We start from the raw sequence: 444,260 nt of genomic DNA on the forward strand, positions 1-444,260 counted from the left end.
CGACGAGGATCGCGCGGCCCTGGCGAAGAACTGAGTCCCCGGTGCGGTGCCCTAGGCTGGTGGCATGAGCAGCCGGATCGCCGTCGTCCCGGGTTCCTTCGATCCGCCGACCCTGGGTCACCTCGACGTGATCCGTCGGGCCGCCGCCCTGTACGACGAGCTGCACGTGCTGGTGGTGCACAACCCCGGCAAGGAGGCCATGCTGCCGATCGCGCAGCGCCTGTCCCTGCTGGAGCGCTCGATCGCCGATGACGGGATGCCGGGCAACATCGTGATCGGCTCCTGGAGCATGGGTCTCCTCGTCGACTACGCCCGTGATGTCGGTGCCGGGGTGCTCGTCAAGGGCATCCGGTCGCAGATCGATGTCGCCTACGAGTCGCCGATGGCGATCGTCAACCGCCACCTCGCCGACATCGAGACCGTGTTCCTCCTGCCCGACCCGTCGCATGCGATGGTCTCGAGTTCGCTGGTCCGCCAGGTCGCCTCGCTCGGCGGCGACATCTCGCCGTTCGTCCCGGCCGCCGTCGCCGAGTTCCTCGACACCGGATCTCGGGGCATCTGAGCCCGCTCCCTGAACGCGTGGTCAGCCCGGCCCGAGGCACGGCCCGGTAGCATTGCAGGGTGCGCTCTCGAATGAACGGCCCTTTCGTCCTCCCCGTCCGCGACATCGTCCGACGTCCGGGTGAGATGCGCGAACACGAGTTCACCGTCGCTCTCGCGGAGGCGTGGGGTGAGGGCATCGTCTCGTACGAGGCGGGTTCCGAACTCGACCTCGACGTGCGGCTGGAGTCCGTCCACGAGGGCATTCTCGTGTCCGGAACAGCCGATGCGGAGTACGCCGGTGTGTGCGGAAGATGCCTGATCGACATCACTCGGCCCGTCGAAGTCGAGTTCCAGGAGCTTTTCGCGTATCCTGGTGAGGAAGAAACTGACTTCGAGGTTCAAGACGACCACGTGGATCTTGAAACTCTCGTCAGGGATGCGGCCGTACTGGCACTTCCTTTTCAGCCGGTGTGTCAGCCGGATTGCCCGGGTCTCGACCCGCAAACGGGTGAACGACTGACCGTGAGCACCGGAACGGAGCAGGCCGCTCCCATCGATCCTCGATGGAGTGCGCTCCAGAACATCACAGACCAAGACGGCACGGAAGAATCTCGTGCCGCCGAGAAAGAAGAGAGCTAGTCATGGCTGGTAACCCCCCGAAGCGCAAGGTTTCCCGTTCGAACACCCGCTCGCGCCGCGCGCAGTGGAAGGCGGCTCCCGTCGCCCTCGTGAAGACGGTCGAGAACGGTCAGGTCGTCTACAGCCGCCCTCACCAGGCGAAGGTCGTCACCGACTCGCAGGGCACCGAGCTGTTCCTCGAGTACAAGGGCCGCAAGGTCGCCGACGTCTGAGTCGCGTACCGTGACGGAGGTCCCCGGGGGGACGAGACCTCTCCCAGATAAGCTCCGCGTCGACATCGACGCGGAGCTTCTGGAGTTGGCCCTCACCCACCGCTCCTACGCGTACGAGCACGGTGGCATCCCGCACAACGAGCGTCTCGAGTTCCTCGGGGACTCGGTGCTCGGGCAGGCCGTCACCGTGATGCTGTTCACCACGCACCCCGACCTCGATGAGGGCGAGCTGGCGAAGCGGCGCGCGAGCGTCGTCTCCACCGTCGCCCTGGCCGAGGTGGCGCGCGGGATCGATCTCGGCAGCCACCTGCTGCTGGGTCGCGGTGAGGAGCAGACCGGCGGTCGGGACAAGGACTCGATCCTGGCCGACACGATGGAAGCGGTCATCGGCGCGACGTATCTCTCGGCCGGCCCGGAGGCCGCGACCGAGCTCGTCCTGCGTCTGACGAAGCCCCTGCTGGCCGACCCGGAGCGCTACGGAGCGGCGATGGACCCGAAGACGAGCCTGCAGGAACTCGCCGCGCGCGTCGGTGCGCCCCCGCCCCAGTACTCGGTGGAGGCGAGTGGTCCGGATCACGACCGTCGCTTCACCGCGACGGTCGCCGTCGGCGACGTGAGTATGACCGGTACCGGCAGCAGCAAGAAGACCGCGGAGATGGCGGCGGCTCTCAGCGCCTGGCGCACCCTCAGCGAGCGTGCCTGAGCTCCCCGAGGTCGAGGTCGTCCGAGCGGGACTCGCGCCCGCGGCCGTCGGCTCTCTGATCACCTCCGTGAGCGTGTTCGACGAACGCGCCCTCACGCGGCACGGTGCCGGGCCGGCGGATTTCGTCGGACGACTGGAGGGGCGCACCTTCACGGCCGCCTCTCGTCGGGGCAAGTTCCTCTGGCTCCCGCTCGACGACGCCGAGTCCGCGCTGATCGCGCATCTCGGGATGAGCGGACAGATGCTGCTGCGCACGCCGAACGCACAGGCCGAGAGGCATGAGCGCGTGCGGATCGTCGTCGAGCATCCCCTCCACGGTGAGCTCGCCATCGTCTTCGCCGATCAGCGGACGTTCGGCTCGCTCGCGGTGGATGCCCTGCTCGACGACGGCGCCTCGCGCATCCCCACCCAGGTCGCGCACATCGCCCGCGATCCGATGGACGACGACTTCGACGACCGGGCGTTCCGGGTGGCCCTGGCCAAACGAGGGAGCGCGATCAAGCGCGTGCTCCTCGACCAGGGAGTGGTGAGCGGGATCGGCAACATCTATGCCGACGAGTCGCTCTGGGCCGCGCGCATCCACCCGGAGACGCCGGCGAACCGGCTGTCGACGCAGGCCGTGCGCCGCCTGCTGGCCGAGGTGCGACTCGTGCTGTCGAAGGCCCTCGCCGAGGGCGGCACCAGCTTCGATGCCCAGTACGTCAACGTCAACGGGCAGGCGGGATACTTCGCCCACTCGCTCAACGCTTACGGACAGCAGGGGAAGCCCTGCCCGCGCTGCGGCACGCCGATCGTACGGGAGAGCTTCATGAACCGCGGCTCCCACTTCTGCCCCCGCTGCCAGCGACGCCGCTGACCTGCTCGCAGGGAGCGGATCAGCGGCGTCCGGCGTGCGTCACGCGGTCTGGAACGCCCCGCTCAGCAGCGGGCGCGTCGCCCAGGTGCTCGCCCACACCACGCCGATGCCGATCGCGACGACCGCGGCGATCGTCAGCAGCGACTCGGGCGCGGTGATCAGGGCGATCCCCACCAGGGGGAACACCAGGATCGCGGCGACGAGGGCGGATCCGATCGCCGTGGTCAGCAGCGGCGACATGATGGCGCGACGCCGCGCGCTGTCCACGGTCTCCACGGGCATGCCCAGGTGGTGGAGGCTGCGGTGCAGCTCGCGCTGGTCGAGCACGTCGGACGCCTGGTTCACGCCGACGGAGGCCGCGACCATGAGGAACGACCCGATGAGGGTGATGATGAGTCCGGTGCGGATGTCCCCGGCCAGGGCGAAGTCCGACGCGTCGGCCTCCGGCCCGGTCATCACGTTCAGCAGCGCGACTCCGGTGCCGGCGAACACCGCCATGAAGCTGGCCATCGCGATGCCGCCGACCTGACGCCATGCCGCCTTGGGGGAGTCGAGGACGATGCGGGCGGCGAGCAGACGTTCCGGCCGCTCGGCCCGACGGAGCTGGCTCGACGCGGTGACCTTGAGCACCCACGGCCCCACGAGGTTCAGCACGCCGAGTGCTGCGGCGAAGAGCGCGGCGAGGACGATGATGGTCAGGAGGAGCCCCCCGACCGCGGGGAACACCTTGACGAGCACGAAGGCGATCGCGATCGCCCCTGCCGCGAGTACCGCGCGGATCCAGTGCACCTTCGACACCTCGGTGCGGGTGCGGACGCCGAGCGGGGAGATCACGACCCGGCGGAGACCGATCACGGCGCTGGTCGCGGCGAGCACGAGCACGGCCGTGAACACCAGCGCGATCTGGAGCGGGGGGAGCACGACGGCGCCGAAGCCGAGCGCCTCGCCGCGGAACGGGATCAGGCCGATCAACGGGCTGAGCGCGACGTGACCGAAGACACCGGCGAGAGCTCCGACGGTGGCGACGAGAACCGATTCGGCGACGGTGGCGACCGTGACGCCCGCGGGCGACACTCCGAGCAGGCGGAGCGTCGAGAGCCGTTCGTCCCGGCGCCGTGCGGAGAGCCGCGCCGCCGCGCCACCGAGCGACATGAGCGGAACGACCAGCAGCACCAGGGCGATGGCGGCGAGGGCCTGATAGAGGGGCGCGAGCTCGTCGGTCCAGCCCCAGAAGGACTGTGCGCCGCCGACGACCGTGAGCACCAGCGTGGTCACGATCCCGAAGGCGACCACGGGCAGCGCGAGCACGCCGCTCTGTCCGGGCGCGGGGCGCAGGAGCAGGGCGAGGACGTTGCGGTTCATGCCGCCACCGCCGAGGAGACGATGCGTCCGTCGCGCACGGCGATCGTCCGCGTGCAGCGGGCGGCGACGTCGGGGTCATGCGTGACGACGACGAGGGTGCGACCCTGACCGGTCGTCGACCACAGGAGCGCGTCCATCACCTCCGTGGAGGTCTGCGAGTCGAGTGCGCCGGTGGGCTCGTCGGCGAACACCAGCTCCGCCCCGGTCGCCTGAGCACGGGCGATGGCCACACGCTGCGCCTGGCCGCCGGAGAGTTCGCCGATGCGTCGGTCCTCCATGCCCGCGAGTCCGAGGGCCGCGAGCCAGGATGCCGCATGCTGAACGGCGTCCTGACGGCGGATGCCGTTGATCATCGAGGCGAGGGCGACGTTCTCCACCGCCGTCAGCTCCGGGATGAGGAGACCCTGCTGGAAGACGAAGCCGAAGCGCTCACGGCGCAGCCGTGAACGCGCGGACTCTCCGAGCGCGGTCACCTCGATGGGTGCGCCCTCGGCCGGGCGGAAGATGACGCTTCCCGCGTCGGGGGCGGTGATCCCCGCGAGCACGTGCAGCAGGGTCGTCTTCCCGGACCCGGAGGCGCCCATGATCGCGACGGCCTCCCCGCGCTGGATCGCGAGGTCGACGCCGGCGAGGGCGCGGGTCGTCCCGAAGTTCTTGGTGAGGGCGTGGGCTTCGATCACGGGGATGTTCATGATTCCAGCCTCGTCATCCGCCCGAGCGGTGTCGTCGGCCGGGCGGATGACCGCGCGGATCCGGCGTCATCCCGAAGAATGAGATCGGATCCGCGCGGGCCTCAGACCTTCTTCTGCCAGGCGCCCGCGTACGACACCGGAACGAAGCCGATCGCCTCGTTGATGTCGAGCATCGGTCGGTTCTCCTCCGCGTTGAAGGTGGAGACGACGGCCGAGTCCGGCATCAGGTCCCGCCAGCGGAGCAGGTTGGCGCACTTCACGATCATGCCGAGGCGGTGACCGCGATGGCCCTTCGTCACCAGCGTGCCGAACTGCTGCGTGACGCCGGTGCGATCTGCGCCGATCAGCAGCTCGTTGTACGCGACGAGGTCGCCGCTGGGCACGTGCTGCACGGTCACGACCGACACCGCCCGACCCGAGGCCGCGATCCGGGCTTCCCGACGAGCGACCCGATCCGCGTCCCACACCTCGGCGACGAAGTCCATCTCGCCGCTCGGCGCGTCCGTCGACAGCCGCGCGAGCACCGCGGCATACGGTGCACGCAGTTCCTCGGGAGTGGGCATCGTCCACTCGACGACCCGATAGTCGGGACCGGCGAAGGCGATGGCCTCCGCGAGTGCCGACCGCAGCGGCGCGGGATCGGACCGCAGATCGAACTCGCTGTTCCGCTCCACCTGCTCGAGTGTGTACCCGGCGGACTCGACCAGATCGCTCAACGGTGTGGCCGGCACCCGGCCCCACCCCGTGCGCGGCACGAGCGTGCGCTCGGCCTGCTCCGGTCGGTGCAGGCTCCACAGCTGCAGCACGCTGCGATCGTGGGCTCGGGCCTCGGCTTCGGCTCGCGCGAGCAGCGCGTTCTCGATGCCGCGGCCCCAGTGCTCCTCGGGCACCAGCATGTCGAACTCGGCGGCGTGCGCCTCCTCCTCCTGGGCGAAGGAGATGGTCACCATGCCGACGATCGCCCCGTCCACGCGAGCCACGAAGCCGCGGTCGAGCGAGTCGGTGTCGTCCTGCCAGCCCGGCAGGATCTGCGCCGCATCCGGAGCGAGGTCGGGAAGTCCGACCTGCTCGTCGCAGATCCGGCGATTGAGATCGCCGTAGGCGCGGAACTCCGCCGCGTCATCGTCGTCGAGAGAGGCCGGGACGATCAACGGCGTGATCGTCGGTTCGGCGATGGTCATGTCAGGTCCTTCCTGAGGGTGGATCGAGGTGGGGTGCCGGAGTCGCGTGCTCATGGTCGCCGGAGACTCAGCGCAGACCGCGCTGGAGGTCGTAGACCATGTGGACGCTGGCATCCGCTTCGGCGCGCAGTCGCTGCTGCTTGAGTCGCAGCAGGGCCTCCGCGTCGACGGAGCGGGTGCGGCGCTCGCGTCGCGGGCGCTGCGCCCTCTGGAACAGCCAGAGGCCGATCCGGAGGGAGAGACGGTCTGCGAGCGAGAGGCGGCGCAGTTCGTCGGGGCGGGGGATCTGGAGGACCTCGCGGTCCTCGGTATCGGGCGGGTGGGTGATGCTGCGATGCAACGTGGTGTTCACGAGGGTTCCTTCGAAAGGGATGGTGATGGGGCACAGAGACGCCGCACGTCGGCAGCGGGAGCGGCCGGGAACGGTGCGGAAGAGCGCGGCTCACGGTGAACACGCGGAGGTGGACGCCGAAGCGGCGGAGGATCCATGATCCGGAGACGGATCAGAGGGTGGCGCGCCGGAGAACGGCCCGGAGTGAGCCCACTACGGGCCCGGATTCTCGGGGTGCGGTTCTAGGAGAGCGCGCTGATGCGGACGCCGGCGGTTACCGAGAACGCAGAGCGCGGCGCAGAGTGCGCGGGCGCGGCGAGGCCAGTGGCCTGTGCGTTGAGCTGAGTGATCATCATCGGTAACCTCCTTTCGTGTGGCGATCCGGAGGCCACGGTAGCGAACGGTGAGGTTCGACGTCAAGCACATCGGCGCGGAACCGGCGTGTCGCAGGCGGTCCGAGTTCCGCTGCCGCCCGCGCGGGATGACGGTCGAGGCGCGGAATTCCGGTAGCGTAGCCGCGTGATTCTCCCCGGACGAGCGGTGCCCGCATGCATCTGAAGAGCCTGACGCTCAAAGGGTTCAAGTCGTTCGCGCAGCCCACGAGCTTCGTCTTCGAGCCCGGCGTCACCTGCATCGTGGGACCGAACGGATCGGGCAAGTCGAACGTCGTCGACGCCCTCGCCTGGGTCATGGGCGAACAGGGAGCGAAGACGCTGCGCGGCGGCAAGATGGAGGACGTCATCTTCGCCGGCACGTCGACCCGCGGGCCGCTGGGGCGTGCCGAGGTGCAGCTCACGATCGACAACGCCGACGGAGCCCTGCCGATCGAGTTCGCGGAGGTGACGATCAGTCGCACGCTGTTCCGCAACGGGTCCAGCGAGTACGCGATCAACGGCGAGGGCTGCCGTCTGCTGGATGTGCAGGAGCTGCTCAGCGACTCCGGCCTCGGCCGCGAGATGCACGTGATCGTCGGACAGGGGCGACTCGACACCGTCCTGCAGGCTTCTCCTGAGGACCGCCGCGGCTTCATCGAAGAGGCTGCCGGCATCCTCAAACACCGGAGGCGCAAGGAGAAGACCCTCCGCAAGCTCGACGCCATGGAGACCAATCTCACGCGTCTCAGCGACCTCGCCGGAGAGATCCGCCGCCAGCTGAAGCCCCTGGGGCGCCAGGCCGAGATCGCACGCGAGGCCCAGACGATCGCGGCCGTGGTGCGCGATGCCAAGGCGCGCATCTTCGCCGACGACGTGGTCGCGCTGCGCTCCGCCCTCGCCGACCACACCCGCACGGAGAACGAACGCCATACCGAGCGCCTGGTGCTGTCGGACCAGGCGGAGACGGTGCGCGCGAGCATCGCCCGACTCGAGCAGGATCAGAACTCGGTGGCCGTCGACCAGGCACGCGGCGTGGCCTTCGGGCTGGAGCAGGTCCAGGAGCGGATGCGGGGGCTGTACACGCTCGCGAACCAGCGCCTGGCGCTGCTCGGCTCCGAGGAGGACGACGCCGCGGTGACCGCCGTCACGGTGACGCAGAGCACGATCGACGAGGCGAAGGACGAGATCGACGCGATCTCCGCCGGCCTCGGGGATGCGCAGGACGCGGCGGCCTCCGCCAGCCGCGAGGTGGTCCACGCCAGGGCCGAGCTGGACACGCTCGACGTCGACATCGCGGAGCAGAGCGCCCTGGTCTCGGAGTACGACATGCGACTCTCGTCTCTGCGGGGCACCGCCGACGCGGCGGCCTCGGCGCTGGCCGCGGTCCGCGGTGCGGTGCTCCGCCAGGAGAACGCGCTCGAAGCCGCGAACGCCCGCAGGCGTGAAGCCGAGGAGGCACTCGAGACCATCGACGACGCCGAGGCTCCGGAGGGCACGGCGGCCGAGCATGCGGCGGCCTACGAGAGCGCACAGCGGGCGGCGACCGCGGCCGAGGCCGAACGGGAGACGCTGCGCGAGCGACTGCACGCCGCCGAGCGCGAGGTCGACTCCCTCACGGCGAAGGCGGCAGCCCTGAGCAGCGCTCTCGCGCTGTCGGGCGGCGCGGCGGAGATCGTCAAGGCGGGCGGTACGGGCGTGCGCGGTCTGGTCGGCGACGCCGTCCAGGTGCGCGCGGGTTTCGAAGCCGCCATCGCGGCGGTGCTCGGACCGCTCGCCGAGGGCGTGCTCATCGACACGGCCGCCGACGCGTTCGCCCTCGCGGCGCAGGCGGCGGAGCAGCGCAGGGGAGTGGTCGACTTCGTCATCGCGGATGCCGGCGTCCCGGCGCGTGTCGAGCTCCCGTCGATCGCCGGTGTCACCCCCGCTGTCGACACCGTGAGCGCGCCGGATGGTGTGCGCGGTGTGCTGTCCCATGTGCTCATCGCCGACGATCTCGACGCCGCGCGGGCCGCACGGACGGCACTCGATGTCGCGGGCGACACGGCCACGACGATCGTCACCCTCGGCGGCGACGTCGTCACGGCGCAGACGCTGCGGACCGGATCCGGGGGCGAGCGCTCGCGCCTCGAGCTCGCGGCGGAGCGGGATGCGGCGGCCGAGCGGCTCGCCGAGATCCAGGTCGTCGTCGATTCGCTCCGAGAGGCCCGCGAGGATGCGAACGAGGCGGTCGAGACGACCAGGCGTCAGGCCAAGGACGCGCTGCGCTCGCTCCGTGAGCACGACGCCGCTCTCGCCACGCACGCCGAGCAGGTGAACCGCGTCACCGTGCGACACGAGTCCGCCGTCGCCGAATGCGAGCGACTGGAGACCGGTCTCGCGCAGGCGCAGGCGGCGGTGGCGGATGCCGAGGCCAAGGCCGAGGAGACGAAGGCCGCGCTGGGCGAGGCGGTCGCGGCGCCGCGACCGGTCCTCGACGCGTCTGCGCGCGACGGCCTGCTCGAAGCCCTGGAGCTCGCCCGGGAGGGCGAGGTGCGGGCGCGGCTGGAGATCGAGACGCTGCGTGAGCGCGTCCGGGCCGCCCAATCCAGGGTCGCGAGCCTCGAACGTCAGCGCGAGCAGGAGCGCGATGCCGCCGCCGAGTCGGCGCGGCGTGCCGTCATCCGGCGGGCCCAGCGCGAGGCGGCGTCCGGTGTCGCCGAGGAGCTCCCGCGCATCCTCGACTCCCTCGGTCGCTCGGTGACCGAGGCGCGTCTCGCTCTCGGCGAGGCGGAGGCCGCACGCTCGGCGCAGAACCAGGAGCTCGTCGCGCTACGCGCCCAGGAGACCTCGCTCCGCGAACGGCTGGCCGGCCTGACGGAGAGCGTCCACGGGCTCGAGCTGCAGATCCACGAGAAGAAGCTGCACCTGAACAGCCTGCTCGAGCGGGTCTCCTCGGAGCTGGCGCTCGACGAAGATATTCTCATTGCGGAATATGGCCCGGACCAGCTGGTTCCTCGCGATCCGGGCGTGGAGCCCTCGTCAGAGGAGCCGAGCGAAGACACGGCGATCCCGTTCGACCGCCGCATCCAGCAGCGCCGTCTGGCGGAGGCGGAGCGCAAGCTCGCGCAGCTCGGCCGGGTGAATCCGCTCGCGCTCGAGGAGTTCGCCGCTCTCGAACAGCGCCACGCCTTCCTCACCGAGCAGCTGGCCGATCTCACGCAGACGCGGCAGGATCTGCTCACGATCATCTCGGACCTCGACGAGCGGATGCAGACGATCTTCGCGAGTGCCTTCGAGGACACGAAGGAGGCCTTCACCCAGGTCTTCCCGCTGCTGTTCCCCGGAGGGACCGGGAGCATCTCTCTCACCGACCCCGACAACATGCTGACGACGGGCATCGAGGTCTCGGTCCGTCCGGTCGGGAAGAAGATCGAGCGCCTGTCTCTGCTCTCCGGCGGTGAGCGCTCGCTCGCAGCGGTCGCGCTGCTCGTCGCGATCTTCAAGGCGCGACCGAGTCCGTTCTACATCCTCGACGAGGTCGAAGCCGCCCTCGACGACGCGAACCTCGGCCGCCTGCTCACGGTCTTCGAGCAGCTGCGCGAGAGCTCGCAGCTCCTCGTGATCACGCACCAGAAGCGCACGATGGAGATCGCCGACGCGCTGTACGGCGTCTCGATGCGCCAGGACGGTGTGTCCGCCGTCGTGGGTCAGCGCGTGGGGGACCGGGCGGCGGCCACCGTCTGAGCGACCCGATCCGCCTCGTGCGCGATCGATCCACCGGCGCTACCCGTAGGCTGGAGGGATGGCGGAGAAGTCCTGGTCTCTCGGTCGCGCGCTGCGCGGCATGTTCGTCAAGCCCACCATCGATGAGACGACCTGGGAGGACCTCGAGACCGCGCTCATCACGGCGGACTTCGGCCCCGACATCAGCGAGCGTGTCGTCGAAGAGCTGCGTGCGAAGGTCGAGCGGTATCGCACCACTGATCCGAAGGATCTGCAGCGCATGCTCCGCGAGACTCTCGAGGAGCACTTTGCGAAGTTCGACACGACGCTGAAGCTCACGGAGCGCCCGGCGGTCGTCCTCGTGGTCGGGGTCAACGGCGTCGGCAAGACGACGACCATCGGCAAGTTCACGAAGTTCCTCCGGGGCTACCAGCGCAGCGTCGTCGTCGGTGCCGCGGACACGTTCCGCGCGGCCGCGGTCGATCAGCTCGCGACCTGGGCCCAGCGCGGGGGAGCGGCCATCGTGCGCCCGCAGCAGGAGGGCCAGGACCCGGCGTCCGTGGCCTTCCAGACCGTCGAGTACGCCAAGCGCGAGGGCATCGAGATCGCGATCATCGACACGGCCGGTCGCCTGCACACCAAGGGCGGCCTCATGGACGAGCTCTCCAAGGTCCGCCGGGTCATCGAGAAGCAGGCGCCGATCAGCGAGGTCCTGCTCGTCCTCGACGCCACGACCGGTCAGAACGGCGTGATGCAGGCGGAGGCTTTCCTCGAGCACGCCGGCGTCACCGGACTGGTCCTCACCAAGCTCGACGGATCCGCCAAGGGCGGGTTCGTGCTCGCCGTTCAGGAGCGCACCGGCATCCCGGTGAAGCTGCTCGGACAGGGCGAGGGGATCGACGATCTCACCGGATTCACCCCCCATGTGTTCGTCCAGTCGTTGGTCGGTTGATGACGGGACTACCGCAGTGAGCACGAGGCTGGTTTCATAGCGTTATGGCGATCGAACACGACTACTTCGGACTCCTGTCCTCGGGACCCGACGGCTCGATCTTCTGGTCGGAGACCGTGGAACTCGGCGACCAGAGCGTCACCGTCGATCTGACCGCTCCGGACCAGGACGACGTCTCCGCGGACGCGCTCGACATCGCCGCGAGCCTCATCGCCGGCCTGGAGGGCGTGGACGACACCGCGCGCCGTGGAATGCTCGCCGAGGTGGACGATCGCACCAGCGAGGTGACCGAGTACATCCTTCAGCAGCAGGAGGCGTACGGCGACGACCTGCCCGACGTGCTCGTGGACGTCTCGGGCGACGCCGCCGTGGACATCATCCGCTCGCTGCGCCTGATGAGCATGACGATCCTCGCGGACGAGCACGGCGGCTCCGAGCCGTTCGCGGTCCTCGAGTACGCGCTCGACGACACGTCCAGCGACGACGTCCTGCTCGTCAACCTCGGCTCGGACGGCAGGGTGCAGTCCGTCATGAGCGCCGACTGACCCCGCGTCCGACAGCAGTCCGGAGCGCGACGCTGCTCAGACCGCCTGGGCGAAGCCGAGGTCGGCGCTCTCGGCGATGTGGCTGAGGTGGTCCGGGATCTCACGACCCTTCGAGATCATCGACTGCGCCCAGAGCCGCCCCGCGCGGTAGGACGACCGCACCAGGGGGCCCGCGAGCACGCCGAGGAAGCCGATGCGCTCTGCCTCCTCCTTGAACTCGACGAACTCGGCCGGCTTCACCCAGCGCGAGACCGGGTGGTGGCGGGGCGTCGGCCGCAGGTACTGGGTGATCGTGATGATGTCGCAGCCGGCGTCGTGCAGGTCGTTCAGTGCCTGGACGACCTCTTCCGGCTCCTCTCCCATGCCGAGGATGAGGTTCGACTTGGTGATCAGTCCGGCATCGCGCGCCTGGGTGAGCACGTTCAGCGAGCGCTCGTACCGGAAGGCGGGGCGGATGCGCTTGAAGATGCGGGGCACGGTCTCGACGTTGTGCGCGAACACCTCGGGGCGCGCGTCGAAGATCTGCCCGAGGAACGCGGGATCGGCGTTGTGCTCGTTCGCCAGCAGCTCGACGCCGGTGTTCGGGTTGAGCTCGTGGATCTTCCGGACCGTCTCGGCGTTGAGCCACGCGCCGGTGTCAGGGAGGTCGTCGCGGGCGACGCTGGTCACGGTGGCGTAGCGGAGGTTCATCCGCACGACGCTCTCCGCGACGCGACGGGGCTCGTCGGTGTCGTACGCGTCCGGCTTGCCGGTGTCGATCTGGCAGAAGTCGCATCGCCTCGTGCACTGCGAGCCGCCGATGAGGAACGTCGCCTCCCGGTCCTCCCAGCACTCGTAGATGTTCGGGCAGCCGGCTTCCTGGCACACCGTGTGCAGGTCCTCGCTCTTCACGAGCGACTGCAGCGCGGTGTACTCGGGTCCCATCTTCGCCTTGGTCCGGATCCACTCCGGCTTGCGCTCGATCGGGGTCTCCGCGTTGCGGATCTCGAGGCGGAGGAGCTTGCGTCCCTCGGGGGCGGCGGTCATGCGCGGACTCCTGTCAGCTCGGTACGGGCATAGTCGGCGACGAAGGCGTCGGTCACCGCGTCGACGAGATCGAGCGGGGAGACGGCGGCGCCGACCACCTCGCTCACGGTCGTGACCCCGGCGTCGGTGATGCCGCAGGGGATGATGTCCCGGAACCCGGCCAGGGTGTTGTCGCAGTTGATGGCGAACCCGTGCATGGTGACGCCCTGCTGGACGCGCACACCGATGGCGGCGACCTTGTCCTCCGACAGGGGGCGGCGCACCCAGACGCCGCTGCGGCCGTCGACCTGATAGCCGTCCACGCCGAACGGGCGCAGGACGTCGATGAGCAGGCGCTCCAGCCGCCGCACATGAGCGACGACGTCGATGGGTTCGACGAGGCGGACGATCGGGTACCCGACGAGCTGGCCCGGACCGTGCCAGGTGATCTTCCCTCCGCGGTCGACGTCGATCACGGGAGTCCCGTCCTGGGGCCGCTCGTGCGGCTCGGTGCGCTTTCCCGCCGTGTACACGGCCTCGTGCTCCAGCAGGATCAGCGTGTCGGGTCGGCTGCCGGCGACCACGTCCGCATGGACGCGCCGCTGGAGGTCCCATCCGTCCGTGTACGGCACGGGGTCGGGGGAGAAGCCGGGGGTCAGGATGTCGAGCATGCGCAAGGCCACCTTCACGAGTAGTTGGATTGTGTCCAACAATACGCTCTCGCGTGGCTCCGGGCATCGCCGCGCCACGCCGAGCGGTAGCGTGAAGGCATGAATCCGACCGGTCGTGCCGGACGCCCCAAGGCGTCCTCGCGGGAGACGCTCGCGGAGGCGGCGTGCGAGCTGTTCCTCGAACGCGGCTACGACGCGACCTCCGTCGCCGACATCACGCAGCGCGCCGGTGTGAGCAGATCCAGCTTCTTCAACTACTTCACGTCGAAGAGCGACGTGCTGTGGTCGGGCGTCGATGAGCGCATCGACGAGGCGGCACGTGCACTCGGCGCGCTGGGCAGAGCCGCCTCGGGGGACGCGGTCCGGGGAATCCTGCTCCTCATCGTGCGCGACTTCGCGCCGGACCCCCTCGCCCTCGCGCTCCGCAATGCCCCGGCGATGGGCCTCCAGGAGGAGCTCGTCCGCGACACGGGGCTGCGGCTCGCCCGTCTCTCCGATGCGGTCTCGGCGGCCGCACGCACGGCGGGCATCGATGTGATCCGCGCCGACATCGTGGGCGCGGCGCATGCGGCGGCCGTGCTCTCGGCGCTGCGGGTGTGGGCGGAGCAGGGCGCCGGGCGCGGTACGCCGGAGGCCGTGCTGCACGATGCGCTCGGCCTGATCCACGATCTGCCCTGGTCCGATTGAGTCGCGCGGACGAAACGACGTCGTCCGGACAGGTCATGAGTGAACCCACCCCTGAGGAGGAACTCATGATCCCGGATCAGCTGGACGAGCTGCTGGACGCATCGGCACCGCCGCGCACGACGATCGAGACCGCAGAGCTGCGCGCGATGCTCTCCGAGGCACAGACCGCCGCGCAGCCGAGGCGGAGGACGCGCCGTGCGGCGGTGGTCAGCGGCGTGCTGGGTCTGCTGCTGGTGGGCGGAGCGGGCATCGCGACCGCGTCGTCGGACTGGCTGTGGAGTCCGGGGCTGGAGAACCCTGATCGCAGCTACACGTACACGGCGCCCACCTGGGGGCAGTGCGAGATCCGCTACAGCGGCTGGGACACGCACAACCCGCTGACACAGCTCCAGGTCGACCGGATCATCGACGACTGGTTCGCGAACACGGACGTCGAGGCGGCCGCGGCGCCGTACGTGGCGGAGGCCCTCGCCGCCATCGAATCCGATCAGGCTGCGTCGGACGAGGAGATCACGGATCCGCGGACGCCGGACCTGAATGCGTGGATCGCACACGATCGAGCCCTCTCCGAGGCGCTCCATGAGGAACTCAAGGCGAACGGCATCGATACCGGACGCGGGGATCTGGAGGGGGCGGAGGCTCATAGCCAGCTGCACTGCGAGTACGAGGACTGGGGCGGCGAGGGTGGCACGCCGTGACCCGGCACCCGGAGGATGCGGCGCTCATCGCCGCCTTCGAGGCGAGCGCGTCCGACCTGCTCGCCTACCTCTCGCGTCGGGTCGGCCCGGACGACGCCGCAGACCTTCTCGGCGAGACCATGGTCGTCGCCTGGCGACGCGTGCGACGGCTCCCGGATGACCCCGAGCGCGCCCGGATGTGGCTCTTCGGCGTCGCGCGCGGCACGCTGCTCAACCATGCGCGCGGCGAGCGGCGGCGCTGGGCGCTGGCGGACCGCATCCGCTCTCACGCCGGGGAGGATCTGTCGGCGGCACCCGCTGACGCCGGGGCGGACGTCCGGGACGCCATCGCACGGCTCGATCCCGAGCTGGCCGAGCTCGTCCGCCTGGTGCACTGGGACGGCTTCTCGTTGACCGATGCGGCGGAGCTGCTGGGCATCCCGGCATCCACGGCGCGTGGTCGGTATCAGCGGGCGAAGGGCGAGCTACGTGCCGCGCTGAGCATGGAGGCTCCGCTCGCGTAGAATCGACAGCACCATGGCTACCTTTGGCACGCTCTCCGATCGGCTCACCGAGACCTTCCGCAACCTCCGCACGAAGGGAAAGCTCACCGCGGCCGATGTCGACGGCACCGTGCGCGAGATCCGTCGCGCGCTGCTCGACGCCGACGTCGCGCTCGTCGTGGTCAAGGAGTTCACCGCGAAGGTGCGCGAGCGCGCGCTCGGTGACGAGGTCAACAAGGCCCTGAACCCCGCGCAGCAGGTCGTACAGATCGTCAACGAGGAGCTCGTGCAGATCCTCGGCGGCGAGCAGCGTCGACTGCAGTTCGCCAAGACCGCGCCGACCGTGATCATGCTCGCCGGCCTCCAGGGTTCCGGTAAGACCACCTTCGCCGGCAAGCTCGCGAAGCAGCTCGAGGGCGAGGGGCACACGCCGCTGCTCGTCGCGGCCGACCTCCAGCGTCCCAACGCCGTGAACCAGCTCCAGGTCGTCGCGGAGCAGGCCGGCGCCACCGTCTACGCCCCCGAGCCCGGCAACGGCGTCGGCGACCCCGTGAAGGTCTCCCGCGACGGCGTCGAGTACGCGCGCCGCCAGCAGCACGACGTGGTCATCATCGACACCGCGGGTCGCCTCGGTGTCGACGCCGAGCTCATGAAGCAGGCTGCCGACATCCGCAAGGCGGTCAACCCCGACGAGGTGCTGTTCGTCATCGACGCGATGATCGGTCAGGACGCCGTCAACACGGCCAAGGCCTTCCAGGAGGGCGTCGACTTCACCGGCGTCGTGCTGTCGAAGCTCGACGGCGATGCCCGCGGTGGCGCGGCCCTCTCGGTCGCTTCCGTCACCGGTCGCCCGATCATCTTCGCCTCGACGGGCGAACGCCTCGAAGACCTCGAGCCGTTCCACCCCGACCGCATGGCGAGCCGCATCCTCGACCTCGGCGACATCCTGACCCTCATCGAGCAGGCCCAGCAGGCCTTCGATGAGGAAGAGGCCATGAAGATGGCCGAGAAGCTCGCGACCGAGGCCTTCACCCTCGAGGACTTCCTCGACCAGCTTCAGCAGATGAAGAAGATGGGCTCGATGAAGAAGATGCTCGGGATGCTCCCGGGCATGGGGCAGATGAAGCAGCAGCTCGACGACTTCGACGAGCGTGAGATCGATCGCACCGAGGCCATCATCCGTTCGATGACCCCGGGGGAGCGCCGCAACCCGAAGGCGCTCAACGGCTCGCGCCGCCTTCGCATCGCTCGCGGTTCCGGCATGACGGTCACCGACGTGAACCAGCTCGTGCAGCGCTTCGAGCAGGCCGCCAAGATGATGAAGACGGTCGCCCGTGGCGGCACGCCCAACATCCCCGGAATGGGTCCGGTGCCCGGTATGGGACGTCCTGGCGCGTCGTCGAAGCGCGGCAAGAAGGGCAAGGCGTCGAAGGGATCCCGTTCGGGTAACCCGGCGAAGCGCGCGGCCGAGAACGCCGGGATCACCGCGACGTCGACGCCGACCGGCTCGGGATTCGGCCTCGGCGGCGGTGCCGGTCAGGCGCCGAGCGAAGCCGACCTCGCCGAGATCCAGAAGCTGTTCGGCAAGAGCTGACCCGCGCTCAGCGCGGAGCCGCCAACGCTGCGGAAGCCGTCGAGCCGTCCACCGCCGCGCGATCCCTGGCGGACGGGCGGGCGACGACCTGCCCCAGCACGAGCGCTCCGATCGTGAGGGTCAGACCGATGACCTGGACCACGGTGAACCGCTCACCCGCCACCAGCACCCCGAGCGTCGTCGCGACGATGGGGGAGAGCAGCGCGAGCAGCCCCGGGGCGATCACCGGGAGCTGCTGGATTCCGCGGAACCACAGCGTGTACGCCACGATGCCGCCCGCGGTGCCGAGCCACAGGTAGCCGAGGGCCGCCCCGGTGTCGATCTCGGACGGGATGCCCTCGATGAGCAGGGTCAACGGGAGCAGCAGGACTCCTCCCGCGGTGAGCTGCCAGCCTGCGTAGGCGACCGGTCCGACGCCGCTCGGTCGGCCCCAGCGCTTCGTCAGGATCATCCCGACTCCGGTCGCGGTGACGCCGCCCAGAGCCGCGAGGATCCCCCAGAGGTCCAGCTCCGCCGCGGGCCCGAGGACGACGAGCGCCACGCCGCCGGCACCGATCACGGCGGCCGCGGCCGTGAGCGGCCTGATCCGCTCCTGCAGCACGAGGGCACCGAGGGCGAGCACGATGAGCGGCTGGGCGCCGGCCACGGCGGCGGCGACGCCACCGGGCAGGCGTTCGGCGGCGAGGAACAGCAGCGGGAAGAACGCGCCGATGTTGAGCGCGCCGAGGGCGAACGCCTTCCACCACCAGGCACCGCGGGGGAGCCTGCGCGTGACGACGACGGCGAGGAGGCCGGCGGGTAGAGAACGGAGCAGCCCGGCGAAGAGGGGGTGCCCCTGAGGGAGCAGCTCCGTCGTGACCAGGTAGGTCGTTCCCCACGCGATGGGGGCGAGCGCGGTCAGCAGCACGAGCGTGAGGCGGTTCATCCCTCCAGCCTGCGCGCGACACAGGGATGAGTCCAACGCATGCTTGTCACGCTGACCATGAACTGAAACCATGAATGCATGGAACTCCAGCAGCTGCGGTACGTGGTCGAGGTCGCCGACACGTCGAGCTTCACGCGCGCCGCGGAACGGTGCTTCGTCACCCAGTCGGCGCTGAGTCATCAGATCGCCGCCCTCGAGCGCGATCTCGGCCAGCGTCTGTTCGTGCGGTCGAGTCGCAGCGTCCGCGTGACGGAAGCAGGCGAGGCGTTCCTCGTGCACGCCCGCACAGCGCTCCGTGCGGCGGACCAGGCGAAGGAGGATGCCGCGGCTGTCGGGGGCGCGGTGATCGGGACTCTCCGGGTCGGGGTCATCCCGACGGTGACGGCGATCGACCTCCCCGCGGCTCTGGTCGCGTTCCGTGCGGCGCACCCCCACGCGCGGGTCGAGCTGCGGATGGGGAACAGCGACGAGCTGGTCACCGCGCTCCGACAGGGGGCGCTGGATGTGGCTCTGCTCGGCCTCCGCGCGGGACTCACCCCGACCGGCGTGGCTTCCCGGGCGCTCCTCCGCGACCGCCTAGTAGCCGCCCTGCCGCCCGGCCATGCGCTCGCGGAGACCGGCGCGATCGGACTGGCGGACCTCGCGGGGCTGACCTTCGCGGACTTTCCCGCGGGCACATCGGGGCGCGCGCAGAGCGATGCGGCGTTCGCGTCCGCCGGTCTCACGCGCGACGTGGCCTTCGAGGCCGACTCGGCGACGCTCATCCTCGGGCTGGTCGAAGCCGGACTCGCGGTGACGCTGCTCGCGCCGGGGACGGTCGCACGAGCGTCCTTCGCCGTCGCGACCGCCGAGGTGCGGGACGGGCCGGAACGGGTGGAGCACCTGGCATGGGACCTCGCGGCGCCGCGGAACGTCGCACGCGCCTTCCTCGCGGTCATCGACCGCCTCGGGCCCGAGAACGCGGAAGCGGGTCCGGAGGAGACCTCCGGACCCGCTTCTGCGTGATGTCAGGTCACTTCACGTCTTCGTCGACCCAGTCCATCGACTTCGTGACGGCCTTGCGCCACAGACGCAGCTGACGGTCGCGCTCGTCCGCCTCCATCGACGGCTCCCAGCGCTTGTCCTCCTGCCAGTTGGCGGACAGGTCGTCGAGGCCGTTCCAGAACCCGACGGCGAGACCGGCTGCGTAGGCCGCACCGAGTGCCGTCGTCTCCGCGACGACGGGGCGCACGACCGGGACGCCGAGGACATCGGCCTGGAACTGCATGAGCGCGTCGTTGGCGACCATGCCGCCGTCGACCTTGAGCTCGGTCAGATCCACACCGGCGTCCGCATTCACCGCGTCGAGCACGTCGCGGGTCTGGAAGGCCACGGCCTCCAGGGCGGCGCGCGCGATGTGGTTCTTGTTCGCGTAGCGGGTGAGACCTACGATCGCGCCGCGCGCGTCCGGACGCCAGTACGGCGCGAACAGTCCGGAGAACGCCGGGACGATGTAGACGCCGCCGTTGTCCTCGACCTGCTCGGCCAGCTTCTCGACCTCGGGGGCAGAGGAGATGATGCCGAGCTGATCGCGCAGCCACTGGATGAGCGATCCGGTGACGGCGATCGAACCTTCCAGCGCGTAGTGCGTCGGTCCGTCGCCGAGCTTGTAGCCGACGGTGGTCAGCAGCCCGTTCTTCGAGTGGACGATCTCCTCGCCCGTGTTGAAGATCAGGAAGCAGCCCGTGCCGTAGGTGTTCTTGCTCTCGCCGGTCTGGAACGCGGCCTGTCCGAACGTCGCGGCCTGCTGGTCGCCCAGGATGCCGGCGATCGGCGTCTCGCGCAGCAGCGAGGAGCTCTCCGCGGTGCCGTAGACCTCGGAGGAGGAGCGGATCTCCGGCATCATCGAGCGCGGCACGCCGAACGCCTCGAGGATGTCGTCGCGCCATTCCAGCGTCTCGAGGTCCATGAACATGGTGCGCGAGGCGTTCGTGACGTCCGTCGCGTGCACGCCGCCGTCCGCACCGCCCGTGAGGTTCCAGAGAACCCAGCAGTCGGTGGTTCCGAAGAGCAGGTCTCCGGCTTCCGCCTTCTCGCGGGCGCCGTCGACGTTCTCCAGGATCCAGGCGATCTTCGTGCCCGAGAAGTAGGTCGCGAGCGGGAGCCCGACGACCGGCTTGAACCGCTCGACGCCCCCGTCGGCCGCGAGGCGGTCGACGATCTCCTGCGTACGGGTGTCCTGCCAGACGATCGCGTTGTAGATCGGCTTGCCGGTCTTCTTGTCCCACACGACGGCGGTCTCGCGCTGGTTCGTGATGCCGACCGCGGCGATGTCGTGTCGCGTCAGGTCGGCGCGACCGAGGGCCAGACCGATGACCTCCTGCACGTTGCGCCAGATCTCGGCGGCATCGTGCTCCACCCAGCCGGCCTTGGGCAGGATCTGCTCGTGCTCCTTCTGCCCGGTCGCGACGATGCTGCCCTTCTTGTCGAAGATGATCGCGCGGCTCGACGTGGTTCCCTGGTCGATCGCGATGATGTAGTCAGCCACTTGTGCTCTCCTTTGAATTCCAGTGCGGATGGGGCGTGCGTCAGCCGGCGAGGCCGAGCAGCACGGGTGCGGCGAGTGCGGCGATCACACCACCGATGAGCGGACCGACGACGGGGACCCACGAGTAGGACCAGTCGCTGGCACCCTTGCCCTTGATCGGCAGGATCGCGTGCGCGATGCGCGGGCCGAGGTCACGGGCGGGGTTGATCGCGTAGCCGGTCGGGCCACCGAGGGAGGCACCGATCGCGACCACGAGGAGGGCGACGGGAAGGGCCGTGAGCGGTCCGAGGCCACCGGGAACGCCGACCTCGATGTCGCCGTAGTCGGCGAAGGCGAAGATGACGAACACCAGCACGAACGTGCCGATGATCTCGGTGACGAGGTTCCAGCCGTAGGAGCGGATGGCGGGCCCGGTCGAGAAGACGCCGAGCTTGTTGGCCGGCTCCGGCTCCTCGTCGAAGTGCTGCTTGTAGGCGAGCCAGACCACGATCGCACCGATGATCGCACCCACGAGCTCTGCGGCCGTGGCCGTCAGGAACATCACGAACGAGATCTTGCCGGCGACCAGGAGGCCGATGCCGACTGCGGGGTTGAGGATCGCACCGGAGTACGCGGAGACGAGCACACCGGCGAAGACGGCGAGACCCCATCCCCAGTTGACCATCAGGAAACCGCCGCCGAAGCCCTTGTTCTTCGCCAGCGCGACATTGGCCACCACGCCACAACCGAGCAGGATCAGCATCGCGGTGCCGACGAGTTCGGAGAGGAAGTAGAGACCGAGATTCACATCAGCCATGTCTTCTTTGACCTTTCTTGTGTGTCGGGGCCCCTCTGCCCCGACACTTTATGGGGGTTGCACCGCGAGGAGGGCGGCAGTCCGAAGTCCTGTCAGCCGCGGGTGCGGGACGGGATATCGAGTCCGTGTCGTTCGTTCAGCAGCTGCCGGGTCTGGTCGAGCTCGGCATCGTGGCGCGAACGGTCCCAGCCGAGCATCGGCGCGAGGGCGTCGGCGATCTCGTCGAGCACCTCGGCGTCCGCATTGCCGGTGAAGGCGATGCTGGTGCGGCGCAGGACCACGTCCTCGAGGCGCGCCACCAGTTCGTTCTGCACCATCCACTCGAGCTCGCGCGTCGAGAGGTCGCCGCCGGCGAGCGGGGCGTCCGCTCCCTGCTCGACGTACTCCCACACCTGCGCGGCGCGGGTGCCGTAGCGGGCGAGCAGGCGCTCGGCCCGTGCTCCGGCTCCGGGCAGGTTCTCCTGGATCCAGATGCGCTTGGCCTTCTCGGTACGCGGGAAGTCGCGGCCGCCGCCGATCGCGCGTCCCGCCGTGGAGACGGTGCGGGTGCGGTCGATCAGCCCCAGGACGACGTCCGAGAGCGACTCGCCGAGCGCGCGGAACGTCGTCCACTTGCCGCCGACGAGGCTCACGAGCGGGACGGCGCCCTTCTCGTCCACCTCGACGCGGTAGTCGCGGGAGACGAATCCGGGTGCCGTGTCCTCATGACGCGGCAGCGGGCGGATGCCCGAGAACTTGTACACGATCTGGTCGCGTGCGACCGGGATCGTCGGGAACACGTGGTGGATGAGATCGAAGAAGTAGTCGACCTCCTCCTCGGTGCACACCGGCACCTCGCGAGGGTCGGCGTCGATGTCGGTGGTGCCGACCAGGACGCGGCCCTTGAGCGGGTAGATGAGCACGATGCGGCCGTCGGAGTGCTCGAAGAAGATCTCGCGGCCCTGCGTGGCCTCGAGGAGCTCCGGGTGGTCGAGCACGATGTGCGAGCCCTTGGTGCCGCCCATGAAGCGGGTGTCCGTGCCCAGGGCGTCGTTCGTCAGGTCCGTCCACGGGCCCGAGGCGTTCACGACGACGTCGGCCTGCACCGTGAACTCGGTGCCGCTCTCGCGATCGCGGAGCACGACCTTGTCGCCGTCGCGGGCGATCGCCTCGACGTAGTTCAGCGCGTGCGTGCCGGGGTGTGCGGAGCGGCCGTCCTGCAGGACGTCCAGCGCGAGACGCTCGGGATCGTGCATGGAGGCGTCGTAGTACGTCGCGGTGTACTTGATCTTCGGGTCGAGCGAGGGCAGCTCGGCGAGCGACTTCTTGCGACCGAGGAAGCGGTGGCGCGGGACCGTGCCGCCGTCACGGGAGAACGTGTCGTAGATCGTGAGGCCGACCTTGATGAGGAACGCGCCGCGCTCCTGCGGCTTCCCGCTCTTGTGCGTGAGGAAGCGCAGCGGGGCCGACAGGATGCCCGAGAACGTCGAGTAGATCGGGATCGTGGTCTGCAGCGGCTTGACGTAGTGCGGGGCGATCTTGAGGAGGCCGTTGCGCTCCTCGACCGACTCGCGCACGAGACGGAACTCGCCGTTCTCCAGGTAGCGGATACCGCCGTGGATCATGTGGCTCGATGCGGACGACGCGCCGGACGCGAAGTCGCCGCGTTCGACGAGGACCACGTCGACTCCCTGCAGAGCCAGGTCCCGGAACGTGGAGATCCCGTTGATCCCGCCGCCGATGACGAGGACGCTCGTGCGTCCGGATTCACGAACCGCGCGAACCTCCGCGCGCTCCGCTGACGAGTGTGTCGAATCGATCATCGTCGACCCTCTCTTCCTTGCTTGCCAACCAGCATCGACCTGTGTGGCATCCCGCGCAAGCCCACTGCACATATGTGCAAGGATCGAGGATGAGGAGGTCGTCATGGCCGGTCAAGGTGCGGAATCGCGCGACAGCAAGCTGATCGCGGCGCTCACCGCCGCGCAGCTCTACTACATGCAGGACAAGACGATGGAGGTCATCGCACAGGAGCTCGGCACGTCGCGATCATCCGTGTCGCGCCTGCTGAGCTTCGCCCGGGAGAGCGGCCTGGTCGACATCCGCATCAATTCTCCGCTGGAGCGCCTCGGCATGCTCGAGCAGCGCATCCGCGACCGTCATCGGGTGGCTGCGCACGTGGTGCCGATGCCGGAGATCCTGAGCGAGGTCGAGCGGCTCGAGCGCGTGGCGCTCACGGCCGGGCGGCTGCTGTCGCAGTTCGTCGACTCGAACATGGTGATCGGTGTGGCCTGGGGATCCACCATCAGCGCCGTCAGCCGTGGACTCACGCAGAAGGAGACGCACAACACGACGTTCGTCCAGCTGAACGGGGCCGGGAACACGCAGACGACAGGGGTCGAGTACTCGAGCGACATCCTGCAGCGATTCGGGAGCGCGTTCGGTGCACAGGTGCAGCAGTTCCCCGTCCCCGCCTTCTTCGACGACCCCGCGACGCGCGAGGCGATGTGGCGGGAGCGCAGCACCAGGCGCGTGCTGGATCTGCAGGCGAAGATGGACGTGGCCGTGTTCAGTCTGGGTTCGCCCGCCGCCGAGGTCCCGAGCCGGGTCTACGTGGGCGGCTACCTCGGGCGGGACGACTACCGCAGCCTCCGTGAGGATCACGCGATCGGCGACGTCGCCACCGTGTTCTTCCGATCCGACGGATCCTGGCGTGACATCCGCGTCAACGCGCGAGCGACCGGGCCGGGCCTGGATCGTCTGCGCCGGGTGCCGCGTCGGGTCTGCGTCGTGTCCGGCATCCCGAAGCTCGTGAGCCTCCGCGCCGCGCTCTCAGCGGGACTCGTCACCGATGTGGTCCTGGACGAGGGGCTGGCGAGGCGCCTGGTCGAGGACTGAGCGAGGGTCCGCTACGCCTCGTCGGTCGAGGACTCGGGGCCGGAGCGGAACTCGCGGATGAGGTGCTGCACCACGGCCGTGAGATCGCCCGCGGTGGCATTGGCGATCACGAGCTGCCGCTCGTAGCTCGCTCCGTTCTCGAGGGTCGTGGCGTTGCCGCCGAACTCCCGCACGCAGCCGAGCTCGACGGCGATGGGGGCGAGTTCCTCGATGACCTCGGCGAGATGTTCGCGTACGGGGCGCTGTGCGCCGGCGGCGTCGACGATCACCCGCGCATCGAGTCCGTAGCGTGCGGCCCGCCACTTGTTCTCGCGGTGGAACCAGGCCGGGAGCTCGGGCAGCGTCCGCCCCTCGTCGAGCATGCGGGAGAAGTGCTCCACCAGAACCTGGACGAGCGCCGCGACGGACGCGAGCTCGGGGAGGGTCGAGAGGCCGTCGCACGCGCGCACCTCGATGGTGCCCCAGCGGGGAGCGGGGCGGATGTCCCAGCGGACCTCCGTGGCGTCGGCCATCACCCCGGTGCGGACCATGTCGTCGAGGTACGACTCGTACTCGGACCAGTCGCGCAGCGGCCAGGGGAGGCCCGCGGTCGGGAGCTGCTGGAACACCAGCGCGCGGTTCGACGCGTAGCCGGTGCGCTCGCCCGCCCAGAACGGGCTCGATGCCGAAAGTGCCTGAAGGTGCGGCAGGAAGGCGGAGAGGGCGTTGATGATGGGGAACACCTTGCGGTGGTCCTCGACGCCGATGTGGACGTGGATGCCCCAGATCATCATGTTGCGCCCCCACCACTGGGTGCGCTCGATGAGCGTGTGATAGCGAGACTTGTCCGTCACCTGCTGGTCGTACCACTGGGCGAACGGGTGGCTGCCCGCCGAGAGCAGCTCGATTCCGGCCGGATCCGTCGCCGATCGCACGGCCGTGATCGCGTTCGCGATGTCGTCGACGGCGTGCGCCACCGAGTCTCCGATGCCGCTGGTGACCTCGATCGTGTTGGTGAGCAGCTCGCCCGTGACCGTGTGGCGCTCATCGGCGCTCTCGGCTTCGAGGGCGGCGAGCAGTTCGGGGGCGCGCCCCACCAGATCACCGCTCACGGGATCCGCGAGCATGATCTCCCATTCGAGGCCGACGGTGGAGCGGGCCGAGGAGGCGAACTCGAGTTTCACCCGCACAGTCTGGCATGCGCATGACGCGACACGGGAACGGCCGTGTCTCCACGTTTCGCGCCTGGCGCGCGCATCTGGCAGAATAGAGGGTCGGACGGCTGCTCGACCCTCTATCCAGCTTTCGTCCACACTCATTTGAGCTTCCGCCGGGTGTGCACCCCACTCTCCAGGCGATCAGTTCGTTTCCTTCCACACAATTCAGGAGAATCGTGGCTGTCAAGATTCGTCTCAAGCGCCTGGGCAAGATCCGTGCGCCGTACTACCGCATCGTCGTCGCCGACTCGAAGACCAAGCGCGATGGTCGCGTGATCGAGGAGATCGGCAAGTACCACCCCACCGAGGAGCCCTCGTTCATCGAGGTCGACTCCGAGCGGGCGCAGTACTGGCTCTCCGTCGGCGCGCAGCCGACCGAGCAGGTCGCCGCCATCCTCAAGATCACGGGTGACTGGGGCAAGTTCAAGGGCGACAAGGACGCGAAGTCCACGCTCAAGGTCGCCGAGCCGAAGGCACCCTTCGAGATCGACGCGTCCAAGAAGTCCGTCGTCAAGCCCAAGGCGGAGAAGAAGGTGGAGGCTCCCGCTGAGGAGGCTCCCGCCGCGGCCGACGCGGAGGCCGCTGAGGCTCCCGCCGCAGACGCAGAGTAATCCGTCGTGCTCGCCGCCGCGCTCGAACACATCGTCAAGGGGATCGTCGATCACCCGGAGGATGTCCGCATCAACGAATCCACTTCGCCGCGAGGCGACCTCCTCGAGGTGCGCGTGCACCCCGATGACCGTGGACGCGTGATCGGGCGCGGCGGCCGCACCGCGAAGGCCCTTCGCACCCTCGTCAGCGCTCTCGCTGACGGGCGTCGGGTCCGCGTCGATGTCGCGGACGACTGACGTGGTGCCGAAGGACCGAAACCAGGGCAAGAACCAGCTCCGTGTCGGGCGCCTCGTCAAGGCGCACGGTCTCAAGGGCGGTCTCAAGCTCGAGCTGTACACCGACAATCCCGAGGGCCGTTTCACCCCCGGTGCTGGATTCACGTTGCAGGTGCCCGAGGCATCTCCGTGGCACGGCAAGGAGATCACCGTCCGCGAGTATCGCGTGATGAACGGCAACCCGGTCGTCTTCTTCGATGACGTCGACGACCGCGATGCCGCCGACAGCCTGGTCCGCGCCATCCTGTGGATCGATCAGGATGCGGACGAGGTCGAGGATGACGCGTGGTTCGACCACCAGCTCGTCGGTCTCGATGTGGTCCGCGACGACACGGTCATCGGCCGCGTCGTCCGCGTCGAGCACTTCCCCGCGCAGGACCTGCTCATCGTCAAGGCGGGCGAGAACGAGGTCATGGTCCCGTTCGTCGCGGCCATCGTGCCGACCGTCGACGTGGCGGCCGGACGGGTGATCGTGACCCCGCCGCCCGGGCTGTTCGAGGAGCTTCCGGGCGCCGCGGACACCGAGTCGCCGTCGGGTTCCGACGCCGACGCGTCCGAGTGACCGCTGGTACGGTTCCTCCGTGCGCATCGACGTCCTCTCCATCTTCCCGTCGTACTTCGACGGTCTGACGCTCTCCCTGCTCGGGAAGGCCCAGGAATCCGGGATCATCGACCTCCGCGTCCGCGACCTGCGGGACTGGGCGTTCGATCGTCATCGCACGGTGGACGACACGCCCTACGGCGGCGGTGCCGGCATGGTGATGAAGCCCGAGCCGTGGGGTCTCGCACTCGATGAGGTCGCGGGGTCGTCGAAGGATCAGGGTGCCGAGCGCCCGACCATCATCTTCCCGTCTCCGGCGGGGGAGGTCTTCACGCAGAAGACCGCTCGTCAGCTGGCCACCCGCGAGCACCTCGTCTTCGGCTGCGGTCGCTATGAGGGCATCGACGAGCGGGTGTTCGAGTACGCGGCGGACCTCGGCGAGGTGCGGCTGATCAGCCTCGGGGACTACGTACTCAACGGGGGAGAGGTCGCCACCATGGCGATGATCGAGGCCATCGGCCGGCTCATCCCCGGGGTGGTCGGCAATCCGGAGAGCCTCGTCGAGGAATCCCACGAGGACGGCCTGCTGGAGTACCCGTCGTACACGAAACCGGCGTCGTGGCTCGATCGCTCCGTGCCGGATGTGCTGCTGAGCGGAAACCACGGCGCGATCGCGCGCTGGCGTCGCGAACAGCAGCTCGAGCGGACGCGCCGCCGCCGGCCCGACCTGCTGGCGGGGGACGAAGCCCTTCCGTCCTGAGCCCACGCAGGCCTCTCTTCAGAGCATCCGCTCCCCGGTCCGGTCGATCTCGAAGACCACCCCGTGCGGATGCCGCAGACCGAGCGCGGTGGGGGAGTCCAGGCCGCGGAGCTCCGCGCGCAGCATGCGTCCGATCATCTCGTGGCTCACCAGCAGGGGCACGCCGTCGGACGACCATCCGCAGCTGCTGAGCGCCTTGCGCGCACGAGCCCGCGCCTGGGCATAGCTCTCTCCGCCCGGAAACGCCCATCCGTAGCGATTGGCGGCGCGCTCCTCGCGGGCGGTGGGATGGAGCTCGTCGATCTCCTCCCAGGTCATCCCCGCCAGCTCGCCATGGTCCACCTCGGCGAGATCCGGCACCTCGATGACGTCGGCCCCGAGGCGCTCCGCGATGATGACCGCCGTCTGCATGGCCCGGCCCAGGGGACTGGTGCACACCGTGAGGATCCCGCGGTCGGCGAGCCGCTCCGCGATCTCCCGGGCCTGTGCCACGCCCCGGTCCGTGAGCGGAGAGTCGAGTTGCCCCTGCAGTCGACGCTCGAGGTTCCAGGCCGTCTGCCCATGCCGAGCGAGGAACAGTCGCTCCGGCACGTGACGGTCCTGCGGGATCATGCACTCAGAATGGCATACGCCGCCGGTCGCGGTCTCCTGCCGGAAACCGCCGTCAGTCGACGCCGAGGAAGGACCGGTCCGTCAGGATGATGGGTCCGTCGTCCGTGATGGCGATCGTGTGCTCGGAGTGTGCACCACGGGAGCCGTCGACGCTGCGCAGCGTCCAGCCGTCCGGGTCGGTCACGAGCTCGTCGGTCGTCGCGAGGAACCAGGGCTCCAGAGCGAGGACCAGGCCGGCGCGCAGCGGGAAGCCCCGGCCGGCGCGGCCGTCGTTCGGCACGTGCGGATCCCCGTGCATGGTGCGACCGACGCCGTGTCCGCCGAAGTCGGTGTTGATCGAGTAGCCCTCGCCGTGGGCGACCGCGGCGACGGCCGCGGAGATGTCGCCGATGCGGTTGCCGACCGTCGCGGTCTCGATCGCGGCGGTCAGGGCGCGTTCGGTGGTGTCGATGAGGCGGAGGTCCTCCTCGCGCGCGGTGCCGACCACGAACGAGACGGCGGAGTCGGCGACCCAGCCGTCGACGGAGACGGCGAAGTCGAGCGTGACGAGATCGCCGTCGCGCAGTGAGTAGTCGTGGGGGAGCCCGTGCAGCACGGCGTCGTTGACGGAGGTGCAGATGACCTTGCCGAACGGACTCGCGCCGAAGGAGGGGTGGTAGTCGATGTAGCAGGACTCCGCCCCGGCCTTGCGGATCATGTCGTGCGCGCGGCGATCGATCGAGAGGAGATTCGTCCCGACCTTCGTCTCATCGCGGAGCGTCGCCAGGGTCTCTGCGACGAACCGGCCGGCGGCGCGCATCTCTTGGATCTCGGCAGGGGTGCGCAATTCGATCATCGGGTGTCCTCTCGTCCCCTCCATTCTCCCTGATCGGGAGGGGACGATCCCGCCGAGCGCTCTCAGCGAACACCGGGTTCGGCGCTGGACGGTCGTCGTACGATCGGGGCATGTGGTTGCGACAGGCCTTCTTCCGCTGGCTCCTCCCGGCGGCCTTCCTGCTGCCGCTGTGGCTGCTCATCGGATGGGGTGTCTTCCAGGGCGGCTGGTCGATCCTCTGGGTGCTGCTCATCGCGATGCCCTCCGTCTTCCTCGGACAGCTCCTGCTCACGCTCCTCACCCGTTCCCGTCCGTCGGTGCGCATCGAGCGCGCCGTGTCCTGGTGGGACGTCGCCGGGTTCAGCGTCTGGCACGGTCTCACGATCGCTGTCGGCTTCTTCATCGACGGGGTGTTCCCGTGGCTGCTCACCGGAGCGATCGTCGCGGGTATCGGTCTCGTCTGGCTGCAGATCTGGCAGCTGTGGAACGAGGCCAGGGGCAGCGGGACGCGTCTTCGCGAGACCATCTCGTGGTCGACGATCCCCACGGTCGACGAGCCGGCGCCGCCGACGCGCGCACACGAGGTCATCGTGGTGCGGGAGACCGACATCCGCGACTGAGGTCCCGTTTTGGCCGGGCGCGGCATCCATGGCAGAATGGATGATTGTGCTGTGACCGGCTCTGCCACAGGGGAGCCCGCGGACGCGTCAGCTCCGTACAGCTCAATCCTCTTCTTGTTCCTTTGAAAACATGCATGCGACCTGTGGCGGGTGCAGAGAGAGACGATCATGCAGATCCTCGACGCCGTCGACGCGGCTTCCCTCCGTTCGGACATCCCGGACTTCTTCCCCGGTGACACCGTCAAGGTGCACGTCAACATCACCGAGGGCAGCCGCTCTCGTATCCAGGTCTTCCAGGGCGTCGTCATCGGCCGCCAGGGCGACAGCGTGCGCGAGACCTTCACGGTCCGCAAGATCAGCTTCCAGGTGGGCGTCGAGCGTACCTTCCCCGTGCACTCCCCGGTGATCGACCACATCGAGGTCGTCACCCGCGGTGACGTGCGTCGCGCGAAGCTCTACTACCTCCGCCAGCTCCGTGGCAAGAAGGCGAAGATCAAGGAGAAGCGCGACCGCTGACGCGCAGGTTCTCCACAGCACCCCAGGACACGATGTCCTGGGGTGCTGTGTTCTCTCCCCGGTGTGCGAACCTTGATGTGGTCGCGCCAAAGCGGTGTAAGACTCGAGAAGGAACCCGATGACTGATTCCCCGGCCGCGCGCAGCACCCGACGACGACGCGGGTTCCTGGTCTTCCTCCGGGACGTGCTCGTGATCATCGTCATCGCCGCGCTCGTCTCCTTCGTGGTCAAGAGCTTCGTGGTGCGCTCGTTCTACATCCCTTCGGCATCGATGGAGCGCACCCTCCTGGTCAAGGACCGGATCCTCGTCGACGAACTGACCCCGCGGTGGACCGATTACGAACGCGGCGACGTGGTCGTCTTCAAGGACCCGGGTGGGTGGCTCGACGTTCAGCCGCAGCCCCCGGCTCAGCCGCCCCTCGTGCAGGCGGTCGACTGGGTGCTGAACTTCGTCGGCATCTCCGCGACGGACGCGCAGGACCACCTCGTCAAGCGCGTGATCGGCCTCCCCGGGGACCATGTCGTGTGCTGCAACGCGCTGGGCCAGATCACCATCAACGGTGCCCCGATCGATGAGCTCAGCTACCTGAACCTGCCCGAGGGCGACACCGCCGCGTCGAACGAGCCCTTCGACGTCGTGGTGCCGGAGGACTCGGTCTGGCTTCTCGGCGACAACCGCGATAGCTCGCGCGACGCACGGGCGCATCAGGACCTTCCCAGCGGAGGTTTCGTGCCCATGGAGAACATCGTCGGCAAGGCGTTCCTCACGACCTGGCCGCTGAACCGTCTCGGCCCGATCGACGGACACCACGACATCTTCAACGGGGTTCCGGACCCGGAATGACCGTCATCACGCCGAAGCTGACCCTGGAGCGGAAGCTCCTGGGCGAGTGCGAGCTGATCATCTCGCTCGACGAGGTCGGCCGTGGTGCCCTGGCGGGTCCGGTCGCCGTGGGCGCGGCCATGATGGACGCGGCCGGCGCTCGACGCCGGGTGCCCGAGGGGCTGCGCGACTCGAAGCTCGTGACCGAGAGACGACGGCCCGAGGTGGCCGCTCGTGCGGCCGCATGGGTGCAGGCCTCCGCCGTCGGCTGGGCGAGCGCCGCGGAGGTCGACGAGGTCGGCATCATGCGCGCACTCGGGCTGGCGGCCTCGCGCGCGGTGCTGGCGATCGCCGACGAGGGGGTCGCGGTGGGGGAGGCGCTCATCCTGCTCGACGGCAATCACGATTACGTGTCGCGGGTCCACCCGCTGCCGCTCCGGGTGCGCCCGGTGATCAAGGCCGACCGCGACTGCGCCTCGGTGTCGGCGGCATCCGTGATCGCCAAGGTGGCTCGTGATGGATACATGGCGGAGATCCACGAGAACCATCCGGCCTATCAGTGGAATCGGAACAAGGGCTACGCGAGCCCCGAGCACCGTGACGCCATCCGGAACAACGGACTGTCGCCGTTCCACCGCGCGTCCTGGGCCATCGCCGACGCGCCCACCCTGTTCTGATCGAGCTCGCGACTCGGGCGCGGGACGGCGATGCCGCATGGCGACGCCCGCGACTCTAGGATGGACTCATCATGGATGAGGAAGCCTTCGACGACTACGACCGCGAGCTCGAGCTCGCACTGTTCCGGGAGTATCGGGATGTGGTGTCGCAGTTCCAGTACGTCGTCGAGACCGAACGCCGCTTCTACCTGGCCAACGAGGTCAACGTCGTCCGCCGCGACACCGAGCACGACTTCTACTTCGAGATCTCGATGACCGACGTCTGGGTGTGGGACATCTACCGCGCCGATCGCTTCGTCAAGGCGGTGCGCGTCCTCACCTTCAAGGACGTGAACGTCGAGGAGCTGCAGCGCCGCGAGTTCGAGCTGCCGCAGGAGCTCTCCCTCGACGGCGAGTGAACCGTCCTCGCGGAGCCGAGACGATTCTCCACACACCCTCGGACTTCTGACTTCTCCCCAGCCCTCGTGCTGATGCCGGGCCGTCGACTCCGAGCGGACGCCCCGCGCACGATGCTGAGGGCATGGCAGCGAAAGACGAGCTCGGCAGAGCCGGAGAAGAACGTGCGGCGCAGTACCTGACGCGTATCGGGTACACGGTGCTCGCGCGGAACTGGCGGTGCGCCCAGGGCGAGATCGACATCATCGCCTCGCACGACGGTCACCTGGCGGTGGTCGAGGTCAAGACGAGGCGCACAGCCGTCTTCGGGCACCCGTTCGAGGCGATCGACCCCCGGAAGCGTCGTCGCCTCTGGCAGCTCGCGCAGGCGTGGGTGACCGAGCACCCCGATGCTGCGCGCGGGCGTGCCGTGCGACTCGAGGCGATCGGCATCATCGGGGCGGATCCGGCGCAGGGCACCCTCGAGCACCTCGTGGACATCGCATGAGCACGGCGCGCACCTGGGCCGTCGCGCTCACCGGCGTGGACGGGCACCTCGTAGAGGTCGAGGCCGACCTCTCGAACCAGACACCGGAGTTCCGCATCATCGGCCTCCCGGACAAGTCGCTGGGAGAGGCCGTTCAGCGCGTGCACAACGCCTGCAAGAACTCGGGACTCGACCTTCCGCGGCGGCGGTTCACCGTGAACCTGTCCCCGGCGAGTCTTCCCAAGCACGGTGCGGGATTCGATCTCGGGATCGCGGTGGTCTCCCTCGCCGCCGGTGGTGCGATCGACCCGCGGTCCATCGCTGGGACGGTCCACGTCGGGGAGCTCGGCCTCGACGGGCGGATACGGCCCGTGCCCGGCGTGCTCCCCGCCGTGTTCGCGGCAGCTCGGGCGGGGTTCGGCACCGTGATCGTGCCCCGTGGCAACGAAGAGGAGGCCCGACTGGTCCCCGGTCTGGAGGTGCGCGCCGCCACCTCGCTCGCGGAGGTCGCCGTCTGGCATGGGGCCGACATCGACGTGCCCGAGGTCTTGCCCGTCGAGGCGTCTGCGGGGCCTGTGAGGGAGGAGACAGCGGTCGATCTGCAGGACGTGGTCGGACAGGAGGACGCCGTGGAGGCGCTCGTGGTGGCGGCCGCCGGTGGACATCACATGCTCCTGAGCGGACCGCCCGGCGCGGGCAAGACCATGCTCGCCCGCCGCTTGCCGGGGATCATGCCTCCTCTCGGTGACCACGAGTCTCTCGAAGTCGCGTCGATCCGCTCGCTCAGCGGTGAGCCCGTCGCCGCACTCGACCGTGTCCCGCCGTTGGAGTCTCCGCACCACAGTGCCTCGGTTGCGGCACTGGTCGGGGGAGGATCCCGCACGGCACGTCCTGGCGCCATCGCGAGAGCGCACTGCGGGGTGCTCTTCCTCGACGAGTCGAGGGACACCCAAAGGCGCATAATCGAAGCATGAGAAGAGCAGTCCTCTACTTACGAGTGTCCCGCACGACCGAGGAGAGCGTCAGCCTGGCCCGCCAGGAGCGGGAGCTGCGGGACCTCGCGGAGCGCGAGGGCTGGGCGGTGGTGGCGGTGCTCAGCGACGACGGCATGACCGGGACAAGAGAGCGCGAGAAGGCCGAAGCCGCCCTGACGATGGTGGCCGAGGGCCGGGCCGACGTGCTCGTCAGCTGGGAATTGTCGAGATGGTCGCGCATGGGCCTGACCGCCGTGGCCAAGCTCGTTGCGGTGCTCGACGCGAGGCCAGACGCCCTGCTCGTGTTCCACAAGGAAGGGCTCAGGTCGGACATGCCAGCCTTCGGCATCCTCGCGGCGGTGATCGCCGAGGTCGCGAGGATGGAAAGCGAGGGGACGCGAGACCGCATCAGGTCGATGCGGAGCCACGTACTCAGCCAGACGGACCCCGAATCGATGCGGTGGCTCGGAGGCTCGCCGCCCTTTGGCTACCGCGCCGTGACGCGTCCGGGAGGCGGCAAGGCGCTCGTGCCCGACCCGTTCGAAGTGCCCTACGCCCGGCGGCTGATGGAGGGCTTCGCCCGTGGGGACAAGCTCACCGACCTGACCCGCATGCTGAACGACGAGGGCGTGCCGACCACGATGTCGGCGCTCAGGCGCGCGAGGCAGAAGGGCGAGCCAACCGAGGGGCTGGACGGCGGGATGTGGCGCATCACCACGGTGAGGAAGATGCTCCAGAGCCCGACGCTGCTAGGCAGGACCACGCAGCGGGTCGAGGTCGCGAAGCGCGCCGACGGGTCCGCGGTGATCGAGTACCGCGCCGTCACCGACGCGCAGGGCATCCCCATTACGAGGTGGGAGCCCGTGATCGACGCGGGGCTCTGGGCGCAGGTCCAGGAGCGGTTCAGGAAGCGGGGCCCGAACGCGCCGCGGAAGGCAGCGTCGTGGCTGTCGGGCCTGCTGTATTGCTCGAAGTGTGGAAGCGTGATGTACGCCAACAGCAGGAAGGGCCGGCCAGTCGACACCTTCAGGTGCGCCAACAAGGCCATTCCCGGAAGGGAATGCCCCGGCGTCTCGATCAGCCGCAGGAACGTGGAGGAGCACGTCGAGGCCGTCATCCTGCGGATGATCGGGAGCCTGAAGGAATACAGGGTCACCGAGCGCGTCGAGGGCACCGCGGACACGGGCGAGCTCGACGGGGTGGCGCAGGCGATCGCAGACGTGCAGGCGGCACTGGGTGCTGACGGCGCCGACTACGGGGCGTTGCTGCCCAGGCTAGACCAGCTCAAGGAGGAGAGGCGGCGGCTGCTGAGCCAGCCGGCGCGGATCGTCAAGGTGCGCGAGGAGACGGGGCGGACCCTCCGCGAGGCGTGGGCCGAGGGCGGAATCGAGGAGCGGCGTTTCATCCTGGAAGACATGCTCGACAGCATCAACGTCAGCCCCGCGAGCGGCAACGGGGCGGCCAGCAAGGTCGAGGACCGGGTGGAGTTCGTATGGATCGAGCACCCGGTTGAGGACGACTGAACCTGTGGGCGAGCCGTGAGTTTCTGACTCGAAACCCGCAATCACGCGACCGTCCTGCGCCCGTCAGCGCCAACCGGTCGTCATCGCGAACAATGACGCTATTCTCATCACGACGACACTACAGGGGTGTCGCGAGACAGGAGGATCGCATGACGAACATCAAGTACCCCGAGGGGCCGGCACCGGAGCTCACCGCGGCGAACTGGGAGCACCTGCTCGGCTGGGCCGAGGAGACGGCAGCACTCGGGGAAGACGACGGCGAAGGCATGATCGTCCACAACAGGGCCGACGGCTCGCGCACGATCGTGTTCAGGGACAGCCTCGACTGGCTGCGCGAGCAGGTCGCGGAGGAGCGCGCCGACGTCGCGGAGCTGGAGGCGATGTGGGACCGGTAAGCAAGGAGCACGCCGAGGCACGGAGGTCAGCGGCGGGCGGCCACCGGTTCACGATCGGCCGGCACGAGTTCATCCCCGGGCTCTACGGGTTGCGGCTCGGCTGGGTGCCCTGGGACGACGACGCGGCGGTGAGGCTCGCCAGGGTGGACGCCTTCTTCGGGGCGGCCTGAACCCCAGCCTCACACCCGCGCGACCGCGCCACAGTGGCTGACAGCAAGCCACGCCACCACAACGGAGGACACCATGAGCAAGAACATCACCACGGCAACCAAGGCGCTCGAAGCGGAGCTCGAAGCCGGCCACCAGGAGCAGGACGACATCGCGGAGTACCTGGCCAGCGTGGACGCCCTCATCGAGCAGGCCAGGGCAATCAAGCAGCTCTACAAGAAGGAGCAGGCAGTCGAGGCGTCGAGGCGGTCCAGGGCGAAGCGGAAGGCCGAGGTCGAGGACATGAAGCGGCGGCTGGCTGAGCTCGAAGGCGCCTGAACCGCTTCGACACGATAGCCCCCTGGGGACGTCCCTCGGGGGCTTCGTCGTCGTTGACCAGTATTCTCGGGTTCATGATGACGTGGGACGAGCTTGTGCAGCAGTGGTGGGTCCAGGCGACCTCCGCCATTGCTGCGACACTCGCCGTCGCAGGCATAGCCGCGATCTTCAGCGCGAAGGTAAGGGAGAAGTTCTGGTCACCGATCGGTCACGCAATCCGGTGGTCACTCAGTCTCCGGCTCACGACGAAGAAGCGCATGGATGCTCTCGTCACGGATGCCAGCCAACTGCGCGCCGACGAGGCACTCACCAAGCAGAGGTTCGAAGAGGTGTGCGAGCTTCTCGACGTGCGGCCGATCCGGTCCGACAGCACAATCGTGCGCGAGCGCATCGAACGACTACAAGAGGCCTCAGGCGCGGCATGGGAGCACGCTGAGCAGCAGATCGACGCGACCAAAGCTCTCGCGGCTCGGCAGATTGCCGAGGAGGCTCGCCGCGGTGTCGAGCTCGCGAAAGCTGAGCGGGAAGCCGGCAAGGCGGAGGGACGCGCAGAGGCGGAAGCGGAAGTGGCCGCCCAGCGCGCTGTGCCATTGCTCCGCCCAGCCTGGCGAATCGACCCGCTCGGGGGCGCCGACGCCTACGTCCTGAAGAACACACAGGACGGCGTCGAAATTAGCAACGTCAGCGTCGATGCGCCGAGCAGCCACTTCCTGTTCGCCGGCGCCACCCAGATGCGAGGCCCGTTCGGCCGCCACTTTGAGTTCTACGGGCAGAAGACCGAAGGCGGACGTCGACTAGGGGTGGAGTTCACCGTGAAGTGGCAGGACGCACACGGTGAGTGGTGGACCCAGGTGGTCAGTATCGAGCGCGAGCCGCGCCGTGCAGTCGTGTGGTGAGACTCAAGAGCTCTCCACAAGTCGTGTGGCTCGATCTGGTGAGGTTTCGTGACCTCAGGGCCCGCTAGGCATGACCCCCAAGTTCTGGGCGCCCAGAGGACGCCCTAACAGCAGCCCCCAACTTGGCCTCTGCCACCCTCAGGGTGTGCTCAGCAAGCCTGAGGGCATGCTCCGCATGGTTGACGGCACGACGGAGCGCCTGGCGGCGGGGGTCGGTGAGGGCGAACCAGACCGGATCGGAGACGCGGCCTGAGCTGCGCTCGGTCGTGTCCTCCTTCGGGGACGGGGAGTAGCCGGGACGCCACTGGGCTTCGGCGATGTCGCCGCCCTCGACCAACGCCCGGAGGCGGAGGTAGGCCGCGCCGAAGAGCTCGAGGACGTCGGCGTCAGCCACGAGGACCCCCGAGCATGTCGTCGCCGTAGAGCTGGCGGGCGCCGCCGAGCGTGCTGGGCAGGCGCGGCGTCGCGTGCCAGACCGAGGGCTTGCCGGGGCGGTCCGCCAGGACGTCCCCGGTGGCCTGGGCGGGCTGCTGGTAGGTCGGGTCGTCCCTGCCGGCCTGGTTCGCCGGCTTGGGGCGCTTGGGCGCGGAATCGGTCATGATGCCTCCTGGGCGATGTGAGGGAACAGCTCGACGATCGCGTCGAGCTGGTCGGGGTGGGGGTGCTTGGTCGGCGGGAGCTTCGCGGCGGCCCTCCGACGGCGGGCGGCCTCGCGGGCGACGGCCCGACACCCCGGGCAACCGGGGAGATAGGCGCCGCCACTGGCGTGGACGTGACCTGTCGCGCGACGCTTGCGCTGGCCGTAGCCCTTGTTGCGGCGCCGGTCAGCGGCGTTCTGCTTGACGTCGCCGAAGCTGAGGTTGTCGGCACGGTTGTCCCAGGCCACGTCGTTGCCGTGGCGGACGAGAGGCAGGCCGTCAGGGTTGTCGAGGAACCGGGCCGCGACCAGACGGTGAACCAGCACGTCACGGCGACCGGGCAGGACGACGGCGACGTGGCCCACGCGGTCACGGCGCCGGGGCTTGAGCAGGCCGCGGGGCGAGCGGACGCGACCGAGGGAGGAGACCCAGTAGCCAGGGACACCGGGAATGCTGCCCCAGACCTCCCCGGCGATGCGATCGAGGGGCTCAGGCACGGCGGGCCTCCGCACGCTGCTTCTGAAGGTCGCGGCGACGACGGTTGTGGTAGCGCCGCTCATCGATGCGGCGCTGGAGGGCGGCGCGGAGCTCGGGGTCGGTCGCCTCGTTCAGGAGGGCTTCGAGCGCGGGGATGCTGCTCGGGAACCGGCGGTTCATGACAGCACCTCCAGGAGGCCGACGACGAGGAGGGCCAGGGAGGCGAGGCCGGGGAGAAGGTGACCGCGCAGAGCGCGGAGGGTGGTGGACGACATGGCAGTGCCTTTCGGATACGAAGAAAGCCCCGCCGGCCCCGCCGCTGCCACGACGAGACCAGCGGGGCTGGTTCAAGGGGCGACCCGTAGAGCGTTGGCAGACGCGGATCGCGAGCGTCACTAGCTACAGTGACCCGGGTTCAGTGGGCTCGGAGTCGAATAGAAGAGACCCCGGGCGGGTTCATGGATTCAGCGCCCGAGGCGGGCGCGCTCCTCGTCGGAGAGGCGGGCAACGGCCTCCTCGTAGCGCAGCTTGGCCTTGGCCATGCTGCGGCGCAGACTCTCGCGCTGGCGCTCGGCGCCCTCGGGGGTCGCGCGGTACTCGCGCTGGCGCTCGGCATGGCAGGGGCGACAGTAGGCCGTCCGGCCGTCCGGCCGGGACCGGTTCCGCGGGAACTCGGGGAGCGGCTTGACGACGCCGCACCGCGGGCAGCGACGCTCGAACTTGATGATGGGGTCAGTCATCAGCGTCCTCCTTCAGCGCAGTGATGCGGGACGCCTCGCGGCGCATGAGGGCCAGGCGGGACGCGGCGCCCTCCGGCTTGGCGGTCGCGCGGCGGCGGCGCTCGCGCTCGTCGCGGACGACGCGGCGCAGGGCACCGAGGACGCCGGCGTAGGAGGCCACGGTTCGGGTCTGGAGCTCGCCGCGGGTCGCCTGGGCATCGAGCTCAGCGGCCAGGGTGCGGGCGAGGTAGACCTCGGCGGCGTGCTGCTCGTCGGAGAGGACCGGGTCGGACGCGAGGGTCCGCTCCAGCTCGTCGGTGTGAGTAGTCATCGGTCTCCGATCAGATGCGACCCGGCCAGTACGGGCGGGTACTCGGGGCAGGGGAGTTGAGCGCGGCAAGCTCGGCGCGGAGTGAGCTAGCTTCGCGGGCGGCGTCAGCGGCTGCGTCGTCTGCGGAGAGGGCGGGACGGCCGTCCGGGGTCGTCAGGACGGTTGTCAGGCCCTCGCCGGTCAGAAGGAAGCGCAGGCTCGCGAGGTCGTAGCCACCAAGATGGGCGGCGTCGTGGGTGTTGAAGAGGAACTCAAGCTCAGCGGCGAGCTGCTGGAGGCGGGTCAACCGGTCGGACGGGGCGAGGATCGCGCCGCGTTCCTGGAGGGCTGACTGAATGCGCGCGATGGTGTCGGTGGCGAAGTGGACGGACTTGGCGCGCTGAGCGATGCGGGTGGTGTGGGCGTGAATGCGGATGACTGCGTCATCGGTGAGCTGCGCCATGGTGCGCCTTTCGGGTTCAGGGGGCCGGTCCGGTTCTGGGATTCGAAACGGATCGCACACGTTTTGCCGATTGCCGGGAGTTGAGCCGAGGGCCGTCCGTCCCAGGGATTCGGCCCCCATACCCCCGGGCGGGGAAGCTGAGAGTTTGCTTCGAACGCATGTTCGACACCGTGTCGAAACCGGGGCGTCGGTGCGCGGACCGTATCTTCACCCTTGGATTGATAGGTGAGAGGAGGTGAGAGACATGGCGAACAGCTACCACGTGACCCCCCGCGACGACGGGTGGGCAGCGCAGAAGGCGGGAGCAGGCCGCGCGTCGTCGGTGCACGACACGCAGGCCGACGCGATCGCGGCAGCGCGGGGATACCTGGGCAACCAGGGCGGGGGTGAACTGAACATTCACGGCCGCGACAACAAGATCCGCGCGAAGGACACCGTCCCGCACGGCAACGACCCGCGCAACATCAAGGGCTGAGGCCCGCGGCTGGACACGGTAGGGGAAGACCAGTGATCCAGCACGAAGAAGGAAGCCGGGCCGGCGAGCACGTCAGCTGATGCAGCTAGTCGCCGGCCCGGTGGCCTCGCTGAGCCGTACATCTCAGCGAGGCTGGTGACCAGGCACCCGGCGAAGGATGCCTGGCCGACTGGTTACCTACCAGTGGAGGCTGTCCACCGCGCCGGGGCCCTAATCCCGACCGTGGACTCTCGGGGAAGGAAGAACCCGAGCTAGTGACCAGGCACCCGGTGAAGGGTCAGCGACAGCCAGCTCGGCCACCTTGGCGAAGATACCCGCGCGCAGCTCAGCCACGAGGAAGCCCTCGAGAGCGTCGTTGTCCTTCAGCAGGTAGGTGCCGACGTACTCGCTCATGTGAGCGACGACGTCGAGGCTGCCCTCGACCTCCTCGACCGTGAAGACCGAGGTCGGCTTCAGCGAGCCAGCCGGCACGACGTCCGCGTTGTTGGTGCGGACGGTCTGGCGGACGTAGCTGTACTTGGCCGAATCGCGGGTCTTGACCGCGAGGACGTCCAGGATGCCGAGGTTGGCACCCGGGGTCGCGAGGACCTGCGGCTTCGGGTCGAACTCCACCTTCGTGACGTTCGAGCCAGCGGCCACGAGACCCTTGGCCTCGATGTCAGCGACCTGGGCAGCCGCCATGCGCTTGAGCGACGCCGGGGTGACGTAGCCCTTCGCGCCGGACGCGGTGCGGACCTCGGTCGCCTTGCCGCCGAGGCCGCCGTCATAGCGGTCCTCGGTGCCACCGGCACCCTCGTTGAAGCCGTCCATCAGGGCGGCGTTCTTCTCACCGCGAGCGATCGCGGTCTTGAGCTGGAACATGCGGTCTGCGTCCCGCTCCATCTCAGCTGCCTCGGCCTCGGTGAGGTTACGGCCAGAGGCCTTCACGTCGGCGATGATCGAGGCGTTCTTTGCCCGCAGGGTAGCGAGCTCGGACTTGATGTCCATGTTGACTCCAATGGGTAGTCACTTGATGCGCCGACTGGCGCGGAAGTGCCTACCGACTGCGGCCCAACGGACCCCATCGCATGTCCTCCTGGACTGGGGCTGGCGAGACTGCGAACCGGTGACCGGGGTCGGTGCTCTGCCCTCCTGGGCCTCGGCACCGCGGTCGCGGCGGAGTGCGCCGCAGGTTCCCACCGGCTGATCGGGCCGGGACGGGCTGCTGCGGCTAACCCGCTTGCGCGGGTGGTCTGTGTGGGCCGCCTACGCGAGGTAGGCGGCGAGCTTGGCGCGAGCGTCGGAGACGGTCACGCGGTCGCCGCGCTGGGCGGCGTGGCGGGCGGAGCGCTCGCGCTCGCGGGCCCGCTCGGTGTCGGTCGGGCGACCGTGCGCCCGGTTCCACTCGTCGTGGAGGGACTGGGCGAGCTTGCGGTAGTCGCCGCCAGCGGGCTGGTCGGCGTTAGTGTGGCGTCGAGGCACGGGGCTCCAGAGGTCGGGGGACGACAAAGCCCCCTGGACCAGGCGGTCAGGGGGCTGCGGGGCATGGCGGCGAGGTCGCCTCACCTGCCCTCACTATTCATATAGCGCCTTGAGGGGACGGAATCGGGGCCCCGGAGGCCCCGGGAGCCATATCCCCGGGGAACCCATGAGTTGGAGGGAGCGGGTCAGCCGTCCTCGCCGGGGACGCGGAGACCGAAGAAGCCGCGCACGCCGTTGCGCTTGTGGGCCCGGAAGCCCCGGCGCTCCAGGTCGCGGTAGAGCGCCCGAGCCGAGAGGCCAGGGTCAGCCGACTCAGCCGCGGCGAAGAGGTCGGCGCGAGGGGTCCAGGCGTGCGGGTCCAGCTGGAAGACCCCGGGGAGGCCGGAGGCGTCGGGCTCGGCGCGGGGTCCCTCGGGCTCGGCGCTCTGGCGAGGGACACGGCGGGCGCCAGCGAGGTCCAGGGTGACCGGGGTGACGGCAGGCATCTTGGGCACGAGGTCACCCGGGCCCTGAGGGACGGTCCAACCCGGGCCGGCACCGTTGATCCGGAGGATGCGCGCGATCTGGTGCTCAGGCACGCCAGCGGCGACCATCCAGGCGATCGGCGGGCGATCGGACTTAGAGGACTGGCACCGGTCACAGGCAGGGAAGAGGTTGGCGACGTCGTCGGTCCCACCGGCCTGGCGGGGCCACAGGTGGTCCACGGTTAGCCCGGCGCCCGAGCCACAGTAGATGCAGACCCAGTGGCGCTTCGGGCCCCAGCGCTTCTCGGCGAGGGCAGTCAGCTCGGCTGACTTGGCGGGGGTGAGCATGTCGGCCTCCTCGGGTCGGCGGGGTGGATCGGGGCGCCAGGGTAGTTAGGGCAGTTAGGGCAGTTGCGCCCATTAACCCCTAAAGGGCGGGCCGTTTTACAAATACATAGGAAGCGTGCCCCCGTTCTTGCCCTATCTACCCTGATAGGGCCCGATGCCTTGAAAACACTGGCATCGGGGGCCGCTGGAACCTACCCTAGAACCTGCCCTGGAGGCAGTCTAGGGCACCTTTCGGGCCTCCGGAGGCCTCCCGGAGACAGTTCCGAGGCCCGAAACTTAAGCCCGGGAGGCCGCGAAAGTGGCCGGGGGGCTCCCGGGGAGGCTCGCGAAGCTACCCTGAGAGCTGCCCTGAGGGGCGATCCAGGGCAGTTTCGGCCGGGGCGCCCGGGGGCCAGCCTGCCCTAGAACTGGGGCCAGGGCAGGCAGACCGAGGCCGGGAGAGTACGCCTTTAGGTGTCGCCCGACGAGGCCGCGGAGTTCTCCCGCGTGGCTCTCGACGCGCTGCGGCAGCCCCTCGAGTCGGGCGTCATCGAGGTCCACCGCGCGGGGTTCACAGCGGCGTTCCCCGCCCGGTTCCAGCTTCTGCTCGCCATGAATCCCTGCCCCTGCGGAAACCACGGTGTGAGAGGTGCGGAGTGCATCTGTCCGCCCATGGCGATCCGCCGGTATTCGACCCGGCTGTCCGGGCCGCTGCGGGATCGGATCGACATCGACCTGCAGGTGAGTCGTGTGTCCGCGTCGAGGGCGATGGGGGAGAGCACGTCGGCCATGACGACGTCCGAGGCACGGACGCGGGTGTCGGCCGCCAGAGAGAGGGCGGCGCGGCGGTGGCGGAGCACACGGTGGCGACGCAATGCCGACATCCCCGGCACCTGGCTGCGGCAGGGCGCCCTCCGGCTGCCCGCGACCGTCCGGGCGCCCCTGGATCGTGCGCTGGAGCGCGGCGCGCTCACACTGCGGGGCTACGACCGTGTGCTCCGGGTCGCGTGGACCATGGCCGACCTGGGCGAGCTCGACCGCCCCGGGCTCGAAGAGGTCGGGCGCGCGCTGCACCTGCGGAGAGGACTCCCGCGATGATGGAGCTCCTGCTCGACGACGCCGACACCGTGGCCGCGGCGCGCCGTCTGCATCCCGGAGAAGCGGTGGCGGACTGCCTGGCGCGTGCGGCCTGGACGGTGATCGCGGAGCCGGGGGACGCCGTCGCCGGAGCGCTGATCGATGCCCTCGGTGCTCCGGAGGCGCTCTCCTTCGCCCTGGACGACTCGGCGTCGGTGCGGTCGACGGGGAATGTCGATGCCCGCGCAGCGCGCGCCCTGAAGGAGGGAAGAGCACGATGGCGCCCCCGGGCCACGCCGAAAGCCGTACGGGACGCGCTCCGTGCCGCCGTCGACGTCGATGCGCGACTGGTAGTCCCCGGTGACCCGTCCTGGCCGGAGGCGCTGGGCGATCTGGGGCCGCACGCCCCGAGCGCACTCTGGGTTCGCGGTCGTGCGGAACTGCTCGTGCTCGAGCCCCGCGTGTCGATGGTCGGTGCGCGAGCCGCCAGTGGCTACGGCGAGCACGTCGCAGCCGAACTCGCCGGAGACCTCGCGACGACGGGAGTCCTCATCGTGTCGGGCGGTGCCTACGGGATCGACGGCGCCGTGCATCGCGCAGCACTGGGGGTTCGGGGCGCGACCGTCGCCTTCCTCGCGGGCGGAGTGGACCGCGTCTACCCCGCCGGCCATCACCGGCTCCTGCAGCAGATCGCCGAGGAAGGGGCACTGGTGAGCGAACCGCCCTGTGGGACGGCGCCGACGAAATGGCGCTTCCTCGCGCGGAACCGCCTCATCGCCGCGCTGGGCCAGGCCACCGTCGTCGTCGAGGCGGGGTGGCGCAGCGGCTCGCTGAACACGGCCGGGCATGCGGCGGCCCTCGGCCGTCCGCTCGGCGCTGTGCCGGGACCGGTGACGTCGGCGTCGTCCGCCGGGTGCCATCGACTGCTGCGGGAGTACGACGCCCAGTGCGTCACCTCGGCGCGCGAGGTGCGCGAGTTGTGGGGCCAGGCGGATGCGCCGCCGACCGGGCAGGACGTGGCGGATCCGAACCGCCGCCGTGTGCTCGACGCCCTGGGTACGCGCACACGCCTCTCGGTCGAGGAGATCGCCCGGCGCTCGGGGATGTCGCCCGACCGGGTGCGTGCGGTCCTGGGACTGATGCACCTGGAGGGGGAGGTCGCCGTCGAGGATGCGGGCTGGAGTCGCTCCACCGGCACCCGGGGGCGGTGACGGGGCGGCATCACGGCGAGGCTCCGGAGCGGACCTCAGCGGCGGGGGCATGCTGGCTACATGGATCTCGCGGCGGCCACGGAGGCATTCGCCGACCACCTCGAACGGGTGCGTCGGCTGTCTCCCGCGACGGTGCGGGCCTATTGCGCGGACCTTCGCGACCTGGAGGCCGCCGCCGGTGCCGTGCCGCTCGAGGACGTCGACCTGGACGTGCTCAGGGACTGGCTCTGGCGCGCGACGCAGAGGGGCGACGCCCGTTCGACGCTCGCGCGCCGATCTGCGGCCGCTCGCTCGTTCTTCCGCTGGGCTCAGGAGCAGGAGCTGATCGCCCACGATCCGAGTCTGCGTCTGATCGCTCCGAAGAAGGGGCGCACGCTGCCCACGGTCGCCTCGCGCGACGCGATGTCCGGTCTTCTCGACGCGCATCGGGAAGCGGCGCAGGAGGGGGATCCGATCGCGCTGCGGGATCACGCCATCCTCGAACTGCTCTACGGGTCCGGCATCCGCGTCTCCGAGCTGTGCGGGCTCGACATCGACGATCTCGACCTCGATCGCGGGACGGCTCGGGTGCTGGGCAAAGGGGCGAAGGAGCGCGTGGTGCCGTTCGGCGCGCCGGCGCGCGATGCGGTGAGCGCGTATCTGCGTCGCGGCAGACCTGCGCTCGTGGCCCGGGCGAGGACCTTCACCCCGGCGCTGGTCCTGGGCAGCAGAGGCGCGCGGATCGGACCGCGATCCGTGTACGAGCTGGTCGCCCGTGTCCTCGCGCCCATCGTCGGCGCGGAGACGGTCGGCCCCCATGCACTGCGCCACACGGCGGCGACGCATCTGCTCGACGGCGGAGCGGACCTCCGCGCGGTCCAGGAGATCCTCGGGCATGCCAGCCTCGGCACCACGCAGATCTACACGCATGTCTCGGCCGAGCGGCTGACGGCCACCTACCGGCTGGCACATCCCCGCGCCTGACGCCGGCTGCCCCGCGCGGGTCCTCACCCGCGTCCGCAACAGGGGAGGAGGACCGCGCGCGGAACCTCGCCGAACAGCAGCATCGGATTGATGTACTCGCCTTCGCGGCGTACTCCGAGATGGAGAGCGCCGGACGGTGTGTGCCCGCCGACATCGACGATGCCGATCTCCTGGCCCGAGGCCACGACGTCGCCGGGCTCGAGCGACGATCGCACCGGTTCGAACGTCGTCACGAGACCACCGGCATGCTCGATCGTGAGCAGAGGGCGATCGACCACCCTGCCGCGGAAGGCCACGGTGCCATCGGCCGGAGCCACCACACTCGCGCCGGCGGCTGCCCCCAGGTCGACGCCGCGGTGACCCGCACCGTAGGCGTGTGCCGGAGCGCGGAACGGTTCGACGACCACGCGGGGGCCCGCGATCGGCCAGCGCCAACGAGGCATCTCGGTCGTGCCTTCGCCGACAGCGAGGGCGTCGGGGGTGGCCGAGACCAGGCAGAGCAGGACGGCGACGACCAGAGCGATGGACGAGCGGAGCACGGTGCGCATGGGGGGATCCTCGCGTCTCGCGCACGCTCCTCGCGCGCGGAGTGGCGGACGGCGACGAGAGGTCGGGGAGGAGCGGGCCGTATCGCCTGCGGTGCAGGGGGAGTGTGGCCGCGGCATCCTGTATGCTGGGGGAGCACCTCGATATCGGGGTGACTACGCGTGCCCAGAGCGATTCATCTCGCGGCATCCACATCCACAGGTCTTCCTCTCGAGGGGGCGGGTGTGAGCCGGGCACCAGGAAGTCCGATCATCCGATCGGCTTGACAACCTCAACGGCGCAGAATCGCGCCAGAACCAGGAGACGACCATGGCTGTGGTCACCATCCGCCAGCTGCTCGACAGCGGCGTGCACTTCGGACACCAGACCCGTCGGTGGAACCCGAAGGTCAAGCGCTTCATCCTCACCGAGCGCAGCGGCATCCACATCATCGACCTTCAGCAGTCGCTCGGCTACATCGACAAGGCCTACGACTTCGTCAAGGAGACCGTCGCCCACGGTGGCACGATCCTCTTCGTCGGCACCAAGAAGCAGGCGCAGGAGATCCTCGCGGAGCAGGCCACGCGCGTCGGACAGCCCTTCGTCAACCAGCGCTGGCTCGGTGGGCTCCTCACCAACTTCTCCACGATCTCCAAGCGTCTCGCACGCATGAAGGAGCTCGAGGAGCTCGACTACGAGACCCCGGCGAACAGCGGCTTCACGAAGAAGGAGCTGCTTCTCAAGAAGCGCGAGCTCGACAAGCTGCACAAGTCGCTGGGCGGTATCCGCAACCTGACGAAGACGCCGTCGGCTCTCTGGGTCGTCGACGCCAAGCGCGAGCACCTCGCCATCGACGAGGCCAAGAAGCTCGGCATCCCCGTGATCGGCATCCTCGACACGAACGCGGACCCGGACGACTTCCAGTACCCGATCCCCGGCAACGACGACGCGATCCGCTCCGTCTCGCTGCTGACGCGCATCATCGCCGACGCCGCCGCCGAGGGCCTGCAGCAGAAGCACAACCCGGAGTCGGGCGACGCCGAGCCGCTGGCCGAGTGGGAGAAGGAGCTTCTCGAGACCCCGGTCCAGGAGTCCGCTGACGCCGCCGAGATCGTGACCGCGGACGACGAGGCCGCTGTCGTCGAGACGCCCGCTGCCGACGAGACCGCCGCCGACGAGGCCGGTGCCGAGGCACACGACGAGGCGATCGCCGCCGCTTCCGGTGAGGAGACCGCCGAGGTCGCCGACGCCGAGGCTGCCGACGCCAAGTAATCCCTCGTACACACACATACATAACGAAGCAAGGAGCCACCACACATGGCCAACTTCACCATCGCTGACCTCAAGGCGCTGCGTGAGCAGCTCGGCACGGGAATGGTCGACACCAAGAAGGCGCTCGAGGAGGCCGACGGAGACGTCGAGAAGGCCACCGAGATCCTGCGTCTGAAGGGTGCGAAGGGCAACGCGAAGCGCGCTGACCGGTCCACCAGCGAGGGACTCATCGTCGCTCGCGAGCAGGACGGCGCCGTGACGCTCATCGAGCTCGCCTGCGAGACCGACTTCGTCGCGAAGAACGAGCGCTTCATCGCGCTGGCCGACAAGGTCGCCGACGCTGCCGCTGCCGTCAAGGCCGACTCGGTCGACGCCGCTCTCGCCGCTTCGGCGGGCGACAAGAGCGTCGAGCAGGTCATCTCGGAAGAGGCCGCGATCATCGGCGAGAAGGTCGAGCTGCGCCAGGTGCGCACGATCTCCGGCGACAAGGTCGAGGTCTACCTGCACCGCACGAGCAAGGACCTGCCGCCGCAGATCGGTGTCGTCGTCGCCTACTCGGGTGACGACGCCGAGACCGCGCGCAGCATCGCCCAGCACATCTCGTTCGCCAACCCGACGTACCTCTCCCGCGAGAACGTCCCGGCCGACGCCGTCGAGAAGGAGCGCGAGATCGTCACCGAGATCTCCCGCAACGAGGGCAAGCCGGAAGCGGCTCTCCCGAAGATCGTCGAGGGTCGCGTGTCCGCGTTCATCAAGCAGGTCGCCCTGCTCGAGCAGGACTACGCGAAGGACAACAAGCTCTCTGTCGCCCAGGTGGCGAAGGACGCCGGTATCACCGTGACGGACTTCGCGCGCTTCAAGGTCGGCGCGTAGCAAGGTCGAAGGGGTTCGGATCGCCAGATCCGAACCCCTTCTTCATGCCCACGAGGCACTATCTTGAATCGGGACGAGAGGACACCCACCCATGACTGAACGCACCGGACGCCGCCGCGTCCTTCTCAAGCTCTCCGGAGAGGCCTTCGGAGCAGGGCAGCTGGGTGTCAGCCCCGACGTCGTCTCCCAGATCGCCCGGGACATCGCCGCGGCCGTCGATCGTGTCGAGGTGGCGATCGTCGTGGGCGGTGGCAACTTCTTCCGCGGAGCAGAGCTCAGCCAGCGCGGGATGGACCGCGGACGTGCCGACTACATGGGCATGCTGGGCACCGTCATGAACGCCCTCGCCCTCCAGGACTTCCTCGAGCAGGCCGGTGCCGCGACCCGCGTGCAGTCGGCCATCTCGATGACCCAGGTCGCGGAGCCCTACATCCCGCGTCGTGCCGAGCGGCACCTCGAGAAGGGCCGCGTCGTGATCTTCGGCGCCGGCGCAGGGCTCCCGTACTTCTCCACCGACACCGTGGCCGCGCAGCGCGCACTCGAGATCGGCGCGGACGAGGTCCTGGTCGCCAAGAATGGCGTCGACGCGATCTACACCGCCGACCCGAACAAGCACGCCGACGCGGAGCGCATCGAGCGCGTCACCTACCGCGACGCGCTGCAGCGCGGCCTCAAGGTGGTCGACTCGACCGCCTTCAGCCTCTGCATGGACAACAGCATGGACATGCGGGTGTTCGGCATGGAGCCGGCCGGCAACGTCACGCGCGCCCTGCTCGGCGAGCCGATCGGAACCCTCGTCACCGCGTGAGCGTGTGACACGGCGGAGAAGACTTCGCCCGATAGAATTTGCAGAACACCCCGACGATAGGAGTCACCGTGATCGCGGACGTCCTCGCTGAAACCACCTCCCGGATGAACCGGGCGGTCGAAGCTGCCAAGGAGGACTTCTCCACGGTGCGCACGGGTCGTGCGAACCCGCAGATGTTCCAGAAGGTCCTTGTCGACTACTACGGCACGCCGACCCCCATCGCGCAGCTCGCGTCGCTGGCCAACCAGGAGGCCCGCACCCTCATCATCACGCCGTACGACAAGTCGGCGCTGAAGGCGATCGAGCAGGCCATCCGCGACATGCCGAACCTGGGGGCGAACCCCACCAACGACGGCAACCTCGTGCGCGTGACGATGCCCGAGCTCACGGCGGAGCGTCGCAAGGAGTACGTCAAGCTCGTCAAGACCAAGGCCGAGGACGCGAAGGTCCACGTCCGTGGCATCCGCCGGAAGGCGAAGGACGAGCTCGATGCGCTCAAGAGCGAGCTCGGCGAAGACGAGATCGCCCGCGGCGAGAAGGAGCTCGACGGCCTGACGCGTCAGCACGTCGACCTGATCGACGACGCGCTGAAGCGCAAAGAGGCCGAACTCCTCGAGGTGTAGTCAGGATGTCCGACGAAACGCGAGATGCCGAGGAGGGCAAGCCGGCCACGCGTCCTGACGCGCCTGCCGGCTCGTCGTCCGACGGCGTCCCGCTCGTGGATGCGGCGTTCCCGTCGTTCGACGCGGCCGCCGTCCCGCCTCGCCCGCCGCTTCCGGTGCCCGGTGACGCCGCGGTGCCGGTGACCGTGGGGCCGCTGGACACCGCCGACCACAACGCGATCCGCGAGCAGTGGCGCGCGGCCCGTGATGAGCTGGGCAGCCACGTCTCGCACGCCCGTGACCAGCTCGATCAGGCGAACGAGCGGATCAAGCAGCGCACCGGGCGCGACCTGGTGCTCGCGATCCTGATCGGCCTCGCCTTCGGCGCTGCGCTGCTCGGGTCCCTGCTCTTCATCAAGGCGCTCTTCGTTCCGTTCGCTCTCGCCGCTGCTCTGCTCGGCGTGTACGAGCTCTCGAGGGCCCTCCGCGCCTCGGGCCGTCGCATCGATGTGGTCCCGCAGCTGCTCGCCGCCGCCTTCCTGGTGCTCTCCGCGTACTTCGCGGAGCCCTGGCTTAGCTGGGTGATGCTCTTCGTCTCGGTCGCGTTCGTGATCGTGTGGCGTCTCATCGCCCAGATGACGGCCCAAGACGGACGCACCTACGGCGATGTGCTCGCCGATGCCGTCATCAGCGGCTTCGTGCAGGTGTATGTCCCGTTCCTCGCCGGCGTCGCTCTGATCCTGCTCGAGCAGGAGGGCGGCCAGTGGTGGGTGCTCAGCTTCATCGCGATCGCCGTAGCCGCCGACACCGGCGCGTACGCGGCGGGTCTCGCCTTCGGTCGTCATCCGATGGCCCCGAAGATCAGCCCCAAGAAGACCTGGGAGGGCTTCGGCGGTGCCGTCGTCGCCTCGCTCCTCGCGGGTGTGCTCCTCGCGATCTTCCTCCTCGAGCTCCCGTGGTGGGCCGGCCTCATCTTCGGTGCGTCGATCCTGCTGTCGGCGACGCTCGGCGACCTGGGCGAATCGATGCTGAAGCGCGACCTCGGGATCAAGGACATGAGTTCCTGGCTTCCCGGTCACGGCGGCCTGCTCGATCGACTCGACAGCATCCTCCCGTCGACGATCCCGGCGCTGTGCCTGTACTTCCTCCTCTCTCCCTGGGTGGTGCTGTGATGAACCAAGACCAGCTCGATGCAGAGTCGACGCAGGCACCGCCCGCGTTCGCCCTGACATCCGGTCGCGAGCGCGGCTACCACCGCACCGCGGTCGACACGTTCCTCGCCTCGGCGCGTCGCGCGTTCGAGACCGGCGGCGACGAGCTCGGTGCCGACGACGTCCGGACCGCCTCGTTCCCGCTCGTCAAGAACGGCTACGTCGTCGCGGACGTCGACGCCGCTCTCGGCCGCGTCGAGGACGCCTTCGCCGCCAGGGAGCGGGAGCGCGCCGTCCGCTCTCAGGGCGCCGGTGCCTGGGTCGAGCAGGCGCGCGCGGACGCGCAGACGATCCTCGACCACCTGGCCCGCCCGCGTCGTCACCGCTTCGCGCGCACGGGCGTCCTCACCTTCGGATACCGGATCGACGAGGTCGATCACGTGTCGACCAGGATCGTCCGCTACCTCCGCGACGGGGATGCCCTGTCCGCCGAGCAGCTGCGCTCCGCCGCGTTCCGCATGCAGCGCGGCGGCTACCGCGAGGAGCAGGTCGATGCCCTCCTGGACGCGACCATCGACGTGATCCTCGCCGTCCGCTGACCATCCTGATGGTCGATTCAGGCGGCTTTGCGTAGACTGTCTTCCATCGTGAACTCCCGAAACGACATGAACCCCGAATCACGCGCCCTCCCGCCGGTGTCTGCGGCGACGGTTTCCGCCGCACGCAAGGGCGCTCCTCGTCGGTCTCGCCGTCGTGGTGTGGCCAGCGTGATCAGCGCGCTCGCGGTCGTCGGATTCGCGGGTGCGCTCGTCGCTCCGACCGGCGTGGCCATGGCCGAGCCGGCCGCGCCGGATGCACCCGATTCCGCATACTCGCTGGCACTCGCCGACACGCAGAACCTCACGGTCACGGTCACCGGGGCCACCATCGCCCCCGTGGAACGCGGCACCTTCGAGGTGTACGTGAAGCCGAAGCCCAAGCCGAAGCCGGCTCCCACGGTGGCCTCGCAGTCGAACTCGGGTTCGTCCGGCGGATCCTCCGGCGGTTCGGCCCTGCCCCCGTACTCCGGCGGCGGAGCGCCTGCCGAGTGGATGGCCGCCGCCGGCATCGCGCAGGGCGACTGGCAGTACGTCGACTACATCGTCTCGCGGGAGAGCGGCTGGAACCCGAACGCAACGAACAGCTCCTCCGGAGCCTGTGGTCTCGTGCAGGCGCTGCCCTGCAGCAAGGTTCCCGGCAACGGCTACAACCCGGTGGACAACCTGCGTTGGGGCACCGGCTATGCGGTCGGCCGCTACGGCAGCTGGTCCGGCGCGTACAACTTCTGGATCAACAACCACTGGTGGTGAGCAGGCACGATGCCCCGCTCCCGCAAGCGCCCTCCGGCGCGCCCTGACACCGAGGACTCGTTCGATCGACTGCTCGCGGGCTGGAAGCGCTCGGAGACGCGGCGCGGCAGCGAGTGGACGGTGCAGCCGGTTTCCGCCCTGCAGGCGCAGAAGGAGTACATCTGCCCGGGCTGCGGCCGCACCATCGAGTCGGGGACGGCTCATCTGGTCGCGTGGCGCGCGGACGGCGTGCTGGGCGATGCGGCCGACCTGGCCGCTCGTCGGCATTGGCACACACACTGTTGGAGGATGGCGTGAGCATGGAGATCCGAGGACCGCTGGAGCTTCCGGCGCAGCGAGAGGACATAGAGCTCGCGACGGCCGACGGACTGACCCTGGTCGGCGAACTCGCCGTTCCGGAGGAAGCCGCCCCCGTCGCCACCCTCGTGACGCTGCACCCGCTGCCCACCGCCGGCGGCTTCATGGACTCGCACATCATCCGCAAGGCGGCCGCGCGGCTTCCTGCGCTGGCCGATCTCGCGGTCCTGCGGTTCAACACGCGCGGCACCACCTCACCCCGCGGTACGAGTGACGGCGCTTTCGACGGCGGCGGTGCGGAGCAGTTCGACGTCGCCGCGGCGATGTCGTTCGTCCGGGAGCGCGGACTGCCGCGTCCCTGGCTCCTCGGCTGGTCCTTCGGCACCGAGCTCGCGCTGAAGTACGGCCGCGAGCACGAGATCGAGGGCATCATCCTGCTCTCCCCGCCGCTCCATCGCGCGACCGAGGACGAGGTCGCGGCTTGGGCGGCGACCGACGTCCCGGTCATCGTGCTGGTCCCGGAGTTCGACGACTACCTCCGACCGGCCGAGGCCCGTGAGCGCTTCGCGTCGATCCCGCACGCACAGTTGATCGCCGTCGAGGGCGGCAAGCACCTGTGGGTCGGCGAGACGCAGACGCGGCGTGTGCTGACGGAGATCGTGGCGGCGGTCAACCCCTCCGCCCTGCCGCTCGCGACGCATTGGCCGCCGTCGGCCTGAGCCGACCGCGGGAGCCTCAGAGCTCGTTCATTCGCGGGATCAGCACCTGACGGTAGATGATCAGGATGCTCGCGGCGACGGGGATGGCGATGAGCGCCCCGAGGAGTCCGAGCAGGCTGCCGCCGGCGAGAGCCGCGACGACGACGACGGCGCCGGGGACCGAGACGGCACGGCTCATGATGCGCGGGGAGATCACGTACGCCTCGATCTGCATGTAGACGAGGTAGTAGATGGCCGCGGCGATCGCGATCCCGGGGGAGCCGAGTCCGGGGATGAGGCAGACCAGGACGATGATCGTCGATCCGGTCAGCGTGCCGACCAGCGGGATCAGGGAGAAGAAGAACGCGATGATCGCGAGCACCGCCGGGAACGGCGCATCGATGATCGACAGGTAGATGGCACTGAGCACGCCGTTGATCACCCCCTGCGTGACCTGTCCCATGACGTAGTAGCCGACCGAGTCCGTGATCTGCTCGGAGAGGTCGATGAAGCGCTCGCGCTTCGACGCCGGCGCGAGCTGGTACACCGCGCGCTTGAGCGACGGCGTCGACGCCGTGAGGTAGATCGTGAGGATGAGGATGATGAAGGCTCCGAAGAGCCCGCTGAGCGCGGCACCGCTGGCGATGAGGACCCCCTGCCCGATGGAGCCGCCGATCTCCGCCAGGTTCGTCGTCAGCCAGTCCGTGACGTAGGTGAAGACGAGGTCGACCCGCAGATTCGGGAAGGCGTCCTGCATCCATTCCTTGAGGTCGGGGATCAGGGTGCCTCGCTGGACGATCGCCGAGATCTGCGCGATCAGCTGCGAGATCTGATCCACCAGGACGGGGAGGATGATGAGCACGATCCCGACGAACACCGCGAGCACCGCGAGGATCGTCACGAGGACCGCGAGCCAGCGCGGCAGCCGACGCCGCTCCAGGAAGGAGACGAGCGGATCGAGGCCCAGGCTCAGGAACAGCGCGGTTCCCACGTAGAGGAGGACGCTCGAGAGCGTCTGGACGCTGCTGATCAGCAGGATCCCCAATCCCACGCCGAGTGTCGCCACCAAGGCGGTGCGGAAGGGGTTGTGGATCTTCATCGGGTGACTCCTCGGGGTGGCTGGAGCAAGGCTATCCATCAGTCCGGTCGCGTCGCGGGCGACGTGCCGATCCAGCACGCACTGCATCTGCTCGTGGGCAACACACAGCTGATTTCGCTAGTCTGAAATGTCGAGTGTTGCGTCGCGGGCAGATGCCCGGGATGCGTGAGGAGACTATTCGTGCGTTTCGTATGGGCCGTGGTGGCCTTCGTGCTGGCCGCCGCGCTGATCGGCGCGGGTATCGCCCAGCGCACCATCTTCCTGGGACCGGAGTCGCAGCAGACGAAGGTCGGCATCGACGAACCCGCCCCCTTCGTCCTCCTGGACGGTGACGTGCTCCGGATGCACCCGGGCGCTCAGACCCTCATCGTCCGCGGCGAGGGCGAGATCTTCGGCAGCTACGGTCGCACGGCCGACATGGAGGCCTGGCTCGCCGACACCGACTACAACCGCGTCACGGTCGACGACGACGGCGACCTCGCGGTCGAGCACGTCGCGGCACAGGACGACGCGGCCGAAGCCGGTGGCGACGGCGACGGAGCGACGGACGAGCCCGCCGGGCGCGATCCCCGCGGCTCCGATCTCTGGCTCCACTCGTTCACGGACGAGGGCCGCCTCATCGCCGACAAGATGCAGCTCCCCGAAGGCACCAGCATGCTCGTCGCCTACGACGGCACGCAGGATGCGCCCGACGACATCGTCGTGTCCTGGCCGCTCGACAACCGGACCCCCTTCGCCGGACCGCTCATGGTCGCCGGTGGCATCATGCTGCTGATCGGCCTCATCCTCTACATCCTCGGGATCCGTCACCAGCGTCGCGGACGCGGTCCTCGACGCAAGGGCCCCGGTCCGCTTCCGGCCACCGAGCCGATCGACGTCGCGGTTCTTCCCCCGGCGGAGCGTGCCGCCATCGAGAGCACCGACGCCCCGGCCGCGGACCCGGCGGCAGCACCGACCGACACCGATGTGGAGGACGCGGAGATCATCGACGACACCAAGGAGTCCGACACGAAGAGCTCGATGCGCGCAGCCCCCGCCGTGCGCCGTCGCCGTCGCCTGCTCGTCATCCCGGCGCTCGGGCTCACGGCGATCCTGGCCGCCGGCTGCTCCGCCGACTCGTGGCCGCAGGTCGGCGAGGGCTCGCCGACGCCGTCGCCCAGCCCGACGGTGATCGCGCCCGAGAACCAGAAGCCGCCGGCAGTGACCGAAGGCCAGGCCAAGCGCATCCTGAAGGAGATCTCCGAGACCGTGGTGGAGGCCGACACGGCGATGGACATCGACCAGGCGGCCACGCGCCTCGACGGTCCCGCCCTCGCCGCGCGCACCACCGAGTACGCGCTGCGCGCGAAGATCAAGGGCATGAAGGCCCCCGCGGCGATTCCGACCGACGACTTCGAGGTCATCCTCCCGGAGGCGACGGACCGTTGGCCCCGTACCGTCCTCATGCTCTCCAAGAGCACGGGCGACGACACCGTGCCCCCGGTCCTGCTCATGATGTCGCAGGCGGACCCCTGGTCGAACTACAAGGTCACGAACATGGCCGAGATGTCCGCGGACGCGGTGTTCCCGGACGTCGCCGCACCGTGGCTCGGAGCCTCCCTCGTCCCCTCGGACTCGGCCTTCCTCTCGATCCCGCCGGCCGAGGTCGCCTCGGCCTTCGCCGATGTGGTCGACTCGGGGGAGAAGAGCGAGTACTACGGCAAGTTCGACGACCTGTCGCTGAAGCTCGCCGATTCCGTCACCGCCAGCCGTCAGGTCGTGGTGAAGGGCCTCGCCGACAAGGGGGCCGCCAAGACGTCGAAGGCGTCGTTCGACATGTCGCCCACGAAGGACGCGCCGATCTCGATGACGACGCTCGACAGCGGGGCGATCGTCGCCGTGTCGATGATCGATGTCGAGAGCGTGAAGCCGACCGCCAGCGACGTGATGATCCGCTTCGGGGAGAACCCCCAGGCCAAGGCGCTGACCGGGGCGACCGAGTCGGCGAAGGGCGTCGAGACGACGTACGAGTTCCAGCTGTTCTTCTCGGTCCCCGCGCAGGGGTCGACGGAGCAGATCAGGCTCCTGGCAGTCCACCAGGACCTCGTTTCCGTGAAGGTGATCAAGTGAGTGAGATCTCTCCCGCCGCTCTGCGCGGCGCCGTCGACCTGTCGAGCCTCCGCAACCGACCGGCATCGCCGGCAGAGGGGGCGCCGGCTCCCGGCGTCGTCGATCTCGTCGTCGATGCGACGGACGAGACCTTCGGCCAGATCCTCGAGATCTCGCGGACCGTCCCCGTCGTCGTCGACCTGTGGGCTGAATGGTGCGGACCCTGCAAGCAGCTGAGCCCGATCATCGAGAAGGTCACCAGGGAGCTCGGCGGACGCGTGCTGCTCGCCAAGGTCGACGTGGACGCGAACCCGCAGCTCGCGCAGAGCTTCCGCGCCCAGTCGATCCCGATGGTCGTGGCACTGATCGCCGGCCAGCCGGTGCCGATGTTCACGGGCGCGGTGCCCGAGCAGCAGGTGCGCGACGTGTTCGCCCAGCTGCTGCAGGTGGCCGCGCAGAACGGCGTCACCGGGACCCTCTCGGTCGGGACCGACGCCGATGCCCCCGCTGCGCCGGAGGAGCCCGATCTGCCTCCGCTGCACGCCGAGGCATACGCGGCGATCGAGGTCGGCGACTACGCCGCCGCGATCCGGGCGTACGAGAAGGCCCTCGCCGAGAACCCGCGTGACGAGGAAGCCCTTGCCGGTCTCGGCCAGGTGCGTCTGCTCGACCGTGTGCAGGGACTCGACCTGCAGGCGGCGCGTGCCGCGGCTGCGAACGGCCCCCTCGATGTCCAGGCGCAGTTCGACGTGGCCGATCTCGACCTCGCCGGCGGTCACGTGGACGACGCCTTCGGACGTCTCCTCGACCTGTTCTCGCAGTTGCCCTCCGACCAGCGCACACCGGTCCGGGAGCGCCTGATCGAGCTGTTCGGCCTCATCGGCGCCGCCGACCCGCGTGTGGTGTCGGCGCGCAACCGTCTCTCGTCGTTGCTCTTCTAGTGGCGGCTTCTTCGAGAGGCGCCTTCTTCCAGAGGCTGTTGCTTCTCGAAGAGCCGTCCGGCCGGCCCGCGCGTCAGCCGTGGCTCACGGTCGGCACGTGCGGCTCGGGCTGATGGCGCAACCACAGTGTCGACAGTGCCGGAAGCGTGACGCTGGCGGTCGGTGATCCACCGTCGTCGGCGCTCGCGACGACCATGCCGAGGTTTCCGGAACCTCGACCGCCGTAATCGGCCGCATCGGTGTTGAGCACCTCCTGCCAGACGCCCTCGCGGGGGAGGGCCAGACGGTATCCGCTCCGCTCCACCCCGGCGAAGTTGCTCACGACGACCAGTCGCCCCCCGTGCGCGTCACGCCGCTCGAATGCGATCACCGTCGGGTCCCAGGTGGGCGCCCCGAGACGGCTGAAGGACGAGCCGTCGTTGTCCCGGGCCCACAGCGGCGCCTGGGCCCGGTACGCGCGGTTCATCGCGCCGACGAAGCCCTGCAGCTGTGCGTGGGAGGGCTGATCCAGGAGCCACCAGTCGAGTTCGCGGCCCTCCGACCATTCGGCGAGCTGCCCGAACTCCTGCCCCATGAAGAGCAGCTTCTTGCCCGGGTGCCCCCACATGTAGGCGAGGTAGGCACGGACGTTGGCGAGCTTGTGCCAGTGGTCGCCGGGCATCTTGGCGAGCAGGCTGCCCTTGCCGTGCACGACCTCGTCATGGCTGATGGGCAGCAGGTAGTTCTCGCCGAACGCGTAGACGAACGAGAAGGTCATCTCGCCCTCGTGGTGCCCGCGATACATCGGGTCACGGGAGATGTACTGGAGCGAGTCGTTCATCCAGCCCATGTTCCACTTGAAGCCGAATCCGAGACCGGCGTGGTCGGTCGGCGCCGTGACGCCGGGGAAGCTGGTGGACTCCTCGGCGATCATCATGATCCCGGGGTGCAGCCGGTACGCGGTGGCGTTCACCTCCTGCAGGAAGCGGATCGCCTCGAGGTTCTCGCGCCCGCCGTGGATGTTGGGCTCCCACTCACCTGCTTCGCGGGAGTAGTCGAGGTAGAGCATCGAGGCGACCGCGTCGACGCGGAGGCCGTCGACGTGGAACTCCTGGAGCCAGTAGAGGGCGTTGGCGACCAGGAACCCCCGCACCTCGGGCCGGCCGTAGTCGAAGATGAGCGTGCCCCAGTCCTGGTGCTCTCCGCGGCGAGGATCCGGGTGCTCGTAGAGAGGCTGGCCGTCGAAGCGTGCGAGGGCGAAGGCATCCTTGGGGAAGTGACCCGGAACCCAGTCCATGATCACGCCGATGCCGGCCTGATGCAGCCGGTCGATCAGGTAGCGCAGGTCATCCGGGCTGCCGAAGCGACTCGTGGGCGCGTAGTACCCGCTGACCTGGTAGCCCCAGGAGCCTCCGAAGGGGTGCTCGGCGAGCGGCATGAACTCGACGTGCGTGAAACCCGCCTCCGTCACGTGCTGGATCAGCGGCTCGGCGATGTCGCGGTACCCGAGCCCCGCGCGCCAGGAGCCGACGTGGATCTCGTAGACCGACAGGGGCTGCGCGACGGCGTGCGTCGCCGCGCGACGGGTCATCCACGCGCCGTCCGTCCAGGTGTACGACGATGCGGTCACGACGGACGCGGTGTCGGGCGGAACCTCGGCGGCGAGCGCCATCGGGTCCGCCTTCAGGATCCAGGAACCGTCTCGGGTGCGGATCTGGTACTTGTATCGCGTGCCGATCGGCAGATCCGGGATGAAGAGCTCCCAGACCCCGCTGACGCCCATGGAGCGCATCGCGTGGGCCTCGCCGTTCCACTCGTTGTGGTCGCCGACCACACGGACGGCGGTGGCGTTGGGCGCCCAGACCGCGAAGGAGACGCCCCGTTCGCCGTCGTGCGTGCGGGCGTGGGCCCCGAGGGCCTCCCAGAGACGCTCGTGACGTCCTTCCGCGATCAGGTGCAGGTCGAGATCGCCGAGCGTCGGACGATGGCGGTAGGGGTCGCCGGACACGGTCTCCTCATGGTGCGCGTAGCGGGTGGCGATCCGATAGGGCAGCGGAGGACCGACGTGCTGAGCCTCCCAGATGCCGTGGGCCACATGGCCGAGCTCGAGCCTGCTGCCGTCGCCGAACACGGCCGCCACTCCGGCGGCGAGAGGGCGTCGGACGCGGATCACGGTGACGGTGCGATCGGCGGCGTCCTTGCCCGAATGCGCCCCGAGCACGGCATGCGGATCGTGGTGCGTCGCTGACGAGATCGCCTCCCACTCGGTGGATGCGGCGACGTCTTCCGTGTAGCTCATGATCGCTCCCTGACCTTCAGGATGTGCACCGGCTCGGCGAAGGCGTCGAGTCGCACGTAGTTGTGGTCGCTCCAGGTCCAGACGGCGCCGGTGAGGAGATCCTCGACCTCGAACGTCTCGCCGAGCGCCACGCCCCACCGGGTGGTGTCGAGGTGCACGGTGGTCTCGCGCACGGAGTGCGGGTCGACGTTGGCCACGACGATGATCGTGTCCGCGCGCCCGGTGCCGGTGAAGAGGGCGGCGAGGTGCTTGCTGTAGACGAGGACGGCGTCGTCGTCGCTCCAGTGCGTGAACAGGTTGCGGAGCTGTCGCAGGGCGGGGTGCGCCGCGCGGATCTCGTTGAGCCGTCGGAGCAGAGGTGCGAGGGACTCTCCGCGGGCTTCGGCTCCGACCCAGTCGCGCACCTTGTACTCGTACTTCTCGTTGTCGATGTTCTCCTCGGAGCCGGGCCGAGCCACGTTCTCGAACAGCTCGTAGCCGGCGTAGACCCCGTACACCGGACCGGCCGTCGCCGCGATGCAGGCGCGGATGCGATAGGCGGCCCTGCCGCCGAACTGCAGGTACTCGGTGAGGATGTCATGCGTGTTCACGAACAGGTTGGGCCGCATGTAGTCGGAGGTCTCGTGCGACACGGAGGTGAGGAACTCCTCGAGCTCGGCCTTGGTGTTGCGCCAGGTGAAGTAGCTGTAGCTCTGCTGGAACCCCACCGCGGCGAGCGCGCGCATCACGGCAGGGCGGGTGAACGCCTCGGCGAGGAAGATCACGTCCGGGTCGGAGGCGTTCACCTCGGCGATGAGCCACTCCCAGAACTGCAGCGGCTTGGTGTGGGGGTTGTCGACCCGGAAGATCTTCACGCCCTGCGCGACCCAGTGCCGCACGATGCGCAGCATCTCGGCGTAGATACCGGCCGGGTCGTTGTCGAAGTTCAGGGGGTAGATGTCCTGGTACTTCTTCGGCGGGTTCTCGGCGAACGCGATGGTCCCGTCCGGGAGGGTGGTGAACCACTCCGGATGCTCCGCGACCCAGGGATGGTCGGGGGAGGCCTGGAGTGCGAGGTCGAGTGCGACCTCGAGCCCTTCCTTCTGCGCGGCCCGGACGAAGGAGCGGAAGTCCTGCGCGGTGCCGAGGTCGGGGTGGATCGCGTCGTGCCCGCCTTCTGCGGCTCCGATCGCATAGGGGGAGCCGGGGTCTCCGGGTTCGGCGGTGAGCGTGTTGTTGCGGCCCTTGCGATGGGTGGTCCCGATCGGATGGATCGGCACGAGGTAGACGACGTCGAACCCCATCGCGGCGACCTCGGGAAGGCGCTTCGCGGCGGTGCGGAACGTGCCGCTCCTGACCGTTCCGTCCTTCAGACGCCGGGCGCCCTCCGACCGGGGGAAGAACTCGTACCAGGCGCCGACGCCGGCGGCGGCCCGGTCGACGATGAGCGTGTGCTCCGTCGTGGCGGAACGGAACGTCGTCACCGGGCGTTCCCGGAACACCTCGGCGAGCGCGGCATCCGTCGACGTGGCCGATGTCGTCGCGGCGTCCCCGGTGCGGAGGGCGTCGGCGACGGCGAGCAGGCGCTTCCGCTGGGCGGCCGGGCGGTCCTTCTCCGCGGATGCCCGGGTGAGCAGCTCCGCACCGAGCGCCGCCATCACCGGCACGTCGACCCCGGCGGCGACCTTCAGCTCGGCAGCGTGCGCCCAGGTCGCGAAGTCGTCGGAGAATCCCTCGAACCGGTAGCGCCATGCACCCTGCTCGTCCAGCGCGATGTCGGCCGACCAGGTGTCGGTGCCGTCGCCGCGCGGCGTCAGGCGGTGCAGGCTCTCGTCACCCGAGGGGGAGATGAGCCGCACGTGCACGCCGATGGTGTCGTGCCCCTCGCGGAAAGAGACGACGCGGAACGGCACGACCTCTCCGACGAAGGCCTTCGGGGGGAACCCTCCCGGCACGGCGGGTGCAGGGTCGAGCAGGGGGATGCGCGTCGTGCGCAGCGAGCCGGGGAGATCCGCGTCACCCGATGCGCGCGTCGGGATCTGAGCGGGGCTCCGGAGAGCCGAGGACCGAGTACCAGCACGTGCAGCCACATCCCGAATGTACCGCGCGGACGCAGCCGCGGGTAGCGCGCCGCCGGGTGCGTCGGGACCCGGCGTCATTCGACGCGGAACAGCCTCATCGAGGTGCCGGAGACCGGCAGCACATCGCCCGGAGCGAAGACCTCTTCCTCGTCGGACGGACGTTCCTGTGCGCTCGACCACAGCGACACGAAGCGGGTCGCTCCCTCGATCTCCTCGGGAAGACGCACATCGATCGGCGACTCCGTGCCGTGCACGATGAGCAGGATGCGGTTGTAGGCCTCGGTGTCCGGTGTGGACGCGGCGACGTACTGCAGCGTGCGGTTGCCGGGGTCGGCCCACTGCCCCTGCTCCATCGTCTCGCCGTTCTGGTCGTACCAGTCCATGACGGACGCGTTGGGGATGTGCTCGCCGAGGCGTGCGTAGCGACTCGGTCGGAGGGCGGGGTTCTCCTGCCGTAGCCGGATCAGGCGCGAGACATGCGCGCGGAGGTCGCTCTGCCAGGGCTCGAATTCCCATCCGAGCCAGGTCATCGCGGAGTCCTGGGCATAGGCGTTGTTGTTCCCGCGCTGCGTGCGTCCGACCTCATCGCCGGCTGTGAGCATCGGGATGCCTGCGGAGAGCAGGAGCGTACCGAGCAGGTTGCGCATGGCCTTGCGCCGCGCGGCCAGGATCGTCGGGTCGTCTGTCGGACCCTCGATGCCGTGGTTGAACGCCCGGTTCATGTCGGCGCCGTCGCGGTTCTGCTCGCCGTTCGCCTCGTTGTGCTTGACGTCGTACGAGACCAGGTCGTGCAGGGTGAAGCCGTCGTGCGCCGTGACGAAGTTCACACTGGCGAGCGGGCCGCGGTCTTCGCTGAACGTGTTCGAGGACCCGGCCAGACGCGTCGCGAATCCGCCGATGCCGACCGGGGCCGACGCCCGCCGCGCGTAGTCGATGTCGCTCAGCCAGAAGTTGCGCACGCGGTCGCGGTAGCGGTCGTTCCACTCGTGCCACCCGGCCGGGAAGTTCCCGGTCTGCCAGCCGCCCAGCCCGACGTCCCACGGCTCGGCGATGAGCTTGGTGTCGGCGAGGACCGGATCGTTCGCGATCGCCGCCAGGAGCGGGTGATCCGGCGTGTACGTGTGCGTGGCGTCCCGGGCGATGGCGGTGGCCAGGTCGAAGCGGAAGCCGTCGATCTGCATCTCCTGCGCCCAGTAGCGGAGGGAGTCCAGCACGAGCCGGGCCCCGGCGTCGGTCGCCGTGTTCAGCGTGTTGCCGCAGCCCGTCGTGTCGATGTAGACGCCGGATTCGTCCTGGCGGTAGTAGTTCGCGTTGTCGATGCCGCGGAGGCTCGAGCGCGGGCCGCCGATGCCCTCCTCCGAGGTGTGGTTGTAGACCACGTCGAGGATGACCTCGAGTCCCGCCTCGTGGAGCAGGCGCACCATGCCCTTGAACTCGGCGAGGACGGCCTCGGGCCCCTCCTTGCGCGCATCCTCGGTGGCGTAGGCGGTGTGCGGTGTGAAGAAGTTGAGGGTGTTGTAGCCCCAGTAGTTCGTGAGGCCCCGCTCGAGCAGGCGCGGCTCTGGGACGAACGCATGCACCGGGAGCAGCTCGATGGACGTGATCCCGAGCGAGTGGAAGTACTCGATCATGGCCGGGTGGGCGAGTCCGGCGTAGGTGCCGTGGAGGGCGGGCGGCACGTCGGGGTGGCGCTTGGTGAGGCCCTTGAGGTGGCCCTCGTAGATGACCGTCCGATCGAGCGGCACCCGCGGCTTCTGGGAGTCGCCCCAGTCGAACCCGTCGACGATGACCACGGAGCGCCATTCCTCGTAGCCGTCTCCCTGAGCGAGGCCCCGCGCGTACGGATCGAGCAGCAGGGTCTCCGGGTTGAACGTGTTGCCGGGGCCGTGCGGGCCCCCGACACGGACGGCGTAGCGGATGCCCGGCTGCAGGAGCTCGGTGGTGACCTCCCAGATACCGCCGGCGAGGCGTTCGAGCGGCAGCTCGTCGGTCGCCCAGTCGAGGTCGGTGGCATCGAAGACCACGAGCTCGACGGACGACGCGTTCTGCGACCAGACGCGCAGCGTGCCGACGCCGTCGTGCAGACGGACGCCGAGGTTGTCGAGGGTGGAGCCGCCGGGCACGGGGAGGTCTCGGGACGCGGGCATGAGTACACACTAGGCGCGTTGTGTTGCCGTCTCATGTCAGGGCGTACCGGGTTCCACCGGCGAGCGCCCGGTCGCCGGGGATTCGCGAGAGAATCGAAGGATGCGGCACTACCTCGATCACGCGGCGACCACGCCACTGCGCCCGGAGGCGCGCGACGCCTGGCTGGCCGCCTCGGAGACGGTCGGGAACGCGTCGTCCACCCACGGCGCGGGCCAGGACGCACGCCGGCTCCTGGAGGAATCGCGTGAACGGGTCGCCGCGGAGCTCGACGCCGATCCGATCGAGATCGTGTTCACCTCGGGCGGCACGGAGTCGATCAACCTCGCGCTGCAGGGTCTGTGGCACGCGCGCCCCGAGGGGACGTCGGCGATCGTGATGCCCGACGGGGAGCATCACGCGACGATGGACACGGTGGTCGCGCTCGCGGACGAGGGCGCGGAGCTGCGCCGGGTCGCCGTCACGCGCGAGGCGCGCATCGATGCGGAGGAGTTCGCCGCCGCGCTCCCCGGTGCCGCCCTCGCGACCGCCCTGGTGGCGAACAACGAGGCGGGCACGATCAACGACGCCGCTGCGCTGGCGCTGGCGAGCACGGATGCCGGCGTCGCCCTGCATCTCGACGCGGTCGCCGCGCTCGGACATGTTCCCCTCTCGTTCCGCGCGCTGCGTGGTGACGCCCCCGCCGGTGCGGGCCTGGTGGCGATGAGCCTCGCCGGGCACAAGATCGGCGCGCCGGTCGGCGTGGGGGTCCTCGTCGCGGCGCGAACGGCGAGGCTGACGGCGCTGCTGCGCGGTGGCGCCCAGCAGCGCGGTCTCCGGGCCGGCACGCAGGACATCGCCGGGGCCGCGGCCTTCGCCACCGCCCTCGAGCTGGCCGAGGCCGAGCGGGAGCAGGAGACGGCCCGTCTGCGCGCCCTCCGTGATCGCCTCGTCGCCGGCATCCGCTCCGCCGTGCCCGCGGCCGAGCTCCTGGGCGATCCGCTCGACCGCCTCCCCGGGAACGCCCACGTGCTGTTCCCCGGCGCGGTCGGGGAGAGCCTGCTGTTCCTCCTCGATGTCGCGGGCGTCGCCGCGTCGACCGGGTCCGCATGCCAGGCGGGTGTCGCCGAGCCCTCGCACGTGGTGATGGCGATGGGGCGGAGCGAGCGGGACGCGCGCAGCGTCCTCCGCTTCTCGCTCGGCCGGACGTCGACCGATGCCGACGTCGATGCGGTGCTCGCCGCGATCGCCGACGCCTACTCGCGCGCATCCGGCGCCGGCACAGCCACGCGCTCGTAGACTGGTGACATGCGGATCCTTGCGGCGATGAGCGGTGGAGTCGACTCCGCCGTCGCGGCCGCCAGGGCCGTGGAGGCGGGGCACGACGTGGTCGGCGTGCATCTGGCGCTCTCTCGCGCCGGCGGCACCCTGCGCACGGGCAGCCGCGGCTGCTGCACGATCGAAGACGCCCTCGACGCGCGACGTGCGGCCGATCTGCTCGGCATCCCCTTCTACGTCTGGGACTTCTCGGAGCGATTCCGCGACGACGTGATCGACGACTTCATCTCCGAGTACCAGGCCGGGCGCACGCCCAACCCCTGCATGCGCTGCAACGAGAAGATCAAGTTCGCTGCCCTCCTGGAGCGCGCGATCGAGCTCGGGTTCGACGCCGTGTGCACCGGACACTACGCGACGCTCATCGACGGCGCCGACGGCCTGGAGCTGCACCGCGCCTCGGACAACGCCAAGGACCAGTCCTACGTGCTGGGCGTGCTCACCGCCGAGCAGCTCGCGCACACGTACTTCCCGCTCGGCACGACGCCCTCGAAGGCGATCGTCCGCGCGGAGGCGGAGGCCCGTGGCCTGAGCGTCGCGCAGAAGCCGGACAGCCACGACATCTGCTTCATCCCCGACGGCGACACCCGCGGCTGGCTCGCCGAGAAGGTCGGCACGGCGACGGGCGAGATCGTCGACCGCAACGGCGAGGTCGTCGGGTCGCACGAGGGCGCCCACGCGTTCACGGTCGGGCAGCGTCGTGGTCTCAAGCTCGGCGTGCCTGCGGCGGACGGCAAGCCGCGGTTCGTCCTCGAGGTGCGTCCGGTGTCGAACACGGTGGTGGTCGGACCCAAGGAGGCGCTCGCGATCGCGGAGATCGCCGGAGAGCGGTTCAGCTGGGCCGGCGCCGCGCCCACGGATTCCGCGTTCGAGTGCCACGTGCAGATCCGCGCGCACGCCGAGCCGGTGCCCGCGCACGCGGTGGTGTCCGCGGATGGCGTGCGGGTGACCCCCGAGGTGCCGCTCGACGGTGTCGCGCCGGGGCAGACCGCCGTCCTGTACGTCGGGACACGGGTCCTCGGGCAGTTCACGATCGACACCACGGTGTCGGCGGTCCCCGTCGGCGCGTAGACGCTTCCGGTGTCGGCGCCCGCTCGTAGACTGACGGGGTGCCGGAGAACATCTCGCTGGAAGACGCCCGAACCGAAGCCGAGGAGCTGACCACTCGCATCCTGGAGGCGAAAGACGCCTACTACGGACGCGACACCTCACTGGTCGACGACTTCACCTACGACGGGTGGATGCATCGGCTCGAGGAGCTCGAGCGTCTGCATCCCGAGCTGCAGGGGCAGGACTCGCCCACGCAGATGGTCGGTGCGGCCGAGGCGACCGGCCTCGCGACGATCGAGCACGCCGAGCGCATGCTCAGCCTCGACAACGTCTTCTCGATCGACGAGCTGCGGGAGTGGGCGGCGAAGACCAGGGCCGCAGCCGGGCGCGACGTCGCCTGGCTCACCGAGCTGAAGATCGACGGACTCGCGATCAACCTCCGCTACGAGAACGGCGTCCTGACCTCGGCGGCGACGCGCGGCGACGGGCGCGTGGGGGAGATCGTCACCGAGAACGCCCTGCGCCTCCCGGAGATCCCTTACCGGTTGAGTGGTGAGGGCCACCCCGAGATCGTCGAGGTGCGCGGCGAGGTCTTCATCCCCGTCGCGGCGTTCGAGCGACTCAACGCGGCGCAGGCCGCCTTCCGTGACCGCGCCTACGCCGATGCGCTCTCGCGCTGGGAGTCGCGCGGAGGGGTCAAGAAGCCGTTCGACGAGGAGAAGGCCACGACGGCCGCGGCTCGGCGCTTCCCGTCGTTCGCGAACCCGCGCAACGCGGCCAGCGGCGGACTTCGTCAGCAGATCGACAAGAAGAACGGGCTGGAGCTCGAAGCCGGGATGCTGCGGATCGAGTCGCTCGCGCTCTACGTGCACGGCGTCGGCGCGTGGTCGAACCCTCCCGTCGCCGCGCAGAGCGAGGTGTACGACCTGCTCTCGGAGTGGGGCCTGCCCACGAGCCCGCACACCCGGGTGTGCCGCACGATCGACGAGGTCGTGGAGTTCGTCGAGTACTTCGGTGAGCACCGGCACGACATCGAGCACGAGCTGGACGGCATCGTGGTCAAGGTCGACGAGCTCGAACTGCACGACGAACTCGGAGCGACGAGCCGCGCCCCGCGCTGGGCCATCGCCTACAAGTACCCGCCGGAGGAGGTGCAGACCAAGCTCCTCGACATCGTCGTGTCCGTCGGCCGCACCGGACGAGCGACGCCGTTCGCCGTGATGGCGCCCGCGCATGTGGCCGGCTCCGTGGTGCGTCAGGCGACGCTGCACAACAAAGACGTCGTCAAGGCCAAGGGCGTGCTGATCGGCGACACCGTGGTGCTGCGCAAGGCCGGCGACGTGATCCCCGAGGTCCTCGGGCCGGTCGTCGAGAAGCGCGACGGCAGCGAGCGGGAGTTCGTGATGCCCGTCGCGTGCCCCGAATGCGGGACGCCGCTGCGGGCGATGAAGGAGGGCGACATCGACCTCCGCTGCCCGAACGCCCGGTCCTGTCCGGCGCAGGTGCGCGGCCGTGTCGAGCACATCGGCTCCCGGGGCGCTCTCGACGTCGAGGCACTGGGCGAGGTCACCGCGGCAGCGCTGACGCAGCCGACCTCACCGGCGGTGCCTCCGCTGGAGACCGAGGCGGGGCTGTTCGCCCTGACCCTGGACCAGCTCGTGCCCATCGAGCTGTTCGTGCGCGACGCCGAGACGGGCCTGCCGAAGGAGGATGAGGACGGCATCGTCAAGACGCGCGCCCCCTTCCGTCGGAACCCCACCGCAGCCGAGAAGAAGTCCGGCCTGGAGGGACCCCAGCCGTCCTCGCAGGCGCTCACGCTGCTGGCGGAGCTGGAGAAGGCGAAGACCAAGGACCTCTGGCGTCTGCTCGTCTCGCTGAACATCCGCCACGTCGGGCCCGTCGCCGCGCGGGCGCTGGCGCAATGGTTCGGGTCGCTCGACGCGATCCGCGCCGCCTCCCGCGAGGAGCTCGCCGCGGTCGAGGGCGTCGGCGGCATCATCGCCGATTCCCTGCTCGCCTGGTTCGAGGTCGACTGGCATCAGGACATCGTCCGGCAGTGGGCCGATGCCGGCGTGCAGTGGTCGACGCCCGGCCACCCCGGCCCGGGGGCCGCCGTAGCGGCGGGGGGAGTGCTGGAGGGGTTGACGGTCGTCGCGACCGGTTCGCTGGACGGCTACACGCGCGACGGGGCGCAGGAGGCCATCATCAACGCGGGTGGCAAGGCGGCGTCGAGCGTCTCGAAGAAGACCGACTTCGTCGCGGCCGGCCCCGGCGCGGGATCCAAGCTCGCCAAGGCCGAGGAGCTGGGCCTGCGGATCCTCGATGCCGCACAGTTCCACATCCTCGTGACCGAGGGACCGGATGCGCTCCCGCCTGTGGGCGAGGGCGCCTGACGGCCGACGTCCCCGACGGACACGTGTGCGGATCGGGCTGACCGCGATCCGCACACGCATCGCGGTCAGCTCTTGTGGCGCGGCTTCCGGAACGGCTTCTCGTCGCGGCTGTCGCGCGCCGGGCGGTCGTCGCGGTCGCGTCGCTCGTAGCCACCGCGTCCGCCGGAATCGTGGCTGTCACGAGAACCGGCGCTGCGGCGGGCTCCGCCGGGGCCACGGTCGGGCTTGATCTCGATCAGGCGTCCGGAGATGCGCGTGTCGCGCAGCTTCTCGAGGACGGCGGGGTCGAGGTTCGCGGGAAGCTCGACGATCGAGAAGTCGGGACGGATGTTGATCGCACCGAAGTCATCACGGCCGAGTCCGCCCTCGTTCGCGAGCGCACCCACGATCTGACGCGGCTCGACGCGGTGCCGGCGCCCGACCTCGATGCGGTACGCCGCGTAGTCGCCGCGGCCGCGACGCTCCGTGCGGGGCTCCCGCGGTTCGCGGGAATCGCGGGTCGCGCGCTCGCGCGGAGGGCGGTTGTCCGCCTCCACGGCCTTCGAGAGCGGGTCGTTCGCGGGGTCGAGGAGCAGCGGCTTGTCACCCTGCGCCACGACGGCCAGGGCCGCTGCGACATCGCCCTCGGGCACATCGTGGTGGCGGACGTAGTGCGCGACGATGTCGCGGAACGCCTCGATGCGCCCGGTCTCCGAGAGCGCGGTGGTGATCGCGTCGTCGAAGCGGTTGAGGCGCGTGGTGTTCACGTCCTCGGTGCTCGGCAGCTGCATCTGGGCCGGCTGCTGACGCGTCGCCTTCTCGATGTGCTTGAGCAGGTAGCGCTCGCGCGGGGTGATGAAGCTGATCGCGTCGCCCGAGCGTCCGGCGCGTCCCGTGCGGCCGATGCGGTGCACGTACGACTCGGTGTCGGTCGGGATGTCGAAGTTGACGACGTGGCTGATGCGCTCGACGTCGAGGCCGCGCGCGGCCACGTCGGTCGCGACGAGGATGTCGAGCTTGCCGTCCTTGAGCTGGTTGACGCTGCGTTCGCGCTGCACCTGCGGCACGTCGCCGTTGATGGCTGCGGCGGAGTAGCCCCGCGCGCGCAGCTTCTCGGCCAGCGTCTCGGTCTCGTTCTTGGTGCGGACGAACACGATCATGCCGTCGAAGTTCTCGACCTCGAGGATCCGGGTGAGCGCATCGACCTTCTGCGCGTACGACACCACGAGGTAGCGCTGCGTGATGTTGGTGCCGGTCGCGGTCTTCGACTTGATGCTGATCTCTTCCGGCTCACGCAGGTACTTCTGCGCGAGGCGGCGGATCTGGGGAGGCATCGTCGCCGAGAACAGGGCGACCTGCTTCTCCTCGGGCGTCTGCGCGAGGATCTGCTCCACGTCTTCCGCGAAGCCCATCTTCAGCATCTCGTCGGCCTCGTCGAGCACCAGGTACTGCAGCTGCGACAGGTCGAGTGTGCCCTTGGCGAGGTGGTCCATGATGCGACCCGGAGTGCCGACGATCACGTGGACGCCGCGGCGGAGCGCCGACAGCTGCACGCCGTAGCCCTGGCCGCCGTAGACGGGGAGGACGTGCACGCCCTTCATCTTCGAGGCGTAGGACTCGAATGCCTCGCACACCTGGAGGGCGAGCTCACGGGTGGGCGCGAGGACGAGGGCCTGCGGGGTCTTCTGCGAGACGTCGAGGCGCTCGAGCACGGGGAGCGCGAACGCCGCGGTCTTGCCGGTGCCGGTCTGCGCCATGCCGACGACATCGCGGCCGGCGAGAAGCGTGGGAATGGTGGCCGCCTGGATGGGCGACGGGGTCTCGTATCCGAGATCCTTGATGGCTTTGAGGACGGGCCCGGTGATGCCGAGCTCCTCGAATCCGGGGGTCGCGGGGGAGTCCTCGGGGGCGTCGGTCAGCACTGCATCTTCAGGGGTCACTTCCCAAGGGTAGCGCGCGGCGCCGTCTCGTGCCTGTGAGGGCGTCCTCAGGCGCCGCTCGTGAGCGAGACCAGCCTCTCCTTCACCTCACGTCGGAGGACCTTCCCGATCAGCGATTTGGGGAGCTCGTCGACCACGTACACGCGCCGGGGCACCTTGTAGGGGGTGAGGATGCTCCGTGCGAACTCGCGGATGGCCTCGACGTCGACATCGGTGCCGGGGTCGACGACGATGGCCGCGACGACCTCCTCGCCGGAGTGATCGCTCGGGAGTCCGACGACGGCGGCATCCGCGACCTGCGGGTGCTGGCGCAGCGCGTTCTCCACCTCGGTGGGCGCGACGTTGAAGCCGCCCGTGATGATGAGCTCCTTGATCCGATCGACGATGCGGACGAAGCCGGCCTCGTCGATCGTGACGATGTCACCGGTGCGATACCAGCCATCGACGAAGACGGCCTCGGTCTCTTCCGGCTTGCCGTAGTAGCCCGAGAAGACCTGCGGACCGCGGACGACCAGTTCGCCGGCGGATCCTGCCGGCACGTCCTCGGTCGGGTTCTCCGGGTCGACCACGCGGCACTCGGTTCCGGGCAGGGGAAGCCCGACCGTTCCGGGCACGCGGTTGTCGGCGACCGGGTTGGCCATCAGCACCGGAGAGCACTCGCTCAGTCCGTAGCCCTCGACGAGGAAGCCGTGGGTGGCCTCCTCGAACGGCACGACCAGCTCGTGCGGGAGAGCCATGGCCCCCGAGATCGCGACCTCGATGCCGTCGAGCGACACGCCCTTGTCCTTCGCCGCGGCGAGCAGGCGATCGGCGATGGGCGGAACCAGCGGCAGGAACGTGGCGGGGTGCTTCTTCACGACGTCGAGCACGAGGTCGGGGTCGAACTTCGGGAAGAGGACGAGGCGCGCGCCCATCGACATGGCGAAGGTGAGGCAGAGCGTGAGCCCGTACGCATGGAACATCGGCAGCACCGCGTAGACGACGCAGCCCTTGCCGCGCTGGATCGACGGCACCCAGGCCTGGGCCTGGGCGGCGTTCGCGAGCAGGTTGCGGTGCGTGAGAGCGGCGCCCTTCGGCGTTCCGGTGGTGCCGGACGTGTACTGGATGATCGCGAGGTCGTCGGTCGCCGGCTTCGGGTGCGAGGCGGGAAGCGGGGCGGCGTCGATCAGTGTGTCCCAGGCGACGGTTCCGCGCACCTTCTCGGTGAGGGCGGCGCGCGATTCCCGGGCCTTCGCGATCGGAAGGCGCAGCGCGAACCGGGTGAGGAACGGCATGGCGCGCGTCACGTCCACCGAGATCAGGTTCGTCACGGCCAGGTCGGCAGGGAACTCCTGCACGGTGGAGACGACCTTGTTCCAGACGATCGCGTGCTTCGCGCCGTGATCCTCGAACTGCTTCCGCAGTTCGCGGGGCGTGTAGAGCGGGTTGTGCTCGACCACGACGGCGCCGAGGCGCAGCACCGCGTAGAACGCCACGATGTGCTGCGGACAGTTCGGCAGCACGATCGCGACCGGGTCCCCGGCGCGGACGCCGAGATCGCGGAGACCGGAGGCGGCGTGATCGATCGCGTGCTGCAGCTCGGCATAGGTGGTCTCACGGCCGAAGAACTGCAGGGCGGGGGCCTCGGGGTAGTCCCTCGCGGAAGCGGCGACGATGTCGACCAGCGAGCCCTCCACGGGAGGGAGGTCTTCCGGGACTCCGGCGGCATAGCTGGCGATCCATGGGCGAGGGGGCTGGAACGTGCTCACCCGCCCAGCATAGGACGAGCGCGCGCCAGGGCATGGGAGTTCGGAGCGCGCCAACTAGACTGGGGGAGTGTCTGAAATCACCCCTGAACTCGTGCGCCATCTCGGTGTGCTCGCACGCATCCAGCTGAACGACGACGAGGTGTCGCGGCTCACGGGCCAGCTCGACGCGATCGTCGACAACATCGCGAAGGTCTCGGAGGTCGCGACCGCCGACGTCGTCGCGACGAGCCACCCGATCCCGCTGAGCAACGTGTTCCGGCCGGACGTGGTCGGCCAGACGCTCACGCACGAGCAGGTGCTCCAGAACGCCCCGGATGCCGCCGACGGCCGTTTCCGCGTCACCGCGATCCTGGGAGAAGAGCAGTGAGCGACATCATCCGACTGAACGCGGCCGACCTCGCCGCCAAGCTCTCCGCGGGCGAGGTGTCGAGCGTCGAGGCGACGCAGGCGCACCTCGACCGCATCGCCGCCGTGGACGGCGACATCCATGCCTTCCTGCACGTCAACGAGGGCGCACTCGAGGCCGCAGCGGCGATCGATGCGCGTCGCGCCGCCGGTGAGACCCTCGGCCCGCTCGCCGGTGTGCCGCTCGCGATCAAGGACGTGCTCGTCACGACCGACCAGCCGACGACCAGTGGCTCGCGCATCCTGGAGGGCTACCGCTCTCCCTACGACGCCACCGTCGTCGCGCGTTCGCGTGCTGCGGGACTGATCCCGCTCGGCAAGACCAACATGGATGAGTTCGCCATGGGGTCGTCCACCGAGCACTCGGCGTACGGACCCACGCACAACCCCTGGGACCTCGACCGGATCCCCGGCGGCTCGGGCGGCGGCTCGGCTGCGGCCGTCGCCGCCTTCGAGGCCCCGCTCGCTCTCGGCTCGGACACCGGCGGATCGATCCGTCAGCCCGCGCACGTCACCGGCACGGTGGGCGTGAAGCCCACGTACGGGGGCGTGAGCCGCTACGGCGCGATCGCTCTCGCCTCCAGCCTCGACCAGGTCGGTCCCGTGTCCCGGACGGTCCTCGACTCCGGCCTGCTGCACGACGCGATCGGCGGGCACGACCCCAAGGATTCGACCTCGCTGCGCGACGCCTGGCCGTCGTTCGCCGAAGCCGCTCGCGAGGGCGCACGCGGCGACGTGCTCAAGGGCCTCAAGGTCGGCGTGATCCGCGAACTCCCGGACAGCGGCTTCCAGCCCGGCGTCGCGGCGTCGTTCCGGAGCGCTCTCGCTCTCATGGAGGCGCAGGGTGCCGAGATCGTCGAGATCGGCGCCCCGCACTTCGAGTACGGTGTCGCGGCGTACTACCTGATCCTCCCCGCGGAGGCCTCGAGCAACCTCGCGAAGTTCGACTCGGTGCGCTTCGGCCTGCGAGTGACCCCCGACGGCAACCCGACGGTCGAGGACGTGATGTCCGCGACCCGCGACGCCGGTTTCGGCGATGAGGTCAAGCGCCGCATCATCCTCGGCACCTACGCCCTCTCGGCCGGATACTACGACGCCTACTACGGCAGTGCGCAGAAGGTCCGCACGCTCATCCAGCAGGACTTCGCGAACGCGTTCGCCGAGGTCGACGTGATCGCCACGCCCTCGGCGCCCACCACGGCGTTCAAGCTCGGCGAGAAGATCGACGACCCGCTGCAGATGTACCTCAACGACATCACCACCATCCCGGTGAACCTCGCCGGCGTCCCCGGTATCTCGATCCCGAGCGGTCTGGCGGACGATGACGGTCTGCCCGTCGGCATCCAGTTCATCGCTCCGGCGCGCGAGGACGCTCGTCTCTACAAGGTCGGTGCCGCGCTCGAGACGCTGCTCGTCGACTCGTGGGGTGCGCCGCTGCTCACCCGTGCCCCGCAGCTCGCAGGAGGGAACCGCTGATGGCCGCCGCCGCCAAGCTCATGGACTTCGACAAGGCGCTCGAGCTGTTCGAGCCGGTCCTCGGTTTCGAGGTGCACGTCGAGCTCAACACGAACACGAAGATGTTCTCCGATGCGCCGAACCCGGCCAACGAGGCGTTCCACGCTGCGGAGCCGAACACGCTCATCGCCCCGGTCGACCTCGGTCTGCCGGGCTCGCTGCCCGTCGTGAACGAGACGGCGATCCGCTCGTCGATCAGCCTGGGCCTCGCGCTCGGCTGCTCGATCGCGGAGTCGAGCCGCTTCGCCCGGAAGAACTACTTCTACCCGGACCTGGGCAAGAACTACCAGATCTCGCAGTACGACGAGCCGATCGCGTACGAGGGATCGGTCGAGGTCGAGCTCGAGGACGGCACGCTCATCACGATCCCGATCGAGCGCGCGCACATGGAGGAGGACGCCGGCAAGCTCACCCACATGGGTGGAGCGACCGGTCGCATCCAGGGCGCCGAGTACTCGCTCGTCGACTACAACCGCGCGGGCGTCCCCCTGGTCGAGATCGTGACGAACATCATCTACGGCACCGAGCACCGCGCACCGGAGGTCGCCAAGGCCTACGTGCAGGCCATCCGCGACATCGTCCGCGGTCTCGGCATCTCCGAGGCCCGGCTGGAGCGCGGAAACCTGCGTTGTGACGCGAACGTCTCGCTGCGTCCGCGGGGCACCGACAAGCTCGGCACCCGCACCGAGACGAAGAACGTCAACTCGATGCGCTCCGTCGAGCGGGCCGTGAAGTACGAGATCCAGCGTCAGGCGCAGATCCTCGCCGACGGCGGCGCCATCACGCAGGAGACGCGGCACTGGCACGAGGACACCGGCACCACCTCGCCGGGTCGTCCGAAGTCGGACGCGGATGACTACCGCTACTTCCCCGAGCCCGATCTGCTGCCGGTGGAGCCCGCCGCGGAACTGATCGAGGAGCTGCGCGCAGCCCTGCCCGAGCAGCCGGTGGCCCGCCGTCGCCGTCTCATGACGGAGTGGGGCTTCACCGACCTGGAGTTCCAGGACGTGCGCAACGGCGGACTGCTCGAAGTCGTCGAGGCGACGATCGCCGCCGGTGCGACTCCGGCGACGGCCCGCAAGTGGTGGACGGGGGAGATCTCCCGTCTCGCGAACGCGCAGGAGAAGGACGCCACCGAGCTGATCAGCCCGGAGAACGTCGCGGCTCTGCAGCAACTCGTCGACGCGGGAACGCTCACCGACAAGCTCGCGCGCCAGGTGCTCGAAGGCGTCATCGCCGGTGAGGGCACCCCGCAGGAGGTCGTCGACGCCCGTGGACTCGCGGTCGTGTCCGACGACGGCGCGCTGATCGCCGCCATCGACGAGGCCCTCGCCGCGCAGCCCGACGTGATGGCCAAGATCAAGGACGGCAAGGTGCAGGCCGCCGGAGCCGTGATCGGCGCCGTGATGAAGGCCATGAAGGGCCAGGCCGACGCCGCGCGCGTCCGCGAACTCATTCTCGAGCGCGCTGCCCAGTAGCGCGTGCCCCCGGGTCTCCTGTCGGAGGTCCGGGGGAGAATGGTCGTATGGGACACGGTGACGGCAGAGGGCGGATCGTCTCGTCCGCCGACGCCGACGACACCGGGACGCGCATCCTGCACGTCGACATGGATGCGTTCTACGCGGCCGTCGAGGTGCTCGACGATCCCTCGCTCCGTGGCCTCCCGCTCATCATCGGGGCGCCGGACGGGCGTTCGGTCGTGTCCAGCGCCTCGTACGAGGCCCGCCGCTACGGCGTGCGCGCGGCGATGCCGGTCTCGCAGGCACTGCGGCTGTGCCCGTCCGCGCGCATCGTGCTCCCGCACTTCCACCGCTACCAGGAGGTGTCGCGGCAGGTGATGGCGATCTTCGAGTCGTTCACGCCGCTCGTGGAGCCGCTGTCCGTCGACGAGGCCTTCCTCGACGTGCAGGGAGTGCGGCGGCTGTGGGGGAGTCCGGCGCAGATCGCCGAGCTCATCCGCGAGCGCGTCCTCCACGAGGTCGGCATCACCTGCAGCGTCGGTGTCGCGGCGACCAAGCACGTCGCGAAGATGGCTTCGACCATCGCCAAACCCGACGGCATGCTGGTCGTCCCCGCACAGGAGACCCTCGACTTCCTGACGCCGCGTCCGGTGCGAGCGATGTGGGGCGTCGGCCCCAAAGCTGCGGAAGCGCTCGAGGCGCGAGGCATCCGCACCGTGGGCGACATCCGGGAGTCCTCGCGCGAGATGCTCGAGCGCGCGGTCGGCCCTGCCCTCAGCGCGCGCCTGACCCTGCTCGCCCGCGGAGAGGATGCACGCGCCGTGGACACCGAGCGCGTGGAGAAGAGCATCGGGCATGAGGAGACGTTCGACGAGGACATCCTCGATCGCGGCTTCCTCCGCGCCGAGCTCCTGCGCCTGGCCGACCGCGTCGCGGCACGGCTCCGTCGCGCGGAGTGGGAGACGGCGACCGTGGCGATCAAGATCCGCTTCGACGACTTCCGCACGCTCAACCGCTCGATGACGCTGAGCGAGCCCACCGCGGTCGGCCAGCGCATCGGGGAGGCCGCCCAGACGCTGTTCGAGCAGATCGATCGGCGCGACCCCGTACGACTCGTCGGCGTCCGCGCGGAGAACCTGCGCCCGGCGGGCGGCGGCGGTCTGGGTCTCTGGGACGACGACGAGGACTGGCGCAAGGTCGAGGGTGCCGTCGACGAGGCCGTCGCCCGCTTCGGCACGGCGACGATCAGCCGTGCACGACACATCGGCCGAGGAGACGGTCGCGGTGCCGCGCAGCATCCCAAGGCGCACGGCCTGGATTGATCCCACGCGCCGGGTGTTCCTCGACTACCGTGGGGGTATGCCGAACATTGCACTGGAACTCGGAAAGCAAGCTGCGTCCTTCGGCGTGAAGAGCGCGTACGGAGAGCCGCAGGACGTCGATGGGGTGAGCATCACTCCGGTCGCATTCACCTACTCCGGCTTCGGCGGTGGCAGCGGCGACGGAGCCGAGGGCGGTGGCGGCGGCGGTGTCTCGGTGCCGGTCGGCGTCTACGTCCGGCGTGAGGAGGGGCTGCGGTTCGAGCCGAACATCGTCACGCTGCTCGTCGTGGCCGTGCCGTTCGTCTGGGTTGCCGGGCGGGCACTCACTCGCATCATCCGTGCCCTCAAGAAGTGACGACCCGGTCGCAGCGGCTCTGGAGCGCGCTGCGGCGCTGATCGAGGAAGACGTGCGGGCCGTCGCCGCGGCGAATCCCGTCGTCTTGATCGACGGCGGCAGCGGAGCGGGCAAGTCGTCATTGGCGTCGCGGCTGGTGCGGCGCTGGCCTGTCCTCGGGAACGTGCAGCTGATCGCGCTCGACTCGCTGTATCCGGGATGGGACGGGCTCGACGACGGAGCGGAACGGGCGCTCGAGTGGATTCTGCGCCCGCACGGCCGTGGATACCTCGGGACCTGGCGTCGGTGGGACTGGGAGGCGCAGGCCGAGGCGGAGAGTCACGCCGTCGACCCCGCGCTGGGGGTGATCGTGGAGGGCAGCGGCATCCTGCGGCCTTCCACGGCTGGACTGGCCGACATCAGAGTCTGGGTGGAGTCGGCAGCGGAGTCGCGGAAGGCTCGTGCCCTGGCTCGCGACGGCGATACCTATCGTCCGCACTGGGACCGTTGGGCGGCACAGGAACGTCGACACATCGAGCGGGACGATCCTCGGGCACTCGCCACGCGGATCGTCGAGATCCCCTAGAGCGTCCGCCGCTCAGCCGGCGTCGAGCTCATCGGCGGCCTGGATCAGCAGCTCCAGGCGGTAGCCGAGCCAGTCGTACACGTCGTGCCGGCCATCCGTTCCGGTCTCGTCGTCCGAGGTGATCCCGAGCCGTGTCGCGATGACGAGGCGGATGGCGGTGAGGGTCCGGAGCCAGGCGTCGATGCTGTCGGTGGGGACGAGCACGTCATGGGTCCGAAGCGCTTCACCCTCCGACAGGGCGTCGATGCCGCTGCGGAACTCGTCGAGGGATGCCCGGACCCGACGTGCGTCCACCAGGCGCCGGTCCAGGAGGTCATCGCGCGTGGTGTCGGCGAACCCTGCGGCGGCATCCGCGTCATAGGGATAGGGGCTCGGCGTCAGTCTCTCCAGAGCCGGGTCGCCGTCGTCCCGGGACCCGTCGACGAGCTCGACGAAGTCGTCGACGAGCTGGGCGAGGTGGAACTCCTCGATCACGGTGATCGGCATCACGATCAACTCGGTGCTCACTGCGGGGCCTTCCTGACCGTCGCCCACAGTCCATAGTCGTGCATCGCCTGAGCGTGCACCTCCATCGTCTCGCGCGGCCCCGTGGCGACGACCGCGTGTCCCTCGTGATGCACCGCGAGCATGAGCGCGGTCGCGCGATCCGCGGAGTAGCCGAAGTAGGTGCGGAAGACGCGGACCACGTAGCTCATGAGGTTCACGGGGTCGTTCCACACGACGACCTGCCAGGGTTCCATGGGGGCGGCGCGCAGATCGGTGATCTCGTCGAGCTCCGGCACGGCGGCGGGCGTCGTCATGCCCAGCCCATCTCGTGCAGCTGCTCGTCGTCGATGCCGTAGAAATGCGCGATCTCGTGGACGAGCGTGGTGTGGATCTCGTCGCGCAGCTCGTCGTGGGTCTCGCACTGGGCCAGGTGCGGCTCGCGGTACAGCACGATCCGGTCGGGCAGCTCGCCCATGCCGTATTGCGTCCGTTCCGTGAGTGCCAGCCCGTCGTACAGCCCGAGCAGGTCGAGGGTGCCGTCCTCGGGGCGATCCTCGACGACGAAGACGACGTTCTCCAGGCCCTCGACCATGTCGTCGGGCAGCGCATCGAGCTCGTCGATCACGAGCTCCTCGAAAGCGGCGGCATCCATGTCCATCCCCTCCAGCCTAGGGGCGCGCGACCACGACCGCGGTGCTCAGTGCAGGAGCACCAGGATGGCGGCCACCACGATGAAGAGCGCGCCGAACACGGTGTTCAGGATGCGCTGGCCGCGCGCGGAGCGGGTGAGCCGTCGGAACGGGCGCGCGGCTGCGGCGAAGAACCCCCACATGACGATCACGTCGACCACGATCACGGTCGCGATGAGCGTGAGGTACTGCGGCAGCTGAGGTTGGTCCAGACGGATGAACTGCGGGATGAAGGCCAGGAAGAAGACGATGGCCTTGGGGTTGAGGAGGTTGACCCAGAAGCCGCGGCGGATCATCGACCAGTGGCTCTCGCGGGAGTCGACGGGGACGGGCGCTTCGTCCACGACGACGGCGGGCTTGGTGAGGATCAGGCGGATCCCGAGGAACACGAGGTACGCGGCACCCGCATAACGGATGGCGTTGAACAGGAACTCCGAGCGGGAGACCAGGAGTCCCACGCCGGCGGCGACGATCGCGACGTGCACGACCAGGGCGATCTGCTGTCCGACGATGCCCCAGATCGAGCGTCGCCACCCCTGATTCAGGGCATTCGACATCGTGTTGATCGCACCGGCCCCTGGTGTGAAGCTGATGACGACGGACGCGGTGAGCAACGAGAACCAGACCGCGAGTGACACCACGTCAGTCTAGAGCTTCGGGGGAGGGGCGCCGCTCTCCGCCGGAATGCGAAGAAGGCCCGAATCTCGCGATTCGGGCCTTCTTCCGGAGGGTGAGTAACGGGACTCGAACCCGCGACATCCGGCACCACAAGCCAGCGCTCTACCAGCTGAGCTATACCCACCATGTGCCCACCGGAGCGGGCAACCATACGAGTCTATTACATGTTCGGAGTGAACTCGGACACCGTGCGGGCGGCGATCTCCCGCGCGTCGTCGCTGGAGGGTCCGGGCTCCTCGACGAAGACGGCTTCGCGGTAGTAGCGGAGCTCGCGGATCGACTCGAGGATGTCGGCGAGAGCGCGGTGCCCGCCGTCCTTCGCGGGGGCCTGGAAGAACACGCGCGGATACCAGCGACGCGAGAGCTCCTTGATGCTCGAGACGTCGACGTTCCGGTAGTGCAGCCACTGGTCCACCTGCGGCATGTACTTCGCGAGGAACATCCGGTCGGTGCCGATGGTGTTGCCGGCGAGGGGCGCCTTGCGTTCGAGCGGGACGAAACGCTTGATGTACGCGAGCGTCTGAGCCTCCGCCTCCTCGAGGGAGACGCCGAGGGGGATCTCCTCGATGAGACCGGACGTCTCGTGCATCTTGGTGACGAAGTCGTTCATGTGGGCGAGGGCGGTTTCGCTCGGGCGGATCACCACCTGGAACCCCGGGTCGATCGGGCGGAGCTCGAAATCGGTGATGACGACGGCGATCTCGACGAGCTCATCGACCGCCAGGTCGAGCCCCGTCATCTCGCAGTCGATCCATACGAGACGATCGTTCTCGGACGCAGATACCATGTCGCCATACTATCGACGGCCCCGACATCGTCTGCCGGGGTGCGGTACCGCACGACGCCACGGGGTCGCGGTACGGTAGATGCATCCGCCTCCGTAGCTCAGGGGATAGAGCAGGAGCCTTCTAATCTCTTGGTCGCAGGTTCGAATCCTGCCGGGGGCGCTTCCCAGGTTCGATGCAACGCCGCAGCCGTTCGTCTCCGCATGATCGTGACGGTGTTCGGCGAGTCACCGCCGGCCGCTGGTGCGGGCGTGCCGGCCCCTTCAGGAGTTGCGCAGGGCCGCGACGGCATCGTCCACGCGCCAGAACTCGCCGATGACGCGGAAGGCACCGGTCGCCAGGTGGAGGCGTTCGGCGCGGTAGCGGAGACCGAGCGGATCGGAGACGACGCGGAGATGTCCGAGGACATGCTCACGCCGGTCCTGGACCCGCCAGAGGTGATCCGCCGCACGCACCAGGTGCTCTCGGGCAGAGGAGAGTCGGGGCGTCGCGATCGGGATCTCGGGAAGTGAGGTGATCAGGTTGTCGGTCATCGGAACTCCTTTCTCGCTTCGAAGATATGACCGACCACCGACATTCGTTCCGGAGCCGGGAACTGCGTGCCATCTGCCCTTTCTGCACACTGCACCGATCGAGGGAACTGTCCACCGGACGCGTGTTCCTGGCTCCGGGCCAACGGTCGTGTCGCGCACGCTGGTCAGATCCCGGACGAGATCCGGTCACCGAAAGGACAGAGACATGATCGACACGCTGACCATCGTGGGAAGAGTGGCCACAGACCCGACGCAGAGCCAGACGAAGGGAGGGGTGCCGGTCACGAACTTCCGTCTCGCCAGCACTCACCGACGCTTCGACGAGGCGACGCAGACGTGGACCGACTCCGGCACGAACTGGTTCTCGGTGGCCGCGTTCCGGCAGCTGGGGGAGCATGCCAAGGCGTCGCTGCGCACCGGTGACAGCGTGATCGTCACCGGGCGCCTCAGGATCCGCGACTGGGAGAGCAACGACCGGCACGGCACGAGCGTCGACATCGAGGCCGATGCGATCGGCCACGATCTGCGATGGGGGACCACCGCGTATCGCCCCCAGACGCGCTCGACGGCGGCCCGCGTCGAATCACCGGAGAGCGGATCGGCCGAAGCCGGGGAGCAGGGGACCGGGGCCGAACGGGCGGAGAGCGGCGGCATCGAGTCCGCGCCGCTGAACCTGGCGTGGGCGGTGCCGAGCACGGATGCCGAGGTGGGAGCGGTGAGCGGGCGGCCCTGAATCACGGAGACCGGCGATGTCCGCGACGGTCGAGCGATCGAGCGGAGCGGGACGGAGGGCGACGTAGAATCGGGCACGTGCTTCGTCGATCGGTCCTCTCGTCTTCCCGTGCGGCAGGGGTCCTCGCGACTTCCGTGGCCGCTCTCCTGCTGTTGTCGGCCTGCGCCCCGGGCCCCGGGCCATCGGCGTCGCCGTCGGCCACGGTCTCGCCGAGCGCGGCGCCCACGACACCGGCGGCGCCGGTGCTCGTGCCGGACGGCACAGCGGAGGACAACCTCCCCGTCTTCACGGCGGTCGCCGACGGCGTCTGGGGGACGGACCAGCGCGGGTCCGGGCGGGCCTACATCGATGCGCTGATCGGCGCGGGCTTCGATCGCGCGGCCATGCAGGTCACGCAGGACCAGTCGACGGTGGGCAACCCGGCCGAGAGCCTGCAGTTCTCGGTGCGCTGGGGGAAGAGCGACTGCCTGATCGGCCAGGTGGGGCCGTCCACGGGTCAGGTCGTCACCGCGGTCATGCCTCAGCTCGCGGAGGGACGCTGCCTCGTCGGCACCACACGTCCGATCGACTGGTGACACGCCAGGGGCCGGTAGGCTGGAGTGTCGATCTTCGACGCCAATAGAAGGAGCGGTTTTCGGTGGCTGAGTACATCTACTCGATGGTTCGTGCGCGCAAGGCGGTGGGCGAGAAGCTCATCCTCGACGACGTCACGATGGCGTTCCTCCCGGGAGCGAAGATCGGCATGGTCGGCCCGAACGGTGCCGGTAAGTCGACGATCCTCAAGATCATGGCGGGTCTGGACACGCCGTCCAACGGTGAGGCCAAGCTCTCCCCGGGCTACACCGTCGGCATCCTGATGCAGGAGCCGGAGCTCGACGAGTCGAAGACCGTGCTCGAGAACATCCAGGACGGCATCGCGATCAAGGCGAAGCTCGACCGCTTCAACGAGATCTCGGCGCTCATGGCCGACCCCGACGCGGACTTCGATGCACTCCTCGCGGAGATGGGCTCGCTGCAGGAGGAGATCGACGCCGCGGACGGCTGGGATCTCGACTCGCAGCTGGACCAGGCGATGGACGCCCTCCGCACCCCGCCGGGAGACGCCGCGATTGCCCCGCTCTCCGGTGGTGAGAAGCGTCGTGTCGCGCTCGCGAAGCTCCTTCTCCAGAAGCCCGACCTGCTGCTCCTCGACGAGCCCACCAACCACCTCGACGCCGAGAGCGTTCTCTGGCTCGAGCAGCACCTGCAGGCGTACAAGGGCGCGGTCATCGCGATCACCCACGACCGGTACTTCCTCGACCACGTCGCCGAGTGGATCGCCGAAGTCGACCGCGGCCGCCTGATCGGCTACGAGGGCAACTACTCGACCTACCTGGAGAAGAAGGGCGAGCGCCTGGAGATCCAGGGCAAGAAGGACGCGAAGCTCGCCAAGCGCCTCAAGGAGGAGCTGGAGTGGGTCCGCTCCAGCGCGAAGGGCCGCCAGACCAAGTCCAAGGCCCGTCTCGCCCGCTACGAGGAGATGGCATCCGAGGCCGAGCGCACCAGGAAGCTGGACTTCGAGGAGATCCAGATCCCCGCGGGTCCGCGTCTGGGCAGCATCGTGATCGAGGCCAAGAACCTGAAGAAGGGCTTCGACGGGCGTTCGCTCATCGACGGCCTGAGCTTCAGCCTGCCGCCGAACGGCATCGTCGGCGTCATCGGTCCGAACGGTGTGGGAAAGACCACGCTGTTCAAGACGATCGTCGGCCTGGAGCCGCTCGACGGCGGCGACCTGAAGGTCGGCGAGACGGTCAAGATCAGCTACGTCGACCAGTCCCGCTCCAACATCGACCCGAACAAGACGCTGTGGGAGGTCGTCTCCGACGGCCTGGACTACATCACGGTCGGCAAGACCGAGATCCCGTCCCGCGCCTACGTGTCGAAGTTCGGCTTCAAGGGCCCCGACCAGCAGAAGAAGGCCGGCGTGCTCTCCGGTGGTGAGCGCAACCGCCTGAACCTCGCTCTGACGCTCAAGGAGGGTGGCAACCTGCTGCTCCTCGACGAGCCCACGAACGACCTCGACGTCGAGACCCTGAGCTCCCTCGAGAACGCCCTGCTCGAGTTCCCCGGCTGCGCGGTGGTCATCACCCACGACCGGTGGTTCCTCGACCGCATCGCGACGCACATCCTCGCCTACGAGGGCACCGACGAGAAGCCCGACCAGTGGTACTGGTTCGAGGGCAACTTCGAGGCGTACGAGGAGAACAAGATCGAGCGCCTCGGACCGGATGCGGCCAAGCCGCACCGTTCCACGCACCGCAAGCTCACCCGCGACTGAGACCGTGATGTCCGCTTCGCCGGGGCCGCGCCTGCACATCCCGATCCACCTCCGCTGGGGTGACCTGGATGCGTTCAACCACGTCAACAACACCTCGATGCTGAAACTGCTCGAGGAGGCGCGCGTACGCGCGTTCTGGCGTGCCGGCCCCGGTGAGGAGGCGCCTACGACGGCCGTGCTCGATTCCGGCATCGACGAGGGCATCCTGACGCTCATCGCGCGCCAGGAGATCGAGTACCTCGCTCCGGTGCCGTACCAGCGTCGTCCCCTCGAAGTGCAGATGTGGTTCGGCAAGCTCGGGGGATCCAGCGTCGAGGTCTGCTACGAGGTGCACAACGATCCTGCCGCCGAGCCGCGGCAGATCTACGCGCGCTCGACGGCGATCATCGTGCTCGTGGACGCGCAGACGGGGCGCCCGACACGCCTCACGCAGGAGATGCGCGACGCCTGGGAGCCGTTCGTCGGCCCGTCGATCGAGTACGCGCACCGCTGAGCATCCTCCGGTCGACGACCTCGCGTTCGTCGACCGGCCCGCGGAGGTGCAGACCTCAGGACGGGTCTGCGTCGGGAACGCGGATCATGATCTCCTGCGCGACGCTCGCGACGAGCACACCGTCGCGCGTGTAGATGCGTCCCGTCGCGAGTCCGCGGCCTCCGCGGGCGCTGGGGGACTCCTGCACGTACAGCAGCCACTCGTCCACGCGTGCCGGACGATGCCACCACATCGCGTGGTCGAGACTCGCGACCTTGAGGCCGGGCAGCGCCCAGTAGACGCCGTGGGCCCGCAGGATCGATTCCTGGATCGTCATGTCGCTGAGGTATGCGAGAGCGGCGCGGTGCAGGCGCTGGTCGTCGGGAAGCGGCGCCCGGAGGCGCATCCACACGGCCTGACGCGGTACCCGGGAGTCGGTGCTCGGCAGGTACATCGGCGAGTCCACGTGGCGGATGTCCGCGGCGCGGTCGCTCAGCATGCGGGCGGTGCCGTCCGGCAGCCCGTGCACGCGCTCCTCGTCGGGCGCCAGGTCCTCCGGTGCGGGAATGCCCTCGGGCATCGGCTCGGCGTGCTCCACCCCCGGGTCCTCATCCTGGAACGAGGCGATCATCGAGAAGATCGGCACGCCGTTCTGATACGCCTGCGTGCGCCTCGTCGAGAACGAGCGTCCGTCGTGGATGCGGTCGACGGCGATGGTGATGCCCTGGCTGGCGTCGCCCGGGCGGAGGAAGTAGCCGTGCATCGAGTGCACCGCGCGGTCCTCGGGAAGGGTGCGCTCCGCCGCGAGGAGGGCCTGCGCGAGAACCTGTCCGCCGTAGATGCGTCCGGTGGGCATCGGGTGCGAGGAACCGGTGAAGATGTCCTCCGTGGTCCGTGCCTGGGTCGAGTCGAGGTCGAGGACCTCGAGAAGTCGCTGGACGGTCTGGACGGCGTGTGCTTCCGCGCTCATGGGTTCCTCTCCGCGACCGAGGCGCCGCTCCGTTGGTAGTTTAGAACGCGTGCCGCATCACCTTCTCCTCGCCGACCCGGACACCGCCAGGGACGTCCTCACATTCGTCGGTCGAGCGACCAGGATCTCGGATGAGGGGGTCCGGCTGCAGGCGACGAACGGTGTCCTCGCCCTGACGACGGCAGCCCTCGCTCCGCACGGTCTGTTCGACCAGACGCCGACGATCCTGGCGATGCGGATCGTGCACGCCGACCCCGAGCTCGAGTGCGATGTCGTCGTCGACCAGCTCGCGAAGACAGATGAGGAGCACAGACTGACGCTCCCCGACACGGGGCTCTCGCCGGCGTGGGCGGGTGTCGCTCCTCCGCGGAGCGGGTGGGCGCCGGTGTCGACGCTCGCGGCGTCGGTGATCGCCCAGCGCGCCCAGTGGGGGATCTCCGCGGTCGCCCGCGGCGCCGGCCCGGGTTCGGGCGAGGAGGCGGTTCGCGCCCTGCGCGCCGCCATCTGGGGCGAGCCGGACGAAGACCTCGACGGCGTTCCGCGTGGGATCGCCTTCGCCGCCGACGCGATGGGCTTCATCTCCGGCGAGGAGCAGGTGCCCGTGTCACGGTCCGGCCGGTGGACCCGCCTGGCGTTCCGCCGTGGTCATGTGCTCGCCCGTGGACCGGTGGCCTCCGGACTCACGAGCGTGCGCGGCACCGGCTCCGGTTCCGCCCTCTAGGTCGCCACAGCGCCGAGGCGCCGATCACCCGCACTGGTCGCGCGCGGAGGACAGGGATACGCACCGACCGAACCGCCAGCACCGCGGAATCCGCCCGTGGCCGGAACCCGCGTGCTCAGCCTGCAGCCGCGGCAGCCGCTCGTCCTGCCGCGCGACCGGAGAAGAGACACCCTCCGAGGAAGGTCCCCTCCAGCGCGCGGTACCCGTGCACGCCGCCTCCACCGAACCCGCTCGCCTCGCCCGCCGCGTAGAGCCCGGGGATCGGGGTCCCCGCAGCGTTCAGGGCCCGACCTTCGAGGTCGGTGTTGATCCCGCCGAGGGACTTGCGGGTGAGGACGTGCAGCTTCACCGCGACGAGCGGACCCGCGGCGGGGTCCTGCAGGCGGTGCGGTGCGGCCGTCCTGATGAGCTTGTCGCCCCGGTAGCCGCGCATGGAGCGCAGCATCCCGATCTGGGCATCCTTCGTGAAGTCGTTCTCCATCTCACGGTCGCGGGCGACCACCTCGCGACGCACGTTCTCGATGTCGAGGAGCTCGCCACCCGGGTGCTTCTGCATCTGCTCGAGCAGGGAGTCGAGATCGTTCTCCACGATGAAGTCGGCGCCCTCGTCGAGGAAGGACTGCACCGGGCCCGTCGGACCCTTGGCGAGCCGCGACTTCAGCAGCAGCCCGACGTCCTTGCCCGTGAGATCGGGGTTCTGCTCGCTGCCGGAGAGCGCGAACTCCTTCTCCACGATCTGCCGCGACGTGACGAACCACGAGTGGTCATGGCCGGTCGTGCGCAGGTGCTGGAGCGTGCCGAGCGTGTCGAATCCGGGGAAGAGCGGCACGGGGAGGCGCGAGCCCGTGGCATCGAGCCAGAGCGAGGAGGGGCCCGGCAGGATGCGGATCCCGTGGGACGGCCACACCGGGTCCCAGTTCGTGATGCCCTCGACGTAGTGCCACATCCGGTCGCCGTTGATCAGACGGGCGCCCGCAGCCTCGCTGACGGCGTGCATGGAGCCGTCGACGTAGGCGGGCACGCCGGTGAGCATGTGCTCCGGCGGGGTGCCGAGGCGTGCCGGCCATGCGGCGCGCACCAGGTCGTGATTGCCTCCGATGCCTCCCGACGAGACGACGGTGGCACCGGCGGTGATCTCGAAGTCCCCGATGACGTCGCGCGTCGTCTCCTCACCGCGCCGGGCACCGGTGGAGGCGAGGATGCTGCCGCGGGCACCCGTCACGGTGCCGTCGGTCACGATCAGCTCCGAGACGCCGTGGCGCGGGAGCACGGTGAGACGGCCTTCGCGTTCGCCCTGCTCCACGGCGGCCGCGAACGGAGCGACGATGCCGGGACCGGTGCCCCAGGTGATGTGGAAGCGGGGGACCGAGTTGCCGGGGCCGATCGCGCCGTATCCGCCTCGCTCCGCCCACCCGACGACGGGGAAGAACCCCACTCCGCGCTCACGGAGCCACGCGCGCTTCTCGCCGGCCGCGAACTGCAGGTACGCCTCCGCCCACCGGCGGGGCCACTCGTCCTCGGGACGATCGAACGCCGCATTCCCGAACCAGTCCTGGGTCGCGAGCTCCAGGGAGTCCTTGATGCCGAAGCGACGCTGCTCGGGCGAGTCGATGAAGAACAGCCCGCCGAACGACCACCAGGCCTGCCCGCCGAGGTTCGTCCGCGGCTCCTGGTCCACCAGGATCACGCGACGCCCCGCGTCGAGCGCCTCTGCGGCGGCGACCAAGCCGGCCAACCCCCATCCGATCACCAGGACGTCTGCGGACAGGGGCGTGTTCGTCATGAGTTCTCCGTTGATTCCTGACGTGAGCGGGTCTCGAGCGTGGGGCGTCCGGCGGGGCCGGCGCCGATCCCCGACGGCTCGAATGTGTTCACCATGGCATAGGCGGCGCGCTCCAGGTAGTCCCACAGCGTCGATTCGTGCAGGGGAGACAACTGGGCCTCGTCGACGGCCGTCCTCATGTGACGGAGCCAACGATCGCGCGCGTCCGCATCGATGTGGAACGGCATGTGGCGCATGCGCAGCCGAGGATGGCCGCGCGTGTCGCCATAGGTCGTCGGGCCGCCCCAGTACTGCTCGAGGAACATCCGCAGACGATCCTCCGCGGGGCCGAGGTCCTCTTCGGGATACATGGGCTTCATGACCGGGTCGAGGGCGACCTCGCGGTAGAACACCGAGACGATCTTCGCGAACGTCTCGTGTCCGCCGATCTCGTCGTAGAACGTCACTTCTGGGAGCTCCCGTCGTCGGTGGGCTTCTTGCGGCGCCAGATGCCGCGGTCGGGGATGATCGGCACGCCCGTGACGGCATTCGGCCGGGTCTTCGGCGGGTTCGCCCCGCGCACCCGACGGGCTCCGTCGAGGCCCGTGGGCATGACGTCGGCCATGCTCGGCACGGCGATGTCCTTCTCGAGCAGGGCGGCCCGCAGGCGGCGACGCAGCTCCTGTGCGACGTCGTCCTTCGCATTGGCGCGAGCCTTGACCACGATGCGCACCACGAGGGCGTCCCCGTCGACCGACTCCAGGCCCCAGAGCTCCGGCTTCTCGATGATGCGGGTGCGCCACTTCGGGTCCTTCGCCAGCCCCTGCGCCGTCTCGAGCATGATGTGCTCGACCTGCTCGAGGTCGGAGTCCGCCGGCACGCCCAGGTCGATGATCGCGCGCGCCCAGCCCTGCGACATGTTGCCGATGCGGGTGACCTCGCCGTTGCGCACGTACCAGAGGGTGCCGTTCACGTCCCTGACCTGGGTGATGCGGACGCTGACGTACTCGACGACACCGCTCGCGAGCCCGAGATCGACCACGTCGCCGATGCCGATCTGATCCTCCGCGACGAGGAAGATGCCGTTCAGGACGTCCTTGACGATGTTCTGCGCCCCGAAACCGAGGCCGGCGCCGACAGCGGCGGTGAGCAGGGTCAGCGAGCCGAGGAGGCTGTTGTCGATCGCGTTCACGATCAGCACGATGGCTATCACGACGAGCATCACGTTCACGATGTTCTGCAGGATCGTGCCGAGCGTCCTCGTGCGCTGCACCAGACGCATGTCGGCGAGCGGCGATCGTTCCAGAGCCTGCGTGTCGTCGACCGAGGCCTTGCTCTTCGCACTGTCTACGATGCGGTGCACGACGCGCCGGATCACGATCCGCAGGACGAGGCCGATCACGACGCAGGCCGCGATGATGATCGCGATGGCCAGGGCCTTCTTGCCGAGCTCGATCAGACCTTCCGAGAGGTCCGCCCACATCTTGGGGATCTCGACGGGATCGGGGGCAGGGGTGGTCGTGAAGGGGAGCATCATCACTTCCAGATCCTAGCGATCCGGCCTCTGTACCGGCTGGGTGATCGGCCATGCGAAAACGGAGACCATCCGCTCCCGTCAGGGCGAGTCCCGGTGGGACAGGCCGTCTGAGGGCGAGATGGTCTCTGTTTCGGTGCGGTCAGCGCGGGGGAGCGGTCAGTCCTCCGCGTCGCGCGACTGTGCCGCCAGCGCACGCTCGACGTCGGCGAGGTTCTCGAGGACGAGGCGTCGCAGTGCGGGCGCTGCATCCTGGTTCGCCGCCAGCCACGCACGCGTGGCGTCACGCAGCGCGACGTCGGCGAGTGCGGTCGGGAACAGCCCGACGATCAGGTACTGCGCGATCTGGTAGGTGCGCGACTCCCACACGGGAAGGAGCATGTCGAAGTACGCGGGCACGAACTCGGCCAGCACCGCGGCACCGGCCGGGTGCGTGAATCCGAGTGCCGCCGAGCGGACGATCGTGTTGGGAGCGTCATCGCGCTCGATGAGCGACGCCCACGCGGCCTTCTTCGAGGCGGAGTCCGGGAGCGATGCCCGAGCCTGCGCGGCGAACTCGCCGCCCTTCGCGGTGTTGTCCGCAGCGAGCGCGGCGTCGATCGCCCCGGCATCCGTCGCGCCGATGGTGGCCAGGCCGACGAGCAGCTGCCAGTTCAGATCGGCGTCGACCTCGAGGCCGGGGAGCGTGTCCTCGCCCGAGCGCAGACGACCGATGATGCCGGCGTGCTCGGGAGTGACGAGGGCGTTCGCGAACGCGGTGACGAACTGCAGCTGGCTGTCGCTGCCCGGCGCCGCGGACTCCGCGAGGTTCCACAGACCGTCGGCGACCTTGAGGCGGGCGGCCTCGCGGTCGGCGGGTGCGACGTAGAGGTTCGCGGCGGTGCGGAGCTGAGCGAGCGTGGTGCGCACCGTGGTCGACTCGGTCTCGCGGCCGATGTTGCCGAGGACGAGGTCGAGGTAGGCGGATGCACCGGTCTCGGCGTCACGCGTCTGGTCCCAGGCGGCGCCCCAGACCAGCGAGCGGGCCAGCGGATCGTGGATGTCGGCCAGGTGGGCGATCGCGGTGGCGAGCGACTTCTCGTCGAGACGGATCTTCGCGTAGGCGAGGTCGTTGTCGTTGAGCAGCACGAGGTCGGGACGGTCGATGCCGTGCAGCTCCGGCACCTCGGTGCGGTCTCCGTCGACGTCGACCTCGACGTAGTGCGAACGGGTCAGCGAGCCGTCCGTCAGCGTGTAGAAGCCGATGCCGAGACGGTGCGGGCGGATCGTGGGGTAGTCGGCCGGGGCCGTCTGCGTGATCGCGAAGCGCGAGATCTTCCCGTCGTGGTCCTCGGCGATCACCGGCTCCAGCGTGTTCACGCCCGCGGTCTCGAGCCACTTCTTCGACCAGGTGCTCAGGTCGCGGCCGCTGGTGGCCTCGAGCTCGGAGAGCAGGTCGCTCAGCTCGGTGTTGCCCCAGGAGTGCTTCTGGAAGTACTGGGAGACGCCGGCGAAGAACTCCTCGATGCCGACCCAGGCCGCGAGCTGCTTCAGGACGGAGCCGCCCTTGGCGTACGTGATGCCGTCGAAGTTGACCTGCACGTCCTCCAGGTCGTTGATCTCGGCGACGATCGGGTGCGTCGAGGGGAGCTGGTCCTGACGGTACGCCCAGGTCTTCTCCATGGCGTTGAACGTGGTCCACGCCTCGGTCCACTCGGTGGCCTCGGCAGTCGCGATGGTGGAGGCCCACTCGGCGAACGACTCGTTCAGCCACAGGTCGTTCCACCACTTCATGGTGACGAGGTCGCCGAACCACATGTGCGCGAGCTCGTGCAGGATCGTGACGACGCGACGCTCCTTGACGGCGTCGGTCACCTTGCTGCGGAAGACGTAGGTCTCCGTGAACGTCACCGCTCCCGCGTTCTCCATGGCACCGGCGTTGAACTCGGGCACGAAGAGCTGGTCGTACTTGGCGAACGGGTACGGCACGCCGAACTTCGACTCGAAGTAGGCGAAGCCCTCACGGGTCTTGTCGAAGATGTAGTCGGCGTCGAGGTGCTGCCAGAGGCTCTTGCGGCCGTAGACGCCGAGGGGGATCACGCGGCCGGACGCGCTCGTCAGCTCCGAGAACGTGGACTCGTACGGCCCGGCGACGAGCGCCGTGATGTACGAGGAGATGCGCGGCGTCGGCTCGAAGCCCCACGTCGCGGTCACGTCGTCGTCATGCACGATGGGCTCGGGCGTGGGGGAGTTGGAGACGACCTTCCACGCGGCCGGAGCCGTCACGGTGAACTGGAACGTCGCCTTGAGGTCGGGCTGCTCGAACACGGCGAAAACGCGACGCGAGTCGGGCACCTCGAACTGCGAGTAGAGGTAGACCTCCCCGTCGACGGGGTCGACGAAGCGGTGCAGGCCCTCGCCCGTGTTGGTGTACTCGCAGTCGGCGTCGACGACCAGCACGTTCTCCGCCTGCAGGCCGGTCAGGGCGATGCGCGAGTCGGCGAAGACCTCGTTCGGGTCGAGCTGCTCGCCGTTGAGCGAGATCTCGCGTACCTCCCGGGCGATCAGGTCGATGAAGGTGAAGCCCTCCGGAGTCGCGGTGAAGCGCACGACGCTGCGGGAGCCGAACACCTCGGCGCCCTTGGTCAGATCGAGAGCGACTTCATAGGACTGGGTGTCGATGACGTCGCGGCGCTCCTGCGCTTCGATACGGGTGAGGTTCTCTCCAGGCACAGCTGTACTCCCAGGGGTGAGGGGATGCCACCGGGGCTCGGCGCAGTTGGCGCCGACGGCAACCCTGACAGCCTACGCCAGTGCCGTGGATGCCCTCGATCCTCGACGTCATGCGGGGCCGTGGATAGAAACGGTGGACGACGGACGCCACCGCTCCGTCGAGGTGGAAGGATGGAGGGGTGACTGCGATCGAGCCGAATGCCGTTCCCTTTGCCTCTCCTGCTGCCGCCGGTGGTGCGCCCTTCGTGACCACGCCGGTCGCCTACGACGCGATCCTGCTCGCCGGATTCGGCGGGCCGGAGGGCCAGGAGGACGTCATCCCGTTCCTCCGGAACGTGACCCGCGGGCGCGGGATCCCCGACGAACGGCTCGAGGAGGTCGCGCATCACTATCGCCACTTCGGCGGGGTGAGCCCGATCAACGGCCAGAACCGCGTGCTCAAGGAGGCGCTCCAGAACGCCCTCGTCGAGCGCGGCATCACGCTCCCCGTCTACTGGGGGAACCGCAACTGGGCTCCGTATCTGGAAGAGGTCGTGACCGAGGCGTCGACCAACGGCCACAACACGCTCCTGGCCTTCGCGACCAGCGCCTACAGCTCCTTCTCCAGCTGCCGTCAGTACCGTGAGGACTTCGCCCGCATCCTGGAGGAGACGGGACTGGGGGAGACCGTCACGATCGACAAGATCCGTCCCTTCTACGACCACCCCGGCTTCGTCGAAGCGTTCGAGACGGGTGTCCGCGAGGCGGTCGAGGGCTTCCTCGCCGACGGGATCGCCCCGGCCGACATCCAGATCCTGTTCTCCACCCACAGCATCCCGACGGCCGACGCCGAGCGGTCCGGCGCGCGCGACATCGAGTGGGGTGAGGGCGGCGCGTACGCCGCCCAGCACCTGGCTGTCGCCGCCTGGGTCATGGACCGCGTCCGCCAGACCGTTCCGGCCGCGGCCGACGTGTCCTGGGAGCTCGTCTACCAGTCCCGCTCCGGCCCCGCTTCGCAGCCGTGGCTCGAGCCCGACGTCTGCGATGTCATCGGCGAACTGCCGTCGCGCGGACGCAAGGCCGTGGCCGTCGTCCCGGTGGGGTTCATGAGCGATCACATGGAGGTCCTGTGGGATCTCGACACCGAGGCGGCCGAGGCGGCGGAGGAGGCCGGTCTCGCTTTCACGCGCACCCCGACGCCAGGAGTCGCTCCCGCCTTCGTCGCGGGCATCGTCGACCTCATCGAGGAGCGCCTCCAGGGGCGTCCCAACGAGGAGCGTGCGCACGTGACGTCGCTTCCCGGCGGTTTCGACGTCTGCCGCCCCGGCTGCTGCGAGAACATCCGCGCGGGCTTCAAGCCGGCCGCCGCCGGCGTCGCGCCGTGACACCCCGGTTCGTCGGCGGGCACTTCTAGGATGGAAGCCATGCGCATCCACATCGCCACCGACCACGCGGGACTCGACTTCTCCACGAAGCTGCAGGAGCACCTGCGCACGGCGGGGCACGAGGTCGTCGATCACGGACCGATCGAGTACGACGCGGTGGACGACTACCCGGCGTTCTGCATCCGGGCGGCGCAGGCGGTCATCTCCGACCAGCGCGCCGGTGTCGAGGCTCTCGGCGTGGTCTTCGGCGGTTCGGGCAACGGCGAGCAGATCGCCGCCAACAAGGTCGAAGGCGTGCGCGCGGCCCTCGTGTGGAACCTCTCCACGGCGGAGCTGGCACGCGAGCACAACGACGCCAACGTCATCTCCATCGGCGCACGGCAGCACACCTACGATGAGGTGACGTCGTTCATCGACCGCTTCATCGAGACCCCGTTCTCCGGTGACGAGCGGCATGTGCGCCGCATCGGTCAGATCGCGGACTTCGAGCGCGACGGCTCCCTCCTTCCGGATCCGCGGGCCTGAGATGCCCGAGGGTCATTCCGTCCACCGGATCGCTCGGCAGTTCGACCGCAACTTCGTCGGCAAGACCCTGAGCGCCTCCAGCCCGCAGGGTCGGTTCGCCGAGGGCGCCGCTGTCCTCGACGGACGGGCGGTGGTCAGCGTGCAGGCCGTCGGAAAGCAGATGTTCCTCGAGACGGAGGGCGACCTCTGGCTCCGCGTGCACCTCGGTCTCTACGGCGCCTGGGACTTCGCCGGCGAGATCGTCGTCGATCCGACCATCGCCTCGGCAAACGGCCGGATGGGACAGACGAACCAGCGTGGCACGGTGCTCGATGAGCCTATCCTCGACGATGCCGGGGAGAACTCGCTCGCGTCGATCGGCGCCCCTCGGCGCACCCGCGTGCACGTGCGCATGTCGGAGCAGACGAAAGGCCTCGCGGACGAGGGCATGGAGTGGCCCCCGCCGGTCGTCGGGCAGGTGCGTCTCCGACTGATGACCGACATCACCGCCGCCGATCTGCGTGGACCGACGGCCTGCGTGCTGCAGACGCCGGAGGAGATGCTGGCGACCGTGGCGAAGCTCGGACCCGACCCTCTCGTCGGCGACCCCGTGGAGAACGAGGAGCGCTTCGTCCGCGCCGTCGGGAAGAAGTCGACCGTCATCGCGCTGCTGCTGATGGACCAGTCGGTCGTGAGCGGAATCGGCAACGTCTATCGCGCCGAGATGCTGTTCCGCCAGCGTCTGAACCCGCACACTCCGGGGCGGGACGTCCCCGAGGAGATCGTGCGTGCACTCTGGCACGACTGGGTGCGACTCCTCGCGATCGGGGTCGAGACCGGCCAGATGATGACGATGGACGGGCTCACGAGCGCGGACTATCGCGCGGCGATGGCGAATCGCGACGACCGGCACTGGGTCTACCACCGCGCGGGCCTGCCGTGCCGGATCTGCGGCACCGAGATCGCTCTCGAGGAGATCGGCGCCCGCAAGCTCTACTGGTGCCCGCGTTGCCAGGCATGACCCCGCCCCCGATCGACACAACGGTTCTAGGCTGAACGGATGCGACAGAATCCCAGCTTCACGCTGGCCGATGTGCCCGAGATCCGCCGAGTGATCGAGGCGAATCCGTGGGCGACGATCATGAGCGCCGCCGACGAGGGGCTGGTCGCCTCGCACTACGCCGTGCTCCTGGACGACGCGCGCGACGACCTCACCGTCGTCGGTCACGTCGGGCGCCCGGATGATCTGATCCACGGGATGGGGGCGCGCGAGCTCCTCATCGTCTTCCAGGGACCGCACGGCTACATCTCGCCGGGGTGGTACGGCGATGTCCCGGCGGTCCCCACGTGGAACTACACCGCGGTGCACCTCGCGGGCGTGCCGGAGATCCTCACCGCCGAGGAGAATCTCGTGGTCCTCGACCGACTGGTGGAGCGATTCGAGTCGAGGATGCCGGAGCCGCGCCGGATGTGGGAGCGCCCGAACGACCCGGCCTACGTGGAGCGGCTCGCGGCGGGGACGGTCGGATTCCGGCTGACCCCGACCCGGATCGTCGCCAAGAGGAAGCTCAGCCAGAACAAGTCGCCGGAGACGATCGAGACGGTCATCGCCGCGCTCACGGACGATGGCCCCTACACGAACCCGGCCCTGGCCGCGGAGATGCGGCGTGCGCAGGATGCGCGCCGAGGAGGAAAGCAGTGACGGAACGCGGAACCGCGATCGACACCATCAGGGCCGTGCGGATCGCCGGACCGGGACGCGAGTTCCTGATCGACGACGAGCCGGTGGACATCTTCATCGCGGATGGACGCATCGTCGACATCGCTCCCACCGGCGCGTTGCCGGCGCAGGGCGAGGTGATCGACGCAGACGGCACCTGGGCGGTGCCCGGACTGTGGGACAACCACGTCCACACCGTGCAGTGGGCTCTGACGTCGGAGCGCGCACCGCTCGGCCAGGCGGACTCCGCAGCGGCGGCGGCCGCGGCGATGAGCGACGTCGCAGCGCTCCCGGACGGGCGTCGCGTCGGGACCGGGTTCCGCGACGCCCTGTGGGCCGACCGGCCATCGCTCGAGGTCCTCGACGCCGCGACCGGCGTGGTCCCGACCTACCTCATCAACGCCGATGTGCACAGCGTCTGGCTCAACACGGCCGCCCTGGCGCGAGAAGGGTTCCGCACCGATGACGGGGTCCTGCGCGAGACGGACGCGTTCGAGATCTCCCGTCGCCTGAACGCGGTCGATGCCGCCCACGGCGACCGTGCGATGATGCGCGCGGGGGAGCAGGCGGCCGCGCGCGGCATCACCGGTCTGGTCGACTTCGACATGGCGTGGAGCGCGGAGGCGTGGCCCCGTCGCGTCCAGGCGGGATTCGCCTCGCACCGCGTCGAGTTCGCCATGTACCCGTTCGACCTCGAGCGCGCGATCGCCGCCGGTCTGCGCACGGGAGAGCTCCGCGAGGAGCCCGACGTCCCGGTCGCCGGACGGGGGCTCATCCATGTCGGCCCCCTGAAGGTCATCACCGACGGCTCTCTCGGAACGCGCACGGCAGCCTGCTCGCACGCCTATCCCGGCGATCCGGGCAACTTCGGGGTGCTCACGGTTCCGTCCGACGAGCTCGTCGCACTCCTGACCCGGGCGACCGGCTCCGGGTTGGCCGTCGCCGTGCATGCGATCGGCGACCGGGCGATCACCTCGGCGCTGGACGCGTTCACCACCACGGGTGCCGTCGGCTCGATCGAGCACGTGCAACTGGTGCGGCACGCGGACCTCGCCCGGTTCGCGCGTCTCGGCGTCTTCGCCAGCGTCCAACCGCAGCATGCGGTCGACGACCGCGATCTGGTCGACCGCCATTGGGCGGAGCAGACCGCGATCGGCTACCCGCTCGCCTCCCTGCGCGACGCCGGAGCGCATCTGCGCTTCGGATCCGATGCTCCGGTGTCCGAGCTCGATCCGTGGCACGCCATCTCCGCCGCCGTATCGCGCACCGACGATGAGCGGGAGCCGTGGCATCCGGAGGAGCGGATCACGGTCGACCAGGCGATCGAGGCGAGTGTGCGGTCGACCCTGCGCCCGGGGGAACCGGCCGACATCGTCCTCTGCGCCGTCGACCCACGCACCGCGACGGGGGAGGGTCTCCGGTCCATGCCGGTCGTCGCCACGGTGCTGGCCGGTCACGTCACGCACACCGCGTAACCCGCGGAACGCACGACGAAGGGGTGGTCCTCGGAGAACCGAGGACCACCCCTTCGAGTGTCAGGCGACCTTGATCAGGCGGCGATGTGCGAGACCAGGAACCAGCGGTCCTTCTCGAGGCCGCGCTGGATCTCGATCGCGACGTCCTGGCTGGTCAGGTCGACCTCGTCGAGGCCTTCGACCGCAGCCTTGACGTCGACGAGGATGGCGTCGATGTCGGAGATGACCGCGCGGACGAGCTCGTCCGACGGGGTGAAGCCTGCGGGGACCGCGGTGGCGCCGGCCTTCTCCGAGACGGCGTTCACACGCGCGTCGATCGGCAGACCCAGGGCGACGATGCGCTCCGCGGCCGTGTCGGCGAAGTCGCCGGCGTGCGCGACGATCGTGTCGAGCAGCTCGTGGACGCCGATGAAGTTGGCTCCGCGGACGTGCCAGTGGGCCTGCTTGCCGTTGACGGTCAGGGCCTGGAGGCCGAGCACGACGGGGGAGAGGAACTGGGCTGCGCCGGCAGCCACGGTCGGGTCGATGGCGGTGGTGGAAACGGTCTGTGCCTTGCTCATCTTGTGCTCCTCCGGAACGGATTCTCGTATCTGATGTAGACAACGCTACTCAGCCTCAGACATTCCGCAAGCAAGCTGAGGCTCGGCTCACTTCCGCGTTTTTCCGCGGCGGTGAGGGTAGTCTCGCCTCATGAGCATCGCCGCCGGAGCCTCCGTCCTCGCCCTGCCCGGGAGCGCGCCGTCGATCGACGGATCGGCGTTCGTGGCGGATGGCGCGCGCATCATCGGAGACGTCTCGCTCGCCGCCGGCTCGAGCGTCTGGTACAACGCCGTGCTGCGCGGGGACTCGGCAGGCATCGTCATCGGACCGGGCTCCAACGTGCAGGACAACGTGTCGGTGCACGTCGACTCCGGTCATCCCGTGGTCGTCGGCGCCAAGGTCTCGATCGGGCACAACGCCGTCGTGCACGGGTGCACGATCGGAGACGGCACGCTGGTCGGCATGGGCGCGGTCATCCTCAGCGGTGCCGTCATCGGAGCGGGCTGCCTGATCGCCGGCGGCGCCGTGGTCCTCGGCGGGTCCGAGATCCCCGCCGGATCACTCGTGGCCGGTGTGCCGGCGAAGGTGCGTCGCGCCCTCGACGAGGACGAGCGCGCCGGTCTGATCGCGAACGCGGACATCTACCTCGGCCACTCGCAGACCCACGCGGCGGCGACTCCGGTCTGAACGCCCCGACCGATAGGCTGAGACCCGTACGGGGCGGTGGCCAAGCTGGTTAAGGCAGTGGGCTCATAACCCAACGATCGCGGGTTCAAGTCCCGCCCGCCCTACCCGTCGAGTCCGCGCCCCGCTTCCGGGTTTCCCGGGGCGATACGCGTCTGCCCACCCCTCCTGTGGCGGGGTGGGCAGACGCGTATCGCTCGGAGGGATTCGACTCAGGCGTGGTCTCCGGTGGCTCTGCTCTCGTAGCGGGCTCGCGCCACGGCGTCCGACGGGATCACCAGGGTGGGCCGGGTGGCCTGGTGGAGCACGTTCGCGGAGGTGCTGCCCAGCAGCGTGGCCTTGAGGCCCCGCAGTCCCCGCGAGCCGAGCACGATCAGGGTGATGTCGAGCTCTTCGGCCGCCTCGATGATGGCCTCGGATGCCGTCGAGACCGTCGATGAGACGAGCGGGTCGGCTTTCAGCCCGTGCGCACGCGCGAGTTCCGCGCCCTCGGAAGCAACCAGTTCGGACGCGTCCAGGTCCGCGGCGGCGAGCCCCTGCAGGTTCTCGAAATCCGGGTGGCCCTGCAGATGGGCGGCGAAGCTCTCCATCGGCTGTCGGGCGTAGAGCAGGACGGCCTCGGCGCCAGGGAACAGTGATGCGGCGGTCTCGACCGCGCTCTTCGCATTCGTCGAGCCGTCGTAGGCGATCAGGAGTCGGGGAGTGGACATGTGTGTTCTTCTCTCATCTCGGGGCGGGGTGCCCGGGGACTTCCGGGCACCCCCTTTGCGGTGGAGCTGCCGGACTCGCGTGCGCGGCAGCGTGTTCGCTACACCTGGCGGGTGTCGATCGCGTGGGCGGACCTCTTCGTGCGGAAGAGGATCTGCGTGAGCAGGGCCCCGAGCAGCGCGATGGAGCCGGCGGCGATGAACGCCGCCGAGTACCCGCTCGTCAGAGCGACGGGGTCGTCGAGCTGCCCCGACCCGAAGCCGGCCGCGATCGCCGAGACCACGGCGAGCCCGATCGCGGAACCGACCTGGTAGCTGGTGTTGACGATGCCGGAGGCGAGGCCCCCTTCCTCGGGTCGAGCCGCCGAGATCGCGGTCTGCAGGGACGGGATGAAGGCGAGAGCCTGTCCGAATGCCACGACGAGGGAGGGCCCGAAGGCATCCACCCAGTAGTTGCCGTCGGGGCGGATGAATGCCATCCAGCCGAGTCCCGCGGCCAAGATGATCAGGCCGAGAACGATCGGGACCTTGGGGCCGACCGCCGCGATGATGCGCGGGGCGAGCACGATCATCCCGATCATGATCAGGATCGTCATCGGCAGCAGGGCGGCTCCCGCGGGGAACGCGGAGAACCCGAGGACCTGCTGCAGGTAGAGGTTCAGGAAGAACCACATGGGTACCCAGGCCGCGCCGAGCAGGACCTGCGCGATGTTCGCGGCCCCGAGATTCGGGGACCGGAAGATCGACAGGCGCATCAGCGGGTCACGCTTCACCCTCTGGATGATCACGAAGAGCACCAGCAGGACGACGCCGATGCCGATCGCGATCCAGGTCTCCGCCGATGCCCAGCCGGCGACCTCGGCGCGCACGATGCCGTAGACGAGAGCCGCGAGTCCGAGTGTCACGGTGAGAGCCCCGAGGATGTCCACGGATCCGCGTGCGCCGAGCTTGCCGCCGGGGAGTGCCTTCCACATCACGGCCAGCACGATCACGGCGATCGGCACGTTGATGAAGAAGACCCAGGGCCACGAGGCGAACTCGGTGATGACGCCGCCGAGGAAGACCCCGGCGGTGCCACCGGCAGGGGCCGCCGCACCGTAGAAGGCCATGGCCTTGGTGAGCTCCCTGGGGTTGGAGCCGAAGATCATCATCAGCAGTGTGAGTGCGGCCGGGGCGATCAGCGCGGAGCCGACGCCCTGCAGGATGCGGCCGAGCAGTTCCACAGGAACGTTTCCGGCGAAGCCGGCCACGAGCGAGCCGATCGCGAGGACGACCCAGCCGATCGCGAACATCTTCCGCGGCCCGAAGAGGTCGGAGAGTCGGCCGCCGAGCAGCAGCAGACCCCCGAGGGCGATGACGTAGGCGTTGAAGACCCAGGACAGGGTGTGCGGGCTGAAGCCGAGATCCGCCTGCATGCGCGGCAGTGCGACTCCGATGATCGATGCATCCATGATCACCATGAACTGCGCCAGGGCGATGAGGGTGAGTCCCCACCAGCGGGCGGGACTTCTTGAGGATGACGCTGACACGACGTGCTCCGTTTCGACGAGGAGGGCAAGGAGTGGAGAGGGGAATCCCTCCTCCGGAACCATACCCTAGGGGGGTACCGTATGGATCCATCGACGAAGACACAGCGGAGTCGGCGAAGGGCGGGCGCAGACGACGGGGGAGCCGGAATGCAGCGCGAGGAGAGCGGGAAAACGCGAGAAGACCGGGAAGGGGACCGGAAACTCGCAGAGGGCCGATCCCCAGGACGACCACACAGGGCGACTACTCCGGGGAGGACTCAGCCTCGCGTGTCTTCTCCGTCTTCATGGTCGTCGACGTCGTTCTGGTGACCCGAAGCAGTGAGCAGCAGCAGGCAGCGGTGCTCGGTGACGAAGGGGTCCAGACGCTGCACCTCCAGCGGCCCACCGCTCTGCCGGAGCACGTCGCGCACGAGCTGAGCATGCACGTCGCAGACGAGATCCTGATCCTCGGCGAGTTGTCGCCGATAGCGGCAGGGGACGAGGTCGATCCGCAGCGCATCCTCATCGACGACGGGATCAAGGCCCACGTCGTCGAGGTGCTCATACAGCACGTCGACCTGGCGCAACGCGTCGGCGTCGAGTCTCGTCGCGCCGGCGGACGTCGTCGCGCGGTACATCCGGCCTCGCGTCATCGCGCCTTCGACACGCGCAGCGGCCACGGAACTCGATGACGCTTCGTGGACCGGGTGGAACACCACCGGCGGACGACCGCGCGTTCCCGCCCTCAGCGTCTCGCTCCGGATCAGGCCCTCGTCTTCCAGGACCCGGAGGTGATCCCGTGCGGTGTTGAGCGGGATGCCGCTCTCCTGGGCGAGCGCGCGGGCGGAGCGTCCGGGCTTCTCCTGGACGATGCGGAGCAGACGGAGCCGACGGGGTTGTGTCAGTCCGCGGAAGTCGTGAGCGCGACGAGGCATGTGGTGAGCGTAGGCGCGGCGACCTGTACGCGCTGGATGTTCGACCGGAAATAACCCGGTGGAACCGGCGGTGCCTTCGTTCACGGTCGGCGAGGGTGGGGATCATGACGAACACGAGAAGGGGAGTCATGACGCTCTCCCCGGAGTCCGAGTCCATCGTCCACGCCACCGCCGGGGTCGTCGCGCAGCATGCCGACGAGATCACGACGCTGTTCTACCGGGAGATGTTCGCCGCGCACCCGGAGCTGCTCCGCGTCTTCAACCGCGCGAATCAGGCGATCGGCGAGCAGCCGAAGGCCCTCGCCGCATCGGTCGTCGCCTTCGCCGTGCACCTCATCGACCCGGAGGCACCGGACTTCACACCGATCATGCAGCGGATCGCCCACAAGCACGTGTCGCTCGGGATCCAGGCGCGGCAGTACACGATCGTCGGACATCATCTCCTCGATGCCGTCGGTGTCGTCCTCGGAGACGCCGTCACACCCGAGGTGCGCGCCGCCTGGGACGAGGTGTACTGGCTCTTCGGCTGCTCCCTCATCGCGGAGGAGGCCAAGCTCTACGCGCTGGGCGGGACCGACCCGGAGCAGCCGTGGCGCGCGCACCGCGTCGTGGAGCGGATCGAGGAGTCGCCGGACGTGATCTCGCTGCTCCTGGCACCCGTGGCCGGCGATGTGGCGCCGCACCGCACCGGACAGTACGTGGCGATCGCCGTGGAGCTCCCGGACGGGGCGCGCCAGCCCCGCCAGTACACGATCTCGTCCGGCCCCCGCAGCGACACCCTGCGCGTGACCATCAAACGCGTGCGCGGCGATGGCGAGACGCCGGCCGGGCAGGTCTCGACCTGGCTTCACGAGAACGCGCATCCCGGCACCGTGCTCGACGTGTCGCAGCCCGCGGGAGACGTCGTCCTCGACGACGCCGAGCATCCGCTCGTGCTCGTTTCGGCCGGGATCGGCATCACCCCGATCGCCGCCATCCTCGAGGACCTGTCACGCCGCTCGCCGTCGCGCACGGTGCGTCTGTTCCACGCCGATCGCGCGCACGACACCCACGCGCTGTATGCCACGCTCCGCCGCCAGGTGCTCGCGATGGAGGATGCCCGCGCACAGAACTGGTACGAGTCCGACGCGGAACTCGCGCCCACGCTGCACCCCGCGCTTCCCGGACGCATGGACCTCGCCAAGGTCGAGCTCCCGGACGACGCGGTGGTCTTCATGTGCGGGCCGCTCGCGTTCATGCGCACCGCACGGGAGACCCTGATGGCCCGTGGAGTGCCGGCCGACCGCATCTCCTACGAGGTCTTCGGGCCGGACCTGTGGGCCCGACGCCCCGGCACCGACGCCGCCTGAGGGCCCGCGCACGGCGTGGGCGAAGAAAGGGCGGGGGCGCTGTCAACCCCCTCCTCGGGATCGACGCTCGGCGCCATCCTCGTGATGTGCGGCAGCGCGCCGCAGAACGGGAGGCATCATGAGCATCGGAAGTGGAATCGCCCTCTTCGTGATCGGAGCGATCCTCGTCTTCGCGGTGAACGTGGACGTACCGTGGATCGACCTGGACATGGTCGGCTACATCCTGATGGGCGCCGGCGTCCTCATCTTCCTCATCGGCATCGTGCTGCTGGCGCGTCGCCGCCGCACGGAGACGGTGTCCCGCACGTTCGTCGATCCCGCCACCGGCGAGCCGACGACGCGCCGATCGGTCAGCTCCAGCGGCGACGAGCCGGTGTGAGCACGACGGCTGGCGGCATCCGCGCAGGGAGCGACGCGGAGCCGTCAGTCGGTCGGGGTGCTCTCCAGGTGCTCCTCCACGAGCATGATGCCGCCGCTCGAACTCGCCGAGTGCGCCAACTCCTCGATCCACTTCCTGCTCAGCTCCGGTGATTCCGGCTCCTGGAACACGAAGCGGAGCGGGATCGACGGGTGCAGCCACAGTGTCGATCGCCCGGGCGCGTCCCCTTCCGGGTGCCGCCAGGACAGGGTGAAGCTCTCGTTGCGACGGAGCTTGGTGGCGATGACGACCTTCAGATGCGCGAGTGCACGGTCATCGATCTGGATCGGTGCCTTCGCGTCTCCGTAATAGAGGCTGCCCATCAGCGAGTGACGGGTTCGGGGGTGTGCGGGGGACGGACCATGGGACTCCTCGAGGGCATGCGCGAAGGACCGAGAAGCGCGGTCCGGGTACTCGAACTCTAGCCAGGACGGCGCGCAGGCTCCGGCGTCGGGCGTCGACCCGCCGTCGCAGGCGAACAGAGTGTTCGCCTGGTGTCACGGAGCGGGCAGCGCAGGTGGGACGCCGTAGGCCTCGCGGTACGCGGCAGTGAACCGCGACGAGTTGCTGAATCCCCAGCGACGGGCGACCTCGCCCACCGAGCGGGCGCCGCCGACCTGCAGATCCCGATGGGCGCCCTCGAGCCGAGCGCGACGCAGCGCCTGTGCCGGCGTGATGTCGAGAGCGCGGCGGAACGCGTACTGGAGACCCCGCGTCGAGATGTAGGCCGCGGCCGCCACCTCGTCGATCGTGATGGGGAGGTGCGCGTTCTCATCGATGTACGCCAGGGCACGGCGGACGGACGCCGGCGCACCGGAACGCTGAGCGGGTCGACGGAGCGCATCGCTGAAGGTCGTGGGGAATGCCGAGAGCGTCATCATCAGGGCATGCCGCTCGAGCTCGGCGCGCAGCAGGGGCTCCGCTCCCGCCGTCCCGAGGAGCTGCTCGACGTACGCGAACGACTTCTCCCAGCGATGCGCGTCAGCGGGGGAGTGGGGGACGAGTCCGGCCGCGCGCAGTTCGCTCCGGTCGTCTCCGGTGAGCTGCCGCGCAAGGTCCTCGGCGGCCCGACGATCGAAGATCACGGCCCGGACGTCGGCGGTACGGTCCCATTCCGCGTCGACCCGGGTGCCGTCGGAGATCCACGGCGAACGGGCGTCCAGGGTGTCGCGACCGGCCCACACGCGGGCGGTGGGAGCGTCGACGCGGCACACGAGGATCTGGTCGTGCGGCTCGGCGGTCGAGTGCACCTGCGCGGCGAGCCGATAGTTCACGAGCGTCGCGTCGTCGAGGTCTTCGGATCGCCAGTCGAAGCGGAAGCGGTGCGGATCAGCGCGCTGCAGAGACGACGAGGGTACGTACTGCTGCCACGTGGACTCCACCTGCTCCACATCCGTGGAGGTGAACTGCATGCGCTCCTCCTAGTTCTCCGCGCCGTCGTCTGTCGGGGCTTCAGCCGGTGACGGGCCGAATCGATCGTACGGGCCACGTTCCGTCGAGAGCATCCTCGGGGTCGAGGCGCCCGATGCTCACGAAGTACTCGGTGAGACTCGCAGCCTGTGATCTCGCCCAGCCGATCTGGTGGGTGTGCAGCTCGATCGGCGTCTCCGGAAGGGCGAACTGACGCGCCAACGCCTGGGCCACGCGACCGGCGGCGATCGCGTCGGCGGATGCCTCATGGGCGGCTTCGAGTGCGACCGAGTAGTGGGCGGCCACGACCTCGAGCGTGCGCCTGCCCCGGCGGTAGCGGTCGTACGCCTTGTCGATCACGAGCGGATCGATGATCGGCGAGGGGTCGGCAAGCGGTTCCACATCGTGCCGGACGGCGTCGAACGCGAGGAGGGAGAAGTCGTACGACGCGTTGTAGGCCACCACGGGCACGCCCTGGTCGAACAACGAGCGCAGTGCCGCGGTGACCTCGGCGACGACCTCGCGAGCGGGACGACCATGCGACCGCGCGTGTTCCGTCGTGATGCCGTGCACGGCGGTGGCGCCCTCGGGGATCCGGACCCCCGGGTCGGCCAACCAGGACCGCGCGGCGATCTCGCGACCCTCGGCATCGAGCACGCCCACGTATGCGGTGACGACACGGTCGGTCGTCACATCCACCCCTGTGGTCTCCAGGTCGAACACCCCGACGCGGGTGAGCCACGCGGGGAGGGCGAGACCGGACGGCATGTCCCCACGCTATGGCCGGGCGCCGACATTCAGGAGAAGGCGCACGGCGACTCGTAGACTCGGAGCATGACCGTGCCTTCCCCCTATGCGGATCGTCTTCGTCGCCTCCCCGTGCGCCGCTTCGAGGTCGAGGTGCGCGGTGCGACCACCGCCTACTGGGTGTACGGGCCGGAGGACGCCGAGACCACGGTCGTCGCGGTCCACGGATTCCGCGGCGAGCACCACGGTCTCGAACCCGTGCTCGCCTACCTTCCGGAGGTGCGGGTGGTCGCCCCCGATCTCCCCGGATTCGGGGAATCGGCGCCGCTGCCCGGCCGCAGACACGACCTCGACGAGTATGCCGGGTGGCTCACCGACTTCGCCGCGGCGGTCGCTCCGGGCGCCGTCATCCTCGGACACTCGTTCGGATCGATCGTGTCGTCCGCCGCCGTCGCCCGAGGACTGCAGACGCCGCGTCTGATCCTGCTCAACCCGATCGGTGCGCCCGCGCTCGAGGGGCCGAAGGGCCTGATGACGCGCCTCGCGGTGCTCTACTACGCCCTCGGCGCCCGGCTTCCGGAGAAGCTCGGCACCGCTCTGCTGCGCAACCGGATCATCGTCCGCGTCATGAGCATCACGATGGCGAAGACGAACGACCCGGGGCTGCGTCGGTTCATCCACGACCAGCACGACACCTACTTCTCACGATTCTCGGACCGAGATGTGCTTCGGGACGCCTTCGTGGCGAGCGTCTCCCACGACGTCAGGGAGTTCGCCCCCGCGATCGACGTGCCCACGCTGCTCGTCGCCGCCGAGCGCGATGACATCACCCCCATCGAGGCCGAGCGCACGTTGGCCACGCTGTTCCTCGAGGCGTCGCTCGTCGAGATCGCCCATGTGGGGCACCTCATCCACTACGAGACGCCGGCCGAGGCTGCGGGTGCCGTGCGACGCTTCCTCAGGATTCCCGTCGCGCGAGGCCGATGAGCCCGGCGACCCGGAACGGGATCACCTCGCCCATCGCGAGGGAGGTCTCGGTCCGCTCGACGCCCTCGATCGACAGGATGCGCGCATCGGTGTCGAAGAGGTGACGTGCGTCGCGGCACGCGACCCGCGCGAGCAGGTCGATGGAGCCGCTGAGCCCGTGAGCCTGCACGACCTCGGGGATGCGGGCGAGCTCATTGATGATCCGCGGCAACTCCGTCTGCCGCACGCCGATGCTCACGAAGGCCTGCAGGGGGAAGCCGAGCACATCCGGTGAGAACGACCTCTCGTAGGAGAGGAAGATGCCGGTCTGCTCCAAGCGCGCCATCCGCGCCTGGATCGTGTTGCGAGAGAGGCCGAGATTCTCCGCCAGCGCGACGATCGTGGTCCTCGGGTCGTCGGCGAGGGCGGCGAGAAGCTCGAGATCGATGCGGTCCAGTCCTGGCATAGTGCCAAACCCTAGCAGCACCGATAGGACGCATATTAAGCAACATGCTCAAGGCGATCTCGAATGCTTGAGCGAGGTGTGCAGCAGACGTACTCTCAGACCATGCCGGTGATGACGCCGACATCAGTGCGCGGAGCCTCACGAGGGCCGCCGAGGACGAGGAGGACGACGATGTCACCGCAGATCACCCCCATCGCAGACACCGCCCAGGATCTGGAGCTCGCCGAGCGCATCCTGGCGCCGGATGGAACCCGCATCGCGAACTCCCGGCTCGACCCGTTCGTCGCCGACGTCGATGCGGCGCAGCTGCGCTCCCTGCTCCGCGACATGGTCATCCTCCGCCGCATCGACGCCGAGGGCGTCGCTTTGCAGCGACAGGGTCAGCTCGGCCTCTGGGCACCCTGCCAGGGTCAGGAGGCGACGCAGATCGGCACCGCCAGGGCACTCGCCCCGGAGGACTACGTGTTCCCCAGCTACCGCGAGACCGGCGTCATCTATGCGCGCGGCGCGCAGCCGGGCGACTACGTGCGCATGTGGCGCGGAGAAGAGGGGGCGGCATACGACCCCGCTGCCCTCGGCGTCGCGCCGCTGCAGATCATCATCGGCGCGCAGACGCTGCACGCCGTCGGCTACGCGCTCGGCATCCAGCACGACCGCGCGGCCGAGGTGGCGGTGACGTACTTCGGAGACGGTGCGACGAGCCAGGGCGACGTCAACGAGGCGATGATCTTCGCCTCCTCGTACCAGGCGCCCGTGGTCTTCGTGTGCCAGAACAACCACTGGGCCATCTCCGAGCCGGTGTCGGTCCAGTCGCAGTACCCGATCGCCGGACGGGCGCCCGGTTTCGGGATCCCCAGCGTCCGGGTCGACGGCAACGACGTCATCGCCTGCATGGCAGCCATGCGCTGGGCCCTGGAGCACGCGCGCTCGGGCAAGGGGCCCGCCTACATCGAGGCCGTGACCTACCGGATGGGCCCGCACACGACGGCCGACGACCCGACCCGGTACCGCGATGAGGCCGAGCTCGAGTCGTGGCGCCGGCGCGACCCGATCGCCCGGCTCGAGGCCCACCTGCGCGCGAGGGGGGAGCTGTCGGAGGAGCACCTCGCCGACACGCAGGCGGCAGCGGACATCGTCGCGAAGGAGATGCGCGCCGCGTGCCTCGGCATGGTGACGCGCCCGCCCCTCGCCGTCTTCGACGGCGTCTACGCCGAACCGCACACCGGTCTCGACCGGCAGCGCGACGAGTACGCCGCCTACCTCGCGAGCTTCGAGAGCGAGGCCAGAGCATGACCGAACTCACCCTCGGCAAGGCGCTCGGCGCCGGCCTCCGTCAGGCGATGCGGGACGACGACAAGGTCGTCCTCCTCGGCGAGGACATCGGCCGACTCGGCGGCGTGTTCCGCATCACCGACGGTCTGCTCGACGAGTTCGGCGCCGCCCGGGTGATCGACACGCCCCTGGCCGAGTCCGGCATCGTCGGGACCGCGGTGGGGTTGGCTTTCCGTGGATACCGTCCGGTCGTCGAGATCCAGTTCGACGGCTTCGTCTATCCCGCGTTCGACCAGATCGTCGCGCAGGTGGCCAAGCTCCACTACCGCACGCAGGGGCGCGTGAAGATGCCGATCACGATCCGCATCCCGTGGGCGGGCGGCATCGGCGCGGCCGAGCATCACTCCGAGTCCCCGGAGGCGTACTTCGTGCACACCGCCGGCCTCCGGGTCGTCGCCGTCTCGAACCCCGAGGATGCGTACCGGAGCCTGCGTCAGGCGATCGCTTCCGACGACCCGGTGATCTTCTTCGAACCGAAGCGGCTCTACCACCACAAGGGGGAGGTCGATCTCGAGGCTCCGCTGGCCGACGCGCCGCCGATGGGCCTGGCACGGGTGGTGCGGGCGGGTACCGACGCCACGCTGATCACCTACGGCGCGATGGTCGGCACCGCACTCCAGGCGGCGGAAGCCGCCGAGGACGAGGGGATCTCGCTGGAGGTGATCGATCTGCGCTCTCTCTCGCCGGTCGACTACGACTCCGTCGCCGCATCCGTCCGCAAGACCGGACGGGTCGTCGTCGCGCACGAGGCGTCGCGCGAGGCCGGGGTGGCCGCCGAGGTGATCGCGAGCATCACGGAACGGTGCTTCGAGTACCTGGAGTCCGCGCCCCTGAGGGTCACCGGACACGACGTGCCCTACCCGCCCGCGAAGCTCGAGAAGTACCACCTGCCCGACCTCGACCGGCTGCTCGACGCGGTCGACCGCGTGCTCGACCGACCGAACAGCCTGACGGGAGCGGGCGCATGATCGCGGAGTTCCGGCTTCCCGACCTCGGCGAGGGACTCACCGAGGCCGAGGTGGTGCAGTGGCTGGTCGCCCCCGGGGACCAGGTCGCTCTCAACCAGACGCTCGCGGAGGTGGAGACGGCGAAGGCCGTGGTGGAGCTGCCGTCGCCGTACGAGGGGACGGTCTCGACACTGCATGCGGAAGCGGGGGAGACCGTCGCCGTCGGTGCACCGCTGATCGCGTTCGACGTCGTCGGTGAAGAGGAAGCTCCGGTGTCGTCCGACGACGGTGCCGAGAAGGCGCAACCGAACCTCGTCGGCTACGGGGCGGCCCCCACGACGGCCGGGAGGCCGGCCCGCCGAGCGCGCCGCATCGGTGGCACGCCCGCCGTCGTCGACACGGCGGTCCTCGAGGCGGCACCGCATGATGCGGCCCCGACCGTGGCGATCGACTCCGTCGTCGAGCGGCCGCGATCCACGCCTCCGGTGCGTGCGCACGCCAAACGGCTCGGTATCGACCTCGTCCTCGTGGCCGCGGAGGTCGGCGACCGGCTGATCACCCGCGCCGACGTCGACGCCTATGCAGAACGCACCGGTGCACGCGGAACACGAGCGGACGAGGCGCCGTCGATCGCGACCTCCGTACCGTCGAGCCCGGCGGCACTCGCGGCGGACGAGCGCGAGACGCGCATCCCCATCCGCGGAGTGCGCAAGCACACGGCGGCGGCGATGGTGCAGAGCGCGTTCACGGCACCGCACGTCACGGTGTTCCACACCGTGGATGTGACGGCGACGATGGACCTCCTCGCGAATCTCCGCGACGACCGCTCACTGAGCGAGCACCGGATCGGTCCACTCGCCGTCGTGGCGAAGGCCGTGTGCCTCGCCCTCGGTCGGACCCCGGGTCTGAACTCGCGCTGGGACGAGCCCGCCGGGGAGATCGTTCAGCACAACTACGTCGATCTCGGGATCGCCGCGGCGACGGAGCGGGGCCTCATCGTCCCGATGATCCGCGACGCGGAACGCCTGACCCTGGTGGGACTGGCCGACGCCGTGAAGACGCTCGCAGAGGTGGCGCGCTCGGGGAAGACCTCCCCGGCCGAACTCGCCGGCGGGACCTTCTCGATCTCGAACATCGGGGTGTTCGGAGTCGACGCGGGCACACCGATCCTCCCGCCCGGTCAGTCCGGGATCCTCGCTGTCGGCGCCGTCCGCCGACAGCCGTGGGAGTTCCGGGGAGACATCGCCCTGCGTCAGGTCATGACCCTGAGCCTCTCGTTCGACCACCGTCTGGTGGACGGAGCCGAGGGGGCGCGGTTCCTCAAGGACGTCGCCGACATCCTCGAGGAGCCCGGACGGGCGATGCTGCTCAACTAGGCGCTCGCAGTGCGGCCTCCGCCATCGCGACCAACACGGTCGCGGTGGCGGAGTGGCGTCGGGCTGCAGCCCGGGTGCTGTGCGGGGTCGAGTTGATCAGACCGAAGCACGCCTGCACCCGCAGACGCAGCTCGTCCCGATCCGTGTCGGCGTCGGACGGGTGCAGCGGGGAGAGCGCGTCCATCCAGAGCTCGATGTAGGCGCGCTGCAGACGGCGGACCTCGGCGCGGTCGGCGGAGGACAGGAACGCGACGTCGCGGTCCTGCACCTGGATGACCTCGGCGTTGCCGAGGGCGAACTCCACGTGGAAGCGGATCAGCGCGCGCATCCGCTCATCGGGGGCGGCAGCCTCCTCGGCCACACGACCCCCGCCATGGATGAGGTCCTGGCTGACCTTCACCAGCACGGCTCCCAGCAGGGCCTGCTTCCCGGCGAAGTGACGGTACACGGCGGGACCGGACACGCCCACGGCTGCCCCGATGTCCTCGAGGCTCACGCCGCTGTAGCCGCGCGCGGCGAAGAGTCGTGCGGCAGCGTGCAGGATCGCGTCGGACCGTTCGGCCTTGGCGCGGTCGCGGGCGGTGACCGGGCTTGTCATCTCAGTTAATCCTCGCTAACCTGATCGAACGGGTTAGTGAACACTAACCGAGAATGCCTGCACCGCGCCAGGGCTCGCCCGCGCGAACGTGAGTCGAGGAGGACGTCACGATGCCCGCAACCCAGGAGTCCCTCGCGCAGGAGCTGCGCGAGCGCCTCGCGAAAGCCGCCCGCGGGGGACCGGAGGCGTCTCGCGAGCGGCATGTGTCGCGCGGCAAGCTGCTCCCTCGGGACCGCGTCACGCGGGTCCTCGACGAGGGCAGCCCCTTCCTCGAGGTCGCACCGCTCGCCGCCGACGGACTGTACGGGGGAGAGGCGCCGGGCGCCGGAGTCATCGCCGGCATCGGGCTCGTCCACGGACGCCAGGTGATGGTCGTCTGCAACGACGCGACCGTGAAGGGCGGCACGTACTACCCGCTCACGGTGAAGAAGCACCTGCGCGCGCAGGAGATCGCGCTCGAGAACCGCCTGCCCTGTCTGTACCTGGTCGATTCGGGAGGAGCGTTCCTGCCGAAACAGGACGAGGTCTTCCCCGATCGGGAGCACTTCGGCCGGATCTTCTTCAACCAGGCCCGTATGTCGGCCGAGGGGATCCCGCAGCTCGCGGCGGTGCTCGGTTCGTGCACGGCGGGTGGCGCCTACGTTCCCGCCATGAGCGACGAGACGGTGATCGTGCGCGGACAGGGCACCATCTTCCTCGGCGGCCCGCCGCTGGTGAAGGCCGCGATCGGCGAGGTCGTGACGGCGGAGGAGCTGGGTGGCGGCGAGCTGCACGCGCGACGGAGCGGTGTCGTCGATCACCTGGCGGAGGACGACGAGCACGCTCTCGAGATCCTCCGCGACATCGTCGCCACGCTCCCTCCGCCCGCGGCTCCCGCCTGGGAGGTGCAGAGCAGTCGACCGCCGTCCGAGCTCACTCCGCTGTACGAGGTCGTCCCCGTCGACGTGAACGCCGGGTACGACGTGCACGAGGTGATCTCGCGTCTGGTCGACGGCGACACGTTCCTGGAGTTCAAGCCGGCGTACGGAACCACGCTCGTCACGGGCTTCGCACGCCTCCACGGTCACCCGGTCGGCATCGTCGCGAACAACGGGGTCCTGTTCAGCGAATCCGCTCTCAAGGGGGCGCACTTCATCGAGCTGTGCGACCAGCGCGGAATCCCGCTCCTCTTCCTCCAGAACATCACGGGCTTCATGGTCGGGTCCGACGCCGAGGCCGGAGGGATCGCGAAGGACGGCGCGAAGATGGTCACCGCTGTCGCCAGCACGCGGGTGCCGAAGCTCACCGTCATCATCGGCGGCTCCTTCGGCGCGGGGAACTACTCGATGTGCGGGCGCGCGTACTCCCCGCGGTTCCTCTGGACCTGGCCTGCGAGCCGGATCTCGGTCATGGGCGGGGCGCAGGCCGCGTCGGTCCTGGCCACCGTCAAGGAGGATCAGCTCACCGCCCGAGGGGAGTCCTGGAGCGGTGACGAGCGCGCCGCATTCGAGGACCCGATCCGCGAGCAGTACGAGAACCAGGGCGAGCCCTACTACGCCACCGCCCGCCTGTGGGACGACGGCATCGTCGATCCCGCGCAGACCCGCGACCTCCTGGGCCTCGCCCTCGACGTCGTCGCCCGCAGTCCGCTGCCAGAGCCGCGCTTCGGCGTCTTCCGGATGTGAGTGCCATGTCGCCGTCGAACCCCGTCTCCTTCCACACCATCCTCGTCGCCAACCGCGGGGAGATCGCCCGCCGCGTGATCCGCACCCTGCGCGCCCTCGGGATCCGCAGCGTGGCGGTCTACAGCGACGCCGACGCCGCAGCACCGCATGTGCGCGAGGCCGACGTCGCCGTGCGGATCGGCCCCGCACCCGCTTCCGACTCCTACCTCGACATCGATGCGGTGATCGCCGCAGCCCGCAGCACGGGGGCGCAGGCGATCCACCCGGGCTACGGCTTCCTCTCCGAGAGCGTCGGACTCGCCGAGGCCTGCGCAGAGAGCGGCATCGTTTTCATCGGTCCGTCCGTCGACGCCCTGCAGATCATGGGGGACAAGGCGCGCGCTCGTGAGCACGTGCTGCGCTACGGTGTGCCCGTCGTCCCCGGGTTCGACGCCAAGGGGCTGTCCGATCTCGAGATCGCCGAGGAGGCCGACCGGGTCGGATACCCGCTCCTCGTCAAGCCGAGTGCCGGCGGCGGCGGGAAGGGCATGGAGGTCGTCGCGGACGCGGCGGGTCTCCGAGCCGCACTCGCGTCGGCGCGACGGGTCGCGGCATCCGCGTTCGGGGACGATTCCCTCATCCTCGAACGGCTCATCCGCCGCCCGCGGCACATCGAGGTGCAGGTGTTCGGCGATACGCACGGGACGGTCGTCGCCCTCGGCGAGCGCGAGTGCACGCTCCAGCGTCGCCATCAGAAAGTGATCGAGGAGGCGCCGTCCGCCGGCATCCCCGCGCACACGCGTGAGCGGCTGCTGTCCGCCGCGGTGCTCGCCGCGGAGAGCGTCGAGTACGTCGGCGCCGGCACCGTGGAGTTCCTCGTCGATGCCGACGCGCCGGACGAGGTCTTCTTCATCGAGATGAACACGCGGCTGCAGGTGGAGCATCCGGTGACAGAGGAGGTCACCGGTCTCGACCTGGTCGCCCTCCAGCTCCGGGCCGCGGATGGGCTCGCGCTGGACGTCACTCCCCGGCTCCGCGGCCATGCGGTCGAGGCGCGGGTGTACGCGGAGTCGCCCGAGCGCGGCTTCCTCCCCTCCACCGGCACGGTCCTGCTGTTCGAGGAGCCCGTCGGGGTGCGCGTCGACGCCGCGATCGAGACCGGCAGCGAGGTGACCGGGTTCTACGACCCGATGATCGCCAAGGTGATCGCGTTCGCCGACGATCGCGCCACCGCCCTCGCGCGGCTCGACGACGCCCTCGCCCGCACGGTCGTGCTGGGCGTGGACACGAACATCGCGTTCCTCCGCCGGCTCTGCCGGGACGCGCGGGTCGTCGCGGGTGACCTCGACACCGGCCTCATCGAGACCCTGCTGCCCCTGGCGGTCGAGCACCCCTCGTCCGCGCAGCTCGCGGCGGCCGCGGATGCCGTCGCGGTGCCGAGCACTCCGCCCCGCACGAGCGATCTGTGGCGCGAGCGACCGGGGTGGCGGCTCGGGGCCGAGAGCGTGGCATCCGGACGTTTCGTGGCGCTCACCGACGACGACGAGACGGTCGAGCTCGAGTCTGCTCCGGGAGCGGCTTCGCGACGTCCCGTGCGTGCCGCCGTGGATGCCGACGGGGCGGTGTGGGTCGTGGAGCAGGGCCACACGGTCCGACTGCGCCCGCTCGACCGACGACAGCGGATGCTGCGTCGTCTCGCCGCCCGGGAGGCGGGTTCGGCGGCGACGGAGCCGGAGGGACGGGCGCCCATGCCGGGCAGTGTGGTCGCCGTGCACGTCTCGGACGGCGACACCGTGTCGGCCGGCGACCCGCTGGTCGCGATCGAGGCGATGAAGATGGAGCACCAGGTGCTCGCGCCGCACGACGGCGTGGTGCATCTGCTGGTCGCCGTGGGCGATCAGGTGCGGCGCGACCAACCGGTCGCCCGTGTGACGACGGAGGAGAGTTGATCATGGAAGACCTGTCCGAGGAGGAGCGCGAGCTCGCCGCCATGGTGCGTGAGTTCGCCGACACCGTCGTGGCCCCTCAGGCCTACGAGGCCGACCGCACGCACACGCTGTCGATGGACGTCGTGTCGCAGATGGGCGACCTGGGCCTGTTCGGCCTGCCGTTCCCGGAGGAGTACGGCGGCCAGGGTGGCGACTACATGGCACTCGGCATCGCGATCGAGGCGCTGGGTCGCGTGGACCAGTCCATCGCGATCACCCTCGAGGCGGGGGTGAGTCTCGGAGCGATGCCGATCTTCCGGTTCGGCACGGAGGCGCAGCGCCAGGAGCTGCTGCCTGACCTCCTCGCCGGACGGGCGCTGGCGGGGTTCGGACTCACGGAGCCGGAAGCGGGCAGCGACGCCGGCGCGACGAGGACGACCGCCCGGCTGGAGGGCGACGAATGGGTGATCGACGGCTCGAAGCAGTTCATCACCAACTCGGGCACCCCCATCACCCGCTTCGTCACCGTGACCGCGGTCACCGGCACCGCCGACAGCGGGCGCAAGGAGATCTCCACGATCATCGTCCCGAACGGCACACCGGGCTTCACCGTCGAGGCACCCTACGACAAGGTCGGCTGGAACGCGTCCGACACGCACCCGCTCACGTTCGACGGCGCACGCGTGCCCGCATCGAACCTCGTCGGGGAGCGGGGCACCGGCTTCCGCAACTTCCTCAGCATCCTCGACGAGGGACGCATCGCCATCGCGGCACTTTCCACCGGCGCGGCGGAAGGATGCCTGGAGGCGGCGGTCGAGTACGCGAAGAGCCGCACGATCTTCGGCAGCGCACTCAGCACCCGCCAGAACGCCCAGTTCACCCTCGCGCGCATGCGAGCCCGCGTGCACACAGCCAGGCTCGCATGGCATCACGCCGCCCGACTGCGCGATGCAGGGAAGCCGTTCGCCGAGGCGGCGGCGATCGCGAAGCTCGTCGGCGGCGAGGCGGCCATGGACAACGCCCGAGACGCGACCCAGATCTTCGGCGGGAACGGCTTCATGAACGAGTTCCCCGTGGGTCGGCACTACCGCGACTCGAAGATCCTCGAGATCGGCGAAGGCACGACCGAGGTGCAGCTGCTCGTCATCGCCCGCGGGCTCGGCCTCGCCGGGTAGCGTGGCCATCATGACGCACGACATCCTCCAGCGGGGCCTGTACTACGAGGAGTTCGAGCTCGATGCCCGCTACCTGCATCGCCCGGGGCGCACCGCCACGGAGGCGGACAACGTGCTCTTCACGACGCTCACCATGAATACGCAGGCGCTGCATCTCGACGCGGCCTTCGCCGACGCCCAGGAGCCGTTCCACGCGCGGCTCATGAACTCGATGTGGACGCTCTCGACCATGGTCGGCGCCTCCGTGGCGCAGCTGACGCAGGGCACGCTGGTGGCGCAGCTCGGCTTCGGCGACATCACCTTCCCGCATCCCCTGTTCGCGGGGGACACGCTGTACACCGAGAGCGTGATCGTCGACCGACGCCTCTCGTCGTCCCGGCCGGGTCAGGGCATCGTGCAGATCGCCCACACCGGTCGCAACCAGGACGACACCGTCGTGGCCACGGCCGTGCGCTCGGTCCTGGTCCACTGCCTTCCGGAAGGATCCGCCGCATGACGTTCGACCTCGGGCCCGCGCTGCTGTTCTGCCCTGCGGACCGTCCCGAGCGCTTCCACAAGGCGCTGGAGAGGGCCGACGCGATCATCCTCGACCTGGAGGATGCGGTCCTGCCGGACGCGAAGGAGACCGCGCGGGGGAACGTCATCACCGCCGACCTCGACCCGGCGCGCGTGATCGTGCGTGTGAACGCCCCCGACAGCGATGCCTTCGCCGCCGACCTCGAGGCGCTCGCGCGGACCGACTTCCGCACCGTGATGGTGGCGAAGACCGAGAGCCCCGAGGCGTTGTCCGCCTTCGACGACGGGTACTCGCTGATCGCCCTGTGTGAGACCGCCCGTGGCATCCACGCCGCGGACCGCATCGCCGCCCATCCGCTGGTCGTGGCGATGATGTGGGGCGCGGAAGATCTCGTCGCGTCCCTCGGGGGCACCTCGTCACGGAACGCCGACGGCGAGTACCGGGAGATCGCCCGCTACGCCCGGTCCCGCGTGCTCCTCGAGGCGGGCGCCCACGGCAAGTCCGCGATCGACGCGGTGCACATCGACCTGGATGACGCGGCGGGACTCGAGCGCGAGGCCGTGGATGCCGCGGCGTCGGGATTCCGCGCCACCGCCTGCATCCATCCGAACCAGGTCGCGGCGATCCGCGCCGCCTATCGGCCGGACGACGACACCGTGGCCTGGGCGCACGCGGTGCTGGAGGCGGCGCGGAGCGAGCGAGGCGTCTTCCGTTTCCGGGGACGCATGATCGACGAGCCGGTGCTCCGACACGCGCGTTCGGTGATCTCCCGCGCGGGCTGAAGCCATCCGGTCAGAGAACCGGCGACTCCTCGAGCAGACGCAGGTAGCCGGGTGCGGCGACGAAGCGATGCGCCGATCCGTTGCGCAGCACTTCGCCCTCGCGGGGGAGAGTGCCGCCGGAGACATGATCGATGACGGCGCGGATCACTCCACCGTGCGCGACGACGATGACCGATTCCGCCCGAGGCGTGGACCGGCGGCGTGCCTCGCGCGCGATGGCGTGCAGAGCGGTGATGGCACGCTCGCCGACCTCCTGCAGCGACTCGGCACCGGGTACCTCGGCATGCCAGTCGCCGTAGGTCGCGATGTAGTCCTCGACGAGCATGCCCTCGCCGTCGCCGAACTCCCGCTCGCGGATGTCGGGGACGACACCGACGACCTCCAGCCCGAGGCGCTCCGCGATGATCTCCGCGGTCTCCTTGGCCCGCAGCAGCGGACTCGTGTAGACGGCGTGATGCGTGCTGCCGGCCAGCTTCTCTGCCGCCCAGCGTGCATCCTCCCGCCCGGTGTCGTTCAGCGGGATGTCGGTGGAACCCTGGATGCGACGAGCGAGGTTCCAGTCGGTCTGGCCATGGCGGACGAGGGTGAGGTGGGTCACGAGAGGAGTTCCTGGAGTGCGGGGAGCACGTCGCTGGTACCTGCGGCGATGGTGACATCGGCCCAGGCGTCCGCACGCGTCGGCTCGCGGTTGACGATGATCAGGGGGATGCTGCGGCGGCGCGCGCGCTCGACGAGACGCACACCGGAGTTGACCACCAGCGAGGAGCCGGCGACGATCAGGGCGGAGCTGGAGCGCAGCAGCGATTCCGCCGCACGGAAGCGGTCCTGCGGGACGTACTCGCCGAAGAACACGACGTCGGGCTTGAGCATCCCGCCGCACACGGTGCAGACGGGGACGATGAAGCCCTCCGTGCTCTCCGGCAGCACATCGCCGTCCGGGGCGAGCGCGACGTTCTCCGGCACGGTGATCCAGGGATTGAGCTCCTCGATCTGCACGGCGATGTCGCGGCGGTCGAAGACCTGGCCGCACCGCAGACACAGGACTCGACGCATGGTGCCGTGCACCTCGATCACGTGCGAGCTGCCCGCCCGGAGGTGCAGACCGTCGACGTTCTGGGTGATGACGCCCGAGACGTGCCCCGACGCCTCCATCTGCGCGAGGGCGATGTGTCCCGCGTTCGGCCCGGCCTGCGCGAAGGCGCGCCAGCCGAGGTGCCCGCCGACCCAGTAGCGACGCCGCGCGGCCTCGTCACCCAGGTAGGTCTGGATCGTCATCGGGTCGCTGCGGGTCCGGGCGCCCTCTCCGCGGTACGCGGGGATGCCCGAGTCCGTGGAGATGCCGGCGCCGGTCAGGAGTGCGATGCGCCTGTCGCGCAGCAGCTCGGCGGCGTGGGCGATGGTGGCCGACAGCTCGGCGGTGTTCGACACGCTCACAGGACCTCCTCGAGCGAGTCTACGGCGTGCGGGCGGGACGGGGCTTCCCGCGGGAGGGGCGGTCCGTGGCCCCGGGTTCGGCGCGACCGGTGTCCGGTGGCAGAGTGGACCCCGTGGAACTGCTGCCTGTGACGGATGCCGACGACCCTCGACTCGACGACTACCGCGGACTCACGGACACCGCGCTCCGCGCCCTGTCCGAGCCGACCGGCGGCCTGTACATCGCCGAATCGACCAAGGTCATCGCCCGTGCGGTCGCGGCGGGTCATCGTCCGCGCTCGGTCCTGGTGCAGGAGCGTCGGGTGGAGGACATCCGCGAGATCGTCGGCACCTTCGACGTCCCGGTGTACGTCGTCCCGGACGAGGTGGCCGAAACGGTGACGGGCTTCGCCGTGCACCGCGGGACGATCGCGTCGATGCACCGTCCGGCGCTGCCGACCGTGGGTGAGGTGCTCGAGGGCGCCACCGTCGTGCTGATCCTGGAGAACATCGGCGACCACACGAACGTCGGTGCGGCCTTCCGCGCGGCCGCCGGTCTCGGTGCGGACGCCGTGCTCGTGTCTCCGGGAGGGGCGGACCCCCTCTACCGGCGCAGTGTCCGCGTGAGCATGGGCACCGTCTTCCAGGTGCCGTGGACCCGCATCACGGACTGGGATTCCGCCGTCGCCGACCTCCACGCCGCGCACTTCGACATCGCGGCGCTGGCCCTGCGCGACGACGCGGTCACCCTCGACGCCTATGTCGCCGACCGGCCCGAGCGCGTCGCCCTCGTGATGGGCTCCGAGGGCGACGGTCTCTCCCGCACGGTGCTCGATCACGCCGACACGGTCGTCACGATCCCGATGTCGGGTGGCGTCGACTCGCTGAACGTGGCTTCGGCTGCGGCCGTCGCTCTCTGGGCCGTGAAGAGCTGACCCGTCAGTCCCGCTCGGGGAAGATCACCGGCGAGGGCTCGGGCCGCTTGGCCGTGATCGTGTCGCCCGAGGACTGGTGCCGCAGCCGACGCAGGACCCAGGGGACCAGGTGCTCGCGCGCCCAGCCGAGGTCCTCGGATCGCGCCTCCCGCCAGGTGCGCAGCGGGAACGGCTCGGGCTGCATGGCCTCCAGGTCGTTCGGGACGTTGAGCGCACGCAGCACCATCCGTGCCACCTCGTGGTGTCCGAGAGCGTTGTAGTGCAGCCGGTCGTCGTCGAAGAAGCGCATGTCCTGCACGACCTTGAGCGCCCACTGGTCCGCGACGATGCAGTCGTGGCGCTCGGCGATGGCGCGGACGTTCTCGTTGTAGATGGCGACCTTGCCGCGGAACGCACGGAACACGGGCGTGAAACCGGTGTCGATGCCGGTGAACAGGAGGACGGCGGCACCGGTCGATGACAGGCGGGACACCGCGTCCTCGAGCTGGCTCGCGATCACGTCGGGATCGGTGCCGGGGCGGATCACGTCGTTCCCGCCGGCGCAGATCGACACCAGGTCGGGGCGCAGGGCGACGGCGGGTTCGATCTGGTCGGCGACGATCTGGGCGATGAGCTTCCCGCGGACGGCGAGGTTCGCGTACGCGAAGTCGTCGACCTGGGCGGCGAGCACCTCGGCGACGCGGTCCGCCCAGCCCCGGTGGTTGCCCGGATGCGCCGGATCAGGGTCGCCGATGCCCTCCGTGAAGGAGTCTCCGACGGCGACGAAACGGCGCCACGGGTGCGCGGTCTCGTTGGGGACGTAGGGGGTCCGAGGCGAATCCTGGTCGGTCATCCAGCTCTCCTTCGCGAACGTTCTGCGCCCGCGACGGTGGCCGCAGCGCAGAGACAGAGCCTACCCGCAGCGGCAGGTCCGGGGGAGGGGCACGCGCGGGAACCGTGGCGAGTGATCCAGTGTCCGCGGCAGCGATTATCGTGGACTCGATGCTCTCTCCGTCCTTTCCTCAGCGCGCCCCCTGGGGAACCGCAAGCAAGCTGCGCGCCTGGCAGCAGGAGGCGCTCGACCAGTACTTCGAGGCGGACCAGCGGGACTTCCTCGTCGCCGCCACCCCCGGCGCAGGAAAGACCACCTTCGCCCTCACGCTGGCCGTCGAGCTCATGCGCATGGGGGAGGTCAACCGCATCATCGTGGTCGCCCCGACCGAGCACCTCAAGACGCAGTGGGCCGACGCCGCCGCACGCGTGCACATCCGCCTCGACCCACGGTTCCGCAACAGCGACTGGGCGCCGGCGCGGCACTATCACGGTGCGGTGGTGACCTACGCGCAGGTCGCGGCGAAGTCCTCGGTGCACCGCCACCTCACCGAAGACGCGAAGACCCTGGTCATCCTCGACGAGGTGCATCACGGCGGCGACGCACTCAGCTGGGGCGACGCGATCCGCGATGCCTACGGACCCGCCAAGCGCCGCCTCCTCCTCTCCGGTACCCCCTTCCGCAGCGACACGGCGCCGATTCCCTTCGTGGAGTACCACCCGGACGAGTCCGGTGCGCGCATCTCCCGCACCGACTACAACTACGGCTACGGCCGGGCACTCGCCGACGGCGTCGTCCGCCCCGTGCTGTTCCACATGTACGCGGGCAAGATGCGCTGGCGCACGACCACCGGCGATGAGCTCGAGACGCACCTCGGTCAGGACAACACGAAGGACGTGACGTCGCAGGCCTGGAGGACGGCGCTCGACCCCGAGGGCGACTGGATGCCGGCCGTGCTGTCGGCGGCCGATCGACGTCTCACCGAGATCCGACATCACGTACCGGATGCCGGCGGACTCGTGCTCGCGACCGACCAGACGGTCGCGCGCGCCTACGCCAAGATCCTGCACAGCATCACGGGCCAGCAGGCGACCGTCGTGCTCTCCGACGACGCCACGGCCTCGGAGCGGATCGAGAAGTTCAGCGCGAACGATTCGCGGTGGATGGTCGCCGTGCGCATGGTGTCCGAGGGCGTCGACGTCCCTCGTCTCGCCGTGGGCGTGTACGCGACGTCGTCGTCCACCCCGCTGTTCTTCGCACAGGCGATCGGCCGCTTCGTGCGGGCCCGACGTCGGGGCGAGGCCGCCAGCGTGTTCCTTCCGCAGGTGCCCGTGCTGATGGGGCTCGCGAACGAGATGGACAAGCAGCGCGACCACGCGCTCGACCGGCAGTCGAAGGAGGAGGACGGCCTCGACGACTCGCTCCTCGAGAGCGCCAATCGCGAGGAGGAGACCTCCGATGCGCTGACCCAGGAGTTCAGCTACCAGGCGCTCTCGTCCGTGGCGCACTTCGACCGTGTGGTGTTCGAGGGGCAGGAGTTCGGACAGCTGGCCGAACCCGGTACGCCGGAGGAGGAGGAGTTCATCGGCTTCCCCGGACTCCTGGAGCCCGAGCACGTGCACGAGCTGCTCATGCAGCGTCAGAGCCGGCAGTCCCGGCTGCGTGAGGCGCGCGAGGCCTCCACGGCACCGACCGAGACCACGACGCTGCCCCCGCCCCTGCATCGCACGCTCAAGGAGCAGCGGCAGCTGCTGAACAGTCTCGTGGGTCTGTACGCCCGGCAGAAGGGCGAGCCGCACGGCGCCGTCCACGCGGAGCTCCGGCGCATCTGCGGCGGGCCCGCGGTGGCGCAGGCGACCGTGACGCAGCTGCAATCGCGCATCGAGGTCCTGCGCAAGCGCGTCCGCTCCTGACGGGTGCGTCTCGGGCCACGTCCGCTGCCGCGCTTCGGAGCCCCGAAATGCTGTCAATCCGCGGCTGAGCGAGGTGTCCGACCGGCGGCGCGGATAGCGTGGAACGGTTGCCCGCGCTCCGGGCACTGCCCCACCTGGAGGAACCATGACAGCCCCTGCTGCCGCCGACCCGACCCCCGCCGATCGCCGGCGCTGGGCCCGTTACCTCGTAGAGGAGCGCGCCGAGGGCGCCGTGTACCAGAAGCTCGCCGCGCGCCGTGAGGGGGAGGAGCGGGAGATCCTGCTCAGCCTCGCCGATGCCGAGCGCCGCCACGAGCAGCACTGGCTGGACCTGCTCGGTACCGAACCCGCACGCCTGCCTCGTGCCGGTATCCGCTCGCGCATGCTCGGGTGGATGGCCGGTCGGTTCGGATCGATCTTCGTCCTCGCTCTCGCACAGAGCGCCGAGGCTCGTTCTCCCTACGATTCCGAGCAGTACGCGACGCCCGCCATGCGAGCCGATGAGAAGGTGCACTACGAGGTCGTCCGCGGTCTCGCCGCCCGCGGTCGTCGTCGGCTCTCCGGCTCGTTCCGCGCCGCCGTGTTCGGTGCCAACGACGGTCTGGTGAGCAACCTCGCGCTCGTGCTGGGCATCGGCGCCACCGGGGTCAGCTCCGGGTTCGTGCTCTTCAGCGGCATCGCGGGGCTCCTGGCCGGCGCCCTGTCGATGGGCGCGGGGGAGTTCGTCTCGGTGCGCTCCCAGCGCGAGCTCCTGGCCGCGACTGAGGCGAACGAGGATGCGGCCGCGGCCGCGGTCGACCTGGACATCGATGAGAACGAGCTGGCACTCGTCTACCGCGCGCGGGGCATGGACCAGCAGGAGTCCCTGGCGCGGGCGCACCGCATCGTGGAGGCGGCGCAGGCCGGTGTCCGCCGCACGGCGACCGGACCGGTGAACATCCAGAGCGGCGACGACCACGAGATCGTCGGCAGCGACTGGACGGCCGCGATCTCCAGCTTCCTCCTCTTCGCGTCGGGCGCGATCATCCCCGTGCTGCCGTGGATCTTCGGCCTCCAGGGCGCGACGGCGATCATCGTGGCGCTCGTGCTGGTCGGCATCGCCCTGCTCAGCACCGGCGCCATGGTCGGTGTGCTCTCCGGCGGCCCACCCCTGCGTCGCGCCCTGCGCCAGCTCGCGATCGGCTTCGGCGCCGCCGCGATCACCTACGTCCTCGGTCTCCTCTTCGGCGTGGGTGCGGTCTGATCGAGGATCGTCCCGTCAGCCGTCCGAGCGGGTGATCGCGGGGAACGTGTAGCCGCCGTCGAGGACGGACGCGTCGGGTTCGTACATCCGCATCACCGGACGGAAGTCACCGGCCGGCGCGGGCAGCCAGTTCGCCGCGGCGGTGGGCTCGGCCGGCGGCTCATGACTGATCGTGATGGTCAGGGCACCGTCCTCGTCGCGGACGAGCCCCGGCGTCCGATCGCCGATCGAGTAGCGGGCGATCGGGTTCTCGACGAGGTAGAAGTCCGGAACCGAGTACATCGTGAGCGACCAGAAAGCGGCGACGGGCGGCGGGGGATCGAGCCGCAGCGTGTACGTCCGTGCACCCGTGAGCTGTTCACCACGGTCGTCGACGTAGGTCATGATGTACGCCGCCTCATAAGGGTGGTTTCCCCAGAGGCCTCCGAGGGCGGCGGCCGCGCGTTCGACGATGCGGAGCTTCGGGTCGCTCATCTTGAATCGATCATCGTCGAGCGCGCCGATCTCGAAGTAGTCGAGGTTGTAGTCGAACGCGTGGAACGTGAGCTTCCACCCGTTCTCCTCGGGACTGGACCCGTGGGTCAGGGCCGTGTGCAGCACCTCCTTCGCCGCGTCCAGGTCTCCCACGAGCCGGGCGGCCTCGGACAGGGAGATCGACGCGTACGGCGAGGGTCCGGCCGTGGTGATGCCCGTCGCGGCGAGTGACTCCTGCAGCGGGACGTCGCGGGGTGCCGGCGGGAACTGCTGGGACCATACCCGGAGCTTCTCGAGGAAGCGCGCGCTCTCCGGGACGAGCGGGTCCGGTTCGGCCAGGCCCGCGGGGGAGGCCCCGTCGTCGAGCGGCCGGAGGGTCGTCGCGTCCTGGAGCGCGTGCACGGTCGGAAGGTCGGCATCGTCGCTGACGGCCCACCGGCCGACGATCGAGGCCACGGTGGTGGGGAACCGGATGACCGTCAGGCCACCGGCGTCTCCCGACCATTCCGGCGGGACCAGGAGGAATGCGCCCGCGGCCGTCCCCGTCGCGCGATGGCCGACGTAGGCGAAGTTGTTCGTCCAGGCGTCGACGAACTGCAGCACGTAGTAGCGCCCGGCCGTGTCCGGCACGCGCAGCTCGACCGGTCCGACGCTCAGGTCGACCTGCGCCATCGAATACAGCGTGTCGTTGTTGATCGTGACGAAGGTGTCGTCGGGCCCGGCGAGCGTGCGGGCGTGGCTGAACGTGTTGAAGGGGGCGGCCGGGTTCGCTCCGACCCCCGTCGTCGTGTAGCGGATCACCTGATCGAGGTTGAAGACGAGCGGGAATCCGTAGAGGTAGGCCTGGAGGATGGCGGCACGGTCTGCGTCGAGGTCGGTCATGCACGCAGGCTAGCCACACGGCGCGAGATCAGGATCGAGGGATCATCCATACCGGATGAGGCATACGGCGACGACGAGGCGCCCGACGGGATCGCCCGCGGAAGGAAAGAGGGGCAGATACGAAGAAGCCCCGGAGCATTCCTGGCGAACCAGGGATGCTCCGGGGCTGTCTGTGCGCGGAGGGGGACTTGAACCCCCACGCCCTTACGGGCACTACGACCTCAACGTAGCGCGTCTACCATTCCGCCACCCGCGCAGGTGTTGGATTTGATCGTTGCCGACCGAAGAATGAGATTAGCACGATATCCGGCGGGCTTCGAACCGAGCGGTACGCCCGGGCGTGGCTCGCCGTTTCGATAGCCTTGAGCACATGATCGATCCCTCGCTTCCCGAGGTCGTGCGCATCGCGAGCGACCTCATCCGCTTCGACACCTCCAACTTCGGCGGAGGGAATGCGAAGGGCGAGCGGGAGGCTGCGGAGTACGTCGGCGCGTACCTCGAGGAACTCGGCCTCGAGGTCGAGTACTACGAGCCGATCCCGCGCCGCACCAACGTGATGGCCCGCGTCCGCGGTCGCGACAGGGACAAGCCCGCCCTGGTCGTGCACGGGCATCTCGACGTCGTACCGGCGATGCCCGAGGACTGGACCGTCGATCCCTTCGCCGGGATCGTGCAGGACGGGATGCTGTGGGGCCGCGGCGCGGTCGACATGAAGAACATGAACGCGATGATCCTCACGGCCGTCGCCGAGATCCTCCGCGCGGGAGAGCAGCCGGAGCGCGATCTCGTGCTGGCGTTCTTCGCCGACGAGGAGAACGGCGGGGTGGAGGGCTCCGCACTCGTGGTGAAGGACCGCCCCGAGTGGTTCGAGGGCGCCACCGCCGCCATCAGCGAGGTCGGCGGGTACTCCATCACGGTCGACGACCGTCGCGCCTACCTGCTCCAGGTCGGCGAGAAGGCGCTGATCTGGATCCGTCTGGTCGCGAAGGGGCGTGCGGGCCACGGCAGCCGTCTGCACGACGACAACGCCGTCACCAAGCTCGCGGAGGCCGTGGCTGCCATCGGACGGACGCGGTGGCCGATCCGCCTCACGGCGACGACGAAGGCCCTGTTGGACGGCCTGAGCGAGCTCACCGGACGCAGCACGGACGATCCGGATGCCCTCGCGTCCGCCGCAGGTCCTGCGGAGGCCTTCCTCCGCTCGTCGTTCCGCACCACCACGAATCCCACGGCGCTCACCGCCGGCTACAAGCACAACGTGATCCCCGAGCGCGCCGAGGCGCTGATCGACGTCCGCGTGATCCCCGGCACCGAGGACGATGTGCTCGCCGAACTCCAGCAGATCGTGGGCGACGACATCGAGATCCAGACGGTGGTGAGGGACATCGGCATGGAGACGCCCTTCGAGGGCGACCTCGTCGAGGCCATGGTCGCCAGCATCGGCCGCCACGACCCCGGGATCCCCGTGATCCCGTATCTCCTCGGCGCCGGCACCGACAACAAGGCGCTGGCCTACCTCGGCATCACCGGCTACGGCTTCGCGCCGCTCAAGCTGCCGGCCGACCTCGACTTCACAGGCATGTTCCACGGTGTCGACGAGCGAGTGCCCGTAGAATCGCTTGTCTTCGGTCAGCGGGTGCTGGCCGATCTGCTGCGCACGTTCTGAGCGCCGCGCGCTCCGTGCCGTCCCTGACCTGAAGGCCCTTCCATGCACCTGCTCGAAGCACTGATCCTCGGCATCGTCCAGGGACTCACTGAGTTCCTCCCGATCTCGTCCAGCGCCCATCTGCGCATCCTCGGCACCTTCCTGCCGTCGGGGGAGGACCCTGGGGCGGCCTTCACGGCGATCACGCAGATCGGCACCGAAGCAGCCGTCGTGGTGTTCTTCTGGCGTGACATCGTGCGCATCATCACGCAGTGGTGCCGTTCGCTCGTCGGCAAGGCGCCCCGCAACGATCCGGACGCCCGGATGGGGTGGCTCATCATCATCGGCAGCATCCCGATCGTCGTGCTCGGCCTGCTGTTCCAGGACCAGATCGAGACCGTGCTCCGCTCGATGTGGATCGTGGCGATCATGCTCATCGTCTTCGGCATCCTGCTCGGGATCGCCGACTACGTCGGAGCAAAGCGCCGCAAGCTCGACGATCTGACCTACCCGCACGGCATCGCCTTCGGGTTCGCGCAGGCCCTCGCCCTGATCCCCGGCGTCTCCCGGTCGGGCGGCACCATCACAATGGGGCTGTTCCTCGGGTACGAGCGCGCTGCTGCGGCTCGCTACGCGTTCCTGCTCGCGATCCCCGCGGTGTTCGGCAGCGGCTTCTACCAGGTGTTCAAGAGCTGGGACGAGCCGTCGTTCTTCTCCTTCGGCGACACCCTCGCGGCCACCGGCATCGCGTTCGTGGTCGCCCTCGGTGTGATCGCGTTCTTCATGAACTGGATCTCGAAGCGCAGCTTCCTGCCCTTCGTGATCTACCGGATCCTGCTCGGCAGCGTGCTGCTGGTGCTCCTCGGCACCGGCGTGATCGCGGCCTGAGCCGGCCTCGCCGCCGGGCGGTTCAGCGCTTGCGGTCGCCCGGGCCGTCGTCGCGACGACGGAGGTAGCGCTCGAACGCCTGCGCGATCGCGTCGCCGGACGCCTCGGGGGAGTCCCATGTGTCGCGGGTGCGCTCGAGCTGGCGGATGTACTCCGCCATGTCCTCGTCCTCGGACGCGGCGGCGTCGATCGACGCCTCCCAAGCAGCGGCCTCGGTGCGGAGCGTCTGACGGTCGACGTCGACGCCGGTGAGCTCCTCGAGGCGATCCAGGAGTGCGAGCGTCACCTTCGGCGAAGGCGTCGCGGAGGCGACGTAGTGCGGGACGCTGGCCCACAGGCTCGCCGTGGGGATGCCCGCATTCTCGGCGAAGTGCTCGAAGACGGTGAGGATCCCGACCGGGCCCTCGTACAGCGAGCGCTCGAGACCGTGCGACTCCCGCACCTGCTCGTTCTGGCTGGAGGCGAAGATCGAGATCGGTCGGGTGTGCGGCACGTCGGAGAGCATCGCCCCGAGCGTCACGAGACCGGTGATGTCGTCCCGCAGGGCCACGTCGATGAACTCCGAGGCGAACGCCTGCCAGGTGCGCGCGGGCTCGGCGCCGGTGAGGAGCCAGAACTCGGGACCGGGACCGGGGTCGCGCGGACGCCACAGCCCCGCCTCCGGCCAGGTGAGCTGTCGGCGTCCCTCCGCGTCCATCCGCGTCGACGGACGCGTGTACTGGTAGTCGAAGTACAGCTCGGGGTCGACGGAGTGCACGAGGTCGTACTCCGTCGATGCACGCAGCGCCTCGATGGCACCGCTCGCTGCTTCACCCGCATCGTTCCAGCCGTCGAAGGCGGCGATGACGATGCGCGGACCGAGAACATCCATCGAGGGCTCCCTTCGAGATCGCGGTCGTGATCCTTCCAGGCTAGTCCGCGAGGACGGGATGCGGGCGGCACCCCGGCTAGCATGGGTTCAGTGAGCAGAAAGCCCAGCGCGGTCCTTTGGGACATGGATGGAACACTCGTCGACACCGAACCGTATTGGATGGCGGCGGAGACGACGCTGGTCGAGTCCTTCGGCGGCACCTGGAGCCACGAGGACGCACTGCAGCTCGTGGGCAGCGGCCTCCTCGACAGCGCCGCGATCCTGCAGAAGGCCGGCGTCGCGATGGAGGCCGAGGCGATCGTCTCGCATCTGACAGACATGGTGCAGGAGTCCCTGCGCACCCAGGGGGTCCCGTTCCGCCCCGGAGCCCGTGAGCTGCTGCGCGATCTGCGGGACGCCGGCATCCCGACCGGCCTGGTGACAATGTCGCTGCGGCGGATGGCCCTCAACGTCGTCGAACTGATCGACTTCGAGGCGTTCGACATCGTCGTCGCGGGCGACGACGTGGACAACCCGAAGCCCCACCCCGAGCCCTACCTGCAGGCAGCGGCCCTCCTCGACGTGGACATCGCGGACGTCGTGGTCATCGAGGACTCCCCGACGGGTGTCCGCGCCGGACTCGCCTCGGGTGCCGTAACGCTGGCCGTGCCGCACATCGTGCCACTGGACCACCTCGGCGCACATGAGCTCTGGACGACCCTCGCGGGTCGCGGAGCGGATGACCTCGCCGACCTCTACGACGAGAAGAGCACCATGACGGGAGCGACCCGATGACCGTTTCCCGCGCTCCCCGTCCGAGCGGACCCTTCCGCATCGGCGACCGCGTGCAGCTCACCGGTCCGAAGGGCCGCCTGCACACCGTGACGCTCCGTGAGGACGGAGAGCTCCACACGCACCAGGGAGTGCTCCGACACCGCGACCTGATCGGCCTGCCCGACGGCTCCGTGGTCGCCAACAGCTCCGGGCACGACTATCTGGCGCTGCGCCCGCTGCTGCGCGACTTCGCGATGTCGATGCCCCGCGGTGCGGCGATCGTGTACCCCAAGGACGCTGCGCAGATCGTGATGCAGGCCGACATCTTCCCCGGCGCCGTCGTGGTGGAGGCCGGCGTCGGCTCCGGAGCGCTCTCGCTGTCGCTGCTGCGCGCCGTCGGTCACGACGGCAGCCTGATCTCCTTCGAGCGTCGCGAGGACTTCGCCGATGTGGCCCGCGGCAACGTCGAGACGTTCTTCGGCGAGTCGCCCGACACCTGGCGCGTGGTCGTCGGAGATCTCGTCGAGGCGCTGCCGAACGAGGTGACCGCGGGTTCGGTCGACCGCGTGGTCCTCGACATGCTCGCTCCCTGGGAGTGCATGGACGCCGTCGCCGATGCGCTCACCCCCGGCGGGGTCGTCCTCTGCTACGTGGCGACCGCGACGCAGCTCTCCCGGGTGGCCGAGTACATCCGCTCCACCGGCCTCTTCACCGACCCCGATGCCTCGGAGACCATGGTCCGCGGCTGGCATGTCGAGGGTTTGGCCGTGCGGCCGGACCACCGCATGGTCGCGCACACCGGGTTCCTCCTCACCGCACGCAGGCTCGCCCCGGGCGCGGTGGCACCGTCGGTGAAGCGACGCGCGTCGAAGAGCAGCTACGGAGATGAGGACGTGGAGCTCTGGACTCCCGGCGCCGTCGGCGATCGCGAGATCAGCAACAAGAACCTGCGCAAGCGCGCCCGAGAAGCCGAGAAGGCCGCGGAGGGGGCGCGCCTTGCCGCTGCCTCGCGCGATTCCGGGCACGCGACGGAATAGACTGGAGCGCGTGCGTAAAACGTCCGCCGTTCTGGCCTCTCTCAGCCTTGCCGTCCTCGCCCTGACCGGGTGCACCGCCGCGGCGCCCGGCGGCGTCGCCTGCGATCGTGCTGCCGGGGGAACCGACATCCTGGATGCGGTCAGCGTCTCGGGTGACGTCGGGTCCGCGCCGGACGTCGACGTCTACTCGCCGCTGCACCTGAAGAAGTCGTCGTTCGCGGACGCGACGGTCGGCGACGGGCGGGAGATCCTCACCGACCAGCAGCTGCTCGTGGTCGAGCTCTCGATCTTCAGCGGCGAGACGGGGAAGAAGGTCTACTCGACTCCGTACGACGGGAATCGCGGCAACGTCTCGTCCGCCACATTCTGGGCGAAGCAGTCCCCGGGGCTCGCGGACGTGTTCGAGTGCGCGACGGCCGGATCGCGGATCGTCGCGGGTCTCACGTCCGACGACTTCGGCGCCAACAACCTCCAGGCCTTCGGGCTCTCCGCGGACGACAATGCGGTGTTCGTGATCGACGTCGTCGACGTGTACCTCTCCCGCGCCGAGGGCACGCTGCAGTTCAACGACGCGAAGGGCATGCCGACGGTGGTGCGCGCCTCCGATGGCACGCCCGGCGTGATCATCCCGGACAGCGCCGCCCCGACCAAGCAGGTCGTGCAGACCCTCATCAAGGGGGACGGCGACAAGGTCGAGGCCGGCCAGCTCCCGCTGCTCAACGTCACGGCCGTCGGCTGGGACAGCAAGAAGGTCATCACCACCACCTGGGGCCAGAGCCCCACCGGCGACCTCTCGAAGTCCGCCCCGACCGTCGGAGAGGCCCTGATCGGCCAGACCGTCGGATCGCAGATCCTGGTCGTGACGCCCGCCGGCGAGAGCGGACAGGCCGTCGCCTACGTGGTCGACATCCTGGGCGCAGTCACGGCGCCGACGCAGTGATGGCCACCCGTATCCCCGCGGAGGAGCGCCTGACGAATCTCGTCGTGGCGCTGATGGCCACGGAGATCGGGTTGACCAAGCAGCAGATCCTCGACAACGTCTCCGGCTATCGTCAGCGCGCGGACGCCGGCACGCGATCCGACGCGCTCGAGAAGATGTTCGAGCGCGACAAGGACGAGCTGCGGACGCTGGGCGTGCCGATCGAGACGATCGGCGACGCCGCCGACCCGAACGACCTCCGCGAAGCCCGCTACCGCATTCCGCAGGCCGAGTACGACCTGCCCAGCGACATCGAGTTCTCTCCCGCGGAGCTGGCGGTTCTGCGGCTGGCCGGAAGCGTGTGGAGCGCGGAGTCGGTCTCGGGTGACGCTCAGTCCGGGGTGCGCAAGATCCGTGCACTGGGCATCGACGGTGACGAGCCGATCATCGGCTTCGCGCCGCGCATCACCGCGCGGGACGCCGCGTTCTCGCCGCTGCAGGATGCGATCGAGCGCTCCAAGGTGGTCACGTTCGACTACCTCAAGCCGGGGGAGGACGCTCCTCGCCGGCGGCGGATCCGACCGCTCGCTCTGGTCGACTACGAGGCACGCTGGCATGTGTTCGGCGTGGATGTCGACGTCGAGGAGGATCGCACCTTCCTGCTCAGCCGCATCGTCGGCGACGTCAAGGTCAGCCCGACCGCCTTCGACCCGGCGCTTCGCGACGGCGCGGGGGAGCGGGCTCTGGCCGGACTCGAGCGCGTCGCCGCCGAGAACTCCGCCCTTCTGGAGATCACGCCGGGCACCGAGGCGGCACTCCGTCTCGGGCGGCGCGCCACCTCCGCGGCCCAGGGCATCCGCGTACCGTTCGTCGACATGCACATCCTCGCCGACGAGCTCGCGTCGTACGGACCCGAGGTCCGCGTCGTCGAGCCCGCGCCGCTGCGGGATGCCGTGATCGCGCGTCTCCGAGCAGTCGTCGACACCCACACGGACATCGAGGAGGCACGATGAGCGCGAAGTCGAAGCCGCTGCTCGCCGCCGAGCGCGTCCGGCTGTATCTCACGCTCGTGCCGTACCTGCTCGAGCACGGCCAGGTCTCCCTCGCGGAGGCGGCCGAGGAGTTCGGCGTGACACCGCAGGAGATGCGGGGCATGGTCGAGAAGCTGACCGTGATCGGACTCCCCGGTGAGTCCGGCTACTGGCAGCAGCCCCAGGAGATGTTCGACATCAACTGGGACCTGCTCGACCTCGAAGACGTCATCGAGATCACCAACGATGTCGCCCTCCGGCGGGTGCCGCGATTCACCGCGCGCGAGGCCGCGGCCCTCCTGGCGGGACTGCAGATGGTCGCCGCCGTACCGGCCGTCTCGGATTCGGGGCTCGTCGCCGGACTCATCTCGAAGCTCTCGCGCGGCGCCGCGGACGCGCCCGCCGATGTCGTCGTCGCTCCGAGCGCCGTCGATGAGGTCCGCGAAGCGGTCGCCCGCGGTCTCCACGAGGGCGTCGCGATCTCGTTCACCTATCAGGCGCCGGATGCGTCGCCGACGACGCGCACGGTCGACCCCGTGCAGATCCTCATCACGAACGGCCAGTGGTACCTGCAGGGCTGGTGCCACCTTCGCCAGGCGATGCGCACGTTCCACCTCGACCGGGTGAGCGCGCCGAGCCTCACCGACATCCCGATCACCCACGGCGGCGACCAGGTCCCGGAGGCCTTCGCCGGGCTCGACGATGAACGCGAGGTCACCGTGCGCGTGCCGGAGCGACTGGCCCCGCTGCTGAACGGGTTCCTCCCGTCCGAGGCGATCGATGCGGGAGAGGGATCCGTGACGGCTCGGCTCCATCTCGCCGACCCCCGTGGCATCAAACGGCTCGCGGCACGCTTCGGCGGTGCGATGGAAGTGCTCGATCCGGGCATCGCCCGAACGGCGACACGCGACTGGGCGTCTGCCGGACTCGCGCTCTACCGCAGCCCCGATGCACGGATTTGATCTGTAGACTGAACCGAACGCCCACCAACGACGGGAATCTCGACATGTTCGCTGGAATGCAAGGCTGGCACCTGCTCATCGTGCTCGCCGTGATCCTTCTCCTCTTCGGTGCTGCCAAGCTGCCGGCGCTCGCGAAGAGCATGGGGCAGTCCGCCCGCGTCTTCAAGGGCGAGATGAAGGCGATGAAGGAAGAGGACGCCGGTCGTGCGGACTCCACCTCTGTCGACCCCACGGTGAAGGACCCTGGTTCCGAGCCTGAGACTCCGCCTCGCGCCTGACCGGCCGTGGCAGCCATCGAACCGACCGTGAAGCCGAAGGCTGAGCGGGATCGGCGGATGTCGCTCGGTGCGCATCTCGTCGAACTGCGCAAGCGTCTGATGTACGCGGCGCTGGCGCTGGTGGTCGGCATGGTCATCGCGTTCCTGATCACCGATCCGGTCATCAGCTTCATCACCAAGCCGATCAACGACATCGCGGAGCAACGCGGCGAAGATGTCGCGGCGCTCGTGTACTCCACGATCACCGGTCCCTTCGACATGCGGATGCGGATCGCCTTCTCGCTGGGTCTGTTCATCTCGGCCCCGGTATGGCTGTGGCAGATCTGGGCGTTCATCATGCCCGGACTGACCCGCAAGGAGATCCGCTACACCGTCTCCTTCGTCGCCGCGGCAGTGCCGCTGTTCTTCGCCGGCTGCTACGTCGGTGTGATGATCCAGCCGCACATCATCGAGCTCATGGCCGGGTTCACCCCGGAGGGTGCCAAGAACCTCTTCCAGGCGCAGGAGTACTACGACTTCATCTTCAAGCTCATGATCGTGATCGGGATCTCGTTCGTCCTCCCGGTCTTCCTGGTGGCTCTGAACGTCGCGGGCATCATGTCAGGCCGGGCGATCCTGAAGGGCTGGCGTGTCGCCATCATCATCGCGACCGTCTTCGCCGCCCTCGCAACCCCCGCCGCCGATGTCATCAGCATGCTGATGCTCGCGGGCATCCTCATCGTCCTCTTCTTCGCAGCCGCCGGTCTCTCGCTGCTCTTCGACCGTCGCAAGCGCAAGCGCGAAGCGGCGTCGGGGCTGCTGCCGGACGCGGCATGAGTTCGCCCTCCGAGAGGTACGCCCAGGCCCAGCAGGCGGCGGAGCATCCCGAGTCCGCCGCGTTCGCCGCCCTGCAGAAGTTCGATCTCGATCCGTTCCAGGTGGCCGGATGCCACGCCCTGGAGAACGGCCGCAGCGTGCTCGTCGCCGCGCCCACCGGCGCGGGCAAGACGATCGTGGGCGAGTTCGCGATCCATCTCGCGATGCAGACTCCGGCCGACAAGGCGTTCTACACGACGCCCATGAAGGCGCTGTCCAACCAGAAGTTCCGCGAGCTGGTCGACGTCTACGGCGCCGATCAGGTCGGGCTCCTCACCGGCGACACGAACATCAACGGGAACGCGCGCATCGTGGTGATGACCACCGAGGTGCTGCGGAACATGATCTACGCCGATTCGGCGGCGCTGCGTGATCTTCGCTACGTGATCATGGACGAGGTCCACTACCTCGCCGACCGCTTCCGCGGCGCCGTGTGGGAAGAGGTCATCATCCACCTGCCGCAGCAAGTGCGGCTCGTCTCGCTGAGCGCCACGGTCTCGAACGCGGAGGAGTTCGGCGACTGGCTCGACACGGTGCGCGGGGACACCGAGGTGATCGTCTCCGAGATCCGCCCGGTTCCGCTGGAGCAGCACGTGCTGGTGCGCGACGACCTCCTTCCCCTGTTCGACGACCGCGCGGGCCTGGCGACGGCGAAGGTGAACCAGGAGCTGATGCGCATCCGCTCGTCGACGGGTTCGACGTACGAGAGCAACCGACAGGCGCAGTCCTATCGCAGCGATCGGCATGCGGGACGTCAGGCGAAGCGCCCGCATCGCGGGGGCCGACGACCCGTTCGCCCCGGGAACACGCAGCGGATCGAGCGGATGGACCGTCCCGACGTGATCCGCCTCCTCGAGCGGGCCAACCTGCTGCCGGCCATCTTCTTCATCTTCAGCCGCGTCGGCTGCGACGCCGCCGTCCAGCAGGTGCGCCGGTCCGGGCTGCGACTGACCTCCACGGAGGAGCGCACCGAGATCCGCTCGATCGTCGAGGACCGTACCAGGACGCTGCAGGACGAGGACCTCGACGTGCTCGGCTACTGGGAGTGGCTGGACAACCTCGAGCGCGGCGTCGCCTCCCACCACGCGGGGCTGCTGCCCGCGTTCAAGGAGGTCGTCGAGGAGCTCTACCAGCGCAAGCTCGTGAAGGTCGTCTTCGCCACCGAGACCCTCGCGCTCGGCATCAACATGCCGGCGCGCACGGTCGTGCTCGAGAAGATGGAGAAGTTCAACGGCGAGGCCCGCGTCGCGATCACGTCGGGGGAGTACACCCAGCTCACCGGCCGTGCCGGTCGTCGCGGCATCGACGTCGAGGGCCATGCCGTGGTCCAGTGGACCGAGGGGATGGACCCGCAGGCGGTCGCCGCGCTCGCTTCTCGGCGCACCTACCCGCTGAACTCCAGCTTCCGACCGACCTACAACATGGCCGTGAACCTCATCGACATGTTCGGCAAGACGAGGGCTCGACAGATCCTCGAATCGTCGTTCGCGCAGTTCCAGGCGGACCGTGCGGTCGTCGGGCTCGCCCGTCAGGTGCGGGAGGCCGAGGAGTCCCTGGCGGGCTACCAGAGCGCGATGGCGTGCGAGCACGGCGACTTCCCGGAGTACGCGGCCATCCGTCGCGAGCTGAGCGATCTGGAGAAGAAGAACCGTCAGGATTCGCAGGCGCCTCGGGCCTCCCGCGACAAGCGCATGAAGCGCATCCAGACCCTGCGCACCCAGATGCAGCGCCATCCGTGCCATCGATGCCCCGATCGCGAGGCGCATGCCCGGTGGGCCGAGCGCTACTGGAAGCTCAAGAGGCAGACCGACCGCATCCGTCGCCAGATCGAGACGCGCACGGGAACGGTGGCGCGCGTCTTCGATCGCGTCGTCGAGGTGCTGGAGACTCTGGATTATCTGACCGAGGTCGACGGCGAGACCGCGCTGACGGAGGCCGGACGCACCATGCGCCGCATCTACGGCGAACGCGACCTCCTCGTCGCCGAGTCGCTCCGACAGGGCCTGTGGGCCGGTCTCGACGCCCCGTCCCTCGCCGCCATGGCGTGCTGTCTCGTGTACGAGCCGCGACGCGATGAGGCGAATTCGGGGGAGCGGGGCCTTCCCCGCGGCGCGTTCCGTACCGCCTACGAGAAGACGACGACGCTCTGGGCCGAGCTCGACGACCTCGAACAGGACCATCACCTGCCCGGCAGCGAGCCGCTCGCCGCGGGCTTGGCCGGCGCGATGCACGCGTGGGCACGGGGAGGGTCTCTCGATCGGGTCCTCATCGACGCGGACATGGCCGCCGGTGACTTCGTGCGCTGGGCGAAGCAGACCATCGATCTGCTCGACCAGCTCTCGATCGTCGCGGAGGACGGGGCCCTCGCGCGCACCGCGCGGACCGCGCTCGACGGCGTCCGGCGCGGCATCGTCGCCTACTCGTCGATGTGACAATGGAGGGGATGTCCGAGTCCCGAGCGCGCGAGCGCGCCCTTCTCCCGCTCTGGGCCGCGGTGCTGGCCGCCGCTCTCGCCGCCCTGTCGATGAATCTCGCCTACCCGGAGGCGGCGGTCTGGGCACTCGCGTTCCCCGCGACCGCCCTGCTGCTGCTCTCCCTGATCGGGAGGCGCTTCGGGGGCGCCCTGCTGGTCGGACTCGTCTACGGCATCCTCTTCTTCGGGCTCCTGGTCTCGTGGACCTCGCGCTACCTCGGCCCGATCCCGTGGGGCGCTCTCAGCGTCGTCGAGGGGGGCCTGACCGCCCTGGCCCTGATCCCGATCGCCCTGGCCTATCGCTGGCTCCCACGAGCCTTCCCCGGCGCTGCAGGGCGCCTTCTGGGGCTTCCGGCGACCGTCGCGGCCCTCTGGGTCGGTCGCGAGCTCTTCGTCGGCTCCTGGCCGTACGGGGGCTTCCCGTGGGCGCGCATCGGGATGAGCCAGGCGGAGAGCCCGCTCGCGCCGATCTCGTCGTGGCTGGGCGTCAGTGGACTCAGCTTCCTGATGGTGCTGCTCGTCGCGATGCTCATCGAGGTCGTGCGACTGCGCGCCTGGCGTCGTCCGGTGCGCGTCCTCGCACCCGCTGCGCTCGTCGTGGTCCTGCTCTTCACGCCGCTGTTCCCCACCTCGTCGACCGGTTCCCTGCGGATCGCAGCCGTTCAGGGAAACGGTCCGACGGGGTACTTCGACGATCGCGAGCCGTTCTCGGTCATCCAGGCTCAGACCGACGCGACCGCTCCGCTCTACGGAGAGGACGTGGACCTGCTGGTGTGGCCGGAGGGATCGCTCGACGGAGACCCGTTCCAGAACGACGCTCTCGCGAGACGCATGACCCTGATCACGAACAGGATCGACGCGCCGCTGCTGGCCAACGCGGCGACCGGTCGAGACGGCCTGTACTTCAACACCTCGATGCTGTGGACGTCGAACGGCACCGCGACCCAGACCCACGACAAGCGCCACCCGGTGCCGTTCGGGGAGTACGTCCCGGATCGCGCCTTCTACAACGCGATCGTCCCCGATCTGATCGGGCTCATCCAGCGGGAGTACACCCCCGGATCGAACCCGCCCATCATGGATGTCGACGGGGTGCTGGTCGGTCTCGCGATCTGCTTCGACGTGATCTACGACGACGTCATCTGGGAAGGCATCGGCGACGGCGCCCAGGTCCTGGTGTTCCAGACGAACAACGCCGACTTCCGCGGCACCGACGAGAATCTGCAGCAGCTCGCCTTCGCCCGCATGCGCGCGATCGAGACCGGACGCAGCGTCGTGAACGTCTCGACGGTCGGGACGAGCCAGGTCATCCGCGCAGACGGGACCACGGTCACGAGCCTGGACGCAGGAGAGGCCGGAGCGATGCTCGAAGATGTCGAGCTCCGGTCCGGCCTCACGGCGGGGGTTGTCCTGGGCCCCTGGATCCAGATGATCCTGCTCTGGGGCGGGTTGGGCGCGCTCGGCCTCGGGTGGTGGCGCGCCCGGAAGCGCTAGGCGCCGATCTTCTCGCGGGTCGGGTCCTCGCCGGCACCGCGGCGGGCGCGGATGAACGCGAGGCGCTCTTCCAGGAGCTCTTCGAGCTCTGCGCGGGTACGACGCTCCAGGAGCATGTCCCAGTGCGTGCGGGCGGCCTTCTCGTCGCTGGCCTCGAGCGTCACGGCGTGGCCGTCGACATTCAGGCGGGCCTCGGCGCCGCATGCGCGGCATTCCCAGGTCTGGGGCGGTTCGGCGTCTGCCGCGAACATGAGGTTCGTGACGTGGCCGCAGGTGTCACAGGTGTAGGTGGTCTCACGGCGCTCCATGAAAACGACGCCCTCTTCGCTCTGTAGGCTCTGGGCGCCGAGTCGGATGCCGCGCAGGCTGCGATCTGCCATTTTGTGGTCCTCTCGTCGCTGTCAGGTATAACGCTCCAGCCTGTGCGCTTCATCCACGCGAGCGTCTTCTCGGCGGGATTCACAGGGTAATCCCAGCGGCGGAGGTTATGGGGCGCGTCGAGCTAGCGAGGAGAGAGCGTCTTGAGGGCGACGTCGGCCCGATCGGAGACGATGCCGTCGACGCCAACCTCGACGAGTCGGCGCATCGTCTCGGGGTCGTTGACCGTCCACACGTGGACCTCCGCGCCGTGTCGATGCGCGGCGCGGAGGAGTGCGGGGGTGAGCACCCGCAGCGCGCCGTATCGTTCCGGGATCTGGAGTGCGTCGACCTCTCGCAGCACACGAACGGGGGAGAGGCGGAGAGCGGAGAGCGCCCGCAGCGCGGCGATGGTCCTGCTGCCTCCGGACGTCGCGGGCCGGATCTCCGCTCCGGCTCTCAGCACCGACGCGAGGGTCGCGCGACGATTCGCATCCGAGAAGCTCGTGACGAGCACCCGATGCGTGTGCTCGGCCAGGATCGGCCCGAGTGGCTCGACCGCCGCCGACGTCTTCACGTCGATGTTGAACCGGACGTCGGGGAAGGAGGTCAGCGCCTCGCCCACGGTGAGCAGGCCGCCGTGATCGGCGAACACGGCACGCAGCTCGCGGGTGCGGACCTCGCGCACGGCCCGGGGGTCGCCGACGAGTCGTTCGAGCGTCGCGTCATGGAACAGGACCACATCGCCGTCCGCGGTGACCTGGCAGTCGGTCTCGACGTACTCGGCGCCGGCGGCGTGAGCGGCGGCGAACGCGGCGGCGGAGTTCTCCCAGACGCCCGAATCCTCGCCCGCCGCGGTGACGAGACCGCGATGGGCGAGGACTCGGGGATGCCGCGTCTTCGTGAAGTACGGGTGCGTCACGCGCCCGGCAGTGTGTTGGTGGGACCCTGCTGGCCCGGCTTCGGCGTGAAGGCGCTGCCGATGCCCTTGAGCGCCTCGGTGAGCTCGCTCGGGATGATCCACAGCTTGTTGGACTGGCCTTCGCTGATCTTCGGGAGCATCTGGAGGTACTGGTAGGCGAGGAGCTTGTCGTCCGGCTCGCCCTGGTGGATCGCGCTGAACACGTTCTGGATGGCCTCGGCCTCACCCTGTGCACGGAGCACGGCGGCCTGCTTGTCACCCTCGGCGCGGAGGATCTCGGCCTGACGAGCACCCTCGGCCTCGAGGATCGCGGACTGCTTGGTGCCCTCCGCGGTCAGGATGGCTGCGCGGCGGTCACGCTCGGCGCGCATCTGCTTCTCCATCGAGTCCTGGATGGAGATGGGCGGGTCGATCGCCTTGAGCTCGACACGGCCGACGCGGATGCCCCACTTGCCGGTCGCCTCATCGAGCACTACGCGCAGCTGACCGTTGATGTTGTCACGGCTGGTGAGGGCCTCTTCGAGGTTGAGGCCACCGACGACGTTACGCAGAGTGGTGGTCGTGAGCTGCTCGACGGCGCCCAGGTAGTTCGCGATCTCATAGGTCGCGGCCCTAGCGTCGGTCACCTGGAAGTAGACGACGGTGTCGATCGACACCACGAGGTTGTCCTCGGTGATCACCGGCTGCGGGGGGAACGAGACGACCTGCTCGCGCATGTCGATCAGGGGGCGCAGACGGTCGATGAACGGGACCAGCACGTTCAGACCGGGGGTCAGGGTCTTGTGATAGCGGCCGAGGCGCTCCACCACTCCGGCGGTTGCCTGCGGGATGATGCGGATCGCGCGGGCGACGGTGACCACCACGAAGATGATCACCGCGATCACGAGGATCCACAGGATCGCGGTGGGGATGAACGATGCGTCGTTCACGGAGTTCTCCTAGTCGTTGACGGGACGGACGATGGCGGTGGCGCCGTTGATCGCGCTCACGGCGACGGGTGCACCCGGAGGGATCGGCACAGACGAGGCGCTGCGGGCCGTCCAGGTGTCGCCGTTGGCGAGCTTGACCTGACCGGAGATCTGCGTGATCTCGTGCAGCGCGATCCCGCGCAGATCGACGAGAGCGTCGACGTTGGATTTGGTGGGATCCTCCCCACGGCGCAGGCGCTTGAGGAGCGGTGGGCGCAGGAAGAGGATGAACAGCGCGGCGGCGGCCGCGGCGATGATCACCTGCACCCAGACCGGCACGCCGATCAGGTCGGTGACCAGACCGACGACGCTTCCGAAGCTCAGCATCAGGAACGTGAAGTCCAGCGACAGCATCTCGATGACGAGGAAGACGGCGATCAGGACCAGCCAGCCGATCCAAGCCCAATGGTCGATGAACGTGACGAATGTCGTGAAGTTGTCCATGCGGCCTCCTTTGTGGTCAACGTATCACGCGGGGGACCGCCGATCCCGGTGCCGCAGCGCGCGCGCTTGGTAGTGTGTGAGGGCCGTGCGATCACGGCGTTTTCACGCATCATGAGGAGTCACCGTGACCGACGTTCTTCCCGCAGGATCCCTCGACGGCAAGGTCGCCCTTGTCACCGGTTCATCGCGGGGCATCGGCGCCGACACCGTGCGCTACCTGGCCGAGGCCGGGGCCGACGTCGTCATCAACTTCCGCAACAAGGCTCCCCGAGCGGAGAAGCTCGCCGCGCAGCTTCGTGAGCTCGGACGCCGCGCCCTCGTCGTCGGTGCAGACCTCACCGACCCGGCATCCGTCGCCGAGATGTTCGAGGCCATCCGCGCCGAGTACGGGCGTCTCGACGTCCTGGTGCTCAACGCCTCCGGGGGCATGGAGTCCGGCATGGCCGAGGACTACGCGCTCACGCTCAACCGCGACGCCCAGCTCAACGTCCTCAACGCCGCCACGCCCCTGCTGGGCGAGGGTGCACGCGTGGTGTTCGTGACCAGCCACCAGGCGCACTTCATCCGCACCACGCCGACCATGCCGGAGTACGAGCCGGTGGCGCTGTCGAAGCGTGCCGGCGAGGACGCTCTCCGCGAGCTCATCCCCGGCCTCGCCGAGAAGGGCATCGGCTTCACCGTCGTCTCCGGCGACATGATCGAGGGCACGATCACGGCCACGCTGCTGGAGCGCGCGAACCCGGGCGCGATCGCCGAGCGCCGGGAGTCGGCCGGCAAGCTCTACAACGTCTCCGAGTTCGCGGCGGAGGTCGCCAAGGCCACCGTGGAACCGGTCCCGGCGGACAACACGCGCCTCGTGGGCGACGTCAGCGCCTTCGTCGCCGAATAGCAGTCCACACGGAATCGGCCCCGTCCTGCATCGCGCAGGACGGGGCCGATTCGTGTCGGGGGAGGGTCAGCTGACCGGGTCTCCCTGCACAGCGGAGACGTACTCGTTCTCATCCTTGCCGAGCGTGATGGCACGCACGATCTGGATGATGCCGAGGACGACCAGCGAGATGCCGAGCAGCAGCCAGAATGCGAAGCCGGCGATGAGCGGCGAGAACAGCACGATGATTCCGGCCACGATGCTGAGGATCGCGTAGATGACCGTCCACACGCGCGAGCCGTCGCGGCCGAGGAGCGTCAGGGCGACGACTCCGTCCACGATCCAGCTCACACCGATGAAGATCACGACGACGAAGGCCAGCGTGGCGGCGGCGACGTTCAGGTTGAAGAACGCGATGACGCCGGCGGCGATGTAGAGCAGACCGAGGACGATGTGGCCGACACGGGCCCATCCTCCCTTGCTGCTCGAGAAGATGCCGAGCCCGATGTACACGAGGCCGGCGATGATCAGATACGAGGCGAAGATGGCCGTCACGATGACCGCGGACTTCACCGGCCAGACGAGGAGGACGATTCCGGCGATGAGCGCGAGGACACCGGCGACGGCCAGCGTGACGCGGATCGACTTGAACACCGACTTCGCCTGGGTGAGCGGTTCAGACATGGTGGGGGACCCCTTTCTGAGAAGATCCTGTGAGGATGCACCCTCAGGGTAGCGCTCTCCCGGGTCCGTGCGGGGGAGATGTCTCCGCCCGCGTTTCTCGCCGTCATGTCGCGACTTCCGGCGACATGGCAAGATCGACTCGTGAAAGCCGTGGACGAATCCCGCCTGCGCGAACTCGTCGTGATGCGGAAGGTCAGGGATCGCATCGACCGGGAGTACGCGAGGCCCCTCGACGTGGAGGCCCTCGCGCGGGGCGTGCACATGTCGGCGGGGCATCTGAGCAGGCAGTTCCGGGAAGCCTACGGGGAGTCGCCGTACTCCTATCTCATGACGCGGCGCATCGAACGCGCCATGGCGCTGCTGCGACGAGGAGACCTTTCCGTCACGGAGGTCTGCTTCGAAGTCGGCTGCTCGTCGCTCGGCACCTTCAGCACGCGATTCTCGGAGCTGGTCGGTGTCGCACCCAGCGTGTACCGTGAACGCGCCGCGAACGTCGAGGGGATCCCCTCATTCCAGGCGAAGCAGGTCACCAGACCGATCAGGAATCGAGAAGCGCCGCGCACCGATGCGCACCTAGCGTGAACACCATGAACATCAGCATCCACTACGCCTTCCTCCCGCACACCGACGCCGATGCGGCCCTCGCGTTCTATCGCGACGCCCTCGGCTTCGAGGTGCGCAACGACGTCGGCTACGACGGGCTGCGCTGGCTCACCGTCGGCCCCGAGGGCCAGCCGGAGACCTCGATCGTGCTGCATCCGCCGGCAACCGACCCCGGGATCACGGACGCCGAGCGTCAGACGATCCTCGAGCTGATCGCCAAGGGCAGCTATGCGGCGCTCACCCTGGCCAGCGACGACGTCGACGGCCTGTTCGAGCGCCTCGTCGAGGGCGGCGCCGATGTCGTGCAGGAGCCGATGGACCAGCCCTACGGCGTCCGCGACTGCGCCTTCCGTGACCCCGCCGGCAACCTGCTCCGTATCAACCAGACCGCCTGAACCCTCTGCTGCACCGACCGAGAGACACCGATGACTGCTGACGAGCATCCCGCTGACACCCATGATCTGATCCGTGTGCAGGGCGCACGCGAGAACAATCTGAAGGACGTCAGCGTCGACATCCCCAAACGACGGCTGACCGTGTTCACCGGCGTCTCCGGCTCGGGCAAGAGCTCGCTCGTCTTCGACACGATCGCGGCGGAGTCCCGGCGCATGATCGACGAGACGTACAGCGCGTTCGTGCAGGGGTTCATGCCCTCGGTCCCGCGCCCCGACGTCGACGTGCTCGAGGGGCTGACCACGGCGATCATCGTCGACCAGGAGCGTCTGGGAGCGAACCCGCGGTCGACCGTCGGCACCGTCACGGATGCGAACGCGATGCTGCGGATCCTGTTCAGCAAGCTCGGTCACCCCTACATCGGCGGTCCGACGGCGTTCTCCTTCAACATCCCCACGCAGAGGGCCAGCGGCGTGATGACCGGCCCGGGCGGCGAGAAGAAGATCGTGAAGGACGCGATCTACCTCGGCGGGATGTGCCCGCGGTGCGAGGGGAGGGGAGCGGTGTCCGACCTCGATCTCGCGCAGATCGTCGACGAGTCGAAGTCCCTCGACGAGGGCGCCATCATGGTGCCCGGGTACACCGCCGACGGGTGGATGGTGAAGGGCTTCTCACAGTCGGGCTTCTACCCGGGGGACAAGCCGATCTCGCAGTTCACCGAGAAGCAGCGGCACCTCTTCCTCTACGGCGAGGTCACGAAGGTGAAGATCTCCGGCATCAACATGACCTACGAGGGACTGATCCCGAAGATCACGAAGTCGATGCTCTCGAAGGACCTCGACGCCCTGCAGCCGCACATCCGCGCCTTCGTCGAACGCGTCGCCACGTTCGCGGTGTGCCCGGAGTGCGACGGGACGCGCCTCACGGAGGGCGCACGCTCGTCGAAGATCGAGGGCGTCAGCATCGCGGACGCCTGCCGGATGCAGGTGACCGATCTTGCCGCGTGGGTGCGCGGTCTCGATCTTCCGGAAGCCGGTCCGCTGCTGCAGGCGCTCAGCGCGAACCTCGACGCATTCGTCACGCTCGGTCTCGGCTACCTGAGCCTGGAGCGGCCGTCGGGAACCCTGTCCGGGGGAGAGGCGCAGCGCATCAAGATGCTGCGCCACCTCGGCTCCTCTCTGACGGACATCACCTACGTGTTCGACGAGCCGACCATCGGATTGCACCCGCACGACATCCAGCGCATGAACGGTCTGCTGCTGCAGCTGCGGGACAAGGGCAACACCGTCCTGGTGGTCGAGCACAAGCCGGAGACCATCGCGATCGGCGACCACGTCATCGACCTCGGGCCGGGGGCGGGCAGCGCCGGCGGGGAGATCTGCTTCGAGGGCACGGTCGAGGGTCTCAAGGCCAGCGGCACCAAGACCGGCGATCACCTCGAGGACCGCGCACAGCTGAAGGACTCGGTGCGCTCGAAGGCGGGAGCGATCGAGGTCCGCGGCGCCACCGCGAACAACCTGCAGGATGTCGACGTCGACATCCCGACGGGCGTGCTCACCGTGGTGACGGGCGTGGCGGGCTCCGGCAAGAGCTCGCTCATCCACGGCTCTGTGTCGAAGCGGGAGGGCGTCGTGGCGATCGACCAGGCCGCCATCAAGGGCTCCCGGCGCAGCAACCCGGCGACCTACACCGGCCTTCTCGAGCCGATCCGCAAGGCGTTCGCGAAGGCCAACGGCGTGAAGCCGGCCCTGTTCAGCGCGAACTCCGAGGGGGCATGTCCGTCGTGCAAGGGCGCCGGCGTGATCATCACGGAACTCGGCTTCATGGACACGATCGAGACGCCGTGCGAGGACTGCGGTGGCAAGCGCTTCCAGGCGAGCGTGCTGGAGTACAAGCTCGCGGGCAAGGACATCACCGAGGTGCTCGACCTGCCGGTGTCCGAGGCGCGGGTCTTCTTCAGCGACGGCGAGGCCAAGCTCCCGGCCGCCGCGGCGATCCTCGGCCGGATGGAAGACGTCGGGCTCGGCTACCTGTCACTCGGCCAGCCCCTGTCCACGCTGTCGGGCGGTGAGCGCCAGCGCATCAAGCTCGCGATCCAGATGGGGGAGAAGGGCGACGTGTACGTGCTCGACGAGCCCACGACGGGACTTCACCTCGCCGATGTCGACAAGATCCTCGGTCTGCTGGATCGACTCGTCGACGCCGGCAAGACCGTGATCGTGATCGAACACCACCAGGCGGTCATGGCGCACGCGGACTGGATCATCGACATCGGTCCGGGTGCCGGTCACGACGGCGGCAAGGTCGTCTTCGAGGGAACGCCGAGTGATTTGGTATCCCAGAAGTCGACACTCACGGGGGAGCACCTCGCGGAGTACGTGGGCGCCTGAGGCAGGGGAGGGGCGTACCCGACGCGCGCCGGGCTCGGGCAACTCGGTTCAGTCGCGTCGGGCGACGATCGTGTACGTGCACGGCAGGAGGTCACGTTCGTGCACCGGCCAGGCATAGCCGCCGGGAACCTCGACCATCCGCTCGCTGAAGCGCCACGGCAGCGTTCGTCCTTCGTCGAAGTGCACGAGCCGGAGGCCGGCCCGCAGGAGCGCGCCGAGAATCTCCGACAGGGCGTGCGGCCACTCATAGGTGCGGGCGTGCGCGATGCGCCCGTCGCCGGCATAGGTAGAGTCATCGTCCCACTGCTGCGCATGTCCGGTTGCGAAGTACGAATAGCGGGTGGTCAGCGCCGGGGCTTCTTCGTCCAGCGCATAGAGGGCGGGATGGCCGTCTCGGATGAAGAACGTACCGCCGGGACGAAGCAGCGCGACGATCTGGGCAGCCCACCGATCCAAGTCATCGAGCCAGGTGACCGTCCCGATGCTCGTGTAGACGACGTCGAAGTCGCCCGCGACCGCGGCACGCGCATCCAGGACATCGGTCTCGACCCAGGTCGCCTCGATTCCCAGTCGGGCGGCGAACTCCCGGGCGGTGCGGAGCGCGGCCGGGGAGAAATCGACGCCCGTGACCGTCGCGCCGGCGCGGGCGAGAGAGACCGTGTCGGTGCCGATGTGGCATTGCAGGTGGCACAGGTCGAGCCCGGACAGCCCAGCTGGCGGGAGGAAGGGCATCAGCGAGGCGAGATCGTCACGGACGACGTCGCTCAGGTGCTCGGGATCGTCGAAGGCGTCGAGCCCGTAGGCCTCCGCGTGGACGGGAACCCGATCCTCCCAGTTTTCCTTGTTCGCGTGGCGGGCGGACTCCCAGTCGATGTCGACGTTGCTTCCGTTCACGGTTCGAGCCTACCGAGGCGCTCCAGAGAGACGAGCGATGCTTTGGTATCCCAAAAAATGATGCTCGGGGGGAGTACCTCACCGAGAGACGCGGTTCGCTGGTGCCGCCCCACGCCAGGTCTCGATCACCGCGCGCGTACTCCGGTCCACGTCGGCCGCGCGGAACCACGCGTCGAGGTCCAGATGCTCGTACATGTCCCGAAACGCCGAGTCCGGCGTGTGCCCGAACCGCCTCAGGATCTCGTGGCGTTCGGCGACCTCGAAGGATCGCCCGTGCAGGATCTCCATCTCGCCGGCGTTTCCGAACGAGGCGAGGTAGTCCGCGACTGCGGCCTCGGTCGTGACGTCGAGCGCCCGGAGGAGAACCGCGGACACGAGACCCGTGCGATCCCACCCGGCGGAGCAGTGGAAGAGGATCGCGCCGTCGTCGGCAGTGGCGATCGCCGTCAGGACGTCTCCGAGCCGCTCGGGGAGCTCGCGGAGGTGATCGAGATAGTAGAGCGGAGTACCCCACCGGCCATCGGCTTCGTATGCCGCCCAGAACTCGACGTCGTCGCCGTCGAGGTCCACGCGGGTGCGGGTGATCGATGACGGCACGTCTCCACTGTGCTCATCGGGCCGACGCAGATCGATGATGGTGCGCACACCCGCAGCCTGCAGCTCGTCCCAGCCGGATGCATCGACGAGATCGAGTCGTTCTGCGCGGACGAAGACGCCTGACGGCGTCACCGTCCCGTCGGCACGCTCGAGGCCACCGAGGTCGCGCGCGTTGGCCAGGCCGGCGATGCGGAGGGTGCTTGTCATCGCAACAGTCTCGCATCCGACCACGGTTCGTCTCCGTGCTGCATTCCGCCGGGGCGCTGCGCCATGACCCCTCTCGAGATATATCCGATAATGCACATTATGTCAGTTCACGTCGTCACACCACCGGAACGGCGCTCCCCTGCGAGCACTGCGACAATGGTGCGATGACTCCGGTGGGTGATGCGCAGACGCGTCTCGTGATCCTTCGCGGCGACTCCGGTTCCGGCAAGACGACGACGGCGCTCGCACTACGGCCGCTTCTCGGTCCGCGGGTCGCGCTGATCCATCAGGACTATGTACGTCGCGAGCTGCTTCATGACACCGACTCCCGCCGGCTGTCGAGGAATGCGAGCGCGTTGATCACCGCAGCCGCCCGCCAGGCTCTCGACCTCGGCTACGACGTGATCCTGGATGGCGTCTTCAATCTGCGCGACTACTCCGCACCCCTCGAGAACCTGCATCGTGATCATCGCGGGGTCACACGCATCTATCAGTTCGACGTCGGCCTCGAAGAGACCCTTCGTCGACATGCCGGTCGTCCGCTCGCGACGGCCTTCGGGGAGCCGCAACTCCGCGACTGGTACGACGGGTGGCAACCACTCCCCTGGTATGAGGAACGAAGGATCGGGCGGGAGACGTCGGTCGACGAACTCGTCTCGTCGATCCTCGACGACCTCGGCCCTCAGCGTTCAGCTCCCCGGTGATGCCACGAAGCTCTCCGCTGCGACATGATGGGCTCGTGGTCACCCTCCCATCCACGCGGAACCGTCGATTCGCTGCCCTCCTTGCGTGCCTCCCTCTCGCACTGGTCCTGGCGGCCTGTGGGGACTCCGACTTCAACCTCACCGAGGAGGATGCGTACGGAACATGGCGCGCGGGAAGCGACCTCCCCGCGACACTCCAACTCGCCGACGATGGGACGTTCCAGGCGACCGCGTGGCCGCTGGACGTGGGTTGCAGCGGGCACCCACCGCGCACCGCGGCCGAGTTGCGCGGAGGAGAGACCATCGACTTCTCGGGCACCTGGGAGGAGGGCGACGGTTTGTCGCAGAACCAGATCACGCTGACGTCGGACCGCGAGTCCCCGTGCAACATGCACCGGATATTCGCTGACTTCCGGAGCGAGGGCGGCGTTTTGTACACCTGCACGTTGCTCGACGCTCAGGTCGACCTGGCGACCGCAGAGAACTGGTTCATCCTCTATCAGGGCGAGCCGGAGACCACACCGGACTCCGATCGCTGCTTCAACTACTGATCGCACGCGTGCAGTGCGGTCACGTGTTCTCCATCGGTTCACCCCCGCGCGCCCACTCCTCGCCTCCGCGAAAAGATCGATCCCCCGTCGTGCAACGTTTCGCCCCCTGCCGGGAATGTAGGTGCAGACGACGAATGGAGTGGACATGAAGGATACGGAGCTCGACGACCTGCTCGCGGCATCGATCGCACCGCTGCCCGCCGCTGTGACGCAGGCGGCGACCGTGCTGGCGAGCGAGACGAGGCCCGCGCGCCTGCGACGGGGCCGGATGCCGCGGCCGCGGTGGTTCGTTCCGGTGATCGTGCTGGGGGCAGTGGCGCTCACCGGCGCCGCGAGCATCACCACCGCGGAGCTCTCGGTGTGGCCCTGGGTGAGTCTGCCGGACGGTTATGAACGCACCATCCGGATTCCGGTCGAATACACGACGGATGAGGGTCACTCGGAGAACTGCGGCGCATACATCGAGCTGCGCAACGCCGAGGACGGCGATCTGGCGGCGCTCGACGCCTCGCTCGAAGCGCGCGACTGGACCGGTTTCGGCCAGCAGCTCTATGCGCAGGGCACCGCCGTCCCGGGCGATACCGACAGCGAGGAGCGGGTGGGCAACGAGCTCTACCCCGCGCTCGTCGAGATGACCAGAGCGGTCCTGCCCCATGTGCTCGAACTCGGCGAAGACGGCGACACCGTCGCCATCGGCGCCATGGGGCTGAGCTGCCGGGTGGACGAGCAGTGAGCGGGCGGGCGGACGAGAAGCGGCGGCGCATCGAGCGAGCCGTTCCGGAGCACTCCCCTGCACTCCTCGCCTACTTCGTGCGACGTGTCGATCCGGCCCACCTCGCCGCGGATCTCCTCGCAGAGACCCTGCTCGCCCTCTGGAAGCGCGCGAATGCGCTGCCTGACGACGACGACGAGATCCGTCCCTGGATGTTCGGCATCGCCAGGAACGTCCTGCTCCACCATCGTCGCGGCGCCGCGAGGCACCACGCGCTCGCGGACCGTCTCCGCAGCCAGCTCTCGACGGAGCAGGCCTCGGGTTTTGCGGATCCCACGGCATTCGGGGAACTGCACGAGGCACTCCGCCTGCTCGACCAGACGGATCGCGACATCATCGCACTCCGCCATTGGGATGGTCTCCCGCTCGTCGAGATCGCCCGTGTGCTGCGGATGAAGGAAGGCACCGTCCGGAGCCGCTACCACCGCGCGCGCGAGCGGCTGCGCGAGGAACTCAGGGACGTCACCTACGCGCTCGACGGACGGTGAACCCCTCGGGCCTTCAGCGCGGTCGCTACGCTGTCGTCATGAACGTGAGGCGCGGACTCATCAGCGTCGGCGGGGTCGCTCTCCTCGTCGGCCTCGCCGCCTGCTCGATGGTTCCGTCCATCGGCGTGGCCGACGAGCGCCGTCCGGGGACGCCGGCGGGCGTCGAGATCGCTCCGTTCACGGAGGGACCCGTCGTGGTCGCCTACGACGACGGCGGCGTCGACGTCGTGACGTGGGGAAGCTCCAGCTGCCCCGCCATGGCGACATCCGTCGAGAAGAAGGACGGCGAGTTCATCGCCACGTTCGAGACCCCTTCCGCGGGCCCGTGCACCGCGGACATGGGCCCGACCACCCACGTCTTCACAGCCGCGTCGGTCGGCTCCACGGTGCCGGAGACTTCCCGGCTGATCTTCTCCGACTTCGACGACGAGCAGACGGTGGAGGTCACCCGCGTCGGCGACCGAGGCGCCGTCGTGCCCTGAGTCGCTCCCTGAGCCGGAACTACTGCGCGGACCAGACGCCGAGTTCGTTCCCCGTCGGATCGGCGAAGTGGAGTCGCCGGCCGCCCGGGAACTCGTACGGCTGCTGCAGGATGGTGCCACCCGCTGCCGCGATCGCATCCATCGTGGCGTCGAGGTCGTCGGAGTAGAGCAGCACGAGCGGTCCGCCCACCGGTCGCGGCTCGTCGGCCAGCAGGAGCCCGCCGACCTCGCCGCCATCCCCACGCGGGGAGGCGATGCCCGCGTAGCCGGGGCCGTAGTCGTTGAAGCTCCAGCCGAACGCCGCGGTGAAGAAGCGCTTGGCCACATCGAGGTCGGTGACGACGAGCTCGACGTAGTCGATCGAGTGGTGCAGAGGTGAGGTGGTCATGCGGTCAGGCTAGCGCCGGCATCCGACACGGCGCTCCGATCGGAGCGACGCCGTCACAGGAGTAGCGTGGAGACGTGCCGCAGGTCTCCCCCTCCCCCGTGTCGACTCCGGGGTGGCGAGCCTGGGTGATCTGGTCGGTCGGCGTCGCAGCCTATGTGCTCGCGATCACCAACCGCACCTCGCTCGGCGCGGTCGGCGTCGAGGCTGCCGACAGGTTCCAGGCCGACGCGTCGACCCTCGCGCTCTTCGCCGTCGTGCAGCTCGCCGTCTACGGCGGCATGCAGATCCCGGTCGGCGTGCTCCTCGACCGCTTCGGCTCGCGCCCGATCATGACGATCGGCATGCTCCTCATGGCGGCGGGCCAGCTGACCATGGCCCTCTCCCCCAGCATCGGGATCGCCATCTTCGCTCGCGTTCTGCTCGGTGCCGGCGACGCGGCGATCTTCCCCGCCGTCCTCCGCCTGGTCGCAACCTGGTTCCCCGCCCAGCGCGGACCCCTCATGGTGCAGTTCACCGGCATCATCGGGCAGACCGGCCAGCTCATCGCCCTCGTGCCCCTCGCCGCGCTGCTGCACGCGACGAGCTGGACCATCACGTTCGGGAGCATCGCCGGGCTCGGTGTCCTCTTCACGATCCTCGTGGCCCTCGTCATCCGCAACCATCCCGCCGAGAGCGGCGCCGACGTCACGGTGAACACCGACACGGGCGTCGTCCGCGTCGTCACCTCCGCGATCGACACCGGGGTCGGCATCCGTGCCGCCTGGGCCCATCCCGGCACCCGACTGGCGTTCTGGTCGCACTTCACCACGCCGTTCGCGGGAACGGCCTTCGTCCTGCTCTGGGGAATGCCCTTCCTCACCGCCGCAGAGGGCCTCGACACCGCGCATGCCGCCGGCATCATCTCCGTATATGTCGTTGCCGGCATGCTTCTGGGACCGGTGATCGGCGACCTCTCCCGACGCCTCCCGAACCACCGGTCGCTGGCACTCGTGCTCCCGGCCGTCGGCGTGCAGATGGCCGCGTGGATTGCCGTGATCGCGCTCCCCGACACCGCTCCCATCTGGCTCCTGTACGTGCTGGCGGTCGCCCTGGCCACCGGAGGCCCGGCCTCGATGATCGCGTTCGACCATGCGCGGACGCACAACCCCACCCATCGTCTGAGCACGGCGACCGGCGTCACCAACGCCGGCGGCTTCATCGCCGCCCTCATCGCGATCTTCCTGATCGGTCTCGTCCTCGACCTGCAGGGCGCCGGCACTCCCGAGACCTACACGCTCGAGGCCTTCCGGATCGCCTTCCTCATGCCGATTCCGCTCTGGATCCTCGGAACCGTGTTCATCCTGATCGAACGCAAGCGGACCCGCATCCGCATGGGGCTCGATCCCGAGCGACGCCGCTGAATCCTTCTAGGATGAGGCGTGGCCTCCGACTTCACCTTCTCCCACGACTCGACGAGAATCGACCGTGCCCGCGTGCATCGCTGGCTCAGCGAGCAGTCCTACTGGGCGAAAGGACGCCCACGGGAGGCGCAGGACGCGGCGATCGATGCCTCGCGCAACTACGGCGTCTGGGATGCCGCCGGGGAGCAGGTCGGCTACGCACGGGTCGTGACCGACGGCGTGACGTTCGCGTGGCTCTGCGACGTCTTCGTCGATGAGCGCGTGCGCGGATCGGGTGTCGGCAAGATGCTCGTCGCCGGTGTCGTCGCCGACCTGGAGCCTCTGCCGCTGCGTCGCATCGTCCTCGCGACGGCCGACGCGCACGGCCTGTACGCACAGTACGGCTTCGCCCCGCCGGCGGATCCGAACCGCTACATGATCAAGAGCTTGACCGCGGACTGAGACGTCAGCGGAGCAGGTGCTGGACGGTCTCCACGATGAGCTCGACACTCACGTGCTCGGGGACCTCCGCGTCGCCGGCCTCGAACTCGGCGAGCTCGACTCCGCGGACGGACTCCACCGGCAGCGCCGCGAAGATCGCCGCGACCTCGTGCGGCAGCAGCCCCCCGCCCACGCGGTAAGCGGCAGGGATGTAGCCCGGTTCGAGGACATCCCAGTCCACATGGATCCAGACCGGACGCCCGGCGACCAGCTCGCGGATCCGCTCAGGAGTGCTCTCGGCCGGGGAGAGCACGCTCACACCGGCGCCCTCCAGGAGATCCGCCTCCGCAGGATCGATGTCGCGTCCGCCGACCACGATCACCTGCTGCGGATCGATGCCCGCACCATGACCGCTGTCCCAGAGCCCGCATGCCGCCGCGAGGACCATCCCGCCCAGGTACCCGGACTCGGTGGTCTCCGGGGTGTTGAAGTCTCCGTGTGCGTCGATCCACAGCAGGACGGCATCGGGGTGACGCTCCGCGACGGTGGGCAGGGTGCCGAGGCTCGCGGCGCACGTGTTGGTCACCAGGACCGGAGTCGTCCCTCGGCCGATGGCGTCACCCAGCACGTCGCGCAGCCCCGTCAGGGTCTCCGCAGCCTCGGGAAGCGCCACCGTCCAGTCATCGACCGTGCCCGCCGACGGAGTGCCGACGACCACGGACTCGACGGCCAGGAGCGTCGAAAGCGCCGCACCGACGCGACGTGCACCGATGAGAGCGCCGTCGGTGCGGTCGGCGACACGCCCCTGAGAGACGATGAGGGAGTACGCGGATGTCATGACACCAGCCTGGCATCCGCCGCCCCGTTCCGACAAAGCGAGCAGCGGCAGAGCGCTCAGCCTCGGCGCGGTGTCCACCCGGAAGGGAGCGGGCCGTCCTGCGCCGCACGCTCGCGGTCGGCGGTGGCCGACCAGCCCTGCGCACGATCCGGTGTGTCGAACGCGCCGCGCGCGAGCCGGAGCCCGACGTCATCATGGTGCATGCGTGGCGCTCCCCCGCGGCGGACCGAAGCGCGGACGCTCCAGGCGTCATCGGCGAAACCGCCGCCACGGAACACGCGGTAGCCGTCGTAGCGCGCCGGATCCAGCAGGTCCCAGCACCACTCCCAGACATTGCCGAGGGTGTCGAACAGACCGTTCAGGTTCGGCAGCTTGCCACCGACGTTCTGCGGTGACCGGACGCCGTCCGCACTCGTCCAGGCGGCATCCGCCAGCGGGGCGTAGTGCGGGCCTGTGGAACCGGCCCGGCACGCATACTCCCACTCGGCCTCGGTGGGAAGCCGGTAGCCGTCCGCCGTCGTGTCCCAGCTCACGTCCTCGCCATCGAACAGGTAGACCCGATCGAGGCCCTCCCACTCGGATGCCGCGTTGCAGAAGTGCACGGCGCGCAGCCAGCTGAGGTCGGCGGCCGGGCGGTCGGGGTGCCGCGCCGGGACGCCCAGCACCTCCGCGAGCTGCTCCTCCGTGACCGGATACACGCCGATCTCGAAGGGCTCGAGCGCGACGTGGCGCTGCTCGGCACGGCGGGCATCCGTCATCGTCAGCGACCCCGCGGAGATGCGCGCCAGCTCGATGTCGCTCACGCGGTGGCTCGTCGCGTCGGTCGAGGACGATTCACGACGGAACCCGCTCGACCCAGGTCGGGTACTTCGCGGTGCGTCCGTCGCCGGACGAGGTGCGCGTGACGCGGCGGCGCACCCACGGGCCCACGAACTCGCGATAGTACGCGATGCCGGACGGCCCTGCCCCCATCCGATCGCTCGGAGCCCACCACGTCTCCGGCGGCTCGAAGCCGAGAGCGTGCAGCACCCGTGCGGCCACCCGATGATGACCGGACGCGTTCATGTGCAGACGGTCATCGGCCCAGTAGGCGCCGCGCGAGAGCTCCCGATCAGGCCAGTTCAGGGCGCGGATCACGTCGGGGCGCTCCTCGATCCGTCGCAGCACCGCATCCGACAGCAGATCTCCGCGCCGCTGCACGAGCGACCCCATCGGGAGCTGACAGCTGGGGTTCGCGCCGGACAGCAGGATCATGGTCACGCCCTCCTCGTCGCAGCGGCGCAGCACCCGGCTGAACGCATCGGCGATGTGCTCGACGTCGGTCCGCGGTCGCAGCATGTCGTTGCCGCCGCCGTTGAACGAGAGGTGCGTGGGACGCAGCGCCAGTGCGGGTTCGAGCTGCTGCTCGACGATCGGCCAGGCGAGTTTGCCGCGGATCGCGAGATTCGCGTACTGGATCGGGTGGCCGGCTGCATCGGCCCATCCCTGCGCGGCGAGGTCGGCCCACCCTCGCTCGCGCCCGTCAGGAAGGACGTCGCCGACTCCCTCGGTGAACGAGTCGCCGATCGCCACGAAGCGCACATCTGCCATCGGACCAGCCTATTGCGGTACGCCGACAGCGGGCGTCAACGGTCGTCGAGCGCCGCGCCGCCGCGATCGACGAGCCCCCATGCCGCGGCTGCCGCGCCGAGGAAGCAGCAGCCGAAGATCGCGAACAGCAGCGGTGCTCCCCCGGCCGCGAGCAGCGCCGGAACCGACAGGGGCGCCACGATCGACGCGATCCGCCCCACCCCGGCCGCCCAGCCGGCGCCCGTCCCACGGAGCGACGTCGGATAGATCTCCGGCGTCACGGCGTAGAGGGCGCCCCAGGCACCGAGGTTGAAGAAGGACAGCGCCATGCCGGCGATGATGATCGCGCTCTCCGCCGTGGAGGTGCCGAACAGGACGGCGGACACGGCAGACCCGACGAGGAAGACCGAGAGCGTAACGCGCCTCCCCCACACCTCGATCAGCCAAGCGGCCACCGCGTAGCCCGGCAGCTGGGCGAGGGTGATGATCAGGGTGAAGCCGAAGGAGCGCACCAGGTCGAAGCCCGCATCGACCAGGATGCTCGGGATCCAGATGAATGCGCCGTAGTACGCGAAGTTCACGCCCAGCCAGACCAGCCACAGGCACAGGGTGCGCACCCGGAACTCGCGGTTCCAGAGCGTCGCCAGTCTCGCGCGCGTCGTGACGGCGATCGCGCGGGAGGCGGGCTCCTTCCGGATGGCCGGGGCGGTGACGACACGGGCATCCGCTTCGAACGCCGAGACGATGCGGTCGGCCTCCGCGATACGTCCCCGCGACGCGAGCCAGCGTGGCGACTCCGGCATCCGCCAGCGCACGAAGAGCGCGTACACGGCGGGGATCGCTCCCAGCGCGAACGCCCAGCGCCAGCCGTCGTCGGATGCCGGGATGACGAGGAACCCGATGACGGCCGCCGCTGTCCAACCCAGCGCCCAGAACGCCTCCAGCACCACGATCAGCCGACCGCGGATGCGGGCAGGCGCGAACTCGCTGACGTAGGTCGACGCGACGGGGAGCTCGGCGCCGAGTCCGAGACCCACGAGGAACCGCAGCACCAGCAGGGCGGCGAGGCCGCCGACGAGCGCGCTCGCGCCGGTCGCGACGCCGTAGATGAGCAGCGTGAGGGCGAACACCTGGCGGCGACCGAAGCGATCGGCAAGGAGACCACCGAGCGTGGCGCCGATGGCCATGCCGAGGAAGCCGATGGAGGCGACCCAGCCCGCGTCGCTCTTGCTCAGGTCCCACTGCTGGGTGAGTGCGGCGAGGATGAACGAGATCAGCCCGACGTCCATCGCATCCAGCGCCCAGCCGAGTCCGGACCCGGTCAGCAGGCGAAGGTGTCGACGCGTGAACGGCAGGACGTCCAGGCGCTCAGCCAGCGATGAGCGGCTCGGCAGGGCGGTGTTGGCCATGTCCCTCATCGTAGAGCCGAGCGCCGGACGGTCCGCGCGAGATGTCGTCAGTCGTGGGCTGCGAGGATCTTCCGCACCCGCGGGATCACCTCGGTGCCGTAGAGCTCGATGCTCCGCATCATCGACTCGTGCGACAGGGTGCCCGTGGCGTACTTCAGATCGAACCGGCCGAGCCCCAGCGTCGTGACGGTGTCGGCGATCTTCGCGGCCACCCGGTCGGGCGACCCCGAGTAGATGGCACCCTCCGGCCCGACGTCGTTCTGGAACCGAGCACGGCTGTACGCGGGCCAGCCGCGCTCGCGGCCGATGGTGTTGTTCATCGCCTCGAATCCGGAGTACGCGGCATCCCACGCCTCCGCGTCCGTCTCGGCGATGTGTCCGGGCGAGTGGACCGAGATGGGGTGGGAGGTGGTGCCGAACGAGGCGACGGAGCGGTGGTACAGGTCGACGAACGGCTTGAACCGCCCTGCCGGACCTCCGATGATCGCGAGCATGAGACCGAGGCCGTGGCGGGCGACCCGCACGACGGACTCGGGACTGCCACCGACGCCGACCCACGTGCGGAGGCCCTTCTCCGTCTTGGGGAAGACGTTCGCGTTCTCCAGCGACGCGCGCATGGTCCCCGACCACGTGACCGGCTCTTCCTTGAGGAGCTCCACGAAGAGCTCGAGCTTCTGCTCGAACAGCGCGTCGTAGTCCCGCAGGTCGTAGCCGAACAGCGGGAAGGACTCGATGAAGGACCCGCGGCCGAGCACGACCTCGGCGCGACCGTCGGAGAGAGCGTCGAGGGTCGAGAAGCGTTCGAACACGCGGACCGGGTCATCCGATGAGAGCACCGTCACCGCGGTGCCGAGGCGGATGTGCTCGGTCCGTGCGGCGATCGCGGCGAGCACCATCTCCGGCGCGGAGACCGCGAACTCGGTGCGGTGGTGCTCCCCCACGCCGAAGAAGTCCACGCCGACGGTGTCGGCGAGCTCCGCCTGCGCGACGATGTTGCGGATCGTCTGCGCTCCGGTGAGGAGTTCTCCGTCCGCGTCCCTCGTGATGTCGCCGAAGGTGTCCAGCCCGAATTCGATGCCCATGTCATCCCCTTCCATTCAGGTGAATGAACACACGCGACCCGAGCCGCATTCCCGTCAGCGCGGAAGCAGCGCGGTGCGGAGCGTGTCGAGGCCCACGCCTCCCATGTCCAGCGCACGCTTGTGGAAGTCCTTGAAGGAGAAGTCGTCGCCCTGTGCGGCGCGCACCCCGTCGCGGACCTGCTCCCAGATGCGCTGGCCGACCTTGTAGGACGGCGCCTGTCCGGGCCACCCGAGGTAGCGGTTGACCTCGAACTGGACGAACTGATCGGACATGTTCACGTTGCGGCGCATGAAGTCGAGGGCGTACTCCGCATCCCAGACACCGGAGCCGTCGAGACGCGGCTTGCCCAGGTGCACGCCGATGTCGAGGACCACGCGTGCCGCGCGCATCCGCTGTCCGTCGAGCATGCCCAGGCGGTCGGCCGGGTCGTCGAGGTAGCCGAGCTGCTCCATGAGACGCTCCGCATACAGCGCCCAGCCCTCGGCATGACCCGAGGTGCCGGCCAGGAGACGGCGCCAGGAGTTGAGCTCGGCGCGGTTGTAGACGGCCTGGGCGATCTGGAGGTGGTGGCCCGGAACGCCCTCGTGGAACACGGTGGTGAGCTCGCGCCAGGTGTCGAACTCCGTGACGCCCTCCGGCACCGACCACCACATGCGACCGGGACGCGAGAAGTCGTCGGTCGGTCCGGTGTAGTAGATCCCGCCCTCCTGCGTGGGCGCGATCATGCACTCGAGCGTGCGGATCGCCTCGGGGATGTCGAAGTGGGAGGCGCCGAGCTCGGCGACCGCGCGGTCGCTCGTCTCCTGCATCCACTTCTGCAGCGCGTCGGTGCCGACGAGCTTCCGGGCGGGGTCGGCCTCGAGGTGCGCGACGGCCTCCTCGACGGAGGCGCCGGGAAGGATCTCGTTCGCGATCGCCGTCTGCTCGGCGACCATGCGCTCGAGCTCCTCACGGCCCCACTCGTACGTCTCGTCCAGGTCGATCGTCGCGCCGAGGAAGCGACGAGAGTTCAGCGCATACAGCTCCCGGCCGACGGCATCGACCTCGCCGGCAGCGGGGGCGAGCTCCTCGGCGAGGAAGCGACGCAGCTCGTCGTAGGCGACGCGGGCGGCCGCGGAGTTGTCCGCCAGAGTGCGCGCGAGCGACGCCGGGAGCTGGCCCTCGTCCGGATCGGCGTGCGCGACGAAAGCGGCGAAGAACCCGTCGTCGGCGGTGTAGCGATCGATCTGCATCGCCACCTCGGTCACCTGGCGCCGCGCCGGCATGACGCCCTCCGCGATACCGGTCCTGAGGGTCTCGACGTATCCACGGAGCGCCGCGGGTACGGCGGCGAGTCGCGTCGAGACGACATCCCAGTCGTCGACGGTCGCGGTCGGCATCAGGTCGAATGCGGAGCGGACGTCCTGCGCGGCGGACGCGATGACGTTGAGGTCACGCAGGTGCCACTTCGCATCGTGCAGCTCGAGGTCCAGCCGCAGCTCCGCGCTGAGGTCCGTCTTGGTCACCTCGTCGATCGCGTCGACGGGCTCCAGCGCCGAGAGCCGGTCGAGCGTGGCGCGGGTCGCCGCGGCGATCTCCTCGTGGCCTGCAGGGCTGAGGTCGCCGAAGCGGTCGTTCACCTCGTCGCGGCCGATGTAGGTCCCGAGAGTGGGTGCCAGAACCGCGATCGTGTCGACCCATTCATCGGCGACGGCGTCGATGGCGGTGGGGGTGCGGGGAGCTGAAGTCATGCCTTCCAGCCTAATCCCCGACCCCCTTCCGCACGGGGACCTCAGTGCGCGGCTTCGTTCCAATCCCGACCGCGACCGACCTGCACGTCGAGGGGCACCGACAGCGTCGCCGCGTCACCCATCCGGGTGCGGACGATGCGCTCGGTGGCATCCCACTCCCCGGGTGCGACCTCGACCACGAGTTCGTCGTGGATCTGCAGCAGGACGCGCGAGGCGAGTCCCTCGGTGCGGAGATCATCGTGGATGTGCAGGAGGGCGATCTTCATGATGTCGGCGGCGCTGCCCTGGATCGGCGCGTTGAGCGCGGCGCGCTCCGCGTTCTCGCGCAGCACGCGGTTGGGGCTGGCGAGGTCGGGGAACGGGCGACGGCGGCCGAAGATCGTCTCGGTGTAGCCGACCTCCTTCGCCTTCATGACCGATGCCCGCAGGTAGTCGCGCACGGCGCCGAAGCGCGCGAAGTACTCGACCATCAGCTGCTTGGCCTCGGACTGCTCGATGCGCAGCTGCTTGGAGAGCCCGAACGCCGACAGGCCGTAGACCAGCCCGTAGGACATCGCCTTCACCTTGGTGCGCATCGCCGGCGTCACGTCGCTCGGCTCGACGCCGAACACACGGGCACCGACGAAGCGGTGCAGGTCTTCCCCGCTGTTGAACGCCTCGATCAGGCCCTCGTCGCCTGACAGGTGCGCCATGATGCGCATCTCGATCTGCGAGTAGTCCGCTGTGAGGAGCGCCTCGTAGCCCTCGCCCACCTGGAACGCGCTCCGGATGCGGCGGGACTCCTCCGTGCGCACCGGGATGTTCTGCAGGTTGGGGTCGGTGCTGGAGAGCCGCCCGGTCTGGCTTCCGGTCTGCACGTACGTCGTGTGCACGCGGTGATCATCCCCGATCGCCGTGTCGAGCGACTCGATGATCTGACGGAGCTTGGTGGCCTCGCGGTGCTGGAGGAGCAGGCTCAGGAACGGGTGCGGGTGCGACTCCTGCAGGTCGGCGAGGACGGCGGCATCGGTCGAGTACCCGGTCTTGGTCTTGCGCGTCTTCGGGAGCTGCAGGTCTTCGAAAAGGACCTCCTGCAGCTGCTTCGGGGAACCGAGGTTGAACTCGCGCCCCACGACCGTGAACGCCTCCTGCGCGAGGCCCTCAGCCCGCGTCGCGAGTTCGCCGGAGAACGTCGACAGCACCTCGTGGGAGACCGCGACGCCCGCGACCTCCATGTCGGCGAGGGTCAGCAGGGTCGGCAGCTCGATGTCGACCAGGACCTTCGCCACGGATTCGGGGATGTCCTCCCGAAGGGCATCGGCGACGCGCAGGGAGAACCACGCCTCCTGCGAGGGGGTCGCCCCCTCGGTCTCGGGCACGAGCTGGGACGGGTCGGCCTCGGGGAGCTTCTCCCCCAGGTAGCGCTCGACCAGATCGGAGAGCGTCTTGTCGGGGAAGCTCGGCCGCAGCAGCCAGCCGGCGAGACTCGTGTCATAGGCGAGACCACCGAGGCGGATGCCCTGGCGCACCAGCGCCTTCACCTGGGGCTTCGCGTCGTGCAGGACCTTCGCACCATCGGACTCGAGCCAGCCGCGGAGCTCGTCGGCCGCGGCATCGGTCCAGTCCGCCTCGCGCAGCTCGGTGAGGGTGGCGGCGCCGATGCGCACCGGAGCGCCGCCCTGCGTCGTCAGGCGGAGTGCCACATCCCCCGCCTGCGCCGCAGCCCAGGTCGCGAGCTCGGCGGGAGAGACCTCGCCCGGGACCGGCAGCACGACCACGGAGGCCGGGTCGTCCGCGACCTCTCCGGCACCGACGGCCTCGAACACGCGAGGCAGGAGGGTGCGGAACTCGAGCCGCGCGAAGATGTCGCGAACGGCCTGTGCATCGATGGGAGCCACCGCGAGATCGGCCGGTCCGACCGGAAGCTCCACATCGGTCAGGAGACGGTTGAGCTTTCGGTTACGACGGACGTCATCGATGTGGTCGCGCAGGTTGCCGCCGACCACGCCCTTGATCTCGTCGGCGCGGGCGATCAGGTCGTCGAGCGAGCCGAACTGCGTGAGCCACTTGACCGCGGTCTTCTCGCCGACCTTCGGCACGCCGGGCAGGTTGTCGCTGGTCTCTCCGACGAGCGCCGCGATGTCGGGGTACTGCTCCGGGCGGACGCCGTAGCGCTCCTGCACGGTCGTCGGGTCGTATCGCTTGAGCTGAGAGACGCCCTGGACCGACGGATACAGCAGCGTCACGTCGTCGTTGACGAGCTGGATGGTGTCGCGGTCGCCCGAGACGACGAGGACGTCGAAGCCCTGCTCGGCACCCTGCGACGCGAGGGTCGCGAGGATGTCGTCGGCCTCGATGCCCTCCTTGGTCAGGACGGGGATGGACATCGCGGCGAGGCAGTCCTGCAGGAGCGGGATCTGCCCCTTGAACTCCTGCGGCGACTCCGACCTGGTGGCCTTGTACTCCGGGTACTCGTCGGTGCGGAACGAGTGACGCGAGGTGTCGAAGGCGATGGCCAGGTGCGTCGGCTGCTCGGCCTTGATGAGGTTGACCAGCATCGACAGGAAGCCGTAGATGCCGTTCGTGTGCTGGTTGTCCTTGGTCGTGAAGTTCTCCACCGGGAGGGCGAAGAAGGCACGATAGGCGAGCGAGTGGCCGTCGACGACCATGAGGGTAGGCTTTGCGGAGTCCGTCACCCTGTCAGCCTAACGAGGACGACAGACACCCGCTGAGGAGGATGCATGAGCGACGTCGCGACGAGCGAGGGACTCGACTGGGCCACGGCCCGCGGGATGGGCGCGCTGGCCGAGAAGATGGGCATGGAGTTCGTGGAGTTCAGCGTCGATCGCTGCGTCGCGACCATGCCGGTCGAGGGGAACACGCAGCCCGTCGGCCTCATGCACGGCGGCGCATACGTGGTGCTCGGCGAATCGCTGGGGTCGATGGCCGCCAATCTGCACGCCGGAGCAGGCCGACTCGCGGTGGGCGTCGACATCAACGCCACCCACACGCGTTCAGCGACCTCCGGAGTGGTCACCGGAGTCTGCACGCCCGTGCACCTCGGGCGCAGCATCACCGTCCACGAGATCGTGGTGACCGACGATCAGGGCCGACGGTGCTCGACGATCCGGATCACGAACATGATCAAGGACCTTCCCGCCGCGAGCTGAGCGGTTGCTCCAGCAGCAGCTGGAACAGCAGGTGGTCCTGCCACTCCCCCGCGATGCGTAGATACTTCGGCGCGAGCCCGATGCGCTCGAAGCCGTTGCCGTGCAGCACCCGCTGGGATCCGACGTTGTGAAGAAGTGTGGCCGCCTGCATCCGGTGGAGCCGCAGCTCATCCTGTGCGTACTCCGCGGTGCGTGCGACGGCGCGGCTCGCGAGTCCCCGTCGCAGCCGGGACGCTCCGACCCAGTAGCCGAGATCGGCGCTCCAGAACGCCCCGCGGACGATGTTGTTGATGTTCATCCGCCCGCGGATCTCGCCGTCGTCGGACTCGATCACGAATCGGACGCTCCGTCCGGCAGCGGCGTCATCCACGCACTGCTGCGCGTGCTGCTCCTGGGATGCCTCCGTGAAGAAGCTCTCATCGCGCGTCGGCTCCCAGGGCGCGAGATGCTCCCGGTTCTCCGAGTAGGCGCGTGCGAGGGCGGCCCCGTCGCCGAGGCGGACCGGCCGCAGGATGTGCTCCGAGTCGAGTCGGAACACCGCTCTACTTCTTGGGAGCGAGCTGCTCGATGATCGCCTTGGCGACGTCCTGCATCGTCAGACGGCGGTCCATGGACGCCTTCTGGATCCAGCGGAACGCCTCGGGCTCGCTCAGGCCCATCTTCTCGTTGAGCAGGCCCTTGGCCCGGTCGACGAGCTTGCGGGTCTCGAAGCGCTCGACCATGTCGGCGACCTCGGCCTCGAGCGTGATGATCTGCTCGTGACGGGCCAGGGCGATCTCGATCGCGGGGAGGAGATCGTTCGGGGTGAACGGCTTCACGACGTAGGCGAGAGCGCCGGCCTCGCTGGCGCGCTCCACGAGCTCCTTCTGGCTGAACGCCGTGAGGAGGACGACGGGTGCGATGTTGCCCTTGTGCAGCTTCTCGGCCGCGCTGATGCCGTCGAGCTGCGGCATCTTGACGTCCATGATGACCAGGTCGGGTCGCAGCTCGGTCGCGAGTGCGACGGCGGTCTCTCCATCACCGGCCTCGCCGACGACATCGAAGCCGTTGTCGCGGAGGATCTCGACGATGTCGAGACGGATCAGCGATTCGTCTTCGGCGACGACGACGCGTCGGGGTGCGGATGACGTGGGCTGCTCAGCCTGTTCTTCGTGCTCGGTCACAGAACCATCCTAGTGGAGTGCCCCTGTCAGCAGGCCGTAGGCGGTCGGCGCGGACGAATCCCGTCCGCCCCCTGCGCTACAGTCGTAGACGCGACACACGAGCCGGCGTGGCGGAATGGCAGACGCGGAGCACTCAAAATGCTTTGTCCGAAAGGGCGTGTGGGTTCGAGTCCCACCGCCGGCACCCTCCATCGACGTCTGTCGTCCCCGGTCCCGTGAACGGCAGCAGCGCGGCGGCCGGAGGAAGCCCACGCAGGCGGAGGACGCTCAGGCAGGCGTCGGCGGCTGACCCCGTCACCGCTACTCGGCGAGAACGGCGAGCTCCGCCAGCACCCGGGGATGCGCGAGGATCCGGAAGTGGCCACCGGTGTCGAGGCGCACGTTCTTGGCGCCGGCCAGTTCGCTCCCCTCGGGGATGTGCGGGTCGAACGCCGCGTAGATCGACACGATCCGCTCGTTGATCGTCAGCTGTCGCGCGAGACCCACGATGGACGGGGCCTCCGGCGAGAACTCGCGGAGGGTGCGGGACAACATGAGCCGCGCGTAGCGTGAGCCCCCGAACGGCGTCGCGATCGCCAGCATGGAGCGGACCCTCTCCCCCGCAGCCCCGGTCATGACGAGCTTCCCGGCGAGCCCGCCCTTGCTGTGCGCGACCAGGATCACGTCGGTCAAGCCGCGCTGCTCCAGGAAATCGGCCACCGCCACGGCCATGTCCGCCACCGGGCGCTGATTGCGTGCGAGGGCGTCGACGACGTGGACGGGGTGTCCGCGTTCGTGGAGAGCCGTGACGAGCGGCTGCATGAACTTCCACGTCTCGTACACCCCGGGGAGGACCACGATGTGCGGACCGTCACCGGACGCGAGGGAGGCGGGGTCGGTGCGATCGAAGAGGGCACGAAGCTGCCAGGAGCCCGCGTAGACGTAGTCGGCGATCCACCAGCCCGCCTTCCTCAGCACGCCGATGACGTGCTCCCCCGACGACGATGCAGATCCATGACTGAAAGCTACCCGACGCGCACGACAGAGGGGGCGGAGCCGAAGCCCCACCCCCTCTGGATGCTGTACGTCAGACGCCGGCCTTGTAGATCGGTGCCGCGCCGCGGATCGCATCGCCGACCTTGTGCACGCGAAGGTCGTTCGTCGATCCGATGATTCCGGGAGGGGAACCGGAGATCACGACGACCTTGTCGCCTTCGGCGGCGAGGCCGTTTCCGAGCAGATACTCGTCGACCTGGTGATACATCAGGTCGGTGTGCTGCACCATGTCGACGAGCGTCGAGCGGATGCCCCACGTGAGCGCCATGCGACGGCGGATGCCGGGCTCCGGCGTGAACGCGATCATCGGGATGCGCGACCGCAGACGCGAGAGACGGCGAGCGGAGTCGCCCGACTGCGTGAACACGCAGAGGAACTTCGCGTCGACGAACTCGGCGACCTCGAGGGCGGCGAGGGTGATCGCACCACCCTGGGTGCGGGGCTTGCTCGTGAGCGGCGCGATGCGCTCCAGGCCGTGCTCCTCGGTCGACTCGATGATGCGGGCCATCGTCTCGACCACGACGACCGGGTAGTCGCCGACGGACGTCTCGCCGGACAGCATGACGGCGTCTGCACCGTCGAGGACGGCGTTCGCGACATCCGAGGTCTCGGCGCGCGTCGGCACCGGGCTGTTGATCATCGACTCGAGCATCTGGGTCGCCACGATGACGGGCTTCGCGTTGCGACGAGCGAGCTCGACCGCGCGCTTCTGCACGATCGGCACGGCCTCGAGCGGCAGCTCAACGCCCAGGTCGCCACGGGCGACCATGATCGCGTCGAACGCGTCGACGATCTCCTCGAGCGCCTCGACGGCCTGCGGCTTCTCGACCTTGGCGATGACGGGGACCTTCACGCCCTCCTCGGCCATGATCTCGTGCACGCGGGTGACGTCGGCCGCGTTGCGGACGAACGACAGCGCGATCAGGTCGGCGCCGATGCGCAGACCCCAGCGCAGGTCATCCTCGTCCTTCTCGCTCAGGGCGGGCACGTTCACCGCGACGCCCGGGAGGTTGATGCCCTTGTTGTTGGACACGGCACCGGCGACGATGACCTTCGTCGTGACGGTGACGCCGTCGGTCTCCACGACCTCGACGCGGACCTTGCCGTCGTCGATCAGGAGGAAGTCACCGGGCCGGACGTCCTGCGGCAGTCCCTTGAAGGTCGTTCCGCAGATCTCCTTGTTGCCGATGATGTCTTCGGTGGTGATCTTGAAGATGTCGCCCTTCGCGAGCTCGTACGGGCCGTCCTCGAACTTGCCGAGACGGATCTTCGGACCCTGCAGGTCCACGAGGATCGCGACGGGACGGCCGGCGTCCTCCGCCGCGCGACGCACGTTGGCGTAGTTGTTCTCGTGCACGGAGTAGTCACCGTGGCTGAGGTTCAGTCGCGCAACGTCCACCCCCGCATCGATCAGTGCGCGCACCGTCTCATACGTGGAAGTTGCGGGGCCCAAGGTGGCGACGATTTTCGCGCGTCTCAACAGATACTCCAGGGTAGAAATGGGGGATGTAAATCAGGCGACGGTGCCGGCCTCAGCCTACGCGGGCTGGAGGCCGATCGCGACATCGCTCGGGCGAACCGGCTCGGGGAGCACGGTGGTTCCCATCAGGAACCGGTCGACATTCGCCGCCGCCGCACGTCCTTCCGCGATGGCCCACACGATGAGCGACTGTCCACGACCCGCGTCGCCGGCGACGAACACGCCCGGAACCGTCGACTCGTACGTGGCATCGCGGCGGAAGGAGCCACGGTCGGTGACCTGCGGAAGCGTCTCCTCGGTGTAGCCGTCCTGCTCCGGACCGGTGAAGCCCATGGCGATCAGGATGAGGTCGGCCGGGATCTCCCGCTCGGTGCCGCTCTTGGGAACGCGTCGTCCGTCGATGTACTCGGTCTCGGCGACACGCAGTGCGCGGACCTCGCCGACCTCGTTGGCGAGGAACTCGACGGTCGACGCGAGGAAGACCCGCTCGCCACCTTCCTCATGCGCAGAGGACACCTCGAACAGGGTCGGCATCATGGGCCACGGCTGGTGGTCGGGACGGGCGTCGCCCGGCTGCTTGCCGATCGCGAGGTTGGTGACGCTGAGCGCCCCCTGACGGTGTGCGGTGCCGATGCAGTCCGCACCGGTGTCGCCGCCGCCGATCACGATGACGTGCTTGCCCTCCGCGCTGATCTGGTCGGGAACCTTGTCCCCCGCCACGGCGTGGTTCGACTCCACCAGGTACTCCATGGCGAAGTGCACGCCGTCGAGGTCGCGGCCGGGGATGGCCAGGTCGCGCGGCACGGTGGAGCCGGTCGCGATGACGACCGCGTCGTACCGGGCGCGCAGGTCGGCCCAGGAGATGTCCTTGCCGATCTCGACGCCCGCACGGAAGCGGGTGCCCTCCTCCTGCATCTGGCGCAGACGAGACTCGAGCTGCGTCTTCTCCATCTTGAAGTCCGGGATGCCGTAGCGCAGGAGGCCGCCGATGCGGTCATCGCGCTCGAACACGGCGACGGTGTGCCCGGCGCGCGTGAGCTGCTGGGCGGCAGCGAGACCCGCGGGGCCCGATCCGACGACGGCGACCGTCTTGCCGGTCAGACGCTCCGGCGGCTCGGGCTCGACCCAGCCCTTGGCGAAGGCCTCGTCGATGATCGAGACCTCGATCTGCTTGATCGTGACCGCCGGCTGGTTGATGCCGAGGACGCACGAGCTCTCGCACGGCGCGGGGCAGAGCCGGCCCGTGAACTCCGGGAAGTTGTTCGTCGCGTGCAGACGCTCGATCGCCTCGCGGCCCTCGCCGCGCCACGTGAGGTCGTTCCACTCCGGGATCAGGTTGCCGAGCGGGCAGCCCTGATGGCAGAACGGCACACCGCAGTCCATGCAGCGGCCGGCCTGACGACGCAGGACCTGCTTGTCGCCCGGTTCGTAGACCTCTTTCCAGTCCATGATGCGCACCGGCACCGGACGTCGTGCGGGGAGTTCCCGCTCGGTCACCTTCAGAAAGCCTTTGGGGTCAGCCACCGGTCACCTCCAGGATGCGGTTCCACACGATGTCGCCGTCGGGGTCGATCCCCTCGGCCAGCGCCTCCTCGCGCATGCTCCGCACGGCGGCGAAGTCACGAGGCAGCACCTTCACGAACTCTGCAGCGCTCTCCTCGAAGGTCTCGAGAAGAGCAGCGGCGCGCGGCGAGGCCGTACGCTCCACATGCGCGACCAGCAGGCTGCGCAGCACCTCCAGATCCGCACGATCGAGCGGCTCGAGCAGCAGCTCGCCGCTGCCGAGCGACTGCGCGTTCACCTTGCTGGTGTCCAGCGCGTGCACGTACGCCACTCCCCCGGACATGCCGGCGCCGAAGTTGCGTCCCGTCGATCCGAGGATCACGGCCAATCCGCCCGTCATGTACTCGAGTGCGTGGTCTCCCACGCCCTCGACGACCGCGGTCGCCCCGGAGTTGCGGACGAGGAAGCGCTCGCCGACCACACCGGAGAGGAACATCGTCCCCGAGGTGGCGCCGTATCCGATCACGTTGCCGGCGATCACGTTCTCGTGCGGAGCGATCGCGGAGCCGCGCGGCGGACGGATCGTGATGTCACCGCCCGAGAGGCCCTTGCCGACGTAGTCGTTCGCGTCGCCCTCCAGGCGCAGCACGATGCCCGGCGGCAGGAACGCGCCGAGCGACTGCCCCGCCGTTCCGTGCAGCGTGACGTCGATGGTGCCCTGCGGCAGACCGGCCGCACCGTGGCGCGAGGTCACCTGGTGGCCCAGCATCGTTCCGACGGCACGCTCGGTGTTGGCGATGGGCAGCTCCACCACGACGGGTTCGCCGTTGAGCAGCGCCCCCTTCGCGATGTCGATGAGCTGCACGTCGAAGTGCTTGTCGAGCTCGTGGTCCTGGGTCCGCGCACTGCGGCGCGGCTCCCCGGCCGGGAAGACCGGCCCCTCGAGCACCGGCGTCAGGTCGAGTCCCTCGGCCTTCCAGTGCTCGACGGCCGCGTTCACCTCGATGAGGTCGGCACGGCCGACGATCTCGTCGAGCGACCGGTAGCCGAGCTCGGCGAGGAGCTCGCGCACCTCCTCGGCGATGAACTCCATGAAGTTCACGACGAACTCCGGCTTGCCCGTGAAGCGCTCGCGCAGAACCGGGTTCTGGGTCGCGACACCGACCGGGCACGTGTCGAGGTGGCAGACGCGCATCATGATGCAGCCGCTGACCACGAGCGGAGCGGTCGCGAAACCGAATTCCTCCGCACCGAGCAGCGCGCCGATGATCACGTCGCGACCCGTCTTGAGCTGGCCGTCGACCTGCACGACCACGCGGTCGCGCATGCCGTTGAGCATGAGCGTCTGCTGCGTCTCGGCGAGGCCGAGCTCCCACGGGGTGCCGGCGTGCTTGAGCGAGTTCAGCGGGCTCGCGCCCGTGCCCCCGTCATGGCCGGAGACCAGGATGACGTCGCTGAGCGCCTTGGCGACACCGGCCGACACCGCGCCGATGCCGGACTGGCTCACGAGCTTGGTGTGGATGCGCGCCTCGGGGTTCGCCCGCTTCAGGTCGAAGATGAGCTGCTTGAGGTCTTCGATCGAGTAGATGTCGTGGTGCGGCGGCGGGGAGATGAGTCCCACACCGGCCGTCGCATGACGCGTGCGCGCCACCCACGGGTACACCTTGGTCGGGGGCAGCTGACCGCCCTCGCCCGGCTTCGCGCCCTGGGCGAGCTTGATCTGGATGTCGTCGGCCTCGGTGAGGTACAGGCTGGTCACTCCGAAGCGCCCGGAGGCGACCTGCTTGATCGCGCTGCGACGCTCCGGGTCGACCAGACGGTCCTGATCCTCGCCGCCCTCGCCCGTGTTCGACTTGGCGCCGATGCTGTTCATCGCGATCGCCAGCGTCTCGTGCGCCTCGCGGGAGATGGAGCCGTAGCTCATCGCCCCGGTGGAGAAGCGCTTGACGATCGAGGAGACCGGCTCGACCTCGTCCAGCGGGACGGGCTTGCGGGTGCCGGTGCGCAGCGTGAACAGACCGCGCAGGGTCTTCAGCTCCGCCGCCTGATCGTCGACGAGCTTCGTGTACTCGCGGAAGATGTCGTAGCGGCGCGTCCGGGTGGAGTGCTGCAGCTTGAACACCGTCTCCGGGTTGAACAGGTGCGGAGAGCCGTCCCGGCGCCACTGGTACTCGCCGCCGGTCCACAGACGCTCATGCGCGCGTGCCGCCGCGTCTTCCGGGTAGGCGTAGTCGTGCCGCGCCTGGTTCTCGGCGAAGATCTCCTCGATGCCGATGCCGCCGAGCTTGGACTCGGTCCGTGTGAAGTACGCGTCGATGAACTCCTGGCTGAGGCCGATCGCCTCGAACACCTGAGCGCCCGCGTACGACGAGACCGTGGAGATGCCCATCTTCGACATGATCTTCAGCACGCCCTTGCCGAGCGCGTAGATCAGGTTCTTGACGGCCTTCTCGGGTGTGATGCCCGTGATGTATCCGGTGCGCACGAGGTGCTCGACCGTCTCCATCGCCAGGTACGGGTTGACGGCGGAGGCGCCGTAGCCGATCAGCGTCGCGACGTGGTGGACCTCGCGGACGTCTCCGGCTTCGACGATGAGCCCGACCTTCATGCGGTTCTCGCGCCGGATCAGGTGGTGGTGGATCGCCGACACCATGAGCAGCGACGGGATCGGCGTGAGGTCCTTGTTCGAGTCGCGGTCGGACAGGATGATGAACTCCGCGCCGTCCTCGATCGCCGCGTCCACCTCCGCGCACATCTCGGTGAGGCGCTCCTGGAGCGTCTGGGGGCCGGCATCGAAGTGGTAGAGACCGCGGATGGTCGCACTCGACCGACCCGGCATCGCCTTGTCGATGTGGCGGATCTTCGCGAGCTCGTCGTTGTCGATCACCGGGAAGTCGAGCGACACCGTGCGCGTGTGCTCCGGTCCCCACGAGAGGAGGTTGCTCTCCGGGCCGAGGCCGAGCTTGAGGCTCGTGACGACCTCTTCGCGGATCGAGTCCAGCGGCGGGTTGGTGACCTGCGCGAACTGCTGCGTGAAGTAGTCGAACAGCAGGCGCGGACGCTTGCTGAGCACGGCGATCGGCGTATCCGATCCCATGGCGCCGAGCGGCTCGACACCGGTCTGGCCCATCGGCGTGAGGAGGATGCGGACCTCTTCCTCGGTGTAGCCGAACGTGCGCTGGCGACGAGTGATCGAGGCCGGCGGGTGCACGATGTGCTCGCGCTCGGGCAGCTCGGCGAGCCGGACGGCACCGGCGTCGAGCCACTCCTGCCACGGGTGCATGGTGGCGAGGTCGTGCTTGATCTCGCTGTCCTCGACGATGCGGCGCTGGGAGGTGTCGACCAGGAACATCTTGCCCGGCTGCAGGCGACCGCGACGCTTGATGCGCTCCGGCTCGAACTGCAGCACACCGGTCTCGGATCCGATCACGACGAGGCCGTCGGTGGTCTCGGTCCAGCGTCCCGGGCGGAGGCCGTTGCGGTCGAGGGTGGCGCCGACGAGCGTGCCGTCGGTGAAGATGAGCGCGGCGGGACCGTCCCACGGCTCCATCTGGTTCGAGTGGTACTCGTAGAACGATCGCAGCTCCGGCGTGATGTCGGCCTGCTTCTCGTACGCCTCCGGGACCATCATCATGATCGCGTGCGGCAGGCTCCGGCCCGTGAGGGTCAGCAGTTCCAGGACCTCGTCGAACGAAGCGGAGTCGCTGGCGCCGTCGGTGCAGATCGGGAGCAGCGGAGCGACGTCCCCGAGGAGCTCGGATTCGAGCTGCGACTGGCGGGCGCGCATCCAGTTGCGGTTGCCGCCGACCGTGTTGATCTCGCCGTTGTGCGCGAGCATCCGCAGCGGCTGGGCGAGCGGCCAGGACGGGAACGTGTTCGTGGAGTATCGGGAGTGCACGACGGCCAGCTCCGAGGCGAAGCGCTCATCCTGCAGGTCGGGGTAGAACGGCTCGAGCTGCAGCGTGGTGACCATGCCCTTGTAGCCGAGGGTGCGCGCCGAGAGCGAGACGAAGTAGGCGCCGAGCTCGTGGCCCGCACGCTTGCGCAGACGGTAGGCGACGCGGTCGAGGGCGATGCCGGTGAGAGGCGCATCGGTGTGGGTCGCTCCGCCGGCGCTGACGAACAGCTGCTCGAAGGCGGGACGCGCCTCATCGGCGAGCTTGCCGAGGTTCTCGTTGGCGGTGGGGACCTCACGCCAGCCGAGGACGCGAAGCCCCTCGGAACGGGCGATCTTCTCGATCCCTGCCTTTTGCTGGCGGCGTTCGCTCGAATCGCGAGGCAGGAAGGCCAGTCCAGCGGCGTACTCCCCCACGGGCGGCAGTTCGAAGCCGGCGACTGCGCGGAGGAATTCATCGGGCATCTGCGTCAGGATGCCGGCGCCGTCCCCGGTGCCCGCATCCGAGCCGATGGCTCCGCGGTGCTCCAGGTTGCGCAGGGCCTCGAGGGCCAACGCGATGATGTCGTGCCCGGCTTCGCCGCGCAGGGTCGCGACCATGGCGAGGCCGCAGGCGTCCTTCTCGAACGCCGGGTTGTACATGCCCTGCTTCGGGGGGTATGCGCCAGAGGCGCCGTAAGGGGGCTGGAAGTACACCAGTTACCGTCCTCAGATCTTCGAGTGAAACCCGGGGACGACGTCGGCCCGCTCGTTCAGTGCAATGGTTCTCCCGCCACGAGGCGGCGTTATCGGGAGCCGTCCTCGCTCGTGGGAGCAGTGCTTGTGGCGGTGGCTCCTGCGGTGACTTCTTCGGTCGGAGGCTCGCTCACGTCCACGAAGTCAGAGGGATTGTTCTGCGATTGTACATCAGCGTCGGGGTCGGTCTTCTCGCGGCCCGGCTGGTACGGCGAGGGCTCCAGTCCGGGGTGGCGACGCGTCTGCACGATCAGGATGGCGAGGCCGACGAGAATGCCGATGATCGCCGCCCAGACGTTGCTGCGCAGACCGAGGATGATCTCGCTCGGATCGATGCGGATGGACTCCCAGACGACGCGGCCGGCGCTGTACCAGATGAGGTAGATCGCGAACAGGCGCCCCCACTGGAAGAAGAGCTTGCGTCCGAGCCAGAGCAGGACGATGACGCCGAGACCGTTCCAGAGCACCTCGTAGAGGAAGGTCGGGTGGAACAGTGTGCCCTCGGGGAGACCCGGGGGGAACGCAGTGTTGGGCTGACCGTTCCACGGGTAGGTCGTGGGGATCTCGAGACCCCAAGGGAGGTCGGTGGGGAGTCCGAAGAGCTCGTGGTTGAACCAGTTGCCGAAGCGGCCCATGGCCTGGGCCAGCAGCAGGCCCGGCGCCAGCGCATCGGCGAAGGTCCAGAAGCGGATGCCCGTCCAGCGGCAGCCCAGGTAGGCGCCGATCGCGCCGCCGATGAGAGCTCCGAAGATCGCGATCCCGCCCTCCCAGATCGCCCAGACGGAGCCGGGTTCGAACGGGTTCCAGGTGTTCCTGCCCTCGCCGAAGTAGAAGTTCGGGTGGGTGAGCACGTGGAAGATGCGCGCGCCGATGATCGCCAGCGGCACGGCCAGGATCGAGATGTCGATGACGACCCACGGCTCCGCACCCCGCTTCGTCAGGCGGCGGTTCGTGAGGAGCGTCGCGGCGATGATGCCGGCGATGATGCACAGCGCGTAGAAGTGGATCCGTACGGGCCCGAAGTCCCAGTAAGAGCTCGGGGGGCTCGGGATGCTGGCGAGCACGTTGGTGACGGTGCTGGGGAACGCGAGTGACATGAGTGCGATTCTAGTTCTCGGGATCGGGGCGGGCCGACGAGGTGCCGGCTGCCAGGTTTCGGGTGACCTCGGCGAGGGCGGGGACACCGCCGTCACGGAGGGCGCGGACGAGTGCCGTGCCGACGATCGCGCCGTCGGCGTACTCCGACACCCCCGCGATCTGCTCGGCGGTCGAGATGCCGATGCCCACGCACGCGCGGTGGGCGCCGTGCTCGCGCAGGCGGCCGACCAGGGTGCGGGCGGCGCGGTCGAGCTCGGTGCGCTCGCCCGTGATACCCATCGTGGAGACGGTGTACACGAATCCGGTCGACGACTTCACGACCAGGTCGAGACGCTCGTCCGACGAGGTCGGGGCTGCGAGGAAGACACGGTCGAGGCCGGTCCGCTCGCTGGCGGCGATCCACTCCCCTGCCGCATCCGGCGTGATGTCCGGGGTGATGAGGCCCGCGCCACCCGCGGCGAGCAGGTCGTCCGCGTACCGGTCGATGCCGTACTGCATGACCGGGTTCCAGTAGGTCATCACGAGCACCGGCACGTCGGTCGCGGCCGTGATCTCGCGGATCGCGGTGAACAGGTCGGCCATCCGGAAGCCCGCGGCCAGAGCCTTGGTCGTCGCCTCCTGGATGATCGCGCCGTCCATGACCGGGTCGCTGTAGGGCGGGCCCAGCTCGATGATGTCGACGCCGTTCTCGGCCAGCGCGATGGCGGCCTGGATGCTCGTCTCCAGATCCGGGAATCCGACCGGGAGGTAACCGACGAATGCGCTGCGGCCGGCGTCCTGCGCACGCTGGATCGCCTCTTCGACGCGGCTCATAGCTGAGGCTCCCCCTTCGACGCCTGGTCTTCCTCGTCGCTCTCCTCGGTCACGTCGTGCGCCACAGCGGCCTCGTCGTAGAGCTCGAAGTAGCGTGCCGCGGTGTCCATGTCCTTGTCGCCGCGGCCGGAGAGGCAGATGGCGATCAGGCCGTCCGGACCCAGCTCACGGCCGATGCGCAGCGCGCCGGCGAGGGCGTGCGCCGATTCGATCGCGGGGATGATCCCCTCGGTGCGGCTGAGCAGACGCAGTGCTTGCATGGCCTCGTCGTCGGTCGCCGGGATGTACTCGGCCCGACCGATGTCGGCGAGCCAGGAGTGCTCGGGTCCGACGCCCGGGTAGTCGAGGCCGGCGGAGATCGAGTGCGATTCGACCGTCTGCCCGTCTTCGTCCTGGAGCACATAGGTCTTCGCGCCGTGCAGGACGCCGGGGCGCCCGCGTTCGATCGATGCCGCGTGCTTCTCCGTGTCGACGCCGTCTCCCGCCGCCTCCACGCCGTAGAGCTTGACGCCCTCGTCGTCGAGGAACGCATCGAACATGCCGATGGCGTTGGAGCCGCCGCCCACGCAGGCGACCACGGCGTCGGGGAGTCGTCCGACCTCGTCGAGCAGCTGTGCGCGAGCCTCTTCGCCGATGATCTTCTGGAAGTCGCGGACCATCGCGGGGAACGGGTGCGGTCCCGCTGCGGTGCCGAAGATGTAGTTCGTCGTCTCGACAGACGCCACCCAGTCGCGGTACGCGTCGTTGATCGCGTCCTTGAGCGTGCGCGAGCCCGAGGTGACCGGGATCACCTCGGCGCCGAGAAGGCGCATGCGTGCGACGTTGAGCGCCTGACGCTCGGTGTCGACCTCGCCCATGTAGATGGTGCACTCCAGCCCGAACAGCGCAGCGGCTGTGGCGGTCGCGACACCGTGCTGTCCTGCACCGGTCTCGGCGATGACCCTGGTCTTGCCGAGACGCTTGGTGAGCAGTGCCTGTCCGAGCACGTTGTTGATCTTGTGCGATCCCGTGTGGTTCAGGTCTTCCCGCTTGAGGAAGATGCGCGCGCCCCCCGCATGCTCCGCGAAGCGCGGAACCTCGGTGATCGCGGACGGTCGCCCGGCGTAAGAGCTGAGCAGGTGCGCGAGCTCGGCCCGGAACTCCGGATCGACGATCGCCTCCTCGTACGCGACGGTCAACTCGTCGATCGCGGCGATCAGCGACTCGGGCATGAAACGGCCGCCGAAATCGCCGAAGAAGGGGCCGTGCTGATCGCGCAGGCTCCCTTCGACTCGCTCGGCTCGCTCAGTACGACGCATCATGCCTCCAGGAAGCTCTTGAGGGTGGCGACGGGGTCGCCGGTCACGAGTGCCTCGCCGATCAGGACGACGTCGGCACCCGCAGAGCGGTAGTGCACGACGTCAGCGGGCGTCAGCACCGCGGACTCCGCGATCTTCACCGCTGTGTCGGGGATCCGCTCCACCAGGCGCCCGAAGAGGTCGCGGTCGAGTTCGAGGGTCTTGAGGTCGCGGGCGTTCACGCCGATCAGCGGTGCACCGAGGTCGATGGCCGCCTCGAGCTCCTCGGCGGAATGCGTCTCGACGAGGGGCGTCATGCCCAGTTCGCCGATGAAGCCGAAGAGGTCGCGAAGCACATCGGGCTCGAGACCGGCGACGATCAGCAGCACCAGGTCGGCACCGGCCGCCCGTGCTTCGAGCACCTGGTACCGGGTCGCGATGAAGTCCTTGCGCAGCACCGGCAGCGAGACCCGGGCCGTGACGGCCTCGAGGTCGGCGAGGCTGCCGCCGAAGCGGCGTTCCTCGGTGAGGACGCTGATCGCGGAGGCCCCACCCGTCTCGTAGAGAGACGCCTGGTGCGCAGGATCGGGGATGTCCGCGAGAGCGCCGCGGGACGGGCTCGCCCGCTTGACCTCGGCGATGATCTTCACCCGGTCGGCGGGTGCCAGGAACGACAGCGCGTCCTTGGCAGCGGGACGCGCGAGCGCCTCCCGCTCGACGACGGCCAGGGGGCGCGACAGAGCGCGACGCTCAGCGTCTGCGACAGCGCCGGCCGTCAGGTCGGCGAGGACCATTAGTGCGCCTTCGGAGCGTACTTCGGACCCTTCACGCCGTAGCCGGCCTTGGAGAGCGCCCAGCCGACGATCGCGCCGATCGGGATGAGCGCGACCGAGATCACCACGAGGATGGGCTGCTCGAAGCAGAATGCGACGGTGCCGGCGGTCACGCCGACCAGCATGATCACGACGGCGGTCCAGGCTGCAGGCGAGTGTCCGTGGCCGGGGTCGGCGATCGGGTTGGTCATGTTCTCCTCCGGGGGACGACGTGCAGTTCGGAATCAGTCTATCGGGGTCAGCGCGTCGGATCGGTTCCCCGGGACAGCTCGTCCCAGGAATCGACGGCGTCGACGGGTCCGTCGTGGACCACGGCGGCCTGGTCGGTGCGATACCGCCGTCCGCCGGCCTTCCATCCACGCCAGGTCACCAGCACCACGATCGATGCGGCGAGCAGGATCACCCAGCCGACCAGTGCGATGTACGGCCAGGCGGACGGCACGATGCGTGTCACGACCTCGTGCACCGCATCGCCGCCGGCGAGACCCGTCACCTCGGTCACGGTCGCCGCGACGGCACCGAAGGGCTCGGACAGCAGCAGCTGAAGCGTCGACCAGCCGAGGAACAGGGCGGTCGCCCCGGCGAGCACGCCGAACACGACGCGCACGGCCTTGCCCGCGATCGCGAGCGCGGCGCCCAGCGCCAGGACCGCGAGGCTGAGCGGGGCGAGCAGCACGAGTGCGGAGGCGCCGGGCACCAGGATCGCCTCACCGGCATCGGCGCGCTCGACCGTCAACCAGGTCTGGGTGGACGAGATGATGCCGATCGCACCGGCGAGGAGGAATCCGGAGACGGACAGCGAACGGCCGCGCTGTGCGAAGGTCATGGCTGATCCGTCCCGGCGATGGCCTCGAGATCGTTGGTGTCGAAACAGGTGCGGGTGCCGGTGTGGCATGCGGGACCGGTCTGCGCCACGAGCAGCAGGATAGCGTCGCCGTCGCAGTCGAGTCGCGCCTCGTGCACGACCTGGATGTGCCCGGAGGTGTCGCCCTTGCGCCAGTACTCGCGGCGTGACCTCGACCAATAGGTCGCACGTCCCGAGGTCAGCGTGCGGCGCAGCGCCTCCGCATCCACCCAGGCGAGCATGAGCACTTCGCGGGTGTCCCACTGCTGCACGATCACGGGCGCGAGGCCGTCCGCGTTGAAGGCGACCTGCGCGATGCGCTCCTCCACGGAGGAGCCGTGCGCCACCGTCCGGTCGAGGCCGTCTGCACCATCTGCGGCGTTCATCGTACGAGCACTCCCTCCGCGCGCAGCGCGTCCTTGACGTCGCCGACGGTGAGCGCGCCGGTGTGGAAGACGCTCGCGGCCAGGACCGCATCCGCGCCCGCCTTGATGGCCGGAGCGAAGTCGGAGGCCTGTCCTGCGCCGCCGGAGGCGATGACGGGGACGGATGCCACCTCTCGCATCAGACCGACGAGTTCGAGATCGAAACCGTCCCTGGTGCCGTCGGCGTCGATCGAGTTCACGAGCAGCTCGCCGGCACCGCGCTCGACCGCCTCGCGCGCCCAGTCCAGGGCATCGAGGGTCGTCTGCGTGCGGCCGCCGTGCGTGGTGACCACGAAACCGGAGGACGTCGTCGGGGCGCGCTTCACATCGAGCGACAGGACGAGCACCTGCGCGCCGAAGCGGTCCGCGATCTCTCCGAGCAGCTCCGGACGCGCGATCGCGGCGGAGTTGACGCCCACCTTGTCCGCGCCGACAGAAAGCAGCCGGGCGACGTCGTCGACCGTGCGCACTCCCCCGCCGACCGTCAGCGGCACGAAGACCTGCTCCGCGGTGCGCTGCACCACGTCATAGGTCGTGGCGCGCGCATCCACGGTGGCCGTGACGTCGAGGAACGTGATCTCGTCCGCGCCCTGGGCGGCGTAGTGCCGTGCCAGTTCGACGGGATCGCCCATGTCGCGGAGGTTCTCGAAGTTCACGCCCTTGACGACGCGGCCGTCGGCCACGTCGAGGCACGGGATGACCCGACAGGCGAGGGCCATCAGAGCCTCGCGTTGTGGATGGCCGTGACCAGGATCGCCCGCGCGCCCAGGGCGTAGAGCGCATCCATCACGGGATTGACGCGCGAACGCGCCACCATGACCCGCACCGCGACCCATTCGGGATCGCGCAGCGGCGAGACGGTCGGCGACTCGACGCCGCCGGCGATCTTCACGGCATCGTCGAGGAGGGCGACCGGGAGGTCGTAGTCGATCATCACGAAGCGACGGGCGACCATCACGCCACGCAGGCGACGGAGGAGCGTGTCGGCACCCTCGGCATCGACCGGGCCGGCGATCAGCACGGCCTCCGACTCCAGGATGACCGGGCCGAACACCTCGAGCCCCGCCTGACGGAGCGTGGTGCCGGTCTCGACGACGTCGGCGACCGCATCGGCGACGCCCAGGCGGACGGCGGACTCCACGGCACCGTCGAGAGGCACCAGGTCGACCGCGATGTCGCGCTCGTCGAGGAATGCATCCACCAGACCCGGGTACGAGGTGGCGATGCGCAGCCCGTCGAGCTCGCTCACATCGGTGTAGCGGCCGGTCGGCGCGGCGAACCGGAACGTCGACCCGGCGAAGCCGAGGGCCTCGATCTCGCGCGCACCGGGCATCCGGGCGTCGAGCAGGAGGTCCCGTCCGGTGATCCCCACGTCGATGGCGCCGGAGCCCACGTAGGTGGCGATGTCCTTGGGACGGAGGAAGAAGAACTCGACGTCGTTCTCGGCGTCGATGACGTGCAGGGTCTTGGGATCGCGTCGACCGGCGTAGCCCGCCTCGGCGAGCATGTCGGCGGCGGTCTCGGAGAGCGAGCCCTTATTGGGAACAGCGATGCGCAGCATGGATGGCTTTCAGTTCGAGAGGAGAGGAACGGAGCGCATCACAGATGTCGGTAGACGTCCTGCAGGCTGAGACCCTTCGCGATCATCATGACCTGGAGGTGGTAGAGCAGCTGCGAGATCTCCTCGGCAGCGGCCTCCTGGGACTCGTACTCGGACGCCATCCACACCTCGGCGGCCTCTTCGACGATCTTCTTGCCGATCGTGTGCACGCCGCCGTCGAGCTCGGCGACCGTGCCCGATCCCTCAGGACGGGTCTCGGCCTTGACGCTGAGCTCGGCGAACAGCTCGTCGAAAGTCTTCACGGTTCCAGGCTAGCGGCTCGCGCGAGGTCTCTGAGCCGGGTGACGGCCGCCTCGACGTCATCGGCGCCATACACGGCGGACCCGGCCACGAACGTGTCGGCTCCGGCGGCGGCGGCGAGCTCGATCGTGGAGTCCGAGATCCCCCCGTCCACCTGGAGCCAGATCTGCGATCCGCGTCGACGCGCCTCGTCCGCGAGCGCACGGAGCTTCGGCATCATCTCGGGCATGAAGCTCTGTCCGCCGAAGCCCGGCTCGACCGTCATCACGAGGATCTGGTCGAACTCGTCGAGCACGTCGTACAGGCCCTCCACCGGGGTCCCCGGCTTGACCGCCACCCCGGCACGGGATCCGATGTCGCGCAGTCGCCGGGCGAGGGAGATCGGATCCGCGGCCGCCTCGAGGTGGAACGTGACGCTGGCCGCGCCGAGCTCGGCGTAGCCGGGAGCCCACCGCTCCGGGTCCGTGATCATCAGGTGGACGTCGAGCGGGATCGGGCTCGTCGCCTGGATCCGCTCGACCATCTGCGGGCCGAACGTCAGGTTCGGGACGAAATGGTTGTCCATCACGTCGACGTGCGCGAAGTCGGCCGTCGCGATCCGGGCGAGATCCGCCTGCATGTTCACGAAGTCGGCGGCGAGGATGCTCGGGTTGATGCGCGGGGCGCGGGGCAGTTCCACGGTCCTAGTCTTCCTTCCCAGAGGTGTTCGTCGTTCCGGTGCGCTGCAGGAGTGCGAGGAACATGGCGTCGGTGCCGTGACGGTGCGGCCAGAGCTGCGCGCTGCCCGAGCTCGATCGGCCCTCTTCCGCGAGATCGATCGGAGACACCGCGACGTCGGCGACGGCCTGACGTGCGTCGAGCTCCACGATGTCGGAGCGCCCGCGCAGCACCTCCTGCACGACGCCGGTGGTCTCGGCGAGATGGGGCGAGCAGGTGACGTAGGCGACGATGCCGCCCGGAGCCAGCGCCTCCAGCGCGGCCGAGAGCAGCTCGACCTGCAGCGGCACCAGCTCTGCGACGTCAGCCGGCGACTTCCGCCACCGCGCCTCGGGGCGGCGGCGGAGCGCCCCCAGTCCGGTGCACGGCGCATCGACCAGGATCCGATCGAACTCGCCGGGGCGGGCGGCGGCGAGCTCACGGCCGTCCTCCTCGTGCACGACGACCTCGCCCGGCACCGCCCGCAGAGCCTTGCGCACCAGGCGCGCGCGCACCGGCACGACCTCGTTGGCCTCCAGGGTGACGCCGTGCTCCCGGGCGACCGCCGCCAGGAGCGCCGTCTTCCCGCCGGGACCGGCGCACAGATCGAGCCACCGCTCCCCCTCGGCGATCGGAGCCGCACCGGCCAGGGCGAGAGCGACGAGCTGCGAGCCCTCGTCCTGCACGCGGACGGTGCCGCCCGACGCCTCGACGGATCGACGCGGATCGCCACCGGGCGATGCGAAGGCCGTCGGCGCGTACGGGAGGTGCGGCTCGCCGGGCTCCGCGAGCCCCGGGAGCGCCACGAGGGTGACCTCCGGCGAGGCGTTGTCGGCTTCGAGGAGGGCATCGAGCTCCTCACCGCGCCCCTCCGCCGCCAGGGCCCGACGGAGCGCTCGGATCACCCACACCGGGTGGGCCGACCGCAGCGCCAGACGCTCGTCGTCGGACCGCGCCTCCTCTTCGATGCGCTCCTGCCACGCCTCGCCCGAATCCCGGGTGATGCGCCGGAGGACCGCATTCGCGAAGCTCGACGCGCCGCGACCGGCCGCCGTGGCCACGAGGTTCACGGACTCGTTCACCGCGGCGTGGGAGGCCACCCGCGTCGCGAGGAGCTGATGGACGGCGAGTCGCAGGGCATCGAGCACGGCGGGATCGATGCTGTCGGCCGAGCGATCGGCTGCGGCGGCGATGATCGCGTCGTAGGTGCCGAGCCGACGCAGGGTGCCGTACGTGAGCTCGGTCGCGAGAGCCGCGTCCTGCGGACCGAGTCGGGCCTCGGCGATCGCCGTCGGGAGCACGAGGTTGGCGTAGGCATCGGTCTCCGACACCGCGCGCAGCACGTCGTACGCGACTCGCCTCGCGGGCTGCACCGTGCGTGTGGGCCCGCGCTGTCCCGCGCGGCTCCCGTCGCCCGAAGGCCGACCGGATGAGCGTCGACCGTGCGGCTGCGGCGACCGGCGGCCGCGTGCGTCGTCGCTCATGAGCCGGCCTGCAGCTCGTCGCCGCCGCGCTGTCCGCGCCACCAGTCGACCGCGTTCATCGCGCCCTTTCCGGCGGGCTGGACCCGCGTGACCGCCAGCGGCGTGGAGCCTGTGCCGATGTGCAAGGCCGACTTGGTACCGCGGAATCGCCCGGGTGCCAGCGGCTCCGCGTCTGCAGCGGGGACGGCCTCCAGCACCTTGAAGGGCTGTCCGTCCACGGTGGTGTGCGCACCCGGCTCCGGGGTCACACCACGGAAGCGTGCGAACACGGTCTCGACGGGCTCGTGCCAGTCCAGCAGACCGTCAGGAAGCGTGAGCTTGGCCGCGAAGCTCGGCTCGCCCTCCTGCGGACGTGCCGTGGCCGTGCCGTCCGCGATCGCTGCGACGACCTCCGCGGTGAGCTCGGCGCCATCCTGGGCGAGCACCTCGAGCGCCTCGCCGGCCGTCGCGGTCGCGGGGACCTCGATCTCCCGGAGCGCGAAGACGTCGCCGGCATCGAGTTCCGGAACGAGCTGGAACACGCTCGCCCCGAGCACCCGGTCGCCGGCGATCAGCGCGCGCTGCACGGGGGCGGCGCCGCGCCAGGCCGGCAGCAGCGAGAAGTGCAGGTTGATCCATCCGGACCTCGGCGCGGAGAGCAGCGGCTCGCGCACCAGTCCGCCGTAGGCGACGATGACCCCGAGGTCGACCTGGAGGGCGGAGATCTCGGCGGTCGCGGCGTCGTCGAGGCGCGCGGCCTTGATGACCGGGAGACCGAGCTCGACCGCCGCCTGAGCGACCGGAGAGGGCGTGAGCACACGCTTCCGTCCGAGCGGGGCATCGGGCCGCGTGACGACCGCGGCGATCTCGTGGGAGGTCGCCAGACGGCGGAGGGTGGGCACGGCAGCAGCGGGTGTGCCGGCGAAGACGAGGCGCATGAAGGTTCTCCGGAAGGGTCAGAGCTCTGGTTCGAGGATATCGAGGCGGACGGAGAGCGTGCTCTTGGTGGCACGGCCCTTCCCCCGGCGCCCGCTCACGGCCTCGGCGACCACGGCGGCGCGCAGAGCGGTCGCCACCCGGGTGCCGGCGCCGTAGTCGAAGCGGACGAGGGCGCGCACGCGGGGCGGAATGTCGTCGGACTCCACGGGGACCGGACCCAGCACGGCATCGCCCGGCAGGGCGAGTTCCGTGAGCGCGGCGAGGGCCCGGCCGACGGCGGGCACCGAGCCCTGGACCAGGGCCACACGGGTCGTCGGCGGCATGTGCAGGGGCGCCCTGCTCTCGAGCTCGGAGCGCGCGTGGCCGGCCTGGTTCCACGTGGCCAGCGCTTTCGCCGCCGCACCGTTCACCCCGACGAGGTGGATGGGCGCCCCGGGCGCCGCGAGAGCCGCGGCGTTCGACCACCAGCGCAGGCAGGACTCCGCGATGCGGAGGTCGGGCGCCTGGAGCATGCGGGGGCCGTCGAGCAGAACGACAGCGCGGTAGCCGCCGTCGGCGATCGGCTCGGCGCCGCGTGTCGCCACGACGAGTGCGGGTTTCGCGTCGACCCGCTCGACCGGGTGCGCGCTGTCCGCGACGATCACCCGCACGCCCGGGAACGCGCGTCCGAGCTCGTCGGCGGTGCGTTCGCTCCCGGACGAGGCGAGGCGCAGCTTCGTGGAGGAGCAGGCGGGGCACGTCCAGGCGCTCGCCCCACGACCGCACCATCCGCAGACGGGAACGGCACCGCGATGCCGCGCGCCCAGGGGGCCGCCGCAGTGCGGACAGCGAGCCGGAGCGCGACACTCCGCACAGACGAGGGACGGGGAGAAACCGGGACGCGAGACCTGCACCAGCACGGGCCCCTCGGCCGCGGCGTTGCGTGCGGCGAGGAACGCGGAAGAGGGCATCCGCTGCGCGGTCGGCTGCTCCATCTCCTGCGGCGTGCTGAGGACGACGCGAGGGAGCACACGACGGACGGCGGTGATGTCCTGCAGCCAGCCGAGGACCACGAGCCGCTCCACATCGGTGGTGCGGGTGTGCCCGGCGAACACGAGCGCCGACCCCTCGAGCTCCCGCCGCACGAGCGCGGCGTCGCGGGCGTTGACGTAGGGGGCCAGCGGCTCGCCCAGCAGCGGATCGCCGTCGTCCCAGATCGCGACGAGACCGGCCACGACGGGCGCATAGACGGCGGAGCGGTTGCCCACGACGATGCAGGGGACGTCCTCGAGTGTGCGGAGGAACGCGCGATACCGGTCCGGGTTCGTCTGTCGCGAGTCGTGGCGTACGACCGCATCGGCGGGCACGAGCGTGTCGAGGGCCGCGAGCAGTCGATCGAGATCGCGATGGTCGGGCACGATGAGGATCGACGACTTCCCGGCGGTGAGCATCCGCGCGGCCGCCGCGGCCAGCAGTCGCGCCCATCCCTGGACGCCGTCGACGAGCTGAGGAACGGCTTCCACCGCCGCGCGGCCACCCTCGTCGAGGACCGCACCGAGACCGTCGTAGAGCGCGACGACCTCGTCCGCCACGGACTGCGCCTCGGGAGTCGGCGTCGCGGTCGGCGTATCGGCGGTCCACGCCTTCTCGACGCGCACCTGTCGCTTCGGGATCACGAGACGCAGCACGTCCGAGGCCGATCCCGCGGCGCGATCGGCGACGCGACGTGCGAGCGTATGCAGGCGCTCCGGCAGCACCGGGACCGGCGACACCACGCTCTCCACCTCGGAGAGCGGGCGGTCGGCGTCGTCCTCGGTGTCGATCTCGACGACATAGCCGTCGATCACGCGCCCGACCGTGCGGAGGGGCACCCGGACGCGGACGCCCAGGGGGACGTCGCCGAGCTCGGCGGGCAGCGCGTAGTCGAAGAGTCGATCGAGCTGCGGCAGGGGTGAGTCGAGGAGCACGCGCGCGATGCGCCGGCTCTCCGGAGGCATCAGGACCGCGGTCCCATCAGAGCCCGGCAGCGCGGCGCAGCTCTTCGGCGCGGTCCGTGCGCTCCCAGGTGAAGTCGGGCAGCTCACGGCCGAAGTGACCGTAGGCCGCCGTCTGGGCGTAGATCGGGCGGAGCAGATCGAGCTGCTCGATGATGGCCTGCGGGCGCAGGTCGAACACGTCGGAGATCGCCCGCGTGATGACCTCGTCGGACACCTTGCCGGTGCCGAACGTCTCGACGTACAGCCCGACGGGGCGCGCGACGCCGATCGCGTAGGCGACCTGAACCTCGAGGCGGTCGGCGAGGCCTGCGGCCACCGCGTTCTTCGCCACCCAGCGCGTCGCGTAGGCGCCGGAGCGGTCGACCTTCGACGGGTCCTTGCCGCTGAAGGCGCCGCCGCCATGACGCGCCGCTCCGCCGTAGGTGTCGATGATGATCTTGCGGCCGGTGAGTCCGGCATCCCCCTTCGGGCCGCCGGTGACGAACGGCCCGGCGGGGTTGATGTAGTAGGTGACGTCGTCGAGGTCGAGACCGGTCGTGGCCAGGATCGGGTCGATCACGTGCTCGCGGATCTGCGCCTTCAGCTCGTCCTGCGAGATGTCGGGGTGGTGCTGCGTCGACAGCACGACGGCATCGACCGTCTTCGGGGTGAAGCCGTCGTAGCCGAGGGTCACCTGGGTCTTGCCGTCGGGGCGCAGGAACGGCAGCACGCCGCTGCGGCGCACGGCCGTCAGCTGCTCGGCGATGCGGTGCGCGGTCCAGGCGGCCATCGGCATGAGCTGCGGGGTCTCGTTCGTCGCGAAACCGAACATGATGCCCTGATCGCCCGCGCCGAGACCGTCGAGCGGGTCGATCGACGAGCCGTCGCGATGCTCCTGTGCACTGTCGACGCCGTGGGCGATGTCGGTCGACTGCTCGCCCACCGAGACGCTGACGCCGCAGGAGTCACCGTCGAAGCCGGTGTCGCTCGACGTGTAGCCGATGCCGTTGACGACCTGACGGACGATCGTCGGGATGTCGACGTAGGCGTCGGTCCGGATCTCGCCGGCGACGTGCACCAGTCCGGTGGTGACGAGGGTCTCGACCGCGACGCGGGAGCCCGGGTCCTTGGCGATGAGGCCGTCGAGGATGCTGTCCGAGATCTGGTCGCAGATCTTGTCCGGGTGCCCTTCGGTGACGGACTCGGACGTGAACAGACGCAGCGCGCTCATCGATTCTCCAGAACGGGACGGACGGTGGGAGGGTGTTGCACCCATTCTGGACCGCGCCTCCGACAGAAGGGAGGCGCGGTCTCGAATATCACTCTGCGTGACGCAGGCGGAGCTTGTCCTCGTTGATCTCGTGCAGCGCGATGGTGAGCGGCTTGTCCTCGACCGAGGAGTCCACGAGCGGGCCGACGTTGTCGAAGAGGTTTCCCTCGTGCAGGTCCGAGTAGTAGTCGTTGATCTGGCGCGCGCGCTTGGCGGCGTAGATCACGAGCTCGTACTTGGAGTCGACGCGGTCGAGCAGGTTGTCGATGGGGGGATCGATGATTCCGTTGTTGTGTCCGGCCATGGTGAGACCTCCTGATCAGGCGACGGGATCGTCGCGGAAGACGGTGCGAAAGGCGCGCGAAGACGCTCAGCGCGCAGAGCTTGAAGACAATTCTACGACCTCGTGGGCCGCAGTGGCGACGTCCTCGTTCACGATGAGGTGATCGAACTCGTTCTGGGCGGCCAGTTCGACCTTCGCGGTGCGCAGGCGACGGGCCCGCTCCTCCGCTCCCTCGGTGCCGCGGCCGACCAGGCGATGCACCAGTTCGTCCCAGCTCGGAGGCAGCAGGAAGATGAGCGTCGCGGCCGGCTCGGCGCGCCGCACCTGGCGCGCACCCTGCAGGTCGATCTCGAGGAGGACGGTCTTCCCCTCGGCGAGAGCCGCGTCGATCGGGGCGCGAGGGGTGCCGTAGCGCGACTTGTTGTGGACGACCGCGTACTCGAGGAGCTCGTCCTCGGCGATCAGCCGGTCGAACTCGGCGTCGTCGACGAAGTAGTAGTGCACACCGTCGATCTCGCCCGGACGCGGCGGCCGGGTGGTCGCCGACACCGACAGGTGGATCTCCGGGTTGTGCTCCCGGATGTGCGCGGCCACCGTGCCCTTGCCGACGGCGGTCGGGCCGGCGAGCACGAGCAGACGGCTGCGCGCGCCGCGCGGAGACGGCACGGGGAACCGGGAGTCGAGCCATTCCTCCAGCACACGGCGCTGACGGGCGCCGAGGCCTCCGAGTCGCTTCACCGGGGAGATCTGCAGCTCCTCCAGCACGCGATCGCGCTTGCCGGCGCCGATCGCCGGGAGAGCCAGCAGGAAGTCGGTGATGCGCATGGACCCCTCGACCGAATCGGCATCCGCCGTCGCCCGGTGCAGCACCGCCTGGGGAGTCACCACCCGCATCGTGAGGTCGCGCTTGACGGAGGCCCGGGCACGGCGTCGCTCGACGGCGCGACGCGCGGCAGCGGCTCGGTCGACCTCGGGAACGGTCCTCTGCACGTCAGACACCGGCCACCTCGGGGTACTCGGAGGCACGCGCGGAGATGGCCTCGGCCAGATCCGTGGGGCCGGCGGAGAGGATGCTGCGGCTCTCGCTCGCGATCACGGCGTCGGACATCGCACCGAAGCGCGTCCGGAGATCCGCGGGCGTCGCGCCCTGGGCGCCGAAGCCCGGGGCGAGGATCGGGGCGAGGGGCGCGAACGGCTCGATGCCGGCCGCGGCCCAGTCCACGGTCGCGCCGATGACGAAGCCGAAGCTCCCCCACTCCCCCGTGCGGGCGGCCACGGCGTTGCGCTGCGAGACCTCCGCGACGATCGATGCCGACACGGTCGCGCCGGACGGGCTCTGGGACCGCTGGAGCCCCTCGGCCTCGGGGTTGCTGGTCGCGGCGAGCACGAAGAGCCCCTTCCCGTGCTCCTGAGCGAGGGCGAACGTCCCGGCCAGGGCGCCGACGCCGAGGAACGGGCTCACGGTCAGCGCGTCGGCCTCCAGAGGAGAGCCCGGCGTGAGCCAGGCGCGCGCGTAATCGTCCATCGTGGAGCCGATGTCGCCGCGCTTGGCGTCGGCGATCACGATCAGACCTGCGGCTCGAGCCGCGGCCATGACCTCTTCCAGCGCCGCGATGCCCTGCGACCCGAAGCGCTCGAAGAACGAGACCTGCGGCTTCACGATGCCGACGCGTCCGGTCGCCGCCTCGACGGTGCGGAGGCCGAACTCCCGGACGCCCTGCGCATCGTCGGCGAGCCCCCACGCGGCGAGCAGTGCCGCGTGGGGGTCGATGCCGACGCAGAGGGGTCCGCGCACGCTCAGCGCGGAGCGGACCCGCTCGCCGAAGCCTTCGCTCACAGCGCCGCCTTCCGGTCCAGCGCGTACTCCTGGAGGCTCTTCACCTGGAAGCCCTCGTGGGCCGCGTCCATCCCGCTCACGGCCGCGCCCAGCACGGCCATGGTCGTGAACAGGGCCTTGTCGGCGGCGACCGCCGCGGCACGGATCTCGTAGCCGTCGGCACGGGCCGCCCCACCGGACGGGGTGTTCACGACGATGTCGATCTCGCCCTCGTTGATGAGGTCCACGATGTTCTTCGCCCCGGACTCCTGCGTCGCGCTGTACTTCTCGACGACGGTCACCGCGATGCCGTTGCGCGAGAGGATCTCGGCGGTGCCCTCGGTCGCGACGATCGTGAAGCCGAGCTGCTGCAGGCGGTGCGCCGGAAGGATCACGGCACGCTTGTCCGAGTCGGCGACCGAGATGAACACGGTTCCCGAGGTCGGCATGCCGCCGTACGCCGCGGCCTGGCTCTTGGCGAAGGCGGTCGGGAAGTCGCGGTCGATGCCCATGACCTCACCGGTGGAGCGCATCTCCGGGCCGAGGACGGAGTCGACCGTCTTGCCGTCCGCGGTGCGGAAGCGCTTGAACGGGAGCACGGCCTCCTTGACCGAGACCGGGGCGTCGAGCGGAACCCGCGAGCCGTCCTGCTCGGGCAGCATGCCCTCGGCGCGGAGCTCGGCGATCGTGGAACCGGTCATGACGCGGCTCGCGGCCTTGGCCATCGGGATCCCCAGCGCCTTCGACACGAACGGGACCGTGCGGCTGGCGCGGGGGTTGGCCTCGATGACGTAGAGCACACCGGCGCTGATGGCGAACTGCACGTTCAGCAGTCCGCGCACGCCGACGCCCTTCGCGATGGCGAGGGTGGCCTCGCGCACACGGTCGACGTCGGTGCGGCCCAGCGAGACCGGCGGCAGGGTGCAGCTGGAGTCACCGGAGTGGATGCCGGCCTCCTCCAGGTGCTCCATGACGCCGCCGATGTACAGGTCCGTGCCGTCGAACAGCGCGTCCACGTCGAGCTCGATCGCATCGTCGAGGAAGCGGTCCACGAGGAGCGGCTTGCCCTCCTCGATGACGACCTCGCCCGCGGTGCGCACGAAGTAGTCGCGCAGCGAGGCGGTGTCGTAGACGATCTCCATGCCGCGGCCGCCGAGCACGAAGCTCGGACGCACCAGGACCGGGTAGCCGATCTCCTCGGCGATGCGCACGGCGCCCTCGACGTCGATCGCGGTGCCGTTGCGCGGTGCCACGAGACCCGCCTCGTCGAGCAGACGCGAGAAGAGCTCACGCTCCTCCGCCAGGTCGATCGCCTCAGGGCTGGTGCCGAGCACGGTGTAGCCCGCGGCCTCGATGCCCTTCGCGAGACCGAGCGGGGTCTGTCCGCCGAGCTGGCAGACGACGCCGAGGATGGTGCCGCTCGCCGCCTCCGCGTCGAGCACCTCCAGCACGTCTTCGAGCGTCAGCGGCTCGAAGTAGAGGCGGTCGGAGGTGTCGTAGTCGGTCGAGACCGTCTCGGGGTTGCAGTTAACCATGACGGTCTCGAAGCCGGCGTCCGACAGCGCGAACGAGGCGTGCACGCACGAGTAGTCGAACTCGACGCCCTGACCGATGCGGTTCGGGCCCGAGCCGATGATGACGACCTTGGTACGCTCGGACGGCGCGACCTCGGTCTCGAAGTCGTAGCTCGAGTAGTGGTACGGCGTCAGAGCCGGGAACTCGCCGGCGCAGGTGTCGACCGTCTTGTAGACCGGGCGGATGCCGAGCCCGTGGCGCACGCCGCGGACCTCGGCCTCGGTGATGCCGCGGAGCTCGGCGAGCTGCGCATCCGAGAAGCCGTGCTCCTTGGCGTAGCGGAGAGTCGCGGCATCCAGCTCGGGGGCCGTGCGCACGATCTCGGCGACCTCGTTGATCAGGACCATCTGATCGAGGAACCACGGGTCGATCGCGGTCGCGTCGAACGCCTGCTCGACGGTCGCGCCCTTGCGCAGCGCCTGCTGCAGCGTGACGATGCGGCCGTCGGTCGGGATCTTCGAGATCTCGAGCAGCTCCTCCATCGAGCGCTCCTCCACGCCCCAGTGGAAGCTCGACCCGCGCTTCTCCAGCGAGCGGAGCGCCTTCTGCAGCGCGGTCGCGTAGTTGCGGCCGATGGCCATCGCCTCGCCGACCGACTTCATGGTCGTGGTGAGGGTCGCATCGGCGGCCGGGAACTTCTCGAACGCGAAGCGCGGGACCTTGACGACCACGTAGTCGAGCGTCGGCTCGAAGCTGGCGGGGGTCACGCCCGTGATGTCGTTCGGGATCTCGTCGAGGCGGTAGCCGAGCGCGAGCTTGGCCGCGAGCTTGGCGATCGGGAAGCCGGTGGCCTTCGAGGCGAGCGCACTGGAGCGCGACACACGCGGGTTCATCTCGATCACGATGATGCGGCCGTTGGACGGGTCCACCGCGAACTGGATGTTGCAGCCACCGGTGTCGACGCCGACGGCGCGGATGATGTCGATGCCGATGTCGCGCATCTTCTGGTACTCGCGGTCCGTGAGCGTGAGGGCGGGAGCCACCGTGATCGAGTCGCCGGTGTGCACGCCGACCGGATCGACGTTCTCGATGGAGCAGACGACGACCGTGTTGTCGGCGGTGTCGCGCATGAGCTCGAGCTCGTACTCCTTCCAGCCGAGGATGGACTCCTCCAGGAGCACCTCGGTGGTGGGCGAGTCGCGCAGACCCGCGCCGGCGATGCGGCGGAGGTCTTCCTCGTCGTAGGCGAAGCCGGAACCCAGGCCGCCCATCGTGAAGCTCGGGCGGACCACCAGCGGGTAGCCGAGCTCGCCGGCGGCGGCCAGCACCTCGTCCATCGTGTGCGCGATGCGGGAGTCCGCCACGTCGGCACCGGCGTCGAGGACCAGCTGCTTGAAGATCTGACGGTCTTCGCCCTTGTTGATCGCCTCGAAGTTGGCGCCGATCAGCTCGACGTCGTACTTCTCGAGGATGCCGTGGTTGTGCAGCTCGATCGCGGCGTTCAGCGCCGTCTGACCGCCGAGGGTCGGGAGGATCGCGTCGGGGCGCTCCTTGGCGATGATCGTCTCGATGACCTGCCACGTGATCGGCTCGATGTACGTCGCGTCGGCGAAGTCGGGGTCGGTCATGATGGTGGCCGGGTTGGAGTTGACCAGGATGACCCGGACGCCCTCCTCGCGCAGCACGCGGCACGCCTGGGTGCCGGAGTAGTCGAACTCGCAGGCCTGGCCGATGACGATCGGGCCGGAGCCGATGACGAGGACGGAGTTGATGTCGTCGCGCTTGGGCATTACTTGGCGTCCTTCTTGCTCGCGATGACCAGGTCGCGGAAACGGTCGAAGAGGTAGTTGGCGTCGTGCGGTCCCGCTGCCGCCTCGGGGTGGTACTGCACCGAGAAGGCAGGGATGTCGAGGGCGCGCAGGCCCTCCACGACGTTGTCGTTGAGGCCGACGTGGCTGACCTCGACCTTGCCGTAGCCGTTCGGGCTGTCGAAGGTGCCCTCGATCGGCGCCTCGACCGCGAAGCCGTGGTTGTGGGCCGTGATCTCGACCTTGCCGGTCTCCTTGTCGAGAACCGGCTGGTTGATGCCGCGGTGGCCGAAGGGCAACTTGTAGGTGCCGAGTCCCAGGGCGCGACCGAGCAGCTGGTTGCCGAAGCAGATGCCGAAGAACGGCAGCCCGTCGTCGAGCACCGAGCGCAGCAGCTCGACGTGGTCGCCCGAGGCCGCGGGGTCGCCGGGGCCGTTCGAGTAGAAGACCGCGACCGGATCGATCGCGCGGATCTCCTCGATCGTCACGCTCTGCGGGAGCACGTGCACCTCGAAGCCGCGCGCGGCGAGGTTGTCGATCGTCGCCTGCTTCACACCGAGGTCCAGCACGGCGAGGTTGCCGATCCGCTCCCCCATCGCGGTCGTCACCGTGGCGACGTCGACCGAGACCTCGGCGGACAGGTTGCGTCCTGCCATCTCGGGCGCCTCGCGGACGATGCGCACCTGCTCCTCGGGGTCGAGTGCGGCGTCCGCACCCGAGAAGATGCCACCGCGCATGGAGCCGGCCGAACGGATGTGGCGGGTGATCGATCGGGTGTCGATGCCGCTGATGCCGACGACGCCGTCCTCGACGAGCACGTCGTCGAGCGAGGCGTTCGCGCGCCAGTTCGACACGACGCGCGAGGGGTCGCGCACGATGTAGCCGGCGACCCAGATGCGGCGGGACTCCGCGTCCTCGTCGTTCATGCCGGTGTTGCCGATGTGCGGAGCGGTCTGCAGCACGATCTGGCCGGCGTACGAGGGGTCGGTGATCGTCTCCTGGTAGCCGGACATGCCGGTGGCGAAGACGACCTCGCCGAGGGTGCGGCCGCGGGCGCCGTAGGCGCGTCCGAGGTGGCGGGTGCCGTCCTCCAGGACGAGCACGGCGGGATCGGGGAGCTGGGCCGCGGGGGCCTGCCCGGAGGTTGTCGAGAGGGTCATGACGTTGCTCCTGTGTCGGGGGCGGCGGGGACGAGCCGCTGCAGGTCGGAGATGAGGTTCTGGGGGTCGCCGGTGGCGAGGCGCAGGTAGCTGTCGACGATGGTGTCGTCATCGATGTGCCACGCGATGCGCACGAGGCCGCCGGGCTCCACGACGCGGTCGATCGTGACCGTGGCGCGGTCGACGGAGACGATCCGGTCGGTCGCGAGGAAGACCGTCGGCGTGCCGTCGAGGCAGAGGGCGATGCCGCGATCCGTGACGGCGATCTCGCCGCGCGCCCGGTACGCGAGAGGCGACACCGCGAGGCGCTCGAGCGGCTGTCCGTGTCGTGTCGTGGACACGTACAGCACCTCGTCGCGACGGGTGACCTCCGCATGCTCCGGAACGCCCAGCGGGGCCGTGTACACGGAGTCGCGGCGGATTCGTCGTCGCCAGGCGAGGAGCATGACCAGGAGCACCAGGAGGGCGACCGCGACGGTGATCGCGACGGCCAGATCCCGAGCGCTCATGCGCCGAGCTCCGCGACGACGCTGCCGCCGTCGACCGTGAGGACGCCGCCGTGGAGCGTGTACTCCACCCGTCCGGGAAGGGCCCGCCCGAGGTACGGCGAGTTCACGCTGCGACCGTGGAGGTCGGCCTCGGTGAAGACGCCGTCGACCGAGGCGTCGTAGAGCGTGATCTGCGCGGGCCGCCCGACCTCGAGCGGAGTGCCGTGCCCCGCGAGGCGACCGATCCGCGCCGGCGTCGAGCTCATGACCCGCGCCACGTCCGACCAGCCGATGAGTCCGGTCTGCACCATCGACTGGTGCACCACGCGCAGTGCGCTCTCGAGACCCACCATGCCGTTCGCGGCCGCCTGCCACTCGCAGGCCTTGTGCTCGCTCGGGTGCGGAGCGTGGTCGGTCGCGACGATGTCGATCGTGCCGTCCGCGAGGCCTTCGCGCACCGCGAGGACATCCTCTTCGCGGCGCAGCGGCGGGTTCACCTTGTAGCGCGCGTCGTAGCCGCGGACGAGCTCGTCGGTCAGCAGCAGGTGGTGCGGGGTGACCTCGGCGGTGACGTTGATCCCCCGCTTCTTGGCCCAGCGGATGATGTCCACCGAACCCGCGGTCGAGAGGTGGCACACGTGCAGCCGCGAGCCGACGTGCTCGGCGAGCAGGACGTCGCGGGCGATGATCGACTCCTCGGCGACGGCGGGCCAGCCGGCGAGGCCGAGCTCCGCCGAGACCGTGCCCTCGTTCATCTGCGCCCCCTCGGTGAGGCGGGGGTCCTGCGCATGCTGAGCGATGACGCCGTCGAAGGACTTCACGTACTCGAGTGCGCGACGCATGATGAGCGGGTCGAACACGCAGAATCCGTCGTCGCTGAAGAGGCGCACCTGTGCGCGCGAGGTCGCCATCGCACCCAGTTCGGCGAGGCGTTCGCCCTTCTGGCCGACGGTGACGGCTCCGATGGGCTGCACCGTGGCGTAGCCCGCGGCCTCGCCGAGGGCGAGCTCCTGCTCCACCACCCCGGCGGTGTCGGCGACCGGCGATGTGTTGGGCATCGCGAAGACGGCGGTGAAACCGCCGGCGGCCGCAGCCCTCGTCCCGGTGAGGATCGTCTCGGAGGCCTCATAGCCGGGCTCGCGCAGATGCGTGTGCAGGTCGACGAGGCCCGGCAGCGCGACGAGTCCCGCCGCGTCGATGACCCGGGCGCCGGAGCGGTGCAGTCCGCTGCCGATCTCGGCGATCCGGCCGTCCTCGATGATGATGTCGGCGCTCTCCGCGCCGAGCAGCTGTGCACCGGTGATGACGAGGGTCTCGTTCACAGGTCTCCCCCTCGTTCGTCGTCTCGTTCCCCTGCCAGCAGCAGGTACAGCACCGCCATGCGGACGGACACCCCGTTCGTGACCTGTTCCAGCACCGTCGAGCGGGGGGAATCGGCTGCTTCCGAGGAGATCTCCAGTCCCCGGTTCATGGGTCCGGGGTGCATCACAATGCTACCGCTCGGAAGAGCGGCCACACGCCGTGCGTCCAGGCCCCAGCGACGGGAATACTCCCGCTCAGTCGGGAAATACGCCGCATTCATCCGTTCCAGCTGGATGCGCAGCATCATCACCGCGTCCGGCTCGTCCGCCAGCGCCTGATCCAGGTCGTAGACGACACGGACCGGCCACAGCGAGACGTTCTGCGGCACCAGCGTCGGCGGAGACACGAGAGTGACCTCCGCGCCGAGCGTGGTGAGCAGCCACACGTTCGAGCGGGCGACCCGCGAATGCAGGACGTCGCCGACGATCACGACGCGCAGACCGCTCAGGTCCCGGCCGCGGCTGTCGGCGCCGAAACGACGCTTGCGGATCGTGAAAGCGTCGAGCAGTGCCTGCGTCGGGTGCTCGTGCGTGCCGTCCCCGGCGTTCACGACCCCGGCGGAGATCCAGCCGCTCGTCGCCAGGGTCTGCGGCGCACCGGAACCCGGATGACGGACCACGACCGCGTCGGCGCCGATGGCCTCGAGGGTCTGGGCGGTGTCCTTGAGGCTCTCGCCCTTCGAGACGCTGGAGCCCTTCGCGGCGAAGTTGATCACATCGGCGGACAGGCGCTTGGCCGCGGCCTCGAAGGAGATGCGGGTCCGGGTCGAGTCCTCGAAGAAGAGGTTCACGACGGTCTTGCCGCGCAGCGTCGGGAGCTTCTTGACCTCCCGGGACTGCGTGTCGGACATGTCCTCCGCGACGTCGAGGATGCGCAGCGCGGTGGCGCGGTCGAGCGTGCGGGTGTCGAGGAGGTGTCTCATTCGCCGATCGTCACCTCCTCGGCCCCGTCGTTCTCGAAGAGGCGCACGTTGACCCGCTCGGTGCGGGCGGAGGGGATGTTCTTGCCGATGAAGTCCGGACGGATCGGGAGCTCGCGGTGGCCGCGGTCGACGAGGATGGCGAGGCGTACGACGGCCGGGCGGCCGATGGACTGGATCGCGTCGAGCGCCGCGCGGATGCTGCGCCCGGAGAAGAGCACGTCGTCGACGAGCACGACGGTTTTGCCGTCGATGCCGCCGACCGGGATCTCGGTGGGCTGCGGAGAGCGGGTCGGGTGCTTGGCGAGGTCATCGCGGAAGAGCGTGACGTCGAGCGAGCCGACCGGGACGGACTGCTGGGCGATCTCGCTGATCAGCAGGCCGAGGCGATGGGCGAGAGTGACGCCGCGGGTCGGGATGCCCAGCAGGACGAGATTCTCGGCCCCTCGATTGGACTCGAGGATCTCGTGCGCGATTCGGGTCAACGCTCGTGAGATGTCGGCTTCGTGCAGCACAGTGCGCATGCTCATCGGCCGCTCCCTTCTCCGCCTCACAGGACGGTGTTAAAGGTTGCTTGTGACGTCAGTCTATCGGAGCGCGGCGACTCCGGCGGATCAGCTCGCCTCCTGCAGCACGGGGTCGGTGACCTCGTCGATCTTGGAAGATCGGATCGCATGCCCGGCGGTCGACAGGCAACGACCGGTCTTCAGGTCCCACTTCCAGTCGTGCATGCTGCACGTGAGGATGCCGTCCTCGTCGACCGTTCCCGTACGGGTGAGGTCGGCGCGGAGGTGCGGGCAGCGGCGCTGCACGACCCAGTCGCCGATCTCGGCGTCCTCGGTCTGGTCGGTCTGCTCCTGGTACCAGTTCTCGACGTACTCGATGCGGTCGACCGAGAGGCACTTGAGGAACGTGGTGAGGAACTCGTTGAACTTGCCGCTGCGGCCCACCGAGAACTGCATCGACAGGAAGATCGAGTTCGACCAGTCGATCTCGTGGTCGACGATGTTCGTCGAGACGAGGTCGGCCGGGATCGTGTACCAGTACACGCACTCCTCGCCCGCGTACTCGCGGACCTTCGCGCGCGGGAAGTCCACGACCATGTCGAGGTCGCCGATGCGGAAGCGCACGCATCCGCCGACGCCGAGCCGGATCGTGCGGGACTTCTTCAGCAGCGGCTCCCACCAGGTCTTGATCGCCTCGAGCATCTCGGCGGGAGGGATGATCTCGGCGCGGGATGCCTCCTCATCGCGGATCTCCTGCTGACGGGACGCGCGCTGCTCCTCGAGGTACTCCCACTTCTCATCGAAGATGTGCGAGATCTCGGCCTCGGTGTAGAGGGTCTGCTCGCTCGTGACGACTCCCCCGTCGACCGTGACGACGGTGCCGGGGATGAAGAGCTGGCCGTCGTACTGCGGCGCGAGCTCCTTCATGTGCGCGAGGAACTGCTTCTGATCCGTGAAGATCGACTCGCCGTTCTTGCCGAGGCCGTTGAAGTCGAACAGGTCGTCGCGGAGGAACATGGGCGGGCCGGCCATCGGGAAGACGTGCGGGGCGTCGACCTTCTCGATGTAGTACATGGCGCGCTTGTTCTGGGCCTCGCGCTTGAGCCGGGCGAAGTTCTGCTTCGCATCCAGCGGCAGGTCGTAGACCATGGGCCACCAGATCGCGCCGGAGACCTGGGTGAAGTAGGCGTCGGGCTTGCCGAAGTCGAGCAGCTTCTCGAGGTCGAGCGGGTGCGAGTCGTTCTGGTTCAGCACCGATCCGGTGCCGTCGTCGACGCTCAGGGAGGAGTCGCCGATGGGCCCGTCGCTCGGAGCGCGCAGCGGCGTGATCATCATCTTGAGCTCGCCGCGCTGGATCACCTGGCCCGCGGGGGCGTAGGTGATGTTGGTGTAGCCGAGCGCGCGGAGATCCTTCTCGAGGTCGTCGGTCGGGTACTCCGGCAGCAGCACCTCGATGTCCTTGCGGATGTACCGTTCGAGGAGCTTCGGGTCGAAGTGGTCACGGTGGCGGTGCGAGATCCACAGGAAGTCGGCGTCGCGCCCGAAGCGCTCCCAGTCGAGACCGCGGTTGTCGGGGAACGGGAACCAGGATCCGTAGAACGACGGTCCGAGGACCGGGTCGCAGATGATGTTCCCGCCCAACGTCTCGATGAACATCCCGGCGTGGCCGAGTCCCGTGATCCGCATTGCATTCCTCCCGAAAGTGAACCGTTCGATTGTACCGAGGGCTCCCTGTGCGCCCGGTCGACTCGGCCGTGAGTATTCCGGTCAGCGCTCGAACAGCCCTCGGATGTCGTCGGCGGAGAGCGACTGCGCGAACAGCGCCTCGTCGTCGAGGACCGCCGTGAACAGGCGCGCCTTGCGGCGCTGCAGGTCGAGCACCTTCTCCTCGATCGTGCCGGTGGCGATCATCCGGTAGACGAACACCTGGCTGTCCTGGCCGATGCGGTGCGTGCGGTCGACGGCTTGCGCCTCGGCGGCCGGGTTCCACCACGGGTCGAGCAGGAACACGTAGTCGGCCTCGGTCAGCGTGAGGCCGAAACCGCCGGCTTTCAGACTGATCAGGAACACCGGCTGCTCCCCCGAGGTGAAGCCCTCGACGACCTTCTGGCGATGGCGGGTCGATCCGTCCAGATGCGCGTAAGGGATGCCGGCCGCCTCCAGACGCGCGGCCGCCATGTCGAGGAACGTCGTGAACTGGCTGAAGACGAGCGCCCGGTGCCCCTCGGCCTGCAGCTCGATCACGCGCTCGAGCAGAACATCGAGCTTGCGGGAGCCGATCTTGGCATCCTCGGGGTCGATGAGTCCCGGCGCCAGGCTGAGCATGCGCATCAGGGTGAGCGAACGGAACACGATGAAGCGGTTGCGGTCGAGGTCTTCCAGCAGCCCCAGCACCTTCTGGCGCTCGCGCTGGAGGACCGTCTCGTAGAGGGCGCGGTGCGAGGCGCTGAGCTCGACCTCGAGGATCTGCTCCTGCTTGGGCGGAAGCTCGGGGGCGACGAGCTCTTTGGTGCGGCGCAGGAGCAGCGGTCGGATCCGTCGGCGCAGTTGCTCGAGGCGACGCTGGCGATAGGCCCCGCCCTCCTCGTTCTCCGGCACCTTCCCCTGCTCGATCGGCTGGATGTACCGCTCGCGGAACTTGCGCGCCGAGGCGAAGAGACCGGGGGCCGTGAGCTTCAACAGGGCCCACAGCTCACTGAGGCTGTTCTCCATCGGCGTGCCGGTGACCGCGAAGGTGACGTCGGCGCGGAACGATGCGACCGCACGGTGCAGCTTCGTCTCCGGGTTCTTCACGAACTGCGCCTCGTCCAGGATGAGCCCCGCCCATTCGACTCCTGCGTACTCGGTCTCGTCGAGTCGGGCGACGGCATAGGTCGTGATGACGAGGTCGACGTCGAGGATGGCATCGGCCAGCCGCGGCCCCTGGGTGCTGGCCCTGAGCAGCGTGCGCATTGTCGGGGCGAAGCGCGCAGCTTCGTCCCTCCAGGTGGCGAGCACCGAGGTGGGCACCACGACGAGGAAGGGGCGCCGCTCCCCCGACTCACGGGCATGCACGATGAGGGCGAGCAGCTGCAGCGTCTTCCCCAGGCCCATGTCGTCGGCGAGGATGCCGCCGAGGCGATGGCCCCAGAGGAAGGCGAGCCAGTTCAGGCCCTCCCTCTGGTACGGACGGAGTTCGGCTGTGACGCCGCGGGGTACAGGCACCTCCGGGACCGACCCCGCGCGACGCAGGCCCTCTGCGGTCGCGCGCCAGGTCACCGCGGGAAGCGCTTCGTCGGCGAGGTCTTCGAAGTCCTCCCACAGGTCGGTCTGGTGACGGCTGATCCGGGGGCCGGTCTCCCACTCGTCGAGCTCGCCCGACTCGTCGATCAGCTCCCGCAGACGATCGAGGGCGTGGTGGCTCAGGGAGAAGTAGCTGCCGTCGACGAGGAGGAGCTTCTTCTTCCCCTTGCTGAGCGCCGTGAACAGGGGCTCGAAGGGGATCGTGCGCCCATCGATCTTGACCAGCACCCCGAGATCGAACCAGTCGGGATCTGTGCTCTCGACCGTCGTCACGGTGATCTCCGGCTCGCCCGTCAGCTCGTGATAGCTCTTGCGTCGGCCCGAGACGGAGACCGTGACACCCTCGGCTTCGAGCGCGGGCACCGTGCGGGTGACGAACTCGGCCGCGGCGACGTCATGGAACGATCCCGTCGGAGCGATCGTCTCACCCAGATGCTCCGTCCAAACCGCCTGGAGCGCATCGCGGAGCGCATCTTCGGCGGCCACGTCGCGCACGGCGTCTCCGCCCGGCGGGAACGGGACCCGTCCGAACCCGCGGTAATCCCACTCGAACGTGTACTTGACCGTGTCGCCGCGCAGGAAGGACAGGTCGAGCACCGGTCGGGGTGCGGGCAGCTCCGGCAGCTCGACGCGACCGACCGGACGCACCTCGATCCGACGGGCGAGCAGCGGATAGGCGTCGCGGAAGAAAGCGGCTTCGTCGCGCGCGGGCACCTCGAGCCCGGTCCTGGCGGCGAGCAGCGCGTGCACCGGTTCTGCCATCGGCGCCTCGGCAAGCGTCACGCGCAGCTTCGTGCCGTGTTGCGCGACCTCGTACAGCCCGCTGTGACCGATCGTCTGCACGTCGGCGGGGTCGGCGTCGCGGCCGTCGATCATGATGTCCGGGCGCACGACGAGCTCGCCCCCGTCGTCACGCCCGACCGTCGCGCCGATCGAGGCGCGTTCGGCGAGCACGACGGTCGTGCTCTTCTGCGTGGCGATGAGCGGGATATCGACGTCGGCCGCCGCGCGCAGATGGCCCCAGAGAAGCCCGGACTCGATCAGATCGGCGACCAGCCAGTCGCCCGCCGTTCCGGAGAGCAGCGTGTCGCGCGCGATGCTGAGCAGATCGGCGAACCATCGGGAGCGGTCGCGTCCGTACTGCGTCGGCGATCGTCGCACCGCGTCCCAGGTCGCCGCTCCCTGCACCCAGGCGCCGGTCGCCGCGCTCTTCTCGAGCGGCCGGATGCCGAGCAGGATCTCGCCGGTGCGCTTCGCCACGTCGCGCGCGCTCGCAGTCCGCTGCGGGCGGGACGCCCAGGGGTTCGCCCCACGCCCGTCGCGCACACGGAGCTCGACCCCCAGCGCGAGCGGCGTCGCCGCATCCTCACGCGGGGCTCCGAGGATGGAACGCCAGTCTGCGGACGACGAGCCCTCCGGGCGGGAGGCGTCGTTCGGGAGGGGCATGTCCCCATCCTCTCCGACACCGCCGACAGTGCCTCGTGTCGGACGGGTCAGGCGGCGCGGGCCACCCGGGCGAGGACGCCGTGCACGAACGCACCGGAGTCGTCGGTCGAGAACTCCTTCGCGAGCTCGACGGCCTCATCGATCGCGACGGCCGTCGGCACCTCGTCGTTGTGCAGGATCTCCCACACGGCGATGCGCAGCAGGGCGCGGTCGACGGCGGGCATCCGCTCCAGCTTCCAGTCCCTGCTGTGCGTGGTGATCTGCTCGTCGATCTCGTCGCGCGCATCGATGATGCCGTCGACGATCTCCCGCGCATAGAGCCAGGAGGCCTCGCGGGCGGGCTCGCTCGCCGCGCGCTTGGCCTCGGCGGCCAGGGTCACGGCGAGGTCGTCACCGCGCACATCGGCGGAGAACAGGATGTCGAGAGCGCGCTTGCGCGCCTTCGTCCGGGCGCTCACGCCTTACTTCTCGCGGCCGAGGTAGTCACCCGTGCGGGTGTCGACCTTGACCTTGGTGCCGGTCTCGAGGAACAGCGGCACCTGGATCTCGTAGCCGGTCTCGAGCGTGGCGGGCTTGGTGCCGGCCGACGAGCGGTCGCCCTGCAGGCCGGGCTCCGTGTAGGTGACCTCGAGGATCACGGACGCGGGGAGGTCGATGTACAGCGGGTTGCCGTTGTTCATCGCGATGGTCACCTGCTGGTTCTCGAGCAGGAAGTTCTTCGCGTCGCCCACCGTCGCGGCGCCGACCGTGATCTGGTCGAAGTCGGTCTGGTCCATGAAGACGTAGCCGTCGCCATCGGTGTACAGGTACGTGTAGTCGCGGCGGTCGACGTTCTCGATCTCGATCTTCGCGCCCGCGTTGTACGTGCGGTCGACCGTCTTGCCGGAGACGACGTTCTTCAGCTTGGTGCGCACGAACGCGCCACCCTTGCCGGGCTTGACGTGCTGGAACTCGATGACGCTCCAGAGCTGCCCGTCGATGCTGAGGACGACGCCGTTCTTGATGTCTGCGGTAGATGCCATGCGCTGCGAGTTCCGTTCGTGAGTCTGCGGGGTCGGACGAGGCCGACAGTCGATTCTAAGGGATGAGTGCGGCGAGCTGTCGCACGGCGTCTGCGTAGCCCTGGACGCCGCGCCCGACCACGCGGACCGCGGCGACGTCATCGAGGTAGGAGTGGTGCCGGAACTCCTCGCGCGCGTACACGTCGGAGATGTGCACCTCGGCGAACGGCAGGGACACTCCCGTGAGCGCGTCGCGCAGCACGACGGAGGTGTGGGTGAGACCCCCGGGGTTGATGACGATGCCGACGCAGTCCTCGCGTGCGGCGTGGATCGCGTCGATCAGCACGCCTTCGTGATTGCTCTGCACGGCGGCCACCTCGAAGCCGACCTCGGCCGCGGCATCCGCGGTGAGCTGCTCCACGTCGGCGAGCGTGGCCGTTCCGTACAGCTCGGGCTCGCGCGTTCCCAGCAGGTTGAGGTTCGGTCCGTTCACGAGGAGGATGCGGCGGCTCACGCTCCGACCTCCTGGTAGGCCGCGAACAGCAGCGACTCGTCCGGAGCCTGCAGCACGGTGGGCTTCGCGATGTCGTCGAGCAGGATGAAGCGCAGCATCCCGCCGCGGCTCTTCTTGTCGCGCTGCATCGTCGCGAGCAGCTGCGGCCACGCGCCGGCCCGGTACGAGGTGGGAAGGCCCAGCGACTCGAGGATGGTGCGGTGACGCTCGGCCGCCGCGTCCGAGAGGCGTCCGGCCAGACGGGAGAGCTCCGCCGCGTACAGCATGCCCACCGAGATCGCCGCGCCGTGACGCCAGCGGTAGCGCTCGGCGTGCTCGATCGCGTGCCCGAGCGTGTGCCCGTAGTTGAGGATCTCGCGGAGCCCCGCCTCACGGAAGTCGTCCGAGACGACCTTCGCCTTCATGTCGATCGCGAGCTCGACGGTGCGACGGAACTCCTCGCTGGTCGGGTCGACCGCACGGGTCGGGTCGGCCTCGATGATGTCGAGGATCTCCGGCGCCCAGATGAACCCGGCCTTCACGACCTCCGCGAATCCCGCGGTCGCCTCGTTCGGGCTGAGGCTCGCGAGCTCGTCGAGGTCGCCCACCACCGCGCTCGGCGCCCAGAAGGCACCGACGAGGTTCTTGCCCTCCGCGGTGTTCACGCCGGTCTTGCCGCCGACGGCCGCATCGACGAGACCGAGGACGGTGGTCGGTACCTGGATCAGCTGGACGCCGCGCAGCCAGGTCGCGGCGACGAAGCCGGCGAGGTCGGTGACCGAGCCCCCGCCGTAGCCGATGACGGCATCGCTGCGCGTGAAGTCCGCCTGCCCCATGACCTGCCAGCAGAAGGCCGCGACCTCGATGCGCTTGCCCTGCTCCGCATCCGGGATCTCGGCGAGCAGCACCTCACGGGGGCCGTCGGCCGTGTCCGCGAGCAGTCTGTCGCGCAGCTCGGCGGCACGGGCCGCGAGTGTCGGCGGGTGCACGACGAGGATCTTGCGCACGCCCGGCGCGAGGGCGGCCGAGACCCGGTCGAGGATCCCCCGTCCGATCGTGATGTCGTAGGTGTCGTTCCCCGTGACGCTGATGGTCGTCGTGCTCATCGCTGCTCTCTCCTCCATGCCACGATCTCGTCCGCGATCTTCTGCATCGGACGACGTGAGGTGTCGAAGGTCGCCGATGACACCTCGGCGTACCACCCGCGACGCTCCTCGAAGATCCTCTTCCACCGCTCGAGCGGGTCCTCCCCCGCCAGCAGCGGGCGGTTGCTGCCGCGCAGCCGGTCGGCCACGGCCTCGGCGCTCACCGTCAGGAACACCACCGGGTGCTGCTGCAGCAGGTCGCGCGTCGCCGCCTCCGTCACCGCTCCTCCGCCCAGGGAGATCACTCCGCCCTCCGCCAACGCCTCGGCGACGGCGGCGCGCTCCAGGTCGCGAAAGTGCGCCTCGCCGTGCTCGGCGAAGATGCCGGGGATCGGACCGTGCGTCGCGACGATGCGCTTGTCGGTGTCGATGAAGGCGACGCCGAGCCGGCGGGCCACGCGCCTGCCGACGCTGGTCTTGCCGGCGGCCATCGGGCCGACCAGCACCAGCGTCAGCGGATCAGCCTCGCTCGTCATGCGCGATGAGCGCCGCCTCGGACGCGGGTGCCGTGCGCAGCTCCGCGGGGATGCCGGCGAGGTACCCCTCGAGGTTGCGGCGCGTCTCTCGGATGCTGTCGCCGCCGAACTTCTCCAGCACGGCGTTCGCGAGCTCGACCGCGACCATGGCCTCGGCGACCACGCCCGCGGCGGGCACGGCGCACACGTCGGAGCGCTGGTGGTGGGCCGTGGCGTCGTCGCCCGTGGCGATGTCGATCGTGCGCAGCGCGTGCGGGACCGTGGCGATCGGCTTCATGCCGGCGCGCACACGGAGCACGGTTCCCGTGGACATGCCGCCCTCGGTGCCACCGGCGCGGTCGGATCCGCGCGTGATGCCGTCCGCCGTGGCGAAGAGCTCGTCGTGCGCAGCGGAACCTCGGCGGCGCGTGGTCTCGAAGCCGTCGCCGACCTCGACGCCCTTGATCGCCTGGATGCTCATGAGCGCCTGCGCGAGGCGCGCGTCGAGACGCCGGTCCCACTGCACATGCGAACCGAGTCCCGGCGGAAGACCGTAGGCGAGGACCTCGACGATGCCGCCCAGCGTGTCGCCGTCCTTCTTGGCATCATCGACCTCGGCGACCATCAACGCGGAGGTCGCGGGGTCGAAGCAGCGCAGCGGATCGGCATCCAGGACGTCGACGTCGTCCGGCGTCGGGAGCGGGGATCCGGCGGGGACCTGCACCGGTCCGATCGACAGCGTGTGGCTGACGAGGCGGATGCCGAGCTCGCCCAGGAACGAGCGCGCGATCGCACCGAGGGCCACGCGTGCGGCGGTCTCGCGGGCGCTGGCGCGCTCGAGGATCGGACGGGCCTCGTCGAAGTCGTACTTCTGCATGCCGACGAGGTCGGCGTGTCCGGGGCGCGGGCGCGTCAGCGGAGCACTGCGTCCGCGGGATTTGTCGGTGAGTTCGACGGGCTCGGGGTTCATGACCTCGATCCACTTCGGCCACTCGGTGTTGCCGATGCGCAGGGCGATCGGGCTGCCGAGGCTCTTGCCATGACGGACGCCGCCGGAGAGCGTCAGCTCGTCCTGCTCGAACTTCATGCGCGAGCCGCGGCCGTAGCCCAGCTTGCGACGAGCGAGGTCGGCCTGGATGGCCTCGGACGACACCGGAACGCCGGAGGGCAGACCCTCCATGACGGCGATGAGTTCTGGGCCGTGCGATTCGCCGGCCGTGAGCACGCGGAGCATTGCTCCAGTCTCCCATGTGTTCGCACCCTCGCCGCGCCGCGTTTCGTCCGTGGGGCCGTTTCGCCGGAGCGACGCGGATCAGAGGGCGGCGCGCATGGCGGCGATGACGTCGGCCTCGTCGGGCAGGGCGACGGACGGGTCGCCGTGGCGGAAGATCCGGATCTGGCGCACGGCCTGGTGCAGCAGCATCCCGAGCCCGGAGATCGCAGGAGCGTCCCCCCAGACGGACGCGAGGGACGAGGGCCACGGGGCGTACGCGGCGTCGAAGAGGGCTCCGCCGCTCGCGGCCAGCACCGCCGCGGTCTCCGTGGCGAGGACGGTTCCGCTGGGCAGGGTCGCGATCGTCAGGTCCACACCGAGGACCGGATCGTCGAGCGCGGAGACCTCGACGACGACGCCGACGCGCTCTCCGAGATCGATCAACGGCGCCGCGCGTTCCGGTCGTCGGGCACGCACATCCACTCGCGCCGCGCCGATCTCCGCGACGGCGACCAGCGCCGACGCCGCGGTCGCGCCCGCGCCGAGGATGCGCACCGTCTCCACGTCGCCGATGCCGGCCTCTGCCAGCGCGTCGACGATGCCTCCCACGTCGGTGTTGAAGCCGGCGGGGCGCGCACTGAGCAGCAGGGTGTTGACGGCTCCGGTGAGGTCCGCGTGCCGATCCCGCGTCGCTGCCGCGCGGAACGCCTCTTCCTTCAGCGGCATCGTGAGGGAGAGACCACGCCACGTGCCGTCGAGCTGAGCGAGCGCCGTCGCGAATCCTTCAGCGGGAACCTGACGCCGCCCGTACTCCCAGTCGAGACCGAGCACCCGGTACGCGGCCGCGTGCAGGGCGGGCGACTTGGAGTGCCCGATCGGGTCGCCCCAGACCGCCAGACGGGTCATTGCGATCCGGCCGCGCATCCGTTGTTGTCGGGATTGTCGCGGCACCAGGCGCGCCATTTCTCCACGCCGGCGAGGTGCTCGTCGTACGTCGTCGAGAACTGCGTCTCCCCCGTCGCGAGGTTGATCGTGACGAAGTACAGCCACGGACCGTCATCGGGGTGCATCGCCGCCTTGATGGCCGCATCGCTCGGGCTCGCGATCGGTGTCACCGGGAGCCCCGTGTGCACGTAGGTGTTCCAGGGGTTCGGATCGGCGAGAGCCTCGGCCGAGCTGGAGACGACGCCTTCGTGCAGGGTGCCGTAGCCGTACTGGGCCGTCGAATCCATCTGCAGCTTCATGTCGATGTCGAGACGGTTCTGGATGACGCGCGAGACCTTCGGGAAATCCGCGGTCAGACCCTCGCGCTGGATGATCGAGGCGATCGTCAGCACGCGCTCCGCGTCTGCGGCCGGCACACCGGTGGCATCGAGCGCTTCACGGGTGCGGTCGACCATCCGCTGGATCACCTGCGGAGCCGTCACCCCGGGATCGAACTCGTACACCGCGGGGAAGAGCCAGCCTTCGAGGCTCTGCGCGTCGACGCCGTAGGCGGAGGGATCCTTGACCGCGGCCTCGAAGTCGGCCAGCGGGATGCCGAGCGTCTCCGCCATGCTGGGCAGCGACGACACGACCGTCCCGCCTTCGGAGACCGACACCGCGTTCGCCATCTTGTTCTCGTCGTTCTGGAGCGCGGCCAGAGCGGCCTCGGCCGTCATCTTCTCCTGCAGGCGGTAGACGCCCGGGTAGAACGTGACGTCGATGTTCTCATCGACCAGATAGTCGTAGAACACGTCCTCCGTCTTCGTGACGCCCGCCTCGTAGAGGGCGGCGGACACCGGCGCTCCGGTGTCGCCCTGCTTGATCGTCACGAGGGCCTCACCGGTCGCGAGACCCGGCTCCCAGTCCTTCGGCTCGCCCCATCCCATGGCGTCGGCGATCTTGTCGCCGTAGGTGTTGGCCACCCAGACGCCGGCGGCCGCGATGCCGCCGAGGATCGCCAGGACGATGATCAGCGCGATCAGGCATCCCTTGCGTCGCTTCTTCTTCGGTCGCGCGTCGACGTGGTCGTCGTGCGGAGCGAACAGGTCGTCGAGACCGCCGCCGATGACGGGGTCCGGATCCGGCTGCGCGACGGGAGCGGCGAGGGCAGGGTCCACCTGCGGTACGGCGCGAGTCGGAGTGTCCGCCGCATCGGCCGATGCGCGGACGGGCGTCACCGACGGCGTCTCGGTCTCGGAAGCGACGGCGTCATCGGCGGACGCGCGGACCGGCACGGGCGACGGATCCGTCGGAGCGCCCGCAGGGGTCGGCGACGAGGGCGAACCGGCAGCCGCCTCCCGCGCGGCGCGACGCGAGCCGGGCGCAGGGGCGCTGTTGTCGACCGTCGGGATCTGACGGGTCGGCTCCGGCAGGTTCTCGAACAGGTCCCCCAAGCGGGAGTCGGCGTCGTGTCGGGGCGTAGCGCTGTCGCGTTCGGACATCGTCAGGCGTGCTCCTCGTCAGGCGAGATGGCGGCACCGGCCGGGTTTCCGGTGCTCTTCTCCATGTCGATCGCCTGCTGCAGAAGCACCACGGCGGCGACCTGATCCACAATGCTACGAGACTTCTTCTGAGATCTCCCGGAACTTCGCAGTGCCGCGTGTGCGGTCACGGTGCTGAGGCGCTCGTCCACGAGGCGGACGGGGACACCGCTGCGCTCCTGCAGAGCCGCGGCGAACTCCCGCGCATCCGTGGTCGACGCGGTGTCCGCACCCTGCAGGTTGACCGGCAGTCCGACGACGAACTCCAGAGGCTCGTACTCCCCCGCGATCTCGACGAGTCGGGCGATCGATGCGTCATCGCGGGGAACCGTCTCCACCGGTACGGCGAGCATCCCGTCCGGGTCGCAGCGCGCCACCCCGACCCTCGCCCGACCGACGTCGATGCCGAGCCGCACCCCGCGGCGGAATCCGCTCACGCGACGTGCAGCTCCTGTGCGATGGCCTCGAGCGCCGCCGGCAGAGCCGACGCGTCCGCGCCGCCGCCCTGTGCGACGTCGTCACGACCGCCACCGCCACCGCCGAGGACTCCGGCGGCGCGCTTGGCCAGCGCGCCCGCCTTCGCACCGGCGGAGCGTGCGGCATCGTTGGTCGCCACGACCACGACGGGACGCCCGTTGACGACCGCGCCGAGTGCGACGATGGCCGCATCGGAACCGAGTCGATCGCGGACACCGTTCACGAGATCGCGCACGTCATCGGCCGAGGCCGCCTCGCCGAGGTTCTGCGCGGCCAGACGGAAGGCGCCGATGCGGGACGCGGCCTCGACGATCGCGGGGATCTGTCCGGCCCGCTCCTTCGCCTCGAACTGGGCGATGCGCTTCTCCGCGGCCTTGAGGCTCGCGGAGAGATCGGCGATGCGCTCGGGCAGCTGCTCCCGCGGCGTCTTGAGCGAGCTGGTGAGCTGCGACACGATCGCCCGCTCGGCGGCGAGCTCGCGGAAGGCGTCGGCGCCGACGAGCGCCTCGATGCGGCGGTTGGACGCGCCGACCGACGACTCTCCGACGAGGCTGACGAGCCCGATCTCGGCGCTCGTGCTGACGTGGGTGCCGGCGCAGAGCTCGCGCGACCAGGGGCCGCCGATGTCGACCATGCGCACCACGTCGCCGTACTTCTCGCCGAACAGTGCCATGGCGCCGGCGTCCTTCGCCTCGTCGAGCGAGACGATGCGGGTGGTCACCTCGAGGGCGTCCTGCACCGCGCGGTTCGTGATCTCCTCGATCTCGCTGCGGGTGTCGGCGGAGAGCGCCTGCGACCACGAGAAGTCGAACCGCATGTAGCCGGCACGGTTCAGCGAACCCGCCTGCGTCGCGGTCGGTCCGAGCGTGTCGCGGAGCGCCGCGTGCACGAGGTGCGTGGCGGAGTGCGCCTGGCGAGCGGCACGACGGTTCGCGGCATCCACCACGGTCGTCGCGATATCGTCGACGGCCACGCTGCCCCGCGTCACCTCGACGGTGTGGCTGATCAGACCCGGCACGGGCTTCTGCACGTCGAGCACCTCGAGCACATAGCCCGGTCCGACGATGGTGCCCTTGTCGGCGACCTGTCCACCGGACTCCGCGTACAGTGTGGTCTCGGCGAGCACGACCTCGGCGATCTGTCCCTCGGACGCGCTGCGCACGGGGGCGCCGTCGACGAGCAGCCCGAGCACGCGCGACTCGACCTCGAGGGCCGTGTAGCCGTCGAAGCCGGTCTCGCCCAGGGCGCGCAGGTCGCGGTACACCGACACGTCCGCGAGCTGACGCTTGCGGTTGCGGGCGTCGTCCTTGGCGCGCTGACGCTGCTCCTGCATGAGCGTGTCGAAAGCGGCGCGGTCGACGTCGAGGCCCGCCTCCTCGGCGACCTCGAGCGTGAGGTCGATCGGGAAGCCGTAGGTGTCGTGCAGCAGGAAGGCCTCGGGTCCGCTCAGGGTCTTCCCGCCGCCCTTCTTCGTCTCGTCCAGAGCGAGGTCGAGGATCGTGGAGCCGGCGACGAGGGTGCGACGGAACGTCTCCTCCTCGGCGAAGGCGGACGCGGAGAGCACCGACCAGTCCTTCTCGAGAACCGGGTAGACCTCTTTCATCGCGTCGCGCGACGCGGCGAACAGCTCGGGGAACGTCGGGGCGTCGACGCCCAGGAGGCGCATGGCGCGCACCGTGCGGCGCATGAGACGACGCAGGATGTATCCGCGTCCCTCGTTGGACGGGCGGACCCCGTCGGAGAGCAGCATGAGCGAGGAGCGCACGTGGTCAGCGATCACGCGGAACCGGACGTCGTCCTCGTGCGACGCGCCGTAGCGACGGCCCGAGAGCTCCACCGCGCGGTCGAGGACCGGGCGCACCTGGTCGGTCTCGTACATGTTCTCGACGCCCTGCTTGAGGAACGCGACGCGCTCGAGGCCCATGCCGGTGTCGATGTTCTTCATCGGCAGCTCGCCGACGATGTCGAACTCCGTCTTCCCGCGGATGTTCTCGATGAAGTCCTGCATGAAGACGAGGTTCCAGATCTCCAGGAAGCGCGTGTCGTCCGCCGCCGGGCCGCCGTCCTTGCCGTAGGAGGGCCCGCGGTCGAAGAAGATCTCCGAGTCGGGGCCGCCGGGACCGGGCTGCCCCGTGTTCCAGTAGTTGTCGGCGCGGCCGAGGCGCTGGATGCGCTCCGGCTTCAGACCGATGATGTCCCGCCAGATCGACTCGGCCTCGTCGTCCGTCTCGTAGACGGTGACCCAGAGGTCCTTCTCGTCGAAGCCCATCCCGCCGTCCGCCTCGGAGCTCGTGAGCAGCTCCCAGGCGTAGCGGATCGCGCCCTCCTTGAAGTAGTCGCCGAACGACCAGTTGCCGAGCATCTGGAAGAACGTGCCGTGACGGGCGGTGCGACCGACCTCTTCGATGTCGTTGGTGCGGATGCACTTCTGCAGGTCGGCGATGCGCGGATGCGGCGCGGGGACGACGCCCGTGAGATACGGGATCATCGGCACCATTCCGGCGACGGTGAACAGCAGGGACGGGTCGTCGCTGACCAGCGAGGCGGAGGGGACGATGAGGTGGTCGTTCTTCTCGAAGAAGTCGAGGTAACGCTGCGCGATATCCGCAGTTTTCATAGAGTGCCGGGTGTCCTTGCGTGAAGATGCCGCGCCGGAGCGCTGCTGCGGTGGTTCAGTTCTTGCCCGGCTCCGTGAGCCGTGCCTCCTGCTCGCGGTAGGCGTCGCCGATGATCGCGGTGAACCCGTTGATCCGGGCGTCGACCTCGGCGAGGATGTCATGACCGCGCGGGTCCTTGTTCATGAAGTGAGCCGCGACGAAGCCGCCGATCACACCGATCAGGAACCACTGCAAGCTCTTCATGTCGTCATCCTTGCCCTTGATCCGCGAAGGCGCGGTGTCACCATCGTATGCGGAAACGACAGGAGGCGTCGGGAATCCCGACGCCTCCTGCCTGATTGCTCTTTCGCTGGATCAGCGAGCCGCGTAGTACTCGACGACGAGCTGCACTTCGCAGATCACGGGGACCTCGGCGCGCTTCGGACGACGGATCAGACGCGACTGGAGCTTGTCGAGCTCGACCTCGAGGTAGCCCGGAACGGGGGGCAGAACCTCGGCGTGACCGCCGGCTGCTGCCACCTGGAAGGGCTCGGTGCCCTCGCTCTTGGCCTTGACGTGGATGAGCTGGCCCGGCTTCACGCGGAACGACGGGCGGTCGACGAGCTGGCCGTCGACGAGGATGTGACGGTGCACGACGAGCTGGCGAGCCTGAGCCGTGGTGCGGGCGAAGCCCGAGCGCACGACGAGAGCGTCGAGACGCATCTCGAGGAGCTCGACCAGGTTCTCACCGGTCAGGCCGTCCTGACGACGGGCCTCGTTGAACGTGTTGCGCATCTGCTTCTCGCGGATGCCGTACTGCTCGCGCAGACGCTGCTTCTCACGCAGACGGACGGCGTAGTCGCTGTCGGCCTTGCGCTTGGTGCGGCCGTGCTCACCCGGAGCGTAGGGACGCTTCTCGAGGTAGCGGGCTGCCTTCGGGGTGAGCGGGATGCCGAGGGCACGGCTCAGACGCACCTTGCGGCGGTCCTGGGACTTCGTGGTCACGAAGTTGTCCTTCCGATGACGTGGTCGCGTCTTTCACGACTCACGGACGTATCACCCGCGTTCTGCCTTGGAGCGCACGCCGGGGCGCCAGCAAGGTGTGGTGTGAACGAGGAGATGCCCGAGAACTCGGTTTCGAGCCGCTCAAGTCTAACAGATCGTCGCTCGCGGCCCGATCGGAAGGGTCAGCGGTCACCGAGGATGCGACGGATGCGCTCGAGACGCGCCCCGATGTCGCGCTCCGCGCCCAGATTCTTCGGCTCGTAGTAGCGCCGCCCGTCGAGCTCGTCCGGCAGATACTGCTGGGGCACGATGCCGTACTCGCTGTCGTGCGAGTACACGTAGCCGCGCCCATGTCCGAGGCGCTTCGCCCCCGGGTAGTGGGCGTCGCGCAGGTGCAGCGGCACACGGCCGAAGCCGCCGGAGCGGATGTCGGCGATCGCGGCGTCGATCCCGACGTACGCGGCGTTCGACTTCGCCGTGGTGGCGAGGTACACGGTCGCCTCGGCGAGGGGGATGCGCCCCTCCGGCATCCCGATGAAGGCGACCGCGTCGGCGGCGGCGACCGCGATGCCGAGCGCGTGGGGGTCGGCGAGGCCGACGTCCTCGGAGGCGGAGATCACCAGACGCCTGGCGATGAAGCGCGGGTCCTCCCCCGCCTCGATCATGCGCGCGAGGTAGTGCAGCGCCGCGTCCGGATCGGAGCCCCGGATCGACTTGATGAACGCGCTGATGACGTCGTAGTGCTCGTCGCCCTGCCGGTCGTAGCGCAGCAGCGCCTTGTCGACGGCCTGCGCGACGTCGTCGGCCGACACCTCGGGCACCGCGTCGGGATCCGCCTCGTCGGGATCGGCCTCGTCGTCGGAGGGCTGATCGGAGTCACCGGTCGACGCGTGGGAGAGCGCGACCGCCGCGCCCGCCTCCAGTCCGGTGAGGGCGCGCCGCGCATCGCCCGAGGCCAGTCGCACCAGGGAGGAGCGCGCCTCGTCGCTGAGCGTGACCGCGCCGTTGAGCCCTCGGGCATCGGTGACCGCCCGGTCGACGAGGAGCCCGATGTCGTCGTCGGTGAGCGGCTGCAGGGTCAGGAGCAGGGAACGCGACAGCAGCGGCGAGATGACAGAGAACGACGGGTTCTCGGTCGTCGCGGCGATCAGGATGACCCAGCCGTTCTCGACACCGGGAAGGAGCGCGTCCTGCTGCGCCTTCGTGAAGCGGTGGATCTCGTCGAGGAAGAGGATCGTGGTCTGGCCGTACAGGTCGCGCTGTGTGATCGCCTCCTGCATCACCTCCCGCACGTCCTTCACCCCGGCCGTGATCGCGGAGAGCTCGACGAACCGACGCCCCGAGGAGCGGGCGATCGCCTGCGCGAGCGTGGTCTTCCCCGTGCCGGGAGGACCCCACAGGATGATGGACACCGCACCGGGCGAGGTCGCCTCCGGATCCGCGAGAGCCACGATGGGCGATCCGGCCCGCAGCAGGTGCCGCTGACCCGCGACCTCGGCGAGGGAGACCGGACGCATGCGCACGGCGAGGGGCGTCTGCCCGGAGAGCAGTGCGGCAGGGGACGTCATCCCTCCAGGCTACCTGCGGGCCCCGACACTTCGGCCTGCGAGCCCCGGCACTTCGGCCGATCCCCCGCCTCCCGGTAGGCTCTCAGGCGACGTCGTGGAGCGGCGTCCGGACGGGAGATTCACGGGCATGGCCGCACGCGGTTCCAAGAACGCACAGGCACGCACCTCGGCGGAGCGCGCGCGACTGCACACCGCGCGCAACCTCTGGCACGAGGGACAGGTCCGGCGTCGCGTGCGCGACAACACCATCGCCACGGTCGTCGGCGCACTCATCGTCGTCGCCGCGATCGTCAGCCAGGTCATGCATGCGCAGGTGACCGCACCGGAACCGGCTCCCTCGCCGTCGCCGTCCGTCCAGCCGACGACGGCTCCGACCGAGTCGCCGACCCCCGTCCCCACCGAGACGCCCGCGGAGTGACCCCGACTCCACCGGCGTTCCCCGATCAGGGTTCGGCGCCGACGAGTCGATAGCCCCAGCCGTTCGAGACGGATACCGTTCCTCGCGACGCCGCGGGAGCCGACGCACGCCTCCCCTGCGCGGAATCGGATCGGCCCGGAGCTTCCGGACGAGTGTCCGGTCGAAGCGCCGTCGCCGGCCGCGTCTCGTCTGCTGCCCTCTCCCCGTCGCCGGGCGCCAGCCCCGCGGCCGCGAGCCGTTCGATCAGCGGCGCGAGCTGCGCCGGCCGCGCGCCGTCCAGCTCGATCCCGGCCTCGACGATCCGTGGCTGCAGGCGGAACTCCTCGGCGATCCGGCCCAGCGCGACGAGATCTGCCGGGGAGAGCATCATCTCTCGGGTCCGCGGCCGCACCGTCCAGGTTCCGTCCGTCCGGAGAGGCGCCGTGGGACGCACGGCAGCGAGAGGTTCGGCCACCCCGCTCCAGCCCGCGCGCGAGCGGGCGAGGTCGAGGAGTGCGCGCGCGATCGCGAGCGTGCAGTCGTCGCAGCCGTCGCGTCCGACGAGCGGACGTGCGCTGCTGAACCGGGAGACGTCGGCGGAGTGCAGGTCCGCGACAAGGCGTGCGTGCGATGCGCCGATGTGGTCGCAGATCCCGAGGCCGTCGGTCGCCCCGTCCCCGGCGGGCAGCAGCTGAGCCGCCACGTCCGCGCTCACCGGCGACCCGACCGCCGCGCGGAGGGTCTCGTGATCGCCGGTATCGCCGACGAGGATCCCGCCCAGCAGCGTCCGAGCGTCGTCGCTGAACACGAGCTTCCGGTACACGCCGGCCGCAGTGTCCCGGTGCGTCACGACCTCGACGGCGCCGACGTGGAGCAGTGGGTCGCCGAAGCTCGCGAACGCGACCCCGCCGAGCGTCGCGTGCACCGATTCGGCGACCCGGAGGAGACGCTCGTCGCCGCCGAGCACGCGTGCGGCCGCCACCTCGCCCATCACCTGCGCCGCACCCGCGAAGGACACCTCGCGCTCGTCGAGCCTGGCCACCTCCCCGATCGCGAGGATGTGCGGGTCGGACGTCCCGCAGCCGTCGTCGATGACCACGCCCCCGCGAGGATCCACGGCGAGGCCGGCGTTGCGGGCCAGCTCGTCGCGCGGACGCACACCGACGGTGAAGACCACGACGTCCGCGCGTTCGAAAGTGCCGTCCTGGAACTCGAGGGCGGTGACGGCACCCGACTCATCGGGGTCGAGGCGCGTCGTGCGGGTGCGCGTGCGCACGGTCACGCCCTGCGCTTCCACGGCCGCGCGGACGGTGCTCGCGGCGACCGGATCGAGGTGCGCGGACAGGAGGCGATCCGGATACTGCACGACCGTCGTGGAGACGCCCATCCCGCTCAGCGCGAGCGCCGCCCGCAGGCCGTGCAGCCCACCGCCGATCACGGCGCCACGGAGCGGACGGCCGCGCTCACGGCTGCGGGACGCCACGAAGTCCCGCACCGCCTCCGCGTCCTCGATCGAGCGGAACACGAAGCATCCCGGGAGTTCCGAGCCCTCGACGGCGACCCGCGCCGCGTACGACCCCGTGGCCAGGACGAGGGTGTCGTACGCATAGGTGCGTCGGGAACGCGTCCGCACCGTGCGGCGGGCGCGGTCGATGTGCAGCACCCGCTCGTCGCGGATCAGACGCACGCGATCGTCGCGGAGCACCGCCCGGTCGAGCTCGAGCTCCGCGGGATCGGCACCGGAGAGGAGGCTCGTGAGCGCGGACCGGTCGTACGGCCCACGGCCCTCCTCGCCGATCATCGTCACGCGCACCGGGGCGCCGGGGTCGCGGAGCAGACACGCGACGAACCGGTGCGCCGCGACCCCCGCTCCCACGACCAGGATGCGGCGCGCCGAGGATGCGGTCTCTGTCATCGTGCTCCTGTCGACCGGAAGGCTGTCGTCCTCGCGACGATAGGAGCCTCATGTTTCCCGCATGTGACGGCGGGTGTGTCCTCCGGCGAACGTTCTCCTCACAGATCGGTAACGGTCGGGTCCGCTCCGGCGGCCTCACCCCGGGCGCTCCGTCGTACTAGGCTGAGCCTCGTCCTTTCCGCCTCCCGCGGCCCTACCGCGCAAGGAGAATCACGTGTCTGCCACCGAGCCCTCGAAGCCGACTCCGCCCGTTCCCGCACCGCCCGCTGTGCCGATGCCCCGCAAGGCGCCGACACCGGCTGCCGTCGCGCCCGTCGCCCCGGTGCCGGCATCGTCGTCGACATCCGCCGATTGGGGCCGTGTCTCCGAAGACGGCACCGTCGAGGTCCGCGAAGGCGATGCCTGGCGCGTCGTCGGCCAGTACCCCGACGGGACGCCGGACGAGGCTCTCGCGTACTTCGTCCGCAAGTTCGACGACATCGCCTTCAAGGTGCACGCGCTCGAACAGCGCCAGCAGGCAGGAGGCGCCACGGCGAGCGACCTCGCCAAGCAGGCTTCGCACCTGATCGACGAGGCGACCGATGCGGCTGCCGTCGGCGACCTCGCCGGGCTGCGCGACCGACTCACCGCCCTCACCTCCTCGCTCTCCGAGGCGACCGAGCAGGAGGCGCAGCAGGCCAAGGAGCTCGTCGACCAGGCGATCGCCGAGCGCACCGCTCTCGTCGAGAAGGCCGAGGCCATCGCCGCCCGCGACCTCAGCAAGGTGCAGTGGAAGCAGGTGACCGCAGAGCTCGGTGAGCTGTTCGACGCCTGGCAGGCCCAGCAGCAGAACGGCCCCCGTCTCTCGAAGGGCATCTCGCAGCAGCTCTGGAAGCGATTCCGCGACGCTCGCGCCGTGGTCGACAAGCAGCGCCGCGCGTTCTACTCCGAGCTCGACGACGCGCACAAGAGCGCCCGCGACGCGAAGACCCGCCTGGTCGAGCGCGCCGAGGCTCTGGCCCCGCGCGGCACCGACGGGATCCCCGCCTACCGCACGCTGCTCGACGAGTGGAAGGCGGCAGGGCGCGCAGGGCGCAAGGCCGACGACGCTCTCTGGGCCCGCTTCAAGGCGGCCGGCGACGCGCTCTACGCGGCCCGCGCGGAGCAGTCCGCGGCGGAGGAGGCCGAGTCCGCTCCGAAGATCGAAGCGCGCCAGGCACTCCTCGAAGAGGCCAAGGCCGTCGCCGACGAGTCCAACATCAAGCGCGCTCGGGCCCTCCTCACGGGCATCCAGCGTCAGTGGGACGAGATCGGCCGTATCTTCCCGCGCGAGAAGGAGCGCGCCCTCGATGACAAGCTCCGCACGATCGAGCAGGGTCTGAAGGCCCGCGAGGACGTGGACTGGAAGAAGAACAACCCCGAGACCAAGGCACGCGCGAACGACATGAGCTCGCAGCTCCTCGAGGCCATCGAGAAGCTCGAGGCCGAGGTCGCCGCCGCGGAGAAGGCCGGCGACAAGAAGGCCGCGAAGGAAGCCGCAGACGCCCTCGAGGCGCGCCGCGCCTGGCTGAACGCTCTCGGCGGCTGAGCGGTTCTCCACAGTCGCCCGCGACCACCGAAGACGCGGGGTGCACTACGCCAGACTGGCGTGATGCACCCCGCGTTTCTGTATGTTCCGGGCGGGCGGCTGAGCCAGTCCGAGCTGAGCGCCGCCCGGCTCGACGGTCATGTGGTCGAGGTCGGCGATGCCTACATCCCGGCAGACCTGGTGGAGGGTCCGGATGTCCGCGCCGGCGCGATCGCCACACTCGTGCAGGCGGGCACGGCCGCCTGCGGACCGACCGCCGCCTGGATCCACGGCGCCGGTGACGCTGCCCCGGGTGTGCATCATGTGCGGCGCTGCGTCGAGCGCCGCCTCCGCCCCCTGACCTGCGCGCGCCTGATCTTCCACGACACCATGGTCCCCGCCGTCGACGTCGCGATGATCGGCGGGATCCCGGTCACGACCCCGACGCGCACCATGCTCGATCTTGCGACCACGCTGCATCGCGATCCTCGGGTGCTGACCTGGATGAGCCGCCTCGCCGTCGCCTGCCCCGGCACGGCCGAGGCGGCGGCAGAAGCGCTCCGTGCACGCCGGCGCGTACCGGGAAGCCGGGCGGGCCTGGCTGCGCTCGAAAGGCTCGCCGTCAGGACGAGGTGACGCGGTACACGTCGTACACGGCGTCGATGCGCCGCACGGCATTGAGCACCCGGTCCAGGTGCACGGCGTCGCCCATCTCGAACACGAACCGGCTCAGGGCGAGCCTCTCGTCGGTCGTCGACACCGTCGCCGAGAGGATGTTGACGTGGTGCTCGCTGAGGACCCGGGTGACATCGGAGAGCAGCCCGGAGCGGTCGAGAGCCTCGACCTGGATCTGCACGCGGAACACGCTCTTCGTGGTCGGCGCCCACGACACCTCGACGAAACGGTCCTGCTCCGCGCTCAGCGCCTTGACGTTGACGCAGTCCGCGCGGTGCACGGAGACGCCGCTGCCCCGGGTGACGAAACCGACGATCGCGTCGCCCGGAACCGGGGTGCAGCACTTCGCCAGCTTCACGAGGATGTCGTTGGCTCCGCGCACGAGCACACCGGAGTCGCCGGATCGCGGCTCCCGCGTCGGAACGCTGCCGGGAAGATCGATGGCACCGGTCGTCGGATCGTTCGCCGCGACGAGGGCCGTGACCTTCTCCAGCACCGACTGGGTGGAGACGTGTCCTTCGCCGACAGCGGCATAGAGCGCCGAGACGTCTTCGTAGTGCATGCCCCGCGCCACTTCCGTGAACGAGTCATGGCTCATCAGACGCTGCAGCGGCAGGTTCTGTCGGCGCATCGCGCGGGCGATGGCCTCCTTGCCCTGCTCGATCGCCTCTTCGCGGCGCTCCTTCGTGAACCACCCGCGGATCTTGTTGCGGGCACGGGTGCTCGCGACGAAGCCGAGCCAGTCCTGACTGGGGCCGGCGTCGGGGTTCTTCGAGGTGAACACCTCGACGACGTCGCCGCTCTTGAGCTCGGACTCCAGTGGCACGAGGCGGCCGTTGACCTTGGCGCCCATCGTGCGGTGGCCGATCTCGGTGTGCACGGCGTAGGCGAAGTCCACCGGGGTCGCCCCGGACGGGAGTCCGATCACGCGTCCCTTCGGCGTGAAGACGTAGACCTCCTTCGCGCCGATCTCGAAGCGGAGGGATTCGAGGAACTCCCCCGGGTCGGCCGTCTCGGCCTGCCAGTCGGAGATGTGCGCGAGCCACGCCATGTCGGTGTCGGAGGCGCGCACCTCGGTCTTGCCGCCGCCGTTCATCCGCTCCTTGTACATCCAGTGCGCGGCCACACCGTACTCGGCCTGCTGGTGCATCTCGTGGGTGCGGATCTGGATCTCGACCGTCCGGCCCGCGGGGCCGATCACCGTGGTGTGCAGCGACTGGTAGAGGTTGAACTTCGGGGTGGCGATGTAGTCCTTGAACCGTCCGGGCAGCGGGGTCCACCGGGCGTGGATCGCGCCGAGCACCGCATAGCAGTCGCGCACGGAGGCGACGAGCACGCGGATGCCGATCAGGTCGTAGATGTCGTCGAACTCGCGTCCGCGGATGACCATCTTCTGGTACACGGAGTAGAGCTGCTTCGGGCGCCCGACGACCTTGCCGCGGATGCGGAGATCGCGCAGGTCCTCGTCGATCTCCTCGACCACCTGGTTGAGGTACTTCTCGCGCTGCGGCGTCCGCTGCGCGATGAGGCTGTGGATCTCGTTGTAGATCTTCGGGTGCAGCACCGCGAAGGAGAGGTCTTCGAGTTCGGACTTGATGGCCTGGATGCCGAGGCGGTTGGCCAGCGGCGCGTAGATCTCGAGGGTCTCCTTGGCCTTCTTCGCCGCCTTCTCCGGCGGGACGAAGCCCCAGGTGCGCGCATTGTGCAGACGGTCGGCGAGCTTGATGAGCAGGACCCGGATGTCCTTCGACATCGCGACGATCATCTTGCGGACCGTCTCGGCCTGCGCGCTCTCGCCGTACTTGACCTTGTCGAGCTTGGTCACGCCGTCGACGAGCATCGCGACCTCGTCGCCGAACTCGGCGGTCAGGTCGGTCAGGGCGTAACCGGTGTCCTCGACCGTGTCGTGCAGGAGGGCGGCCGCCACCGCACGCGGCCCGAGCCCGAGCTCCGCGAGGATCTGCGCGACCGCCAGCGGGTGCGTGATGTACGGCTCGCCGCTCTGCCGCTTCTGTCCCTCGTGCTTCTCCTTCGCGACCGCGTAGGCGCGCTCGATGACGGAGAAGTCACCCTTGGGGTGGTTCGCACGGACGGTGCGGATCAGGTTGTCGAGGTCGTTGATCCGGGACGCGCGGGAGAAGATGCGGGGAACCAGTCGTCGCAGACTCGAACCCTGCGATGACGTCTGCGGTTCCGCCATCAACTCACCTCCCGATCAGTTCATCCTACGCGTGCTGTACGGGCCGAGCGCCCGTCGAGGGGACCGCTCAGGCGTCGATCGCCGCCCGCTCGCGGGCCGCCCGCACGCGCGCGTCGCGCTCCTTGATCTGCGGCTCGTTCTCTCGGAAGAGCGAGTACAGCGGCGCGGCGACGAACAGCGTCGAGTAGGTGGCGACCAGGATGCCGACGAAGATCGACAGCGAGATGTCCGTGAGCGACTCGGCACCGAGCCAGAGAGCACCGATGAAGAGCACGGCACCGACCGGGAGCGCCGCGACGACCGAGGTGTTGATCGATCGCACGAGCGTCTGGTTCACCGCGAGGTTCACCGACTCCCCGAAGAGCCGGCCCGATTTCTCGCCGTCCTCCGTGGTGTTCTCACGCACCTTGTCGAACACGACGGTGGTGTCGTAGAGCGAGTACGCGAGGATCGTCAGGAAGCCGATCACGGCGGCCGGCGAGATCTCGAAGCCCGCCAGCGCGTAGACGCCGACGGTGATCACGAGCACGTCGAGCAGGCCGAGGATGGCCGCTGCCGACATCTTCCAGGTGCGGAAGTAGATCGCGAGGATCAGGAAGGTCAGGGCCAGGAAGATCGCGAGACCCCACAGCGACTGCTTCGTGACGTTCTCGCCCCAGGCCGGGCCGATGAACGAGGAGGTCACATCGGCGGGCTCGACCTCGTACGCCTTGGCCAGGGCCTCGGCGACCTGCTGGGTCTCCTCGGCGCTCATCTGGTCCGTCTGGACGCGGATGTCCTTGCCGTTGAGGACGACGACCTTGGTCGCCGCCCCCGGGACGACCGACTGCACGGCCGTCGTGGCGGTGTCCTGGTCGGTGGTCGCAGGGTCCTGCACGGTGAACTGCGATCCGCCGGTGAACTCGATGGAGAACTGGATCGGACGGACCAACGGCACGAGCGCGGAACCGACGACGAGGATGATCGCGATGATGAACCACAGACGGCGCTTGCCGACGAACGGGAAAGAGGTCTTCCCCGAGTAGAGGTTGTTGCCGAACTCATTCATGGAAGGCATCAGGCGTCTCCCTCACTTCCGGCTTTCGAGGATTTATCGCCCGCGAGCGCTTCCGCGCGTTTGCGTTCCGCGATGGTCTGTCTGCGCTCCGCCTCGCCGCGGGAGCGCGTGTTCTTCGCCCCGCGCCCGGCGGACGCCGTCGCGACCTCCCGATACTGCGAGCGGCTGCGGTAGACGGCGCCGAGCGCTTCCGGGTCGAGACCGGAGAGCTTGTGTCCGCCACCGAAGAACCGGGTCCGGGCGAGCAGCTGCATCACGGGGTGCGTGAAGATCACGAAGATGAACACGTCGATGAGGGTCGTGAGTCCGAGCGTGAACGCGAAGCCCTTCACCGTGGCGTCGGCCAGGATGTAGAGCACCACGGCGGCCAGGATGTTGATCGACTTCGAGATGTAGATCGTGCGCTTCGCACGACCCCAGCCGTCCTCCACCGCAGCGGTGATGGACTTGCCGTCTCGCAGCTCGTCTCGTATTCGCTCGAAGTAGACGATGAACGAGTCGGCCGTGAATCCGATCGAGACGATCAGACCGGCGACGCCCGCGAGCGACAGGCGGAAGCCGAGCCGCCACGCGAGGATGCAGATGATGATGTACGTCAGGACCGCCATCACGGTGATCGAGGCGATGATCACCGAACCGAGGGCGCGATAGACGATGAGCGAGTAGATCGCGACCAGCGCGAGGCCGATGAGACCCGCGATCAGGCCGATCTGGAGCTGCTGCGTTCCGAGCGTCGCGGAGATCGTGTCCGAGCTCTGCACCGTGAAGCTGAGCGGCAGGGCGCCGAACTTCAGCTGATCGGCGAGGGTGGTCGCGGACTCCTGCGTGAAGCTGCCCGAGATGCTGGGGCGCCCGTCGAGGATCACACCGTTCATCCGCGGGGCGCTGATGACCTGGCCGTCGAGCACGAACGCGAACTGATCGCGGGGCGAGAGCCCGTCGATGCGGTTCTGGTTCAGGCGCGTGCTGACCTTGCCGAAGGCGTCGCCGCCCTCGCCGTTCATGGTCAGCTGGACGATCCACGCGCCGGACTTCTGGTCGCGACCCGCCGACGCATCGGTGATGGCCGTGCCGTCGAGCTCCGTCGGCCCGAGGAGGAACTTCTGGGTGCCGTCGGGCGAGCACGCGATCAGCGGCTTGTCCTTCGGCTCGCGCGCCGGATCGTTGTCAGGGCTCGCGCAGTCGTAGGCCTGGAACTCCGCGGCGAGCTTCTCCGTGACCCAGGACAGGTCGCTCGCGTCCGTCGGCTTGGCCGTCGGCGTGGCGTTCAGCGTCGGGTCCGGGCTCGGGTACGGAGTCGAGTTACCGTCCTCGCCGACGAACTCGGTGCCGGCGGCCGTCGTGTACAGCACGGGCCGGAGCTCGAGCTGTGCACTGGCCTGGATGCGCTCACGTGTCTGCGCGTCGGCCTCACCCGGGATCTGGACGACGATGTTCCGTCCGCCCTCGGTCGTGATGTCGGCCTCGGCCACGCCCGAGGCGTCGACGCGCTGGCGGATGATCGCCGCGGCCTGGTCGAGCTGGTCCTGCGTGGGATCCGCCCCGTCCTCCGTCTCGGCGCTCAGGACGATCTGGGTGCCGCCCTGGAGGTCGAGCGCGAGCTCGGGAGCCCACGAGCTCACCGGATTCCCGTCACCGTCCTTGAGGACGTACACGCCCAGGGAGTTGATGCCGAAGAGCACGCCGGTCACGAGGAGCAGGCCGAGCAGAACCCGCCAGGCGTGACGGACGGGAGAGGATGAAGCCACGTGTGTTCAGCTTTCTGGAAGGACGGGGATCCGAGCGGCCGCGCCGGCCGCGGACTTACTTGTCGTCGGCGTCGCGCTCGAGGCGGGCGCGGGTCTCCTCGGGAGTCTCGACGGCGGGCGCGATCGACTCGTCAGCGACGGGCTCGTCGATCTCGTCGACCGGCGACTCGACGACGACGTCCTTCGGCTCGACCACACGCAGGATCGCCTGGCTGTGCACGTCGATGATGGTTCCGGGAGCGATCTCGACGAGGGCCGGGGTGTCGAGGTCCTCGGGGTCGTACGCGACGATCGTTCCGTAGATGCCGCCCTGCAGCAGCACCTTGGCGCCGGGGACGGTCTTGGTGGCCTTCTCCTCCTGCTCGGCCTTCATCTGCTTCGTACGCTTGCGCGTGTTGAAGATCATGAAGATGAGGAGGACGGCGAGAAGGCCGAAGAGCAGGAATTCCATGGGCATGGGGGAAGCGCCTTTCTCAGGTGCACGCTCCAGCCTTTGGGCGCGCGAAGGTAACCGGGAAGTCTTCAGCGATTATAGGTCATCCAACTTAAGCATCCCGTCCGGATGCGGAACGCCCAGGTGCGAGTAGGCCTCCGGCATGGCGACGCGCCCGCGCGGAGTGCGGCCGAGGAAGCCGATGCGCACGAGGTAGGGCTCGACCACGCTCTCCACGGTCTCGGCCTCTTCCCCGACGGCCACGGCCAGCGTGCTCAGGCCCACCGGTCCCCCGCGGAAGCGACGGACGAGCGCCTCGAGCACCGCCCGGTCCAGCCGATCGAGACCGATCGAGTCGACGTCGTAGAGCTCCAGCGCCGCACGGACGTCCTGGATCGTCGCGGCACCGCCGCCGTGCACCAGCGCGTAGTCGCGCACCCGGCGGAGCAGGCGGTTCGCGATGCGGGGTGTGCCGCGCGAGCGGCGGGCGATCTCCGAGAGCGAGTCGGTCGGCAGATCCACGCCGAGGACGGCGGCGGAGCGGGCGATCACCTGTTCCAGTTCCGACTCCTCGTAGAACTCGAGGTGCCCGGTGAAGCCGAATCGGTCGCGGAGCGGGTTCGGCAGCAGGCCGGAGCGCGTCGTCGCGCCCACGAGCGTGAACGGCGAGAGCTCGAGCGGGATGCTCGTGGCCCCCGCTCCCTTGCCGACCATGATGTCGATCCGGTAGTCCTCCATCGCGAGGTAGAGCATCTCCTCGGCGGAGCGCGCCATGCGGTGGATCTCGTCGATGAAGAGGACCTCGCCGGGAACCAGGCTGGAGAGCAGCGCGGCGAGATCGCCGGCGTGCTGGATCGCAGGACCGCTGGAGAGGCGCAGGGGGCGCTCGCTCTCGTGGGCCACGATCATCGCGAGCGTCGTCTTCCCGAGCCCCGGAGGGCCCGCCAGCAGGATGTGATCGGCCGGGCGGCTCTGGATGCGGGCGGCGTCGAGGAGCAGCTGCAGCTGACCGCGGACCTTCTGCTGCCCCACGAAGTCGCCGAGGCTCGTCGGACGCAGGGCGCCCTCGATCGCGAGCTCGGTCTCGTCGGACGGCTCGGAGGCGTCGAGGGGGTCAGACACGCGCCTGGCCTCCCTGCGCCGGGCCGAGGAGGGCGAGGGTGCGCCGGAGCAGCGCCGCGACCGAGCCGCGCTCCGCATCGGTGGCATCCGTGGCCGTCTGCGTCGCGGCCTCGGTGGCGACCTTCTCCGACCAGCCGAGACCGATCAGCGCCGCCGCGACCTGCGTCACGACGTCGGTCGCTCCCCCGGATGCCGGCTTCGACGGGCTCGCGAGGGCGTGCACCTTGCCGGCCAGCTGCACCACGATGAGCTTGGCCGTCTTGGGGCCGATGCCGGACACCCGTCGGAACGGCACGTCGTCCTCGGCGGTGACGGCCTCGGCGATCTGGTCGGCCGTGAGATGCGACAGCACGCCGAGAGCGGACTTCGGTCCCACCCCGGTGACGCTGATGAGCAGGCCGAAGATCTCCAGTTCACCGCGATCGGCGAATCCGAACAGCGACAGCGCGTCCTCGCGGACGATGAGGCTCGTGTGCAGGAGGAGCTTCTCCCCCACCGTGGCGGTGTGCGCCACGTCGGCGGGAACGGCGACGGAGAACCCGACCCCGCCCACGTCGATGACGACCTGATCGGACGTCGTGTGCAGGACGACGCCGTGCAGAGAGGAGATCATCTGCTCAGCCTACGGGGTTGCTCGAACATAACTACGAGCGACACGCTCCGCGTCGGCCCAGGCGCGCTGCGCGGGCGTCAGCGCACCCTGCCCGGAGGCTGCGGGGCCCCCTCGACGCCAGGCATGGCACAGGGCGATGGCGAGGGCGTCGGCGGCATCCGCGGGCTGCGGGAGCGCGTCCAGGCGCAGGATGCGCGCGATCATGGTCTGCACCTGCCGCTTGTCGGCCGCGCCGTAGCCGGTCACGGCGGCCTTGACCTCGCTCGGCGTGTGCGTGGCGGCCGGCAGCCCGGACTCGGCGGCGATCAGCAGCGCCACGCCGCTGGCCTGCGCCGTCCCCATGACCGAATGCGTGTTCTGCTGCGCGAACACACGCTCGACGGCCACCGCATCCGGACGATGCTCGGCGATCACGGCACGGATGCCGGCGGCGACGATCGCGAGACGATCGCCGGTCTCCGCATCCGGCGAGGACCGGATCACCCCGACATGGACGAGCGTGCCGCGGCGCGAGCCGTCGACGTCGACCACGCCGACGCCGCACCGGGTGAGCCCCGGGTCGATGCCCAGGACGCGCAGAGAGGAGGTCACTCCTCCAGGCTAGGCGGCGGAACCGACACGGGGCGTGTGGCGCGCCTAGGCCTCGTCGTTCTCCAGTTCGGCCTGCACCTCGGGGGTGAGGTCGAAGTTGGTGAACACGTTCTGCACGTCTTCGCTGTCTTCGAGCGCGTCGATGAGGCGGAAGATCTTGCGGGCGGTGTCGGCGTCGATCTCGACCTTGAGGTTCGGGACGAACTCCACGTCGGCCGACTCGTAGTCGATGCCGGCCTCCTGGAGCGCCGAGCGCACGGCCACCAGGTCGGTCGCCTCGGTGATGACCTCGAAGCCCTCGGCGTGCGGCTCGATCTCCTCGGCACCGGCCTCGAGCGCCGCCATCATGACGTCGTCCTCGGTCGTGCCCTCGGAGCCGACGACGATGACGCCCTTGCGGCTGAAGTTGTAGGCGACGCTGCCCGGGTCGGCCAGCGTGCCGCCGTTGCGGCTGAGAGCCGTGCGGACCTCGGCGGCCGCGCGGTTCTTGTTGTCGGTCAGACACTCGATCATGAGGGCGACGCCGTTGGGTCCGTAGCCTTCGTACATGATCGACAGGTACTCGACGGCCTCGCCGCCGATGCCCGCACCGCGCTTCACCGCGCGGTCGATGTTGTCCTTGGGGACCGAGGTCTTCTTGGCCTTCTGAACCGCGTCGAAGAGCGTGGGGTTGCCCGCGAGGTCGGGGCCGCCGAGCTTCGCCGCGACCTCGATGTTCTTGATGAGCTTGGCCCAGGACTTCGCGCGCCTGGAGTCGATGATGGCCTTCTTGTGCTTCGTGGTCGCCCACTTGGAATGCCCGGACATAAGTCTCCGCTCGTCGTATCCGCCCCGGAGCGTGCCCAGGGCGTCGTCCATTCTATCGAAAAGCCGCGGTCGCCCGAGCGGCGACCGTGGCGGACGACCACACGGCCGTCATTCGCGCGGGTCTCGGCCCTGCAGCGTCACCGGGGCAGCGCCGATCTGCAGCATCATGCGCGATTCGTCGCCACGCGCGACCCGGACATGCTCGGTGATGTACCCCGCGATCTCGTCGCTCGGCTCACCCGCGGCACAGGTTCCGACCGCGGCGTTCGCCTGACGGACCAGCGCCATCATCATCGGGACGCGCTGCAGCAGGCGATCGGCATCCCCGGGCTTGTCGACCGCTTCGGCGATCGCTCGCTCGCCCTTCGCCTGGTAGTCGCAGGCGAGCACGTGGGCTGCTCCGAACGCGGCCTGCTCCCGCAACGGGGCGGTCGGGTCGTGCAGCGCGTAATAGCGCGCGACCTCGTCACGAAGCCAGGGCACCAGCGGCAGCAGCGAGTCCTGCGTCGCCTGGTCGAGCTCGCGGCCCTGCAGCGTCGGCTCCAGGGCCGCCACGATCGCGTCCATCCATCCGCGGAGCGCAGTGGTCCGCGCCTCGTCCTCGGCCGTCCCGCTGATCATCGCCGAAGCGCGATCGTAGACATGCAGTCGCTGCAGATTCATGTAGAGGTTGTTCAGGCCGATGAGTTGCCATTCCCGTGCGCTGATCATGTGATCGAGCCTACTGATGACCATCGGGCTCCTCGCGAGCCGGCGCGAGCGTGCGGCCTCTGGCGCGAGACGGCACCCGGGTGTAGGCCTGAGGCATGAACGGGATGGCTCCTGACGACAGGTCTCGTGCGCTCGACGCCGCGCATCACGCCGCGCTCCGCTTCCTGGACTCGGTCGCCGAGCGACCGGTGTGGCCTCGGGCATCACTCGACGACATGCTGGCCGAGTTCGGCGGCCCGCTCCCCGACCACGGACTGGACGCCGCGGCAGTGGTCGAGGAGATGGCCGTGCTGGCCGATCCCGGGCTCGTGGCGATCCCCGGCGGCCGATTCTTCGGCTTCGTGATCGGCGGCACCCATCCGGCAGCCCTGGCCGCGGACTGGCTCGTCTCGGCGTGGGATCAGAACTCGGGATCGTCGACCCTCACACCCGCCACGGTCGCGATGGAACGCGTCGCCGGGCAGTGGATGCTCGACCTCTTCGGTCTCCCGGCGACCGCCAGCGTCGGCTTCGTCACGGGTGGGCAGCTCGCCAACTTCACCTGCCTCGCCACCGCGCGGCACGCTGCGCTGGCGCGCGCGGGACGGGACGTCGCCGAGCAGGGATTCCGCGGTTCTCCCCCGCTGCGCTTCGTCGTCGGCGCCGACCGACACGGCTCCGTCGACCGCGCCGCACGCTTCCTCGGGATCGGGCGCGCGGAGCTGACGGTCGTCCCCTCGGACGACCAGGGACGCATGAGCGCCGATGGGCTCGAGCAGGCTCTCGTCGGCGGAGAGGGACCCCTCATCGTGTGTCTCCAGGCGGGAGAGGTGCACACCGGCGCCTTCGATGACTTCGCCGCGCTGATCCCGATCGCGCACCGACACGGCGCCTGGGTGCACATCGACGGGGCCTTCGGACTGTGGGCGGCGGCGTCTCCCGCCCTGAGCCATCTCACGGCCGGCATGGCGGATGCCGACTCCTGGGCGACCGACGCCCACAAGACGCTGAACGTGCCGTACGACTGCGGCATGGCGATCGTGCGCGATCCGGCCGACTCCATCGCCGCGTTCCGCACCGGAGGCGACTATCTGATCTATTCAGGGCTCGACCCGTGGGACGTCACCCCGGAGCTCTCGCGTCGAGCGCGCGGCGTGCCGGCGTGGGCAGCGCTCCGCAGCCTGGGACGTTCGGGGATCGCCGGGTTGCTGGACCGCCTGCACGCGAACGCCGTGGCCATGGCGTCCGGGCTCGCGGCGATCGATGCCGTGCAGATCCTGAACGACGTCGAGTACACCCAGGTGATGTTCCGCGTGGACTCCGACGACGCCACGCGAGCGCTCGGCGCCGCGATCTTGGACGAGGGCACCGCGGCGCTCACCGGCGCCGAGTGGCGAGGGCGCGCGGCTCTGCGCTGTTCGATGTCGTCCTGGGCGACGACCCCGGCCGACATCGAGCGCACCGTGCAGGCGATCCGCGCGCTGGTCGCCGTATAGCGCATCCCGCTCTCTCACGAACGGCGCGAGTGGAGCAGGATGGATGCATGCGCCGATCGCGACACATCACTCCTGCCGACCGCTCATCGGACGTCCGCGACGGCGAGCCGACACCGGCGGACTCCTTGCGATACCTCGTGCATCTGCCGGACGAGTACGACGCCGATCCGGACCGGCTCTGGCCTCTCGTCCTGTTCCTGCACGGTGCGGGCGAACGCGGCTCCGACCTCGACCTCGCCGCGGTGCACGGCCCACCGAGCTTGGCGGACGCCGGCCACGAGTTCCCCTTCATCCTCGTCACGCCCCAGTGCGCCGAGTCGAGTCAGTGGGTCACCGAGCTCTCGACCCTGTCCGTCCTGCTCGATGAGGTCGTCGCCGCACACCGCATCGATCCCGCCCGCGTCTCGGTGACCGGACTCAGCATGGGCGGATACGGGACCTGGAGCCTGGCGGTGCGCTACCCGGATCGGTTCGCCGCGATCGCGCCCGTCTGCGGCGGACTGTGGATGCAGAGCGCGGCGCCGATCAGCAGCCTGCCCGTCTGGGCGTTTCACGGCGACGCCGACGATGTCGTGCCGATCTCCGCCACCGAGCAGATCGTGACGGAGCTCCGATCGCTCGACGCCGACGCGCGGTTCACGCGATACGCGGGCGTCGGTCACGATTCCTGGACCGAGACGTACGAGAACCCCGAGCTCTACGACTGGCTGCTCTCCCAGCGGCGCGCGTCCTGACGCTCGGGCGGTCGCACGGCGCTCGAGTCTCGTCGCGCGCGGTCGCTCCCATCCCTGCTAGCGTCGAGGAACTTCCGCACCGGCGGGACCGTCACGATGCAGGGGGCACGGCACGATGAACGCAGGAGCGGACCGCCTCCGACCCGCCTGGGCCAGTCTTCCCCTCCCCCTCCGTGCGCAGATCGTCGCGGCGATCGGCGGCGATTTCGTGACGAACGAACCCGCTCACGGCGGCTTCAGCGCCTCGTACGCGGGTGTCGTGACGACCACCGCCGGTCACGCGTTCGTCAAGGCCTCTGCTGCCGATTGGCACGCGGACTCCCTGCTCTTCCTTCGCGAGGAGATGCGCACGCTCGCTCATCTGCCGACCCCGATCGCCCCGCGCCTTCTCGCCGCCGTCGACGATGCCGTGGGTGCCGCACTCGTCATCGAGGCGATCGATGGGCACCACCCGGGCGAGCCGTGGACCATCCAGGACCTGCACGCCGTGGCGCGCGCGCTGCGAACCCTGGCGACCACCCCCGCACCGACGGAGATGCCCCGGGCGGAGGACCATATGGTCCCGGGCTTCACCCGCTGGAAGGAGATCGCGGCGGACCCGCACCTCCTCGGCGCACTGCCACACGATCTGCCGGCTCTTATGCCGCAGCTCCTACGCCTCGAAGAGGGCTTCGGCGACGCACTGCACGGCGACGTCATCGTGCACGACGACGTGCGCGCCGACAACATCCTGATCAGCGACGGGCGAGCACACCTGCTGGACTGGCCGCACGCGCGCCGGGGGGCAGCGTGGATCGACCTGCCCTGTCTGCTGCCGAGCGTCGAGGCGTCCGGCGGGCCGTCCTGCGAGGAAGCATGGGCGTCTTCCAAGAGCACGGTGCGCCACCCCAGGCCGCCCTGCTCCCCGTGATCTCCGCCTTCGCGTCATTCCTCTGGTACCAGCAGGCGCAGCCTGAGATTCCACAGCTTCCCGGCCTCCGGGCGTTCCAGCGCGCGCAGGCGCTCCCCGCCCTGCGGTGGCTCGCCGCGCTTCTCCGACGGGATCAGAATCGCGCGGCGTGACGCTCTCGCGCCGACGGCAGCAGCCCTTCAAAGCGAGACACTCCGCACGCTCGCGGTCGAGTGATCGCGATGCAGGCTATCGGGCGCCGACTCCCGCGAACGCACGTGCCTTCTCGAGGAAGCGCTCGTGGAAGCGTGTCTCCCCGTCGACCTCGGGATGGAAGCTCGTGCCGAGGAGACTCCCCTGCTCGACGGCGACGATCGTGCCGTCCGCGAGCGAGGCCAGCACGTCCACGTGCGACCCGACGCGTTCGACGATCGGCGCGCGGATGAACGTCGCCCGCACGGCCCGCTCCCCCAGCACCGGGACGTCGAGTTCCGTCTCGAACGACTCGGTCTGCCGTCCGAAGGCGTTGCGGCGCACCTCGACGTCCATCCCGCCGAAGGACTCCTGCCCGTCGATCCCGTCGAGCACGGTGTCGGCGAGGAGGATGAGCCCCGCGCACGTCCCGTAGACCGGAAGTCCCGCCGCGATGCGCTCGCGGATCGGACCCTGTATGCCGAAGATGCGGGACAGCTTGTCGATCACGCTGGACTCGCCGCCGGGGAGCACGAGCCCGTCGACCGAGGCCAGCTCCTCGCGGCGACGCACGAGCACGACGTCGGCACCGAGGCCCGCGAGCAGGGCGGCGTGCTCGCGCACGTCGCCCTGCAGCGCGAGCACTCCGACGCGGGTGTTACCAGCCACGCTCGGCGAGCCGGTGGGGTGCGGGAAGGTCGCTGACGTTGATGCCGACCATCGCCTCTCCGAGACCGCGCGAGACCTCGGCGATGACCTTGGCGTCGTCGTAGAACGTCGTCGCCTTGACGATCGCCTTGGCGCGCTCGACCGGGTTGCCGGACTTGAAGATGCCCGATCCGACGAAGACGCCGTCGGCGCCGAGCTGCATCATCATCGCGGCATCCGCCGGGGTCGCGACCCCTCCGGCCACGAAGAGCACGACGGGGAGCTTGCCGGTCTCGGCGATCTCGGCCACGAGCTCATAGGGCGCCTGCAGCTCCTTGGCCGCGACGAACAGCTCGTCCTTCGGCAGGGCCGTGAGGGCGGCGATCTCGCCGCGGATCTTGCGGATGTGCTTCATCGCCTCGGAGACGTCGCCGGTGCCGGCCTCGCCCTTGGAGCGGATCATCGCGGCGCCCTCGTTGATGCGGCGCAGCGCCTCGCCCAGGTTGGTGGCACCGCACACGAACGGCACCGTGAAGCCGTACTTGTCGATGTGGTTGACGTAGTCCGCGGGCGAGAGCACCTCGGACTCGTCGATGTAGTCGACGCCGAGCTCCTGCAGGACCTGTGCCTCGACGAAGTGTCCGATACGGGCCTTCGCCATCACCGGGATGGAGACCGCGTCGATGATGCTGTCGATCATGTCGGGGTCGCTCATGCGCGAGACGCCGCCCTGAGCGCGGATGTCGGCGGGCACGCGCTCGAGCGCCATGACGGCGACGGCTCCGGCGTCTTCGGCGATCTTCGCCTGCTCGGCCGTGACGACGTCCATGATGACGCCGCCCTTGAGCATCTCGGCGAGGCCGCGCTTGACGCGCGGGGATCCGGTGGTGGTCTGCTCGGTCATGGGGGAACTCCTGTCGGATGCACCGAATTCGGGTTTGATCTATGTCAAACATAGCACTGTCCGATTCGACCTAGAATCGCAGAGGAGGACCATGAGCGACCAGATCACAGGCACCACCGCGTCGGAGATCGCCGACAGCGTGCGGGCGTTGCGCGACCGCGGAATCCTCCAGCCCGGCAGCCTGCTGCCGCCGGTGCGGGAGCTGGCGGCCACGCTCGGCGTCAACCGCAACACCGCCGTCGCCGCGTACCGGCAGCTCGCACAGGCCGGCCTGGTGATCTCGCGCGGCCGCGCCGGCACGGTCGTGGCCGGACTCGAGACGGTGGCGCAGGAGGGCTACGCCCCCGACACCGTTCTGCGCGACATCGGCACGGGCAACCCCGACCCGCGCCTCATCCCCGACCCGGCACCGGCCCTGATGACCATCGCCTCGCGCCCCGTGCTGTACGGAGAGCCTGTGATCGATCGCGGACTCGACGAGTGGGCGCGGCGGTGGATCGCGACCGACCTGGACGACGTCGACTTCCGCATCACCATCACCAGCGGAGCCGTCGACGCGGTCGAGCGGCTGCTCGCACAGGCCCTGATGCGCGACGACGCGGTGGCCCTCGAGGACCCCTGCTTCCTGGCGAGCATCCACACCGTGCGACTGGGCGGCTACCGCGCGGTCCCGGTGCCCGTCGACTCCGAGGGCATGACCGTGGACGGGCTGCGCGCGGCGCTGGACGCGGGTGTCCGCGCCGTCATCTGCACCCCGCGGGCGCAGAACCCGACCGGAGCGAGCCTCACCGCGACGCGGGCGGCGGAGCTGCGCGCTGTGCTCGCCGACCACCCGTACGTGCTGATCATCGAGGACGACCACTTCTCGATGCTGTCCCAGCGGCCCTACGAGTCGCTCATCGGGCCCGACCACCGCCGGTTCGCGCTCGTCCGATCGGTGTCGAAGTTCCTCGGCCCCGACATGTGCCTCGCGATCGCCGCGACCGATGCCGAGACGGCCGAGCGCCTCGCGATGCGGCTGAGCCCCGGCACCACCTGGGTCAGCCACCTGCTCCAGCGCCTCGCGCTGACGCAGCTGACCGACGAGTCCGTGATGGCCGAGGTCGCCGGCGCGGCCGCGCACTACGCGGAGCGGAACACCGCCTTCGCGGATCGACTGCGCGCCGGAGGCATCGACGCGACGGCATCCGACGGGCTGAGCCTGTGGGTCGAGCTCGGGCAGCCCGCCCGGACCGTCGCCGACCGTCTGATGCGGCGCGGGTGGCTCGCGCGCACCGGCGACGACTTCGCCCTCGACGACCGCGCCGACCCGTCGCACCATCTGCGCCTGACCGTGCACGACCTGTCCGACGACGATGCCGAGGCACTCGTCGCCGACCTCGTCGCCGCCGGGCGATGACCATCCCGTGCGGGCACCGGCCCGCCCAGTACGAAAGGACCGGAGAATGAAGATCCTCTCCATCCAGTCGGCCGTGGCCTACGGTCACGTCGGCAACTCCGCCGCCGTCTTCCCGCTGCAGCGCATCGGCGTCGAGGTGCTCCCGGTCTACACCGTGAACTTCTCCAACCACACCGGATACGGCGCGTGGCGCGGACCCCTGATCGCCCCGGACGACGTGCGCGAGGTGATCACCGGCATCGAGGAGCGTGGTGTCTTCGGCGGCATCGATGCCATCCTCAGCGGCTACCAGGGCGGCGAGGGCATCGGCGACGTGATCATCGACGCGGTCGCCCGCGTGAAGGCCGCCAACCCGAATGCCCTGTACGCGTGCGACCCGGTGATGGGCAACGCGAAGTCCGGGTGCTTCGTCGCCCCGGCCATCCCGGTGCTCCTGCGCGAACGCGTGGTGCCGGTCGCCGACATCATCACGCCGAACCAGTTCGAGCTCGGCTTCCTCACCGACACCGAGCCGGACACGCTGGAGTCGACGCTCGCCTCGGTCGACCTCGCGCACGCGATGGGTCCGCGCACGGTGCTCGTGACGAGCGTGGAGCGCCCGGATCGCGAAGAGGGCACGATCGAGATGCTCGCCGCCGATGAGCATGGTGCCTGGATCGTGCAGACCCCGCACCTGCCGATGAAGGCGAACGGCTCGGGCGATGTCACGGCGGCACTGTTCACCGCGCACTACGTCGAGACCGGGAGCGCCAAGACCGCGCTCGAGCGCACCGCGTCCAGCGTCTACGACCTGCTCAAGGCCACGCTGGAGTCCGGTGAGCGCGAGCTGCAGCTCGTCGAGGCGCAGGAGTTCTACGCCAACCCGCAGATGCAGTTCACCGCGCGTCAGGTGCGCTGACCCGGGGACGTTTCGTCTCGTCGCTGCGCTCCTCGCTCAACGACCGTCCCTTCGCGCGGGAGGCCTTCGCCCACCACCCGGTCGTTGAGCGGGCGCAGCGAGACGAAACGCCCACACCACCCGGTCGTTGAGCGAGCGCAGCGAGACGAAACGCGCTCCACCCGGTCACCCGGTGGGGATCGGAAGCTCTCGATACGCCGCGATCCAGTCGGGGTAGTCGGCGGGGCACAGGTACTGCATACCCGAGATCGCGAGGCCACCGAGCATGAACGGCAGGCCGGGGTCGCTCTCCTCGAACGCATCCGACCAGGTGCGAAGGATGTCTGAGGAGTCGATGTGCGCACTGACCTGTGCGGCATCGACACGGTGCTCGTCCTCGATCGCCACCAGGCAGACGTCGATCGTGAGTTCGAGGCTCATCCATGCGACATCCTCGTCGGGGATGCCGGCCCAGACACCGCTCTCGATCACGTCGTCGACCAGTCGCTGCTGCTCGGGGGTCTTGGGGGTGAGCCGTCCTTCGTTCTCCCCGTAGCCCTGTGCGAGATAGAACGCGCGCCCCTCGTCCTCGACGCTCGTCGGCGTGGGCTCAGGGCTCGACGGCGGCGTGCAGGCGACGAGGAGGGTGGCGAGCGAAGCCGTGAGGCCGAGGAGCACCACGGATGCGATGCGTCGCGAGGGCAGAGTCATCGATCGGGCCGTACGGGTCAGGCTTCCGGCTGCGGCCAGGCTGCCGCCACGGCCTCCCGCACTTCGCCGAGGAGCTGCGGCAGCGCCTTGGTCTTCGCGATGATCGGGAAGAAGTTGGCGTCCGAGGTCCACCGCGGCACCACGTGCTGGTGCAGGTGGGCGTCGACACCGGCCCCGGCCACCGCGCCCTGGTTCATCCCGAGGTTGAAGCCGTCGCACCGTGCCACCCCGCGCAGCACCCGCATCGCGGTCTGCGTGAGCGCGCCGATCTCGGCGACCTCCTCGGGGGTCGCCTGATCGTACGTCGCGATGTGGCGGTACGGGCAGACGAGCAGGTGCCCGGAGTTGTACGGGAACAGGTTCAGCAGCACGTAGGCCGTCCGGCCCCGCGCCACGACCAGGCGCTCGGCATCGGGGAACTTCGGCGCCTCGCAGAACGGGCACTCCTCACGGAGCGGCTCCGGTCCCGCCTGGATGTACGCCATCCGGTGCGGGGTCCACAGCCGCTGGAACTCGTCCGGCACTCCGGCGAGGAGTCCGGCGTCCTCCAGCGGCTGCTCCCCCTCGGTCACGCCAAGTCCCCTGCCGTCTGCACGAGGGCGTGGGAGTCGATGGCGGCGCGGATGCGGGCCACGGCGTCCGCGATCGGCACACCGTTCTCCTGCGAGCCGTCGCGGTAACGGAAGGACACGGTGCCGGCGGCACGGTCCTGCTCCCCCGCGATCAGCAGCAGCGGCACCTTGCCGGTCGTGTGGGTGCGGATCTTCTTCTGCATCCGGTCGTCCGACGTGTCCAGCTCGGCGCGGACGCCCTGCGAGCGGAGCGTGTCGACGACCTCGCCGAGGTAGTCGGCGAAGTCGTCCGCGACGGGGATGCCCACGACCTGCAGCGGCGACAGCCAGACCGGGAAGTCACCGGCGTAGTGCTCGAGCAGGATCGCGAAGAACCGCTCGATCGAGCCGAAGAGCGCACGGTGGATCATGATCGGGCGCTTCTTCTGCCCGTCCTTGTCCATGAACTCCAGGTCGAAGCGCTCGGGCAGGTTCGGGTCGACCTGGACGGTCGAGAGCTGCCAGGTGCGACCGATCGCGTCACGCGTCTTGAGGTCGATCTTCGGACCGTAGAACGCGGCCTCTCCGGGGACCTCGGTCAGCTTGAGGCCGGAGGCGACGGCGACGCGACGCAGGGCGTCGGTCGACGACTCCCAGAACTCGTCGGAGCCGATCCACTTCGACTTCTCGTCATCCTTCATCGACAGCTCGAGCTCGAAGTCGGTCAGACCGAAGTCGCGCAGCATCGAGAGGATGAACTCGAGGACCTTGGCGACCTCGGCCTCGAGCTGGTCGGGCGTGACGAACAGGTGCGAGTCGTCCTGGGTGAAACCACGCACACGCGTGAGGCCGTGGAGGGCGCCGGAGAGCTCGTTGCGGTACACGGTGCCGTTCTCGGCGAGCCGCAGCGGCAGGTCGCGGTAGCTGCGCGCACGCTCCTTGTAGATGAGGATGTGCATCGGGCAGTTCATGGGCTTCAGGTAGTAGTCCTGGCCCTGCTTGGTGATGTTGCCCTCGTCGTCGCGCTCCTCGTCCATCACGATCGGCGGGAACATGCCCTCCTTGTACGTGACGAGGTGGTTCGAGGTGAGGAAGAGGTCTTCCTTCGAGATGTGCGGCGTGTACACGTAGGTGTAGCCGCCCTCGATGTGGCGCTTGCGCGCGTGCTGCTCCATCTCGCCGCGGATGACACCGCCGCGAGGGTGCCAGACCGAGAGACCGGAGCCGATCTCCTCGGGGAACGAGAACAGGTCGAGCTCCTTGCCGAGGCGACGGTGGTCGCGCTTCGCGGCCTCCTCCAGACGGTGCTGGTAGGCGCGCAGCTCGTCCTTGGTGGGCCACGCGGTGCCGTAGATGCGCTGCAGCTGCGGGTTCTTCTCACTGCCGCGCCAGTAGGCGGCCGCGATGCGGGTGAGGTCCCAGCCGTTGCCGATCATGCGGGTGTTCGGCAGGTGCGGACCGCGGCAGAGGTCCTTCCAGACGACCTCGCCGTCACGGGTGGTGTTGTCGTAGATCGTGAGCTCGCCCTCGCCGACCTCGACGGAGGCGCCTTCCGCGGCTTCCTTTCCGCCCTTGAGGCCGATGAGCTCGAGCTTGAACGGCTCGTCCGCGAGCTCGGCGCGCGCCTCGTCATCGGTCACGACACGGCGCACGAAGCGCTGGCCTTCACGGACGATGCGCTGCATCTCCTTCGTGATGGCCTTGATGTCCTCCGGCGTGAACGGGGTCTCGACGCCGAAGTCGTAGTAGAAGCCGTCCGTGATGGGCGGGCCGATGCCGAGGTTCGCCTGCGGGTTGATCCGCTGCACCGCCTGCGCGAGCACGTGTGCCGCGGAGTGGCGGAGGATGTTCAACCCGTCCGGGCTGTCGATCGTGACCGGCTCGACCTCGTCGGTGTCGGTCACGGTCGTGGCGAGATCCTTGAGATCGCCGTTGACGCGCATCGCGACGACGTTTCGGTCAGTGAACAGGGCGAAGCCGTCATTCGGCCGGGCGTTTTCAGGCACAGAAACTCTCCATCTGGGTCGGTACCCAGGTTACTCGCATGATCACGCGGTCCTGACCGCCGCACACGCCCGATCGACGACGTGCCGCGGAAGGCGCTCAGCCTCCGGCGACGACGATTCCGGACTCGTACGCGAGGATCACCAGCTGGGCGCGGTCGCGCGCATCCACCTTCGACATGATGCGGTTCACGTGCGTCTTCGCGGTGTGCGGCGAGATGGTGAGCGTCGACGCGATCTCCTGGTTCGTCCGGCCTCCGGCGACCAGCACCAGCACCTCCTGCTCACGGGCCGTCAACCGGGCGAGCACCTCCGCGTGGGCGCCCGGCGTCGGCGGGGTGGCTCCGCGCACCGAACGCTCGATGAGCGTGCGCGTCGCCGTGGACGACAGCAGCGACTCCCCGGCGTCGATCGTGCGCACCGCCCGGACGATGTCGTCCGGTTCCGCCCCCTTGCCGATGAAGCCGCTCGCGCCCGCGCGGAGAGCGGCGACCACGTAGTCGTCCTCCTCGAACGTCGTGAGGATCAGCACCCGGGGCTTTCCCTCCGGACGCGCGGCGCAGATCAGCGCGGTCGCGGCGATCCCGTCCAGGTCCGGCATCCGGATGTCCATCAGCACCACATCCGGGACGAGTTCGGCGGCGGACGCGACCGCTGCGCGCCCGGTGGCGGCCTCGCCGACCACGTGCAGCCCCCCGTCCGTGAGGATGTCGCGCACCGCCTGGCGGACCAGTGGCTGGTCGTCGACCACGAGAACCGAGATCATGCGCGGATACTCCGTCCGTTCGTGGGGAGGTGCACGGAGAGGACGAAATCCTCGCCCGTGCTCTCCACGGCCACCTCGCCCCGGACGGCGGAGACCCGTTCACGGAGCCCACGGAGCCCGTGCCCGCTCGGCGAGGAGCGGACGACACTCGGGTCCACCGGATTCGCGACCGTCAGAGCGAGCGCCTCGTCGACGGCGCGCACCGTCACCGCGACTCTCCCTTGTGCGCCGTGCTTGTGCGCATTCGTCAGCCCTTCCTGCACGACCAGATACGCGACATGGTCGCTCGCCGGGGACATCGCCACGGTGTCATCCTCGCGCCGCAGGTCGACGCGGAGACCGACCTCCTCGAACCGCTCGATCAGGGCATCGAGGTCGGCGAGCCCATGCTGCGGACGGAGATCGGAGGGGTCGTCGCCGTCGTCCGCGCGAAGCAGCGACATGAGGCCGCCGATGTCGGTGAGCACCGTGCGCGATGCGCTGCGGATCGTCGTGAGAGCCTCCCGGGCACGTTCGGGCCTGCTCTCCACGGCGGATGACGCCACCCCGGCGTTGAGGCTGATCACCGAGATCTGGTGCGCGACGACGTCGTGCAGATCCCGGGCGATCCGCACCCGCTCCTCCATCACCCGGCGCCGCGCCTCGTCGTCGCGGCTCTGCTCGGCACGCTCGGCCCGCTCCGTCATCACCGCGACGAACTCCCGACGCGAGCGCGCGGCATCGCCCAGCGCACCGGCGAGCAGGAGGAACAGGACGAACTGGAGCGCGGCGGAGTCGAAGAGGTCGCCGTCCATGGCGAGGCCGTTCGAGAAGAACACGACCACCGCCGCGGCGACGACTCCGGCCGCTCCCACCAGCCGTCCGCGCAGATCGACGAGCGTGTAGCAGCTGAAGGCGGCCGCCAGGAGCGCACTGGGAGAGACGACACCGGCGAACGCGAGCACGATCGCGCAGAACAGACTCGCCCCGAGAGCCACGAACGGCGCGCGACGACGGACCAGCACCGCCGCAGCAGGCAGGAGCGCGGGGACCAGCAGCCACCCGGTGGCTCGGAAGTCCTCGGCGGGGAACGGCAGGACGGCGAAGGTGACGACCACGGCGAAGACGATGACGCTCCGCAGCGCGGCCGCGATCCCCTGAGCTCCGGGCGCCGGCATCCCTCCAGTATTCCGCGGTTCTCCCGGCCGCGAGTCCCCCGTGAGGACGACATCCGCATACCGCGAACGCGGTACGCGGGTGTCTGCACCGGGGGGACGCGCCGACGGACGCGACGAGGAACGCTGGAACAGGGTCGCACCGCGCGACCGGGAGAGGTGTCCATGAAGAAGTTCGCGAAGAGAGCGCTCATCACCGTGACGGCGATCGGTGCCGTGATCGCGGTGGGATTGGCCACCACGACGACCGTCAACGCCGTGGCGACGGGTGTCGAAGCCGATCGCATCGAGCCGTACGGCGAGACCGTGAGCGTCGACGGGCGCGACGTGAACGTCCTGATCACGGGCGACGGGCCGGAGACCATCGTGATGCTGCCCGGATTCGGCACCGCCTCCCCCGTGCTCGACTTCGAGCCTCTGGTGGACGATCTCGCAGCGGACCATCGCGTGGTCGTGGTGGAGCCCTTCGGGTACGGACTGAGCGACGGGACCGACCGGCCCCGCACCACCGAGAACATCGTCGCGGAGGTCCACGAGGCGCTCCAGAGCCTGGACATCGACAGCTACGTGCTCATGGGGCACTCGATCGCCGGCATCTACGGCATCGAGTTCGCGAACCGGTATCCCGACGAGGTGCGGGCGTTCGTCGGCATCGACACCAGCGTCCCGGGCCAGCCGCACATGGACACCGTGTTTCCCACCGGCCTGATGGGGGCGGCGAAGAACCTCGGCCTCGTCCGGCTGCTCACCGCGTTCGGCGGCGCCGACGACGAGGAGTCCGTCTTCTCGGCGGAGTCGCGCGAGCAGATGACGCTGCTGAGCAACCGGAACTCCCTCAGCCCGACCTACCTGGATGAGATGTCCCATATCCGGACCAACTTCGCGGATGCGATCGGCACGACGTTCCCGGAGGATCTGCCCCTCCTCCTCTTCGCGGTGGCCGAGAACGAGACCACGCCCGAATGGCTGTCCCTCCACGAGGAGCAGGCCGCGACCGTGGCGGATGGAACCGTGGTGCCTCTGGACGGCGAGCACTATCTGCACCACACGCACTCCCCCGAGATCGCCGAGGGCTTCCGGGCCTGGGAGCAGGCACGCGGTCTCTCGGCCGGCTGACCGATCCGTCGCCGGTGCGCGTCGGAGGCATGGCGCTTCCGACGCGCACCTGTAGCGTGAGCGGATGAGCAGAACAGTCGCCCGCTGGATCCTCGCCCTCGCCCTCGGCGCCATCGGCGTCACGCACTTCGTCAGCACCCGCGGGTTCCGCGTCGTGGTCCCCGACTGGGCCACCCGGATCACGCGGCTCGACAAGGATGCGATCGTGATCGCCTCGGGGGCGGCGGAGGTCGCGCTCGCCGTCGGACTCGTCGCGCTCCCTCGGGAACGGCGCAGGATCGGGTGGGCGACGGCCGCGTTCTTCGCCGCGGTGTTCCCCGGCAACGTGCACCAGTGGCGCACGCGGCGCTCGACTCCCGGACTCGACACCGACGCCCGACGGTTCGGTCGTCTCTTCCTGCAGCCGCTGCTCGTCGCGTGGGCGCTGTGGGCCACGGGCGATGAGGGCGGGCATCCCCGCCGCACGCGCCGGCGCTGATCTCAACCCGTCTGCCGAAGAAGGGGCTCCGGTCAGCGAGAATGGGGCCATGGTCTCCCCCTCGCTCGTCTGGTTCCGAGACGATCTGCGTCTGGCGGACAACCCCGCCCTGCGCGCCGCTATCGATCGCGGCGAACCGATCGTCGCGGTCTTCGTGCTCGACGAGGAGTCTCCGGGCTTCCGCCCGCTCGGTGGCGCGGCGCGATGGTGGCTGCATCATTCGCTGGAGTCCCTCGGGGGGCGACTGCGTGATCGAGGAGGTTTCCTGGTGCTGCGCCGCGGCCCCGCGGAACGCGTGGTGTCGGAGCTGGCCGACGAGATCGATGCCGGAGCCGTCTTCTGGAATCGCCGGTACGGCGGCCCCGAGCGGTCGGTGGATGCCGGCCTCAAGACCGCGCTGCGCGCCGACGGCATCGACGTCACCTCCTTCGCCGCCTCCCTGCTGCATGAGCCGTGGACCGTCACGACCGGCAGTGGCACCCACTACTCCGTGTTCACGCCGTTCTGGCGCGCCTGCGTCGCGCTTCCCGCTCCGCGGACGCCGCTCGCCGAGCCGCGCGACGTCGCCGGCGTCGACCATCCCCCCGCCTCCGATGCGCTCGACGACTGGGGCCTCCTGCCGACGTCTCCGGACTGGGCAGCAGGGCTCCGCGAGACCTGGGAGCCCGGGGAGCCCGCGGCCAGACGCCGCCTCACGGAGTTCCTCGAGAACGACCTCCCCTCCTACGATCGTGCGCGCGACGAGCCCGCTGCCGGCGCGACCTCGCTGCTCTCGCCTCGGCTGCGGTGGGGGGAGCTCAGTCCGTTCACGGTGTGGCACGAGGCGGTCGGCGTCGAGGGCGCGGGCGGTTTCCTCTCCGAACTGAGATGGCGCGAGTTCGCCTGGCACACGCTGTACCACTCGCCCGACCTGGCGACCACGAACCTGCGCCCCGAGTTCGACGCGTTCCCCTGGCCGCCCCTCGACCCCGCGCAGCTGGACGCCTGGCAGCACGGCGAGACCGGGGTGCCGCTCGTCGACGCCGGGATGCGCGAACTCTGGCACACGGGGTACATGCACAACCGCGTACGGATGGTCGTGGCCTCCTTCCTCGTGAAGAACCTGCTCATCGACTGGCGTCTCGGCGAGGAGTGGTTCTGGGACACACTCGTCGATGCCGACGAGGCGAACAACCCGTTCAACTGGCAGTGGGTGGCGGGCTCCGGTGCCGACGCCGCGCCCTACTTCCGCGTATTCAACCCCGAGCTCCAGGCGAAGAAGTTCGACCCGCAGGGGCTTTACATCTCGCAGTGGGCCTCGGATGCGCCGACCGAGCCGATCGTCGACCTCGGTGAGACCCGCAAGGCCGCGCTCGCCGCGTACGACGTGGTCAAGCGGGCCCCGCGCGGTCCTCGCGGGGGCTGAGCGCCGGCGAGGCCTCGCGCCCCGTGGAACGGGGTCGTGACGGACTCCATGCCAGACTGGTGCCGTGACCGAGTCCAGGAAGCCAGCCGTCGTCCGCGGCTTCGCCGCCTCGTCACTGGCCATCTTCGTCGCACTCGCGGGGCACGTCTCCGGCGGCGGCCAGATGCCCGGCGCCCTCGGCATCCTCGTGCCGTGGATGTTCTCGTTCATGATCTGCGTGCTGCTGGCCGGCCGCAGGCTGTCACTGATCCGGCTCGGGCTCTCCGTCGCGATCAGCCAGTTCCTGTTCCACACCCTCTTCGTCCTCGGCACCGTCACGCCCTCGGGCGTCTCCGCACCGCACGTGCACGGCGCACCGCTCGTGATCCCGGCGACGCCCGGCATCCCCGAGGCTGTCACCGCCGACGCGTCCATGTGGCTCGGGCACGGTCTCGCGGCCCTGCTGACGGTGGCGGCCCTCCATCGGGGCGAGCGCCTGATCCTGGCGGCGCGCGAGCTCGCGGTGCAACTGGTCCGTTGGGTGCGTCGCCGGGTCGATCTCGTGCTGGTGCTGCCGGTCCTCCGCGCGGTGCGCACTCCCCGCGGCCGCTTCGCGGTGTCCGCGGCCGATGACCTCCTGCTCCTCGCCACTCTTCGGGGTCGAGCCCCACCTCTCACCGCTGCGATCTGATCCGCACCCGGGGCCGATTCGCGGACCCGTGGTGCGTCCCGCCGCGCGCGTCCGCTGCGCGCGGTTCTGAAAGCACGCATGCACGTCGCACGCGCGACGTCTGATGAGAGGCCATTCCCATGTCCCCTGTCCGCAGGATCGCGGCCGGGCTGGCGCTGGCGACGGTCGCGACCTTCGCGATCGCCACGCCGGCATCCGCCCACGACCAGCTGATCTCCAGCACGCCCGCTGCCGATGAACGGCTGGCGACCCCGCCCGAGAGCATCGCGATGACGTTCTCCGGCGAACTCCTGGTCCTCGACGCGTCTCTGACCGGGGCCGTCGTCCTCGTCGTCGACGCGTCGGGCGAGGACTGGGTCGCCGGAGATGTCACGGTGGACGGGCGCACGGTCACCGCCCCGCTCGCCGCGGGGATGCCGGTCGCCGGGTACCAGGTGCGGTGGCAGGTCGTGTCGGAAGACGGCCATCCGATCGCCGGGGTCATCCCCTTCACGGTCGGCGACGCCGATCCGATGGAGGCGGCGACGACCGGTGGCGGAGTGGACGCTCCCCCGGAACCGTCAGAGCAACCGGATCAGAACGCAGGATCAAGCGGCACCGTGAGGGTGCTGCTCATCGGCGCGGGCGGAGCGGCTGTCGCCGTCCTCACGCTCGTGCTCGTTCGTTTCCTTCGCCGTCCCCGGACGGCAGCCGCACCGCCGGAGACCGGCGGTTCCGCGGCAGATGACCTGTGAAAGGCACCATTGTGAACACCACCACCAGAACCCTTCCCCGCCTCGTGGCCGTGATCGCGGTCTCCGTGCTCGCCCTGACCGGCTGCGCCCCCGAGAACGCGCCGGTCAAGACCGAGACCGTCCCGGCGGGCGAGGTCGTGACGATCGACGACGCCTGGGTGAAGTCCGCCGACGAGGGCATGTCCGCTGCTTTCGGGAAGCTCGTCAACACGGGCGAGGATGACGTGACCGTCGTCTCGGTCGCGTCGGAGGCCTCCCCCATGCTCGAACTCCACGAGACGGTCGAGAACGAAGCCGGGGAGATGGTGATGCGCGAGATCGAGGGCGGCTTCGTCATCCCCGCCGGAGGCAAGCTCGCCCTGGAGCCCGGCGCGAATCACATCATGATGATGGATCTGACCGGCCCGCTCGTCGCCGGCAGCGACGTCACCTTCACACTCACGTTCGCCGACGACTCGACGTACGAGTTCTCCGCACCCGTCAAGGACTATTCCGGGGCGAACGAGAACTACGAGGGCGGCGAAGAGCACGAGGGCATGGATCACTGATGACGGCGCCCGCTGAGGGCGCCCGTTCCCGCCGCGCCGGGTCGACCCGGCGGCAGTTCCTCCTCGGAGGAGCTGTCGCCGGTGTCGGCGCGGTCGCGGCCGTGGGAGCGGACATCGCCCTGAACCGTCCGGACACCGATACCGGTCCCGCCGTCGCGCCGATGAACGGTGATGAGACCGTGCCGTTCTTCGGCGTGCATCAGGCCGGCATCGACACGGCCGCCCAGGCGCACGGCATCTTCGTCGGCCTCGATCTTCACGATGACGTCGACCGCGAGGCGCTCACCCGCCTCCTGCGCATCCTGTCGGATGATGCCGCTCGTCTGACGCAGGGGCTTCCGGCGCTCGCCGACTCGGAACCGGAGCTCGCGCTCTCCCCCGCTCGCCTCACGGTCACCTTCGGCTTCGGTCCGGGGGTCGTGCAGCGTGCGGAGGGCGTGGCACCCCCGTGGCTCGCGCCTCTTCCCGCATTCGGGGTGGATCGGCTGCGCCCCGAGTTCTCCGACGGCGATCTCCTGCTGCAGATCGCCGGTGACGATCCGCTCACGGTCGCCCACGCGACGCGCATGCTGTTGAAGGACGCCCGCGGGTTCGCGAGCATCCGATGGACCCAGCAGGGTTTTCGGCGGGCATACGGAACCGAGCGGCCGGGGACGACGATGCGCAACCTGTTCGGGCAGGTCGACGGCACGACCAACCCGCAGCCGGGGACAGCGGACTTCGATCGGGTCGTCTGGACGGACCGGGGGTGGCTCACCGGCGGCACCGGCGCGGTGATCCGACGGATCCACATGGACCTCGACAAGTGGGATCGGCTGGACCGCAGCGGACGCGATGCCTCCGTGGGACGGACGCTGTCGAACGGCGCCCCGCTCACCGGGAGCGAGGAGTTCGACGAGCCGGACTTCGACGCCACCACGGCGATCGGCTTTCCGGTGATCCCGCCGTTCGCGCACATCCGGCGCGCTCGCGGTGAGGGGCGGGAGCGCATCTTCCGGCGCGCGTACAACTACGACGAACGTCCGGCCGGCGGCGACGTCTCGGAGTCGGGGTTGATCTTCGTCTCGTTCCAGGCCGATATCGAGCGTCAGTTCGTTCCGATGCAGCGACGGCTCGATGAGCTCGATCTGCTCAACGAGTGGACGGTGCCGATCGGCTCCGCCGTGTTCGCGATCCCGCCCGGATGCGCGGAGGGAGGCTTCGTCGGCGACACGCTGCTCACGTGACGAGGCGGTGGTCGGCCCCGCCGTGATCACTCCGTCGGGAGCGCCGGCTCCGGGAAGGGCATGACTCGACGCCGGTGCTCCAGCGGCGACCGTCCGAAGCGCCGGCGGAAGGCCCGCGTGAGTGCCGTCCTGTCGCCGTACCCGTGGTCGTGCGCGAGGGCGTCCAGCGACGGCAGGGCTGCTCGCGCGCTCAGCCGCCGGGCGACGGCGGTGAGTCGCGCGTCGCGGAGGGCGGCGATCGGGCTGGTGCCGATCGCGCGGAACTCGCGGTGCAGGGTCCGGGGGCTGGTGCCGAGTCCTGCCGCCATCGAGTCGAGATCGAGCTCCGGATCCGCGAGATGGTCTTCGAGATACAGCAGGGCCGCGGTGAGGACCGGGGATCGTGTCGCCTGCACCTGTCGTGCTTGCGTGATGTTGAGTGCAACCTGGGTGAGGAGCGCGACCACGAGGTTCTCGAGCTCCTGGTCGCGAGCGGCGTCCGGTTCCTCATCGTCCGGCGCATCGATGAGCGCGTCGATCGCGGTCCAGATCGTGGCGTTGACCAGGGAGGGCGGCGACGGGGTGTCGATCGCGGCGAGGAGGTCGGCGATCGAGGTCGGGGCGAACAGCCGGAGGGGGACGAGCACCTGCGACAACTCGCCGTCGTCGATGACGAAGTCGTACGGGCGCGTGGAGAGCATCAGGACGCATTCGCCCGCCGCCACGGTGTAAGTCTGTCCGCTGAACGCCACGTTCAGTGCGCCGCTGATCGCCCGGTAGAACGCGATCAACGGGGTGTCGGAGCGCTGAGGCGGCGTCGACCTCAACCGGATGGTCCCCATCGTGGCCCGCTCGACCACGAGCTCGCCGTAACGGCGCTTGTGCTGACGCCCCCGGAAGGCGGCGGGATCCGGGGCGGACGCCTTCGCCCTCCCGATCAGCCGGTGGACATCAGCCACGCCGACGTCGATGCTCCCCATGCCCATCCCCCTCGTAGACCGACATCTGAGAGTCAGTATGCCCGCAAGGCAGGGATCCGGAACAGATTAGAGGGCACTCGAGAAGCGGAAGGACCGCCGGGTACGCAAAAACCCCCGGGAGAACCGGGGGTTTGTCTGTGCGCGATACTGGGATCGAACCAGTGACCTCTTCCGTGTCAGGGAAGCGCGCTACCGCTGCGCCAATCGCGCCCGTTGGGGCTATTCAGTTTTCCCGTGAGGTGGCGACGGGATTCGAACCCGTGTAAACGGCTTTGCAGGCCGGTGCCTAGCCGCTCGGCCACGCCACCGTGTGGATTGACCCCACGTGCAGATGATCTTCCGAAGAAGACCTTCTCCACTCGAGCGGATGACGAGACTCGAACTCGCGACCCCAACCTTGGCAAGGTTGTGCGCTACCAACTGCGCTACATCCGCATTTTGTTCCCGGTTGTCCCGGGCACTCATGAAACATTAGCCGAAGATCTGCCCTCTGCCAAACCGGTAGCGAATCTCGCGCGTGTCTCCCCGAGTGGTCCTCACAGCCTCCGAGCGTCCGGTAGTATCGGTTGACGTACCCCACGGGTATGGGCGATTGGCGCAGTTGGTAGCGCGCTTCCTTCACACGGAAGAGGTCATCGGTTCGAGTCCGGTATCGCCCACCACAAGCCCCCGATCGTTCGGGGGTTTTCCTGTTCTCCGGGCACCCTGACCCCGCTCACGCTAACGTCGGTGGCATGACGTCGACTGTCGAGAGCACGCCCGTCGCCGCCCGGCTTCCCTTCCCTCGGGTGCTGATCATCACCGCGACGCTGCTCGCGGGCGGGACGATCGCGATGATCTGGATCGCCGCGGTCCCCTGGGGGCCGCTCGTCTGCCCCGCGGTCTACCCCTCGCCTCCGAACTGTCAGGAGTCCCAGAGAATCGGCAGCGGCCTCGTCGCTTCGGTCTGCGTGAGCATCGTGTACCTCGCGACGTTCCTCACGGCGCTCCGCCGCACACCCGCGAGCAGAGCGATGTCCGTCGTCGGCCTCATCGCGCTGGTGCTCGCTCCTGTCGTCTCCTACCTGAGCGTCGCGTGGGCGCCCGGCTTCACGGTCTGACCCCGCACGACCTCGCCCGACCGGTCACGGAGCAGCACGCCGACGGCGACCAGCACGCCCGCCACCACGAACGCGGTCGCCTGCGTGTATCCGGTCCCCGGCGGCACATCCCAGTGCCCACCGGCGAATTCGAGCCACAGCAGGTACTCGGTCAGCGCGTTCATGACGAGCACGACCACGAGAGCCGACACCGCGAGCGTCCGCTGTCGGCCGCGTACCGACGCCAGGAGCGCCCCGACGCAGAGCGCCAGGCAGAGCAGCCAGAGCATCTGGAGCGTGGCGAGATGTCCGGGCTGATCCATCGCCCGAAGACAGGGTTCGAGGGTCTGATCCGCCGCGCACGGTGACCACGCCGCACGGGTCGCGGTGATGCCCAGCGCTCCCGCCGTGAGCAGACCGACGGCGCACACCGCGGAGATGAACGTGCGAAAACCGGTCATCATCGTCCCCATCCCCCGCTGCCCCACAGCATGCCCTCACGGTACGCGAGCGGATCGCATCCCGCCATCCCTGAGTTCGGCGCGCGTCATCCCCGGGGCACGTGCACCACGCGATCGTCGCCCGCCCTCGGGCTGCCCCGCCCATCGGTGTTGTTCGTCAGCACCCACAGCTCGCCGTCCGGGGCGACGACGACGTCACGGAGCCTCCCGAGTTCCCCGACGAAGTGCTCCACCGAGGCGCCGAGATCGTCCAGGGGAACCTCGCGCAGCCGCTCCCCCCGCAGGTTCGCGATGAAGATCGCCCCCGCGGTGATGGCGATGCCGCTCGGACTCGCCGCTTCGGGCGCCCACTGCTGCACGGGATCGATGAAGCCGTCGCGATCCGCGATGCCCTCCACGTCCGGCCACCCGTAGTTCCCACCGGCTTCGATCACGTTCAGCTCGTCCCAGGTGTCCTGTCCGAACTCGCTCGCATACATCGTGCCGTCGTCCGCCCACGCCAGGCCCTGCGGGTTCCGGTGACCGAGGCTGTAGACGGGCGAGCCCGCGAAGGGATTGTCATCCGGCACCGTCCCGTCCGGTGTGACACGGAGGATCTTGCCCGACAACGCGCGCGGGTCCTGAGCGCTCTCCCGATCCCCCGCATCGCCGACCGTCACGTACAGCATCCCGTCGGGACCGAAGGCGATCCGCCCGCCGTTGTGGTTGGTCGCGGACGCGAGGCCGGACAGGATCGTCTCCGGCTCACCGAGCTCCAGCGAGCCGGGCTTCCCGGACAGGGCGAATCGCTGCACGCGGTTCTCGTCCGCCGCCGTGGAGTATGCGTACAGCCAGTCGCCGAAGACCGCGATGCCCAGCAGACCGCCCTCTCCCCGCGCCTCGACGCCGTCGATCACTCCGACCTCGTGCAGGTCGCCCGTGTCGGAGATCTCGACGATGCGCGCGCTGTCGCGCTCGCTGAGCACGGCCGTCCCGTCATGGAAAGCGATCGACCACGGCGCGGCGAGATCCTCGACGACGACGGTCTCCTGCCCCGACGCGATCGCTCCGGAGTCCGCCGGAAGCGTGGATGCGGACGGCACCGGTGAGGCCGGAGCGCAGGCCACCAACAGGGCGGTCGCCGCGCAGGCCGCGAGCCGGGCACCGACACGGAACCGCTCCGTCCTGGCCATCCCCGCTCCCTTCGACCCGCTCACTCCGACACTAGGCGCGCCGTCACCCGCACAGAAGGGCTCCGCACCGATTCCCCGCCGAGCCGTGTCCGAAGGGGCGCGTAGTCTGCCGCGGTGCCGACCATCGACTCGCTCCCCGGTCCCTGCGCGCTCTGCGGTGGAGCGCGGGGCGCCCGCAGCGACGGAGCCTGGTTCTGCGAGGACTGCGGCTGGCGATACGGCGACACCCCCGATCCGGATCTGCCGCTCCCCCGCGTCGACGTCGTCTACTACCTCCGCTACGACCGCCGGGTGAAGATCGGCACGTCCAGACGGCCTCGTCAACGGCTCGCGAGCATCATGCACGACGAGCTGCTCGCGTTCGAGCGGGGAGGACGGGCGGTCGAACAGCAGCGACATCGGGAGTTCGCGGCCATCCGTGAAGGCGGCGAGTGGTTCACCCTCACCGACGAGCTCCGCACCCACATCGCCGACCTCCGACGCGTCGGCGATCCCTGGCAGCTCTACGCCCGCTGGCTGAGCCGGGCGCTCCGGGGCGACGACGAGCCTCCGGCGGACGCCCCGGAGGCATGACGACGCCGGACGACCGCTTCGGGAAGCGCAGTCGCCCGGCATCGCGTCTCGCGTGGGATCACGCCGTCGCGGCACGACCCCGGGTGGTCGCCGGCTGGGGCTGCGAGAACAGCACGACGACGATGACGGCGACACCGACGACGACGTGCGGGAGCCAGACGTTGAGAGCCTCGCCCGCGAAGCCGAAGATCCACGGCGAGAGCGCGAGGAACAGGCTGGCGACGATGTCGAACACGAGGTGCACGGGCATCGGGATGAAGCCGAAGGGGCCCCATTCGTACTTCGTGAACAGGCTGTAGACGATCAGTCCGACGCCGAGGACGATCGGGATGATGACGGCCGCTCCGCCCACGCTCGCGAATCCGAACAGCCAGGGCGCGGCGATCAGCGCGATGCCGACGATGTAGTCGAGGACTCCGTGGACCTTGGTGGGGATGAAACGCATGATTCCTCCTTGTGTGGCGCCGCTGAACGCGACTCACCACTGGTTCGACGCCCTCCACGGATCGGATTGCGCCGGGTTCCGGCGTCGGTGACGGAATGTGACGCCGCCGCGATCTGGGCCGCCGACGGAATCGATAGATTCATGAGCATGTGCTTCCCGTGCACATCACCCGAACCCCCTGGAGCAAGATCATGACCTCTCGTCGCCGTGCCCTCGCGGGCGCCGCTCTCGTCCTCACCAGTGCGCTGCTGGTGACCGCATGCAGCTCGTCCGGATCGGGCGATGCGGCGACGGAGACCGCCGCGGACGCTCCCAAGATCACATTCCTCTACTCCCCGTACGCCGACTACGCGCCGTTCTTCCTCGCCGAGGAGAAGGGCTACTTCGAAGAGGCCGGGCTCGACGTGGAGCTCGTCGCCAAGGGCGGCAGCTCCGGCGAGACGTACCAGCAGGTCAGCACCGGCAACATCACCGCGGGCGGGGCCACGTGGGGGGCGGGCCTGTTCAACGCCACCAAGGCCGGCGCGTCGATCTCCGTGATCGCCAGCGTCTCGCGCATCCCGGAGTCGGGCCCGAACCCGTCGCCGCTGATCGCCTCGGATGCGTCCGACGTCACCGACGCCGCCGACCTGAAGGGCAAGAAGATCGGCATCCCCGGCGACGGCGGCTTCGGCATCTACTCCGTCGACCTCGCCCTCGAGTCGGTCGGTCTGAGCGTCGACGACGTCGAGCTCGTCAACCTGAGCCCCGGCGACATCCCCGCAGCGCTCGCGAACGGCTCGGTGGACGCGAGCTGGTCGATCGAGCCCATCTCGTCGGCCGTCATCTCCCAGGGCATCGCCCACGAGCTGCTCCCGATCGACTACCAGGCCGGCGTGGAGCTCGGCGCGATGGTCTTCAACACCGAGTACGTCGACAAGCACCCGGCCGCCGTCACGGCGTTCACGGCCGCGTACCTGAAGGCCGTCAAGGAGCTCGACGACGGCGGCTGGGACGACCCCGCCACGCAGAAGATCATCGCGGAGTACACGGACCTGCCGGTCGAGACCCTGACCTCGATCGCCCTCACCACCCAGGACCCGAGCGGTGCGATCGACTGGAAGGACGTCGCCCGCCAGGAGCAGTTCTTCCGCGACCGCGACGCCCTCGAGTTCGACGGCGACTCCGGCATCAAGGACATCTACCGCGAAGACATCCTGAAGGACGCGATCGCGCTGCAGGAGAGCGGCGACCTGGCCTCCTCGGCGAAATGAGCGGGCTCACCGTCCAAGGCCTCTGGAAGGCGTACCCGAACGCCGATCGCAAGGACGAGCTGCTGGTCGCGCTCCAGGACATCGATCTGGAGATCGCCGACAACGAGTTCGTGTGCGTGCTCGGGCCCTCGGGCTGCGGCAAGAGCACCCTGCTGCGCCTGGCCGCCGGCCTCGAGAAGCCGAGTCTGGGCACGATCGAGACCTCCAGCCGCCCGTCCGTCGTCTTCCAGGAGCACGGCGTCTTCCCGTGGCTGACCGTCGCGCAGAACATCGGATACCCGCTCAAGCTGCGCGGTCTCTCCCGCACCCAGCGCACCGAGCGGGTGGATCAGCTGCTCGACCTCGTCGGCCTGTCGGACTTCGGCGGGTACTACCCCGCGCAGATCTCCGGCGGTATGCGCCAGCGCACCTCCGTCGCCCGCGCGCTCGCGGACGACGGAGACCTGCTGCTGATGGACGAGCCGTTCGGCGCTCTCGATGAGCAGACGAGGGTCACGCTCCAGCAGGAGCTGCTCGAGATCTGGGAGCGCACCTCGAAAGCCGTCATGTTCATCACGCACAGCGTCGACGAGGCGCTGATGCTCGCCGACCGCGTCGTCGTGATGTCGCACCGCCCCGGACGGATCATCGACGACATCGAGGTCCCCTTCGGCCGGCCCCGCGACATCGCCGGGCTGCGGCGCGATCCGCGATACGGCGAGATCACGGCACGACTGTGGTCGCTGCTCGAGAACGCGAGCGAACAGGAGCTGGCCTCATGACCACGATCGCCGACCCGAAGATCGAGGCGCAGCTCAAGGAGGCCGTGAAGGCGGAGCGCGGCTCCGTCTGGGTCCGACGCCTCGGTCCCTACACGCCCCTGCTCATCCTCCTCGTCTGGGAGATCGCGAGCCGGACCGGCATCCTCGACGCCCGGTTCTTCCCGGCACCGACCTCGATCATCGAGACGTTCTTCGAGCTCCTCGTCTCCGGAGTGCTGCTGGAGAACATCGGGATCACGCTGTCCCGCATCGCGATCGGCTTCGTGCTGGGGGCGATCCCCGGCATCGTCCTCGGCATCCTGCTCGGGTCCGTGCGCACGCTCCGGCTGCTGCTCGACCCGATCTTCTCGGCCCTGCTCCCGGTGCCGAAGGTCGCGATCTTCCCGCTGCTGCTGCTGATCTTCGGCCTGGGCGAGACGAGCAAGTACGTCATCGTCGCGATCGGCGTGTTCTTCTACCTGCTCTTCAACACGCTCGGCGGAGTCATGCAGACCCCGCCGCTGCTGAACGACGTGGCGAACGCGAACGGGGCGACGCGCCTCCAGCGCTGGATGACCGTCTCGTTCCCGTACGCGCTCCCGTCGATCTTCACCGGCATCAAGCTCGCCACCGGCGGCGCGTTCGTGATCATCGCGGCATCCGAGTTCGTCGGTGCGAACAGCGGTCTCGGGTACATGATCTGGAGTTCCTGGGGCACGTTCGCGGTGTCGAAGATGTACGTCGGCATCGTCACGATCTCGGTGCTGGGCTACGGAGCGACCGCGTTGTGGGCCCTCCTGGAGCGCCGCGTCGTGCCGTGGGTCAAGTACTGAGCGGAGCAGGCACCATGAACGTGGACGCACAGGAGACCCTCGCCGACCTGCGTCGGGTGCTGCAGACGGCTGTCCCCGGCGGCGAACCGGACGACGTCGCCCTCGCGGCGTTCTGGCTGCTCCAGGCCGAGCAGCTGGGCCTGCCGGAGTTCGGCATCCGGATGCTGGCGCGCGATCTCGCGCGTCTCGGCGGCACCCCCGTCGCCCGCACTCCCCCGGGCGATGACGGCGCCGCGATCGGCTCGGTCGACGCGACCGGTGCGCCGGGGGTCGTGGCCCTCGCCTCGGCCGTCCGACGCGCATCGGAGGCCGTCGCCACGAACGGTCTGGCGATCATCGGTATCCGCGGCGCCGGGGCCCTCGGCATCCTCGGTCTCGCCGCGCGCTCGCTCGCAGCGGAGGGCGCGGTCGCGCTCGTCGCGGCGCAGTCGCCGGCCGCGGTCGCCCCGTGGGGCGCACACGCGGCCGCGATCGGCACGAACCCGCTCGCTGTGGGCGTGCCCCGGGCCGACGGTGCTCCCCTGGTCGTGGACTACGCGACCTCCGCGCTCACCCTCGCCGCGGTCCGCGAGGCCGCTGCCGCCGGTGGGTCTCTCCCCGACGGCAGCGCCATCGACGCCGACGGCGCGCCCACGACCGACCCGGCAGCCGTCGCCGCCCTCCTGCCGACCGGACTCGTGGGCTCCCTCACCGGTCTGGTGGTCGAGCTCCTCGCGGGTGTCGCCGTGGGAGGCCGCGTCACCGATTCCGAGGCACCGAGCACCCGGGGTGCGGTCGTCATCGCGTTCGATCCCGCTCGCGCAGGAGCCGTCGACGCCGCGTCCGCCGCGGCCGAGCTGGATCGGGACTGGCGTGCGGCCGGAGGGCATCTCCCCGCGCGCTTCGACGTCCTGACCGCGGACCCTGCCGATCTGCCGTCCACGATCGACATCCCGGTGGACGCCCTCGACTGGCTGCGAGAGCGCGGAGAAGGGGCGGCGGGGCGGTGAGCACCTTCCGCCTCTCGGTGACCCCGCCGATCGGACCGCTGTGGGAACGGCGTTCGATCGTCGTCCGAGGCGCCCTGCCCGGGTCGCTCGTCACGGTGCGCGCCGTCACGGCGAGAGACGGTGGCGACTGGGCCGCGCAGGCGACGTTCCTCGCCGACCGCGACGGCCTCGTCGACCTCGCGGCGCGGGCCCCCGTCTCGGGCGACTATCGGGTGGCCGACGCGATGGGGCTGTTCTGGTCGCAGCGCCGCGAGCCGGGAACGACCGGCTCCGCCGAGCCCGCGGATGTCGAACGCCCGATCCTCACCATGCTCACCGCCTGGAGCGAGCCGGGCACCGGTCACCTCGACGTCCCCGGGGCGGGCGCTCCGTCGACGACGGACACCGTCCAGGTCACGCAGTGGTTGCGCGGAGACGGTGTCGAGCGGACGGAGATCCGCGCGGACGGCCTGGTCGGCACCCTGTTCCGCCCCGCGCACGAGGGACCGCACCCCACCGTGATCGTGCTCAACGGCTCCGGCGGAGGGATCAACGAGGCCCGCGCCGCGCAGTATGCGTCGCGGGGCATACAGGCTCTGGCGCTGGGGTACTTCCGGGCCCCGGGGCTGCCGGATCACATCTCCCGTACCCCGCTCGAGTACTTCGAGCGGGCACTCCGCTTCGCCTCATCGACGCTCGATCCGAAGGGCGGCCTCCCCCTGGTGAGCGGTCAGTCCCGCGGCGGCGAGCTGTCGCTGCTGCTGGCCGCGACCTACCCGGAGCTCGTCCTCGGCGTCGCGCCTTTCGTCCCGGGCGCCTTCACCTTCGGCGCCCAGGGCGCCGCCGATCCCGCCGAGGGCTGGAACGGACCGACCTGGACGCGGGGCGGCGAGCCGCTCGAACATCTCTGGCATGACAACGCCGGCGTCACGTGGCAGCCGTGGAACGACGAGCCTCCGCCCACCCGGCACCGCGACGTCTACGTCGACGGGCTGCACGACCGCGAGCTCGCGCGCGCCTCCCGCATCCCGATCGAGCGGTTCCGCGGAGCCGTGGCCTGCGTGTCCGGTCTCGACGATCGCGCCTGGCCGTCGAGCATGGCGTCGCGCATCGTGCTCGACACGCTGGAACGACACGGGCACACCGCCGAGCGCCTGCACCTCGACTACGAGGAGGCGGGCCACGGGATCGCACTCCCCCACCTGCCCAGCACCGACATCGAACGCGTGCACCCCGTCTCGGGCGTGCACTATTCGAACGGCGGCACGCCCCGGGGCAACGCCGTCGCCGGCGCGGACTCGTTCGAACGGGTCTGCGCGTTCATCCACCGCACCGCCGACGCCGCCGCGGCCGCCGACGCGGACCACTCCCACGAAGAAGGACGGTAGTCATGCCCGCGAACGAGCACTTGGAAGGTCAGTGGCGGGAGTGGCGTCATGCCCGCGTCGCGGAGCTCACCCGCCCCTACGGCTGGACCGCCCTCGTCGCCCAGCACTGGCTGCGTGAGGGCGAGAGCGGCCTCGTCCTGGAGGGTCTGCCCGGCACCTGGGGCGTCGCGGACGGCAAGGTCCTCTACACGCCGCCCGCCGATGGCCCGAACCTCGTCGTCGACGGCGAGTACCCCGCCGCCCCTGTCGAGATCGTGCCCGGTCGCAACCAGACCTACGGCCATGGCAAGAGCGTGCCCGTGTACTTCGGGGTGAGCGAGGTGGAGACCATCCCGCGCACGACCGACGACGGAGACCGCATCTTCGCGGTGCGTGTGCGCGACCCCCGCGAGTCCGCGCGCAAGGACTTCTCCGGCCTGTCCGCCTACGACTACGACCCGGCCTGGCGCCTCCCCGCCCGCTTCACCCCCGCGGTGCGCGAGGACGTCGAGCAGATCACGGTCGAGACGGGAGTCCGCGAGACCACGGCACGCATCGGCACCCTCGCCTTCGAGCACGCCGGGCGCACCTACGAGCTCGCGCTGATCGGCAAGGATGCGGCGTACGGCGTGCAGCCCGTCGCCCACATCCGCGACCTGACGAGCGGGCAGACGACCTACGGCGCCGGACGCGTCGTCGAGCTGCAGTTCGCCGACGAGACAGGTGAGCGGATCGACCACATCGACTTCAACTACCTGACCGCCCTCCCCTGCGCGTTCACGAACTTCGTCACCTGCCCGCTCCCTCCGAGCCAGAACCATCTGGACTTCGAGGTGCTCGCCGGGGAGAAGAAGCCCGACGTCGACATCGACCGGGTGCTCACCTTCCAGAGCACCTGATCTGCTCCGGACCGGGCCGCACCGCACTCGCGGCCCGGTCCCAGGCTGCACTGCTACGGTGAGCATGCCGGCATCTCGCCGGCATCAGGGAAGACTTCTCGTCGACCAACGGGCCCTCATCGGTCATTTCGTTCTCCGTCGCCTCCTCTGTGTGAGCCCGAGGAGCGTCATGCCCACCCCGTCAGTCCCCTCTTCCATCGACCCCGCGCACGCCTGGGCCGCCCCCGTCGATCTGCCGGCCGGCACCACGGCGATCGTCTACTGCGAGGGCCAGTTCGGCGAGCAGGACGGCAAGACCGCGAACGGGCTCGTCCGTCACTCGGAGAAGTACGAGATCCTCAGCGTCATCGACAGCACGCATGCGGGCGCCGACGCCGGATCGCTCCTGGACGGCACCGCGAACGGGATCCCCGTCCTCGACGGCCTCCCCACCGCCATCGCCCACGCGGGCCGGGTGCCCGACTACCTGATCTGCGGTGTGGCGCCGGCCGACGGCCTGCTCTCCGCCGACCAGCGCACGGTGCTGCTCGACGGCATCGCCCGCGGGATGCACATCATCAACGGCCTGCACGAGTTCCTCACCGACGATGCCGAGTTCGTGGCCGCGGCCCTCCTCGCCGAGGTGACGATCACCGACATCCGTCGCCCCCGTGACAAGAAGGACCTCCACCTGTTCTCCGGCCGCATCTTCGACGTGACGTGCCCGCGCATCACGATCCTCGGCACCGACGGCGCGATCGGCAAGCGCACGACGGCGACGATCCTCGTGCGCGCGCTCAACGAGCGGGGCATCCACGCGGTCATGGTCGGCACCGGACAGACCACCATCATCCAGGGCGGCCGCTACGGCGTCGCACTCGACGCCCTCGTGCCGCAGTTCTGCTCCGGCGAGGTCGAGAACCAGGTCGTCGCCGCCTTCGAGGGCGAGGATCCGGACGTGATCATCGTCGAGGGCCAGGGCGCGCTCAGTCACCCCGCCTACATCACCTCGGCGCACATCCTCCGCGGCAGTCAGCCCGCCGGCGTCATCGTGCAGCACGCCCCCGGACGCACCGTCCTGGGCGACTTCCCGATGGTCGCGATGCCCACGGTCACCAGCGAGATCACACTCATCGAAGCCTTCGCCGACACCCGGGTGATCGGAGTGACGGTCAACCACGAGAACCTCACGACCCCCCAGCTCGCCGCCGCGATCGACGAGATCGAGCTCGACACCGGACTCCCGGCCACCGACCCGCTGACGAGGCCGCTGTCCGAGCTGGTGGACATGGTGCTCCGGGCGTTCCCGACGCTCAGCCCGCAGCGGTCCACCCGTAGCGCCGCGTGAGCGCCGCACCCACCCGGTCGTAACGACGCCGGTCGAGGACTGCGGCCTCGCGCCGCAGCCCTCGCTCGTGCACGCTGTACAGCTGCTCGACGTCGACCCAGGACTCGCGCCCCTGCGAGTCCCACGCGCCGCTGCCGATCGACAGGTAGTCCCGGTCGCCCTCGTGCGCCTTGCTGGTCATGCGCACCGCGTAGACGCGCTCCGCGGACTGCCGCGCGATCACGAGCACCGGGCGGTCCTTGCCTCGGCCGTCGTTCTCCTCGTAGGGCACCCAGGTCCAGACGATCTCGCCGGCGTCGGGCGCACCGTCCCGCTCGGGTGCGTAGGCGACCTGCAGATCCTCGATCCGGTCCGGGTCGATCCGGACGGTCTCGGTGCCGTGCACCCGCCCCTGATCGCGGCCGGAGGGGACCGAGCCGGAGGGGACAGGGGCGGATCGCTCCTGCGATGTCCGCAGACGCGCGTCCGGGCGCCTCGGACCTGCGGTCCGAGACGCCCGGCCGGAGCCCACTGCCTTGAGCAGGATCTCCGCGAGTGCTGTCAGGATGCCGTTGGTCTTGCTCACACGGTCACCCTAACCGCAGATCATGCGTCGATGAGCGCGTAGCCCTCCTCGCCGTGGACGACCTGGTCGACACCGGCGATCTCGTCCTCGTTCGTGATGCGGAATCCGATCGTCTTCTGGATCGCGAAGCCGATGATGAAGGCGACGACGAAGGAGTAGATCAGCACGCCGAGTGCGGCGATCAGCTGGACCGCGAGCTGGCGGGCGTCGCCGCCGACGAACAGGCCGGTGCCGGTGGCGAAGAATCCGAGGTACAGGGTTCCGATCAGGCCGCCGACGAGGTGGATGCCGACCACGTCGAGCGAGTCGTCGAAGCCGAGGCGGAACTTCAGCTCGACGGCGAGGGCGCAGACGATACCGGCGACGGCACCGAGCAGCAGAGACCAGCCGGGCGTGAGGTTGGCGCAGGCCGGGGTGATCGCGACGAGACCGGCGACGGCACCGGATGCGGCGCCGACAGACGTGGCCTTGCCGTCCTTGATGCGCTCGATGAGGATCCAGCCGAGGATGGCCGCGGCCGTGGCACCGAGCGTGTTCAGACCGATGAGTCCGACGCCGCCCATGTCCTCCGCGAGCCACTCCGCACCGGCGTTGAACCCGAACCAGCCGAACCACAGCAGAGCCGCGCCGAGCAGGGTGAGCGGCACGTTGTGCGGCTTCAGGATGCCCTTCTGGAAGCCGATGCGCTTGCCGAGGACCAGCGCGAGAGCCAGGGCCGCAGCACCGGCGTTGATGTGCACCGCGGTTCCACCTGCGTAGTCGATCACGCCGATGCCGCTGTCCTCGCCGAAGAGCGTGGTGCCGAGGTTCATGATCCATCCGCCGCCCCAGACCCAGGCTGCGACCGGGAAGTACCCGACGGTGGCGAAGATGCCCGCGAAGATCAGCCAGCTGCCGAACTTGGCACGGTCGGCGATGGCCCCCGAGATCAGGGCGACCGTGATGATCGCGAAGGTCGCGCCGTACGCGACACCGAGGAGCGCGACGTTCGACCCCTCACCGGACGCCAGGCTGGAGAGCCCGAAGTCGGCGAACGGGTTGCCCGCGAAGGCGGTCGGACTGTCGACGGCGCTCATCGAGAAGCCGTAGAGAATCCACAGCACGGCGACGAGACCGATGGAGCCGAAGCTCATCATCATCATGCTGACGACGCTCTTCGCCTTGACGAGACCGCCGTAGAAGAAGGCGACGCCGGGCGTCATGAGCAGCACCAGCGCTGTCGCGGTGATGGCCCACGAGATGTTGCCGGGAGCATCCATAGGAAAACCTCACATCCGAAGTAATTGAGAGCTTCAGTGTGACGACGCGCCGTTTCGCGCATGCGTGTGGTTTGTTTCCCCGTGGTTACAGGACTGCTCCGGGCGTGAACATCGCGTTACGCGGGCCTGCGGGCTTACGCAGAATGCGTCAGCGCGTTGAGACGGGAGATGGCGCGCAGGTACTTCTTGCGGTAGCCGCCGGCCAGCATCTCGTCGGAGAACACCGAGTCCAGGCCGAGTCCGGTCGCGAGGATCGGGATCTGCGCGTCGTACACCCGGTCGACGAACGCCACGAAGCGCAGCGCCTCGGACTGGTCGGTGAGCTGGCGCACATCGCGGAGCCCGACGCTGCCGATCCCGTCGATGAGTCGGATGTACCGCGACGGGTGCACCTGCGCGAGGTGGCGGATCAGGTCGTCGAAGCGGTCGTCGGACGCGGCCCGTGCGGCGCCGGCCTTCTCGACCGCCGCGCCGTAGGAGTCCTCGTCGAGGACGACCGCGTGCCCGTCGAGCGCGCGCTGCCGGAAGTCGACGCCGTCGATGCGCAGCGTCTGGAAGCTGTCCGACATGGCGTGGATCTCGCGGAGGAAGTCCTGCGCGGCGAAGCGCCCCTCACCGAGAGCGTTCGGCGGGGTGTTCGAGGTCGCGGCGAGGCGGGTGCCGGTCGGCACGAGCTCGCCCAGGAGGCGGGTCATGACCATCGTGTCGCCCGGGTCGTCGAGCTCGAACTCGTCGATGCACAGCAGATCCGCGCCCTTGAGCAGGTCGACCGTGTTCTTGTAGCCGAGTGCGCCGACGAGAGCCGTGTACTCGATGAACGAGCCGAAGTACTTCCGGCGGGCGGGCATCGCGTGGTAGATCGACGCGAGCAGGTGGGTCTTCCCGACGCCGAATCCGCCGTCCAGGTAGACACCCGGCTTGAGCTCCGGCTCCTTCTTGGCCCGACTGAACAGACCGCCGCGCTTCGCGGGGGTGCCGCGCCCGGCGAAGCGCATCAGCGTCTCCTTCGCCTCCTCCTGCGAGGGGTAGGCCGGGTCGGCGCGGTAGCTGTCGAAGGTCGCGGTGTCGAACTGCGGCGGCGGCACCAGGCTCGCCAGCATCTCGGGTCCGCTGACGGTCGGCTGACGCTCGGTGAGGTGCACGATTCCCGTGCGGCTGGTCGGGTCGGTCATCACGGTCCTGAATCAGGTGCTCACCTGTGTCGAAGTCTTACGAATCGGGCGCAGGGTGCTCGGCGGGGATCTATCGTCGAAGGGACGGATCAACACTACGCCGTCTGCAGCAGCACCCTCGTCCGCTCAACGCTTCGGAGACCCCATGGCCATCGAGTTCGATTCCTCCTCCCCCAAGTTCGCCGAGTACGCCGAACCGGGCCGCCTCGTCACCACCGAGTGGCTCGCCGAACGGCTGGGAGCACCGGGGCTCGTGGTCGTCGAATCCGATGAGGACGTGCTGCTCTACGAGACCGGCCACATCCCCGGCGCCGTGAAGGTCGACTGGCACACCGAGCTCAACGACCCGGTGGTGCGCGACTACGTCGACGGCGAGGGCTTCGCCGAGCTGCTCAGCCGCAAGGGCATCGAACGCTCGGACACGGTCGTCATCTACGGCGACAAGAACAACTGGTGGGCTGCCTACGCGCTCTGGGTGTTCTCGCTCTTCGGCCACGAGGACGTCCGTCTGCTCGACGGCGGTCGCGATCGCTGGATCGCCGAGGGCCGCGAGCTCACGCGCGAGGCGACGAACCGTCCCGCGACCGAGTACCCCGTCGTCGAGCGCGACGACTCGATCATCCGCGCCTACAAGGAGGACGTGCTCGCGCACATCGGCAACCCGCTGATCGACGTCCGCTCCCCCGAGGAGTACAGCGGTGAGCGCACCACGGCCCCCGCGTACCCCGAGGAGGGCACGCTGCGTGCCGGCCACATCCCGACCGCACAGAGCGTTCCGTGGGCGAAGGCCGTCGCCGAGGACGGCGGCTTCCGCAGCCGTGCCGAGCTCGATGCGATCTACCGCGACGGAGCCGGACTCCGCGACGGGGACGACGTCGTCGCCTACTGCCGCATCGGTGAGCGCTCGAGCCACACCTGGTTCGTGCTCAAGCACCTCCTCGGCTTCGAGAACGTGCGCAACTACGACGGTTCGTGGACCGAGTGGGGCAGCGCCGTGCGCGTGCCGATCGTCACCGGCTCCGAGCCGGGCACCGTCTGAGCATGTGACAATGACAGGGATGAGCACGAGCGACGTTCCTGACACCCTGGCCGAGATCCGCGACGGCTTCCTGGAGACCCCGGAGGCCGATCGGCTCCTGCTGCTGCTCGAGTTCTCCGACGAGCTTCCGGACGTCTCCGACGAGGTCGCCGCGCACCCGGAGGCCTACGAGCGCGTCGCGGAGTGCCAGTCGCCCGTCTACATCCATGTCGAGGTCGACGACGGCATCGTGACGATGCACGCGACCGCCCCGCCCGAGGCTCCGACGACCCGAGGTTTCGCGAGCATCCTGGTCCAGGGCCTCACCGGGCTCACGGCGGACGAGGTGCTCGCGATCCCGAACGACTATCCGCAGTCGATCGGTCTCACCAAGGCGGTGTCGCCCCTGCGCATCGGAGGCATGACCGGGATGCTGATGCGGGCGAAGAACCAGGTCAGGCAGAAGCGCTGAAGCCCTGCTCCTGCAGCCACTCGGTGATCGCGGTGCTCCAGCCCGTCTCGTCGTAGTTCCACAGCTTGGTGTGCCGCGCGACGGTGAACTTCGGCATCGTGACGAGATCCGGCCGCGCCTCCTGCAGCGCATGGGAGGAGTCCGCGGGCACGAACCCGTCGTCGTCGCTGTGCAGGATGAGGATCGGTGCGGTCAGCTCGTCGGCACGGGCGACCATGTCGAGACGGTCGAACGGGATGGGCTCGTCGGCACCGCTGAGACGCGCGGTGAGCGGTCGCTGCAGCGCCCCCATGGCGAGTTCCGGCAGCGGTGCACGCACGCCGGCCAGACGCGCCTGGAAGCGCAGGACCGTGCGCCAGTCGACGACGGGCGATTCCAGGATGATCCCGGCGATGCGATCACGATGCCCCGAGCTGACGGCGGCCTGCAGCGACACCGCGCCGCCCATCGACCAGCCCATGAGGATGACCCGTTCGGCGCCGTGACGGAGGGCGTAGGCGATAGCGGAGTCGACGTCGCGCCACTCCGACGCCCCGAGCGAATAGGCGCCGGCCCTCGTCCGCGGCGCCTCCCCGTCGTTGCGGTACGACACGACGAGGGTGGGCAGTCCGGCGGCGTGCAGCACCGGCACCGCGCGCAGGCACTCCGCGCGGGTCGCGCCGCGACCGTGCACCTGGATGACCCAGGTGGAGGACGACGCCGGGAAGTACCAGGCGGGGCAGGGACCGGCCGGTGAGCCGATCAGCACGTTCTCCCACCGCAGGTGCAGCTCGCTCGGCGAGGAGTAGTAGTACCCGCTGAACGAGGCTGAGCGATCGACGCGTGAGCCGGGCTCGATCTGCGTCAGGAGCTTGCGGCGCACGCGGGCGCCGTCCGCACTGAGCACGGCGCCGAGCTTGACGTAGCCGTACGTCCCGGTCGTGAAGAGTCCGTATCGGCCCGGAAGCTCGGTGTCGAGCGTGCGCTGCAGCTCGATGGTCTGGGCGCCCGTGTCGACGGCCAGGATCTCGGTGTCGGTGGCCCGACGCATGGGCGTGACGACGCGTCGCGCGACGGCGAACACCACGAGAGCGAACGCTGCTCCGAAAGCGAGCAGGGCAGGGACAAGGAGCGTAACGGCGTGCCTGAGACTCTTCATCGCTTCCTGACTCTAGCCTGTTGCCGTGACCGCACACCCCGAGGCCGGGACGCCCTTCGACAGCGCCGTGGCCGAACTGCGTGAGACCGCGTTCCGTGACGACATCACGGTGCGTGAGATCACGACCCCGCAGGGCCTCGCTCCGTTCGCCGTCGCCCTCGCCGCGGACGTGCGCCCCGACGGCGACGGGGACTCCGTGTACGGCACCGGGCGCTTCGTCCTCCTGCACGATCCGGACGCGCCCGACGCCTGGGGCGGCGCATGGCGCATCGTGCTCTTCGCGCAGGCGCCCCTGGAGACGGAGATCGGCACCGACCCCCTCCTGGCGGACGTGACGTGGTCGTGGCTGGTCGACGCGCTGGACTCCCGGAACGCGATCTACCACTCCGCTTCGGGCACCTCGACGAAGACGCTGTCGAAGGGATTCGGCGGTCTCGCCGTCGAGGGCGACGGCGCCCAGATAGAATTGCGGGCGTCCTGGACTCCGGAGGGCCCGTTCCGACCGCACGTCGAAGCATGGGCCGAGCTGGTCGGAATGCTGGCGGGACTTCCGCCCGGCTCCGAGGGCATCGCCGTGATCGGCGCGCGAAAGGCTGTACGTGACTGAATACTCCGTGATCTCGGATGCTGAGGAGTTCCGCGCGGCCTGCGCCGTGCTCGCCGGGGGCACCGGCCCCGTCGCCGTGGACGTGGAGCGCGCGTCCGGCTTCCGCTACTCCCAGCGCGCCTACCTCGTGCAGGTGTTCCGCCGCGACGCCGGCGTCTTCCTCTTCGACCCCCCGGCGATCGGTGCCTTCGCGCCGCTCCAGGACACGATCGGCGATGTCGAGTGGGTGCTCCACGCCGCGAGTCAGGACCTCCCGTCCCTGCGCGAGCTGCACCTCGAGCCGCCGGTGATCTTCGACACCGAGCTCGCGTCCCGCCTGCTCGGCCACGAGCGGGTCGGTCTCGGCGCCGTCGTCGAGGACACCCTCGGCATCACGCTCAAGAAGGAGCACTCCGCGTCGGACTGGTCGACGCGTCCGCTCCCGGACTCGTGGCTCGAGTACGCCGCACTCGACGTGCTCCACCTCATCGACGTCCGCGACATCCTCGTGGACGAGCTGGAGGAGCAGGGCAAGACCGCCTTCGCGGCCGAGGAGTTCGCGGCCACGCTCGCCCGCGCACCCAAGCCCCCACGGGAGGATCCGTGGCGTCGGCTGAGCGGGCTGCACCAGGTGCGCGGGGCGCGCAACCTCGCCGTCGCCCGCTCGCTGTGGCAGGCGCGCGAGGCCTACGCCCGCGACCAGGACGTCTCGCCCGGGCGTCTCGTCCCCGACCGCTCCCTGGTGGCCGCGGTCATGGCGAACCCGACGTCGAAGCAGGCGCTGGCCGGCATCAAGGAGTTCCAGGGCCGCGCGAGCCGCACGCAGCTCGACCGCTGGTGGCAGGCGATCGTCGACGGCCGCGCCGCCGAGGAGCTTCCTCGCGAACGCGTCCCCAGCGACACGCTTCCTCCGCCCCGCGCCTGGGCCGACCGGAACCCCGAGGCGGATGCACGACTGAAGTCGGCCCGTCCCGTGGTCGAGGCCGTCGCCGAGGAACTGGGCATGCCGACCGAGAACCTCCTCACTCCCGAATACCTCCGTCGCGTCGCCTGGGATCTGCCGGGCGAGACGCCGGAGGACATCGCCGCCGCGCTTGCCGCGCTGGGTGCTCGTCCCTGGCAGATTGCACAGACCGCACAGAAGATCGCGGCCGCCTTTGTAGAGGCGGCGCAATCGCCCGACACCACCCCCGCACCCGCTTCGTAGGTTCGATCCAACCGATTCCTCCCCGTTTCGCGTGCTTCATAGACTGAGGCCACGCACTAACTTGGAGGCAGAGTGGCCGAGATCTCGGACGTCTTCTTCGTCGATGGAGTACGCACGCCTTTCGGGCGTGCCGGCGAAAAGGGCATGTACTGGAACACCCGCGCTGATGACCTCGCCGTCAAGGCGACCATCGGCCTGATGGAGCGGAACGCGGCCGTCCCGGCCGACCGCATCGACGACGTGGCGATCGCCGCGACGAGCCAGACCGGCGACCAGGGGCTGACGCTCGGCCGCTCGGTGGCGATCCTCGCCGGCCTCCCGCAGACCGTGCCCGGCCTCGCCGTCGAGCGCATGTGCGCCGGCGCGATGACGAGCGTCACCACCATGGGCGCCTCGATCGGCGTCGGCATGTACGACTTCGCCCTCGCCGGCGGCGTCGAGCACATGGGACACCACCCGATCGGCGCCAACGCCGACCCGAACCCGCGATTCGTCGCCGAGAAGATGGTCGACCCCGGCGCGCTCAACATGGGCGTCACAGCCGAGCGCATCTTCGATCGCTTCCCGCACCTCACCAAGGAGCGGTCCGACCGCTTCGGCATGCTGAGCCAGCACAAGGTGCAGGCGGCGTACGACGCCGGCAAGATCCAGCCCGACCTCGTATCGGTCGCCACCAAGGGCGCCGACGGCGCCTGGGGTCTCGCCACCGAGGACGAGGGCCGTCGCCCGCAGACCACGATGGAGGACCTCGCGGCTCTCAAGACGCCGTTCCGTCCGCACGGCCGCGTCACCGCCGGGACCTCCTCCCCCCTCACCGATGGCGCGACGATGTCGCTGCTCGCCGGCGGCGGGGCCGTGAAGGAGTTCGGCCTCGCGCCGAAGATGCGCATGGTGTCGTTCGCCTTCGCCGGTGTGCAGCCGGAGATCATGGGCATCGGCCCGATCCCGTCGACCGAGAAGGCCCTCAAGAAGGCCGGTCTCACGATCGCCGACATCGGACTGTTCGAGCTGAACGAGGCGTTCGCCATCCAGGTGATCTCGCTGCTCGATCACTTCGGCATCGCCGACGACGACCCCCGCGTCAACCAGTGGGGCGGCGCGATCGCGCTCGGCCACCCGCTCGCCGCGTCCGGCGTGCGTCTGATGATCCAGCTCGCCGCGCAGTTCGCTGAGCGCCCCGACGTCCGCTACGGCCTGACCGCCATGTGCGTCGGACTCGGCCAGGGCGGGTCGGTCATCTGGGAGAACCCGCACTACGACGGCAAGAAGAAGAAGTGAGCGCGAACGTGACGAACTACGACGACATCGACTTCTCCCCCATCCAGGCGCTCACCGAGGGCGAGGTCATCACGCAGTCGCCCGTGCGCGACATCCGCCTCGCCTCAGGCAGGGTCCTCGCCCTGATCACGCTCGACAACGGTCGTGACCACACGCGTCCGAACACGCTCGGGCCGGCGACGCTGACTCAGCTCGGCGAGACGCTCGACGGGCTCAAGGCACGGGCGGCCGCCGGTGAGATCCAAGCCGTCGGCATCACCGGCAAGCAGTACATCCTCGCCGCCGGCGCCGATCTCTCCGACATCAGCAAGGTCGGCTCGCGCGACAACGCACGCCTGATCGCGCAGCTCGGCCACAAGGTGCTCGGCAAGCTCGGCGACCTCGGTGTGCCGTCGTTCGCCTTCGTGAACGGCCTCGCCCTCGGTGGAGGCCTGGAGATCGCGCTGAACTCCAGCTACCGCACGGTCGACTCCTCCGCCGCCGCGGTCGCCCTGCCCGAGGTCTTCCTCGGCATCATCCCGGGCTGGGGAGGCGCGTACCTGCTGCCGAACCTGATCGGCATCGAGAACGCCCTCGAGGTGGTCATCTCGAACCCGCTCAAGCAGAACCGGATGCTGAAGCCGCAACAGGCGTTCGACCTCGGCATCTTCGACGCGATCTTCCCGGCCGCGAACTACCTCGAGAACTCGCTGGCGTGGGCCGACGCGGTGCTCGGCGGTAAAAAGGTCGAGCGCAAGAACGAGCCGGGCAAGATCGAGCGCCTCACCAAGTGGCCGATCGCCATCAAGATGGCGCGCGGCATGCTCGAGTCGAAGATCGGCACGATGCCGAAGTCGCCGTACGCGGCGCTCGAGCTGCTCGACAAGGCGAAGAGCGGGACCAAGGCGGAGGGCTTCGCCCGCGAGGACGAGGCCCTGGCGGAGCTCGTCACGGGTGACCAGTTCGCCGCGTCGATGTACGCGTTCGATCTGGTGCAGAAGCGGGCCAAGCGACCTGTCGGCGCACCCGACAAGGAGCTCGCGAAGAAGGTCACGAAGGTCGGCATCATCGGCGCAGGGCTCATGGCGAGCCAGTTCGCCCTCCTCTTCGTGCGCAAGCTCCAGGTGCCCGTGCTCATCACCGACCTGGACCAGGCGCGCGTCGACAAGGGCGTCGCCTACATCCACGAGGAGATCGGCAAGCTCGAGGCCAAGGGCCGTCTGGACTCCGACTCGGCGAACAAGCTCCGTGCGCTCGTCACCGGCACGACCGACAAGAGCCTCTACGCGGACTGCGACTTCGTGATCGAGGCCGTGTTCGAAGAGGTCGGCGTCAAGCAGCAGGTGTTCGGCGAGATCGAGAAGATCATCGCCGAGGACGCGATCCTCGCGACGAACACCTCGTCGCTCTCGGTCGAGGAGATCGGGTCGAAGCTCGCCCACCCCGAGCGACTGGTCGGATTCCACTTCTTCAACCCGGTCGCGGTGATGCCGCTGATCGAGATCGTGAAGACGCCGGCCACCGCCGATGCCGCGCTCTCGACGGCCTTCGTCGTCGCGAAGAACCTGGGCAAGAACGCGGTGCTCACCGCCGACGCCCCCGGGTTCGTCGTGAACCGTCTGCTCGCGAAGGTCATGGGCGAGGCCGCCCGCGCGGTCTACGAGGGCACGCCGATCGCCGACGTGGAGAAGGCCTTCGGCCCGCTCGGTCTGCCGATGGGACCGTTCCAGCTGATCGACCTGGTCGGCTGGAAGGTTGCGGCGCACGTGCAGGACACGATGGTGCACGCCTTCCCCGAGCGGTTCTACGCCAACGAGAACTTCCACGCTCTGGCCGAGCTCGACGCGGTCGTGGAGAAGGATAAGGGCGGACGCGTCGTCGGCTGGAGCAAGCAGGCGGAGAAGGTGCTCAAGCCCGCTGTGGGCAAGACGCCGGCAACGGCTGCGACGATCCTCCAGCGCGTGCAGGACGGTCTGGCTCAGGAGATCAAGCTGATGCTCGATGAGGGGGTCGTGCCCGAGGTCGAGGACATCGACCTGTGCCTCATCCTCGGCGCCGGCTGGCCGTTCATCGACGGCGGGGCCTCGCCCTACCTCGACCGTGAGGGTGCGTCCGAGCGCGCATTCGGCGGCTCGTTCCACACCCCGCAGATCCGCGGTGTCGAGAGCCGCTGATCGCGGAGATCAACACGCGAAGCGCCCCATCGGATTCCCCGCGGATCCGATGGGGCGCTTAGTCGTCCTCCGGGCCGGGAGGCCCTAGCCTGGATCGATGACCTCTCGTCCGTCTCCGCGCACCGCGGAGCAGCCGATGGCCTTCCGTGGGCGCGAGTTCTGGCGCGGCGCGCTCGCGACCTGGATCACGTTCAACCTGCTGTTCCTCGTGGTGACGACGGTCGTCCTCACGATCATGTCGCGCTCACTGCAGGGCATCTTCTCGATCCTGGTCCTCGTCGCCTGGTTCCAGTTGGTCTTCGTCGTGGCCGTCTCCGTCCTGGCGACCGTCGTCGGCGGCGCGGTGGCGTTCGTGCTGGGCCGATTCCTGCGCACCGTGGCGAGCATCCGCCGACACCTCGTCGCCTTCGCGGGGCTCGGTCTCGCCATCGGCGGTCTGGTCATCGCGATCGGCGGTGTCTGGCCGGGGAGCGAGACAGGAGAGCTCGGGTCCCTGCTGACGCACGTCACCGAGCCGTACATCGCGGTGCCGCTCCTGGGCGTGAGCGCCGCCAGCGTCGCCTACGGCTGGTACTGGACCGCGTCACGAGCGCTGGACGAGGACCCTGCACCACAGGCCCAGGTCGCCGAGGCTCAGCTCGCGGACTGAGCCGGTCGACCATCGTCCTCACCGCGTCGAGGCCAGTACGACAGCGCCCGCTCTGCGAGTGCGGTGATCGTGAGCGAGGGGTTCACGCCGGGATTCGCGGGCACCGCCGCACCGTCGACGACGTGCAGGCCGGGGTGCCCCCAGACCCGGTGGTACGCGTCGATGACACCGTCCGCGGGTGACGCCGAGATCACGGCGCCGCCGAGGAAGTGCGCGGTGAGCGGGATGCCGAACACCTCCGGCCAGGATCCGCGTGCGGCCGCGGGCACCCCGCCGTCGGCCTCGACCCGCGCGGCGATCGCCGCCGCCGCCGTGTGGGCCTGGGGCAGATAGCTGGGGTTCGGCTCGCCGTGTCCCTGCGCGCTCGTCATCACGAGCCGACCGAAGCGAGGGCGCAGCGAGAGGGTGAGCGAGTTGTCCGCCGTCTGCATCACCAGCGCGATGATCCCGCGCTCGCTCCAGCGACGGAGGCTGCCCAGTCGGAACTGTCGCAGCGGGGAGCGGAGCACCTGCGCGACGAGGCTGCGCAGACGCACCCCGAGCGGTCGGTCGCCGGGGACGAGGACGGTCGCCAGCGCACCCATCAGGTTCGATCCCGGGCCATAGCGGACGTTCTCTACGTGCGTGCGGTCGTCGATGTGGAACGAGGTCGTGATCGCCACGCCCCGGGCGAGCTGGAGCGACTCCGGGACGCTCGTGGCGACCGCGCCGTCCAACGCCTCGGAGTTGGTGCGCGTGAGACGGCCGACGGACGCCGAGATCCGCGGCAATGACCCGGACTGCTTCATCCGGTGCAGCAGCTGCTGCGTGCCCCAGGTGCCGGCCGCCAGGACCACCTGCCGCGCGGTCACGGTCCTCCGCGCGTGCCGGAACCACGCCCCGCTGCGCTGCGTCGTCACCGCGAACCCACCGCCGGAAAGCTCCCGCACCTCGGTCACCGTGCGCAGTGCCTCGATCGCGACCCCTCGGCGCTCCGCGAGAGCCAGGTAGTTCTTCATGAGCGTGTTCTTCGCGCCGACGCGACAGCCCACCATGCAGTTGCCGCAGAGGGTGCAGCCGGTGCGATCGGGGCCCTCACCGCCGAAGAACGGATCCGGCGTGCGCTCCCCCGGTCTCCCGAACCAGACCCCGACCGGCGCGTGCCGGAACGTCGAGCCGACACCGAGGTCGTCCGCGGCGCCGGCCATGATCCGCTCCACGGGTCCCGTGTGCGGATAGTGCTCGACGACGCCGAGCATCCGCTTCGCCGTGGCATAGTGCGGTGCCAGCTCGGACTCCCACTCCGCGATGCCCTGCCACTGCGGGTCCTCGAAGAACGCCGTCCCCGGCTGGTACAGCGTGTTCGCGTAGTTGAGCGATCCGCCGCCCACACCGGCACCCGCCAGGATCATCACGTGCGGCAGCCGGTGGATGCGCTGCACGCCATGGCAGCCGAGCGCCGGTGCCCACAGGTACCGGCGGACATTCCAGCTGGTCTTCGCGAAGTCGTCGTCCTCGAAGCGCCGACCCGACTCGTAGACGCGCACACGGTAGCCTTTCTCCGCCAGCCGCAGAGCCGCCACGGAACCTCCGAAGCCGGAACCCACGATCACGACGTCCTCGTCGAAATCAGTCATCGCTCTCCTTCGGCACCATCATCGTGAGCGCCCCCGGCAGCACCGAGATGGTGCACTCATCCTCGCCGATCCGCTCGCCGTCCGCGTAGACCACGAGGCCCGGGGCCGACACGGTCACCGACCGTGCGCGGCGATGCGCGACCTCACCGCGCGAGAGATGCGTCCCGCGGAGGAGCAGCGGGAAGAGACGCAGCAGACGAAGGCGGCCCAGCGGTGCGACATGGACGATGTCGAGGAGCCCGTCGTCGGGGACGGCCCCGGCGCAGATCGGCATCCCGCCGCCGTAGCTGGAGGTGCTGCCGGCCGCGATCAGCGTGCCCGGCGAGCTCCTGACGGCTTCGCCGTCGACGGAGAGGGTGAAGTCCATCGGCCGCAGTCGCACGAGCTCGATGAGCAGGGCGAGGTAGTAGCGGGGCGCGCCGTGCGGCCAACGGAGGCGGTTGGTGCGATCGCTGACCTTCGCGTCGAAGCCCAGCGCCGCGATGGTCAGGAACTTCCGGCTGCCCCTCGCGGTGTCGACCACGCCGACGTCGATCGCCCGCGGCGCACCGGTGAGGGCGAGCTCGGCGGCGGCCCGGGCGTCACCACGCGGGAGTCTCAGGGCGCGGGCGAGATCGTTCCCCGTTCCCGCGGCCACCAGGACGACGGGGACGGAGGCGGCGCACACCGTGTCGAGCACGCCCGAGAGCGTGCCGTCACCGCCCACGACCACGAGCACGCGGGGCTCCTCCGCCAGCGCGGTCTCGGCGAGCCGTGCCGTGTCCGCCGCGGAAGCGCCGGCGTAGGTGCGCACCTCGGACCCGCGCTCCCGGAGGAGTCGGACGGCCGCCTCGGCCGCTCGTCCGCCCCGGCCCTTGCCGGAGAACGGATTCGCGAGCACGGCGATGTGCTCCGCCACGTCAGCGCGTCCGCTCGACGGAGATCACGGCGCCCGGGTTGAGGATGTCCGCCGGATCGAGTTCGCGTTTGATCGCCCGGAGGATGCGGATGCCGGTGTCGCCGATCTCCTGCTCCAGCCAGGCGGCATGGTCACGGCCGACCGCGTGGTGATGGCTGATGGTGCCGCCGTTCGCGAGGATCGCGTCGTTCACGCGTGACTTGACCGGACCCCACACCGCGAGCGGATCGGCACGGATGCCGGCGAGCACGGTGAAGTACAGCGACGCTCCCGTGGGATAGATGTGCGACACGTGGCACATCACGTACGAGCGGGCCCCGGCCTCAGCGAACCCCTCCTTGAGGGCGGACTCGACGGCGGTACGCAGCTCGAGCAGGTTCGACCAGGTCGTCGCGGTCTCGAGCGTCTCGCAGAACACTCCGGCGTCCAGCAGCGAGTCGCGCAGGTACGGGCCGTCGAAGCGACCCTGCAGCCACTCCTCCGCCGCGCCCTCGCCGGCCGACGTGCCGCCGGCAGCCGACAGCAGCGCACCGGTACGGGCACGACGCTCGGCGATCCCCTCGCCCTCGTACACGGTCACGACACTGGCGCCCTTCGCGAGCGCCTTGCCGATCTTGCCGACCTGAGCCAGACTCACGGCGGTCTCCGCCTCGTCGGACAGACGGATGACGGTGGGTCCGGCGCCCTGCTGCGCCACGCTTCGCAGTCCCGCGGCTCCGGCGGCGAAGTCCGGGAACGACCACGACTCGAACACACGCTCCCGCGGGATCGGATGCACGCGCACGCGCACCTCGGTGATCACGCCGAAGATGCCCTCCGAGCCGAGGAACACCCGGATCAGGTCAGGACCGGCGGCGGAGCCGGGTGAGCGCCCGAGCTCGATGTCGCCGGTCGGCGTCGCGACGCGGATCCCGGTGACCATCGTGTCGAAGCGCCCGTTGCCCGCGGAGTTCTGGCCGGAGGAGCGCGCCGCAGCGAAGCCGCCGATGGTCGCGTACCGGAAGCTCTGCGGGTAGTGACCGAGTTCGAGGCCGTGAGCCGCGAGCAGCGACTCGGCCTCCGGTCCCGTGGTGCCGGCCGCGAGCACCGCTTCTCCGCTGATCTCGTCGAGGCGGATCAGCCCGCTCAGGCGGCGCAGGTCGAGGCTCACGACCGCGTGCTGGTCTCCCCTCTCCGGGTCCAGCGCCCCGACGACGCTCGTGCCGCCGCCGAAGGGGATGACCGCGACACCGCGCCGGCCCGCGACGTCGAGACAGGCGCGGACCTCGTCGTGGTTCGCGGGACGGATCACGGCGTCCGGGACGTCCTGCTCCCGCTGTCGTCGGCGGAGGAGATCGGGAGTCGAACGTCCGCCGGCATGGCGGATGCGCCCCTCCGCGGTGACATCCACGTGCTGCGGGCCGACAGCGTTGCGGAACACCACGAGGTCGTCGTCACTCAGCGTCGAAGGCGTCACCCGCACCTGGGCGAGCTCCACCGCGGGCTCGGGCTTGCGGATGCGTCCGAGCAGCAGGGGCAGCAGTGTGCGTACCGCCAGCGGCAGGCCCTTCGCCTTGTCCGGGTCTCCCCAGCCGTTCCACCTCATCGACGGGTCGGCATCGACCCTGCCATTGTCTTGGCCCATGCGTTACAGTGTGACACATCATGGAAGAACGTCAACCTCTCTGGGACGCCACCCAGGCGCGCATCCTCGACGCCGCCGACACCCTGATCGAACGTCGCGGCGTCCACGGGGTGACGATCGCCGAGCTCGCACGCCGCTCCGAACTCAGCCGCCCCACGATCTACCGCAGCTGGAGCGACGCCGACGACGTGGTCCGCGCTGCACTCCTCCGCCGGGTCGACGGCATCCTGAGCACGTTCTCCGCCGACGCACGCACCCGCACCGCGCTCGTCGACGACGTGCTGCGCTTCACCACGCTCTTCCGCAAGGATCCGGTGTACGCGCGGCTGCTCGACGACGAGCCGGAGGCCTTCACGCGCTACACGCTGCAGCGCGTCGGATCGAGTCAGCGCTTGATCCTGCGATGGCTGGCGACCGCCATCGACTCCGCGCAGGCGGACGGATCGGTCAGACCGGGGGCGCCGCAGGAGATCGCGGTCATGCTGATGCTCATCGCGCAGTCCGCGGTCCTCTCGCACGGCACGGTGGCCGACCTCATCTCCGAGTCCGCATGGGAGCGGGAGCTGCGCGCCGCGCTCGACGGGCTGCTGCGCCCATGAGCACGCCGTCATCCGCGCTCAACGTCGCGCGTCGGAGGACCGATCTGACCCTCGCCGCCGACGAGCGGACGGACGTCCTCGTCATCGGCGGGGGCATCACCGGCGCGGGTGTGGCGCTCGACGCCGCCTCTCGCGGCCTCAGCGTGACGCTGATCGAGGCGGAGGACCTCGCCTTCGGCACCAGTCGCTTCAGCTCGAAGCTCGTGCACGGCGGGCTGCGGTACCTCGCGACGGGCGACGTCGCCACCGCGAAGGAGAGCGCGCGGGAGCGGCACCTGCTCATGACGACGATCGCTCCGCACCTGATCCGACCGCTCGGACAGCTGCTGCCCTTCAGCCGCGGCGTCACGCTGCGCCAGCGGGTGGCGGGCGCAGCCGGCATGGGGCTCGGCGACCTGCTGCGGATGCGGGCGCACACGCCCCGGGCGGTGCTGCCCGCGCCCCGGATCGTCTCCGCTCGGGTGGCGACCCGGCTGGCGCCCGCCCTCGACTCCCGCGGCCTCCGGGGCGGCATGCTGTCCTACGACGGACAGCTGGTCGACGACGCCCGGCTCGTGGCCACCGTGGCACGGACCGCTGCGGCGCGCGGTGCGCGCATCCTCACCAGGGTCCGTGCGGTCGCGCTGCGGGGCGACGGGGCGACCGCCGAGGACGTGCTCACCGGAGAGCGGTTCGAGATCGCCGCCCGCTCCGTGATCAACGCCACCGGGGTATGGGCCGGCTCGCTCGACGAGGCCATCCGCGTGCGTCCCAGTCGCGGCACCCACATCGTGCTCGACGCCGCCGATCTGGGTTCGCCGACGGCGGCGCTCACCATTCCCCATGAAGGGTCGATCAGTCGCTACGTCTTCGCGCTCCCGCAGGCGCACGGTCGGGTGATCGTCGGTCTCACGGATGAGGACGCCCCGGGAGCCGTACCCCGTGTGGCGCAGCCGACCGGACCGGAGATCGAGTTCCTGCTGCGAAGCCTCAACCGGGTGATCACGACACCGATCCGACGCGATCAGGTGCGCGGCGCGTTCGCGGGCCTGCGCCCTCTCGTCGACAGCGGGTCGGACGCCACGGCCGACGTCTCGCGACGACACCTCGTGGCGGTCTCCGATGCGGGTTTCGTGACGGTGCTCGGCGGGAAGCTGACGACGTATCGGCGGATGGCCGAGGATGCGGTGGATCTCGCCTCGGAGGTGCGTGGACTGCAGGCGGCCCCCAGTCGCACCGCCGCGCTGCGCCTCGTCGACCGCGACGTCCCCACCATGAGTGAGGTGCTCGACGACGCGACGGGGCTGACCCGCGCGGAGGTCGAGTTCGCCGTCCGGGTCGAGGGCGCCGTGACGGCTGAGGACGTGCTCGACCGGCGCACCCGCGTCGGGCTCGTCGACGCCGATCGGGACCGGTGTCTTCCGGCCGTCGAGGCGGTCGTCGCGCGCACCCTCGCCGACGTCGGCTGAGCCGGCCACGCGGCCGTTCCGCGTCGCCCCGTATCCACGGCGCGGCGTCCCGGGGAACGATCGGCGAACAGCGCATGAAATCCCCCGGTCGATGCTCTCCTCCGTCGTCCTCGCACGCCATCACCCTGCACAGTGGTGTCATGGACATGCTCTTCACGATGCTGGGCGGCAAGGGGATGTCGGGGCTGCTGAAGACCGGCACGGCGATCCTCACCACTCTCCTGGTCCTCCCCGCGCTGCTCAAGCTCTTCGTCGTCACGGTCGACGAGGGGTGGGCCGCGATCCGGACCCGCAACGGCAAGCCGATCATCCGCAATCGTCCGCAGCGACGCCCGACCAACCGCGGCGGCGCCGTCGGCGAGGTCGTCGTCCTCGACCCCGGGTCGCACGGCGCGTTCCCGCTGTTCTACTGGTACCGCCTCATCGACGTCCGCTGCCGCGCGACCGACCTGCCCGCCCGTGAGATGTCCGGTGCGAGCGGACACCAGCATCGCGTGCACGCGTCGTTCGAGTGGCGCCCCATACCCACCGGTCGGGATCTCCGGGTGTTCGAGCTCGACGTCGTCAACGTCAAGGAACGCGCCTCCAACATCGTCGGCGCAGCGTTGAGAGACGTGATCCGAGGACTCGACGGGACAGAGCTCCCGCACAACGACGAGATCAATACGCGCGTGATCGCCGCCAGCGCCGACGAGGTCCGCCGGGCCTGCGGCGTCGAGCTCGTGCGCGTGATGGTCACCGGAGACGCGCTCACGGATGGCTACCTGCTGTCCACCGCGCTCCGGGACGTGGACCGCGGAGCGCAGGCCGTCGCCGCCCTGCACGCCCTGAACTGACGGGCCCGCGCTTCGCGTCCTGCGGTCAGCGCCGCTCGTGCAGCGGAAGCTCGATCGTCCCGGTCTCGCCGGCGTGGCGAGCCTTCGGGATGCGGGTCCCGAGCACCTGCGACACGATGTCCTGGGCGATCTTCGGCGCCGTCAGCCCGGCGTCGGCGAGGATCTGGTCGCGGGAGGCATGGTCGATGAACTCGTCCGGCAGCCCGAGCTCGTCCACGGCCGTGTCGATGCCCGCCTCGCGGAGGACCTGACGCACGCGTGTGCCGATGCCGCCGACGCGGATGCCGTCCTCGAGGGTGATCACGAGGCGGTGGTGCCGGGCCAGCTCGACGATCGACGCCTGCACCGGGATCGCCCAGCGCGGGTCGATCACGGTCGCACCGATCCCCTGCGCGCGGAGCCGATCGGCGACGTCGAGGGCGAGCTCGGCGAACGGACCGATGGCGACGATGAGCACGTCCTCGGACTCACCGCGGGCGAGCACGTCGACCCCGTCGCCCAGACGTTCGATCGCGGGGAGATCGGCGGAGACCTCGCCCTTCGGGAACCGGATGACGGTCGGCGCGTCGTCGACGGCCACGGCCTCCTCCAGCGCCTCGGTCAGGCGTGCGCCGTCCCGAGGAGCGGCGATGCGGATGTGCGGGACGATCTGCAGCATCGCGAGGTCCCACATGCCGTGGTGACTGGGCCCGTCGGGTCCCGTGACGCCGGCGCGGTCGAGCACGAAGGTGACTCCGGCGCGATGCAGGGCGACGTCCATCAGCACCTGGTCGAAGGCGCGCCCCATGAACGTGGCGTACAGCGCGACGACGGGGTGCAGGCCGCCGTAGGCCAGTCCCGCGGCGGATGCCACGGCGTGCTGCTCGGCGATACCGACGTCGTAGACCCGATCCGGGAACCGCTCGGCGAACGGCGCCAGTCCGGTCGGACGCAGCATGGCCGCGGTCATCGCGATCACGTCGTTCCGTCGCTCCCCCACCGAGACCAGGGCGTCGGAGAACACGTCCGTCCATCCGCGTCCGCCGGAGGACAGCGTCTCCCCGGTGGTCGGGTCGATCTTGCCGACGGCGTGGAACTGATCGGCCTCGTCGTCGCGGGCCGGCTGGTACCCCCGACCCTTCTCGGTGATCGTGTGCACGATGACCGGCGCGCCGTAGGACTTCGCGAGCTCCAGCGTCTCGAGGAGCGCCGGGAGGTCGTGCCCGTCGACCGGACCGAGGTACTTGATGTCGAGGTTGGAGTACAGCGCCTCGTTGTTCGTGAACCGCGAGAGGAAGCCGTGCGTGCCGCCACGGACGCCGCGGAACACCGCACGCCCTACGGGACCGAACGCACGGAACAGACGGTCGGAGCGCTGGTGGAGGTCCTTGTACGCCGCCGCGGTGCGCACGCGGTTGAGGTACCGCGACATGCCGCCGATCGTCGGCGCGTAGGAGCGACCGTTGTCGTTGACGACGATGACCAGGTTGCGGTCGTTGTCGTCGGAGATGTTGTTCAGCGCCTCCCAGGTCATCCCGCCCGTCAGCGCACCGTCGCCGACGACGGCGACCACATGGCGGTCCGCACGGCCCGTCGCCGTCAGCGCCCGGGAGATGCCGTCCGCCCAGCTGAGCGAGCTGGAGGCGTGCGACGACTCCACCACATCGTGGTCGCTCTCGCCGCGCTGCGGGTAGCCGGCGAGGCCACCGCGCACGCGCAGGGCGGAGAAGTCCTGCCGCCCCGTGAGGAGCTTGTGCACGTAGGACTGGTGTCCGGTGTCGAAGATGAAGGGGTCATCCGGGGAGGAGAACACCCGGTGCAGGGCGATCGTCAGCTCGACGACACCCAGGTTGGGGCCGAGGTGGCCACCCGTCCTGGACACGTTCTCGACCAGGAACGTGCGGATCTCCGCAGCGAGCTCGGTCAGCTGGTCGGTCGAGAGTGCATCAAGATCACGGGGTCCTGAGATGCTCGGAAGAATGGGCATCTGCACCTCCTCACAGGCTCCGTCAGAAGCGCCCGACGACGGTGCGAGCGCCCCTCGATCCTACCCCGCCGCGCTCCGAGAGCACGGTGAATCGGCACCCCTTGACACGAAGGGGCGGCACGATGAAGGGGCCCGGATCCGAAGACCCGAGCCCCTTCATCCGTGCGATCAGACCAGCGAACGCAGCACGTACTGCAGGATGCCGCCGTTGCGGTAGTAGTCCGCCTCACCGGGGGTGTCGATGCGGACGACCGCGTCGAACTCGATCGGCTGCTTGCCCTCGGGCGAGTTCTCGCTCGGAGTGGCCGTGACCTTGACGGTCTTCGGCGTCACGCCGTTGTTGAGCTCCTCGAGGCCCGTGATCGAGACGACCTCGGTACCGTCGAGACCCAGCGACTCCCAGCTCTCACCGGCGGGGAACTGCAGCGGGACGACGCCCATGCCGATCAGGTTCGAGCGGTGGATGCGCTCGAAGCTCTCGGTGATGACCGCCTTGACGCCCAGCAGGCTCGTGCCCTTGGCCGCCCAGTCGCGCGACGAGCCGGAGCCGTACTCCTTGCCACCGAAGATGACGAGGGGCGTGCCCTGCTCCTGGTAGTTCATGCTCGCGTCGTAGATGTACGACTGCGGGCCACCGGGCTGCGTGAAGTCGCGGGTGAAGCCACCCTCGACGACCTGTCCGTCGTTGACGGCCGCGACCATCGCGTTCTTGAGACGGATGTTGGCGAAGGTGCCGCGGATCATGACCTCGTGGTTGCCGCGACGTGAGCCGAAGGAGTTGAAGTCCTTGCGGTCGACGCCGTGCTCCGTGAGGTACTGGGCCGCAGGCGTGCCGGCCTTGATGTTTCCGGCGGGCGAGATGTGGTCGGTGGTGACCGAGTCGCCCAGGGTCGCCATGACGCGCGCACCCTCGATGTTCTTCACCGGGGTGAGCTCCATCGTCATGCCCTCGAAGTACGGCGCCTTGCGGACGTAGGTCGAGTTCTCGTCCCACTGGAAGATCGCGTCATCCGGGGTGGGCAGGCTGCGCCAGCGCTCGTCACCGTCGAAGACGGTCGCGTACTGCTTGATGAACTGCTCGCGCGAGATCGACGAGTCGACGAGCTCCTGCACCTCGGCCGGGGTCGGCCAGATGTCCTTCAGGAAGACGTCTTCGCCGTCGGTGCCCTTGCCCAGCGCGTCGTTCTCGAAGTCGAAGTGCATCGATCCGGCCAGCGCGTAGGCGATGACCAGCGGCGGGCTGGCGAGGTAGTTCATCTTCACGTCGGGGCTGATGCGACCCTCGAAGTTGCGGTTACCCGAGAGGACCGCGGTGACGGCGAGGTCGTGCGAGTTGATCGCCTCCGACACCTCTTCGATCAGCGGGCCCGAGTTGCCGATGCAGATCGTGCAGCCGTAGCCGACGGTGTAGAAGCCGAGGCCCTCGAGGTCCTTGTCGAGACCGGACTTCTCGTAGTAGTCGGTGACGACCTTCGAGCCCGGGCCGAGCGTGGTCTTGACCCACGGCTTCTGCTTCAGGCCCTTCTCGAGTGCCTTGCGTGCGACGAGACCGGCGGCGATCATGACCGACGGGTTCGACGTGTTGGTGCACGAGGTGATGGCGGCCAGCGTGACGGCGCCGTTGTCGAGGATGTACTTCTCCCCCGACGGCGTCGTGACCGGCACGGGCTTCGAGGCGTTCGCCGGTGCGCCGCTGTTGATGTGCACCGGACGCGTGGTGGGCTCTTCGTCGCCGGGTGCCTGTCCGGGGTCGGAGGCCGGGAAGGAGTGCTTCGATTCGAGGTCGACGATCGAGTCCGAGGTCGATGCCGTCGCGTAGCTCAGGATGTCCTGCTCGAACTGCGACTTCGCCTCGGAGAGGAGGATGCGGTCCTGCGGGCGCTTCGGGCCGGCGATCGACGGCACGACGGTGCCGAGGTCGAGCTCGAGGTACTCGCTGAACGTGGGCTCGTGCGCGGCGTCGTGCCAGAGCTTCTGCTCCTTGGCGTAAGCCTCGACCAGCGCGACGGCCTCTTCGCTGCGGCCGGTGAGGCGCAGGTAGTCGAGGGTCACGTCGTCGATCGGGAAGATCGCGGCCGTGGAACCGAACTCCGGCGACATGTTGCCGATGGTGGCGCGGTTCGCGAGGGGCACGGATGCGACGCCCTCGCCGTAGAACTCGACGAACTTGCCGACCACACCGTGCTTGCGCAGCTGGTCGGTGATCGTGAGCACGACGTCGGTCGCGGTGACGCCGGCCGGGATCTCGCCCGAGAGCTTGAAGCCGACGACGCGCGGGATGAGCATCGACACGGGCTGCCCGAGCATCGCGGCCTCGGCCTCGATGCCGCCGACGCCCCAGCCCAGCACGCCGAGGCCGTTGACCATCGTGGTGTGCGAGTCGGTGCCGACGCAGGTGTCGGGGTATGCCCGCAGCACACCGTCGACGTCGCGGTCGTAGATGACCTTGGCCAGGTGCTCGATGTTCACCTGGTGGACGATGCCGGTCCCCGGGGGGACGACCTTGAAGTCGCTGAACGCCGTCTGGCCCCAGCGCAGGAACTGGTAGCGCTCGCCGTTGCGCTCGTACTCGATCTCGACGTTGCGCTCGAGGGCGTTCTCCGAACCGAACAGGTCGGCGATGACGGAGTGGTCGATGACCATCTCGGCGGGCGAGAGCGGGTTGATCTTGTTCGCGTCGCCGCCCAGAGCCGTGACGGCCTCGCGCATGGTGGCGAGGTCGACGATGCAGGGGACGCCGGTGAAGTCCTGCATGACCACGCGGGCCGGCGTGAACTGGATCTCGGTGTTGGGTTCCGCCGCAGCATCCCACGAACCCAGCGCCTCGATCTGCGCCTTCGTCACGTTCGCGCCGTCCTCGGTGCGAAGCAGGTTCTCCAGGAGGACCTTGAGACTGAAGGGGAGCTTCTCGAAACCGGGCACCGTGTCGATGCGGAAGATCTCGTAGTCGGTGCTGCCGACTGTCAGGGTGCTCTTGGCACCGAAGCTGTTCACCGTGGACACGATTCCGTCTCCTTCTATTCGGATGGGAGCGACAGGCGCCTCCATCTTGCTCGCCAGCGAGCCCCTGCGGCTAGCAAGGCGGACCTAACCAGTCTGCTCCGCGCAGCTCACCGGCGAAAGCCTGCGATTTATCTTGATGTCAAGATAAATCTATCACGCCTCGGGAGCGTCCTCGCGCGCAGGTTCGCGCGGGTGGAGCGCGCGGACCACCAGCCAGGTGACGGCGATGAGGGGCGCGAACAGCGGCAGCCCCATGATGAGCTTGAGCGTGCCGAGGGCGGTGACGTCACCCGCGAGGTACAGCGGCAGCTGCACCGCCAGGCGCGCGAAGAACAGCGCCGCCCAGGCGATTCCGAGCCAGAAGTAGGCGCGGCGCTTGCGGCGGTCGCTCCGCCAGCTGGTGCCCTCCCCCATCAGGAATCCGACCGCGAGGCCGATCAGCGACCAGCCGACCAGCGCGGACACGAGGATGACCGATCCGTAGACGGCGTTCGTGATGAGACCCGGCACGAAGTTGTCGGCGCCGCGACCCGTCCACAGGGCCAGGGCGGCCGCGGCGACGGCCGCGATGAGGCCGCCGAGCGCCGCGGAGGGCGGAGACTTCTGGACCAGCCGGACGATCGTGAAGAGCGCGGCGATGCCCACCGAGATCCCCAGCGACAGGATCAGCGGCTCGGGACGGATCGTGAAGAGGATGACGAAGGCGAGGCTGGGCAGGACCGACTCGAAGATGCCGCGCCAGCCGCCCATGGCCGACCACACCACCTTGTGCGTGGTCGCGCTCTCGCTGGGGTCGAGACCGGCGCGGCGCGCGGCACTGCCGAGTGCCTCCCCGAGGATCTCGGAGGTGCGCTTCTCGCGTTCCGCTTCTGGCTCGGGCGTGGTCACGCGGAGCCCGGGGTCGCCGGCATCTTCAGCGGGATCAGGTCCCTCGGCGGCATGGGGGCGCCGCCGCGGACGACGACGATCGAGCGGAACAGGTCCTCGACCTTCGCACCCGCCTCCGGGTCGGACGCTCCGGCTCCGCCGATGACACCGCGGAGGAACCAGCGCGGACCGTCGATGCCGATGAAGCGTGCGAGGCGCAGGCCGGAGCCTTCACTGGCCGCGGCGGGGACCTCGGCGAGGAGCTCCTTGCCGAGCGGCCCCTCGCGCTCCTCGACCCGACCGCCCTGAGCTTTCACCTGGTCGCGCAGCTGCACGCGCGTCTCGTCCCACAGGCCGCCCGTGCGCGGGGCGGCGAAGGGCTGCACCTGGAGCGACGAGTCGGCGTAGTCGAGGCCGACCGCGACGATGCGCTTGGACTGCTCCTCGACCTCGAGGCGCAGGTTCAGGCCCTCGCGGGGCAGGATCTTGATTCCCCCCAGGTCGATGTACGGGCGGACCGGGTTCGCCTCGGAATCGTCGAAGGGACCATCGGTGGCGCGGTTCACCGGCGCCGACTTCGAAGGAGTCTCGTTGTTGTCTGTCATTTGGTCTGCCCTGCTTCGTTCTGCGTGAGCCCCGCCTGGTATCCGGTGGAGCCGAATCCGCCGGCACCACGGACGCTGTCGGGCAGCTCGTCGACCGGGAGGAACGTGGCACGTGTCACCGGCATGATGATCAGCTGCGCGATGCGATCGCCGACCGCCACATCGTACGCGCTGTGGATGTCGGTGTTGATCAGACTCACCTTGATCTCGCCCCGGTACCCCGCGTCCACCGTGCCGGGCGAGTTCACGATCGAGATCCCGTGCTTGGCGGCGAGACCGCTGCGCGGGACCACGAAGGCGGCATACCCGTCGGGCAGCGCGATGCGGACTCCCGTGGCCACGAGAGCGCGCTCACCGGGCTCCAGGCGCACGGCCTCGGCCGCCACCAGATCGGCGCCGGCATCGCCCGGATGCGCGTACCCGGGCACCACTGCGGCGATAATGGGGACATCAACGGAATCGGTCACCCCATGAGGCTAATGCAGAACCCCGCAACAGACGCACGTCCCCGCTACCGCGAAAGACTCGCTCCGAGCCTCTGGCTGCTCGTGACGGTCGCGGTGGCAGGACCGATGGTGTCACTCGTCTTCGTGCCGATCGGTTCGACCGTCGCACTCGCGCTCGGCGCCGCGGTGTCCGCGCTCCTGGTGCTGGGCTTCATCGCCGCCACGCCCGTCGTCTCCGTCGACGGCACCGTCCTTCGCGCCGGCCGCGCCCACATCGATGCGCGGTTCCTCGGAGAACCGGTCGCGCTGACCGGTGAGGACGCCCGCCAGGCCCGTGGCCCCGGGCTCCCCGCGCGAGGATGGCACCTGATCCGCGGCGGGATCGACGGCGTCGTCGTCGTCCCGAACCTCGACCAGGACGATCCCGTGGAGGCGTGGACGATCTCCACCCGCACGCCCGACCGTCTGGCCGCCGCCATCCGCGCCGCACGCGGCTGAGCATTCCCGCCGCACGCGGCCGAGCATTCCCGCCGCACGCGGCCGAGCGCCCGCACCCCACGCGGCCGCGCATCCGCACATCCCCGCAGACGACAGCGCGCCCCTGACCGGAACGGTCGGGGGCGCGTGATACGTCGCTCGGAGGACTGCTTACGCAGCGCACTCCTTGCAGATGGGCCCGGATGCGCCCTCGTGGTCGAGCTGCGAGCGGTGCTTCACGAGGAAGCAGCTCATGCACGTGAACTCGTCCTGCTGCGCGGGCAGCACGACGACATCGAGCTCGAGGTCGGAGAGGTCGGCACCCGGGAGGTCGAAGCTCGACGGGTTGTCGGAGTCCTCGTCCCCGCTTGAGCCGGAGAGCTTGTCCGGCACACGCTCCTTGAGGGCTTCGATCGACTCGGAGTCGTCTTCGCTCTTTCGGGGGGCGTCGTAATCGGTTGCCATGCGGTAGATCTCCACTTTCATGGTGCGAGTGGGTGGTGCGCCGTCGGGTATTCGGCGGCCATAGTTTGCACGACCCGAAGGCATAACGCAAATGCTCGTCCGTGCGACAGAGCAAACTCACGGCACGCCCAGGGTATTCCCGGTCCGAGCGCCCCTCGCGTGACACCATGAACGCACACCCATCAGAGGGGCATTCGCATGGAAAACGTCACCATCGTCGGCACAGAAGCAGGAGTCCTCGTACTCGCGACCGAGTCGGGCGAGCGGTTCGCGCTGCCCATCGACGACATGCTGCAGCGCGAGATCCGTCGCGCCACCCGCCAGGCCGAGCCGACCGCGCAGAAGCTCGCGGCCAGCCCGCGCGACATCCAGGCGCAGATCCGCGCAGGGCTCACGGCCCCCGAGGTCGCCGAGCTGCTCGGGATCAGCGTCGAGGACGTGGCGCGATTCGAGGGACCGGTCCTCGCCGAGCGCGAGCACATCATCGGGCAGGCGCTCGCCGTGCCCGTGCTCATCGGGAGCGAGGTCGAACCCGACGCGCAGCCGACGTTCGGGGTCGCCGTCCGCGCCAAACTCGCCGAGATCGAGGCCACGTCGGAGCGCTGGGCGAGTTGGAAGGAGGACTCCGGCTGGACCGTCAAGCTCGAGTTCACCGCCAACGACGTCGAGCACGACGCCCGCTGGAGCTTCGACCCGCGCCGCAGCGCGCTCTCGCCCCTGAACGCGGACGCCACCCAGCTCTCCCGCCAGGGCTCCCTCCCGGAGGGGCTGATCCCGCGCCTGCGCGCCGTCGAGGCCGACCGCCTCACATCGCCGTACAAGGACGAGAGCCGATTCGACTCCGGAGCCTTCGGGCCGCGTCTGCTCCCCGCGCCGGACGGCGAGTTCGAGGACCCGTCGCTGCCGGAGCGCTCCGACGTCGCCGCGCAGGACGCCGCGATCAAGCGTGCGCCCTCTTCGCAGACCACGAACCCGGAGACCGCCGACCTGCTGGAGGCTCTCCGCCGCCGCCGAGGACAGCGCGAGACGGCACCCCTGCTGGACGAGGACGAGGACTCCGAGCGCCCCGAACCGAGTCCGATCTCTCTCTTCGAGGTGTTCGAGCAGTCCGACGACGAGCCGGAGCCTCCGCAGGCCCCCGCTCCCGCAGCGGCACCCTCGGACTCCGCCGACACGAGTGGTCGGCGGCGGCGTCGGAACGCCATGCCGTCGTGGGACGAGATCGTGTTCGGAGCCCGCACCGACGAGTGACGGTCTGCTCGCCCACACCGGGTCCCGGCACGGGCGCAGGCTTCAGCGCGCGAAGGCTCCGAGCCGGATCACCGGCACCTGCCGCTCCTCGGCGGTGAGCGCACCGTGCTGGCCCACCATGCCCCGTCCGCGCTGGTCGGCCGCCGTCCCGTCGTAGATCGCCCAGGCACCGCGGGCGATCGCCATCACATCGCCGATCCGTGATGCGGCCGCCGCCGTGACGGTCGGCCCGAACAGGCCGTGCTCGATCGCTTCCGCGCGCGTGACCACATCCGCCACGCCTTCCAGGTCCGCGCGCCAGCGGGCCAGCGCCGCGGCACCGTCCGCCTCGGGGTCGAGATGCACGTGGAGCATGCGAGGCTCACCGCCCACGTGGCGGACATCCGCGAGGTGCTCCTCCTCGAGGATCACCTGACGGTTGACGGGGACATCGACCATGCCGTGGTCCGAGGTGACGAGCACGCCCACACCGGGTGGGACGCGTGCGGCGAGTGCGGCATCGACCTCTTCCAACGCGGCCACCCACTCACCCGAGGCCACCCCGTGCTTGTGCCCGGCCTTGTCGACCTCGGGAAGATAGCAGTAGACGAGCGAACCCGGATGGGTGTGCGCGAGCTCATACGCGAGCTGGACGCGCTCCGTCGCCGTCGCCGCGGAAGAGAACCGGGCTCCACGCAGCGTCGCCTTCGTGAAGCCGCTGTGCGCGTACGCCGCCAGACCGACGGCGAAGCTCTCGTGACCCTTCGCGTCGAGACGCTCGAAGATGGTGGCTGCGGGCTGCCAGGTGAGCGGATCCAGGCCGTCCGTCTCCCATCCGCTCAGCTGGTTGACGAGCACGTCGCGGCTCGCGTCGAGCACCCGGTAGCCGACGAGGCCGTGCTCACCGGGCCAGACCCCCGTGAGGATGCTGGTCAGCGCCGCTGCGGTGGTCGACGGGAAGACGGACGTCGCGACATCCTTCTTCGTCATCCCGGCCGTCAGGGAGCGCGCGTGCCCGGCGTGTCCGCGGAGACTGATCGCCCCGAGCCCGTCGATCACGACCAGCACGACCGATTCCGCACGCGGCAGCACCTCGGACTGGCCGCGGAGCGCGGCGAACAGGTCGTCCGCCACCCCGACGACGCTCCGGGCGCTCGCGGGTGCGGACGGTAGCATGAGGGACATCCGAGCCAGTCTGACACAGGCTCCCGTACGCCCTCAGGAAGTCCATGCCGAAAACCCCGCCGCCCGAGCCTGTCGAGGAGCGCATCCAGGACATCGATCTCTCGACGGAGATGCAGGGCTCGTTCCTGGAGTACGCCTATTCGGTGATCTACTCCCGCGCGCTGCCCGATGCGCGCGACGGACTGAAGCCCGTGCAGCGCCGCATCCTCTACCAGATGGCGGAGATGGGCCTGCGGCCCGATCGCGGTCATGTCAAGAGCGCGCGCGTCGTCGGCGAGGTGATGGGAAAGCTCCACCCGCACGGAGACTCCGCGATATACGACGCACTCGTGCGCCTCGCGCAGGAGTGGGCGCTGCGTGTGCCCCTGGTCGACGGTCACGGCAACTTCGGCTCCCTCGATGACGGCCCCGCTGCAGCGCGTTACACCGAGGCGCGGCTCGCGGCGGCCGCCCTGGCCCTCACCGAGAACCTCGACGAGGACGTCGTCGACTTCATCCCGAACTACGACGGTCAGTTCCAGCAGCCCGCCGTCCTGCCCGCCGCCTTCCCGAACCTCCTGGTCAACGGCGCCAGCGGCATCGCGGTCGGCATGGCGACCAACATGGCACCGCACAACCTCATCGAGGTCGTGGCGGCGGCGACGCACCTGCTCGAGAACCCGGACGCCACGACCGAGGACCTGATGGAGTTCGTGCCCGGTCCCGACTTCCCCTCGGGCGGCATCCTGATGGGTCTGGACGGCGTCAAGGACGCGTACACGAACGGACGCGGCGCCCTCAAGGTCCGCGGCAAGACGTCGATCGAGCCGCTCGGTCCTCGCCGCACCGGAATCATCGTCTCGGAGCTGCCGTACATGGTGGGCCCCGAGCGTCTGATCGAGAAGATCCGTGACGCGGTGCAGGCCAAGAAGCTGCAGGGCATCAGCGACGTCACCGACCTCACCGACCGCAATCACGGTCTGCGCGTCGCGATCGGCGTGAAGACCGGATTCGACCCGAACGCCGTGCTCGAGCAGCTGTACCGCCTCACGCCGCTGGAGGACTCCTTCAGCATCAACAACGTGGCCCTGGTCGACGGCCAGCCGCGCACCCTCGGGCTCAAGGAGATGCTGAGCGTCTACGTGGGTCACCGCCTCGAGGTGATCACGCGCCGCAGCCGCTACCGTCTCGTCCGTCGGGAAGAGCGTCTGCACCTCGTCGAGGGGCTGCTCATCGCGATCCTCGACATCGACGAGGTCATCCAGGTCATCCGCTCGTCCGACGACTCGGAGCAGGCCCGCACGCGTCTGCGCTCCGTCTTCGACCTGAGCGAGCTGCAGGCGGAGTACATCCTCGAGCTGCGGCTTCGTCGCCTGACCAAGTTCTCCCGCATCGAGCTGGAGAGCGAGCGCGACGCGCTGCTGGCGGAGATCGCCGCGCTCCGCGAACTGCTCGGGAGCCCCGTGCTGCTCCGCGCCGCGGTCGCCCGCGAGCTGGATGCCGCGGCCGATGCCTACGGCACCCCGCGGCGCACGCTGCTCATGAACGCCGCTCCCCCGAAGCCACGAGCGACCAAGGGAGCGGTCGACCTGCAGATCGCCGACGCGCCGACCGTCCTCGTGCTCTCGACCACCGGCCGCGCCGTGCGCGTCGACCTCGGCGAGGGCCAGGAGCTGACCGTCCCGGCTCGCCGCAGCAAGCACGACGCCATCCTCACGACGGTCGAGACCACGGTCCGCGCCGAGCTCGGTGCGCTGACGAACCTCGGCCGTGTCGTGCGCTTCTCGCCCGTCGATCTCCCGTCCGTGCCCTCCACCTCGGTGCAGCTGGCCGCGGGGACTCCGCTGCGCGACTACCTCGGCATCACCGCCAAGGGTGAGCGGATCCTCGGCTTCGTGCGGTTCGACAGCGAGACGCCGATCGCACTCGGCACGGCCCAGGGCACGGTCAAGCGCATCGTCCCGTCCACCCTCCCCGTGCGTCCTGACCTCGAGGTCATCGGCATGAAGCCCGGCGACACCGTCGTCGGTGCGGCCGAGGCTCCGGACGACGCCGAGCTCGTGTTCGTCACGACGGATGCGCAGCTGCTGCACTTCGCCGCCTCGTCGGTCCGCCCCCAGGGCGCCCCCGCGGGCGGCATGGCCGGCATCAAGCTCGGCTCCGGCGCGTCGGTCCTGTTCTTCGGCGTCGTGGACCCGGCGGTCGAGGCCGTCGTGGCCACGGTCTCCGGTGCCGACAGCGCCCTCCCCGGAACCGAGCCGGGACGCGCCAAGGTGACGTCGTTCACGGAGTACCCGGCGAAGGGCCGCGCCACCGGCGGTGTGCGCGCACACGCCTTCCTGAAGGGCGAGGACCGTCTCACGGTCGCCTGGGTCGGTCCGAACCCGCCGCAGGCCGTGGACCCGACCGGCGCGGTGCGCAAGCTCCCCGAGGTCGGCGCGCGCCGCGACGCCTCCGGTCAGCCCGTCGAGGGCGTCATCGGATCCATCGGCCGCACGATCGTCTGATCGCGGAGCGGAACGACGACCGCTCGAACGAAGAGAGCCGGCCCGCTATCGACCGGGCCGGCTCTCTTCATCTCCTCGGACTCACGCGTCGATGGATTCGCGGGAGAGCCGGTCGGAGGAGTCGATGATGAACTCGCGGCGCGGGGCGACCTCGTTGCCCATGAGCAGCTCGAACACGCGGCCGGCGGCCTCGGCATCCTCCATGCGCACGCGGCGCAGGAGTCGCCCGGAGCGGTCCATGGTCGTGTTCGCCAGCTGCTCCGCGTCCATCTCACCGAGACCCTTGTAGCGCTGGATCGGCTCGTGCCAGCGCTTGCCCGCCTTGCGGAGCTTCGTCAGCAGCGCGTGCATCTCCTGCTCGCTGTAGGTGTAGATCGTCTCGTTCGGCTTGGACCCGGGGTTCATCACGATCACGCGGTGCAGCGGCGGGACCGCGGCGAACACACGGCCGTGCTCGATCAGCGGTCGCATGTAGCGGAAGAAGAGCGTCAGCAGCAGCGTGCGGATGTGTGCGCCGTCGACGTCGGCGTCGCTCATCAGGATCACCTTGCCGTAGCGCGCCGCATCGATGTCGAAGGTGCGCCCGGAGCCGGCGCCGATCACCTGGATGATCGACGCGCACTCGGCGTTCGACAGCATGTCGCCGACCGAGGCCTTCTGCACGTTGAGGATCTTCCCTCGGATCGGGAGCAGCGCCTGGAACTCGCTGTTACGCGCGTTCTTGGCGGTGCCGAGAGCCGAGTCGCCCTCCACGATGAAGAGCTCGCTGCGCTCGACCTCGTTCGTGCGGCAGTCGACGAGCTTGGTCGGCAGCGTCGAGGACTCCAGGGCGTTCTTGCGACGCTGGGTCTCCTTGTGCGCACGCGCCGAGACGCGTGCCTTCATCTCGGAGACGATCTTGTCCAGCAGCTGCGTGGCCTGGTTCTTGTCGTCGCGCTTGGTCGAGCTGAACCGCTGCGCCAGGTCCTTGCGGATCACCTGCGCCACGATCTGACGAACAGCCGGAGTGCCCAGCACCTCCTTGGTCTGGCCTTCGAACTGCGGTTCGGGCACGTTGACGGTCAGCACCGCCGTCAGCCCGGCCAGGACGTCGTCCTTCTCGAGCTTGTCGTTGCCGACCTTCAGACGACGCGCGTTCTGCTCGACCTGGGTCCGCAGCACCTTCAGGAGCTCCTGCTCGAAGCCCTGCTGATGCGTCCCGCCCTTGGGCGTCGCGATGATGTTCACGAACGAGCGGACGCGGGTGTCGTAGCCGGTCCCCCAGCGCAGGGCGATGTCGACGGCGCACACGCGCTCGACCTCCGTGGCGATCATGTGCCCGTCGGCCTGCAGCACCGGCACGGTCTCCTTGAAGGTTCCCTCGCCCTGGATCCGCCACGTGTCCGTGACGGGAGGATCGATCGCGAGGTAGTCCACGAACTCGGAGATGCCGCCCTCGTACAGGTACGAGGTCTCGTCGGTCCCGACGACGGTCGTCTCGCCATCGGAGTCCGGGACCGGGACGACCTGTCCCGCCGCCCGCGCATCCTTGACGACGATCTCGAGTCCGGGGACGAGGAAGGCGGTCTGGCGCGCACGCGTCTCGAGCTCCGAGAGCTGGAACGCGGCGTCTTTGGTGAAGATCTGCCGGTCGGCCCAGTAGCGCACGCGGGTTCCGGTGACGCCACGCGGCGCCTTGCCGATGACGCGCAGCTCGCTGTTCTCCTCGAACGGCGTGAACGGCGCGTCCGGGCGCTTCTCCCCCGAGTCCGTGAAGATGCCGGGCTCGCCGCGGTGGAACGACATGGCGTAGGTCTTGCCGCCGCGATCGACCTCGACGTCGAGACGCTCCGACAACGCGTTCACGACGGAGGCGCCGACGCCGTGCAGACCGCCGGATGCCGCGTAGGAGCCGCCGCCGAACTTTCCACCGGCGTGCAGCTTGGTGTAGACCACCTCGACGCCGGTCAGGCCGGTGCGCGGCTCGACGTCGACGGGGATGCCGCGACCGAGGTCGTGCACCTCGACGCTGCCGTCGGCGTGCAGGATGACGTCGATCTTCGTGCCGTTGCCGGCGACGGCCTCGTCGACGGAGTTGTCGATGATCTCCCAGAGGCAGTGCATGAGGCCCGGCGAACCGTTCGACCCGATGTACATGCCCGGGCGCTTGCGGACAGCTTCGAGCCCCTCAAGCACCTGGAGATGATGGGCGGAATACTCGGCATTCACAATCTCCGAGTCTATTCTCGACAGACGCTCTCCAGCCGCAGACACTCCCCACGGATGGCCACGGGAGGCTCACCGCGTACGCGCTGAGCGAAACACGCCGCAAACCGGGCATGCGTACAGGTGGGGCGTGGTTGTATTGACCAAATCCCCCAAGCGAAGCCGACACCCGAGGAGGCACCGAGATGAACGCAACGACCGAACGTGACACCTCCACCGTCGAGTTCCGTCTGACGGCCATGGATCGCTGCGATTCCTGTGGCGCTCAGGCGTACATCGCTGCCGAGGTGAACGGCTCCGAGCTTCTGTTCTGCGCCCACCACGGCCGCAAGTACGAAGAGAAGCTCCGCAGCATCGCCACCAGCTGGCACGACGAGACCGCCCGTCTCGTCGAGACGGTCTGATCGTCTGCTGAGACGGGTCAGTCCACGACGACCCGGCGCACCCGTGCGGTGAGCCTCGTGAGGATCTCCTCACCCACGGTGTCGATCCTCTCGGCGAGGGCGGTGGCGGAGTCTTCTCCGTCGTCCCCCGCTCCGAAGAGCACGACCTCGTCACCGACGCGGGCGCCGGGCCAGCCGTCGACCACCGACGAGGTGTGACCCACCTCGCGTAGCGCCCTGGCTCCGTCGGGGGTCCCGACGCTCGCGCCACGCACCGTCGAGGGCAGACCGTCGAAGCTGCCGATCCCGATCCGAACCTCGCCGTCCGTCGTCTCGCCGTCCGTCGTCTCGATGACCGGGGCCACGAGCGTCGCCGCCGGGCGTATCCCCTCGAGCTCGGGACCATCTGCGGAGCGGACGCCGTAGCAGAACGCGCCGATGCGCGACACGGTCCCCCGCAGCTCCGGCCGCCACCAGGACGCCGCCGATGCGGTGAGGTGGAGGGCCGTCGGCGTCGGACCGGACTCCCCCGCGACGCGGACGGCGTCCAGGAAGACCTTCTGCGCGTCGTCGTCGTCGGCGTCGCTCGCCTCGGCGATATGGCTCCACACGCCGACGAGCTCCAGGAGACCGGCGCCCTCCGCACGTCGAGCCTCGGCGACGGCGGACTCCCAGTCTTCCGGCAGCACGCCGTTGCGGTGCAGCCCGGTGTCGATCTTCAGATGCACCCGGGCTCGCGACCCCAGGGCCTCCGCACGCGCGATGATCCGCCGCAGATACTCGACCGTGCCGACCCCGAGGTCGATGCTCTGCATCAGGGCCTCATCGATCTCGGCGTCCGTCGACGTCGCCCAGGCGAAGATCCTGGCGTCTCCGCCGACGATCCGGCGCACGGAGAGGCCGCTGCGGATGTCATAGCTGCCGAACGAGTCGACCCCTGCCTGTACGGCGTTCTCGACCGCCCACGCGAGCCCGTGTCCGTAGGCGTCGTCCTTGAGCACGAGCATGAGCGTCGACGGGGACACGCGCGCCTGCACGGCGGCGATGTTCGCGCGGAAGACGCTGCTGCTCAGACGGAGCTCGGGGCGCGTCATGCTTCCCACCCCCGGACGGCGTGCGCTCCGGCCACGGTGACCAGCTCCGCGGATTCCATCCCGGTGATGTCGGCCCAGCGCGCGATGCCCGCCGCTGCAGGGCCCTCCCCGCCGAAGTAGGTGACCTCGGTCCCCACCTCCGCGTCTCCGCCTTCGAGGTCGACGACGCAGACGTCCATCGCGACCCTCCCGACGATGGGGCGGGCGATTCCGTCGATCTCGACGTGGGCGTTGTTCCCGAGAGCCCGCACGATCCCCTGCGCGTAGCCGCCCGTCACCAGGGCGACCGTCGTGTCTTCCGTCGCGCGGAACGTGTAGCCGTAGGAGACGGCGTCTCCGGGGCGCAGGCGCTTGGTGGAGAGCACTCGTCCGGTCAGCCGCATGACCGGACGCGTCGCGAGCGCACCCGCGGTGTCCGGCAGGCCGTAGAGGAGTGACGAATCGATGTCGGGCTCACCCGTCGTGGTGCCGACGATGCCCTCGAGGTGGAGGGCTTCGACCTCGCCCGGCGCGTCGACGAGCACGCGCTCCGCTCCCGCCGTGGTCACGGCCTGAGCGACAGCGAGGAGACCGTGGCCCCAGGCATCGCGTCGGAGATCGGCCACGCGACCGCCCTCGAGAACCGCCGCAGAGGCCGCTGCAGCCAGGGCCGAGCGGGAGATCACCGCGCGCGGCAGGGAGCTGGAAGTCGTCTCGCACACGTGCTCCAGCCTAGCTTCCGGCTCCCAGGTCGACCTGCGATGCCCCCGTAGACTGGTGGTGACCCCGACCCTGGAGCCACATGTCTCGTCTTTCCCTCGCGCCCCGCATCCGCTATCTGCTGGGACGTGCCCGCCGCATCGATGTCGGATCGGTGGTGGAACGCGCCAAGGAGGCGTCGGAACAGCACCACAAGGCCGTTCCCGCCATCGTCGTCGACATGCTGTGGTCCGCCGCCCGGCACAACGTCGGCTTCCAGGACTACATCGACTACGACTTCGCCATGCTCACGAAGGCGGAGCGCGACACGTACATGACCCACCCGGTGTCGAACCAGCTCTCGCAGCGGTACGACCACCCCGACTATCGCTGGATCTTCCAGGACAAGGTCGAGTTCGACAAGCAGTTCGCCCCCTTCCTGAAGCGCGAGTGGATGGTCGTCGAGGAGGGCAACGCGGATGCCGTGCGCGAGCTCACCCAGCGCCTCGGCACGATCGTCACGAAGGAGCCGGTGGGGCAGGCCGGCACCGGTGTGCACCGCTACCACGCCGCCGACATCGAGGACTGGGAAGAGTTCCACCGCGGTCTGCTGACGCGCGGAGAGCTGCTCATCGAAGAGGTCATCCGTCAGCACGACGCCCTCGCGGCGGTGTGCCCCGGCACCGTGAACACGACCCGCATCACCGCGTTCTTCGACGGTGAGAAGGCGCACATCCTGGCGATGGCCCAGAAGTTCGGTCGCGGCGCCGTGAGCGACCAGATGACGTTCGGCGGCTTCTACACGATGCTCGACGAGAACGGCCACGCCGTGGGCGCCGGATACGACTCGCACGGCCACGTGCACGAGACGCACCCCGACTCCGGCTTCCGGATCGCGGACTTCCAGCTCCCCTACATGGACGAGGTCCGCGCGTTCATCGACGACGTCGCCCGGGTCGTGCCACAGGTGCAGTACGTCGGCTGGGACATCGTCGTCTCCCCCGACGGCCCGGTCCTCGTCGAGGGCAACTGGGGCGCCGGCGTGTACGAGAACAAGCCCAGCGTCACCGGCATCCGCACCGGTCACAAGCCGCGCTACCGCAAGGTCATCGGCTTCTGAGACAGCGAGAAGGCCCCGGATGCCGAGCATCCGGGGCCTTCTTCGTGGGTTCGCGCGGGTCAGCTCGCGCGGACGATGCCGAGCGGCGTGGACTCGAGGCCCTGGCCGAGCGGGTTGTCCCCGAGGATCTTGACCAGACGACGCTCGCCGTCCTTGTCGAGCGTCGATCCGAGGATGTTGCCGCCCAGGTCGTTGATGTCGACCACGGCGACCTCGGCCTGACCGCCGATGAGCTTCTTCAGACGTGCCGCGACGCCGTCGGGGTCCTTCGGTCCGAGCACGACCGCCTCGTTGTAGGGAGGGATGGTGTGCTTCGTAGGACCGTCGATCGCCCGCGCCTTGTCGCCCGCGATGCGGTAGAAGTCACCACGGCGACCGAACGCCTTGGTGACGGCGGCCACGGCCGAGGCGAACAGGATGCGCGGCGTGCCGCACTCCCGCAGCGCCATCTCCATCGTCTCGGGCATGCCGAGTCCGATGCCGTAGGGCGTGCGCGTGACGTACTTCGAGAGGAACAGCGCGAGCTTGCGCGGCTTGATCTCGTCGAGACGGTACGACCGCCCCTGCGTGATCGCCACGATCTTCTCGGTCACGAACAGCAGGTCGCCCGGCTGCACGGCATCCTTCGCGTACTCGGTGATGATCGCGTCGAGATCGTCGTCCGGCATGACCACACGGGTGCGCAGCGGGATGCGCGCATAGCTCTTTCCATCGACGCTCGCCTCGAGCGCCTTGCCGTCGTTCGCCTGCATCACTCGAGGTAGTCCCGCAGCGACTGCGAACGGCTCGGGTGCCGGAGCTTCGCCATGGTCTTGGACTCGATCTGGCGGATGCGCTCACGCGTCACACCGAACGTGTCGCCGATCTGGTCGAGCGTCTTCGGCTGACCGTCGCCCAGTCCGAAGCGCATGCGGATCACGCCCGCCTCGCGCTCGGACAGCGAGTCCAGCAGCTGCTCCAGCTGACGCTGCAGCATGGTGAAGCCCACGGCGTCGGCGGGGACCACGGCCTCGGTGTCCTCGATGAGGTCACCGAACTCGCTGTCTCCGTCTTCACCGAGCGGCGTGTGCAGGGAGATCGGCTCGCGGCCGTACTTCTGCACCTCGACGACCTTCTCCGGCGTCATGTCCAGCTCGCGGCTGAGCTCTTCCGGAGTGGGCTCGCGACCGAGGTCCTGCAGCATCTGCCGCTGCACGCGGGCGAGCTTGTTGATGACCTCGACCATGTGCACCGGGATGCGGATCGTGCGGGCCTGGTCGGCCATCGCGCGGGTGATCGCCTGACGGATCCACCAGGTGGCGTACGTCGAGAACTTGAAGCCCTTGGTGTAGTCGAACTTCTCCACCGCGCGGATGAGACCGAGGTTGCCCTCCTGGATCAGGTCCAGGAACTGCATGCCACGGCCCGTGTAGCGCTTGGCGAGCGAGACGACGAGACGGAGGTTCGCGCCGAGCAGGTGGCTCTTCGCACGCTGACCGTCACGGGCGACCCACTGCAGGTCGAGACCGAGCTGACTGGTCTTCTCGGCAGCGGTCATCGCCGACAGCTTCTCCTCGGCGAAGAGACCCGCCTCGATCCGCATGGCGAGCTCGACCTCTTCGGCCGCGTTCAGCAGCGCGACCTTTCCGATCTGCTTCAGGTAGTCCTTGACGGGGTCGGCCGTCGCGCCGGTGATCTGCGTCGAGTAGACCGGGACGTCTTCGTCGTCGTTCGACGAGATGACGATCGCGCCGGTCGGGAGGGGCTCGGTGAACTTCGGCTTCGCGTCCTCGTCCTCCTCGTCCTCGGCAGCAGCCACGACGGGAGCCTCGTCTTCTTCGACGACGTCCTCGGACTTCTTCTTCTTGACAGGGGCGCGCTTCGCGGCAGCACGCTTCGCCGCGCTCAGGGGCGCGGGCTTCTCGGGCGCATCGGCCTCGACCGGAGCGTCGGCGGTCGTCTCTTCGGCAGCCTTCTTCGTCCGGGTGTTCTTCGTCGTGGCAGGAGTCACGTTTCGCCTTTCACGGAGCTGCTGTGTAGCCCCGGGACATTTCGGACACTAGTAAGACCCTTGTCAAGTCCAGTGCTCGAAAACACTGATTGACAACGGGTCAGAGTCCTAGTATCGCACACGTGTGGCGATGCGGACGCATTCCGACGAAGTTCGCTCCGATCGGCGTCAGCCGCGACCCGGCTTGTCCTCATCACCCGAGGGCCGGGAGGCGAGGTAGCGCTCGAGTTCGGCCGCCAGCTCGTCGGCGCTGGGCAGGTCGCGCTCGCTGAATCCGCCCTCGTCGTAGGTCCCGTCGTCGGGGTTGCGCCCTGCCATGTAGGCGTCGTAGCGGCGCTCGAGGTTGTGCACCATCTGCTGGAGCTCGTCGTTGCCGGCGACCTGCTCGTCGACGCGGGAGAGGTAGTCCTCGCGGCGCTCCTGCACGGCGTCGAGCATCAGCACGAGGCCCGTGGACGCCATCAGTCGTTCAGCCGCGGCGATGACCGCGTCCGGGTTCTCGGTCTCGGCGAGGTAGTGGGGAACGAGCAGCACGAAGCCCACGGCGCGGTCGCCGCGCTCGACGAAGCGGAACTCGAGGAGGTGGCCCGCGGTCGCCGGCACCTGCGTGCGCGGCCGCCACACCGAATGCGCCACGGTGAGCTCCCGGCGGTTGCCGCTGACCGTGGTGCCGATCGGGCGCGTGTGGGGAACGGGCATGGCGATCGAGTGCACCCAGTGCAGACCCGACACCTCGAACTCGCTGGCGAGGGCGAGGACCGTGCTCGCGAAGACGTTCCAGGCGAAGTCCGGCTCGTAGCCGGCCAGCAGCAGGAAGGGGCGCCCCAGGGCGTCCGTCGCGAGCGAGAGCTCGAGACGCGGCGGCCGGAACTCGGTGAGGTGGTCCTGATCGAACGAGATCACCGGACGGCGCGCGCGGTAGTCGAGGAGCACGTCGTTGTCGAAGACGACGATCGGCTCCGGAGAAGCGGTCTCCCGGAGGTGGTCGATCAGTCCGGAGACCGCGCTCCCCGCATCCGTGAAACCGGTGAGCAGCAGCACCAGCGGAAGGCCGTGCGGCACCTCGGGCGCATTCGCGACGCGTTCGTGGATCTCACCGGAGAAGGGCATGTCTCCATGCTACGAGCAGGTCCGGACGAGGGGGCGCGGCGCATCATGCTGAGAGCGAACACGCGCAGGGAGGGCGCGCGACCATGCTGCGGCGAAGATCCTAGGATGGAAGCATGACGCTTCCCGTGCTCTCGCACACCACCGATCAGTTCCCCGGAAGCGCTGCAGATGCCGCAGTGCTCGTCGTCTCCACTCTCACCGAGTCGGCGGAATCGCTGGCCGCCTATCCCGGCCTCGCCGACGCGCTGGCCGGCATCGGGTTCACCGGCTCGGCAGGGTCCTTCACCCGCGTGTACGCACCGGAGGTGACGTCCCTGCCCTTCGCCGTGGTCGGTGCGGGCGACAAGCCGGATGCCGCCGCGATCCGCAACGCCGCCGGCGTGGCCCTCCGCACGCTCACCGGATTCGACACCGTGTCGCTCGCTCTCGCCGACGGCCTCGAGCCGTTCGCCGCCGCCGCTGCCGAGGGCGCCGTGCTCGGTGGTCATCGATTCGACGGCTACCGCACCGAGAAGGGGAAGACCCGGGCGACCGCGGTCACCCTCCACGCTGCTCTCGACGATGCGGACGCGACGCACGCGCAGGTGATCGGCGACGCCGTCGCCCTCATCAAGGACCTCGTGAACGTGCCCGCCGAGTGGCAGAGCCCCGCTCAGCTCGCGGAGAGCGCCGCGGAGAGCGTCGCGGACCTCGACGTCACGGTGGAGATCCTCGACGAGAAGGCTCTCGCCGAGCAGGGCTTCGGCGGCATCCTCGGCGTGGGTCAGGGGTCCGACCGTCCTCCGCGCCTGGTGCGTCTGGACTACGCCCCCGCCGGTGCCGCCCGTCACATCGCGCTGGTCGGGAAGGGCATCACCTTCGACACCGGCGGTCTCTCGCTGAAGCCCGCCGCGTCCATGGTCGGGATGAAGTTCGACATGGCCGGAGCCGCCACCTCCCTCGCCGCGCTCCGTGCGATCGCCGCGCTGGAGCTCCCGGTGCACGTGACGGCCTGGCTGTGCATCACGGACAACATGCCCTCCGGCCGCGCGCTGCGCCCCGGCGACGTGATCCGCATCCTCGACGGCACGACCGTCGAGGTGCAGAACACGGATGCCGAGGGCCGCCTGGTGCTCGCCGACGGACTGGTCGCCGCGAGCCGCGATCAGCCCGACGTGATCATCGACGTCGCCACGCTCACGGGTGCGATCGTCGCCGCCCTGGGGCACCGGCACACGGGCGTGTTCGGCGACGACGACACGGTCGCCGAGTTCCTCACCGCCACCGAGCAGGTCGCCGAGCCGGCCTGGCACATGCCCCTGCCGGCGTACATGGAGGAGTCGCTCGAGTCCCCCATCGCCGACCTGCAGAACGCGAACATGGGCGACCGGATGGGTGGCGCGTCGTTCGCCGGCCTCTTCCTGCGCCGCTTCGTCGGACGCACCTCCGAGGCCGAGGACGCCCCGCGCATCCCCTGGGTACACCTCGACATCGCCGGTTCCGGCGAGCACGGCGGATCGCCGTACGGCTTCACCGAGAAGGGCCCCACGGGGGCGATGGTCCGATCGATCGTCGCCTTCGCCGCAGCATCCCACAAGGAGGCATGACACATGACAACCCACACCTTCGACATCGTCGTCCTGGGCGGCGGCAGCGGCGGCTACGCCGCGGCGCTGCGTGCGAGTGAGCTCGGCAAGTCCGTCGCCCTGATCGAGAAGGACAAGGTCGGCGGCACCTGCCTGCACCGCGGCTGCATCCCGACCAAGGCGCTGCTGCACGCGGCGGAGGTCGCCGAGCACGTGCGCGACGCCGCATCCGTCGGCGTGACCGCGACGCTCGAGGGCATCGATCCCGCCGGCGTCCGCGCGTACCGCGAAGGGATCGTCGCGAAGAAGTTCAAGGGTCTCGAGGGGCTCGTCAAGGCCCGCGGCATCACCACCGTCGCCGGACTCGGCCGGCTCAACCCCGACCACAGCGTCAGCGTCGGCGACGACGTGTACGTGGGCGCGGACGTCATCCTCGCCACCGGTTCCTACAGCCGCTCACTGCCCGGCCTCGAGATCGGCGGGCGCATCCTCACGAGCGAGCAGGCCCTCGCCCTCGACGTCATCCCGGAGCGGGTGCTCATCCTCGGCGGCGGCGTGATCGGCGTCGAGTTCGCCAGCGTCTGGCGCTCCTTCGGCTCCGAGGTCACGATCATCGAGGCGCTGCCGCACCTCGTCCCGAACGAGGACATCGCCCTCAGCAAGGGCCTGGAGCGGGCGTTCCGTCGTCGCGGCATCCAGTACTCCCTCGGCACACGATTCCAGAACGCGGTCCAGGACGACACGTCCGTCACCGTCACCCTGGAAGACGGCAAGGAGTTCACGGCCGACTACCTCCTCGTGGCGGTCGGACGCGGCCCCGTCACGGCCGACCTCGGCTTCGAGGAGGCCGGCGTCGTCCTCGACCGCGGCTTCGTGACGGTCGACGAGGACCTGCGCACCGGCGTCCCCGGTGTGTGGGCCGTCGGCGACATCGTGCCCGGCCTCCAGCTCGCGCACCGCGGCTTCCAGCAGGGCATCGCCGTCGCGGAGCGGATCGCGGGACTCTCCCCCGCCAACATCCCCGACGTGCAGATCCCGAAGGTGACCTACTCCAGCCCCGAGGTCGCCTCGGTCGGCGTGACCGAGGAAGCCGCCGTCGCCGAGCACGGCGCGGACGCGGTCGTGGCGTACGAGTACAACCTCGCCGGGAACGGCAAGAGCGAGATCATCGGGACGAGCGGACTCGTCAAGGTGGTCCGCCTCAAGGACGGCCCCGTCGTCGGTGTCCACCTCCTCGGCGATCGCGTCGGAGAGCTCATCACCGAGGGCCAGCTCGCCGTCGCCTGGGAAGCGCACCCCGAGGACATCGCCCCCCTGATCCATGCCCACCCGACCCAGAGCGAGGCCCTCGGCGAGGCCTTCCTCGCCCTGGCCGGCAAGCCCCTGCACGCCCTCTGAGCACCAACCGGTGCCCGAGTCACTAAGCTAGACAAGCGTCATACAACCTTGAAGGAGACTCAGTCATGAGCACATCCGTCGTCCTCCCCGCTCTCGGCGAGAGCGTCACAGAGGGTACGGTCACCCGCTGGCTCAAGCAGGTGGGAGACACCGTGCAGGCGGATGAGGGCCTGCTCGAGATCTCGACCGACAAGGTCGACACCGAGATCCCCTCCCCCGTCAGCGGCGTCATCGAGGAGATCCTCGTGGCCGAAGACGAGACCGTCGAGGTCGGCGCGCTTCTCGCCCGCATCGGCGACGGCAGCAGCGCGGCACCCGCCGAGGATGCCCCTGCCGCCGCGGCGCCTGCCGCCGAGGCCGCACCGGCTCCCGAGGCTGCACCGGCTCCCGAGGCTGCACCGGCTCCCGAGGCTGCACCGGCCGAGCCCGCACCCGCCGCAGAGGCTCCGGCTCCCGCCGCCGATTCCGCGCCCGCCGGCGATGCGACCGACATCGTTCTCCCCGAGCTGGGTGAGAGCGTCACCGAGGGCACCGTGACCCGCTGGCTGAAGCAGGTCGGCGACAGCATCGAGGTCGACGAGGCCCTCCTCGAGATCTCCACCGACAAGGTCGACACCGAGATCCCGTCGCCGGTCGCCGGCGTTCTCCAGGAGATCGTCGCCGGTGAGGACGAGACCGTCGAGGTCGGCGCCGTCCTGGCCCGCGTCGGCTCCGGTGCTGCACCGGCTGCCGCCGCTCCGGCTCCCGCCGCTGAGGCACCCGCCGCACCGGCACCTGCTGCTGAGGCTCCGGCTGCACCGGCACCCGCCGCTGCTCCGGCCGCACCGGCTCCTGCTGCGGCTCCGGCACCCGCCGCCCCGGCTCCGGCTGCTCCGGCACCTGCTGCTGCTCCGGCACCTGCTGCCGCCGCTGCTCCGGCCGAGTCGAAGCTGGCACTCCCGACCGAGAACGACAACCTGTACGTGACGCCGCTCGTGCGTCGCCTGGCTTCCCAGCAGGGCGTGGATCTGGCCTCCGTCACCGGAACCGGTGTGGGCGGTCGCATCCGCAAGGAAGACGTCCTCAAGGCTGCGGAGACCGCGTCGGCAGCACCGGCTGCGGCGGCGGCTCCCGCTCCTGCCCCGCTCGAGGTCTCCCCGCTGCGCGGCACCACTCAGCCGATGTCGCGTCTGCGCAAGGTCCTCGCCAAGCGTGCGGTGGAGTCGATGCAGCAGACGGCCCAGCTGACCACGGTCGTCGAGGTCGATGTCACGGCCCTCGCCGAGTACCGCGACAGCGTGAAGGCGTCGTTCCTGGAGAAGACGGGCGACAAGCTCTCCTTCCTGCCGTTCTTCGCCCTCGCGACCGCGGAGGCCCTCCAGTCGTTCCCGATCGTGAACGCGACGGTCGACGGCGAGAACATCGTCTACCCCGCCAGCGAGAACGTCTCGATCGCGGTCGACACCGAGCGCGGTCTGCTCACCCCCGTGCTGCGTGACGCCGCGTCGAAGAACATCGCGCAGATCGCACACGAGATCGCCGACCTGGCCGCCCGGACCCGCGACAACAAGCTGAAGCCCGACGAGCTCGCCGGTGGCACGTTCACGCTGACCAACACCGGTTCGCGTGGCGCACTGTTCGACACTCCCGTCGTCTTCCTGCCGCAGTCCGCGATCCTCGGCACGGGCACGGTCGTCAAGCGTCCGGGCCTGGTCAAGGTCGGCGGCGCAGACGCGATCGCCATCCGGTCCTACGTGTACCTCGCGCTCTCGTACGACCACCGGATCATCGACGGTGCCGACGCGGCTCGCTTCCTGGGTGCCGTGAAGGCTCGCCTCGAATCGGCCCAGTTCGCCTCGCAGCTCGGCGCCTGACCCGAGAGATCATCCTGGCTGGTCCGCGACGTCATAGACGTCGCGGACCAGCCATTTCTCTTGCACCCGGATGAGGACGAGCATCAGGCGCTCCTGAGGCGTGGGGTCGCCCTCGTCCGAGGCACCGCCGCCGGTGAGTCGGACCACGGCGACGTCCCCGTACTCATCGACCAGCTCGAAGGCGGCCCTGCGCCGGTCCACGGATTCGAGCGCGTCCAGGACGCCCTCTGAGCCCGGCGCGACACCGCCCGCACACGAGAGATCGCCCACGGCACGGCACTCCGCGATCGTTCCCAGAAGGGCGGACGCAGCCGCCTGCGGATCATCGTCGGCCGGCTCGCCCTGGCGCGTCTGCTCCGGGGATTCCGTGACGGCGTCATCCTCGCCGGCACGCTCCTCCGTGTCCGGCTTCTTCGACGGCGCCACGTCGCCCTCGCCAGCAGGCGGTGAGCTCGTCGGCTCTCGACGCGGGGTGTCCGCGGCCTCGCCCGACGTCCCGCCGTCCGGCCAGAGCAGTCCGGCGGCGAGCACGATCCCGGCGGCCGCCGCCGCGACGATCAAGGACGTGCGACGCCGATGCCCCCGAACGGGCGCGGGCTCTGATCCAGATATCGCTCGACGGCCCGTGATCGCACCACGAAACGCGACCGCGCGAGCGAGACCCGCCCCGACGGCAGCACCCACCGCTCCGCCGAATGCCCGAACGCGATCGACGACGCCCCGGCCCGGCCGAGAAGGCACGCGATCCGCCCGCAGTCGCTGCCGGCCCTGCGGAGTCTCGGTCTCGCGCACACCCGCGGCCCGTGCGACCTCCCGCGCGCGCTCCGGCACGGACATCCCCCGGTCGAGCGGCTGGGGCGAGGCGACCTCCAGCAGCTCGCGCTCCCACGCCTCGAGGAGCTTGCGCGGAAGACGCGGCTGCGCGTTGGCCTTCTCCATGCCACGCTGCACCGCACCGAGCGCACGGGTCAGTACCTTGTCCCGACTGTCCCCTGCCAGGCGGGCGATGATCTCCCCGGCGCCCGCCCGGATGTCCGACCCCTCCCCGAACACGAAGACCGGTCTTCCACCGTCCGTCAGCCACCAGACACCGCTGCGCGTCTCCTCGAAGCCCGCCCCGACCTCGTCGAGACCGCGCAGCAGACTGATGACGAGGGTGCAGCACTCCCCCGGCGTGAGCGCGGCTCCGCCAGCAGCGCGGCGCACCAGGAACCCCAGCACCCGGTCCGTGCACCACGGGAGCAGCACGTCCTGCCCTCCGCCGCGCCTGCTGACGTCGAAGGGCGCGGCGACGTGCTCCGCACCGGCGTACCGCCACCCCACCCACCCGCCGAGCGCCGCCGCATCCACCCGCACCGCCACGGCGTCGCCCGCCGTGACGAGTGTGCCGGCGAACGGCCCCTCCGTGCGATCGAGGGCACGCACCACCCGATGCGCCCGCGAGAGGAGCGCCGTCTCCCGACCGTCATCGCTGTCGACATCTGCCATGCGCCCATCACAGCGCACCGGACCGGACCCGCCGTCGCGTTCCGAGCCGACGCGAACAGATTCCGCCCGCGTCGTGAATGTGCAGGAGGAGTGCACACCCTCACTCCGCTCCGCGCGAACGACGGCATCAGGAACGCCGCGGACTCGGTAGGCTGGTCCCCATGGCAAAGCGTGCTCCTGAACCCGAAAAGCGTCCTGGGTTCTTCTCCCAGATCAAGTCCCTCTTCCGGTTCACACGTGAGGCCTACTCGTGGCTGCCCTGGGCGCAGGCCGCGATCCTCATCGGCGGTGTCCTGCTCGGCCTCGTCGCCGGCTACCTCATCCCCCCGTTCCAGATCTGGACCCTCGTCCTCTGGGGCATCACGGGTCTGATGCTGGGTATCCTCGGCGCCCTCTTCCTCATGACGCGACTGTCGACGTCTGCCATGTACACGAAGATCGACGGCATGCCCGGTGCCACGGGCCATGTCCTGAGCACGAGCCTCGGTCGCAGCTGGCAGGCGTCGGAGACGCCCGTCGGCATCAACCCGAAGACGCAGGAGGCCGTGTACCGCACGATCGGCCGCGGTGGCATCGTGGTCATCGGCGAAGGAGCACGCGGCCGTCTCACGCGTCTCGTCAACGAGGAGCGCAGCAAGGCGCAGCGCGTCGCGCACGGCGTCCCCATCACCGTCCTCTACGTCGGACACGGTGACGACGAGGTCGCGATCGCCGACCTCGCCAAGACCATCAAGAAGCTGCCGAAGGCGATCGACAAGGCCACCATGGCCGCCGTCATCCGCCGCGTGGACTCGGTGTCGCAGTCGCTGTCCTCGCTGCCGATCCCGAAGGGCATCGACCCCACGAAGGTGCGCTCGCAGCGTCCTCGTTGAGTCCCGACTCCGCAGCAGCAGAGAGCGCGGCCGTCATCGTCTGAGGAGCGGCCGCGCTCTCTTTCGTCACGCCGTGCGCGTCATTCCGAGAGGGGCTGCCGAGGAAGACGGCGGACCTTCGCGCGGCGACGCCGGCGCTCGGGAACCATCGAACGCATCTCGTCGAGCTTGCCGAAGCAGAACAGCCGGTCGTCGGCCTCGAGGACCACGTGCTTGCGCGGGTTCGGGATCACGCTGACGCCGCGGTGGAGCGTGAGGACCGTGATGTCCCGCTCCCACAGCCCCGCCTCTCCCAGCGTCTTGCCGACCAGATCGACCGCGCCGTGCACCATGAGCTCGGCGACGCCGTAGCCCGTCGAGACCGTCAGGCGCTGACGCACATCGATCTCGGGGAATGCGACCTGTCCCGCGATGTAGTCGATGATGGCGCCCGCGACGTCGAGCTTCGTCGCCGTCTCGATGCCCTGCAGCCCCGGCGAGGAGTTGACCTCCATGACCAGCGGCCCGTCATCGCCCTCCAGCATGTCGACGCCGGCGACGCGCAGGCCCATGATCTGAGCCGAGCGCACGGCGGCGCGCTCGTAGACAGGGTCGAGCTCGATGGCCTCGACCGACCCGCCACGGTGCACGTTGGAGCGGAACTCGTCACCGGCCGCCGAGCGCCGCATGGCGGCCACGACCCGGTCTCCGACGACGAGCGCGCGGATGTCACGCCCGCGGCTCTCGGAGATGAACTTCTGGATGAGCACGTTCTGCTTGGTGGAGTGCAGGGTCTCGATGATGGCCTCGGCCACCTTCACCTGCGGAGCGAGGATGACGCCGATGCCCTGCGTGCCCTCCAGCAGCTTGATCACGACGGGAGCACCGCCGACGCGCTCGATGGCCGGACGCACGTCGGCGCGGTTGCGCACGAACGCCGTCGGGGGCATCGCGATGTTGTGCCGGGACAGGATCTGGTTCGCCCGGAGCTTGTCGCGAGCGCTGGAGATGCCGTTGGCCGTGTTCGGCGTGTAGACGTCCATCTGCTCGAACTGCCGCACGACGGCGGTGCCGAAGTACGTGATCGAGTTGCCGATGCGGGGCAGGATCGCGTCGTAGTCGCTGAGCTGGCGACCCCGGTAGTGCAGGTCCGGTTCATCGGCGGTCAGATCGATCGCGAAGCGCAGGGTGTTGAGCACCTTGACGTTGTGGCCGCGCTGCAGCGCGGCGGCGCGCAGACGCTGAGTGGAGTACGCCTGCGGCGCGCGGGAGAGCACTGCGATCTTCACGGGGGAATTCCTGCCAGGATGTATCAGGTGAGTAGGACTACCCCCCATTCAAACACCCTTACGGGGTGGCGAGAATGGGTGAGCCTGCCCGATCTCGGAGTCGACTGGCTCAAGGCCAAGATCGACACGGGTGCGCGCACGTCTTCCCTGCATGCCTTCGACATCGTCGAGTTCGAGCAGGACGGCCAGCCCTGGGTGCGCTTCAAGGTCAAGCCCTGGCAGGACAGCCAGGAGGACGCCGTCGTCGTCGACTCCCCGGTCCATGACCGCCGTGCGGTCCGCAGCTCGTCCGGGCACGCGCAGGAGCGGCTCGTGGTCGAGCTGCTGATCCGGCTGGTGGACCGCGAGGTGCTCGCCGAGGTCACGCTGAGCAATCGCGACGAGATGGGCTTCCGGATGCTCATCGGACGAGAGGCGCTCCGTCAGGGCTTCTCCGTGGACCCGGCACGATCGTTCCTGGGCGGCCGCGCACCCCGCGAGGCGCGCCGCCGCAACCGCGGCAGGGTCTGACCGCCGGTTTCTCAGGCGCGGATGAGCACCGTGCCGACGGCCTTGTCGTGCAGACCGCGCTGGTCCGTGTCCCAGATCACCGCGGGGACGACGACCACGAGCAGCAGGGTGCGCACGATCGGACGCCACAGCCCGATCCAACTCCCGTCCATGCGGACGAGGCGCATCCCGAGGATGCGGTGCCCCGGGCTGCCGCCGGCGGTCGGGATGAAGAGGATCTGCAGGACCGCGAACACCAGCATCGGCGTGAACTGCGTGAAGCCGGCCTCGGTGGGCAGCGCGAACTGGTCGAATCCGAGGAAGCCGGTGGCGATGATGGTCGCCGCGGCGTAGTCGATCACGAGAGCGCCGATGCGCCGACCGGGGCGGGCGATGCTCCCGGTACCCGATTCCGGGAGTCCGAGTCGCTCACCGGGGTACGTGTTCACAGCATCCGTCACCCCTCCAGCCTACCGAGCGCGGAAAGTCCCGCCGTCGCCGCAGCGCCTGTAACACGCCCGAAACAAAGCGGATACCGTAGAGAAATCCCCCGTCCGTACTCTGCAGAGTGGCCGTGAAGCCATCGATCCGCATTACAGGAGTCGTACATGTTCAAAGATTCGTCCGAGGTACTGACCTACATCAAGGAGAACGACGTCAAGTTCCTTGACATCCGCTTCACCGATCTCCCGGGTGTGCAGCAGCACTTCAACATTCCTGCATCGACGGTCGACGAGGCTTTCTTCACCGACGGGCAGCTGTTCGACGGCTCCTCGATCCGCGGCTTCGCGAGCATCCACGAGTCGGACATGCAGCTCATCCCCGACGTCACCACCGCGTACGTCGACCCCTTCCGCGAGGCGAGCACCCTCGTGATGCTGTTCGACATCTACAACCCCCGCACGGGCGAGATCTACTCGAAGGACCCGCGTCAGGTCGCCAAGAAGGCGGAGAAGTACCTGACCTCGACCGGCATCGCCGACACCGCGTTCTTCGCGCCCGAGGCCGAGTTCTACATCTTCGACGACGTGCGCTACTCGGTCACCGCCGGCGAGAGCTTCTACAAGGTCGACTCCGAGGAGGCCGCGTGGAACACCGGTCGCGAGGAGGAGGGCGGAAACCTCGCCAACAAGACCCCGTACAAGGGCGGCTACTTCCCCGTCAGCCCGGTCGACAAGACGGCCGACCTGCGCGACGACATCACCCTCAAGCTGATCGAGGCCGGATTCATCCTCGAGCGCTCGCACCACGAGGTCGGCACCGCCGGTCAGCAGGAGATCAACTACCGCTTCGACACCATGGTCCACGCGGCGGACGACATCCTGAAGTTCAAGTACATCGTCAAGAACACCGCCAACGAGTGGGGCAAGGTCGCGACCTTCATGCCCAAGCCCCTGTACGGCGACAACGGCTCGGGCATGCACACGCACCAGTCGCTGTGGAGCGACGGCAAGCCGCTGTTCTACGACGAGGCCGGCTACGGCCAGCTCAGCGACATCGCGCGCTGGTACATCGGCGGCATCCTGGCGCACGCGCCGGCACTGCTCGCCTTCACGAACCCGACCCTGAACAGCTACCACCGTCTGGTCAAGGGCTTCGAGGCACCGGTCAACCTGGTCTACTCGGCCGGCAACCGCTCCGCCGCGATCCGCATCCCGATCACGGGCTCCAACCCGAAGGCCAAGCGCATCGAGTTCCGCGCGCCCGACGCCTCCGGCAACCCGTACCTCGCGTTCGCCGCGCAGCTGATGGCCGGCCTCGACGGCATCAAGAACCGCATCGAGCCGCACGAGCCCGTCGACAAGGACCTCTACGAGCTCCCGCCCGAGGAGGCCAAGGACATCCCGCAGGTCCCGAACTCCCTGCTGGACTCGCTCGACGCCCTGGCGGCCGACCACCAGTTCCTCCTCGAGGGCGGCGTGTTCACCAAGGAGCTCATCGAGACCTGGATCTCGTACAAGTACGAGAACGAGATCCTCCCGATGGCCCAGCGCCCGCACCCGTTCGAGTACGAGCTGTACTTCGGGGTGTAATCGGATCCCGCTGGATACCGAACGTCGGATCGAGCCCGCCTCAGCACATGCTGGGGCGGGCTCTTCCGTGCGTGGAGGCGTCGCCGCTGCGTTCCGCAGCTCTATCCGGAAGATCCGCGCATTCGAGGAACGATACGGCCGCCACGCCGGAGTTCAGCCCTGACCTCACCCTCCCGAGCAGTCAGCCTCCCGGGCAGTCGCAGTCACCGCCGCTGTGGCACTGGCAGATCGGTGGCGGGTAGTCCGCCGCCGTGACCGACTCCCGTACCGGCAGGTCCCGGAACGGAACGATCTCCTCGTCGCTGCGGATGTCGGGGACGTCCGTGCACGCGGCCTCCTCCACGCGGATCTCATCGACCGCCCGGGGAAACACGAAGTCGACGCACGTCAGAGCGAGCGCCTGCTCGGCCCACAGCCCTCCGCCTGTCGTCGCGCCCCCGCGCACGACGAGGGTCAGCGTCGCTCCGTCCGCCGCCGACTCCAGGTCCACCAGGGTGTATGGGCGGGCACCCTCGACCGCGCCGGCTCGCGCATCGCCGAGGAAGTCGAGACCCGCGACAGCGGCTTCCGGATCACGGGCGATCTGGTCGCGGTACTCCCACAGGGTGTCCTGGACCTCCTCGACGCCGCCGGCCAGGTTGTCCCTCACCAAGGAGTCGATGCTCGGGGCGCACCCGGCGAGGGCGGAAGCGGTGAGGACGAGCGCGACGCCTGCGGCGACTCGGACGGCAGTATGGGCCATGCGTATGACCGTAGCGGAGTGCTGCGCCGTCAGCGCCTCCAGGTGCGGAGCCGCCGGGCGGCCGCGCCGTTTTCCCCCAGCTGGTAGATGCTGACGGCGTCTGCGGAGAACGTGAGCGGTTCGAACTGCTCCGCCTCGAAGGAGTCGAGATCGTCGAGCCCGACGGTCACATGAGCGACATAGTTCTCGCCGCTGTGCTGCGGCACGTACTCCTCGATGAACCGGATCGTCTCGTCGTTGATGTCGGGCTCGGCCTCGGTGCGGACGAAGGCGTCGACGGTGCCGCCGCTTTCCGTGAAGGGCTGGAGCGCGTCATCTCCTGACCAGCCTGCGGTCCCGCTTGAATGAAGGCTCGACGTTGCTGACGCGGCAGCTGATCGATGATCGGAACTCCTGGTAGCGGCTCGTGATCCCCGGACGCGACAACACGCGTCACCTCGCCCACAAGCTGCGTCTCGCCTTCTGTGCGGGACGGCCGCGGCGGTCAGCTCCAGTCGAGGGCGCCGATCACGGGCCACGCGCCCTCCGAGGTGTTCGAGATGACCGTCCCCGTGACACCGGTCGCCGGTTCGTACCAGGTGCGGACGGAGACCCCCGCGTCATAGCCCTCGAGGATCAGCACGTCGGACTCGGCTCCGCGCCAGAACCCGCGGGCGTAGCGCATGTCCTCTTCCTCGACGACGTGGAGCGGCTCTGTGAGCAGCTCGCGGGTGGCGCGGGACACGATCCGGTCCTCCGACAACGCCGACCAGAACGCCGCCAGGTCGGCGACCGTTCCGACCGCCCCGCCGTCGCCGCTGCCGCGCACCGGGAGGTGGAGCACGTTCGTGCGATCGCCGTCGTCTTCGAGGTACCCGAGGGCCACATCGCCCGCGACCTCATCGGTACGTGGATAGCCGCTCGACGTCATCCCCGCCGGCGCGAGCACGCGCGCTCCCACGAGCTCGTGGAACGGCACCTGCGACACACGCTCCGCGATCAGCGCCAGGACGACGAAGCCGCTGTTGCAGTATGCGAACGCTGAACCGGGGGCGCTCACCTGCGGGCGCCCGTCGAGCACGGGGAGGAACGCCTCCGTGGTGTCGAACAGATGCACCGGTCGATCGAGGACGTAGTCGCCGATGTCTCCGTCCTCCTCATCGAGGTAGTCGCCGATGCCGGATGTGTGGGAGAGCAGGTGCCCCACGGTGACCGCATCGTCGATGAGCGGGAGGTCGTCGCCGAGAATCGGCCGGACCGGAGCGTCGAGGGTCAGCGCCCCCTCGTCGATGAGCGTCCCGATCGCCAACGCCGTGAACCCCTTCGACACGCTCGCCAGTCCGCAGCGGTGATCGACGGTCATCTGCTGCTCCCGCGCCCGATCGGCGAACCCGTAGGCGCGGGCGAACGTCTCCTCGCCGGGACGATCGAGGCGGATCACCCCGCTGAATCCGGTGCGGAGCGCGGCGTCGTGCAGGGAGGCAGGGGCGTCGATGACCATGCCCTTCACGCTATCGGATGCCCTCAGCGGGGCCAGGCGCGCCGCTCATCCCTCGTGGAGCACGAACCGTCGACGAAGCGCGTCCAGGTCGTCCTCTCCCAGTCCGAGGCCGTCTCGCGCGTAGCCCTCGACACCTCCGAACCGCGTGTGCGCCTCGTCGATCGCCGCGTCGAGGTACTCGCGCCGGACACCGAGCACCGGGAGCAGCAGCTGCGTGTCGACGCCCTTCTCCGCCGCCGCCGCGAGGAGGGGTTGCAGCGCCGGGAGCAGATCGGTGTTGGTCTCGAGGTAGTCGGCCCGCACGTCGTCCTCGCCGACACCGAGCAGCAGGAGCAGGGATGCCGCAGCCCAGCCCGTGCGGTCCTTGCCCGTGGTGCAGTGGAACAGGGCCGCGCCGGAGCGGCCCGGATCGATGAGGTCCAGGTAGAAGGTGCGATAGGCGGCGAGAGCCGACGGCAGGCCGACGATGTTGCGATACGAGTCGCGCATGAGGGCGATGCCGCGACCATCGCCCAGCGTCTCGGCGAGGCCGACGGGGTCGCTGCCGAGCTGACCGACGCCGGCCGCGACATCGGTCGTGCTGTCGGCGAGCACGTCCAGCCCGACGGATCTGACGCCGCCCGGCAGCCGATCCGGCGATGCGGCGCGCTCTCCGACCGTCCGCAGGTCGTACACGGTGCTGATGCCGAGGCGCCCGAACGTCGCGAGGTCTTCGCCCTCCAGCCGAGCGAGCGTCGCGGAGCGATACACGGCCCCTGTCCGCACCGTGCCCCCGCGGGCGGGGAGTCCACCCAGATCGCGGAGGTTGGGTGCGGTGCGCAGCGGGACTCGACGATCGATCGGCGCGGTCATCATGCCTTCTCCTCTTGGGTGATCCTGGGCAGTGCGGACGGACGGGCGAGAAGCTCCAGCGCCGCGACGAGCAGCACCCCGACCACGGCGGTCCACACGATCGTCCCGGTCGCGAGGGGCCGCGAGAGCACCAGGACCGCGAAACACCCCACCGCGATCACGATGCGAAGAGGCAGCCGCCACCGGTGCAGCCACTCCCCCGTGGCCCCCGTGCTGATGCCGTGCCTCTCAGCGCTGCGTCGGATCCCCGCGAACGCCGCGGCACCCCTGAGCCGCACCGTGCGCGCCCATCCCCAGGGCCCGGAAAGCAGGGTGATGAGGAGAACCGTCGCCGCGAGCACTCCGACCACGAGCGCGATGTCGGACACCGAGCCCAGGATGCCCGTGTAGAGCGCTTCGGCCGCGTTCCGAGGGATGGTCGACGCGAGGGCCATCGCGAAGAAGCCCTGACCGATGCCGATCCCCGCGCCGACCAGCAGCATGGTGGCGAGCAGTCCCCCGGCTGCCCAGACCAGTGCCTGCGCACGCCTCCGCGCCACCGTCACGCCGGCGGCGACGAGCAGCAGCGACATCCACGGCAGCCAGATCCCCAGTGCCACCACGAGTTGATAGATCGCGAGGTAGAGGCCGACGGAGTCGGACTGGGCGATAGCGATCGTCCTCGAGATCTCCGGCACGTTCGCCGCGAGAGGGAAACCCTCCGCGACCAGCTGCTCCTTCACCGCGGCGATGATCGGCCCGAGCTGGAGGCTGATCTCCTGATCGGGACCGATCACGACCGCGGCATCCGCCTGCCCACCCGCGGTGTTGACGAGCTGCGCATGTGTGATGGCCAGGGCGTCACGCCAGATCGTCGCGAAGGCGTCGGACCGGATGAACTCCGTCACGGTGCTGTCCAGGAGCCCCCGCACTCCGGACACGGCAGGAACCTTCAGCAGCGCCAGCGCCTCTCTCGCCCGCGGCGACAGCTCGAGCTCGTCCAGCCCGGCGAAGAGATCGTCCGCGATCCGGTCGATGTCGACGGCCGCCTCGATCGCGCTCACCGCCTGATCCGCGACGAAGTCCTGCACCGCCGGGTCCTCGGCGAGCGGCGCGAAGGTGTCGACGAACGCCGCGGTATCGGTGAGCTCGCGCTGCGCCCACGTCGACACCACCGCGACCGGAGCCAGCAGCGTTCCCAGCACGACCAGCACCGTCGCGATCACGGTCCTGCCCCAGCCGCGCCCGCGCCGCCGCTTCTCCGAGGAGGCGACGACGTCGGCGGAGACCGCCACGCCGCCCGCCCGCTCCTGCTCGAGGGCGCGTGCGAGTTTGCCGTTCTCCGCGCGGAGCTTCGCCAGCTCTTCCTGCAACTGCGCGGTCGTCGCCTGCGACATCGGTCTCCTCAGGGTCGGGGTTCGACGGGAACTGCGCTCAGGCGAGAGCCTTGGACTTCAGCTGCTCGAACTCCGCCGCGGTGATCGAGCCGGCATCGCGCAGCGCGGCAGCGGCGGCGATCTCCTCCGCCGGCGTCTTTCCGGCGACCTCGCGGATGTACGACTTCGTGGCGTTCTCGGCCTCCCGCGCAGCCGTGCTGCTGCGCTCGGCCATGCCCTGGCCCCGCGCGATCAGGTAGACGAGCACGGTGAGGAACGGCAGGAAGATCAGGAAGACCACCCACACCGCCTTCCACCAGCCGTTGAGCGCGCGGTCACGGAACAGATCGCCGATGATCGCGAACAGTGCGAACAGGTAGCCGATGAAGACCGTGGCCCAGAGCATCCAGCCGAGTGTTTCCCAGAAGAGCATGCGCGTCGAGTTCCGTTTCAGTCAGGAGGGAACGCAGCGCGCGCCCAGGAGAGGAGTGAGGTCGGGTGGACGCCCGCCTCCCTCCGGAACCGGGCGCGGAGACGAGCGTCGCTGTCAGTCTGGCCCGTCGCCGACCAGCGGAATCCCGGTCTCATCCTCCGCGGATGAGACCGGGGGTAATCCTCGACCTCGGCCCGTCGGAGCGCCGATATCGTGGGAGCGTGATCGAAGCCGTCCGCGAGGAACTCGCCTCCAGCTCCCCGGCGCACGCGCGCACGGTCCTGCGTCGGAACTGGCTCCGCCTCATCCTGGAATCGCACACCACCGAGCTCGAGCGCATGTGCCTCGCGCACCCCGAGCCGCACGACCCGCACATCCTCCTCATCCGGGCCTGCTGCCGCGACCTCCTCGGAGACTCCCACGGCGCGTCCTTCCTCCGCGGGCAGGGACTGCGCGTCGCGGATGACGACTTTGTCGCGTGCTTCACCGAGCTCCTGCTGGCGACCGACACGCCGTCGAAGGCCGCGGCCGCGGATCGCGCCAGAGCGGCCCTCACCCAGTGCGGGCCGGACGACGACTACCCCTCCGCGCTCTTCCTCCTCGGCTGGACTGAGGTGCGTCTCCGTCGCGACCTCGCCGATGCGATCGGTCTGCTCCGATCCGCGGCCGCCGAGGCGCGACTGCACGAGCGCACCGAGACCTTCCGACTCGCGCAGTCCAACCTCGCCTTCGCGCTGACGCACGCCGGGCTGTTCACGGAGGCCGAGCAGATCCTCGACGCCCTCCCTCCCTCCCCCGTGCCGTCGGACTGGGATGCCTTCGAGGGTGGTCTCCCCCAGGCCAACCGCGGGTCCATCGCCTACTGGCGCGGCGACTACGACGAGGCCATCGTGCAGCTCGACGCGGTCGTCACCGAATCCGGTCCGGGGAACAACTTCGAGGCGCTGGCCCGCCTGTATCTGGTGCTGAGCCTGATCGCCCTGAAGCGCGAAGACCGGTACTACGCCGCGACGGGGCTGCTCCAGGGCGTGAGCCGGACCGACAAGCACGGCGTCCCCTGGGACACCCTGCGCCGTGTCGTCTCAGCCGCGCTCGCGCACGCCGAGGGACACGACGACCGCGCCCGGAGCATCGCCGCCCCCGCGCTCGCCCGACCCGGCGCCGCCGTCGCGCACGCGGTGCTCGCCGAGCTCTACCGCAGCCTCGGCGAGTCCGCACTCGCCGCGCAGTCGCTGCGGCTCGCCTCCGCCGGGGCCATGCCCCGCTACGCGCGCGTCAGCACTCTCGTCACCACCGCGGCGCTCCGCTCCGCCGCAGGATACGGCGCGGACGCGCACGAGCACCTCGACCGGGCGCTCGAGGCCGCGACGCCGGAGCGCATCCTCACCCCGTTCCTCGCGGACGATCCCCTGATCGGCGATCTCCTCAGCGCCCACGCGCACCGGGGCTCACGCCACGACGACCTCCTCCGGACGATCCTCGAGCGCCGCGGACGACTCGCACGGCTCACGACGGGGGTCCTCACGCGCCGGGAGAGCGAGGTCCTCGCCTGCCTGCGCACGACCATGACGGCGGAGGAGATCTCCGCGCACCTGGGCATCGCGTACCCGACCGTGAAGACCCACATCCGCTCGGTGTACCGGAAACTGGGCGTCACCTCGCGCCGAGAGGCCGTCCACTCCGCGGACGCCCGGTGACGGGGCACGCTGCCACCCTGCCGCCGATGCTCCCGGGCGGCGATGCTCCCGGGCGCGGCGCCAGGGGGCGTTCCGCAACCCTGCCGTGTCGCGGCTTGACCGCCGGGCATGCGAGTGATCAACTGGTGAGTCTGACCATCGAGTGGGGGAACCATGCGTCGTAGAAGAATGGCCGCGAACGCTCGCCGCGAAGTGGTGGAACCCGTCGCGACTCCGCAGCCGTCGAACGCCATCGCCGCCTATGCGCGGACGAACCCGTTCACGTTCGGTCTCCTCGGGGCCCTCGGTGTCCTCGTCGCGCTCGCGATCGGCGGCATCGTCGACCAGCTCGCCACCGTCCTCGTCTACGTCGGCGTGGCGATCTTCCTCGCGCTCGGGCTCGACCCGATCGTGCGTTTCATCGAGAAGAAGCTCCCGCGCCCCGCCGCCGTCACCATCGTGGTCGCCGGGGTGCTCCTCGCCTTCGCCGGTATCATCCTCGCCATCGTCCCGATCCTCGTCGAGCAGATCAGCAACCTGATCAAGGACGGCCCGAAGATGGTCGAGGACTTCCTGGCCAGCGACTGGTACAAGGACGTCAGCGGTCAGTTCGGATCGACGATCAAGGATGCCGGGCAGGGAATCCTCGACTTCGTCCAGAACCCCGACAACTTCCTCGACATCGGCGGTGGGGTCTTCGCCGTCGGCGCGGGCATCGCGGGCGGCATCACCGGGATCACGATCGTGCTGATCCTCACCCTGTACTTCATGGCCTCCCTGCGGAGCATGAAGCGCCTCGCCGTGCGCTTTGTCCCGGCCTACCAGCGCGACACCTTCGGCGAGCTGCTGGAGGACGTCTCCGGCGCCGTCGGCCGATACGTGATCGGTCAGGCGAGCCTCGCGCTCATCAACGGCATCCTGAGCCTCATCTTCCTCAGCATCATCGGCGCCCCGGTGCCCGCGCTGCTCGCGCTCATCGCCTTCATCGGCTCGATGATCCCGCTCGTCGGAACGCTGACGGCGTCGATCATCAACTCGCTGATCTGCCTCTTCGTGTCGCCGCTGACCGCGCTCATCGCGATCATCTACTACCTCGTCTACATGCAGATCGAGGCATACGTCCTCTCCCCGCGCATCATGAGCAAGGCCGTCGCCGTCCCTGGCGCCCTCGTCGTGATCGCCGCCGTCGCCGGTGGTGCACTCGGCGGCATCCTCGGCGCCCTCGTCGCGATCCCGGTCGCGGCGAGCATCATCATCATCGTGCAGAAGGTGGTGTTCCCCGCCCAGGATCGGAAGCGGGTCGCACCGCCCGCCGTCACCGCACGGTGATGGCGCCCGCCTGAACCCGCACGGTGAAGGACGACACCTCGCCGATCTCCTCGCCGTCGATCTCGAACATCTGCGGCTGAGCCAGCTCGACGACGATCCGCTCCGCGGCGACGTGCCGCGTGGACTCCGTGCTCACCGCCTCCTTCTCCGCGCCGAGCAGACGGCGGATGCCGTTGTCCCAGACCACGGAGCGCACGGTGTCGAGCCACTGCAGGGCACCGTCGGCGCTGATCAGCAGCAGGTCGAGGCGGCCGTCGTCGAGCTCGGCGTCCGGAAGCAGACGGATGCCGCCCTGGAGCATGCCGCAGTTGCCGATCAGCATCGTGTGACCGCGGACCTCCTGCGGCTCGTCCCCGTCCAGCGTGAGCGTGATGTCGGTCATCTCGGTGCCCGCGAGCGCCCGGCCCATCGCCTCGACATAGGCGAGCCATCCGGCGCGGTCCTTCAGGTCGTCGTTCGTCTCCACGAGCATCTGGGCGTCCACCCCGAAGCCCACCATCACCGCGAAGGCATGCTCGTCGCCGTCGAGTTCGACCCAGCCGAGGTCGATGCGCCGCGGCTCGGCGTCGCGCACCCGGTCCAGTGCGGCGGGGATGTTGTCCAGCGGCACACCGAGGTTGCGCGCGAGCAGGTTCCCGGTCCCCTGCGGCACGATGCCCAGCGCGGTGTCGGTTCCAGCGAGGGCCTCGGCGACCGCCCGCACGGTGCCGTCTCCGCCGACCGCGATCACGACCTCGCACCCCGCCTCGACGGCTTCCTTCGCCATGCCGCGCCCCGGGTCGTCCGGGGTCGTCTCCCACCAGCGAAGATCTGCTGTCTCCGGGAACGAACGGGCGACGGCGTCGCGCAGCTTCTCCTCGTCGATCTTCGAGGGATTCCAGACGATGCCGATGTTCTGTTGGCTCATGCCGCCAGCTTGGGTGAGAACCGGGCAAAGCGCAAATGAGCCGCGGCGACTACCCGTAGAACAGGTCCTCGAAGGTCTTGCGAGCGCGTCTGGTGACACCCAGATAGTCCTCTTCGAGCTCGGTCGCCGAGCGGTCCGGGTAGCCCAGAAGCCTGCCGATCGCGTCGAGCTGCCTTCGGTCCGCCGGGAGCAGATCACTCGTCTGTCCGGTCAGCAGCGTGATCGCGGAACGGAGCCTGCTGGACAGACGCCAGGCTTCGCGGAGGCGCTCGGCGTCGTCCTCCTCCACGAGTCCGGCCGCGACGGCCGCATCCAGCGCCCCGAGGGTCGACGTCGTGCGCAGACCGGCCACCGCGTGTGCGTGCTGGAGCTGGAGGAGCTGCACGAGCCACTCCACGTCGCTCAGCGTGCCCGGACCCAGCTTCAGGTGACGACGGGGGTCCGCGCCCTGCGGCAGCCGCTCCCCCTCGACGCGGGCCTTGATGCGCTTGATCTCGCGCGTACCCTGCAGGTCGACCGACTCCGGGTAGCGGATCGTGTCCGCCAGCGTCGTGAAGTGCGCGATCAGCTTCGCGCTCCCGGCGATCCCGCGCGCTCGGAGCAGCGCCTGCGCCTCCCAGGAGAGCGACCAACGCCGGTAGTACTCGGTGTAGGCCTCGATGGACCGCACGACGGGACCGTTGCGCCCCTCGGGCCGGAGGTCGGCGTCGAGATCGAGCGGCAGTCGGTGATCGGTCAGGTGCTCGCGGAGTCCGGCGACGATCTGCGTGGCGAGCTTCTGCGCCCGCTGCGGGTCGACCCCGTTCGCCTCGTAGACGTAGAGGATGTCGGCGTCGGATCCGAAGCCGAGCTCGGCACCGCCGAAGCGTCCCATCGCGATGACGGCGAAGTCCAGGTCCTCGTCCTCGGGCGGCACGACCTCCCGGATCACCGCGCGCAGGGCGGCCTGGATCGTCGCCTCGGTGATCTCCGTCAGCGCGGTCGCGACCTCCTCGATCGTCAGCACGCCGAGCACCGCCCCCATCGCGGTCCGCAGCAGCTCGCGGCGGCGCAGCGCCCGCACGGCCCGCAGGGCGTCTCCGATGGTCTCGTGGCGGGTCTGGATGGCCCGCGCCTCCTCGTCGAGCGCTGCCGCACCGCGAGGACGCAGGCGCCCGGTGCTGTCGAGCCAGGCCACGGACTCGGGGATCCACTCGAGGAGCTCGCCCACGTAGCGCGACGAGGACAGCAGACGGGTGAGGCTCTCGGCGGCGCCGGACGAGTCCCGCAGCATCCGGAGGAACCAGGGGGTGTCCCCGAGGCGCTCGCTGATCCGACGGAAGGCGAGCAGCGCGTAGTCGGGGTCGCTGCCGTCGGCGAACCAGCGCACCATGATCGGCATCAGATGCCGTTGGATGGTGGCCTTGCGGCTGAGTCCGCTCGTCAGGGCGCCGATGTGGCGCAGCGCACCGGCCGGATCGCGGAAGCCGATCGCCGCCAGTCGGTCGTGGGCCTGGGCGGCCGAGAGCGTGCGCTCCTCCTCCGGCAGACCGGCCACGGCGCTGAGCAGCGGCCGATAGAACAGGCGGGTGTGGATCTCCCGCACCTCGCGGCGGACCGCCTCCCAGCGCGCCCACATGCCTTCGCCGCTCTCGGCCAGCCCCGTGCCACGGGCCAGGACGCGCAGTCCCGCCGGCGTCTTCGGCATCAGATGCGTGCGGCTGAGCTCGCGCAGCTGGAGACGGTGCTCCATCAGTCGCAGCAGGCGGTAGTCCTCGGCGAAGGCGGCCGCGTCCACGCGTCCGATGTAGCCGCCGTCGACGAGGGCGTCGAGGCTCTCGAGCGTGCCGCGCGTGCGCAGCGATTCGTCGGTGAGCCCGTGCACCAGCTGCAGGAGCTGGACGGTGAACTCGATGTCGCGCAACCCGCCGGCACCGAGCTTGAGCTGGTACGGCGCGTCCTCGGGGTCGATGTGCTCCATCACGCGCTCACGCATGCGCTGGACGCTCTCGACGAAGTCCTGCCTGGCGGCGCTGGACCAGATCTTCGGCTGCACCGCCGCGATGTAGTCGGCTCCGAGCTCCGGGTCGCCCGCGAGCGGACGGGCCTTGAGCAGCGCCTGGAACTCCCAGCTCTTCGCCCAGCGGTCGTAGTACGCGAGATGCGAGGCGAGCGACCGGACGAGCGCTCCCTGCTTCCCCTCGGGGCGGAGCGCGGCATCGACCTCCCACAGCGCCGGCTCGACCTCGATCGCGCTCAGGTTCCGCATCGTCTCCCGCGCCAGTCGGGTGGCGATGTCGATCGCGCGGGCCTCGCTCACGACCTCCTCGTCGCTCGTGCCGCCGACGAAGATCACATCCACGTCGCTCACGTAGTTCAGCTCGCGGGCGCCGGCCTTGCCCATGCCGATGATCGCGAGGCGGGTGGCGGCGACCTCGTCGTGCCCCATCGATTCCTGCAGACGGGTCCTGGCCACAGCGAGCGAGGCTTCGAGCGCCGCGCCGGCGATGTCCGCGAGAGCCGCCGACACCCCGGCGACGACGGTCTCCGGTGCCGGATGCGTGAGGTCGTAGGCAGCGATGGCCGCCAGGTTCCGTCGGTACGCGACGCGGACGGCCACGATCGCGTCATCGTCTCCGGCCTGCGCGAAGCCGTCGCGCGCGCCCACCGACGCGAGCAGGCGCTCGTCGAGCAGCTCCTCGGTGGGAAGCCCGGTCACCGGCCCCGCGAGAACGGAAAGCTCCTCCGGATGGCGCAGGAAGAACTCCGCGAGCCCCTCGGACGCGCCGAACACCCGCCACACCCGCCGACGCGTGTCGTCGTCGTCGAGCAGCGCGCGGAGAGGCGCCGCGTCCCGGCGCGCCACCCGCAGCAGTCCGCGGACGGCGGCATCCGGATCGGCCACCCCCGCCGCTTCGAGCAGCACCGAGCGCGGCCGATCGAGGATGGTCGCCAGTTCCGCCAGCGCCGCTGCGGCCTCACTCAGTTCGGCGAACCCCAGCCTCGCCAGCGCGGAGAGCGAGACGGAATCGTCCGGACGGGCCATGCACGCGCCTCAGAGGAGCTCGAGGTTGTTCTTCAGCTCGAGCGGGGTGACCTGACCGCGGTAGGCCTCCCACTCCTTGCGCTTGTTGAGCAGCACGTAGTTGAACACCTGCTCCCCGAGCGTCTCGGCGACGAGCTCGGACTCCTCCATGTACTCGAGCGCGTGGTCGAGGCTCGCGGGCAGTGCCGAGTAGCCCAGGGCCCGTCGCTCCGCATCGCTGAGGGCCCACACGTTGTCCTCGGCCTCGGGCGGGAGCTCGTAGCCCTCCTCGATGCCCTTGAGCCCGGCGGCGAGCATGAGCGCGTAGGCCAGGTACGGGTTCGCCGCGGAGTCCAGAGCCCGGTACTCCACGCGGGAGGACTGGCCCTTGTTGGGCTTGTACATCGGCACGCGCACCAGCGCGGAGCGGTTGTTGTGACCCCAGGTGATGAAGCTCGGGGCCTCGTCGCCGCCCCAGAGGCGCTTGTACGAGTTCACGAACTGGTTCGTGACCGCGGAGATCTCGTTCGCGTGCTTGAGGAGTCCCGCGATGAAGTGGCGGCCCGTCTTGGAGAGCTGGTACTTCGCGCCCTCCTCGTAGAAGGCGTTCTGGTCGCCCTCGAACAGGGACATGTGCGTGTGCATGCCGCTGCCCGGGTGACCGCTGAGCGGCTTCGGCATGAACGTCGCGTAGACGCCCTGCTCGATCGCCACCTCCTTGATCACCGTGCGGAAGGTCATGACGTTGTCGGCCGTCGTCAGCGCGTCCGCGTAGCGGAGGTCGATCTCGTTCTGACCGGGGCCGCCCTCGTGGTGGCTGAACTCGACGGAGATGCCGAGGTCTTCCAGCATCCGCACCGAACGACGACGGAAGTCGTGCGCCGTGCCGCCGGGGACGTTGTCGAAGTAGCCCGCGGAGTCGACCGGAACCGGACCGTCAGGCCCGAAGGACGACGACTTCAACAGGTAGAACTCGATCTCGGGGTGCGTGTAGAACGTGAACCCGGCATCCGCGGCCTTGGCGAGCGTGCGCTTGAGCACGTGCCGCGGGTCGGCGACGGCCGGCTGGCCGTCGGGCGTCGTCAGGTCGCAGAACATGCGCGCGGTGGGGTCGATCTCCCCCCGCCAGGGCAGCGTCTGGAACGTCGTGGGATCGGGCTGCGCGAGCAGGTCGGACTCGTAGGTGCGAGTCAGGCCCTCGATCGCCGAGCCGTCGAATCCGATGCCCTCCGCGAACGCGCCCTCGACCTCGGCCGGGGCGATCGCCACCGACTTCAGGGTGCCGATGACGTCGGTGAACCACAGGCGCACGAACTTGACGCCGCGCTCCTCGATGGTGCGGAGGACGAAGTCCCTCTGCTTGTCCATGACTACTCTGCGCCCTGGCCCTTTGCGTCGCCCTTGACGTCCCAGCCCTGCTCCACCGCTTCCTCGTCGGCCCAGGCGCGCGAACGCTCCTGCAGCACCTCGGGGGCACGGCGGGCCTCGGCCTCGGTGTCGAAAGGACCGATCCGGTCGATGGAGGGCGAGATCATGCCGAACTCGACCTCGCCGGTCTCGGAGTTGTACCAGTACTTGTGGTCACCGTCAGACATGTCTGTCCCTTCTTCACGTGATGTCATCGATCCTACTGGCGTGTACCGCGGTCGCTAAGCTATCGCCCATGGCAAAAGCGATCGGCGTCGACATCGGCGGCACGGGTATCAAAGCAGGAATCGTCGACCTCGAGCACGGAATCATGGCATCCGACCGCGTGCGGGTGCCCACTCCCGAAGGCGCATCGCCGCAGGATGTGCTGAACGCCGTGCAGACGGTTCTCAAGACGCTCGACGTGCACGAGTCGACCCTCCCGCTCGGTGTCGCCTTCCCGGCGATCGTCAAGCGCGGCAAGACCCTCTCCGCTGCGAACGTCTCGAAGGAGTGGATCGACTTCGACGCCGAGCGCTTCTTCCGTGACGGCCTCGGTCGCAACATCGTGTTCGTGAACGACGCGGATGCCGCCGGCGTCGCCGAGGCCCGCCACGGAGCGGCCAGGGACGTCCGCGGCTTCACCCTCCTCACGACCCTCGGCACGGGTATCGGCTCCGCGTTCCTCTACGACGGCGTGCTGCTGCCGAACACCGAGCTCGGTCACCTCAACTTCCGCGAGTACGAGTCGGTCGAGACGTATGCCGCGACCTCGGCGCGCGAGCGCGAGAACCTCACCTGGGCCGAGTGGGCGGAGCGCCTGCAGGCGTTCTACTCGCACATCGAGTTCCTGTTCAGCCCCGACCTCTTCGTGGTCGGCGGCGGCGTGTCGAAGAACGCCGGGGACTTCCTCCCCCTGCTCGAGCTCAAGACCCCGATCGTCCCGGCGATCCACCGCAACAACTCGGGCATCATCGGCGCGGCCTCGCTCGCCGGCGACTGACCCTCCTCTACTCCGACAACGCGAAGGCCCCGATGACTCGTCGTCATCGGGGCCTTCGTTTCGTCTGAGGCGAATGGGCCGACCTGTACGCCGGGTTCTGTTCCGGGGTTCTTCGCCCCTTCGACGGCCATCTCTCTCGGCGACACGTTGCCGTGGCACTCTAGCGGTCTACCCGAGGACTCGGCGAGCCGCGTCAACATCCTCTGTCTGACCTTGCTCCGGACGAGGTTTACCTGGCGGGCCATGTCACCATGGCCCCCGGTGGTCTCTTACACCACCCTTTCACCCTTACCCCTTGCGGGGCGGTCTACTCTCTGTGGCACTTTCTCGCGGATTGCTCCGGGTGGGCGTTACCCACCGTCCTGCCCTGAGGAGCCCGGACGTTCCTCGGTGCGGTTTCCCGCCACGCGACCGTCCAGTCGACCCATTCGCGACTCCAGTCTACGTTCTCCGGATGCCGCCACCCGCGGCTATTTCTCCGCCGACTCCGCGATGCGCAGGTCGAGGGGGACATCGATCGGGAAGGAGCCGAACAGCCGCGTCGTCGCGGTGGCCGCCGCATCGCGGACCGCGGTGGCCGCCGCCTCCGCGTGCTCCTGCGGGACGTGCAGGATCACCTCGTCGTGCAGGAAGAACGCGAGGTGCGGAGAGCGGGCGAAAGGGCCGGACGCCTCCGCCGCCATGAAGACCTCCGGGATCTGCTGCAGCCGATGGCGGATCTCGGCGAGCCAGATCAACGACCATTCCGCGGCGGTTCCCTGGACGACGAAGTTCCTCGTGAAGCGTCCCCAGTCGCGCGCTCGGCGCCGGGCGAGGGCCACGACCGCGGGGTCGGCGTCCGCGTCGGTCGCCTCCGCCTGCAGCCGCATCCACTCCGCCGAGGGTCGTGGCGAGGACCGGCCGAGCCAGGTGGAGACGATCCCGCCGTCCTCCCCCGTCCGCGCCGCTGCGTCGACGAGGGCCATCGCGCGCGGATAGACCTTCCGCAGCCGGGGCACCAGTCGCCCGCTGTCGCCGGTGGTCGCGCCGTACATCGCGCCGAGGACCGCGTACTTCGCCTCCTCGCGGGTGGCGACGGCACCGGACGCGACGACGCCGGCGTAGAGGTCGCTCCCTCGCGCGGCACGGGCCATCGCCTCGTCCGCCGCCATCGCGGCCAGCATCCGCGGCTCCAGCTGCGCCACGTCCGCCACGACCAGCGTCCAGCCCGGATCCGCGCGGACCGCGGGGCGGAGACTGCGCGGCAGCTGCAGGGCCCCTCCTCCCGCCGAGGCCCAGCGCCCCGTCACCACGCCCCCGGGGATATAGACGGGACGGAACCGGCGGTCGTGCACCCACTCGGCGAGCCAGCCCCAGCCGTTGGCGCTGAGCAGCCGGGAGAGCTTCTTGTAGGCGAGGAGGGGCTCCACGACCGGGTGGTCGTGCTCCGCCAGCTCCCAGCGGCTCGTCGACTCCACGTGCACCCCGACCCGATGCAGGGCGCGGAGCAGCTTCGGCTGGCTGTCGAGGTGCAGCGTGGCATCGCCCAGGAGCTCTCGGACCCGATCCCCGACCTCGACCATGCGACTCGGGAGCCCTCCCGCGACGGGGCGGGTGCCGAGCGTCTCGGTGAGGATCGCATCGTGCACGCCCTCGTCCCACGGCAGCCCGGCGACGCGCATCTCCTCGGCGATGAGGCCACCGGCGGACTCGGCGGCGCAGAGCAGCGTGAGCCGGCCGTCGGCCGCATCCGCGATCACCCGGCGCTGGGAGCGGTACTGGTCCAGCGCCGCGGCGATCGCGTCGTCGCCGCCCTCGTCATCGAACACGTCGAAGAGCGAGGGGGCTGCGGCCGTGGGCTCACGTCGTTCCCAGTCCGCCGTGGCCGCGAGCGGAATCGGCACCGTCGCGGTGTCGCGAAGGATCGCATGGCACAGCACCAGATCGTGGCTGCGGCCGATGCGCACGCCGTCGAGGAGCAGTGAGGCGTAGATCTCCGCGGCCGAGCGGATGATCCACCTCGGCGCGTCGGAGGCCTCGTTCTCGGCGACCCACGCGGCGAGCTCACCCGCGCGTAGAGGCGTACGACTCCGCTCCTCGTCGTCGCTGCCGAGCTCGATCGCGACGTAGTCCTGCGGGCCGACCGAGATCAGCGCGATGCGTCGTTCGGCGCCCGACGCGGGCGTCGTCATGGTCGGCGGTCGCGGGAACCGCTCATGCGAGCCCGGACTCCTCGGTGCGCACGAGGATGCAGCCGCACTCGGGGCACGAGACCACGAGCTCGTCCGGAGCGCGGCGGATGTCGTTCAGGTCGGTGCTGGGGAGCAGGATGCGGCAGCCCTCGCAGGTGCCACGGGTGAGGAGCGCCGCGCCGGCGCTGTTCGCGGCCCGTCGCGAGTACTCGGCCAGCAGTTCCGGCGCCACGCTCTCGGCGACGGCGGCACGATCGCGGGCGAGCTGTGCACCGAGCTCGGTCGCCGCGGCGACATCGGCCTTGGCCTGCGCGGTGAGCGACGAGCCCTCCGCGGTCGTGGTGTCGAGGAGCGCCTGCTGTGCGGCGAGGGCGGCCTCTGCCTCTTCGAGTCGACCCATGACGTCGAGCTCGGCGTCTTCCAGATCGCTCTGTCGCCGGGCGAGGCTCGCGAGCTCGTGCTCGAGCGCCTGCGCGTCCTTCGAGTTCGTCGATGCGGCGAGCCGCTCGGCGTCTCGGTTGCGACGCGCCTCGACGACCGCGACGTCCGATTCCAGTCGCTTCAGCTCGGCGCGCACGTCGTCACGGGTGCCGGCGAGCGTCGTCAGCTCGCGGAGCTGCTCCTGGCGGATGGCGACGAGTTCGGTGATCCGCCCCGCCTGGCTCGGCTTCGTGCGGGCGCGCTCGGCCTGCGCGATGCGCCGGTCGAGGTCGGCGATGTCGAGCAGGGTGCGCTGGTTCTCGGGGCTGGCGTTCACGCTCTCAAATCTAGTCGCTGCGGCGACGTCCGCCCATCAGGTCACATCGCCGTCGACGTAGTACCACTGACGCTCCTCACGGACGAAGCGGCTGCGCTCGTGCAGCGAGCCGCGGTCCGCACCCTGGCGCCAGAACGCCTCGAACTCCACGACGCCCTCACGGTCGAAGGGGCCACCGGCCACCCGGTCGATGATGAGCAGCCGTCGCCACTGCAGCTCCGGTTCGACCTCGACCGTCGCGGGACGGGTCGTCGCGTGCCACGTGCGCCGGAGATAATCGGCGTCCTCGAGCGCGAACGCCGTGTAGCGGGAGCGCATCAGTCGCTCGGCGGTCGGAGCCGGCGCCCCCTGGAGCAGCGGACCGCAGCAGTCGCCGAACACATCACCCGACGAGCAGGGGCACCGCGCCGCGTCCTCGATCACGACGTCATCTTGCGCCATGTCCACCTCTCGCATCACACCCTCAGCGTACGCTCGAGGAAAAGCCAACGAAGGAGCCCCTGTGACCGCTCAGCCCGTCGTCCCCACCTTCACCGCCCACAACGGATTCGCGCTGCCGGCGATCGGCCTCGGCACGTATGCGCTCAACGGCGATGCCGGAGCCGACGCGGTCGCCGGGGGCATCGGCGCCGGGTACCGCCTCATCGACACCGCTTTCAACTACGAGAACGAGGGATCGGTCGGACGCGGGGTCGCGGCGTCCGACGTCGACCGCGCGGAGATCATCGTCACCACGAAGCTGCCCGGGCGGCATCACCCGTCGGAGAAGGCGCGCACCAGCATCGAGGAGAGCCGCTCGCGTCTCGGCCTCGACGCGACGGACCTGCACCTCATCCACTGGCCGAACCCCAGCCAGGACGAGTACGTCCAGGCCTGGGCCGCTCTCGTCGACGCGCAGGCGCGCGGGGTCGTCCGGCAGATCGGCGTCTCGAACTTCCTGCCGGAGCACCTGGAGCGCATCGAGCACGAGACCGGTGTCCGTCCCGTCGTCAACCAGATCGAGGTGCACCCGTACTTCCCGCAGGAGGAGCAGATCGCGTACCACCGCGAACACGGCATCCTCACCGAGGCGTGGAGTCCCCTCGGACGCGCTCGCGAGCTCCTGGACGAGGCCGTGATCCGCGAGGTCGCCGCCGCGCACGACATCACCGCCGCGCAGACGGTGCTCGCCTGGCACGTCGCCCGCGGCGCCGTGTCGATCCCCAAGGCATCGTCCCTCGAGCATCAGGTGGCGAACCTGGCGGCGGCGGAGATCGTGCTCGACGACGCCGAGGTGGCGGCGATCACCGCGCTCGGGCGTGCCGACGGACGCCTCTTCGGCGCGGACCCGCGGACGCACGAGGAGTCCTGACCGGCACCGCGGTCAGACGTTCTGCGTGCCCAGCACCCGCAGGAACTCGAGCTTGCTCGCCGCCTCGCTGCCGGGCGCCGCGGTCAGCACGATCAGCGCCTGGGACTCGTCCTCGGTGAACAGCGCCTGGCAGTCGACCTCGATCTCGCCCAGCTCGGGGTGCACCATCACCTTGTGCTGCTCGAACCGGCGGCTCACCTCGTGCGCGTCCCAGAGCTCCACGAACTCCGGGCTGCGGGCCGACAGCTCGGCGACGATCTCCCCGGCCCTCGAACGCGCACCCATCACCCCGTGGGCGGCGCGCAACGATGCGACGAGCGCGCGCGACTGCCGGGGATGATCCACCTCGCGGTAGCGACGACGTTCGAGCTCGGGATGGGCGAACCAGCGGTAGATGCCGCTGCGATCGAGTCCCGTGAGCCCGCCCGCATCGCCGATCAGCGTCCGCGAGGCGTCGTTCTGCACGAGCACCTCGTCGAGGACGGACACCACGAACGCCGGTGTGTCATGCAGACGGTCGAGCACTCGGAGGATGCCGGGTCGCACATAGTCGGTCACATGCGCCCGGTCGGGGGCACTGTGTCCGCAGAGTCGGAACAGGTAGTCCCGCTCGTCCTCGGTCAGCCGCAGCGCACGGGCCAGTGCGGCGAGGATCTGCACGCTCGGCTGCGGACCCCGCCGCTGCTCCAGACGCGTGTAGTAGTCGGTCGACATCGTGGCCAGCTGCGCGACCTCCTCGCGGCGCAACCCCGCCGTGCGACGCCGCGGCCCCGTCGACAGGCCGACGTCGGCGGGCGTCAGGGCTTCGCGTCGACGAAGGAGGAATTCGGCCAGTGCATCACGGTCCACCTCTGAAGTATCCCCCGGCGGCATGATCCGATCCAGGGACCGCCGATCCCTGGATGACCGCTCTCTGGAGGGCGCTCGGCGACGCTCGGATGCTGGATGCATGGACATCAGCGGAAACACCATCTTCATCCCCGGCGCGACCAGCGGCATCGGTCTCGCCCTCGCTCTGCGCCTGCACGAACGCGACAACACCGTCATCGTGGGCGGGCGCCGACAGGACCGGCTCACCTCGATCGCCGCGGAGCACCCCGGCATCCACACGGTCCGGATCGACACGACGGATGCCGGCAGCATCGCCGAGGCCTCCCGGGCCGTGCTCGCCGCGCATCCTGCACTCAACGTGCTCATCACGATGGCCGGCGTCATGCGCGCCGAGGACTGGACCACGCCCTCCGGATTCCTGGAGACCGCGGAGGAGACGGTCACCACCAACGTCCTCGGCCCGATCCGCCTCATCGCCGCGTTCATCGACCACCTGCGTGCGCAGCAGGACGCGACGATCATGACCGTGTCTTCGGGGCTCGCCTTCGCCCCGCTGCGCGTGACGCCCACGTACAACGCCAGCAAGGCCGCGATCCACATGCTGAGCGAGTCGCTGCGGCTGCAGCTCGCGGGGACGAGCGTCTCGGTGCTCGAGCTCGAGCCGCCGGCAGTCCGCACGCCCCTCATGCCGGGTCACGAGGACAACGAGGCGGCGATGCCGCTGGACGAGTTCATCGACGAGGTGACGGCACTGATCGAGTCGCAGCCCGACGCCACCGAGATCCAGGTCGAGCGGGTGAAGTTCCTCCGCTACGGCGAGGCGCGGGGCGACTACGACCAGGTCGTCGCGACGCTGAACCGGACCGACCCGCACGGACGGTGAGGGCGAGGGGCGCCGGTTCGCGCCGGCGTCCCTCAGCGGCGCAGGTCGGCCGCGGCCGCCTGCAGCGCATCCGCGGACTGACGGAGCAGCCCGAGCTCGTGGTCCGAGAACGACGTGTTCCGGATCGGCACGGCACCCTTCGCGCTCACGATCGACGGCACGGAGAGGGCGACGCCGTCGAGCCCGTGGAAGTCGCGCAGCACCGTGCTCACCGGCATCACGGCGTGCTCATCGCGCAGGATCGCCTCGACGATGCGTGCACTCGAGAGTCCGATCGCGTAGTTGGTGGCGCCCTTGCCCAGGATGACCTTGTAGGCGGCGTCGCGCACGTCGACCGCGATCTCCTGCAGCTCCTCCATCGTGAAGCGCGGGTGGTCGGGCGTCTCCCACTCCAGGATCGGCACCGTGCCGATGGTCGCACGAGACCAGAGCGGGAACTCGGTGTCGCCGTGCTCGCCGATGATGTGGGCGTGCACGCTGGCCGTCGACACACCCGCGCGCTGCCCGAGCTTCCAGCGCAGCCGCGACGTGTCGAGCACGGTACCCGACGCGAAGATCCGCTCCGGAGGAAGCCCGGTCTCCTCCTGGGCGATGACCGTGAGCACGTCGCAGGGGTTCGTCACGATCACGTAGACCGCGTTCGGGGCGACCGCGAGCAGGTCGGGCATCATGCGGCGGATGATCCCTGCGTTGACCTCGGCGAGCTCGATGCGGGTCTGTCCGGGCTTCTGCTTCGCACCGGCGGTGATGACCACGACGTGCGAACCGGCCGCCACCGAGATGTCGCTGCCGCCGATGATGTCGCTGGACCCGGTGAACTGCGTACCGTGGGCGAGGTCGAGCACCTCGGCCTCCACCTTCTCGGTCGCGATGTCGTAGAGCGCGACATGACGAGCCGATCCGCGGATGAGCGCGGCGTACGCGACGCTCGACCCCACGCTTCCCGCTCCGACGACGGTGAGCTTCGAGTTCTCGATGATCTCCATGCGCTCAGTCTGGCAGTGGAGGGTGCCGTCTGGCAGTGCAGGGTGCCGATCCGGGAGGGGCGCCGCCGGAACGGTCACGTGCAGAAGCAGCGACGTCAGAGCGCCGCGTCGACGGCCTCGGCGGCGGTCCGGTGGGTGAAGCGGAATCCCGTGCGCTCCAGCACCTGCGGGCGCACGTCGGCGTCCGGGAGGAGCAGCGATTCCGCCGCATCGCCGAGCGCGAACCGCAGCGCCCAGGAAGGGACCGGGAGCCAGAACGGGCGGTGCATCCGCGCGGCGAGCGCGCGACCGATGTCGTTCGCGGAAGCCGGGGTGGGACCGGTGAGGTTCACCGGTCCGGCGACCTTCGCGTCGATGATGTGCCGGATCGCCGCGACCTCGTCGTCGAGGGAGATCCACGGCCAGACCTGCGTGCCGCGTCCGAGCGGCCCGGAGACTCCGAAACGCGTGAGCTGCACGAGGGGCTTGAGCACCCCGCGGCGGTGGATGACGGGAGCGGTGCGGAGCAGCGCGACCCGGGTGTGGTCTTCGGCCCGTCGCGCCTCGGCCTCCCACCGCACCGTGAGATCGGCGAGGAACGTCTCCCCGGCTGCGGAGTCCTCCGTGAGGACCTCCCCCGGCGCGGAGCCGTAGTAGCCGACCGCTGATGCCGAGACGAGGGCGGGCGCGTCGGCACGCAGCGCCCGCAGCGCGGTGGTGAGCGTGCGCGTGGCCTGCAGGCGGGAGTCGATGAGCTCGCGCCGGTAGCCACGCGTCCAGGGCAGTCGTCCGACGCTGGCACCGCCGAGGGCGACGACGGCTTCCGCTCCCGCCAGCACCTCGGGATCGAGCGGGCTCTCCCCCGGCTCCCACTGCGCCTCGTCCTCCGACTGCGGGGCGCGACGCACGAGCGTGGTGACCTCGACGCCGTCGGCGCGGAGGCTGTCGGCGAGTGCGGATCCGATCAGCCCGGATGCCCCGCTGATGACGACGCGTCCCGTCATGTGCCCGCTCCTGCTCCTCGATGAACGACTCGTTGTGCAGGCACCACGCTACGCCCCGAGGGGAGCGATCCGGGCTCATCCTCCCGGGCGGTCGCCGTCGCCGCACGTGAGCTCTTCCCCTGCTCGCGTGCTCCCGTTACTGTCGTACGCGTGAGCAGCCCCCGAGGAGACACGACGACCGTGACCGTCGCCCGCCCCGTCGACGGCACGGCCATCGTCAGCTTCGTGCTGAGCCTCGCGGCGGCCGCGACGACGTGGGTCTGGGGACTGTCGGTCCTCCTCGCCGTCGGCGCTCTCGCAGGTTCGCTCCTCTCACGGAGGTCGCTCCGAAGGGATCCGCTCCTTCGCGGGACCGCCCTCAGCCTCGCCGCGTTCCTCATCGCGGTCGGAGTGCTGATCGTCACGCTCAGCCCTTCGCTGCTGTCGCTCTTCCTCTTCACGCTCGCTCCTCCGCCACAGTAGGCACACCAGCCCGGCGTCACGTGTCCCCTCGCGTCGGACGGGACATCGCGCTGCGGTTCGGTGCTGCACCGCATAGGATCGGCGACGTGTCCTCCGCACTCTTCCACGCCGGTCAGCGGCACCCGCCGCGCACAGCAGCACGACGCCTGCTCTGGAGCATCGTGACCCTCCTGCCGCTGGGCGCGATCGCCGCCTGCCTCACGGTCGGCGCCGTCCTCGGATGGACCGGCGAAGTGAGCATGACGGACGCGGACCGCCTCTGGCTCACCGTGTTCGCTGCCATCTTCGATCTCGTCTTCGTGCTGACGCTCGTCGTCGGCACGATACGCGTGACCCGACAGTTCGCACAGGAGCGGTCGACCACGCCCTCGTCCTGACGGTGACGCCGCACCCATCGATGGGCCGTCGGCGCTGCCGCAGAGCGTGAACGGGCCGATACCCTCGGGGATATGGGCTTCTCCGGGCTGGGTCTCGCGCTCGGCCTCGCTGTCTTCGCGCCGAACCTGCTCCTCTTGTGGTTCCCGCCGCGGCCGCCGATGGGAGACGTCCGCGTGCCGGGGGTCTTCGTGGTCCTGGAGCGCGTGGGACAGGCTCTGTGCGTGACGGTTCCCGCGATCACCGTGGGCGCATCCGTGCACTGGTGGTGGCTCATCCCCGTGGCCGTCTTCGTCTTCGCCTACTGGGCGCTGTGGGTGCGTTTCCTCAGGACGGGGCGTCCGTTGCAGGCGCTCCTCGGCCCTGTGCGGGGTGTTCCGGTGCCCATGGCGCTGCTCCCCGTCCTCGCGTTCCTCGCCGGCGCAGCGTGGCTCGGGAACCCCTGGCTCGCGATCGCCGCTGTCGTCCTCGCCGCTGGACACATCCCCACCTCGGTGATCACGGCCAGAAGTCGACAGCTCATGTGAGTGCACCCTCCTGCGTCACCGCGGGAGGGCCTGTGGCGCGGGGTGGGGGGTGGGGTACCTGATCGGCGAGGTTGACGAGAATGCTGTGGGCCCTGCCGGGATCGAACCGACGACATCCACGGTGTAAACGTGGCGCTCTACCAGCTGAGCTAAAGGCCCTGGTGCGCTCAGTCTATCGGCCGCCCGTTGCGCACCCGTGTCGTAGAAGAGGGATAGGCTGATGGCGGCGCGCGTTGTGCACAGCTGACAAGGCTGCCCGTGTCGCTTCCCGTTTCCTTGGCATGACCTGCCAGCTTGACGAAAGGTTCCCCCGTGACCGTGCACGACCAGGATCCGTACTCCCAGGGCCCCCTCGACAGCGATCCGGAGGAGACCGGCGAGTGGCAGCAGTCCCTCGATGAGCTGGTCGATGCCAAGGGCCATGGCCGAGGCCGCGAGATCATGCTCAGCCTGCTCAAGCGCTCGAAGGAGCTGCACCTGGGCGTGCCGATGGTCCCGACGACGGACTACATCAACACCATCGCCTCGGAGAACGAGCCCGAGTTCCCGGGCGACGAAGAGGTCGAGCGTCGCTACCGCGCCTGGATCCGGTGGAACGCCGCGATCACGGTGCACCGCGCGCAGCGCCCCGGCATCGGTGTCGGTGGCCACATCTCGACGTACGCCTCCTCGGCAGCTCTGTACGAGGTCGGCTTCAACCACTTCTTCAAGGGGGCCGACAACCCCGGCGGCGCGGACCAGATCTTCATCCAGGGTCACGCTTCCCCCGGCACCTACGCCCGTTCCTTCCTCGAGGGACGCCTGAGCGAGGACCAGCTCGACGGTTTCCGCCAGGAGAAGTCGCACGCCCCGAACGGCATCCCCTCCTACCCGCACCCGCGTCTGATGCCGGAGTACTGGCAGTTCCCGACCGTCTCCATGGGTCTCGGTCCGATCAACGCCATCTACCAGGCGATGTCGAACAAGTACCTCGAGAACCGTGGCATCAAGGACACGTCGCAGTCGCACGTGTGGGCATTCCTCGGCGACGGCGAGATGGACGAGGTCGAGAGCCGCGGCCAGCTGCAGGTCGCCGCCAACGAGGGCCTCGACAACCTCACGTTCATCGTCAACTGCAACCTGCAGCGCCTCGACGGCCCGGTGCGCGGCAACGGCAAGATCATCCAGGAGCTCGAGTCGTTCTTCCGCGGTGCGGGCTGGAACGTCATCAAGGTCGTCTGGGGTCGCGAATGGGACGACCTGCTCGCCCGCGACACCGAGGGTGCGCTGCTCAACCTGATGAACGTCACCCCCGACGGTGACTACCAGACGTACAAGGCCGAGTCCGGCGCCTACGTCCGCGAGCACTTCTTCGGACGCGATGAGCGTGCCGCCGCCCTCGTCAAGGACTACTCCGACGAGGACATCTGGAACCTCAAGCGCGGTGGCCACGACTACCGCAAGGTCTATGCCGCGTTCAAGGCAGCGACCGAGCACAAGGGCAAGCCCACCGTCATCCTCGCGAAGACCGTCAAGGGCTACGGCCTCGGTCCGCACTTCGAGGGCCGCAACGCGACCCACCAGATGAAGAAGATGACGCTGGACAACCTCAAGACGTTCCGCGACGCGATGCACATCCCGATCACGGATTCGCAGCTCGAGGAGAACCCGTACCTGCCCCCGTACTACAACCCGGGCCCCCAGGACGAGACCATCCAGTACATGCTCGAGCGTCGCCAGGCTCTCGGCGGGTACCTGCCGGAGCGCCGTTCCACCCACGTCGGACTGTCGCTCCCGGACGACTCGGCCTACGCCCTGCCCAAGAAGGGCTCCGGCACGCAGGAGATCGCCACGACCATGGCGTTCGTCCGTCTGCTGAAGGACCTGCTGCGCTCGAAGGACTTCGGCCACCGCATCGTCCCGATCATCCCGGACGAGGCTCGTACGTTCGGAATGGACGCCTACTTCCCGTCGGCGAAGATCTACAACCCGAACGGCCAGCACTACACGTCGGTCGACCGCGAACTCCTCCTCGCCTACAAGGAGAGCCCGCAGGGCCAGATCGTGCACGTCGGCATCAACGAGGCGGGCGCCCTCGCGGCGTTCACCGCGGCCGGCACGTCGTACGCCACGCACGGCGAGCCGCTGATCCCGATCTACCTCTTCTACTCGATGTTCGGATTCCAGCGCACCGGCGACGCCCAGTGGGCGGCCGGCGACCAGATGGCCCGCGGGTTCATCATGGGCGCGACGGCAGGTCGCACCACCCTCACGGGTGAGGGCCTGCAGCACGCCGACGGTCACTCGCACCTGCTCGCCGCCACCAACCCGGCGACGGTCTCGTACGACCCGGCCTACGGCTACGAGATCGCGCACATCATGCGCTCCGGTCTCGAGCGCATGTACGGCGGCAACCACGAAGACCCGAACGTCATGTACTACATCACGCTCTACAACGAGCCGATGGTGATGCCCGCCGAGCCGGAGAACGCGGACGTCGACGGCATCGTGCGCGGTATCCACCGCGTCTCGGTCGGCGAGGGCGAGGGCCCCCGCGCCCAGCTCTTCGCGTCGGGCGTCGGACTCGCCTGGGCCCTCGAGGCGCAGCAGCTGCTGAAGAACGACTGGGGCGTGATCGCCGACGTCTGGTCGGTCACCTCCTGGACCGAGCTGCGCCGCGACGGCCTCGCCGCCGACGAGCACAACTTCCTGCACCCGGAGGAAGAGCCCCGCACCGCGTACCTCACCCAGAAGCTCCAGGGTGCCGAGGGACCGGTCGTCGCGGTCAGCGACTTCATGCACGCGGTGCAGGACCAGATCCGTCCGTGGGTCCCGAACCGTTTCGCCACGCTCGGTGCGGACGGCTTCGGCTTCTCCGACACGCGTGCCGCCGCACGTCGCTTCTTCAAGATCGACGGCCCGTCGATCGTCGTCCGCACGCTGCAGTCGCTCGCCGAGGACGGGGTCGTCGACCGTTCTCTCGCCGCACAGGCCATCCAGAAGTACAGCCTGCACGATGTGAACGCCGGGACCAGCGGCAACGCGGGCGGCGAAAGCTGAGTCCTCGGTGACAGGTTCTTCTCCTTCCGGCATGGACAAGGCCGCGACGCTCACCTGGCTGCGCCGGATCTCCGGTGACATCGCCTCGGTGACGATCAAGCGCCTGGAGGACACCCTCCCGTGGTACGCCGACATGCCACCAGCCCGCCGCTCTGCGGTCGGGCTGGTGGCCCAGGCGGGCATCACGTCGTTCATCCAGTGGTACGAAGACCCCACCTCCACCCCGTGGATCGCGGCCGACATCTTCGCCGCCGCTCCGCGTGAGCTGCTGCGCAGCGTCAGCCTCCAGCAGACGCTGCAGCTCATCCGCGTGACCGTCGAGGTCACGGAGGAGCGCGTCGCCGGCCGCGGGGACGATCTCCGCGAGGCGATCCTGCTCTACTCCCGCGACGTCGCCTTCGCCGCGGCGGACGTGTACGCCCGGGCCGCCGAAGCACGCGGCCTCTGGGATGCGCGTCTGGAAGCACTCGTCGTCGACTCGATCCTCACGGGCGAGGCCGACGAGGAGCTCCCGAGCCGGATCGCCGCGCTCGGCTGGCACGGTCACGGTGAGGTCGCCGTCCTCGTCGGCACGACCCCGCCGCAGTTCGACGTCGACCTCGTCCGCCGGACGGCGCGGAAGCTCGCCGTCGATGTGCTCATCGGCGTGCAGGGCTCCCGTCTCGTCCTCGTGCTCGGCCGCGCCCGCGTCGAAGGCCAGGAGGGCGAGGAAGAGGAGCTCGGCTTCCAGGAGATCGCCGCCCGCCTCGAACCGTCGTTCGGCCCCGGGTACGTCGTGCTCGGCCCGGCCGTCGCCGCGCTGGTGGACGCGAGCCAGAGCGCGCGTGCCGCCCTCGCGGGTTTCGCCGTCGCCCGCGCCTGGCGCGGAGCTCCCCGTCCCGTCGAGGCGGACGACCTGCTCCCGGAGCGTGCTCTCGCCGGAGACCCGCTCGCGAAGCAGACGCTGATCGAGCGCATCTTCCGCCCCCTGCAGGCACACTCCACCGACCTCGTCACCACGCTGTGGAGCTACCTCGACAACGGGCGCTCCCTCGAGGCGACGGCTCGCGAGCTGTTCGTGCACCCCAACACGGTGCGCTACCGCCTCAAGCGCGTCAGCGAGGTCATCGGCTGGGATGCCACCGGCCCCCGCGAGGCTCTCATCCTGCAGACGGCCCTGATCCTCGGCTCGATCGGTGCCGCGGAGCAGGTGCGTCGCCGCGTGCCGCTCCGACGCCCGCAGCGCTGAGCGTCTCCCGCCGACTTCTGTACGCCACACACAAGGGTTTCTCGCAATCTTGTGATGGATCATCCACCGCTTCGCCGCAATCGTTGGCAGACTGGGTGGGTGATTGTCGTCGTATGCCCTGGACAGGGCTCGCAGACCCCCGGATTCCTCGCCCCCTGGCTCGAGCTCGACGGGGTGGCCGAGCGCCTCGCCGCGTACTCGGACGCCGCCGAGGTCGATCTTCGCGAACACGGCACCGTGTCCGACGCGGACACGATCCGCGACACGCGCATCGCGCAGCCGCTGATCGTCGCCGCCTCGCTCATCGCGGCTGACGCGCTGACGCAGCGGGCCGGTCGTCGTGCCGACGGCACCGCGGGACACTCGGTCGGCGAGATCGCCGCCCTCGTGGGCAGCGGCGTGATCGATGCCGAGACCGGCATGCGCCTGGTCGGCATCCGCGGCCGCGCCATGGCCGATGCCGCCGCTCAGGAGCAGACCGGCATGAGCGCGGTTCTCGGCGGTGACGAGGAGGCGCTTCTCGCCCGTCTCGCCGAGCTCGACCTCTCCCCCGCCAACTACAACGGCGGCGGACAGATCGTGGTCGCCGGCGCACTTCCCGCCCTCGCGGCCCTCGCCGAGGAGCCCCTCAAGGGCACCCGCGTCGTCCCGCTCCAGGTCGCCGGCGCGTTCCACACCCGGTACATGGCCTCCGCGGTCGCCGCCCTCCGCGACGCCGTCGCCGACGTCACGCCCGCGAACCCCGACATCACGCTGTGGACCAACCGCGACGGCTCCGTCGTGGCGGACGGCGCCCAGGCGCTCAGCTACCTCGTCGATCAGGTGTCCTCGCCGGTGCGCTGGGACCTGTGCATGCAGTCCTTCGCCGACGCCGGTGTCACCGGTGTGATCGAGCTCGCCCCCGCCGGCGCCCTGGTCGGGCTGGCCAAGCGCGGCCTCCGAGGCGTGCCGACCGTCGCGGTGAAGACCCCCGAAGATCTTGATGCAGCCGTCGCGCTGCTGAACGGAGAAGCCGCATGAGCGTCACCCTCGCCCAGGTCACCGGTCCCGCCTACACCCGCATCTACTCCTACGGCGCCGCCCGTGGGGAGAACGCCGTGCCGAACGACGACCTGATCGGGCCGATCGACTCCAGCGACGAGTGGATCCGCCAGCGCACCGGCATCATCACCCGTGCCCGTGCCGACAAGGGTACCGACGCGATCGACCTCGCGACCACCGCGGCGGCCGAGGCCATCGAGAAGTCGGGCGTCCCGGCGGACCAGGTCGATCTCGTGATCGTCGCGACCATCAGCAACCCGAAGCAGACCCCGTCGGTTTCGGCGATCGTCGCCGACCGCGTGGGCGCGAACCCGGCGGCCGCCTATGACATCAACGCGGCCTGCGCCGGCTACGCGTACGCGATCGCCCAGGCGGACGCACTGATCAAGGCCGGCGCTGCGCGCTACGCCCTGGTGATCGGCACCGAGAAGCTCTCCGACGTCGTCGACCCGACCGACCGCAGCATCTCGTTCCTCCTCGGCGACGGGGCGGGCGCGGCACTGATCGGTCCGAGCGACACGCCGGGCATCGCACCCGCGGTGTGGGGTTCGGACGGTTCCAAGGCCGACGCCGTGGGCATGAACGCCACGCTCACCGAGTTCCGCGACGGCGAGGTGCCGTGGCCCACGCTCCGCCAGGAGGGCCAGACGGTCTTCCGCTGGGCGGTGTGGGAGATGGCCAAGGTCGCCCGCGAGGCGCTCGACCGAGCGGGCGTCGAGCCCACCGACATCGCCGCGTTCATCCCCCACCAGGCGAACATGCGCATCATCGACGAGTTCGCCAAGCAGCTGAAGCTCCCCGAGACCACGGTGATCGCCCGCGACATCGAGACCACGGGCAACACGTCGGCCGCATCGATCCCCCTCGCCAGCCACCGCCTGATGGCCGAGCACCCCGAGCTCTCGGGTGGACTCGCGTTGCAGATCGGCTTCGGCGCAGGACTCGTGTTCGCCGCACAGGTCGTCGTCCTTCCCTGAGAATGCGCTGACCTTCCCTAGACTGTTCCACGGTTCCGAATACAACCCGTAAGAAAGAGGAAGACCACATGGCTTTCACCAACGATGAGGTCCTCGCTGGCCTCGCAGAGCTCATCACCGACGAGACCGGCATCAACGCCTCCGAGGTCGCCCTCGAGAAGTCGTTCACCGACGACCTCGACATCGACTCCATCTCGATGATGACGATCGTCGTCAACGCCGAGGAGAAGTTCGGCGTCACCATCCCCGACGACGAGGTCAAGAACCTGAAGACCGTCGGCGACGCCGTCAACTTCATCGTCGCGGGCCAGGAGTAATCCCGGCAGGATGCCACCCCCGCACCTCGCGGGGTGTGGCATCCTCCGCCCTGCCCTCTCATCCCCTTCGACGTTCGACAAGGAACCACACCTCATGACCAAGCGCATCGTCGTCACCGGCATCGGCGCCACGTCCGCCATCGGCGGCACGGCCCCGGAGAACTGGACGAACCTGCTGGCCGGAATGTCCGGCACCCGCACGCTCGAACACGACTGGGTCCAGCAGTACGAGCTGCCCGTCACCTTCGCCGCCGAGGCGATCGTCCGCCCCGAAGAGGTGCTCCCCCGCCACGAGGCCAAGCGCCTCGACCCCTCGTCGCAGTTCGCGCTGATCGCCGCGCGCGAGGCGTGGGAGGATGCTGGTTCCCCCGAGGTCGCCCCCGAGCGCCTCGGCATCGACTTCGCCACCGGTATCGGTGGCCTCTGGACGCTTCTGGACGCCTGGGACACGCTGCGCGAGAAGGGCCCCCGCCGGGTCATGCCGCTCACGGTCCCCATGCTCATGCCGAACGCCGCCGCAGGGAACCTGTCGCTGCAGTTTCAGGCCCGCGCCTACGCGCAGACCGTGGTCAGCGCGTGCGCATCGAGCACCGAGTCGATCATCCACGCGTACCACCACCTGCAGGACGGTCTCGCCGACGTCGTGATCGCCGGTGGCACCGAGTCCGCGATCCACCCGATCACGATGGCCTCCTTCGCCTCGGCGCAGGCGCTCTCGCGTCGCAACGACGACCCCGCCCACGCCTCCCGCCCCGGCGCGATCGACCGTGACGGCTTCGTCATGGGCGAGGGTGCCGCCGTGCTGATCCTCGAGACCGAGGAGCACGCCAAGGCCCGCGGCGCCAAGATCTACGGCTACGTGCTGGGCGGCGGCGTCACGGCCGACGCGTACCACATCACCGGGAACGACCCCGAGGGCAACGGTGCGGCTCGCGCCGTCACGCAGGCGCTCGAGGAGGCCGGCATCACCGCCGACCAGGTCACCCACATCAACGCGCACGCGACCTCGACGCCGGTCGGCGACCCGAACGAGTACGTCGCCCTGAGGAAGGTCTTCGGCGACCGGATCGACGAGATCCCCGTCTCCGCGACGAAGGCATCCACCGGGCACCTGCTCGGCGGCACCGGCGCCCTCGAGGCGATCTTCTCCCTCCTCGCGCTGCGCGACCGCGTGGCGCCGCCGACGATCAACATGACCGAGCCCGACCCGGCCGTGCCGTTCCGTCTCTCCGGCGAGCCGGCCCCGCTCGGCGAGGGTCCGCAGATCGCCATCAGCAACTCCTTCGGGTTCGGCGGACACAACGCCGTCCTGGTGGTCGCCAGCGCCGACTGACGACTGCAGACACGAAGAGAGGCCCTCGGGAATCCGAGGGCCTCTCTTCGTGTCTGCGGGGCTCCGCTCAGCTCGGACGCCGTGCTCCGAGCTGTCGTGAGCGCGCTTCGCGCATCCGGGTGATCCGCGGCAGGAACCAGCCGATCAGCGGGCCGACGCCGAACGCGAAGAGCACGGTGCCCACGCCGACGGGGCCGCCGAGCAGGAAGCCGACCAGCAGCACGCCGCCCTCGATCAGCGTGCGCACGAGCCACACCGGCCACCCCGTCTGACGCACAAGTCCGGTCATCAGCCCGTCGCGCGGCCCCGGACCGAAGTCGGCGGCGATGTAGAGTCCGGTGGCGAAGGCCAGCAGCAGCAGGCCGAAGACGAACATCGGTGCGCCGACCCACACCGAGGCCGGCGCCGGGATCACCGCGAGTGCGAGATCGGCGCTGGGCCCCACCAGGAGCGCGTTCAGCACGGTGCCGAGCCCGACGCGCTGACGGAGGGGGATCCACAGGAGCAGCACCACGATCGAGACCAGCACCGTCATCGTGCCGTAGCCGATGCCCGTCTGCCCGGCGAGGCCGAGCGCCAGCACGTCCCACGGCGCGACGCCGATGCCGCCGCGCACCATGAAGCCGAGGGCGACGCCGTAGAGGAACAGGCCCAGGAGGAGCTGCCCGAGACGCTCGACGAGGTCGCGCCGACTGGTGGCGGCGACGGGCAGGAGGACAGCACGGAGAAGCATGCTCCCACTCTGGCGTGTGCCGCCCGGAAGACGACGGTGCCACTGACGGGAAAGTGGTCTGCATACTTCAGGCCACTTTGCGTCATGCTGGAAGCATGGGATCACGACTCGTCGCACAGCTCGGAGCGCACACCGTCGCCGGCGCGACGGCGGCAGCCCTGGCGGACCACGTCCGCGCGCTCGTCCTCGACGGCCGCCTGACGGTCGGCGAGCGTCTGCCGAGCGAACGCGCTCTCGCCCTCGAACTGCGGCGGTCGCGCTCGACGATCACGCGTGCCTACGGGCTGCTGGAGGCCGACGGCTACGTCTCCCGACTGCACGGCGGGAGCACACGCGTCACGCTCCCCCACGGCCACACCGCCCCGAGCGGCGACGCCGACGACGACGCCATCGACCTGTCGATCGCGTCGATGGATTCGACGCCGGGGCTGTACGACGCGACGGTGCGATCGCTCCCCCGCCTCGCGGCGCTGCGCGGCACGAGCGGCTACTCGCTGCGCGGGCTCCCCGAACTCCGGGAGGCCGTCGCGCAGCGATTCCGGGATCGCGGAGCTCCCACCTCCGCGGACGAGATCATCATCACATCCGGCGCCCTCAACGCGGTCAACCTCATCCTCACCGCGATCGGACGGCGGGGCGAGAGGGCACTGGTCGAGCAGCCGACCTTCCCGCACGCCCTGGAGGCACTGCACCGCCACGGGTACCGACTGCTCCCCACGCCGGTCGACGTCGACGGCTGGGACACGCGGCACCTCACCGACACGCTGCTCAGCGCACGACCCCACGTGGCCTACCTGATCCCCGACTTCCACAACCCGACCGGCGCCACGCTTCCCGACGAGGAGCGGTCACGTGTCGTGACGACGGCCCGGAACGTGGGGACGCATCTCCTCGTCGACGAGACCACCACCGAACTCGACATCGACCGCGGATGGGCGCCGGCGCCGATGGCCGCGAGCGGGCCGAACGTCATCACCGTCGGCTCGATGTCGAAGATCGCGTGGGGCGGGATGCGCATCGGCTGGATCCGCGCGGAGCGTTCGATCATCGCCCGCCTGCTCGCCGTGCGCCCCTCCTTCGAGCTCGGCACCGCGCTGCTGGAGCAGTGCATCGCCGTCGAGCTGCTCGCCGACATGCCCGCCCTCACCTCGCACGTCCGCCGGCGTCTGCGTGCGGGCCGGAACGCGGTCGAGGACGGTGTCACCGGGATCCCGGGCTTCCGGATGCCGCCCACTCCGGGTGGTCTCTCCGCCTGGGTCGACATCGGCGCCCCCCTCTCGACCTCGCTGTCGCTCGCCGCCCGGGATCGAGGTCTCGTCCTCCCGCCCGGGCCGCGCTTCACGACCGGTGGCGTGCTGGAGCGCCGACTCCGCATCCCCATCACCCTGCCGCCCGCCCGCATGGACGAGGCGATGCGTCGGCTGTCCCTCGCCTGGGGCGACGTGCGCGGCGGGACCTCGTCCGACCTCGCCGAGCTTCCGCACGCGGCGGTGATCTGACGTCCACGACGAGGACCCCGCCTCGTTCCCGGGGCGGGGTCCTCGTCGTGCGGAGCGGGGATACGTCTTCTCGGCGTCCGGGATGACTCACCGGCATCCGATACTCACGCCTCCCCGCGCCCGGTCTGTGGTGTCGGGCTACCCGACCTTGTGGAGCCAGACGACCCTGGCGTCGTCGCTGGCGTGACGGAACGGCTCGAGCTCCTCGTCCCAGGCGGAGCCGAGTGCGATGTCGAGCTCGCGCTGCAGCTCGGTCGCGCTCCCGGCGGCGATCTCCATCGCGTAGCGGATGCGGTCCTCGCCGATGACGATGTTGCCGGCGGCATCGGTCTGGGCGTAGTGGATGCCAAGGTCGGGCGTGTGCAGCCAGCGGCCGCCGTCGCTGCGGGGCGTGGGGTCTTCGGTCACCTCGAAGCGGAGGTGCTCCCACCCGCGGATCGACGTCGCGAGGGCAGCACCGGTGCCGACAGGGCCGTCCCAGTAGAACTCCGCGCGGCGCGCGCCGTCGAGGACGGGCTGCTCGGTCCAGTCGAAGTTCACCGCACGCCCGATAGCGCGACCCACCGCCCATTCGAGGTGCGGGCAGAGCGCGCGAGGCGCAGAGTGGATGAACACCACTCCGCGTGCGTAAGCCGTCGCCATGATCTCTCCGTTTCATCAGGTGCGTCTTCCCCAACGACCTGAACCACGAAGTGGCGAGAATATGCGGTTGTGGGCCCATTCTCGCCGAGTTCGCCGGAAATCACAAGCATGTCATTCCGACGACGAAGGCCCCGGTCACGGGGACCGGGGCCTTCAGACCGGAATCGGTCCTGAGTCTGACGAGGGTCAGGCCTCGCTCATGGCCTGCTTGACCTGCTGGCCCTTCGCGGCGTAGTACGCGGCGCGAGCGGCATCCTTGCGAGCCTGCTCGGCGTAGCCGAACTCGAGCGTCTCCTGGTCGACCTCGTAGTTGGGGACGTCGTCCGTGCCGTTGTACTTCTCGATGTAGGCGTCGAGCTCGGGGCCCGAGGTCCACGACGTGATGAGGCAGTAGCGCGGCTCGGTGCCGTTGTGCGTGGCGGCGTGCCACAGGCGCTGGGTGTCGACGATGAGCTGCGCGCCGGCCGGAAGGGCGATGCGGTACTCGATGCTCGGGTCGGTGCGGTTCTCGCGCAGGACGAAGTAGCTGTCCTTGTCATCCGTCAGGTTGAAGAAGCCGCGGACCACCCAGCCGGTGCCGTCCGGGTTCAGGCGGTTGTTGTCGTCCTGGTGGAGGTTGTAGAGGCAGTCGCCGTACGGGGTCGGCTGCAGCTCGATCACGCGGCAGCGGCCGACGTTGGCACCCGGCTCCTGCGCGCGACGCGTCAGGTTCGGGGCCTTCTCGGTCTGCGAGTCGATCCAGACGCCGTCCTTGTCGGTGCGCGGCGGCTTGTGGTTCCAGAAGCCGTTGCACTCGATGTCGCCGAAGGCGCTGGCGAGCGGAGCGAAACGGGTGTCACCCGAAGACTTCCAGTCGTTGTACTCGATGTCGAGCCATTCCTTGGGGTCGAGCTCCTGGTTGTAGCTGTCGAGGACGACGAATCCCTTTTCCTCGAGGGCAGCGGACTTGATGTAACCCATGATCGAGTCATGTTCCTTTCATCGGGGGCCAGCACGTTTTAACAGGCCCTGATAAGGCAAGCCTAACAGCGAAGCCCGCGAGCCCTCCGGAGGTCGGCCGTGCATAACCGAATAGACTGGACCGGGCGCCAGGCGAACCCTCGGCACCCGTCGCTACGGGAGGACGAGACACCAGGATGAGCACCGCGACCAACGTCGAGGCGACAGCAGTCAACACGATCGAGTGGCTCGCGGCGGGGACCACCACCATCGTCGTCCCCGTGTATCAGCGGCAGTACCGGTGGGACATCGGCGGCTGCGAACGCCTCCTCTCCGACATCCGCGCCGTCGCCCGCGAGGACGAGGCGCACCGGCACTTCATCGGGTCGATCCTCTCCGCCGAGGACGGCGTGTCGAACGATGCCGACCTGATCCTCATCGACGGCCAGCAGCGCATCACGACGCTGATGCTCCTCGTCGCCGCCCTGCATCACGCCGTCCGTGACACCGATCCCTCCCTGGCCGCGGCTCTCGAGCGGGTCCTCGTGCGCTCGGATGACCCCGGTCGCACCAAGCTGCGTCCGCACGATGCGTGGGCCGACCTGTACGAGTCCGTCGTGCTCGACCGACGCGACGACGCCGACCGCGAGTCGCGCTTCGACGACAACTACGCGTTCTTCCGCAGTCAGATCCACGTCGACGAGGTCCCGCTCATCTGGCGGGGGCTGCAGAAGCTCGAGCACGTGTCGATCACCCTCGGCGCCCAGGCGAACGCGCAGCAGATCTTCGAGAGCCTGAACTCGACCGGTGAGCCGCTGCGCGACCACGAGCTCATCCACAACTACATCCTGATGGGCCTGAGCCACGCGGAGCAGGTCGACGTGGAGGCGCGCTTCTGGGTACCCATCGAGCGCCACACCGGTGAGGCGATCGGTGCCTTCTGGCGGCACTACCTCGTCCGCGTCACCGGCCGCGAGGTGGCGGCGAACGGCGAGCACGGCGTCTACAGCGCGTTCCGGCAGTCGTTCCCGCGCGTCGACGTCGCGCACCTGCAGGCGGACGCGGAGGAGTGGCGGCACTTCGCCGAGATCTACGGCATCCTCCTCGACCCGTCGAAGGAGAGAGATCCGGAGATCGCACGACAGCTGCGCCATGTGAACACCTTCGGCCGCTCGTCGTACCCGCTCGTCATGAGCGCCTACAGCGATCACGTCCGCGGTGTCATCGATCGCTCCGAGCTCATCGAGACCCTGGAGTGGCTCCAGGCGCTGTACCTCCGCCGCGCCCTGGTGAACCTGCCGGCCGAACGCCTCGTCGCCCGCCTCTGCCGAGCACGCCGCGACGGCCGTGACGCGCTCGCCCGCGCCTTCGCGCGCATCACTCCGTCCGACGAGCGCGTGAGCGCGGTACTGAAGTACAGCGAGCTCCCCCACCCCGCCTACGTGCTCGGTCGCCTCGAGGGCGTGGACGACCTCGACGCGTTCGACATCGAGCACATCGTCCCGACCGTCCCCGGCGACACCTGGTCGGGCGACGGCGAGCGAGCGTGGATCGAGTACTCCGAAGACGAGCAGAACAGCCACCGGGCACTCGCCCCGACCCTCGGCAACCTGACCCTGCTGGAGCAGCCCCTGACCGAGCGGGTGTTCGGCGCGTCGTTCCCCGCGAAGCGCGCCGAGGCGTATGCGCGCAGCTCCGTGCCGGCGACGCGGGAGCTCGCCGAGGTCGGTGTGTGGAACACGGCGGCGATCACACGGCGCACGGTCGCGCTGACGTCCGATCTGATCCGGATCTGGGCCCGACCCGCGCTGCCCGAGATCGACGACGACGGCCTCACGCCCATCCTCGATGCGGTGCGGCGCCGTGGCTGGCCGACGGGGTGGGAGCGCGAGTTCGACTACGTCGAGTACCGCGGTGAGCGCTGGGAGGTCCCCGACGTGAAGTACCTGTTCAACCGGGTCTTCCGTCGAGCCTGGACCGACACGAGGGACGCCGCGCTGGCCTACTGCGCCGCCCACGGCGGTCCGATCTACCAGGACATGGCCTGGAAGGGACAATGGGATGAGCTCGACGAAGACCACTTCCTCTACATGGGCTGGGACTCCAACTACATGATGACCGCTGTGCAGGGTGTGCTCGAGGAGTCGGGCATCGCCTCGGAGGTCTTCGTCAAGTACTCCTACATCGGAAATGTGATGTGAACATGAGCACCGTCATCCGTCAGCTGCTGGACCTCACCGTCGAGGAGCACACGCTCACCGTCCCCCTGGTCTGGGGAGACCCCACCGACCACCGCACGATCGACATCTTCGCGCGCGTCGTCTCCCGGGAAGGCGGTGAGAACCTCCCCTACCTGGTGTTCCTGCAGGGCGGGCCTGGCCACGAGGCCCCGCGCCCGTTCCACTCGTCGACCTCGCCGGCCTGGCTCGACGAGGCGCTCGCCCACCACCGTCTGGTCCTCCTCGATCAGCGCGGCACGGGGCTCTCCACCCCGGTCGGCGACCACGATCTCGAGCGCGGCGCCGCCGCTGTCGCCGAACACCTCACCCACCTCCGCGCGGATGCGATCGTGCGGGACTGCGAGGCGATGCGCGAGCACCTCGGCGCCACCACCTGGAGCGTGCTGGGGCAGTCGTTCGGCGGCTTCACCACGCTGGCGTACCTCTCGACGGATGCCGCTTCCCTCGACGACGTGTTCATCACCGGCGGTCTCAGTGCCGTCGGACGACACCCCGACGACGTCTATGCGCTCTGCTACGACAAGATGCGCACGGCCTCGGAGCGCTACTACCGCCGCTTCCCGGAGCACCGCGATGCCATGCGCCGCCTCGTCGACGCGGCCGACGCCGGCGACATCGTCCTCCCCGACGGCGAGGTCGTCTCCCGGTCGCGGCTGCGGTCGATGGGCTCCGCGCTCGGCACCGATGACGGCTGGCAGACGGTCTGGTCGCTGCTGGAGCGGGATCCCTCCTCCAACGCGTTCCGGTACGACCTGATGCATGCGATGCCGTACGACGGCCGCAACCCTCTCTACTTCGCATTCCACGAGTCCAGCTACGCCGACGGGCACGCCACCCGCTGGTCCGCCGAGCGCACCGAGCCCGCCGACTTCCGCGAGGATCCCACGCTCTTCACGGGCGAGCACGTGCGCCGCGACTGGGCGGAGACGGTGCCGGCCTTCCAGCCGTGGCGCGAGGTCGCCCTCGAGCTCGCGGAGTTCGAGTGGCCGAGCATCTACGACGCCGGAGCGATCGCCGCCTCCGAGGCCACCGGAGCCGCCGCGGTCTACGTCGACGACGTGTACGTGCCCATGGAGTTCTCCCTCGAGACCGCGCGCCTGCTGCCCGGCGTGAAGCTCTGGGTGACGAGCGAGCACGAGCACAACGGACTGCGCAGCGGACCGGTGCTCTCGCGTCTGATCGACCTCGCCCAGGGCCGCCGCGTCCGCTGACGTCTCCTCCCGTGGGAGGATGCCGACGCGAGACCCACCGCCTACCCTGGAGAACATGGACGAGGGGCTGGGCGTGATCGTGTCGGTCGGCGTGCTCCTGCTCCTGGCCGCCGCGGTGATCCTGCTGATCGCGTTCGGGTTCTCGAGAATGCCGATCGAGAAGAAGTACGAGAGTGGCGGCGGCGGCCTCGGCGGCGCGTTCGAGGCCGTCTGGTCGCCGACAGCGCACGAGGCCGGGATCGAACGCGACCGACAGACGCAGCGGACCGCCCCGGCGCCGTCTCCCGGCGATCCGCCCGACACGATCGATGACGGTCGCATCAGGCTCGACGTCTGAGCGCACGGTCGGACGACATGAAGAAGGCCCCACGCTCCGAGGAGCATGGGGCCTTCTTCGTGGCAGTCGTTACTTGGACGAGCCGCCGAAGCCCTTGAAGCGCTGGTTGAACTTCTCGACGCGACCGGCCGAGTCCATGATGCGCTGCTTGCCCGTGTAGAACGGGTGCGATGCCGAGGAGATCTCGACGTCGATCACCGGGTACTCCACGCCGTCCAGCTCGATGGTCTTGTCGCTGGAGACGGTCGAACGGGTGAGAAACGTCTCTCCCGAGCCGAGGTCGCGGAACACGACTGCCTTGTACTCGGGGTGAATGTCAGTCTTCATGGGATTCCTTAGTTGCTGCCCTGGATTGTGCCAGGGACGAGGGAAGTCTGCGGTGCAGAGAGCACCAAGGGTCGATTCTATCAGTAGTTCAGCGAGCGCAGAAACCTGGTTCAGGCGGCCGCGCGGGCGGCGTAGCGGCCGCCTGCGCTGCTGAGCACGATCGGCATCCCGAACGCCTCGGTCAGCGCCTCCGCCGTGAGGGTCTCCGCGATCGGGCCCGCGGCGACGACCCGGCCCTCACGGAGCAGCATCACGTGGGTGAATCCGACCGGGATCTCCTCGACGTGGTGCGTGACCATCAGCATGGCCGGCGTCGTGGGCGAGGATGCGTAGCCGCTCAGGAGTGCGAGCAGCTCTTCCCGGGAGCCGAGGTCGAGCGAAGCCGTGGGCTCGTCGAGCAGCAGCAGCTCCGGGTCGGTCATCACGGCACGGGCGATCTGCACGCGCTTCTGCTCGCCGTCGCTGAGCGTGCCGAACGTGCGGTCGGCCAGGTGGTCCAGGCGCCAGTCGCCGAGCACTCGAAGGGCGCGACGCTCGTCGATGTCCTCGTAGTTCTCGTTCCAGCGGCCGAGCACGGAGTACGCCGCGGTGAGCACCGTGTTGAGGACCGTCTCGTCGCGCGGGACGCGCTTGGCCATGGCCGACGACGCGAAGCCGATACGCGGCCGGACCTCGAACACGTCGGTCCGCCCCAGGGTCTCCCCCAGCACGGTGACCGTGCCCGAGGTGGGGTGCATGAGGGTGTCGGCCAGCTGCAGCAGCGTGGTCTTGCCCGCACCGTTCGGGCCGAGGATCACCCATCGCTGATCGTCGTCGACCTCCCAGGTCACGTGATCGATGATGTTGCGCCCCTCACGGCGCACGACGACGTCGGTGAATTCCAGAGCGCTCGGCATGGCTCCAGCCTATCGGCTCAGGCGGTCAGCTCCGCGTAGAGCGCGCGCGTCGTCTCGGCGATCGCCGCCCAGCTGAAGTCGTCGCGCGCACGTTCCCGACCGGCCTCCCCGTACGCACGCGCCCGCTCGGGATCCATCGCCACCTCGGTGAGCACCGCGGCCAGATCGGCCACGTAGCGCTCCGGATCGACGGGCGTGCCGGTGCCGTCCTGCAGTTGCTCGATCGGCACGAGCCGCCCGGTGACACCGTCGGCGACGACCTCGGGGATCCCGCCGGTCGCGGTTCCCACGACGGCGGCGCCGCAGGCCATCGCCTCGAGGTTGACGATCCCCAGCGGCTCGTACACCGACGGGCACACGAACGTCGTCGCCGCGGTGAGGATCGCCGACAGCTCGTCGCGCGGGAGCATCCGCTCGATCCAGATGACGCCGTCGCGGCTCTCCTGCAGCAGTCGGACCCCTTCCTGCACCTCCGCCATGATCTCCGGAGTGTCCGGCGCCCCCGCGCACAGCATGAGCTGCACCTCGGGCGGCAGGAGACGGGCGGCCTGGAGCAGATACGGCAGCCCCTTCTGCCTCGTGATGCGGCCCACGAACACGACCGACGGCCGGGTGGGGTCCATCCCGATCGACTGCAGGAACGCCGCATCCTGCACGGGACGCCACCGCTCGACGTCGATGCCGTTGTGGATCACGCGCACCTTCGCGGGGTCGACCTGGGGGTAGCTGCGCAGGATGTCCGCGCGCATCCCCGCACTCACGGCGATCACCGCGGCGGCGTTCTCGTAGGCGAGTCGCTCGATGCCGCTGGAGATCGCGTACCCGCCGCCGAGCTGCTCGGCCTTCCAGGGGCGCAGCGGCTCGAGGCTGTGCGCGGTCAGCACATGCGGGATCCCGTGCAGCTGCGCGGCGAGATGCCCGGCGAAGTTCGCGTACCAGGTGTGGCTGTGCACGAGATCGGCATCCGAGATCGCCGAGACGATCTCCAGATCGGTGCCGAGGGTCTGCAGCGCAGCGTTCGCGCCGGCGAGTTCCGAGGGCGTCCGGTACGCGAACGTCCCCGACTCCTCACGCGGTGAGCCGAACGCGCGGACCCGCACATCGACGTGCTCGCGGAGTGCGGCGACGAGTTCCGCGACATGCACGCCGGCACCGCCGTAGACCTCGGGCGGGTACTCCTTCGTGATCATTTCGACTCGCATGTCTGAACGCTAGTACAGCGGCCGCGAACGCATCTATGGTGGAGCCATGTCCGCTCCAAAGAAGGTCTTCGGGATCATCCTCGCCGGCGGCGAGGGCAAGCGACTCATGCCTCTCACCGCGGATCGCGCGAAACCCGCAGTGCCCTTCGGCGGACAGTACCGATTGATCGACTTCGCGATCTCGAACCTCATCAACTCGGGCCTGCGACAGATCGTCGTGCTCACGCAGTACAAGTCGCACAGCCTCGACCGCCACATCTCGCAGACCTGGCGCATGTCCGCCCTGCTCGACTCGTACGTGGCCTCCGTCCCCGCGCAGCAGCGCCTCGGAAAGCGCTGGTTCTCCGGCTCGGCCGACGCGATCCTGCAGAGCATGAACCTCATCAACGACGAGAAGCCCGACATCGTCGTCGTCATCGGCGCCGATCACGTCTACCGCATGGACTTCCGCCAGATGCTCGAGGCGCACATCGAGTCCGGGGCGAAGGCCACGATCGCCGGCATCCGTCAGCCGCTCGCCCTCGCGTCGCAGTTCGGGGTGATCGACGCGGATGCCGAGTCGGGACGCATCCGGCAGTTCCTGGAGAAGCCGACCGACATCGCCGGCCTCGAGGACTCCCCCCACGAGGTGCTCGCCTCCATGGGCAACTACATCTTCGACGCCGACGCACTGATCGCCGCGGTCGAGGCCGACGGCGAGTCCCCCACCTCCGGGCACGACATGGGCGGCGACATCGTCCCGTACTTCGTCGACAGGGGCGAGGCCGGCTACTACGACATGAAGCAGAACGAGGTGCCCGGCTCCTCGCCGCGCGACCGTTCCTACTGGCGCGACGTCGGAACCATCGACTCGTTCTTCGACGCCCACCGCGACCTGATCTCCACGCTGCCCGTCTTCAACCTCTACAACATGGAGTGGCCGATCCACTCGCAGGCGGTCAATTCCCCGCCCGCGAAGTTCGTCCGCGACTCGGTGGGCCGGATCGGGAACGCGATCGACTCCATCGTGTCGCTCGGCTCCGTGCTCTCGGGAACGCACCTGGAGCGCAGCGTGGTCGGACCGTGGACGCTCGCCGGAGGCGGCTCGACCATCACGGACTCGGTCGTGTTCGACCATGTGCACGTGGGTCAGGGAGCACGCGTGCACCGCGCCATCCTCGACAAGAACGTCGTGCTGGCCGACGGCGCGACCGTGGGAGTCGACCGCGAACGCGACCTCGCCCGTGGGTTCACCGTGACGGAGTCCGGGATCACGGTCGTCGGCAAGGGCGTCTTCATCGAGCGCTGAGGCCGTCATGCGACACGGCGGAGTCGTGGACGATCGCTAGGCTCGAACACGTGACCACCGCGCGATTCCTCGTCGTCCTCGATGCCGATTCCACCCTCATCCGCAACGAGGTGATCGAGCTGCTCGCCGACGAGGCCGGTCGTCGCGCGGAGGTGCAGGCCGCCACCGAGGCCGCGATGCGCGGCGAGATCGACTTCTCCGCGAGCCTGCGCTCCCGGGTCGCCGCCCTCGAGGGTGTGCCCGTCTCGGCCTTCGAGCGGGTTCTCGCGCGGATCGAGCCGACGCCCGGAGTGCGCGAGCTGACGGCGGCCGTCCACGAGCGCGGCGGCGTCGTCGGCGTCGTCTCCGGCGGCTTCCACGAGATCCTCGACAGCGTCGCGCCGGGCCTCGGCGTCGATCGCTGGCGGGCGAACCGTCTGGAGATCGTCGACGGCGTGCTCTCCGGCCGCGTGGACGGCGACATCGTCGACGGCGCCGCGAAGGCCACGTCGCTGCAGGAGTGGGCGGCCGAGCTCGGCGTCGCTCCGCACGCCACGATCGCGATCGGCGACGGCGCGAACGACCTGCCGATGATGGCCGTCGCCGGACTCGGACTCGCCTTCAACGCCAAGCCTGCGGTGCGGGACGCCGCGAGCCTGGTGATCGGCCCACAGAACCTCTCCGAGGTCATCGCACTGCTGCCCTAGGCACCCCTGGAGAATGTCCGCGCCCGCCACTAGCGTCGGCTCATGGACATCATCCTCATCCCCGGTCTCTGGCTCGACGCCTCCAGCTGGGACGACGTCGTTCCAGCGCTCGAGCAGGCCGGTCATCGCGTGCACCCGCTCACCATGCCGGGCCTCGGCGAACCCGCGGCGGTCTCCGGCGACATCGGCATCGCCGACTGGGTCGCCGCCGCCGTCGCCGCGGTCGACGCGGTGGACGGAGACGTCGTGGTCGTCGGTCACAGCGACGGCGGCAACGTCGCCTGGGGCGTCGCCGATGCCCGGCCGGACCGGGTGAGCCGCGTCATCTTCGTCGACACGGTGCCGCCGCCGTCCGGGAACGGGGTCAGCGAGTTCGAGATCGTCGACGGTGTGGTGCCCTTCCCCGGCTGGGACTTCTTCCCCGACGAGGATGTCAGCGACCTCGACGAGGCGACGCGAGCCCGCACGGCGCCGCTCACGCACAGCGTGCCCGCGCGCGTGCCGACGGACGGCATCGCCCTCGGGAATCCGGCTCGGCACCGGGTGCCCGCGACGCTGCTGATGGGCGGTCTCGACCAGCCGGCGTTCGAGGGCATGATCGACCAGTGGGGGCCCTACGCCGACGAGTTCCACGCGATCGAGGACGCGGAGGTCGTCCGGGTCGGATCCGGCCACTGGCCGCAGTTCTCCGTCCCGCAGCGGCTCGGCGAGCTCCTGAACGCGGCCATCTCGCGCTGAGCCGTCACCTCGGGGTCAGTGCCCCATCCCGAGACCGCCGTCGACGGGGATGACCGCGCCGGAGATGTAGCCGGCGTCGTCGCCCGCGAGCCAGGTGACGACCCCGGCGACCTCGTCCGGAGTCGCGAACCGTCCGGCGGGGATGTTCGCCTTGTACTGCTTCTGCGTCTCCTCGGGGAGCTCGGAGGTCATGTCGGTCTCGATGAACCCCGGCGCGACGACGTTCGCGGTGATGCCGCGGCCGCCGAGCTCACGGGTGAGCGAACGGGCGAAGCCGACGAGAGCGCTCTTCGACGCGGAGTAGTTGACCTGGCCGGCGGAGCCGTAGAGACCGACGACGCTGGAGATGAGGATCACGCGACCGAAGCGTGCGCGCAGCATGCCCTTCGAGGCGCGCTTGACGACGCGGAACGTGCCGCCCAGGTTCGTGGCGACCACACTGTCGAAGTCGTCCTCGCTCATGCGCAGGAGGAGCGTGTCCTTCGTGATGCCGGCGTTCGCGACGACGATCTCGACCGGGCCGAGCTGCTGCTCCACCTCGGTGAACGCGGCGTCGAGAGCGGCCGCATCCGTCACATCCGCGCGGACCGTCAGCGTGCCCTCCGGGCCCTCGCCGCTGCGGGCGGTGACGGCGACGCGATAGCCGTCCCGCACGAAGCGCTCCGCGATCGCGCGACCGATGCCGCGATTGCCGCCGGTGACGAGGACGACGCGCTGAGCGCTCATGAGGACTCCTGATCTGGATCGGTGGTCCGGGGTTCCGAGCCGTCATAGATCCTACCGAGGAAGCCCTCGGGCCTCGTCCGACCGGGGTTTGACAGACCCGGACCGTGCTGGGACTCTGATCGTGACGAAAGGCTTCCGTGTGAGCGACAACCGCACCCCCTCTTCCGGCGACGAGCTGTCGTTCACCCCGCCGCCGCCCGCGCCGGCAGCGCCTGCCGCGGCACCGGTGCTTCCGGCCCAGCCGGTGCGGCCGGCACCGCAGCCCACGCAGGGCTACCCCGGCGCCGTGCCCGTCTACGCACCGCCACCCGCTCCCGCCTACGGCGTCCAGCCCGTCGCGCCGCCCCAGCCCGGCTATGCCCCGCCGCCCGCGCAGCCCGGCTACGGCGCGGCCCCCGCGCATCCCGGCTACGCCGCTCCGTCCGGCTACGCCGCTCCCGGATATGCGGTGGCGGCTCCGCGACCGACCAGCGGGCTCGCCATCACGTCGCTGGTCTGCGGCATCGCGGGAATCGTCCTCTTCTGGGCCATCGTCCCGGTTCTCGCGTCCATCGCCGCCGTGATCACCGGTCACATGGCCCTCGGGCAGACCAAGCGCGATCCGGCGATCGGAGGGCGAGGGCTGGCCATCACCGGCCTGATCCTCGGCTACGTGATGGTCGGCATCGCCGCCTTCACCCTGATCAGCACGATCATCAGCTTCCTGTTCGTCGGCGTGTTCACGCTGCCGTTCATCTTCTCCAGCTGAGACGGCACCGAACAGGCACGCCGGGCGGCCCGCACCGGCGTAGGCTTGAGGCATCGTGAAGAACGCGCGTGAAATCCCGGCCGTCACCTCACTGCCGCAGTCTCCGCGGGATGAGGCTGACCATCGTGTGCGCCGATACGCGCTGACGATGACGATCCGCATCGTGTGCTTCGCCCTCATGGTCCTCGTGCAGCCGTACGGGTGGTACACCTGGGTCTTCGGGATCTCGGCAGCGGTGCTGCCCTACATCGCCGTGGTCTTCGCGAACGCGGGCAGCGACAGCACCGAGACCGCTGCCGAATCTCCCGTGCGGGAACTCGACGCCCCGCGCCCCGCACCGATCGAGTCCGACGCGACGACACCCCAGGTGTTCACGATCCACGAAGGCCCGAAGGAACGATGACAGACCTCGAATGCTCGCGCGCCGGCTGCCGGAGCGCGGCGACCAGGCAGGTGGTCTGGCGCAACCCCCGCATCCACGCCGCCGACCGCGAGAAGATCTGGCTGGCGTGCGATGAGCACGTCGGCTTCCTCCGCGACTACCTGGCCGCGCGGGACTTCCCGGTGACCGTCCGCGACGGAATTCCCGCATGAGTCGACGGTTGACCCGGTGGGGCGTGTATGTGCTCATCGCGATCGGCTTCGCGGTCGCGTGCGTCTTCCTGTCGCACTGGCAGTTCGAGCGGAACGAGTCGCGCGCCGCGCAGATCGAGCTCGTCGAGCAGAACTACGACGCGAAGCCGGTGCCCCTCGCGGACCTCATCGGCGCCGACGGTGCTCTCGACCCCTCCGACGAGTGGCGTCCGGTGACTCTGCGGGGCGAATACCTGGCCGACCAGCAGCTGCTGGTGAGGAACCGTCCGCACGGCGGGACGAGCGCCTTCGAGGTGCTGGTGCCGTTCCGCGACGCGGACGGCCGCATCTTCATCGTCGATCGCGGCTGGGTGCCGCCGGGCGAGGGAGACGCACCGGACTCGGTGCCGGCACCGCCGGCCGGCGAAGCCGAGGTCACCGTGCGTCTTCGCCCGGGTGAGCAGCTCCCGGCTTCGGGCCGTGGCGCACCCGAGGGTCAGGTGCCGACCATCAACCTGCCCTCCATCGCAGAGCTCGTCGACGGCGACGTGATCACCGGAGCTTACGGCCGTGTGATCAGCGAGGAGCCCGCAGGCGAAGGGACGCTGGGCGGATTCGACTCCCCCACCGACGATCCGGGGCCGCACCTGTCGTATGCGATCCAGTGGATCCTCTTCGCCCTGATGGGCTTCATCTTCATCGGATACATCATCCGGACGGAGATCGTGAAGCACCGCGAAGAGGTCGAGGGCACGCCTGCTCCGGTCAGGAAATCGCGTCGCAAGGACCACGATGCCGATGTCGAGGACGAGCTGCTCGACGTGCGATGAGCCTCAGCGGACGATCAGTCCGTCCACGGCATGGGACGCTCCGGCAGCCGTGAGCTGTCGTCCGGAAGATGCGGCAGCTCCTCGCCGCCGGCGCGGACACAGAGCCACCGGAGCTCGCCGTCGCTGTCCGGCCGCGCCCGCCAGGTGCGGGAGACCCCCTGACCGACGCGGATCACGGTACCGGGGCCGACTTCCACGACGTCGTCATCGAGACCCATCTGTCCGCGCCCGCCGAGGAAGACGTACACCTCCTCGATCGTCCGATGCACATGCCAGTAGCCGGCCTCTTCACCAGGCTCCAGCGCGTTCGCCGTCATCCCGATGAACTGCATCGTCAGCTCGTGGTCGACCACCCGGCGGCCGTCGCGTGCGCGCGCCGAGTCGAATCCGCCGTGGTGAGCGCGCCACTCGTCGAGAGCCCCGATCTCGACCACCTGATAGTCGCTCACGCGCGCTCCCCCACGATCCGATCGCCCTCCGTGCCGGCGGCAGCACCCGACACCGTGAGGTCCCAGCCGCTGTCCGTCCGCCGGTAGACGATCCGCGTGTGGTTCCGGTCCGCCGATCCCTGCCAGAACTCGACCCGCGTCGGAACGATCCGCCAGAGGACCCACTCCCCCGGGGCGATACCGCGACGAGCGTCTGCGGAGCGCGCGGCGAGATCTGCGGCGCTCTCCGCCGCGGAGGCCTCCTCGATGATGCCCCGGACGCGGACGGCCCGTCGGAGCGGCTGCCACCAGAGGTTCAGCGCCGCGGCGGGGCGTGCGGCGATCTGAGCACCCTTGCGGGATGCGCGCCCTCCGGCGAAGGCCCATCCTCGCGCATCGACGTCCTTGAGGATCAGCGTCCTCGCATCCGGCAGGCCGTCGTCGTCGACGGTCGCCAGGGTCGCCGCGTGCGGCTCGGCCACTCCGCCCTCGGCGGCCTCTTGGAGCCAGTCGATGAAGAGCGGCACCGGATCGTCGGGAAGCTCTGCGACGTCGAGCGTCGGTGCGACACCGGTGAGGGCAGGCTGCGCACGCAGCCACTCGCTGATCTCGGACGAGGACGCGCGCTGAGCGATCGGCATGCTCCCGACTATGCCACGAATCCCCTCCGCCTCAGCCTCGCTCCTTCTCGACGGCGCCCTCCGCGTTCCGGGACGCCGGAGGCAGCAGCAGGTCGACCAGTTCGCCGAGTGCCGCGATCCGGCGCGTCTCGCCGGACCATGCCTGGTGCCCGCCGTCGAAGTGCACGAAGGGCATGGCGAGCTCATGCGCGATCTCCCGGTCGTGGTTGGTGTCGCCGATCACGAGCACCTCGTCGGCGGCGAGGCCCGAGCCCGACAGCCAGCGCGCGATGACGTCGTGCTTCGACGCCCGATACGGATCGTCGATGGACAGCACCCGCTCGAACGCCGATTCCAGGTCGTACGGCGCCATCTGTCGCGCGAGGGCGTCGGGAAGGGTCGCGGAGGCGAGCACCTGGCGCATGCCGTGCGCGCGGAGCACCGCGAGTGTGGTGCGGGCGTCTTCGTGGAGTCGTGCCTCGCCCACCCGCGTCGCGAGCAGTTCGAGGTACGCGGTGGCGGCCGGCACGAAGCGCTCGTCGCCGATCCCCACCTCCCGGTAGAAGTCGCGGATCGGGAAGCGGAACACCGAACGGTAGGCGGAGGCATCGATCAGAGGATCCAGCTCGTGCTCACGGAGCACGGCGTTCATCACCTGGCGACAGATCTCGGCGTCGTCGAGCAGCGTTCCGTTCCAGTCCCAGCACACGGCGCGGATGCGGGTGGGATCCATGTGTCGACGCTACAGCAGGCCGCCGACACGCGGTTCGAGCGGGCTCCTAGGCGAGCTCGATGAGGTCCTGGTACTCCTGGCTCCAGATGTCCTCGACGCCGTCGGGAAGGATGAGCACGCGCTCGGGGTTGAGCGACTGGACGGCGCCCGGGTCGTGGGAGACCAGGACGACCGCACCCTCGTAGTGCGCGAGCGCACCGAGGATCTCCTCGCGCGATGCGGGATCGAGGTTGTTCGTGGGCTCATCGAGCAGCAGCAGGTTCGCGGAGGACACCACGAGCGTCGCCAGCGAGAGACGCGTCTTCTCCCCACCGGACAGAACCCCGGCGGGCTTGAGGACGTCATCGCCCGTGAACAGGAACGACCCGAGCACCTTGCGCGCCTCGGTCTCGGTGATGTGCGGTGCCGCCGAGACCATGTTCTCGAGCACCGAACGGTTCACGTCGAGGTTCTCGTGCTCCTGGGCGTAGTAGCCGACCTTGAGTCCGTGACCGGGCTCGAGCTGGCCCGTGTCGGGCTGGTCGACACCCGCGAGCATGCGCAGCAGCGTGGTCTTGCCCGCACCGTTCAGACCGAGCACGACGACCTTGGATCCGCGGTCGATCGCGAGGTCGACGTCGGTGAAGATCTCGAGTGATCCGTACGACTTCGAGAGCCCGGATGCCATCATCGGCGTCTTTCCGCAGGGCGCCGGCTTCGGGAAGCGCAGCTTCGCGACCCGGTCCTCCTGGCGCACCTCGTCGAGGCCGGCGAGCAGCTTCTCCGCGCGGGCGATCATCTGGTGGGCCGCGGCGGCCTTCGACGCCTTCGCACCGAAGCGGGCGGCCTGCAGCTGCAGCGTCGTCGCCTTCTTCTCGGCGTTCGCGCGCTCCTTCTTGCGACGCTCCTCGTCGGCCACCCGCTGACGCAGGTAGTTCTTCCAGTTCATGTTGTACGTGTCGATGATCTGGCGGTTCGCGTCGAGGTAGAACACGCGGTTCACCGTCTCGCCGACGAGCTCGACATCGTGGCTGATCACGATCAGCCCGCCCTTGTACCCCTTGAGGAACTCGCGCAGCCACACGACGCTGTCGGCGTCGAGGTGGTTGGTAGGCTCGTCGAGGATCATCGTCTGCGCGTCGGAGAAGAGGATGCGTGCGAGCTCGATACGACGGCGCTGACCGCCGGACAATGTCGACAGCGGCTGGTCGAGGATGCGGTCGGGCAGCGAGAGGTTGTTGGCGATGGATGCCGCCTCCGCCTCTGCCGCATAGCCGCCCTGGGCCTCGAACTGCTCGGTGAGACGGGCGTACCGCTTCATCGCCTTGTCCGCGACCGCGGGGTCGTCGGAGCCCATCGCGAGCGCCGCCTCGGTCATCCCGAGGTTCAGCTGACCGAGCCCACGGGCGTCCAGGATGCGCGTGCGCGCGAGGTCCTCCGGGTTGCCGGAGCGGGGGTCCTGCGGCAGATAGCCGAGCTCACCCGAGCGGGTCACCGAGCCACCGGCGGGCAGGACGTCGCCGGCCAGCACCTTGGTGAGGGTGGTCTTCCCGGCCCCGTTGCGACCGACGAGTCCGATCTTGTCTCCGTCGGCGACGCGGAACGAGACGTTCTCCATCAGCAGGCGCGCGCCAACGCGGATCTCGAGGTCGTGCACGGCAAGCACAGCAGACGTCCGTTCTTCCAGGGAGGTGGTTCGGCCGATCGGCCAGCCTCCCAGTATAAGCGGCGCCGCCGGATGCCGCGGTCAGGAACATCACTCCGGAGAGGGATCCGTCCGATACCGCAGAGGGATGCCGCCGCGGGCACCCCCTGCATAACGTGCTCTGGTGGACATCCTCAACGAGCTCATCATGCAGGCCATCGCATCGCCCTGGCTGTACCTCGTGCTGTTCGCGGTGACGATCATCGACGGCTTCTTCCCGCCGGTCCCCAGCGAGACCGTGCTCGTCGCCGCCGCAGCCGTCACCGCGTCCACCGGCGAGGGGAATCTGCTCCTGCTCGGTGCGGTGGCCGCGGTCGGCGCCGCGATCGGCGACAACATCGCCTACCTGATCGGCCGAGGGCTCGGCACCACCCGCTTCGCCTGGATGCGGCGCCCTCGGGTGGCCACGGCGTTCCATCACGCCCAGCGCGCCCTGGACCGGCGCAGCGCGACCCTCATCCTCGGGGCGCGATACATCCCGGTGGGGCGCGTCGCGGTCAACATGTCGGCCGGCGCTCTCGGCTTCTCGTGGCGACGCTTCCTGCCGCTGAGCCTGATCGCTGGCGTCAGCTGGAGCGTGTTCAGCCTCGCCGTCGGCCTGCTCGCCGGCGCCTGGATCAAGGATCAGCCGCTGCTCAGCGCCTGTCTCGGCATCGTCATCGCGCTCGTCATCGGCCTCGTGATCGACCGCATCGCCGCGGCCCGTCGCCGCCGCGAGCCGGCACCGCAACTGGCAGGATGACAGTCATGGCACGCCGCCGAGAGCGCATCCCGCGCCGCCAACGGATCAGCCGCCGCACCTTCGCCCTCGCGGCGCTGTGTGCGGCGGCCGTCGCGCTGTACGCCGTGCTCGTGCCGCTGCAGACCGTCCTCTACGGCACACCGCTGCCGTTGGCATTCCTCCTGGGCGCGGCGCTGTGCGGATCGCCGCTCCTCGCCCTCTCCCACCCGCGCTGGGCGATCGCCGTCCTGACCGGAGCCACGCTGCTCCTCCCGCTCGCCGTCGTGCCGGAGCTCGCGACGGAGTCGCCGTGGCCGTGGTCGGTCCCCGCGCTCCTCGTCTTCGTGCTGTTCGTCGGCGTCGTCACGTTCCTCCATGGTGCGCGGCTCGGGGCGTTCGCCCTCATCCTCGGCGTCATCGCGTCGCTGACCTCGCCGCTCCTCCGTCCCGACATGGTCGCGACGCCCGCCACGTCCGGCAGCGCCACCGCAGATCTCATCGTGACCGCCGCCGTCGCCGTCACCATGTACCTCATCGCCGCGCTGGTGGCCGGCCGCCTGCGCGTGGCCGAGGAGCTCACCCGCGAGAAGGAGCACAGTGCGCTCGAGGAGTCCCGACGGGCCCTCGTGGAGGAGCGCACCCGCATCGCCCGGGAGCTGCACGATGTGGTCGCCCACAGCATGTCCGTGATCCAGGTGCAGGCGTCCACCGCCCGGTACCGCATCCCGGGCCTCAGCGACGCGGCCACCACGGAGTTCGACGACATCGCGGCGACCGCCCGGAGCTCGCTCACCGAGATGCGACGCATGCTGGGCGTGCTCCGCACGGAGGACCAGACCGCCGAACTCGCCCCGCAGCAGGGCATCGACGACATTCCCGCACTGGTGGACAGCATCCGTCGGGCCGGCGTCGAGGTGGGGCTCGCGCTGGAGGGCCAGAAGACCGCTTCCTCCGCGACGCCCGCCGTGCAGATCGCCGCCTTCCGCATCGTCCAGGAGGCGCTGAGCAACGCGGTGCGGCATGCCCCGGGGGCGCGCATCGAGGTGCGTGTGCAGGCCGACGCGGGCGCCGTCCGCATCCGCGTGCAGAACACCGCGCCGGCACGTGCGCCGGAGAACCACAGCACCGGCTACGGACTGCGTGGCATGCGCGAACGGGCCGAGCTCCTCGGCGGGAGCCTGTCGGCCGGCCCGACCTCCGACGGTGGCTGGGGTGTCGACGCGACGCTCCCGCTGACCGCCGACGCCTCACCCGCAGCCGTCCCTTCCCCCGACAAGGAGACCCCGTGACGATCAGCGTGCTCATCGCCGACGACCAGGCCATGGTGCGCGCCGGATTCGCCGCACTGCTCGACGCGCACGACGGCATCCGCGTGGTCGGGCAGGCGGCGACCGGGGTCGAGGCCGTCACGCTGTCCGCGCGCCTGGACCCGGACGTGATCCTGATGGACGTGCGGATGCCGGAGCTCGACGGGATCGAGGCCACCCGACGGATCCTCGGCCCGGCGTACCCGGCCGCTCACGTGCCGCGGATCCTCATGCTCACGACCTTCGACATCGACGACTACGTCTACGACGCGCTCGAGGCGGGCGCCAGCGGATTCCTGCTCAAGGACGCCCTGCCGGAAGAGCTCGTGCATGCCGTGCGCGTGGTCGCCGGCGGCGATGCCCTCCTCGCGCCCAGCGTGACCCGACGCATCATCGAGCAGTTCGCCGGTCGTCGTCCGCGAGCTCCGCGCTCGGAGACGGCACTCGCCGACCTGACCGAGCGCGAGCGCGAGGTCCTCGTGCTGATCGGCAGGGGGCGCTCGAACACCGAGATCGCCGCCGACCTCTTCATCGCCGAGCAGACGGTCAAGACGCACGTCGGCAAGGTGCTCGCGAAGCTCAACCTCCGCGACCGCGTGCACGCCGTGATCCTCGCCTACGACACCGGACTCGTCGAGCCGGCCTCCTGACTCACCCCGTCGTAGGGGGTCGCAACGGCACCCGAGGGTGATGCCCCCGATGCCACCGCGTCCATAGTCTCCTGGGACACCACTCCCGAGGAGGACTCATGGCCATCGTCCAGGCACCGCGCGCCGTCACCGTCACGGCTCCCCCGCGCGCATCCCGCGACACCGGGATCGACTTCGTCCGGGCGCTGTGCGTGCTCGGCGTCGTGCTCCTGCACTCCATCATGGTCGGCGTCACGGTCGACGCGACCGGCCCCGTGTTCGACAACGCCAGCGACGGCACCGGCTGGATCGCCCCGCTCAGCTGGCTCCTCCAGGTCATGCCGCTGTTCTTCGTCATCGGCGGCTTCTCCGGCCTCCTCGCCTACCGGCGTCTGCGGCAGCGCGGCGGAACGGGCGTGGACTTCGTCGCCGGCCGACTGCACCGCCTGCTGCGACCCGCGATCTTCACGATCGCGGTCGTCGGCGTCGCGCTCGCCGTGCTCACGGTCTCGGGCGTCCCGGCCGATCTGATCGCGACGGCGGGCTTCCGCTACGGCCAGCCGCTGTGGTTCCTGGGGGTCTTCCTCCTCTGCCAGGCGCTGCTTCCCCTTCTCGCGGCCGCGCACGAACGCGCGCCGTACCGGACGATCGGGGCGCTCGCGCTGGCCGCGATCGCGGTCGATGTGCTGCGCGGCGCGACCGGCTTCGAGGGCCTCGGCTTCCTGAACCTCGCATTCGTGTGGATGACGCTGCAGCAGCTCGGGTTCTTCCTGGCCGACGGACGCATCGATGCTCTGAGCCGGCGCGTGCGCGCCACCGCCGGCTTCGGAGCTCTTCTCCTGCTGGCCACGACGTTCCTGACGGGCCTGTACTCCCCCGACCTCATCCACAACATCAACCCTCCGACGGCGGCCCTGCTGCTCGTCGGCATCGTGCACACGAGTCTGCTCTCGCTGCACCGCGAGCGGCTCGAGCGCTTCAGCCGCCGTCCGCGCGTGGCCGCCTTCACGGCCTTCGTGACCGTGCGCACCATGACCATCTACCTCTGGCACATGCCGGTGCTGCTCGTCATGGCCGGCGTCACCGCGGTGTACGCCCTGACCACCGGGGTCGCTCTGCCGGACCTCGACAGTGCCGGCTGGTGGGCGGGACGTCCGCTCTGGCTCGCGACCGCACTCGCCCTCAGCGCCCTCGTGGCAGTGGCGTTCACCCGATTCGAGTCGCAGCCCGCCCCGGCGGCGACGGCATCGACGCGCCGGCTCGTCATCGCGGCCCTGAGCGGATTGATCGGCGTCGTGCTGCTGCTCGCACTGGGCACCTCGGTCGCGACGGTCCTGATCGCCGTCACCCTGATCGCCGTCGCCCTGCGGCTCGCATCACGCGTCGCACCGCCGTCGTCCCCGGCCGGAGTACTCGTACCGGCGTGAGGTCAGCCGATGCCCCGTGCGGCCAGGGCATCCCCCACATCATCCGCATGCCGCAGCGACAGCACCAGCAGCGGCACCACGGTGCGCACGCCCAGACGGACGTCGCGGGCCTGCTCCGCCTCCCGCACCCGCCGGGCGAAACCGGCGATCACCGGGATCGTCGTGAGGGTCAGGGAGACCGTCAGCGCCACGACGTCCGGATCGAGACCGAAGCGGCGGAACGGGACCAGCAGCCGGCGCAGCACCGCGAGGAGATCCGACATCCGGGTCGTGAGCGTCAGCAGGCCCGCCAGGAGGAGCACGGCCACCACGCGACCCGTGTTCACCCAGGCGGCGACGGGCGAGACGAAGACGGCCAGCGCGGTGGCGAGGACGAGCACGATCCAGCGCAGCCGCCAGATCTCGACGAAGGGTGTCCGGAACGGCAGTCCACCGACGCCGTACAGCGCCCAGACGACGAGCAGTGCGATCGCGATGCTCAGCGGATCGTGCGGATAGAGCGACAGGACGAGCGCTCCGATCGCGAGCACGGCCAGCTTGAGTCCGGCGGGTGCCCGGTGCAGGACTCCCGTGCCCGGATGGTACAGCGCGATCACGCGCACGCCCGACGGTAGGCGTCGATCACCGTCGCCGGTTCCCCGGAAGCCGCGATCCGGCCCTCGTCGAACAGCACCGCGGCTCCGCAGCGTCCCGCCAGCTCCAGGTCGTGCGTCACGATCACCACCTGGGCCGGCTGCGCGAGCAGGAGATCTCCGATGCGGCGGGCGTTGCGCAGGTCGAGGAGCGTCGTCGGCTCGTCCGCCACGACCAGCCGCGGCTCGGTGATGAGGACGGAGGCGAGGGCCAGCATCTGCTTCTGCCCGCCGGACAGACTCGAGGCGGGAACGTCGGCGTGCTCCTCCAGCCCGTGCGCGGCGAGCGTCTCGCGCACGCGCTCGGCTGCTTCGGCCCGCGACCGCCCGCGCAGCGACAGGGCGAGGTCCTCCGCGGGGGTCGGCATGAGGATCTGCGCATCGGGGTTGGTGAACACGAAACCGACCCGCTTCCGGACCGCCGCCCTGTCTTTCACGGTGTCGAGGCCGTGCACCGACACCGTGCCGACGTCGGGCGCCACCAGACCGTTCAGCAGCCGCGCGAAGGTCGACTTCCCCGACCCGTTCGCGCCGATCACGGCGATCGTCGGCGCGGTGAGCTCGACGCCCACCCCGCGCAGCACCGTGCGACCGTCGAAGCGCACCGTGACGCCGTCGAGGGTGATCGGCGCCAGCGCGAGCTCTGTGTGCCCCGTCATCGCGCCCTCCCGGATCCGTGCTCCTGAACAGTGTTCACCTGAACGTCGTTCACTATAATGGGAGGATGAGCCCAGAGCCCAATCCGGCACGGCACGACCGTGACAGCGTCGCTCGGAGCGCCCTCGCCCTGCTCGACGAGGTCGGGCTCGCCGATCTGTCCATGCGTCGCATCGCCGCGGGGCTCGACGTGCAGCCCAGCGCCCTGTACTGGCACTTCGCCAGCAAGCAGGAGCTGCTGGCCGATCTCGCCGACCGGATCACGGCCTCGATTCCCCAGGGCAGCGCCGACGTCCTCACCACCGCGCGAAGCATCCGTGACGCGCTCTTCGCCTACCGGGACGGCGCCGAGCTGGTGCTCAGCACGTACGCCCTCCAGCTCGGCTCCTCGCAGGCGCAGTCGGCACTCACCGCAGCACTGCGCGCACAGGGCGCGACCGACGCCGAGGACCGCGGGGCGGCGATCCTGCACTTCGTCCTCGGCCATGCCACCCTCGTGCAGCAGCGCATGCATGCCGACAGCCACGGCGCCCTCCCCCGTGCGGATGAGGTCGACGTCACGGCCGGCCTCGACCGCGTCTTCGACCTCGGGGTCACCGCGCTCGCGGGAGCGCTCAGGGAGCCGGCGACTCCGCCGCGTGCCCGAGCCTGAGTCCGGGGACCGCGGCCAACAGCAGCAGGCCGACGCAGAACGCGAAGACCGCCCCGAACGCGCTCGCCTGTCCGCCGAGTGTGGCCACGGCGAGTCCGGCCAGGGCGATGGCGACGGCCGACCCGGTGGCGTCCGAGATCGACAGTGCCGAGGAGTTGAACCCCTGGTTCGTCTCGTCCGAGTACGCCAGCGTCAGGACGGTCAGGCGCGGGTAGAGCAGCCCCATCCCTCCGCCGGCGAACGCCCATCCGAGCACCACGACGGCCGGCGACACATCGAACACCGCGGCCGTCAGAACGCAGAGCATCGCCACGAGGAGCGAGCCGAGGCTGATCACCGTGATGCGGTGATTACCCAGTCGTTCGCCGAAACGTCCCTGCAGCGCCGAGGCCCCCGCCCATGCCAGCGCGGCCAGCATGAGGGCGACTCCGGCCCAGGTGGCGCTGAAGTCGAACTTCTTCATGAGCAGGTACGGGATGTAGGCCTCGGCCGCGAAGAACGCGCCCGCCGCGATGCCGCGCATCAGCACCACGCTCGGCAGACCGTGGCCCGCCCGCAGGGTGCGTCGCGGCAACAACGGGAGCACGGCGACGCCGATCGCCAGCACGGCTCCGAGTGCCACGGGCCATCCGATCGGGGGCGCCAGCTTCGCCGAGAAGCCGATCACGACGGCGAGCACCGCCACCACCACGGCCAGTGCCAGCCGGACGACGAGCGCGCGCCGGTCCTGCGGCTCACCTCCTCCGAGGTCGACCCCGCGCAGCCGGACCGCGATCATCACGAAGGCCGCCGCGGTGAGCACGGCGACGCCGAGGAACGCCCATCGCCAGTCCAGGTACTCGGCCACGGCGCCGGCGAGGAACGGGCCGACCATCGACGGCACGACCCAGGCCGCGGCGAAGGCGGCGAAGATCCGCCCGTGCAGGTGCGGCGGGTACAGCCTCGCCACGACCACGTAGAGCGCGACGGTCTGTCCTCCCGCGCCCAGCCCCTGGACGAGTCGACCGATGAGGAACTGGTCCATCGTCACGGCGAAGCCCGAGATCAGCAGGCCGAGGATGAAGAGCGTCACGGCGACGTACAGGGCGCCGCGCGGTCCGCGGGCATCCGACCACGCACCCATCGCGACCATGCCGATCACGCTCGTCGCCAGGGTGCCGGCGAACGCCACGGCGTAGAGGGCCTCCCCGTGCAGCGCCTCGCTGACGATCGGCATCACCGTCGTGACCGCGAGCGCCTCGATCGCCGCGAGGAAGATCAGCGCGACGGCACCGAGGGTGACCCAGATCCGTTGGCGGTCCCAGATGGTCGCGGCGTCGGCCGGGACGGTCATCGCCCCACGAGCGCCGCGATGCGCTCGACGGCCTCGGTGAGGATCTCGGGGCTGGTACCGAAGTTCAGCCGCACGTGCCCCACGCCCTCCGCACCGAAGGCGGGCCCGAAGTGCAATGCGACCTTGGCGTCCTTCAGGATGCGCCGGGCCGGGTTGTCGCCCCACTCCAACGCGGAGAGGTCGATCCAGGCGAGGTATCCGGCGTCGGGGATGCGGTAGCGGGCGCCGGGGAGGTGCGCCGCGAGGAGGTCTTCCAGGAGCACCCGGTTCTCGTCGAGGGTGCGCAGCAGTCCGTCGAGCCAGGGATCGCTCTCCTCCGAGAACGCGGCGACGGCGGCGAGGAGTCCGAACTGTCCGGTGCGCCACTCGACCTCGACGGGCAGTCCGCGGACCACGGCGCTCGTCTCGTCGTCGGCCGTGACCATCAGGGCGCACTTGAGGCCGGCGAGGTTGAACGCCTTGCTCGCGCTGACGACCGCATAGCCCACGCGCGCGGCGGCATCGCTCACCGCGAGGAAGGGGGTGAACCCGGTGCCCGGCTGCGCGAGCGGCGCGTGGATCTCGTCCGAGACCACGGCGGCGCCGTACTGCTCGGCCAGCTCCGCCAGGGCGGCGAGACTGTCGCGCCCGTGCACGGTGCCGGTCGGGTTGTGCGGGTTGCAGAGGAGGATCGCCGTCGCTCCGTCTTCGAACGCGCCACGGATGCCGTCGAGATCGAGCTCCCAGTGCGTGCCCGTGTCGAGCAGAGGGACGCGCTCGACCTCGGCACCGGCCTCGGCCACCAGGTCGTAGAACGGCGGATACACCGGAGGGGTGACGACGACCCGTTCTCCCGGCTGCGTGACACGGCGCAGGATCTCGACGATCCCCATGCTCACGTCGGCGGTGCTGCGCATGCGCGCGGGATCCGGCTCCCACCCGTAGCGGCGGGTCGCGAATGCGGCGAACGACTCGGCGAGCGGGGTCCGCGAAGCGACGTACCCCGTGTCGCCGATCTCGACCGCGCGCTGCAGCGCCGTGGAGATCGCCGGCGCCAGCGGGAAGTCGGTCTCCGCGACGAACAGCGGCAGGACTTCGGCGGGATACTCCCGCCACTTCTCGCTGCTGCGCTCGCGGAGCTCCGCCAGCGGCAGGGCCTTCACCTGAAGCATTCGTTCTCCCGAGGTTCCGACACGCGCCGTCGACGTGTCATCCGATGAAGCGCGCGCGATCGGGCCGCCTCACGGCGGTGCTCCCCGTGGGGGTCAGATCGCGAAGCCGAGGGCGCGCATCATGTCGCGCCCGTCGTCGGTGATCCGCTCCGGGCCCCACGGCGGCATCCACACCCAGTTGATCCGGAAGCGGTCGACCACGCTGTCCAGAGCCTGAGCGGTCTGGTCCTCGAGGACGTCGGTGAGCGGGCAGCCCGCGCTGGTCAGCGTCATGTGGATGACGAGAGCATCGTTCTCGTCATCCCAGGCGAGGTCGTAGATGAGGCCGAGGTCGACGACGTTGATCCCGAGCTCGGGGTCCATGACGTCCTTGAGAGCCTCGGTGACCGCGTCGTACTTCTCGTCCGTGAGGGTCGCTGTCATGCGATCAGCCTACGCCTCGATGGGAGCGGCGGGGTCGAGGAAACGGTCGTATCCCTCGTTCTCCAGCCGGTCTGCGAGCTCGGGGCCGCCCTCTTCCACGATCTTGCCCGCGACGACCACGTGCACGAAGTCGGGACGGATGTAGCGGAGGATGCGGGTGTAGTGCGTGATCAGCAGCACGCCGAGTCCGGTGGACTCCTTCGCGCGGTTGACACCCTCGGAGACGATCTTCAGCGCGTCGACATCGAGGCCGGAGTCGGTCTCGTCGAGGATCGCGAACTTCGGCTTGAGCACCTCGAGCTGCAGGATCTCGTGGCGCTTCTTCTCGCCGCCGGAGAAGCCCTCGTTGACGTTGCGCTGCGCGAACTTCGGGTCCATGCGCAGGTTCGACATGGCCTGCTTGACGTCCTTGGTCCAGCCGCGGATCGCCGGCGCCTCGCCGTCGAGCGCGGTCTTCGCCGTGCGCAGGAAGTTCGTCACCGTCACACCGGGGATCTCCACCGGGTACTGCATGGCGAGGAACAGCCCGGCGCGGGCGCGCTCGTCGACGGTCATCTCAAGGACGTCCTGGCCGTCGAACGTGATCGAGCCGGAGGTCACCGTGTACTTGGGGTGGCCGGCGATCGTGTACGCCAGCGTCGACTTGCCGGAGCCGTTGGGGCCCATGATGGCGTGGGTCTCACCGGTGTTCATGGTGAGGTTGATTCCGTTGAGGATCGGGGTGGTCCCCGCCTCGGTCTCGACCGTCACATGCAGGTCGCGGATCTCGAGAACAGACATTCTTCAGACTTCCTTCGTCACAGCTGGATCGATGAGCACGTCGTCGCCGTCGATCTGGACGACGTAGACCGGGACGGGCTCATATGCGGGGAGATTCTGGGGCTTTCCGGTGAGCAGCGAGAAGGCGGAGCCGTGTGCCCAGCACTCCACCGTGTCGCCTTCCACGAAGCCCTCGGACAGCGAGATGTCGCCGTGGGTGCAGGTGTCGCCGATGGCGTGGATGACTCCGTCGCCGTCTTTGATCACCGTGATGGGCACGCCGCTCGGGTCGACACGCAGAGGCATGTCCTGCTCGAGGTCGGCGACGCCGCAGACGCGCTCCGCGGTCATGCACTCACCTCGGCGAGCTCCGTCTCGATGGCCGCCAGCAGCTCGGTCTCGAGGGCGGGGATGCCGAGGCGCTGCACGATGTCGGTGAGGAAACCGAGCACGACCAGGCGTCGTGCCTCTTCCTCGGTGATGCCGCGCGCCTGCAGGTAGAACAGCTGCTCGTCGTCGAAACGACCGGTGGCGCTCGCGTGCCCGGCGCCGAGGATGTCGCCCGTCTCGATCTCGAGGTTCGGGATCGAGTCGGCGCGCGCGCCCTCGGTGAGGACCAGGTTGCGGTTCGCCTCGTACGAGTCGGTGCCCGTCGCGTCGGCGCCGATCAGCACGTCGCCGATCCACACGCTGTGCGCGCCCTGACCCTGCAGCGCGCCCTTGTAGAGGACGTCGCCCTTGGTGTGCGGGCCCTTGTGGTGCAGGTAGACCTGGCTCTCGAGGTGCTGCCCGGCGTCCGCGTAGGACAGGCCGTACAGGTATCCCTCGGAACCGGCGCCGGCGAGCTCGACGTTCGGGTTGACCCGCACGACGCCGCCGCCGAAGCTCACGACGAAGTGCTTGAGGGTCGCGTCCGCGCCCACTCGGGCCTGGTGCGCCGAGGCGTGGACCGCGTCATCCGCCCACTGCTGAAGGCTGATGACGGTGAGCTTCGCGCCGTCCCGGACGATGATCTCGACGTTCTGCGCGTACTGGGCGGAACCGGTGTGCTGGAGGACGACCGTGGCGGAGCTGTGCTCCAGCGCCTCGATGACGATGTGCGCATCGGCACGGCGCTCGGCACCCTGACCGGTGATCGCGATGAAGACCGGCTCCGCGACCTCCTCCTCGCGCGGGATCCGCACGTGGAGGGCCTCGGCGCTGCCCTGCCAGGCGACGGCCGCCGTGACGTCCTCCGCGAGGAAGACCTCACCGCGCGGCGCGGTGCCGACCGCGAGCGGGGCGGCGATGTACTGCTCGCCGGCCGTGTAGGTGTAGCTGACGCCGTCGTTCGGCTCCGCCACTGCGAACAGCGGGGTGAGCTGGGCGACCGGCGTGTGCTTCCAGTTGACCTCGCGCCCGGTGGGGGCGCCGAAGTCGTCGGGCTCGAAGGAGTGCGGGCGCTCGGAGCGGGTCTGCACCGGGACGAATCCCGCAGCGGCCACCTGTGCCGCCGGGTCGATGTGCGCGCCTTCGGGCGCGTCGGTGTGCTGCGCCTCGGCAGGCGCTGTCGTCGCGGCAGTCACTAGCCGACCGATCCTTCCATGCCCATCTCGATGAGCTTGTTCAGTTCCATCGCGTATTCCATGGGCAGCTCGCGCGCGATCGGCTCGATGAAGCCGCGCACGATCATCGCCATCGCCTCGTCCTCGGGCATGCCGCGGGACTGCAGGTAGAACAGCTGCTCTTCGCTGACCTTGGAGACCGTGGCCTCGTGTCCGAGCTGCACGTCGTCGACACGGATGTCGATCGCCGGGTAGGTGTCGGAGCGGGACTTGGTGTCCACCAGCAGGGCGTCGCAGCGCACGGTGTTCGCGGAGTGGTGTGCCGCGGCATCCACCCGCACCTCACCGCGGTAGCCCGCACGACCGCCGCCGCGGGCGATCGACTTCGAGACGATCGACGACTGCGTGTACGGAGCCATGTGGATCATCTTCGCGCCGGCGTCCTGGTGCTGGCCGGGGCCGGCGAAGGCGACGGACAGGGTCTCGCCCTTGGCGTGCTCGCCCATCAGGTAGATCGACGGGTACTTCATCGTCACCTTGGAGCCGATGTTGCCGTCGACCCACTCCATCGTCGCGCCCTCGTACGCCACGGCGCGCTTGGTGACCAGGTTGTAGACGTTGTTCGACCAGTTCTGGATCGTCGTGTAGCGAACGCGGGCGTTCTTCTTCACGATGATCTCGACGACGGCCGAGTGCAGCGAGTCCGACTTGTAGATCGGGGCGGTGCAGCCCTCGATGTAGTGGACGTAGCTGTCCTCGTCGGCGATGATCAGCGTCCGCTCGAACTGACCCATGTTCTCGGTGTTGATGCGGAAGTACGCCTGCAGCGGGATCTCCACGTGCACGCCCTTGGGGACGTAGACGAAGGAGCCGCCCGACCACACGGCCGTGTTCAGCGCGGCGAACTTGTTGTCGCCGGCGGGGATGACCGTGCCGAAGTACTCCTCGAAGAACTCGGGGTGCTCGCGCAGCGCGGTGTCGGTGTCCATGAAGATGACGCCCTGCGCCTCCAGGTCCTCGCGGATCTGGTGGTAGACGACCTCGGACTCGTACTGGGCCGCGACGCCGGCCACGAGGCGCTGGCGCTCGGCCTCGGGGATGCCGAGGCGCTCGTAGGTCTCACGGATCTCGGCGGGAAGGTCTTCCCACGACTGCGCCTGCTTCTCGGTGGAGCGGACGAAGTACTTGATGTTGTCGAAGTCGATCTCGCTGAGGTCTGCGCCCCAGGTCGGCATCGGCTTGCGCCCGAAGAGCTGATAGCCCTTGAGACGGGTCTTGAGCATCCATTCGGGCTCGTTCTTGAGAGCCGAGATGCCGCGGACGACCTCTTCGGAGATACCGCGTTTCGCGATGGCACCCGCAGCATCCTCATCGTGCCAGCCGAACTCGTACACCCCCAGACCATCAAGCTCCGGGCGGTCGATCAGTACATCCGACATCCAACACTCTCCTCACAGGTCCCAAACGGTGTCATCCGCCCCGACACACCTGATCCCCGTCGAGTCTGCGGGAGCGGGTGCCGTTGGTGGGCCCTCATCACCGGCGCTTCCATCGCGCCTAAACTGTTGACGATGCTTCAGCGCGGTAAGCGCTCATCGCAACAATCCGATTCTACAGGTTCCGCCTGACAGACGGGCCATGCCCGCCACGTCGTGCGCGGTCCGGAGGACTTATGCCCGAGACGACGATCCCCGCCTCCCCGACGACGCGAACGGCTCCGGGCCGCTCTGCTCTGTGGGGCCGTGCGTTGACGGTCTTCGCCTGGCTGTCCTTCCTCAGCGAGACCATCATCATCGGCACCGGCGGCGCCGTGCGCCTGACCGGCTCGGGACTCGGCTGCTCGGACTGGCCGCTGTGCACTCCCGAGTCCCTGGTCCCGATCTTCGAGGTGCAGGGCGTCCACGGCCTCATCGAGTTCGGCAACCGCCTGATGACCGGCGTGGTCGGGATCATCGCGCTGGTCGTCGTGCTCCTGGTCCTGCACACCATCAGCGGCAAGCGGGCCCTCGTCGACGCGCTCTGGTACGCCGCGGGTGGGATCGTCGCGGCCGGGATCGCCTATGCGATCGCGATGCCTTTCCACATCCCGGCCTTCCCGATCGCCTCCGGCGTCCTCCTCCTCGCGGTGATCGCCGCCGCCGTCCACTCCGTGCGAACGACACCCGCTCGCCGAGATCTCGTCCTGCTCGCCTGGCTCACGCTCATCGGCGTCGTGGCGCAGGCCCTCGTCGGCGGCATCACGGTCCTCACCGGACTCAACCCGTTCATCGTGGGCTTCCACTACACGTCGTCGCTGCTGCTGGTATGCGTCACCGCCGCCTTCCTGGTGCGTCTGAAGACCGCTCCGGGACCGCGCGAACGCGCGGTGCCCGCGTGGTTCGCCATCGTCACCCACGTGACCGGGCTCGCCCTGGCGGTGACCATCGTGTTCGGCGTGCTCACGACCGGTTCCGGCCCGCACTCGGGCGATGCGGACGTGCTGCGACACGGCTTCGATGCGACGGTGCTCGCGCACGTGCACTCGTGGCCCGGCTACATCCTGGCCGCCCTGGTGCTGTTCCTGACCATCGCGGCCTGGGCGCTCCGCCTGGAACCGCGGCGCTGGCTGCTCGTGCTGGTTCTCGCGATCCTGGTGCAGGTCGGCGTGGGCGTCTGGCAGGCCCGGGAGGGTCTCCCCCCGCTGCTCGTCGGCATCCACATGGTCCTGGCCTCGCTCTCCGCCGCGACCTACACCGTGGTCGTGCTGCATCTGAAGCGCCCGGTCGCCGCCGCGGACTGACGCCGCACAGGCGATCCACAGGCGGCGCATCGCCGACTCATCAGGATGTCCGCGATGATGGCCGCATGAACAAGTCACTCTCACGAAGCATCGGCTTCTGGCTCCTGCTCGTCGTCTCCCTCGCCGCGACCGCGGTCGGCGGATGGCTCATCTCCGGCCAGATCGCGACGATGACGACCACGCTGCTCGACGGCACCGCCACCGGCATCGAGGTGTACGTCGGACAGTCGCTCGTCGTCGTGGGCGCCGGAGTGCTGGCCGCCGGCATCGTCGGCATCCTGCTGACGCTCGGACTTGTCGCCGCGCGCTCGCTCGTCCCCACCCCCGCTCCGGCCGTCGTCGAGGCGATCGACTGGACTGCCGAGGCCGACGAGAAGCCGGCGCCGGTCGTGACCGCGCCCGCACCCGTCGAGACCGTCGCCGAGAGCACGCCGGCCGCCGAGGATGCCGTCGTCGAGACCGCGCCCGACGCGGACGACAAGGAAGAGGACGCTCCCTCGATCACCCGCTGATCACACGAGCCGAAGACGACGGAGCGGTGCCGAGAAATCGGCGCTGCTCCGTCGTCTCTCCGAGGAAGGTGTCAGAAGGGCAGAAGCGGATCGACCGCGACCGCGACGAAGATCAGCGTCAGGTAGGTGATCGAGGCGTGGAACACGCGCATCGGACGCGGCTCGGTCCCGCGGACGGCCCGGTTGTACAGGCGGTGCGACTCGTAGATGAACCAGCCGCCGAACACCGCGGCGGACACCGTGTAGACGAGGCCCATGTCCGCGATCGGGACGAGCAGGAGCGAGCAGGCCACGGTCGCCCACGCGTAGAGGATGACCTGGAGGCCGACCTGGGAGGCGTTGCGCGTGACGCCGAGCATCGGCACGTCCACGTCCTCGTAGTCGTCCTTGTACTTCATCGACAGCGGCCAGTAGTGCGGCGGCGTCCAGAGGAAGACCAGGAGGAAGAGGATGAAGGCCGGCCAGTCGAGCGAGCCGGTCACGGCGGACCAGCCGATCAGCACCGGGAAGCACCCGGCGATGCCGCCCCAGATGATGTTCTGCTCGGTGCGGCGCTTGAGGATCATCGTGTAGATCACGACGTAGAAGAAGATGGCCGTCGCCGACAGCAGGGCGGTGAGCCAGTTCGTCGTGAGCAGGAGCCAGACGGTCGAGGCGACGGCGAGCGTCCACGAGAAGATCAGCGCGCCGCGGGGGCTGACCTCGCCCGTGACCAGAGGCCGATTCTCGGTGCGGTGCATGTGCGCATCGATGTCGCGATCGAGGTACATGTTGAACGAGGCGGCGGAACCGGCGCTCAGCGATCCGCCGATGACGGTCGCCAGCACGAGCCAGAGGTTCGGCAGCCCACCCTGCGCCAGGAACATCACGGGAACCGTGGACACGAGCAGCAGTTCGAGCACGCGCGGCTTGGTGAGCGTGACGTAGGCCTTCACCGTGCGACCGACGGACGACTTCCTCACGGTCTGATCAGACATCGTCGAGATCTCGATCGCCTCCTCCGCACGTGTGACCGGACAACCTCTCCAGTGTATGACACCGGATGACGTCATCCGGCTCGCGGGCCCGCGTAGCGCATCGCACGTCACCGCTATGCTGAAAACACTCGCGCGCCCGGCGATGTGCACACCTCTCCGTGATGATGCGGATGCGCCAGGGAATACGGGCGCCCTCGAAACTGTCGGAAAGGGCATGAACGTGTCGGAATTGCAGTGGGATGAGATCGATCGGCGCGCGGTGGACACCGCACGAATCCTGGCGGCTGACGCCGTGGAGAAGGTCGGCAACGGTCACCCCGGCACGGCCATGAGCCTGGCCCCGGCGGCCTACCTCCTCTACCAGCGGGTTCTGCGTCACGACCCGACCGACACCGACTGGCTCGGTCGTGACCGCTTCATCCTCTCCGCGGGACACTCGTCGCTCACCCAGTACGTCGAGCTCTACCTCGGCGGCTTCGGTCTGGAGCTGGACGACCTGAAGGCCCTGCGCACGTGGGGTTCGCTGACCCCGGGTCACCCGGAGTACGGCCACACCAAGGGTGTCGAGATCACCACCGGCCCGCTCGGCCAGGGCCTCGCCTCCGCCGTGGGCTTCGCCTACGCCGCCCGCTACGAGCGCGGTCTCTTCGATCCCCAGGCCGAGGCGGGTACGAGCCCCTTCGACCACTTCGTCTACGTGATCGCCGGCGACGGCGACCTGCAGGAGGGCGTCACCAGCGAGGCCTCCTCGCTCGCGGGTCACCAGCAGCTCGGCAACCTCATCGCGATCTACGACTCCAACCAGATCTCCATCGAGGACGACACCAACGTCGCCTTCACCGAGGACGTCGCCGCGCGCTACGAGGCGTACGGCTGGCAGGTCCAGGTCGTCGACTGGAAGAAGACCGGCGAGTACGTCGAAGACGTCGCCGAGCTGCACGCCGCCATCGAGGCCGCGAAGGGCGAGACCTCGAAGCCGTCGCTCATCATCCTCAAGACGATCATCGGCTGGCCGTCGCCCGGCAAGCAGAACTCGGGCAAGATCCACGGCTCCGCTCTCGGCGCCGACGAGCTCGCCGCGACCAAGAAGGTCCTCGGCTTCGACCCCGAGCAGAACTTCGTGGTCGCCGACGACGTCATCGCCCACACGCGTGGTCTCGCCGCCCGTGCCGCCGAGGCCCGTGCCGCCTGGCAGGAGTCGTTCGACGCCTGGGCCGCCGCGAACCCGGAGAAGAAGGCCCTCCTCGACCGCCTCGAGGCGCAGGAGCTCCCCTCCGACATCACGAGCGCCCTGCCGGTGTTCGAATCCGGCAAGGAGGTGTCGACCCGCGCCGCGTCCGGCCAGGTCATCAACGCCCTCGCCGCCGAGCTCCCCGAGCTGTGGGGCGGATCGGCCGACCTCGCCGAGTCGAACCTCACCACCATCAAGGACGCGCCGTCGTTCATCCCCGCCGAGTGGTCGACCCACGAGTGGTCGGGCAACCCCTACGGCCGCGTGCTGCACTTCGGCATCCGCGAGCACGCCATGGGTGCGATCATCAACGGCATCGTGCTGCACGGCCCGACCCGCGCGTTCGGCGGCACGTTCCTCATCTTCAGCGACTACATGCGCCCGCCCGTGCGTCTCGCAGCGCTCATGAACGTGCCCAGCATCTTCGTCTGGACCCACGACTCCGTCGCCCTCGGCGAGGACGGTCCGACGCACCAGCCCGTCGAGCAGCTGGCGACGCTCCGCGCGATCCCGAACTTCACCGTCGTGCGCCCCGCGGACGCGAACGAGACGGCCGCGACCTGGCTCGAGATCCTCCGTCGCCACGAGGGACCGGCCGGTATCGCTCTGACCCGTCAGAACATCCCGGTGTTCGCCCGCGGTGAAGGCGCGGCCTCGGGTGACGTGTTCGCCTCCGCCGACAACGCCTCGAAGGGCGCGTACGTGCTCGCCGAGGCACCGAACGGCACCCCGGACGTCATCATCGTGGCCACCGGCTCCGAGGTGCAGCTCGCGGTCAACGCCCGCGAGGCACTCGCCGCGGAGGGCGTGAACGTCCGCGTCGTGTCCGCTCCGTCGCTGGAGTGGTTCGACGAGCAGGACGCCGAGTACCGCGAGAGCGTGCTGCCGGCCTCCGTGACGGCGCGCGTGTCGGTCGAGGCCGGCTCCGTGCTCAGCTGGCGCGGCATCGTGGGCGACCGCGGCCGCTCGGTCGGCATCGACCACTTCGGCGCCTCCGCCGACTACAAGACCCTCTTCGAGAAGTTCGGCATCACCACCGAGGCCGTCATCGCGGCCGCCCGCGAGACCCTCGCGGCAAACAGCACCAAGGAGAACGCATGAGCACCCCCACCGCACAGCTCGCCGCCGCCGGCGTCAGCATCTGGCTCGACGACCTCTCCCGCACCCGCATCTCCTCCGGCAACCTCGCCGAGCTGATCTCGTCGCGCAACGTCGTGGGCGTCACGACCAACCCGACGATCTTCGCGAACGCGATCACCGACAAGAACGACACGTCCTACGACGCACAGGTGACCGAGCTCGCCGCGTCCGGCGCCACCGCGGAGGAGGCGGTCTTCGCCGCCACCACGCAGGACGTCGCGGCCGCCCTCGACGTTTTCCGTCCCGTCTGGGAGGCCTCCGACCACGTCGACGGCCGCGTCTCGATCGAGGTCTCCCCCGACCTCGCGCACGACACCGCCGGCACCGTGGCTCAGGCCAAGGAGCTGTGGGCCAAGATCGACCGCCCGAACCTCCTCGTCAAGATCCCCGCGACCAAGGCCGGCCTGCCCGCCATCGCCGAGGCGATCGGCGCCGGGATCAGCGTCAACGTCACGCTGATCTTCAGCCTGGAGCGCTACGCCGAGGTCATCGAGGCCTACCTCACCGGCCTCGAGACGGCCAAGGCCGCGGGCATCTCCCTGTCGACCATCCACTCCGTCGCGTCGTTCTTCGTCTCGCGCGTCGACACCGAGACCGACAAGCGCCTCACCGCGATCGGCACGGACGCCGCTGAAGCCCTCAAGAGCAAGGCCGGCCTCGCGAACGCCCGCCTCGCCTACGAGCTGTTCGAGCAGACGTTCGCGGGCGACCGCGCGAAGGCTCTGCGCGACGCGGGCGCGAACCTGCAGCGCCCGCTGTGGGCGTCGACCGGCGTCAAGGACCCGGCCCTCCCCGACACGCTCTACGTGACCGAGCTCGTCGCCGACGGTGTCGTCAACACGATGCCCGAGAAGACCCTCGAGGCCACGTTCGACCACGGCGTCGTCACCGGCGACACGATCACGGGCGGCTACGAAGAGGCCCGTGCGGTGTTCGCCGGCCTCGCCGAGGTCGGCATCGACTTCACCGACGTCACCCAGGTCCTGGAGGACGAGGGCGTCGCGAAGTTCATCGACTCGTGGCACGACCTGCTCACCCAGGTCGCCGAGGCTCTGGAGTCGCAGCGATGACCTTCTCGATCCACACGTCCGGCGCCGCCCGCGCCGCGATCGATGAGACGGTGCCGAGCCTCGTCCACGATCTGATCGCCTCGCGCATCACCGGCGGCGACGCCACCCTCTGGGGAGACGCCGCACAGGCCGAGGCCTCCGTCCGACTCGGCTGGGTCGAGGCCGTCTCGATCTCGCGACCGCTGGTCGCCGAGATCGTCGCGCTGCGCGCCGACCTGAACGCCAAGGGCGTCACGCGCGTCGTCCTCGCCGGCATGGGCGGCTCCTCGCTCGCCCCCGAGGTCATTGCACAGACCTCGGGCGTCCCGCTGACGATCCTGGACTCGACCGCGCCCGGCCAGGTGCTGGCCGCTCTCGACGAGGGCCTCGAGGACACGGTCCTCGTGGTGTCGTCGAAGTCGGGCTCCACCGTCGAGACCGACTCGCAGCGTCGCACGTTCGAGGCCGCGTTCCGCGACCTCGGCATCGACCCCACCGAGCGCATCGTCGTGGTCACCGACCCGGCCTCGCCCCTCGACGCGTCCGCGCGCGAGGCGGGCTACCGCGTCTTCAACGCCGACCCGAACGTCGGCGGCCGCTACTCCGCGCTGACCGCCTTCGGCCTGGTGCCGTCCGGCCTCGCCGGCGTCGACATCGACGAGCTCCTGAACGAGGCCGAGGCCTCGCTGCTCGAGGTCGCCGTGGACTCCGCCGAGAACCCGGCTCTCCGCCTGGGTGCGGCCATCGCCGCGACCACGCCCCGTCGTGACAAGCTCGGCCTGATCACCGACGGCACGCACATCAACGGCCTGCCGGACTGGATCGAGCAGCTCATCGCGGAGTCCACGGGCAAGGACGGCACCGGCATCCTCCCGGTCGTCCTGCTCCCGGTCTCGCCCGAGCTCGATCCCGTGCCCGCCGACCTCCAGATCGTCCGCCTGGTCGACGACGCGAACGAATTCCACCTGCACGAGCGCCACGAGGGAGAGATCCTCGTCAGCGGCACCCTCGGCGCCCAGTTCATCGTGTGGGAGTACGCCACCGCGATCGCCGGGCACCTGCTCCGCATCAACCCGTTCGACCAGCCCGACGTCGAGTCGGCGAAGATCGCGGCGCGTGGTCTGCTCGACGCGCGTCCCGAGCCGACCGCTCCGGCTTTCGTCGAGAACGGCGTCGAGGTGCGGGTGTCCGACCCGGCCCTCGCCGCCTCCGGCACGGTCGAAGGCGTGCTCGACGCCCTCTGGGCGCAGCTCCCCGCCGACGGCTACGTGTCCATCCAGGCCTACGTCAACCGCCTGGAGGTGCCGCAGCTCCAGGGCCTCCGCGAGCTCGTCGCGGCGGACTCCGGTCGCCCGACCACCTTCGGGTGGGGTCCGCGCTTCCTGCACTCCACCGGTCAGTACCACAAGGGCGGTCCCGCACAGGGCGTGTTCCTGCAGATCCTGGAGCGCACCGAGGTCGACCTCGAGATCCCGGATCGTCCCTTCACGTTCGGGCAGCTCATCCAGGCGCAGGCCGCCGGAGACGCGGGTGTGCTCGCCGAACACGGCCGCCCGGTCGTCACGCTGACGATCACCGAGTCCTCGGACGACGTGCTCGCCCTCTTCGAAGCCGCACAGAAGTAACAGCAGGAGAATCCCCCACCGATGTCTGTTCCCATCTCGCGCGGGCACAACCCGCTGCGTGACCCCGACGATCGCCGCCTCAACCGGATCGCGGGGCCCAGCGCCCTCGTGATCTTCGGCGTCACCGGAGACCTGTCACGCAAGAAGCTGATGCCCGCGGTCTACGACCTCGCCAACCGCGGTCTCCTCCCCCCGGGCTTCGCCCTGGTCGGGTTCGCCCGTCGGGACTGGGAGGACCAGGACTTCGCCCAGGTCGTCTACGACGCCGTCAAGGAGCATGCCCGCACGCCGTTCCGGGAGGAGACCTGGACGCAGCTGCTCCAGGGCATCCGGTTCGTCTCGGGCGAGTTCGACAACCCCGACTCGTTCCGCAAGCTGCGCGAGACGGTCGAGAAGCTCGACGTCGAACGCGGCACGATGGGCAACCACGCGTTCTACCTGTCGATCCCGCCGAAGGACTTCCCCCTCGTCGCCAAGCAGCTGAAGGAGTCTGGCCTCGTCGGCGAGAACAGCGACGACGACGAGCGGTGGCGCCGTGTCGTGATCGAGAAGCCCTTCGGACACGACCTGGAGTCCGCCCGCGCTCTCAACGCCGCGCTCGAGGTGGCCTTCCCGGCCGACTCGATCTTCCGCATCGACCACTACCTCGGCAAGGAGACGGTCCAGAACATCCTGGCGTTGCGCTTCGCGAACGAGCTGTACGAGCCGATCTGGAACCGCAACTACGTCGACCACGTGCAGATCACGATGGCCGAGGACATCGGCGTCGGCGGGCGTGCCGGGTACTACGACGGCATCGGCGCGGCGCGCGACGTCATCCAGAACCACCTGCTGCAGCTCCTGGCGCTCACCGCCATGGAGGAGCCGATCAGCCTGTCGGCCGAGCACCTCCGCTCCGAGAAGGAGAAGGTCCTCGCCGCGGTCCACGTGCCGGACGACCTCTCGCTCGCGACCGCCCGCGGACAGTACGCCGGCGGCTGGCAGGGCGGCGACGAGGTCACCGGCTTCCTGGACGAGGAGGGCATGAACCCCGAGTCCACGACCGAGACGTACGCGGCCATCAAGCTCGAGATCGACACGCGCCGCTGGGCCGATGTGCCGTTCTACCTGCGCACGGGTAAGCGCCTCGGGCGACGCGTCACCGAGATCGCCGTGGTCTTCAAGCGCGCTCCGCAGCACCTGTTCGGTCGCGGCAACGCCTCCGAGCTCGGACAGAACGCGCTCGTCATCCGCGTGCAGCCCGACGAGGGCGTCACGATCCGCTTCGGCTCGAAGGTCCCGGGCAGCGGAACCAACGTCCGCGACGTCACGATGGACTTCGGATACGGCCACGCCTTCACCGAGGCGAGCCCCGAGGCCTACGAGCGCCTGATCCTCGACGTCCTGCTGGGCGACCCGCCGCTGTTCCCGCGGCACGAGGAGGTCGAGCTCTCCTGGAAGATCCTCGACCCGGTGGAGAAGTACTGGGCAGCCGTCGGCGGTCCGGTGGAGCAGTACGCGCCCGGCTCGTGGGGACCGGCATCCGCCGACGACCTGCTGGCCCGCGACGGACGAGTCTGGAGACGCCCGTGATCATCGATCTTCCCGACACGACTGTCAGCCAGGTCGCCAAGCAGCTCGTCAAGGTGCGCGAAGAGGGCGGCGCGGTCGCACTCGGCCGTGTGCTGACGCTCGTCATCGCGGCCCGCAACGGCGTCGCCGAGGCCGCCATCGACGCGGCGAACGACGCGTCGCGCGAGCACCCGATGCGCGTCATCGTGATCACGACGGGCGACGGCGAGTCCCGCCTCGACGCCCAGATCCGCGTCGGCGGCGACGCCGGTGCCAGCGAGGTCGTCGTCCTGCGGGCGTACGGCGAGGCTGCGAGCAACGAGGAGAGCCTCATCACGGGCCTCCTTCTGCCCGATGCCCCCGTCGTCGCCTGGTGGCCCGAGGAGGCTCCCACCTCGCCCGCCACGTCGCCTCTCGGCCGCATCGCACAGCGTCGCATCACGGACGCCGCGACCTCGCCCGACGTGCGCGACCGGCTCGCGCTGCTCGGACGCACGCATGCACCGGGAGACACCGACCTCGCCTGGACGCGTCTGACCCACTGGCGCGAGCAGCTCGCCGCCGTCCTCGACCAGCCGCCGTATGAGTCGATCACGGGTGTCGAGGTGCGCGGTGCATCGGCCTCCCCGTCGACGGCTCTGCTCGCCGCCTGGCTGCAGATGGCCCTCGACGTGCCCGTGCGCTGGTCGTACGAAGACCCCGAGCACTGGCAGGAGGGCATCAAGTCGGTCCGTCTGACCCGCGCGTCGGGCGACATCCTGCTCGAGCGCCCGTCTCCCGGTATCGCGATCCTGACGCAGCCGGATCAGCCGAAGCACGACCTCCACCTCCCGCGTCGCACCCTCCGTGAGTGCCTCGCGGAGGAGCTGCGTCGGCTGGACCCGGACGTCCTGTACGGTCGAGTCATCACCGAGGGCTGGGAGAAGCTGGGTCCGCCCGAGACAGGAGAGTGACGTCGATGACGACATCGTCCGCCGAGAAGCGGGTCGTGGTGGAATCCACGCCCGCCGCACTCGCCAGCCGCGTGGCCGACCGGTTCCTCACGCGTGTCCGCGCGCGCACCCGGAACGGCCGACTCGCCCACATCGCCCTCACCGGCGGTTCGATGGGTGGAGCGGTGCTGCAAGCCGCAGCGGCCGATCCTCGGGCCACCGAGATCGACTGGTCGCTCGTGCACTTCTGGTGGGGTGACGAGCGGTTCGTGCCAAGGGACGATGCCGACCGCAACTCGTTGCAGTCGCGGCAGGCCCTGCTCGACCACATCGCCGTGCCCTCGGAGAACGTGCACGAGGTCTCCGGCCCGGAGACGGGTCTGACGCTCGACGAGTCGGCAGCGGCCTACGCCGCCGACCTCGCTCGATTCGGCACCGACGAACACCCCTGGCCGTCCTTCGCGGTGTGCTTCCTCGGCGTCGGCCCGGACGGACACATCGCGTCCCTGTTCCCCGACCGCGAAGAGGTCACGGTGACGGACGCCGCGGTCCTGGCGGTGCGCGAGTCGCCCAAGCCGCCGCCCGAGCGCGTGACCCTCACGCGTCCCGTGCTCAACTCCTCGAAGCGGGTGTGGCTCGTGCTCACCGGCGCCGACAAGGCTTCGGCGCTGGGCCTCGCTCTCGCCGGAGCGAGCTACACGAGCGTTCCCGCGGCCGGCGCCAAGGGCCGCAAGCGCACGGTCTTCTTCGTCGACGAGGCCGCGGCCTCCGAGGTCTCCCCCGACCTGATCGATCAGGCGTACTGAACACCACAGGGCGCGGGTCTCCGGACCCGCACCTGCGGCTGGCCTACCGGCCCGCTACGGCTGGTCTGACGAACCCTGCCGCCACGGCGGCGTCTCCTGGCCGTCGGATCCTGTGCCGTCGCCCGGAGCGCCTGTGGCGGTGGTCGACGGAGAGGCTTCTCCGGCGGCTCGCGCGTCGTGACCGGAGTTCGGGCCTGAGTTCGGGCCGGAGTTCGAGCCAGAGCTCGTCGGAGTGCTCCCGCGCTCGATCCCGAGCTCCTGGCTGTCGCTGAGCACCTGCGGGTGGTAACGGGCGAGCCCGACGACGCCCCAGACGGCGATGGCGCCGGCGATCCCGAAGATCACCAGGACCCACCACGGGGCTGCCGCAGCCTCGCCCAGCACGACCATGCCGATGAGCACGGCGATGAGGGGGTCGACCACCGTGAGTCCGGCGATCACGAGATCGGGTGGGCCCGAGCTGTAGGCGGTCTGCACGAAGTACGCACCGACGGCGGCGGCCGAGACGAGGGCCAGCACGCAGATGCCGGTGATCCACTCGAACTGCCCCGCCTCGATGCGCTTGATGACGACCTTCGCGAGCGTCGCGACGAAGCCGTAGAGGATGCCGGCGCCGATCACGTAGAAGAGTGCACGCATGCGATGGCGCAGGATCAGCCAGCACGCGCCGAGCACGATGATCACGACCAGGAGAAGGGCCAGGATCACGAAGAGCTCGCGGTCCGTGACCTCCTGCTCGGTGGCGTAGATCGCCGCGAAGAACACGAAGAGGAAGATGCCGCCCACGCAGCAGATGATCGCCGTCAGCGATTGCCTCGTGGGCGAATGGCCCGTGATCCGGGCATTGAGCAGCGTCGTGATGACGAGGGCGATCGCTCCCAGAGGCTGGACGACGATGAGCGGCGCCCGTACGAGGGCCGCGAGCTGACAGACGATCGCGAGCGCGAGCATCAGCGTTCCCACGATCCAGGACGGTCGGGTCAGGAGGCCCTTGATCTGCGCGAAGGTGAGTCCCGACGTGCCGGTGGAGCCGCTGAGACGCTCGACCTTCTCCACGCCGCGGTGCTGATACTGCGCGCCGAGCGACATGAAGACCGCTCCAGCGAGGGCGAGAGGGATGCCGAGCAGGATGCCCGGGTCCTGGAAGGCGCCCACGAGCTGGTCGCCGACGTCTTCGGCCATCCCCATCCACACCCCTGCGCTCACACTACGACCCTACCTGGCGTATGGCGCCGACTAGGGTTGTGACGTGGCTGTACTTCCGATTCGCATCATGGGCGACCCCGTCCTGCACTCCCCCGCTTCCCCCGTCGACGAGATCACGGACGACATCCGCACCCTCGTCGCCGACATGTTCGAGACGATGGACACCGCCCCCGGAGTCGGGCTCGCCGCTCCGCAGGTCGGCGTCCCGCTGCGGATCTACACCTACTCCTACGTCGACGACGACGACGAGCCCTGGCGCGGCGTCCTCATCAACCCCGTGCTCTGGATGGTCCCGCTCGAGCCCGGCGACCCGGACCCGGATCTCGAGTCCGAGGGGTGCCTGTCGTTCCCGGGCGAGCGGTTCCCGCTGCGGCGCTCGGACCGGGCGCGCGTGACGGCGACCGACCTTGACGGGCAGCCCGTCTCGATCGACGTCGACGGCTGGCGCGCACGCATCATGCAGCACGAGTTCGACCACCTCGACGGTATCCTCTACGTGGATCGCCTGTCCGACAGCGACTGGAAGACGGCGCAGAAGATCGCCCGCAAGCGCGGGTGGGGACGCCCCGGTGCGAGTTGGATGCCGGGCGTGGACGACCTCGAAGGCTGAGACCGTCGTACCCTGAGTACCGTGTCACCCGAGACACGAGGAAGATCATCATCATGAAGCTCCTTCGTCGAGCCCCTCTCCTGCTGGCAGGAAGCATCATCGCGCTCACGGTCGCCCTGGCCGGCTGCAGCACCGATGCCGAGCCGCGAAACCCCTCCGACGCCGATGAGCCCTCCGGTGCGGGAACGAGAACCACCTCGACCGTGGAAGCGGGCGACTGCCGGATCGAGAGTGCCACCGGCCTGCCCGCCGACGCCCAGGGCGTCCCGTGCACGGAGTCGCACGACGAGGAGGTCTTCCACATGGTCCCCCTCACCGGCAAGACCTTCTCGCAGCAGGCGGTCGACACCGCATCCGCCGAATGCGCCGGAGACGCCTTCACGACCTTCGTCGGCGTGAGCAAGGCGGAATCCTCGCTCGACGTGTACGTGATGGCCCCCACGAGCGAGACATGGGGCGAGCCCGGCGGCAAGACCCTGGCCTGCGTGCTGTTCGACCCCGCCGGTCCGGTCGAGGGAAGCCTCGAGGGCGCCGCGCGCTGAAACCCGATCGAACGGGCGGGCACGTCCCGGAACGAGAAAAGCCCCCTCCGTGGAGGGGGCTTTTCCGTTGGCTCCCCGGCTTGGACTCGAACCAAGAACCTGCCGGTTAACAGCCGGCTGCTCTGCCAATTGAGCTACCGAGGAATGTGTCCGCTGAGCGGGCAACTCGACAAGCTTAGCAAACTCCAGGGCCAGTTCATGACACCGGGGCGCCCTTCGCGGATGTCGGGCGTGTCGGGATCAGTGGCGGGAATCCGACTCGGCGTTCGGCACCCAGAGCAGGTCCTTGCCGACACCGCGGGCCACCACGTGTCCTCCGCGCAGCATCAGCGTCTCGGCGTTCAGCTCGCGGATGAAGTCGGCATCGTTGGTGACGAGCAGGGCGGCCATCGACTGCTCCTTGCGGCGGCGGGTGATCGCGTCGAAGACCACCGGTCGCACCTCGAGGTCGAGGTTCGCGAGCACCTCGTCCGCGATGAGCACCCTCGGCTCGAGGACGAACGAGCGGGCGATCGCGACGCGCTGACGCATGCCGGCGCTGAGCTCGTAGGGGAACTTGGCCGCGGTCCCGAGCGGGAGGTGGAGCTCGTCCAGCAGGGTCGCCACGCGGATCGAGAGCGCCTTCGTGTTGACCTTCCGCTCGCGCATGAGGATCGGCTCGGCGATCACCTCGTTCACGGTCAGCCGCGGCGGAAGATCCGCTCCCGCACCCTGCGGCACGAAGCCGGTGCGGTAAGTGAGGATCCGATGCTTGCGCCCCGGGCGCCTGACGTCGACGCCGCACACCTGGGCGCTGCCGCCGACGACCTTCACGGAAGGATCGGTGGAGCCCGCGAGGGCGGCCACCAGGGTCGACTTCCCCGAGCCCGTGGGACCGGCGACGCAGATGAGCCCGCCGGGAGCGAGGGAGAACGTGACGCCGTCGACGGCACGCGTCGGCAGACCGTGCCCGATCCGGTCGATCACCAGATCCGAGCAATCGATCGCGTTCGGGGAATCGGGCCTGCGGGACATGTCTCCATCCTGCCCTCTGCGCGACCCGCGTCGGGGTTACGACTCGGCGAAGCGCTGACGCTCCGCGTCGATGTCCCGCAGCCGCATCCGCAACGCGCGTCCTCCGTCGGAGTCCGCGGGCACCCGCTGCACCGCGCCGAGGAGTTCCTGCTTCTCGTGCTCGAGCTGGCGAAGCACCAGCCTGCGGGCGAGATCGGCCACCGTGGCGACGGCACGCTCCTCGTCACGAGCGGGGAACGGCGTCATGAGCAGCTCCCCGGCGAGGGAGCGGTAGGGCTCGCGCACGCCGTTCACCGCCTCGGTCACCCATCCGGCCCGGGTGCGGTCCGGTGCGGCGGCGACGGCTTCGCGCACCGCATCCAGCCCCGGCGTCCGGAACGGTGTTCCGAGCGCGCGGTTCAGCAGCGCCTGATCCACCTGATGCCCGTACTGCAGCGCTCCCATCAGCGCATCCCGCTCGACGGCGACATCGGGCGTGCGCGGGAGACTCGCGAGCGTCACCGGGGCGATGACGGGCGCACCCGTGGCGGGATCGACCTGCGGGACCTCACGCCGTGCCTGCTGCGGCGCGGATCCACCGCGCGCCGCCCGCTCGACCTCGCTGCGCACCTCGGTCGGGTCCATTCCGAGACGACGCGCGAGCACGCGCTCGTACCCCGGCCGCAGCAGCTGGTCGCGGATCTCCGCGACGATCGGAGCCGCCGCGCGGAGGGCTCCCACGCGCCCCTCGACGGTGGCGAGGTCGAAGCCGCCGAGCTTGCGATCGATCGCGAACTCGAACATCGGCTGCTTGGTCTCCATGAGGCCGCGCACCGCGGCGTCTCCGCGCTGCAGACGCAGATCGCAGGGGTCGAGGCCGTCGGGGGCGACCGCGACGAAGGTCTGCGCGTTGAATCGGTCGTCCTCCGTGAACGCCCGCAGCGCCGCCTTCTGCCCCGCCTCATCGCCGTCGAACGTGAAGACGACCTCGCCCGAGGCGTTGTCATCGCCCATCACCCGGCGCAGCACCTTGATGTGATCGGTGCCGAAAGCCGTGCCGCAGGTCGCGATCGCGGTCGTGAGACCGGCGAGGTGACAGGCCATCACGTCGGTGTACCCCTCGACCACCACGACGCGACGAGGGTCGCCACGGGCGATGTCGCGCTTGGCGAGATCGAGACCGTAGAGCACCTGCGCCTTCTTGTAGATCGGCGTCTCCGGGGTGTTCAGGTACTTCGGCCCCTGGTCGTCGTCGAAGAGCTTGCGGGCGCCGAAGCCGATGGTCTGCCCGGACACGTCGCGGATCGGCCACACCAGGCGCCCGCGGAACCGGTCGTAGACGCCGCGCTGGCCGGTCGACACCAGCCCCGCGTTGCTCAGCTCCTCGCGGGTGAAGCCCTGCGCGGTGAGAGCCTTGAGCATGCCGTCCCAGCCGCGTGGTGCGAAGCCGACGCCGAAGTGCGCCGCCGCTCCGGCGTCGAAGCCGCGCTCCCCCAGGAAGCGTCTGCCGGCCTCCGCATCCGGCGTGAGCAGCTGCGTCCGGAAGAACTCCGCGGCCGCGGTGTTGGCGGCGTAGAGGCGGCTGCGACCGCTCGTCTCGGGGGCCGCTCCCCCGTCCTCGTAGTGCAGCGTGTAGCCGATGCGTCCGGCGAGACGCTCCACCGCTTCCGTGAAGCTGACGTGATCCATCTCGCGGAGGAAGGAGTAGACGTCGCCCGATTCGCCGCAGCCGAAGCAGTGGTAGTACCCCACCTGCTGTCGCACGTGGAAGCTGGGGCTCTTCTCGTCGTGGAAGGGGCAGAGCCCCTTGAGGGATCCGACGCCGGCCGACTTGAGGGCGACGCGTTCCCCGATGATGTCGGCGATGTTCGTCCGCGCCTTGACCTCGTCCACGTCGGCCTGCAGGATCCGCGGCATCAGTGCGCCCCTTCGGCGATGGGCCGCCTCTCGGCGTGCGCGCGAGCGCCGGGTCGCGCATGGCGGGGCGTCCAGATGCCGACCTCGGCCGGATCGATCTCGCCGACCAGACGGTTGTGCCAGTCGATCGCGCTCTGATCCGTGAGGCTCGCGATCTGGTCGACCACGACCCGGGCACGCTCGGCGTCGTCCTCGGCCGCGATGAAGTCGGCCGCGAACGCGGGGTCGAGCACGTCGGAGCCCGCCGACCACAGCGCGTCGGTCGACCAGAGCGCATCGGCGAGCCGCTTCAGCACCCGCCGCTGCTCCTTGTAGACGCCCTTTCGGGCCTCGATCGTCACGATGGCCTGGCCCATGATGCCCTTGAGGACCGCGATCTCCACCTCGATCACGCGCGGCACGATGACGTGCGCGTTGTAGCGCACCAGCGCCGTCGTGCCGTAGGCATCCTTCGTCGCCGAGACCGAGGCGCGGGCGAAGCGGCCGATCAGGTCGCTCGTCAGGTTCTTCAGCCGGGCGAGAGCCTGACGAGAGCGGTCGAACGACGCGAGCCACATCGGCTGCGACGACAGGCGGTACAGGGCGTCGGCGAGCTCGTCCCGGGTGAAGTCGTATCCCACCCACTGCTGGATCCGCCCGACGAGCGCGTCATGCTGCTGCGGATCGGCGAGCTGCGCGACGTCGACGTAGCCGTTGACGATCGCATCCTCGAAGTCGTGGACCGAGTACGCGATGTCATCGGAGAGGTCCATGATCTCGGCCTCGATGCATCGCAGGCGCCCGGGCGCCCCTTCCCGCATCCACCGGAACACGGCCTCGTCTTCCGGGTAGACGCCGAACTTCAGGCGCCCACCGGGATCCGGCACCGGGCTGTCGACCGTCCACGGGTACTTGCACGTGGCATCGAGGCTCGCGCGCGTGAGGTTGAGCCCGACGGAGCGGTCGTCGTCGTCGAGCACCTTCGCCTCGAGCCGGGTGAGGATGCGCAGCGACTGCGCGTTGCCCTCGAAGCCGCCGATGGGCTCGGCCCACTCGTTGAGCGCGCGCTCACCGTTGTGCCCGAAGGGCGGGTGCCCCAGGTCGTGACTCAGGCAGGCGGTGTCGACCACGTCGCCGGAGACGCCGAGCGCGACCGCCAGCTCACGCCCGACCTGGGCGACCTCGAGCGAGTGGGTCAGCCGGTTGCGGGCGAAGTCGGCCGTGCTCGCCGGGCTCAGGACCTGGGTCTTCGCGGCGAGACGTCGCAGCGCGGCGGAGTGCAGCACGCGCGCGCGGTCGCGGGCGAAGTCGTTGCGCTCGGAGCGATGGGTCTCGGCGAAGAAGCGCTCGGCGTCACGCGCGTCGTAGCCGTCGGCGCGCAGGCCGACCGGAAGATCAACCGCCACTGTTCTCGATCTCCGCTCCGCGCATCATCTCGGAGGCCGAGGGCGCGAGTTCGCGCGACTCCAGCCACTTGTCGGGAAGCGCAGTCCGCTTCGGGTGTCCGGAGCGGCCGCGCTGGCCCTCGGCGTCCGCACCGGGGTACGGCGCGGTGTGATCGAGCCGTCCGAGGAAGTCGTCGATCTCGTCGAGGCTGGATGCGGTGGCGAGGCCGGTGCGGATGTCGCCGCCGACGGGGTACCCCTTGAAGTACCAGGACACGTGCTTGCGGACGTCGCGGCATCCGCGGTCCTCGTCTTCGAAGAACTCGACGAGGAGCTCGGCGTGACGCCGGAAGGCGTTCGCCACGAAGCCGAGCGTGGCGTCGACGGTCTTGCCCTCGCCGCCGAATGCCGTGGCGAGCTCGCCGAACAGCCACGGACGCCCGAGGCAGCCCCGTCCGACCACGACGCCGTCGCAGTCGGTCTGCTCCATCATGCGCACCGCGTCGTCGGCCGACCAGATGTCGCCGTTGCCCAGCACGGGGATGCTCGTGACGGCCTGCTTGAGCTCGCCGATGGCGTTCCAGTCGGCGTTCCCGGAGTAGAACTCGCCCGCCGTCCGGGCATGCAGCGCGACGGCGGCGGCCCCGGCGTCCTCGGCTGCGCGACCGGCCTCGAGGAACGTCAGGTGGTCCTTGTCGATGCCCTTGCGCATCTTGACCGTGAGCGGGATGTCGCCCGCGGCCTTCACGGCCTGGTCGACGATGTCGGCGAAGAGCTTCGACTTCCAGGGCAGGGCGGCTCCCCCACCCCGGCGCGTGACCTTGGGCACCGGGCAGCCGAAGTTGAGGTCGATGTGGTCGGCGTGGTCCTCGGCGACGATGATGCGCACGGCTTCGGCGATGGTCTTCGGGTCCACTCCGTAGAGCTGGATGGACCGTGGGGTCTCGGACTCGTGGTGCCGGATCAGCCGCATGGTCGTCTCGTTGCGCTCCACCAGAGCGCGCGAGGTGATCATCTCGCTCACGTAGAGCCCGGCGCCGTACTCGCGGCACAGACGTCGGAACGCGGTGTTGGTGATGCCGGCCATGGGCGCGAGCACGACCGGCACGTCGAGATCGATCGGACCGATGCGAAGGGGGCGGGCGGGGGCGGTGGCGAGAGTCATGTCCCCTCTATTCTCCCAGACGCGGAGCCAGGAGGGATGCTGCGACCTAAGCTGTGAATATGACCGATTCTGCGCTCCGTTCGATCCCGTTCACCGACGCTCAGGGCGAGGAGAAGACCCTCGACGATCTCGGTGCCGACGTCGTGCTGGTGGTGAACGTCGCGTCCAAGTGCGGCCTCACCCCGCAGTACGAGCAGCTCGAGGAATTGCAGCGTCTCTACGCCGAGCGCGGCTTCACCGTCATCGGCTTCCCATGCAACCAGTTCTTCGGTCAGGAGCCGGGCTCGGTCGACGAGATCCTCGAGTTCTGCTCGACGACCTACGGCGTCACCTTCCCCGTCAACGACAAGGTCAAGGTCAACGGCAAGAACGCGTCCGAGCTCTACAAGGCGTTGAAGGAGACTCCGGACGCCGGGGGCAAGGCCGGCCGCGTCGAGTGGAACTTCGAGAAGTTCCTCGTGCTGCCGGACGGAGACGTCCTGCGCTTCCGCCCGAAGCAGAAGCCGGACGCCCCCGAGATCGTCAGCGCGATCGAAGCGGCTCTGACCCGCTAGACCGCCGCGGCCTCCGACTCGGCCTCTCCGCGCTTCGACCAGAGGTCGCGGAGCACGTTCTCGAACGCCGCGGGCGGCTGCGCGCCGCTGATGCCGTACTGGCCGTCGACGACGAAGAACGGCACGCCCTGGATCCCGTAGGCGCGGGCCTGGGCCTGGTCCTGACGCACGGCCGGAAGGTACTGCTCGCTCTCGAGCGCGGCGCGGGCGCGATCGGCGTCGAGGCCGACCTCGGTCGCCAGCTCGACGAGGTCGTCGATGCGACCCACGTGCTTGCCCTCGGTGAAGTAGGCGGACATGAGCCGCTCCTCCAGCTCGTGCTGCAGCCCCTCGGCCTTCGCGAAGTGCAGCAGCTCGTGCGCCTTCACGGTGTTGGTGTGCTGCAACAGGTCGAAACGGTACTCGAGACCCGCGTTCGCGGCGACGCCGGTCACGTTCGACAGCATCTGCTCGACCTGCTCACGAGGCATGCCCTTGTGTCCGGCGAGGAAGTCGATCTCGTCGCCGTCGAAGTCGACGGGAGTGTCGGGCGACAGCTCGAACGAGTGGAAGGTGATATTGACCTGCGGTGCGTCCTCATCGGCGGAGACCGCTTCGAGACCCTTCTCGAGGTTGCGCTTGCCGATGTAGCACCAGGGGCAGGCGATGTCGGACCAGATGTCGATGGAGATGGGTTCAGTCACATCATCATCCAACCGCATGGTTCTATGAGCTATTCCGAGGGAGCCGCACCTGGCTGGACTACCCCTACGCCGTGGTGCGCAGCCGGCTGCTCCGGCGCACGCTCGCGCGCGGCATCCTGCGGCGCGAGCTCTGGAACGGCAACCGCGAGAAGGGTCCGTGGAACCTCCTCACCCGCGATCCCGAGAAGAACATCCTCGCGTGGCAGACCGCGACCCTGCACAACTGGGCCGAGCGGTTTCCCGAGCTGCAGGAGCGCTTCCCGCACCTGACGATCGTCCGACTGGGTCACCCCCGGGAGACGGAGCGCTGGCTGCGCGCTCAGGCCGGGGCGTCGGGGGTGTCGATCGCGCCGCCGAAGCGACGGTCGCGCGACAGGTAGATGCCGATCGCCCGCCACAGCTCCTCGCGCGAGAAGTCGGGCCAGAGCGTGTCCAGGAACACCATCTCGGCGTACGCCGACTCCCACAGCAGGAAGTTCGAGGTGCGCTGCTCCCCCGAGCTGCGCAGGAACAGGTCGACGTCCGGCATGTCGGGCACGTACAGGTTCCGACGGATCATCTTCTCGGTGATCGCCTTGGGCTTCACCCGCCCGGCCGCGACGTCTTCCGCGATCGCCCGCATCGCATCGACGAGCTCGACCCGCCCGCCGTAGTTGACGCACATCGTCAGGGTGAGCACGTCGTTGCCGCGCGTGAGCTGCTCGGCGTACTGCAGCTCCTTGATGACGCTGCCCCACAGCCGGGGCTTGCGTCCCGCCCAGCGGATCCGCACGCCCCACTCGTTGAGCTGATCACGGCGCCGGTGCAGCACGTCGCGGTTGTAGCCCATGAGGAAGCGCACCTCCTCGGGAGAGCGGGCCCAGTTCTCGGTGGAGAACGCGTACACGGAGAGGTGCTTCACGCCGGCCTGGATCGCCCCGGCGACCACGTCGAGCAGCACCTCCTCCCCGGCCTTGTGCCCCTCGATGCGGTTGAGGCCCCGACGGTTGGCCCAGCGGCCGTTGCCGTCCATCACGATCGCGACGTGCGCGGGAACCGCGGGGAACGCGGGCGGGTGCGCACCGGTCCAGTCCAGCGGCCGATAGGCCACGGCGTCCTTGTGCGTATACGGCTTGGGGCTCACCGTGCTCCTTCCGTGGGGATGTCGGACACGTGGGCGAGCGAGCGGATGCCGCGCTCCAGGTGCCATTGGGCGTAGGCGGAGACGAGTCCCGAGGCGGCTGCGGTGTCGGCGGGCGAAGACGCGTCGATCACGTCCCACTCCCCCGCGATCAGGGCGCGGAGCAGGGCCAGGGTCTTCTCGGCGACCCGGGGGCTTCCCGCCGGAGCGCAGTTCCCGCAGACCAGTCCGCCCAGCTGCGCGACGAACCGTGCGTGCGGTCCGGGTGTGCCGCAGCGGGCGCACTCATCCAGCGAGGGCGCCCATCCCGAGAGCGACATCACGCGCAGCAGGTAGGAGTCGAGGATGCTCCGCGCGACGTGCTCTCCGCGCGACAGCGCACGCAGTCCGCCGACGAGCAGCAGGTACTGGTCCGGAGTCGCCTCGGAGTCGCTCAGGCGGTCGGCCGTCTCGACCATCGCGTTGGCCGCGGTGAACCGTTCGTAGTGCGCGGCGATGTCCGTGCCGTAGGAGCCGAGCGACTCAGCCTGCTGCACGATGTCGAGCGAGCGCCCCTGATACAGCTGCACGTCGGCGACCATGAACGGCTCGAGTCGGGCGCCGAATTTCGACGAGGTCCGGCGTACGCCCTTCGCCACCGCGCGGACCTTGCCGTGGCGCCGCGAGAGCATGATGACGATGCGATCCGCCTCACCGAGCTTGTGGGTGCGCAGGATCACCGCTTCGTCTCGATAGGTGGGCACCCTTCGATTATCCTCCGTGCGCGAGAATGGACGCGTGACCGAACCGCTCTTCACCATTCCGCTGTGGGCGGACCTGCTCGGCGTCGGCCTCGGCGGCGTGCAGGGCGCGATGTTCGCATCGGGGTTCCAGGGGCAGCGACGCCTCGACTGGCTCGGCGTCGCGATCATCGGCATCATGATCGGCATGGGCGGCGGTCTGATCCGCGACATCCTGCTCGGACAGACGCCCGCGACGCTCCAGAACCAGTGGTACCTGGTCACTGCGGGTGGGGCAGCGCTGCTCGGCATGCTGCTCGCGGGACTGTTCACCAGGCTGAACACGGTGATCGTGGTGCTCGACGCCGTGGTGATCGGCATGTTCGGCGCGTTCGGCACCAGCAAGGCCCTCGCTTTCGGCATCCCCGAGGTGCCCGCCGTGTTCATCGGCGTGTGCGCGGCGGTCGGTGGCAGCGTGCTCCGGGACATGCTGATGGGATTGCCGACCGCGATCATGCACGTCGGCTCGCTCTATGCGGTCGCCGCCGGCGCGGGGTGCACGTTCATCGTGATCGCCGTCGCCCTGGGGATGCCGATCACGCTCGCCGCGGTCATCGGCATCGCCGTCACGGCCGTCATCCGGGTCCTCGCCGTCACGTTCGACGTCTCCCTGCCGGAGCAGCGCCGCATCTACCGCCGCAAGGTGGCCGCGGAGACGGGTGCCATCGCGATCGTGAAGCCCAGCGCCGACCTCTGAAGCCGCCGACCACGAAGGCCGGGTTCCCCGAGGAGCCCGGCCTTCGTCGACTGCCCAGGTGCTCAGACGGCTGCCAGCTCCTGCTGGCGCGTGCGGATCGAACGGTTCACACCCGAGACGATGGCCTTGAGCGACGCCGTCGAGATGTCGCCGTCGATGCCGACGCCCCACAGCCGCTGGTCGCCGACCTGCAGCTCGACGTACGCCGCCGCCTGTGCGTCACCCCCGGCACTGAGAGCGTGCTCGACGTAGTCGTAGACGGTGATGTCGAAGCCCTGACCGCGCAGGACCTCGACGAACGCGGCCACGGGCCCGTTGCCGTTGCCCGACACGGAGACCTGCTGGTCGTCATCGCGCAGCACGACATCGAGCACGACGTCTCCGGACATGTCGCTGCGGGTCTGGGTCGCGAGCAGTTCGAACCGGCCCCACTTCGCCGCGGTGTCGTCCGCGGGCAGGTACTCGTCGTTGAAGATCGACCAGATCTGCTCGCTGGTGACCTCGCCACCCTCCGCATCCGTCTTGGCCTGCACCACGCCCGAGAACTCGATCTGCAGCTTGCGCGGCAGGTCGATCGCGTGGTCCGACTTCAGCAGGTAGGCGACGCCGCCCTTGCCCGACTGCGAGTTGACGCGGATGACGGCCTCGTAGGAACGGCCGAGGTCCTTCGGGTCGACGGGCAGGTAGGGCACCGCCCACTCGATCTCGTCGACCGTGACGCCCTCGGCGGCCGCTCGGGCCTCCATGGCCTCGAAGCCCTTCTTGATCGCATCCTGGTGCGAACCGCTGAACGCGGTGAAGACCAGGTCGCCCGCCCACGGGCTGCGCTCGGGCACCGGCAGCTGGTTGCAGTACTCGACCGTGCGCTTGACCTGGTCGATGTCGCTGAAGTCGATCTGCGGGTCGATGCCCTGCGTGAAGAGGTTGATGCCCAGCGCCACGATGTCGACGTTGCCGGTGCGCTCGCCGTTGCCGAACAGGCACCCCTCGATGCGGTCGGCACCGGCCATGTAGCCGAGCTCCGCGGCGGCGATCGCCGTGCCGCGGTCGTTGTGCGGGTGCAGCGACAGGATGATGTTCTCGCGGTGGGCGAGATTGCGGCTCATCCACTCGATCGAATCGGCGTAGACGTTCGGAGAGGCCATCTCGACGGTCGCGGGCAGGTTGATGATCACCTTGCGGTCGGGCGTGGGCTCGAACACCTCGATGACCTGGTTGCAGATGTCGAGGGCGAACTCGAGCTCGGTACCCGTGTAGCTCTCGGGCGAGTACTCGTAGTAGACCTTCGTGTCCGGAATCGTCTTCTCGAACTGGCGGCACAGCCGTGCACCCTCGAGCGCGATGTCGATGATGCCCTGCTTGTCGGTGCGGAACACGACCTCGCGCTGCAGCACGCTGGTCGAGTTGTACAGGTGCACGATGGCCTGCTTGGCGCCCGCGATCGACTCGTAGGTTCGGGCGATGAGGTGCTCGCGCGCCTGGGTCAGCACCTGGATCGTGACGTCGTCCGGGATGAGGTTCTCTTCGATGAGCTGGCGGACGAAGTCGAAGTCCGTCTGGCTCGCCGACGGGAAGCCGACCTCGATCTCCTTGTAGCCCATGCTGACGAGCAGCTCGAACATGACGCGCTTGCGCTCGGGCGACATCGGGTCGATGAGAGCCTGGTTGCCGTCGCGGAGATCGACGGCGCACCAGCGCGGGGCCTCGGTGATGCGGGCATCCGGCCAGGTGCGGTCAGGCAGGTGGACGTTGATCTGCTCGTGGAACGGCCGGTACTTGTGGATCGGCATCGCGGACGGGCGCTGAGTGTTCTGCATGAAGGGGCTTCTTCTCTTCGTCAAGATGAACGGGCCAACACAAGCGCCGCGACGAGGAAGGCCCTAGCTTTAGGACTCGTCGCGGCAGCTAAGAAGAAGCAGACCGCCGAAAGGCATGTCGTCATGGTAGCAGGGATGCGACGCCGGATTCCGCCGGTCCTGAGACGATCCCGGCGCAGGCGACACTTCTCGGTATGAGCACATTGCAGCGTCGCCTCGCCCTCGCCGCGGCATCCGCCGTCGGACTCCTGTTCCTCAGCGCCTGTGCGACCGGTCCCGGAAGCTCCGCGGCACCGACGAGCACGAGCGTTCCCTCCGATCAGCGCCTGGAGGAAGCCCACCCCGATCTCCCCGACGGGCGCGTGATCGGTGTCGGCACCGTGCTGGACGTCGGCGGCGATGTCCAGCTGTGCCTCGGCGCCGTCGCGGAGTCGTACCCGCCCCAGTGCAGCGGCGTGCCGCTCGACGACTGGACGTGGGAGGGCGTGGACGGAAGTGAGAGCAGCGGCGACACCACGTGGGGCGCCTATGCCGTCTACGCGACGTACGACGGTGAACGACTCACGAAAACCGATCCGCCGATCATGCTCGCCCTGTTCGACCCGGTGGCGACGGAGGACCCGACGGGCGGCGTCGACGGGACCACGACCGACGCCGAGCTCACCCGCGTGCAGGACGAGATCGCCGCACGCCTCGGGCCGTCGGCGCTCTCGGTCGGCACCGACCGCGGATACGTCTGGCTGCAGGTCGTCTGGGACGACGGGACGCTCCAGGACGCCGTGGACGCCGAGTACGGCGAGGACGTCGTGTTCGTGACCTCGTCCCTGGGCGAGATCGACTGATCTACGGGATCAGCGCCAGCTTGCCGCCCGGGTGGCCGCTCGCCAGGAGGCGATGGGCGTCCGGCGCCTGGGCGAGCGGGAAGGTGCGCGCGAGCGGGACCACGAGATCGCCGTTCTGCGCCAGCGCGATCAGCTCGCCGCGCACCTCGTCGCGGAACCGGGCGCTGTCCGGCATCGATCCCGCGATCGCGAGGAAGCCCGCGGCCTGCGCACGGGCGGGTGCAGCGATGGTGACGATGCGGCGGCGGTCGGCGACGAGCTCGAGAGACACGTCCACGGCCTCGTCCGTGCCGACCGCGTCGAGGGCAGCGGCGATCGGCGCGTCCGCGACCTCCCGCACCCGATCGGCGAGCCCGGCTCCATACGTCACCGGGATGCCCCCGAACCTGCGGACCTCGTCGAGTCGATGCTCCCCTGCGGTGCCGATCACCCGGATGCCGCGCAGGCGGGCCTGCTGGAGCACGCTCACGCCGACCGCACCCGAGGCACCATGGAGCAGGATCGTCTCCCCGGGCGCTGCTCCGGTGACCGCGAGCATCTCCGCGGCGGTGGTGCCGACGAGCAGCAGGTTCGCTGCCTCGGGGTGGGTGAGCGTCGTCGGCTTCGCGAACACCTTCTCGGCGGGCACGGTCACCTCGGTCGCATAGCCGCCCTGGATCCGGAAGGCGACCACCTCCGCGTCGAGCACCGCCTCGCCCGAGCCCATCCGCGTGTCGGAACCGATCGCAGTCAGCACGCCGGACACCTCGTAGCCGATCGGCACGGGGAGCTCGACACCGGGGCGGGCAGACGCGACGTGCTTCGCATCTGCCGGGTTCACGCCCGCGGCGTGAACCCGGATCGTGACCTCACCCACGCCGGGTGCCGCGACCTCGCGCTCGACGAGCTCCCACGACTCCGGTGCGCCCCAGGCGGTGGCGATCCACTGCTTCGACATGTTCGCGGGGGCCGATGCTCAGAGCAGGCAGCGGAGGTTGGTGACCGTGCCGGTGACGTTCGACCAGCTCCCGGCGCTCACCGTCTTGAGGACGGTCGTGCCGTTGCGCGCCTGCAGCGACCCCGAGGTGCGCGCGTTCGCGACCGACTTCACCGAGAAGCTCGACGGGATCGCGTTGACGCCGCAGGTGCTGAACGAGAGGACGCTCCCGCCGATCGAGGAGGCGTTGAAGGCGCAGAACTTGCCGGTCGCACAGGCACCGACCGACCGCGCACTGATCCCCGACGCGGAGGGGACGCTCAGTTCCATGTCCAGTTCGGGCCACACCGCATGGGTCGCATCGATGACGATTCCGCCCGGTACCTCCTCCAGCATGGCCGTGACCTGAGGGTCGACCGCACGACCGCCGGGATCCGCCGCGTAGGCGGGAGTCGCGCCCAGGGCGATCACGAGCCCGAGCAGGATCGCACCGAGGGAGGTGATCCGATTCATCCGATCGTCTCCTCATCGAGATCCCACATCTGGTACGAGATGATCGCGCCCGCGGGGAAGATCTCATCCGCGACCAGGACGGTGCGCTCGACCCCGACGATCCGACCGGTGTCGCGGGACACCAGGATCAGGTCGCTCACGGCGCCGTCCGGCGACGAGACACGGATACCCGTCACCGAGCGTCCGAGCCGATCGGTCGTCGTGCCGAGGGCATCCCCACCGCCCGCCTCCTGCAACAGGAGGAGCAGCTCGTGGTGCTGCGTGTCGGTGAGCGTCCACTGGTCGAGGACCGAGGTGATCGCCGCCCCCACCTCGAAAGCCGTAGGGTCCTCAGGCATGCCGAACGCACGGAGCATCTCGACCATGTCGTCGCGCGTCTCCCCCGGCACCTCCGTCCACGGGGTCTCGAATTCGCCCGGTGCCATCACCAGATCGGTGACGACCTTCCCGCTGCTGGTGACCTCGGCGGCGTTGCTGGCCACCGCGTCGGACGGATCGTACGGAACGCCGGCGACGATCGTCATGCGTCCGGACCCGTCGGGCTCCCAGGTCAGCGTCGACAGCTGCGGCACGACCGTGCTGGTCTTCTCGTCGACGTCGACCGAGAACCCCCACGATGCCGTCCGGACGGTACGGGCCGGTGCTGTCGGACCGGGAACCTCGGTGAGCGCGGCACTGGCGTCGTCGACGATCTGGGCGACCGTGTTCGCGCCGGAGAAGTCGAGCGGTGCCGGCGTGCCGGCGACGGCGGCGCCCTGCGGAGAGAGCACGGCGAAGGCCAGTGCCGTGGAGGCGGCGACGGCGGTGAGACCCGATGCCCAGCCCAGTGCCAGGCTGCGGCGCCGCTTGTGTACGCCGTTCGAGCGGAGGATGCGATCCCTGGTCGCGAGGGCGCGAGCATCTGGCAGTGCGTCCCTCGGCGTCGTCGCAGGATCGGCGTCGCTCAGCAGCCGCTCGAGCACGGCGTTGTCAGTCATCACCCGTTATCAGCCCCTCCAGGCCCAGCTCCGCACGCAGGCGTTCCTGCGCTCGGCTCAGCGTCTTCCGCACCCGGGACTCAGAAGCGCGCAACAGCTCCGCGATCTCCCCCACCGCGAGTCCATCCCAGTACGTGAGCATGATGATACGCCGTTGGGGCGGAGTGAGGACACCCAAAGCCCTCACGACTTCGACACGATCGACGAGGCCGGGGACGCCGTCGTCACCGCGCAATCCGGTGTGCACGGCATCCAGCGCGCTGTGCGGGGTCGAGACGCGACCGGGTCGGGTGCGCAGACGCCGGTCCGCGGCGCGGAGCAGCCAGACGCGGCCCGGGGGCCGGGCGGGCCGGAGCCGCGACCATGCGAAGAGGAAGACCTCCGAGACGAGCTCGGTGACTTCCTCCTCTGCGGCGACGACACCCTCGATGTGGTGTCGCACTGCTGCCCAGTGCTCATCGAACACTCGGGTGAAGACCTCGTTTCGCAGCGGATTCGGGTCTTCGCTGCGACCGATCATCGGTCCGGGGTCGGCGGTCTGCCCGCCGCCTTCGACGTGTGACGGGGGGTCATCTCAGAAGCCGAGCCTGCCGAGCTGCTTCGGATCGCGCTGCCATTCCTTGGCGACCTTGACGTGCAGGCCGAGGAAGACGCGGGTGCCGAGGAGCTCTTCGATGCCCTTGCGCGCACGCGCTCCGACATCGCTGAGACGCTTCCCCTTGTGCCCGATGATGATCGCCTTCTGGCTGTCGCGCTCCACCACGATCGACGCGTGCACGTCGGTCAGGTCTGTGCCTTCGCGGGGGGCGATGTCGTCGATCACGACGGCGATCGAGTGCGGCAGCTCGTCACGCACGCCGTCGAGAGCCGCCTCGCGGATCATCTCGGCGATGCGATCCTCGTCCGACTCGTCGGTCGTGATGCCCTCCGGGTACAGGGCGGGGCCCTTCGGCATCAGCAGGAGGATCTCGTCGGAGAGCACCTCGAGCTGGTCTCGGGTGAGGGCGGACAGCGGGATGACCGCGTCCCAGTCCTCGCGCAGCGCGTCGACCTCCAGCAGCCGCTCGGTGATCTCGTCGCGCGCAGCCACGTCGGTCTTCGTCACGATCGCGATCTTCTTCGCCCGCGGGTAGCCGTCGAGCGAAGCCGCGATGCGCCGGTCGCCCGGGCCCACCTTCTCGTTCGCGGGAACGCAGAATCCGATGACGTCGACGTCGCCGAGCACCTGCTCCACGAGGTCGTTCAGCCGCTCGCCGAGCAGCGTGCGCGGCTTGTGGATGCCGGGGGTGTCCACGATCACGAGCTGACCCTCCGGCCGGTTCACGATGCCCCGGATCGCTCGACGGGTCGTCTGCGGCTTCTCACTGGTGATCGCGATCTTCTCGCCCACCAGCGCGTTCGTCAGCGTCGACTTGCCGACGTTCGGCCTGCCGACGAAGGTCACGAAACCACTTCGGGTGTCCTCAGTCATCGTCTCGATCTCCCTCATCCTGCGAAGCGTCAGGTTCCCCCGCCGCACGTTCCACGAACACCGTCGCGATTCCGCGACCACGACCACGGGAGGCTCCGCCCGTGAGGACCAAGCCTTCCACGGTCGCCGTTGCACCCGGCTGCGGCACCTGTCCCAGTGCCTTGCCGAGCAGACCGCCGATCGAGTCGACGTCCTCGTCCTCGAGCTCGAGGCCGAACAGATCGCCCACGTCCTCCAGCGAGAGTCGGGCACTCACGCGGTAACGTCCGTGGCCGAGATCGACGAACTCGGCGGATACCTGATCGTACTCGTCGGAGATCTCCCCGACGAGCTCCTCGATCAGGTCCTCCAGGGTCACGAGGCCGGAGATCCCGCCGTGCTCGTCGATCACCAGGCACACATGCACGGCGTCGCGCTTCATCTGCTGGAGGAGCGTCTCCGCACGCATCGACTCCGGCACGAAGGTCGCGGGCCGGGCGATCGGGCGGATGGAGGCCGCGCGCCAGGCGCTGTCGTCGCGGTACGCGAACTGCACGAGGTCCTTGAGGTACAGCACTCCCACCACGTCGTCGGCCTCGTCGTCGACGACAGGCATGCGCGAGACACCGCGGTTGAGGAACAGTGCCATCGCCTCATCGGTGGTCGCCGTGGCGTCGACCGTCACCATCTCGGTGCGGGGCACCATCACCGCGCGGACGAACTGGTCCGTGAAGTCGAACACCGAGTGGATGAGGTCGCGGTCGTCCTCCTCGATCAGATCGTTCGAGGCGGCCTCGTCGACCATGCTGAGCAGCTGGTCCTCGCTCGCGAAGGAGCTGCGGCCGGTGCCGGGGGTCACCCGGTTGCCGAGCACGACGAGCCCCTGGGCCAGCGGCCCCAGGAAGATCCGGAGTCCGCGCACGATGGAGGCGGTGCCGCGGATCATCCCCTCGGCGTGCTGGCGTCCGAACGATCGCGGGCTCGCCCCCACGAGGACGAAGGTGATCGCGGTCATCAGGACGGCGGCGGCGAGCATCGCCCACCAGTTGTTGTCGATCAGCATCGTGAAGGCGACCGTCACGAGGACAGCGGCCGTGACCTCGGCGAGCACACGGATGAAGGCGACCGCGTTGACGTGCGCGTCGAGGTCGGCCGCGATGCGACCGAGAGCCTTGGCCCGGCGCCCCTCCGTCGCCATGTCGGCGAGGTTCGCTCGGGAGGCCACACCGTACGCGGCGTCGATCGCGGCCATGAGACCGCCGAACGCGACCAGCAGAACGGCGGCGATCAGGAGGAGGACGGCTGTCATCGTCGGCGTTCAGCCGCCGCGAAGCCCTGGATCAGTTCCTTCTGCAGACCGAACATCTCACGCTCCTCGTCGGGCTCTGCGTGATCGAAACCGAGGAGGTGGAGCAGCCCGTGGGTGGTGAGCAGGATCAGCTCGTCCATCAGGGTGTGGTGCGCGGCCTGCGCCTGCGCCTCCGCGACCTGCGGGCACAGCACGATGTCGCCGAGCAGGCCGGGAGCGGTCGGCCGGTCCTCCGTGCCGGGGCGGAGCTCGTCCATCGGGAAGCTGAGCACGTCCGTGGGGCCCGGCTCGTCCATCCACTGCACGTGGAGCGCCTCCATGGCGCCCTCGTCGACGAGGACGATGGCCACCTCGGCATCGGGGCTGACATGCAGCTGCGCGAGGTTGTAGTCCGTCAGTCGCTGCAGCACGGTCTCGTCGACGTCGATCGCCGACTCGTTGTTGATCTCGATCATGAGAGTCCTCGTTTCGGCATGCGGTCACGGGGTCCGGGGCGCTGTGCTCCCCTGCGGTCGGCGCGATTGGCGAACTCGGCCGCCTGTTCGCGTTCGAACCGCTGCGCGGTGCGCTTCTCGTCGTACTCGCTGTAGGCGTCGACGATGCGACCGACTAGCGAGTGCCGCACGACGTCGTCGCTGGTGAGTCGTGAGAAGTGGATGTCGTCGATGCCGTCGAGCACCCGGGTGACCAGGCGGAGCCCCGAGGAGCCCTGCGGGAGGTCGACCTGGGTGATGTCGCCCGTGACGACCATCCGCGTGCCGAAGCCCAGGCGCGTGAGGAACATCTTCATCTGCTCCGGCGTCGTGTTCTGCGCCTCGTCGAGCACGACGAAGGAATCGTTCAGCGTGCGGCCGCGCATGTAGGCGAGCGGCGCCACCTCGATCGTTCCGGTCGCCATCAGGCGCGGGACGATCTCGGGGTCCATCATCTCGTTGAGCGCGTCGTAGAGGGGACGCAGGTACGGATCGATCTTGTCGGTGAGCGTGCCGGGGAGGAATCCGAGCCGCTCCCCCGCCTCGACAGCCGGCCGGGTCAGGATGATGCGGGTGACCTCCTTGCGCTGGAGCGCCTGCACGGCCTTCGCCATGGCGAGGTAGGTCTTGCCGGTTCCGGCAGGGCCGATCCCGAACACGATCGTGTTCTCCTCGATCGCGTCGACGTACTCCTTCTGCCCGAGAGTCTTCGGACGGATCACCTTGCCGCGGGTGGTCAGGATCGCCTCTCCGAGCACCTCGCTCGGGCGGGGGCCGCCCTCCTGCCGCAGCATGCGCGCGGAGCTGGACACGTCGCTCGGCGCCAGGTCCTGTCCGGCCCTGGTCATCGCCAGCAGCTCGTCGACCAGGGCTCGCGCCTTCGCGACCGCGTCGGTGTCGCCGCTGAGGGTGATCTCGTTGCCGCGCACGAGCACCTGCACGTCGGGGTGCTCCTTCTCGAGCATCCGCAACAGGCGGTCCTGCGGTCCGAGCAGCTGCACCATGGCGACGCCGTCGGCATAGATCTTCTCGACCGACTCGGGCGGTCGACCGCCCAGGCTGCGCTCCTGCGGCTCGTGGTTCTCAGGCACCGACACTCTTCTCGGTCAATCCGCCGGCCAGCACGTGGGCATGGACGTGGAATACGGTCTGTCCGGCGTTCGCGCCGGTGTTGAAGACGAGACGGAAGTCGCCGTCCTCGGTGTGCTCCGCGGCCAGTTCCGTCGCGAAGGCGACGATCTCGGCGAGCAGCGACGGGTCCCCGGCGGCCAGTTCGGTCACGTCGCGGTACTCCGCGGTCTTCGGCACCACGAGGAGGTGCACCGGCGCCTGCGGCGCGATGTCACGCAGCGCGAAGAGGCGGTCCGTCTCACCGAGGATCTCGGCAGGGATCTCCCCGTTCAGAATGCGCGTGAAGATCGAAGGTTCCGTCATGCCTTCAAGTCTACTGATCGCCACGTCGTCGCAGCCCTGGGCATCTCGCCGCGCCGCAGCGGGGTCACCACCGGCCGAGGGCCACCGACAGCACGGCGATGGCCGCCGGTCCCGCCGTCGAGGTGCGGAGCACCGTGTCGCCCAGGAGAACGCGTTCGGCGCCCGCCTCGGTCAGCCGATCGAGCTCCTCGTCCGAGATCCCGCCCTCCGGTCCGACGACCAGCACGAGATCGCGTCCGTCCGGCTCGATCTCGGACAGACGGACGGACGCCGTGGGATCGAGCAGGAGCACCCGCTGCGAACCCGCCCGCTCCGCGAGCTGCTTCGTCGAGACCGGCGCGGCGACCTCGGGGAGCCAGGCGCGGTGGGCCTGCTTGGCGGCTTCGCGCACGATGGTCGCCCACCGTTCGCGGCCCTTCACGGCCTTGGGACCCTCCCAGCGGGACACGCTGCGACTCGCCTGCCACGGCACGATCTCGTCGACGCCGAGCTCGCACGCCGCCTGCACCGCGAGCTCGTCCCGGTCCCCCTTCGCGAGGGCCTGCACCAGCACGACTCTGGGCGTGGGTGCGGCGTGCTCGACGCGCTCCGCGATGCGGACCTCGACACGGGTCGGCGAGACCTCCTCGGCAGAGCCCGTCAGCCAGACACCCGCTCCATCGCCGACCGTGACGGCCTCGCCGACGCGGAGCCGCCGCACGACGGCGGCGTGCTTCGCCTCGGCACCGGTGAGCGACACGAGGTCTCCGACCGCGGCATCCGTGGACGACTCGACCAGGAAGTGCAGGGCCATGATCAGTGGCTGCGGAAGCGGTCGCGGAGCTTGGAGAAGAGGCCCTGCTGGAACTGGGCCAGCTGCGGATCCGGCGCCTTGGTCTTCTTCGCGAAGTCCTCGATCAGCGCCCGCTGCGCGGAGTCCAGCCTGGTCGGGGTCAGTACCTGCACGCCCACCCGCAGGTCGCCGCGCTGGGTGCCGCGGAGCGGGGTGATGCCTCGGCCCTTGATGGTCAGCACGTCTCCGGACTGCACGCCGGCGCGGATCTCGAGGTCGACCTCGCCGTCCAGCCCCTGGATCGTGGTCTCGGTGCCGAGGATGGCATCCGTCATCGACACCTCGAGCGTGGCGAGCAGGTCGTCGCCCTCACGGCTGAACGCCGGGTGCGCGTTGACGGTGACCTCGACGTACAGGTCGCCGTTCGGGCCGCCGGCCTTGCCGACCTCTCCCGAACCGGGCAGCTGCAGACGCAGGCCCGTCTCGACGCCGGCGGGGATGTCGAGCGACACCGTGCGGCGCGAGCGCACGCGACCCTGTCCGCCGCAGGTGCCGCAGGGGTACGGGATGGTCGTGCCGTAGCCCTCGCACGTGCCGCAGGGCTGCGAGGTGACGACGTTGCCGAGCAGGCTGCGCACCTGGCGCTGCACGTGACCGGAGCCGCCGCAGATGTCGCACGTGACCGGCGAGGTGCCCTCCTGGCAGCACGACCCCTGGCAGGTCTCGCACAGCACGGCGGTGTCGACCTCGATGTCCCGGTGGGCGCCGAACACGACATCGCCCAGGTCGAGCGTCACGCGGACGAGGGCGTCCTGACCACGCTCGCGGCGCGAGCGCGGACGCGCGCCGCGACCGCCGCCCTGCGCCGCCCCGAAGAAGGTCTCGAAGATGTCCCCGAAGCCGGCGAACCCTCCGAAGTTGCCGGCCGCGCCGTCTCCGCCGCCCATGTCGTAGCGACGACGGGACTCGTCGTCGCTGAGCACGTCGTACGCGTGCGTGACGAGCTTGAACTTCTCCGCAGCGTCCTCTCCCGGGTTCACATCCGGGTGCAGCTGCCGCGCCAGGCGTCGATACGCCTTCTTGATCTCGTCGGTGGAAGCGTCTCGGGACACCCCGAGAACCTCATAGTGGTCCGCCACAATCGCCCTTCTGCGTGTGTCCTGGTGGCGACCGCGTCAGCGGCCGGCCTCGTCTTCGTCGAGCATCCGCGACAGGTAGCGGGCCACGGCCCGTGCTGCGGCGAGGTTGCTCGGGTAGTCCATGCGCGTCGGCCCCATCACGCCGACGCGCGCCGTGCCGCTGGGCGCGGCGTAGTTGCTGGCGACGATCGATGCCTCGCCGAGCCCGAACGGAGCGTTCTCCGTGCCGATGCTCGCCGCGAGCCCGTGCTCGTCGGTCACCATCTCACTCATCAGCCGCAACAGCGTCACCTGCTCCTCGATCGCCTCGAGGAGCGGATGGATGCTGCCGCGGAAGTCCTGTTCCCGCCGCGCGAGCGTCGCGGCGCCCGCCATCACGAGACGCTCCTGCCGGAAACTGCCGAGCTCGTCCATGACGACGCCGGCGATCGCGCGCAGCACGAGGTCCTTCGGCGTCTCCTCCGCGGAGAGCAGCGCCTGGAGCCGGTCGGAGGCTTCGCCGATCGCCTGCCCGGTGATGAGCGCGGACAGACGCGCGCGCAGCACGGCCATCTCGGTGTCGTCGATCATCTCGGGGAGGACGGCCATGCGCTGCGACACACCGCCGGCATCGGTCACCAGCACGATCAGGAGTCGGTTCGGCGCGAGTGCCACGAGCTCGACGTGCGTGACGTGGGCGCGGGCGAAGGACGGATACTGGGCGAGCGCGACCTGTCCGGTCAGCTGCGTCAGCACCCGCACGGTGCGCACCATCAGGTCGTCGAGGTCGGCCGGCTCGCCGAGGAACGACTCGATCGCCGAGCGCTGGGCCGACGAGAGCGGACGCAGCTGGGCCAGGTGGTTCACGAAGACGCGGTAGCCCTTGTCGGTGGGCACCCGGCCGGACGAGGTGTGCGGAGCCGTGATGAGCTCCTCGTCCTCGAGCAGAGCCATGTCGTTGCGGATCGTCGCCGCCGAGACGCCGAAGGAGTGCCGGTCGACGATGGAGCGGCTGCCGACGGGTTCGTGGGTCTCGACGTAGTCCTGCACGATCGCGCGGAGAACCTGGAGTCCTCGCTCTGTGACCATCGCCTTCCCTCCCGCTGGCACTCGGACGTTCAGAGTGCCAATCCTACCCCGTGCAGCTCGGGATTCTCCGTACTGCGGGCGGGCGACCCTAGGATGACGCTCATGACCACCTCTCCCCAGGCCTCCCTGTCGAGCGGCTTCGTCCGCGGCTCCGAGGAGGACGGGATCGTCCGCTATCTCGGCATCCCCTATGCGGACGCGCCGTTCGGGGAGAACCGCTTCCGAGCCCCGCAGCCCGTCACCGCCTGGCACGGGGTCCGCGAGGCGACGCAGTTCGGGCCCACCCCGCCCCAGGTTCCCTACGCCGGTGCCATCGGCGAGCTCCTGGGCTCCGTGCGCATCGAGGGCGACGACATCCTGACGGCGAACGTGTGGGCGCCGTCAGGAGCATCCGCTGCTCCCGTGCTGCTGTGGATCCACGGCGGGGCCCTCGAGCGCGGTACCGCCGCGCTGCCCCTCTATGACGGCACGGTCTTCGCGAAGGCCGGGATCGTGTTCGTCTCGATCAACTACCGCCTGGGGTCCGAGGGGTTCTCCGTGCTCGACGGCGCACCCCGCAACCTCGGCCTCCGCGACGCCGCCGCCGCGCTGGAATGGGTGCATCGCGAGATCGCGGCGTTCGGCGGCGATCCCGAGCGGATCACTGCGATGGGCGAATCCGCCGGCGGGGCGATCGTCGCCGGTCTTCTCGCTCGTGACGACTCGCGGGCGCTGATCGGCCGGGCCATCATCGAGTCCGGACCACTCCGGGCGCAGACCGCGAAGAAGGCGGGACGCGTGACGGCGCAGCTCGCGAAGCGGCTCGGTGTGCGGGCCGATCGCGACGCGTTCGCCGCCCTCACGCCCGAGCAGCTGCTCGATGCCCGGAAGGCGCAGTCGGCGGGGTCCTCCCCTCTCGGCGGGGCACCCGGGTTCCAGTTCGCGATCGACCCCGACAGCCTCCCGCGTTCCCCGCATGAGGTGCTCGGCGGGATCGACACGCCGCTGCTGATCGGCAGCAACACCGATGAATACCGGCTCTGGTTCCCGCCGGAGGCTCTCGCCGGGATCAGCGAGCTCAAGCTGCAGGCAGCCCGGCTCCTCTCAAGGATCCCGCGCCGAGCGGTCTCCGCGTACCGCCGCGCGTTCCCGGGGGCCGGCACCGGCGAGGTGTTCGGACAGCTCGTGACGGACATGATGCTGCGCGCGCCGCTGAGCCGCGTCGCCGCCGCGCGACAGGCGAACACCCACGTCTACGAGTTCGCCTGGCCGAGCCCGGTGCGGGATCTGCGCGCCGCGCACGCGTTGGAACTGGGATTCGTCTTCGACCGCCTCGGCGATGAGGAGGCGAGGCGCATGGCCGGACCGGACGCGCCGCGGGAGCTCGCCCGCGAGATGAACACGGCCTGGGTGCGCTTCGTCACCCAGGGCGACCCCGGCTGGCCCGCGTACGGAAGCGGGCGGCTGACGCGTCTGTTCGACACGGACAGCACGACCGTGCCGCAGCGGCGGACCGCCGGGATGGATCTGCTCCCCGGCTGATGCGGAGCGCGCTCAGTCGGTGAGCTCGCGCACCACCGCGTCGGCGAGGAGCCGTCCGCGCAGGGTCAGCTGGATGCGCCCCTGTACCGCGGCCACCGGGTCGACGAGCCCGTCGGCCATCAGTCCGGCCACGCGGCTCCGATTCGCGACAGGGACCTCCTCGACGGCGATCCCCTCGCGGATGCGACTGAGCAGCAGGATGCGCTCGAGCGTGCGCGACTCGTCGTCCGGTCGCTCCGTCCCCGCGGCCGGGGATTCGGATGCCGCGAGCCGCTGCGCGTACGCCGCCGGGTGCTTCACGTTCCACCAGCGCAACCCGGCCATGTGGCTGTGCGCTCCGGGACCGAAGCCCCACCAGTCGCTCCCCCGCCAGTAGGCGAGGTTGTGCCGGGAGCGCTGCTCGGGCGTGCGGGCCCAGTTGCTGACCTCGTACCAGTCGAATCCGCCGGCGGCGAGACGCGCGTCCGCCAGCTCGTACATATCTGCCTGCAGATCGTCGTCGGGGGTCGGGACCTCGCCGCGACGGATCTGTCGGGCGAGCTTCGTGCCGTCCTCGATGATGAGCGCGTAGGCGGAGATGTGGTCGGACTCGAGGGCGAGCGCGGCATCGAGAGAGGCCTCCCAGTCGGCCAGCGACTCCCCCGGCGCCCCGTAGATCAGGTCCACGCTGACCGCGAGACCTGCGTCCTTCGCCGCAGCGACCGCGGTGCGCACGTTCTCGGGACGGTGAGTGCGGTCGAGAGCGGCCAGCACGTGCGGCACGGCCGACTGCATGCCGACCGACATCCGCGTGACGCCGGCCGCGGCCAGCGTTCGCGCCACCGCGGGCGTCACCGTGTCGGGATTCGCCTCGACCGTGACCTCCGCGCCCTCGGCCAGGCCGAACGCCGACGTCGCCGCCTCGAGCATGCGTGCGAGATCGCCCGCGGGAAGGAGGGTCGGTGTGCCGCCGCCGAAGAAGACCGTGTCCATCGGACGCAGGGCTCCGGCGTCGTCGAGCACTCGGCGCGCGAGAGCGATCTCGGAGATCAGCGTCGAGGCGTAGTCCTCCTGCTTCGCGCCGCGGAGCTCGGTCGATGTGTAGGTGTTGAAGTCGCAGTATCCGCAGCGCACGGTGCAGAAGGGAATGTGCAGGTACGCCGAGAACGGCACGCTCGTGTCGATCGGGAGGTCGACGGGCAGGTGCCCGTCCGTCGGCGCGGGGTCTCCGAGGGGAAGCAGTCCCGCCATCAGACGGGCGTCGCGTACAGCGGGGAGATCGCGCGGAGATAGCGTGCGAACAGCTCGCGACGGCGACGCTTCACGAGCGCGGGCACGGTGCGGTACAGGAGTCCGTTCGGCGCGTCGAAGGCGCGGACGGTGAACCACACCTCGTCGTTGTCCTCACGCCAGTCGACGTCGAAGGACTCCTCGCCGCTGACGACGGATCCGCCGACGGTGCCGAGCACGAAGCCGATGCGCCGCTTCTCCTCCGTGACCGAGATCACCCGGAGCTCGGAGTCCGCCCGCATCCCGCCGATCCGACCGCGGAGGTGCAGGGTCATGCCCGCGCCGACGAACGGCATGCCCTCGGCGTCGTATCGCTGTTCGACGTCGCGCTTGCTCGGCGCGATCGCGTTGCCCTCGGCGTCGAAGCTGACACCGGCGTAGGCGGGTCCCGGAGCGGGACGCACGTCTTCGACGGACAGACCGGCGGCGCGCTGCGCCGTCCAGGAGAGAAGTGCTTCTCCGGCGGTCTGGAACCTCTCGAGTCCGCTGCCGATCCGCCAGGATTCCTCCGCCGGGATGCTGCGCTCCGGCGGGTACTGCATCAGATCCGGAGCATGGGTCGCACCCACGGCCGCATAGTCCACCGTGTCGTCTCGGAAAGTCCCGCGCCGCATGACTTCCACCCTACTTCGCGTTACCTGAGCGAACACCCCCACGCGCCGCGCGGAGTCACATCCCCGGGCGCGAGCAGGTGCCGCTACTTCTTGTCCTTGCCCTCGACGTCGCCGGAGAGCGCCGCGATGAACGCCTCCTGGGGGACCTCGACGCGACCGACCATCTTCATGCGCTTCTTGCCCTCCTTCTGCTTCTCGAGGAGCTTGCGCTTACGCGTGATGTCACCGCCGTAGCACTTGGCGAGCACGTCCTTGCGGATCGCGCGGATGGTCTCGCGCGCGATGATCCGGGCGCCGATCGCCGCCTGGATCGGCACCTCGAACTGCTGGCGAGGGATGAGCTTGCGCAGGCGCTCGGCCATCATCGTGCCGTAGGCGTAGGCCTTGTCACGGTGCACGATCGAGCTGAACGCGTCGACCTTCTCGCCCTGGAGGAGGATGTCGACCTTCACCAGGTCGGCCTCCTGCTGGCCGGAGGGCTCGTAGTCGAGCGAGGCATAGCCCTGCGTCTTCGACTTCAGCTGGTCGAAGAAGTCGAACACGATCTCGCCGAGGGGCATGTTGTAGCGCAGCTCGACGCGCTCCTCCGAGAAGTACTCCATGCCGAGCAACGTCCCGCGACGGGACTGGCACAGCTCCATCACGGTGCCGACGTAGTCCTTCGGCAGCAGGATGGCGGCCTTGACCATCGGCTCCGACACCGAGCCGATGCGCCCGTCGGGGTACTCGCTCGGGTTGGTGACGGTGACCGTCTCGCCGGTGTCGCTCGTGAGCACCTCGTAGATCACGCTGGGCGCGGTCGTGATGAGGTCGAGGTTGAACTCGCGGGCCAGACGCTCGGTGATGATCTCGAGGTGCAGCAGTCCGAGGAACCCGCAGCGGAAGCCGAAGCCGAGCGCGACCGAGGTCTCCGGCTCGTACACGAGCGAGGCGTCGGAGAGCTTCAGCTTGTCGAGAGCCTCACGCAGCTCCGCGTAGTCGCTGCCGTCGATGGGGTACAGACCCGAGAAGACCATCGGCTTCGGGTCGGTGTAGCCGGGAAGGGCCTCGGAGGCCGGCTTCCGCGAGGTGGTGATCGTGTCGCCGACCTTCGACTGACGCACGTCCTTCACGCCGGTGATGAGGTAGCCCACCTCGCCGACGCCGAGACCCTTGGTCGGGGTCGGCTCGGGGCTCGACACGCCGACCTCGAGGGCCTCGTGGTTCGCGCCGGTCGACATCATCTGGATGCGCTCGCGCGGCGAGAGGCTGCCGTCCACCATGCGCACGTAGGTGACGACGCCGCGGTAGGCGTCGTAGACCGAGTCGAAGATCATCGCGCGTGCCGGCGCATCGGCGTCGCCCGTCGGGGCCGGGATGTCCCGGACCAGCCGGTCGAGGAGGTCTTCCACCCCGACGCCGGTCTTGCCCGAGACCCGCAGCACGTCCTCCGGCTTGCCGCCGATGAGCGAGGCCAGCTCCTTGGCGTACTTCTCCGGGTCGGCCGCCGGGAGGTCGATCTTGTTCAGCACCGGGATGATGTGGAGGTCGTTCTCCAGCGCCAGGTAGAGGTTCGCCAGCGTCTGGGCCTCGATGCCCTGCGCCGCGTCCACGAGCAGGATCGCGCCCTCGCAGGCCGCGAGCGAGCGGGAGACCTCGTAGGTGAAGTCGACGTGACCGGGGGTGTCGATCATGTTCAGCGCGACCGTCTGCCCGTCGAGCTCCCAGGGCATGCGGACGGCCTGGCTCTTGATCGTGATGCCGCGCTCGCGCTCGATGTCCATGCGGTCGAGGTACTGCGCCCGCATGTCGCGATCCGAGACCACGCCGGTGATCTGGAGCATGCGGTCGGCGAGGGTCGACTTGCCGTGATCGATGTGGGCGATGATGCAGAAATTACGGATCTGCGCAGCCGGCGTCGAGGCAGGCTGAAGCGGAGTGAGAGCGCGTGGGGACATGTCTCATCGATTCTACGGTGACCGGGCACGAATGCCCGACTCGCCGCCGTCGGCCGGGTAGCAGAATGGGCGGCCCCCGGAGGGACCGCCCATTCTGGGGAGTGGATCGGGCTTACTTGGCCCAGCCCACGTTCTCCCAGTGGTTCGTGCCGGTGACCGACTCGAACTGCGAGGGACCGTAGTTCACGACGCCCTTGGCGACCGCGTACTGGTTCGGACGTGCCGCCAGCGGGATCGTCACAGCTTCGCTCATGATGATCTTGTCGATCTCCTTCGCGATGTCGAGACGTGCATCCACGTCGAGCTCGGCGTTCGCCTTCGTCCAGAGGTCGTCCAGACGCTCGTCCGCGACACCGGGGAAGTTCTGCCCCGAGTCGGCCGGGTTGAAGATCGACTCCGTCGACGAGATCGGGTACGGCGTACCCTGCCACGCGAAGATCGTCGCCTCGAAGTCACGGGTCTGCGTCGTGATGTACTTCGTGAAGAAGTCCGCCGACGGAACCGTGTCGATCTTGACGTCGAAGCCCGCCTTGGCGGCCATCGGCTGGATCTGCTGCGAGAGGATCGCCGAGTTCGGGGTCTCCGAGGGGATCACGAGGCGGACGGTCAGCTTGTTGCCGTCCTTCTCGCGGATGCCCTTGTCACCCTCGACCCAGCCGGCGTCTTCCAGCTGCTTCTTGGCGGCGTCGATGTCGAACGCGATGTCCGCGCTGTCGTCCTCGTAGCCGTTCTGGCCGTTGAGGAAGATGAGGTTGTTGAGGACCTCGGGCTCGACGCCCAGCGGCTCGATGACGGCCTGCGCCATGATCTGACGGTCGAGCGACTTCGCGAATGCCTGACGCACCTCGACGTCCTGGAAGACGCCGGCGGTTCCGTTGAGCGTGACGTGGCTGTACGTCACACCCTTCGAGCTCAGGATCGACGAGTCGGAGCGGGCCTTCGCCGACTCGAGCGTGTCGACGCTCGAGTTGATCGGAACCGCGTCGAACTCCTTGTTGGCGAACGCCTGGCCGACCGTCGAGCGGTCCGTCGCCTTGAAGTTGATGGTGTCGAGCTTCGGCTTGTCGCCCCACCACTTGTCGTTCGGCTCGAAGGTGATCGTCTTGCCCGTCGGGTCGAACTTGCTCACGACGAACGCGCCGCCGGAGACATAGGTCGAACCGTCAGGAGCGAAGGGACCGGTCGCCCACGCGGTGTTGAAGCTCTCCGGCGTCGCCGTGAGCCAGCGGGGGTAGATGCCCGAGAGGATCGACGGCCAGTCCGCGTTCTTGTTCGCGAACGTGATCAGCACGTCCTGGTCGTTCTCGCCGGCCTCGACGGACTCGATGTCGGACCAGACGTTGGTCGACGTCGGCGCGTACGCCTCGTTCTTGCCGTTCAGGGCGTTGAACATGCCCTGGAAGTCCTGCACGCCGATGGCCGTGCCGTCGGACCAGACCGCGTCGGGGTTGACCTTGACCTCGACGACCTGGGGGTCTTCGCTCTTGAGCTCGACCGAGGTCGCGTAGTTCGGGTCGGCTTCCCAGCTGCCGTCCTCGGTGACGACGACGAATCCGGGCAGGAAGAGGCTCGAGATGGTGTTGTCGTCGACGGTGCCGGAATCGAGGTTGTACAGGTTCCAGTTCGCCGGGGTCTCGTCGAGCGGGAGGTTCAGCGTCCCGCCGTCCTTGATGGCGTCGCGGTCTGCGGCGACCCAACCCGTGGCCGGAAGCGCCGACGGCGACTCACTGCCGCCCTTGTCTCCCCCGGTCGTGCCGGGCGCGCACGCGGTCATCACCAGCGCGACGCTGGCGATACCGGCGAGAGCCGCCCACTTCTTGGAGCTCGACTTCATCGATCTCCCCCTTCTGTCGTTTCGTGCAACTGCACAGGACTCGTCCGAACCGGGAGGCGAAGGCCCCGACCGGCTACGGAGCAACACCATCGATGATCACCCCGCATACCGACATGTCACGTGCGTGTTGTCCGGATCGTTATGTAGTTGTCGTTCAATCGGTGTCGTGCACGTCCGACTCCGACAGACATGGCACGATGAGGAGGCTGAACAGTCAGCTCACCGCGGTCGACGAAGACACGGCGGTGTTTTGGACAGACGGCCTGGGCGTGCCTAGAGTAGCCAGGCCGCAACAGACGTCGGGTGCGCGGCGATCCCGCGCCGAAGGAGCTCCATGATCGGATTCATCGCCAAGCGATTGGTGAACTATCTCATCCTCACCGTCATCGCCACGCTGGCCGGTTACGCACTCGTCTCCACCACCCTTCAGCCGGCGGCACGGTTCCTCGGCAAGAATCCCCCGGTCCCGCAGTCCACCATCGACGCGGCGCTCGACAAGATCGGCGCCAACCCCGATGTCTCCCTGCTGCAGCGGATGATGGACTGGCTCGTCCAGTTCGTCACGACCGGCTCCCTCGGCGTCTCCACCCGCGGCACCCAGGTCACGGCCGACATCTTCGAGCGCGCGGGCACCAGCCTGCGACTGCTCATCATCGGCTCCATCCTCGGCGCCGTCTTCGGCATCCTCCTCGGCGTGTGGGGAGCCATCCGGCAGTACCGGGCGAGCGACCAGGTCATCACCTACGCCTCGTTCACGATCCTCGCCACCCCGATCTTCGTCATCGCGGTCGTGCTCATGATCGGCGCCACCTGGCTCAACAACGCCGCCGGTCAGCAGCTCATCAACTTCACGGGTGAATACAGCGTCGGAGTCACCGGCTTCTGGCCCGTGTTAGGCGATCGAATAGCGCATCTGCTGCTGCCCACCATCGCGCTCACCGTGACCGCCGCGGCCTCGTACTCGCGGTACCAGCGCAGCGCGATGCTCGATGTGCTCTCGTCGGACTTCATCCGGACCGCCCGCGCGAAGGGGCGCACCCGCGGAGCCGCGATCATGCGCCACGGCGTGCGCGTCGCCCTGATCCCGATGTCGACGTTCTTCGCCTACTCGTTCGGCACGATCCTGACGGGCGCGGCCGTGACCGAGAAGATCTTCAGCTGGCACGGAATGGGCGAGTACCTCATCGACTCCGTGTCGAACAACGACATCAACGCAGCGACGGGCTCCATCCTGTTCGCCGCGATCCTCGTGCTCATCGCGGGCACGCTGGCCGACGTCCTGTACGCGGCCCTCGACCCTCGAGTGAGGATGTGACATGACGCTCGATCCCACGCAGCTCGACGCTCCGCCGCTCGAGCCGGAGAACGACGAGTCTCCCTCTCTCCCGCGCTGGCGGCTGATCCTCAAGCGCACCTTCTCCACGAAGCGCGCCTGGATCGGTGCGAGTGTGCTCGTCCTGATGTTCCTGCTCGCCTACGTCGGACCGCTGCTGTACCCGTGGTCCGCGACGGACCAGGACTACCTGTCGTTCAACAAAGGGCCCAGCCTCGAGCACTGGTTCGGCACCGACACCATCGGCCAGGACATCTTCGCGCAGTCGATGGCCGGCCTCCAGAAGTCGCTGCTCATCGGTCTGATCGTCGGTCCGCTCACGGCCATCATCGCCGGTGTGGTCGGCGCCATCGCCGGATACGTCGGCGGGGTCTGGGACCGCGTGATCGTCTGGATCATCGACCTGCTCCTGGTGCTGCCGAGCTTCTACATCCTCGTGCTGCTCAGCCCGCTGTTCAAGAACCTCGCCTGGGTCGCCCTGGTCGTGTTCCTCCCGCTGTTCGGCTGGATGGTGCTCGCCCGCGTCATCCGCGGTCAGACGATGTCGCTGCGCGAGCGCGACTACGTCAAGGCCGCGCGGTTCATGGGCGTCGGCGGATTCACGATCATCCGCCGCCACATCCTCCCCAACGTCGCCTCGCTGCTGATCATCGATGCGACCCTGGGTGTCGGCGCGGCGATCCTCGCGGAGACGACGCTGAGCTACTTCGGCTTCGGCATCCAGCCCCCCGACGTGTCCCTGGGCACGCTGCTCGCCGCGGGAAGCGCGGCCGCCACCACCCGCCCCTGGCTCTTCATCCCACCGGCGATCCTCCTCGTCGCCACTGTGCTCGCCTCGAGTCTGCTCGGAGATGCACTGCGTGACGCCGTCGACCCGACCTCGGAGAACAACCGTGCCTGAACCTCTGCTTCGCGTCAGCGACCTCAATGTCACCTTCGAGACGAAGGCCCGCACCGTGCACGCGGTGCGCGGCGTGAGCTACGAGGTCAACCGCGGCGAGTTCCTCGCGATCGTGGGCGAGTCCGGTTCGGGCAAGTCCGTGTCGTCGATGGCCGTCATGGGCCTGCTCCCGAGCACCGCCAACGTCACGGGATCGATCACCTACGACGGCAAGGAGCTCCTCGGATCCTCCGACCGCCAGCTGTCGAAGATGCGCGGCTCCGACATCGCGATGGTGTTCCAGGACCCGCTCTCCGCGCTGACGCCGGTCTACACGATCGGCCAGCAGATCATCGAGGGCCTCAAGCTGCACCAGCCGGGCCTCAGCGCCCAGGCTCTCGACGCCCGGGCGATCGAGCTGCTCGACATCGTCGGCATCCCGGAGCCGCGGCGACGGGTGAAGTCGTTCCCGCACGAGTTCTCCGGAGGAATGCGCCAGCGCGCGATGATCGCCATCGCGATCGCGAACGACCCGAAGCTGATCATCGCCGACGAGCCGACGACCGCCCTCGACGTCACCATCCAGGCGCAGATCCTGGATGTGCTCCAGACCGCCAAGGACATCACCGGCGCCGCCGTGGTCCTCATCACCCACGACCTCGGCGTCGTCGCCGGCAACGCGGATCGCGTCGCCGTCATGTACGCGGGCCGCATCGTCGAGACCGCGCCCGTCGACGAGCTCTTCGCTCACCCGGCCATGCCGTACACGATCGGTCTGCTGCGTTCGATGCCGAACATGGTCGACAACCGCTCCGCGCGTCTGGTGCCCCTCGAAGGGCGTCCCCCGCTGCTCACCGAGGTGCCGAAGGGCTGCCCGTTCGCCGATCGCTGCCCCGCCGTCATCTCGGCGTGCCACGACATCGAGCCGGAGCTCGTGCCCGTCGCTCCCCTGCAGTCCGCCGCGTGCATCCGCTCCGAGGAGATCGTCGACGGTCGGCTCCCCCGCGATCAGGTGTTCTCCCCGCCCGCACCGGTCGAGGAGATCGTGCGCGAGGTCGAGACGCGCGGCACGGTCCTCGAGGTCGAGGACGTCAAGCGGCACTTCCCCCTCACCAAGGGCACGGTCTTCCGTCGCCGCGTCGGCACCGTGCGTGCCGTCGACGGCGTCAGCTTCTCGCTGCAGGGCGGCAAGACCCTGGGCCTCGTCGGGGAGTCGGGCTGCGGCAAGTCGACCACCGTCATGGAGGTCATGGAGCTCGCCAAGCCCCAGTCCGGGCGCATCGCCGTCAACGGCATCGACACCGCGTCGCTGTCGCCCTCCGAGCGCCGCGCGCTCCGGACGGACATCCAGATCGTGTTCCAGGACCCGGCGGCGTCGCTCGACCCCCGCATGACGGTCGAGGAGCTCATCGGCGAACCGCTCACGGTGCACGACGTGCCCGCGAAGGAGATCTCCCGCCGCGTGCGCCGCATGCTCGAACTCGTCGGACTCGAACCGAGCTACGCGCAGCGGTACCCGCACGAGTTCTCCGGTGGCCAGCGTCAGCGCATCGGCATCGCACGCGCGCTCGTCGTCGAGCCGAAGATCCTCGTCCTCGACGAGCCCGTCTCGGCCCTGGACGTCTCGGTGCAGGCCGGTGTGATCAACCTGCTCGAAGACCTCAAGCAGCAGCTCGGGCTCTCGTACCTCTTCGTCGCGCATGACCTCGCCGTCGTGCGCCACATCGCCGACGACGTCGCTGTCATGTACCTCGGGCGGATCATCGAGTACGGCGACGCGGACGCCATCTTCGAGAATCCGCGTCACCCGTACACCCGTGCGCTGCTGTCGGCCGTGCCCATCCCCGATCCGCAGATCGAACGCTCGCGCGAACGCATCCTCCTCTCCGGAGACCTGCCGTCGCCGACGGAGTCGATCACGGGGTGCGCGTTCCGCAAGCGGTGCCCGCTGTACGCGATCCTTCCTCCCGAGCAGCAGGCCGAGTGCGAGACCAGGTCCCCGGAGCTGCGCACGGTCGAGGGACGCGACGTCTCCTGCCACTGGGCGGAGCAGGAAATCCTGCAGCCCGCGTGACGCGGAGAGTCGAGTGAGCACGCACAGCGCCGACCGCATCGTCATCCGCGGTGCGTCCGGATGGTGGATCAGCGGTGTGCTGGCCGCGCTGTTCGCGTACATGCTGCTCGATGCGGCCGTGCGCGCCGAGTGGTCGACGATCCTGCTGGCGCTGCCCTGGATGTGCGCGCTGCTGCTCGTGTGCTGGGGGCTGCTCATCCGGCCCTGCCTGATCGTCCAACCGTCCGGACTGACCGTGGTGAACATCGTCCGGACGCACGCGCTCCCCTGGCGCGAGATCGCCGACCTCCACGTGCGCTACCAGCTCGTCATCACGCTGAGGGACGGCACCGTGATCCGCGCCTGGGGCTCGCCCACGGTACGCCCCGCCCGCAGCGATCCGGACACCCCGAAGCCACCGCGCAACCGCGCGTTCGTCGGGGTGGTCGAAGCCATCGAGCAGGCCCGCGACGAGGTCGGTCGCCCTGCCGACCGCGGGGATCGCCCTTCCGTGCGCGTCGTGTGGTGGCCGATGGTCGCGTTGGCGGTCGCCGTGGCGCTGGGGATCACCACCGCGCGTCTGATCGGGTGAGCGACGTCTGATCGGGTGAGCGACGTCTGATCGGGTGAGCGACGTCTGATCGGGTGAGCGACGAGCGGTGCGGGCACAGGCACGGGTTCTAGGCTGAACGCGTGAGCGCCCAGATCGTCCTCGTCCACGGCATCCGCACTTCGTCCACGATGTGGCGAGCCCAGCTCAGCTACCTCGATGCGCACGGCTATGCATCCACCGCCGTCGATCTCCCGGGACACGGCACCCGGATGGCCGAGGACTTCACGCTCCACGAGGCGCTGCACACGATCGACGTCGCCGTCCGCGCCGCGGCCGAGCACGGACCCGTCGTGCTCGTCGGGCACTCGATGGGCGGACTGCTGTGCCTCGCCTACGTCGGCGGCGCCCAGCAGCCCCCGGTGGCCGCACTGATCGCCGCTTCCTGCACCTCGCTCCCCCACGGCGCGGGGCTGGCCGCCTACCGACTCTTCACCCGCGCCGTCGACGCGCTCCCCGACCGGGGGATGTGGCTCACCGGACGGATCCTCGAGGCGACGATCCCCGAGGAGACCCGGTCGGACTTCGCCGCGGGCGGCTACGCGCTGGACACGCAGGATGCCGCGCTGCGCAGCCTCGCCGCCCTCGACATCGCCGCCGCCCTCCCCCGCATCACGGTTCCGCTCTGGTTCGTGAACGGTCAGTACGACCAGCTGCGCCTGAACGAATCCCTGTTCCGACGACTCGCCCCGCACGCAGAGCTGGTCATCGTGCCGCGCACGACCCATCTGGTCACGGCGATGCGACCGTCGATCTTCAACGCGGTGCTGCGGCTCGCGATCGCGACCGTGGAGCAGGACGCAACCGACTCATGACCGCGCGGGTTGACGCGCGACCGCGGTGAGCACTCCTCCCACGAGCGACAGCACCGCGGCGGCGACGAAGACGAGCCAGAAGCCGCCGACGAGCGCGACCAGTCCCGCACCGAGGACGGGCCCGATCAGCTGCCCGAGCGCGGCCGTGACGTTGACGATGCCGAGGTCCCGCGCGTGGTCCTGCTCATCGGGGAGCAGATCGGCGGCGAAGGCGAGTCCCACGGTCGAGAAGGCGCCGTAGCCGAGTCCCATCAGCGCGGCGGCCACCATCGTCATCTCGAACGTCGGCACGAGCGCGATCGCCACGCCGGACGCCGCCTGGACGACGGTCGCGGCCACGGTGAGCGTGCGGCGATTGCCGGTGCGGTCCGACACCAGTCCCGTGACCACCGAGGCGATCACCACGAAGACCGTGTAGACGATGATCAGCAGCAGCAGGTTGTCCTGCGCGACCGCGTTCGGCTGGCCGAGCCCGTGCAGCAGGAAGAACAGGAAGAGGGCCGTCCCGAGCGCGTTGCCGATGTTCGTCACCAGGCGGCCGGACAGCATCCAGGCGAAGTCGCGGTCGCGCAGCGAGGCGAGGCGACGGCGCCCGACGGGCTTCGGGCGCATCGCCTCGGTGCTCGGCGGATCGGGCAGCAGCAGGGCGGTGACGGTGCCGACGACGGCGATCACCGCCGCCAGGAGCAGATACCCCTCGCGGATGCCGAGGCCGAGGAGCACCACGAGACCGACACCGACGACGATCCCGACGGCCTGGCTCGACCCGACCGCAGCGGAGGCGGCACCCCGCTGCGTCGACGGCAGCTGATCGGCGATGAGCGCCGTGAAGGCCGCGGAGGAGACGGCGACGCCGATCGACACGCCGACCCAGCCCGCGCCGACGGCCCACGGGCCGTCGGCATAGCCCGTGAGAACGAGGCAGACGGCCGTCAGCAGGACGCCGCCGATCGCCCACGGACGACGACGGTGCCGCCCCGCGGCCACACGGTCGGAGAGCGCACCGGATGCCGGTCCCGCGATGATGCCCGCGAGTCCGCCGATCCCCAGCACGAGCCCCGACGACACGACTCCGCGGATCCAGTCGTCCTCCGGCGTGTCGAGCTGCAGCGGCAGGAGCAGCTGGACGGGCGTCAGCTGCACCGTCCAGATCGCGAGCCAGGCCAGAGTGAACAGCGACATCCATCGCGCACCCACCCGCACCGTGCGGGTCCCCGCCACCTCGGTCATCGCGTCCCCTCCGTCACGGTCGTCGGCGTCGTCGCGGTCGTCGCGGTGCGCGAGCTCGTGATCAGCTCCCGGTACCAGTCGTACGAGGCTTTGGGTGTCCGCTGCCCCGTCTCGAAATCGACGTGCACGAGACCGAACCGCTGGGTGTATCCGTCCGCCCACTCCCAGTTGTCCAGGAGCGACCACACCGTGTACTCCTCGATCGGCACGCCGGCGTCGATCGCCTCCCCGACGGCGGCGATGTGTCCGGACAGGTACGCGATCCGATCGGCATCCTCGACCCGGGTCGCCCGCTCCGGCTCCGGGAAGGACGCGCCGTTCTCTCCGATGATCACCGGCGGCAGGTGCGGGTGTCGCGTGTGCAGGTCGACGAGGAGATCGCGCAGTGCCTCGGGCATGATCGGCCATTCCGGGCCGAAGCCCGTGACCGGCACGCCCGGCGTCGGCACGATGTCGAATGGGATCGGACTGTCCGCCGCGGCCGCGGTGACCGTGGTCGGGTTGTAGAAGTTGATGCCGTAGAAGTCGATCGAACCCCCGATGGCGGCGAGGTCGCCGTCGTGCACCGGCATAGACGGCAGTCCCAGTGCCTCCAGGTCGGGATAGGCGCCGGCGAGGAGCGGCTCGCTGAAGACCCGATTGTGGATGAGGTCGTAGATCGCGGCGGCCTGCTGGTCCTCGGCCGAGTCATGCAGCGGCAGGACCCACGTGTGGTTGTTGACGAGTCCGACCGCGGTGGCGCCCCGTGAACGCAGCACGGCGGCCGCGCGGGCATGCGCCAGCAGCTGGTGGTGGGCGGTCGGCAGCGCGCCGAAGAGCAGCTGCTTCCCCGGCGCGAGAGCACCGACGGCATACCCCTGCAGCGTCGTCATCGCCGGCTCGTTCAGCGTGTACCAGTGCGCGACGCGGTCGCCGAGGCGGCCGGCAACGATCTCCGTGTAGTCGGCGAAGCGCTCCGCCGTGTCGCGCGCGAGCCAGCCTCCGTCGGCTTCGATCTCGCTCGGCATCTCCCAGTGGAAGAGCGTCGGGAACGGAGTGACGCCGGCGTCGAGGAGACGGTCGACCAGTCGCGAGTAGTGGTCGAGCGCACCTCCGTCCCCCTGCCCGCGGCCATCCGGCTGCACGCGCGCCCAGGGGATCGAGAACCGGTAGCGATCGAGTCCGAGACCGGCGGCGAGATCGACGTCCGCCTCCGGATGCCGGTAGCTGTCGCACGCGGGGTCCGCCGTCGACCCGTCGACGATCGCGCCCGGCCTTTCGAGGAAGTCGTCCCAGATGGATCGTCCGGTCTCCCCGGTGGGGCGCGACCCCTCGATCTGGAAGGCGGAGGTCGCGGCCGACCAGCGGAGCCCGGAGGGCGCGGACGGACGAACGGGTTCGGGGGTCATGTGGCTCCTTGACATCAGTGTCGGGATAGTGATGATTCTGCACCCGGTACCATCGAAAGCGCGACCGAGTCTCGCATTCTCGGTGCCGTTTCGCGCGAGCACCCCGTCTGCTGGTAGACTCGACTCTTGGCTTGCGTGTGGGTTCTTCCCTCACGACCGCTGTGCAGCAGCCCTCTTCTGCTGCCGGCATTCCGAACACTCCTGTACAGAAAGCGTCCACACGTGGCAAACATCAAGTCGCAGATCAAGCGCAACAAGACCAACGAGAAGGCTCACGAGCGCAACAAGGCCGTGAAGAGCGAGCTCAAGACGCTCATCCGCTCGACCCGCACGGCCGTCACCGCCGGCGACAAGGCTGCCGCCGAGGCCGGCCTGAAGAAGGCTGCCGTCAAGCTCGACAAGGCCGTCAGCAAGGGCGTCCTGCACAAGAACCAGGCATCGAACCGCAAGTCGGCTCTCGCCAAGCAGGTCGCTTCTCTCTGAGTCGAGACCTCTGAGAAAGGCCCGTCCCGTTTTCGGGGCGGGCCTTCTTCGTTCTCCGGGTCGCGCCGAGCAGCAGATCGGGTCGTCCCGTGCGTCGTCGGCTACTCGCCGAAGGGCTGGCGCGTGGCGATGACCGTGACCATGCGCTCGAGCGCGAAGATCGGGTCGCGGGCCGCACCCTTGACCTCGCCGTCAGCACGCGCCGTCGCCTGGATCGCCATGCCGAGCGACCGCTCGTTCCAGCCGGCCAGGTCACGGCGGGCCCGGTCGACCTGCCAGTCCTTCATCCCCAGACGCTGTGCGAGCTGTCGACTCGGCTCTCGGTTCCCGGCGACGCGGGCCATGGTGCGGAGCTTCATCGCGAAGGCCGCGACCATGGGCACCGGGTCGGCGCCGGACGAGAGAGCATGGCGGAGGGCGATGAGCGCCTCGCCGTAGCGCCCCGCGATGGCGGTGTCGGCGACCACGAATGCCGAGACCTCGACCCGGCCGCCGTAGTACTTGGTGACGACCTCTTCCGTGATGTCGCCTTCGACGTCGCCGATGAGCTGCTGACAGGCGGCCGCCAGCTCGGTCAGGTCGTCGGCGAACGCGGAGACCAGCGCGCGCAGGGCCGGAGGGGCGATGCGCTTCTTGGCCGTGCGGAACTCCCCGGCAGCGAAGTCGACGCGGTCGCCGTCGCGCTTGATCGCCGGACACGCGATCTCGATGCCCCCACCCGTGCCGGCGCGAAGAGCGTCGAGGAGCTTCTTGCCGCGCACGCTCGCACCGGTGTGCCGGAGCACGACCGTCGCCCCCTCCTGGGGGTTGTCGAGGTACGACACGGCCTCCTGGATGAAGGCGTCGGAGCACTTCTCCACACCGGACACACGTACTAGGCGCGGTTCGCCGAAGAGCGACGGAGAGGTGAGCGAGAGCAGCGTGCCGGGCGCGTAGTCATCGGCGCGGACATCGCTCACTTCGAGGGCAGGGTCTTCGGCGCGCAGGTAGTCGCGGACTCCGGCGATCGCCCGCTCCGCGCAGACCTCTTCGGGACCGGAGACGAGCACGATCGGCGCGGGATGCGGCTCGCGCCACGACACCTGGGGGATCTTGGTGGGCTTCGCGCCACCGCGGGAAGAGGGACGCGAAGCTGCCATGGATCCAGCCTACCGGCGGTCGCCGACACCGCTCCCCTCCCGGTCACGGCGGGGCCCGCTCGGTCCAGACCTGTAGTTCTCCGTCGTGGAGGCCGAGCAGGATGCGCCCGTGCTGGTCCGTGCGCAGCGTGCGCGCACCGGTCGCACCCAGAAGGTCGAGGGTCTCCGTGCGCGGATGGCCGTAGTCGTTGTCCGCGCCCACGCTGACGAGAGCCGCACGCGCCTGCACCGCCTCGTAGAGCTCCGGAGCCTGATCGGCGCTGCCGTGGTGGGAGACCTTGACGACGTCGTACCGGCCGAGCCCGGCCGTGCGCAGCAGCATGCGCTGGGGTGCCGCAGAGAGGTCACCGAGATGGATCGAACGGGGTACACCTCCGCCGTCGAACTCCATCACCACGCTCGCGTCGTTGCCCTCGGGAAATGCCACTGCGTGCGGCTGCGGCCAGAGGACGCGCCACGCCGCCGTGCCGAGCATGCCGTGCTGACCGGCGGATGCCTGATGGAGCTGTGCCCCTGCGGACGCGAGGTCGTCGAGGAGACGTCGTTCGTCGTCTTCGACCACGGGGCCGTGGAGAACCAGTCCCACCCGGCCGCGGACCGCGGCCACCCCGCCGACATGGTCGAGGTCGTAGTGCGTGAGAACCAGTAGATCGATGCGATCGACACCGAGGGACCTCAGGCAGCCCGACAGCGGCCCGGGATCGGGTCCCGCATCGATCAGCGCCACTCTGGTCTCGGAGCGCACCAGCACGGCGTCGCCCTGCCCGACGTCGCAGGCGGCGATCGCCCACCCGTCGGGTGCTGTCGCTGTGGCCAGCGGCCCGTCGAGGAGCATGCGCGACCCCGCGAGCGAGAGCACGACGATGAGGACGGCCGCCGCTCCCCGGTGCACGATCCGCATTCCCCGTCCGGACGGCGCGTTCCGCGGCGAGCGGGCGAACCGGATCAGGACGATCGCGACGCACGCGCTGACGAGGGCGACGAGGACGGAGCTCGGGAGCCCCGCCGGCAGCAGCAACTGTGCGCCGGGCAGTCGTGCCGTCGTCGTGGCGGTCGTCGCGATCCACGCAGCCGGAAGCCAGGCGGACGACGCGAGCAGATCCGCGAGCACGGGCACCGGTGCGGCCAGGCACGCGAGCAGGCCGATCACGGTCGCGATCGGGGCGGCGGGCGCGGCGATCAGATTCGCGGCGACACCGATCAACGACTGCTGCTCGGAGAAGAGCGCGATGATCGGGCCGCAGGCCAGCTGGGCGGCGAGCGGGACCGCGACGGCCAGCGCCACCGGCTCCGGCATCACCCGGCTCAACCCCCGTGAGAGCGGCGGCGCGAGCAGGATCAGGGCACCCGACGCCGCGACCGACAGCGCGAACCCGGGCGTGGCCGCCAGCCACGGGTCGGCCAGCAGGATCCCGACCGCACACAGCGAGAGCATGCCGGCACCCGCGCTCGGTCTGCCCGACAGCACCGTCAGCATGCCCACGGCGGCCATGACCGCCGCTCGCACCACGCTCGGCTCCGGGGTCACCAGGACCACGAATGCGGCCAGGCCGGCGACGGCCACGACCACCCGTAAGCCTCGTCCTCCTCCGCAGCACGCCGTCAGCCAGAAGAGCGCGCCGACCACAATGGCGCAGTTCGCTCCGCTGACCGCGGTCAGGTGACTGAGGCCGCTGGTGCGCATGTCGGCGTTCAGCTCCGGTGTCACCGCGCGGGTGTCGCCGACGGCGAGTCCGGGGAGCAGCCCGGCGCCGGGCTCGGGCAACTCCGACGACCGCTCGACGAAGCCACGCTTGAGGGTCGCTGCGATGCCGAACACCCCGCCCGCGGGCTGAGTGATCTCGGCACGACTCGCGTAGACCACGAGCACCGAATGCTCGCCGGCATCCGTCGCCTCGGCCTCACCCACCACGCGCACCACCGCCCCGAGATCGAACCCCTCTACCGGTTCGACCCCGATACGCACCGGCGCGCTCGACGAGGCCGTCTCCCCCGGGGAGCCGAGCGTCGTCGTCGTCGCCTCGATCCAGAGGCGTCCGTCCTGACCGACCGAGGCGGATGAGGTGAGTTCCGCGATGAGCTCCACGACCCGACCGCCCCACGATGCGGCGTACTCGCGCGCAGGGAGCACCGACCCCACCGTCGCCGCGATCCCCGCCGCCACGACGAGGATCACGACCGCCAACCCGCCGTAGGCGGACGCCACCCCACCACGGCACCGCCGAGAGGTGAGAGCGGCCAGCACCGCTACTGCCGCGAGACCGCAGCCGGTCGCGCACGCCCAGGACGCCGAGGGGATGAACACGCACAGCAAGGCGGCTCCCCAGCCCGCCGACGCGAGCGGGAGCAGACGGAAATCACGCCGTCTCATCCCCTCACACCCTCACCCCGTCGCGCAGACCCGCGAGCAGCTTCTCTCCGATGCCCGGCACCGCGAGCAGGTCGTCGACCGCGCGGAAGCGCCCGTTCTCCTCACGCCAGGAGATGATTCGCTCGGCCAGCGCGGGTCCGATACGCGGCAGTGTCTCCAGGGCCGCCTGGTCCGCGGTGTTGAGGTCGATGCGTCCATCGCCCGGAGGGGCCGCACCCGGCGTACCCGGCGCTGCACCGACGGTCGGCACCATGACCTGCTCCCCGTCCTCGAGCACCCGCGCCAGGTTGACCGCGGCGAGGTCAGCGTCGTCGGTCGTCCCACCCGCGGCGGCCAGCGCATCGACGAGACGGGCATCCAGCTCGAGCACGTAGAGCCCGGGACGCGCGACCGCGCCCAGGACATGCACGTAGAGCTCCCCCGTCGGCTCCCCGGTCGCGCCGGCATCCGTCAGTGGCACGGACTCCATCGGCGCCGACTGACCACGCAGGATGCCGAGCCCCACCGCGGCGGACAGCACGACCAGGGCGAGGACCACCGCGGCACCGATGCTGAGGCGCAATCGGCGTCGCTGCGGAGGTACTGGCGGTGGTGATGCTGGCGATGGAGGTGCGGACTGCGATGCCATCCGGCCACGCTAGGAGGACCGTCACACCGCCCCGCGCCCCGAACCCCTGACCGGTGCACAACCCGCCGACTTCTCACGCCGTGCAGAGCCAGCCGGCACGGAGTTGCGGCGAGGGGCGCAGTCCCGCGAACATCGTCCTCGAGGGCGACCCGGATACATCCACCGACGGACTCCGCTGCCGTGCGGTCTCCGTACCGTCGAAGGTATGCCCTCTTCTCGTGTCTCCGCACAGATCGTCGTGCCCCTGACACTCGTCGCCGGACTCGCCGTCCTCCTGGCGATCGTCCCCCTCCCCGGAAGCCTGAGCGTGCTGAGCACGCGCTGGCTGGGTTCCGTGGGGGCACGGGTCCCCGGCATCGAGGTGATCTCCGAAGCGGGCCTGCTGCTGCTCGCCGCGGCCACGGCAGCCGCCCTCGCCCACGCGTGGTGGCGCGACGCCGGGAAGCGACCCCGTGTCGTCGTCGCAGGCGCGGGCGTCGTTCTCGCCTACCTCCTCAGCGAGGGCGAAAGATCGTCTTCGCGCAGCCGCGGCCCTGCGCGATCTGGCCGATCTCGGGCGAGTGCCCGCCTCCGGGAGACTGGTCGCTCCCTTCGAACCATGCCACGCTCGCGTTCGGAGCCGCCGCCGTGATCGCTCTCGTCGTGCATCGCACATGGATGACGTGGTCGGCGATCGCCCTGGCGGCCGTGGTCGCCCTCGGTCGCGTCGCACAGGGCGTCCACTACGTCCACGACGTCGCCCTGGGCGCGGTGCTCGGGGTGACTGTGCCCGTGCTCGCAGTCCTCGTCGTCGAGGTCGTCCGCGATGCGCGCGGGCGCCCCACCGAACGACGGGGATGACGCCGCAGGCCCACGGCACGCGGTGAGGCGTGCGTCGTGGGCCTGCGGCGGACGTCGGTGTCTGGGCGGGTCAGCCCTTGACGACGAAGCTGACGATCTTCGGGGCGCGCACGACGACCTTCACGATCTCGCGGTCGCCGATCGACCGGATCACGCGTTCGTCGGCACGCGCCAGCGCCTCGAGCTCGGACTCGCCGATGCGCGCCGGGACCTCGAGCTGCGCACGGACCTTGCCGCCCACCTGCACGACGGCGGTGATCGTGTCCTCGATCAGCAGCGCCGGATCGGCGGAGCGCCACGCGACGAGACCGACGGAAGGCTCGTGACCGAGGATCTCCCACACCTCCTCGGCGGTGTGCGGAGCGAAGAGGTCGAGCATCACGGCGATCGTCTCAGCCGCTTCGCGCACGGCCGGATCCGCCGCACCGGCAGGGCCGTCGATGGTCTTGCGGGTGATGTTCACCAGCTCCATCAGACGGGCCACGAGCACGTTGAACTTCGTCTGCTCGACGAGTGCGGGAGCTTCGGACAGCAGCTTGTGCGTCGCGCGACGGAGCGCGGCGTCTCCCCCGTCGAACACCACGTCGACCGGAGACGAGACATCGCGAGCGATGCGCAGGACACGCGCCAGGAACTTCTGCGCGCCGGCCGTCGAGACGTCCTCCCAGTTGATGTCGTCCTCCACCGGACCGGCGAACGCCAGGGCGACACGCACCACGTCGGCACCGGGGTCGATCATGCTCGAGGCGAATTCGACGAGGTTGCCCTTGCTCTTGGACATCTTCGAGCCGTCGAGCAGCACCATGCCCTGGTTGATCAGGGTCGTGAAGGGCTCGGTGAAATCGATCAGCCCGATGTCGAACAGCACCTTCGTGATGAAGCGCGCGTACAGCAGGTGCAGGATCGCGTGCTCGACACCGCCGATGTACGAGTCGACGGGTGCCCAGCGGTCTGCCTGAGCCGGGTCGAACGCCACGGTGTCGCTGTTCGGCGACAGGAACCGCAGGAAGTACCAGGAGCTGTCCACGAACGTGTCCATGGTGTCGGTGTCGCGCAGCACCGGGTCGCCCGTCTCGGGGTCGGTGGTGCGCACCCAGCGCTCCGCCGCGCCGAGGGGCGACGTGCCCTTCGGCGACAGGTCGAGGCCCTCGACGCTGGGCAGCTTCACCGGCAGCTGGTCCTCGGGCACCGGGATGATCCGGCCGTCCTCGGCGTGCAGCATCGGGATCGGGGTGCCCCAGAAGCGCTGGCGGGAGATCAGCCAGTCACGCAGGCGGTAGTTCTTGGCCGCGCGCCCGGTGCCGGAGGCCTCCAGCTGCTCGATCGCGCGGGCGATCGCGTTGCGCTTGGACAGACCGTTCAGCGCGCCGGAGTTGATCATGCGACCTTCGCCGGTGAGGGCGATGCCCGTCGACGCCGGGCTCTGCTCGTCGAGGACGGCGGCGGTGTCGATCGGCACGCCCTCCTCATCGACCTCGATCACCGGCATGGCACCCGTGACGGGGGCCGTCGTGTCGACGACGACCTTGACCGGCAGGTCGAACGCGCGAGCGAAGTCCAGGTCGCGCTGGTCGTGCGCGGGGACGGCCATGACAGCGCCGTGCCCGTAGTCGGCCAGCACGTAGTCGGCCGCCCACACGGGCAGCTTCTCGCCGTTGACCGGGTTGATCGCATAGCGCTCCAGGAAGACGCCGGTCTTGGGGCGGTCCGTCGACTGCCGCGCGATGTCGGTCTCCTTCTGCACCTGCTCGAGGTACGCCTGGAACCGCTGACGCACCTCGACCGGAGCGTCGGCCGCGAGCTCGGAGGCCAGGTCGGAGTCGGGCGCGACCACGAAGAACGTCGCACCGTGCAGGGTGTCGGGCCGCGTCGAGAAGACCGTCACCGGCTCGGCGCGCCCCTCGATCACGAAGTCGACGTCCGCGCCGATGGAACGGCCGATCCAGTTGCGCTGCATCTGCAGCACCTTGTGCGGCCAGAAGCCCTCGAGCTGGTTCAGGTCGTCGAGCAGACGGTCCGCGTAGTCGGTGATGCGGAAGTACCACTGGGTGAGCTTCTTCTTGATCACCTCGGCGCCGCAGCGCTCGCAGCGACCGTCGACGACCTGCTCGTTCGCGAGCACGGTCTGGTCGTTGGGGCACCAGTTGACGGCGCTCTTCTTGCGGTAGGCCAAACCCCGCTCGTACAGCTTCAGGAACAGCCACTGGTTCCAGCGGTAGTACTCCGGGTCGGAGGTGTGCAGGACTCGCGTCCAGTCGTAGGAGGTGCCGAACTCCTTCAGGCTCTGCTTCTGCTGGTCGATGTTGGCGTACGTCCACTCGCGGGGGTCGGCACCGCGCTTGATCGCCGCGTTCTCGGCGGGCAGGCCGAACGAGTCCCAGCCGATGGGGTTGAGCACGTTGTGGCCGCGGTGACGCCAGAAGCGCGCGACCATGTCGACGTAGGCGTAGTTCTCCGCGTGCCCCATGTGCATGTCGCCCGACGGATACGGGAACATGCCGAGCACGTACTTGCGGGGGCGAGTGTCGTCATCGCCACCCGTGAGGAACGTCCCGTTCTCCGCCCAATACTTCTGCCATTTGGTCTGGATGGCGTGCGCCGACATCGACTCGTCGTCGGCAGGAGCGGTGGACAGGTTCTCAGACAACGAACGCACGACCAATCTGAAGGAAAAACGGGATCAGTTCAGGATATCGGAACGCCAGAGCCCAGGCATTTCCGCTCCGAGAGCGGCGAGCGGTGCCCGCGCCTTGGTCGCGACCTCGGCCACCTCGGCGGCGGCGACCGATCCCCAGGTGATCCCTCCCCCGGCACCGACGATCGCGCGCTCCCCGTCGATGAGGATGCTGCGGATCACCATGGCGAGGTCGAGCGACCCGTCGACGCCGATGTAGCCGAAGCATCCGGCGTAGACGCCGCGCGGACCGCCCTCCAGACCGTGCAGCCGCGTCATGGCCGAGAGCTTCGGCGCGCCGGTCATGCTCCCGGCGGGGAACGTCGCCGCGAGCAGACCGCCGACCGTGGTCCCCTCGGCGGCCACACCGCTCACCGTGCTGACGAGCTGGTGCACGGCCGGATAGCTCTCCACGACCCAGAGGCCGTCGACGCGGATGGTCCCGGGCACGCTCACACGGGAGAGGTCGTTGCGCATCAGGTCGACGATCATCACGTTCTCCGCGCGCTCCTTGCGGTCGACCGCGAGCTCTGCGGCGAGCGCGGCGTCTTCGACCGGATCGGCGCTGCGGGGTCTGGTGCCCTTGATGGGTCGGGTCCGGAGGACTCCCCCCGAGGCATGCAGGAACTGCTCGGGACTCGCACTCAGCAGTGTGCGGTCGCCGATCCGGATGAATCCGCCGTGGTGCGCCGGAGTCGCGGCCCGCAGACGCCGGTACACGGCGACGGGGTCGTGCGCGCCGGGCACGGTGAAGCGTGTGGTCAGGCACAGCTGGTAAGCGATGCCCGCCCGGATGAGGTCACGGCAGCGCTCGATCAGCGCCGCGTACTCCTGGGGGTCATGCCGGGCCTCGGCCGTGCGGGGTGCACCGTCCGCGCTCCCGTCGGCCCCGGTCGACGGACGGCTGTCCTCCCCGGCACCGGACTCCGTCGCCGCTTCCGTCGCCGCTTCCGCCGCCCAGAGCTCCGTCTCTCGGCCGCCGAGGGCCCACGCCTGCCGCGCCGCATGGTCGAAGGCCACCAGGTGCGTGACGGACAGCCAGCGACCCCCGGCATCCTCGGGCTCGGTCACCGGGGCACCGGCCGCAGCGGCCCCGCCCTCATAGTCGAGCCAGCCCACCCATCCCCCGGAGAAGGGCGGCAGCGCCGGATCCGCGGGGGCGGCGTCCACCCGGACGTCTCCCGGCAGCGTCGAGCGCTCCCCCGTCCCCACGAAGCTCCATCCCTCGGTCGCATCCGCCCCGGCATCGAGCCAGAACACGTCGACCGACCGGGCCTCGAGCAGCGCGAACACCGACGACGGCTCCACCCAGGCGGGAAGCGGTCGAGCGGTCAGGGGTTCAGGCACCTTGCCAGCCTAGGACCGGGCCGCTCCCGTATTCTCAAGACGTGGACGACCTCCTGCTCTGGCTTCTCGACACCGTGCAGTCGATCGATCCGGTCACGCGCACGCTGGTCGCCGGCGTCGCGGTCATGCTGGAGACCAGCATCCTGATCGGCCTCATCGTCCCCGGCGACACGATCGTCATCATCGCCTCCATGGGTGTGGCCACCCCGTGGGAGGGCATCGCCATGGGGGTCGCCGTCGTGATCGGCGCGCTGATCGGCGAGAGCATCGGCTTCTGGCTCGGGCGCTGGCTCGGCCCCCACATCCGCGTCTCCTGGTTGGGCCGCAAGATCGGCGAGCACAACTGGGTCCGCGCCGAGAACTATCTCGCCCGCCGCGGAGGCATCGCGATCTTCCTGTCCCGGTTCCTCCCGGTGCTGCACTCTCTCGTCCCTCTCACCGTGGGCATGAGCGAGTACCCCTACCGTCGGTTCCTGGCCTGGACGGCCCCCGCCTGCATGCTCTGGGCCGCCGCCTACGTGAGCGTGACCTCCCTCGCTGCCGGCAGCTTCCGCGAGCTCGTGGACCGGGTGCACTACGCGGGGTACATCTTCGTCGGCGTGATCGCGCTGTTCCTGCTCCTGGCCTACCTCGGCAAGAAGCTGCTGCAGCGCCTCGAGGCCCGTCATCTGGAGGCTCCGGAGGCAGAGGCCGACGCCGACGTGAAAGACTGAGGCAATGGCTTCCGCACCCCCGGCGCCCCGGATCCACTGGTTCGCGCGACTCGAGCACCGCCTGCATGTCTGGCGTGAGGGTCGTGCGCGCCGTCGCGGCCGGGTCGCGACGATCCTCCCGTTCCCCGGATACGGCGGTCCGGGCTGGGTCAGAGTCGTCGGTCGTGTGCTGATCGTCCCCCCGCAGCGTCGTACGCGTGACGGCGAGCCGGCGAGCGTGCGCGGCTGGCGCAGCTTCGTCGGGATCCCGGTGGGATTCGCCGCCGTGAGCGTGCACATCGGAGGCACCACGCACCAGGTGGCCGCCGACCGGGGCGGCGTCGTCGACGCGATGATCCGCGTGGAGCTGGAGCCGGGCTGGCAGACGTTCACCTTCTCCGTCGAGGGGCAGGATCCCGTGGAGGCCCGGGTGTTCGTCGTGGCCGAGGGCACCACGTTCGGTGTCGTGTCCGACGTCGACGACACCGTCATGGTGACGGCACTCCCCCGCCCCTTCATCGCCTTCTGGAACTCGTTCGTGCTCGACGAGCATGCCCGACTCCCCGTGCCGGGGATGGCCGTGCTGCTGGACCAGCTGCTGCGACAGCACCCCGGGGCGCCGATGGTCTACCTGTCCACGGGGGCGTGGAATGTCGCGCCGACCCTCTGGCGGTTCCTCGGCCGTCACCTCTTCCCGGCCGGGTCCATGCTCCTCACGGACTGGGGCCCGACCCATGAGCGCTGGTTCCGCAGCGGGCGCGAGCACAAACTCACCAACCTGCGCCGGCTGGCCACCGAGTTCCCCGACGTGAAGTGGCTGCTGATCGGTGACGACGGCCAGCACGATGAGTCGATCTACAGCCAGTTCATGGACGAGCATCCCGATTCCGTCGCCGGCGTCGCGATCCGTCGTCTGCTCCCCGCCGAGGCCGTGCTCGCCGGAGGCCGCGCCGGCCCCGAGCCGCACTCCGAGGACACCGCGCCCTGGGTGAGCGCCGAAGACGGCGCGGGCCTGCGGGATCGGCTCGGCGAAGTCGGAATCCTCCACTGACGAGGTTCGGAATGGACAGGCACTGAGATGGCCCTCCCCCGCGATGAGTGGCTGGCGCGCGAGCATGCGCACCAGGAGCGCGCCGACGCACTGACCGCCGCGCATCGCGAGCGCGCCGGCCGTTCCGAGAAGCATCCGGTGTGGGACTTCCTGTTCACCTATTACGCGTACAAGCCCGCGCAGCTGCGGCGCTGGCACCCCGGCGCGGGCATCGAGCTGCAGGACGCCGCCGAGCGTCTCTCGTGGCGCTGGTACGCCGCCGGTACGGTGGAGGGCTCCGTCGTTCCGGACGCGGCCGCCTTCGCCACGGAGAAGGCGGAGCTCGCCGGCCTCGTGGAGCGGATGCTGCGCCGCACGGCGTCGCGTCCCGGACAGTTCGGCTGCTTCGGGCTGCACGAGTGGGCCATGGTCTACCGCGCCGACGAGCACCGGCACGCCGTCCCCCTGCGGCTCGGGCAGGCCGGCACCGATGCCGTGGTCGAGGGACACGAGCTGCGCTGCACCCACTTCGACGCGTTCCGGTTCTTCACCCCGGATGCCACTCCGCGCAACCGCACACCCCTGAGCCGCGACGATCAGCCGCTGTTCGAGCAGCCGGGCTGCCTGCACGCGGGGATGGACCTCTACAAGTGGGCGATGAAGCTCGGGCCGCTGATCCCCGGCGAGCTCCTCCTCGACACGTTCGAGCTCGCGCGCGACATCCGCCTGCTCGACATGCAGGCCGCGCCCTACGACCTCTCCGCGTGGGATGTCACGCCCGTGCCCATCGAGACTCCCGAGGGGAAGGCGGAGTATGTCCGCCGCCAGCGCGGTTTCGCCGAACGGGGCTCCGTCCTGCGCGCCGCCCTGCTGGACGCCTGGCTCGGCGAGAGCGCCCGCGAGGCGGCCTGAACGTCAGCTCGCGGGCTCGCAATCGGCGCAGACCGCCCAGCGCGCCGTGGCGGCGGAGAGCTGCAGACGCAGGGTGACGACGCGGGTCGCGGCCTCGTCGAGTCGAGCGGCAGGGAGGCTCCCCGACTCGACCGCTGCAGCGATGCCCGCCGCCATCTTCCCCGCGGTCTGCGCGTCGGAGCCCGCGATCATCAGCACGAGGTCGTTCCCGGCGGCGACCGCGGCCACACCGTTCGCGACCGGATCGGCGTAGGCGGGATCTCCCGAGGACAGCAGCATCCCGAGGTCGTCGGTCACCGCCACGCCCTCGAAGCCGAGGTCGTCCCGGGCGATCTCGTGCCACTTCGGAGAGAGCGACGCCGGCAGCGGGTCGACCGCGGTGTAGGCGAGGTGCCCGTACATGAGCAGGGAGGCTCCGGCGTCGATTCCCGCGGCGAACGGTACGGCCTCGGTGTCACGCCACTCGGCGAGCCCCATCGACGTGGTCGGGATGGCATGGTGCGAGTCGCCCGGCGCCGCGCCGTGCCCGGGGAAGTGCTTGAGGGTCGAGGCCACGAACTGCTCCTGCGCCGACGTCGCGGCGGCGACCCTGTCGGCGGCGCTCTTCGGGTCGGTGCCCAACGCGCGGCCGTAGATGAACGTGCCGGGGTCGGAGGTGACGTCGGCGATCGTGCCGAAGTTCACGGTGATCCCCGCGCGGGCGACCAGCGCTCCCCGCGCAGCGAACGCGGCAGAGGTGTCCGCGACCGGAAGACCCTTCAGCGACGTGGAGGCCGCGTGGTCGTCGTCGCTCAATCGCGAGACCAGGCCCCCTTCCTGATCGACCGCCACCAGCGGAGGCAGCTCGGGGTCGACGGTCAACGCGGACGTCAGGCTCTGCAGCTCGGCCTCGGTGCCGGGGATGTTGGCCCCCATGAGGATGAACCCGCCGAGTCCGGACGCCATGTACGACCGGAGTGCTGCGGGGTCCGTCCCCGCCACATGCCCCATCACGACCGTCGAGGCCCGCTCCGCGACGGACATCTCCTGCACCATCGCGGCCGCGCGTGCCGCGATACCCGTGTCGGGGTTCGATGCCGCGGCGGCGGATACTCCCGGGGAAGGGGGCGTCGCGGAGGCGATCGGTGCGACGCACAGTCCGCTCAGCGCCGCGACCGCCAGGCCGCCCACGAGCCATCTGCGAGACCGGGACATCACGGCTTCCGACGACGTGGTCCGGCTCAGCAGGCGAGCGCCTCGGCGATCGGCACCGCCGAGGCCGCATCGCCGTTGCCGAAGCGGATCGTCCGGCCGATCGTGCAGGGCTCGTGGAGGGAGGCGGCGATGACCGCGGCGACGTCGGCACGAGCGACGGCGCCGCGTCCGTCGGGGTCGGTCTGGATCCGCGAGGTCGGCTCGTCGAAGGTGAGCGTCCCCGGTGCGAGGATCGTGCCCTCCAGGCCCGTACCGCGCAGGTGCTCGTCGGCCGCCCACTTGGCATCGGCGTACGGGAAGAAGGAGTCGTCCTCGGGGACGCCGTGATCGGCGGTCGATCCGAGCCACGACACCATCACGTAGCGGCGCACGCCGGCGCGCTCGGCCGCGTCCATGGACCGCTGCGCCGCATCGCGGTCGACCGCGTACGTGCGCTCCGGAGAGCCGCCGCCCGCACCGGCCGACCACACGACCGCGTCGTGACCGCCGATGATCTCGGCGAGCTCCTCGACGTTCAGGGCCTCGACGTCAGCGACCAGAGCGTTCGCGCCGCCCGCCTCGACATCGGCCGTGTGCGCGGGATTGCGGATGACGGCGGTGACCTCGTCCCCTCGGGCGACGAGGAGCGGCGCGAGCAGAAGGGCGATGCGGCCGTGGCCGCCGAAGACGATGATGCGCGACATACCCTCACCCTACGCGCCGTACCCGACGTCAGCGCGGGGTCTGCTCGCTGTCGATCACGAACGCCTGCGGGTGGCCGGGCAGATAGCGCACCACGACGGGCTGTCCGCCGGGGAACTGCGCGTCCCGGTCCGGATACACCGCGGGCGTGAAGAAGTTGCTCTCCAGGGTGTACTCCACCCCCTCCGCGGTCGTGAACGTCACCCAGTCGCCGTCCGTCGTCGCGGTCGTCGGGCGGCCGTTGTCGTGGATGTACGCGCGGGTCACGGGCACCCCGGTCAGGCTGAGGATCCCGATCACGAGCGAGCCCAGCATCAGGAGGGCGAGAATCCGGGCGACGACGCGGATGACGCGTCCCGTGATCCGACCGCGCGGGCGATCTCCCGCACGCAGCAGCCCTTCCCGCTCTCGGATGGCTCGAAGGTCGCCACCGGGCACCGCTCCCCGCACGGACAGCGCGAACAGGCCGAGGATCGAGAAGCCGGCGAGGAACACCATGACGTAGCCGTGCGCGGCCGGGAAGTTCAGCAGCCAGATGAGCGTGTCCATCGGGTTCATCGTCCGGCCTCCTTCTCGATGGTCACCGCGACCGTCTGCGGATCCTCCCGCCGGTAGAACGCCCAGACGGGCGCGCCGACCTGCAGATGCGGGATCGCCTGGGGATACACGAACAGGGTGCTGTCGGCCTCCCACGTCGCCGCGCCCTCCGGCGCCATCAGCACGCGCAGGGCGAGCTCGCTCTGCCCCTCGCGGCGCCGACCCGTCGGGCGGATCTCGAGGACGGATGCCGGAACCTGCGTCCCGCTCGTCCGCGCACGCACCTGTGCCGGGTCGATCAGCCCCCGCTCAATCCGCCAGTGCAGCATGGCGTCGCGCACGGCCGGGTCGCTGAGGTCGGCGAGCTCGACGGTGTCCTGGTCGGTCAGGCTGTAGCGCACGGGAACGGGAAGTCCGACCTGCAGACCCGCGGCGTCCGCGGGGTCCACCAGCATCCGCAGCTGGGCGACGAAGTCCTCCTCGGCACGCGGGGCGACCCGGATGAACAGGTCGTACTGCGGCACGTCGTTGACGGTCATGCCGGTGCGCGAGACCTCGACGATCGTGCCGACACCGATCTCGGCCTCACCCCGGACCGTCCTGCGACGGCCGAGCCCGGACAGCATCCCTCCGAACGTCAGGAGCAGCCCCCAGGCGACACCGATGATGATCGGCCCGCCGAGCGTGTCCTCTCCGGCGAAGGGGAGGATCGACTGCCGCTGATCGACTCCGAACAGGCCCTCCCCGACCCAGACGACGAGCCAGGCGGACAGCAGCAGCCAGACGACGACGAAGACGAAGCGGAGCATGCCCTCAGGGTATCCAGGCGATGGCGTCCTCCCGAACAGGGATTCCGCCCCGTCCCCCATCGTCCGTGGATCGTTCCTCTACACTCGGGTCAACGATGCCGACCCGAGAAGGCATCCCACCCGACAGCAGGACGACGATGCCCACACCGCTGATCGAGCGCGAGATCACCGCGCACGTGTCTCTCACCACGCCGGACGGGGCGTTCAACCGCGAGGCGCTGGGGTGGTCGCGCACACCGCTTCACGACACCTCGGGGATCCCGGGCCGCGGCCACTGGGGGCGCAACAAGCGGTGGGAGTACTGGAACGTGATGGCCCCGTCGCACATCATGTCCCTCACGGTCTCGTGCGTCGACTACATGGCGCTGCACGAAGTGTGGGTCCTCGACCGCGCGACCGGCGACGGCATCGGCGCGACGGTGATCTCCCCCGGAGGACGCAGCGCGACGCTGCCGGCGTCTCTCGGCGCGGGTCCCGCTCGATCACGCACCCGTCGGATCACCATCGACATCGACGAGGCCCTCGACGGGACCCGCTTGCGCGGCACCGCACCCCGCGTGTCCTTCGACCTGCACGCCGGCCGTCCCGCGAGACACGACTCCCTCGGCGTCGTCGTGCCGTGGCGGCAGGGCGAGGACATCCGTCGGTTCCAGTACACGGTGAAGGATGTGGCCCGTCCGACGACCGGAACCGTGACGATCGACGGCGTCACGCACGACGTGCCCGCGGGCAGCTGGGCGGTGCTCGACCACGGGCGCGGGCGCTGGCCGTACCGGGTGCGCTGGAACTGGGCCGCGGCGAGCGGTGTCGTCGACGGCCGCGTCATCGGGCTGCAGCTCGGTGCGAAGTGGACCGACGGCTCCGGCGCGACCGAGAACGCGCTCCTCGTCGACGGCCGTCTGTCGAAGATCAGCGAGGAGCTCGTGTGGGACTACGACCCCGCGCGCTTCATGAGCCCCTGGCACGTGCACGGGACGAGCGCCGACCTCACCTTCACGCCGTTCTACGACAAGCGCTCCCGCACGAATGCACTGGTGATCGCGAATTCGACCGATCAGCTGTTCGGCGTCTGGACGGGCTGGGCGCTCGACGACACCGGAACGCGGGTGCAGGTCGACGGCATCGAGGGATTCGCCGAAGAGGTGCTCAACCGCTGGTGACGCTCGCACCGGCCGACTGCAGAGCACGCTGCACGCCCTTCGCCGCGGAGCGCCCGGCACGGTTCGCGCCGATCGTGCTCGCGGACGGCCCGTAGCCGACCAGCTGCACACGAGGATCGGCGACCGCGGTCGTGCCGCGCCCGTTCCGGTCCAGCTGGATGCCTCCGGCCGGACTGCGCAGGTGCAGGGGAGCCAGGTGACTGATCGCCGGGCGGAACCCGGTGGCCCACAGGATCACGTCGACCCGCTCGAAGCTGCCGTCCGCCCAGCGCACCCCATCGGGTTCGATCCGCTCGAACAGGGGACGTCGGGCGGCGTAGGCACCGAGACGCTCGGCTTCGCGCTCCTGCGGACGGAGCATCAGCCCGGTCACGCTGACCACGCTCTCGGGAGGGAGCCCGGCGGCGACGCGCTGCTCCACGAGGGCGACGGCCGCAGCCCCCGCCTCCGGGGTGAAGTCGTCGTTCCGCCACACCGGTTCACGGCGGGTGACCCACAGCGTGTCGGTGATCGGCGCCAGCGCACCGAGGAACTGCACGGCGGACGCTCCCCCGCCCACCACGAGGACCCGCTTGCCGATGAAGTGCTCCGGCCCCGGGTAGTCCACGGTGTGCAGCTGCTCACCGACGAACGTCTCCATGCCGGGGAAGTGCGGGAGGAACGGATGCGACCAGGTGCCGGTCGCGTTCACGACAGTGCGGGTCGTCCACTCGCCCTCGCGGGCCCGCACGACGAGCAGTCCGTCCTGATCCTCCACGCGCTCGACGTGCACGGGGCGGAGCACCGGGAGCGCGTGCTTCTTCTCATACCGGGCGAAGTATGCGGGCACGGCCTCGTTGGCGCGGGCGCCGTCGCGCGGCGGCGGGGTGTCGCCGGGCAGCTCCGCGACTCCGTGCACGTCGCGCATCGTCAGCGCGTCCCACCGGTGCTGCCAGGCGCCGCCGGGCTGTTCGTCGGCGTCGAGGACCACGTGCGAGATGCCCAGCCTCGAGAGGTGGAAGGATGCCGAGAGGCCGGCCTGCCCTGCGCCGATCACCAGACTGTCGAGGATGCTCACGCCGATTCCAACGCCCGGCGCCGTGTGCTTGTTCCTCGATACCGCGCTCCCGCGAGGACGCGCCCGGGATACCCGCCCCGATTGGTGCTCGCGTCGATTCGTGTAGTACTCTTTTCAAGTTGCTCCGGCTGGTTCGGAACAGCGTCTGGGCCTGTGGCGCAGCTGGTAGCGCACCTGCATGGCATGCAGGGGGTCAGGGGTTCGAGTCCCCTCAGGTCCACAGAAAAAGCCCCCGGTTAACCGGGGGCTTTCTTCGTTCCCGCGTCGCTAGCGCGAGTCTTCACGGGCGTCAACCCGATTCAGCCTGCACGCTGCACGTTCTACCGTGAACGCACCTCGACGAAAGGATGCGATCATGTCGAACCCGATCATTCCCCCCGTGCCACCGATTCCCCACGACGACGACCCGGCCGGCGTGCCGACCCAGGACGTCGACGGTGAGCGCGTCCTCGATCCGGACGTCGATGACGCGCTCATCGACAGCGCGGAGGCCGACCGCGTCGCCGCAGAGACGGATGACGACGCCGACGCCGACGCCTGAGCGGACCGGCGCCGTTCCGCACCGGAGCGGTCGTCGTCACCCGCGCGCCTAGACTTGCTCTCATGGCACCGGTGGCGGCGACGCGGTCCGGGAGGGGCTCCTCGAGCGTCTTCCGGGGCGTTCTGGCGGGCGTGCTGCTCGTCGCCGCAGTCATCCTCGGACTGCTGGGGATGCACACCCTGAACCTGCACGGGACCGCGGCGGCCGACGCACCGGCAGCGGTGGCGATGTCCGCGGCTGACCCCGCATCGGCGCACCACGGCACCGCGCAGACGCACCCGTCCGGAAAATCCACCGGCACGGCAGAGATGTCCTGCGCGGGCTGCGGTACCGACGAACACAGCGGCATGGCGATGATGTGCGTCCTCGCGCTCCTCCTCGCCCTCATGCTCCTCGTCGCGCCCGGTGTGCTTCGGGGTCGGACGGGAATCCTCCTCCGGTCGCCCCTCATCGACGCCCTCGCCGCACGGCCTCTCCCCCGCGCCCCCTCTCTTCACGTTCTCTGCATCAGTCGCACCTGAGCGGCTCGTGGAGCCCGCGCTCGCGCGCCACGGCTCCCCGCCTCTCACCCTCGCGCGCCGCCGTCCGGCGTGCGCGCAACGACTATGCGTATTGGAGAACACCCATGAAGATTCGTGCTGCGGCGACGTCCGCACTCGCCCTGTCCGCCGCCCTGCTGCTGTCCGGCTGCGCGACCGCCGCCGACGATGGTTCCATGCCCGGCATGGACCACGGCTCCTCATCGCCGTCCGCCGGCGCCGACGAGGCCGACGCCATGTTCGCCTCGATGATGATCGTCCACCACGAGCAGGCGATCGAGATGAGCGACATCGTGCTCGCCGCCGAGGGGATCGACCCCGCGGTCACCGAGCTCGCCCAGCGGATCAAGGCCGCTCAGGGCCCGGAGATCGAACAGCTCGAAGGCTGGCTGGACGAATGGGGCATCAGCCCCGACGACCGCGCGGCCAGCGGGATGGACCACGGCGACGGGATGATGAGCGAGGACGACCTCACCGCACTCCGCGCCGCCGACGGTCCTGAGGCGTCCCGACTGTTCCTCGAGCAGATGATCGTGCACCACGAGGGCGCCGTCGAGATGGCACAGGCGCAGATCGATGACGGGAGCGACCCCGAGGCGGTCGAGCTCGTCCACACGATCGTCGACGCCCAGACCGACGAGATCCAGGAGATGAAGGACCTCCTCTCCGCTCTCTGATCCGTTCCGGGGCCGGTGTCGGCGCAGCCCCGCCCGGCACCGGTCCCACCCCGCACGAAGGACCATGCCATGAACCACCCCCTCAGTCCCCCCACTGCCGCTTCTCTCGCAGCTCCCCGTCCCGCATCTCCACGACGACGGAGGCTGTCCGCAGCACTCGCCGCGCTGACCGTCGCCGGCATCACCCTGGCCGGATGCGCCGCCCCCGCCCCCGCGGCGGACGACGACCCGGCGGCTGCCGCACAGGAGCTGCTCGCAGCGCACGATCTCGCGGGACTCGACGTCGCGACGGTGATCGAACGCCTCGACGCGATGCCCGTCGCGGAGAGGCCGACCGACCTCCTCGCGTCGGTGCGACCCGATGCGCTCGTGCTGCGCGACGAGAGCGGTCGGGAGGGCCGGCTGCCGATGCCCGACGACGCGGTGTACATCTCCATCGCACCGTTCCGTGCGCAGACCCACGACTGCCATTTCCACAGCCTCACGACGTGCGTGGGCGAGCTCTCCGACGCCGACCTGCGAATCGTCCTCACCGCCGCTGACGGATCGGTCCTCCTCGATGAGACGCGCCGAACCCATGACAACGGCTTCATCGGCGTCTGGGTACCTCGGGGCATCGAGGCGACGCTGACCGTCGAGAGCGCGGGCCTCACGGGCTCCGTGCCGTTGTCCACCACGTCATCGGACGATCGGACCTGCATCACCGATCTGCAGCTGCTCTAGCACTGCAGCGACTCCGAGCCCTGCAACGGCTCCGAGCCGGCCTGCGGCTGCCGGAACGCGGACCGCCGCACGGCTCACGAGGAAGCGCACCCCCTCGGCGATCGAGGGGGTGCGCTTTCGTCATACACGGTCCGTGCCGTTCGTGCGGCTAGGTCGCCATCAGCGGCGGCCGATGCGGAATGGAGATCGGACGGGTCGCCCGGCTCGATCCACGCATCCTCTCGACATCCTCGAGCACCTCGAACACGGTTCCGTAGCGCGTGGCGAGCGGCAGATCACGCAGCCAGGTCACCTCGACCTCGGTCTCGGCGAGTTCGTACACGCACGCGACCACGTGGCGCGGGTCATTGGGCGAGTAACGAAGGTCGTTGATCACCCATTCCGACGCCGTGATGCGATTCAGCATGAACCGCGGATCCGGAAGTTCAGACATTTTCGGGGCCCTCCAGGACTCTCTCTCCAAAGAGAGTGCGCCACGGACCGCGGCCTGGGAAGCCCCTTGACACCGGGCGGGGTATGCGCAGGGACGGCCCGGCGCCCCTGCCTCAGACCCCCGGACGGATCGACAGGTCGGTGATCTGCGCGTCGCGCGGAAGGTCGAGGGCCGTGAGGATCGTGGTCGCCACCGATTCAGGGTCGATGAAGCGGTCGGCCTCGTACTCCTGACCCTCCTGTTGGTGCACACGCTCCTGCATCGGGGTCGCCGTGCGTCCGGGGAAGACCGAGGTGACGCGGATCCCGTGCTCCGCCTCCTCCGCCCGCAGCGCGTCGGCCAGAGCCCGGAGGCCGTGCTTCGACGCGGCGTAGGCCGACCAGCCGGCGTTGGCGCGGAGCCCCGCGCCGGAATTCACGAACAGGATCTGCCCCTGCGACACCCGGAGGACGGGCAGCAGCAGGCGGGTGAGCTCCGCCGGCGCGACGAGGTTCACGGCGAGCTGCTGCTCCCAGAGGGTCGCGGGCAGCTCCGCCACCGCGCCGAGATCGACGACACCCGCCGCATGCACGAGGGAGTCGATGCGATCCGGCAGGTGCTGCTTCGACAGCGCCCACGACAGTCGTCCCGGCTGGGACAGGTCTCCCACCAGTACCGACGCCCCGGAGAGGTCGGCGGCGATCTGCTTCGCGCGCCCGGCGTCACGCGCCAGGGCCACCACGTCATCGCCGCGAGCCAGCAGTCGACGGGCGACAGCCGCGCCGATGCCGGAGCCTGCACCGGTGATCAGGTGCGTCGTCATGTCAGCTCGGGTCGGCAGCGGCCGGCTCGGCGACGTCGATCGGGACGACGGGGCAGTCCTTCCAGAGGCGCTCGAGGCCGTAGTAGACGCGCTCCTCCTGGTGGAACACGTGCACGATCAGGTCGCCGAAGTCGAGCAGGACCCAGCGGGCCTCCGCGCGACCTTCGCGGCGCACGCGCTTGTGACCCGACTCGATCAGGCGATCCTCGATCTCGTCGGCGATCGCGGCGACGTTGCGCTCGCTGTTTCCCGTGACGAGAAGGAAGATGTCGACCAGCGGCAGGGGCTCGGAGACGTTGAGTGCGACGAGATCCTCACCGCCCTTGTCGACGGCGGCTTGTGCTGCGAGACGCAGCATCTCTTCGGCGGTTTCAGGTGATTGCATCAGATCAGTTTCGTGGTGAAGGCGATGACGAGAACGACGCCGATCGCGAGGGCGAGTCCGCCCGCGATGATGGCGAGGGTAACCATCAGTCGGTTCCCCTTCTCGGGGGCAGGAGGTCGGATGACCTCGCCCGCGGGCTTGATGGTGCTGACCGCCGAGCTGGCGGCGATCGGCGTGGGCGACGAGGCCGGAGGCAGCTCGCCGTCGATGAGGACGGCGTCGACATCCTTGCCGTCGGTCGTCCCGAGCGCGTGACCCTGCGAGCCCATGCCCTGCGGCAGCTCGTAGGAGCCGGTCACCAGGATCTCCCCGGTGGACGCGACGGGGCCCGAGAGCGAGCCCTCGCCGGGAGATGGCGTGAAGATCAGCGCGTTCGGTGCGGAGTGCTGCGAACCGGTGGAGTCTCCCACCGTCAGCAGCTCGTCGAACGACGGACGGAAGGAGGAGCGCTCTTCGGGGGCATCCGCGAGGAGCCCCTCCCCGAACGCGGAGTTGACCGTGGGCCGGTCCTCGGCGACGACCTCGTCGTCGGAGACCTC

General features: G+C 69.5%; 446 protein-coding genes, 12 tRNA genes and 1 other RNA gene (2 of these 459 only partly in view). 214 read left to right on the plus strand and 245 right to left on the minus strand.

Translation table 11 applies throughout. The annotated features are described in order from the left end of the window. From MME74_RS08300 to mutM, 6 genes are all read left to right on the plus strand, one after another. Positions 1-34: the end of an ATP-dependent DNA helicase RecG gene (locus MME74_RS08300; RefSeq protein ID WP_267418326.1), read on the plus strand. It extends 2,141 nt beyond the left edge of the window; the window shows 34 of its 2,175 coding nt (coding positions 2,142-2,175); its start codon lies beyond the left edge, outside the window; its stop codon occupies positions 32-34. A 30-nt stretch (positions 35-64) separates the two neighbouring features. Beyond that, entirely contained in the window at positions 65-562 is a 498-nt protein-coding gene (gene coaD, locus MME74_RS08305) for a pantetheine-phosphate adenylyltransferase (protein WP_267418327.1), read from the plus strand. A gap of 71 nt (positions 563-633) precedes the next feature. Next, complete coding sequence (locus MME74_RS08310; RefSeq protein ID WP_267418540.1) at positions 634-1,182, plus strand: YceD family protein; 549 nt, start codon at positions 634-636, stop codon at positions 1,180-1,182. Between the two features lie 2 nt (positions 1,183-1,184). Then, entirely contained in the window at positions 1,185-1,394 is a 210-nt protein-coding gene (rpmF, locus tag MME74_RS08315) for a 50S ribosomal protein L32 (RefSeq protein WP_029263535.1), read from the plus strand. A gap of 10 nt (positions 1,395-1,404) precedes the next feature. Further along, complete coding sequence (gene rnc / locus MME74_RS08320) at positions 1,405-2,097, plus strand: ribonuclease III (protein ID WP_267418332.1); 693 nt, start codon at positions 1,405-1,407, stop codon at positions 2,095-2,097. Beyond that, positions 2,090-2,953 (plus strand): bifunctional DNA-formamidopyrimidine glycosylase/DNA-(apurinic or apyrimidinic site) lyase, encoded by an 864-nt coding sequence (gene mutM, locus MME74_RS08325; RefSeq protein ID WP_267418334.1) that lies wholly within the window; start codon positions 2,090-2,092, stop codon positions 2,951-2,953. The genes rnc and mutM overlap by 8 nt, the downstream gene beginning before the upstream one ends. A 39-nt stretch (positions 2,954-2,992) precedes the next feature. On the opposite strand, the gene MME74_RS08330 is transcribed toward mutM, so the two are convergent. The 4 genes from MME74_RS08330 to MME74_RS08345 form a co-directional block, all read right to left on the minus strand. Then, positions 2,993-4,315, minus strand: a complete 1,323-nt coding sequence (locus MME74_RS08330) for an FtsX-like permease family protein (RefSeq protein WP_267418336.1) — start codon at positions 4,313-4,315, stop codon at positions 2,993-2,995. After that, positions 4,312-5,007: an ABC transporter ATP-binding protein gene (locus tag MME74_RS08335; RefSeq protein ID WP_267418337.1), complete on the minus strand. Its 696-nt coding sequence runs from the start codon at positions 5,005-5,007 to the stop codon at positions 4,312-4,314. Before MME74_RS08335 ends, MME74_RS08330 begins: the two co-directional genes overlap by 4 nt. A 101-nt stretch (positions 5,008-5,108) precedes the next feature. Beyond that, positions 5,109-6,188, minus strand: coding sequence for a GNAT family N-acetyltransferase (locus MME74_RS08340; protein WP_267418338.1), 1,080 nt, complete (start codon positions 6,186-6,188; stop codon positions 5,109-5,111). A gap of 67 nt (positions 6,189-6,255) precedes the next feature. Continuing rightward, the gene (locus MME74_RS08345) at positions 6,256-6,540 is read right to left on the minus strand and encodes a hypothetical protein (protein ID WP_267418339.1); all 285 of its coding nucleotides are present in this window, start codon (positions 6,538-6,540) and stop codon (positions 6,256-6,258) included. 527 nt (positions 6,541-7,067) lie between these two features. On the opposite strand from MME74_RS08345, the gene smc reads away from it, so the two are divergent. The 3 genes from smc to MME74_RS08360 are packed head-to-tail and all read left to right on the plus strand — an operon-like array spanning position 7,068 to position 12,092. Further along, positions 7,068-10,616, plus strand: a complete 3,549-nt coding sequence (smc, locus tag MME74_RS08350) for a chromosome segregation protein SMC (RefSeq protein WP_267418340.1) — start codon at positions 7,068-7,070, stop codon at positions 10,614-10,616. A 58-nt stretch (positions 10,617-10,674) separates the two neighbouring features. Then, positions 10,675-11,547: a signal recognition particle-docking protein FtsY gene (ftsY, locus tag MME74_RS08355; RefSeq protein WP_267418341.1), complete on the plus strand. Its 873-nt coding sequence runs from the start codon at positions 10,675-10,677 to the stop codon at positions 11,545-11,547. Between the two features lie 44 nt (positions 11,548-11,591). Further along, a complete protein-coding gene (locus MME74_RS08360) occupies positions 11,592-12,092 on the plus strand; it encodes a DUF2004 domain-containing protein (protein ID WP_267418342.1) in 501 nt (166 codons plus the stop codon). Positions 12,093-12,128: 36 nt separating this feature from the next. Here the strand turns inward: MME74_RS08360 and lipA are convergent, their stop codons facing one another. Both lipA and lipB read right to left on the minus strand, forming a co-directional pair. After that, positions 12,129-13,118 (minus strand): lipoyl synthase, encoded by a 990-nt coding sequence (gene lipA, locus MME74_RS08365; protein ID WP_267418343.1) that lies wholly within the window; start codon positions 13,116-13,118, stop codon positions 12,129-12,131. Continuing rightward, on the minus strand, positions 13,115-13,768 hold the full coding sequence (gene lipB, locus MME74_RS08370; protein WP_267418344.1) for a lipoyl(octanoyl) transferase LipB: 654 nt from the start codon (positions 13,766-13,768) through the stop codon (positions 13,115-13,117). Before lipB ends, lipA begins: the two co-directional genes overlap by 4 nt. A gap of 99 nt (positions 13,769-13,867) precedes the next feature. Here lipB and MME74_RS08375 point away from each other — a divergent pair, with 99 nt between their 5' ends. From MME74_RS08375 to ffh, 4 genes are all read left to right on the plus strand, one after another. Then, the gene (locus tag MME74_RS08375; protein WP_267418346.1) at positions 13,868-14,455 is read left to right on the plus strand and encodes a TetR/AcrR family transcriptional regulator; all 588 of its coding nucleotides are present in this window, start codon (positions 13,868-13,870) and stop codon (positions 14,453-14,455) included. A gap of 65 nt (positions 14,456-14,520) precedes the next feature. Next, positions 14,521-15,153: a hypothetical protein gene (locus tag MME74_RS08380; RefSeq protein ID WP_267418347.1), complete on the plus strand. Its 633-nt coding sequence runs from the start codon at positions 14,521-14,523 to the stop codon at positions 15,151-15,153. Next, positions 15,150-15,656: an RNA polymerase sigma factor gene (locus tag MME74_RS08385; protein WP_267418349.1), complete on the plus strand. Its 507-nt coding sequence runs from the start codon at positions 15,150-15,152 to the stop codon at positions 15,654-15,656. Before MME74_RS08380 ends, MME74_RS08385 begins: the two co-directional genes overlap by 4 nt. 13 nt (positions 15,657-15,669) lie before the next feature. Continuing rightward, a complete protein-coding gene (gene ffh / locus MME74_RS08390) occupies positions 15,670-17,229 on the plus strand; it encodes a signal recognition particle protein (RefSeq protein WP_267418350.1) in 1,560 nt (519 codons plus the stop codon). Positions 17,230-17,236: 7 nt separating this feature from the next. Here the strand turns inward: ffh and MME74_RS08395 are convergent, their stop codons facing one another. Beyond that, positions 17,237-18,154, minus strand: coding sequence for an EamA family transporter (locus MME74_RS08395; protein ID WP_267418351.1), 918 nt, complete (start codon positions 18,152-18,154; stop codon positions 17,237-17,239). Positions 18,155-18,232: 78 nt separating this feature from the next. Between MME74_RS08395 and MME74_RS08400 the strand changes: the two genes are divergently transcribed. Continuing rightward, a complete protein-coding gene (locus tag MME74_RS08400) occupies positions 18,233-19,159 on the plus strand; it encodes a LysR substrate-binding domain-containing protein (RefSeq protein WP_267418352.1) in 927 nt (308 codons plus the stop codon). Positions 19,160-19,166: 7 nt separating this feature from the next. Here MME74_RS08400 and glpK read toward each other — a convergent pair whose 3' ends face one another. The 3 genes from glpK to MME74_RS08415 form a co-directional block, all read right to left on the minus strand. Further along, a complete protein-coding gene (glpK, locus tag MME74_RS08405) occupies positions 19,167-20,681 on the minus strand; it encodes a glycerol kinase GlpK (protein WP_267418353.1) in 1,515 nt (504 codons plus the stop codon). A gap of 40 nt (positions 20,682-20,721) precedes the next feature. Continuing rightward, on the minus strand, positions 20,722-21,477 hold the full coding sequence (locus tag MME74_RS08410) for an MIP/aquaporin family protein (RefSeq protein ID WP_267418354.1): 756 nt from the start codon (positions 21,475-21,477) through the stop codon (positions 20,722-20,724). Between the two features lie 92 nt (positions 21,478-21,569). Then, positions 21,570-23,279 carry a glycerol-3-phosphate dehydrogenase/oxidase gene (locus MME74_RS08415; RefSeq protein ID WP_267418355.1) on the minus strand — a complete coding sequence of 570 codons (1,710 nt, stop codon included), beginning with the start codon at positions 23,277-23,279 and terminating at the stop codon, positions 21,570-21,572. Positions 23,280-23,382: 103 nt separating this feature from the next. Between MME74_RS08415 and MME74_RS08420 the strand changes: the two genes are divergently transcribed. After that, entirely contained in the window at positions 23,383-24,354 is a 972-nt protein-coding gene (locus tag MME74_RS08420; RefSeq protein WP_267418356.1) for a sugar-binding transcriptional regulator, read from the plus strand. An 11-nt stretch (positions 24,355-24,365) separates the two neighbouring features. Here the strand turns inward: MME74_RS08420 and MME74_RS08425 are convergent, their stop codons facing one another. Next, positions 24,366-25,517, minus strand: coding sequence for a glutamate--cysteine ligase (locus MME74_RS08425; RefSeq protein WP_267418357.1), 1,152 nt, complete (start codon positions 25,515-25,517; stop codon positions 24,366-24,368). A 209-nt stretch (positions 25,518-25,726) separates the two neighbouring features. Here MME74_RS08425 and rpsP point away from each other — a divergent pair, with 209 nt between their 5' ends. Genes rpsP through trmD form a run of 4 tightly spaced genes read left to right on the plus strand, consistent with a single transcriptional unit; the run spans position 25,727 to position 27,738 of the window. Continuing rightward, positions 25,727-26,161 carry a 30S ribosomal protein S16 gene (gene rpsP, locus MME74_RS08430; protein ID WP_267418358.1) on the plus strand — a complete coding sequence of 145 codons (435 nt, stop codon included), beginning with the start codon at positions 25,727-25,729 and terminating at the stop codon, positions 26,159-26,161. A 6-nt stretch (positions 26,162-26,167) separates the two neighbouring features. Continuing rightward, positions 26,168-26,398 carry an RNA-binding protein gene (locus MME74_RS08435; RefSeq protein WP_017830729.1) on the plus strand — a complete coding sequence of 77 codons (231 nt, stop codon included), beginning with the start codon at positions 26,168-26,170 and terminating at the stop codon, positions 26,396-26,398. Next, on the plus strand, positions 26,382-26,999 hold the full coding sequence (gene rimM / locus MME74_RS08440) for a ribosome maturation factor RimM (protein WP_267418359.1): 618 nt from the start codon (positions 26,382-26,384) through the stop codon (positions 26,997-26,999). The genes MME74_RS08435 and rimM overlap by 17 nt, the downstream gene beginning before the upstream one ends. Positions 27,000-27,018: 19 nt before the next feature. Continuing rightward, positions 27,019-27,738 (plus strand): tRNA (guanosine(37)-N1)-methyltransferase TrmD, encoded by a 720-nt coding sequence (trmD, locus tag MME74_RS08445; protein ID WP_267418360.1) that lies wholly within the window; start codon positions 27,019-27,021, stop codon positions 27,736-27,738. 18 nt (positions 27,739-27,756) lie between these two features. Here the strand turns inward: trmD and MME74_RS08450 are convergent, their stop codons facing one another. Together MME74_RS08450 and map are read right to left on the minus strand one after the other, a co-directional pair. Further along, entirely contained in the window at positions 27,757-28,350 is a 594-nt protein-coding gene (locus MME74_RS08450) for a histidine phosphatase family protein (protein WP_267418361.1), read from the minus strand. 52 nt (positions 28,351-28,402) lie between these two features. After that, positions 28,403-29,185: a type I methionyl aminopeptidase gene (map, locus tag MME74_RS08455; RefSeq protein ID WP_267418362.1), complete on the minus strand. Its 783-nt coding sequence runs from the start codon at positions 29,183-29,185 to the stop codon at positions 28,403-28,405. Between the two features lie 110 nt (positions 29,186-29,295). Between map and MME74_RS08460 the strand changes: the two genes are divergently transcribed. The 12 genes from MME74_RS08460 to MME74_RS08515 all read left to right on the plus strand — a co-directional run bounded on the left by MME74_RS08460 (position 29,296) and on the right by MME74_RS08515 (position 36,936). Beyond that, positions 29,296-29,784, plus strand: coding sequence for an MFS transporter permease (locus tag MME74_RS08460; RefSeq protein ID WP_267418363.1), 489 nt, complete (start codon positions 29,296-29,298; stop codon positions 29,782-29,784). Between the two features lie 168 nt (positions 29,785-29,952). Then, positions 29,953-30,300, plus strand: a complete 348-nt coding sequence (rplS, locus tag MME74_RS08465; RefSeq protein ID WP_017830722.1) for a 50S ribosomal protein L19 — start codon at positions 29,953-29,955, stop codon at positions 30,298-30,300. A 118-nt stretch (positions 30,301-30,418) separates the two neighbouring features. Then, positions 30,419-31,144 carry a signal peptidase I gene (gene lepB / locus MME74_RS08470; protein WP_267418365.1) on the plus strand — a complete coding sequence of 242 codons (726 nt, stop codon included), beginning with the start codon at positions 30,419-30,421 and terminating at the stop codon, positions 31,142-31,144. After that, positions 31,141-31,800, plus strand: coding sequence for a ribonuclease HII (locus MME74_RS08475; RefSeq protein ID WP_267418367.1), 660 nt, complete (start codon positions 31,141-31,143; stop codon positions 31,798-31,800). The genes lepB and MME74_RS08475 overlap by 4 nt, the downstream gene beginning before the upstream one ends. A gap of 71 nt (positions 31,801-31,871) precedes the next feature. Then, on the plus strand, positions 31,872-32,198 hold the full coding sequence (locus MME74_RS08480; RefSeq protein ID WP_017830719.1) for a DUF2469 family protein: 327 nt from the start codon (positions 31,872-31,874) through the stop codon (positions 32,196-32,198). Between the two features lie 122 nt (positions 32,199-32,320). Then, positions 32,321-32,683 (plus strand): YraN family protein, encoded by a 363-nt coding sequence (locus MME74_RS08485; protein ID WP_267418375.1) that lies wholly within the window; start codon positions 32,321-32,323, stop codon positions 32,681-32,683. Further along, positions 32,680-33,636, plus strand: a complete 957-nt coding sequence (locus tag MME74_RS08490) for a YifB family Mg chelatase-like AAA ATPase (RefSeq protein WP_267418377.1) — start codon at positions 32,680-32,682, stop codon at positions 33,634-33,636. Before MME74_RS08485 ends, MME74_RS08490 begins: the two co-directional genes overlap by 4 nt. Continuing rightward, a complete protein-coding gene (locus tag MME74_RS08495) occupies positions 33,633-35,159 on the plus strand; it encodes a recombinase family protein (RefSeq protein WP_267418380.1) in 1,527 nt (508 codons plus the stop codon). The genes MME74_RS08490 and MME74_RS08495 overlap by 4 nt, the downstream gene beginning before the upstream one ends. Before the next feature lie 149 nt (positions 35,160-35,308). Next, positions 35,309-35,554: a hypothetical protein gene (locus tag MME74_RS08500; protein ID WP_267418382.1), complete on the plus strand. Its 246-nt coding sequence runs from the start codon at positions 35,309-35,311 to the stop codon at positions 35,552-35,554. Beyond that, positions 35,542-35,724: a hypothetical protein gene (locus MME74_RS08505; RefSeq protein ID WP_267418384.1), complete on the plus strand. Its 183-nt coding sequence runs from the start codon at positions 35,542-35,544 to the stop codon at positions 35,722-35,724. The genes MME74_RS08500 and MME74_RS08505 overlap by 13 nt, the downstream gene beginning before the upstream one ends. Positions 35,725-35,797: 73 nt before the next feature. Continuing rightward, complete coding sequence (locus MME74_RS08510; protein ID WP_267418386.1) at positions 35,798-36,040, plus strand: hypothetical protein; 243 nt, start codon at positions 35,798-35,800, stop codon at positions 36,038-36,040. Between the two features lie 74 nt (positions 36,041-36,114). After that, on the plus strand, positions 36,115-36,936 hold the full coding sequence (locus MME74_RS08515) for a hypothetical protein (RefSeq protein ID WP_267418388.1): 822 nt from the start codon (positions 36,115-36,117) through the stop codon (positions 36,934-36,936). Positions 36,937-37,000: 64 nt separating this feature from the next. Here MME74_RS08515 and MME74_RS08520 read toward each other — a convergent pair whose 3' ends face one another. From MME74_RS08520 to MME74_RS08550, 7 genes are all read right to left on the minus strand, one after another. Further along, complete coding sequence (locus tag MME74_RS08520) at positions 37,001-37,330, minus strand: DUF7169 domain-containing protein (protein WP_267418389.1); 330 nt, start codon at positions 37,328-37,330, stop codon at positions 37,001-37,003. Then, on the minus strand, positions 37,323-37,535 hold the full coding sequence (locus MME74_RS08525) for a hypothetical protein (RefSeq protein WP_267418390.1): 213 nt from the start codon (positions 37,533-37,535) through the stop codon (positions 37,323-37,325). Before MME74_RS08525 ends, MME74_RS08520 begins: the two co-directional genes overlap by 8 nt. Next, positions 37,532-38,071, minus strand: coding sequence for an NUMOD4 domain-containing protein (locus MME74_RS08530; protein ID WP_267418392.1), 540 nt, complete (start codon positions 38,069-38,071; stop codon positions 37,532-37,534). The genes MME74_RS08525 and MME74_RS08530 overlap by 4 nt, the downstream gene beginning before the upstream one ends. Then, entirely contained in the window at positions 38,064-38,231 is a 168-nt protein-coding gene (locus MME74_RS08535; protein ID WP_267418393.1) for a hypothetical protein, read from the minus strand. Before MME74_RS08535 ends, MME74_RS08530 begins: the two co-directional genes overlap by 8 nt. Before the next feature lie 284 nt (positions 38,232-38,515). Continuing rightward, positions 38,516-38,791 (minus strand): hypothetical protein, encoded by a 276-nt coding sequence (locus MME74_RS08540; protein ID WP_267418394.1) that lies wholly within the window; start codon positions 38,789-38,791, stop codon positions 38,516-38,518. Next, a complete protein-coding gene (locus MME74_RS08545; protein ID WP_267418395.1) occupies positions 38,784-39,101 on the minus strand; it encodes a hypothetical protein in 318 nt (105 codons plus the stop codon). The genes MME74_RS08540 and MME74_RS08545 overlap by 8 nt, the downstream gene beginning before the upstream one ends. A gap of 10 nt (positions 39,102-39,111) precedes the next feature. Then, positions 39,112-39,543 carry a hypothetical protein gene (locus MME74_RS08550; RefSeq protein ID WP_267418396.1) on the minus strand — a complete coding sequence of 144 codons (432 nt, stop codon included), beginning with the start codon at positions 39,541-39,543 and terminating at the stop codon, positions 39,112-39,114. A gap of 244 nt (positions 39,544-39,787) precedes the next feature. Here MME74_RS08550 and MME74_RS08555 point away from each other — a divergent pair, with 244 nt between their 5' ends. Beyond that, a complete protein-coding gene (locus tag MME74_RS08555) occupies positions 39,788-40,018 on the plus strand; it encodes a DUF2188 domain-containing protein (RefSeq protein ID WP_267418397.1) in 231 nt (76 codons plus the stop codon). A 210-nt stretch (positions 40,019-40,228) separates the two neighbouring features. On the opposite strand, the gene MME74_RS08560 is transcribed toward MME74_RS08555, so the two are convergent. The 3 genes from MME74_RS08560 to MME74_RS08570 form a co-directional block, all read right to left on the minus strand. Then, a complete protein-coding gene (locus MME74_RS08560; RefSeq protein WP_267418398.1) occupies positions 40,229-41,005 on the minus strand; it encodes a hypothetical protein in 777 nt (258 codons plus the stop codon). Positions 41,006-41,263: 258 nt separating this feature from the next. Further along, on the minus strand, positions 41,264-41,479 hold the full coding sequence (locus tag MME74_RS08565) for a hypothetical protein (RefSeq protein ID WP_267418399.1): 216 nt from the start codon (positions 41,477-41,479) through the stop codon (positions 41,264-41,266). A 185-nt stretch (positions 41,480-41,664) separates the two neighbouring features. Then, the gene (locus tag MME74_RS08570) at positions 41,665-42,291 is read right to left on the minus strand and encodes an HNH endonuclease (RefSeq protein WP_267418400.1); all 627 of its coding nucleotides are present in this window, start codon (positions 42,289-42,291) and stop codon (positions 41,665-41,667) included. Between the two features lie 453 nt (positions 42,292-42,744). On the opposite strand from MME74_RS08570, the gene MME74_RS08575 reads away from it, so the two are divergent. From MME74_RS08575 to MME74_RS08585, 3 genes are read left to right on the plus strand one after another with little or no spacing between them, the layout of a single operon-like run. Further along, positions 42,745-43,368 (plus strand): ATP-binding protein, encoded by a 624-nt coding sequence (locus MME74_RS08575; RefSeq protein ID WP_267418401.1) that lies wholly within the window; start codon positions 42,745-42,747, stop codon positions 43,366-43,368. Further along, on the plus strand, positions 43,365-44,558 hold the full coding sequence (gene dprA / locus MME74_RS08580; protein ID WP_267418402.1) for a DNA-processing protein DprA: 1,194 nt from the start codon (positions 43,365-43,367) through the stop codon (positions 44,556-44,558). Before MME74_RS08575 ends, dprA begins: the two co-directional genes overlap by 4 nt. A 60-nt stretch (positions 44,559-44,618) precedes the next feature. After that, positions 44,619-45,521 (plus strand): tyrosine recombinase XerC, encoded by a 903-nt coding sequence (locus MME74_RS08585; protein WP_267418403.1) that lies wholly within the window; start codon positions 44,619-44,621, stop codon positions 45,519-45,521. A 23-nt stretch (positions 45,522-45,544) separates the two neighbouring features. Here MME74_RS08585 and MME74_RS08590 read toward each other — a convergent pair whose 3' ends face one another. After that, positions 45,545-46,069: a peptidoglycan DD-metalloendopeptidase family protein gene (locus tag MME74_RS08590; protein WP_267418404.1), complete on the minus strand. Its 525-nt coding sequence runs from the start codon at positions 46,067-46,069 to the stop codon at positions 45,545-45,547. Positions 46,070-46,376: 307 nt separating this feature from the next. Here MME74_RS08590 and rpsB point away from each other — a divergent pair, with 307 nt between their 5' ends. From rpsB to MME74_RS08635, 9 genes are all read left to right on the plus strand, one after another. Then, on the plus strand, positions 46,377-47,318 hold the full coding sequence (gene rpsB, locus MME74_RS08595) for a 30S ribosomal protein S2 (RefSeq protein ID WP_267418405.1): 942 nt from the start codon (positions 46,377-46,379) through the stop codon (positions 47,316-47,318). A 45-nt stretch (positions 47,319-47,363) separates the two neighbouring features. Next, entirely contained in the window at positions 47,364-48,191 is an 828-nt protein-coding gene (tsf, locus tag MME74_RS08600; RefSeq protein WP_267418406.1) for a translation elongation factor Ts, read from the plus strand. Positions 48,192-48,282: 91 nt separating this feature from the next. Next, positions 48,283-48,999 carry a UMP kinase gene (gene pyrH / locus MME74_RS08605; RefSeq protein ID WP_017830711.1) on the plus strand — a complete coding sequence of 239 codons (717 nt, stop codon included), beginning with the start codon at positions 48,283-48,285 and terminating at the stop codon, positions 48,997-48,999. Positions 49,000-49,067: 68 nt separating this feature from the next. Beyond that, positions 49,068-49,622 carry a ribosome recycling factor gene (gene frr / locus MME74_RS08610; RefSeq protein WP_267418409.1) on the plus strand — a complete coding sequence of 185 codons (555 nt, stop codon included), beginning with the start codon at positions 49,068-49,070 and terminating at the stop codon, positions 49,620-49,622. Between the two features lie 5 nt (positions 49,623-49,627). Further along, positions 49,628-50,773, plus strand: a complete 1,146-nt coding sequence (locus MME74_RS08615; RefSeq protein ID WP_267418410.1) for a phosphatidate cytidylyltransferase — start codon at positions 49,628-49,630, stop codon at positions 50,771-50,773. Further along, positions 50,773-51,351 (plus strand): DivIVA domain-containing protein, encoded by a 579-nt coding sequence (locus tag MME74_RS08620; protein ID WP_267418411.1) that lies wholly within the window; start codon positions 50,773-50,775, stop codon positions 51,349-51,351. Before MME74_RS08615 ends, MME74_RS08620 begins: the two co-directional genes overlap by 1 nt. Positions 51,352-51,399: 48 nt before the next feature. Beyond that, positions 51,400-52,101, plus strand: coding sequence for a transglycosylase SLT domain-containing protein (locus MME74_RS08625; protein WP_267418412.1), 702 nt, complete (start codon positions 51,400-51,402; stop codon positions 52,099-52,101). 9 nt (positions 52,102-52,110) lie between these two features. Beyond that, positions 52,111-52,398: a hypothetical protein gene (locus MME74_RS08630; RefSeq protein WP_267418413.1), complete on the plus strand. Its 288-nt coding sequence runs from the start codon at positions 52,111-52,113 to the stop codon at positions 52,396-52,398. Positions 52,399-52,400: 2 nt separating this feature from the next. Beyond that, a complete protein-coding gene (locus MME74_RS08635) occupies positions 52,401-53,117 on the plus strand; it encodes an alpha/beta hydrolase (protein ID WP_267418541.1) in 717 nt (238 codons plus the stop codon). A 16-nt stretch (positions 53,118-53,133) separates the two neighbouring features. On the opposite strand, the gene MME74_RS08640 is transcribed toward MME74_RS08635, so the two are convergent. Beyond that, positions 53,134-54,195, minus strand: a complete 1,062-nt coding sequence (locus MME74_RS08640) for an AI-2E family transporter (RefSeq protein WP_267418414.1) — start codon at positions 54,193-54,195, stop codon at positions 53,134-53,136. A gap of 180 nt (positions 54,196-54,375) precedes the next feature. On the opposite strand from MME74_RS08640, the gene MME74_RS08645 reads away from it, so the two are divergent. Together MME74_RS08645 and MME74_RS08650 are read left to right on the plus strand one after the other, a co-directional pair. Further along, positions 54,376-56,304, plus strand: a complete 1,929-nt coding sequence (locus MME74_RS08645) for a glycosyl transferase (RefSeq protein WP_267418415.1) — start codon at positions 54,376-54,378, stop codon at positions 56,302-56,304. Further along, positions 56,301-57,224, plus strand: coding sequence for a tetratricopeptide repeat protein (locus MME74_RS08650; RefSeq protein ID WP_267418416.1), 924 nt, complete (start codon positions 56,301-56,303; stop codon positions 57,222-57,224). The genes MME74_RS08645 and MME74_RS08650 overlap by 4 nt, the downstream gene beginning before the upstream one ends. Before the next feature lie 73 nt (positions 57,225-57,297). Here MME74_RS08650 and glgB read toward each other — a convergent pair whose 3' ends face one another. The 3 genes from glgB to glgX all read right to left on the minus strand — a co-directional run bounded on the left by glgB (position 57,298) and on the right by glgX (position 63,709). Next, positions 57,298-59,502 (minus strand): 1,4-alpha-glucan branching protein GlgB, encoded by a 2,205-nt coding sequence (gene glgB, locus MME74_RS08655; RefSeq protein WP_267418418.1) that lies wholly within the window; start codon positions 59,500-59,502, stop codon positions 57,298-57,300. Next, on the minus strand, positions 59,499-61,571 hold the full coding sequence (locus MME74_RS08660) for an alpha-1,4-glucan--maltose-1-phosphate maltosyltransferase (RefSeq protein ID WP_267418419.1): 2,073 nt from the start codon (positions 61,569-61,571) through the stop codon (positions 59,499-59,501). Before MME74_RS08660 ends, glgB begins: the two co-directional genes overlap by 4 nt. 65 nt (positions 61,572-61,636) lie before the next feature. Next, on the minus strand, positions 61,637-63,709 hold the full coding sequence (glgX, locus tag MME74_RS08665; protein ID WP_267418420.1) for a glycogen debranching protein GlgX: 2,073 nt from the start codon (positions 63,707-63,709) through the stop codon (positions 61,637-61,639). A gap of 100 nt (positions 63,710-63,809) precedes the next feature. On the opposite strand from glgX, the gene MME74_RS08670 reads away from it, so the two are divergent. Genes MME74_RS08670 through ligA form a run of 3 tightly spaced genes read left to right on the plus strand, consistent with a single transcriptional unit; the run spans position 63,810 to position 68,464 of the window. Beyond that, a complete protein-coding gene (locus MME74_RS08670; RefSeq protein WP_267418421.1) occupies positions 63,810-64,985 on the plus strand; it encodes a cysteine desulfurase family protein in 1,176 nt (391 codons plus the stop codon). A gap of 9 nt (positions 64,986-64,994) precedes the next feature. After that, positions 64,995-66,092: a tRNA 2-thiouridine(34) synthase MnmA gene (gene mnmA, locus MME74_RS08675; protein ID WP_267418422.1), complete on the plus strand. Its 1,098-nt coding sequence runs from the start codon at positions 64,995-64,997 to the stop codon at positions 66,090-66,092. 38 nt (positions 66,093-66,130) lie between these two features. Next, positions 66,131-68,464, plus strand: a complete 2,334-nt coding sequence (ligA, locus tag MME74_RS08680; protein ID WP_267418423.1) for an NAD-dependent DNA ligase LigA — start codon at positions 66,131-66,133, stop codon at positions 68,462-68,464. Positions 68,465-68,529: 65 nt separating this feature from the next. On the opposite strand, the gene MME74_RS08685 is transcribed toward ligA, so the two are convergent. Next, positions 68,530-70,383 carry a DEAD/DEAH box helicase gene (locus tag MME74_RS08685; RefSeq protein ID WP_416383337.1) on the minus strand — a complete coding sequence of 618 codons (1,854 nt, stop codon included), beginning with the start codon at positions 70,381-70,383 and terminating at the stop codon, positions 68,530-68,532. A gap of 47 nt (positions 70,384-70,430) precedes the next feature. Beyond that, on the minus strand, positions 70,431-72,131 hold the full coding sequence (locus MME74_RS08690) for a long-chain-fatty-acid--CoA ligase (RefSeq protein ID WP_267418424.1): 1,701 nt from the start codon (positions 72,129-72,131) through the stop codon (positions 70,431-70,433). A 67-nt stretch (positions 72,132-72,198) separates the two neighbouring features. Here MME74_RS08690 and gatC point away from each other — a divergent pair, with 67 nt between their 5' ends. Genes gatC through MME74_RS08720 form a run of 6 tightly spaced genes read left to right on the plus strand, consistent with a single transcriptional unit; the run spans position 72,199 to position 77,753 of the window. Then, positions 72,199-72,498 (plus strand): Asp-tRNA(Asn)/Glu-tRNA(Gln) amidotransferase subunit GatC, encoded by a 300-nt coding sequence (gene gatC / locus MME74_RS08695; RefSeq protein ID WP_029259178.1) that lies wholly within the window; start codon positions 72,199-72,201, stop codon positions 72,496-72,498. Beyond that, positions 72,495-74,012: an Asp-tRNA(Asn)/Glu-tRNA(Gln) amidotransferase subunit GatA gene (gene gatA, locus MME74_RS08700; RefSeq protein ID WP_267418426.1), complete on the plus strand. Its 1,518-nt coding sequence runs from the start codon at positions 72,495-72,497 to the stop codon at positions 74,010-74,012. The genes gatC and gatA overlap by 4 nt, the downstream gene beginning before the upstream one ends. After that, positions 74,012-75,529, plus strand: a complete 1,518-nt coding sequence (gatB, locus tag MME74_RS08705; protein ID WP_267418427.1) for an Asp-tRNA(Asn)/Glu-tRNA(Gln) amidotransferase subunit GatB — start codon at positions 74,012-74,014, stop codon at positions 75,527-75,529. The genes gatA and gatB overlap by 1 nt, the downstream gene beginning before the upstream one ends. 47 nt (positions 75,530-75,576) lie before the next feature. After that, a complete protein-coding gene (gene dinB, locus MME74_RS08710) occupies positions 75,577-76,833 on the plus strand; it encodes a DNA polymerase IV (RefSeq protein WP_267418428.1) in 1,257 nt (418 codons plus the stop codon). A 37-nt stretch (positions 76,834-76,870) separates the two neighbouring features. Continuing rightward, on the plus strand, positions 76,871-77,188 hold the full coding sequence (locus tag MME74_RS08715; RefSeq protein ID WP_031206169.1) for a hypothetical protein: 318 nt from the start codon (positions 76,871-76,873) through the stop codon (positions 77,186-77,188). Continuing rightward, a complete protein-coding gene (locus MME74_RS08720; RefSeq protein WP_267418429.1) occupies positions 77,172-77,753 on the plus strand; it encodes a hypothetical protein in 582 nt (193 codons plus the stop codon). Before MME74_RS08715 ends, MME74_RS08720 begins: the two co-directional genes overlap by 17 nt. A gap of 12 nt (positions 77,754-77,765) precedes the next feature. On the opposite strand, the gene MME74_RS08725 is transcribed toward MME74_RS08720, so the two are convergent. The 6 genes from MME74_RS08725 to orn all read right to left on the minus strand — a co-directional run bounded on the left by MME74_RS08725 (position 77,766) and on the right by orn (position 80,393). Beyond that, a complete protein-coding gene (locus MME74_RS08725) occupies positions 77,766-78,260 on the minus strand; it encodes a DUF2017 family protein (RefSeq protein ID WP_267418430.1) in 495 nt (164 codons plus the stop codon). Continuing rightward, positions 78,257-78,553, minus strand: coding sequence for an ATP-dependent Clp protease adapter ClpS (gene clpS / locus MME74_RS08730; protein ID WP_267418431.1), 297 nt, complete (start codon positions 78,551-78,553; stop codon positions 78,257-78,259). The genes MME74_RS08725 and clpS overlap by 4 nt, the downstream gene beginning before the upstream one ends. After that, on the minus strand, positions 78,550-78,897 hold the full coding sequence (locus MME74_RS08735) for a metallopeptidase family protein (protein WP_267418432.1): 348 nt from the start codon (positions 78,895-78,897) through the stop codon (positions 78,550-78,552). Before MME74_RS08735 ends, clpS begins: the two co-directional genes overlap by 4 nt. A 39-nt stretch (positions 78,898-78,936) precedes the next feature. After that, positions 78,937-79,566, minus strand: coding sequence for a LysE family transporter (locus MME74_RS08740; protein ID WP_267418433.1), 630 nt, complete (start codon positions 79,564-79,566; stop codon positions 78,937-78,939). A 91-nt stretch (positions 79,567-79,657) separates the two neighbouring features. After that, positions 79,658-79,730, minus strand: a tRNA-His gene (locus MME74_RS08745). Between the two features lie 36 nt (positions 79,731-79,766). Next, positions 79,767-80,393, minus strand: a complete 627-nt coding sequence (orn, locus tag MME74_RS08750; RefSeq protein WP_267418435.1) for an oligoribonuclease — start codon at positions 80,391-80,393, stop codon at positions 79,767-79,769. Between the two features lie 87 nt (positions 80,394-80,480). On the opposite strand from orn, the gene MME74_RS08755 reads away from it, so the two are divergent. Next, positions 80,481-80,553: transfer RNA gene (locus tag MME74_RS08755), tRNA-Arg, on the plus strand. 101 nt (positions 80,554-80,654) lie between these two features. Here the strand turns inward: MME74_RS08755 and MME74_RS08760 are convergent. Next, positions 80,655-80,924, minus strand: coding sequence for a hypothetical protein (locus MME74_RS08760; RefSeq protein ID WP_267418436.1), 270 nt, complete (start codon positions 80,922-80,924; stop codon positions 80,655-80,657). Positions 80,925-81,129: 205 nt separating this feature from the next. On the opposite strand from MME74_RS08760, the gene MME74_RS08765 reads away from it, so the two are divergent. The 4 genes from MME74_RS08765 to MME74_RS08780 all read left to right on the plus strand — a co-directional run bounded on the left by MME74_RS08765 (position 81,130) and on the right by MME74_RS08780 (position 84,467). Then, on the plus strand, positions 81,130-81,657 hold the full coding sequence (locus tag MME74_RS08765; protein ID WP_267418438.1) for a single-stranded DNA-binding protein: 528 nt from the start codon (positions 81,130-81,132) through the stop codon (positions 81,655-81,657). 77 nt (positions 81,658-81,734) lie between these two features. Then, entirely contained in the window at positions 81,735-82,232 is a 498-nt protein-coding gene (locus MME74_RS08770) for a DUF6993 domain-containing protein (protein WP_267418440.1), read from the plus strand. 62 nt (positions 82,233-82,294) lie between these two features. Next, on the plus strand, positions 82,295-83,974 hold the full coding sequence (ettA, locus tag MME74_RS08775) for an energy-dependent translational throttle protein EttA (RefSeq protein ID WP_267418442.1): 1,680 nt from the start codon (positions 82,295-82,297) through the stop codon (positions 83,972-83,974). Between the two features lie 7 nt (positions 83,975-83,981). Further along, positions 83,982-84,467: an acyl-CoA thioesterase gene (locus MME74_RS08780; protein WP_267418443.1), complete on the plus strand. Its 486-nt coding sequence runs from the start codon at positions 83,982-83,984 to the stop codon at positions 84,465-84,467. Between the two features lie 55 nt (positions 84,468-84,522). Here the strand turns inward: MME74_RS08780 and MME74_RS08785 are convergent, their stop codons facing one another. Continuing rightward, a complete protein-coding gene (locus tag MME74_RS08785) occupies positions 84,523-85,416 on the minus strand; it encodes an acyl-CoA thioesterase (RefSeq protein WP_267418444.1) in 894 nt (297 codons plus the stop codon). Positions 85,417-85,465: 49 nt separating this feature from the next. On the opposite strand from MME74_RS08785, the gene MME74_RS08790 reads away from it, so the two are divergent. After that, positions 85,466-86,137 carry a hypothetical protein gene (locus tag MME74_RS08790; RefSeq protein ID WP_267418445.1) on the plus strand — a complete coding sequence of 224 codons (672 nt, stop codon included), beginning with the start codon at positions 85,466-85,468 and terminating at the stop codon, positions 86,135-86,137. A gap of 115 nt (positions 86,138-86,252) precedes the next feature. Here the strand turns inward: MME74_RS08790 and MME74_RS08795 are convergent, their stop codons facing one another. The 4 genes from MME74_RS08795 to pepN all read right to left on the minus strand — a co-directional run bounded on the left by MME74_RS08795 (position 86,253) and on the right by pepN (position 92,145). Next, complete coding sequence (locus MME74_RS08795) at positions 86,253-87,920, minus strand: FAD-binding dehydrogenase (RefSeq protein WP_267418446.1); 1,668 nt, start codon at positions 87,918-87,920, stop codon at positions 86,253-86,255. Beyond that, entirely contained in the window at positions 87,917-88,366 is a 450-nt protein-coding gene (locus MME74_RS08800; RefSeq protein ID WP_324170131.1) for a globin, read from the minus strand. The genes MME74_RS08795 and MME74_RS08800 overlap by 4 nt, the downstream gene beginning before the upstream one ends. After that, a complete protein-coding gene (locus MME74_RS08805; protein WP_267418544.1) occupies positions 88,363-89,436 on the minus strand; it encodes a mechanosensitive ion channel family protein in 1,074 nt (357 codons plus the stop codon). Before MME74_RS08805 ends, MME74_RS08800 begins: the two co-directional genes overlap by 4 nt. A gap of 156 nt (positions 89,437-89,592) precedes the next feature. Further along, positions 89,593-92,145, minus strand: coding sequence for an aminopeptidase N (gene pepN / locus MME74_RS08810; RefSeq protein WP_267418447.1), 2,553 nt, complete (start codon positions 92,143-92,145; stop codon positions 89,593-89,595). Positions 92,146-92,324: 179 nt separating this feature from the next. On the opposite strand from pepN, the gene MME74_RS08815 reads away from it, so the two are divergent. From MME74_RS08815 to MME74_RS08835, 5 genes are read left to right on the plus strand one after another with little or no spacing between them, the layout of a single operon-like run. After that, complete coding sequence (locus MME74_RS08815; RefSeq protein WP_267418448.1) at positions 92,325-93,509, plus strand: ferrochelatase; 1,185 nt, start codon at positions 92,325-92,327, stop codon at positions 93,507-93,509. A gap of 39 nt (positions 93,510-93,548) precedes the next feature. Further along, complete coding sequence (locus MME74_RS08820) at positions 93,549-94,034, plus strand: ribose-5-phosphate isomerase (RefSeq protein ID WP_267418449.1); 486 nt, start codon at positions 93,549-93,551, stop codon at positions 94,032-94,034. Between the two features lies 1 nt (position 94,035). Next, positions 94,036-95,034: an Fpg/Nei family DNA glycosylase gene (locus MME74_RS08825; protein ID WP_267418451.1), complete on the plus strand. Its 999-nt coding sequence runs from the start codon at positions 94,036-94,038 to the stop codon at positions 95,032-95,034. Between the two features lie 39 nt (positions 95,035-95,073). After that, positions 95,074-95,715, plus strand: coding sequence for an FMN-binding negative transcriptional regulator (locus MME74_RS08830; RefSeq protein ID WP_267418452.1), 642 nt, complete (start codon positions 95,074-95,076; stop codon positions 95,713-95,715). Next, on the plus strand, positions 95,712-97,208 hold the full coding sequence (locus tag MME74_RS08835; protein WP_267418453.1) for an amidohydrolase: 1,497 nt from the start codon (positions 95,712-95,714) through the stop codon (positions 97,206-97,208). The genes MME74_RS08830 and MME74_RS08835 overlap by 4 nt, the downstream gene beginning before the upstream one ends. 74 nt (positions 97,209-97,282) lie before the next feature. On the opposite strand, the gene MME74_RS08840 is transcribed toward MME74_RS08835, so the two are convergent. Continuing rightward, the gene (locus MME74_RS08840; RefSeq protein WP_267418455.1) at positions 97,283-97,768 is read right to left on the minus strand and encodes a Dps family protein; all 486 of its coding nucleotides are present in this window, start codon (positions 97,766-97,768) and stop codon (positions 97,283-97,285) included. Positions 97,769-97,898: 130 nt separating this feature from the next. On the opposite strand from MME74_RS08840, the gene MME74_RS08845 reads away from it, so the two are divergent. Both MME74_RS08845 and MME74_RS08850 read left to right on the plus strand, forming a co-directional pair. Further along, complete coding sequence (locus tag MME74_RS08845; protein WP_267418456.1) at positions 97,899-98,435, plus strand: gamma carbonic anhydrase family protein; 537 nt, start codon at positions 97,899-97,901, stop codon at positions 98,433-98,435. Positions 98,436-98,465: 30 nt separating this feature from the next. Further along, positions 98,466-98,539 (plus strand) — tRNA-Ile (locus MME74_RS08850). 105 nt (positions 98,540-98,644) lie between these two features. On the opposite strand, the gene MME74_RS08855 is transcribed toward MME74_RS08850, so the two are convergent. The 3 genes from MME74_RS08855 to MME74_RS08865 all read right to left on the minus strand — a co-directional run bounded on the left by MME74_RS08855 (position 98,645) and on the right by MME74_RS08865 (position 101,666). After that, positions 98,645-99,142: a universal stress protein gene (locus MME74_RS08855; protein WP_267418457.1), complete on the minus strand. Its 498-nt coding sequence runs from the start codon at positions 99,140-99,142 to the stop codon at positions 98,645-98,647. 98 nt (positions 99,143-99,240) lie between these two features. Further along, the gene (locus MME74_RS08860) at positions 99,241-100,668 is read right to left on the minus strand and encodes a DHA2 family efflux MFS transporter permease subunit (RefSeq protein WP_267418458.1); all 1,428 of its coding nucleotides are present in this window, start codon (positions 100,666-100,668) and stop codon (positions 99,241-99,243) included. Positions 100,669-100,925: 257 nt separating this feature from the next. Next, positions 100,926-101,666 carry a winged helix-turn-helix domain-containing protein gene (locus MME74_RS08865; RefSeq protein WP_267418460.1) on the minus strand — a complete coding sequence of 247 codons (741 nt, stop codon included), beginning with the start codon at positions 101,664-101,666 and terminating at the stop codon, positions 100,926-100,928. Positions 101,667-101,686: 20 nt separating this feature from the next. Between MME74_RS08865 and MME74_RS08870 the strand changes: the two genes are divergently transcribed. Then, on the plus strand, positions 101,687-102,931 hold the full coding sequence (locus MME74_RS08870) for a globin domain-containing protein (RefSeq protein WP_324170132.1): 1,245 nt from the start codon (positions 101,687-101,689) through the stop codon (positions 102,929-102,931). Between the two features lie 118 nt (positions 102,932-103,049). Further along, positions 103,050-103,310 (plus strand): DUF6458 family protein, encoded by a 261-nt coding sequence (locus tag MME74_RS08875; protein WP_267418462.1) that lies wholly within the window; start codon positions 103,050-103,052, stop codon positions 103,308-103,310. A 44-nt stretch (positions 103,311-103,354) separates the two neighbouring features. Here MME74_RS08875 and MME74_RS08880 read toward each other — a convergent pair whose 3' ends face one another. From MME74_RS08880 to MME74_RS08890, 3 genes are all read right to left on the minus strand, one after another. Continuing rightward, complete coding sequence (locus tag MME74_RS08880; RefSeq protein ID WP_267418463.1) at positions 103,355-103,672, minus strand: hypothetical protein; 318 nt, start codon at positions 103,670-103,672, stop codon at positions 103,355-103,357. Positions 103,673-103,846: 174 nt separating this feature from the next. Continuing rightward, positions 103,847-104,761, minus strand: coding sequence for a helix-turn-helix transcriptional regulator (locus MME74_RS08885; RefSeq protein ID WP_267418464.1), 915 nt, complete (start codon positions 104,759-104,761; stop codon positions 103,847-103,849). Between the two features lie 40 nt (positions 104,762-104,801). Beyond that, positions 104,802-105,527, minus strand: a complete 726-nt coding sequence (locus MME74_RS08890) for an exonuclease domain-containing protein (RefSeq protein WP_267418466.1) — start codon at positions 105,525-105,527, stop codon at positions 104,802-104,804. Positions 105,528-105,593: 66 nt separating this feature from the next. On the opposite strand from MME74_RS08890, the gene MME74_RS08895 reads away from it, so the two are divergent. Further along, the gene (locus tag MME74_RS08895) at positions 105,594-106,493 is read left to right on the plus strand and encodes an alpha/beta fold hydrolase (RefSeq protein WP_267418468.1); all 900 of its coding nucleotides are present in this window, start codon (positions 105,594-105,596) and stop codon (positions 106,491-106,493) included. Here MME74_RS08895 and MME74_RS08900 read toward each other — a convergent pair. Further along, positions 106,465-106,938 carry an Lrp/AsnC family transcriptional regulator gene (locus MME74_RS08900; RefSeq protein ID WP_267418470.1) on the minus strand — a complete coding sequence of 158 codons (474 nt, stop codon included), beginning with the start codon at positions 106,936-106,938 and terminating at the stop codon, positions 106,465-106,467. The genes MME74_RS08895 and MME74_RS08900 overlap by 29 nt on opposite strands. Before the next feature lie 171 nt (positions 106,939-107,109). Here MME74_RS08900 and pdhA point away from each other — a divergent pair, with 171 nt between their 5' ends. The 3 genes from pdhA to MME74_RS08915 are packed head-to-tail and all read left to right on the plus strand — an operon-like array spanning position 107,110 to position 110,593. Further along, the gene (gene pdhA, locus MME74_RS08905) at positions 107,110-108,231 is read left to right on the plus strand and encodes a pyruvate dehydrogenase (acetyl-transferring) E1 component subunit alpha (protein ID WP_267418472.1); all 1,122 of its coding nucleotides are present in this window, start codon (positions 107,110-107,112) and stop codon (positions 108,229-108,231) included. Next, the gene (locus MME74_RS08910) at positions 108,228-109,238 is read left to right on the plus strand and encodes an alpha-ketoacid dehydrogenase subunit beta (protein ID WP_267418474.1); all 1,011 of its coding nucleotides are present in this window, start codon (positions 108,228-108,230) and stop codon (positions 109,236-109,238) included. The genes pdhA and MME74_RS08910 overlap by 4 nt, the downstream gene beginning before the upstream one ends. Beyond that, on the plus strand, positions 109,235-110,593 hold the full coding sequence (locus MME74_RS08915; protein WP_267418476.1) for a dihydrolipoamide acetyltransferase family protein: 1,359 nt from the start codon (positions 109,235-109,237) through the stop codon (positions 110,591-110,593). The genes MME74_RS08910 and MME74_RS08915 overlap by 4 nt, the downstream gene beginning before the upstream one ends. Here the strand turns inward: MME74_RS08915 and MME74_RS08920 are convergent. Continuing rightward, positions 110,586-111,191 carry a TetR/AcrR family transcriptional regulator gene (locus MME74_RS08920; RefSeq protein ID WP_267418478.1) on the minus strand — a complete coding sequence of 202 codons (606 nt, stop codon included), beginning with the start codon at positions 111,189-111,191 and terminating at the stop codon, positions 110,586-110,588. The genes MME74_RS08915 and MME74_RS08920 overlap by 8 nt on opposite strands. Positions 111,192-111,301: 110 nt before the next feature. Between MME74_RS08920 and MME74_RS08925 the strand changes: the two genes are divergently transcribed. From MME74_RS08925 to MME74_RS08945, 5 genes are read left to right on the plus strand one after another with little or no spacing between them, the layout of a single operon-like run. Next, positions 111,302-112,855, plus strand: coding sequence for a carboxyl transferase domain-containing protein (locus MME74_RS08925; RefSeq protein WP_267418479.1), 1,554 nt, complete (start codon positions 111,302-111,304; stop codon positions 112,853-112,855). Positions 112,856-112,860: 5 nt separating this feature from the next. Continuing rightward, positions 112,861-114,783 carry an acetyl/propionyl/methylcrotonyl-CoA carboxylase subunit alpha gene (locus MME74_RS08930; RefSeq protein WP_267418480.1) on the plus strand — a complete coding sequence of 641 codons (1,923 nt, stop codon included), beginning with the start codon at positions 112,861-112,863 and terminating at the stop codon, positions 114,781-114,783. Positions 114,784-114,785: 2 nt separating this feature from the next. Next, complete coding sequence (locus tag MME74_RS08935) at positions 114,786-115,937, plus strand: acyl-CoA dehydrogenase family protein (protein ID WP_267418481.1); 1,152 nt, start codon at positions 114,786-114,788, stop codon at positions 115,935-115,937. A 10-nt stretch (positions 115,938-115,947) separates the two neighbouring features. After that, positions 115,948-116,433, plus strand: coding sequence for a MaoC family dehydratase (locus MME74_RS08940; RefSeq protein WP_267418482.1), 486 nt, complete (start codon positions 115,948-115,950; stop codon positions 116,431-116,433). After that, positions 116,430-117,236 carry an HpcH/HpaI aldolase/citrate lyase family protein gene (locus MME74_RS08945; RefSeq protein WP_267418483.1) on the plus strand — a complete coding sequence of 269 codons (807 nt, stop codon included), beginning with the start codon at positions 116,430-116,432 and terminating at the stop codon, positions 117,234-117,236. The genes MME74_RS08940 and MME74_RS08945 overlap by 4 nt, the downstream gene beginning before the upstream one ends. 10 nt (positions 117,237-117,246) lie before the next feature. Here the strand turns inward: MME74_RS08945 and MME74_RS08950 are convergent, their stop codons facing one another. After that, on the minus strand, positions 117,247-117,834 hold the full coding sequence (locus tag MME74_RS08950) for a histidine phosphatase family protein (protein ID WP_267418484.1): 588 nt from the start codon (positions 117,832-117,834) through the stop codon (positions 117,247-117,249). Beyond that, entirely contained in the window at positions 117,831-118,670 is an 840-nt protein-coding gene (locus tag MME74_RS08955) for a Sir2 family NAD-dependent protein deacetylase (RefSeq protein ID WP_267418485.1), read from the minus strand. Before MME74_RS08955 ends, MME74_RS08950 begins: the two co-directional genes overlap by 4 nt. A 113-nt stretch (positions 118,671-118,783) precedes the next feature. Between MME74_RS08955 and MME74_RS08960 the strand changes: the two genes are divergently transcribed. After that, positions 118,784-119,584 (plus strand): TrmH family RNA methyltransferase, encoded by an 801-nt coding sequence (locus MME74_RS08960; RefSeq protein ID WP_267418486.1) that lies wholly within the window; start codon positions 118,784-118,786, stop codon positions 119,582-119,584. 4 nt (positions 119,585-119,588) lie between these two features. Here MME74_RS08960 and MME74_RS08965 read toward each other — a convergent pair whose 3' ends face one another. Beyond that, on the minus strand, positions 119,589-120,416 hold the full coding sequence (locus tag MME74_RS08965; protein WP_267418487.1) for an SGNH/GDSL hydrolase family protein: 828 nt from the start codon (positions 120,414-120,416) through the stop codon (positions 119,589-119,591). A gap of 149 nt (positions 120,417-120,565) precedes the next feature. Here MME74_RS08965 and MME74_RS08970 point away from each other — a divergent pair, with 149 nt between their 5' ends. Together MME74_RS08970 and MME74_RS08975 are read left to right on the plus strand one after the other, a co-directional pair. After that, positions 120,566-122,308 (plus strand): DEAD/DEAH box helicase, encoded by a 1,743-nt coding sequence (locus MME74_RS08970; RefSeq protein WP_267418488.1) that lies wholly within the window; start codon positions 120,566-120,568, stop codon positions 122,306-122,308. Between the two features lie 145 nt (positions 122,309-122,453). After that, positions 122,454-123,551 (plus strand): VIT1/CCC1 transporter family protein, encoded by a 1,098-nt coding sequence (locus MME74_RS08975; RefSeq protein WP_267418489.1) that lies wholly within the window; start codon positions 122,454-122,456, stop codon positions 123,549-123,551. Positions 123,552-123,566: 15 nt separating this feature from the next. On the opposite strand, the gene MME74_RS08980 is transcribed toward MME74_RS08975, so the two are convergent. Together MME74_RS08980 and MME74_RS08985 are read right to left on the minus strand one after the other, a co-directional pair. Further along, positions 123,567-124,907: a DUF1254 domain-containing protein gene (locus MME74_RS08980; protein WP_267418491.1), complete on the minus strand. Its 1,341-nt coding sequence runs from the start codon at positions 124,905-124,907 to the stop codon at positions 123,567-123,569. A 173-nt stretch (positions 124,908-125,080) separates the two neighbouring features. Continuing rightward, a tRNA-Leu gene (locus tag MME74_RS08985) sits at positions 125,081-125,163 on the minus strand. Between the two features lie 114 nt (positions 125,164-125,277). Between MME74_RS08985 and MME74_RS08990 the strand changes: the two genes are divergently transcribed. Together MME74_RS08990 and MME74_RS08995 are read left to right on the plus strand one after the other, a co-directional pair. Continuing rightward, a complete protein-coding gene (locus MME74_RS08990; protein WP_267418494.1) occupies positions 125,278-126,573 on the plus strand; it encodes a M20/M25/M40 family metallo-hydrolase in 1,296 nt (431 codons plus the stop codon). Positions 126,574-126,615: 42 nt separating this feature from the next. Further along, complete coding sequence (locus MME74_RS08995) at positions 126,616-127,440, plus strand: undecaprenyl-diphosphate phosphatase (RefSeq protein WP_267418496.1); 825 nt, start codon at positions 126,616-126,618, stop codon at positions 127,438-127,440. 22 nt (positions 127,441-127,462) lie between these two features. Here the strand turns inward: MME74_RS08995 and MME74_RS09000 are convergent, their stop codons facing one another. Next, a complete protein-coding gene (locus MME74_RS09000; RefSeq protein ID WP_267418498.1) occupies positions 127,463-128,311 on the minus strand; it encodes a PAC2 family protein in 849 nt (282 codons plus the stop codon). 81 nt (positions 128,312-128,392) lie between these two features. Here MME74_RS09000 and MME74_RS09005 point away from each other — a divergent pair, with 81 nt between their 5' ends. Genes MME74_RS09005 through lnt form a run of 9 tightly spaced genes read left to right on the plus strand, consistent with a single transcriptional unit; the run spans position 128,393 to position 138,113 of the window. Next, positions 128,393-129,085 (plus strand): HAD family hydrolase, encoded by a 693-nt coding sequence (locus MME74_RS09005; protein WP_267418500.1) that lies wholly within the window; start codon positions 128,393-128,395, stop codon positions 129,083-129,085. Further along, entirely contained in the window at positions 129,082-130,101 is a 1,020-nt protein-coding gene (locus tag MME74_RS09010) for a tRNA (adenine-N1)-methyltransferase (RefSeq protein ID WP_267418501.1), read from the plus strand. The genes MME74_RS09005 and MME74_RS09010 overlap by 4 nt, the downstream gene beginning before the upstream one ends. A 10-nt stretch (positions 130,102-130,111) precedes the next feature. Continuing rightward, complete coding sequence (locus MME74_RS09015; protein ID WP_267418502.1) at positions 130,112-131,041, plus strand: hypothetical protein; 930 nt, start codon at positions 130,112-130,114, stop codon at positions 131,039-131,041. After that, on the plus strand, positions 131,041-132,033 hold the full coding sequence (locus tag MME74_RS09020) for a helix-turn-helix transcriptional regulator (protein WP_267414433.1): 993 nt from the start codon (positions 131,041-131,043) through the stop codon (positions 132,031-132,033). Before MME74_RS09015 ends, MME74_RS09020 begins: the two co-directional genes overlap by 1 nt. Further along, positions 132,030-133,013, plus strand: coding sequence for a helix-turn-helix transcriptional regulator (locus MME74_RS09025; protein ID WP_267414435.1), 984 nt, complete (start codon positions 132,030-132,032; stop codon positions 133,011-133,013). The genes MME74_RS09020 and MME74_RS09025 overlap by 4 nt, the downstream gene beginning before the upstream one ends. Before the next feature lie 44 nt (positions 133,014-133,057). Next, the gene (gene tatA, locus MME74_RS09030; RefSeq protein WP_267414437.1) at positions 133,058-133,291 is read left to right on the plus strand and encodes a twin-arginine translocase TatA/TatE family subunit; all 234 of its coding nucleotides are present in this window, start codon (positions 133,058-133,060) and stop codon (positions 133,289-133,291) included. A gap of 57 nt (positions 133,292-133,348) precedes the next feature. After that, entirely contained in the window at positions 133,349-134,107 is a 759-nt protein-coding gene (gene tatC / locus MME74_RS09035; protein WP_267418547.1) for a twin-arginine translocase subunit TatC, read from the plus strand. Further along, positions 134,104-136,578, plus strand: coding sequence for a DEAD/DEAH box helicase (locus tag MME74_RS09040; protein WP_267414438.1), 2,475 nt, complete (start codon positions 134,104-134,106; stop codon positions 136,576-136,578). Before tatC ends, MME74_RS09040 begins: the two co-directional genes overlap by 4 nt. A gap of 11 nt (positions 136,579-136,589) precedes the next feature. Beyond that, positions 136,590-138,113, plus strand: coding sequence for an apolipoprotein N-acyltransferase (gene lnt, locus MME74_RS09045; RefSeq protein ID WP_267414440.1), 1,524 nt, complete (start codon positions 136,590-136,592; stop codon positions 138,111-138,113). Here lnt and MME74_RS09050 read toward each other — a convergent pair. From MME74_RS09050 to MME74_RS09065, 4 genes are all read right to left on the minus strand, one after another. Beyond that, positions 138,110-138,493 carry an RNA polymerase-binding protein RbpA gene (locus MME74_RS09050; RefSeq protein ID WP_267414442.1) on the minus strand — a complete coding sequence of 128 codons (384 nt, stop codon included), beginning with the start codon at positions 138,491-138,493 and terminating at the stop codon, positions 138,110-138,112. The two genes, lnt and MME74_RS09050, sit on opposite strands and share 4 nt — an antisense overlap. 122 nt (positions 138,494-138,615) lie before the next feature. Continuing rightward, positions 138,616-139,392 carry a glycerophosphodiester phosphodiesterase family protein gene (locus MME74_RS09055; protein WP_267414444.1) on the minus strand — a complete coding sequence of 259 codons (777 nt, stop codon included), beginning with the start codon at positions 139,390-139,392 and terminating at the stop codon, positions 138,616-138,618. Beyond that, the gene (locus MME74_RS09060) at positions 139,389-140,321 is read right to left on the minus strand and encodes an SPFH domain-containing protein (protein WP_267414446.1); all 933 of its coding nucleotides are present in this window, start codon (positions 140,319-140,321) and stop codon (positions 139,389-139,391) included. Before MME74_RS09060 ends, MME74_RS09055 begins: the two co-directional genes overlap by 4 nt. Positions 140,322-140,330: 9 nt before the next feature. After that, on the minus strand, positions 140,331-140,804 hold the full coding sequence (locus MME74_RS09065) for an NfeD family protein (RefSeq protein ID WP_267414448.1): 474 nt from the start codon (positions 140,802-140,804) through the stop codon (positions 140,331-140,333). A 124-nt stretch (positions 140,805-140,928) separates the two neighbouring features. On the opposite strand from MME74_RS09065, the gene MME74_RS09070 reads away from it, so the two are divergent. Continuing rightward, complete coding sequence (locus MME74_RS09070) at positions 140,929-141,693, plus strand: SDR family oxidoreductase (protein WP_267414450.1); 765 nt, start codon at positions 140,929-140,931, stop codon at positions 141,691-141,693. Positions 141,694-141,759: 66 nt separating this feature from the next. On the opposite strand, the gene MME74_RS09075 is transcribed toward MME74_RS09070, so the two are convergent. Next, positions 141,760-142,356, minus strand: a complete 597-nt coding sequence (locus MME74_RS09075) for an HdeD family acid-resistance protein (RefSeq protein WP_267414452.1) — start codon at positions 142,354-142,356, stop codon at positions 141,760-141,762. Between the two features lie 105 nt (positions 142,357-142,461). Between MME74_RS09075 and MME74_RS09080 the strand changes: the two genes are divergently transcribed. From MME74_RS09080 to MME74_RS09090, 3 genes are read left to right on the plus strand one after another with little or no spacing between them, the layout of a single operon-like run. Further along, complete coding sequence (locus MME74_RS09080; protein WP_324170135.1) at positions 142,462-142,938, plus strand: helix-turn-helix transcriptional regulator; 477 nt, start codon at positions 142,462-142,464, stop codon at positions 142,936-142,938. Between the two features lie 5 nt (positions 142,939-142,943). Then, a complete protein-coding gene (locus tag MME74_RS09085; protein WP_267414454.1) occupies positions 142,944-143,354 on the plus strand; it encodes a VOC family protein in 411 nt (136 codons plus the stop codon). A 30-nt stretch (positions 143,355-143,384) separates the two neighbouring features. Continuing rightward, the gene (locus tag MME74_RS09090; protein WP_267414456.1) at positions 143,385-145,742 is read left to right on the plus strand and encodes an excinuclease ABC subunit UvrA; all 2,358 of its coding nucleotides are present in this window, start codon (positions 143,385-143,387) and stop codon (positions 145,740-145,742) included. Positions 145,743-145,790: 48 nt separating this feature from the next. Here MME74_RS09090 and MME74_RS09095 read toward each other — a convergent pair whose 3' ends face one another. Beyond that, positions 145,791-146,636, minus strand: coding sequence for a class I SAM-dependent methyltransferase (locus tag MME74_RS09095; protein ID WP_267414458.1), 846 nt, complete (start codon positions 146,634-146,636; stop codon positions 145,791-145,793). 78 nt (positions 146,637-146,714) lie between these two features. Further along, positions 146,715-147,440, minus strand: coding sequence for a tyrosine-protein phosphatase (locus MME74_RS09100; protein ID WP_267414460.1), 726 nt, complete (start codon positions 147,438-147,440; stop codon positions 146,715-146,717). A gap of 35 nt (positions 147,441-147,475) precedes the next feature. Here MME74_RS09100 and MME74_RS09105 point away from each other — a divergent pair, with 35 nt between their 5' ends. From MME74_RS09105 to MME74_RS09125, 5 genes are all read left to right on the plus strand, one after another. Beyond that, a complete protein-coding gene (locus MME74_RS09105; protein WP_267414462.1) occupies positions 147,476-148,144 on the plus strand; it encodes an AAA family ATPase in 669 nt (222 codons plus the stop codon). A gap of 35 nt (positions 148,145-148,179) precedes the next feature. After that, entirely contained in the window at positions 148,180-148,695 is a 516-nt protein-coding gene (locus MME74_RS09110) for a hypothetical protein (RefSeq protein WP_267414464.1), read from the plus strand. 145 nt (positions 148,696-148,840) lie between these two features. After that, entirely contained in the window at positions 148,841-149,428 is a 588-nt protein-coding gene (locus MME74_RS09115) for a hypothetical protein (protein ID WP_267414466.1), read from the plus strand. After that, a complete protein-coding gene (locus tag MME74_RS09120) occupies positions 149,425-149,955 on the plus strand; it encodes an RNA polymerase sigma factor (RefSeq protein ID WP_267414468.1) in 531 nt (176 codons plus the stop codon). The genes MME74_RS09115 and MME74_RS09120 overlap by 4 nt, the downstream gene beginning before the upstream one ends. Positions 149,956-149,993: 38 nt before the next feature. Next, positions 149,994-150,437, plus strand: a complete 444-nt coding sequence (locus tag MME74_RS09125) for a hypothetical protein (RefSeq protein WP_267414470.1) — start codon at positions 149,994-149,996, stop codon at positions 150,435-150,437. A 19-nt stretch (positions 150,438-150,456) separates the two neighbouring features. On the opposite strand, the gene MME74_RS09130 is transcribed toward MME74_RS09125, so the two are convergent. Continuing rightward, positions 150,457-150,825, minus strand: coding sequence for a VOC family protein (locus tag MME74_RS09130; protein ID WP_267414472.1), 369 nt, complete (start codon positions 150,823-150,825; stop codon positions 150,457-150,459). 74 nt (positions 150,826-150,899) lie between these two features. On the opposite strand from MME74_RS09130, the gene MME74_RS09135 reads away from it, so the two are divergent. Then, entirely contained in the window at positions 150,900-152,225 is a 1,326-nt protein-coding gene (locus MME74_RS09135) for an MFS transporter (protein WP_267414474.1), read from the plus strand. Positions 152,226-152,243: 18 nt separating this feature from the next. Further along, positions 152,244-152,666, plus strand: coding sequence for a GNAT family N-acetyltransferase (locus MME74_RS09140; protein ID WP_267414476.1), 423 nt, complete (start codon positions 152,244-152,246; stop codon positions 152,664-152,666). A gap of 4 nt (positions 152,667-152,670) precedes the next feature. Here the strand turns inward: MME74_RS09140 and MME74_RS09145 are convergent, their stop codons facing one another. The 7 genes from MME74_RS09145 to polA are packed head-to-tail and all read right to left on the minus strand — an operon-like array spanning position 152,671 to position 161,949. Then, positions 152,671-153,483, minus strand: coding sequence for an arginase family protein (locus tag MME74_RS09145; protein WP_267414478.1), 813 nt, complete (start codon positions 153,481-153,483; stop codon positions 152,671-152,673). 56 nt (positions 153,484-153,539) lie between these two features. Next, positions 153,540-154,286, minus strand: a complete 747-nt coding sequence (locus tag MME74_RS09150) for a formylglycine-generating enzyme family protein (protein WP_267414480.1) — start codon at positions 154,284-154,286, stop codon at positions 153,540-153,542. A gap of 31 nt (positions 154,287-154,317) precedes the next feature. Continuing rightward, positions 154,318-155,073: an SGNH/GDSL hydrolase family protein gene (locus MME74_RS09155; RefSeq protein WP_267414482.1), complete on the minus strand. Its 756-nt coding sequence runs from the start codon at positions 155,071-155,073 to the stop codon at positions 154,318-154,320. 35 nt (positions 155,074-155,108) lie between these two features. Beyond that, positions 155,109-156,461: an MFS transporter gene (locus MME74_RS09160; RefSeq protein WP_267414484.1), complete on the minus strand. Its 1,353-nt coding sequence runs from the start codon at positions 156,459-156,461 to the stop codon at positions 155,109-155,111. Between the two features lie 47 nt (positions 156,462-156,508). Beyond that, positions 156,509-157,543: an LLM class flavin-dependent oxidoreductase gene (locus tag MME74_RS09165; protein WP_267414486.1), complete on the minus strand. Its 1,035-nt coding sequence runs from the start codon at positions 157,541-157,543 to the stop codon at positions 156,509-156,511. A 54-nt stretch (positions 157,544-157,597) separates the two neighbouring features. Continuing rightward, positions 157,598-159,274: a DUF885 domain-containing protein gene (locus MME74_RS09170; RefSeq protein ID WP_267414488.1), complete on the minus strand. Its 1,677-nt coding sequence runs from the start codon at positions 159,272-159,274 to the stop codon at positions 157,598-157,600. A 41-nt stretch (positions 159,275-159,315) separates the two neighbouring features. After that, complete coding sequence (polA, locus tag MME74_RS09175; RefSeq protein ID WP_267414490.1) at positions 159,316-161,949, minus strand: DNA polymerase I; 2,634 nt, start codon at positions 161,947-161,949, stop codon at positions 159,316-159,318. Between the two features lie 45 nt (positions 161,950-161,994). On the opposite strand from polA, the gene MME74_RS09180 reads away from it, so the two are divergent. Further along, positions 161,995-162,423: a hotdog fold thioesterase gene (locus tag MME74_RS09180; protein ID WP_267414492.1), complete on the plus strand. Its 429-nt coding sequence runs from the start codon at positions 161,995-161,997 to the stop codon at positions 162,421-162,423. Here the strand turns inward: MME74_RS09180 and MME74_RS09185 are convergent. Next, on the minus strand, positions 162,398-162,961 hold the full coding sequence (locus MME74_RS09185) for a GNAT family N-acetyltransferase (protein ID WP_267414494.1): 564 nt from the start codon (positions 162,959-162,961) through the stop codon (positions 162,398-162,400). The two genes, MME74_RS09180 and MME74_RS09185, sit on opposite strands and share 26 nt — an antisense overlap. Positions 162,962-162,965: 4 nt before the next feature. Beyond that, the gene (locus tag MME74_RS09190) at positions 162,966-163,586 is read right to left on the minus strand and encodes an ANTAR domain-containing response regulator (RefSeq protein WP_017202127.1); all 621 of its coding nucleotides are present in this window, start codon (positions 163,584-163,586) and stop codon (positions 162,966-162,968) included. Between the two features lie 101 nt (positions 163,587-163,687). Here MME74_RS09190 and MME74_RS09195 point away from each other — a divergent pair. Then, positions 163,688-163,770: transfer RNA gene (locus MME74_RS09195), tRNA-Leu, on the plus strand. Positions 163,771-163,886: 116 nt separating this feature from the next. Here MME74_RS09195 and MME74_RS09200 read toward each other — a convergent pair. The 43 genes from MME74_RS09200 to MME74_RS09410 all read right to left on the minus strand — a co-directional run bounded on the left by MME74_RS09200 (position 163,887) and on the right by MME74_RS09410 (position 212,712). Further along, positions 163,887-164,543 (minus strand): esterase/lipase family protein, encoded by a 657-nt coding sequence (locus MME74_RS09200; protein ID WP_267414502.1) that lies wholly within the window; start codon positions 164,541-164,543, stop codon positions 163,887-163,889. Between the two features lie 109 nt (positions 164,544-164,652). After that, positions 164,653-166,101 carry a pyruvate kinase gene (pyk, locus tag MME74_RS09205; RefSeq protein WP_267414503.1) on the minus strand — a complete coding sequence of 483 codons (1,449 nt, stop codon included), beginning with the start codon at positions 166,099-166,101 and terminating at the stop codon, positions 164,653-164,655. A 57-nt stretch (positions 166,102-166,158) separates the two neighbouring features. Continuing rightward, a complete protein-coding gene (locus MME74_RS09210) occupies positions 166,159-167,625 on the minus strand; it encodes a glutamate synthase subunit beta (RefSeq protein ID WP_267414505.1) in 1,467 nt (488 codons plus the stop codon). Beyond that, complete coding sequence (gene gltB, locus MME74_RS09215; protein ID WP_267414507.1) at positions 167,618-172,141, minus strand: glutamate synthase large subunit; 4,524 nt, start codon at positions 172,139-172,141, stop codon at positions 167,618-167,620. The genes MME74_RS09210 and gltB overlap by 8 nt, the downstream gene beginning before the upstream one ends. Positions 172,142-172,284: 143 nt before the next feature. Next, on the minus strand, positions 172,285-173,331 hold the full coding sequence (lgt, locus tag MME74_RS09220; RefSeq protein WP_267414508.1) for a prolipoprotein diacylglyceryl transferase: 1,047 nt from the start codon (positions 173,329-173,331) through the stop codon (positions 172,285-172,287). 10 nt (positions 173,332-173,341) lie between these two features. Further along, positions 173,342-174,145, minus strand: coding sequence for a tryptophan synthase subunit alpha (gene trpA / locus MME74_RS09225; RefSeq protein ID WP_267414510.1), 804 nt, complete (start codon positions 174,143-174,145; stop codon positions 173,342-173,344). Continuing rightward, on the minus strand, positions 174,142-175,443 hold the full coding sequence (gene trpB / locus MME74_RS09230) for a tryptophan synthase subunit beta (RefSeq protein WP_267418549.1): 1,302 nt from the start codon (positions 175,441-175,443) through the stop codon (positions 174,142-174,144). Before trpB ends, trpA begins: the two co-directional genes overlap by 4 nt. Then, the gene (trpC, locus tag MME74_RS09235) at positions 175,443-176,216 is read right to left on the minus strand and encodes an indole-3-glycerol phosphate synthase TrpC (protein WP_267414512.1); all 774 of its coding nucleotides are present in this window, start codon (positions 176,214-176,216) and stop codon (positions 175,443-175,445) included. The genes trpB and trpC overlap by 1 nt, the downstream gene beginning before the upstream one ends. Then, complete coding sequence (locus tag MME74_RS09240) at positions 176,216-176,446, minus strand: HGxxPAAW family protein (RefSeq protein WP_267414514.1); 231 nt, start codon at positions 176,444-176,446, stop codon at positions 176,216-176,218. The genes trpC and MME74_RS09240 overlap by 1 nt, the downstream gene beginning before the upstream one ends. A gap of 47 nt (positions 176,447-176,493) precedes the next feature. Then, positions 176,494-177,081 carry a Trp biosynthesis-associated membrane protein gene (locus tag MME74_RS09245; protein ID WP_267414516.1) on the minus strand — a complete coding sequence of 196 codons (588 nt, stop codon included), beginning with the start codon at positions 177,079-177,081 and terminating at the stop codon, positions 176,494-176,496. Then, on the minus strand, positions 177,078-177,485 hold the full coding sequence (hisI, locus tag MME74_RS09250; RefSeq protein WP_267414518.1) for a phosphoribosyl-AMP cyclohydrolase: 408 nt from the start codon (positions 177,483-177,485) through the stop codon (positions 177,078-177,080). The genes MME74_RS09245 and hisI overlap by 4 nt, the downstream gene beginning before the upstream one ends. Continuing rightward, positions 177,482-178,243 (minus strand): imidazole glycerol phosphate synthase subunit HisF, encoded by a 762-nt coding sequence (gene hisF, locus MME74_RS09255; protein WP_267414521.1) that lies wholly within the window; start codon positions 178,241-178,243, stop codon positions 177,482-177,484. Before hisF ends, hisI begins: the two co-directional genes overlap by 4 nt. Then, positions 178,243-179,085 (minus strand): ATP phosphoribosyltransferase, encoded by an 843-nt coding sequence (gene hisG / locus MME74_RS09260; RefSeq protein WP_021200602.1) that lies wholly within the window; start codon positions 179,083-179,085, stop codon positions 178,243-178,245. Before hisG ends, hisF begins: the two co-directional genes overlap by 1 nt. 38 nt (positions 179,086-179,123) lie before the next feature. Further along, a complete protein-coding gene (locus MME74_RS09265) occupies positions 179,124-179,387 on the minus strand; it encodes a phosphoribosyl-ATP diphosphatase (RefSeq protein ID WP_267414526.1) in 264 nt (87 codons plus the stop codon). Continuing rightward, a complete protein-coding gene (rpe, locus tag MME74_RS09270; RefSeq protein ID WP_267414528.1) occupies positions 179,384-180,064 on the minus strand; it encodes a ribulose-phosphate 3-epimerase in 681 nt (226 codons plus the stop codon). The genes MME74_RS09265 and rpe overlap by 4 nt, the downstream gene beginning before the upstream one ends. Positions 180,065-180,068: 4 nt before the next feature. Then, entirely contained in the window at positions 180,069-181,565 is a 1,497-nt protein-coding gene (locus MME74_RS09275; protein ID WP_267414530.1) for an RsmB/NOP family class I SAM-dependent RNA methyltransferase, read from the minus strand. Continuing rightward, positions 181,562-182,482 (minus strand): methionyl-tRNA formyltransferase, encoded by a 921-nt coding sequence (gene fmt / locus MME74_RS09280; RefSeq protein WP_267414532.1) that lies wholly within the window; start codon positions 182,480-182,482, stop codon positions 181,562-181,564. The genes MME74_RS09275 and fmt overlap by 4 nt, the downstream gene beginning before the upstream one ends. Before the next feature lie 18 nt (positions 182,483-182,500). Next, positions 182,501-184,459 carry a primosomal protein N' gene (locus MME74_RS09285; protein WP_267414534.1) on the minus strand — a complete coding sequence of 653 codons (1,959 nt, stop codon included), beginning with the start codon at positions 184,457-184,459 and terminating at the stop codon, positions 182,501-182,503. A 16-nt stretch (positions 184,460-184,475) separates the two neighbouring features. Further along, the gene (gene metK, locus MME74_RS09290; RefSeq protein WP_267414536.1) at positions 184,476-185,669 is read right to left on the minus strand and encodes a methionine adenosyltransferase; all 1,194 of its coding nucleotides are present in this window, start codon (positions 185,667-185,669) and stop codon (positions 184,476-184,478) included. Between the two features lie 88 nt (positions 185,670-185,757). Continuing rightward, positions 185,758-186,012, minus strand: a complete 255-nt coding sequence (rpoZ, locus tag MME74_RS09295; RefSeq protein WP_017204385.1) for a DNA-directed RNA polymerase subunit omega — start codon at positions 186,010-186,012, stop codon at positions 185,758-185,760. A gap of 66 nt (positions 186,013-186,078) precedes the next feature. Beyond that, positions 186,079-186,990 carry a guanylate kinase gene (gene gmk / locus MME74_RS09300; protein ID WP_267414538.1) on the minus strand — a complete coding sequence of 304 codons (912 nt, stop codon included), beginning with the start codon at positions 186,988-186,990 and terminating at the stop codon, positions 186,079-186,081. Continuing rightward, positions 186,983-187,828: an orotidine-5'-phosphate decarboxylase gene (gene pyrF / locus MME74_RS09305; RefSeq protein ID WP_267414540.1), complete on the minus strand. Its 846-nt coding sequence runs from the start codon at positions 187,826-187,828 to the stop codon at positions 186,983-186,985. Before pyrF ends, gmk begins: the two co-directional genes overlap by 8 nt. Further along, a complete protein-coding gene (gene carB / locus MME74_RS09310) occupies positions 187,825-191,112 on the minus strand; it encodes a carbamoyl-phosphate synthase large subunit (RefSeq protein WP_267414542.1) in 3,288 nt (1,095 codons plus the stop codon). Before carB ends, pyrF begins: the two co-directional genes overlap by 4 nt. Further along, positions 191,112-192,290 (minus strand): glutamine-hydrolyzing carbamoyl-phosphate synthase small subunit, encoded by a 1,179-nt coding sequence (carA, locus tag MME74_RS09315; protein WP_267414544.1) that lies wholly within the window; start codon positions 192,288-192,290, stop codon positions 191,112-191,114. The genes carB and carA overlap by 1 nt, the downstream gene beginning before the upstream one ends. After that, positions 192,287-192,799: a hypothetical protein gene (locus MME74_RS09320; RefSeq protein WP_267414546.1), complete on the minus strand. Its 513-nt coding sequence runs from the start codon at positions 192,797-192,799 to the stop codon at positions 192,287-192,289. Before MME74_RS09320 ends, carA begins: the two co-directional genes overlap by 4 nt. After that, positions 192,796-194,100: a dihydroorotase gene (locus tag MME74_RS09325; RefSeq protein WP_267414548.1), complete on the minus strand. Its 1,305-nt coding sequence runs from the start codon at positions 194,098-194,100 to the stop codon at positions 192,796-192,798. Before MME74_RS09325 ends, MME74_RS09320 begins: the two co-directional genes overlap by 4 nt. Then, positions 194,097-195,062, minus strand: coding sequence for an aspartate carbamoyltransferase catalytic subunit (locus MME74_RS09330; RefSeq protein ID WP_267414550.1), 966 nt, complete (start codon positions 195,060-195,062; stop codon positions 194,097-194,099). Before MME74_RS09330 ends, MME74_RS09325 begins: the two co-directional genes overlap by 4 nt. Next, positions 195,059-195,589, minus strand: a complete 531-nt coding sequence (gene pyrR / locus MME74_RS09335; RefSeq protein ID WP_267414552.1) for a bifunctional pyr operon transcriptional regulator/uracil phosphoribosyltransferase PyrR — start codon at positions 195,587-195,589, stop codon at positions 195,059-195,061. Before pyrR ends, MME74_RS09330 begins: the two co-directional genes overlap by 4 nt. 84 nt (positions 195,590-195,673) lie before the next feature. Beyond that, positions 195,674-197,251, minus strand: a complete 1,578-nt coding sequence (locus tag MME74_RS09340) for a Rieske 2Fe-2S domain-containing protein (RefSeq protein ID WP_267414554.1) — start codon at positions 197,249-197,251, stop codon at positions 195,674-195,676. A gap of 81 nt (positions 197,252-197,332) precedes the next feature. Continuing rightward, positions 197,333-200,293: a DEAD/DEAH box helicase gene (locus MME74_RS09345; protein ID WP_267414555.1), complete on the minus strand. Its 2,961-nt coding sequence runs from the start codon at positions 200,291-200,293 to the stop codon at positions 197,333-197,335. Positions 200,294-200,340: 47 nt separating this feature from the next. Next, positions 200,341-200,751, minus strand: coding sequence for a transcription antitermination factor NusB (gene nusB / locus MME74_RS09350; protein WP_267414557.1), 411 nt, complete (start codon positions 200,749-200,751; stop codon positions 200,341-200,343). A 3-nt stretch (positions 200,752-200,754) separates the two neighbouring features. After that, positions 200,755-201,315 carry an elongation factor P gene (efp, locus tag MME74_RS09355; protein ID WP_267414559.1) on the minus strand — a complete coding sequence of 187 codons (561 nt, stop codon included), beginning with the start codon at positions 201,313-201,315 and terminating at the stop codon, positions 200,755-200,757. Between the two features lie 55 nt (positions 201,316-201,370). Beyond that, entirely contained in the window at positions 201,371-201,808 is a 438-nt protein-coding gene (aroQ, locus tag MME74_RS09360; protein ID WP_267414560.1) for a type II 3-dehydroquinate dehydratase, read from the minus strand. Next, on the minus strand, positions 201,805-202,893 hold the full coding sequence (gene aroB / locus MME74_RS09365) for a 3-dehydroquinate synthase (RefSeq protein WP_267414562.1): 1,089 nt from the start codon (positions 202,891-202,893) through the stop codon (positions 201,805-201,807). The genes aroQ and aroB overlap by 4 nt, the downstream gene beginning before the upstream one ends. Beyond that, a complete protein-coding gene (locus MME74_RS09370) occupies positions 202,890-203,408 on the minus strand; it encodes a shikimate kinase (protein ID WP_267414563.1) in 519 nt (172 codons plus the stop codon). Before MME74_RS09370 ends, aroB begins: the two co-directional genes overlap by 4 nt. Further along, positions 203,392-204,621, minus strand: coding sequence for a chorismate synthase (aroC, locus tag MME74_RS09375; RefSeq protein ID WP_267414565.1), 1,230 nt, complete (start codon positions 204,619-204,621; stop codon positions 203,392-203,394). Before aroC ends, MME74_RS09370 begins: the two co-directional genes overlap by 17 nt. A gap of 78 nt (positions 204,622-204,699) precedes the next feature. After that, on the minus strand, positions 204,700-205,506 hold the full coding sequence (locus MME74_RS09380; RefSeq protein WP_267414566.1) for a shikimate dehydrogenase: 807 nt from the start codon (positions 205,504-205,506) through the stop codon (positions 204,700-204,702). Continuing rightward, positions 205,503-207,026 (minus strand): endolytic transglycosylase MltG, encoded by a 1,524-nt coding sequence (mltG, locus tag MME74_RS09385; RefSeq protein WP_267414568.1) that lies wholly within the window; start codon positions 207,024-207,026, stop codon positions 205,503-205,505. Before mltG ends, MME74_RS09380 begins: the two co-directional genes overlap by 4 nt. 2 nt (positions 207,027-207,028) lie before the next feature. Next, positions 207,029-207,502 carry a Holliday junction resolvase RuvX gene (gene ruvX, locus MME74_RS09390; RefSeq protein ID WP_267414570.1) on the minus strand — a complete coding sequence of 158 codons (474 nt, stop codon included), beginning with the start codon at positions 207,500-207,502 and terminating at the stop codon, positions 207,029-207,031. Beyond that, positions 207,499-210,159: an alanine--tRNA ligase gene (gene alaS / locus MME74_RS09395; protein WP_267414572.1), complete on the minus strand. Its 2,661-nt coding sequence runs from the start codon at positions 210,157-210,159 to the stop codon at positions 207,499-207,501. Before alaS ends, ruvX begins: the two co-directional genes overlap by 4 nt. A gap of 55 nt (positions 210,160-210,214) precedes the next feature. Further along, the gene (locus MME74_RS09400; protein WP_105721276.1) at positions 210,215-210,403 is read right to left on the minus strand and encodes a hypothetical protein; all 189 of its coding nucleotides are present in this window, start codon (positions 210,401-210,403) and stop codon (positions 210,215-210,217) included. A gap of 111 nt (positions 210,404-210,514) precedes the next feature. Beyond that, positions 210,515-211,144 carry a 30S ribosomal protein S4 gene (gene rpsD, locus MME74_RS09405; protein WP_267414580.1) on the minus strand — a complete coding sequence of 210 codons (630 nt, stop codon included), beginning with the start codon at positions 211,142-211,144 and terminating at the stop codon, positions 210,515-210,517. Between the two features lie 182 nt (positions 211,145-211,326). Then, positions 211,327-212,712, minus strand: coding sequence for a replication-associated recombination protein A (locus tag MME74_RS09410; RefSeq protein ID WP_267414582.1), 1,386 nt, complete (start codon positions 212,710-212,712; stop codon positions 211,327-211,329). Positions 212,713-212,839: 127 nt separating this feature from the next. On the opposite strand from MME74_RS09410, the gene MME74_RS09415 reads away from it, so the two are divergent. Next, positions 212,840-213,130, plus strand: coding sequence for a hypothetical protein (locus tag MME74_RS09415; RefSeq protein WP_267414584.1), 291 nt, complete (start codon positions 212,840-212,842; stop codon positions 213,128-213,130). Positions 213,131-213,155: 25 nt separating this feature from the next. Here the strand turns inward: MME74_RS09415 and MME74_RS09420 are convergent, their stop codons facing one another. Next, positions 213,156-215,024, minus strand: a complete 1,869-nt coding sequence (locus MME74_RS09420; RefSeq protein ID WP_267414586.1) for an NAD(P)/FAD-dependent oxidoreductase — start codon at positions 215,022-215,024, stop codon at positions 213,156-213,158. Positions 215,025-215,238: 214 nt separating this feature from the next. Here MME74_RS09420 and MME74_RS09425 point away from each other — a divergent pair, with 214 nt between their 5' ends. Then, positions 215,239-216,591, plus strand: a complete 1,353-nt coding sequence (locus MME74_RS09425) for a DUF349 domain-containing protein (protein ID WP_267414588.1) — start codon at positions 215,239-215,241, stop codon at positions 216,589-216,591. A 63-nt stretch (positions 216,592-216,654) separates the two neighbouring features. Further along, complete coding sequence (locus MME74_RS09430; protein WP_267414590.1) at positions 216,655-217,206, plus strand: type IV toxin-antitoxin system AbiEi family antitoxin; 552 nt, start codon at positions 216,655-216,657, stop codon at positions 217,204-217,206. Here MME74_RS09430 and MME74_RS09435 read toward each other — a convergent pair. The 9 genes from MME74_RS09435 to MME74_RS09475 all read right to left on the minus strand — a co-directional run bounded on the left by MME74_RS09435 (position 217,193) and on the right by MME74_RS09475 (position 226,527). Continuing rightward, positions 217,193-219,445 (minus strand): RelA/SpoT family protein, encoded by a 2,253-nt coding sequence (locus MME74_RS09435; protein ID WP_267414592.1) that lies wholly within the window; start codon positions 219,443-219,445, stop codon positions 217,193-217,195. The two genes, MME74_RS09430 and MME74_RS09435, sit on opposite strands and share 14 nt — an antisense overlap. A gap of 67 nt (positions 219,446-219,512) precedes the next feature. Further along, positions 219,513-220,502 carry a protein translocase subunit SecF gene (secF, locus tag MME74_RS09440; protein WP_267414594.1) on the minus strand — a complete coding sequence of 330 codons (990 nt, stop codon included), beginning with the start codon at positions 220,500-220,502 and terminating at the stop codon, positions 219,513-219,515. Then, complete coding sequence (gene secD / locus MME74_RS09445) at positions 220,502-222,250, minus strand: protein translocase subunit SecD (RefSeq protein WP_267414596.1); 1,749 nt, start codon at positions 222,248-222,250, stop codon at positions 220,502-220,504. The genes secF and secD overlap by 1 nt, the downstream gene beginning before the upstream one ends. A gap of 55 nt (positions 222,251-222,305) precedes the next feature. Then, complete coding sequence (locus tag MME74_RS09450; RefSeq protein ID WP_267414598.1) at positions 222,306-222,707, minus strand: preprotein translocase subunit YajC; 402 nt, start codon at positions 222,705-222,707, stop codon at positions 222,306-222,308. A gap of 72 nt (positions 222,708-222,779) precedes the next feature. Next, entirely contained in the window at positions 222,780-223,805 is a 1,026-nt protein-coding gene (gene ruvB / locus MME74_RS09455) for a Holliday junction branch migration DNA helicase RuvB (protein ID WP_267414600.1), read from the minus strand. Beyond that, positions 223,798-224,418, minus strand: a complete 621-nt coding sequence (ruvA, locus tag MME74_RS09460) for a Holliday junction branch migration protein RuvA (protein WP_267414602.1) — start codon at positions 224,416-224,418, stop codon at positions 223,798-223,800. Before ruvA ends, ruvB begins: the two co-directional genes overlap by 8 nt. Before the next feature lie 9 nt (positions 224,419-224,427). Then, a complete protein-coding gene (gene ruvC / locus MME74_RS09465; protein WP_267414604.1) occupies positions 224,428-225,009 on the minus strand; it encodes a crossover junction endodeoxyribonuclease RuvC in 582 nt (193 codons plus the stop codon). Positions 225,010-225,054: 45 nt separating this feature from the next. Then, positions 225,055-225,816: a YebC/PmpR family DNA-binding transcriptional regulator gene (locus tag MME74_RS09470; RefSeq protein WP_267418550.1), complete on the minus strand. Its 762-nt coding sequence runs from the start codon at positions 225,814-225,816 to the stop codon at positions 225,055-225,057. 108 nt (positions 225,817-225,924) lie between these two features. Further along, entirely contained in the window at positions 225,925-226,527 is a 603-nt protein-coding gene (locus MME74_RS09475) for a hypothetical protein (RefSeq protein ID WP_267414606.1), read from the minus strand. 104 nt (positions 226,528-226,631) lie between these two features. On the opposite strand from MME74_RS09475, the gene MME74_RS09480 reads away from it, so the two are divergent. The 3 genes from MME74_RS09480 to MME74_RS09490 all read left to right on the plus strand — a co-directional run bounded on the left by MME74_RS09480 (position 226,632) and on the right by MME74_RS09490 (position 229,646). Then, complete coding sequence (locus tag MME74_RS09480; protein WP_267414608.1) at positions 226,632-228,002, plus strand: pyridoxal phosphate-dependent decarboxylase family protein; 1,371 nt, start codon at positions 226,632-226,634, stop codon at positions 228,000-228,002. A 47-nt stretch (positions 228,003-228,049) separates the two neighbouring features. After that, entirely contained in the window at positions 228,050-228,736 is a 687-nt protein-coding gene (locus tag MME74_RS09485; protein WP_267414610.1) for a dienelactone hydrolase family protein, read from the plus strand. Positions 228,737-228,851: 115 nt separating this feature from the next. Continuing rightward, positions 228,852-229,646, plus strand: coding sequence for a phosphotransferase (locus MME74_RS09490; RefSeq protein WP_267414612.1), 795 nt, complete (start codon positions 228,852-228,854; stop codon positions 229,644-229,646). Positions 229,647-229,874: 228 nt separating this feature from the next. Here the strand turns inward: MME74_RS09490 and pdxT are convergent, their stop codons facing one another. Both pdxT and pdxS read right to left on the minus strand, forming a co-directional pair. Further along, positions 229,875-230,486: a pyridoxal 5'-phosphate synthase glutaminase subunit PdxT gene (pdxT, locus tag MME74_RS09495; protein WP_267414614.1), complete on the minus strand. Its 612-nt coding sequence runs from the start codon at positions 230,484-230,486 to the stop codon at positions 229,875-229,877. Continuing rightward, positions 230,476-231,369: a pyridoxal 5'-phosphate synthase lyase subunit PdxS gene (gene pdxS / locus MME74_RS09500; protein ID WP_267414616.1), complete on the minus strand. Its 894-nt coding sequence runs from the start codon at positions 231,367-231,369 to the stop codon at positions 230,476-230,478. Before pdxS ends, pdxT begins: the two co-directional genes overlap by 11 nt. Positions 231,370-231,460: 91 nt before the next feature. On the opposite strand from pdxS, the gene MME74_RS09505 reads away from it, so the two are divergent. Together MME74_RS09505 and pdxY are read left to right on the plus strand one after the other, a co-directional pair. Next, the gene (locus MME74_RS09505) at positions 231,461-232,768 is read left to right on the plus strand and encodes an aminotransferase class I/II-fold pyridoxal phosphate-dependent enzyme (protein WP_267414618.1); all 1,308 of its coding nucleotides are present in this window, start codon (positions 231,461-231,463) and stop codon (positions 232,766-232,768) included. 46 nt (positions 232,769-232,814) lie between these two features. Next, positions 232,815-233,666 carry a pyridoxal kinase PdxY gene (gene pdxY / locus MME74_RS09510; protein ID WP_267414620.1) on the plus strand — a complete coding sequence of 284 codons (852 nt, stop codon included), beginning with the start codon at positions 232,815-232,817 and terminating at the stop codon, positions 233,664-233,666. Positions 233,667-233,831: 165 nt separating this feature from the next. Here pdxY and MME74_RS09515 read toward each other — a convergent pair whose 3' ends face one another. The 5 genes from MME74_RS09515 to MME74_RS09535 form a co-directional block, all read right to left on the minus strand. Beyond that, positions 233,832-234,356 carry a hypothetical protein gene (locus MME74_RS09515; protein WP_267414622.1) on the minus strand — a complete coding sequence of 175 codons (525 nt, stop codon included), beginning with the start codon at positions 234,354-234,356 and terminating at the stop codon, positions 233,832-233,834. Positions 234,357-234,373: 17 nt separating this feature from the next. After that, entirely contained in the window at positions 234,374-234,928 is a 555-nt protein-coding gene (locus MME74_RS09520) for an HIT family protein (protein ID WP_267414624.1), read from the minus strand. Further along, positions 234,925-236,850, minus strand: a complete 1,926-nt coding sequence (thrS, locus tag MME74_RS09525; RefSeq protein WP_267414625.1) for a threonine--tRNA ligase — start codon at positions 236,848-236,850, stop codon at positions 234,925-234,927. The genes MME74_RS09520 and thrS overlap by 4 nt, the downstream gene beginning before the upstream one ends. A 160-nt stretch (positions 236,851-237,010) precedes the next feature. Next, on the minus strand, positions 237,011-237,676 hold the full coding sequence (locus MME74_RS09530; protein ID WP_267414627.1) for a response regulator transcription factor: 666 nt from the start codon (positions 237,674-237,676) through the stop codon (positions 237,011-237,013). Further along, on the minus strand, positions 237,673-238,833 hold the full coding sequence (locus tag MME74_RS09535; RefSeq protein WP_267414628.1) for a sensor histidine kinase: 1,161 nt from the start codon (positions 238,831-238,833) through the stop codon (positions 237,673-237,675). The genes MME74_RS09530 and MME74_RS09535 overlap by 4 nt, the downstream gene beginning before the upstream one ends. Positions 238,834-238,995: 162 nt before the next feature. On the opposite strand from MME74_RS09535, the gene MME74_RS09540 reads away from it, so the two are divergent. The 7 genes from MME74_RS09540 (at position 238,996) to MME74_RS09570 (ending at position 245,007) form a co-directional block, all read left to right on the plus strand. After that, positions 238,996-239,946, plus strand: coding sequence for an alpha/beta hydrolase (locus MME74_RS09540; RefSeq protein WP_267414630.1), 951 nt, complete (start codon positions 238,996-238,998; stop codon positions 239,944-239,946). 64 nt (positions 239,947-240,010) lie between these two features. Continuing rightward, positions 240,011-240,424, plus strand: coding sequence for a hypothetical protein (locus MME74_RS09545; protein WP_267414632.1), 414 nt, complete (start codon positions 240,011-240,013; stop codon positions 240,422-240,424). Between the two features lie 49 nt (positions 240,425-240,473). Next, a complete protein-coding gene (locus MME74_RS09550) occupies positions 240,474-241,829 on the plus strand; it encodes a cryptochrome/photolyase family protein (RefSeq protein ID WP_267414634.1) in 1,356 nt (451 codons plus the stop codon). Positions 241,830-241,893: 64 nt separating this feature from the next. After that, complete coding sequence (locus MME74_RS09555; protein ID WP_267414636.1) at positions 241,894-242,499, plus strand: hypothetical protein; 606 nt, start codon at positions 241,894-241,896, stop codon at positions 242,497-242,499. 119 nt (positions 242,500-242,618) lie between these two features. Continuing rightward, positions 242,619-243,233: a copper resistance CopC family protein gene (locus MME74_RS09560; RefSeq protein WP_267414637.1), complete on the plus strand. Its 615-nt coding sequence runs from the start codon at positions 242,619-242,621 to the stop codon at positions 243,231-243,233. 11 nt (positions 243,234-243,244) lie between these two features. Further along, complete coding sequence (locus tag MME74_RS09565) at positions 243,245-243,781, plus strand: copper chaperone PCu(A)C (protein WP_267414639.1); 537 nt, start codon at positions 243,245-243,247, stop codon at positions 243,779-243,781. Continuing rightward, the gene (locus tag MME74_RS09570) at positions 243,781-245,007 is read left to right on the plus strand and encodes a Dyp-type peroxidase (RefSeq protein WP_267414640.1); all 1,227 of its coding nucleotides are present in this window, start codon (positions 243,781-243,783) and stop codon (positions 245,005-245,007) included. The genes MME74_RS09565 and MME74_RS09570 overlap by 1 nt, the downstream gene beginning before the upstream one ends. 26 nt (positions 245,008-245,033) lie before the next feature. On the opposite strand, the gene MME74_RS09575 is transcribed toward MME74_RS09570, so the two are convergent. From MME74_RS09575 to MME74_RS09590, 4 genes are all read right to left on the minus strand, one after another. After that, positions 245,034-245,966 (minus strand): AraC family transcriptional regulator, encoded by a 933-nt coding sequence (locus MME74_RS09575; protein ID WP_267414642.1) that lies wholly within the window; start codon positions 245,964-245,966, stop codon positions 245,034-245,036. Between the two features lie 138 nt (positions 245,967-246,104). Next, positions 246,105-246,176: transfer RNA gene (locus MME74_RS09580), tRNA-Val, on the minus strand. 27 nt (positions 246,177-246,203) lie between these two features. Further along, positions 246,204-246,274: transfer RNA gene (locus tag MME74_RS09585), tRNA-Cys, on the minus strand. Between the two features lie 54 nt (positions 246,275-246,328). Beyond that, a tRNA-Gly gene (locus MME74_RS09590) sits at positions 246,329-246,401 on the minus strand. Positions 246,402-246,552: 151 nt separating this feature from the next. On the opposite strand from MME74_RS09590, the gene MME74_RS09595 reads away from it, so the two are divergent. Together MME74_RS09595 and MME74_RS09600 are read left to right on the plus strand one after the other, a co-directional pair. Further along, positions 246,553-246,628, plus strand: a tRNA-Val gene (locus MME74_RS09595). A 72-nt stretch (positions 246,629-246,700) separates the two neighbouring features. Then, positions 246,701-247,066: a hypothetical protein gene (locus tag MME74_RS09600; RefSeq protein ID WP_267414644.1), complete on the plus strand. Its 366-nt coding sequence runs from the start codon at positions 246,701-246,703 to the stop codon at positions 247,064-247,066. Here MME74_RS09600 and MME74_RS09605 read toward each other — a convergent pair. Both MME74_RS09605 and MME74_RS09610 read right to left on the minus strand, forming a co-directional pair. Continuing rightward, a complete protein-coding gene (locus MME74_RS09605) occupies positions 247,027-247,506 on the minus strand; it encodes a hypothetical protein (protein WP_267414645.1) in 480 nt (159 codons plus the stop codon). The two genes, MME74_RS09600 and MME74_RS09605, sit on opposite strands and share 40 nt — an antisense overlap. Before the next feature lie 86 nt (positions 247,507-247,592). Next, the gene (locus tag MME74_RS09610) at positions 247,593-248,678 is read right to left on the minus strand and encodes a PQQ-dependent sugar dehydrogenase (RefSeq protein WP_267414647.1); all 1,086 of its coding nucleotides are present in this window, start codon (positions 248,676-248,678) and stop codon (positions 247,593-247,595) included. Positions 248,679-248,792: 114 nt separating this feature from the next. On the opposite strand from MME74_RS09610, the gene MME74_RS09615 reads away from it, so the two are divergent. After that, positions 248,793-249,251 carry a GIY-YIG nuclease family protein gene (locus MME74_RS09615; protein WP_267414648.1) on the plus strand — a complete coding sequence of 153 codons (459 nt, stop codon included), beginning with the start codon at positions 248,793-248,795 and terminating at the stop codon, positions 249,249-249,251. Positions 249,252-249,309: 58 nt separating this feature from the next. On the opposite strand, the gene MME74_RS09620 is transcribed toward MME74_RS09615, so the two are convergent. Next, positions 249,310-249,696, minus strand: coding sequence for an SPW repeat domain-containing protein (locus tag MME74_RS09620; RefSeq protein WP_267414650.1), 387 nt, complete (start codon positions 249,694-249,696; stop codon positions 249,310-249,312). A gap of 191 nt (positions 249,697-249,887) precedes the next feature. Between MME74_RS09620 and MME74_RS09625 the strand changes: the two genes are divergently transcribed. From MME74_RS09625 to MME74_RS09655, 7 genes are all read left to right on the plus strand, one after another. Then, the gene (locus tag MME74_RS09625; protein ID WP_267414652.1) at positions 249,888-250,949 is read left to right on the plus strand and encodes an ABC transporter substrate-binding protein; all 1,062 of its coding nucleotides are present in this window, start codon (positions 249,888-249,890) and stop codon (positions 250,947-250,949) included. Further along, on the plus strand, positions 250,946-251,710 hold the full coding sequence (locus tag MME74_RS09630; protein ID WP_267414654.1) for an ABC transporter ATP-binding protein: 765 nt from the start codon (positions 250,946-250,948) through the stop codon (positions 251,708-251,710). The genes MME74_RS09625 and MME74_RS09630 overlap by 4 nt, the downstream gene beginning before the upstream one ends. Then, positions 251,707-252,522, plus strand: a complete 816-nt coding sequence (locus MME74_RS09635; RefSeq protein ID WP_267414655.1) for an ABC transporter permease — start codon at positions 251,707-251,709, stop codon at positions 252,520-252,522. The genes MME74_RS09630 and MME74_RS09635 overlap by 4 nt, the downstream gene beginning before the upstream one ends. A 14-nt stretch (positions 252,523-252,536) precedes the next feature. Beyond that, positions 252,537-253,511, plus strand: a complete 975-nt coding sequence (locus tag MME74_RS09640) for an Ldh family oxidoreductase (protein ID WP_267414657.1) — start codon at positions 252,537-252,539, stop codon at positions 253,509-253,511. Beyond that, the gene (locus MME74_RS09645; protein WP_267414658.1) at positions 253,508-254,878 is read left to right on the plus strand and encodes an acyl-CoA thioesterase/bile acid-CoA:amino acid N-acyltransferase family protein; all 1,371 of its coding nucleotides are present in this window, start codon (positions 253,508-253,510) and stop codon (positions 254,876-254,878) included. Before MME74_RS09640 ends, MME74_RS09645 begins: the two co-directional genes overlap by 4 nt. Positions 254,879-254,880: 2 nt before the next feature. Beyond that, on the plus strand, positions 254,881-255,756 hold the full coding sequence (locus tag MME74_RS09650) for a DUF1684 domain-containing protein (protein WP_267414659.1): 876 nt from the start codon (positions 254,881-254,883) through the stop codon (positions 255,754-255,756). A gap of 169 nt (positions 255,757-255,925) precedes the next feature. Beyond that, complete coding sequence (locus MME74_RS09655; RefSeq protein WP_267414661.1) at positions 255,926-257,083, plus strand: DUF1611 domain-containing protein; 1,158 nt, start codon at positions 255,926-255,928, stop codon at positions 257,081-257,083. On the opposite strand, the gene MME74_RS09660 is transcribed toward MME74_RS09655, so the two are convergent. The 3 genes from MME74_RS09660 to zapE form a co-directional block, all read right to left on the minus strand. Continuing rightward, on the minus strand, positions 257,049-257,648 hold the full coding sequence (locus tag MME74_RS09660) for a type II toxin-antitoxin system PemK/MazF family toxin (RefSeq protein WP_267414662.1): 600 nt from the start codon (positions 257,646-257,648) through the stop codon (positions 257,049-257,051). The genes MME74_RS09655 and MME74_RS09660 overlap by 35 nt on opposite strands. Positions 257,649-257,668: 20 nt before the next feature. Next, positions 257,669-258,907 carry an ammonium transporter gene (locus tag MME74_RS09665; protein WP_267414664.1) on the minus strand — a complete coding sequence of 413 codons (1,239 nt, stop codon included), beginning with the start codon at positions 258,905-258,907 and terminating at the stop codon, positions 257,669-257,671. 134 nt (positions 258,908-259,041) lie between these two features. After that, on the minus strand, positions 259,042-260,079 hold the full coding sequence (gene zapE, locus MME74_RS09670) for a cell division protein ZapE (RefSeq protein ID WP_267414665.1): 1,038 nt from the start codon (positions 260,077-260,079) through the stop codon (positions 259,042-259,044). 145 nt (positions 260,080-260,224) lie between these two features. Between zapE and MME74_RS09675 the strand changes: the two genes are divergently transcribed. Continuing rightward, the gene (locus MME74_RS09675; protein ID WP_267414667.1) at positions 260,225-261,118 is read left to right on the plus strand and encodes a sulfurtransferase; all 894 of its coding nucleotides are present in this window, start codon (positions 260,225-260,227) and stop codon (positions 261,116-261,118) included. 19 nt (positions 261,119-261,137) lie between these two features. Then, a complete protein-coding gene (locus MME74_RS09680; RefSeq protein WP_267414669.1) occupies positions 261,138-261,569 on the plus strand; it encodes a SufE family protein in 432 nt (143 codons plus the stop codon). On the opposite strand, the gene MME74_RS09685 is transcribed toward MME74_RS09680, so the two are convergent. Then, on the minus strand, positions 261,553-262,707 hold the full coding sequence (locus tag MME74_RS09685) for an alpha/beta hydrolase family protein (protein WP_267414670.1): 1,155 nt from the start codon (positions 262,705-262,707) through the stop codon (positions 261,553-261,555). The genes MME74_RS09680 and MME74_RS09685 overlap by 17 nt on opposite strands. Before the next feature lie 25 nt (positions 262,708-262,732). On the opposite strand from MME74_RS09685, the gene MME74_RS09690 reads away from it, so the two are divergent. The 5 genes from MME74_RS09690 (at position 262,733) to MME74_RS09710 (ending at position 268,580) form a co-directional block, all read left to right on the plus strand. After that, on the plus strand, positions 262,733-263,314 hold the full coding sequence (locus MME74_RS09690) for a DUF3000 domain-containing protein (RefSeq protein ID WP_267414671.1): 582 nt from the start codon (positions 262,733-262,735) through the stop codon (positions 263,312-263,314). After that, positions 263,307-264,500, plus strand: a complete 1,194-nt coding sequence (locus MME74_RS09695) for an HRDC domain-containing protein (protein WP_267414674.1) — start codon at positions 263,307-263,309, stop codon at positions 264,498-264,500. The genes MME74_RS09690 and MME74_RS09695 overlap by 8 nt, the downstream gene beginning before the upstream one ends. Positions 264,501-264,572: 72 nt before the next feature. Then, complete coding sequence (locus MME74_RS09700) at positions 264,573-265,778, plus strand: thiolase family protein (protein WP_267414676.1); 1,206 nt, start codon at positions 264,573-264,575, stop codon at positions 265,776-265,778. An 8-nt stretch (positions 265,779-265,786) separates the two neighbouring features. Next, complete coding sequence (locus MME74_RS09705) at positions 265,787-267,931, plus strand: 3-hydroxyacyl-CoA dehydrogenase NAD-binding domain-containing protein (protein WP_267418552.1); 2,145 nt, start codon at positions 265,787-265,789, stop codon at positions 267,929-267,931. A gap of 97 nt (positions 267,932-268,028) precedes the next feature. After that, complete coding sequence (locus MME74_RS09710) at positions 268,029-268,580, plus strand: hypothetical protein (protein ID WP_267414678.1); 552 nt, start codon at positions 268,029-268,031, stop codon at positions 268,578-268,580. On the opposite strand, the gene MME74_RS09715 is transcribed toward MME74_RS09710, so the two are convergent. The 3 genes from MME74_RS09715 to MME74_RS09725 are packed head-to-tail and all read right to left on the minus strand — an operon-like array spanning position 268,565 to position 272,718. Then, positions 268,565-270,196 (minus strand): GMC oxidoreductase, encoded by a 1,632-nt coding sequence (locus MME74_RS09715; protein WP_267414679.1) that lies wholly within the window; start codon positions 270,194-270,196, stop codon positions 268,565-268,567. The two genes, MME74_RS09710 and MME74_RS09715, sit on opposite strands and share 16 nt — an antisense overlap. Further along, the gene (locus MME74_RS09720; RefSeq protein ID WP_267414682.1) at positions 270,189-271,094 is read right to left on the minus strand and encodes a YegS/Rv2252/BmrU family lipid kinase; all 906 of its coding nucleotides are present in this window, start codon (positions 271,092-271,094) and stop codon (positions 270,189-270,191) included. Before MME74_RS09720 ends, MME74_RS09715 begins: the two co-directional genes overlap by 8 nt. Position 271,095: 1 nt before the next feature. Beyond that, complete coding sequence (locus tag MME74_RS09725) at positions 271,096-272,718, minus strand: FAD-binding oxidoreductase (protein ID WP_267414685.1); 1,623 nt, start codon at positions 272,716-272,718, stop codon at positions 271,096-271,098. 20 nt (positions 272,719-272,738) lie between these two features. On the opposite strand from MME74_RS09725, the gene MME74_RS09730 reads away from it, so the two are divergent. The 3 genes from MME74_RS09730 (at position 272,739) to MME74_RS09740 (ending at position 275,601) form a co-directional block, all read left to right on the plus strand. Then, positions 272,739-273,317, plus strand: coding sequence for a TetR/AcrR family transcriptional regulator (locus MME74_RS09730; RefSeq protein WP_267414686.1), 579 nt, complete (start codon positions 272,739-272,741; stop codon positions 273,315-273,317). Then, positions 273,314-274,765, plus strand: a complete 1,452-nt coding sequence (locus MME74_RS09735; protein ID WP_267414688.1) for a glycerol-3-phosphate dehydrogenase/oxidase — start codon at positions 273,314-273,316, stop codon at positions 274,763-274,765. Before MME74_RS09730 ends, MME74_RS09735 begins: the two co-directional genes overlap by 4 nt. A gap of 140 nt (positions 274,766-274,905) precedes the next feature. After that, entirely contained in the window at positions 274,906-275,601 is a 696-nt protein-coding gene (locus MME74_RS09740) for an SPFH domain-containing protein (RefSeq protein WP_267414690.1), read from the plus strand. 25 nt (positions 275,602-275,626) lie between these two features. Here MME74_RS09740 and dxs read toward each other — a convergent pair whose 3' ends face one another. From dxs to dut, 5 genes are all read right to left on the minus strand, one after another. After that, on the minus strand, positions 275,627-277,567 hold the full coding sequence (dxs, locus tag MME74_RS09745) for a 1-deoxy-D-xylulose-5-phosphate synthase (protein ID WP_267414692.1): 1,941 nt from the start codon (positions 277,565-277,567) through the stop codon (positions 275,627-275,629). A gap of 168 nt (positions 277,568-277,735) precedes the next feature. Then, positions 277,736-280,570: an aconitate hydratase gene (locus tag MME74_RS09750; protein WP_324170108.1), complete on the minus strand. Its 2,835-nt coding sequence runs from the start codon at positions 280,568-280,570 to the stop codon at positions 277,736-277,738. Positions 280,571-280,723: 153 nt separating this feature from the next. Next, positions 280,724-281,458 carry a DUF3159 domain-containing protein gene (locus MME74_RS09755; protein WP_267414696.1) on the minus strand — a complete coding sequence of 245 codons (735 nt, stop codon included), beginning with the start codon at positions 281,456-281,458 and terminating at the stop codon, positions 280,724-280,726. After that, positions 281,455-282,042, minus strand: a complete 588-nt coding sequence (locus tag MME74_RS09760; protein WP_267414698.1) for a DUF3710 domain-containing protein — start codon at positions 282,040-282,042, stop codon at positions 281,455-281,457. The genes MME74_RS09755 and MME74_RS09760 overlap by 4 nt, the downstream gene beginning before the upstream one ends. Continuing rightward, the gene (dut, locus tag MME74_RS09765; RefSeq protein ID WP_267414700.1) at positions 282,039-282,509 is read right to left on the minus strand and encodes a dUTP diphosphatase; all 471 of its coding nucleotides are present in this window, start codon (positions 282,507-282,509) and stop codon (positions 282,039-282,041) included. Before dut ends, MME74_RS09760 begins: the two co-directional genes overlap by 4 nt. A 12-nt stretch (positions 282,510-282,521) precedes the next feature. On the opposite strand from dut, the gene MME74_RS09770 reads away from it, so the two are divergent. Next, positions 282,522-282,986: a DUF3093 domain-containing protein gene (locus MME74_RS09770; protein WP_267414702.1), complete on the plus strand. Its 465-nt coding sequence runs from the start codon at positions 282,522-282,524 to the stop codon at positions 282,984-282,986. Between the two features lie 150 nt (positions 282,987-283,136). On the opposite strand, the gene MME74_RS09775 is transcribed toward MME74_RS09770, so the two are convergent. Further along, positions 283,137-283,430, minus strand: a complete 294-nt coding sequence (locus MME74_RS09775; RefSeq protein ID WP_029259298.1) for a DUF4193 domain-containing protein — start codon at positions 283,428-283,430, stop codon at positions 283,137-283,139. A 198-nt stretch (positions 283,431-283,628) separates the two neighbouring features. Here MME74_RS09775 and sepH point away from each other — a divergent pair, with 198 nt between their 5' ends. Beyond that, positions 283,629-284,681: a septation protein SepH gene (gene sepH / locus MME74_RS09780; RefSeq protein ID WP_267414731.1), complete on the plus strand. Its 1,053-nt coding sequence runs from the start codon at positions 283,629-283,631 to the stop codon at positions 284,679-284,681. Positions 284,682-284,723: 42 nt separating this feature from the next. Here sepH and MME74_RS09785 read toward each other — a convergent pair whose 3' ends face one another. After that, positions 284,724-285,845, minus strand: coding sequence for an alkaline phosphatase family protein (locus MME74_RS09785; RefSeq protein ID WP_267414733.1), 1,122 nt, complete (start codon positions 285,843-285,845; stop codon positions 284,724-284,726). A gap of 44 nt (positions 285,846-285,889) precedes the next feature. Between MME74_RS09785 and MME74_RS09790 the strand changes: the two genes are divergently transcribed. Next, positions 285,890-288,331 (plus strand): DNA gyrase/topoisomerase IV subunit A, encoded by a 2,442-nt coding sequence (locus tag MME74_RS09790; RefSeq protein ID WP_267414734.1) that lies wholly within the window; start codon positions 285,890-285,892, stop codon positions 288,329-288,331. Between the two features lie 81 nt (positions 288,332-288,412). On the opposite strand, the gene MME74_RS09795 is transcribed toward MME74_RS09790, so the two are convergent. Then, positions 288,413-290,539 carry a DNA gyrase/topoisomerase IV subunit B gene (locus MME74_RS09795; protein ID WP_416383309.1) on the minus strand — a complete coding sequence of 709 codons (2,127 nt, stop codon included), beginning with the start codon at positions 290,537-290,539 and terminating at the stop codon, positions 288,413-288,415. A 182-nt stretch (positions 290,540-290,721) separates the two neighbouring features. On the opposite strand from MME74_RS09795, the gene MME74_RS09800 reads away from it, so the two are divergent. Then, positions 290,722-290,940: a DUF7455 domain-containing protein gene (locus tag MME74_RS09800; RefSeq protein ID WP_021200689.1), complete on the plus strand. Its 219-nt coding sequence runs from the start codon at positions 290,722-290,724 to the stop codon at positions 290,938-290,940. Positions 290,941-290,957: 17 nt separating this feature from the next. Here the strand turns inward: MME74_RS09800 and MME74_RS09805 are convergent, their stop codons facing one another. Together MME74_RS09805 and MME74_RS09810 are read right to left on the minus strand one after the other, a co-directional pair. Beyond that, complete coding sequence (locus MME74_RS09805; RefSeq protein WP_267414762.1) at positions 290,958-292,013, minus strand: alanine racemase; 1,056 nt, start codon at positions 292,011-292,013, stop codon at positions 290,958-290,960. After that, on the minus strand, positions 292,010-292,714 hold the full coding sequence (locus tag MME74_RS09810) for an alanine racemase (protein ID WP_267414764.1): 705 nt from the start codon (positions 292,712-292,714) through the stop codon (positions 292,010-292,012). The genes MME74_RS09805 and MME74_RS09810 overlap by 4 nt, the downstream gene beginning before the upstream one ends. Positions 292,715-292,794: 80 nt before the next feature. Here MME74_RS09810 and MME74_RS09815 point away from each other — a divergent pair, with 80 nt between their 5' ends. Beyond that, entirely contained in the window at positions 292,795-293,811 is a 1,017-nt protein-coding gene (locus MME74_RS09815) for a sugar-transfer associated ATP-grasp domain-containing protein (RefSeq protein WP_267414766.1), read from the plus strand. A gap of 59 nt (positions 293,812-293,870) precedes the next feature. Here the strand turns inward: MME74_RS09815 and MME74_RS09820 are convergent, their stop codons facing one another. From MME74_RS09820 to MME74_RS09830, 3 genes are all read right to left on the minus strand, one after another. Continuing rightward, positions 293,871-294,563 carry a coenzyme F420-0:L-glutamate ligase gene (locus tag MME74_RS09820; protein WP_267414768.1) on the minus strand — a complete coding sequence of 231 codons (693 nt, stop codon included), beginning with the start codon at positions 294,561-294,563 and terminating at the stop codon, positions 293,871-293,873. Then, complete coding sequence (locus MME74_RS09825; protein WP_267414770.1) at positions 294,563-295,801, minus strand: RNA polymerase sigma factor; 1,239 nt, start codon at positions 295,799-295,801, stop codon at positions 294,563-294,565. Before MME74_RS09825 ends, MME74_RS09820 begins: the two co-directional genes overlap by 1 nt. A 168-nt stretch (positions 295,802-295,969) precedes the next feature. Then, complete coding sequence (locus MME74_RS09830) at positions 295,970-296,911, minus strand: proteasome assembly chaperone family protein (RefSeq protein WP_267414773.1); 942 nt, start codon at positions 296,909-296,911, stop codon at positions 295,970-295,972. A 113-nt stretch (positions 296,912-297,024) separates the two neighbouring features. Between MME74_RS09830 and MME74_RS09835 the strand changes: the two genes are divergently transcribed. The 3 genes from MME74_RS09835 to sucB all read left to right on the plus strand — a co-directional run bounded on the left by MME74_RS09835 (position 297,025) and on the right by sucB (position 301,727). Next, the gene (locus MME74_RS09835) at positions 297,025-298,497 is read left to right on the plus strand and encodes a leucyl aminopeptidase (protein ID WP_267414775.1); all 1,473 of its coding nucleotides are present in this window, start codon (positions 297,025-297,027) and stop codon (positions 298,495-298,497) included. A 3-nt stretch (positions 298,498-298,500) separates the two neighbouring features. After that, positions 298,501-299,874 (plus strand): dihydrolipoyl dehydrogenase, encoded by a 1,374-nt coding sequence (gene lpdA / locus MME74_RS09840; protein ID WP_267414777.1) that lies wholly within the window; start codon positions 298,501-298,503, stop codon positions 299,872-299,874. Positions 299,875-299,939: 65 nt separating this feature from the next. Further along, positions 299,940-301,727 (plus strand): 2-oxoglutarate dehydrogenase, E2 component, dihydrolipoamide succinyltransferase, encoded by a 1,788-nt coding sequence (sucB, locus tag MME74_RS09845; protein ID WP_267414779.1) that lies wholly within the window; start codon positions 299,940-299,942, stop codon positions 301,725-301,727. A gap of 9 nt (positions 301,728-301,736) precedes the next feature. Here the strand turns inward: sucB and MME74_RS09850 are convergent, their stop codons facing one another. Next, positions 301,737-303,215: a hypothetical protein gene (locus tag MME74_RS09850; RefSeq protein WP_267414781.1), complete on the minus strand. Its 1,479-nt coding sequence runs from the start codon at positions 303,213-303,215 to the stop codon at positions 301,737-301,739. 161 nt (positions 303,216-303,376) lie between these two features. Here MME74_RS09850 and MME74_RS09855 point away from each other — a divergent pair, with 161 nt between their 5' ends. Then, positions 303,377-304,087 carry a DUF4191 domain-containing protein gene (locus MME74_RS09855; protein WP_267414783.1) on the plus strand — a complete coding sequence of 237 codons (711 nt, stop codon included), beginning with the start codon at positions 303,377-303,379 and terminating at the stop codon, positions 304,085-304,087. An 80-nt stretch (positions 304,088-304,167) separates the two neighbouring features. Here the strand turns inward: MME74_RS09855 and MME74_RS09860 are convergent, their stop codons facing one another. Then, positions 304,168-305,355: a RimK family alpha-L-glutamate ligase gene (locus MME74_RS09860; RefSeq protein ID WP_029265073.1), complete on the minus strand. Its 1,188-nt coding sequence runs from the start codon at positions 305,353-305,355 to the stop codon at positions 304,168-304,170. An 18-nt stretch (positions 305,356-305,373) separates the two neighbouring features. On the opposite strand from MME74_RS09860, the gene MME74_RS09865 reads away from it, so the two are divergent. After that, on the plus strand, positions 305,374-305,865 hold the full coding sequence (locus MME74_RS09865; RefSeq protein ID WP_267414790.1) for an ATP-dependent zinc protease: 492 nt from the start codon (positions 305,374-305,376) through the stop codon (positions 305,863-305,865). Positions 305,866-305,876: 11 nt separating this feature from the next. On the opposite strand, the gene MME74_RS09870 is transcribed toward MME74_RS09865, so the two are convergent. Further along, positions 305,877-306,305: an RDD family protein gene (locus MME74_RS09870; protein WP_267414793.1), complete on the minus strand. Its 429-nt coding sequence runs from the start codon at positions 306,303-306,305 to the stop codon at positions 305,877-305,879. Between the two features lie 147 nt (positions 306,306-306,452). On the opposite strand from MME74_RS09870, the gene glnA (MME74_RS09875) reads away from it, so the two are divergent. After that, entirely contained in the window at positions 306,453-307,877 is a 1,425-nt protein-coding gene (glnA, locus tag MME74_RS09875) for a type I glutamate--ammonia ligase (protein WP_267414795.1), read from the plus strand. Positions 307,878-308,058: 181 nt separating this feature from the next. Here glnA (MME74_RS09875) and MME74_RS09880 read toward each other — a convergent pair whose 3' ends face one another. The 6 genes from MME74_RS09880 to MME74_RS09905 all read right to left on the minus strand — a co-directional run bounded on the left by MME74_RS09880 (position 308,059) and on the right by MME74_RS09905 (position 312,739). Continuing rightward, positions 308,059-308,619 (minus strand): hypothetical protein, encoded by a 561-nt coding sequence (locus MME74_RS09880; RefSeq protein ID WP_267414797.1) that lies wholly within the window; start codon positions 308,617-308,619, stop codon positions 308,059-308,061. Positions 308,620-308,648: 29 nt separating this feature from the next. Further along, a complete protein-coding gene (locus MME74_RS09885) occupies positions 308,649-308,825 on the minus strand; it encodes a hypothetical protein (RefSeq protein ID WP_267414799.1) in 177 nt (58 codons plus the stop codon). Between the two features lie 278 nt (positions 308,826-309,103). After that, positions 309,104-310,099: a serine hydrolase domain-containing protein gene (locus MME74_RS09890; RefSeq protein WP_267414801.1), complete on the minus strand. Its 996-nt coding sequence runs from the start codon at positions 310,097-310,099 to the stop codon at positions 309,104-309,106. Positions 310,100-310,144: 45 nt separating this feature from the next. Further along, positions 310,145-310,954: a tyrosine-protein phosphatase gene (locus MME74_RS09895; protein ID WP_267414803.1), complete on the minus strand. Its 810-nt coding sequence runs from the start codon at positions 310,952-310,954 to the stop codon at positions 310,145-310,147. After that, a complete protein-coding gene (locus MME74_RS09900) occupies positions 310,951-312,327 on the minus strand; it encodes a hypothetical protein (RefSeq protein ID WP_267414805.1) in 1,377 nt (458 codons plus the stop codon). The genes MME74_RS09895 and MME74_RS09900 overlap by 4 nt, the downstream gene beginning before the upstream one ends. 37 nt (positions 312,328-312,364) lie before the next feature. Then, positions 312,365-312,739 carry a PLDc N-terminal domain-containing protein gene (locus MME74_RS09905; protein WP_267414807.1) on the minus strand — a complete coding sequence of 125 codons (375 nt, stop codon included), beginning with the start codon at positions 312,737-312,739 and terminating at the stop codon, positions 312,365-312,367. Positions 312,740-312,960: 221 nt separating this feature from the next. On the opposite strand from MME74_RS09905, the gene MME74_RS09910 reads away from it, so the two are divergent. Both MME74_RS09910 and MME74_RS09915 read left to right on the plus strand, forming a co-directional pair. Continuing rightward, positions 312,961-314,436, plus strand: a complete 1,476-nt coding sequence (locus MME74_RS09910; protein WP_267414810.1) for a LuxR C-terminal-related transcriptional regulator — start codon at positions 312,961-312,963, stop codon at positions 314,434-314,436. Positions 314,437-314,604: 168 nt separating this feature from the next. Continuing rightward, positions 314,605-315,744, plus strand: a complete 1,140-nt coding sequence (locus MME74_RS09915) for an AI-2E family transporter (RefSeq protein WP_267414812.1) — start codon at positions 314,605-314,607, stop codon at positions 315,742-315,744. Here the strand turns inward: MME74_RS09915 and MME74_RS09920 are convergent. Genes MME74_RS09920 through MME74_RS09935 form a run of 4 tightly spaced genes read right to left on the minus strand, consistent with a single transcriptional unit; the run spans position 315,731 to position 321,250 of the window. Further along, on the minus strand, positions 315,731-316,651 hold the full coding sequence (locus tag MME74_RS09920; protein WP_267414813.1) for a diacylglycerol/lipid kinase family protein: 921 nt from the start codon (positions 316,649-316,651) through the stop codon (positions 315,731-315,733). The two genes, MME74_RS09915 and MME74_RS09920, sit on opposite strands and share 14 nt — an antisense overlap. Positions 316,652-316,700: 49 nt before the next feature. Further along, positions 316,701-319,676 (minus strand): bifunctional [glutamine synthetase] adenylyltransferase/[glutamine synthetase]-adenylyl-L-tyrosine phosphorylase, encoded by a 2,976-nt coding sequence (locus tag MME74_RS09925; RefSeq protein ID WP_267414815.1) that lies wholly within the window; start codon positions 319,674-319,676, stop codon positions 316,701-316,703. A 9-nt stretch (positions 319,677-319,685) separates the two neighbouring features. Beyond that, positions 319,686-321,023: a type I glutamate--ammonia ligase gene (gene glnA / locus MME74_RS09930; RefSeq protein WP_267414817.1), complete on the minus strand. Its 1,338-nt coding sequence runs from the start codon at positions 321,021-321,023 to the stop codon at positions 319,686-319,688. 2 nt (positions 321,024-321,025) lie between these two features. After that, a complete protein-coding gene (locus MME74_RS09935) occupies positions 321,026-321,250 on the minus strand; it encodes an SPOR domain-containing protein (protein WP_267414819.1) in 225 nt (74 codons plus the stop codon). A gap of 68 nt (positions 321,251-321,318) precedes the next feature. Here MME74_RS09935 and ppgK point away from each other — a divergent pair, with 68 nt between their 5' ends. Continuing rightward, on the plus strand, positions 321,319-322,065 hold the full coding sequence (gene ppgK, locus MME74_RS09940) for a polyphosphate--glucose phosphotransferase (protein WP_267414820.1): 747 nt from the start codon (positions 321,319-321,321) through the stop codon (positions 322,063-322,065). A 70-nt stretch (positions 322,066-322,135) separates the two neighbouring features. On the opposite strand, the gene rnpB is transcribed toward ppgK, so the two are convergent. From rnpB to MME74_RS09960, 4 genes are all read right to left on the minus strand, one after another. Next, positions 322,136-322,492, minus strand: an RNA gene (rnpB, locus tag MME74_RS09945) — RNase P RNA component class A. 43 nt (positions 322,493-322,535) lie between these two features. Further along, entirely contained in the window at positions 322,536-324,236 is a 1,701-nt protein-coding gene (locus MME74_RS09950; RefSeq protein WP_267414822.1) for a bifunctional 3'-5' exonuclease/DNA polymerase, read from the minus strand. 22 nt (positions 324,237-324,258) lie between these two features. Further along, positions 324,259-324,993, minus strand: coding sequence for a zinc ribbon domain-containing protein (locus MME74_RS09955; protein ID WP_267414824.1), 735 nt, complete (start codon positions 324,991-324,993; stop codon positions 324,259-324,261). A 36-nt stretch (positions 324,994-325,029) separates the two neighbouring features. Continuing rightward, the gene (locus MME74_RS09960; RefSeq protein ID WP_267414827.1) at positions 325,030-325,434 is read right to left on the minus strand and encodes a YchJ family protein; all 405 of its coding nucleotides are present in this window, start codon (positions 325,432-325,434) and stop codon (positions 325,030-325,032) included. Positions 325,435-325,495: 61 nt separating this feature from the next. Between MME74_RS09960 and MME74_RS09965 the strand changes: the two genes are divergently transcribed. Continuing rightward, positions 325,496-326,344 (plus strand): aldo/keto reductase, encoded by an 849-nt coding sequence (locus MME74_RS09965; RefSeq protein WP_267414830.1) that lies wholly within the window; start codon positions 325,496-325,498, stop codon positions 326,342-326,344. A 12-nt stretch (positions 326,345-326,356) separates the two neighbouring features. Here MME74_RS09965 and MME74_RS09970 read toward each other — a convergent pair whose 3' ends face one another. Beyond that, entirely contained in the window at positions 326,357-327,193 is an 837-nt protein-coding gene (locus MME74_RS09970) for a helix-turn-helix transcriptional regulator (RefSeq protein ID WP_267414832.1), read from the minus strand. Between the two features lie 100 nt (positions 327,194-327,293). Here MME74_RS09970 and MME74_RS09975 point away from each other — a divergent pair, with 100 nt between their 5' ends. Next, positions 327,294-328,058 carry an SDR family oxidoreductase gene (locus MME74_RS09975; protein WP_267414834.1) on the plus strand — a complete coding sequence of 255 codons (765 nt, stop codon included), beginning with the start codon at positions 327,294-327,296 and terminating at the stop codon, positions 328,056-328,058. 32 nt (positions 328,059-328,090) lie between these two features. Here the strand turns inward: MME74_RS09975 and MME74_RS09980 are convergent, their stop codons facing one another. Continuing rightward, on the minus strand, positions 328,091-329,044 hold the full coding sequence (locus tag MME74_RS09980; RefSeq protein WP_267414836.1) for an L-lactate dehydrogenase: 954 nt from the start codon (positions 329,042-329,044) through the stop codon (positions 328,091-328,093). Between the two features lie 95 nt (positions 329,045-329,139). Continuing rightward, positions 329,140-330,027 (minus strand): TIGR01777 family oxidoreductase, encoded by an 888-nt coding sequence (locus MME74_RS09985; protein ID WP_267414838.1) that lies wholly within the window; start codon positions 330,025-330,027, stop codon positions 329,140-329,142. A 150-nt stretch (positions 330,028-330,177) separates the two neighbouring features. Between MME74_RS09985 and MME74_RS09990 the strand changes: the two genes are divergently transcribed. The 3 genes from MME74_RS09990 to MME74_RS10000 all read left to right on the plus strand — a co-directional run bounded on the left by MME74_RS09990 (position 330,178) and on the right by MME74_RS10000 (position 331,391). After that, positions 330,178-330,489, plus strand: coding sequence for a hypothetical protein (locus MME74_RS09990; RefSeq protein WP_267414840.1), 312 nt, complete (start codon positions 330,178-330,180; stop codon positions 330,487-330,489). Between the two features lie 86 nt (positions 330,490-330,575). After that, positions 330,576-330,866, plus strand: coding sequence for a hypothetical protein (locus tag MME74_RS09995; RefSeq protein WP_267414842.1), 291 nt, complete (start codon positions 330,576-330,578; stop codon positions 330,864-330,866). Positions 330,867-330,938: 72 nt separating this feature from the next. Then, positions 330,939-331,391 carry a hypothetical protein gene (locus MME74_RS10000; RefSeq protein ID WP_267414844.1) on the plus strand — a complete coding sequence of 151 codons (453 nt, stop codon included), beginning with the start codon at positions 330,939-330,941 and terminating at the stop codon, positions 331,389-331,391. An 86-nt stretch (positions 331,392-331,477) separates the two neighbouring features. On the opposite strand, the gene MME74_RS10005 is transcribed toward MME74_RS10000, so the two are convergent. Further along, a tRNA-Val gene (locus tag MME74_RS10005) sits at positions 331,478-331,550 on the minus strand. A gap of 153 nt (positions 331,551-331,703) precedes the next feature. Between MME74_RS10005 and aceE the strand changes: the two genes are divergently transcribed. The 6 genes from aceE to MME74_RS10035 all read left to right on the plus strand — a co-directional run bounded on the left by aceE (position 331,704) and on the right by MME74_RS10035 (position 339,326). Continuing rightward, on the plus strand, positions 331,704-334,430 hold the full coding sequence (gene aceE / locus MME74_RS10010; RefSeq protein ID WP_267414847.1) for a pyruvate dehydrogenase (acetyl-transferring), homodimeric type: 2,727 nt from the start codon (positions 331,704-331,706) through the stop codon (positions 334,428-334,430). A gap of 31 nt (positions 334,431-334,461) precedes the next feature. After that, a complete protein-coding gene (locus tag MME74_RS10015; protein WP_267414849.1) occupies positions 334,462-335,658 on the plus strand; it encodes a PucR family transcriptional regulator in 1,197 nt (398 codons plus the stop codon). A gap of 99 nt (positions 335,659-335,757) precedes the next feature. Next, positions 335,758-336,678 (plus strand): ACP S-malonyltransferase, encoded by a 921-nt coding sequence (locus tag MME74_RS10020; RefSeq protein ID WP_267414851.1) that lies wholly within the window; start codon positions 335,758-335,760, stop codon positions 336,676-336,678. Continuing rightward, positions 336,675-337,676: a beta-ketoacyl-ACP synthase III gene (locus tag MME74_RS10025; protein ID WP_267414853.1), complete on the plus strand. Its 1,002-nt coding sequence runs from the start codon at positions 336,675-336,677 to the stop codon at positions 337,674-337,676. Before MME74_RS10020 ends, MME74_RS10025 begins: the two co-directional genes overlap by 4 nt. A gap of 68 nt (positions 337,677-337,744) precedes the next feature. Beyond that, positions 337,745-337,993 (plus strand): acyl carrier protein, encoded by a 249-nt coding sequence (locus MME74_RS10030; protein WP_017202249.1) that lies wholly within the window; start codon positions 337,745-337,747, stop codon positions 337,991-337,993. A 94-nt stretch (positions 337,994-338,087) separates the two neighbouring features. Then, entirely contained in the window at positions 338,088-339,326 is a 1,239-nt protein-coding gene (locus MME74_RS10035) for a beta-ketoacyl-[acyl-carrier-protein] synthase family protein (RefSeq protein WP_267414855.1), read from the plus strand. Positions 339,327-339,393: 67 nt separating this feature from the next. Here the strand turns inward: MME74_RS10035 and MME74_RS10040 are convergent, their stop codons facing one another. Further along, positions 339,394-340,059 (minus strand): YczE/YyaS/YitT family protein, encoded by a 666-nt coding sequence (locus tag MME74_RS10040; RefSeq protein WP_267414857.1) that lies wholly within the window; start codon positions 340,057-340,059, stop codon positions 339,394-339,396. 95 nt (positions 340,060-340,154) lie between these two features. Here MME74_RS10040 and MME74_RS10045 point away from each other — a divergent pair, with 95 nt between their 5' ends. Then, positions 340,155-341,558: a PLP-dependent aminotransferase family protein gene (locus MME74_RS10045; protein ID WP_267414859.1), complete on the plus strand. Its 1,404-nt coding sequence runs from the start codon at positions 340,155-340,157 to the stop codon at positions 341,556-341,558. Positions 341,559-341,696: 138 nt separating this feature from the next. Here the strand turns inward: MME74_RS10045 and MME74_RS10050 are convergent, their stop codons facing one another. Both MME74_RS10050 and MME74_RS10055 read right to left on the minus strand, forming a co-directional pair. After that, positions 341,697-342,200, minus strand: coding sequence for a DUF3145 domain-containing protein (locus tag MME74_RS10050; protein ID WP_267414861.1), 504 nt, complete (start codon positions 342,198-342,200; stop codon positions 341,697-341,699). Positions 342,201-342,386: 186 nt separating this feature from the next. Continuing rightward, positions 342,387-343,160 carry a hypothetical protein gene (locus MME74_RS10055; protein ID WP_105670086.1) on the minus strand — a complete coding sequence of 258 codons (774 nt, stop codon included), beginning with the start codon at positions 343,158-343,160 and terminating at the stop codon, positions 342,387-342,389. 176 nt (positions 343,161-343,336) lie between these two features. Here MME74_RS10055 and MME74_RS10060 point away from each other — a divergent pair, with 176 nt between their 5' ends. Genes MME74_RS10060 through MME74_RS10070 form a run of 3 tightly spaced genes read left to right on the plus strand, consistent with a single transcriptional unit; the run spans position 343,337 to position 346,927 of the window. After that, the gene (locus MME74_RS10060) at positions 343,337-345,340 is read left to right on the plus strand and encodes a DUF262 domain-containing protein (protein ID WP_267414869.1); all 2,004 of its coding nucleotides are present in this window, start codon (positions 343,337-343,339) and stop codon (positions 345,338-345,340) included. Next, complete coding sequence (locus MME74_RS10065; protein ID WP_416383310.1) at positions 345,337-346,590, plus strand: alpha/beta fold hydrolase; 1,254 nt, start codon at positions 345,337-345,339, stop codon at positions 346,588-346,590. Before MME74_RS10060 ends, MME74_RS10065 begins: the two co-directional genes overlap by 4 nt. 55 nt (positions 346,591-346,645) lie before the next feature. Continuing rightward, a complete protein-coding gene (locus MME74_RS10070) occupies positions 346,646-346,927 on the plus strand; it encodes a hypothetical protein (RefSeq protein ID WP_267414873.1) in 282 nt (93 codons plus the stop codon). A 69-nt stretch (positions 346,928-346,996) separates the two neighbouring features. On the opposite strand, the gene MME74_RS10075 is transcribed toward MME74_RS10070, so the two are convergent. The 3 genes from MME74_RS10075 to glgA form a co-directional block, all read right to left on the minus strand. Then, the gene (locus MME74_RS10075) at positions 346,997-347,254 is read right to left on the minus strand and encodes a type B 50S ribosomal protein L31 (protein WP_021200734.1); all 258 of its coding nucleotides are present in this window, start codon (positions 347,252-347,254) and stop codon (positions 346,997-346,999) included. Positions 347,255-347,364: 110 nt separating this feature from the next. Further along, positions 347,365-348,150 carry an ABC transporter ATP-binding protein gene (locus MME74_RS10080; RefSeq protein ID WP_267414875.1) on the minus strand — a complete coding sequence of 262 codons (786 nt, stop codon included), beginning with the start codon at positions 348,148-348,150 and terminating at the stop codon, positions 347,365-347,367. A gap of 17 nt (positions 348,151-348,167) precedes the next feature. Then, the gene (glgA, locus tag MME74_RS10085; protein ID WP_267414877.1) at positions 348,168-349,352 is read right to left on the minus strand and encodes a glycogen synthase; all 1,185 of its coding nucleotides are present in this window, start codon (positions 349,350-349,352) and stop codon (positions 348,168-348,170) included. Positions 349,353-349,398: 46 nt separating this feature from the next. On the opposite strand from glgA, the gene MME74_RS10090 reads away from it, so the two are divergent. Genes MME74_RS10090 through MME74_RS10100 form a run of 3 tightly spaced genes read left to right on the plus strand, consistent with a single transcriptional unit; the run spans position 349,399 to position 352,064 of the window. Then, positions 349,399-350,640, plus strand: coding sequence for a glucose-1-phosphate adenylyltransferase (locus tag MME74_RS10090; RefSeq protein WP_267414879.1), 1,242 nt, complete (start codon positions 349,399-349,401; stop codon positions 350,638-350,640). Positions 350,641-350,690: 50 nt separating this feature from the next. Beyond that, on the plus strand, positions 350,691-351,326 hold the full coding sequence (serB, locus tag MME74_RS10095) for a phosphoserine phosphatase SerB (RefSeq protein WP_267414881.1): 636 nt from the start codon (positions 350,691-350,693) through the stop codon (positions 351,324-351,326). A gap of 42 nt (positions 351,327-351,368) precedes the next feature. Beyond that, complete coding sequence (locus tag MME74_RS10100; protein ID WP_267414883.1) at positions 351,369-352,064, plus strand: alpha/beta fold hydrolase; 696 nt, start codon at positions 351,369-351,371, stop codon at positions 352,062-352,064. 15 nt (positions 352,065-352,079) lie between these two features. Here the strand turns inward: MME74_RS10100 and MME74_RS10105 are convergent, their stop codons facing one another. Further along, complete coding sequence (locus MME74_RS10105; protein WP_267414885.1) at positions 352,080-352,790, minus strand: beta-ketoacyl-ACP reductase; 711 nt, start codon at positions 352,788-352,790, stop codon at positions 352,080-352,082. Positions 352,791-352,929: 139 nt separating this feature from the next. Between MME74_RS10105 and MME74_RS10110 the strand changes: the two genes are divergently transcribed. From MME74_RS10110 to MME74_RS10125, 4 genes are read left to right on the plus strand one after another with little or no spacing between them, the layout of a single operon-like run. Beyond that, on the plus strand, positions 352,930-353,538 hold the full coding sequence (locus MME74_RS10110; RefSeq protein WP_267414888.1) for a DUF4190 domain-containing protein: 609 nt from the start codon (positions 352,930-352,932) through the stop codon (positions 353,536-353,538). Between the two features lie 55 nt (positions 353,539-353,593). Beyond that, on the plus strand, positions 353,594-353,941 hold the full coding sequence (locus MME74_RS10115; RefSeq protein WP_267414890.1) for a DUF3099 domain-containing protein: 348 nt from the start codon (positions 353,594-353,596) through the stop codon (positions 353,939-353,941). Further along, on the plus strand, positions 353,938-354,132 hold the full coding sequence (locus tag MME74_RS10120) for a hypothetical protein (RefSeq protein WP_267414891.1): 195 nt from the start codon (positions 353,938-353,940) through the stop codon (positions 354,130-354,132). The genes MME74_RS10115 and MME74_RS10120 overlap by 4 nt, the downstream gene beginning before the upstream one ends. Further along, on the plus strand, positions 354,129-354,941 hold the full coding sequence (locus MME74_RS10125; protein WP_267414893.1) for an SURF1 family protein: 813 nt from the start codon (positions 354,129-354,131) through the stop codon (positions 354,939-354,941). The genes MME74_RS10120 and MME74_RS10125 overlap by 4 nt, the downstream gene beginning before the upstream one ends. Positions 354,942-354,955: 14 nt before the next feature. On the opposite strand, the gene MME74_RS10130 is transcribed toward MME74_RS10125, so the two are convergent. Genes MME74_RS10130 through abc-f form a run of 4 tightly spaced genes read right to left on the minus strand, consistent with a single transcriptional unit; the run spans position 354,956 to position 358,367 of the window. After that, on the minus strand, positions 354,956-355,390 hold the full coding sequence (locus MME74_RS10130) for a cupin domain-containing protein (protein ID WP_267414895.1): 435 nt from the start codon (positions 355,388-355,390) through the stop codon (positions 354,956-354,958). Continuing rightward, positions 355,387-356,010, minus strand: coding sequence for a pyridoxamine 5'-phosphate oxidase family protein (locus MME74_RS10135; protein WP_267414896.1), 624 nt, complete (start codon positions 356,008-356,010; stop codon positions 355,387-355,389). Before MME74_RS10135 ends, MME74_RS10130 begins: the two co-directional genes overlap by 4 nt. Before the next feature lie 31 nt (positions 356,011-356,041). Then, a complete protein-coding gene (locus MME74_RS10140) occupies positions 356,042-356,722 on the minus strand; it encodes an HAD family hydrolase (RefSeq protein WP_267414897.1) in 681 nt (226 codons plus the stop codon). Between the two features lie 46 nt (positions 356,723-356,768). Then, positions 356,769-358,367, minus strand: coding sequence for a ribosomal protection-like ABC-F family protein (gene abc-f, locus MME74_RS10145; protein ID WP_267414898.1), 1,599 nt, complete (start codon positions 358,365-358,367; stop codon positions 356,769-356,771). 163 nt (positions 358,368-358,530) lie between these two features. On the opposite strand from abc-f, the gene MME74_RS10150 reads away from it, so the two are divergent. From MME74_RS10150 to MME74_RS10165, 4 genes are all read left to right on the plus strand, one after another. Next, positions 358,531-359,148 carry a DedA family protein gene (locus MME74_RS10150; RefSeq protein WP_267414899.1) on the plus strand — a complete coding sequence of 206 codons (618 nt, stop codon included), beginning with the start codon at positions 358,531-358,533 and terminating at the stop codon, positions 359,146-359,148. Between the two features lie 5 nt (positions 359,149-359,153). Next, positions 359,154-360,416, plus strand: coding sequence for a sensor histidine kinase (locus MME74_RS10155; RefSeq protein WP_267414900.1), 1,263 nt, complete (start codon positions 359,154-359,156; stop codon positions 360,414-360,416). Next, a complete protein-coding gene (locus MME74_RS10160; protein WP_267414901.1) occupies positions 360,413-361,084 on the plus strand; it encodes a response regulator in 672 nt (223 codons plus the stop codon). Before MME74_RS10155 ends, MME74_RS10160 begins: the two co-directional genes overlap by 4 nt. Before the next feature lie 98 nt (positions 361,085-361,182). Continuing rightward, positions 361,183-362,490 carry an acyltransferase family protein gene (locus MME74_RS10165; RefSeq protein ID WP_267414902.1) on the plus strand — a complete coding sequence of 436 codons (1,308 nt, stop codon included), beginning with the start codon at positions 361,183-361,185 and terminating at the stop codon, positions 362,488-362,490. Positions 362,491-362,492: 2 nt separating this feature from the next. Here MME74_RS10165 and MME74_RS10170 read toward each other — a convergent pair whose 3' ends face one another. Both MME74_RS10170 and MME74_RS10175 read right to left on the minus strand, forming a co-directional pair. After that, a complete protein-coding gene (locus MME74_RS10170; RefSeq protein ID WP_267414903.1) occupies positions 362,493-363,092 on the minus strand; it encodes a CbiQ family ECF transporter T component in 600 nt (199 codons plus the stop codon). Next, a complete protein-coding gene (locus tag MME74_RS10175) occupies positions 363,083-363,781 on the minus strand; it encodes an energy-coupling factor ABC transporter ATP-binding protein (RefSeq protein WP_267414904.1) in 699 nt (232 codons plus the stop codon). The genes MME74_RS10170 and MME74_RS10175 overlap by 10 nt, the downstream gene beginning before the upstream one ends. A gap of 65 nt (positions 363,782-363,846) precedes the next feature. Here MME74_RS10175 and MME74_RS10180 point away from each other — a divergent pair, with 65 nt between their 5' ends. Next, positions 363,847-364,431, plus strand: a complete 585-nt coding sequence (locus MME74_RS10180) for a TetR family transcriptional regulator (RefSeq protein WP_267414905.1) — start codon at positions 363,847-363,849, stop codon at positions 364,429-364,431. Here MME74_RS10180 and MME74_RS10185 read toward each other — a convergent pair. The 7 genes from MME74_RS10185 to sufB form a co-directional block, all read right to left on the minus strand. Then, positions 364,394-365,764, minus strand: a complete 1,371-nt coding sequence (locus MME74_RS10185) for an MFS transporter (protein WP_267414906.1) — start codon at positions 365,762-365,764, stop codon at positions 364,394-364,396. The genes MME74_RS10180 and MME74_RS10185 overlap by 38 nt on opposite strands. After that, on the minus strand, positions 365,761-366,915 hold the full coding sequence (locus tag MME74_RS10190; RefSeq protein ID WP_267414908.1) for a MalY/PatB family protein: 1,155 nt from the start codon (positions 366,913-366,915) through the stop codon (positions 365,761-365,763). Before MME74_RS10190 ends, MME74_RS10185 begins: the two co-directional genes overlap by 4 nt. A 93-nt stretch (positions 366,916-367,008) precedes the next feature. Beyond that, positions 367,009-367,338, minus strand: coding sequence for a metal-sulfur cluster assembly factor (locus MME74_RS10195; RefSeq protein ID WP_021200756.1), 330 nt, complete (start codon positions 367,336-367,338; stop codon positions 367,009-367,011). A 9-nt stretch (positions 367,339-367,347) separates the two neighbouring features. Beyond that, positions 367,348-368,118 carry a Fe-S cluster assembly ATPase SufC gene (gene sufC, locus MME74_RS10200; protein ID WP_267414909.1) on the minus strand — a complete coding sequence of 257 codons (771 nt, stop codon included), beginning with the start codon at positions 368,116-368,118 and terminating at the stop codon, positions 367,348-367,350. A gap of 3 nt (positions 368,119-368,121) precedes the next feature. Next, positions 368,122-368,448 (minus strand): non-heme iron oxygenase ferredoxin subunit, encoded by a 327-nt coding sequence (locus tag MME74_RS10205; RefSeq protein WP_267414910.1) that lies wholly within the window; start codon positions 368,446-368,448, stop codon positions 368,122-368,124. Continuing rightward, positions 368,445-369,662, minus strand: a complete 1,218-nt coding sequence (gene sufD / locus MME74_RS10210; protein WP_267414911.1) for a Fe-S cluster assembly protein SufD — start codon at positions 369,660-369,662, stop codon at positions 368,445-368,447. The genes MME74_RS10205 and sufD overlap by 4 nt, the downstream gene beginning before the upstream one ends. Further along, positions 369,662-371,080, minus strand: a complete 1,419-nt coding sequence (sufB, locus tag MME74_RS10215; RefSeq protein WP_267414912.1) for a Fe-S cluster assembly protein SufB — start codon at positions 371,078-371,080, stop codon at positions 369,662-369,664. Before sufB ends, sufD begins: the two co-directional genes overlap by 1 nt. Positions 371,081-371,313: 233 nt before the next feature. Between sufB and MME74_RS10220 the strand changes: the two genes are divergently transcribed. Next, positions 371,314-372,420, plus strand: coding sequence for a COX15/CtaA family protein (locus MME74_RS10220; protein ID WP_416383311.1), 1,107 nt, complete (start codon positions 371,314-371,316; stop codon positions 372,418-372,420). A gap of 65 nt (positions 372,421-372,485) precedes the next feature. Then, positions 372,486-372,932, plus strand: a complete 447-nt coding sequence (locus MME74_RS10225; protein ID WP_267414914.1) for a hypothetical protein — start codon at positions 372,486-372,488, stop codon at positions 372,930-372,932. Between the two features lie 71 nt (positions 372,933-373,003). On the opposite strand, the gene MME74_RS10230 is transcribed toward MME74_RS10225, so the two are convergent. Then, positions 373,004-373,909 carry a heme o synthase gene (locus tag MME74_RS10230; RefSeq protein WP_267414915.1) on the minus strand — a complete coding sequence of 302 codons (906 nt, stop codon included), beginning with the start codon at positions 373,907-373,909 and terminating at the stop codon, positions 373,004-373,006. Between the two features lie 220 nt (positions 373,910-374,129). Here MME74_RS10230 and tkt point away from each other — a divergent pair, with 220 nt between their 5' ends. The 6 genes from tkt to pgl are packed head-to-tail and all read left to right on the plus strand — an operon-like array spanning position 374,130 to position 382,243. Then, the gene (gene tkt, locus MME74_RS10235) at positions 374,130-376,241 is read left to right on the plus strand and encodes a transketolase (RefSeq protein ID WP_267414916.1); all 2,112 of its coding nucleotides are present in this window, start codon (positions 374,130-374,132) and stop codon (positions 376,239-376,241) included. Next, positions 376,238-377,350, plus strand: a complete 1,113-nt coding sequence (tal, locus tag MME74_RS10240; RefSeq protein WP_267414917.1) for a transaldolase — start codon at positions 376,238-376,240, stop codon at positions 377,348-377,350. Before tkt ends, tal begins: the two co-directional genes overlap by 4 nt. Continuing rightward, a complete protein-coding gene (locus MME74_RS10245) occupies positions 377,347-378,954 on the plus strand; it encodes a glucose-6-phosphate isomerase (protein ID WP_267414918.1) in 1,608 nt (535 codons plus the stop codon). The genes tal and MME74_RS10245 overlap by 4 nt, the downstream gene beginning before the upstream one ends. A 21-nt stretch (positions 378,955-378,975) precedes the next feature. Further along, positions 378,976-380,526: a glucose-6-phosphate dehydrogenase gene (gene zwf, locus MME74_RS10250; protein WP_267414919.1), complete on the plus strand. Its 1,551-nt coding sequence runs from the start codon at positions 378,976-378,978 to the stop codon at positions 380,524-380,526. Next, positions 380,523-381,458: a glucose-6-phosphate dehydrogenase assembly protein OpcA gene (locus MME74_RS10255; protein ID WP_267414920.1), complete on the plus strand. Its 936-nt coding sequence runs from the start codon at positions 380,523-380,525 to the stop codon at positions 381,456-381,458. Before zwf ends, MME74_RS10255 begins: the two co-directional genes overlap by 4 nt. Before the next feature lie 5 nt (positions 381,459-381,463). Further along, entirely contained in the window at positions 381,464-382,243 is a 780-nt protein-coding gene (gene pgl / locus MME74_RS10260; protein ID WP_267414921.1) for a 6-phosphogluconolactonase, read from the plus strand. A 54-nt stretch (positions 382,244-382,297) separates the two neighbouring features. On the opposite strand, the gene MME74_RS10265 is transcribed toward pgl, so the two are convergent. Further along, on the minus strand, positions 382,298-383,431 hold the full coding sequence (locus MME74_RS10265; RefSeq protein ID WP_324170136.1) for a DMT family transporter: 1,134 nt from the start codon (positions 383,429-383,431) through the stop codon (positions 382,298-382,300). Positions 383,432-383,492: 61 nt separating this feature from the next. Between MME74_RS10265 and def the strand changes: the two genes are divergently transcribed. Both def and MME74_RS10275 read left to right on the plus strand, forming a co-directional pair. Continuing rightward, positions 383,493-384,059: a peptide deformylase gene (gene def, locus MME74_RS10270; RefSeq protein ID WP_267414922.1), complete on the plus strand. Its 567-nt coding sequence runs from the start codon at positions 383,493-383,495 to the stop codon at positions 384,057-384,059. A 53-nt stretch (positions 384,060-384,112) separates the two neighbouring features. After that, positions 384,113-384,601: a septum formation family protein gene (locus MME74_RS10275; RefSeq protein ID WP_267414923.1), complete on the plus strand. Its 489-nt coding sequence runs from the start codon at positions 384,113-384,115 to the stop codon at positions 384,599-384,601. A 68-nt stretch (positions 384,602-384,669) separates the two neighbouring features. Here the strand turns inward: MME74_RS10275 and MME74_RS10280 are convergent. From MME74_RS10280 to dusB, 5 genes are all read right to left on the minus strand, one after another. Next, a tRNA-Asn gene (locus MME74_RS10280) sits at positions 384,670-384,745 on the minus strand. A 96-nt stretch (positions 384,746-384,841) separates the two neighbouring features. Beyond that, complete coding sequence (locus tag MME74_RS10285) at positions 384,842-385,615, minus strand: ATP-binding cassette domain-containing protein (RefSeq protein ID WP_267414925.1); 774 nt, start codon at positions 385,613-385,615, stop codon at positions 384,842-384,844. A 36-nt stretch (positions 385,616-385,651) separates the two neighbouring features. Next, on the minus strand, positions 385,652-387,511 hold the full coding sequence (gene dnaG / locus MME74_RS10290; protein WP_267414926.1) for a DNA primase: 1,860 nt from the start codon (positions 387,509-387,511) through the stop codon (positions 385,652-385,654). After that, positions 387,511-388,896 (minus strand): deoxyguanosinetriphosphate triphosphohydrolase, encoded by a 1,386-nt coding sequence (locus MME74_RS10295; protein ID WP_267414927.1) that lies wholly within the window; start codon positions 388,894-388,896, stop codon positions 387,511-387,513. Before MME74_RS10295 ends, dnaG begins: the two co-directional genes overlap by 1 nt. Next, complete coding sequence (gene dusB, locus MME74_RS10300) at positions 388,886-390,040, minus strand: tRNA dihydrouridine synthase DusB (protein WP_267414928.1); 1,155 nt, start codon at positions 390,038-390,040, stop codon at positions 388,886-388,888. The genes MME74_RS10295 and dusB overlap by 11 nt, the downstream gene beginning before the upstream one ends. 59 nt (positions 390,041-390,099) lie before the next feature. Between dusB and MME74_RS10305 the strand changes: the two genes are divergently transcribed. Next, on the plus strand, positions 390,100-390,594 hold the full coding sequence (locus MME74_RS10305) for a glutathione peroxidase (protein WP_267414929.1): 495 nt from the start codon (positions 390,100-390,102) through the stop codon (positions 390,592-390,594). Here MME74_RS10305 and MME74_RS10310 read toward each other — a convergent pair. Further along, entirely contained in the window at positions 390,591-391,277 is a 687-nt protein-coding gene (locus MME74_RS10310) for a DsbA family oxidoreductase (RefSeq protein ID WP_267414930.1), read from the minus strand. The genes MME74_RS10305 and MME74_RS10310 overlap by 4 nt on opposite strands. Positions 391,278-391,348: 71 nt before the next feature. Between MME74_RS10310 and MME74_RS10315 the strand changes: the two genes are divergently transcribed. Beyond that, positions 391,349-391,657 (plus strand): hypothetical protein, encoded by a 309-nt coding sequence (locus MME74_RS10315; RefSeq protein ID WP_267414931.1) that lies wholly within the window; start codon positions 391,349-391,351, stop codon positions 391,655-391,657. Here MME74_RS10315 and MME74_RS10320 read toward each other — a convergent pair. Next, positions 391,597-392,400: an isoprenyl transferase gene (locus tag MME74_RS10320; RefSeq protein WP_267414932.1), complete on the minus strand. Its 804-nt coding sequence runs from the start codon at positions 392,398-392,400 to the stop codon at positions 391,597-391,599. The two genes, MME74_RS10315 and MME74_RS10320, sit on opposite strands and share 61 nt — an antisense overlap. Continuing rightward, the gene (gene recO, locus MME74_RS10325) at positions 392,397-393,140 is read right to left on the minus strand and encodes a DNA repair protein RecO (protein ID WP_267414933.1); all 744 of its coding nucleotides are present in this window, start codon (positions 393,138-393,140) and stop codon (positions 392,397-392,399) included. Before recO ends, MME74_RS10320 begins: the two co-directional genes overlap by 4 nt. Before the next feature lie 34 nt (positions 393,141-393,174). On the opposite strand from recO, the gene MME74_RS10330 reads away from it, so the two are divergent. Next, on the plus strand, positions 393,175-393,873 hold the full coding sequence (locus MME74_RS10330; RefSeq protein ID WP_267414934.1) for a trimeric intracellular cation channel family protein: 699 nt from the start codon (positions 393,175-393,177) through the stop codon (positions 393,871-393,873). A gap of 62 nt (positions 393,874-393,935) precedes the next feature. Here MME74_RS10330 and leuA read toward each other — a convergent pair whose 3' ends face one another. Next, positions 393,936-395,690, minus strand: a complete 1,755-nt coding sequence (leuA, locus tag MME74_RS10335; protein ID WP_267414935.1) for a 2-isopropylmalate synthase — start codon at positions 395,688-395,690, stop codon at positions 393,936-393,938. Between the two features lie 194 nt (positions 395,691-395,884). On the opposite strand from leuA, the gene MME74_RS10340 reads away from it, so the two are divergent. After that, positions 395,885-396,532: a hypothetical protein gene (locus tag MME74_RS10340; RefSeq protein ID WP_267414936.1), complete on the plus strand. Its 648-nt coding sequence runs from the start codon at positions 395,885-395,887 to the stop codon at positions 396,530-396,532. A 1-nt stretch (position 396,533) separates the two neighbouring features. On the opposite strand, the gene MME74_RS10345 is transcribed toward MME74_RS10340, so the two are convergent. From MME74_RS10345 to hrcA, 12 genes are all read right to left on the minus strand, one after another. After that, entirely contained in the window at positions 396,534-397,469 is a 936-nt protein-coding gene (locus MME74_RS10345; RefSeq protein ID WP_267414937.1) for a quinone oxidoreductase family protein, read from the minus strand. A gap of 18 nt (positions 397,470-397,487) precedes the next feature. Continuing rightward, positions 397,488-397,961 (minus strand): hypothetical protein, encoded by a 474-nt coding sequence (locus MME74_RS10350; protein ID WP_267414938.1) that lies wholly within the window; start codon positions 397,959-397,961, stop codon positions 397,488-397,490. Beyond that, a complete protein-coding gene (locus MME74_RS10355) occupies positions 397,958-398,938 on the minus strand; it encodes a hypothetical protein (RefSeq protein WP_267414940.1) in 981 nt (326 codons plus the stop codon). Before MME74_RS10355 ends, MME74_RS10350 begins: the two co-directional genes overlap by 4 nt. After that, positions 398,931-399,458 carry an RNA polymerase sigma factor gene (locus MME74_RS10360; protein ID WP_267414941.1) on the minus strand — a complete coding sequence of 176 codons (528 nt, stop codon included), beginning with the start codon at positions 399,456-399,458 and terminating at the stop codon, positions 398,931-398,933. Before MME74_RS10360 ends, MME74_RS10355 begins: the two co-directional genes overlap by 8 nt. A 54-nt stretch (positions 399,459-399,512) precedes the next feature. Continuing rightward, a complete protein-coding gene (gene era / locus MME74_RS10365; protein WP_416383312.1) occupies positions 399,513-400,427 on the minus strand; it encodes a GTPase Era in 915 nt (304 codons plus the stop codon). Next, a complete protein-coding gene (locus tag MME74_RS10370; RefSeq protein ID WP_267414943.1) occupies positions 400,402-401,697 on the minus strand; it encodes a hemolysin family protein in 1,296 nt (431 codons plus the stop codon). Before MME74_RS10370 ends, era begins: the two co-directional genes overlap by 26 nt. After that, positions 401,694-402,152 (minus strand): rRNA maturation RNase YbeY, encoded by a 459-nt coding sequence (ybeY, locus tag MME74_RS10375; RefSeq protein ID WP_267414944.1) that lies wholly within the window; start codon positions 402,150-402,152, stop codon positions 401,694-401,696. Before ybeY ends, MME74_RS10370 begins: the two co-directional genes overlap by 4 nt. Continuing rightward, positions 402,149-403,174 (minus strand): PhoH family protein, encoded by a 1,026-nt coding sequence (locus tag MME74_RS10380; RefSeq protein WP_267418555.1) that lies wholly within the window; start codon positions 403,172-403,174, stop codon positions 402,149-402,151. Before MME74_RS10380 ends, ybeY begins: the two co-directional genes overlap by 4 nt. Positions 403,175-403,253: 79 nt before the next feature. Then, complete coding sequence (locus tag MME74_RS10385) at positions 403,254-403,604, minus strand: HIT domain-containing protein (protein ID WP_267414945.1); 351 nt, start codon at positions 403,602-403,604, stop codon at positions 403,254-403,256. A gap of 64 nt (positions 403,605-403,668) precedes the next feature. Then, positions 403,669-404,397: a 16S rRNA (uracil(1498)-N(3))-methyltransferase gene (locus tag MME74_RS10390; RefSeq protein WP_267414947.1), complete on the minus strand. Its 729-nt coding sequence runs from the start codon at positions 404,395-404,397 to the stop codon at positions 403,669-403,671. Between the two features lie 2 nt (positions 404,398-404,399). Beyond that, positions 404,400-405,515: a molecular chaperone DnaJ gene (dnaJ, locus tag MME74_RS10395; protein ID WP_267414948.1), complete on the minus strand. Its 1,116-nt coding sequence runs from the start codon at positions 405,513-405,515 to the stop codon at positions 404,400-404,402. Positions 405,516-405,551: 36 nt separating this feature from the next. Beyond that, positions 405,552-406,583, minus strand: a complete 1,032-nt coding sequence (gene hrcA / locus MME74_RS10400) for a heat-inducible transcriptional repressor HrcA (RefSeq protein ID WP_267414949.1) — start codon at positions 406,581-406,583, stop codon at positions 405,552-405,554. Between the two features lie 102 nt (positions 406,584-406,685). Here hrcA and MME74_RS10405 point away from each other — a divergent pair, with 102 nt between their 5' ends. After that, the gene (locus tag MME74_RS10405) at positions 406,686-408,104 is read left to right on the plus strand and encodes a carboxylesterase/lipase family protein (protein ID WP_267414950.1); all 1,419 of its coding nucleotides are present in this window, start codon (positions 406,686-406,688) and stop codon (positions 408,102-408,104) included. A 12-nt stretch (positions 408,105-408,116) separates the two neighbouring features. Here MME74_RS10405 and hemW read toward each other — a convergent pair whose 3' ends face one another. The 4 genes from hemW to MME74_RS10425 form a co-directional block, all read right to left on the minus strand. Next, entirely contained in the window at positions 408,117-409,334 is a 1,218-nt protein-coding gene (gene hemW / locus MME74_RS10410) for a radical SAM family heme chaperone HemW (protein ID WP_267414951.1), read from the minus strand. Then, positions 409,334-409,987: a DUF1990 family protein gene (locus MME74_RS10415; RefSeq protein ID WP_267414952.1), complete on the minus strand. Its 654-nt coding sequence runs from the start codon at positions 409,985-409,987 to the stop codon at positions 409,334-409,336. Before MME74_RS10415 ends, hemW begins: the two co-directional genes overlap by 1 nt. A gap of 83 nt (positions 409,988-410,070) precedes the next feature. After that, positions 410,071-411,924 (minus strand): translation elongation factor 4, encoded by a 1,854-nt coding sequence (gene lepA, locus MME74_RS10420; protein WP_267414953.1) that lies wholly within the window; start codon positions 411,922-411,924, stop codon positions 410,071-410,073. Positions 411,925-412,036: 112 nt separating this feature from the next. Next, the gene (locus MME74_RS10425) at positions 412,037-413,758 is read right to left on the minus strand and encodes an ABC transporter family substrate-binding protein (protein WP_267414954.1); all 1,722 of its coding nucleotides are present in this window, start codon (positions 413,756-413,758) and stop codon (positions 412,037-412,039) included. Positions 413,759-414,092: 334 nt separating this feature from the next. Between MME74_RS10425 and MME74_RS10430 the strand changes: the two genes are divergently transcribed. From MME74_RS10430 to MME74_RS10450, 5 genes are all read left to right on the plus strand, one after another. After that, positions 414,093-415,073 carry an ABC transporter permease gene (locus MME74_RS10430; RefSeq protein ID WP_267414955.1) on the plus strand — a complete coding sequence of 327 codons (981 nt, stop codon included), beginning with the start codon at positions 414,093-414,095 and terminating at the stop codon, positions 415,071-415,073. 1 nt (position 415,074) lies between these two features. After that, on the plus strand, positions 415,075-415,992 hold the full coding sequence (locus MME74_RS10435) for an ABC transporter permease (RefSeq protein WP_267414956.1): 918 nt from the start codon (positions 415,075-415,077) through the stop codon (positions 415,990-415,992). Continuing rightward, a complete protein-coding gene (locus MME74_RS10440; RefSeq protein ID WP_267414957.1) occupies positions 415,943-418,045 on the plus strand; it encodes an ABC transporter ATP-binding protein in 2,103 nt (700 codons plus the stop codon). Before MME74_RS10435 ends, MME74_RS10440 begins: the two co-directional genes overlap by 50 nt. Positions 418,046-418,058: 13 nt before the next feature. Beyond that, entirely contained in the window at positions 418,059-418,616 is a 558-nt protein-coding gene (locus MME74_RS10445) for a PH domain-containing protein (RefSeq protein WP_267414958.1), read from the plus strand. A gap of 101 nt (positions 418,617-418,717) precedes the next feature. Then, on the plus strand, positions 418,718-419,449 hold the full coding sequence (locus tag MME74_RS10450) for an alpha/beta fold hydrolase (RefSeq protein WP_267414959.1): 732 nt from the start codon (positions 418,718-418,720) through the stop codon (positions 419,447-419,449). Here MME74_RS10450 and MME74_RS10455 read toward each other — a convergent pair. Together MME74_RS10455 and MME74_RS10460 are read right to left on the minus strand one after the other, a co-directional pair. Next, positions 419,444-420,679, minus strand: a complete 1,236-nt coding sequence (locus MME74_RS10455; protein WP_267414960.1) for an MFS transporter — start codon at positions 420,677-420,679, stop codon at positions 419,444-419,446. The genes MME74_RS10450 and MME74_RS10455 overlap by 6 nt on opposite strands. Then, positions 420,676-422,067, minus strand: a complete 1,392-nt coding sequence (locus tag MME74_RS10460; RefSeq protein WP_267414961.1) for a glycoside hydrolase family 1 protein — start codon at positions 422,065-422,067, stop codon at positions 420,676-420,678. The genes MME74_RS10455 and MME74_RS10460 overlap by 4 nt, the downstream gene beginning before the upstream one ends. A 222-nt stretch (positions 422,068-422,289) precedes the next feature. Between MME74_RS10460 and rpsT the strand changes: the two genes are divergently transcribed. Continuing rightward, positions 422,290-422,550: a 30S ribosomal protein S20 gene (gene rpsT, locus MME74_RS10465; RefSeq protein WP_267414962.1), complete on the plus strand. Its 261-nt coding sequence runs from the start codon at positions 422,290-422,292 to the stop codon at positions 422,548-422,550. Between the two features lie 101 nt (positions 422,551-422,651). On the opposite strand, the gene holA is transcribed toward rpsT, so the two are convergent. From holA to MME74_RS10480, 3 genes are read right to left on the minus strand one after another with little or no spacing between them, the layout of a single operon-like run. Beyond that, a complete protein-coding gene (gene holA, locus MME74_RS10470; RefSeq protein ID WP_267414963.1) occupies positions 422,652-423,689 on the minus strand; it encodes a DNA polymerase III subunit delta in 1,038 nt (345 codons plus the stop codon). Between the two features lie 43 nt (positions 423,690-423,732). Next, a complete protein-coding gene (locus MME74_RS10475; protein WP_267414964.1) occupies positions 423,733-426,060 on the minus strand; it encodes a ComEC/Rec2 family competence protein in 2,328 nt (775 codons plus the stop codon). Between the two features lie 4 nt (positions 426,061-426,064). After that, the gene (locus MME74_RS10480) at positions 426,065-426,688 is read right to left on the minus strand and encodes a ComEA family DNA-binding protein (protein ID WP_267414965.1); all 624 of its coding nucleotides are present in this window, start codon (positions 426,686-426,688) and stop codon (positions 426,065-426,067) included. Between the two features lie 205 nt (positions 426,689-426,893). On the opposite strand from MME74_RS10480, the gene MME74_RS10485 reads away from it, so the two are divergent. After that, positions 426,894-427,319, plus strand: coding sequence for a hypothetical protein (locus MME74_RS10485; protein WP_267418616.1), 426 nt, complete (start codon positions 426,894-426,896; stop codon positions 427,317-427,319). Continuing rightward, positions 427,238-427,528: a phosphatase PAP2 family protein gene (locus tag MME74_RS10490; protein WP_267418556.1), complete on the plus strand. Its 291-nt coding sequence runs from the start codon at positions 427,238-427,240 to the stop codon at positions 427,526-427,528. Before MME74_RS10485 ends, MME74_RS10490 begins: the two co-directional genes overlap by 82 nt. Positions 427,529-427,598: 70 nt before the next feature. Here MME74_RS10490 and leuS read toward each other — a convergent pair whose 3' ends face one another. Both leuS and MME74_RS10500 read right to left on the minus strand, forming a co-directional pair. Then, positions 427,599-430,133, minus strand: coding sequence for a leucine--tRNA ligase (gene leuS / locus MME74_RS10495; RefSeq protein ID WP_267418557.1), 2,535 nt, complete (start codon positions 430,131-430,133; stop codon positions 427,599-427,601). 75 nt (positions 430,134-430,208) lie between these two features. Further along, positions 430,209-431,549: an anthranilate synthase component I family protein gene (locus tag MME74_RS10500; RefSeq protein ID WP_267414966.1), complete on the minus strand. Its 1,341-nt coding sequence runs from the start codon at positions 431,547-431,549 to the stop codon at positions 430,209-430,211. 41 nt (positions 431,550-431,590) lie between these two features. Between MME74_RS10500 and MME74_RS10505 the strand changes: the two genes are divergently transcribed. Genes MME74_RS10505 through MME74_RS10515 form a run of 3 tightly spaced genes read left to right on the plus strand, consistent with a single transcriptional unit; the run spans position 431,591 to position 434,183 of the window. Continuing rightward, positions 431,591-432,262, plus strand: a complete 672-nt coding sequence (locus tag MME74_RS10505) for a DedA family protein (protein ID WP_267414967.1) — start codon at positions 431,591-431,593, stop codon at positions 432,260-432,262. 4 nt (positions 432,263-432,266) lie between these two features. Continuing rightward, positions 432,267-433,292: an App1 family protein gene (locus MME74_RS10510; RefSeq protein WP_267414968.1), complete on the plus strand. Its 1,026-nt coding sequence runs from the start codon at positions 432,267-432,269 to the stop codon at positions 433,290-433,292. A 27-nt stretch (positions 433,293-433,319) separates the two neighbouring features. Further along, positions 433,320-434,183 carry a 3-methyladenine DNA glycosylase gene (locus MME74_RS10515; RefSeq protein ID WP_267414969.1) on the plus strand — a complete coding sequence of 288 codons (864 nt, stop codon included), beginning with the start codon at positions 433,320-433,322 and terminating at the stop codon, positions 434,181-434,183. Positions 434,184-434,186: 3 nt separating this feature from the next. Here MME74_RS10515 and MME74_RS10520 read toward each other — a convergent pair whose 3' ends face one another. The 4 genes from MME74_RS10520 to MME74_RS10535 are packed head-to-tail and all read right to left on the minus strand — an operon-like array spanning position 434,187 to position 437,404. Continuing rightward, a complete protein-coding gene (locus MME74_RS10520) occupies positions 434,187-435,377 on the minus strand; it encodes a glycoside hydrolase family 3 N-terminal domain-containing protein (RefSeq protein ID WP_267414970.1) in 1,191 nt (396 codons plus the stop codon). Positions 435,378-435,403: 26 nt separating this feature from the next. Then, positions 435,404-436,060, minus strand: coding sequence for an NAD(P)H-binding protein (locus MME74_RS10525; RefSeq protein WP_267414971.1), 657 nt, complete (start codon positions 436,058-436,060; stop codon positions 435,404-435,406). Between the two features lie 28 nt (positions 436,061-436,088). Next, positions 436,089-436,616: a hypothetical protein gene (locus MME74_RS10530; protein ID WP_267414972.1), complete on the minus strand. Its 528-nt coding sequence runs from the start codon at positions 436,614-436,616 to the stop codon at positions 436,089-436,091. Continuing rightward, positions 436,613-437,404, minus strand: coding sequence for a hypothetical protein (locus MME74_RS10535; RefSeq protein WP_267414973.1), 792 nt, complete (start codon positions 437,402-437,404; stop codon positions 436,613-436,615). The genes MME74_RS10530 and MME74_RS10535 overlap by 4 nt, the downstream gene beginning before the upstream one ends. Before the next feature lie 95 nt (positions 437,405-437,499). Between MME74_RS10535 and MME74_RS10540 the strand changes: the two genes are divergently transcribed. Beyond that, positions 437,500-438,564: a DUF2804 domain-containing protein gene (locus tag MME74_RS10540; RefSeq protein WP_267414974.1), complete on the plus strand. Its 1,065-nt coding sequence runs from the start codon at positions 437,500-437,502 to the stop codon at positions 438,562-438,564. On the opposite strand, the gene MME74_RS10545 is transcribed toward MME74_RS10540, so the two are convergent. Further along, on the minus strand, positions 438,551-439,621 hold the full coding sequence (locus MME74_RS10545) for an NAD(P)-binding domain-containing protein (protein ID WP_267414975.1): 1,071 nt from the start codon (positions 439,619-439,621) through the stop codon (positions 438,551-438,553). The genes MME74_RS10540 and MME74_RS10545 overlap by 14 nt on opposite strands. Before the next feature lie 147 nt (positions 439,622-439,768). On the opposite strand from MME74_RS10545, the gene MME74_RS10550 reads away from it, so the two are divergent. The 5 genes from MME74_RS10550 (at position 439,769) to MME74_RS10570 (ending at position 442,101) form a co-directional block, all read left to right on the plus strand. Further along, positions 439,769-439,841 (plus strand) — tRNA-Ala (locus tag MME74_RS10550). Between the two features lie 135 nt (positions 439,842-439,976). Continuing rightward, positions 439,977-440,162, plus strand: a complete 186-nt coding sequence (locus MME74_RS10555; protein WP_267414976.1) for a hypothetical protein — start codon at positions 439,977-439,979, stop codon at positions 440,160-440,162. Between the two features lie 62 nt (positions 440,163-440,224). Then, positions 440,225-440,683: a DUF6153 family protein gene (locus tag MME74_RS10560; RefSeq protein WP_267414977.1), complete on the plus strand. Its 459-nt coding sequence runs from the start codon at positions 440,225-440,227 to the stop codon at positions 440,681-440,683. A 104-nt stretch (positions 440,684-440,787) separates the two neighbouring features. Continuing rightward, on the plus strand, positions 440,788-441,378 hold the full coding sequence (locus MME74_RS10565; RefSeq protein ID WP_267414978.1) for a DUF305 domain-containing protein: 591 nt from the start codon (positions 440,788-440,790) through the stop codon (positions 441,376-441,378). A 69-nt stretch (positions 441,379-441,447) separates the two neighbouring features. Further along, on the plus strand, positions 441,448-442,101 hold the full coding sequence (locus tag MME74_RS10570; RefSeq protein WP_267414979.1) for a CueP family metal-binding protein: 654 nt from the start codon (positions 441,448-441,450) through the stop codon (positions 442,099-442,101). A 148-nt stretch (positions 442,102-442,249) separates the two neighbouring features. Here the strand turns inward: MME74_RS10570 and MME74_RS10575 are convergent, their stop codons facing one another. The 4 genes from MME74_RS10575 to MME74_RS10590 form a co-directional block, all read right to left on the minus strand. Continuing rightward, on the minus strand, positions 442,250-442,534 hold the full coding sequence (locus MME74_RS10575) for a hypothetical protein (RefSeq protein WP_267414980.1): 285 nt from the start codon (positions 442,532-442,534) through the stop codon (positions 442,250-442,252). 112 nt (positions 442,535-442,646) lie between these two features. Then, positions 442,647-443,336 carry an SDR family oxidoreductase gene (locus MME74_RS10580; RefSeq protein WP_267414981.1) on the minus strand — a complete coding sequence of 230 codons (690 nt, stop codon included), beginning with the start codon at positions 443,334-443,336 and terminating at the stop codon, positions 442,647-442,649. A gap of 1 nt (position 443,337) precedes the next feature. Further along, a complete protein-coding gene (gene rsfS, locus MME74_RS10585; protein ID WP_267414982.1) occupies positions 443,338-443,721 on the minus strand; it encodes a ribosome silencing factor in 384 nt (127 codons plus the stop codon). Continuing rightward, on the minus strand, positions 443,721-444,260 hold the end of the coding sequence (locus MME74_RS10590; RefSeq protein ID WP_267414983.1) for a hypothetical protein. It continues 642 nt past the right edge of the window; the window shows 540 of its 1,182 coding nt (coding positions 643-1,182); its start codon lies beyond the right edge, outside the window; it ends in the stop codon at positions 443,721-443,723. The genes rsfS and MME74_RS10590 overlap by 1 nt, the downstream gene beginning before the upstream one ends.

Source organism: Microbacterium oxydans (genome assembly GCF_026559675.1).
Classification (GTDB): domain Bacteria; phylum Actinomycetota; class Actinomycetes; order Actinomycetales; family Microbacteriaceae; genus Microbacterium; species Microbacterium oxydans_D.

What these genes read in the sequence shown, in the direction of transcription:
- MME74_RS10190 (WP_267414908.1), bottom strand. Translation starts at nt 366,915, where the DNA reads ATGCTTCAGGTGAAGGCCCTGCCGCTGGCGGAGCTCCGCGAGCGCAGC.
- ruvA (WP_267414602.1), bottom strand. Translation starts at nt 224,418, where the DNA reads ATGATCTCCTCTCTGCACGGCGTCGTCCTGCACACGACGTCCGATCAG.
- MME74_RS10560 (WP_267414977.1), top strand. Translation starts at nt 440,225, where the DNA reads ATGGCACCGGTGGCGGCGACGCGGTCCGGGAGGGGCTCCTCGAGCGTC.
- pyrR (WP_267414552.1), bottom strand. Translation starts at nt 195,589, where the DNA reads ATGAGCATGCGCACTGTGCTGCACGAAGCCGACATCTCACGAGCGTTG.
- MME74_RS08820 (WP_267418449.1), top strand. Translation starts at nt 93,549, where the DNA reads ATGCGCATCCACATCGCCACCGACCACGCGGGACTCGACTTCTCCACG.
- MME74_RS08410 (WP_267418354.1), bottom strand. Translation starts at nt 21,477, where the DNA reads ATGGCTGATGTGAATCTCGGTCTCTACTTCCTCTCCGAACTCGTCGGC.
- alaS (WP_267414572.1), bottom strand. Translation starts at nt 210,159, where the DNA reads ATGAAAACTGCGGATATCGCGCAGCGTTACCTCGACTTCTTCGAGAAG.
- MME74_RS08490 (WP_267418377.1), top strand. Translation starts at nt 32,680, where the DNA reads ATGAGCACGGCGCGCACCTGGGCCGTCGCGCTCACCGGCGTGGACGGG.
- pyrH (WP_017830711.1), top strand. Translation starts at nt 48,283, where the DNA reads ATGACTGAACGCACCGGACGCCGCCGCGTCCTTCTCAAGCTCTCCGGA.
- MME74_RS10105 (WP_267414885.1), bottom strand. Translation starts at nt 352,790, where the DNA reads ATGAGCGCTCAGCGCGTCGTCCTCGTCACCGGCGGCAATCGCGGCATC.
- MME74_RS08975 (WP_267418489.1), top strand. Translation starts at nt 122,454, where the DNA reads ATGACAGCCCCTGCTGCCGCCGACCCGACCCCCGCCGATCGCCGGCGC.
- pgl (WP_267414921.1), top strand. Translation starts at nt 381,464, where the DNA reads ATGACGACATCGTCCGCCGAGAAGCGGGTCGTGGTGGAATCCACGCCC.
- glgB (WP_267418418.1), bottom strand. Translation starts at nt 59,502, where the DNA reads ATGAGCTACACGGAAGACGTCGCCGCATCCACCGAGTGGGAGGCGATC.
- MME74_RS08485 (WP_267418375.1), top strand. Translation starts at nt 32,321, where the DNA reads ATGGCAGCGAAAGACGAGCTCGGCAGAGCCGGAGAAGAACGTGCGGCG.
- MME74_RS10305 (WP_267414929.1), top strand. Translation starts at nt 390,100, where the DNA reads ATGACCGATTCTGCGCTCCGTTCGATCCCGTTCACCGACGCTCAGGGC.
- rpsB (WP_267418405.1), top strand. Translation starts at nt 46,377, where the DNA reads ATGGCTGTGGTCACCATCCGCCAGCTGCTCGACAGCGGCGTGCACTTC.
- MME74_RS09735 (WP_267414688.1), top strand. Translation starts at nt 273,314, where the DNA reads ATGAGCACGCCGTCATCCGCGCTCAACGTCGCGCGTCGGAGGACCGAT.
- MME74_RS08550 (WP_267418396.1), bottom strand. Translation starts at nt 39,543, where the DNA reads ATGGCGCAGCTCACCGATGACGCAGTCATCCGCATTCACGCCCACACC.
- MME74_RS10520 (WP_267414970.1), bottom strand. Translation starts at nt 435,377, where the DNA reads ATGTCCCGGTCTCGCAGATGGCTCGTGGGCGGCCTGGCGGTCGCGGCG.
- MME74_RS09830 (WP_267414773.1), bottom strand. Translation starts at nt 296,911, where the DNA reads ATGCCCTTCTCCGGTGAGATCCACGAACGCGTCGCGAATGCGCCCGAG.
- MME74_RS09685 (WP_267414670.1), bottom strand. Translation starts at nt 262,707, where the DNA reads ATGAAGAGTCTCAGGCACGCCGTTACGCTCCTTGTCCCTGCCCTGCTC.
- MME74_RS09920 (WP_267414813.1), bottom strand. Translation starts at nt 316,651, where the DNA reads ATGAGCCAACAGAACATCGGCATCGTCTGGAATCCCTCGAAGATCGAC.
- MME74_RS09715 (WP_267414679.1), bottom strand. Translation starts at nt 270,196, where the DNA reads ATGACTGATTTCGACGAGGACGTCGTGATCGTGGGTTCCGGCTTCGGA.
- MME74_RS10535 (WP_267414973.1), bottom strand. Translation starts at nt 437,404, where the DNA reads ATGCTCCGCTTCGTCTTCGTCGTCGTCTGGCTGCTGCTGTCCGCCTGG.
- MME74_RS08380 (WP_267418347.1), top strand. Translation starts at nt 14,521, where the DNA reads ATGATCCCGGATCAGCTGGACGAGCTGCTGGACGCATCGGCACCGCCG.
- hisI (WP_267414518.1), bottom strand. Translation starts at nt 177,485, where the DNA reads ATGAACGCCGCAGATGGTGCAGACGGCCTCGACCGGACGGTGGCGCAC.
- MME74_RS08330 (WP_267418336.1), bottom strand. Translation starts at nt 4,315, where the DNA reads ATGAACCGCAACGTCCTCGCCCTGCTCCTGCGCCCCGCGCCCGGACAG.
- MME74_RS09470 (WP_267418550.1), bottom strand. Translation starts at nt 225,816, where the DNA reads ATGTCCGGGCATTCCAAGTGGGCGACCACGAAGCACAAGAAGGCCATC.
- orn (WP_267418435.1), bottom strand. Translation starts at nt 80,393, where the DNA reads ATGGTATCTGCGTCCGAGAACGATCGTCTCGTATGGATCGACTGCGAG.
- gltB (WP_267414507.1), bottom strand. Translation starts at nt 172,141, where the DNA reads ATGTACAACCCGGCGTTCGAGAAGGACGCCTGCGGCCTCGCCATGGTC.
- MME74_RS09340 (WP_267414554.1), bottom strand. Translation starts at nt 197,251, where the DNA reads ATGCGGATCACGGGACTCGGCCACGCCGGGATGTTCATCGAGACGTTG.
- lpdA (WP_267414777.1), top strand. Translation starts at nt 298,501, where the DNA reads ATGACAACCCACACCTTCGACATCGTCGTCCTGGGCGGCGGCAGCGGC.
- MME74_RS09085 (WP_267414454.1), top strand. Translation starts at nt 142,944, where the DNA reads ATGAACATCAGCATCCACTACGCCTTCCTCCCGCACACCGACGCCGAT.
- MME74_RS08615 (WP_267418410.1), top strand. Translation starts at nt 49,628, where the DNA reads ATGTCCGACGAAACGCGAGATGCCGAGGAGGGCAAGCCGGCCACGCGT.
- MME74_RS10570 (WP_267414979.1), top strand. Translation starts at nt 441,448, where the DNA reads ATGAACCACCCCCTCAGTCCCCCCACTGCCGCTTCTCTCGCAGCTCCC.
- MME74_RS09240 (WP_267414514.1), bottom strand. Translation starts at nt 176,446, where the DNA reads ATGACCAACCCGATCGCCGACCCCGGCCACGGACACTCGCCTGCAGCC.
- MME74_RS08840 (WP_267418455.1), bottom strand. Translation starts at nt 97,768, where the DNA reads ATGAGCAAGGCACAGACCGTTTCCACCACCGCCATCGACCCGACCGTG.
- MME74_RS09515 (WP_267414622.1), bottom strand. Translation starts at nt 234,356, where the DNA reads ATGACTCTGCCCTCGCGACGCATCGCATCCGTGGTGCTCCTCGGCCTC.
- MME74_RS09785 (WP_267414733.1), bottom strand. Translation starts at nt 285,845, where the DNA reads ATGTCCCTCATGCTACCGTCCGCACCCGCGAGCGCCCGGAGCGTCGTC.
- aroC (WP_267414565.1), bottom strand. Translation starts at nt 204,621, where the DNA reads ATGCTCCGCGTGCTCACGGCCGGCGAATCGCACGGCCCAGAACTCATC.
- MME74_RS09630 (WP_267414654.1), top strand. Translation starts at nt 250,946, where the DNA reads ATGAGCGGGCTCACCGTCCAAGGCCTCTGGAAGGCGTACCCGAACGCC.
- MME74_RS10205 (WP_267414910.1), bottom strand. Translation starts at nt 368,448, where the DNA reads ATGACCGCGGAGCGCGTCTGCGGCGTCGCCGACCTCGAGCAGGACATG.
- MME74_RS10580 (WP_267414981.1), bottom strand. Translation starts at nt 443,336, where the DNA reads ATGACGACGCACCTGATCACCGGTGCAGGCTCCGGCATCGGCGCGGCT.
- MME74_RS10285 (WP_267414925.1), bottom strand. Translation starts at nt 385,615, where the DNA reads ATGTCCCGCAGGCCCGATTCCCCGAACGCGATCGATTGCTCGGATCTG.
- MME74_RS09665 (WP_267414664.1), bottom strand. Translation starts at nt 258,907, where the DNA reads ATGGATGCTCCCGGCAACATCTCGTGGGCCATCACCGCGACAGCGCTG.
- MME74_RS09985 (WP_267414838.1), bottom strand. Translation starts at nt 330,027, where the DNA reads ATGACGGGACGCGTCGTCATCAGCGGGGCATCCGGGCTGATCGGATCC.
- MME74_RS09975 (WP_267414834.1), top strand. Translation starts at nt 327,294, where the DNA reads ATGGACATCAGCGGAAACACCATCTTCATCCCCGGCGCGACCAGCGGC.
- MME74_RS08460 (WP_267418363.1), top strand. Translation starts at nt 29,296, where the DNA reads ATGTGGTTGCGACAGGCCTTCTTCCGCTGGCTCCTCCCGGCGGCCTTC.
- MME74_RS10355 (WP_267414940.1), bottom strand. Translation starts at nt 398,938, where the DNA reads ATGACTGACAACGCCGTGCTCGAGCGGCTGCTGAGCGACGCCGATCCT.
- MME74_RS08765 (WP_267418438.1), top strand. Translation starts at nt 81,130, where the DNA reads ATGATCGACACGCTGACCATCGTGGGAAGAGTGGCCACAGACCCGACG.
- MME74_RS10015 (WP_267414849.1), top strand. Translation starts at nt 334,462, where the DNA reads ATGGACAAGGCCGCGACGCTCACCTGGCTGCGCCGGATCTCCGGTGAC.
- MME74_RS09600 (WP_267414644.1), top strand. Translation starts at nt 246,701, where the DNA reads ATGACGTCGACTGTCGAGAGCACGCCCGTCGCCGCCCGGCTTCCCTTC.
- MME74_RS08920 (WP_267418478.1), bottom strand. Translation starts at nt 111,191, where the DNA reads ATGACAAGCCCGGTCACCGCCCGCGACCGCGCCAAGGCCGAACGGTCC.
- MME74_RS10060 (WP_267414869.1), top strand. Translation starts at nt 343,337, where the DNA reads ATGAGCACCGCGACCAACGTCGAGGCGACAGCAGTCAACACGATCGAG.
- dinB (WP_267418428.1), top strand. Translation starts at nt 75,577, where the DNA reads ATGGGACACGGTGACGGCAGAGGGCGGATCGTCTCGTCCGCCGACGCC.
- MME74_RS09275 (WP_267414530.1), bottom strand. Translation starts at nt 181,565, where the DNA reads ATGAGCGACGACGCACGCGGCCGCCGGTCGCCGCAGCCGCACGGTCGA.
- MME74_RS10225 (WP_267414914.1), top strand. Translation starts at nt 372,486, where the DNA reads ATGAACAAGTCACTCTCACGAAGCATCGGCTTCTGGCTCCTGCTCGTC.
- ppgK (WP_267414820.1), top strand. Translation starts at nt 321,319, where the DNA reads ATGGCAAAAGCGATCGGCGTCGACATCGGCGGCACGGGTATCAAAGCA.
- MME74_RS08480 (WP_017830719.1), top strand. Translation starts at nt 31,872, where the DNA reads ATGGATGAGGAAGCCTTCGACGACTACGACCGCGAGCTCGAGCTCGCA.
- tal (WP_267414917.1), top strand. Translation starts at nt 376,238, where the DNA reads ATGAGCACCCCCACCGCACAGCTCGCCGCCGCCGGCGTCAGCATCTGG.
- MME74_RS09400 (WP_105721276.1), bottom strand. Translation starts at nt 210,403, where the DNA reads ATGAAGAGCTTGCAGTGGTTCCTGATCGGTGTGATCGGCGGCTTCGTC.
- MME74_RS09675 (WP_267414667.1), top strand. Translation starts at nt 260,225, where the DNA reads ATGGCCATCGAGTTCGATTCCTCCTCCCCCAAGTTCGCCGAGTACGCC.
- MME74_RS10345 (WP_267414937.1), bottom strand. Translation starts at nt 397,469, where the DNA reads ATGTCGAAGCAGTGGATCGCCACCGCCTGGGGCGCACCGGAGTCGTGG.
- MME74_RS09155 (WP_267414482.1), bottom strand. Translation starts at nt 155,073, where the DNA reads ATGGCAGATGTGCGCTTCGTGGCGATCGGCGACTCGTTCACCGAGGGA.
- MME74_RS09730 (WP_267414686.1), top strand. Translation starts at nt 272,739, where the DNA reads ATGGAAGAACGTCAACCTCTCTGGGACGCCACCCAGGCGCGCATCCTC.
- MME74_RS09480 (WP_267414608.1), top strand. Translation starts at nt 226,632, where the DNA reads ATGGCTCCTGACGACAGGTCTCGTGCGCTCGACGCCGCGCATCACGCC.
- hrcA (WP_267414949.1), bottom strand. Translation starts at nt 406,583, where the DNA reads ATGGTCACAGAGCGAGGACTCCAGGTTCTCCGCGCGATCGTGCAGGAC.
- MME74_RS09820 (WP_267414768.1), bottom strand. Translation starts at nt 294,563, where the DNA reads ATGCAGGCGAACGACGGCAAGGCGCTCGAGGCGAGCGTCGATGGAAAG.
- smc (WP_267418340.1), top strand. Translation starts at nt 7,068, where the DNA reads ATGCATCTGAAGAGCCTGACGCTCAAAGGGTTCAAGTCGTTCGCGCAG.
- MME74_RS10070 (WP_267414873.1), top strand. Translation starts at nt 346,646, where the DNA reads ATGGACGAGGGGCTGGGCGTGATCGTGTCGGTCGGCGTGCTCCTGCTC.
- leuS (WP_267418557.1), bottom strand. Translation starts at nt 430,133, where the DNA reads ATGTCGGCGCACGCCATCCAGACCAAATGGCAGAAGTATTGGGCGGAG.
- hemW (WP_267414951.1), bottom strand. Translation starts at nt 409,334, where the DNA reads ATGGCGGGACTGCTTCCCCTCGGAGACCCCGCGCCGACGGACGGGCAC.
- MME74_RS09575 (WP_267414642.1), bottom strand. Translation starts at nt 245,966, where the DNA reads ATGGGGAGCATCGACGTCGGCGTGGCTGATGTCCACCGGCTGATCGGG.
- MME74_RS08310 (WP_267418540.1), top strand. Translation starts at nt 634, where the DNA reads ATGAACGGCCCTTTCGTCCTCCCCGTCCGCGACATCGTCCGACGTCCG.
- MME74_RS09850 (WP_267414781.1), bottom strand. Translation starts at nt 303,215, where the DNA reads ATGGCAGATGTCGACAGCGATGACGGTCGGGAGACGGCGCTCCTCTCG.
- MME74_RS10100 (WP_267414883.1), top strand. Translation starts at nt 351,369, where the DNA reads ATGGACATCATCCTCATCCCCGGTCTCTGGCTCGACGCCTCCAGCTGG.
- tsf (WP_267418406.1), top strand. Translation starts at nt 47,364, where the DNA reads ATGGCCAACTTCACCATCGCTGACCTCAAGGCGCTGCGTGAGCAGCTC.
- MME74_RS08400 (WP_267418352.1), top strand. Translation starts at nt 18,233, where the DNA reads ATGGAACTCCAGCAGCTGCGGTACGTGGTCGAGGTCGCCGACACGTCG.
- MME74_RS10350 (WP_267414938.1), bottom strand. Translation starts at nt 397,961, where the DNA reads ATGAATCGGATCACCTCCCTCGGTGCGATCCTGCTCGGGCTCGTGATC.
- lepB (WP_267418365.1), top strand. Translation starts at nt 30,419, where the DNA reads ATGACTGATTCCCCGGCCGCGCGCAGCACCCGACGACGACGCGGGTTC.
- MME74_RS09330 (WP_267414550.1), bottom strand. Translation starts at nt 195,062, where the DNA reads ATGAGACACCTCCTCGACACCCGCACGCTCGACCGCGCCACCGCGCTG.
- MME74_RS09640 (WP_267414657.1), top strand. Translation starts at nt 252,537, where the DNA reads ATGAACGTGGACGCACAGGAGACCCTCGCCGACCTGCGTCGGGTGCTG.
- MME74_RS10030 (WP_017202249.1), top strand. Translation starts at nt 337,745, where the DNA reads ATGGCTTTCACCAACGATGAGGTCCTCGCTGGCCTCGCAGAGCTCATC.
- MME74_RS09475 (WP_267414606.1), bottom strand. Translation starts at nt 226,527, where the DNA reads ATGATCAGCGCACGGGAATGGCAACTCATCGGCCTGAACAACCTCTAC.
- MME74_RS08570 (WP_267418400.1), bottom strand. Translation starts at nt 42,291, where the DNA reads ATGCTCACCCCCGCCAAGTCAGCCGAGCTGACTGCCCTCGCCGAGAAG.
- MME74_RS10220 (WP_416383311.1), top strand. Translation starts at nt 371,314, where the DNA reads ATGCCCGAGACGACGATCCCCGCCTCCCCGACGACGCGAACGGCTCCG.
- MME74_RS09570 (WP_267414640.1), top strand. Translation starts at nt 243,781, where the DNA reads ATGACGGCGCCCGCTGAGGGCGCCCGTTCCCGCCGCGCCGGGTCGACC.
- rsfS (WP_267414982.1), bottom strand. Translation starts at nt 443,721, where the DNA reads ATGCAATCACCTGAAACCGCCGAAGAGATGCTGCGTCTCGCAGCACAA.
- lgt (WP_267414508.1), bottom strand. Translation starts at nt 173,331, where the DNA reads ATGTCACTCGCGTTCCCCAGCACCGTCACCAACGTGCTCGCCAGCATC.
- tatA (WP_267414437.1), top strand. Translation starts at nt 133,058, where the DNA reads ATGTTCGCTGGAATGCAAGGCTGGCACCTGCTCATCGTGCTCGCCGTG.
- MME74_RS08980 (WP_267418491.1), bottom strand. Translation starts at nt 124,907, where the DNA reads ATGACCGACCTCGACGCAGACCGTGCCGCCATCCTCCAGGCCTACCTC.
- MME74_RS10180 (WP_267414905.1), top strand. Translation starts at nt 363,847, where the DNA reads ATGAGCCCAGAGCCCAATCCGGCACGGCACGACCGTGACAGCGTCGCT.
- MME74_RS10140 (WP_267414897.1), bottom strand. Translation starts at nt 356,722, where the DNA reads ATGGATCCCACCCGCATCCGCGCCGTGTGCTGGGACTGGAACGGAACG.
- MME74_RS09895 (WP_267414803.1), bottom strand. Translation starts at nt 310,954, where the DNA reads ATGATGACCGCGCCGATCGATCGTCGAGTCCCGCTGCGCACCGCACCC.
- MME74_RS10565 (WP_267414978.1), top strand. Translation starts at nt 440,788, where the DNA reads ATGAAGATTCGTGCTGCGGCGACGTCCGCACTCGCCCTGTCCGCCGCC.
- MME74_RS08500 (WP_267418382.1), top strand. Translation starts at nt 35,309, where the DNA reads ATGACGAACATCAAGTACCCCGAGGGGCCGGCACCGGAGCTCACCGCG.
- MME74_RS09180 (WP_267414492.1), top strand. Translation starts at nt 161,995, where the DNA reads ATGAGCGACGTCGCGACGAGCGAGGGACTCGACTGGGCCACGGCCCGC.
- MME74_RS10475 (WP_267414964.1), bottom strand. Translation starts at nt 426,060, where the DNA reads ATGAGACGGCGTGATTTCCGTCTGCTCCCGCTCGCGTCGGCGGGCTGG.
- MME74_RS09100 (WP_267414460.1), bottom strand. Translation starts at nt 147,440, where the DNA reads ATGACAAGCACCCTCCGCATCGCCGGCCTGGCCAACGCGCGCGACCTC.
- MME74_RS09960 (WP_267414827.1), bottom strand. Translation starts at nt 325,434, where the DNA reads ATGGCGCAAGATGACGTCGTGATCGAGGACGCGGCGCGGTGCCCCTGC.
- holA (WP_267414963.1), bottom strand. Translation starts at nt 423,689, where the DNA reads ATGGCAGCTTCGCGTCCCTCTTCCCGCGGTGGCGCGAAGCCCACCAAG.
- MME74_RS09485 (WP_267414610.1), top strand. Translation starts at nt 228,050, where the DNA reads ATGCGCCGATCGCGACACATCACTCCTGCCGACCGCTCATCGGACGTC.
- MME74_RS08640 (WP_267418414.1), bottom strand. Translation starts at nt 54,195, where the DNA reads ATGAAGATCCACAACCCCTTCCGCACCGCCTTGGTGGCGACACTCGGC.
- MME74_RS09805 (WP_267414762.1), bottom strand. Translation starts at nt 292,013, where the DNA reads ATGACGCGCCCCGAGCTCCGTCTGAGCAGCAGCGTCTTCCGCGCGAAC.
- MME74_RS08990 (WP_267418494.1), top strand. Translation starts at nt 125,278, where the DNA reads ATGATCGATCCCTCGCTTCCCGAGGTCGTGCGCATCGCGAGCGACCTC.
- MME74_RS08875 (WP_267418462.1), top strand. Translation starts at nt 103,050, where the DNA reads ATGAGCATCGGAAGTGGAATCGCCCTCTTCGTGATCGGAGCGATCCTC.
- MME74_RS09800 (WP_021200689.1), top strand. Translation starts at nt 290,722, where the DNA reads ATGAACGCAACGACCGAACGTGACACCTCCACCGTCGAGTTCCGTCTG.
- MME74_RS08360 (WP_267418342.1), top strand. Translation starts at nt 11,592, where the DNA reads ATGGCGATCGAACACGACTACTTCGGACTCCTGTCCTCGGGACCCGAC.
- MME74_RS10120 (WP_267414891.1), top strand. Translation starts at nt 353,938, where the DNA reads ATGACAGACCTCGAATGCTCGCGCGCCGGCTGCCGGAGCGCGGCGACC.
- MME74_RS09790 (WP_267414734.1), top strand. Translation starts at nt 285,890, where the DNA reads ATGCCGAAAACCCCGCCGCCCGAGCCTGTCGAGGAGCGCATCCAGGAC.
- dprA (WP_267418402.1), top strand. Translation starts at nt 43,365, where the DNA reads ATGATGGAGCTCCTGCTCGACGACGCCGACACCGTGGCCGCGGCGCGC.
- MME74_RS08335 (WP_267418337.1), bottom strand. Translation starts at nt 5,007, where the DNA reads ATGAACATCCCCGTGATCGAAGCCCACGCCCTCACCAAGAACTTCGGG.
- MME74_RS10540 (WP_267414974.1), top strand. Translation starts at nt 437,500, where the DNA reads ATGCCGACCCGAGAAGGCATCCCACCCGACAGCAGGACGACGATGCCC.
- rimM (WP_267418359.1), top strand. Translation starts at nt 26,382, where the DNA reads ATGTCGCGGACGACTGACGTGGTGCCGAAGGACCGAAACCAGGGCAAG.
- MME74_RS09635 (WP_267414655.1), top strand. Translation starts at nt 251,707, where the DNA reads ATGACCACGATCGCCGACCCGAAGATCGAGGCGCAGCTCAAGGAGGCC.
- pdhA (WP_267418472.1), top strand. Translation starts at nt 107,110, where the DNA reads ATGTCACCGCAGATCACCCCCATCGCAGACACCGCCCAGGATCTGGAG.
- MME74_RS10390 (WP_267414947.1), bottom strand. Translation starts at nt 404,397, where the DNA reads ATGGCCCTGCACTTCCTGGTCGAGTCGTCCACGGATGCCGCGGTCGGA.
- MME74_RS09490 (WP_267414612.1), top strand. Translation starts at nt 228,852, where the DNA reads ATGAACGCAGGAGCGGACCGCCTCCGACCCGCCTGGGCCAGTCTTCCC.
- MME74_RS10195 (WP_021200756.1), bottom strand. Translation starts at nt 367,338, where the DNA reads ATGACAGCGACCCTCACGGACGAGAAGTACGACGCGGTCACCGAGGCT.
- MME74_RS10415 (WP_267414952.1), bottom strand. Translation starts at nt 409,987, where the DNA reads ATGCGGCGCGGGACTTTCCGAGACGACACGGTGGACTATGCGGCCGTG.
- dusB (WP_267414928.1), bottom strand. Translation starts at nt 390,040, where the DNA reads ATGACTCTCGCCACCGCCCCCGCCCGCCCCCTTCGCATCGGTCCGATC.
- MME74_RS08670 (WP_267418421.1), top strand. Translation starts at nt 63,810, where the DNA reads ATGCGGCACTACCTCGATCACGCGGCGACCACGCCACTGCGCCCGGAG.
- secF (WP_267414594.1), bottom strand. Translation starts at nt 220,502, where the DNA reads ATGCCTTCCATGAATGAGTTCGGCAACAACCTCTACTCGGGGAAGACC.
- MME74_RS10080 (WP_267414875.1), bottom strand. Translation starts at nt 348,150, where the DNA reads ATGCCGAGCGCTCTGGAATTCACCGACGTCGTCGTGCGCCGTGAGGGG.
- MME74_RS10425 (WP_267414954.1), bottom strand. Translation starts at nt 413,758, where the DNA reads ATGAAGTCGAGCTCCAAGAAGTGGGCGGCTCTCGCCGGTATCGCCAGC.
- MME74_RS08415 (WP_267418355.1), bottom strand. Translation starts at nt 23,279, where the DNA reads ATGATCGATTCGACACACTCGTCAGCGGAGCGCGCGGAGGTTCGCGCG.
- MME74_RS09170 (WP_267414488.1), bottom strand. Translation starts at nt 159,274, where the DNA reads ATGACTTCAGCTCCCCGCACCCCCACCGCCATCGACGCCGTCGCCGAT.
- MME74_RS10185 (WP_267414906.1), bottom strand. Translation starts at nt 365,764, where the DNA reads ATGACCGTCCCGGCCGACGCCGCGACCATCTGGGACCGCCAACGGATC.
- MME74_RS09025 (WP_267414435.1), top strand. Translation starts at nt 132,030, where the DNA reads ATGAGCGCGAAGTCGAAGCCGCTGCTCGCCGCCGAGCGCGTCCGGCTG.
- glgA (WP_267414877.1), bottom strand. Translation starts at nt 349,352, where the DNA reads ATGCGAGTCGAAATGATCACGAAGGAGTACCCGCCCGAGGTCTACGGC.
- lipB (WP_267418344.1), bottom strand. Translation starts at nt 13,768, where the DNA reads ATGCTCGACATCCTGACCCCCGGCTTCTCCCCCGACCCCGTGCCGTAC.
- MME74_RS08375 (WP_267418346.1), top strand. Translation starts at nt 13,868, where the DNA reads ATGAATCCGACCGGTCGTGCCGGACGCCCCAAGGCGTCCTCGCGGGAG.
- MME74_RS08630 (WP_267418413.1), top strand. Translation starts at nt 52,111, where the DNA reads ATGCCCCGCTCCCGCAAGCGCCCTCCGGCGCGCCCTGACACCGAGGAC.
- metK (WP_267414536.1), bottom strand. Translation starts at nt 185,669, where the DNA reads ATGAGCGCGCTGCGTCTGTTCACGTCCGAGTCCGTCACCGAAGGGCAC.
- MME74_RS09770 (WP_267414702.1), top strand. Translation starts at nt 282,522, where the DNA reads ATGCAGAACCCCGCAACAGACGCACGTCCCCGCTACCGCGAAAGACTC.
- sufC (WP_267414909.1), bottom strand. Translation starts at nt 368,118, where the DNA reads ATGTCTGTTCTCGAGATCCGCGACCTGCATGTGACGGTCGAGACCGAG.
- pdxS (WP_267414616.1), bottom strand. Translation starts at nt 231,369, where the DNA reads ATGACCGAGCAGACCACCACCGGATCCCCGCGCGTCAAGCGCGGCCTC.
- MME74_RS09880 (WP_267414797.1), bottom strand. Translation starts at nt 308,619, where the DNA reads ATGGCCCATACTGCCGTCCGAGTCGCCGCAGGCGTCGCGCTCGTCCTC.
- MME74_RS10525 (WP_267414971.1), bottom strand. Translation starts at nt 436,060, where the DNA reads ATGTCGCGCATCATCGTCTTCGGCGGCCACGGCCGCATCGCCCTTCTG.
- MME74_RS09915 (WP_267414812.1), top strand. Translation starts at nt 314,605, where the DNA reads ATGGCCGCGAACGCTCGCCGCGAAGTGGTGGAACCCGTCGCGACTCCG.
- MME74_RS10440 (WP_267414957.1), top strand. Translation starts at nt 415,943, where the DNA reads ATGCACTGCGTGACGCCGTCGACCCGACCTCGGAGAACAACCGTGCCT.
- map (WP_267418362.1), bottom strand. Translation starts at nt 29,185, where the DNA reads ATGATCGAATTGCGCACCCCTGCCGAGATCCAAGAGATGCGCGCCGCC.
- MME74_RS09415 (WP_267414584.1), top strand. Translation starts at nt 212,840, where the DNA reads ATGGCCGCACGCGGTTCCAAGAACGCACAGGCACGCACCTCGGCGGAG.
- mltG (WP_267414568.1), bottom strand. Translation starts at nt 207,026, where the DNA reads ATGTCCGAACGCGACAGCGCTACGCCCCGACACGACGCCGACTCCCGC.
- glnA (WP_267414817.1), bottom strand. Translation starts at nt 321,023, where the DNA reads ATGGACAAGCAGAGGGACTTCGTCCTCCGCACCATCGAGGAGCGCGGC.
- MME74_RS09065 (WP_267414448.1), bottom strand. Translation starts at nt 140,804, where the DNA reads ATGGACAACTTCACGACATTCGTCACGTTCATCGACCATTGGGCTTGG.
- MME74_RS10075 (WP_021200734.1), bottom strand. Translation starts at nt 347,254, where the DNA reads ATGAAGACTGACATTCACCCCGAGTACAAGGCAGTCGTGTTCCGCGAC.
- MME74_RS09550 (WP_267414634.1), top strand. Translation starts at nt 240,474, where the DNA reads ATGGTCTCCCCCTCGCTCGTCTGGTTCCGAGACGATCTGCGTCTGGCG.
- MME74_RS08590 (WP_267418404.1), bottom strand. Translation starts at nt 46,069, where the DNA reads ATGCGCACCGTGCTCCGCTCGTCCATCGCTCTGGTCGTCGCCGTCCTG.
- MME74_RS08870 (WP_324170132.1), top strand. Translation starts at nt 101,687, where the DNA reads ATGACGAACACGAGAAGGGGAGTCATGACGCTCTCCCCGGAGTCCGAG.
- MME74_RS08340 (WP_267418338.1), bottom strand. Translation starts at nt 6,188, where the DNA reads ATGACCATCGCCGAACCGACGATCACGCCGTTGATCGTCCCGGCCTCT.
- MME74_RS09855 (WP_267414783.1), top strand. Translation starts at nt 303,377, where the DNA reads ATGGCAAAGCGTGCTCCTGAACCCGAAAAGCGTCCTGGGTTCTTCTCC.
- MME74_RS09605 (WP_267414645.1), bottom strand. Translation starts at nt 247,506, where the DNA reads ATGACCGGTTTTCGCACGTTCATCTCCGCGGTGTGCGCCGTCGGTCTG.
- mnmA (WP_267418422.1), top strand. Translation starts at nt 64,995, where the DNA reads ATGCGGATCCTTGCGGCGATGAGCGGTGGAGTCGACTCCGCCGTCGCG.
- MME74_RS08555 (WP_267418397.1), top strand. Translation starts at nt 39,788, where the DNA reads ATGGCGAACAGCTACCACGTGACCCCCCGCGACGACGGGTGGGCAGCG.
- MME74_RS10340 (WP_267414936.1), top strand. Translation starts at nt 395,885, where the DNA reads ATGAGCACATTGCAGCGTCGCCTCGCCCTCGCCGCGGCATCCGCCGTC.
- MME74_RS09450 (WP_267414598.1), bottom strand. Translation starts at nt 222,707, where the DNA reads ATGCCCATGGAATTCCTGCTCTTCGGCCTTCTCGCCGTCCTCCTCATC.
- era (WP_416383312.1), bottom strand. Translation starts at nt 400,427, where the DNA reads ATGAGGGAGATCGAGACGATGACTGAGGACACCCGAAGTGGTTTCGTG.
- MME74_RS10165 (WP_267414902.1), top strand. Translation starts at nt 361,183, where the DNA reads ATGGCCATCGTCCAGGCACCGCGCGCCGTCACCGTCACGGCTCCCCCG.
- MME74_RS08910 (WP_267418474.1), top strand. Translation starts at nt 108,228, where the DNA reads ATGACCGAACTCACCCTCGGCAAGGCGCTCGGCGCCGGCCTCCGTCAG.
- MME74_RS08735 (WP_267418432.1), bottom strand. Translation starts at nt 78,897, where the DNA reads ATGGACATGGATGCCGCCGCTTTCGAGGAGCTCGTGATCGACGAGCTC.
- MME74_RS08845 (WP_267418456.1), top strand. Translation starts at nt 97,899, where the DNA reads ATGAGCATCGCCGCCGGAGCCTCCGTCCTCGCCCTGCCCGGGAGCGCG.
- MME74_RS10125 (WP_267414893.1), top strand. Translation starts at nt 354,129, where the DNA reads ATGAGTCGACGGTTGACCCGGTGGGGCGTGTATGTGCTCATCGCGATC.
- lipA (WP_267418343.1), bottom strand. Translation starts at nt 13,118, where the DNA reads ATGACCGCCGCCCCCGAGGGACGCAAGCTCCTCCGCCTCGAGATCCGC.
- MME74_RS08855 (WP_267418457.1), bottom strand. Translation starts at nt 99,142, where the DNA reads ATGTCCACTCCCCGACTCCTGATCGCCTACGACGGCTCGACGAATGCG.
- ftsY (WP_267418341.1), top strand. Translation starts at nt 10,675, where the DNA reads ATGGCGGAGAAGTCCTGGTCTCTCGGTCGCGCGCTGCGCGGCATGTTC.
- MME74_RS09540 (WP_267414630.1), top strand. Translation starts at nt 238,996, where the DNA reads ATGAAGAAGTTCGCGAAGAGAGCGCTCATCACCGTGACGGCGATCGGT.
- MME74_RS09420 (WP_267414586.1), bottom strand. Translation starts at nt 215,024, where the DNA reads ATGACAGAGACCGCATCCTCGGCGCGCCGCATCCTGGTCGTGGGAGCG.
- MME74_RS10480 (WP_267414965.1), bottom strand. Translation starts at nt 426,688, where the DNA reads ATGGCATCGCAGTCCGCACCTCCATCGCCAGCATCACCACCGCCAGTA.
- MME74_RS09620 (WP_267414650.1), bottom strand. Translation starts at nt 249,696, where the DNA reads ATGCGTTTCATCCCCACCAAGGTCCACGGAGTCCTCGACTACATCGTC.
- MME74_RS10050 (WP_267414861.1), bottom strand. Translation starts at nt 342,200, where the DNA reads ATGGCGACGGCTTACGCACGCGGAGTGGTGTTCATCCACTCTGCGCCT.
- MME74_RS10430 (WP_267414955.1), top strand. Translation starts at nt 414,093, where the DNA reads ATGATCGGATTCATCGCCAAGCGATTGGTGAACTATCTCATCCTCACC.
- efp (WP_267414559.1), bottom strand. Translation starts at nt 201,315, where the DNA reads ATGGCATCTACCGCAGACATCAAGAACGGCGTCGTCCTCAGCATCGAC.
- MME74_RS10000 (WP_267414844.1), top strand. Translation starts at nt 330,939, where the DNA reads ATGGGCTTCTCCGGGCTGGGTCTCGCGCTCGGCCTCGCTGTCTTCGCG.
- MME74_RS09125 (WP_267414470.1), top strand. Translation starts at nt 149,994, where the DNA reads ATGAACGTGAGGCGCGGACTCATCAGCGTCGGCGGGGTCGCTCTCCTC.
- MME74_RS09090 (WP_267414456.1), top strand. Translation starts at nt 143,385, where the DNA reads ATGACTGCTGACGAGCATCCCGCTGACACCCATGATCTGATCCGTGTG.
- MME74_RS09680 (WP_267414669.1), top strand. Translation starts at nt 261,138, where the DNA reads ATGAGCACGAGCGACGTTCCTGACACCCTGGCCGAGATCCGCGACGGC.
- sepH (WP_267414731.1), top strand. Translation starts at nt 283,629, where the DNA reads ATGGAAAACGTCACCATCGTCGGCACAGAAGCAGGAGTCCTCGTACTC.
- MME74_RS08395 (WP_267418351.1), bottom strand. Translation starts at nt 18,154, where the DNA reads ATGAACCGCCTCACGCTCGTGCTGCTGACCGCGCTCGCCCCCATCGCG.
- hisG (WP_021200602.1), bottom strand. Translation starts at nt 179,085, where the DNA reads ATGCTGCGCATCGCTGTTCCCAATAAGGGCTCGCTCTCCGAGACCGCC.
- MME74_RS10515 (WP_267414969.1), top strand. Translation starts at nt 433,320, where the DNA reads ATGGCCCTCCCCCGCGATGAGTGGCTGGCGCGCGAGCATGCGCACCAG.
- MME74_RS08930 (WP_267418480.1), top strand. Translation starts at nt 112,861, where the DNA reads ATGTCGCCGTCGAACCCCGTCTCCTTCCACACCATCCTCGTCGCCAAC.
- MME74_RS08965 (WP_267418487.1), bottom strand. Translation starts at nt 120,416, where the DNA reads ATGACCGACCAGGATTCGCCTCGGACCCCCTACGTCCCCAACGAGACC.
- MME74_RS08420 (WP_267418356.1), top strand. Translation starts at nt 23,383, where the DNA reads ATGGCCGGTCAAGGTGCGGAATCGCGCGACAGCAAGCTGATCGCGGCG.
- MME74_RS08915 (WP_267418476.1), top strand. Translation starts at nt 109,235, where the DNA reads ATGATCGCGGAGTTCCGGCTTCCCGACCTCGGCGAGGGACTCACCGAG.
- MME74_RS09380 (WP_267414566.1), bottom strand. Translation starts at nt 205,506, where the DNA reads ATGACCCGTCTGGCGGTCTGGGGCGACCCGATCGGGCACTCCAAGTCG.
- trpA (WP_267414510.1), bottom strand. Translation starts at nt 174,145, where the DNA reads ATGAGCCGCGTCGAAGAGGCGATCCAGCGTGCGCAGGACGCCGGCCGC.
- MME74_RS09345 (WP_267414555.1), bottom strand. Translation starts at nt 200,293, where the DNA reads ATGCCCCTCCCGAACGACGCCTCCCGCCCGGAGGGCTCGTCGTCCGCA.
- MME74_RS08900 (WP_267418470.1), bottom strand. Translation starts at nt 106,938, where the DNA reads ATGCCAGGACTGGACCGCATCGATCTCGAGCTTCTCGCCGCCCTCGCC.
- MME74_RS08780 (WP_267418443.1), top strand. Translation starts at nt 83,982, where the DNA reads ATGTCCGCTTCGCCGGGGCCGCGCCTGCACATCCCGATCCACCTCCGC.
- MME74_RS08805 (WP_267418544.1), bottom strand. Translation starts at nt 89,436, where the DNA reads ATGATGCTCCCCTTCACGACCACCCCTGCCCCCGATCCCGTCGAGATC.
- MME74_RS08935 (WP_267418481.1), top strand. Translation starts at nt 114,786, where the DNA reads ATGGAAGACCTGTCCGAGGAGGAGCGCGAGCTCGCCGCCATGGTGCGT.
- MME74_RS09130 (WP_267414472.1), bottom strand. Translation starts at nt 150,825, where the DNA reads ATGACCACCTCACCTCTGCACCACTCGATCGACTACGTCGAGCTCGTC.
- ybeY (WP_267414944.1), bottom strand. Translation starts at nt 402,152, where the DNA reads ATGATCGAGATCAACAACGAGTCGGCGATCGACGTCGACGAGACCGTG.
- MME74_RS10360 (WP_267414941.1), bottom strand. Translation starts at nt 399,458, where the DNA reads ATGATCGGTCGCAGCGAAGACCCGAATCCGCTGCGAAACGAGGTCTTC.
- lnt (WP_267414440.1), top strand. Translation starts at nt 136,590, where the DNA reads ATGTCCGAGTCCCGAGCGCGCGAGCGCGCCCTTCTCCCGCTCTGGGCC.
- dxs (WP_267414692.1), bottom strand. Translation starts at nt 277,567, where the DNA reads ATGCCCATTCTTCCGAGCATCTCAGGACCCCGTGATCTTGATGCACTC.
- MME74_RS08545 (WP_267418395.1), bottom strand. Translation starts at nt 39,101, where the DNA reads ATGACTACTCACACCGACGAGCTGGAGCGGACCCTCGCGTCCGACCCG.
- MME74_RS09655 (WP_267414661.1), top strand. Translation starts at nt 255,926, where the DNA reads ATGCCCACCCCGTCAGTCCCCTCTTCCATCGACCCCGCGCACGCCTGG.
- MME74_RS09160 (WP_267414484.1), bottom strand. Translation starts at nt 156,461, where the DNA reads ATGGCCAACACCGCCCTGCCGAGCCGCTCATCGCTGGCTGAGCGCCTG.
- MME74_RS09610 (WP_267414647.1), bottom strand. Translation starts at nt 248,678, where the DNA reads ATGGCCAGGACGGAGCGGTTCCGTGTCGGTGCCCGGCTCGCGGCCTGC.
- MME74_RS08825 (WP_267418451.1), top strand. Translation starts at nt 94,036, where the DNA reads ATGCCCGAGGGTCATTCCGTCCACCGGATCGCTCGGCAGTTCGACCGC.
- dnaG (WP_267414926.1), bottom strand. Translation starts at nt 387,511, where the DNA reads ATGCCGCGGATCCTGCAGGCCGACGTGGACGAGGTCAAGGCGCGGACG.
- MME74_RS09890 (WP_267414801.1), bottom strand. Translation starts at nt 310,099, where the DNA reads ATGGTCATCGACGCCCCTGCCTCCCTGCACGACGCCGCGCTCCGCACC.
- MME74_RS10045 (WP_267414859.1), top strand. Translation starts at nt 340,155, where the DNA reads ATGGGATCACGACTCGTCGCACAGCTCGGAGCGCACACCGTCGCCGGC.
- MME74_RS10135 (WP_267414896.1), bottom strand. Translation starts at nt 356,010, where the DNA reads ATGCCGATCGCTCAGCGCGCGTCCTCGTCCGAGATCAGCGAGTGGCTG.
- MME74_RS09370 (WP_267414563.1), bottom strand. Translation starts at nt 203,408, where the DNA reads ATGACGAGCGAGGCTGATCCGCTGACGCTGGTGCTGGTCGGCCCGATG.
- trpB (WP_267418549.1), bottom strand. Translation starts at nt 175,443, where the DNA reads ATGCGTCGTACTGAGCGAGCCGAGCGAGTCGAAGGGAGCCTGCGCGAT.
- MME74_RS08515 (WP_267418388.1), top strand. Translation starts at nt 36,115, where the DNA reads ATGATGACGTGGGACGAGCTTGTGCAGCAGTGGTGGGTCCAGGCGACC.
- MME74_RS09535 (WP_267414628.1), bottom strand. Translation starts at nt 238,833, where the DNA reads ATGCCGGCGCCCGGAGCTCAGGGGATCGCGGCCGCGCTGCGGAGCGTC.
- MME74_RS09320 (WP_267414546.1), bottom strand. Translation starts at nt 192,799, where the DNA reads ATGAGCGCTCGGGATCTGGCCGTCGCGATCACCGTCGCGGTCGCCCTC.
- MME74_RS09000 (WP_267418498.1), bottom strand. Translation starts at nt 128,311, where the DNA reads ATGGATGTTCTCGGTCCGCGCATCGTCATCGCCGCCTTCGACGGCTGG.
- MME74_RS08830 (WP_267418452.1), top strand. Translation starts at nt 95,074, where the DNA reads ATGCGACAGAATCCCAGCTTCACGCTGGCCGATGTGCCCGAGATCCGC.
- zwf (WP_267414919.1), top strand. Translation starts at nt 378,976, where the DNA reads ATGTCTGTTCCCATCTCGCGCGGGCACAACCCGCTGCGTGACCCCGAC.
- MME74_RS09115 (WP_267414466.1), top strand. Translation starts at nt 148,841, where the DNA reads ATGAAGGATACGGAGCTCGACGACCTGCTCGCGGCATCGATCGCACCG.
- MME74_RS08510 (WP_267418386.1), top strand. Translation starts at nt 35,798, where the DNA reads ATGAGCAAGAACATCACCACGGCAACCAAGGCGCTCGAAGCGGAGCTC.
- MME74_RS08940 (WP_267418482.1), top strand. Translation starts at nt 115,948, where the DNA reads ATGACGCACGACATCCTCCAGCGGGGCCTGTACTACGAGGAGTTCGAG.
- MME74_RS10485 (WP_267418616.1), top strand. Translation starts at nt 426,894, where the DNA reads ATGCCCTCTTCTCGTGTCTCCGCACAGATCGTCGTGCCCCTGACACTC.
- MME74_RS10040 (WP_267414857.1), bottom strand. Translation starts at nt 340,059, where the DNA reads ATGCTTCTCCGTGCTGTCCTCCTGCCCGTCGCCGCCACCAGTCGGCGC.
- MME74_RS09835 (WP_267414775.1), top strand. Translation starts at nt 297,025, where the DNA reads ATGACGCTTCCCGTGCTCTCGCACACCACCGATCAGTTCCCCGGAAGC.
- MME74_RS09650 (WP_267414659.1), top strand. Translation starts at nt 254,881, where the DNA reads ATGCCCGCGAACGAGCACTTGGAAGGTCAGTGGCGGGAGTGGCGTCAT.
- MME74_RS08880 (WP_267418463.1), bottom strand. Translation starts at nt 103,672, where the DNA reads ATGGGCAGCCTCTATTACGGAGACGCGAAGGCACCGATCCAGATCGAT.
- thrS (WP_267414625.1), bottom strand. Translation starts at nt 236,850, where the DNA reads ATGCGCGTCAACGGCGATCTCAAGGATCTCGCCACGACCGTGACCGAC.
- MME74_RS10055 (WP_105670086.1), bottom strand. Translation starts at nt 343,160, where the DNA reads ATGGGTTACATCAAGTCCGCTGCCCTCGAGGAAAAGGGATTCGTCGTC.
- MME74_RS08585 (WP_267418403.1), top strand. Translation starts at nt 44,619, where the DNA reads ATGGATCTCGCGGCGGCCACGGAGGCATTCGCCGACCACCTCGAACGG.
- leuA (WP_267414935.1), bottom strand. Translation starts at nt 395,690, where the DNA reads ATGCAGAACACTCAGCGCCCGTCCGCGATGCCGATCCACAAGTACCGG.
- rplS (WP_017830722.1), top strand. Translation starts at nt 29,953, where the DNA reads ATGCAGATCCTCGACGCCGTCGACGCGGCTTCCCTCCGTTCGGACATC.
- fmt (WP_267414532.1), bottom strand. Translation starts at nt 182,482, where the DNA reads ATGCGCCTCGTCTTCGCCGGCACACCCGCTGCTGCCGTGCCCACCCTC.
- MME74_RS09505 (WP_267414618.1), top strand. Translation starts at nt 231,461, where the DNA reads ATGAGCGACCAGATCACAGGCACCACCGCGTCGGAGATCGCCGACAGC.
- hisF (WP_267414521.1), bottom strand. Translation starts at nt 178,243, where the DNA reads ATGGCCCTCGCCTGTCGGGTCATCCCGTGCCTCGACGTGGCCGACGGC.
- sucB (WP_267414779.1), top strand. Translation starts at nt 299,940, where the DNA reads ATGAGCACATCCGTCGTCCTCCCCGCTCTCGGCGAGAGCGTCACAGAG.
- MME74_RS10435 (WP_267414956.1), top strand. Translation starts at nt 415,075, where the DNA reads ATGACGCTCGATCCCACGCAGCTCGACGCTCCGCCGCTCGAGCCGGAG.
- MME74_RS09725 (WP_267414685.1), bottom strand. Translation starts at nt 272,718, where the DNA reads ATGGGCCAAGACAATGGCAGGGTCGATGCCGACCCGTCGATGAGGTGG.
- MME74_RS10025 (WP_267414853.1), top strand. Translation starts at nt 336,675, where the DNA reads ATGAGCGTCACCCTCGCCCAGGTCACCGGTCCCGCCTACACCCGCATC.
- MME74_RS08785 (WP_267418444.1), bottom strand. Translation starts at nt 85,416, where the DNA reads ATGAGCGCGGAAGCACACGCCGTCCAGACCGTCCAGCGACTTCTCGAG.
- MME74_RS09865 (WP_267414790.1), top strand. Translation starts at nt 305,374, where the DNA reads ATGTATCAGGTGAGTAGGACTACCCCCCATTCAAACACCCTTACGGGG.
- MME74_RS10380 (WP_267418555.1), bottom strand. Translation starts at nt 403,174, where the DNA reads ATGGTGCAGCTGCTCGGACCGCAGGACCGCCTGTTGCGGATGCTCGAG.
- gatB (WP_267418427.1), top strand. Translation starts at nt 74,012, where the DNA reads ATGGCCGCCGCCGCCAAGCTCATGGACTTCGACAAGGCGCTCGAGCTG.
- MME74_RS09710 (WP_267414678.1), top strand. Translation starts at nt 268,029, where the DNA reads ATGACCTCTCGTCCGTCTCCGCGCACCGCGGAGCAGCCGATGGCCTTC.
- coaD (WP_267418327.1), top strand. Translation starts at nt 65, where the DNA reads ATGAGCAGCCGGATCGCCGTCGTCCCGGGTTCCTTCGATCCGCCGACC.
- carA (WP_267414544.1), bottom strand. Translation starts at nt 192,290, where the DNA reads ATGACCCTCTCGACAACCTCCGGGCAGGCCCCCGCGGCCCAGCTCCCC.
- MME74_RS09245 (WP_267414516.1), bottom strand. Translation starts at nt 177,081, where the DNA reads ATGACCTTCGCACAGCGCGGCCGTTCGCTGTCCGTCTCCGGATTCCTC.
- MME74_RS10275 (WP_267414923.1), top strand. Translation starts at nt 384,113, where the DNA reads ATGAAGCTCCTTCGTCGAGCCCCTCTCCTGCTGGCAGGAAGCATCATC.
- MME74_RS08620 (WP_267418411.1), top strand. Translation starts at nt 50,773, where the DNA reads ATGAACCAAGACCAGCTCGATGCAGAGTCGACGCAGGCACCGCCCGCG.
- rpmF (WP_029263535.1), top strand. Translation starts at nt 1,185, where the DNA reads ATGGCTGGTAACCCCCCGAAGCGCAAGGTTTCCCGTTCGAACACCCGC.
- MME74_RS09815 (WP_267414766.1), top strand. Translation starts at nt 292,795, where the DNA reads ATGTCTCGTCTTTCCCTCGCGCCCCGCATCCGCTATCTGCTGGGACGT.
- MME74_RS10230 (WP_267414915.1), bottom strand. Translation starts at nt 373,909, where the DNA reads ATGTCTGATCAGACCGTGAGGAAGTCGTCCGTCGGTCGCACGGTGAAG.
- MME74_RS09775 (WP_029259298.1), bottom strand. Translation starts at nt 283,430, where the DNA reads ATGGCAACCGATTACGACGCCCCCCGAAAGAGCGAAGACGACTCCGAG.
- MME74_RS09560 (WP_267414637.1), top strand. Translation starts at nt 242,619, where the DNA reads ATGTCCCCTGTCCGCAGGATCGCGGCCGGGCTGGCGCTGGCGACGGTC.
- rpoZ (WP_017204385.1), bottom strand. Translation starts at nt 186,012, where the DNA reads ATGGCCGGACACAACAACGGAATCATCGATCCCCCCATCGACAACCTG.
- pdxY (WP_267414620.1), top strand. Translation starts at nt 232,815, where the DNA reads ATGAAGATCCTCTCCATCCAGTCGGCCGTGGCCTACGGTCACGTCGGC.
- MME74_RS10530 (WP_267414972.1), bottom strand. Translation starts at nt 436,616, where the DNA reads ATGAACCCGATGGACACGCTCATCTGGCTGCTGAACTTCCCGGCCGCG.
- MME74_RS09925 (WP_267414815.1), bottom strand. Translation starts at nt 319,676, where the DNA reads ATGGCCCGTCCGGACGATTCCGTCTCGCTCTCCGCGCTGGCGAGGCTG.
- glnA (WP_267414795.1), top strand. Translation starts at nt 306,453, where the DNA reads ATGTTCAAAGATTCGTCCGAGGTACTGACCTACATCAAGGAGAACGAC.
- MME74_RS10370 (WP_267414943.1), bottom strand. Translation starts at nt 401,697, where the DNA reads ATGACAGCCGTCCTCCTCCTGATCGCCGCCGTTCTGCTGGTCGCGTTC.
- MME74_RS08995 (WP_267418496.1), top strand. Translation starts at nt 126,616, where the DNA reads ATGCACCTGCTCGAAGCACTGATCCTCGGCATCGTCCAGGGACTCACT.
- MME74_RS08450 (WP_267418361.1), bottom strand. Translation starts at nt 28,350, where the DNA reads ATGATCCCGCAGGACCGTCACGTGCCGGAGCGACTGTTCCTCGCTCGG.
- sufB (WP_267414912.1), bottom strand. Translation starts at nt 371,080, where the DNA reads ATGTCGGATGTACTGATCGACCGCCCGGAGCTTGATGGTCTGGGGGTG.
- MME74_RS09010 (WP_267418501.1), top strand. Translation starts at nt 129,082, where the DNA reads ATGACCGTTTCCCGCGCTCCCCGTCCGAGCGGACCCTTCCGCATCGGC.
- MME74_RS08635 (WP_267418541.1), top strand. Translation starts at nt 52,401, where the DNA reads ATGGAGATCCGAGGACCGCTGGAGCTTCCGGCGCAGCGAGAGGACATA.
- MME74_RS08495 (WP_267418380.1), top strand. Translation starts at nt 33,633, where the DNA reads ATGAGAAGAGCAGTCCTCTACTTACGAGTGTCCCGCACGACCGAGGAG.
- MME74_RS10245 (WP_267414918.1), top strand. Translation starts at nt 377,347, where the DNA reads ATGACCTTCTCGATCCACACGTCCGGCGCCGCCCGCGCCGCGATCGAT.
- MME74_RS10510 (WP_267414968.1), top strand. Translation starts at nt 432,267, where the DNA reads ATGGCTTCCGCACCCCCGGCGCCCCGGATCCACTGGTTCGCGCGACTC.
- MME74_RS09165 (WP_267414486.1), bottom strand. Translation starts at nt 157,543, where the DNA reads ATGGGCATCGAATTCGGGCTGGACACCTTCGGCGACATCACGAGGGAC.
- MME74_RS08795 (WP_267418446.1), bottom strand. Translation starts at nt 87,920, where the DNA reads ATGACGAACACGCCCCTGTCCGCAGACGTCCTGGTGATCGGATGGGGG.
- MME74_RS08760 (WP_267418436.1), bottom strand. Translation starts at nt 80,924, where the DNA reads ATGACCGACAACCTGATCACCTCACTTCCCGAGATCCCGATCGCGACG.
- MME74_RS10265 (WP_324170136.1), bottom strand. Translation starts at nt 383,431, where the DNA reads ATGGGGATGGCCGAAGACGTCGGCGACCAGCTCGTGGGCGCCTTCCAG.
- MME74_RS08895 (WP_267418468.1), top strand. Translation starts at nt 105,594, where the DNA reads ATGACCGTGCCTTCCCCCTATGCGGATCGTCTTCGTCGCCTCCCCGTG.
- MME74_RS10385 (WP_267414945.1), bottom strand. Translation starts at nt 403,604, where the DNA reads ATGACGGAACCTTCGATCTTCACGCGCATTCTGAACGGGGAGATCCCT.
- MME74_RS09980 (WP_267414836.1), bottom strand. Translation starts at nt 329,044, where the DNA reads ATGGAGATCATCGAGAACTCGAAGCTCACCGTCGTCGGAGCGGGAAGC.
- MME74_RS10155 (WP_267414900.1), top strand. Translation starts at nt 359,154, where the DNA reads ATGGCACGCCGCCGAGAGCGCATCCCGCGCCGCCAACGGATCAGCCGC.
- MME74_RS08525 (WP_267418390.1), bottom strand. Translation starts at nt 37,535, where the DNA reads ATGACCGATTCCGCGCCCAAGCGCCCCAAGCCGGCGAACCAGGCCGGC.
- MME74_RS10405 (WP_267414950.1), top strand. Translation starts at nt 406,686, where the DNA reads ATGACCACCTCTCCCCAGGCCTCCCTGTCGAGCGGCTTCGTCCGCGGC.
- MME74_RS09625 (WP_267414652.1), top strand. Translation starts at nt 249,888, where the DNA reads ATGACCTCTCGTCGCCGTGCCCTCGCGGGCGCCGCTCTCGTCCTCACC.
- MME74_RS10175 (WP_267414904.1), bottom strand. Translation starts at nt 363,781, where the DNA reads ATGACGGGGCACACAGAGCTCGCGCTGGCGCCGATCACCCTCGACGGC.
- MME74_RS09435 (WP_267414592.1), bottom strand. Translation starts at nt 219,445, where the DNA reads ATGGCGGAACCGCAGACGTCATCGCAGGGTTCGAGTCTGCGACGACTG.
- MME74_RS08560 (WP_267418398.1), bottom strand. Translation starts at nt 41,005, where the DNA reads ATGGACATCAAGTCCGAGCTCGCTACCCTGCGGGCAAAGAACGCCTCG.
- trpC (WP_267414512.1), bottom strand. Translation starts at nt 176,216, where the DNA reads ATGGTCCTCGCCGACCTGACGGCCGGCGCTGTCGCAGACGCTGAGCGT.
- ffh (WP_267418350.1), top strand. Translation starts at nt 15,670, where the DNA reads ATGGCTACCTTTGGCACGCTCTCCGATCGGCTCACCGAGACCTTCCGC.
- lepA (WP_267414953.1), bottom strand. Translation starts at nt 411,924, where the DNA reads ATGTCCCCACGCGCTCTCACTCCGCTTCAGCCTGCCTCGACGCCGGCT.
- MME74_RS09145 (WP_267414478.1), bottom strand. Translation starts at nt 153,483, where the DNA reads ATGACATCCGCGTACTCCCTCATCGTCTCTCAGGGGCGTGTCGCCGAC.
- MME74_RS09900 (WP_267414805.1), bottom strand. Translation starts at nt 312,327, where the DNA reads ATGTCGCAGGCGACGACCGCGCAGTTGCAGGAAGAGCTGGCGAAGCTC.
- MME74_RS09410 (WP_267414582.1), bottom strand. Translation starts at nt 212,712, where the DNA reads ATGACGTCCCCTGCCGCACTGCTCTCCGGGCAGACGCCCCTCGCCGTG.
- glgX (WP_267418420.1), bottom strand. Translation starts at nt 63,709, where the DNA reads ATGCCCGCGTCCCGAGACCTCCCCGTGCCCGGCGGCTCCACCCTCGAC.
- clpS (WP_267418431.1), bottom strand. Translation starts at nt 78,553, where the DNA reads ATGACGACGCCCGCCGCCGTGCCGGAGCTCGACGAGATCACCGATCTG.
- MME74_RS09005 (WP_267418500.1), top strand. Translation starts at nt 128,393, where the DNA reads ATGGGTTCAGTGAGCAGAAAGCCCAGCGCGGTCCTTTGGGACATGGAT.
- MME74_RS09905 (WP_267414807.1), bottom strand. Translation starts at nt 312,739, where the DNA reads ATGCTCTTCTGGGAAACACTCGGCTGGATGCTCTGGGCCACGGTCTTC.
- MME74_RS09935 (WP_267414819.1), bottom strand. Translation starts at nt 321,250, where the DNA reads ATGTCTGACGGTGACCACAAGTACTGGTACAACTCCGAGACCGGCGAG.
- MME74_RS08890 (WP_267418466.1), bottom strand. Translation starts at nt 105,527, where the DNA reads ATGCCGTCCGGTCTCGCCCTCCCCGCGTGGCTCACCCGCGTCGGGGTG.
- MME74_RS10555 (WP_267414976.1), top strand. Translation starts at nt 439,977, where the DNA reads ATGTCGAACCCGATCATTCCCCCCGTGCCACCGATTCCCCACGACGAC.
- MME74_RS09020 (WP_267414433.1), top strand. Translation starts at nt 131,041, where the DNA reads ATGGCCACCCGTATCCCCGCGGAGGAGCGCCTGACGAATCTCGTCGTG.
- MME74_RS10035 (WP_267414855.1), top strand. Translation starts at nt 338,088, where the DNA reads ATGACCAAGCGCATCGTCGTCACCGGCATCGGCGCCACGTCCGCCATC.
- aroB (WP_267414562.1), bottom strand. Translation starts at nt 202,893, where the DNA reads ATGAGCACGACGACCATCAGCGTCACGGGGAACGACACCTACGACATC.
- MME74_RS09950 (WP_267414822.1), bottom strand. Translation starts at nt 324,236, where the DNA reads ATGACGACGCCCGCGTCGGGCGCCGAACGACGCATCGCGCTGATCTCG.
- MME74_RS09545 (WP_267414632.1), top strand. Translation starts at nt 240,011, where the DNA reads ATGAGCAGAACAGTCGCCCGCTGGATCCTCGCCCTCGCCCTCGGCGCC.
- MME74_RS08715 (WP_031206169.1), top strand. Translation starts at nt 76,871, where the DNA reads ATGCCGAACATTGCACTGGAACTCGGAAAGCAAGCTGCGTCCTTCGGC.
- MME74_RS08540 (WP_267418394.1), bottom strand. Translation starts at nt 38,791, where the DNA reads ATGACTGACCCCATCATCAAGTTCGAGCGTCGCTGCCCGCGGTGCGGC.
- zapE (WP_267414665.1), bottom strand. Translation starts at nt 260,079, where the DNA reads ATGACCGACCCGACCAGCCGCACGGGAATCGTGCACCTCACCGAGCGT.
- MME74_RS10460 (WP_267414961.1), bottom strand. Translation starts at nt 422,067, where the DNA reads ATGACCCCCGAACCCGTTCGTCCGTCCGCGCCCTCCGGGCTCCGCTGG.
- MME74_RS09285 (WP_267414534.1), bottom strand. Translation starts at nt 184,459, where the DNA reads ATGCCTCCGGAGAGCCGGCGCATCGCGCGCGTGCTCCTCGACTCACCC.
- tatC (WP_267418547.1), top strand. Translation starts at nt 133,349, where the DNA reads ATGTCGCTCGGTGCGCATCTCGTCGAACTGCGCAAGCGTCTGATGTAC.
- MME74_RS10090 (WP_267414879.1), top strand. Translation starts at nt 349,399, where the DNA reads ATGTCCGCTCCAAAGAAGGTCTTCGGGATCATCCTCGCCGGCGGCGAG.
- MME74_RS09050 (WP_267414442.1), bottom strand. Translation starts at nt 138,493, where the DNA reads ATGGCAGATCGCAGCCTGCGCGGCATCCGACTCGGCGCCCAGAGCCTA.
- MME74_RS09040 (WP_267414438.1), top strand. Translation starts at nt 134,104, where the DNA reads ATGAGTTCGCCCTCCGAGAGGTACGCCCAGGCCCAGCAGGCGGCGGAG.
- MME74_RS09760 (WP_267414698.1), bottom strand. Translation starts at nt 282,042, where the DNA reads ATGACAGACAACAACGAGACTCCTTCGAAGTCGGCGCCGGTGAACCGC.
- MME74_RS09075 (WP_267414452.1), bottom strand. Translation starts at nt 142,356, where the DNA reads ATGTCTGAACCGCTCACCCAGGCGAAGTCGGTGTTCAAGTCGATCCGC.
- MME74_RS08535 (WP_267418393.1), bottom strand. Translation starts at nt 38,231, where the DNA reads ATGAACCGCCGGTTCCCGAGCAGCATCCCCGCGCTCGAAGCCCTCCTG.
- MME74_RS10575 (WP_267414980.1), bottom strand. Translation starts at nt 442,534, where the DNA reads ATGTCTGAACTTCCGGATCCGCGGTTCATGCTGAATCGCATCACGGCG.
- MME74_RS08925 (WP_267418479.1), top strand. Translation starts at nt 111,302, where the DNA reads ATGCCCGCAACCCAGGAGTCCCTCGCGCAGGAGCTGCGCGAGCGCCTC.
- MME74_RS09740 (WP_267414690.1), top strand. Translation starts at nt 274,906, where the DNA reads ATGGACATGCTCTTCACGATGCTGGGCGGCAAGGGGATGTCGGGGCTG.
- MME74_RS10455 (WP_267414960.1), bottom strand. Translation starts at nt 420,679, where the DNA reads ATGACCGAGGTGGCGGGGACCCGCACGGTGCGGGTGGGTGCGCGATGG.
- MME74_RS09430 (WP_267414590.1), top strand. Translation starts at nt 216,655, where the DNA reads ATGCACCCCGCGTTTCTGTATGTTCCGGGCGGGCGGCTGAGCCAGTCC.
- MME74_RS09080 (WP_324170135.1), top strand. Translation starts at nt 142,462, where the DNA reads ATGTCGCGACTTCCGGCGACATGGCAAGATCGACTCGTGAAAGCCGTG.
- MME74_RS08885 (WP_267418464.1), bottom strand. Translation starts at nt 104,761, where the DNA reads ATGCAGTTCACCTCCACGGATGTGGAGCAGGTGGAGTCCACGTGGCAG.
- MME74_RS08970 (WP_267418488.1), top strand. Translation starts at nt 120,566, where the DNA reads ATGCTCTCTCCGTCCTTTCCTCAGCGCGCCCCCTGGGGAACCGCAAGC.
- MME74_RS08475 (WP_267418367.1), top strand. Translation starts at nt 31,141, where the DNA reads ATGACCGTCATCACGCCGAAGCTGACCCTGGAGCGGAAGCTCCTGGGC.
- carB (WP_267414542.1), bottom strand. Translation starts at nt 191,112, where the DNA reads ATGCCCAAGCGCGACGACATCAACTCCGTCCTCGTCATCGGCTCCGGC.
- MME74_RS09530 (WP_267414627.1), bottom strand. Translation starts at nt 237,676, where the DNA reads ATGATCTCGGTTCTCGTGGTCGACGACCAGCCACTGGTCCGCCAGGCG.
- MME74_RS08945 (WP_267418483.1), top strand. Translation starts at nt 116,430, where the DNA reads ATGACGTTCGACCTCGGGCCCGCGCTGCTGTTCTGCCCTGCGGACCGT.